At 57.2% G+C, this 461373-nt stretch carries 392 protein-coding genes, 4 pseudogenes and 4 riboswitches (2 of these 400 only partly in view); of the genes and pseudogenes, 193 read left to right on the forward strand and 203 right to left on the reverse strand.

Going from position 1 to position 461373, the window contains the following annotated elements; all coding sequences use genetic code 11:
• The 22 genes from KJS47_RS00845 to KJS47_RS00950 all read left to right on the forward strand — a co-directional run.
• A protein-coding gene (locus tag KJS47_RS00845; RefSeq protein ID WP_213521957.1) for a RecX family transcriptional regulator crosses the window boundary here: on the forward strand, nucleotides 1–470 show its 3' portion. 196 nt of this gene lie to the left of the window's left edge; only the last 470 of its 666 coding nucleotides appear in the window; the start codon falls outside the window, past its left edge; the stop codon is at nucleotides 468–470.
• Nucleotides 471–887: 417 nt separating this feature from the next.
• Nucleotides 888–2432 (forward strand): ribonuclease Y, encoded by a 1545-nt coding sequence (gene rny / locus KJS47_RS00850; RefSeq protein WP_213521959.1) that lies wholly within the window; start codon nucleotides 888–890, stop codon nucleotides 2430–2432.
• Nucleotides 2433–2505: 73 nt separating this feature from the next.
• The gene (locus KJS47_RS00855; protein WP_213524899.1) at nucleotides 2506–3297 is read left to right on the forward strand and encodes a TIGR00282 family metallophosphoesterase; all 792 of its coding nucleotides are present in this window, start codon (nucleotides 2506–2508) and stop codon (nucleotides 3295–3297) included.
• A 117-nt stretch (nucleotides 3298–3414) separates the two neighbouring features.
• Complete coding sequence (locus KJS47_RS00860; RefSeq protein ID WP_005550495.1) at nucleotides 3415–3675, forward strand: stage V sporulation protein S; 261 nt, start codon at nucleotides 3415–3417, stop codon at nucleotides 3673–3675.
• A gap of 72 nt (nucleotides 3676–3747) precedes the next feature.
• Nucleotides 3748–4692, forward strand: coding sequence for a dipeptidase (locus KJS47_RS00865; protein ID WP_213521961.1), 945 nt, complete (start codon nucleotides 3748–3750; stop codon nucleotides 4690–4692).
• Between the two features lie 223 nt (nucleotides 4693–4915).
• On the forward strand, nucleotides 4916–6661 hold the full coding sequence (locus tag KJS47_RS00870) for a 2-oxoacid:acceptor oxidoreductase subunit alpha (RefSeq protein ID WP_213521963.1): 1746 nt from the start codon (nucleotides 4916–4918) through the stop codon (nucleotides 6659–6661).
• Nucleotides 6649–7515, forward strand: a complete 867-nt coding sequence (locus tag KJS47_RS00875) for a 2-oxoacid:ferredoxin oxidoreductase subunit beta (RefSeq protein WP_213521965.1) — start codon at nucleotides 6649–6651, stop codon at nucleotides 7513–7515. The genes KJS47_RS00870 and KJS47_RS00875 overlap by 13 nt, the downstream gene beginning before the upstream one ends.
• Nucleotides 7516–7749: 234 nt before the next feature.
• Nucleotides 7750–9231, forward strand: coding sequence for a tRNA (N6-isopentenyl adenosine(37)-C2)-methylthiotransferase MiaB (miaB, locus tag KJS47_RS00880; protein ID WP_213524900.1), 1482 nt, complete (start codon nucleotides 7750–7752; stop codon nucleotides 9229–9231).
• A gap of 169 nt (nucleotides 9232–9400) precedes the next feature.
• On the forward strand, nucleotides 9401–9781 hold the full coding sequence (locus tag KJS47_RS00885) for a YlbF/YmcA family competence regulator (protein ID WP_213524901.1): 381 nt from the start codon (nucleotides 9401–9403) through the stop codon (nucleotides 9779–9781).
• Nucleotides 9782–9923: 142 nt separating this feature from the next.
• Complete coding sequence (locus KJS47_RS00890) at nucleotides 9924–10415, forward strand: MerR family transcriptional regulator (protein WP_213521967.1); 492 nt, start codon at nucleotides 9924–9926, stop codon at nucleotides 10413–10415.
• 221 nt (nucleotides 10416–10636) lie between these two features.
• Nucleotides 10637–12007 carry a purine/pyrimidine permease gene (locus KJS47_RS00895; RefSeq protein ID WP_213521969.1) on the forward strand — a complete coding sequence of 457 codons (1371 nt, stop codon included), beginning with the start codon at nucleotides 10637–10639 and terminating at the stop codon, nucleotides 12005–12007.
• Between the two features lies 1 nt (nucleotide 12008).
• The gene (locus KJS47_RS00900; RefSeq protein ID WP_213521971.1) at nucleotides 12009–12536 is read left to right on the forward strand and encodes a mismatch-specific DNA-glycosylase; all 528 of its coding nucleotides are present in this window, start codon (nucleotides 12009–12011) and stop codon (nucleotides 12534–12536) included.
• A complete protein-coding gene (locus KJS47_RS00905; RefSeq protein ID WP_213521973.1) occupies nucleotides 12533–13036 on the forward strand; it encodes a metallophosphoesterase family protein in 504 nt (167 codons plus the stop codon). The genes KJS47_RS00900 and KJS47_RS00905 overlap by 4 nt, the downstream gene beginning before the upstream one ends.
• A gap of 117 nt (nucleotides 13037–13153) precedes the next feature.
• Nucleotides 13154–14638: a sodium:solute symporter family protein gene (locus tag KJS47_RS00910; RefSeq protein ID WP_213521975.1), complete on the forward strand. Its 1485-nt coding sequence runs from the start codon at nucleotides 13154–13156 to the stop codon at nucleotides 14636–14638.
• 178 nt (nucleotides 14639–14816) lie between these two features.
• A complete protein-coding gene (locus KJS47_RS00915; RefSeq protein WP_213521977.1) occupies nucleotides 14817–15461 on the forward strand; it encodes an HD domain-containing protein in 645 nt (214 codons plus the stop codon).
• 61 nt (nucleotides 15462–15522) lie between these two features.
• A complete protein-coding gene (locus tag KJS47_RS00920; protein ID WP_213521979.1) occupies nucleotides 15523–16092 on the forward strand; it encodes an FAD-dependent oxidoreductase in 570 nt (189 codons plus the stop codon).
• A gap of 328 nt (nucleotides 16093–16420) precedes the next feature.
• Nucleotides 16421–18172 (forward strand): LytS/YhcK type 5TM receptor domain-containing protein, encoded by a 1752-nt coding sequence (locus KJS47_RS00925; protein ID WP_213521980.1) that lies wholly within the window; start codon nucleotides 16421–16423, stop codon nucleotides 18170–18172.
• Nucleotides 18169–18939 carry a LytR/AlgR family response regulator transcription factor gene (locus tag KJS47_RS00930; RefSeq protein ID WP_213521981.1) on the forward strand — a complete coding sequence of 257 codons (771 nt, stop codon included), beginning with the start codon at nucleotides 18169–18171 and terminating at the stop codon, nucleotides 18937–18939. The genes KJS47_RS00925 and KJS47_RS00930 overlap by 4 nt, the downstream gene beginning before the upstream one ends.
• 306 nt (nucleotides 18940–19245) lie before the next feature.
• Nucleotides 19246–19557, forward strand: a complete 312-nt coding sequence (locus tag KJS47_RS00935; RefSeq protein ID WP_283772044.1) for a DUF485 domain-containing protein — start codon at nucleotides 19246–19248, stop codon at nucleotides 19555–19557.
• Entirely contained in the window at nucleotides 19554–21074 is a 1521-nt protein-coding gene (locus KJS47_RS00940) for a solute symporter family protein (RefSeq protein WP_213521982.1), read from the forward strand. The genes KJS47_RS00935 and KJS47_RS00940 overlap by 4 nt, the downstream gene beginning before the upstream one ends.
• Before the next feature lie 500 nt (nucleotides 21075–21574).
• Entirely contained in the window at nucleotides 21575–22786 is a 1212-nt protein-coding gene (locus KJS47_RS00945; protein ID WP_213521983.1) for a cation:proton antiporter, read from the forward strand.
• Nucleotides 22787–22817: 31 nt separating this feature from the next.
• On the forward strand, nucleotides 22818–23306 hold the full coding sequence (locus tag KJS47_RS00950) for a cation:proton antiporter regulatory subunit (RefSeq protein WP_213521984.1): 489 nt from the start codon (nucleotides 22818–22820) through the stop codon (nucleotides 23304–23306).
• A gap of 47 nt (nucleotides 23307–23353) precedes the next feature.
• Here KJS47_RS00950 and KJS47_RS00955 read toward each other — a convergent pair whose 3' ends face one another.
• The 3 genes from KJS47_RS00955 to KJS47_RS00960 all read right to left on the reverse strand — a co-directional run bounded on the left by KJS47_RS00955 (nucleotide 23354) and on the right by KJS47_RS00960 (nucleotide 24527).
• Nucleotides 23354–24088, reverse strand: coding sequence for an aminoglycoside 3'-phosphotransferase (locus tag KJS47_RS00955; RefSeq protein WP_213521985.1), 735 nt, complete (start codon nucleotides 24086–24088; stop codon nucleotides 23354–23356).
• Between the two features lie 29 nt (nucleotides 24089–24117).
• Complete coding sequence (locus tag KJS47_RS24210; RefSeq protein WP_283772045.1) at nucleotides 24118–24249, reverse strand: hypothetical protein; 132 nt, start codon at nucleotides 24247–24249, stop codon at nucleotides 24118–24120.
• An 80-nt stretch (nucleotides 24250–24329) separates the two neighbouring features.
• Nucleotides 24330–24527 carry a hypothetical protein gene (locus KJS47_RS00960; RefSeq protein WP_213521987.1) on the reverse strand — a complete coding sequence of 66 codons (198 nt, stop codon included), beginning with the start codon at nucleotides 24525–24527 and terminating at the stop codon, nucleotides 24330–24332.
• Nucleotides 24528–24695: 168 nt separating this feature from the next.
• Between KJS47_RS00960 and KJS47_RS00965 the strand changes: the two genes are divergently transcribed.
• Complete coding sequence (locus KJS47_RS00965; protein WP_249716021.1) at nucleotides 24696–25094, forward strand: hypothetical protein; 399 nt, start codon at nucleotides 24696–24698, stop codon at nucleotides 25092–25094.
• A 122-nt stretch (nucleotides 25095–25216) separates the two neighbouring features.
• Here KJS47_RS00965 and KJS47_RS00970 read toward each other — a convergent pair whose 3' ends face one another.
• From KJS47_RS00970 to KJS47_RS00980, 3 genes are all read right to left on the reverse strand, one after another.
• Nucleotides 25217–26416 carry an SLC45 family MFS transporter gene (locus KJS47_RS00970; protein WP_213521989.1) on the reverse strand — a complete coding sequence of 400 codons (1200 nt, stop codon included), beginning with the start codon at nucleotides 26414–26416 and terminating at the stop codon, nucleotides 25217–25219.
• Nucleotides 26413–27159: a glycerophosphodiester phosphodiesterase gene (locus tag KJS47_RS00975; RefSeq protein ID WP_249716023.1), complete on the reverse strand. Its 747-nt coding sequence runs from the start codon at nucleotides 27157–27159 to the stop codon at nucleotides 26413–26415. Before KJS47_RS00975 ends, KJS47_RS00970 begins: the two co-directional genes overlap by 4 nt.
• A gap of 127 nt (nucleotides 27160–27286) precedes the next feature.
• On the reverse strand, nucleotides 27287–28105 hold the full coding sequence (locus KJS47_RS00980; RefSeq protein WP_213521993.1) for an aminoglycoside 3'-phosphotransferase: 819 nt from the start codon (nucleotides 28103–28105) through the stop codon (nucleotides 27287–27289).
• Nucleotides 28106–28506: 401 nt separating this feature from the next.
• Here KJS47_RS00980 and KJS47_RS00985 point away from each other — a divergent pair, with 401 nt between their 5' ends.
• The 9 genes from KJS47_RS00985 (at nucleotide 28507) to KJS47_RS01025 (ending at nucleotide 41774) form a co-directional block, all read left to right on the forward strand.
• Nucleotides 28507–29766 carry a LamG-like jellyroll fold domain-containing protein gene (locus KJS47_RS00985; protein ID WP_213521995.1) on the forward strand — a complete coding sequence of 420 codons (1260 nt, stop codon included), beginning with the start codon at nucleotides 28507–28509 and terminating at the stop codon, nucleotides 29764–29766.
• Nucleotides 29767–29886: 120 nt separating this feature from the next.
• Nucleotides 29887–30990, forward strand: coding sequence for a hypothetical protein (locus tag KJS47_RS00990; RefSeq protein ID WP_213521997.1), 1104 nt, complete (start codon nucleotides 29887–29889; stop codon nucleotides 30988–30990).
• 98 nt (nucleotides 30991–31088) lie between these two features.
• Nucleotides 31089–31916 carry an exodeoxyribonuclease III gene (locus tag KJS47_RS00995; RefSeq protein WP_213521999.1) on the forward strand — a complete coding sequence of 276 codons (828 nt, stop codon included), beginning with the start codon at nucleotides 31089–31091 and terminating at the stop codon, nucleotides 31914–31916.
• Between the two features lie 53 nt (nucleotides 31917–31969).
• Complete coding sequence (locus KJS47_RS01000; protein WP_213522001.1) at nucleotides 31970–32854, forward strand: putative RNA methyltransferase; 885 nt, start codon at nucleotides 31970–31972, stop codon at nucleotides 32852–32854.
• Between the two features lie 287 nt (nucleotides 32855–33141).
• Nucleotides 33142–34116 (forward strand): phosphotransferase enzyme family protein, encoded by a 975-nt coding sequence (locus KJS47_RS01005; RefSeq protein WP_213522003.1) that lies wholly within the window; start codon nucleotides 33142–33144, stop codon nucleotides 34114–34116.
• A 521-nt stretch (nucleotides 34117–34637) separates the two neighbouring features.
• Complete coding sequence (locus KJS47_RS01010; protein ID WP_213522005.1) at nucleotides 34638–34832, forward strand: hypothetical protein; 195 nt, start codon at nucleotides 34638–34640, stop codon at nucleotides 34830–34832.
• Nucleotides 34833–35224: 392 nt separating this feature from the next.
• Nucleotides 35225–35311: riboswitch (cyclic di-GMP riboswitch) on the forward strand.
• A gap of 316 nt (nucleotides 35312–35627) precedes the next feature.
• Entirely contained in the window at nucleotides 35628–37493 is a 1866-nt protein-coding gene (locus tag KJS47_RS01015; RefSeq protein ID WP_213522007.1) for a flagellar assembly protein A, read from the forward strand.
• Between the two features lie 165 nt (nucleotides 37494–37658).
• Nucleotides 37659–39758: a sensor domain-containing protein gene (locus tag KJS47_RS01020; RefSeq protein ID WP_213522009.1), complete on the forward strand. Its 2100-nt coding sequence runs from the start codon at nucleotides 37659–37661 to the stop codon at nucleotides 39756–39758.
• 201 nt (nucleotides 39759–39959) lie between these two features.
• On the forward strand, nucleotides 39960–41774 hold the full coding sequence (locus KJS47_RS01025) for an NHL repeat-containing protein (RefSeq protein ID WP_213522011.1): 1815 nt from the start codon (nucleotides 39960–39962) through the stop codon (nucleotides 41772–41774).
• Between the two features lie 171 nt (nucleotides 41775–41945).
• Here the strand turns inward: KJS47_RS01025 and KJS47_RS01030 are convergent, their stop codons facing one another.
• On the reverse strand, nucleotides 41946–42542 hold the full coding sequence (locus KJS47_RS01030) for a hypothetical protein (RefSeq protein WP_213522013.1): 597 nt from the start codon (nucleotides 42540–42542) through the stop codon (nucleotides 41946–41948).
• A 347-nt stretch (nucleotides 42543–42889) separates the two neighbouring features.
• Here KJS47_RS01030 and KJS47_RS01035 point away from each other — a divergent pair, with 347 nt between their 5' ends.
• From KJS47_RS01035 to KJS47_RS01045, 3 genes are all read left to right on the forward strand, one after another.
• Nucleotides 42890–43357, forward strand: a complete 468-nt coding sequence (locus KJS47_RS01035; RefSeq protein WP_213522015.1) for a helix-turn-helix domain-containing protein — start codon at nucleotides 42890–42892, stop codon at nucleotides 43355–43357.
• A gap of 3 nt (nucleotides 43358–43360) precedes the next feature.
• Complete coding sequence (locus KJS47_RS01040) at nucleotides 43361–44431, forward strand: undecaprenyldiphospho-muramoylpentapeptide beta-N-acetylglucosaminyltransferase (protein ID WP_213522017.1); 1071 nt, start codon at nucleotides 43361–43363, stop codon at nucleotides 44429–44431.
• A gap of 81 nt (nucleotides 44432–44512) precedes the next feature.
• Nucleotides 44513–45463 (forward strand): EcsC family protein, encoded by a 951-nt coding sequence (locus KJS47_RS01045; RefSeq protein WP_213522019.1) that lies wholly within the window; start codon nucleotides 44513–44515, stop codon nucleotides 45461–45463.
• A 337-nt stretch (nucleotides 45464–45800) separates the two neighbouring features.
• On the opposite strand, the gene KJS47_RS01050 is transcribed toward KJS47_RS01045, so the two are convergent.
• The 3 genes from KJS47_RS01050 to KJS47_RS01060 all read right to left on the reverse strand — a co-directional run bounded on the left by KJS47_RS01050 (nucleotide 45801) and on the right by KJS47_RS01060 (nucleotide 50296).
• Nucleotides 45801–46769, reverse strand: a complete 969-nt coding sequence (locus KJS47_RS01050; RefSeq protein ID WP_213522021.1) for a sigma-70 family RNA polymerase sigma factor — start codon at nucleotides 46767–46769, stop codon at nucleotides 45801–45803.
• Between the two features lie 705 nt (nucleotides 46770–47474).
• The gene (locus tag KJS47_RS01055; protein ID WP_213522023.1) at nucleotides 47475–48245 is read right to left on the reverse strand and encodes an endonuclease/exonuclease/phosphatase family protein; all 771 of its coding nucleotides are present in this window, start codon (nucleotides 48243–48245) and stop codon (nucleotides 47475–47477) included.
• Between the two features lie 230 nt (nucleotides 48246–48475).
• Nucleotides 48476–50296: a right-handed parallel beta-helix repeat-containing protein gene (locus KJS47_RS01060; RefSeq protein WP_213522025.1), complete on the reverse strand. Its 1821-nt coding sequence runs from the start codon at nucleotides 50294–50296 to the stop codon at nucleotides 48476–48478.
• 229 nt (nucleotides 50297–50525) lie between these two features.
• On the opposite strand from KJS47_RS01060, the gene KJS47_RS01065 reads away from it, so the two are divergent.
• The 3 genes from KJS47_RS01065 to KJS47_RS01075 all read left to right on the forward strand — a co-directional run bounded on the left by KJS47_RS01065 (nucleotide 50526) and on the right by KJS47_RS01075 (nucleotide 54011).
• The gene (locus KJS47_RS01065; protein WP_213522027.1) at nucleotides 50526–52061 is read left to right on the forward strand and encodes an extracellular solute-binding protein; all 1536 of its coding nucleotides are present in this window, start codon (nucleotides 50526–50528) and stop codon (nucleotides 52059–52061) included.
• A gap of 96 nt (nucleotides 52062–52157) precedes the next feature.
• Entirely contained in the window at nucleotides 52158–53135 is a 978-nt protein-coding gene (locus tag KJS47_RS01070) for an ABC transporter permease (RefSeq protein WP_213522029.1), read from the forward strand.
• A gap of 12 nt (nucleotides 53136–53147) precedes the next feature.
• A complete protein-coding gene (locus KJS47_RS01075; protein WP_213522030.1) occupies nucleotides 53148–54011 on the forward strand; it encodes a carbohydrate ABC transporter permease in 864 nt (287 codons plus the stop codon).
• Between the two features lie 39 nt (nucleotides 54012–54050).
• Here KJS47_RS01075 and KJS47_RS01080 read toward each other — a convergent pair whose 3' ends face one another.
• Complete coding sequence (locus KJS47_RS01080; protein WP_213522032.1) at nucleotides 54051–56309, reverse strand: helix-turn-helix domain-containing protein; 2259 nt, start codon at nucleotides 56307–56309, stop codon at nucleotides 54051–54053.
• Nucleotides 56310–56560: 251 nt separating this feature from the next.
• A complete protein-coding gene (locus tag KJS47_RS01085; protein WP_213522034.1) occupies nucleotides 56561–57628 on the reverse strand; it encodes an FUSC family protein in 1068 nt (355 codons plus the stop codon).
• A 351-nt stretch (nucleotides 57629–57979) separates the two neighbouring features.
• Here KJS47_RS01085 and KJS47_RS01090 point away from each other — a divergent pair, with 351 nt between their 5' ends.
• From KJS47_RS01090 to KJS47_RS01145, 12 genes are all read left to right on the forward strand, one after another.
• A complete protein-coding gene (locus KJS47_RS01090; protein WP_213522036.1) occupies nucleotides 57980–58849 on the forward strand; it encodes an ABC transporter ATP-binding protein in 870 nt (289 codons plus the stop codon).
• Nucleotides 58842–61016, forward strand: a complete 2175-nt coding sequence (locus KJS47_RS01095; RefSeq protein WP_213522038.1) for a hypothetical protein — start codon at nucleotides 58842–58844, stop codon at nucleotides 61014–61016. Before KJS47_RS01090 ends, KJS47_RS01095 begins: the two co-directional genes overlap by 8 nt.
• A gap of 1 nt (nucleotide 61017) precedes the next feature.
• On the forward strand, nucleotides 61018–61716 hold the full coding sequence (locus KJS47_RS01100) for a hypothetical protein (protein ID WP_213522040.1): 699 nt from the start codon (nucleotides 61018–61020) through the stop codon (nucleotides 61714–61716).
• A gap of 127 nt (nucleotides 61717–61843) precedes the next feature.
• Entirely contained in the window at nucleotides 61844–62422 is a 579-nt protein-coding gene (locus KJS47_RS01105) for an RNA polymerase sigma factor (RefSeq protein WP_213522042.1), read from the forward strand.
• Nucleotides 62415–63419, forward strand: coding sequence for a hypothetical protein (locus KJS47_RS01110; RefSeq protein ID WP_213522044.1), 1005 nt, complete (start codon nucleotides 62415–62417; stop codon nucleotides 63417–63419). The genes KJS47_RS01105 and KJS47_RS01110 overlap by 8 nt, the downstream gene beginning before the upstream one ends.
• Nucleotides 63416–64279, forward strand: a complete 864-nt coding sequence (locus KJS47_RS01115) for an ATP-binding cassette domain-containing protein (protein ID WP_213522045.1) — start codon at nucleotides 63416–63418, stop codon at nucleotides 64277–64279. Before KJS47_RS01110 ends, KJS47_RS01115 begins: the two co-directional genes overlap by 4 nt.
• Nucleotides 64280–64836: 557 nt before the next feature.
• Entirely contained in the window at nucleotides 64837–65625 is a 789-nt protein-coding gene (locus KJS47_RS01120) for a GntR family transcriptional regulator (protein WP_213522047.1), read from the forward strand.
• A gap of 109 nt (nucleotides 65626–65734) precedes the next feature.
• The gene (locus KJS47_RS01125) at nucleotides 65735–67375 is read left to right on the forward strand and encodes an arylsulfatase (protein ID WP_213522049.1); all 1641 of its coding nucleotides are present in this window, start codon (nucleotides 65735–65737) and stop codon (nucleotides 67373–67375) included.
• Nucleotides 67376–67391: 16 nt separating this feature from the next.
• On the forward strand, nucleotides 67392–68747 hold the full coding sequence (locus KJS47_RS01130; RefSeq protein ID WP_213522051.1) for an MFS transporter: 1356 nt from the start codon (nucleotides 67392–67394) through the stop codon (nucleotides 68745–68747).
• Between the two features lie 230 nt (nucleotides 68748–68977).
• The gene (locus KJS47_RS01135; protein WP_213522052.1) at nucleotides 68978–69598 is read left to right on the forward strand and encodes a TetR/AcrR family transcriptional regulator; all 621 of its coding nucleotides are present in this window, start codon (nucleotides 68978–68980) and stop codon (nucleotides 69596–69598) included.
• Nucleotides 69586–70332, forward strand: coding sequence for a type I methionyl aminopeptidase (map, locus tag KJS47_RS01140; RefSeq protein ID WP_213522054.1), 747 nt, complete (start codon nucleotides 69586–69588; stop codon nucleotides 70330–70332). Before KJS47_RS01135 ends, map begins: the two co-directional genes overlap by 13 nt.
• Nucleotides 70333–70374: 42 nt before the next feature.
• A complete protein-coding gene (locus KJS47_RS01145; RefSeq protein ID WP_213522056.1) occupies nucleotides 70375–70884 on the forward strand; it encodes a GNAT family N-acetyltransferase in 510 nt (169 codons plus the stop codon).
• 38 nt (nucleotides 70885–70922) lie between these two features.
• On the opposite strand, the gene KJS47_RS01150 is transcribed toward KJS47_RS01145, so the two are convergent.
• Nucleotides 70923–71360, reverse strand: a complete 438-nt coding sequence (locus KJS47_RS01150) for an SgcJ/EcaC family oxidoreductase (protein WP_213522058.1) — start codon at nucleotides 71358–71360, stop codon at nucleotides 70923–70925.
• A 156-nt stretch (nucleotides 71361–71516) separates the two neighbouring features.
• On the opposite strand from KJS47_RS01150, the gene KJS47_RS01155 reads away from it, so the two are divergent.
• From KJS47_RS01155 to KJS47_RS01185, 7 genes are all read left to right on the forward strand, one after another.
• Nucleotides 71517–72011 (forward strand): MarR family winged helix-turn-helix transcriptional regulator, encoded by a 495-nt coding sequence (locus KJS47_RS01155; RefSeq protein ID WP_213522060.1) that lies wholly within the window; start codon nucleotides 71517–71519, stop codon nucleotides 72009–72011.
• A gap of 395 nt (nucleotides 72012–72406) precedes the next feature.
• Nucleotides 72407–72865 carry a MarR family winged helix-turn-helix transcriptional regulator gene (locus KJS47_RS01160; RefSeq protein ID WP_213522062.1) on the forward strand — a complete coding sequence of 153 codons (459 nt, stop codon included), beginning with the start codon at nucleotides 72407–72409 and terminating at the stop codon, nucleotides 72863–72865.
• Entirely contained in the window at nucleotides 72865–73518 is a 654-nt protein-coding gene (locus tag KJS47_RS01165; RefSeq protein ID WP_213522064.1) for an HlyD family secretion protein, read from the forward strand. Before KJS47_RS01160 ends, KJS47_RS01165 begins: the two co-directional genes overlap by 1 nt.
• 14 nt (nucleotides 73519–73532) lie before the next feature.
• Nucleotides 73533–75173 carry a DHA2 family efflux MFS transporter permease subunit gene (locus tag KJS47_RS01170; RefSeq protein WP_213522066.1) on the forward strand — a complete coding sequence of 547 codons (1641 nt, stop codon included), beginning with the start codon at nucleotides 73533–73535 and terminating at the stop codon, nucleotides 75171–75173.
• A gap of 56 nt (nucleotides 75174–75229) precedes the next feature.
• Nucleotides 75230–75766: an NAD(P)H-dependent oxidoreductase gene (locus KJS47_RS01175; protein WP_213522068.1), complete on the forward strand. Its 537-nt coding sequence runs from the start codon at nucleotides 75230–75232 to the stop codon at nucleotides 75764–75766.
• 31 nt (nucleotides 75767–75797) lie between these two features.
• Nucleotides 75798–76370, forward strand: coding sequence for a hypothetical protein (locus tag KJS47_RS01180; RefSeq protein ID WP_213522070.1), 573 nt, complete (start codon nucleotides 75798–75800; stop codon nucleotides 76368–76370).
• A 250-nt stretch (nucleotides 76371–76620) separates the two neighbouring features.
• On the forward strand, nucleotides 76621–77388 hold the full coding sequence (locus KJS47_RS01185) for a YheC/YheD family protein (RefSeq protein ID WP_213522072.1): 768 nt from the start codon (nucleotides 76621–76623) through the stop codon (nucleotides 77386–77388).
• A 225-nt stretch (nucleotides 77389–77613) separates the two neighbouring features.
• On the opposite strand, the gene KJS47_RS01190 is transcribed toward KJS47_RS01185, so the two are convergent.
• Nucleotides 77614–77856, reverse strand: coding sequence for a hypothetical protein (locus KJS47_RS01190; RefSeq protein WP_213522075.1), 243 nt, complete (start codon nucleotides 77854–77856; stop codon nucleotides 77614–77616).
• A 148-nt stretch (nucleotides 77857–78004) separates the two neighbouring features.
• Here KJS47_RS01190 and KJS47_RS01195 point away from each other — a divergent pair, with 148 nt between their 5' ends.
• Complete coding sequence (locus KJS47_RS01195; protein ID WP_213522077.1) at nucleotides 78005–81217, forward strand: PAS domain S-box protein; 3213 nt, start codon at nucleotides 78005–78007, stop codon at nucleotides 81215–81217.
• Between the two features lie 93 nt (nucleotides 81218–81310).
• On the opposite strand, the gene KJS47_RS01200 is transcribed toward KJS47_RS01195, so the two are convergent.
• The gene (locus KJS47_RS01200) at nucleotides 81311–81814 is read right to left on the reverse strand and encodes a cysteine dioxygenase (protein ID WP_213522079.1); all 504 of its coding nucleotides are present in this window, start codon (nucleotides 81812–81814) and stop codon (nucleotides 81311–81313) included.
• A 231-nt stretch (nucleotides 81815–82045) separates the two neighbouring features.
• On the opposite strand from KJS47_RS01200, the gene KJS47_RS01205 reads away from it, so the two are divergent.
• The 17 genes from KJS47_RS01205 (at nucleotide 82046) to KJS47_RS01285 (ending at nucleotide 103997) form a co-directional block, all read left to right on the forward strand.
• The gene (locus KJS47_RS01205) at nucleotides 82046–83770 is read left to right on the forward strand and encodes a M3 family oligoendopeptidase (protein WP_213522081.1); all 1725 of its coding nucleotides are present in this window, start codon (nucleotides 82046–82048) and stop codon (nucleotides 83768–83770) included.
• Nucleotides 83771–83793: 23 nt separating this feature from the next.
• Nucleotides 83794–84564: an SDR family NAD(P)-dependent oxidoreductase gene (locus KJS47_RS01210; RefSeq protein ID WP_213522083.1), complete on the forward strand. Its 771-nt coding sequence runs from the start codon at nucleotides 83794–83796 to the stop codon at nucleotides 84562–84564.
• A gap of 188 nt (nucleotides 84565–84752) precedes the next feature.
• Nucleotides 84753–85598, forward strand: coding sequence for a polysaccharide deacetylase family protein (locus KJS47_RS01215; RefSeq protein ID WP_213522084.1), 846 nt, complete (start codon nucleotides 84753–84755; stop codon nucleotides 85596–85598).
• Between the two features lie 66 nt (nucleotides 85599–85664).
• A complete protein-coding gene (locus KJS47_RS01220) occupies nucleotides 85665–85940 on the forward strand; it encodes an alpha/beta-type small acid-soluble spore protein (protein WP_213522085.1) in 276 nt (91 codons plus the stop codon).
• Nucleotides 85941–86141: 201 nt separating this feature from the next.
• The gene (gene lplA / locus KJS47_RS01225) at nucleotides 86142–87128 is read left to right on the forward strand and encodes a lipoate--protein ligase (RefSeq protein WP_213522086.1); all 987 of its coding nucleotides are present in this window, start codon (nucleotides 86142–86144) and stop codon (nucleotides 87126–87128) included.
• Nucleotides 87129–87282: 154 nt separating this feature from the next.
• Nucleotides 87283–87792 (forward strand): GNAT family N-acetyltransferase, encoded by a 510-nt coding sequence (locus KJS47_RS01230; RefSeq protein WP_213522087.1) that lies wholly within the window; start codon nucleotides 87283–87285, stop codon nucleotides 87790–87792.
• Between the two features lie 26 nt (nucleotides 87793–87818).
• Nucleotides 87819–88139: a cupin domain-containing protein gene (locus tag KJS47_RS01235; protein WP_213522088.1), complete on the forward strand. Its 321-nt coding sequence runs from the start codon at nucleotides 87819–87821 to the stop codon at nucleotides 88137–88139.
• Nucleotides 88140–88618: 479 nt separating this feature from the next.
• Nucleotides 88619–89740: a formylglycine-generating enzyme family protein gene (locus KJS47_RS01240; RefSeq protein ID WP_213522089.1), complete on the forward strand. Its 1122-nt coding sequence runs from the start codon at nucleotides 88619–88621 to the stop codon at nucleotides 89738–89740.
• 3 nt (nucleotides 89741–89743) lie between these two features.
• The gene (locus tag KJS47_RS01245; RefSeq protein ID WP_213522090.1) at nucleotides 89744–90346 is read left to right on the forward strand and encodes a YdcF family protein; all 603 of its coding nucleotides are present in this window, start codon (nucleotides 89744–89746) and stop codon (nucleotides 90344–90346) included.
• 327 nt (nucleotides 90347–90673) lie between these two features.
• The gene (locus KJS47_RS01250; RefSeq protein ID WP_213522092.1) at nucleotides 90674–92269 is read left to right on the forward strand and encodes a diguanylate cyclase; all 1596 of its coding nucleotides are present in this window, start codon (nucleotides 90674–90676) and stop codon (nucleotides 92267–92269) included.
• Nucleotides 92269–93321 (forward strand): HEAT repeat domain-containing protein, encoded by a 1053-nt coding sequence (locus KJS47_RS01255; RefSeq protein ID WP_213522094.1) that lies wholly within the window; start codon nucleotides 92269–92271, stop codon nucleotides 93319–93321. Before KJS47_RS01250 ends, KJS47_RS01255 begins: the two co-directional genes overlap by 1 nt.
• A gap of 49 nt (nucleotides 93322–93370) precedes the next feature.
• Nucleotides 93371–94723 carry a glycosyltransferase family 2 protein gene (locus KJS47_RS01260; protein WP_213524905.1) on the forward strand — a complete coding sequence of 451 codons (1353 nt, stop codon included), beginning with the start codon at nucleotides 93371–93373 and terminating at the stop codon, nucleotides 94721–94723.
• Nucleotides 94723–98088: a hypothetical protein gene (locus KJS47_RS01265; RefSeq protein WP_213522096.1), complete on the forward strand. Its 3366-nt coding sequence runs from the start codon at nucleotides 94723–94725 to the stop codon at nucleotides 98086–98088. Before KJS47_RS01260 ends, KJS47_RS01265 begins: the two co-directional genes overlap by 1 nt.
• Nucleotides 98085–98447, forward strand: a complete 363-nt coding sequence (locus KJS47_RS01270) for a response regulator transcription factor (protein WP_213522098.1) — start codon at nucleotides 98085–98087, stop codon at nucleotides 98445–98447. Before KJS47_RS01265 ends, KJS47_RS01270 begins: the two co-directional genes overlap by 4 nt.
• Nucleotides 98440–101328 (forward strand): ATP-binding protein, encoded by a 2889-nt coding sequence (locus KJS47_RS01275; RefSeq protein ID WP_213522100.1) that lies wholly within the window; start codon nucleotides 98440–98442, stop codon nucleotides 101326–101328. The genes KJS47_RS01270 and KJS47_RS01275 overlap by 8 nt, the downstream gene beginning before the upstream one ends.
• A gap of 598 nt (nucleotides 101329–101926) precedes the next feature.
• A complete protein-coding gene (gene thyX / locus KJS47_RS01280) occupies nucleotides 101927–102646 on the forward strand; it encodes an FAD-dependent thymidylate synthase (protein WP_213522102.1) in 720 nt (239 codons plus the stop codon).
• 70 nt (nucleotides 102647–102716) lie between these two features.
• Nucleotides 102717–103997 carry a serpin family protein gene (locus KJS47_RS01285; RefSeq protein ID WP_213522104.1) on the forward strand — a complete coding sequence of 427 codons (1281 nt, stop codon included), beginning with the start codon at nucleotides 102717–102719 and terminating at the stop codon, nucleotides 103995–103997.
• A gap of 429 nt (nucleotides 103998–104426) precedes the next feature.
• Here the strand turns inward: KJS47_RS01285 and KJS47_RS01290 are convergent, their stop codons facing one another.
• Nucleotides 104427–104867 carry a DUF5946 family protein gene (locus KJS47_RS01290; RefSeq protein WP_213522106.1) on the reverse strand — a complete coding sequence of 147 codons (441 nt, stop codon included), beginning with the start codon at nucleotides 104865–104867 and terminating at the stop codon, nucleotides 104427–104429.
• Between the two features lie 617 nt (nucleotides 104868–105484).
• Here KJS47_RS01290 and hisD point away from each other — a divergent pair.
• From hisD to KJS47_RS01305, 4 genes are all read left to right on the forward strand, one after another.
• Nucleotides 105485–106795: a histidinol dehydrogenase gene (gene hisD / locus KJS47_RS01295; RefSeq protein WP_213522109.1), complete on the forward strand. Its 1311-nt coding sequence runs from the start codon at nucleotides 105485–105487 to the stop codon at nucleotides 106793–106795.
• A 144-nt stretch (nucleotides 106796–106939) separates the two neighbouring features.
• Entirely contained in the window at nucleotides 106940–107572 is a 633-nt protein-coding gene (locus KJS47_RS24345; RefSeq protein WP_374706948.1) for an aminoglycoside phosphotransferase/kinase family protein, read from the forward strand.
• A gap of 103 nt (nucleotides 107573–107675) precedes the next feature.
• Nucleotides 107676–107948, forward strand: a complete 273-nt coding sequence (locus KJS47_RS24350; RefSeq protein WP_374706949.1) for a hypothetical protein — start codon at nucleotides 107676–107678, stop codon at nucleotides 107946–107948.
• Nucleotides 107949–108027: 79 nt separating this feature from the next.
• Entirely contained in the window at nucleotides 108028–108786 is a 759-nt protein-coding gene (locus KJS47_RS01305) for an alpha/beta fold hydrolase (RefSeq protein ID WP_213522111.1), read from the forward strand.
• A 108-nt stretch (nucleotides 108787–108894) separates the two neighbouring features.
• On the opposite strand, the gene KJS47_RS01310 is transcribed toward KJS47_RS01305, so the two are convergent.
• Both KJS47_RS01310 and KJS47_RS01315 read right to left on the reverse strand, forming a co-directional pair.
• On the reverse strand, nucleotides 108895–109479 hold the full coding sequence (locus KJS47_RS01310; protein WP_213522113.1) for a GNAT family N-acetyltransferase: 585 nt from the start codon (nucleotides 109477–109479) through the stop codon (nucleotides 108895–108897).
• Nucleotides 109480–109580: 101 nt separating this feature from the next.
• Entirely contained in the window at nucleotides 109581–110330 is a 750-nt protein-coding gene (locus tag KJS47_RS01315; protein ID WP_213522115.1) for a hypothetical protein, read from the reverse strand.
• A 209-nt stretch (nucleotides 110331–110539) separates the two neighbouring features.
• Here KJS47_RS01315 and KJS47_RS01320 point away from each other — a divergent pair, with 209 nt between their 5' ends.
• The 4 genes from KJS47_RS01320 (at nucleotide 110540) to KJS47_RS01335 (ending at nucleotide 116148) form a co-directional block, all read left to right on the forward strand.
• Nucleotides 110540–111661 carry an ATP-binding protein gene (locus KJS47_RS01320; RefSeq protein ID WP_213522117.1) on the forward strand — a complete coding sequence of 374 codons (1122 nt, stop codon included), beginning with the start codon at nucleotides 110540–110542 and terminating at the stop codon, nucleotides 111659–111661.
• A gap of 815 nt (nucleotides 111662–112476) precedes the next feature.
• Nucleotides 112477–113988, forward strand: coding sequence for a UDP-N-acetylmuramoyl-L-alanyl-D-glutamate--2,6-diaminopimelate ligase (locus KJS47_RS01325; RefSeq protein ID WP_213522119.1), 1512 nt, complete (start codon nucleotides 112477–112479; stop codon nucleotides 113986–113988).
• Between the two features lie 259 nt (nucleotides 113989–114247).
• Nucleotides 114248–115480 (forward strand): LCP family protein, encoded by a 1233-nt coding sequence (locus KJS47_RS01330; protein ID WP_213522121.1) that lies wholly within the window; start codon nucleotides 114248–114250, stop codon nucleotides 115478–115480.
• A 230-nt stretch (nucleotides 115481–115710) separates the two neighbouring features.
• Nucleotides 115711–116148, forward strand: coding sequence for a DUF441 domain-containing protein (locus tag KJS47_RS01335; protein WP_213524906.1), 438 nt, complete (start codon nucleotides 115711–115713; stop codon nucleotides 116146–116148).
• Between the two features lie 166 nt (nucleotides 116149–116314).
• Here KJS47_RS01335 and KJS47_RS01340 read toward each other — a convergent pair whose 3' ends face one another.
• Nucleotides 116315–117454, reverse strand: a complete 1140-nt coding sequence (locus KJS47_RS01340) for a hypothetical protein (RefSeq protein ID WP_213522123.1) — start codon at nucleotides 117452–117454, stop codon at nucleotides 116315–116317.
• 475 nt (nucleotides 117455–117929) lie between these two features.
• Between KJS47_RS01340 and KJS47_RS01345 the strand changes: the two genes are divergently transcribed.
• From KJS47_RS01345 to KJS47_RS01355, 3 genes are read left to right on the forward strand one after another with little or no spacing between them, the layout of a single operon-like run.
• Nucleotides 117930–118664, forward strand: coding sequence for a sugar isomerase domain-containing protein (locus KJS47_RS01345; RefSeq protein WP_213522125.1), 735 nt, complete (start codon nucleotides 117930–117932; stop codon nucleotides 118662–118664).
• On the forward strand, nucleotides 118661–119614 hold the full coding sequence (locus KJS47_RS01350) for an N-acetylglucosamine kinase (protein ID WP_213522127.1): 954 nt from the start codon (nucleotides 118661–118663) through the stop codon (nucleotides 119612–119614). Before KJS47_RS01345 ends, KJS47_RS01350 begins: the two co-directional genes overlap by 4 nt.
• Complete coding sequence (locus KJS47_RS01355; protein ID WP_213522128.1) at nucleotides 119611–120900, forward strand: neutral/alkaline non-lysosomal ceramidase N-terminal domain-containing protein; 1290 nt, start codon at nucleotides 119611–119613, stop codon at nucleotides 120898–120900. Before KJS47_RS01350 ends, KJS47_RS01355 begins: the two co-directional genes overlap by 4 nt.
• Before the next feature lie 81 nt (nucleotides 120901–120981).
• On the opposite strand, the gene nagA (KJS47_RS01360) is transcribed toward KJS47_RS01355, so the two are convergent.
• The gene (gene nagA / locus KJS47_RS01360; protein ID WP_213522129.1) at nucleotides 120982–122154 is read right to left on the reverse strand and encodes an N-acetylglucosamine-6-phosphate deacetylase; all 1173 of its coding nucleotides are present in this window, start codon (nucleotides 122152–122154) and stop codon (nucleotides 120982–120984) included.
• 253 nt (nucleotides 122155–122407) lie between these two features.
• Here nagA (KJS47_RS01360) and pulA point away from each other — a divergent pair, with 253 nt between their 5' ends.
• The 4 genes from pulA to KJS47_RS01380 all read left to right on the forward strand — a co-directional run bounded on the left by pulA (nucleotide 122408) and on the right by KJS47_RS01380 (nucleotide 126426).
• Nucleotides 122408–124369: a type I pullulanase gene (gene pulA, locus KJS47_RS01365; RefSeq protein WP_213522130.1), complete on the forward strand. Its 1962-nt coding sequence runs from the start codon at nucleotides 122408–122410 to the stop codon at nucleotides 124367–124369.
• Between the two features lie 193 nt (nucleotides 124370–124562).
• A complete protein-coding gene (locus KJS47_RS01370) occupies nucleotides 124563–124955 on the forward strand; it encodes a GntR family transcriptional regulator (protein WP_213522131.1) in 393 nt (130 codons plus the stop codon).
• Nucleotides 124952–125650: an ABC transporter ATP-binding protein gene (locus KJS47_RS01375; RefSeq protein ID WP_213522132.1), complete on the forward strand. Its 699-nt coding sequence runs from the start codon at nucleotides 124952–124954 to the stop codon at nucleotides 125648–125650. Before KJS47_RS01370 ends, KJS47_RS01375 begins: the two co-directional genes overlap by 4 nt.
• 11 nt (nucleotides 125651–125661) lie before the next feature.
• Nucleotides 125662–126426, forward strand: a complete 765-nt coding sequence (locus tag KJS47_RS01380) for an ABC transporter permease subunit (RefSeq protein WP_213522134.1) — start codon at nucleotides 125662–125664, stop codon at nucleotides 126424–126426.
• A 195-nt stretch (nucleotides 126427–126621) separates the two neighbouring features.
• Here KJS47_RS01380 and KJS47_RS01385 read toward each other — a convergent pair whose 3' ends face one another.
• Nucleotides 126622–126915 (reverse strand): hypothetical protein, encoded by a 294-nt coding sequence (locus tag KJS47_RS01385; protein ID WP_213522136.1) that lies wholly within the window; start codon nucleotides 126913–126915, stop codon nucleotides 126622–126624.
• A gap of 239 nt (nucleotides 126916–127154) precedes the next feature.
• On the opposite strand from KJS47_RS01385, the gene KJS47_RS01390 reads away from it, so the two are divergent.
• Nucleotides 127155–127367: a hypothetical protein gene (locus KJS47_RS01390; protein ID WP_213522138.1), complete on the forward strand. Its 213-nt coding sequence runs from the start codon at nucleotides 127155–127157 to the stop codon at nucleotides 127365–127367.
• 147 nt (nucleotides 127368–127514) lie between these two features.
• Nucleotides 127515–129128, forward strand: coding sequence for a type 2 periplasmic-binding domain-containing protein (locus tag KJS47_RS01395; RefSeq protein ID WP_213522140.1), 1614 nt, complete (start codon nucleotides 127515–127517; stop codon nucleotides 129126–129128).
• Nucleotides 129129–129289: 161 nt separating this feature from the next.
• Here KJS47_RS01395 and KJS47_RS01400 read toward each other — a convergent pair.
• Nucleotides 129290–129890: pseudogene (locus tag KJS47_RS01400) on the reverse strand (nitroreductase family protein).
• A 242-nt stretch (nucleotides 129891–130132) separates the two neighbouring features.
• On the opposite strand from KJS47_RS01400, the gene KJS47_RS01405 reads away from it, so the two are divergent.
• The 3 genes from KJS47_RS01405 to KJS47_RS01415 all read left to right on the forward strand — a co-directional run bounded on the left by KJS47_RS01405 (nucleotide 130133) and on the right by KJS47_RS01415 (nucleotide 132521).
• The gene (locus KJS47_RS01405) at nucleotides 130133–130579 is read left to right on the forward strand and encodes a MarR family winged helix-turn-helix transcriptional regulator (protein ID WP_213522142.1); all 447 of its coding nucleotides are present in this window, start codon (nucleotides 130133–130135) and stop codon (nucleotides 130577–130579) included.
• A 16-nt stretch (nucleotides 130580–130595) separates the two neighbouring features.
• Nucleotides 130596–131804 (forward strand): MFS transporter, encoded by a 1209-nt coding sequence (locus KJS47_RS01410; protein ID WP_213522144.1) that lies wholly within the window; start codon nucleotides 130596–130598, stop codon nucleotides 131802–131804.
• Nucleotides 131805–132071: 267 nt separating this feature from the next.
• Nucleotides 132072–132521, forward strand: a complete 450-nt coding sequence (locus KJS47_RS01415) for a GNAT family N-acetyltransferase (protein ID WP_213522145.1) — start codon at nucleotides 132072–132074, stop codon at nucleotides 132519–132521.
• A gap of 95 nt (nucleotides 132522–132616) precedes the next feature.
• Here KJS47_RS01415 and KJS47_RS01420 read toward each other — a convergent pair whose 3' ends face one another.
• On the reverse strand, nucleotides 132617–133087 hold the full coding sequence (locus tag KJS47_RS01420) for a hypothetical protein (protein WP_213522146.1): 471 nt from the start codon (nucleotides 133085–133087) through the stop codon (nucleotides 132617–132619).
• A gap of 280 nt (nucleotides 133088–133367) precedes the next feature.
• On the opposite strand from KJS47_RS01420, the gene KJS47_RS01425 reads away from it, so the two are divergent.
• Complete coding sequence (locus tag KJS47_RS01425; RefSeq protein ID WP_213522147.1) at nucleotides 133368–133847, forward strand: hypothetical protein; 480 nt, start codon at nucleotides 133368–133370, stop codon at nucleotides 133845–133847.
• Here KJS47_RS01425 and KJS47_RS01430 read toward each other — a convergent pair.
• Nucleotides 133840–134049, reverse strand: coding sequence for a hypothetical protein (locus KJS47_RS01430; RefSeq protein WP_213522148.1), 210 nt, complete (start codon nucleotides 134047–134049; stop codon nucleotides 133840–133842). The genes KJS47_RS01425 and KJS47_RS01430 overlap by 8 nt on opposite strands.
• Before the next feature lie 438 nt (nucleotides 134050–134487).
• Here KJS47_RS01430 and KJS47_RS01435 point away from each other — a divergent pair, with 438 nt between their 5' ends.
• Nucleotides 134488–135078, forward strand: coding sequence for a TVP38/TMEM64 family protein (locus KJS47_RS01435; RefSeq protein ID WP_213522149.1), 591 nt, complete (start codon nucleotides 134488–134490; stop codon nucleotides 135076–135078).
• A gap of 219 nt (nucleotides 135079–135297) precedes the next feature.
• Nucleotides 135298–136248 carry a DUF2167 domain-containing protein gene (locus KJS47_RS01440; RefSeq protein ID WP_213522150.1) on the forward strand — a complete coding sequence of 317 codons (951 nt, stop codon included), beginning with the start codon at nucleotides 135298–135300 and terminating at the stop codon, nucleotides 136246–136248.
• A gap of 129 nt (nucleotides 136249–136377) precedes the next feature.
• Here KJS47_RS01440 and KJS47_RS01445 read toward each other — a convergent pair whose 3' ends face one another.
• Nucleotides 136378–137745, reverse strand: coding sequence for a PASTA domain-containing protein (locus tag KJS47_RS01445; RefSeq protein ID WP_213522151.1), 1368 nt, complete (start codon nucleotides 137743–137745; stop codon nucleotides 136378–136380).
• A gap of 242 nt (nucleotides 137746–137987) precedes the next feature.
• Here KJS47_RS01445 and KJS47_RS01450 point away from each other — a divergent pair, with 242 nt between their 5' ends.
• Both KJS47_RS01450 and KJS47_RS01455 read left to right on the forward strand, forming a co-directional pair.
• The gene (locus tag KJS47_RS01450) at nucleotides 137988–139430 is read left to right on the forward strand and encodes a PstS family phosphate ABC transporter substrate-binding protein (protein WP_213522153.1); all 1443 of its coding nucleotides are present in this window, start codon (nucleotides 137988–137990) and stop codon (nucleotides 139428–139430) included.
• Between the two features lie 115 nt (nucleotides 139431–139545).
• Nucleotides 139546–139773, forward strand: coding sequence for a hypothetical protein (locus tag KJS47_RS01455; protein WP_213522155.1), 228 nt, complete (start codon nucleotides 139546–139548; stop codon nucleotides 139771–139773).
• Between the two features lie 211 nt (nucleotides 139774–139984).
• Here the strand turns inward: KJS47_RS01455 and KJS47_RS01460 are convergent, their stop codons facing one another.
• Complete coding sequence (locus tag KJS47_RS01460; RefSeq protein WP_213522157.1) at nucleotides 139985–140143, reverse strand: hypothetical protein; 159 nt, start codon at nucleotides 140141–140143, stop codon at nucleotides 139985–139987.
• Nucleotides 140144–140324: 181 nt separating this feature from the next.
• Between KJS47_RS01460 and KJS47_RS01465 the strand changes: the two genes are divergently transcribed.
• The 7 genes from KJS47_RS01465 (at nucleotide 140325) to KJS47_RS01495 (ending at nucleotide 151558) form a co-directional block, all read left to right on the forward strand.
• Nucleotides 140325–141413, forward strand: a complete 1089-nt coding sequence (locus KJS47_RS01465; RefSeq protein WP_213522160.1) for a M24 family metallopeptidase — start codon at nucleotides 140325–140327, stop codon at nucleotides 141411–141413.
• 132 nt (nucleotides 141414–141545) lie between these two features.
• Nucleotides 141546–143906 carry a YcdB/YcdC domain-containing protein gene (locus tag KJS47_RS01470; protein WP_213522162.1) on the forward strand — a complete coding sequence of 787 codons (2361 nt, stop codon included), beginning with the start codon at nucleotides 141546–141548 and terminating at the stop codon, nucleotides 143904–143906.
• Between the two features lie 233 nt (nucleotides 143907–144139).
• Entirely contained in the window at nucleotides 144140–144352 is a 213-nt protein-coding gene (locus KJS47_RS01475) for a hypothetical protein (protein WP_213522164.1), read from the forward strand.
• Between the two features lie 384 nt (nucleotides 144353–144736).
• Complete coding sequence (locus tag KJS47_RS01480) at nucleotides 144737–145108, forward strand: hypothetical protein (RefSeq protein WP_249716025.1); 372 nt, start codon at nucleotides 144737–144739, stop codon at nucleotides 145106–145108.
• A 482-nt stretch (nucleotides 145109–145590) separates the two neighbouring features.
• Complete coding sequence (locus KJS47_RS01485) at nucleotides 145591–146175, forward strand: TetR/AcrR family transcriptional regulator (RefSeq protein WP_213522168.1); 585 nt, start codon at nucleotides 145591–145593, stop codon at nucleotides 146173–146175.
• Nucleotides 146176–146269: 94 nt separating this feature from the next.
• Nucleotides 146270–147331, forward strand: coding sequence for a flavin-containing monooxygenase (locus tag KJS47_RS01490; RefSeq protein WP_213522170.1), 1062 nt, complete (start codon nucleotides 146270–146272; stop codon nucleotides 147329–147331).
• 252 nt (nucleotides 147332–147583) lie between these two features.
• Nucleotides 147584–151558 carry an FIMAH domain-containing protein gene (locus KJS47_RS01495; RefSeq protein WP_213522172.1) on the forward strand — a complete coding sequence of 1325 codons (3975 nt, stop codon included), beginning with the start codon at nucleotides 147584–147586 and terminating at the stop codon, nucleotides 151556–151558.
• A gap of 277 nt (nucleotides 151559–151835) precedes the next feature.
• Here the strand turns inward: KJS47_RS01495 and modB are convergent, their stop codons facing one another.
• Together modB and modA are read right to left on the reverse strand one after the other, a co-directional pair.
• The gene (gene modB, locus KJS47_RS01500; RefSeq protein ID WP_213522174.1) at nucleotides 151836–152495 is read right to left on the reverse strand and encodes a molybdate ABC transporter permease subunit; all 660 of its coding nucleotides are present in this window, start codon (nucleotides 152493–152495) and stop codon (nucleotides 151836–151838) included.
• Nucleotides 152496–153347 carry a molybdate ABC transporter substrate-binding protein gene (gene modA / locus KJS47_RS01505; RefSeq protein ID WP_249716033.1) on the reverse strand — a complete coding sequence of 284 codons (852 nt, stop codon included), beginning with the start codon at nucleotides 153345–153347 and terminating at the stop codon, nucleotides 152496–152498.
• A gap of 183 nt (nucleotides 153348–153530) precedes the next feature.
• Here modA and KJS47_RS23980 point away from each other — a divergent pair, with 183 nt between their 5' ends.
• A complete protein-coding gene (locus KJS47_RS23980; protein WP_249716035.1) occupies nucleotides 153531–153884 on the forward strand; it encodes a hypothetical protein in 354 nt (117 codons plus the stop codon).
• Nucleotides 153885–154030: 146 nt separating this feature from the next.
• On the opposite strand, the gene KJS47_RS01510 is transcribed toward KJS47_RS23980, so the two are convergent.
• Nucleotides 154031–154534 (reverse strand): hypothetical protein, encoded by a 504-nt coding sequence (locus KJS47_RS01510; RefSeq protein WP_213522176.1) that lies wholly within the window; start codon nucleotides 154532–154534, stop codon nucleotides 154031–154033.
• Nucleotides 154535–155068: 534 nt separating this feature from the next.
• Here KJS47_RS01510 and KJS47_RS01515 point away from each other — a divergent pair.
• The 4 genes from KJS47_RS01515 to KJS47_RS01530 all read left to right on the forward strand — a co-directional run bounded on the left by KJS47_RS01515 (nucleotide 155069) and on the right by KJS47_RS01530 (nucleotide 160902).
• On the forward strand, nucleotides 155069–156028 hold the full coding sequence (locus KJS47_RS01515) for an ABC transporter permease (protein ID WP_213522178.1): 960 nt from the start codon (nucleotides 155069–155071) through the stop codon (nucleotides 156026–156028).
• A gap of 13 nt (nucleotides 156029–156041) precedes the next feature.
• On the forward strand, nucleotides 156042–156926 hold the full coding sequence (locus KJS47_RS01520; RefSeq protein ID WP_213522180.1) for a carbohydrate ABC transporter permease: 885 nt from the start codon (nucleotides 156042–156044) through the stop codon (nucleotides 156924–156926).
• Between the two features lie 94 nt (nucleotides 156927–157020).
• A complete protein-coding gene (locus KJS47_RS01525) occupies nucleotides 157021–158634 on the forward strand; it encodes an extracellular solute-binding protein (protein WP_213522182.1) in 1614 nt (537 codons plus the stop codon).
• 18 nt (nucleotides 158635–158652) lie between these two features.
• Nucleotides 158653–160902 carry a phosphodiester glycosidase family protein gene (locus tag KJS47_RS01530; protein WP_213522184.1) on the forward strand — a complete coding sequence of 750 codons (2250 nt, stop codon included), beginning with the start codon at nucleotides 158653–158655 and terminating at the stop codon, nucleotides 160900–160902.
• Nucleotides 160903–161079: 177 nt separating this feature from the next.
• Here KJS47_RS01530 and KJS47_RS01535 read toward each other — a convergent pair whose 3' ends face one another.
• Nucleotides 161080–162471: an extracellular solute-binding protein gene (locus tag KJS47_RS01535; RefSeq protein ID WP_213522186.1), complete on the reverse strand. Its 1392-nt coding sequence runs from the start codon at nucleotides 162469–162471 to the stop codon at nucleotides 161080–161082.
• A 271-nt stretch (nucleotides 162472–162742) separates the two neighbouring features.
• On the opposite strand from KJS47_RS01535, the gene KJS47_RS01540 reads away from it, so the two are divergent.
• The 7 genes from KJS47_RS01540 (at nucleotide 162743) to KJS47_RS01570 (ending at nucleotide 171398) form a co-directional block, all read left to right on the forward strand.
• Nucleotides 162743–166465, forward strand: coding sequence for an Ig-like domain-containing protein (locus tag KJS47_RS01540; protein WP_213522188.1), 3723 nt, complete (start codon nucleotides 162743–162745; stop codon nucleotides 166463–166465).
• Between the two features lie 136 nt (nucleotides 166466–166601).
• Nucleotides 166602–167036 carry an SRPBCC family protein gene (locus KJS47_RS01545; RefSeq protein ID WP_213522190.1) on the forward strand — a complete coding sequence of 145 codons (435 nt, stop codon included), beginning with the start codon at nucleotides 166602–166604 and terminating at the stop codon, nucleotides 167034–167036.
• A gap of 538 nt (nucleotides 167037–167574) precedes the next feature.
• Nucleotides 167575–168156 (forward strand): TetR/AcrR family transcriptional regulator, encoded by a 582-nt coding sequence (locus KJS47_RS01550; protein WP_213522193.1) that lies wholly within the window; start codon nucleotides 167575–167577, stop codon nucleotides 168154–168156.
• Nucleotides 168146–168631 carry a hypothetical protein gene (locus tag KJS47_RS01555; protein WP_213522195.1) on the forward strand — a complete coding sequence of 162 codons (486 nt, stop codon included), beginning with the start codon at nucleotides 168146–168148 and terminating at the stop codon, nucleotides 168629–168631. Before KJS47_RS01550 ends, KJS47_RS01555 begins: the two co-directional genes overlap by 11 nt.
• Nucleotides 168632–169781: 1150 nt before the next feature.
• A complete protein-coding gene (locus KJS47_RS01560; protein ID WP_213522197.1) occupies nucleotides 169782–170126 on the forward strand; it encodes a hypothetical protein in 345 nt (114 codons plus the stop codon).
• 21 nt (nucleotides 170127–170147) lie between these two features.
• Nucleotides 170148–170762, forward strand: a complete 615-nt coding sequence (cdaS, locus tag KJS47_RS01565; RefSeq protein WP_249716036.1) for a sporulation-specific diadenylate cyclase CdaS — start codon at nucleotides 170148–170150, stop codon at nucleotides 170760–170762.
• Nucleotides 170763–170783: 21 nt separating this feature from the next.
• Complete coding sequence (locus KJS47_RS01570) at nucleotides 170784–171398, forward strand: DNA integrity scanning protein DisA nucleotide-binding domain protein (protein ID WP_213522199.1); 615 nt, start codon at nucleotides 170784–170786, stop codon at nucleotides 171396–171398.
• Nucleotides 171399–171799: 401 nt separating this feature from the next.
• Here KJS47_RS01570 and wrbA read toward each other — a convergent pair whose 3' ends face one another.
• The 3 genes and pseudogenes from wrbA to KJS47_RS01585 all read right to left on the reverse strand — a co-directional run bounded on the left by wrbA (nucleotide 171800) and on the right by KJS47_RS01585 (nucleotide 175252).
• Nucleotides 171800–172465 (reverse strand): NAD(P)H:quinone oxidoreductase, encoded by a 666-nt coding sequence (wrbA, locus tag KJS47_RS01575; RefSeq protein ID WP_213522202.1) that lies wholly within the window; start codon nucleotides 172463–172465, stop codon nucleotides 171800–171802.
• A gap of 75 nt (nucleotides 172466–172540) precedes the next feature.
• Nucleotides 172541–173147, reverse strand: a pseudogene (locus KJS47_RS01580) (flavin reductase family protein).
• A gap of 173 nt (nucleotides 173148–173320) precedes the next feature.
• The gene (locus KJS47_RS01585; protein ID WP_213522204.1) at nucleotides 173321–175252 is read right to left on the reverse strand and encodes a fructose-1,6-bisphosphatase; all 1932 of its coding nucleotides are present in this window, start codon (nucleotides 175250–175252) and stop codon (nucleotides 173321–173323) included.
• Nucleotides 175253–175998: 746 nt separating this feature from the next.
• Between KJS47_RS01585 and KJS47_RS01590 the strand changes: the two genes are divergently transcribed.
• From KJS47_RS01590 to KJS47_RS01605, 4 genes are read left to right on the forward strand one after another with little or no spacing between them, the layout of a single operon-like run.
• Nucleotides 175999–176778, forward strand: a complete 780-nt coding sequence (locus tag KJS47_RS01590; RefSeq protein ID WP_213522205.1) for an ABC transporter permease subunit — start codon at nucleotides 175999–176001, stop codon at nucleotides 176776–176778.
• A 27-nt stretch (nucleotides 176779–176805) separates the two neighbouring features.
• Nucleotides 176806–177501, forward strand: a complete 696-nt coding sequence (locus KJS47_RS01595; RefSeq protein ID WP_213522206.1) for an ABC transporter ATP-binding protein — start codon at nucleotides 176806–176808, stop codon at nucleotides 177499–177501.
• A gap of 4 nt (nucleotides 177502–177505) precedes the next feature.
• Nucleotides 177506–178528: an aliphatic sulfonate ABC transporter substrate-binding protein gene (locus KJS47_RS01600; protein ID WP_213522207.1), complete on the forward strand. Its 1023-nt coding sequence runs from the start codon at nucleotides 177506–177508 to the stop codon at nucleotides 178526–178528.
• Nucleotides 178529–178552: 24 nt separating this feature from the next.
• Complete coding sequence (locus tag KJS47_RS01605; RefSeq protein ID WP_213522208.1) at nucleotides 178553–179068, forward strand: thioredoxin domain-containing protein; 516 nt, start codon at nucleotides 178553–178555, stop codon at nucleotides 179066–179068.
• A 273-nt stretch (nucleotides 179069–179341) separates the two neighbouring features.
• Here the strand turns inward: KJS47_RS01605 and KJS47_RS01610 are convergent, their stop codons facing one another.
• The 7 genes from KJS47_RS01610 to KJS47_RS01640 form a co-directional block, all read right to left on the reverse strand.
• Nucleotides 179342–179761: a hypothetical protein gene (locus KJS47_RS01610; RefSeq protein WP_213522209.1), complete on the reverse strand. Its 420-nt coding sequence runs from the start codon at nucleotides 179759–179761 to the stop codon at nucleotides 179342–179344.
• A 100-nt stretch (nucleotides 179762–179861) separates the two neighbouring features.
• Nucleotides 179862–180650 (reverse strand): hypothetical protein, encoded by a 789-nt coding sequence (locus KJS47_RS01615; RefSeq protein ID WP_306433000.1) that lies wholly within the window; start codon nucleotides 180648–180650, stop codon nucleotides 179862–179864.
• 427 nt (nucleotides 180651–181077) lie between these two features.
• Nucleotides 181078–181938: an RNA polymerase sigma factor SigJ gene (sigJ, locus tag KJS47_RS01620; RefSeq protein WP_213522211.1), complete on the reverse strand. Its 861-nt coding sequence runs from the start codon at nucleotides 181936–181938 to the stop codon at nucleotides 181078–181080.
• A 56-nt stretch (nucleotides 181939–181994) separates the two neighbouring features.
• Complete coding sequence (locus tag KJS47_RS01625; protein WP_213522213.1) at nucleotides 181995–183179, reverse strand: NAD(P)/FAD-dependent oxidoreductase; 1185 nt, start codon at nucleotides 183177–183179, stop codon at nucleotides 181995–181997.
• A gap of 312 nt (nucleotides 183180–183491) precedes the next feature.
• The gene (locus KJS47_RS01630; RefSeq protein WP_213524909.1) at nucleotides 183492–184667 is read right to left on the reverse strand and encodes a YhgE/Pip domain-containing protein; all 1176 of its coding nucleotides are present in this window, start codon (nucleotides 184665–184667) and stop codon (nucleotides 183492–183494) included.
• A gap of 136 nt (nucleotides 184668–184803) precedes the next feature.
• Complete coding sequence (locus KJS47_RS01635; protein ID WP_213522215.1) at nucleotides 184804–185994, reverse strand: NAD(P)/FAD-dependent oxidoreductase; 1191 nt, start codon at nucleotides 185992–185994, stop codon at nucleotides 184804–184806.
• A 213-nt stretch (nucleotides 185995–186207) separates the two neighbouring features.
• Nucleotides 186208–186678, reverse strand: coding sequence for a DinB family protein (locus KJS47_RS01640; RefSeq protein ID WP_213522217.1), 471 nt, complete (start codon nucleotides 186676–186678; stop codon nucleotides 186208–186210).
• 250 nt (nucleotides 186679–186928) lie between these two features.
• Here KJS47_RS01640 and KJS47_RS01645 point away from each other — a divergent pair, with 250 nt between their 5' ends.
• Entirely contained in the window at nucleotides 186929–187240 is a 312-nt protein-coding gene (locus KJS47_RS01645) for a TetR-like C-terminal domain-containing protein (RefSeq protein ID WP_283772065.1), read from the forward strand.
• Nucleotides 187241–187407: 167 nt separating this feature from the next.
• Entirely contained in the window at nucleotides 187408–188223 is an 816-nt protein-coding gene (locus KJS47_RS01650) for a DUF2935 domain-containing protein (RefSeq protein WP_213522220.1), read from the forward strand.
• Between the two features lie 28 nt (nucleotides 188224–188251).
• Here the strand turns inward: KJS47_RS01650 and KJS47_RS01655 are convergent, their stop codons facing one another.
• From KJS47_RS01655 to KJS47_RS01680, 6 genes are all read right to left on the reverse strand, one after another.
• On the reverse strand, nucleotides 188252–189226 hold the full coding sequence (locus tag KJS47_RS01655) for an aldo/keto reductase (protein WP_213522222.1): 975 nt from the start codon (nucleotides 189224–189226) through the stop codon (nucleotides 188252–188254).
• A gap of 470 nt (nucleotides 189227–189696) precedes the next feature.
• Entirely contained in the window at nucleotides 189697–190710 is a 1014-nt protein-coding gene (locus KJS47_RS01660) for an LLM class flavin-dependent oxidoreductase (RefSeq protein WP_213522224.1), read from the reverse strand.
• Nucleotides 190711–191238: 528 nt separating this feature from the next.
• A complete protein-coding gene (locus tag KJS47_RS01665; protein ID WP_213522226.1) occupies nucleotides 191239–192192 on the reverse strand; it encodes an EamA family transporter in 954 nt (317 codons plus the stop codon).
• A 118-nt stretch (nucleotides 192193–192310) separates the two neighbouring features.
• A riboswitch (purine riboswitch) is annotated at nucleotides 192311–192423 on the reverse strand.
• Between the two features lie 110 nt (nucleotides 192424–192533).
• Complete coding sequence (locus tag KJS47_RS01670) at nucleotides 192534–193352, reverse strand: class I SAM-dependent methyltransferase (protein ID WP_213522228.1); 819 nt, start codon at nucleotides 193350–193352, stop codon at nucleotides 192534–192536.
• Nucleotides 193353–193405: 53 nt separating this feature from the next.
• Complete coding sequence (locus KJS47_RS01675; protein WP_213522230.1) at nucleotides 193406–194257, reverse strand: polysaccharide deacetylase family protein; 852 nt, start codon at nucleotides 194255–194257, stop codon at nucleotides 193406–193408.
• Nucleotides 194258–195606: 1349 nt separating this feature from the next.
• A complete protein-coding gene (locus tag KJS47_RS01680) occupies nucleotides 195607–196176 on the reverse strand; it encodes a dihydrofolate reductase family protein (RefSeq protein WP_213522232.1) in 570 nt (189 codons plus the stop codon).
• An 89-nt stretch (nucleotides 196177–196265) separates the two neighbouring features.
• Between KJS47_RS01680 and KJS47_RS23985 the strand changes: the two genes are divergently transcribed.
• Together KJS47_RS23985 and KJS47_RS01690 are read left to right on the forward strand one after the other, a co-directional pair.
• Nucleotides 196266–196871, forward strand: a complete 606-nt coding sequence (locus KJS47_RS23985) for a GntR family transcriptional regulator (protein WP_249716040.1) — start codon at nucleotides 196266–196268, stop codon at nucleotides 196869–196871.
• Nucleotides 196872–196875: 4 nt separating this feature from the next.
• Nucleotides 196876–197985, forward strand: coding sequence for a DUF1648 domain-containing protein (locus KJS47_RS01690; protein WP_213522234.1), 1110 nt, complete (start codon nucleotides 196876–196878; stop codon nucleotides 197983–197985).
• A gap of 106 nt (nucleotides 197986–198091) precedes the next feature.
• On the opposite strand, the gene KJS47_RS01695 is transcribed toward KJS47_RS01690, so the two are convergent.
• From KJS47_RS01695 to KJS47_RS01705, 3 genes are all read right to left on the reverse strand, one after another.
• On the reverse strand, nucleotides 198092–205039 hold the full coding sequence (locus KJS47_RS01695; RefSeq protein ID WP_213522236.1) for an Ig-like domain-containing protein: 6948 nt from the start codon (nucleotides 205037–205039) through the stop codon (nucleotides 198092–198094).
• Nucleotides 205040–205485: 446 nt separating this feature from the next.
• Complete coding sequence (gene cysI / locus KJS47_RS01700) at nucleotides 205486–207213, reverse strand: assimilatory sulfite reductase (NADPH) hemoprotein subunit (RefSeq protein WP_213522237.1); 1728 nt, start codon at nucleotides 207211–207213, stop codon at nucleotides 205486–205488.
• Nucleotides 207214–207251: 38 nt separating this feature from the next.
• Nucleotides 207252–209075 carry an assimilatory sulfite reductase (NADPH) flavoprotein subunit gene (locus KJS47_RS01705; protein ID WP_213522238.1) on the reverse strand — a complete coding sequence of 608 codons (1824 nt, stop codon included), beginning with the start codon at nucleotides 209073–209075 and terminating at the stop codon, nucleotides 207252–207254.
• A gap of 324 nt (nucleotides 209076–209399) precedes the next feature.
• Between KJS47_RS01705 and KJS47_RS01710 the strand changes: the two genes are divergently transcribed.
• Genes KJS47_RS01710 through KJS47_RS01725 form a run of 4 tightly spaced genes read left to right on the forward strand, consistent with a single transcriptional unit; the run spans nucleotide 209400 to nucleotide 213179 of the window.
• Nucleotides 209400–210242 (forward strand): carbohydrate ABC transporter permease, encoded by an 843-nt coding sequence (locus tag KJS47_RS01710; RefSeq protein ID WP_213522239.1) that lies wholly within the window; start codon nucleotides 209400–209402, stop codon nucleotides 210240–210242.
• Nucleotides 210243–210262: 20 nt separating this feature from the next.
• On the forward strand, nucleotides 210263–211129 hold the full coding sequence (locus KJS47_RS01715; protein ID WP_213522240.1) for a carbohydrate ABC transporter permease: 867 nt from the start codon (nucleotides 210263–210265) through the stop codon (nucleotides 211127–211129).
• A 29-nt stretch (nucleotides 211130–211158) separates the two neighbouring features.
• Nucleotides 211159–212442: an ABC transporter substrate-binding protein gene (locus KJS47_RS01720; protein WP_213522241.1), complete on the forward strand. Its 1284-nt coding sequence runs from the start codon at nucleotides 211159–211161 to the stop codon at nucleotides 212440–212442.
• 14 nt (nucleotides 212443–212456) lie between these two features.
• Nucleotides 212457–213179, forward strand: coding sequence for a glycerophosphodiester phosphodiesterase (locus KJS47_RS01725; protein WP_213522243.1), 723 nt, complete (start codon nucleotides 212457–212459; stop codon nucleotides 213177–213179).
• Nucleotides 213180–213673: 494 nt separating this feature from the next.
• Here the strand turns inward: KJS47_RS01725 and KJS47_RS01730 are convergent, their stop codons facing one another.
• A complete protein-coding gene (locus tag KJS47_RS01730; protein WP_213522245.1) occupies nucleotides 213674–214624 on the reverse strand; it encodes a phosphodiester glycosidase family protein in 951 nt (316 codons plus the stop codon).
• Between the two features lie 804 nt (nucleotides 214625–215428).
• Here KJS47_RS01730 and KJS47_RS01735 point away from each other — a divergent pair.
• Nucleotides 215429–215830, forward strand: coding sequence for a VOC family protein (locus KJS47_RS01735; protein ID WP_249716042.1), 402 nt, complete (start codon nucleotides 215429–215431; stop codon nucleotides 215828–215830).
• Between the two features lie 102 nt (nucleotides 215831–215932).
• Here KJS47_RS01735 and KJS47_RS01740 read toward each other — a convergent pair whose 3' ends face one another.
• A complete protein-coding gene (locus tag KJS47_RS01740; protein WP_213522247.1) occupies nucleotides 215933–216157 on the reverse strand; it encodes a hypothetical protein in 225 nt (74 codons plus the stop codon).
• A gap of 62 nt (nucleotides 216158–216219) precedes the next feature.
• Nucleotides 216220–216504: a hypothetical protein gene (locus KJS47_RS01745; RefSeq protein ID WP_213522249.1), complete on the reverse strand. Its 285-nt coding sequence runs from the start codon at nucleotides 216502–216504 to the stop codon at nucleotides 216220–216222.
• A 223-nt stretch (nucleotides 216505–216727) separates the two neighbouring features.
• On the opposite strand from KJS47_RS01745, the gene KJS47_RS01750 reads away from it, so the two are divergent.
• A complete protein-coding gene (locus KJS47_RS01750) occupies nucleotides 216728–217570 on the forward strand; it encodes an aldo/keto reductase (protein WP_213522251.1) in 843 nt (280 codons plus the stop codon).
• A 79-nt stretch (nucleotides 217571–217649) separates the two neighbouring features.
• Here KJS47_RS01750 and KJS47_RS01755 read toward each other — a convergent pair whose 3' ends face one another.
• The 3 genes from KJS47_RS01755 to ppsA all read right to left on the reverse strand — a co-directional run bounded on the left by KJS47_RS01755 (nucleotide 217650) and on the right by ppsA (nucleotide 222386).
• Nucleotides 217650–218948, reverse strand: a complete 1299-nt coding sequence (locus tag KJS47_RS01755; RefSeq protein ID WP_213522253.1) for a VTT domain-containing protein — start codon at nucleotides 218946–218948, stop codon at nucleotides 217650–217652.
• Between the two features lie 161 nt (nucleotides 218949–219109).
• Nucleotides 219110–219547 carry a VOC family protein gene (locus KJS47_RS01760; protein WP_213522255.1) on the reverse strand — a complete coding sequence of 146 codons (438 nt, stop codon included), beginning with the start codon at nucleotides 219545–219547 and terminating at the stop codon, nucleotides 219110–219112.
• A 226-nt stretch (nucleotides 219548–219773) separates the two neighbouring features.
• Nucleotides 219774–222386: a phosphoenolpyruvate synthase gene (gene ppsA, locus KJS47_RS01765; RefSeq protein ID WP_213522257.1), complete on the reverse strand. Its 2613-nt coding sequence runs from the start codon at nucleotides 222384–222386 to the stop codon at nucleotides 219774–219776.
• A gap of 502 nt (nucleotides 222387–222888) precedes the next feature.
• Between ppsA and KJS47_RS01770 the strand changes: the two genes are divergently transcribed.
• The gene (locus KJS47_RS01770) at nucleotides 222889–223734 is read left to right on the forward strand and encodes an SDR family NAD(P)-dependent oxidoreductase (RefSeq protein WP_249716044.1); all 846 of its coding nucleotides are present in this window, start codon (nucleotides 222889–222891) and stop codon (nucleotides 223732–223734) included.
• A 314-nt stretch (nucleotides 223735–224048) separates the two neighbouring features.
• Nucleotides 224049–224474: an exosporium protein C gene (locus tag KJS47_RS01775; protein WP_213522259.1), complete on the forward strand. Its 426-nt coding sequence runs from the start codon at nucleotides 224049–224051 to the stop codon at nucleotides 224472–224474.
• Between the two features lie 231 nt (nucleotides 224475–224705).
• On the opposite strand, the gene KJS47_RS01780 is transcribed toward KJS47_RS01775, so the two are convergent.
• From KJS47_RS01780 to KJS47_RS01800, 5 genes are all read right to left on the reverse strand, one after another.
• The gene (locus KJS47_RS01780) at nucleotides 224706–226280 is read right to left on the reverse strand and encodes a SagB family peptide dehydrogenase (protein WP_213522260.1); all 1575 of its coding nucleotides are present in this window, start codon (nucleotides 226278–226280) and stop codon (nucleotides 224706–224708) included.
• Between the two features lie 22 nt (nucleotides 226281–226302).
• Nucleotides 226303–228243 (reverse strand): TOMM precursor leader peptide-binding protein, encoded by a 1941-nt coding sequence (locus tag KJS47_RS01785; protein ID WP_213522261.1) that lies wholly within the window; start codon nucleotides 228241–228243, stop codon nucleotides 226303–226305.
• Complete coding sequence (locus KJS47_RS01790) at nucleotides 228240–230147, reverse strand: putative thiazole-containing bacteriocin maturation protein (RefSeq protein ID WP_213522262.1); 1908 nt, start codon at nucleotides 230145–230147, stop codon at nucleotides 228240–228242. The genes KJS47_RS01785 and KJS47_RS01790 overlap by 4 nt, the downstream gene beginning before the upstream one ends.
• Nucleotides 230148–230842: 695 nt before the next feature.
• Nucleotides 230843–232279: an aspartate ammonia-lyase gene (gene aspA, locus KJS47_RS01795; protein ID WP_249716045.1), complete on the reverse strand. Its 1437-nt coding sequence runs from the start codon at nucleotides 232277–232279 to the stop codon at nucleotides 230843–230845.
• A gap of 395 nt (nucleotides 232280–232674) precedes the next feature.
• Nucleotides 232675–236979 carry a collagen-like triple helix repeat-containing protein gene (locus tag KJS47_RS01800; RefSeq protein WP_213522263.1) on the reverse strand — a complete coding sequence of 1435 codons (4305 nt, stop codon included), beginning with the start codon at nucleotides 236977–236979 and terminating at the stop codon, nucleotides 232675–232677.
• A 499-nt stretch (nucleotides 236980–237478) separates the two neighbouring features.
• Here KJS47_RS01800 and KJS47_RS01805 point away from each other — a divergent pair, with 499 nt between their 5' ends.
• Together KJS47_RS01805 and KJS47_RS01810 are read left to right on the forward strand one after the other, a co-directional pair.
• Nucleotides 237479–239170, forward strand: coding sequence for a thiamine pyrophosphate-binding protein (locus KJS47_RS01805; RefSeq protein ID WP_249716046.1), 1692 nt, complete (start codon nucleotides 237479–237481; stop codon nucleotides 239168–239170).
• Nucleotides 239171–239207: 37 nt separating this feature from the next.
• Complete coding sequence (locus KJS47_RS01810; protein WP_213524914.1) at nucleotides 239208–240065, forward strand: SDR family oxidoreductase; 858 nt, start codon at nucleotides 239208–239210, stop codon at nucleotides 240063–240065.
• A gap of 83 nt (nucleotides 240066–240148) precedes the next feature.
• Here KJS47_RS01810 and KJS47_RS24215 read toward each other — a convergent pair whose 3' ends face one another.
• The 4 genes from KJS47_RS24215 to KJS47_RS01825 form a co-directional block, all read right to left on the reverse strand.
• Complete coding sequence (locus tag KJS47_RS24215; RefSeq protein ID WP_283772046.1) at nucleotides 240149–240283, reverse strand: hypothetical protein; 135 nt, start codon at nucleotides 240281–240283, stop codon at nucleotides 240149–240151.
• 73 nt (nucleotides 240284–240356) lie between these two features.
• Nucleotides 240357–241001: a TVP38/TMEM64 family protein gene (locus KJS47_RS01815; protein ID WP_213522265.1), complete on the reverse strand. Its 645-nt coding sequence runs from the start codon at nucleotides 240999–241001 to the stop codon at nucleotides 240357–240359.
• Between the two features lie 49 nt (nucleotides 241002–241050).
• Nucleotides 241051–241518: an SRPBCC family protein gene (locus tag KJS47_RS01820; protein WP_213522267.1), complete on the reverse strand. Its 468-nt coding sequence runs from the start codon at nucleotides 241516–241518 to the stop codon at nucleotides 241051–241053.
• Between the two features lie 129 nt (nucleotides 241519–241647).
• Nucleotides 241648–242187 (reverse strand): GNAT family N-acetyltransferase, encoded by a 540-nt coding sequence (locus KJS47_RS01825; protein WP_213522270.1) that lies wholly within the window; start codon nucleotides 242185–242187, stop codon nucleotides 241648–241650.
• Nucleotides 242188–242314: 127 nt separating this feature from the next.
• Between KJS47_RS01825 and KJS47_RS01830 the strand changes: the two genes are divergently transcribed.
• On the forward strand, nucleotides 242315–242740 hold the full coding sequence (locus KJS47_RS01830; RefSeq protein WP_213522272.1) for a PH domain-containing protein: 426 nt from the start codon (nucleotides 242315–242317) through the stop codon (nucleotides 242738–242740).
• A 3-nt stretch (nucleotides 242741–242743) separates the two neighbouring features.
• Here the strand turns inward: KJS47_RS01830 and KJS47_RS01835 are convergent, their stop codons facing one another.
• The 7 genes from KJS47_RS01835 to KJS47_RS01865 all read right to left on the reverse strand — a co-directional run bounded on the left by KJS47_RS01835 (nucleotide 242744) and on the right by KJS47_RS01865 (nucleotide 248321).
• A complete protein-coding gene (locus KJS47_RS01835; protein ID WP_213522274.1) occupies nucleotides 242744–243304 on the reverse strand; it encodes a YdcF family protein in 561 nt (186 codons plus the stop codon).
• 342 nt (nucleotides 243305–243646) lie between these two features.
• Nucleotides 243647–244117 carry an SgcJ/EcaC family oxidoreductase gene (locus KJS47_RS01840; RefSeq protein WP_213522276.1) on the reverse strand — a complete coding sequence of 157 codons (471 nt, stop codon included), beginning with the start codon at nucleotides 244115–244117 and terminating at the stop codon, nucleotides 243647–243649.
• Between the two features lie 103 nt (nucleotides 244118–244220).
• Nucleotides 244221–244586 carry a hypothetical protein gene (locus KJS47_RS01845; RefSeq protein ID WP_213522278.1) on the reverse strand — a complete coding sequence of 122 codons (366 nt, stop codon included), beginning with the start codon at nucleotides 244584–244586 and terminating at the stop codon, nucleotides 244221–244223.
• Between the two features lie 264 nt (nucleotides 244587–244850).
• Entirely contained in the window at nucleotides 244851–245339 is a 489-nt protein-coding gene (locus tag KJS47_RS01850; RefSeq protein WP_213522280.1) for a nucleoside deaminase, read from the reverse strand.
• Nucleotides 245340–245511: 172 nt separating this feature from the next.
• Nucleotides 245512–246753 (reverse strand): MFS transporter, encoded by a 1242-nt coding sequence (locus KJS47_RS01855; RefSeq protein ID WP_306433001.1) that lies wholly within the window; start codon nucleotides 246751–246753, stop codon nucleotides 245512–245514.
• Between the two features lie 175 nt (nucleotides 246754–246928).
• On the reverse strand, nucleotides 246929–247969 hold the full coding sequence (locus tag KJS47_RS01860; protein WP_213522282.1) for a permease prefix domain 1-containing protein: 1041 nt from the start codon (nucleotides 247967–247969) through the stop codon (nucleotides 246929–246931).
• Nucleotides 247956–248321 carry a PadR family transcriptional regulator gene (locus tag KJS47_RS01865; RefSeq protein ID WP_213522284.1) on the reverse strand — a complete coding sequence of 122 codons (366 nt, stop codon included), beginning with the start codon at nucleotides 248319–248321 and terminating at the stop codon, nucleotides 247956–247958. The genes KJS47_RS01860 and KJS47_RS01865 overlap by 14 nt, the downstream gene beginning before the upstream one ends.
• Before the next feature lie 116 nt (nucleotides 248322–248437).
• On the opposite strand from KJS47_RS01865, the gene KJS47_RS01870 reads away from it, so the two are divergent.
• On the forward strand, nucleotides 248438–248926 hold the full coding sequence (locus tag KJS47_RS01870) for a GGDEF domain-containing protein (RefSeq protein ID WP_283772066.1): 489 nt from the start codon (nucleotides 248438–248440) through the stop codon (nucleotides 248924–248926).
• Nucleotides 248927–248948: 22 nt separating this feature from the next.
• Here the strand turns inward: KJS47_RS01870 and KJS47_RS01875 are convergent, their stop codons facing one another.
• Complete coding sequence (locus KJS47_RS01875; RefSeq protein WP_213522286.1) at nucleotides 248949–249224, reverse strand: DUF2277 domain-containing protein; 276 nt, start codon at nucleotides 249222–249224, stop codon at nucleotides 248949–248951.
• Between the two features lie 91 nt (nucleotides 249225–249315).
• Nucleotides 249316–249801: pseudogene (locus KJS47_RS01880) on the reverse strand (zinc-binding dehydrogenase); the annotation flags it as partial.
• A gap of 15 nt (nucleotides 249802–249816) precedes the next feature.
• Here KJS47_RS01880 and KJS47_RS01885 point away from each other — a divergent pair.
• Nucleotides 249817–250260, forward strand: a pseudogene (locus KJS47_RS01885) (TetR/AcrR family transcriptional regulator); the annotation flags it as partial.
• A gap of 144 nt (nucleotides 250261–250404) precedes the next feature.
• Here the strand turns inward: KJS47_RS01885 and KJS47_RS01890 are convergent.
• From KJS47_RS01890 to KJS47_RS01930, 9 genes are all read right to left on the reverse strand, one after another.
• Nucleotides 250405–251010 (reverse strand): DedA family protein, encoded by a 606-nt coding sequence (locus tag KJS47_RS01890; protein WP_213522287.1) that lies wholly within the window; start codon nucleotides 251008–251010, stop codon nucleotides 250405–250407.
• A gap of 12 nt (nucleotides 251011–251022) precedes the next feature.
• Entirely contained in the window at nucleotides 251023–251856 is an 834-nt protein-coding gene (locus KJS47_RS01895; RefSeq protein WP_213522288.1) for a hypothetical protein, read from the reverse strand.
• Nucleotides 251853–252362 carry an anti-sigma factor family protein gene (locus KJS47_RS01900; protein ID WP_213522289.1) on the reverse strand — a complete coding sequence of 170 codons (510 nt, stop codon included), beginning with the start codon at nucleotides 252360–252362 and terminating at the stop codon, nucleotides 251853–251855. The genes KJS47_RS01895 and KJS47_RS01900 overlap by 4 nt, the downstream gene beginning before the upstream one ends.
• A complete protein-coding gene (locus tag KJS47_RS01905) occupies nucleotides 252340–252894 on the reverse strand; it encodes an RNA polymerase sigma factor (protein WP_213522290.1) in 555 nt (184 codons plus the stop codon). Before KJS47_RS01905 ends, KJS47_RS01900 begins: the two co-directional genes overlap by 23 nt.
• A gap of 154 nt (nucleotides 252895–253048) precedes the next feature.
• Nucleotides 253049–253285 (reverse strand): hypothetical protein, encoded by a 237-nt coding sequence (locus KJS47_RS01910; protein ID WP_213522291.1) that lies wholly within the window; start codon nucleotides 253283–253285, stop codon nucleotides 253049–253051.
• Between the two features lie 10 nt (nucleotides 253286–253295).
• Nucleotides 253296–253889: an undecaprenyl-diphosphatase gene (locus KJS47_RS01915; RefSeq protein ID WP_249716048.1), complete on the reverse strand. Its 594-nt coding sequence runs from the start codon at nucleotides 253887–253889 to the stop codon at nucleotides 253296–253298.
• A 97-nt stretch (nucleotides 253890–253986) separates the two neighbouring features.
• Nucleotides 253987–254256, reverse strand: coding sequence for an SDR family oxidoreductase (locus KJS47_RS01920; protein WP_213524919.1), 270 nt, complete (start codon nucleotides 254254–254256; stop codon nucleotides 253987–253989).
• 27 nt (nucleotides 254257–254283) lie between these two features.
• Complete coding sequence (locus tag KJS47_RS01925) at nucleotides 254284–254658, reverse strand: Rid family detoxifying hydrolase (RefSeq protein ID WP_213522292.1); 375 nt, start codon at nucleotides 254656–254658, stop codon at nucleotides 254284–254286.
• Nucleotides 254659–254662: 4 nt separating this feature from the next.
• Nucleotides 254663–255973: a M20 family metallopeptidase gene (locus tag KJS47_RS01930; RefSeq protein WP_213522293.1), complete on the reverse strand. Its 1311-nt coding sequence runs from the start codon at nucleotides 255971–255973 to the stop codon at nucleotides 254663–254665.
• Nucleotides 255974–256478: 505 nt separating this feature from the next.
• Between KJS47_RS01930 and KJS47_RS01935 the strand changes: the two genes are divergently transcribed.
• Nucleotides 256479–257519, forward strand: coding sequence for a hypothetical protein (locus KJS47_RS01935; RefSeq protein ID WP_213522295.1), 1041 nt, complete (start codon nucleotides 256479–256481; stop codon nucleotides 257517–257519).
• A 138-nt stretch (nucleotides 257520–257657) separates the two neighbouring features.
• Here KJS47_RS01935 and KJS47_RS01940 read toward each other — a convergent pair whose 3' ends face one another.
• Nucleotides 257658–258089, reverse strand: a complete 432-nt coding sequence (locus KJS47_RS01940) for a DUF6157 family protein (RefSeq protein ID WP_213522297.1) — start codon at nucleotides 258087–258089, stop codon at nucleotides 257658–257660.
• 190 nt (nucleotides 258090–258279) lie between these two features.
• Between KJS47_RS01940 and KJS47_RS01945 the strand changes: the two genes are divergently transcribed.
• Together KJS47_RS01945 and KJS47_RS01950 are read left to right on the forward strand one after the other, a co-directional pair.
• A complete protein-coding gene (locus KJS47_RS01945) occupies nucleotides 258280–260025 on the forward strand; it encodes an ABC transporter ATP-binding protein (protein WP_213522299.1) in 1746 nt (581 codons plus the stop codon).
• Entirely contained in the window at nucleotides 260022–261830 is a 1809-nt protein-coding gene (locus KJS47_RS01950; RefSeq protein WP_213522300.1) for an ABC transporter ATP-binding protein, read from the forward strand. Before KJS47_RS01945 ends, KJS47_RS01950 begins: the two co-directional genes overlap by 4 nt.
• A gap of 200 nt (nucleotides 261831–262030) precedes the next feature.
• Here KJS47_RS01950 and KJS47_RS01955 read toward each other — a convergent pair whose 3' ends face one another.
• The 5 genes from KJS47_RS01955 to KJS47_RS01975 form a co-directional block, all read right to left on the reverse strand.
• Complete coding sequence (locus KJS47_RS01955) at nucleotides 262031–262789, reverse strand: 6-phosphogluconolactonase (RefSeq protein ID WP_213522301.1); 759 nt, start codon at nucleotides 262787–262789, stop codon at nucleotides 262031–262033.
• Nucleotides 262790–262829: 40 nt separating this feature from the next.
• Nucleotides 262830–264038 (reverse strand): Gfo/Idh/MocA family protein, encoded by a 1209-nt coding sequence (locus KJS47_RS01960; RefSeq protein ID WP_213522302.1) that lies wholly within the window; start codon nucleotides 264036–264038, stop codon nucleotides 262830–262832.
• A gap of 135 nt (nucleotides 264039–264173) precedes the next feature.
• Nucleotides 264174–265235 (reverse strand): LacI family DNA-binding transcriptional regulator, encoded by a 1062-nt coding sequence (locus tag KJS47_RS01965; RefSeq protein WP_213522303.1) that lies wholly within the window; start codon nucleotides 265233–265235, stop codon nucleotides 264174–264176.
• A 120-nt stretch (nucleotides 265236–265355) separates the two neighbouring features.
• A complete protein-coding gene (locus KJS47_RS01970; protein ID WP_213522304.1) occupies nucleotides 265356–266228 on the reverse strand; it encodes a class I SAM-dependent methyltransferase in 873 nt (290 codons plus the stop codon).
• 374 nt (nucleotides 266229–266602) lie between these two features.
• Entirely contained in the window at nucleotides 266603–267364 is a 762-nt protein-coding gene (locus KJS47_RS01975) for an SDR family oxidoreductase (protein WP_213522305.1), read from the reverse strand.
• A 175-nt stretch (nucleotides 267365–267539) separates the two neighbouring features.
• Between KJS47_RS01975 and KJS47_RS01980 the strand changes: the two genes are divergently transcribed.
• Nucleotides 267540–268136 (forward strand): TetR/AcrR family transcriptional regulator, encoded by a 597-nt coding sequence (locus KJS47_RS01980; protein ID WP_213522307.1) that lies wholly within the window; start codon nucleotides 267540–267542, stop codon nucleotides 268134–268136.
• Here KJS47_RS01980 and KJS47_RS01985 read toward each other — a convergent pair.
• From KJS47_RS01985 to KJS47_RS02025, 9 genes are all read right to left on the reverse strand, one after another.
• Nucleotides 268123–271728 carry a putative Ig domain-containing protein gene (locus KJS47_RS01985; protein WP_374706953.1) on the reverse strand — a complete coding sequence of 1202 codons (3606 nt, stop codon included), beginning with the start codon at nucleotides 271726–271728 and terminating at the stop codon, nucleotides 268123–268125. The genes KJS47_RS01980 and KJS47_RS01985 overlap by 14 nt on opposite strands.
• A gap of 99 nt (nucleotides 271729–271827) precedes the next feature.
• On the reverse strand, nucleotides 271828–273072 hold the full coding sequence (locus KJS47_RS01990) for a Gfo/Idh/MocA family protein (protein ID WP_213522311.1): 1245 nt from the start codon (nucleotides 273070–273072) through the stop codon (nucleotides 271828–271830).
• 228 nt (nucleotides 273073–273300) lie between these two features.
• Entirely contained in the window at nucleotides 273301–273600 is a 300-nt protein-coding gene (locus KJS47_RS01995; RefSeq protein ID WP_213522313.1) for a DUF6509 family protein, read from the reverse strand.
• Complete coding sequence (locus tag KJS47_RS02000; protein WP_213522315.1) at nucleotides 273594–275531, reverse strand: ATP-dependent DNA helicase; 1938 nt, start codon at nucleotides 275529–275531, stop codon at nucleotides 273594–273596. Before KJS47_RS02000 ends, KJS47_RS01995 begins: the two co-directional genes overlap by 7 nt.
• A gap of 166 nt (nucleotides 275532–275697) precedes the next feature.
• Nucleotides 275698–276558 (reverse strand): serine/threonine-protein kinase, encoded by an 861-nt coding sequence (locus KJS47_RS02005; RefSeq protein ID WP_213522317.1) that lies wholly within the window; start codon nucleotides 276556–276558, stop codon nucleotides 275698–275700.
• 257 nt (nucleotides 276559–276815) lie between these two features.
• On the reverse strand, nucleotides 276816–277736 hold the full coding sequence (locus KJS47_RS02010; RefSeq protein WP_213522319.1) for a GNAT family N-acetyltransferase: 921 nt from the start codon (nucleotides 277734–277736) through the stop codon (nucleotides 276816–276818).
• 58 nt (nucleotides 277737–277794) lie between these two features.
• Complete coding sequence (locus KJS47_RS02015) at nucleotides 277795–279081, reverse strand: neutral/alkaline non-lysosomal ceramidase N-terminal domain-containing protein (RefSeq protein WP_213522321.1); 1287 nt, start codon at nucleotides 279079–279081, stop codon at nucleotides 277795–277797.
• A 476-nt stretch (nucleotides 279082–279557) separates the two neighbouring features.
• Complete coding sequence (locus KJS47_RS02020; RefSeq protein WP_213522323.1) at nucleotides 279558–280265, reverse strand: hypothetical protein; 708 nt, start codon at nucleotides 280263–280265, stop codon at nucleotides 279558–279560.
• A gap of 159 nt (nucleotides 280266–280424) precedes the next feature.
• Nucleotides 280425–282674 carry a heavy metal translocating P-type ATPase gene (locus KJS47_RS02025; protein WP_213522325.1) on the reverse strand — a complete coding sequence of 750 codons (2250 nt, stop codon included), beginning with the start codon at nucleotides 282672–282674 and terminating at the stop codon, nucleotides 280425–280427.
• Nucleotides 282675–282885: 211 nt separating this feature from the next.
• Here KJS47_RS02025 and KJS47_RS02030 point away from each other — a divergent pair, with 211 nt between their 5' ends.
• Entirely contained in the window at nucleotides 282886–283260 is a 375-nt protein-coding gene (locus KJS47_RS02030) for an ArsR/SmtB family transcription factor (RefSeq protein ID WP_374706955.1), read from the forward strand.
• Nucleotides 283261–283407: 147 nt separating this feature from the next.
• On the opposite strand, the gene KJS47_RS02035 is transcribed toward KJS47_RS02030, so the two are convergent.
• The 4 genes from KJS47_RS02035 to KJS47_RS02050 form a co-directional block, all read right to left on the reverse strand.
• Complete coding sequence (locus tag KJS47_RS02035) at nucleotides 283408–284628, reverse strand: glycosyltransferase family 39 protein (RefSeq protein ID WP_213522327.1); 1221 nt, start codon at nucleotides 284626–284628, stop codon at nucleotides 283408–283410.
• Between the two features lie 497 nt (nucleotides 284629–285125).
• Entirely contained in the window at nucleotides 285126–286325 is a 1200-nt protein-coding gene (locus tag KJS47_RS02040) for an MFS transporter (RefSeq protein WP_213522329.1), read from the reverse strand.
• Between the two features lie 379 nt (nucleotides 286326–286704).
• On the reverse strand, nucleotides 286705–288237 hold the full coding sequence (locus tag KJS47_RS02045; protein WP_213522330.1) for a HEAT repeat domain-containing protein: 1533 nt from the start codon (nucleotides 288235–288237) through the stop codon (nucleotides 286705–286707).
• Nucleotides 288238–288397: 160 nt separating this feature from the next.
• Nucleotides 288398–289264: an AraC family transcriptional regulator gene (locus KJS47_RS02050; protein ID WP_213522331.1), complete on the reverse strand. Its 867-nt coding sequence runs from the start codon at nucleotides 289262–289264 to the stop codon at nucleotides 288398–288400.
• Nucleotides 289265–289424: 160 nt separating this feature from the next.
• Between KJS47_RS02050 and KJS47_RS02055 the strand changes: the two genes are divergently transcribed.
• Nucleotides 289425–289802 carry a GIY-YIG nuclease family protein gene (locus KJS47_RS02055; protein ID WP_213522332.1) on the forward strand — a complete coding sequence of 126 codons (378 nt, stop codon included), beginning with the start codon at nucleotides 289425–289427 and terminating at the stop codon, nucleotides 289800–289802.
• A 298-nt stretch (nucleotides 289803–290100) separates the two neighbouring features.
• On the opposite strand, the gene KJS47_RS02060 is transcribed toward KJS47_RS02055, so the two are convergent.
• Nucleotides 290101–291882: a Rieske (2Fe-2S) protein gene (locus tag KJS47_RS02060; protein WP_213522333.1), complete on the reverse strand. Its 1782-nt coding sequence runs from the start codon at nucleotides 291880–291882 to the stop codon at nucleotides 290101–290103.
• 195 nt (nucleotides 291883–292077) lie between these two features.
• Here KJS47_RS02060 and KJS47_RS02065 point away from each other — a divergent pair, with 195 nt between their 5' ends.
• Nucleotides 292078–292629, forward strand: a complete 552-nt coding sequence (locus tag KJS47_RS02065) for an NADPH-dependent FMN reductase (RefSeq protein WP_213522334.1) — start codon at nucleotides 292078–292080, stop codon at nucleotides 292627–292629.
• Between the two features lie 247 nt (nucleotides 292630–292876).
• On the opposite strand, the gene KJS47_RS02070 is transcribed toward KJS47_RS02065, so the two are convergent.
• A complete protein-coding gene (locus KJS47_RS02070) occupies nucleotides 292877–295192 on the reverse strand; it encodes a PAS domain-containing hybrid sensor histidine kinase/response regulator (protein WP_249716052.1) in 2316 nt (771 codons plus the stop codon).
• Nucleotides 295193–295438: 246 nt separating this feature from the next.
• Between KJS47_RS02070 and KJS47_RS02075 the strand changes: the two genes are divergently transcribed.
• A complete protein-coding gene (locus KJS47_RS02075) occupies nucleotides 295439–296365 on the forward strand; it encodes a S66 peptidase family protein (RefSeq protein WP_213522335.1) in 927 nt (308 codons plus the stop codon).
• 101 nt (nucleotides 296366–296466) lie between these two features.
• Here KJS47_RS02075 and KJS47_RS02080 read toward each other — a convergent pair whose 3' ends face one another.
• Both KJS47_RS02080 and KJS47_RS02085 read right to left on the reverse strand, forming a co-directional pair.
• Entirely contained in the window at nucleotides 296467–297822 is a 1356-nt protein-coding gene (locus KJS47_RS02080) for an ABC transporter substrate-binding protein (RefSeq protein WP_213522336.1), read from the reverse strand.
• A 154-nt stretch (nucleotides 297823–297976) separates the two neighbouring features.
• Nucleotides 297977–298882, reverse strand: coding sequence for an aminoglycoside phosphotransferase family protein (locus KJS47_RS02085; protein WP_213522338.1), 906 nt, complete (start codon nucleotides 298880–298882; stop codon nucleotides 297977–297979).
• Between the two features lie 310 nt (nucleotides 298883–299192).
• Between KJS47_RS02085 and KJS47_RS02090 the strand changes: the two genes are divergently transcribed.
• Both KJS47_RS02090 and KJS47_RS02095 read left to right on the forward strand, forming a co-directional pair.
• Complete coding sequence (locus tag KJS47_RS02090; protein WP_213522340.1) at nucleotides 299193–299666, forward strand: MarR family winged helix-turn-helix transcriptional regulator; 474 nt, start codon at nucleotides 299193–299195, stop codon at nucleotides 299664–299666.
• Nucleotides 299638–301146, forward strand: a complete 1509-nt coding sequence (locus tag KJS47_RS02095) for a DHA2 family efflux MFS transporter permease subunit (RefSeq protein WP_213522342.1) — start codon at nucleotides 299638–299640, stop codon at nucleotides 301144–301146. The genes KJS47_RS02090 and KJS47_RS02095 overlap by 29 nt, the downstream gene beginning before the upstream one ends.
• Before the next feature lie 100 nt (nucleotides 301147–301246).
• On the opposite strand, the gene KJS47_RS02100 is transcribed toward KJS47_RS02095, so the two are convergent.
• From KJS47_RS02100 to trxB, 3 genes are all read right to left on the reverse strand, one after another.
• Nucleotides 301247–302257, reverse strand: coding sequence for a YpdA family putative bacillithiol disulfide reductase (locus KJS47_RS02100; protein ID WP_306433002.1), 1011 nt, complete (start codon nucleotides 302255–302257; stop codon nucleotides 301247–301249).
• Complete coding sequence (locus tag KJS47_RS02105) at nucleotides 302257–303708, reverse strand: serine hydrolase domain-containing protein (protein WP_249716054.1); 1452 nt, start codon at nucleotides 303706–303708, stop codon at nucleotides 302257–302259. Before KJS47_RS02105 ends, KJS47_RS02100 begins: the two co-directional genes overlap by 1 nt.
• A gap of 153 nt (nucleotides 303709–303861) precedes the next feature.
• Nucleotides 303862–304803 carry a thioredoxin-disulfide reductase gene (gene trxB, locus KJS47_RS02110; protein WP_213522344.1) on the reverse strand — a complete coding sequence of 314 codons (942 nt, stop codon included), beginning with the start codon at nucleotides 304801–304803 and terminating at the stop codon, nucleotides 303862–303864.
• 154 nt (nucleotides 304804–304957) lie between these two features.
• Between trxB and KJS47_RS02115 the strand changes: the two genes are divergently transcribed.
• Nucleotides 304958–305242 (forward strand): HesB/YadR/YfhF family protein, encoded by a 285-nt coding sequence (locus KJS47_RS02115; protein ID WP_213522346.1) that lies wholly within the window; start codon nucleotides 304958–304960, stop codon nucleotides 305240–305242.
• A gap of 97 nt (nucleotides 305243–305339) precedes the next feature.
• On the opposite strand, the gene KJS47_RS02120 is transcribed toward KJS47_RS02115, so the two are convergent.
• Nucleotides 305340–306098 (reverse strand): DUF1836 domain-containing protein, encoded by a 759-nt coding sequence (locus tag KJS47_RS02120; protein ID WP_213522348.1) that lies wholly within the window; start codon nucleotides 306096–306098, stop codon nucleotides 305340–305342.
• Nucleotides 306099–306342: 244 nt separating this feature from the next.
• Between KJS47_RS02120 and KJS47_RS02125 the strand changes: the two genes are divergently transcribed.
• Complete coding sequence (locus KJS47_RS02125) at nucleotides 306343–307671, forward strand: hemolysin family protein (RefSeq protein ID WP_213522350.1); 1329 nt, start codon at nucleotides 306343–306345, stop codon at nucleotides 307669–307671.
• A gap of 250 nt (nucleotides 307672–307921) precedes the next feature.
• Here the strand turns inward: KJS47_RS02125 and KJS47_RS02130 are convergent, their stop codons facing one another.
• A complete protein-coding gene (locus KJS47_RS02130) occupies nucleotides 307922–308578 on the reverse strand; it encodes a pentapeptide repeat-containing protein (RefSeq protein ID WP_213522352.1) in 657 nt (218 codons plus the stop codon).
• Nucleotides 308579–308740: 162 nt separating this feature from the next.
• Between KJS47_RS02130 and KJS47_RS02135 the strand changes: the two genes are divergently transcribed.
• Entirely contained in the window at nucleotides 308741–309055 is a 315-nt protein-coding gene (locus tag KJS47_RS02135; protein WP_213522354.1) for a metal-sulfur cluster assembly factor, read from the forward strand.
• Nucleotides 309056–309236: 181 nt separating this feature from the next.
• On the opposite strand, the gene KJS47_RS02140 is transcribed toward KJS47_RS02135, so the two are convergent.
• The 3 genes from KJS47_RS02140 to KJS47_RS02150 all read right to left on the reverse strand — a co-directional run bounded on the left by KJS47_RS02140 (nucleotide 309237) and on the right by KJS47_RS02150 (nucleotide 312085).
• Entirely contained in the window at nucleotides 309237–309581 is a 345-nt protein-coding gene (locus tag KJS47_RS02140) for an antibiotic biosynthesis monooxygenase (protein ID WP_213524925.1), read from the reverse strand.
• 253 nt (nucleotides 309582–309834) lie between these two features.
• Entirely contained in the window at nucleotides 309835–311217 is a 1383-nt protein-coding gene (locus tag KJS47_RS02145) for an aldehyde dehydrogenase (protein ID WP_213522356.1), read from the reverse strand.
• 136 nt (nucleotides 311218–311353) lie between these two features.
• The gene (locus KJS47_RS02150; RefSeq protein WP_213522358.1) at nucleotides 311354–312085 is read right to left on the reverse strand and encodes a ZIP family metal transporter; all 732 of its coding nucleotides are present in this window, start codon (nucleotides 312083–312085) and stop codon (nucleotides 311354–311356) included.
• Between the two features lie 349 nt (nucleotides 312086–312434).
• Between KJS47_RS02150 and KJS47_RS24355 the strand changes: the two genes are divergently transcribed.
• Complete coding sequence (locus tag KJS47_RS24355; protein ID WP_374706956.1) at nucleotides 312435–313742, forward strand: HNH endonuclease; 1308 nt, start codon at nucleotides 312435–312437, stop codon at nucleotides 313740–313742.
• A gap of 149 nt (nucleotides 313743–313891) precedes the next feature.
• Here the strand turns inward: KJS47_RS24355 and KJS47_RS02160 are convergent, their stop codons facing one another.
• From KJS47_RS02160 to KJS47_RS02220, 13 genes are all read right to left on the reverse strand, one after another.
• Nucleotides 313892–314248 (reverse strand): hypothetical protein, encoded by a 357-nt coding sequence (locus tag KJS47_RS02160; RefSeq protein WP_213522360.1) that lies wholly within the window; start codon nucleotides 314246–314248, stop codon nucleotides 313892–313894.
• Between the two features lie 156 nt (nucleotides 314249–314404).
• Nucleotides 314405–315472 (reverse strand): sensor histidine kinase, encoded by a 1068-nt coding sequence (locus tag KJS47_RS02165; protein ID WP_213522362.1) that lies wholly within the window; start codon nucleotides 315470–315472, stop codon nucleotides 314405–314407.
• Nucleotides 315469–316179, reverse strand: coding sequence for a response regulator transcription factor (locus KJS47_RS02170; RefSeq protein ID WP_306433003.1), 711 nt, complete (start codon nucleotides 316177–316179; stop codon nucleotides 315469–315471). The genes KJS47_RS02165 and KJS47_RS02170 overlap by 4 nt, the downstream gene beginning before the upstream one ends.
• 198 nt (nucleotides 316180–316377) lie before the next feature.
• On the reverse strand, nucleotides 316378–317517 hold the full coding sequence (locus tag KJS47_RS02175; protein ID WP_213522364.1) for a DUF2087 domain-containing protein: 1140 nt from the start codon (nucleotides 317515–317517) through the stop codon (nucleotides 316378–316380).
• Between the two features lie 188 nt (nucleotides 317518–317705).
• On the reverse strand, nucleotides 317706–320201 hold the full coding sequence (locus KJS47_RS02180) for a phosphodiester glycosidase family protein (RefSeq protein WP_213522366.1): 2496 nt from the start codon (nucleotides 320199–320201) through the stop codon (nucleotides 317706–317708).
• Nucleotides 320202–320402: 201 nt separating this feature from the next.
• Nucleotides 320403–321410 carry a Gfo/Idh/MocA family protein gene (locus KJS47_RS02185; RefSeq protein WP_213522368.1) on the reverse strand — a complete coding sequence of 336 codons (1008 nt, stop codon included), beginning with the start codon at nucleotides 321408–321410 and terminating at the stop codon, nucleotides 320403–320405.
• A gap of 14 nt (nucleotides 321411–321424) precedes the next feature.
• Nucleotides 321425–322255: a sugar phosphate isomerase/epimerase family protein gene (locus KJS47_RS02190; protein ID WP_213522370.1), complete on the reverse strand. Its 831-nt coding sequence runs from the start codon at nucleotides 322253–322255 to the stop codon at nucleotides 321425–321427.
• A gap of 176 nt (nucleotides 322256–322431) precedes the next feature.
• Nucleotides 322432–323811 (reverse strand): ABC transporter substrate-binding protein, encoded by a 1380-nt coding sequence (locus KJS47_RS02195; protein WP_213522372.1) that lies wholly within the window; start codon nucleotides 323809–323811, stop codon nucleotides 322432–322434.
• A 148-nt stretch (nucleotides 323812–323959) separates the two neighbouring features.
• A complete protein-coding gene (locus tag KJS47_RS02200) occupies nucleotides 323960–324829 on the reverse strand; it encodes a carbohydrate ABC transporter permease (protein ID WP_213522374.1) in 870 nt (289 codons plus the stop codon).
• A gap of 72 nt (nucleotides 324830–324901) precedes the next feature.
• Complete coding sequence (locus KJS47_RS02205) at nucleotides 324902–325786, reverse strand: carbohydrate ABC transporter permease (RefSeq protein ID WP_249716256.1); 885 nt, start codon at nucleotides 325784–325786, stop codon at nucleotides 324902–324904.
• A gap of 220 nt (nucleotides 325787–326006) precedes the next feature.
• A complete protein-coding gene (locus KJS47_RS02210) occupies nucleotides 326007–327341 on the reverse strand; it encodes an ABC transporter substrate-binding protein (RefSeq protein ID WP_213522378.1) in 1335 nt (444 codons plus the stop codon).
• A gap of 180 nt (nucleotides 327342–327521) precedes the next feature.
• The gene (locus tag KJS47_RS02215; RefSeq protein ID WP_213522380.1) at nucleotides 327522–329171 is read right to left on the reverse strand and encodes a helix-turn-helix domain-containing protein; all 1650 of its coding nucleotides are present in this window, start codon (nucleotides 329169–329171) and stop codon (nucleotides 327522–327524) included.
• A 12-nt stretch (nucleotides 329172–329183) separates the two neighbouring features.
• On the reverse strand, nucleotides 329184–330938 hold the full coding sequence (locus tag KJS47_RS02220) for a cache domain-containing sensor histidine kinase (protein ID WP_213522382.1): 1755 nt from the start codon (nucleotides 330936–330938) through the stop codon (nucleotides 329184–329186).
• A gap of 290 nt (nucleotides 330939–331228) precedes the next feature.
• On the opposite strand from KJS47_RS02220, the gene KJS47_RS02225 reads away from it, so the two are divergent.
• Genes KJS47_RS02225 through KJS47_RS02235 form a run of 3 tightly spaced genes read left to right on the forward strand, consistent with a single transcriptional unit; the run spans nucleotide 331229 to nucleotide 332502 of the window.
• Entirely contained in the window at nucleotides 331229–331804 is a 576-nt protein-coding gene (locus KJS47_RS02225) for a TetR/AcrR family transcriptional regulator (RefSeq protein WP_213522384.1), read from the forward strand.
• The gene (locus tag KJS47_RS02230; RefSeq protein WP_213522386.1) at nucleotides 331801–332121 is read left to right on the forward strand and encodes a DMT family transporter; all 321 of its coding nucleotides are present in this window, start codon (nucleotides 331801–331803) and stop codon (nucleotides 332119–332121) included. The genes KJS47_RS02225 and KJS47_RS02230 overlap by 4 nt, the downstream gene beginning before the upstream one ends.
• Nucleotides 332122–332136: 15 nt before the next feature.
• Nucleotides 332137–332502, forward strand: coding sequence for a DMT family transporter (locus KJS47_RS02235; protein ID WP_213522388.1), 366 nt, complete (start codon nucleotides 332137–332139; stop codon nucleotides 332500–332502).
• A 116-nt stretch (nucleotides 332503–332618) separates the two neighbouring features.
• Here KJS47_RS02235 and KJS47_RS02240 read toward each other — a convergent pair whose 3' ends face one another.
• A complete protein-coding gene (locus tag KJS47_RS02240) occupies nucleotides 332619–333284 on the reverse strand; it encodes an MgtC/SapB family protein (protein ID WP_249716055.1) in 666 nt (221 codons plus the stop codon).
• Nucleotides 333285–333562: 278 nt separating this feature from the next.
• Here KJS47_RS02240 and KJS47_RS02245 point away from each other — a divergent pair, with 278 nt between their 5' ends.
• The gene (locus KJS47_RS02245) at nucleotides 333563–334441 is read left to right on the forward strand and encodes a DMT family transporter (protein ID WP_213522392.1); all 879 of its coding nucleotides are present in this window, start codon (nucleotides 333563–333565) and stop codon (nucleotides 334439–334441) included.
• Nucleotides 334442–334462: 21 nt separating this feature from the next.
• On the opposite strand, the gene KJS47_RS02250 is transcribed toward KJS47_RS02245, so the two are convergent.
• The 4 genes from KJS47_RS02250 to KJS47_RS02265 form a co-directional block, all read right to left on the reverse strand.
• On the reverse strand, nucleotides 334463–336415 hold the full coding sequence (locus tag KJS47_RS02250; protein WP_213522394.1) for an acetylxylan esterase: 1953 nt from the start codon (nucleotides 336413–336415) through the stop codon (nucleotides 334463–334465).
• 232 nt (nucleotides 336416–336647) lie between these two features.
• Nucleotides 336648–337013: a GntR family transcriptional regulator gene (locus KJS47_RS02255; protein ID WP_213522396.1), complete on the reverse strand. Its 366-nt coding sequence runs from the start codon at nucleotides 337011–337013 to the stop codon at nucleotides 336648–336650.
• A complete protein-coding gene (locus KJS47_RS02260; RefSeq protein WP_213522398.1) occupies nucleotides 337010–337672 on the reverse strand; it encodes an ABC-2 transporter permease in 663 nt (220 codons plus the stop codon). The genes KJS47_RS02255 and KJS47_RS02260 overlap by 4 nt, the downstream gene beginning before the upstream one ends.
• On the reverse strand, nucleotides 337665–338519 hold the full coding sequence (locus KJS47_RS02265) for an ABC transporter ATP-binding protein (protein WP_213522400.1): 855 nt from the start codon (nucleotides 338517–338519) through the stop codon (nucleotides 337665–337667). The genes KJS47_RS02260 and KJS47_RS02265 overlap by 8 nt, the downstream gene beginning before the upstream one ends.
• A gap of 317 nt (nucleotides 338520–338836) precedes the next feature.
• Between KJS47_RS02265 and KJS47_RS02270 the strand changes: the two genes are divergently transcribed.
• Both KJS47_RS02270 and KJS47_RS02275 read left to right on the forward strand, forming a co-directional pair.
• Nucleotides 338837–339520: a response regulator transcription factor gene (locus KJS47_RS02270; RefSeq protein WP_213522402.1), complete on the forward strand. Its 684-nt coding sequence runs from the start codon at nucleotides 338837–338839 to the stop codon at nucleotides 339518–339520.
• On the forward strand, nucleotides 339517–341016 hold the full coding sequence (locus tag KJS47_RS02275; protein ID WP_213522404.1) for a sensor histidine kinase: 1500 nt from the start codon (nucleotides 339517–339519) through the stop codon (nucleotides 341014–341016). Before KJS47_RS02270 ends, KJS47_RS02275 begins: the two co-directional genes overlap by 4 nt.
• Before the next feature lie 122 nt (nucleotides 341017–341138).
• On the opposite strand, the gene KJS47_RS02280 is transcribed toward KJS47_RS02275, so the two are convergent.
• The gene (locus tag KJS47_RS02280) at nucleotides 341139–341393 is read right to left on the reverse strand and encodes a hypothetical protein (protein ID WP_213522406.1); all 255 of its coding nucleotides are present in this window, start codon (nucleotides 341391–341393) and stop codon (nucleotides 341139–341141) included.
• A gap of 424 nt (nucleotides 341394–341817) precedes the next feature.
• Nucleotides 341818–342663 carry a DegV family protein gene (locus KJS47_RS02285; protein ID WP_213522408.1) on the reverse strand — a complete coding sequence of 282 codons (846 nt, stop codon included), beginning with the start codon at nucleotides 342661–342663 and terminating at the stop codon, nucleotides 341818–341820.
• A gap of 238 nt (nucleotides 342664–342901) precedes the next feature.
• On the opposite strand from KJS47_RS02285, the gene xerS reads away from it, so the two are divergent.
• The 3 genes from xerS (at nucleotide 342902) to KJS47_RS02300 (ending at nucleotide 345444) form a co-directional block, all read left to right on the forward strand.
• Nucleotides 342902–343981: a tyrosine recombinase XerS gene (gene xerS / locus KJS47_RS02290; protein ID WP_213522410.1), complete on the forward strand. Its 1080-nt coding sequence runs from the start codon at nucleotides 342902–342904 to the stop codon at nucleotides 343979–343981.
• 65 nt (nucleotides 343982–344046) lie between these two features.
• Entirely contained in the window at nucleotides 344047–344952 is a 906-nt protein-coding gene (locus KJS47_RS02295; protein WP_213522412.1) for a sigma-70 family RNA polymerase sigma factor, read from the forward strand.
• Nucleotides 344953–344985: 33 nt separating this feature from the next.
• Nucleotides 344986–345444: a carboxymuconolactone decarboxylase family protein gene (locus KJS47_RS02300; protein WP_213522414.1), complete on the forward strand. Its 459-nt coding sequence runs from the start codon at nucleotides 344986–344988 to the stop codon at nucleotides 345442–345444.
• 454 nt (nucleotides 345445–345898) lie between these two features.
• Here KJS47_RS02300 and KJS47_RS02305 read toward each other — a convergent pair whose 3' ends face one another.
• Nucleotides 345899–346681, reverse strand: coding sequence for a LysM peptidoglycan-binding domain-containing protein (locus tag KJS47_RS02305; RefSeq protein ID WP_213522416.1), 783 nt, complete (start codon nucleotides 346679–346681; stop codon nucleotides 345899–345901).
• A gap of 3 nt (nucleotides 346682–346684) precedes the next feature.
• Nucleotides 346685–346850: riboswitch (cyclic di-AMP (ydaO/yuaA leader) on the reverse strand.
• A 149-nt stretch (nucleotides 346851–346999) separates the two neighbouring features.
• Between KJS47_RS02305 and KJS47_RS02310 the strand changes: the two genes are divergently transcribed.
• From KJS47_RS02310 to KJS47_RS02335, 6 genes are all read left to right on the forward strand, one after another.
• Nucleotides 347000–349081, forward strand: a complete 2082-nt coding sequence (locus KJS47_RS02310; RefSeq protein WP_374707014.1) for a carbon starvation CstA family protein — start codon at nucleotides 347000–347002, stop codon at nucleotides 349079–349081.
• Entirely contained in the window at nucleotides 349078–349290 is a 213-nt protein-coding gene (locus KJS47_RS02315) for a YbdD/YjiX family protein (RefSeq protein ID WP_213522419.1), read from the forward strand. Before KJS47_RS02310 ends, KJS47_RS02315 begins: the two co-directional genes overlap by 4 nt.
• 32 nt (nucleotides 349291–349322) lie before the next feature.
• Nucleotides 349323–350165 (forward strand): sugar phosphate isomerase/epimerase family protein, encoded by an 843-nt coding sequence (locus tag KJS47_RS02320; protein WP_213522421.1) that lies wholly within the window; start codon nucleotides 349323–349325, stop codon nucleotides 350163–350165.
• A 233-nt stretch (nucleotides 350166–350398) separates the two neighbouring features.
• Nucleotides 350399–351499, forward strand: coding sequence for a 3-isopropylmalate dehydrogenase (gene leuB, locus KJS47_RS02325; RefSeq protein ID WP_213522422.1), 1101 nt, complete (start codon nucleotides 350399–350401; stop codon nucleotides 351497–351499).
• Nucleotides 351500–351775: 276 nt separating this feature from the next.
• On the forward strand, nucleotides 351776–352414 hold the full coding sequence (locus tag KJS47_RS02330) for a TetR/AcrR family transcriptional regulator (RefSeq protein ID WP_213522424.1): 639 nt from the start codon (nucleotides 351776–351778) through the stop codon (nucleotides 352412–352414).
• Nucleotides 352415–352419: 5 nt separating this feature from the next.
• Complete coding sequence (locus KJS47_RS02335) at nucleotides 352420–352932, forward strand: DUF4188 domain-containing protein (RefSeq protein WP_213522426.1); 513 nt, start codon at nucleotides 352420–352422, stop codon at nucleotides 352930–352932.
• 116 nt (nucleotides 352933–353048) lie between these two features.
• Here the strand turns inward: KJS47_RS02335 and KJS47_RS02340 are convergent, their stop codons facing one another.
• From KJS47_RS02340 to KJS47_RS02350, 3 genes are all read right to left on the reverse strand, one after another.
• Nucleotides 353049–354716, reverse strand: coding sequence for a glycoside hydrolase domain-containing protein (locus KJS47_RS02340; RefSeq protein ID WP_213522429.1), 1668 nt, complete (start codon nucleotides 354714–354716; stop codon nucleotides 353049–353051).
• 210 nt (nucleotides 354717–354926) lie between these two features.
• A complete protein-coding gene (locus tag KJS47_RS02345) occupies nucleotides 354927–356129 on the reverse strand; it encodes a GntR family transcriptional regulator (protein ID WP_213522431.1) in 1203 nt (400 codons plus the stop codon).
• Nucleotides 356130–356536: 407 nt separating this feature from the next.
• Nucleotides 356537–357220, reverse strand: a complete 684-nt coding sequence (locus tag KJS47_RS02350) for a metal-dependent hydrolase (RefSeq protein ID WP_213522433.1) — start codon at nucleotides 357218–357220, stop codon at nucleotides 356537–356539.
• 199 nt (nucleotides 357221–357419) lie between these two features.
• Between KJS47_RS02350 and KJS47_RS02355 the strand changes: the two genes are divergently transcribed.
• Nucleotides 357420–357992, forward strand: coding sequence for a hypothetical protein (locus KJS47_RS02355; RefSeq protein WP_249716056.1), 573 nt, complete (start codon nucleotides 357420–357422; stop codon nucleotides 357990–357992).
• Between the two features lie 149 nt (nucleotides 357993–358141).
• On the opposite strand, the gene KJS47_RS02360 is transcribed toward KJS47_RS02355, so the two are convergent.
• The 6 genes from KJS47_RS02360 to KJS47_RS02385 all read right to left on the reverse strand — a co-directional run bounded on the left by KJS47_RS02360 (nucleotide 358142) and on the right by KJS47_RS02385 (nucleotide 364711).
• Nucleotides 358142–358861, reverse strand: a complete 720-nt coding sequence (locus KJS47_RS02360) for a phosphonate ABC transporter ATP-binding protein (RefSeq protein WP_213522435.1) — start codon at nucleotides 358859–358861, stop codon at nucleotides 358142–358144.
• Nucleotides 358862–358958: 97 nt separating this feature from the next.
• Complete coding sequence (locus KJS47_RS02365; protein WP_213522437.1) at nucleotides 358959–360629, reverse strand: long-chain-fatty-acid--CoA ligase; 1671 nt, start codon at nucleotides 360627–360629, stop codon at nucleotides 358959–358961.
• Nucleotides 360630–360880: 251 nt separating this feature from the next.
• Complete coding sequence (locus KJS47_RS02370) at nucleotides 360881–362593, reverse strand: hypothetical protein (RefSeq protein WP_213522439.1); 1713 nt, start codon at nucleotides 362591–362593, stop codon at nucleotides 360881–360883.
• 150 nt (nucleotides 362594–362743) lie between these two features.
• Complete coding sequence (locus KJS47_RS02375) at nucleotides 362744–363391, reverse strand: cyclodeaminase/cyclohydrolase family protein (RefSeq protein ID WP_213522442.1); 648 nt, start codon at nucleotides 363389–363391, stop codon at nucleotides 362744–362746.
• Nucleotides 363381–364256 carry a bifunctional 5,10-methylenetetrahydrofolate dehydrogenase/5,10-methenyltetrahydrofolate cyclohydrolase gene (locus tag KJS47_RS02380; protein WP_213522444.1) on the reverse strand — a complete coding sequence of 292 codons (876 nt, stop codon included), beginning with the start codon at nucleotides 364254–364256 and terminating at the stop codon, nucleotides 363381–363383. The genes KJS47_RS02375 and KJS47_RS02380 overlap by 11 nt, the downstream gene beginning before the upstream one ends.
• Nucleotides 364257–364362: 106 nt before the next feature.
• Nucleotides 364363–364446: riboswitch (ZMP/ZTP riboswitch) on the reverse strand.
• A gap of 76 nt (nucleotides 364447–364522) precedes the next feature.
• A complete protein-coding gene (locus KJS47_RS02385; protein ID WP_213522446.1) occupies nucleotides 364523–364711 on the reverse strand; it encodes a hypothetical protein in 189 nt (62 codons plus the stop codon).
• Nucleotides 364712–365066: 355 nt separating this feature from the next.
• Between KJS47_RS02385 and KJS47_RS02390 the strand changes: the two genes are divergently transcribed.
• Nucleotides 365067–365705, forward strand: a complete 639-nt coding sequence (locus KJS47_RS02390) for a zinc dependent phospholipase C family protein (protein ID WP_213522448.1) — start codon at nucleotides 365067–365069, stop codon at nucleotides 365703–365705.
• On the opposite strand, the gene KJS47_RS02395 is transcribed toward KJS47_RS02390, so the two are convergent.
• The 3 genes from KJS47_RS02395 to KJS47_RS02405 all read right to left on the reverse strand — a co-directional run bounded on the left by KJS47_RS02395 (nucleotide 365702) and on the right by KJS47_RS02405 (nucleotide 370253).
• The gene (locus tag KJS47_RS02395; RefSeq protein WP_213522450.1) at nucleotides 365702–366445 is read right to left on the reverse strand and encodes a gamma-glutamyl-gamma-aminobutyrate hydrolase family protein; all 744 of its coding nucleotides are present in this window, start codon (nucleotides 366443–366445) and stop codon (nucleotides 365702–365704) included. The genes KJS47_RS02390 and KJS47_RS02395 overlap by 4 nt on opposite strands.
• 319 nt (nucleotides 366446–366764) lie before the next feature.
• The gene (locus KJS47_RS02400) at nucleotides 366765–368195 is read right to left on the reverse strand and encodes an amino acid permease (protein WP_213522452.1); all 1431 of its coding nucleotides are present in this window, start codon (nucleotides 368193–368195) and stop codon (nucleotides 366765–366767) included.
• A 174-nt stretch (nucleotides 368196–368369) separates the two neighbouring features.
• On the reverse strand, nucleotides 368370–370253 hold the full coding sequence (locus KJS47_RS02405) for a PAS domain-containing sensor histidine kinase (RefSeq protein ID WP_213522454.1): 1884 nt from the start codon (nucleotides 370251–370253) through the stop codon (nucleotides 368370–368372).
• 212 nt (nucleotides 370254–370465) lie between these two features.
• Between KJS47_RS02405 and KJS47_RS02410 the strand changes: the two genes are divergently transcribed.
• Entirely contained in the window at nucleotides 370466–370720 is a 255-nt protein-coding gene (locus tag KJS47_RS02410) for a GlsB/YeaQ/YmgE family stress response membrane protein (RefSeq protein ID WP_213522456.1), read from the forward strand.
• A gap of 355 nt (nucleotides 370721–371075) precedes the next feature.
• Here the strand turns inward: KJS47_RS02410 and KJS47_RS02415 are convergent, their stop codons facing one another.
• From KJS47_RS02415 to KJS47_RS02425, 3 genes are all read right to left on the reverse strand, one after another.
• Entirely contained in the window at nucleotides 371076–371798 is a 723-nt protein-coding gene (locus tag KJS47_RS02415) for an amino acid ABC transporter ATP-binding protein (RefSeq protein ID WP_213522458.1), read from the reverse strand.
• Nucleotides 371791–372441, reverse strand: coding sequence for an amino acid ABC transporter permease (locus KJS47_RS02420; protein WP_213522460.1), 651 nt, complete (start codon nucleotides 372439–372441; stop codon nucleotides 371791–371793). Before KJS47_RS02420 ends, KJS47_RS02415 begins: the two co-directional genes overlap by 8 nt.
• A 69-nt stretch (nucleotides 372442–372510) precedes the next feature.
• A complete protein-coding gene (locus KJS47_RS02425; protein WP_213522462.1) occupies nucleotides 372511–373293 on the reverse strand; it encodes an ABC transporter substrate-binding protein in 783 nt (260 codons plus the stop codon).
• 240 nt (nucleotides 373294–373533) lie between these two features.
• Between KJS47_RS02425 and KJS47_RS02430 the strand changes: the two genes are divergently transcribed.
• The gene (locus KJS47_RS02430) at nucleotides 373534–374712 is read left to right on the forward strand and encodes a M20 family metallopeptidase (protein WP_213522464.1); all 1179 of its coding nucleotides are present in this window, start codon (nucleotides 373534–373536) and stop codon (nucleotides 374710–374712) included.
• Nucleotides 374713–374865: 153 nt separating this feature from the next.
• Here the strand turns inward: KJS47_RS02430 and KJS47_RS02435 are convergent, their stop codons facing one another.
• Complete coding sequence (locus KJS47_RS02435; RefSeq protein ID WP_213522466.1) at nucleotides 374866–375633, reverse strand: sulfite exporter TauE/SafE family protein; 768 nt, start codon at nucleotides 375631–375633, stop codon at nucleotides 374866–374868.
• Between the two features lie 142 nt (nucleotides 375634–375775).
• The gene (locus KJS47_RS02440) at nucleotides 375776–376456 is read right to left on the reverse strand and encodes an SGNH/GDSL hydrolase family protein (RefSeq protein ID WP_213522468.1); all 681 of its coding nucleotides are present in this window, start codon (nucleotides 376454–376456) and stop codon (nucleotides 375776–375778) included.
• Between the two features lie 136 nt (nucleotides 376457–376592).
• On the opposite strand from KJS47_RS02440, the gene KJS47_RS02445 reads away from it, so the two are divergent.
• Genes KJS47_RS02445 through KJS47_RS02460 form a run of 4 tightly spaced genes read left to right on the forward strand, consistent with a single transcriptional unit; the run spans nucleotide 376593 to nucleotide 381377 of the window.
• Nucleotides 376593–377687 carry a GerAB/ArcD/ProY family transporter gene (locus KJS47_RS02445; RefSeq protein WP_213522470.1) on the forward strand — a complete coding sequence of 365 codons (1095 nt, stop codon included), beginning with the start codon at nucleotides 376593–376595 and terminating at the stop codon, nucleotides 377685–377687.
• Complete coding sequence (locus KJS47_RS02450) at nucleotides 377684–379183, forward strand: spore germination protein (RefSeq protein ID WP_213522472.1); 1500 nt, start codon at nucleotides 377684–377686, stop codon at nucleotides 379181–379183. Before KJS47_RS02445 ends, KJS47_RS02450 begins: the two co-directional genes overlap by 4 nt.
• A complete protein-coding gene (locus KJS47_RS02455; RefSeq protein ID WP_213522474.1) occupies nucleotides 379168–380334 on the forward strand; it encodes a Ger(x)C family spore germination protein in 1167 nt (388 codons plus the stop codon). The genes KJS47_RS02450 and KJS47_RS02455 overlap by 16 nt, the downstream gene beginning before the upstream one ends.
• 50 nt (nucleotides 380335–380384) lie before the next feature.
• Nucleotides 380385–381377, forward strand: coding sequence for an acrylyl-CoA reductase family protein (locus KJS47_RS02460; protein WP_213522476.1), 993 nt, complete (start codon nucleotides 380385–380387; stop codon nucleotides 381375–381377).
• A 219-nt stretch (nucleotides 381378–381596) separates the two neighbouring features.
• Here KJS47_RS02460 and KJS47_RS02465 read toward each other — a convergent pair whose 3' ends face one another.
• From KJS47_RS02465 to KJS47_RS02560, 20 genes are all read right to left on the reverse strand, one after another.
• Complete coding sequence (locus KJS47_RS02465) at nucleotides 381597–384209, reverse strand: PAS domain S-box protein (RefSeq protein ID WP_213522478.1); 2613 nt, start codon at nucleotides 384207–384209, stop codon at nucleotides 381597–381599.
• A gap of 94 nt (nucleotides 384210–384303) precedes the next feature.
• Complete coding sequence (locus tag KJS47_RS02470; protein ID WP_213522480.1) at nucleotides 384304–385266, reverse strand: aldo/keto reductase family protein; 963 nt, start codon at nucleotides 385264–385266, stop codon at nucleotides 384304–384306.
• Nucleotides 385267–385465: 199 nt separating this feature from the next.
• Nucleotides 385466–386293, reverse strand: a complete 828-nt coding sequence (locus tag KJS47_RS02475) for an IclR family transcriptional regulator (RefSeq protein ID WP_249716058.1) — start codon at nucleotides 386291–386293, stop codon at nucleotides 385466–385468.
• A 47-nt stretch (nucleotides 386294–386340) separates the two neighbouring features.
• Nucleotides 386341–387099, reverse strand: coding sequence for an SDR family NAD(P)-dependent oxidoreductase (locus tag KJS47_RS02480; RefSeq protein ID WP_213522482.1), 759 nt, complete (start codon nucleotides 387097–387099; stop codon nucleotides 386341–386343).
• The gene (locus KJS47_RS02485; RefSeq protein WP_213522484.1) at nucleotides 387096–388421 is read right to left on the reverse strand and encodes an aspartate aminotransferase family protein; all 1326 of its coding nucleotides are present in this window, start codon (nucleotides 388419–388421) and stop codon (nucleotides 387096–387098) included. The genes KJS47_RS02480 and KJS47_RS02485 overlap by 4 nt, the downstream gene beginning before the upstream one ends.
• Nucleotides 388418–389932, reverse strand: a complete 1515-nt coding sequence (locus KJS47_RS02490) for a M81 family metallopeptidase (RefSeq protein WP_213522486.1) — start codon at nucleotides 389930–389932, stop codon at nucleotides 388418–388420. The genes KJS47_RS02485 and KJS47_RS02490 overlap by 4 nt, the downstream gene beginning before the upstream one ends.
• Nucleotides 389910–391253, reverse strand: a complete 1344-nt coding sequence (locus KJS47_RS02495; protein ID WP_213522488.1) for a M20 family metallopeptidase — start codon at nucleotides 391251–391253, stop codon at nucleotides 389910–389912. Before KJS47_RS02495 ends, KJS47_RS02490 begins: the two co-directional genes overlap by 23 nt.
• 12 nt (nucleotides 391254–391265) lie before the next feature.
• Nucleotides 391266–391658, reverse strand: a complete 393-nt coding sequence (locus KJS47_RS02500; protein ID WP_213522490.1) for a RidA family protein — start codon at nucleotides 391656–391658, stop codon at nucleotides 391266–391268.
• Between the two features lie 84 nt (nucleotides 391659–391742).
• The gene (locus KJS47_RS02505) at nucleotides 391743–392849 is read right to left on the reverse strand and encodes an alanine racemase (RefSeq protein WP_213522492.1); all 1107 of its coding nucleotides are present in this window, start codon (nucleotides 392847–392849) and stop codon (nucleotides 391743–391745) included.
• A gap of 55 nt (nucleotides 392850–392904) precedes the next feature.
• A complete protein-coding gene (locus KJS47_RS02510) occupies nucleotides 392905–393753 on the reverse strand; it encodes an MBL fold metallo-hydrolase (protein WP_213522494.1) in 849 nt (282 codons plus the stop codon).
• A 379-nt stretch (nucleotides 393754–394132) separates the two neighbouring features.
• On the reverse strand, nucleotides 394133–395188 hold the full coding sequence (locus KJS47_RS02515) for a glycoside hydrolase family 88 protein (protein WP_249716260.1): 1056 nt from the start codon (nucleotides 395186–395188) through the stop codon (nucleotides 394133–394135).
• A gap of 144 nt (nucleotides 395189–395332) precedes the next feature.
• Nucleotides 395333–397729 (reverse strand): DUF4962 domain-containing protein, encoded by a 2397-nt coding sequence (locus tag KJS47_RS02520; RefSeq protein WP_213522498.1) that lies wholly within the window; start codon nucleotides 397727–397729, stop codon nucleotides 395333–395335.
• A gap of 70 nt (nucleotides 397730–397799) precedes the next feature.
• The gene (locus KJS47_RS02525) at nucleotides 397800–398567 is read right to left on the reverse strand and encodes an SDR family NAD(P)-dependent oxidoreductase (protein ID WP_213522500.1); all 768 of its coding nucleotides are present in this window, start codon (nucleotides 398565–398567) and stop codon (nucleotides 397800–397802) included.
• A gap of 2 nt (nucleotides 398568–398569) precedes the next feature.
• On the reverse strand, nucleotides 398570–400378 hold the full coding sequence (locus tag KJS47_RS02530; protein ID WP_213522502.1) for a cache domain-containing sensor histidine kinase: 1809 nt from the start codon (nucleotides 400376–400378) through the stop codon (nucleotides 398570–398572).
• Entirely contained in the window at nucleotides 400375–401412 is a 1038-nt protein-coding gene (locus tag KJS47_RS02535; RefSeq protein ID WP_213522504.1) for a response regulator, read from the reverse strand. The genes KJS47_RS02530 and KJS47_RS02535 overlap by 4 nt, the downstream gene beginning before the upstream one ends.
• Before the next feature lie 68 nt (nucleotides 401413–401480).
• Nucleotides 401481–403040 carry an extracellular solute-binding protein gene (locus tag KJS47_RS02540; RefSeq protein ID WP_213522505.1) on the reverse strand — a complete coding sequence of 520 codons (1560 nt, stop codon included), beginning with the start codon at nucleotides 403038–403040 and terminating at the stop codon, nucleotides 401481–401483.
• A 26-nt stretch (nucleotides 403041–403066) separates the two neighbouring features.
• Nucleotides 403067–403945, reverse strand: a complete 879-nt coding sequence (locus tag KJS47_RS02545; RefSeq protein ID WP_213522506.1) for a carbohydrate ABC transporter permease — start codon at nucleotides 403943–403945, stop codon at nucleotides 403067–403069.
• Between the two features lie 11 nt (nucleotides 403946–403956).
• Complete coding sequence (locus KJS47_RS02550; protein ID WP_249716262.1) at nucleotides 403957–404853, reverse strand: ABC transporter permease; 897 nt, start codon at nucleotides 404851–404853, stop codon at nucleotides 403957–403959.
• A gap of 257 nt (nucleotides 404854–405110) precedes the next feature.
• Nucleotides 405111–406112 (reverse strand): alpha/beta hydrolase, encoded by a 1002-nt coding sequence (locus KJS47_RS02555; RefSeq protein ID WP_213522507.1) that lies wholly within the window; start codon nucleotides 406110–406112, stop codon nucleotides 405111–405113.
• Complete coding sequence (locus KJS47_RS02560; protein WP_213522508.1) at nucleotides 406109–406666, reverse strand: helix-turn-helix domain-containing protein; 558 nt, start codon at nucleotides 406664–406666, stop codon at nucleotides 406109–406111. The genes KJS47_RS02555 and KJS47_RS02560 overlap by 4 nt, the downstream gene beginning before the upstream one ends.
• 125 nt (nucleotides 406667–406791) lie before the next feature.
• Between KJS47_RS02560 and KJS47_RS02565 the strand changes: the two genes are divergently transcribed.
• Nucleotides 406792–407550: an EcsC family protein gene (locus tag KJS47_RS02565; RefSeq protein ID WP_213522509.1), complete on the forward strand. Its 759-nt coding sequence runs from the start codon at nucleotides 406792–406794 to the stop codon at nucleotides 407548–407550.
• 307 nt (nucleotides 407551–407857) lie between these two features.
• Here the strand turns inward: KJS47_RS02565 and KJS47_RS02570 are convergent, their stop codons facing one another.
• The 6 genes from KJS47_RS02570 to KJS47_RS02595 all read right to left on the reverse strand — a co-directional run bounded on the left by KJS47_RS02570 (nucleotide 407858) and on the right by KJS47_RS02595 (nucleotide 414380).
• On the reverse strand, nucleotides 407858–408931 hold the full coding sequence (locus KJS47_RS02570) for an ABC transporter substrate-binding protein (protein WP_213522510.1): 1074 nt from the start codon (nucleotides 408929–408931) through the stop codon (nucleotides 407858–407860).
• Entirely contained in the window at nucleotides 408928–409731 is an 804-nt protein-coding gene (locus KJS47_RS02575; RefSeq protein ID WP_213522512.1) for an ABC transporter permease, read from the reverse strand. Before KJS47_RS02575 ends, KJS47_RS02570 begins: the two co-directional genes overlap by 4 nt.
• Complete coding sequence (locus KJS47_RS02580; RefSeq protein ID WP_213522513.1) at nucleotides 409715–410542, reverse strand: ABC transporter permease; 828 nt, start codon at nucleotides 410540–410542, stop codon at nucleotides 409715–409717. Before KJS47_RS02580 ends, KJS47_RS02575 begins: the two co-directional genes overlap by 17 nt.
• Entirely contained in the window at nucleotides 410532–411641 is a 1110-nt protein-coding gene (locus KJS47_RS02585; RefSeq protein ID WP_213522515.1) for an ABC transporter ATP-binding protein, read from the reverse strand. The genes KJS47_RS02580 and KJS47_RS02585 overlap by 11 nt, the downstream gene beginning before the upstream one ends.
• 365 nt (nucleotides 411642–412006) lie before the next feature.
• Entirely contained in the window at nucleotides 412007–413404 is a 1398-nt protein-coding gene (locus KJS47_RS02590) for an MFS transporter (RefSeq protein ID WP_213522517.1), read from the reverse strand.
• Nucleotides 413405–413504: 100 nt separating this feature from the next.
• Nucleotides 413505–414380, reverse strand: coding sequence for a sugar phosphate isomerase/epimerase family protein (locus KJS47_RS02595; RefSeq protein WP_213522519.1), 876 nt, complete (start codon nucleotides 414378–414380; stop codon nucleotides 413505–413507).
• Nucleotides 414381–414669: 289 nt separating this feature from the next.
• Between KJS47_RS02595 and nagB the strand changes: the two genes are divergently transcribed.
• Together nagB and nagA (KJS47_RS02605) are read left to right on the forward strand one after the other, a co-directional pair.
• A complete protein-coding gene (nagB, locus tag KJS47_RS02600) occupies nucleotides 414670–415401 on the forward strand; it encodes a glucosamine-6-phosphate deaminase (RefSeq protein WP_213522521.1) in 732 nt (243 codons plus the stop codon).
• On the forward strand, nucleotides 415398–416579 hold the full coding sequence (gene nagA / locus KJS47_RS02605; protein WP_213522523.1) for an N-acetylglucosamine-6-phosphate deacetylase: 1182 nt from the start codon (nucleotides 415398–415400) through the stop codon (nucleotides 416577–416579). Before nagB ends, nagA (KJS47_RS02605) begins: the two co-directional genes overlap by 4 nt.
• Nucleotides 416580–418324: 1745 nt before the next feature.
• Here nagA (KJS47_RS02605) and KJS47_RS02610 read toward each other — a convergent pair.
• The gene (locus KJS47_RS02610; RefSeq protein WP_213522524.1) at nucleotides 418325–420724 is read right to left on the reverse strand and encodes a ligand-binding sensor domain-containing protein; all 2400 of its coding nucleotides are present in this window, start codon (nucleotides 420722–420724) and stop codon (nucleotides 418325–418327) included.
• On the opposite strand from KJS47_RS02610, the gene KJS47_RS02615 reads away from it, so the two are divergent.
• Nucleotides 420648–421565: an extracellular solute-binding protein gene (locus tag KJS47_RS02615; RefSeq protein WP_213522525.1), complete on the forward strand. Its 918-nt coding sequence runs from the start codon at nucleotides 420648–420650 to the stop codon at nucleotides 421563–421565. The genes KJS47_RS02610 and KJS47_RS02615 overlap by 77 nt on opposite strands.
• Here the strand turns inward: KJS47_RS02615 and KJS47_RS02620 are convergent.
• Nucleotides 421495–422844 carry an FAD-dependent oxidoreductase gene (locus KJS47_RS02620; RefSeq protein WP_213522526.1) on the reverse strand — a complete coding sequence of 450 codons (1350 nt, stop codon included), beginning with the start codon at nucleotides 422842–422844 and terminating at the stop codon, nucleotides 421495–421497. The genes KJS47_RS02615 and KJS47_RS02620 overlap by 71 nt on opposite strands.
• Before the next feature lie 252 nt (nucleotides 422845–423096).
• Here KJS47_RS02620 and KJS47_RS02625 point away from each other — a divergent pair, with 252 nt between their 5' ends.
• Together KJS47_RS02625 and KJS47_RS02630 are read left to right on the forward strand one after the other, a co-directional pair.
• Nucleotides 423097–424317 (forward strand): GNAT family N-acetyltransferase, encoded by a 1221-nt coding sequence (locus KJS47_RS02625; protein ID WP_213522527.1) that lies wholly within the window; start codon nucleotides 423097–423099, stop codon nucleotides 424315–424317.
• A gap of 74 nt (nucleotides 424318–424391) precedes the next feature.
• Nucleotides 424392–425414: a LacI family DNA-binding transcriptional regulator gene (locus KJS47_RS02630; protein ID WP_213522529.1), complete on the forward strand. Its 1023-nt coding sequence runs from the start codon at nucleotides 424392–424394 to the stop codon at nucleotides 425412–425414.
• A gap of 158 nt (nucleotides 425415–425572) precedes the next feature.
• Here the strand turns inward: KJS47_RS02630 and KJS47_RS02635 are convergent, their stop codons facing one another.
• Nucleotides 425573–426946 (reverse strand): D-alanyl-D-alanine carboxypeptidase family protein, encoded by a 1374-nt coding sequence (locus KJS47_RS02635; protein ID WP_249716060.1) that lies wholly within the window; start codon nucleotides 426944–426946, stop codon nucleotides 425573–425575.
• A gap of 1047 nt (nucleotides 426947–427993) precedes the next feature.
• Here KJS47_RS02635 and KJS47_RS02640 point away from each other — a divergent pair.
• Both KJS47_RS02640 and KJS47_RS02645 read left to right on the forward strand, forming a co-directional pair.
• A complete protein-coding gene (locus tag KJS47_RS02640; protein WP_213522531.1) occupies nucleotides 427994–429280 on the forward strand; it encodes an Nramp family divalent metal transporter in 1287 nt (428 codons plus the stop codon).
• A 222-nt stretch (nucleotides 429281–429502) separates the two neighbouring features.
• A complete protein-coding gene (locus KJS47_RS02645) occupies nucleotides 429503–432484 on the forward strand; it encodes a fibronectin type III domain-containing protein (protein ID WP_213522533.1) in 2982 nt (993 codons plus the stop codon).
• Between the two features lie 191 nt (nucleotides 432485–432675).
• Here KJS47_RS02645 and KJS47_RS02650 read toward each other — a convergent pair whose 3' ends face one another.
• The 11 genes from KJS47_RS02650 to KJS47_RS02700 all read right to left on the reverse strand — a co-directional run bounded on the left by KJS47_RS02650 (nucleotide 432676) and on the right by KJS47_RS02700 (nucleotide 443941).
• Nucleotides 432676–433173 (reverse strand): hypothetical protein, encoded by a 498-nt coding sequence (locus tag KJS47_RS02650; protein WP_213525077.1) that lies wholly within the window; start codon nucleotides 433171–433173, stop codon nucleotides 432676–432678.
• Nucleotides 433174–433366: 193 nt separating this feature from the next.
• Nucleotides 433367–434332, reverse strand: a complete 966-nt coding sequence (locus KJS47_RS02655) for an ROK family protein (RefSeq protein ID WP_213522535.1) — start codon at nucleotides 434330–434332, stop codon at nucleotides 433367–433369.
• Nucleotides 434329–435141: a DeoR/GlpR family DNA-binding transcription regulator gene (locus KJS47_RS02660; RefSeq protein ID WP_213522537.1), complete on the reverse strand. Its 813-nt coding sequence runs from the start codon at nucleotides 435139–435141 to the stop codon at nucleotides 434329–434331. The genes KJS47_RS02655 and KJS47_RS02660 overlap by 4 nt, the downstream gene beginning before the upstream one ends.
• Nucleotides 435142–435229: 88 nt before the next feature.
• Nucleotides 435230–436279: an SIS domain-containing protein gene (locus KJS47_RS02665; protein WP_213522539.1), complete on the reverse strand. Its 1050-nt coding sequence runs from the start codon at nucleotides 436277–436279 to the stop codon at nucleotides 435230–435232.
• A gap of 135 nt (nucleotides 436280–436414) precedes the next feature.
• Nucleotides 436415–437773 (reverse strand): helix-turn-helix domain-containing protein, encoded by a 1359-nt coding sequence (locus KJS47_RS02670; protein ID WP_213522540.1) that lies wholly within the window; start codon nucleotides 437771–437773, stop codon nucleotides 436415–436417.
• 64 nt (nucleotides 437774–437837) lie between these two features.
• Complete coding sequence (locus KJS47_RS02675; RefSeq protein WP_249716063.1) at nucleotides 437838–439043, reverse strand: M20 metallopeptidase family protein; 1206 nt, start codon at nucleotides 439041–439043, stop codon at nucleotides 437838–437840.
• Nucleotides 439040–439927 (reverse strand): L-serine ammonia-lyase, iron-sulfur-dependent, subunit alpha, encoded by an 888-nt coding sequence (sdaAA, locus tag KJS47_RS02680; protein ID WP_213522541.1) that lies wholly within the window; start codon nucleotides 439925–439927, stop codon nucleotides 439040–439042. The genes KJS47_RS02675 and sdaAA overlap by 4 nt, the downstream gene beginning before the upstream one ends.
• Complete coding sequence (gene sdaAB / locus KJS47_RS02685; RefSeq protein ID WP_213522542.1) at nucleotides 439928–440605, reverse strand: L-serine ammonia-lyase, iron-sulfur-dependent subunit beta; 678 nt, start codon at nucleotides 440603–440605, stop codon at nucleotides 439928–439930.
• Between the two features lie 195 nt (nucleotides 440606–440800).
• A complete protein-coding gene (locus KJS47_RS02690) occupies nucleotides 440801–441868 on the reverse strand; it encodes a dihydrodipicolinate synthase family protein (protein WP_213522543.1) in 1068 nt (355 codons plus the stop codon).
• A gap of 3 nt (nucleotides 441869–441871) precedes the next feature.
• Nucleotides 441872–442888 carry an NAD-dependent epimerase/dehydratase family protein gene (locus KJS47_RS02695; protein ID WP_213522544.1) on the reverse strand — a complete coding sequence of 339 codons (1017 nt, stop codon included), beginning with the start codon at nucleotides 442886–442888 and terminating at the stop codon, nucleotides 441872–441874.
• Between the two features lie 153 nt (nucleotides 442889–443041).
• Nucleotides 443042–443941: a TIGR01777 family oxidoreductase gene (locus KJS47_RS02700; protein ID WP_213522545.1), complete on the reverse strand. Its 900-nt coding sequence runs from the start codon at nucleotides 443939–443941 to the stop codon at nucleotides 443042–443044.
• Nucleotides 443942–444158: 217 nt separating this feature from the next.
• On the opposite strand from KJS47_RS02700, the gene KJS47_RS02705 reads away from it, so the two are divergent.
• Nucleotides 444159–444683 (forward strand): ADP-heptose synthase, encoded by a 525-nt coding sequence (locus KJS47_RS02705; RefSeq protein WP_213522546.1) that lies wholly within the window; start codon nucleotides 444159–444161, stop codon nucleotides 444681–444683.
• A 238-nt stretch (nucleotides 444684–444921) separates the two neighbouring features.
• Entirely contained in the window at nucleotides 444922–446220 is a 1299-nt protein-coding gene (murC, locus tag KJS47_RS02710; RefSeq protein ID WP_213522548.1) for a UDP-N-acetylmuramate--L-alanine ligase, read from the forward strand.
• Nucleotides 446221–446314: 94 nt separating this feature from the next.
• Here the strand turns inward: murC and KJS47_RS02715 are convergent, their stop codons facing one another.
• Nucleotides 446315–446860: a histidine phosphatase family protein gene (locus KJS47_RS02715; protein ID WP_213522550.1), complete on the reverse strand. Its 546-nt coding sequence runs from the start codon at nucleotides 446858–446860 to the stop codon at nucleotides 446315–446317.
• A 214-nt stretch (nucleotides 446861–447074) separates the two neighbouring features.
• Here KJS47_RS02715 and KJS47_RS02720 point away from each other — a divergent pair, with 214 nt between their 5' ends.
• The gene (locus tag KJS47_RS02720; protein WP_213522552.1) at nucleotides 447075–447761 is read left to right on the forward strand and encodes a DUF2238 domain-containing protein; all 687 of its coding nucleotides are present in this window, start codon (nucleotides 447075–447077) and stop codon (nucleotides 447759–447761) included.
• Nucleotides 447762–447863: 102 nt separating this feature from the next.
• On the opposite strand, the gene KJS47_RS02725 is transcribed toward KJS47_RS02720, so the two are convergent.
• A complete protein-coding gene (locus KJS47_RS02725; RefSeq protein ID WP_213522554.1) occupies nucleotides 447864–448124 on the reverse strand; it encodes a YciI family protein in 261 nt (86 codons plus the stop codon).
• 113 nt (nucleotides 448125–448237) lie between these two features.
• Nucleotides 448238–448840: a trimeric intracellular cation channel family protein gene (locus tag KJS47_RS02730; protein ID WP_213524934.1), complete on the reverse strand. Its 603-nt coding sequence runs from the start codon at nucleotides 448838–448840 to the stop codon at nucleotides 448238–448240.
• A 132-nt stretch (nucleotides 448841–448972) separates the two neighbouring features.
• Here KJS47_RS02730 and KJS47_RS02735 point away from each other — a divergent pair, with 132 nt between their 5' ends.
• Nucleotides 448973–449233 (forward strand): DUF2533 family protein, encoded by a 261-nt coding sequence (locus KJS47_RS02735; RefSeq protein ID WP_374706960.1) that lies wholly within the window; start codon nucleotides 448973–448975, stop codon nucleotides 449231–449233.
• A gap of 99 nt (nucleotides 449234–449332) precedes the next feature.
• Here the strand turns inward: KJS47_RS02735 and KJS47_RS02740 are convergent, their stop codons facing one another.
• The 5 genes from KJS47_RS02740 to KJS47_RS02760 all read right to left on the reverse strand — a co-directional run bounded on the left by KJS47_RS02740 (nucleotide 449333) and on the right by KJS47_RS02760 (nucleotide 452177).
• Nucleotides 449333–450121 carry a TIGR00266 family protein gene (locus KJS47_RS02740; RefSeq protein ID WP_213522558.1) on the reverse strand — a complete coding sequence of 263 codons (789 nt, stop codon included), beginning with the start codon at nucleotides 450119–450121 and terminating at the stop codon, nucleotides 449333–449335.
• Nucleotides 450122–450154: 33 nt separating this feature from the next.
• Nucleotides 450155–450550 (reverse strand): kinase-associated lipoprotein B, encoded by a 396-nt coding sequence (gene kapB / locus KJS47_RS02745; RefSeq protein ID WP_213522559.1) that lies wholly within the window; start codon nucleotides 450548–450550, stop codon nucleotides 450155–450157.
• 61 nt (nucleotides 450551–450611) lie between these two features.
• The gene (locus KJS47_RS02750; RefSeq protein ID WP_213522561.1) at nucleotides 450612–450935 is read right to left on the reverse strand and encodes a thioredoxin family protein; all 324 of its coding nucleotides are present in this window, start codon (nucleotides 450933–450935) and stop codon (nucleotides 450612–450614) included.
• Nucleotides 450936–450968: 33 nt separating this feature from the next.
• Nucleotides 450969–451634: a DUF6483 family protein gene (locus KJS47_RS02755; protein ID WP_283772068.1), complete on the reverse strand. Its 666-nt coding sequence runs from the start codon at nucleotides 451632–451634 to the stop codon at nucleotides 450969–450971.
• Nucleotides 451635–451688: 54 nt separating this feature from the next.
• Nucleotides 451689–452177 carry a glutathione peroxidase gene (locus tag KJS47_RS02760; protein WP_213522565.1) on the reverse strand — a complete coding sequence of 163 codons (489 nt, stop codon included), beginning with the start codon at nucleotides 452175–452177 and terminating at the stop codon, nucleotides 451689–451691.
• Nucleotides 452178–452296: 119 nt separating this feature from the next.
• On the opposite strand from KJS47_RS02760, the gene KJS47_RS02765 reads away from it, so the two are divergent.
• Entirely contained in the window at nucleotides 452297–452488 is a 192-nt protein-coding gene (locus KJS47_RS02765) for a hypothetical protein (protein WP_213522567.1), read from the forward strand.
• 161 nt (nucleotides 452489–452649) lie between these two features.
• Here the strand turns inward: KJS47_RS02765 and KJS47_RS02770 are convergent, their stop codons facing one another.
• Nucleotides 452650–454272, reverse strand: a complete 1623-nt coding sequence (locus KJS47_RS02770; protein ID WP_213522569.1) for an ABC-F family ATP-binding cassette domain-containing protein — start codon at nucleotides 454270–454272, stop codon at nucleotides 452650–452652.
• 247 nt (nucleotides 454273–454519) lie between these two features.
• On the opposite strand from KJS47_RS02770, the gene KJS47_RS02775 reads away from it, so the two are divergent.
• The gene (locus KJS47_RS02775; protein WP_213522572.1) at nucleotides 454520–455845 is read left to right on the forward strand and encodes a cytochrome ubiquinol oxidase subunit I; all 1326 of its coding nucleotides are present in this window, start codon (nucleotides 454520–454522) and stop codon (nucleotides 455843–455845) included.
• 11 nt (nucleotides 455846–455856) lie between these two features.
• Nucleotides 455857–456876 carry a cytochrome d ubiquinol oxidase subunit II gene (locus KJS47_RS02780; RefSeq protein ID WP_213522574.1) on the forward strand — a complete coding sequence of 340 codons (1020 nt, stop codon included), beginning with the start codon at nucleotides 455857–455859 and terminating at the stop codon, nucleotides 456874–456876.
• 221 nt (nucleotides 456877–457097) lie between these two features.
• Here KJS47_RS02780 and KJS47_RS02785 read toward each other — a convergent pair whose 3' ends face one another.
• Together KJS47_RS02785 and KJS47_RS02790 are read right to left on the reverse strand one after the other, a co-directional pair.
• Nucleotides 457098–459068 carry an ABC-F family ATP-binding cassette domain-containing protein gene (locus KJS47_RS02785; protein WP_213522576.1) on the reverse strand — a complete coding sequence of 657 codons (1971 nt, stop codon included), beginning with the start codon at nucleotides 459066–459068 and terminating at the stop codon, nucleotides 457098–457100.
• 2 nt (nucleotides 459069–459070) lie between these two features.
• Nucleotides 459071–460120, reverse strand: coding sequence for a M42 family metallopeptidase (locus KJS47_RS02790; RefSeq protein WP_213522578.1), 1050 nt, complete (start codon nucleotides 460118–460120; stop codon nucleotides 459071–459073).
• Nucleotides 460121–460249: 129 nt separating this feature from the next.
• Between KJS47_RS02790 and KJS47_RS02795 the strand changes: the two genes are divergently transcribed.
• Entirely contained in the window at nucleotides 460250–460594 is a 345-nt protein-coding gene (locus KJS47_RS02795) for an ASCH domain-containing protein (protein WP_213522580.1), read from the forward strand.
• Nucleotides 460595–460981: 387 nt separating this feature from the next.
• Here the strand turns inward: KJS47_RS02795 and KJS47_RS02800 are convergent, their stop codons facing one another.
• A protein-coding gene (locus KJS47_RS02800) for an ABC-F family ATP-binding cassette domain-containing protein (RefSeq protein ID WP_213522582.1) crosses the window boundary here: on the reverse strand, nucleotides 460982–461373 show its final stretch. 1159 nt of this gene lie beyond the right edge of the window; 392 of the gene's 1551 nt are visible here — the last part of the coding sequence; its start codon lies off the right edge, out of view; the stop codon is at nucleotides 460982–460984.

Here is a 461373-nt window from a genome sequence, read left to right on the forward strand (position 1 = left end):
ATCGGGCCTATCTCGAAGCGATTCGGATGATCGGCCGGCGGCCCCATACAGGCAAAGAGCTTAGAGAAAAGCTCAAGCAGAAGGGGTATGAGGAAGGCGTCATCTCGGTCACGATCGACAAGCTCACCGAGCAGCGGTATGTGGATGACCGCCAATTCGCGTCCTTTTGGACGGAAAACCGAATCCATCTGCAGAAGAAGGGACGGCGCTGGGTCCAGCAGGAGCTTGCCCAGCGGGGCGTTTCCAAAGAGGAGATCCAGGAAGCGCTCTCCGATATCGATCCCGAGATGGAATATGGCCACGCTCTCGAGCTCGGACAGAAAAAGTGGAAGCAAACGAAAGGGGAAGCCAGGGAAAGACGGAACAAGACAGGGGCGTTTCTCCTTCGGAGAGGATATCCGATGGAGATCGTAAGCCGGGTTCTTCGGGAACTGGGATTGGCTCCGGACGAAGAGTGGGAGGAGAGTTAGCAGGCTTCATGGGGACAAGGGCAGCCCAGATGGCTAAAAGGGTCGGTGAATGCTTCGGAAGTCGCCTCCCAAGCGGGAATCCGAGCTTCCTTAGCTTGACAAGATAATTTATAGAAAGATAAAATGATCATGTATATTTTCTTACCATTCTTTATCTGTTTCCCCAACCGATAAAGAGCGAAGAAAGTAAAACCGCCAAATTTACTTTCTTTCTGCCTAAGAAAAGTTTGAATAGTGCAAGCATTCCGCAACGGCACAATTCAATTTCGCGAATCGCAAGAAAGCTTCCTACTGCCGGAGCTTTCTTCTTTACGAAACCGCGATTCGCGAGCGGTACTACCCATGAACTGAATAATGAAATGAGACGAATTGAGTCCCAAGCTAATCCCTTGGAGAATCAACGAGGAGGTGAACAAGATGGAATGGATCATCTCGGGAGTTATCGCACTCGTTGTTGGTCTTCTTCTAGGCGCAGGGATTGGCTATATGATCCGCAAATCGCTAGCTGAAGCCAAGATCAAGAGTGCGGAAGATGCTGCCGAACAGATAATCGAGAATGCAAAAAAGGAAGCGGAAGCGAAGAGGAAAGAAGCGGTCTTGGAAGCCAAGGACGATATTCATAAATTGCGCGCCGAAGCCGACAAAGACATTCGCGACCGACGCAACGAAACGCAGCGTCAGGAGCGCCGCCTGCAGCAGAAGGAAGAGACGCTGGACAAGAAGCTCGAGCAGCTCGAACGCAAGGAAGAGCAGATCGCGAGCAAGGAAAAGCGGATCGACGAGACGCAGGCGCAGATCGACCAGATGTACAAAGATCAGGTTGCTGAGCTGGAGAGGATCTCCAATCTGACGATGGACGAAGCGAGAACCATTATTCTCACCGGAGTCGAGCAGGAGGTCCGCCACGAAACTGCCCAGTTAATCAAGGAGATCGAGCATCAGGCGAAGGAAGAAGGGGACAAGAAGGCAAGAGAGATCATCACCCTCGCCATCCAACGCTGTGCTGCCGATCATGTAGCCGAAACGACCGTATCCGTCGTGTCACTCCCTAACGAAGAGATGAAGGGCCGGATTATCGGCCGTGAGGGCCGCAATATCCGCGCGCTGGAGACGCTGACGGGGATCGATCTGATTATCGACGATACGCCGGAAGCCGTCATCTTGTCCGGGTTTGACCCGATCCGAAGAGAGATTGCCCGCACCGCTCTTGAGAAGCTGGTAGCCGATGGACGCATCCATCCTGCCCGCATCGAGGAGATGGTAGAGAAATCCCGCAAGGAAGTGGATGAACGCATTCGCGAATACGGCGAGCAGGCGACCTTTGAGACCGGTGTGCATGGCCTGCACCCGGATCTGATCAAGATTCTGGGACGGTTGAAATTCCGGACGAGCTACGGACAGAACGTACTGAAGCACTCGATGGAAGTCGCCTATCTGGCTGGTCTTATGGCAGGGGAACTGGGAGAAGATGTAACTTTGGCGAAACGGGCCGGCCTGCTGCATGATATCGGCAAAGCGCTGGACCATGAAGTGGAAGGCTCCCACGTCGAAATCGGCGTAGAGCTTGCAAAAAAGTACAAGGAACATCCGGTCGTCATCAACAGTATCGCATCCCACCACGGTGACTGCGAGGCGACTTCGGTCATTGCCATGCTGGTAGGGGCGGCAGATGCCCTGTCGGCGGCAAGGCCGGGAGCACGTCGGGAGACGCTGGAAACGTATATCAAACGACTCGAGAAGCTCGAAGAGATCTCCGAATCGTTCGAAGGCGTGGAGAAGTCTTACGCGATCCAAGCCGGACGCGAGATTCGCGTCATGGTACAGCCCGAAAAGGTCGACGATACGGAAGCATTCCGTCTCGCGCGAGACATTACGAAAAAAATCGAAAACGAACTGGATTATCCGGGTCACATCAAAGTCACGGTCATCCGCGAAACGCGGGCGGTCGAGTACGCGAAGTAACCGGAATCCCGCAAAAAGTGGCTAAAACAGCCACTTTTTGCGTATAGTTTAGGGTAAGGCAGGAGGGATTACCATCAGATTGGTATTTATAGGAGACATCGTTGGCTCCGTTGGCCGCAAGGCGATGAAGCTCAACATGTCGCGCATCAAACAAACTTATCGGCCGGACATCATTATTGCGAACGCGGAGAATGCCGCCGCGGGTCGAGGCATCACGAAGCAAATCGCCCATGATTTGTTTGAGATGGGAGTCCACGGAATCACCATGGGGAATCACACATGGGACAACAAGGATATCTTCACTTTTATTGACGATGAGCCTAGAATGGTGCGTCCCGCCAATTTCCCGGAAGGCACGCCGGGCCGGGGCATGACGACGATCAAAGCGAACGGCAAGGAGCTGGTTATCATCAACTTGCAAGGCCGCACCTTCCTTCCGCCGCTCGATTGCCCGTTCGTCAAAGCCGACGAGCTGGTCCAGCAAAGCCGGAAGCACAAATTCGTGCTGGTCGACTTCCATGCCGAAGCGACGTCCGAAAAGATCGCCATGGGCTGGCATCTGGACGGGCGGGTCTCGGCGGTAGTCGGAACCCACACGCATGTGCAGAGCAACGATGAGCGGATTCTTCCGCAGGGAACAGGATACGTCACCGATGTCGGCATGGTAGGGCCGCGCGACGGCATCCTGGGCATGGAGCGCGAGGCGGTGCTTCGCAAATTCAAAACCCAGCTGCCGGTTCGGTTCGTTGTTGACGAAGGAAAATGGCATTTCCACGGTGTCTTCTTCGACCTGGACGAGGCGACAGGACGCTGCAAGCAGGTGAAGCTAATTCGGCGGGATGAAGATCAGGTTATTATGGAATAGTCGAAACATTCCGTATCTTACAAATTTTCGACCGGAACTGGCAGGAATTATTAGGAAACCTCTCGAATAAGATGGGTACTGGAATCCAATCCATCATTCCTGAGGAGGGTACTTTCTATGGAAGTATTAAAAGTTTCAGCAAAATCCAATCCAAATTCCGTTGCTGGTGCGTTGGCCGGTGTACTTCGTGAACGGGGAGCTGCCGAGCTTCAGGCGATTGGAGCGGGCGCGTTGAACCAGGCGATCAAAGCGGTGGCCATCGCTAGAGGGTTTGTTGCTCCTAGTGGAGTGGATTTGATTTGTGTCCCCGCCTTTACCGATATTGTGATCGATGGTGAGGATCGAACGGCGATCAAGCTGATAGTTGAGCCTCGATAAATAAAGCAAGCAGTTTAGCAAAGAGCCTGTTTACGCTGTAGACAGGTTTTTTGCTGCGAAATGGGGGCATGCATGAAGACTATAGACAGCCATTGCGACCTGCTGTACAAGTTCTTCCTGTATCCGGACGCTTCGTTCGACCAGCCGCACCCAGATATCGATACGAGCTGTGAACGGCTCCAGAAAGCTGGCATGACGCTGCAGTTTTTTGCGATCTGGCTGCCCAGTCAGCCAAGTCTTCTGAATATCGAAACGATTCTGCGGTATATCCGTCTATTTGAAGCGAAGGTTCTGTCCCATCCGGGTATACAGGCCGTTCGGACAAGACAGGAGCTGCTGGCCACCCGGCAGTCGGGCCGCATAGGGGCTCTGCTCACGCTGGAAGGCGTGGACGGGCTGGCGGGCGAGGTGGAGCTGATCGGACTGCTGCACACGCTCGGCGTCCGCAGCGTCGGCGTCACCTGGAACCCGGCCAACTGGGCCGCCGACGGAGCGATGGAGCCGCGGAACGGCGGCTTCACGGTGAAGGGCAAGCAGCTGATCGCCGAATGCGACAGACTGGGCCTGCTGCTGGACGTCTCGCATCTGTCGGAGCGGGGGTTCTGGGAGCTGCTCGAGCTGACGGACCGGCCGTTTCTCGCTTCTCACTCCAATGCGTATGCCATATGTCCGCATCCCCGCAATCTGCGAGATTCTCAGATCCAGGCAATCGTACAGCGGGGCGGGAGAATCGGCCTCACCTTCGTCGGACCGTTCGTCCGGCCGGAGGAGCCGCAGATCCGCGATTTGCTGCGTCACATCGATCACATCGGCAGTCTTGGCGGCTCAGGTGTCCTGGGACTCGGCTCGGATTTCGACGGGATGGGGGCGGACTGGAAGCTGCCGGGACTGGAGCATGCGGGCTGTTATCCGCAGCTGTACGAGGAGCTCCTAAAGCATTACAAGGAGTCGTTTGTGATAGGACTGTTCGGAGGCCATTGGGAGGACTACTTGCTCCGCGAGCTGCCCGAAGGTTGAAGCCGGAACAGGCGGATCGTGGGCATTGCAAGCTTCCCTTGGCATTCCTCTCTCTTCGGGACCAAAGCCAGCGAAAAACTCTATGTTTCAAAATTGGGATCAGGTCTTGCATTTTCATATATGGTGACATAATATTTTTATAAACGCCAATTTCTTTTGATTCGGCATGCATTTTTACGATTCGATGTTGTAGCACAGTGATGAGCTAAAAGGAGATGTCCAGATGATTGAACAGTTGTCTTGGAAGATTGGGGGCCAGCAGGGGGAAGGGGTAGAGAGTACCGACCGTATTTTCTCGACGGCCCTGAACCGGCTTGGGTATTATTTGTACGGCTACCGCCATTTTTCTTCGCGGATTAAGGGCGGGCATACGAATAACAAGATTCGGATCAGCACGAAACCGATGAGAGCCATCTCGGACGATCTCGATATCCTGGTCGCGTTCGACCAGGAAAGCATAGATGTGAACGCAGCCGAGCTGCGCGAGAACGGAGTCATCGTAGCGGACGCCAAATTCAATCCGGTCGTTCCGGAAGGAGTCAACGCCCGCCTGTTCCCCGTTCCGATTACCGCGATCGCGGAAGAGCTCGGCACCTCGCTGATGAAGAACATGGTCGCCTCGGGAGCGTCCTGGGCGCTGCTCGGCCTTCCGATGGACGTGTTCAACAAGGCGGTTGAGGAGGAATTCGGCCGCAAGGGAGCTGCGGTCGTGGAGAAGAACGTTGAGGCGGTCAGCCGCGGCGCCCAGTTTGTTCTGGACAGCGCCGGAGGGCCGCTCGTTGACTTCCAGCTGGCGCCTGCCGACGGCAAGCAGAAGCTGTTCATGATCGGCAACGACGCCATAGCGCTCGGCGCTCTGGCTGCCGGCTGCCGCTTCATGCCTGCTTACCCGATCACGCCAGCCTCCGAGATTATGGAGTACCTGATCAAGGCGCTGCCCAAGTTCGGCGGCACCGTCATCCAGACAGAGGACGAGATTGCGGCCATCACGATGGCGATCGGCGCCAACTACGGCGGAGCGCGGGCGATGACCGCATCGGCCGGGCCCGGCTTGTCACTCATGATGGAGGCGATCGGTCTCGCCGGCATGACCGAGACGCCGGTTGTCATCGTCGATACGCAGCGCGGCGGCCCGTCGACCGGACTGCCGACCAAGATTGAGCAGTCCGACGTGAATGCAATGATCTACGGCACGCACGGCGAGATTCCGAAGATCGTCATCGCGCCGAGCACGGTAGAGGAATGCTTCTATGACATGATCCAGGCGTTCAACCTGGCTGAGAAATACCAGTGTCCGGTTATCGTCATGACCGACCTGCAGCTGAGCCTGGGTAAGCAATCCGCCGAGCCGCTCGACTACAACAAGATTGTCATCGAGCGTGGAGCTCTGGTGTCCGAGGTCGAGCCGCGCGAGGACGGTTCCCTGTTTCAGCGGTACGAGCTGACCGATTCCGGCATCTCTCCGCGCGTCCTGCCGGGCGTGAAGAACGGCATTCACCACGTGACCGGCGTCGAGCACGGTACGGACGGACGGCCTTCGGAGAGCCCGGTCGTGCGCAAGAACATGATGGAGAAGCGTCTCGGCAAGCTGAAGGCGCTCGATTTCGATGCTCCGTTCCATGCGGATGCGCCGCACGAGGAGCCGGATCTTCTCATTATCGGAATGGGTTCCACCGGGGGGACGATCGACGAGGCCCGCGGCCGGCTCGCGAAGGACGGGATCAAGACGAACCACTTGACCATTCGTCTGCTCCATCCGTTCCCGGGCGAGCAGCTCAAGCCTTACATCGACAAGGCCAAGAAAATCGTCGTGGTGGAGAACAACGCCACCGCCCAGCTAGCCTCGCTCATCAAGCTTCATGCCGGAGGCAGCGACAAGCTCCACAGCGTACTCAAATACAACGGAAACCCGTTCTTACCTTCGGAAATCCATAAAGAATGCAAGGGGCTGATCGCATGGCAACATTAAAAGACTTCCGGAATAACGTTAAGCCTAACTGGTGCCCGGGATGCGGGGACTTCTCCATCCAGGCGGCCATCCAGCGGGCGGCAGCGAACGTAGGCCTAGAGCCCGAGCAGCTGGCCATCGTATCCGGGATCGGCTGCTCCGGACGGATTTCCGGCTATATTAACGCGTACGGCTTCCATGGCGTGCATGGCCGTTCGCTCCCGATCGCCCAAGGGCTCAAGATGGCCAACCGGGACCTGACCGTCATCGCGGCAGGCGGCGACGGTGACGGCTTCGCCATCGGGATGGGGCATACGGTCCATGCCATCCGCCGCAACATCAACGTGACGTATATCGTCATGGACAACCAGATCTACGGGCTGACCAAAGGCCAGCCGTCCCCGCGAAGCGCGGAGGGCTTCAAGACGAAAAACGCTCCTCACGGCTCGATCGAGACGGCTGTCGCTCCTCTGGAGCTTGCACTTGCCGCCGGCGCCACCTTCGTGGCCCAATCGTTCTCCAGCAACCTGAAGCAGTTGACGACGCTTATTGAAGAGGGCATCAAGCATGACGGCTTCTCGCTCATCAACGTCTTCAGCCCGTGCGTCACCTTCAACAAGGTGAATACGTACGACTGGTTCAAGGAGAATATCGTCAATCTGGAGGAAATGGAAGGCTACGATCCGTCCAACCGGGCATTGGCGATGTCCAAGCTGATGGAAACGAATGGGATGCTGACCGGTCTCATCTACCAGGACAAGACGAGAACGAGCTACGAAAATCTCGTGACCGGGTTCAAGGAAGAGCCGATTGCTCTTCAAGACATCAAGATTACAAGCGAGCAGTTCGACAAGCTGCTGACCGAGTTCAAGTAAACGCCCCTTGCGCGTAGGGAGCTTGCGGAAGTGATCCGCAAGCTCCTTTTTGTTTTGGCGGACCAGGGGCTTATCCCCCGCCCAAGATCTGGTTCGCTCGCTTGCGGGCTGCAGGCCGGCTAGTACGGCGTGGAAGCGGGAGAGCGGTGGGAAAACCTTTTGTGTTCTATCCGCTCCAAGTGCTATAATGTAGGCTATGAGATTTGAAGAGGTGAGGGTTTCTTAATGGCAAAGATGAACGGCAAAGCCGAGAAGGATTACTCGCAATACTTCCAGCCCCCTTCTCTGGCCGATGCGAAGAAACGCGGCAAGGAAGAGATACAAGTCCATTATGAATTCGAGATTCCCCCGGAGATGCGCGGATTGGGCGAGGGGAAATTCTATATGATCCGGACGTACGGCTGCCAGATGAACGAGCATGATACGGAAACGATGAAGGGCATGCTTGAGATGATGGGCTACCGGGCGACGGAAGACAAGCAGCAGGCGGACGTTATCCTGCTCAATACGTGTGCCATCCGGGAGAATGCCGAGGACAAGGTATTCGGAGAGCTCGGGCATCTGAAGGCGTTGAAGGCGGAGCGTCCTTCTCTCGTTCTCGGCGTATGCGGCTGCATGTCGCAGGAGGAATCGGTCGTCCAGCGCATCTCCCAGAAGCATCCCTTCGTGGATCTGATCTTCGGCACGCACAACATCCACCGCCTGCCTCAGCTCTTGCAGGAGGCGTTCTTCAGCAAGGAGATGGTCGTCGAGGTATGGTCCAAGGAAGGCGACATCATCGAGAATCTGCCGAAGAAGCGGGAAGGAATGCGGGCATGGGTCAACATTATGTACGGCTGCGACAAGTTCTGTACGTACTGCATCGTGCCCTATACGCGTGGCAAGGAGCGCAGCCGGAGGCCGCAGGACGTGCTCGCGGAGGTCCGCGATCTGGCCAGACGCGGCTTCCAGGAGATTACGCTGCTCGGACAGAACGTCAATGCGTACGGCAAGGACTTTGAGGATCTGGACTACACGTTCGGCGATCTGATGGACGATATCAGCAAGATCGATGTTCCGCGCATCCGGTTCACCACGTCGCATCCGCGTGATTTTGACGATCGGCTGATCGAGGTGCTGAGCCGGAAGGGCAATCTGATGGAGCATATCCACCTGCCCGTCCAGTCGGGCAGCACCGAAGTACTGAAGCGGATGAGCCGGAAATATACGCGGGAGCGGTACCTGGAGCTTGTCGGCAAAATCAAGCGGGCAATCCCGGACGCCATCCTGACGACGGACATTATCGTCGGATTCCCTGGAGAGACCGAGGAGCAGTTCGAGGAGACGCTCTCGCTAGTCCGTGAGGTGCAATTCGACTCCGCTTTCACGTTTATCTATTCTCCAAGAGAAGGCACGCCTGCCGCCTCGATGGAGGACAACGTACCGGCCGAGGTCAAGCGCGACCGGCTGAGAAGGCTGAACGATGTCATGGCGGAGCTGAGCCGGCAAAGCAACGAGCGGATGCAAGGCCAGGTCGTGGACGTGCTCGTCGAGGGAGAAAGCAAGAACAACCCCGACGTGCTGTCCGCCCGAACGCGAACCAACAAGCTCGTCCACTTCCGCGGTTCGCGCGAGCTGATCGGCCGGATCGTGGATGTGAAGATTACCGAAACACAGACATGGCTTGTAAAAGGCGAGCTGGTCGAGCAGCCGGAAGGCGCAAAGCAGGCGATATAGCCGAATCCGGCAAGCAGCAAGTAGATAGATTCCCGTGAGGGATGACAACGATAGAGAGGTTGAAGAGAAGATGAGCCAAGAGATCGATCGGAACCAGGGGCAAGGAACGCAGGAACACGCGCACGACCATCATGGGCATGACCATCCTCATGGGTCGCCGTGCTCGACAATGGAGCACTACAACACCAAGGACCTGCTGGTCAGGGAAGATATTCTCAAGAAAGCGGAGGAGCTTGCCCAATTGCTCACCACTTCGGAGGAAGTGCAATTCTACAAGCGGGCGGAGCTTCAAATCAAAAGCAGCGAGCATGTGCAGAACCTGATCAAGCAGATTAAGAAAAAGCAGAAGGAAGCAGTCGCCTTCGAATCGTTCGACAATCCCGAGATGGTGAAAAAGATCGAAGCGGAGATCGAAGCGCTGCAAAACGAACTGGACAGCGTTCCGATCGTCAGCGAATTCCAACAGTCGCAATCGGATATTAACTACCTGCTGCAGCTCGTAATGGGCATCGTGAGAGACACGGTATCCGAGAAAATCGAGCTGGAATAGATGTCAGACGGAAGCGGTTCTCTCGGGAATCCCGTCCTGCCCGGTTGTGCTGGGCGGCGGGATTCTTTTTTATGCGAGCCGGCCGCAAGTTGAAGTGACCGATGAGGTTTGCCATAATGGGAAAAGGAAAAGGGGGAGCGGCATGGCACGACTAAAAATAGAGGAAGTCGCGAAACGAACCGGCCTGACGAAGCGGACGATTCGGTTCTATGAAGAGATTAACTTGATCCAGCCGCCGCAGCGCAGCGAAGGAGGGATCCGTCTGTATACGGAGGAAGATGTCGAGAAGCTGCAGCGGATCCTAGATGCCCGCAACGTGCTCGGCTATTCTCTCCAAGAGCTGCAGCAATATCTTGCGACGCGGGAGAGCGTACTTCGCTTTGAGAACGAGACCGCGGGAGAGGCCTCGTCGGAACGGGAGGCCGAAGCGCAGGAGTGGTTCGCCATGAAGCATGAGCTGGAGGAGCAGTTGGCGCTGATTGGGACCAAGCTGGAGAAGATGGAACGGTTCAAGCAGGAAATGACGGCACTGCTGCGTCGGCTGGAGGCTGCAATGGAGGCCAGCGGCGTGAAAGAGGAGCCCACGAGGAACCAACCGGAGAGACCGCAGGAGCAAACGGAATCGGCCGAATAACGCAGACATGTCCTCCATCACGGAGGACCCCTTGCTGCGAACCGCAGAAGCGCGGAAATCCGCCTTTTAATCAACCACCATTACTATATATGGTGTTAATTATTAATGATCTAAATAAATGATAAAGAGAACCTCTGCCGCCCGAAGGAAGCTGTCCTGTTGGCCGGTCTGCGCCCGGATGGCAGAGCCGTTCCTTTAGCGGGAAGCGAGTGACAATTGTTATGAGCGCCATGCAATACAAATTGAACGAGCATCCGAGAGGCACGGTTCTCTGGTTCTCTTCCCTGCAATGGTTTATCTTCATGATGGCGAACGTCATCACCGTACCGATCGTGCTGGGGCACGCGCTTGGACTGGGAGAAGTGGATACGGCACTCTACATGAGCCGAACTCTTCTCCTATGCGGGGCAATCGGCCTCTTACAAGTGCTGTTCGGGCACCGGTTTCCGATCATCGAGGGACCGGCAGGCATGTGGTGGGGCGTCATCGTCGTCCTGCTCGATATGCATTTGCGGGCGGGCGGGGACGCCCTGCTGCTGCTTAGAGAGCTGGAGATGGGGCTTGGCGTCGGCGCCCTGGTGTTTTTGCTGCTGGGCGTGTTCCGACTGCTACCGCACATCAAGTTCCTGTTCACGCCGATCGTGACCGGAGCCTTCTTGATTCTGCTGGCGATCCAGATGTCCAAATCGATTCTGTCTGGCGTGCTGGGGATCGGCTTCGAAGGCAGCACCGTCGTTGTCCCCAAAATTGCGTTGCTGTCTCTTCTGCTTATCGGCCTTACGGTCGGCTTAATGGTCAAGGGCCGGGGACTTATCAAAAGCATGGCCGTCCTCATCGGCCTGGCGGCAGGCTGGGGCGTCTACGCTGTGCTGGGGATGCTGCATATGCCCGAGGCGGCCGCTCCCGCCTTTGAGCTGCCGCAGCTGCTGCCGTTCGGACCCCCCGTCTGGAATACGGGCGTCGTCGTCACCTGCGTCCTGACGTCGGTCATCCTGCTGTCCAATCTGATCGCGAGCGTCCAGGTATTCGCCGAAGCGGCGGAGGAGCCGGCGCCCGGCAAGCTCTATTCGAGAGGCTCCGTCATGACGGGAGCAGGTACGCTTGCCGCGGGACTGTTCGGTACGGCACCGGCCGTTCCGTTGACCGCAGCCGCCAGCCTGGTTTCCCTGACCGGCATCGCCTCGCGGCTGCCCTTTCTTCTGGCATCGGCAGAAATGATGGTGCTCGGCTTATTCCCGGCTGTCGGCCAGCTGCTGAGCACCATTCCGCAGCCAGTCGGCTATGCGGTTCTCTTCACTGTGTTCGGCCAGCTCCTCGGCTTTGGGCTGAAGGATATCAAGCGGCTGGCGTTGACCCAGCGCGAGTTGTTCATCATAGGCTTTACTCTCCTAACGGGAGGCGGCCTGATGTTCCTGCCGAGCGAGGTTTGGGCCGAGCTGCCTTCGCTCGCCACCTATATCCTCGGCAATGGGCTGATTGTCGGCGTTGTTCTCGCTATCCTGCTGGAGCATGTCGTGTTCCGGGAAGCCAAGCAGTCACCCAGCTCTTCGGCAAGCCAGTCGGCAGAGGCAAACGAAAAGGAGGGCAGCTGAGATGGGACCTATCGACGACCATCTGAAGCAAGGATTGGAGATCCTGTTTATCGGCTACAACCCGAGCCTCCGCTCGGGAGAGGTCGGCCACCATTACGCGAACCCGCACAACCGGTTTTACCGCGTCCTGTATGCCGCCGGTTTGACCCCCCGGCTGTATGCACCGGAGGAGGACGCCTCCCTGCTGGAGCTCGGGTACGGCTTCACGAACATCGTCGTCCGGCCTACCCGGACGGCGGAGGAGCTGACCAAGGAAGACTATCAGACTGGGCGAGTCCTCCTGAAAGAAAAGCTCGAGATTTATCGGCCCCGCATCGCCTGCTTCGTCGGCAAAGGCGTCTACCAGCAGTACAGCGGGCGGAGCAAGCTGCCATGGGGCCGGCAGCGCGAGCCGTTGACACCGGACGTGCTGGAGTTCGTCGCTCCGTCTACGAGCGGGCTTGTGCGCATGAGCTTCGAGGAGATGACAGCGATTTTTGCGCAGCTGAACGAATGGAGAGGAAGAGGAAGAGAGGTGGAGCAGTCATGAAAATCGGCGTTCTGTCGGACACCCACATGCCTCGGTACGGAAGGACACTCCCCCGACCCGTCTATGAGGCGTTTGAGGGAGTAGATCTCATCCTGCACGCCGGCGATTGGCAGACGCTGGACGTCTATGACGAGCTGGCGGCGATCGCCCCGGTCGAGGGGGTAACGGGCAATACGGACGGCTGGGAGCTGTACGATCGCTTCGGGGCCAAGAAGCTGCTCGAGCTGGGCGGGTTCCGCATCGGTCTCGTGCATGGCCACGAAGGACGGGCCAGGACGACGGAAGGTCGAGCACAGGAAGCATTCCGGGACGAACAGCCCGATGCCATCGTGTTCGGGCATTCACACATTCCGATGAACCGGACAGAAGAGGGCATCCTGTTGTTCAATCCTGGCTCTCCGACGGACAAGCGCCGTCAGCCCCGTTATTCTTGCGGCATTTTGGAGCTGGGCACCGAACTGAAGGCGCGCCATATTTACTTCGACAAAGAAGAGAACTAAACCGCCTGGGGAAAAACGGAAGGAAATAATGCTTGCTTCATTCCCTTGTCCTGTTGTTAATATGAGGTAGGGCGCTTGAAAGCGCTACCGAAAACTATAGGACGAGGGGGAATCAACATGCAAACAGCGGATTGGATTGTCATGGGATTGTACCTGCTCCTGATGGTAGGCATTGGGGTCTGGTCGTTTCGCCAAATCGATGGGACCAAGGATTTCTTCGCCGCAGGCGGCCGCATGCCGTGGTGGCTGTCGGGCATTTCCCACCACATGTCGGGCTACAGTGCGGCGGTGTTCGTCGCTTATGCCGGTGTCGCCTATACATACGGGTTCACGCTGTACGTTTGGTGGGCCGTCCCGGTCTCGATCGCCGTCTTTCTGGGAGCGCTCTGGATCGCTCCTCGCTGGGCGCGGCTGCGCCAGAGGCTGAATATCGAATCGCCGCTGGAATATCTCAAAACCCGCTACAACACGCCGACCCAGCAGCTGCTGGCGTGGAGCGGCGTGCTGCTCAAGCTGTTCGACGTCGGCGCCAAATGGGCGTCCATCGCGGTCATTCTCAATGTCTTTGCCGGCGTATCGCTGACGACGGGCATCTTGGTCTCCGGTCTGATCTCGCTGTTCTACATTACTGTCGGCGGTCTGTGGGCGGATGCGCTCACGGACTTCGCCCAGTTCGTTGTCCAGCTGGTGGCGGGGCTTGTCATGTTCTTCATCGTGCTCGCCAAATTAGGCGGCGCGGGCGCCATTACCGGCATCTGGGACCAGCTGCCGCCGAGCCACAGCGAGCCGCTCGTCGGACCCTACACGCTCGGCTTTGTGCTCGCCTATCTACTCATCGACTTCCTGAGCTACAACGGCGGAACATGGAACCTGGCGCAGCGCTATATTGCTTCGCCAAACGGCAAGGATGCCCGCAAGGCGGCGATCCTCTCCGGTGTGCTCTTCCTGGTTTGGCCGCTGATTCTCTTCTTCCCGATGTGGGCGGCTCCGCTGCTGTACCCGAATCTGCAGGACCCTACGCAGTCGTACTCCATCATGGCGAGCGAGCTGCTGCCGCCGGGTCTCATCGGACTCGTGCTGGCCTCCATGTTCGCCCACACGATGGCGATGACGACGTCTGACGCCAACGCGATCACCGCGGTAGTGACCCGAGACATTCTTCCGGTGCTATCGGCCAAATTCCGGGATTTCGCCGGGAAAGCTTCGCTGCGCGCCGCCCGTACGACGACGGTCGTGTTCACCGTTCTGACGCTGCTAGTGGCGATCTACCAAAAGAGCTTCGGCGGCATCTTGAACCTGCTCATCGTCTGGTTCGGGGGACTGGTCGGCCCGATCTCGATCCCGATGCTGCTTGGCCTCTTGCCAGCCTTCCGGAACAGCAACTCGACGGCGGCCATCGTGAGCTGGGTCGGCGGCCTGCTGACCTTCGGCTTCGTCAAATACATCCTGACCGACGCCAGCACCGTGACGCTTGTTTCCTCACCGGTGCTCGTCTCGGCGGTGCTGTTCATCGGCATCGGGCTGATCAACCGCGGGATGGGCCGCAAGGTTGCAACCGAAGTCGACGAGCTGCTCGTTTCCTTAAACAAGGACGCCGAATAGGGGCCGGAGGATCGAACCGCCGACCATGCGGCAACTCCTGTCCCAAGCGTATTAGAACGAACCCGCACCATGTGTGCGGGGTTTGTTTGGTTATAGCGGTTGTTTCCCTTGTCGGCATAAGGTCACGAGTCTATGATGGAGGGCGTTTGGAAGCCAACCACTAGGAGGCAGGGAGCCGATGAATCGAGACAAGCTGAAGGAAATGGCCTATCACGCCATGGGCAAACGCAAAGCACATATCGACCGGGAACGGGGCTTCATCTACTACCACTGCGGACGAACGGCCAAGCTCGCCCTAACGCTTCGGGAATCGTTGTTCCCGGATATGGCGGACAAGGACGACGTCATCTTCGCGGGAGCGCTGTTCCATGATGTGGCCAAAGGAATCGAGCCCCACAATGAGAGGGGCGCCCTCCTCGTCGGCGACATGCTGAAGCACGAGGTCTCAAGCTCAGAGCTGGCGGACATCGTGGCGATCGTCCGCGGGCATAACAAGCGAAAGCCGGGGGACAACGGCATCCCTTACTTCATCAAGCTGGTGCAGGATGCGGACGTTCTCGATCATTTTGGGAGCGCGGAAGTGTGGCTGAAGGTGCAGTACAGCGCGACGCATGGCGAAACGATGCAGGAAGCAGCGGCTTTCTGGAACAGTGAAAGCTATGAGGCGGAAGTCCGGAGGTGGAGAGGGCTTCTGAACTATGAGCTGTCCCTCCGTCATTTCGACGAGAAGACCGCCTTCGTCAGCCAGTTCATTCACCGGTTCACACGCGAGGCGGAGGGGGAGCTCGTCCCTGTTGCCGGAAGCTGGGCGGGTCAGGCATAATGAGAGGGAACGCATTCGCATTAGCGAAGCCGACCATTCCCAAGTGAAGGAGAGGAAAGCCATGTATGACATCGCGATTGTAGGTGCCGGTCCGGCGGGAGGCAGTGCAGCGGTCTTCGCCGCCAAAGCGGGCAAGAAGACGCTCGTGTTCGACAGCGACCAAGGAGTGACCAAGAGAGCCTGGCTCGAGAACCATTACGGAGTGCTGGAAATCAGCGGTCCGGATCTGGTGGAGACTGGGAAGAAGCAGGCGTCCAAATTCGGCGCAGAGTTCGTAAGCGGGAAGGTGACGAACATTGCCAAAACGGACGAAGGCTTTAAGCTGGAGACCGACAGCGGCACCTATGAAGCCAAGCATGTGATTCTCGCCACCGGCATGCTGACCGATTTGGCCGAGACCGTCGGCGTTCAGACCAAGCCGGGTACCGAGCCGCGCGTGAAGACCATCCTCGAGACCGATGCGAACGGCAAAACGTCCGTGGAAGGCATCTGGGCCGCCGGGACGTGCGCAGGTGTCAGCATGCACACAATCGTTACGGCGGGAGACGGGGCGAAGGTCGCCATCAATGTCATCAGCGAGATGAACGGCGAGCGGTATGTCGACCACGATGTGCTGAAGCCGAAGGAATAGCTATCCAGCAGGGAATTCCCGAACAGATGGCTGCCGGACGGCCTTAGGGCGGCACGGAACCCGCATAAGCATACATAGAGCGGGCCGCTTGCCGGACTATTCAATGCCGGCAGGGCGGCTGCCGGAGGGGCTTACTCCCCGCCGGACGGGCTTCGCCGGAACGTTCAGCTGGACTGCAGGGAGGAATCCAACAAGTAAGCCCGGAATCGCCATTCGGCGGTTCCGGGCTTTTTGGAGCAGGGGGGACGGGGAGGAGAACGCTCATTGCGGCTATGGACGGGCGTCGAGTAGAATAAGGGCATCGACCCGGAAGGATGTGCGCTCCGACTTGAAGGAACTAACGCTCGTTTTGCTCGAACGCAACGCCCTGCTGCTGCTCGTGTTCTTTCTCCTGACGCGCATTCCGCTGTTCCGCAAGCTGATCGACCGGGAGCCGGACGGCAAGCACTGGATCCCGTTCTCGCTGTTGTTCGGGCTGTTCAGCGTGATGGGCACCTACGCGGGAGTGCGGATCGAGCAGGATCTAAGCCTGATGACCTCGTTTTGGATTCCGCATCTGCGCCCGGACGAGGCGATCGCCGGCTCCTCGCTCGTCGGGGTCATCATGGGCGGTCTGCTCGGCGGGCAGCGAGTCGGGATGCTCGCGGGATTGCTGTCCGGTGCGCATCTGCTAGCGTTGGGCGGGGCGACCGGAATTGCGGATGCGCTAACCGTCGTTCTCGTCGGCTGGCTCAGCGGCTGGATCACCAAACAAGTTCAACAGCCCAAGGTGCTGTCTCCCACGATCGCGTTCTACATCGGATTTTTCGCCGTCATTCTGCATTACAGTATCGTGCTCATCGTCTGCGGGCCGACGCCTTGGATCATCGCCTTCGTGGATACGGTCGGCATCCCGATGGTGCTGACGACGAGCGCTTCCGTCAGCATCTTCATGATGATGCTGTTGACTGCGCTGCGGGAAAAGGAAGCCGCGGCCGCCACGGAAACCGAGCGGGCGCTTCATATCGCCGAGCTGGCACTGCCTCACCTGAAGCAAGGGCTGTCGTTCGCGACGGCGGAAGCGACCGCCCAGCTGCTGAAACGGGAGCTGAAGGCGGCCGCCGTTGCAATCACTGACACGGAGCGGGTGCTGGCTTATGTCGGGACAGGCAGCTCCGCGCATGAACCGGGAGAGCCGATCGCGTCGCAGCTCTCTCTGCTGGCGCTTGAGAGCGGCCGGATGCAGATCGCTAGGCAGCCGGCGAAGCTCGATCCCCGCTACGCGAAGCTAGGTGCGGTGATCGTCGTTCCGTTTCAACAGGGGGGCCGCGTCGCGGGACTGATTCATCTCTATTTTCGCAGTCCGGAGCGTCTTCGCCGCATCGAGATCGTGCTGGCGGAAGGGCTTGGCAAGCTGATCTCGTATCAGCTGGAGGCGTCGCTGAGCGAACAGCTTGCCCGGCATATGAAGGAGAGCGAGCTGCGGATGCTGCAGGCGCAGATCAACCCGCACTTTTTGTTCAATACGCTGAATTCCATTGTTACCCTCATACGGACCGATCCCGATCTGGCCCGCCATGCAACCGTACAGCTCGCTACCTTCATGCGCCTCAGCCTGCAGCTTACGAACGCCAAGCTGGTGACGCTGCGGCAGGAGCTGGATCATCTGAAGGCGTATCTCGACATCATGCAAATCCGGTTCGCAGACCGGTTCACCGTCTCCCTCATGGCGGAAGAGGGCTTGGCGGGAGCCAGGCTGCCCCCAGCGACGTTCCAGCCATTGGTGGAGAACTGCATCCAGCACGGCCTCAAGGACAAGCAGGACGGCGGGTTCATTGCCATCTACGTGACGGAAGCGGAGGGTATGCTGAAGGCCACCATTGAAGACAACGGAACGGGCATTCCGGAAGCGGTACGGGCCGGTTTGGGGGACAAGCCCGTACAGGAAGGGAAAGGAACCGGGATTGGCGTCTACAACGTAAACCAGCGACTCCTGGCGCTGTTCGGTCCCGGAGCGGGGCTCGACATCGGCGAGAGACCGGGAGGGGGGACACGCATCCGTTTCGCGGTCCCGCTGCATTCATCGGAGGTGAAGGCGTGAAGAAGATCAAGGTAGCCGTGGCGGAGGACGAGAGACTGGCCCGGGAAGAGCTGGTCTATCTGCTAGAGCGGGAGACGGATGTCGAGCTGGTAGGGACGGCCGTTAACGGGAGAGAGCTGTTGGAGCTGGTAGAGGAAACCGCACCGGATGCCGTCTTCCTCGATATCCAGATGCCGGAGCTGGAGGGCATCCAGGCTGCCCGCATGCTGCAAGGAAGGGATCAGAAGCCTTTCCTGCTGTTCACGACGGCGCATGAGGAATATGCGGTCGAAGCTTTCGGTCTCCGGGCGTTGGATTACCTGCTCAAGCCGTACAGCCCGCAGAGGCTCAAGGAATCGCTGCAGAGGCTCAGGGAGGCGGTCGGTACGCGCAGAGGGGACGGGGCTGACGGGACTGCTCGCACGTTGGGAGCCGCTGTCTCCGGGTCGGTCGCGGCCGGCAGACTGCTGGTCGAGGACGGAGAGCGGATGGTCGTGCTGGAGACGAAGAATCTTCTCTATGCCGAGAAGGAGGAAAAGGCCCTCCGCCTCGTAACGGTGGAAGGGGACTATACCGTCCGGCTCACGCTGCAGGAGCTCGAAGACAAGCTGCGGGAACAGCCTTTCTTCCGCGTGCACCGCAGCTATCTCGTCAATCTCGATTATGTCCGCGAGCTCGTCCCCTGGCTGAACGGCGCGTATACGCTGCTGCTCAGAGGCAACGAGACGCAGGTGCCGGTCTCCCGGGATGCGGGCAAGGAGCTCATCCGGCTGCTAAAAGGGGGCTAACCAACGCCCACTCTTTCGCGTGTTTCAAAGCGCCGCTCCCATCTGCATTCCGTGTAACTGTTAAGCTGTTATCTATTAGCCGTGGCGGCGCGTCGTTAACCTGACCGCCGCAGCTTTGCTTCCACGGCCAAGCCGTAGAAGGCCATGACATACCAACCAATCAAGCCGCCTCTCCTACGGTTCAAGCTGCGATTCCGACAGTTCGCGTCAGCCTGCTTCACATAGGGCGGCATCCGGTTATAATAATTTTGTGAAGCGCTTTCATTACAGGCGCGATCAGATTGTTTCCTGATGGAGGGATAGGCCTTGGAGACCAAACCGGATTACTCCCGCATAGCGCAATCGGACAGCTTCAAACGATTCATGCAGGCAAAGAAGCGATTCTTGCTTCCGATGTCCATCTTCTTCCTCGTCTTCTATTTTGCGCTGCCCTTGCTCACCTCTTACACGACCGTGCTGAACAAACCAGCATTCGGTCCCATCTCGTGGGCGTGGGTGTTCGCCTTCGCACAGTTCATCATGACGTGGGCGCTCTGCGTGATTTATTCGCGTAAGTCGGCCCGGTTCGATGAGGAGATTGAACGGATGAAAGCAGAAGCGGGGAGGAGTGTAAGATGAATACGACCGCCTTTATCCTCTTTATCGCCATTGTCGGACTGACGCTCATCATTACCTTTTACGCATCCAAAAAAACGAATAACGCGAGCGAATTCTACACGGCGGGAGGAGGCCTCACCGGCTGGCAGAACGGGATGGCGATCGCCGGCGACTATATGTCCGCCGCCTCCTTCCTCGGAATCGCCGGCACGATTGCCCTCGCCGGCTTCGACGGGTTCTTCTACAGCATTGGCTTCCTCGTCGCTTATCTGGTCGTCCTGTATCTGGTGGCGGAGCCGCTCCGCAACCTCGGGAAGTATACGATGGCCGATATGATCGCCGCCCGGTTCGACCAGAAAAAAATCCGGGGCGTCGCGGCGCTGAACACCATCACTATCTCGACCTTTTACATGATCGCCCAGCTGGTAGGAGCCGGTGCGCTCATCAAGCTGCTGCTTGGACTGGACGCGTACACCTCGGTCCTTATCGTCGGTGTCCTGATGACCGTCTATGTCGTCTTCGGCGGCATGACGGCCACGAGCTGGGTGCAGATCACCAAGGCGATTTTGCTCATGGCCGGCACGTTCATCATCTCGATGATCGTCTTCGCCAAGTTCCACTTCAGCGTCACCGAGATGTTCGAGTATATGAAGACGGCGACACCGCTGAAGGAAGCGTTCCTAAACCCCGGCAACAAATACAAGGTGCCGCTTGACACTCTGTCGCTCAATCTGGCGCTTGTGCTCGGCACCGCGGGCCTGCCCCATATTCTGATCCGCTTCTTCACGGTCAAGGACGCGCCGACGGCACGCAGCTCGGTCGTCTATGCCACCTGGATCATCGGTATTTTCTACGTCATGACGGTCTTCCTCGGCTTCGGCGCTGCCGCGTTCGTCGGCACCGACAGCATCGTAGCGGCCGACAAGGGCGGGAATATGGCAGCCCCGCTGCTCGCCAAAGCGCTTGGCGGCGACTTCCTGTTCGCCTTCGTCTCGGCAGTGGCGTTCGCGACGATTCTCGCCGTCGTCACCGGGCTCGTACTGTCGGCCGCCTCTGCCTTCGCCCATGACTTCTACAGCCACATTATCCGCAAAGGGCAGGCGACCGAAAAAGAGCAGATGACCGCCGCCCGCTGGGCGTCTGTCGGCGTCTCGGTTCTTTCGATTCTCCTGTCGATGTTCGCCATGAAGCTGAACGTCGCCTTCCTCGTCTCCTTGGCCTTTGCCGTGGCGGCGAGCGCGAATCTCCCGGTGCTGCTGTTCACGATCTTCTGGAGACGGTTCAACACGGGCGGCGCCATCTCCGGTATGCTCACCGGCTTGATCAGCGCGCTCCTGCTCGTCGCGATTAGCCCGAGCGTCTGGGATCCCGCCGGCAAAGCTATCTTCGTTGGGGAGCCGCTCATATCGCTGACGAACCCGGGCATCATCTCGATTCCGCTTGGCTTCCTGGGAGCGATTGTCGGAACACTCCTCTCCGGCAAGAGCAGCCAAGCCAAGTTTGACGAGGTGCTGGTCAAGGCAAACACGGGCATGTAACCGGGAATGTCAAGAAGACGCTGCGCCGTCTAGGTAGCTCAAAAAGCGAAGCACTACCGCCAGGAGCGCTAACACCGCAGCAGTATTAACACCTAAGCGCTAACGTCGCTAACAGGGTGGCGGAACGTTTCGGCTTCGCAGAGCGTAGCCTCGCAAGCGAGACGGTTCCTGAATAGAAGCAAAAAGGCAGTCACTTAAGCGACTGCCTTTTTGCGTTGCCGAGGGGAGAGGGGAGAGCGGTAAGTCGGCCGTCCTTCCCTCTATCCCCTTTCTGATATATGCTTTGTTTATAAGAAAAAGCGAATGTTCATACGAATAGGAGGTCCCTTCCTCACATAACCTTAAAGAGAAAATCGACGAAAACGGCGAAAAATGGGCCGAAAAGACCTCTTATGGATCCACGTTCACAAATTCGTCGAACGTCGCTCAGTTGGTTGCTTATGCATATTCCTGTATACTAAAGGGGATGCTTGTGAAAAAGAGGGAGGGATACAACTTGTATGGATCATTTGATCTTTGAAGTCGGAACCGCCTTGGCTCTCATTGCCATCGCTTCAGTGATCGCCGGCAAGCTTAAGATCTCCATCATCCCGTTTTTGATTATTCTTGGTATGTTGGTCGGTCCCCATGCCCCTGCAATCGGCATTTTTGATTTCCGGTTCATTGAGAGCCAGGAGATCATAGGGTTTCTCGGCAGAATCGGGGTTCTGTTCCTGCTCTTCTATCTAGGATTGGAATTTTCCGTTTCGAAGCTGATCAAATCCGGACGGAACATCGTCTTTGGAGGAACTGTCTACGTCCTCATGAATTTCGCCGTCGGGTTCGTCTACGGAATCCTCGCTTCCTTTCCGATTTACGAAACACTTATTATTGCCGGTATGCTGTCGGTTTCTTCGACGGCTATCGTCGCCAAGACTCTCGTTGAGCTGAGGAGAACGGGCAACGCGGAGACGGAGCTCATTCTCGGCATGATTCTGTTCGACGATATCTTCCTGGCCGTCTTCCTCTCCGTCATGTCCGGCCTGCTGCTCGGGGGAGCCAGCTCGGTCGGCGGAATCCTTCTGTCGGTCGGCATTTCGATCGGCTACATGCTGCTTTTTTTTGTTATCGCTCGCAAGGGGCCGCCTGTGCTGAACCGGCTCCTGAATATTACCTCGAACGAAATCTTCATTATCGTCGTTTTCTCCGCACTCTTCTTCATCGCGGGCTTCTCGGAGAAGCTCCATGTAGCCGAGGCGATCGGAGCGCTGCTGTTCGGCCTTGCGTTATCCGAGACGGAGCACAGTAAGAGAATCGAGCATTTGGTTGTCCCGTTTCGGGATTTCTTCGGAGCGGTTTTCTTCTTCAGCTTCGGACTCGGCATCGATCCGCTCACGCTAGGTCATGCCGTATGGGTAGCGGCGGGCGCAGTCGTGCTGACCGTCCTTGCAAACGTCGTCTCCGGCATGATAGCAGGACGAAAGGCCGGGCTCTCCCACAAAGCTTCGTTAAATATCGGCCTGACTGTCATGGCCAGGGGGGAATTCAGCATCATCGTGGCGAATTTGGGTATAGCGGCAGGGCTTCTCCCGCAGCTGAAGCCGTTTTCGGCGCTCTATGTCTTGATCCTGGCTATACTCGGTCCGCTGCTGGCCAAGGAATCGAAGCTGATCTACCGCGGACTGAACCGGGTGTTCAAGTGGAGCCGGGTTCCAGAAAAAGCAGAATACTAACGGTTGCAACCGAAACGGAGGGGATGGCCTTATGGCAACGATTCGAGAAACCGATCTTCCGGGGATCGGCAGAAAATATCAAATGGATACGAGGGCAGGAGACAAGCTCGTCGTGGTGATTCACGACGACGGGCGGAGGGAGATCTATCATTTTGACGAGAACGACCCGGATGAGCCGATCTCGCAGGTTACGCTGGAAGATGAGGAGGCAAGGCAGATCGCGGGCATTCTCGGAGGGATGACTTACAAGCCCAAAGCTCTCGAGACGATCGAGGTGTCGCTGGACGAGCTCGTGATCGAGTGGTGCAGGGTGGAGCCGCATTCCCATGCCGCGAACCGCACGATCGAGGAGCTTCAAATCCGGCAAAAAAGCGGAGCTACCATTCTCGCTCTCGTCGAGAAGAACCGGCAGACCATCAATCCCGGTCCGCACGACCGGCTCGTTCCGCATATGACGCTAGTCGTGGCGGGAGAACGCAAGCAGATCCGCCAGTTGAAGGAACTGCTCGCGAACGGCTGACAGGAGGGGCATTCAGTTGCCCCTCCTGTTCTTGTTCTACCGGGCAACTAGCCTCGTTCGCCCAGCTCGACTACTTGTTCGAACAGCGTGAGGCGCTCCAGATCGACGTCCAACCGGCCGTACGCGTCGAGGAATTCGTCGCGATAGCGGTCGGTCTTGAGGTTGTAGGAGAGCGTCCAGATGCCGAGATACAGATCGTAATGCCGGTCCCCGACGCCACCGCTTCCGAGGTCAATGAACGCTTGGAACGCCCCGTTCTGCATAATTATGTTAGGCAGGCAATAATCGCCGTGCAGCACCACTTCATGAGAGGAACAAGGCTCGCCATCTCGGAACGAGGCGAGTCCAGTCTTCGCGTATGCTGCGGCAAGCAGCTCCTCGGTCCGGTTAGGGAAGGGGCAGCCTGCGGGTGAGAGAGAGTGAAGCCGCCGGAGCGACTCTCCGAAGGTGCGGGCCAAGCGGACGGGCTCGGCCAAATGCTCCGCGAAGGTCCCGTCTTCCCCCTGGACCGCTTCGGTCAACAGATAATCGGATTGACCGTCCGAAGCGTAGCCGAGGACGCGGGGAGCGAGGCGATGGCCGTGAAGGAACTCGGTCATCCGACTTTCTCTTTCAAGCATCCCCGCTTGCTGAATCTTTAGGTAAGCGTCCGTGCTGCCCTTCACGAGGTACGTGCGGGCATCCTCCGAGCAGCTGCTGTCATAAAATACGGCTTCCCGCAGGAATGACTGCAGGGAGGAAGGGACGGCGGACGTGTCAAAAGAGACAAGTGTTCTCTGCATAGTAGATCCTCCTGTCATGAGTTGCTCGGTTAATAATAGCATGCCGGCAAGCCTGCGAGCGGGATTTGTTGGATGAAAGCAATTTTGCCGGAGCCATCCGAAGCCAGACGGGGGTAGGTGCGGGCCGCTTCCAACCCTTCCTCGACTTTCTCTAAGCGCACGCGAAGAAGCTCCTGCCTGTCCGGGCAGGAGCTACAGTGCGAGGCGCGATGTGCCGAATGAGGCGGACCTCACATTGAAGTTATGTATCCTGCGATTGAAGCTGCTTGAGATGGTTGCGTCTCATGACGGGAAGTGCGACAGCGACGACAAACGCGGACAGCGGGAACCGTTCCTCCATCGCGAGCCATTCAAAGACCGAGACGGGCACGTAGATCGCGTAGACGAAGATCATGAGAAACAGGTAGATCCGTTTCCACCGCTTTTCTTTTGCGGACATGGGTCACCTCCGGATGGATTTGCTCCTATCTACCCAAAACGAACTTGCTTGAAACAGGGGAAGAGAACCCCGCGTTCATACTTTGCTCACGGGTTGTTTATCTTCCGTTCACTTTTCTAGACTAGAATGGGGAAGTAGAGTTCGTTAGGAGAGGGGCCTGATTCCATTATGATGAAATCCTACAGCAAATGGCTAATGAGGATTGCCGCTATCTATTCGCTCATCGGAGCGCTGATCGGCTCCGACATGGCCGGACGCAAAGATTATTCGATGATCCCGGCACACGCCCATATTCTGGTAGTCGGCTGGCTGACGTTGTTCGCTTACGGGCTGTTCTATTATGTCTTCAAAGATCTCAGCATGGTCAAGACAGCCAAGCTGCAGGCATGGACAGCCTTGATCGGTGGAGGTTTGATGCCGTTCGGCATGCTGCTTTACTACAAAATGCAAAACATGGGCACGCTGCTGGCCTTCATTCTGCCGGCGTGTGTGCTGCTGGCGGCCATCGTGCTGTTCCTAGCCTTACTGTTCTTCGATAAACAGCTGTTCGCCTCGACAGACAAGTAAAAAGCTGTACCCATGCAAAAGGGCCCGCCGATTTCGGCAGGGCCCTTTTGCATGGGTGCGGCTTGTCACGGTAGCGGCGACGGTACGGTCCGCCCGCTTCCGTGCCTCGCTTGCCAACGGCTCTAGCTGCCGGCCTGAACCGATTCCGCCGGCGATGCGGTGGCCCGGCCGTCATGCCGGACGGCGAGCAGGAAGCCGAGGGCGATCAGCATACTGCCGGAAGCGCACAGGAACAGCGTGCCGTAGCCGAATGTATCGACCAGCAGGCCGAGCAGAGGCGGCGAGGTGATGGCTGCCAGCGAGGAGACGAGATAATACAGCCCCGTCCGGGTGCCGATGCTGCTCTCCCGGCCGGTCGAGACGACGAACGGGTACGAATTGATATTAATGCAGGCCCAGAAGATCCCTCCGATGGCTAGCAGCGCCCGAAGAGGGAGGACGGAGCTTACGAGCGGAACGGCGGCAAACACGGCAAACAGTCCGGCGACGCCGATCAGGATCATTTTCTTCTTGCCGTACCGGTTGCCGAGCCAGCCGCTCGGGATGGCGAACAGAACGAAGAACAGCGAGAAGAAGGTTAGGGAGAAGGCGGAGACGCTTTCCTCCAGACCCAGGTGATGCTTGCCGTACAGCGTGAACAGCGATTCGATGCCCTGGTAAGCGACAAACCAGAAGAAGATGGCCGCCAGCAGCAGAACCGTCGTTTTGTCCAGTTCGCCGCGCAGCTTGATGCGGGGAGCGTCAGCGGCAACCGGCACGACGGGATCCCGGCGTTCCTTGATCGTCCGGATCAGGAGCAGCAGCGTCAGCAGAGTGACGACCGCCGCCGCAAGAAAAGGCAGAGATGGACTGGCCTTGTACAGAGAGGAGCCGACCCCGAATGCGAGAATGGCGCCGACGCCTCCCATGAAATTAATGATGCCGTTCGCTTTGGTCCGCCGGCTCTCGGGTGTCAGATCCGGCATGAGCGCGATGGTCGGGGAGCGGTACAGGCTCATCGCCAGGTTCATGAGGACCATGAACAGCAGAAGCGTTACCAGGCTTGTGTGGAGTGGGATTAGCGTCACGAATACCGCGGCGAGCGGCATCCCGATGATGAGATAAGGCATCCGCCGGCCGTACCGGGTCAGCGTCCGGTCGCTTCGGTTGCCGATCCATGGCTGCAGGAACAAAGCGAAATAGTTGTCGATCGTCATGACGAAGCCGATTAGCGCGGCGCTCTTGAGGTACGGATCGAGAAAGAACGGAACAAAGGCATTGTAAAGCGCCCAAGTCAGGCTAATGCTAAAGAATCCGAAGCCGAGCAGCCACGTCCGCTTCATGCGCGATTCCCCACCTTCTCGGCGAGCACTTCCGCCAGACGGTCCGGGTAATCCGTTATGATACCGGAGACGCCGGCGTCAAGCAGAACGCGCATCCGGTCGGGTTCGTTGACCGTGTACGGATAGTAGACAAGCCCCCGCTCCGCCGCTGCCTGCACCCATTCGGGCAGGACCGCGATATGGAAGGCATGTAGCGCATTCGCCCCGACGCTCGCCGCATAATCCCAAGGCCGGTACAGTCCTTCCGTATAGAGAATGCCGGTCCGGATTTCAGGGGCGAGCTGCTTGCATAGCGCGAGCGAGTAATGATTGAAGCTCGAGATCAGGACGCGGTCGGCCATGCCGTATTGGCGAGCCGCCGCTACGACGGCTTCCTCGATGCCGGGATAGAGCACGACGCCGTTTTTGAGCTCCAGGTTAATCTGTACCTCCGTATCCGCTACGAGCTCGAACAGATCTTCGAGAGCAGGGACGCGCTCGCCCTGAAACGCGGAATCGAACCAGCCGCCTGCGTCAAGACGCTTCAGCTCGTCGAACGTCACGTCCTTGACGAGCTGGGGCGAGCCGGTCGTCCGTTTCAGCGATTCGTCGTGCAGCAGCACGAGCCGTCCGTCTTCCGTCATGTGGACGTCGGTTTCGATGGCGTTCGCGCCGAGCTCAAGTGCCTTGCGGAATGCGGCCATGGTATTCTCCGGGCAGTACTTGGATGCCCCTCGATGTGCGATGATGAGAAAGGGATTCAACTGAAATAGCCTCCGTTTCGATAAGGTAAGAATGAAGATCGGTTTCATTATACGACAGAACGGGGGCGGGCAGGGGAGCGGTGTTGGAAAAAAATGAGGGACGAGCCGTTCCACGGGAGCGAGTTCTCTACTCGTAAAGATCATGCCCCCGGTACCCGTTGAACGCGGAGAAGAGTCCGCATAGACGCAGACGATCCGGATCGACCAGCTCTCTGCCGTAAGCATCCAGAAACCGGTCCGTCCACCGCAGGCTGCCCAGATTGAAATGGAGCGACCAAATGCCCCAGAACAGATCGTAATGGCGGTCGCCCGTCCCGCTGAAGCCGACGTCCACGAATCCGGTCGTCTCGAAGTCCCGGAGCATAACATTGGGGAGGCAGTAGTCGCCGTGAATGACGACAGGATCCTCCTGGGTGGTCAGGAAGAGGGAAAGAAGCTCGCAATAGGCCGCTTCCGGATCCGTATGGCCGCTATACCGAAGCAGCCCCTTGTCGTAACGGCCAGCCCGGTAATTCTCCGCGGCCCGCTGCATCATGGAGGCGAGGGAACGCGAACGGGGGATACCGGCAGTGGGCGTCAGGTGAAACCGGGCGAGGCTGGCGGCGAACACGTCGGTCAGCCGTTCGGGCTCGGCCAAGTAGCGGTCCGAAGCGGCATCTTCGCCCGGAACGCGCTCCAGCAGGAGGTAGTCAAACGCTCCCTCGGTGAAGTAGGCGAGCACGGCCGGGCAGAGGCCGAAACCAGACAAGTGAGCGGATAGGACCGCTTCCTCCTCGAGCTGGCCCTTCGGCGTTTTCTTCAGCACTCCCTCTCTCTGCGACGAATGAAGCAGGTAGACGGCGGCACGGTCCTTTTCTTTGATCGGCGTGATCAAAGCTCCATCCCAATCGGGGAGCAGCGCGGCGGGCAGGACGCGCGAGGCGGGAGACAACCCGATATCGTTCATGGGAATCCCATCCCTTTCTACGAGAATAGACTTTCCGGCAAGCACCTGCTCTTCACGCGGCGGAAACAAGTGGAGAGGGAACAGCAATCCGCATGCTTTGGCAGGAGAACCGTTCATCTGCCCGTAGCATACCAGAGTTTTCCAAAAGGTGGAACGCCTTTCTTCCTAGATATAAGCGCCGATTGAGTCGAGCGATTGAACCGCCGAGGGTCGTCCCGATTGTCGGCTTTCCCTTGATGCGTTTGAACGAATAACGTCTCGAGGAAGGCTGACTGCTCGTCAAGACTGCTCAACCTATGGTTGAGCGAGGATTCGATTCCTTTCCCCGAATGCGCGATGCCCATTTGACGCCCTGTGCCTTACAATAACAGATAGATCGTATCCGAGGAGGATGGTAGGGCATGGAAGCAGGCGGATTGAAGGAGCAGATTCTACGCTCGCGCAAGCAAAAGGGACTGACGCAGGAACGGCTCGCCGAGCGGCTCGGCGTGACGTACCAGGCGGTCAGCAAGTGGGAGAACGGGCAGTCCATGCCGGATGTGACGCTGCTCCCGCTTCTCGCCGACACGCTCGGCATGACCATGGACGAGCTGTTCGGCATACGCCGAGAGGAGAGCATGCTTCGCGACGGCTTACTCGCCGAGTACTTGTTCGAGGGGGACGCAAGGGACACAAGCGGCAATGGCTATACGGCCCGCGTCGTCGGAGCCCGGCTTTGCCCGGACCGATTCGGACGAGCGGACAGTGCTTATGCGTTCAACGGCCGGGACGAATATCTAGTGATGGATCCGGCTCCGCTGCTCGGCGACGACGGCTTCTCGCTTTCCGTCTGGTGCCGATACGAATCGGGGACGCCCGAACAGGGCTGGCACTCGGCTATCGTCTCGCAGGACGGCCATCATAAGCGCCGTGTGTTTCAGCTGAGCACCTATGACCGAAGCGTCGTTTTCCACCGGTTTTTGACGGAGCCGGATTTGGTTGCAGCGGATCCAATAGAGCCGGGCGTATGGTGCCATTACGCGGTCAGCTATGAGAAAGGAAGCTTCCGCTTCTACCGGAACGGCCAGTTCGTGCACGAGGTGCCCGGAACGCTGCGTCCGAATGCGGAAGAGCCGCTTTATATAGGCCGTAAGGCGACGGACGAACCGTATTTTTTCTTCCGCGGCAGCATCGATGACCTGCGTTTGTACGGCAGGGCGCTGTCGGAGGCGGAGATCTCGTCGCTGTTCCGGGAAAACGGCTGGGTGCCGGCTCGGGAGCCGCGAAAGGAGCGCGCCGAAGAGACGGTCCTGCCGGTGCTGGATCGTCTAGAGCATATTAGGATTGGTGTGGGTAAGGAGGCGCTACCAGAGGCGGTTGCGTGGTATGTGAACACGCTCGGGTTCCATCTTCATGTCGAGGAGCCCGAACAGTTTTATCTGCTAACACTGTACAATGGCCCCAGCCTCATGCTTCTCGGCGTATCGGAGGAGGACGCCGACGTGCATCGTTCCGCGCCGTTCGTATACAAGACGAAGCGTCCCGTCTCCGAGCTGAGGCTACTACTGGAGACAGCGGGCGCCCGGCAGCTGTCGGTTCATGAGGAAGCCTTCGCCACCTTTGTCTGCTTCCGCGACCCGTTCGGATATGCCTGGATGCTGGAACGGGACCGTCGGGGATGAGCCTCCGGCCTGCTTCCGGCCGTTCCTCTTGACCAGCCGGAAGGCATGTGCATAGGCGAACACCCTGGTGGAAGTCCCGGCATATACTGCGGCATACGGAATCCAAAGGAGTGCTTGCGAGTGACAGGAACAGCAACCCGGTTTTTCGGCAAAGGGCATACAGCCCGCGGCGTCCATTTTCTGTACCCGTCCGCCCTTCAAGGCGCGGAGAAGCGGATCGAGCTTCAAGGCCCCCCGGGGACGGGCAAATCGACCGCCCTTCGGCGGCTGGCCGACCATCTGCTCACGCAGGGAACGGATATCCAATGCTTTCATTCCCCCCTCTATCCGGACGATCTGGATGCGCTGTACATCCCTAGCCGGCGGATAGCCGTGGCGGACGCTTCCGTTTGCGGCGGCCTGCCCGAATCCTCGGCGGTGCAGCGCACGGAGCTCCGGTTCGACGAGGCGGCCGAACCGGGCCGGCTGACAGAGGAGCAGCGGCAGGAGCTGCGCGAGCTTGAGGAGCGCCTCCAGCCCGCCTATGAAGAAGCGTACGCTCTGTTTGCGGAGGCGCTGCGCATTCACGACGAGTGGGAGCAGTATTACATCGGCAGCATGGACTTTGCCAAGGCAGATGAAGTGGCGAGCGAGACCGCACTCTCGCTCTTTGGGGAAACCCGCATCGAGAAAACGGCTCAGGTGCGCCACGTTTTTTTTGGAGCCGCGACGCCGAGGGGAGCGGTCGATCATATCCAGAACCTGACGGCGTCCTGCGGCCGGCGCATCTTCATCAAGGGACGCGCGGGCTCCGGCAAGTCGACGCTGCTCAAGCGGCTGGCTGCCGAGGCGGAAGCGAGAGGCATCGACGTGGAGGTTTTCCATTGCGGCTTCGATCCAAACAGCCTCGACATGCTGATTTTTCCGGAGCTTGGTACCGCGATCTTCGACAGCACGGCGCCGCATGAATATTTTCCGGACCGCGCGGAGGACGAGGTGCTCGATATGTACGAGCGCGTGCTGCCGGCCGGCATAGACGAGAGGTATGCCGGAGACCTGGCGGCGGTCAAGGCGCGGTACTCGAACGCGATGAAGAAGGCGACGGCGCAGCTTGGCGAGGTTCAGCGGATCGATGCCCGAATCAAGGAGCTGTACGGCACTGTCACGGATTATGCCACGGCCGACCGGCTGAGCGCCCGCCTGCTTGCTGAGGTTGAGGATCTGTCCGCTCCCGCGGCCAAGTAGCGGCGGAAGACCGAGGCCAGAACGTGAGCCGCAGTCCGGCGCATTCTATGCTAGAATGAGAGGAACCGATCTTATCGAAGCAAGGAGACTTCTAGCAGATGAAGCTGGCATCATGGAATGTAAACGGGCTGCGGGCCTGTGTAAGCAAGGGATTCCTTGATTATTTTAAAGAGCAGGACGTCGATTTCTTCTGCCTGCAGGAGACGAAGCTGCAGGAGGGCCAGCTCGAGCTGGAGCTGGGCGGAGACTATCGGACCTATTGGAACTATGCGGAGAAAAAGGGGTATTCCGGTACGGCGGTGTTCGCGAAGTGGGAGCCGCTGTCCGTCCGATACGGCCTCGAAGAGGACAGCGAGCCGGAAGGCCGTGTCATCACGCTGGAGTATCCCTCCTTCTACCTGGTCACCGTCTATACGCCGAACGCGAAGCGGGACTTGTCCCGCCTCCCGTACCGGCTGGAATGGGAGGACCGGTTCCGCGCGTATCTGCTCGGCCTCGATGCGCGGAAGCCGGTTATCGTCTGCGGGGACCTGAATGTCGCCCATCAGGAGATTGACTTGAAGAATGCGGCGGCCAACCGGAACAATTCCGGCTTCACCCAGGAAGAAAGGGACAAGATGTCTCAGCTGCTGGAGGCGGGATTCACCGATACGTTTCGGCATCTGTACCCGGAACGCAAGGATGTATACAGCTGGTGGTCCTATATGCCAAAGGTGAGGGAACGGAACATCGGCTGGCGGATTGATTACTTCCTTGTCTCCTCGCGGCTTGCCCCTTCCATCCGGGAAGCGCGGATCGATTGCGACCGTCTCGGAAGCGATCACTGTCCGGTCGTGCTGGAGCTGGCGGACTGGGAAACGGAGGATGAGGTCTCTCAAGGAGCCGACGATGGCTTACTGGAGGCAGCTGATAGTCCGGCAGAATGAGAACCGGTTGATACCGTTGAAAGTGCATTCGCTCACAAAAGGAGATGGCCGCGATGACCATTCAGGAACAAGCCGGGCTGCTCGCGGAAGAGGCGTCTCTCTTCGCTTGCCCCGTGTGCGGGGAAGCGATGGAGATGACCGGCAGTTCGCTTCGATGCGCCAAAGGACACAGCTATGACGTCGCCAAGCCGGGATACGTCAATCTGCTCAGGAATCCGCCGAGCACACGTTACGACAAGTCGCTATTCGTCTCGAGGCGGAAGCTTATGGAGGACGGGCTGTTCGACTCGCTGCTCGACCGACTGGCCGAACGGATTCAGGCGAATGAAGCTCCGCAGGAAAGCAGCGGCTCCGCTCCCCGTCTGCTGGACGCCGGATGCGGGGAAGGCTCGCCGCTCGTCCGGCTTCAGGAGCGGCTGGCCGGCCGCGCCGGGCTTGAGCTGCTGGGAGTGGGAGTCGATCTGGCCAAGGAAGGCATCCGGCTGGCGGCCCGGTCGTCCAGTCGTACTGTCTGGTGTGTCGGCGATCTGGCGAACAGCCCGTTTCGGGACGGCTCGTTCCGGTATATTCTGAGCCTGCTGTCCCCGTCTAATTATGCCGAGTTCCGCCGTCTGCTGGAGGCGGACGGGCTGGTTTTGAAAGTCGTTCCCCAGGCTGATTACCTCCAGGAGCTGAGAGCCCGGCTGTATGGCGATTCTCTCCGGCCGGAGGAAGAAGCCCGCCAGGCGGCTGATTGGTTCCGCCAGCACTTCCAGCTCGCGGATGAGGAAACGGTGCGTTATTCGTTTCCTGTCCGGGAAGAGACCTGGAGCGAGCTGCTCGCCATGACGCCGCTTGCTTGGAAGGCAACGGCCGAGCAGCTGGCGGAGGTCCGGCAATCTCCCCCGGCGGAAGTGACCGTCTCGATGAGAATCCTTGCCGGCCGCAGACCGGGCTGAGAAGGGTAAGCGATCCGATTTGGCATGACAGGAGCGCTACTCTTAAATGCGATGGTATTGATCTGATCGGCTTGCTCGGATCGTCGAACGTACAGAAAGCAAGGCGTCCCTCGGGGACGCCTTTTTTATTCGTAGAGCGGAATGTGCATGGCCAACTTTCGAAACTCTATTGAATCTTTCCTGCTAATGGAAGATTATGTATATAGGGTCAATTCCCATATTAGGAACGGGACCTCTTCCTTGCGTGTTATCGGGCAGGGGGGAATACCGTCATAAAGGAGGGGCTTATGCTCCAGCTTGCGATCAACCACTCCGTTATTTCTTCAGAGTCTTTACGTTCCTTTCTCATGAATAGGTATGACATCGGCCAGGTGTCCGAATGCCGGTTTCTCAGCAACGGACTGAATGATACCTATCGGGTCACGACCCCGGAAGAGAGCTACATCTATCGGATCTATAAAGTAAATTGGCGTACGCCCGGCGACGTCGCTTTCGAGATCGATCTCTTGGATCATTTGCACAATGAAGGGATACCGGTCTCTTATGCAGTCAGAAAGAGAGACGGACAAGCGGTTACGGAGATTGCTTCCCCGGAAGGCATCCGATTCTGTGTTCTATTCACATATGCGCCGGGCCAGCCTTCGAACGACGACGCCAGCTGCCGTTTGTATGGAATAGAAACGGCCCGGATGCATGAAGCGATGGACAAGTTCCCCGTCCGCCATGACCGGTTTGCCATTGATCTGGATCACTTGCTGAAAGAGCCGATCGGACCGATCCGACGCCTCTTGTCTCACCGGGAAGAGGACATGGCCTATCTAGAAGCATTGGCAGAGCGGCTGCGGCAGCACATCGGCGATCAGGCGGAGAAGCTGGATTGGGGAGTGTGCCACGGTGATTTGCATGGGGGCAACGTGCATTTTCACAATGAGGCGTTGATTCATATTGATTTCGATTGCGGGGGAAACGGCTACCGAGCTTACGACCTATCCGTCTTCCTGTGGGCGAAAGTTCGTGGACGGGAGAAGGATGCATTCCGCAATGAGAAATGGGAATTGTTCCTGGAAGGCTATCGGAGTGTAAGAGAGCTTGTGAAGGAGGATTGGGAAGCAATCACGGCCTTCGTAGCGATCCGCGAGATCTGGCTCATGGGACTGCACACAAGCTACTCCCATATTTGGGGGGAGTGGCAGGACGACGCCTACTTTGATCGGAGCCTGAGGTTTTTGCGGAGCTGGTGCGAGGCGCATGCGCTTGCCTAACCGGAGAACCAGTCGATAACGTGGATTCACCAAGAGAATTGGAGAGAGAGAGTAATTGCCTTGTGGCAGTTACTCTTTTTTATATTATCTTCCCAATCAATTCATATGGAAACACCCTGAAAGGTGTTAGGGGGAGAAAATTGCGGTCCAAGCAAAGAGGTATTCGCCAAATAATCGAGTAGGCAACTCAGCAATTCTTTTTCCGGACCAGCCATTGAACTCGCTAATGAAAGGCTGCATTCGTTGTCGCCTTGTGCGCTTATTTCCGAGGGGGCTCAACGCATCCTTATACGAGAGATACAAGGATTATGTAGAGGATGGAACCCGTGATAGAGTGGTACAAGGTATCAGTTGGACGGCAGTTCCAAAACTGGAGCATCTAGTCGATCCGACCGAAGGGGCAGTAATGAGCAAGCCGGAGCTACGGTAATACGGTTGGAAGCTGACAATGTTTCGTGAAAACGGCTGCCGGCGTGGTGGAGCAGAAGCGTCCAGGAGTTCGAGGTGGGTTTCTGGCATCGATGAAGGCGATGGAACGCCTGACGCCGGAAGCGTTCAACCAAGTGAAAGAAAAAGATCCCGAGAGTGCGCTGATACTGACTTATCGGGCAGGGCTTTCGTTAATTTCTCAGCCTGTCCACACTCAAGCCGACGACCATCAGGCAAGCAACACAAGGAACCGGGCAAGGATAACCCCTGCCCGGTTCTGTTTTTAAATGATATGGAACGAAGGGTTTTGCGTACCGTTTAGTATAGCATGAAGAAAGGGCCATGAGCCAGTATGGAGGATGTATTTAAAGGACGCAGGATGGATCGGGGAGAGATGCTGAATCATGTCCACCAGTGCCTTCAATGCCTTTTTAACGCCATCAGGACCAGGTTGCCTACAGATTGCGGCCCTATACGCTATGGGGCGGGGTTAGGCCGCTCTGCGTGAGGGGGGTTCCCCTAAGTTAAAGATGTCAGACGGTGAACAGGAATAAGCGTGCAATATTTTCAAATTTATGTAACAAATCGTTGAAAACTGTGCAATCTGGGTATATAATTTACTTAAAATAACCAGTATATCACTTGGTATACTTCTAAATTACTATTAAGAGCTGATCTCAAACGAAAGAGGCAAACCTTTTGAAAGAAGGGGACGCAAAGCTATGGGCCTAAGGAGTATTTGCTCTATGGTCGCCAAGCCGCCGAATTTGGTGTCATTTCCGACATCATCCGTTCGGGATGATGTTTTTTTATTGTTTAAAAAGGGGGCGGACATTGCATCTGGCAGCGGATGATCACATCGGCATTCGATCTCATTATAAGGCTCTCTGATCACAAAACGTCATGAAATTATCTCGGAAACAAATAGTGGATTATATAATAAGGGAAATCCAATAGCTTAATTACAATATGGACAGTTGAATGAAAGAACCGAAGATTGACGTACTTCCCCTAAACCGCATCGAATGCATTTAAAATGTAGTTCGCCCATTCTTACGCATTGGGTCAGAGGAGTGTTACCTATGACAAAGAAAATTACCGAGAATGAATTGACGCTTCTAATCAAGCAGCTCAATCTAGAAGAACTTGACGTTGATTCGGTAATAACAGAAATGACGAGAGAAGAAGAAGATAACTTACAGGAAAGTACATTGATGCAGGATGGGTGGATACAGGTAAAAGAACATAAAATTATTGTCCACGACCCAATAGATGGTGGAAAATTACCTGTAATTAGCGCCCTTCCTCCTATCAAACTAAAAATAAACGGTGTAAAAGTGGAATCTAAAGCTGCGGTTTCGTCATCAGATCACATTCATTGGGAAATCGATGAAAAGGCATTGTTTGATATAAAAATCACAGATGATAAGTTAAGCGCGTATTTTCGTCTCTATTCCAAGGAACGTTACGCATGGCGACTGGTCGATACAGAAGCTTTATCTCGAATCATCCTAACAGCTGAAGAGGATAGAAATACTGTGTTAGAGACTGTTCACCTAGGGGATATTGCAGCGACGCTTGAGCAAAAATCCATCAAGTCAAATTTAGATCTAGCTTCTATACATCAAGAGTTGGCACAACCGACATATCAACCTATTCTGGTAGCAAAAGGAAAAGCTGCGGTTTCCGGAAAGGATGCACAGTTAGAAGTCTATTTCTCGGAACAGGTGGAAAATCAATTTTTCGAAATTGCGGGCTCGGTCGATTTTCGGAATCATTTGCAGATTCCTTCAGTAAACAAAGGAGAAATGATTGCAAAAAAGATTCCAATGGTTGATGGAATTCCGGGATACGATGTTTTTGGAAATGTTATTATGCCAGTGCCATCAAAGGATATTTTCGTTGTCGTAAAATCGGGTGTAGAGCTAACCCCCGATGGAGAGATTATTGCTAGGAAAGTAGGAAGACCGAGAATCACAGGCGATGGTATTAAAACTTTCGATATTTCCACATCGTATATCGTTTCGGGAGATGTGAATATCGAAACAGGAAATGTTGTTTTTTCAGGGGATATTATCATTTGTGGGAACGTCACCGACAGCATGATTGTTGAATCACTTGGCAATGTTTATGTTTACGGTAGTGTTTTCAACGCTACCATTACAGCAACCGGTAGTATTCATGTTAGAGGGAACGTGTTAGGTAGCAAATTGTATTCGGGATATTTTGGTGTCATGTTCAATCGCTTGTACCATTCTTCCAAAACGTTAAGCGAGCATATCGAAAAGTTGCTGGCTGCCGCTAGAATGCTTGAACAAGCCCTGGAATCGAGACAACAAACAATTCGGTTCGGACAAATTGTGCTCATACTGATGGAGAGTAAATTAAAGGATATACCCACCGCTGTTAGGGAGTTGTTAACTGTTATCTCGAACATTCAACATATAAAAAAGGAAGAATATCAAAAGCTGGTGGAAATGTCCGGGATGATCTTTCAACCTGCAAAATTGCTTGAAACGGCTACGTACAGTTTTTTTCAGAGTTTCCTTGCATTGCTTCGTGATACGCACCAAGAGGTAGCCCGAATGCAGGAAGAGAAAGTGCAAATCATGATCAACCAATGTCATAATAGCGAATTGAAGTCCAATGGAGATATCATCATTCAGCAAGATGGAGTGCTTTTAAGTGATTTATATTCGGCTGGAAATATACTCTTTCTACATGATTCTGCAGTTTGCCGTGGGGCTAAGCTGGAGGCGGAAGGCGTCATTTCCGCGAAAGTTGTTGGCGGTCAAACCGGAGTGAATACGTTACTTAAGGCAAAGAAACAAATAAAAATAAAAAAAATGTACGCAGGTCGATTGTGTGTTGGAAGGTATTGCAAGGACATTTATGACGTAGTTGAAAATAAGACCTTCGATGCATATAACATGAAGCAAAGCTCCTAATATGGGATTTGTATTCCTAATGAAATTAGCAAACGCAAGTGTTTATATCCAACTATCTTTGCAGCGTAAGAAAGATGCATTACATGAGCCAGATTGAAATCTAAGTAAAATGCAATGCGTATAGATTATAAGGTAGGGAAAAGTCTGCCGAAATAAGGAGTTGCGATGATAGACTATAAATACTTAGTTGAGGATTTAAGTACTGGTATTTTTGTCTTTCAAGGTGATAAGCTAACGTTCGTTAACGATGCTTTAGTTTCCATATTCGGATTCGTCTCTGCAAAAGAATTCTATGAAAATAAGGTGTCGTTACATGAATTGTTCCCAAAAGAGTCTTATCTTTCAATATTTCAACAGCCTAAGAAACAAGACAATGGGAGTGATCAGAGCAGTAGCAGATCTGTAATCGAATGTTATCATCGGAACGGGCAAACCATTTACGTTGAGGTATTTTCTAAAACGCGCCGTCATGAGAGCGAAGTCGTGATTTATGGAACGATTATTGACGTGACAGAAACTATAAAAATACAGGAAAATTTGCATTTTAGCGAACAAAGATATCGCTCACTTTTCGAGTATAACACAAATCTAATATATTCTTTTGATTTAAATGGGCATTTTGATAGTATGAATCCGGCAGTTACGGAAACTTTGGGCTATAGTTTCGAAGAGTTAATCCATCTTAATTTCGAGCAACTCATTCATCCTGACGACCTTGAACATACCTTAATGAACTTTAATGAAGCTAGAAACTACGGGCGTCATCGCTCCTATGAGGCAAGAGTCATACACAAGTCTGGCGAAGTCAGGCATACTCACATTATTAACATCCCAATTTATGTTGATGATGAAATTATCGGTGTTTATGGAATAGCCCGTGACATTACCGAATTGAAAAACTATATTGAACAAATTGAAGAACTAGCATTTTATGATTATTTAACTGGATTGCCGAATAGACGTCATTTTGAAAATAAAAGTTCCGGTTTTTTTAACCAAAAACAGCCATCCACCTTAGCACTTATTGATTTGGATGGATTCAAAACCATTAATGATACGCTGGGACATGACATTGGGGATGAAGTACTGAAGGAATTCTCAAGGTTACTCAAACAGCTTTCTGATGGGACATCTATATTTGTTTCAAGGCTGGGAGGCGATGAGTTTGCGCTCATGGATCCTTCCGACACGATCGAAGAGACCATACGGATTTCCGAAAAACTTTTGGAACATTTAACTAAACCCTTGTTCGTTAATGAGTTTATACTTTTTATTTCGGCAAGTATCGGGATATGTAGTTCTTGTGACGGAGAACTCACACCGGTGCAACTTTTCAAACGTGCAGACATTGCTTTGTACAATGCCAAAGCGGCGGGGAAACGAAGGATTTCCGTTTACTCACAGACTCATGATATTGAAACGTCAAAAAGGTTTACACTTGTACGCGATATTCAAAAAGCAATAACAGAGGATCAGTTTTACCTAGAATATCAGCCTAGATATGATATAAAAAATAAAAGGGTCACATGTGTGGAGGCTTTATTGCGTTGGAAACATCCTTCTTGGGGGGGAGTCTCACCGAGCGAGTTTATTCCTATTGCAGAAGAATCAGGACTGATAGTAGAGCTGGGTAAATGGACATTACAAACGGCATGTAAAGAAATCAAGCCGATTGCGAATTACTTAGATATAAAGTTGTCTGTGAATGTATCTGTTATTCAGATTATGAACAAAGAATTTATTCCAACTATTAAACAAATATTAGAATTCGTAAAGTTTGACCCGAATAAATTAGAGTTAGAAATAACGGAATCGGTACTTCATAATTCGGAAGAAATGATGAAGAACTTTCTAGAAGAATTGAAACGCTTGAATATTCATGTTTCGTTAGATGATTTTGGAACAGGATACTCCTCCTTAAGTTTTATTCAAAAATATTCCATTGATACAGTAAAACTTGATAAATCTTTTGTTGAAACACTTACAGGAAGCGAGAGGAGTTCTAAGATTTTTTCAAGCATTGTGTCTTTATTAAAATCACTTGAAACTAACGTTGTTGCTGAAGGTATTGAGACAATCGAACAATTTGATTATATAACAAAGAATCATTGTGACGAAGCTCAAGGATATTTATTTTCCAAGCCGATACCTGTGAATGAATTAATTGAGGTCATTCAGGAAATGCCTAATTTTTACAAAGCACCTTCAACGCCGTGTAAGCATTGGACCTTTATAGCACGTAAAGAAAAACCTTCTGAAGGCTGACTTCGGAAGGTTTTTGTATTGTTGCGAAAATAGTTTTGCTAATGCTTACCTTAATCAGTCCAAACACACTCAATAGGATAGGCTGGATAGCCCGGATTTGCCCGATTGACTGGCAAGGAGCAAACGTTTACAGTAAAGAAAAAAACGTACAGCTCCCATACAGGTATAGGGAGTGTTCTAATCCGAGGAGGAATCCAACCGATGCAAGAACTGGCTGAGCCCCGCTACTCGCTTGTTGCCGAGCCTTGCCGCAACTTCAACATACTGGGCAAGACGGTGATCCTCGATCCATGGGACAACCGGGAGAAGCTCGTCCTCTCGAACTTTGCTCTTGGAGGCAAGGGAACGATCATCTTTATCGATACCGAAACCGGAGCGGGGGAACAATTTGTCCTCCCGCGCGGCTACGGCGCATGGGGAATCGTCAACTGGCACGATGAGAAGCTCGTCATCGGTACCTGTGTCGACCAAGCCTACCTCCATGTCTTCGACCTGCAATCCCGTACTTGGGCGGAACCGCTGGAGTCGGTGGGCGAATCGTACTTCTGGCAGATGACGCTGGGATCGGATGACAAGGTGTACGGAGGCACTTATCCGGGTTGCTCGCTCATGCAGTACGATCCCCGCACGCATACGCTCGTCAACCTGGGGCGCGTGTCGGACAATGAGAAAAATCTGTACAGCCGCCCGGTTTGGGGGGAAGCCCGCGGCCTCATCTTCGTGCAATACGGGTTTGATACCAACGGTTTGAAAGCTTACTCCCTGGAAGACGAAACGTGGAGGGAATTCGGTCCTCCCGGCGCCGTTATCCGGGAAGTTTGCGATTCGTTCGTCTGCGCGGCGCTGGAGGACGAGCTGCTATTTTTTGACCCGGCGACGCTCGAACCGTTGGACGGCGCTATATGGAAAGGCCGCTTGAAGCAGCAGGAGGTCCTCCTTGCGAACGGCCAAAAGGTGCCGGTGCTGGCCCTTCGCGACGGCAGGCTGGCGGGCTTCCGTGGGCAGGATTATTTCATAGCGGATGCCCGTATCCCAGGCAGCCTTGCCGCCGAGCCGATAGATGTCGAGCTTCGGCGCATCCCGGTGGAAGCTCCGCCTACGGAAGTGTTCTCGCTAACCCCGGACCGATACGGCCAGCTGTGGGGATCGAGCGGCTTTGGGCAGACGATCTTCCGGTACGACCCCGAAAGCGGGGACGTCTGGAATTCATCCTCGGTCTGCAATCACGGCGGTGAGGTCTATGGGATGGTCTTCGTAGGAGACCGGCTTTTTCTATCCTCGTATGTAGGCGGCGACCATATCGTCTATGATCCCGCCAAGCCGTGGGACCAGCTGAACAATCTCAATCCGCGAACCCTTCAATCCGTCGCGCCGGCCTTGATCCGGCCGGAGGGCCGAAGCGTCCTTGGACCGGACGGCGGCGTCTGGACGGGCTGGTCGGCGCAGTACGGCACGTATGGGGGCGGATTGTCGCGCGTCGATCCCGAGTCGCTGGAGGTGGAGAGCTGGTACGATCCGATTCCCGGCGAACAGGTGGCGGGACTTGCGGCCGACAGCCGGTATCTATACTTTACGACGAACGGGGGAGCCAGCGGTCTTGCTTTCCGCACCATCCGCTGCCACTTCGGCGTCTGGAAGCCGGGCGAGGGGCTAACGTTCTCAGAAACATTCGAGGAGGGGGAAGCCGTCGGCTATGCACTCGCGGCGATCGGCGGCGTGGTGGCCGTCGGCGTCGGGGCGTCTTTGCGGATCTTTGATCCGGAAACGATGAGCTTCCTGCGCCGCATTCCCTTGCCGGAGCCCGCCAACTGGCTGGTCAAGCTGGGAGAAGACAGGCTCGGGGCGTTTTGCGGGAAAGAACTGCTGGCGGTTGATCTCTCGTCGGGGGATACGACGCCGCTCGCGTCGCTGCCGGATCGAATTCGTGCCGCAACCATGACGGAAACCGGAGACCTGTACTTCTCCTCCCATACCCGCTTGTACGTGTTGGGCAGAACGGAATTGGCAGGCAACTAACAGACCAAAAGGGAGACCCGAAGAGGGTCTCCCTTTTGGTCGTCTCCCGGGAGAAAGCAGGGGGAAAAACGGAGAGAAGGGGTGCCAGGCAGCCGGTGAGGTCAGCTCTCCTATCCGGAACTAGGAGCACATGACTCTCATTCTGGCATTATTCGGCATGGCTGACCACCGTCATGTGACGCCGAACACCGCGCGGTGGGAGCTTCGCGCGGTATGGAAAGACGGGCAATGAACTCCTGGAGTGGAGCGTCGTCCCAGAGCTGCGCCTCGATATACCGTTCGGGAGCAAGCTGCCCTTCGGCCATTCCACTCTTGAGGGAGACCGTAAGCGGACAGCACGCCGGGCAGCTCGGCAAGCGTATAGACCTGGCCGCGGTAAGGCTTGCCGTCCTGCACGCGCATCGCCGGGAAGGAATCGCCGTAAGTGAAGCTGATCTGCATAGGCGGAATGGCCGCTAGCGGCACGACGAGCTTGGCGGCGTTCGGGTACCAGTCCAGCAGCCAGTCGCAGTCGCCCAGCACGAGATAGTAGGGGGCGCTTCGCGAGGGGAGGCCTCCTTTGCTTTGAAATTGTTCCCGCATTCGTGCCTCCAGCCCGAGGCGGATAGCCAGATAATTCGGGCTTCGCTTGGCGGCGAAGCCGGTACCCGAATCTCTTAGCCGCTGCAGCAGCAGCTCCGCCTCCTCTGTCGAATGCTCCGTCAAATGGCGAAACGGCCCAACTGTTCGTTTATAATAATGAGTAAGGAATTGAGGAAGAGCGGTCATTGGCCTGCCTCCCATGGTCTTGGTCTTGTCGTTATCATATCCATCCTGCGCGGCACCGTGCAACGGGCCGGGAAGGCTATACAGAAAAATAGCCGCCCGAAGGCGGCTGCATGAGAGGAGAAGACAGAAAGGTTATGAAAAAACGAGGAGCATCTGTCTCTCGCTTACATGATTCGGAGTTGCAGGATGATTTGGTGCCGTAGCAACCAAAAGAAATGAGAAAAAAAGCTATATAGCGGGACAATATCATCCTTATATGGAATCATTGGGAATAATTTGGAACAATAAGGATTGACACACTGCCCCTTGTGGAATATTGTGGAAGAAGGAAGCGGGGAGGGAAGAAGATGGGCGATTTGTTAACGGTAGACGAGATGGCTAGACTGCTTGATCTGCACCCGAAAACCATCCGCCGGTATATTCGGGAAGAGCGGCTCAAAGCGGTCAAAGTCGGAGGAGAATGGAGAATCCGTCAGGAGGACGCAGAGGTTTTTCTCGGCTCCAGCGTTGGAGAACTGCGTGCTGAAGCTGCAGATGACGTAACGGCTTTCTTGAAAGGAGATATTGTGGATATGAGCGGGCCCTATCAGGTCTGCTCCATCATGGACTGCTACGTCGATGCCGACGAGGCGGTGCGCGTCTCGCAGGCGCTCGTACAGATGATGAACGAGCCGGATCCGAATCGGGGCAAGGCGCGCTTTCAATATTTCTACCTGGAAGCGGAGCAAAAAAGCAGATATATTCTATGGGGAAGCCCGGCCTTCGTCGGGAAAATGCTGACGGCGGTCGGGGAGGCCGTCCGGCAGGGAGGCTGACGGATGAAGAAAATCGTGTTCACGGGAGGGGGCTCGGCCGGTCACGTATCGGTCAATCTCGCGCTCATCCCTCTCTTCCAGCAGTTAGGCTGGGAGACCGCCTACATCGGATCCCACCAGGGGATCGAACGGGGACTGATCCGGCCTCTATCCGATGTCCCGTATTATGGCATTGCGTCGGGCAAGCTGCGCCGTTATCTCGACTGGAACAACGTGAAGGATCCGTTCAAGGTTGTGCAGGGAACCTGGCAGGCATATCGACTGCTTGGCAGGCTCCGGCCCGACGTCGTCTTCTCCAAGGGCGGGTTCGTTTCGGTTCCTGTCGTTGCCGCCGCCCGCGCGAGAAGCATTCCGGTCGTCATCCATGAGTCCGACGTGACACCGGGACTCGCCAACCGGATCGCGTCCCGCTTCGCCAAACGAATCTGTGTAACGTTCCCCGAGACGGCTGAACATTGGCCGGACGGGAAGGCCGTCTATGCCGGCGCGGTCGTGAGAGAAGAGCTGCGGCAGGGAGTCGCGTCCAGAGGCTATGCATTCTGCGGGTTTCGGCCGGGCAAGCCGGTTCTGCTCATCATGGGGGGCAGCCTGGGAGCCGCTTCTATCAACCGGGTGATCCGCAACAGCCTTCAGGAGCTGCTGCCCCATTATCAGATCGTCCATCTGTGCGGGGAAGGCCAGGAGGTCCCCGAGCTTGCCGCCGAGGGATACCGCCAATATCCCTTTTTGCGGGAGGAGCTGCCGGATGTGCTGACGATGACGGAGCTCGTGGTTTCACGGGCGGGGGCGAACTCGATCTTTGAATTTCTCGCTTTGCGCAAGCCGATGCTGCTCATCCCCCTGTCTAGGAAACAGAGCCGCGGGGATCAGATTATTAACGCGCAGTCGTTCCTCAAGCGAGGGTTTTGCGAAGTGCTCGAGGAGGAGGAGCTCAGCAAGACGGCGTTTCTCGCCAAGCTGCGGACGCTAAACGATCATCGGCGCGAATACCTGGCGGCAATGGAGACGTCCGAGAGGACCGACGCCGCCCAGACGATCCTCCGCGTCATTCTGGAGGAATCGGACAAAGAGTAATAGAAACCCAGCCTCCGGTTCATCCGTATCTATGGAAAGACTCAGTGCAGCAACGAACCCGCTAGGGAAGGAGACCGGAGGATGAAGCAATACGAGCACGAATCGAGACAATGGCTGGAAGAGCAGCTGAAGGACATTCGCAAGTGGGAGAAGGAACAAAAGAGCCTGTGGTTCTGGGAGAAGCTGGGGCGTCTCCCGTTCGCGCTTCTCGATCGGATGCTGCCCAAAGGGCTTCAGGAGAAGATTGGCCAGGCACTGAACGAAATCGGGCAATTCGTACAGACGGGCGGAGACTATCTGGTCGCGGAAAAATCCGTGCTGGCAAAGCTGGCCGCAGAGGCCGGCGATGAAAGCGCAGGCGTTGGCTCTGATGCCTCAATGGAGGACGGGCCGGAAGAAGCTCCCGAGACGGACGGCACTCGTGAACCGGCGACCGGCCGCTCCTTTGGAGGGAAGACCGATAAGCAGCCGGCCTTGCCGGAAGTCAGGCGCCTTCCCCTCGCGATCATGGACAAGGTAGCCGAGGAGCTGGGCGCGAGCCGGGCCAAGCTGGCAGCGGCGCAGGGTGCGACGACGGGCTTCGGCGGCTTGTTCACCCTCGCGATCGACATTCCGGCCATGCTGGGACTGTCGCTCAAGGTACTGCAGGAAACGGCCCTCTGCTATGGATATGACCCCAAGGACAAGAGCGAAAGGGTGTTCGCGGTCAAATGTCTGCAGTTCGTCTCTTCCGACGTTGTTGGCAAGAAGGCAGTGCTGGAGGAACTGGCGGATTACGAGAACGAGGAGAGAGACCGTCAAGTAGTCTCCCAGCTGCAGGGCTGGCGAGAGGTTATGGAATCGTACCGCGACAGCTTCGGGTGGAAGAAGCTGTTCCAGCTCGTGCCGGTTGCCGGCATGCTGGTCGGCGCCTATCTCAACAAGGGCAGTGTGGAGGAAGTAGCGGAGGCCGGCCGCATGCTGTATCGGAAGCGGAGAATAATGGAGCGGCTGCGGGCGATGGAGCAGGGGTCGCTCCCGCCGGGTCTATAGAGAGGCGATTGGAGCAGACAGAGTGGGCATCCGCCCGGCTGTCTGTTTTTTTATGGGGATGCAGCAGGATGCCGGTGAGCGGAATGCCGAAGAATGCAAATTCGGTGGCTGACAGAACGAATTTTAGGGTGCAAAAACAGAGGAAGCTTGCTAGAATAGAAACAGGAACACACGTTCCTATCTATACTCATTGTTCAGGTTAACCAAAAGGACTGCTTCTACAGCTGCCTAGTTTTATATCGGACGAACTTCCTTTAGCTGTGAAGGGGCAGTCATTTTAGCGGAACAAAGGCTGCCGATCGGCAGCCTTCTTAACAACTCTGTTTGAATACTTTTCTTATTCAACAATGGTAATTACATTGCCGTCTGGGTCATGAACATGAAAGTATTTGCCACAAGGCAATTGATCATAGCGATTGGATACGTTTACCCCTTTTTCTAGCAATTGCGAGTAAAACTCTTCGGCGTCATCTGTACGCAACTCAAAAATCGGCGCTGGCTTTCCGTTACGCGTAAAATGCAAGGGAGTCAACTCTTTCTCTTCATGCATCAGCACACTCGGACCATTTTCGCCAAGTTGAATGATTGCATTTGCTCCTTGCTCAAATCTCATGGGTTCGCGCTTTAATAGGACACCAAGATTTTCAACGTACCATTTCGCAGAGACATTCACGTCTCGGACAGGGAGATTAATGCATGCAAGCCCAGTGATTCTTCTCATTACCTTGGTTACAAATGCTGAACCTAATTTCTGATCCGTCTTTGTTTGCTCCGCCAATTCGAACAACTCCTTCTTTAACATTGTTTTGGCTCTGCGAATTCGACTTTCAACCGAGCTAAGACTTAAGCCGTACAGCCTACTGATTTCCTTTGCGTTATAGCCGCCTAAGTAGTACTGTGCAACAACCATCCGATACTTTTCGTCAAGTTCGCCCAGTGCCTTCCATACCGCTTGTTGTCGTTCACGTCGCAAAAATGCTTCTTCCGTAAAGTTTGATTCACTGCTTGATAATACGGCATCTTCAAGCGCTACAACAGGCTTCATCTTGCGGGCAAAATCCGTTGCAGTATTGCGTGCAATACTCAAGAGCCAGCTACCAAATTTACTTGGATCTTGAATATTGTTGAGTCCATACCATGCTTTCACGAAGACTTCTTGAGCGACGTCTTCCGCATCATGAGCATTGCCCAACCTGGAATAGGCAGCTACATAAACGGCATTGGCATATCTCCCAACCAGATGACTAAAGGCCTCGGTGCTTCCCCTAATCGCTTGACGTACCAGTACACAGTCACTGTTGACCATGGTTCACCTCTGCAAAATGGTGTCTCACTTATATAGACGAATCTAAGGTGCAATAACAGTCAAAATCGTACTCATTTTTCTTTTACTCGTTTACCGATTCTAATGTCTATTATTAATTTCGATAAGAACCTACATTTCCTTCAATAAGCAATGTGCTAGCAAATTTTATTTTATTCATTCAGGAAACGAATCCGCTTAATTGCACTCGATCCATGCAGGTAAGCTGGGCGGTTCTTTTGGACTTTAAAAAGTACGATGACGGCGTTTGATTTTGTAGTCCCACGAACGTCTTTTCCTATGCAAGACGCGCCGAAGTAAGCATCGTCGATTTTAACGATACCTAAAAGGAGGTCGTTAAAGGCAGTTTAGATTACCTTTTGAGCTAGCACAGCAAGAACAGACGTTCCGGTTAAGCCCCAAGAAAGGGAATATCCGTTCGGATGAACAATCGATAAATAATAACTATCGAAAACATAAAATAAATCCATAATTATTATGTCCTATAACGAAAGTTATGTTAACTATTGAACAGACAAAAACCAAGTAACAAAACAGAAACCAAACCCTAAAATTGAACTCCCCGGTCCATGACAAGAACTTGGTCCCATAAAGCAAAAAAAGCCGCATTCATCGCGGCTTTGAATGGGACTAGTTCCTGTCATCCGACAATTTGAACTTATGTGTCGGACGACAAGAACTTGACCCTTAATCAGTCCAAACACACTCAATAGGATAATGGTCGGATAATTTCTCCACCTGTTCATCGTGAATTACCGTTGACTTGGGCGAGCGTTGCAGCAGTTTGTCGTTCACCAACATATAATCGATTCGTAATTTGGGGAAATGGGTCGGCGGATGCAGAAGCAAAGTCGGAATTGTGGGCAAGAACCCGCTATCTAACCCGATATCATGCAGACCGGCAGCAAGCAAAATATGCATCGGCCGGTAATTGAGAACGCCGTGATGGAGATGGTGGCTTCCGCGGCCGGACTTTGTCCTTAAATATTCGGCCAAACCGATATTTCGGTAATGTTGGTGATCAAAAGAAGAAAGAGTGTTCAAGTCACCCATGAGCATGACCGGAGCGTCAATCTCGGAAACCTGTCTCGCGATTAGGGTCGCTTCTTTTTCGCGCACCAGGGAATCATGCGGTGAAAAATGCGTGACCAGAAAATGAATATCCTGAATGATCACATGAAGCAGCCCGTGGTGGAAATCCTCCTCTTCGCAATGGACCAGTTGAATCGGCGTTTTGGACATGATGCCAATCAAATAGGGGCTTGATTTCATATCATACAAGCAAGCATAGGGATATCCCCACTTTTCACCTGCGGTTTTGAACCGCTCCTGATCCCAACCGTTCAATTCATTAAAGCCAACGACATCATAATTTTGCTGAGAAAACCAGGCATCAAACACGGCCAATCTTTCTTCCGATTCCAAACCGTCCAGCACGTTATACTGCAATACCTTCAACTTTTCACACTCTCCTGTCGTTTATAAATTTATCTGGTTCAACATGTCAACCTGCCCGTTAGCTTAAACCTTCCCCATATTTTACCACATTGTGCCTGGTTCCAAATGGTGTATATTCATGCAACAAAAGGAACCGAGCCTCTGGCCCGGTTCCTTTGATAGGATAACTACTGCAATATTCCCGACACCTTCCCAGTGGACAGGCGAGAGGCGCTATCCGCTGGATGTGCTCATGCCAAGTCCTCGGATGTCGTGACAGGGCTGGCCGATTGATCGTTCAAATTGCCGCTAATCGCCCCGCAGCGCAGATCGTTCTGCAGCCTCGTGAGTCTCGTTACCGCAGAGCTAACGAGCAGCCCATGACGCAGCTTCTTGGCTCCCTGCTCCGTCCGAACCGTATTGCCGATGACGCGATAATCGGTTCCCGAGCCGGTAAGAGAGAGGCCGTCATAGGCACCGTCACCTGCTTGCCCGGCATTCGTAATCGTATTGGAGGAGAGGACGACCTGCTTGGACGTCGTCACTTGAATTCCGTGCCAGGCCGCATTCTTAAGCAGATTGTCCGCAATGTGCACCCTTGTGCAGTCGGCGGCCACAATCCCGTTCTTTTTGGCGCCTTCGAATACATTGCCCGTCACGATTGTATCCAAGCATTTCAGACTGATGAAATGCCCGTCCATCTGCTTCATAATGTTGTTAGCAATGACGACCTTATCACCGCTTCCCTCGGGAAACCCTTCGACATAGATGCCGCTGTTCGTCGCTTGATCCAGAATATTGCCTTCAATGACGATCGTGCTGGCCGGCTGGACCGGGTGGGCGACTCCGTTGTCGTCCTTGGAGGAGGCCGACCCGGCTGCGGGCGTCGAGACGAAGATGCCTCCGCCGACCCGCTTCAAATGGTTGCCACTGATGACGGAGTTTCTCCATTTGAAAGGGCGGATGGCCCAATACGTACTGTTCTCCATGACATTGTCCCGGACGATGATATGATCGAAATAGGCGTCGGGGTATGCGCCATGCGCCCCGACGCCGCATGGCCACGGAACGGTGCCCGGCGTGCCGCTCGCGCCGAAGAAGCAGTTCTGCACGGTGACGTGGTGCGTGGGCGTATGGTCGGCCGCCTGGCCGATGAAGCCCGCCTTAAGCGCCGGCTCGAGCTGGATCGCCTCGCAGTAATATTGCGAGGTGTACATAAAGCCGACGAAGCGGCACTGCTCGATCAGGACGTGGCGAACGCCGGTCAGCTCGATGCCGTGCCCGCTTTGCGTATCCTTGATCGTCACCCCTCTAAGCGTGATATGCTCGGCATGTGCCAGCGCCATGCCGTTACAGACGCGGGGATAATTGACGGCGTTGCTGTCGAACGTGCCGCCTTCAATCGTGATATTCCCGTTGCCCTCGTAGCCATAGAATACATCGGACGCCCGGTAATTGCGAAGCAGGTTGCCGTCGTGCATCCGCAGCAGAACCGTTCCCTTGTCCATTTTCAGATGAGTATTCCGGAATATGTAGAGCTCCTTGGTCATCCGATAAGTGCCGGCCGGTACTTCGACAGTGGCCTGGCCGAGCCGGACTGCTTCGTCCAGCGCAGCCTGAAACGCAGGGGAGTCGTCCGCGGTTCCGTCACCCTTGGCGCCGAACCATTTGACATTCACCACGTGATTGTCCAAAATCCGTTTGAATCTAGCACCGGAAGCGCTTACAATAACGGTGCCCGTGTTGTCCGCCGAACCGGTGTCCGCCGCGTCGTAAACATAGAAGCCTTCCTGCTCTCGGTCCGTTATGTAATAAAGAAACGTGACAGCGGTCTGCCGGATCGCTCTCAGCTGGGCAATCGTGGTGGCGAGGAGCATTGGCACATTCGCCTGCACGGCAGGAGAGCTTCCGCCATATACGGCATCCGTCACGCTTGGCCCGGGGGCGGCGCTGACCCGGTATCCGGCCAGCATGGCGGCGGCGCTCGCTGTTCCTATCGCGGCGAGCAGCTTTCTGCGGCTTAACGGGCGGTCGGTCCCCAGATGCTCCGGGGAGCCTTGGTTTTGATCCATTCGGTTCTGCCTCCTTAATTTGGATGGAATAGGGGGAAGAGCGAGTTTAGCATAGCATAAGACGCGGTTTGGCTCGATTGCCTCCTTCTACGATCCTTGCCATTTTCTACGGTGGCGAGAAAAGGGAAGGGATTATAGGGATAGGGAATGGCGGCAAAAGGGGTGGCTGCGCTAAAGTCAAAGCTGCAAGTCAAATCCGCAAGCTGATCTCAATAGAGGAGAGGGTTGAATGAAAACAGGAAAATCTCTTGCCGTTTGGACTGTAACGGCGGCGCTGCTGGCCGCCGCAGTCGGCTGCGGCAAAGGAGAGGAACAGCAGCCGCCGGCCGCGGCCGCTACGACAGGCAAGCCGGAGACGCCGGTCACATTGAATATGATGATCGCGCAGCACTCCGCCTGGCCTTACAAGCAGGATTGGCCGATTTACAAGTACATCAAGGAAAAGACGAACATCGACTTCAAGGTACAGGTGCCGTCAAGCGACTATACGACCGCCCTGAACCTGGCGGTCTCCTCGGGAGACATGCCGGACCTCATGATCGTGCCAAGCCTGAACGTGGCCAACACGAACGGCAAGAGCGGCGCTTTCGTGAACTTCTTCGATCATTTGGACAAAATGCCGAATTACAAGAAGTTTTTGGAGGAGCATCCGGACATAAAGGAAATCGTGCTGTCGCCCGACGGCAAAAGCTATTACCTGCCTCACTACGGCCTCGAGCAGCAGTCCCGCCGTTCTTGGCTGCTGCGCGACGACATCTTCAAGAAGCACGGGTTGACGCCTCCCGCGACCTGGGATGAGATGTACACAACCGCCAAGAAGCTGAAGGAGCTGTATCCGTCCAGCTACCCGGTCGTTATCTACGACGGCCTGACACCTCTGACCAATATCGCGCCCGCCTTCAATACCTGGTTCGGCAATTACATCGACTTCGATAAGAACGAATGGCGGTACGGTCCAATCGAGGACAGCTTCAAGGAAATGCTGATCGTACTGAACAAGTTCTATAAGGATGGCCTCATTCCGCCGGACTTCATGGCGATGAAGCGCAACCAGTTCAACGATCTGCTCGCGCAGAATAAGGGCTTTATGGCGAGCGACTATATCGGAGCGATGGATGAAATCCCGGTTATTATCAAGAAAACACCGGAGGAGTTCAGCCTCGATTATATGGTGCCGCCCAAAGGCGGGCCGAACGGCAAACCCTATAACGCGTATGGAGGCTACCTCACGAACGGCTTCTCAGTTGCCTCCAACTCCAAAAACAAGGACGCGGCGCTTCGCTACCTCGACTTCCTGTACTCGCCCGAGGGGATCGATATGGCAACCTGGGGCAAGGAGGGTGAGACCTATACGGTAGAGAACGGCAAACGCAAATTCAAGCCCGAATTCGCCGGCATGGGCGATCTGCGGACCAAGACGGGCATCGCCACCTACGGGGCGCATACCGTTGTGGACATGAAGGCGTACGAGCCGATGAACACCGAGAAGCTGAACAAGGCGCTGGTCCAGATTCAGCAGGGGAACGAGGCCAAGCTGCAGCCTCGCCTCGCCTTCACCGATGCGGAGAACGAGGTAATGAACTTGACCAACACGGCTATCAAAAAGTACATGGATGAGCAGGTGTCCAAGTTCATTCTGGGGCAGAAGAAATTCGACGAGTGGGACGCTTATGTCGCGGAAATCAAAAAGATGGGCATCCAGAAGGTAATAGATACGCATAAGGCGGCCTATGACCGTGCCCAGCAGTTCGTGAAGAAAAAGTAACGGCAGCGAAAGGGAAGGGGAAGCCTCGACTGCGAGGCTTCTCTCCTCTCTATAGAAGAATTGCCAGAGCCTCAAGACGAAGGAAGGGAAACGACCATGTCGACTTATCGTGCGGTTCCGGGCAAGCCCCAGACCAGGGGAACGCCCGCGCGCAAAGCCAAAACGGCCCGCTATCCCTGGCTGCGCAATCTGAAACGCGACAAATATCTGCTTCTGCTTTTTTTGCCATGCCTGCTGTACTACCTGATCTTCAAATACGGACCGATCTTCGGCATTGTGATCGCCTTCAAAAACTACAGCCTGTTCCAGGGCATATGGGCCAGCGAATGGGTGGGCTTGAAATACTTCAAGCTGTTTATCGAAAGCCCGGATTTCTTCCCGGTGCTTCGCAATACGTTTTTGCTCGGCTTCTACAAGCTGGTTTTCGGCTTCCCGGCACCGATCCTGCTGGCACTGCTGATCAACGAGGTGCGCAACGCTTTCCTCAAACGATTCGTGCAGACGGTCAGCTATCTGCCTCACTTCATCTCTAACGTCATCGTGGCGGGGATCATCGTTATGTTCCTCTCGCCGACAGGGGGACTGGTTAACCATGTCCTCGAAGCGATCGGCCTGAACAAGATCACGTTCATGGTGGAGCCGGACTGGTTCCGCACCATCTACGTCTCAAGCGACATCTGGCAGCATATCGGGTGGGGGACGATTATCTACCTCGCGGCGCTCTCCGCGGTGGATCCGCAGCTGTATGAAGCGTCCCGAATCGATGGGGCGAACCGGTGGAAGCAGACGCTCCACATCACCCTGCCCGGCATCGCGCCCGCCATCGTCATCATCCTTATCCTCGACATCGGCAAGATACTGGAGATCGGCTTCGAAAAAGTCTTCCTGTTGGCCACGCCAGTGACGTATGGCAAGGCGGACATCATCAGCACGTATGTTTACCGGGTCGGCCTGACGAACGCGAACTACAGCTACGCGACGGCCATCGACCTGTTTACGGGCATTATCAGCTTCCTCTTCATCCTGTCGGCTAACTGGTTCAGCAGAAGAGTAAGCGACAACAGCTTGTGGTAAAGGGGGTCCAGCATGAAGCAGCGCTATAACTGGTTCGACGCGCTCAACGCCGTCCTGCTCACCGGCGTCGTGATCGCTTGTCTCTATCCGTTCGTCTATATGCTGGCCGTCTCGGTCAGCGGCGCCGGCCCGATCGCCGAAGGGAAGGTGTGGCTGTTCCCGAAGGAGTTCAATCTGGATATGTATCGGTACGTGTTCCAGGACGGCCGGATCGTCTCCGGCTACAAAAACACACTGATCTACGTGACGCTCGGGACAGCCACTTGTCTCCTGGTCACCTCACTCGGCGCCTATTCGCTGTCCAAGCGTAACATGATCCTCAACAAGACGTTCCTGCTTATGGTTGTCTTCACCATGTTCTTCAACGGAGGCATGATTCCGACCTATCTCGTCGTTCGCGAGCTCGGTCTTGTCAATACGATTGGCGCCATGATCCTGCCGGGAGCGGTCGCCACCTGGAACCTTTTGATCATGGTCACGTTCTTCCGCGGCATCCCGCAGGAGCTCGAGGAATCGGGCAAGCTGGACGGCCTGTCCGAGATGGGCATTTTGTTCCGCATTGTGCTTCCACTATCCAAGCCGGTGCTGGCCACGATCGGCCTCTATTACGCCGTAGGCATCTGGAACGGCTTCCTTGGTCCGCTCCTGTACCTGCGCGATCATGAGCTCTATCCGCTCCAGCTTCATCTGCGGAACATCGTGCTGGCCGGAGAGCTGACGAGCAGCGAAGGCCCGATAGGCGGCGAGATCACCATCGTGGAAAATGCGTTGAAGTATGCGGCGATCATGGTGTCCACGCTGCCGATACTGCTCGTGTATCCATTCATTCAGAAGTACTTCGTAAAAGGAGCCATGATAGGCTCGGTAAAAGGCTGACGGCCGCCCTTTCCCGCCGGGAAAGGGCAGCCGTCCAAGTTATCCGCTGCGCAGCACCGTCTTCCGGTAATCGCCGGGAGGCATCCCCGTTTCTTTCTTGAACATACGGTTGAAGGAGGTGGCGTTTCGGTACCCGATCCGCTCCCCTACTTCCTGTATGGTCATCTTCGTCTGCTCCAGCAGCTCCTTCGCCTTCGCTATCCGGATCTCGTTCAGCTGCTCGCTGAACGTTTTGCCGGTTCTCTCCTTGATCGTCATGGACAAGTAATTCGGCGTCAGCTGCAGCCGGTCGGCCAGCGAATCGAGCGAGATCTCGTCCGCGTAATGGGTCTCCAGATACGCTCTTACCATATGCATCAGGTCGCTGTTCTCTTCTCGCTTGCAGCGGATGGTGTCCGCGGACTCGGTCAGCAGGGCGCCGAGCGCCGCCTGGTACTCCTCCGCAGTGAAGCAGTCATCCAGCACGTCCGGCATGCCGGCGAACGCCTCGGGAAGCTCGGCACGGGTTTGTTCCACCGTCCTGCGGGCGAGGCCGGCGATCGCCTCGGCGGCCCGCCGGAGCTGGTGGGCAGTAGAATCCCCGCGTCCTAGCTCCTGCAGTATCCGGTCGAGCTGCTGGAGACAGCCGGCGGCGTGGCCCGCCTGCAGCTGGACCGCGAGCGCCTGTTCCTGATCGGCCGTCAGTCCGATCGGGCCGCTGCCGTTCGCCTCGCGAGGCTCCCACAATATCTGCGTTTCTCCGAGGGGACGCGCCTGCTTCAGGAGATGAATCGCTTCCTCGTAGGCTTGATGGAACCCGGCGGAGGAGGTGGTCAGGGGGCTGACAGCCAATGTCGCCACATAATAGCCCGTGTCCTGGTCCAGCACGCGCTTGAGCTCACCGAGGCAGGCGGCCAGCTGCTCGGAGCGCTCGTTCGTATAGAGGACGGTCAGCAACTGGTCGCTTTCCATCTGGATGGTGTAGCTAACCGGGTATGACTGCCGGATCGTTAGATCGATCAGATCTCCGACAGAGCCCGTCGTCTTGGAGAGGGAGTCTCCCAGATTGAGCGTCCGCAGCCGGGAGGGGCGGTAGCGGAGCTGGTGGACGACGACGAGGTAGGCGCCTTCGGCAATGAGCAGCTCTTTGGCCTCCCGGAGATGCAAATACAGATTTTTGAGGCGCGCCATGTAGCTGTAATGGGTCAACAGAGACTTGCTGCTCGTCAGCTTCTGCGAAATCTGGTCCTTCTCCCTAAGCAGCGAGCTGATCTGTTCATAGATGGCATTGAATTCGCGGATGGAGGTTCGCGCAGCGACCGGCTCCGCCGAGCCAATGCCGGCCATCATCTGCTTAAGCGGCCGGTTGATGCTGCGGCTGAACAGGAACGAGGCGAGCACGCCGAAGAGCAGCGTCGCCGTAAACAGTCCGAGCGCCAGCCAGTTCATCCGGGACAGGTTCGCGTTCATCCGCGAACGAGGGATCGCGGTCACATAGGTGAAGCCTGTTTCGTCACCCCGCTCATAGAAATAATAAGTATCCTCCAGAAGCTGCCACCGGGAAACACCGTCCCAGGCGGGGAGGGCGGCGGGTTCGGCATCCGGTGCCGTCTGGAAGAGCGACTGAGTGCCGTTCTTCAGAATAAACAGCTGGGAATCGGCGATGCCTCTGGTGCCGGCGTACCAACGGTCCATGTTGACCATCCCGACGATGCTCCAGGCGCTGCCCGGCAAATTCAGCTCGACCGGCATGAGCAGCCGGGTCCGGTTTCCGGCGTCCATCCGGAACAGGCGGGCTGGAGAGGGGGTCAGATCGGAGGTGAGGCCGTCCTTTCGTAGCCAATAGGCGAGCGGATAGGAGTCGCTTGCATAATAATGCTCGAACATCCGGTCCGCATCAATCAGACTCTCCTTGTCCAGGAAGAAGCCCAGCTGCTTGAAATGCACCATTACATTGTCGAACAGATAGCTCGGATTCGAGGACAGCGATCGCAGCTGCCCGATCACCTGGTTGACGAGTGTGTAGTCGAGCGACGCTTTGCCGTTCTCCCGGCCCTGCTGAGCGAGCTGCGGGAGCCGTTCGTCGAACTGAAGGCTGAGCAGCAGGCCCTGCCATACCGTGAATTGATGCTCCAGGCTGTCTACCGTATTGCGAATGATCGTCCGGTTGTAGGTGACGACCTCGCTGTCGACACTTCGGTTGTAATAAGTGAGCGACCATGCGTTATAGGACGTCAGCAGCAGAATGACGGCAAAAAAATGAAACAGCAGCTTGTAGAATAAGGAATTCGGTTTGTACTTCCGCAAATACGCTAGCATACGCCGGGACTCCTTCGGTCAGGGGGGTTATTGGATAAGTTTACAACAACAACCAACCCGGTGGAACCGCTTTACATAAAAGTAACGAGAGAAGGAATAGGAAAAGGAAAAGCCGGGTCGGACCGGTGGTCCGCCGGCAGGTGGAAGCGCCTCGGCGCGCTGCCCGGATGGAAGGGGAGGAGGAGGAAGAGGAAGGGAGACTGTTTCGGGCGGGTTTACGCGATTCGGCGGTTTGATCCGGGAGCAGCGGGCTAGTTTCGCTTGACGGATGCGGACGAGAAGGGGGATCCGGTCCAGCGCCCGGCTGGCCGGACCGGGAGGGGGCGGGCGAACGCCACGTCAAGTTGAACGAGGGACGGCTGGGCCGCATGAAGCTCGCGCGTGTAGTCCGCCAGCGCTTCGTAAGCCTGATAGTAAGGGAACAATGCCCGTAGGGATTCCGGGTCGCCAGCCGTCTCCTGCAAGACGGGACGCAGGACCGCGCAGATTCGGCCCGGCCGGATCGTGCGGCCCGAAGCGATCCGCTCCTGTGCTTGGAGTACGAGGCCGATCGCCCTGGCCAGGCGAACGGCTTCCGCATGCCGGATATCCACTCTCTGCAGAGCCTTGCTCAGATCGCGGATCCGCTCGATCATAGTCTCGTAGCTGCGGAAGATGGACCCGGTCTCAGGCTCCTCGCTCCGGGTGAACCGCCGGTCTTCGCGGATCAGACCGGATACCGCATGCCCTTGCTCGATATAAGCGCGAATGTCCTCGATTTGGCGCTTCATTATAGGTTTATAAGGGGTCACCCTGCCGGCCTCAAGGTCGAGCTGGATGAAGTGGAGAAGCGTCCGCAGCATGCTTTCGGACTTGGTAAGCAATCCCTCCTGGCGTTCCTGGTGAACTGGCCGGTGTACCGCGTTGACGGCAGTGCCGACGGTCATGCCGATCAGGACGAGCAGAATCTGATGGCTCGCCGCGTAGCCGTGCAGCTGGGTGGCGGTTCCCATCGTATTGATGCCTACGATAACGGCGAGCTGGAGCGAGATGGTACGTCCAAGCCCGATGTGCAGCGCCATGACGAGAAGGACAGAGAGGGCGATCGTGAGCGAGGAATTGCCGAACAGAAGCGCCATGCCGATCCCGAACAAGGCGGCGAACAGGGCGCTGGCCATATGGGACATGGCTTGCGCGAAGGAACGATAGAGGGACGGCTGAACGGCCAGCATGGAGACGATTCCGGCAAAATGGGGAGGATCGAGCCGCAACGCTCTTGCGGCAGCGATGCTCAGTCCGACTGCAATGACCGTTTTGATGACACGCATACCTACGAACATGTCGGGAACACCGCCTATTCTTGGAGATTTACCGTTAGCATAGCATGATCGGCTCGCAAAAAGCGATGGGTATGGAATGTATGTGTTATCTATATGGAAGATAAAAAGAAGAAAATGTTTAACTATGTTATATAATATAACATATTCGTAACGTGAGAAATTTGCTTTCGATGAGGTCCAACCTATCATCCTTTTCTCTTCTAATTAACAGCTGATGCTCCACATTTGACACCTGTTGCCTCGCCATTGGCAGTTGGAAGAAAAAACATACAGGGGGCGCAAACTTTTTGGCGGAGCTATCCGTTATGCTTGTACATACCGGTATGAAACGAACGCTAAGGAGAGCGACCATTGATTCAACTCGACCAACTATCCAAACGCTATACGAAGAACGACTGGGCGCTCCGCGACGTCAGCCTGACGATCGGTACGGGCATGTACGGCCTGCTGGGCCCGAACGGAGCGGGCAAAACGACGCTCATGCGCATCGTCGCCACTTTGATTCCACCGACCAGCGGCGAAGTCTCCGTGTACGGCCATACACTCAAACGCCCGGAAGACATCCGCAAGGTGATCGGCTATTTGCCGCAAAGCATCCAATTCTACCCGTCGATGACCGGCCGGGAGCTGCTGGACTATGTCGGCGTCATGAAAGGCATTCGCCATGCGGCTGACCGGCGAAAGCAGGTCCAGGACGTCCTTGAGCAGGTCCATCTGACCGAGAAGGCATCAGCCAAGGTACGCACGTACTCGGGCGGCATGAAGAGGCGGCTCGGCATTGCCTCGGCGCTGCTTGGCAATCCGCAGCTACTGATCGTCGATGAGCCGACTGCCGGGCTGGATCCCGAAGAGCGTGTCCGGTTCCGCAATCTATTAAGCCGCTTCAGTGTCGACCGGACCGTGCTGCTGTCGACCCACATCGTGGCAGACATCGAGACGAGCTGCGAATCCGCGGCGGTGCTGAGCCGGGGGCAGCTGGCGTTCCGCGGACCGCTGAGAGAGCTGCAGCGACATGCCGACGGCAAGGTGTGGGAGATGGAGGTGACGGAGCGCGAGCTCGCCCTCCTGCCGCCCCACCGAGTAGTGGCCAGCCGGAGGGAAGGAGCAGTCGTCCGCTGCACGATAGTGGCCGAGCAGTCACCTGGGCTAGGCGCCGTCCTGGTGCCGCCGAGCGTGGAGGCAGGGTATCTCGCGCTGCTGGGAGGTGAGCGGGATGGGTAAGCTGCTCGCTGCCTTCCGCCTGGAATGCCGCCATCTGTTCAGCAGCTGGCTGCTGCTGCCGCTGCCGGTTCTACTCGGCCTATGGATGGCATCCTCTCTGTCGTCCATGTCTCCGGCTCAGTCGCAGGATCTCTACTTATATACAATGGACTTTCAGCGTATTCAATTTACGCTCAGCTTGGCCGTTCCGTTTTTGGTCGGGGTGACGAGCGTGCGCCGGGATCTCGACCGGCCCTCCTACGAATGGCTGGGCGGACTCCCGGTGTCGTCCGGCACGCTTTTGACGGCCAAGCTGGCAGCGGGCATGGTCTACCTGTCCTTGTTCCCCGCTGCTATGGCTCTCGTCTATGGCTGGTTCGGTGTCCGCAGCGGCCTGCCGGCGGATGTTCTGCGCGGCGAGCTGCTCTGGTTCGCCGTCCAGCACGAGACGGCTTACCTGGTGACGCTTGTGCTCGCGCTGCTGCTGGCGGTGGCGATCCGCAACCGCGTCGTTTATCTCATCGCCTTTTGCGGGTGGGTGTTCGGCACGTTCTTCCTGTCCGAATTCGTCGTCACCCGGCTGAGCTGGTATGCGCTCAAGCCATTCCTGCTTCATCAGATGATCCAGGACGGAATGCCCGCCACGGAAGCATGGAGCATCAAGGCGGGAAGGGGAGAGTTGAAAAGGATCCTCGGCTTCCAGCTGGCGGCCGCCGCCCTCCTGCTCGCAGCCGCGGGAGCCGTCCTGCACAAGAGGCGCCCGAGCCTGGCGCTGCCCGCCTGGAGGCTGGCGACAGGAGCACTTGCTCTCATCGCTGTGCTTGCATATTGGCCATACGGCTCACAGCTGCACGAGCGGCAGCAGCGGCTCGCTGTCAAAGCGCAGGAAGCAGGGCTTGACCGGGGCGGCGAGGAGGCGCCGGACGGCCGGTTCCCGGTCGACAAGGCCAGCCTCGCCGTCCGCTGGGACAACGAGGCCGGCGCGGTCCGGCTGGAGGCGGCACTGACGGTCCGCCGGGATCGTCTGCCGGCGGGGAAGGTGCCGTTCACCCTCAACCCGGCGTTCCCCGTCGATGAGGTGCTTGTGAACGGTCGGCCAGCGCCCTTTCATCGCGGCGGTCAAACGGTCACAATAGCAGAAGAAGCTCTGCGGGCGGATGGGAAAGAAGCGACGATAACATTTCGCTACAAAGCGCCCGACTACGACTGGATGCCGTCTCCTCTTGAGGAGGGATACGCCGCCATCGCCACCAAGGAGGCGCTGTATCTTCCGGCGGCCTCCGGCTGGTACCCGCATCCCGGCAGACAGCCGATGTACGAGGGCGGTGACCGTTTGTTCCCGGTACGCCTCCGGTATAACGCCCTTACGTTCGGGGACGCTTCCTGGGAAGTACGGACGGACGGTTTCGGCACCGAGGTGTTCGCCACGCTGGAGGAAGCGGGCGGCGGACCGGACAAGGTGTTCCAGTCCGGCCGAGCAGACGGGGTTTCGCTTTACGCGGGCACGCTGATCCGTTCTGGCAAGTCGGGGGAACTGCCGATCGTAACGACGCCCGGCAACCGGCGCGAGGCAGAAGCGTTCGGTGACAAGCTGCAGCAGATCCGCGCGTACTACGACAGCTGGCTGCCCGTCAGGGAGGGGAACGGCATCCGCCAGATCGTCTATCTCCAGGCGCCGAGCGGCAGCGGCACGAGGGGATCGAATACCGTGGAAGGACGTTCTTTGTTCATCCCCCAGACGAAATCGCATAATCTGGACAACTTCCAGCTGCTCGCCGCCCAAAAAGCGTATCTCTTCGGCGATGCCGACCAGCATACGTTCTCCTACTCCGGTATGCCTGCGGAGGACTTCTCGGTAGTGTCTGAGATTCGTTATCTGCTGCTGTATCTCTATTACCGGGAAGGGAAGGGCATGTCGGAGCAGGAAGTTTTAAGAGACGTCCCTTACTTCGCGGGCGCTTTGGGCGACTCATCCCGGGGCGAAGACCGCGCATATGGCAAAGAGATGCGCCAGCTTGTCGAGAAGGCAATCCGCGGAGGGAAGCTGCCGGAGGTCAAGAAGCTGCTGGCTGGCTTTTACCGGGAAGGCTTGACGGTCCGCCAGCTGCCGGACGAAGGGCTGGAATACCCGCGCATTCCGTACGAACGCTGGCTGGAGGAATGGGACAAGCAGATGGGAGGCCGATAGAATGGAGCGATGGCGGTATGAGCTTCACGCGCTTCGCAGCGTCTCGGGACTTGCGGCGGCGTGTTACTTCCTGCTTGGGCTAGCCGGCGCCGCGAGCGGTGACCCGGAGCTTCCGCGCTCGCTCGTCACGGTGGGCGAGCTGTCATTCCTGCCTCTAGTGCCCTTGCTGGCCGCGATTCTATTTTCCCGGGAGCTGGGCGGCGGTACGGAGCTTCTCGCTTCCCTGCCGATCTCGCTAGAAGGTATGCTGTGGCGCAAGACGGCAGTAGCGCTCGTTCTCCTAATAGCCGGCCACAGTGTTTGGATGGCGGGGTATTATTGGCGCAACGGCGCGCTGTTCGGACGGCACTTTGGTCTCGCGTCCGACCGTCCAGTGGGGGGCGAGCTGGCCGTCTACGAGCCGCTGCTTCAGCTGCTGCCGGCGGCCGTCTTCTTGCTTGCCGTCTGCCTCTTGGCCGTGACTGCCTCCCAAAAGGCCTATGCGGCCCTCGCAGCCGGGCTGGCTCTTTGGATGGCGGACGCCCTGTCGCATGGCGCATTGCTGGGCCCTTTTACGCTGACAAACGGGACTCACGAGACGAACGAGGATTTCTGGCTCAATCGCTGCCTGCTGACGGGAGGAGCCGTTCTTCTGCTCGGAGCGGCTACCTATTGGATCGGGCGGAGAGCCCGCTGGGTTAGGGAGGACACAGGCGATTAGACGGTACGGGCTGCCTGTGGGCTGCGCCTACTGCAAGAAGAGGCCCTTGAGGAAGACAGACAGAGGAGCATAGAGCTCCCTTAGGAAAGTAGAGCAGCAGCTCTTTAATAGAAAGGAGGGGAGCGGGATGACGGACGAAGAGCTGGTCCGCCGGATGGCGGACGGCGATCAGGCAGCCTTCGAAGCATTCGTTCACCGGTATCACGGAGCGCTTCACCGGTATGTGGAGCGGCTGCTAGGAGACGGGAGGAAGGCGGAGGACATCGTGCAGGAGACGCTGCTTCGGCTGATCCGTCAGCTGCGTACCGGCCAGGTGCCCGCCGCTGTGCGACCCTGGCTGTACCGGGTCGCCTCCAACCTGTGCAAGGATTACTGGCGGAGCGGTGGCTACCGCAATGAACTCGCCTCGGAGCTCGCAGAGGCGGACCGGCCCGCTCATGGCCCCTCCATCGTGGAGATCTATGAACGGCAGGAAACGAGGCGAGAGGTGCTGAGCACGCTCGGCAGCCTGCCTCCCGCGCAAAGGGAGATTGTGGTGCTGAGATTCTACGAGGACAAGAAGCTGCAGGATATTGCGGAAATCGTAGAGCTTCCGCTCAATACGGTGAAGACGAATTTGTATTCCGCCTTGCGGAAGCTGAGAGGCCGGCTCCTCCCCGATAAGGGGAAGACGGACCAGAAGAAGGGAGGACAGACCTATGCGTGATCGAAACGTGCGAGACCCACAGCAGGGGACGGACCGTGCTTCTCGGAAGGAAGATATGGACGACGAGAAGCTTCTGAGTGAACAAGAGGCGTTGGAACGGGAGCTGCGAGGGCCGATGTCTGCGTACCTCGTGAAGACGCCGACGGCCGAGGAGACGCGGGACCTAATCGGGAAGCTGCAGGGAGAATTTGATCTGCTGAAGAACCCTGCTGCGAGCATGGAAGTGCCGGATCCGGCTACCGCCCCGCCAGCTTCACATATGGAGCGGGCACGGGCCGCCAGCCAGCCGCAGGGTGGCGGCATCGCAGCATACGGCGGAGACAGCGAACCGGCCGGCCGCAGTCTGCTGGCGGCGTCCGCCGTGCGCCGGCGCCAGGCGGCTCCTTCGCTGCTGCGGCTGTACCGGATGCAGCTGCGCACCTTCTCCCGTTCCTTCTGGCTGAGTCTTGCCGCCCTCGTGCTGATGCTGGTGCTCGCCGGCGAGCGCATCGGCGGGAGCGGATGGGAGAGCGGGCTGCTTCCGCTCATCCTTCCGGCCGCCCTGCTCGGCGGAATCGGCTATAGCAGCCTCTCGAACCGCTCCGGGATGAGAGCCGTGGAAGCGGTGGCCCCGTATCCGCCGGGGCTGCTTCATACGAGCCGGATCGTTTTGCTCTCCGCGGCTTTCATTGTCGCTGGTATGATGGCCTCCCTGTTTCTGGAGGACGGCTACTCCAGGCAAGAAACGGCGCTCCACCTGCTGCGATGGCTTAGCCCGCTCGTACTGATCGGCGGGCTGTCCTCCTACCTGCACTTTCGGCGGGGCATGCGCTTTGCGCTAACGAGCGCAGCGGCCGGCTGGCTGATCCAGCTGGTGCTGGGCGAGTGGGTGGCGAACCGGACGCTTGCCGTCCAGACGGGCCTGCTCCTCGAGGCCGGCTGGCTGGCCGCGGGCGCCGTCCTGATCATTCTGGCCTATCGGCGCCTGCTGCGGCTGCGAGAGGGAGCCTCGCTATGATCCGGCTGGAGAATGTCCGGTCCCGAGACGCCGGAGACTTCCAGCTGGAAATTCCCTCGCTCTCCATCGGGCCGGGACTGACGCTGGTAACCGGGCGCAACGGCGCCGGCAAGTCGACGCTGCTGCGGCTCTTGGCGACCGCCGAAGAGCCGGAGAGCGGCCGGATCGTCTATCGGGAGGGCACTCTGGCAGAAGCTCTTCCACGAATCCGCGCCACGCTCGGGTATTTGCCGGCCGAGCTGGAGCTGTACGACCATATGACGCCCAGCCAGTTTGTGCGGTATATGGCAGAGCTCAAAGGAATCGAAGATCCCGCGCACGAACGGCTGATGCTGGAGGAACTGGGCCTCGCGGACGTGGGCAGCCGAAGGATCGCCGGGTTGTCGCAGGGACAGCGCCAGCGGACGGGAATCGCCCAGGCGCTGCTCGGCTTTCCGGACTATCTCTTGCTCGACGAGCCGCTGGAAGGGCTAGACGCCATGCACAGAAACCGTCTGGCCCGGCTGCTGGATGGGTACGCCGCCAGTAGGTCGGTGATCGTGACCACCCATGAGCTAGCCGCCTGGCAGCACGCGGATACCATCCTCCTGCTGGAGGAGGGCCGCTTGCTGTTCGCGGGCAGCGCCTATGAGTGGCTGCGGACCGCACCGCTCGCCGTCTGGTCGGGCCTGCTGCCGGAGAACGAGGCGCATTCGCTTCCAGAGGACGCGGTGCTCGCGAGGAAACGGGAGGACGGCCAATGGCGGGTCCGGCTTGCGGCGGAGCATCCACCGGCGCCCGGGTGGCAAGAGGAGAGCGTCACGCTGGAGGATGCCTATCAGATTCGGATGCTGCAGAGGCGCCGAGCCGCCGCCGGGTAACTCGCGCAACCGTTTCGACAATTCTATCGTATAAGGGGGTACGAGAAGGGAGGGGAAAGGACATGGTCCTATTTCTGGTCATTGTGGGAGTGATCCTGGTCTTGATTTTGGTGGACGCGGTCTCACACAGCGGAAAATCCGACCGGAGACGCCGGGATGGAGGGGGAGACTCCTACGGCTACACGTCCCATGATAGTACGCGCGACTGTACGCACGGAAGTACGCACGGAAGTACGTACGGAATTACGCACGGAATTACGCACGGAATTACGCACGGAAGCTCACACGGTAGCTCACACGCAAGCTCGCATAGCTCGGATACCGGCTGCGACGGCGGGGGCAGCGAGAGCGGCGGAGGCGATGGTGGCGGAGGCGGGGATTGAGAGAAGGCCTGCAATGCGACGGAAAAGCACCTGGCAGGGTGCTTTTTTACGTTCCCGGAAAAGTGTACATACGGAATGCCCAAAAAATGTCTTGCGGGCTGCATTGAATTGTACTAACATTAATACAAATCATAATACAATATGGATTTGGCAATCGCCGGAAAGGACTCGTTCATGATGCTATTAAATGAAAAGATTGCTCTAGAGGAGGAGCTCGATTTTGAGAGCGGCGTTCCGCTCCATCTTCAGCTGAGAGAGATTCTTCGCAGAGCGATTACGCAGAGAGGAGCTGGCGGAGATAGTCTTCGGATGCCGACGGATTACGAGCTCGTCGAGCGGTACGGCGTCAGCCGGGTAACCGTCCGCAATGCGATCCAATCCCTCGTTGACGAGGGATTGCTCGTAAGGGAGAGGGGCCGAGGTACGTTCGTCAAGACGAATCAGGCTGAAAACTGGATTGGCCGGCTGATGGGCTTCACGGAGACTGTGAAAGAGGCCGGCTACGAGCCCGGCGCGAAGCTGCTGGACAAAGGGTTTACCTCCGAGCTGCCGGAGTCGTTCCGCTGGGCCGGTCTGCCGGTCGTCTGGGAGCTGAAGCGGCTCCGCTACGCGGACGACAAGCCGATCGCGATTGAATTTGCCTATTATCCTCCTCCGATCGGCAAAGAAATTGAAAAGCAAGATCTCCTCCATATCGCCATGTACCGCTATCTGGAGGAGGAGCTGGGCATCCCGCTTTCGGAAGCGAGGCAGACGATCAGCGCCGTCAACGCCGACTCGTATGAGGCGGAGCTGCTGAATGTCCCCGGACACACCGCTCTCCTGTCTATTGAGCGGACGACCTATCGGGACGACCGAACGCCGGTCGAATTTTTGAAAGCGGTTTACCGCCCCGATTATTTTCAGTACGCCGTTCATTTGACTCGGGGCACTGCGTCTGCAGGCTCCGGCCGCAGCCTGTAGGCACCGTCCAGCCGTTCCTATCTGCTCTTAGTGTTCGCGGCCATTGGGGTCGGACCTTTTCGCTCCCAAGCCATAAGAAAGAGACCAAGATTAAAGGAGGACCAATCGAATGGAAGAAAAAGCCAATCGACCGAACGTACTCTTGCTCTTGAATGACGACATGGGATTCTCGGATATCGGCTGTTATGGGGGAGAGGTGGATACCCCTCATCTAAACCGCCTTGCGGCTGGCGGTCTCCGCTTCAGTCAGTTTTACAACACCGCAAGGTGCAGCCCGTCGCGAGCCTCGCTCTTGACAGGCCTGCATCCGCACCAGACGGGGATCGGCGTGCTGACTTACGATATGGGGCCAGAGGGCTATCCGGGGGACTTGAACCGCGACTGCGTTACGATGGCCGAGGTACTGAAGGAAAGCGGTTATCGGACGTATATGAGCGGCAAATGGCATATCGCGAACAGTCTCGAGCAGCCGTCCGATTCCTGGCCGATGCAGAGAGGGTTCGACCAGTTCTACGGAACGATCATAGGAGCCGGAAGCTATTACGATCCGAATACGCTGACGCGAGGCAATGAGAACATCGAGCACGAACCGTCTGAGGATCCGGATTTTTATTACACGGATGCGATCAGCGATCAGGCGGCCGCTTATATCCGGGAGCATGCCGAGCGGCATCCCGGCACCCCGTTCTTTGAATATGTCGCCTACACGGCTCCTCACTGGCCGCTGCACGCCAAGGATGAGGACATCGCAAAATACCGCGGCCGGTTCGACGCCGGCTGGGACCGGCTGAGAGAAGAGCGGCTTCGGCGGCTCGTGGACGACGGTCTCCTCGATCCGTCCTGGCAGCTTACGGACCGCGATCCGACCCAGCCCGCCTGGGAGGACGCCGAGCATAAGGAGTGGCTGCTCCGCTGCATGGAGGTGTACGCCGCCCAGATTGACCGGATGGACCAGGGCATCGGCCGGATCCTTCAGGCTCTGGAGGAGACGGGACAGCTGGAGAATACAGTGATCCTTTTCCTTTCGGATAACGGAGCGTGCGCAGAGGATATCCCGACACATGTCTCGCCGCGGGAGCTGGAGGAGACGCTGAAGATCGCCAAAACGCATACCAGGGCCGGAGAGCCCGTCGTCTTCGGCAACGATCCGTCCCTCATGCCGGGACCCGAATCCACCTATCAGAGCTACGGCGCAGCCTGGGCGAATCTGTCCAACACTCCCTTCCGGCTGTATAAGCATTGGGTGCATGAAGGAGGGATCGCCACCCCGCTCCTCATCCATTGGCCAGCAGGCATTCGGTCCAAGGGGGACATCCGGCACGTTCCGGGACAGCTGCCGGATATTCTGGCGACGGTCGTTGAGCTGACAGGGGCGGCTTATCCGTCGGAGTACAACAATAGACCCGTCCTTCCGCTGGAAGGGGAAAGCCTGGCTCCGTTTTTTGAGAGAGACGGGGAGCGGACCAAGCCTCTCTTTTGGGAGCACGAGGGGAATGCCGCAGTCCGCGCCGGCCGGTGGAAGCTCGTCCGCCGCTACCCCGGAGACTGGGAGCTATTCGATATGGAGAAGGACCGGACGGAGCTTCACGATCTGGCTGTCCAACATCCGGAACAGGTGAAGGAGCTGAAAGCGCTGTATGAGGAGTGGGCGGCTAGGTGCCGCGTGCTGCCGAGAGAACAGGTTCTGGAGCTGATGAAGAAACAGCAGGCGACACCCGCATTCTGGGAGGAAGAAGACCAAGACCGGTAAAAAGGGGGACCCAAGCATGAGCCAAAGCAAGGTGTCCATGTCCAAAGTAGCCGGAGCCAGCTTTATCGGGGCTCTGATCGAATGGTACGATTTCTTTTTGTACGGCACTGCCTCCGCCATTGTCTTCAATAAGTTGTTCTTTCCCAATTTCGACCCTCTCGTCGGCACGATCGCTTCGTTTGCGACCTTCGGTGCGGGGTTCATAGCCCGTCCGGTTGGCGGCATCATTTTCGGCCATTATGGAGACCGAATCGGGAGGAAGGCGATCCTCATCCTTACCCTGCTCATGATGGGAGGCTCCACGTTCCTGATCGGGCTGCTGCCCACCTACAACAGCATCGGACTCTGGGCTCCTGTCCTTCTCGTTGCGCTTCGGCTCTTTCAAGGCATCGGGCTGGGTGGGGAATACGGCGGCGCCGCTCTGCTGACGATCGAGCATGCGCCGCGGAGGAAGAGGGGGTTCTGGGGAGGCCTCGTACAAGCGGCGACGTCGGGAGGTCTGCTGCTTGCGACCATCGTCTTCTCGCTCGTTTCGCTTCTTCCGGAGGCTGCTTTCCTGAGCTGGGGCTGGCGGCTGCCGTTTCTCATCAGCTTCGTCCTGCTCGGCGTCGGAACGTTCATTCGGCTCAAGGTGAACGAGACGCCGGCTTTCGAGAAGGTCAAGGAAACGGGGACGGAGGCCAAGTTCCCGGTACTGGAGCTGTTCCGATCTTATCCGCGCAGCGTTCTGCTAACAATCGGGGCAAGACTGGGCGAGTCGGTGACGGCCAATATAACGAACGCCTTTGCAATTTCTTACCTGACGACGCGTCTCGGTCTTCCCAAACAGGACGCTCTGAACGGCATCCTGCTCGCGGCGGCGGTCGCGATGGTGCTGAGCCCGTTCTTCGGCTCCCTGTCGGACCGCGTCGGACGCCGACCCGTCTACCTTGGCGGAGCCCTCTTTCTTGTCCTGTTTACGGTGCCGTATTTTCTGCTTCTGAACGCCGGCAGCATGGGGCTGATCTGGCTGGCGCTCGTTCTTGGGTATGTGGGGTCCACCGTCATGCTTAGCGTGCAGTCCGTGTATTTCACGGAGATGTTCGGCGTCCGGGTCCGCTACAGCGGGCTGTCGATTGTCTATCAGCTATCGTCGGTTATGGGAGGATTCACTCCGCTCATCGCGACCTATCTGCTGACGGCGGGCAGTGGATCGCCATGGCTCGTCGCAGGCTTCAGCATACTGACATGCGTGATCTCGTTCGTGTCGGTGCTGCTGACCAAGGAAACGTTCCGTGCCGATATTGCCGAGGATGAGGAGGCGGGCGGAGACATGCGCGGAGCCGGAGTTTCACCCGAACGCCTGAGAGCCGGTATCGAATCCAAGCTCTGATTGCGCCGAATGCTTTGCTTGTCCGTTATAGTTTATACCTGGGCCGTCCTTCCGAGGACGGCCTTCAGGCTGTTCAGAATTTTGATCTGCCGTTTTTCCTGTCCCCATTCCTTGGCTGGATCCACCTTGATTCGAAAAAACGGGCGAATCGAAGGACTTGATCCTTCCTTGTAAATGAAGTATATTCTTTTTACATTGACATTACTGCAGGTCTAAAAAGAGGAGGAGCCATGTCACCGCGTACCAAAGAACAGAATGATGCGATCCGGGAGATGCGAATGAACCAGATTATGCAAGCGGCTGCGGATGTCTATCTGGAGAAGGGCATTCAATTGGAAATACGCGATGTTGCGGTCAAGGCTGAGCTCGGCTACGGAACCGTGTATCATTACTACAAAAATAAGCACATGCTTTTGGAAGATTTCCTGTGGGACGCCCTGAATCGAACGGAGTCGGCAGTACTCCCCGCTTTGACAGGGGACGGCGGCAGCATGCTTAAAGCTGAGTCGTTCTCGAGGCTGCTCCTGCGGAAGTGCACCCAGGATCCTTCCGTCTTTATTTTGCTTAAAACGGTTGCAGATAATTTTCATCAATTCCCGGGAAACCGGTTCATCAAGCTGTTTGCCGATTTTCAGGAACGAATCTATTCGCCGTTTGTGAGCTTGATTCGTGAAGGTATCGATTCCGAATCGCCGGAGAAAACAGCTAATCTGATATTTGGCTCGCTTGTCGGCTGCGCAGCATTGAACATCCACCACAAGATGGGAAGCGAGATCGATGTGGAAGGGATCGTCAACATGATTTTTTCAGGCATACAAGCAAAGGAGAGAGGAATGGAATGGTCATCCTGAAATCGAGAGCAGAAATAGAAGAAATGAGAAAAGCCGGCCGAATTGTCGCTGCTTTTCATCAAGCAATCGCTGGGATGATCCGGCCGGGTGTCACGACGCTCGATATCGAGTCGTTTGCGGTGCGGTTCCTGAAGGAGAATGGTGCCAAGGCTTATACGATAGGCTACAACGGCTATCCGTTTGCGACATGTGCGTCTGTCAACGACGTCATTGCACATGGGTTTCCGAACCGGAAGCCGCTCAAGGAAGGCGACATCGTCACAATCGACATCGTCGCGGAGGCGGATGGCTGGATCGGCGATTCCGCTTGGTGTTATGCGGTCGGCGAGGTGTCGGAAGAAGCTCGTAAACTGATGCGGGTAACGAAGGAATGCCTATATCTTGGTATCGAAAAAGCTGTCGTCGGAAACCGGATCGGCGATGTGATGCATGCGGTTCAAAGCCATGCCGAGCAAAACGGATTCTCGGTAGTTCGCGATCTGCTCGGTCACGGCGTAGGAAGGGAGATGCACGAGGAACCTAATTATCCCCACGTCGGGAATCCGGGCAAAGGGTTCCGCTTGAAGGAAGGGATGGTTCTCACGATCGAGCCGATGCTAAATGCCGGCAAAGCGTTCATGACGGTTGATGCCGACGGATGGACCGCAAGAACCGCTGACGGCTCGCTTTCCGCGCAGTACGAGCATACGATCGCCATAACTGCGGACGGCCCGATTGTATTGACCGCACAATAGTTAAGTACAGGCTGAGCAGGAGAGAAAGGCGGGCGCAAGATTATGAAGCTAACGTTCTCGCAAGTGAACACGGCGGAAGACATCGCGGCGGTATCCCAATTGGCAGCGGAAATTTGGCGCGAGTATTATGGAACCCTGCTCTCTACGGAGCAGATTGACTACATGATAGCCCAATTTCAATCGGTTCCCGCAATCACGGACCAAATCGATCGCCAGAGCTACCTCTATTACCTTATCCAATACGACGGAGCCAATGTCGGTTATATGGCAGTTAAACAAGAGCAGGGGAAGCTCTTTTTGAGCAAGTTCTACATAGGCAAAGAGAAGAGGGGAAAAGGCTTTGCCAGCCACGCACTGGCCTTCCTTGAGCAGCTGGGTCGGGACCGAAACCTAAGCCATATTTGGCTCACGGTCAATCGTCACAACCATCCAAGTATCGCGATCTATGTGAAAAAAGGATTCCTAAAGGTCAGAGAACAAGTTGCGGATATTGGAAACGGATTCGTCATGGATGATTTTGTGATGGAAAAGGAGATTCCCGTTACTAAGTGAAGCAGCGGGAGCGGCCGATGAAGGAGAGGGCTCGTTCCTTATCCCCTTATACGGGCTTCTTTCGGCATCTCCTGTATACGGCAATTATGAAAAGCGGTCAGTTTCCATTCTCCATTCTGCCTGACGACCACATTCGTGTTGATCGATCCCCTGTCGTTAGGGTCATGGGCAGGAGCCGCGAGCCGTACTTCGCCGACCGCATGGACGACAGCAACATCAGGCGTGATAAAGCGGGGCTGAATGTTATCCGAGTTACTCGATACGAGGACGGACCCCTTCAGCGGACCTGCGAACAGCATTTGATGAACATCGGCAATTTGGTTTCTGCCTTTCAGATGCTGTCCCATAAACGTGACATAATCCGCATCTTCCGTAAAGCAATCGCCGTATAAGGCTCCGTTCCCTTCGTTCCATGCTTCGGACAAACTTGCAAATAAGGCGCGAATCGCGTTCCGGTCCTCTTGACGGTTGATCATTGGAGCATCTTCCTCTCTCTGAAATAAAATAGGGTGGCAAGCCACGAACCATGTGGTATCCTTGATTTGCGAAAACATCTTAACACCAACAACAACTTGATTCATCGAATATCTTAATAGATTAAGATAAATTCATCATAATCCGGAGGTTTCCTTATGTCAAGGGAAAACTTTCCTTCTGACGTGCCCGGTTTTACGCCGTCACAGGAGGCTATGCTTCACGAGCTGCGGCTGAACAGTGCGAGAGCCGTCATGCTGCATCAACTGATATCCGAAAAATTGGGCTTAAACGCCACGGATCATAAATGCCTCGATTTTCTAACCCGCTCTGGTCCGGTAACCGCGGGACAATTGGCGCAGCTGACTGGTCTGACTACAGGCGCGGTGACCAGCGTGATCGACCGCCTGGAGAAGGCCGGCTATGTCGTCAGGGATAAAGATCCGAAGGACCGAAGACGCGTTGTCGTCAAGCCTGCCCCCGAGGGTTCTTCTTCAATTGCGCCCATGTTCCAATCGGTTATGCTGTCGACGTACAACATCCTCGCCCAGTATAATGAGCAGGAACTGGAACTTCTGCTGGGTTTCCTCAGGCAATGCAACGACATGACGCTGGAGGAAATGAACAAATTACAAAACAATAAGGATTCCTGAACCATTGTCCGCGCCTTAACGGCAGACGGTACAAGCTAGACGGAATCGCTTATCAGAATCGTAGTTACGATGCCGTCCTCTCCGAGGACGGCCTTTTTGCTGTTCCTGGGAAGCCATACGGCTCAGGTCATCCCTGTCGTCCCGTTGTTCGGCGGCTGAAACCGGGGAAGGGGCAGACCTGAGACTGGAGAATGGGGCGTATGAGCGAGCGTGACGAAGAGGATGCTAGGAACCAAGGGAAACTACGCGGCTCCTGAACGGCAGGAACGATAAGGGAGCTTTGGTAGGTTATGGTGGGGGTTGCATGTTTGAAGAGAACCTTGCATAATATTCGTTATGAAAATATTTAGTACTAAATAATCAGCATAGCAATGAAGGGGGTAGAAGCTTGCGGCATGTCTACGCATAAGGAGAACGTTCATCCAGTGCTCTACTCGTTCCGGGAAATCAACCAGACGATGAAACATCTGTTTCGAACGGAGGCGGAGGCACTGCATTTGACTGCTCTGCAAATCCTGCTGCTGGATGCTCTCGAGCAGGGAGGAGAGAGAAGCGTATCGGATTTGGCCGATCAGCTCGTCCTCTCGAACGCCGCGGTCAGCGGAGGTGTCGACCAGCTGGTCCAGCAGGGATTCGTTACCCGCAGGCGGTGCGAGCACGACCGCCGGATGGTTTTCGTCAGTCTAACGAAGCGGGGAGAAGAGAAGCGGAGCGAGAGCCTCGGTCCCGAGTCGCGCCTTATGAAGCGCATTGACAGCATGTTGAATTTACCGCAGGAGGAGCTGGACACATTGCTTGCCCTGCACCAAAAAATGATCGCCAATTTAGGCAAAGAAGAGGAGGGAACCTTTTAATGGGTTCGATGCGTATTTTTGTCATGAATCTTGTCATAATTTTTGTCATTCTGATTGCCGGGTTCCTCGGCTATTACTATTACAACCAGTCCACCACGTATGTGAAGACGAACAACGCCCAGATTACCGGTCAGCAGATGACCATCACGGCTCCGGCAACAGGACGTCTAACCGATTGGAAGGGGAAGCCAGGTACCGTCTACAAATCCGGCGACGTGATTGGTACGGTGGAATCCGCGGCAGCCACCGGCGGCTCGGGCTCGGTCAACGTTACTATGCCGACCGACGGGACGCTTGTGCAGACCGGCGCTTATTCGAACGAGATCGTTTCTCCGGGAACGCCGCTCGGGTATGCCTATAACATGAGCAACCTCTGGGTGAACGCGAACATTAAGGAAACCGAACTGAAGAACGTGAAAGTCGGCCAGACCGTTGACGTGTACGTGGACGCTGTGCCGAACCAGACGTTCACCGGGACCGTCGAGCAGATCGGGCTCGCCACAGCCGGCACGTTCTCGCTCCTGCCGAGCGGGAATACGAGCGGCAACTATACCAAAGTTACACAGGTTGTACCGGTCAAGATTACATTGTCCGACAGCCAGGGAGCCGGCCTCGTTCCCGGCATGAGCGCAGAGGTGCGCATCCACAGGTAAGGAGGCGACGTTAGTTGTCTGAGAGCAAAGCATTAATCGTTGTGGAGCCGGAGCGCGAAGAAAAAGAGACACCGATCCACCGCGGATGGGTGCTTGGTATCTTTCTGCTCGGCGCCTTCGTCACCATCTTGAACCAAACGCTGCTGAACGTAGCGATTCCGCACCTGATGAACGACTTCAACACGTCGGCCAGCACGATCCAATGGCTGTCGACCGGGTTCATGCTGGTCAACGGCATCGTCATTCCGATCTCGGCATTTTTGATCGGGACGTTCACGACAAGGCAGCTGTTTTTATCGGCCATGACGTCCTTTACGGTCGGCAGCTTGATCTGCGCCTTCTCGCCTTCATTCGCAGTCATGATGATCGGGCGGGTCATCCAGGGCCTCGGCGCGGGGATCATGATGCCGCTCATGATGACGGTCATTCTGAACATCTATCCGCCGGAGGTACGCGGCAGAGCGATGGGCACCATCGGCATCGCGATGTTCTTCGCCCCGGCGATCGGTCCGACGCTGTCGGGCTGGATTATCGAGCACTTTAGCTGGCGGCTGCTGTTCTATGTGGCGCTGCCTATCGCCATCCTCGATATTATACTGGCTGTTTTCTTCTTGAAAAATGTAACAAAGCAGACGAAGCCGAGCTTCGATATGCCCGGCTTTCTCGCCTCGACGATCGGCTTCGGCTCCCTGCTGTACGGAATCAGCGAGGCCGGCAGCAAGGGGTGGACCGATCCCATCGTGCTGACCACCATCGTGCTCGGCGTCGTCTTTGTCCTCTTGTTCATCGCAAGAGAGCTGACAACAGACAAGCCGCTGCTCGATTTGCGGGTATTTAAGTACAGTATGTTCTCCCTCAGTGCAGCGATCAGCTGCATCGTCAACATGGCGATGTTCGGCGCGACGATTCTCGTGCCGATCTATGTGCAGAACATTCGGGGCTACTCGCCTCTCGAGGCGGGTCTGCTGATGCTGCCCGGCGCGCTCTTGATGGGGATCATGTCTCCGATTTCCGGGGCACTGTTCGACAAGTTCGGGATCAAGCCGCTCGCCATCATCGGCCTCGGCATTACCGCCATAACGACGTGGGAGTTCACCAAGCTGAATGCCGACACGACTTATTCGACGCTTATGTGGCTGTACACGTTCCGCATGTTCGGCATGTCGTTCATCTCGATGACCATCATGACGACAGGCTTGAACCAGATTCCGCGGGAGCTGGCAAGCCACGGGACGGCCGCCTCGAATACTGCGCGGCAGATCGCCTCGTCGATCGGGACCGCCGTTCTGGTTACGGTTATGACAAGACGGACAACGTATCATATGGGGGAATACCAGAACACCGTCACGTCGACCAACCCGAGCCTGTACGACTCGTTCCAGTCGCTCAGCGCGGCATTCGGCGCCAAGCTCGGCGGATCGGTCGAGCAGGGGCATGCCTATGCCATCTCGATCCTGAATGGCCTTGCGACCAAAATGTCCACCATTCAGGGCATCAACGACGCCTTCGTGGTGGCGACCGGGCTGACGATCCTCGCGCTCATCGGCTCGCTGTTCTTCCGGCGCGTGCCCCATGGACAGAACGCGACGCGCGTCGTCGAAGCGGCCGTGAAAAAGGCGGTTCCGGTGACCGAGGTTCGGACGGGCGGCAAATAGCCTCCCGCCGAGCAGCGGCATCCGTTTGATTCAAGATTAGAAAGGACGTTGCTTACATGAAAATTTATGTCGTCTATGACAGCGAGAACGGCCACACCGAAGTGCTGGCCAAGTCCGTTGCGGAAGGAGCCGGACAGGTCGACGGGGCGGAGGTGCTGCTCCGGCATGTCCGGGATGCGCAGGTGCGCGAACTCGATGACGTGGATGCGATCATCTGGGGCTGCCCCGGGCACTTCGGCACGATCAGCGCCGGCCTCAAAACGTGGATCGACAAGCTGGGTTACACGTGGGCGAAAGGAAAGCTGATCGGCAAAGTAGGGGCCGCCTTCTGTACGACAGCGACCGTTCATGGCGGCATCGAGATGACGCTGTGGAACCTGATTACGCCGATGCTGCACAACGGCATGATTATCGTAGGTTTGCCGGGGAATATCCCGGAAAACGTCATGTATGGCTCGTATTACGGCTGCGGCATTACTTGCCCGGTCGAAGAAAGCGCGGACGCACCGCCCAATCTGCCGACCGAATCGGATCTCGCGCTCGGTCGGGCGCTTGGCCGCCGCGTAGCGGAGATTGCCGGCAAGCTAGCCTGATCGGCGCCTGAAGCAGAGAGGAGGAAACGAGATGGAGATTGTCATCCTGCTCGTCGCTCTTTTGGTGGCGCTCGTCGTACTGATTCCGCTGAACCTGAGAATGGCCAAGGTGGGCCGTAAGGATCGCCCCGATGATCAGGGGAAGGCCGCGCAGCAAAGCGGAGCTTCCTCGGAAACGCGGACTTCCGCAACCGGCCAAGCGGCACCGGCAGCTCGTGCTGCCGCACAACCGGGTGCAGAACCGGAGGTGACGGTTCGCCAGGCGGAAACTCGGCAAGAGAATGGCGGGCGAGTCACCGACGCGCCCCCTGCGAGCCGAGCGGACGCTGAACCGGCGCCCGCTCCGACCGAAGCGCCCTTGCCTTCTCCCCCAGGCGAGACGACATCCCGTCCTGCCCGCGGATCGGTCGCTCCACCGGCCAATAGACCGGAAGCCGGAGCCGAAGAGGCGGACGACGAGGCCTACCGAAAAGCGCTGCGCGAAGCGCTCCGTCCCGCATCAAAAGCGGCGGATCCGCAGCAAGCGGAGGCGTACAGCGATCATGACTATCGGGACATGCTGCGCACCATGAGCCGTTCCCGCGAGAAAAAGAATCAGGATTAAAGAAAACCAGCCTCCGGCAAGGAGGAGACGGCGGCAGCCGGACGCGAGATTGTCGCGTTCGGCTTTCGTCATGTCTGGCCGCCTCAGGGCCGGAGCCCGAAATGAGTGTGCCATTTCCCGGGGAAGCGCAGAGCTCGAGCCGGATCGCGGGCGTTCGACGGGGCAGAGTGCCAATCCTCCCGGCGGGAAAAGGCGTAGCAAACCGGCCGACCGCTTCATACATAATAGTAAACCGGTACGGGAGGCTGCCATGGAAGCTCGAAACATCAGGCCAAATACCAAATTAGGCAAAGCCAAATATTTGCTTGACCATGCCGAATTGAGTCTGCACGTCCCCGACACGGCTTCCGCGACAAAGGAGGAGCTTCTCTGGTTTCTTGACAAATACCGCATGGTCTATGTCAAGCCGAATAACGGGACGGGAGGACACGGCGTCCTGAAGGTGCGCGTCTCCCGGGGAGGACGCTATTCGTATCAGGTCGGCAAGCAGAAACGGACGTTTTCCTCCTACGAGGAGCTGTATCGTTCGCTGGCGAAGCGCCTCGCCTCGCGGAGGCATCTGGTGCAGCGCGGGATCCGGCTGCTGCGTTACGACAAGAGGCCGTTCGATATCCGGGTGATGATTCAGAAGAATCTGAAAGGGGAATGGGAGAACACGGGGATTATCGCACGGATCGCCTATCCCGGCAAGGTCGTGACGAACTATCACAGCGGCGGGACTCCTATCGACGTGAGGATTCCGCTCAAGCCGCATATCGAGGAGGAGAGGCTGGAAGAGACGGTGGAAAAGCTGGAGAAGTTCGGTCACGCCATCGCCAGCTATATCGGCAAAGGCTACCCGAAGGTGACAGCAATCGGCGTGGACGTAGCACTGGATAGGGAGCTTCGGCCCTGGATTATTGAAGTCAATACGAAACCGGATCCATACATCTTCAAGAAGCTGAAGGACAAATCCGTCTTTCACCGGGTCATCCGTTACGTAAGAGCCCATCGCAAGGCGGCAAGACACGATACGTGATAGCGAGCGCTGCCCGAGCAACCCGCTAGACGGGAGTGGGACTTCGTCATTCCCGTGGCAACGACGAAGCAGCTGCCCAGAAGCCAACAAGCCGCCGGTCGTCCAAAGGACGATGCCGGCGGCTTGTTGGCTTGGGAGAGGGCTTCCGGCGGAGCCGGGCGCCTGCCCGCAAGGAGACGGGGGGACGGGGAGCTTTATGTAGGGGCCTCCTGCCAGGCGGCCGTTTTAGAACAGGGAGAGGGCTAGCGTGTCCGTCCACTTCTTGGAGTACAGAATGGCGTCGCTGCCGACGATTTCGATGCTGTCGAGCGTATCGAGGAATTTTTTGACGGTCCGTTTGCCGGTCTTGATTTTCCGGTCCAGAATATCGACTAGCGTATCGATCAGCTTATTGTTGGGCTTTTTCCCCTTATTATCGATAATATATACGGGTATTTGTTGATCACTGAATTGGATGATGGTTTTCATTCGAACTACCTCCTATTCGCGTTATATGAAAATAGTATAAATTACGTATATTAAAATAGGATTAAAGAACGGCAACAAAATGAAAACAAATTTCACCAATTGGTGTATAGTTAAAGCAAACGATCCCAAGCGCAGGAGGAGGATACGGATGCAGGACGGGTTTATCGGCCATTCCATCACGGAAAGCGGCGTCTACAAGTCACTGTTCGACCATCATCCGGACGCCATCTACCTGATCGACCGGGAAGGGCGCTATCTTGATATGAACCCTTCCATGAAAGGGCTTACAGGTTATACGCTTGAAGAGTTGAACGAACGAACGGCTCACCGGCTGCTGGTGCCGGAGGAGTCTGCCCATCGCGAGTCCCGTCTACGGGCGGCGCTTGAAGGAGCAAACCAGCAGTTCGAAACGGCCTTCTATCATAAGGACGGCTATCGGATTGAAGTTCAGCTTCTATACATACCGATCTGCCGGGAAGGGCGGGTCGCCGGCGTTTATGGAATCGCCCGAGATATTACGGATAAGAAGCGGATGGAGGATCGGCTGCGGGAGAAAGAGGAGAAGTACCGCCTTCTGACGGAGCATTCGCTTGATTTTCTCACCCGGCTGTCCCCGGATTCGGTGGGCACCATCCGATACGCTTCCCCGGTCTGCCGCAGGCTCCTCGGCTACGAGCCGGAGGAGATGGTTGGCGCCAGCACGCTTGCGTTCATCCATCCGGAAGACCGGAAGGCGCTCATCCGGTACCGCTTGGCGGATCGTCACGAGCACACGCTGACCTACCGGGTGCTTCGCAAGGACGGCAGTTTCCTCTGGTTCGAAACGACGGTTCATTCTGTCATCGACGAGCGGACCGGCGAGACGGTTGAGCTCGTGGCCGTGTCGCGGGATATTACCGAGCGCCGCCGCTATCTGGAGGAGATCGAGCAGCTCAACTACCAGAATGCGCTTATTCTAGGCTCGGTGGGCGAAGGCATATTCGGCATCGACCGGGACGGTTGGATCCGCTTCCTGAATCCGACTGGAGCCGATCTGCTTGGCTGGGAGCAGGAGGACCTGCTTGGGCGGGAAGCCGGCACGGTCGTGCCACCGGGAGGCGAAGCGGCGGCGGAGCTTGCCCGCACACTGGCGGACGGCCTGCCCCGGCAGCTCGCCGATACCGAATTTTGCGGACGGGACGGGGGACTCCTGCCAGTGTCCTGCCGCATCCATCCGATTCGGGAGCAGGGTGAGCTGACCGGGGCCGTCGTCACCTTCCTCGACCTGACCCAGGAGAACGAGATGAGGCGGGCCAAGGAGAGCGCCGAACGGGCGACCCAGGCGAAGAGCGATTTTCTTGCGATGATGAGCCACGAAATCCGCACCCCGATGAACGGCATTATCGGAATGACCGAAATGCTCATGGAGACGGAGCTGACCGAGGAGCAGCAGGAGTACGCAGAAGTGATTGAGCGGAGCAGCCATTCGCTCCTTGGGATCGTGAACGACATCCTCGATTTCACCAAGATCGAATCCGGCAAGCTGGCCGTCGCCTGGGAGCCGTTTGATTTTTATTCTTGCGTCCAGGAGGTCATCGATTCGTTCGCGCTCCGTGCGGCGGAAAAGGGCATTGAGCTGATCTATTCGATCGGTCCGGCCGTTCCCGTCTATCTGATGGGAGACGCGGACCGGCTGCGGCAGCTGCTTGTCAATTTGATCGGCAACGCCATCAAGTTCACGGAAAGCGGGGAGATTCTGCTCGAGGTCGACCGAAGCAAGGAGGCGGAAGATGGCTGCTTCCTCCTGCAGTTCAGCTTGAGAGATACCGGGATCGGAATTCCGGCCGATAAGATCGGTCTCTTGTTCCAGTCGTTCTCCCAGGTGCATCCCGAGGTGAACCGGCAATACGGAGGCACCGGCCTCGGCCTCGCGATCTGCCGGCAGCTAACCGAGCTAATGGGAGGAGGAATCGGAGTCGAGAGCGTAGAAGGCGTAGGCTCCACGTTCCGGTTCCATATCTGGACAGCGCAAGCGCCGGACCTTCAGGAGTCCGCCGAAGCACAGTCGCAGGCAGCCGCGCTGCGCGGGCGCCGTGTTCTTCTCCTTGACGGCAACCGGACCAAGCGGCATGCGATCCGGCTCCTGCTGCGCAAACTGCAGCTTGAGGTGTATACGGCTTCGACGGTCGAGGAGGCGGAGGCCTGTCTCCAGAGCGAGGAGGGGCTGGATTTGCTCCTGTTTGATTGGAACGGGGAGCAGGGGAGCGGGGCGATCAACCGGCTGACCGGCATCTCCCGGCACCCGGAGCTGCGCTTCGTCCAGCTGGTTTCGATCGGGATGGAGCCGGTGGAGCATGATCATGTCGGCCTGCCAGCCTCCGTCCTGGTAAAGCCGGTGCATGCGAATCAGCTGATCTCTTGTCTGTCGGATCTATTCCTGTCCGGACGCAGGCCGTTCGAGCCCGATAAGCGTACGGCTCAGCTGGACGGGGGGACGGCCAAGCGGCTGCCGATGCGGCTCCTGGTCGCCGAGGATCATCCGGCCAACCGCAAGCTGCTGATCCGCATACTGGAGAAGCTCGGTTACGAACCGGATGCGGCGGTGAACGGCCAAGAGGCTTATGAGGCGCTCGCCACAGGCCGTTACGACGCCGCCTTTCTCGACGTGCAAATGCCGGTGCTTAACGGGCTGGAAGCGGCGGCGAGAGTGAGGGAACGGCTGGGACCGGGACGGATGCCCGTCCTGATCGCCGTGACGGCGAATGTACGTCCGGAGGATAAGGAGGCCTGCTTCTCCGCCGGCATGAGTGAATTCCTGACCAAGCCGATCCGGCTGGCCGACGTGAGCGAGGTCATCGAACGAATAGGGTCCGTTTCCGAACGTCGTCTCCTCTGCGCAGGGAAGGATGACGCGAACCGCGGCGGCGGGCTGCAGGCTGCCCGGTACGATGCTGAAGTCAGCGCTGCGGGAGAGAACGCAGTAATCCCGCCAGCCCGAGAGGAGGACGGGGAGCTGATCGACCGGGGCCATCTGAACGAGATTGCCTTGTTCGGGCAGGGAGACGCCTCTTTCCTGCGGGAGCTGCAGACGCTGTTCGAGACACGTACTGAGCAGCTGCTTGAGGAGATGAAGACATCCGTCGAGGAGGGCCGAACCGATCTTCTGGTCCGGCTGGCACATGAGCTGAAGGGGGCCAGCTCAAATCTGGGCGCCCGCTCATTGGCTCTTGTCAGCGGTCAGGCCGAGGTGAGGGCCAATGAGGGCGATTTGGAGGCGCTGTACGGCCTTCTGCCGATTCTCCAGCATACGTTTGAGAAGACGAGAGTCGCTCTCGAAGAGCTGGAACAGGAGCTAGATTCGCTGCGCCGCCAGGAGGAATGACGAAGGACTTGCCGATTCAGCCCCTTAAGCGGGAGAGAGCATGAGGAAGGGCCGCTCCATAGGGGCGGCCCTTCCGGCGGCTCTTCCACTCGCTCAGATGACATAGTCGAGCGGTGGGACGGGCTTGTAGCGTCGCGTCTCGGCCAGCGGCGGCGAATAGACATGCAGCGAAACTGCGGGAGTGTCCTCCCGATTGGCGAGCGCGTGCACTTGCCCTTTGCCGGCAAACAGATACTCGCCGGCCGGACAATCGACCGTGCCCCGTTCATGGGCGAAGCCGTATCGCCCGACCCGGTACAGCTGATTGGCGATCGTTCCGCGAATGACCTGCGCGCAGCCGATGGAATCGGCATGATCGTGGATCGGCGTCTCGGCGCCCGGGGGCAGATGAATGACGACCACTTCCACCTCGTCGGATACATAAAGGGTGTTCCTGCCGTAAGGAAGCGCCTCGGGCTCCGTCACGTACGGCTCTATGCTTGCGGATGTGCAGGCCAGCGAGGCCAGCCTGTTCTTCAGCTCGTAGAGAGTGGGCGTGCGCATTCCCTCGAACGCCTGCTCGACCGCTTGTTTGAATGGGACAGCTTGCTTGAACATATTCTACTCCCTTTCTTTGCATGGCCTTATTTCTTGCTCATAACCGGAATGGCGGCCAGCTATCAGATTTTCTTATAGATGCGGCACAACTGCCGGATGCGATGCCTTATTCTATTCATCGGACATGCTTTGGGAACCATAGGGAAACCCTTCTGACGGAAAAATAGGCGAATTTTCGATCCCGCATCCCCATGCCTTCCCGGCAATCTCATCTTAGGAGGAATCCAACCAATGAAGTTTAGCGAATTTCCGTACATCCGTCCGCATATGGACGAATTTGAATCCGTGTTCCGGCAGCGGCTGGAGGTGTTCCGCCAAGCCGGCAGCGCCGAAGAGCAGGGGAGCGCGCTGCACGCGCTCAATGACCTTCGCAGCGAATACGAGTCGATGGGCTCTCTGGCCGTCATCCGTCACCGGGTCGACACCGAGGATGCTTTCTACAAGGAAGAACAGCAGTTCTTCGACGATTCTCATCCTCGCTATGAGGGACTCCTGAACGACTACTACCGAGCATTGCTCGCAACCCCCTACTGGGAAGCGATGGAGCGGCAATTCGGCAAGCGGCTGTTCGATACAGCGCGGCTCGAGATCGGTACGTTTTCTCCCGACATTATGGAGGAGCTGCGAGAGGAGAACCGGCTGACGAGTGCGTATACCAAGCGGATCGCCTCCGCCAGAATCGTGTTCGACGGGGAGGAGCGAACCCTCCCTCAGCTCGCCCGCTACCAGCTGTCGCCGAACCGCGACGTGCGCAAGCAGGCAGCCGATGCGAAGTATCGGTTCTTCGAGGAACATGAGGAAGAGCTGGACGACATCTACGACAAGCTGGTAAAAGTACGCGCGCGGATGGCGGCGAAGCTGGGGTATCCGAGTTATGTCGAGCTGGCATACGACCGGCTGAATCGCTCGGATTACGGACCGGACGAGGTAGCCTCCTTCCGGAAGCAGGTCGAAGAGACGATCGTGCCGGTCGCCTCAAGCATCAAACGGCGGCAGGCGGACCGGATCGGCGTCGAGTCGCTCACGTATTACGACGACAAATTCGAGTTTCCGAGCGGCAATCCGGCACCGCGCGGCGACGCCGATTGGATTCTTGCGCAGGCCGTTCAGATGTATGACGAGCTGTCTCCCGAGACATCGGCCTTTTTCCACGACATGGTCGACCGGGGCCTGATGGATTTGGTGAGCAAGAAGGGCAAGGCGACCGGCGGATTTTGCGATTACCTCGTCAAGTTCGGAGCTCCCTTCATTTATTCGAACTTTAACGGAACGGCAGCAGATGTGCGGGTGCTTACGCACGAAGCCGGCCATGCCTTCCAGGCCTCGTTCGGCGGCCGGTTCGGCTTGCCGGAGTACATATTCCCGACCATGGAGGCGGCGGAGATCCATTCCATGAGCATGGAATTTTTCACCTGGCCGTGGATGGAGCTGTTCTATGGCGATGAGGCGGACAAGAGCCGGTACGCTCATTTAACAGAGCAGCTCACCTTTATTCCTTATGGCGTCGCGGTAGATGAATACCAGCATTGGGTCTACGAGCACGCGGAAGCTTCACCCGCTGAGCGGAAGGCCGCGTGGCGCCAAATCGAGAAACGGTATCTGCCGCACCTTGATTACGCCGGCATGCCGTTCCTGGAGAGAGGCGGCTACTGGATGCAGCAGTCGCATATCTTCCGCAGCCCGTTCTATTACATCGATTACACGCTGGCGCAGGTCTGCGCTTTTCAATTCTGGCAAAAAGCCGAGCAGAACCGCGAGTCGGCCTGGTCGGACTACGTCCGGCTCTGCCAGGCGGCGGGCAGCAAGAGCTTCCTCGAGCTGGTCAGCCTGGCGAATCTGACGTCTCCGTTCGAGGACGGCTGTATCCGTGCGGTGATGGGTGATCTCGAAGCATGGCTCGGGCAGGTGGACGAGAGCATGTTGACCGGCGCTCCCAAGCAGCCGGAGCAAGACTAGTGAGGAAATTGGAGGAACGCGAAATGCTGCTGCCATCGTTTCAATTGGAGAAGAAAGTCGCTGTCGTGACGGGCGCCGGGCGGGGCATCGGGCGCGCGCTCGCGATCGGGCTCGCCGAGGCGGGTGCGGATGTGGCGATCCTGGCCAGAACCGATGACGATCTGGCCGAAGTGGCGGAACAGATCGTCAGTCTGGGACGGCAGGCTTACCCGGTCCGGACGGATGTCACCGTCAAGCGAGAGGTCGATCATGCGGTCGAGGCGGTGCTCCGCCAGGCCGGCCGGATCGACATTCTCGTGAACAACGCGGGCATGAACATTCGGACACCCGCTCTGGACGTGACGGAAGAGGAATGGGACACGATCGTGCAGACGAACCTGAAATCCGCTTTTTTGATGGCGCAGGCCGTCGGAGCGCGAATGAAGGAACAAGGAGGCGGCCGGATCATCAACATCGCGTCGGTCGCCGGGCACGTCGCGATGAGGACGGGCGTCGTCTACGGCTCCACCAAGGCGGCGCTCATCCAAATGACCAAGATTCTTGCCCTGGAATGGGGGCCCTCCGGCATTCTGGTCAACGGGATCGGCCCCTGGTACTTCCGGACGCCGCTGACCGAAAAGCTGCTGGCCGACCCGGCATTCGTGGAAGAAGTGCTCGGGCGCACGCCGCTCAAGCGGATAGGCGACCTGAGGGATTTGGTCGGCCCGGTGGTCTTCCTGTCGTCCGATGCGGCTAATTACATCACGGGGCAAACGCTGTTTGTGGACGGCGGCATGTCGATTTACGGGTTTTGACGTTTGCTCCCCTGCCGTTTAGTTATAGGTCAAGAAGACCGGCCTCTGCGCTTCTGCGCGGAGGCTTTTTGGCATGGGGACAAACAGACGCTCGCCTAGGGCCTGGCTGCATAATTGTCCGCCATTCTGGCACGCTAGAGGAAGAACTGCCGAAGCATACCAGACCTGAAGCTTGGGAGGAAGCCAGCATGAAAGCCTTCTATCGAATCCTCGGCTTGACGGGAGTGCTGGCCGCATGGCTGCTGGGAGCCGTGCCGGCCGGCATCCTGTCTAGTACGGCGGGTACGGCCCTCTCGGCCGCCCCGGACCCAGCCCCTCCGCCGACGACTCCGGATCTTGCGGGCGGGCAGGAGGCCAAGATCCGGGAGCCGAAGCAGCTGACCCTCGCGGAGCTGCACAAGAAATATCCGAGCACGTTTCTGCTTAGTGGATCCCCGGATAAACGGCAGGTGGCGCTGACCTTCGACGATGCGCCCGACGTGCGGTTCACTCCGCTCATTCTGGACGAGCTGAAGAAGGCTGGCGTGAAGGCGACCTTCTTCGTCGTCGGAAACCGTGCGCAGGCGCATCCCGAGCTAGTCCGGCGCATGAAGGAGGAGGGCCATGCGGTGGGCAATCACTCGCTCACTCATGCCAATCTCCCCAAGAAGAGCGATGAGAAGTTTCATGAAGAGATCTTGAAGACGGACGAGATCATCCGGGGATTGACCGGCTATACGCCGTTTCTCGTTCGGCCGCCCTACGGCAACATCAGCGAGGAGCAAATCAAATGGCTGGCCAGCCAGCGGAAGAAGATCATCAACTGGAACGTCGATTCGCTCGACTGGAAAAACTTGAACGCGGAACAGGTGGAGGCGAATATTCTCGGGCATGCCGGCCCCGGCTCCATTGTGCTTCAGCACGCGGGAGGGGGAGTAGGCGAGGATCTGACCGGCACGGTCGAAGCGCTGCCGGGCGTCATCGCCAAGCTTCGGGAGGAAGGACTGGAGCTCGTGACCGTTCCCGAGCTGCTCGGCATTCCGCTTGGGGAGTAACGCCTCTCGTTCGGCGGGGAGCATCCCTGCGGATTGGGCAGGTCGGTTAGAAAGGAGGGGAGCAGGATGGCAAGAAGAAGAAACCGGCGCATTCTCGTACCGGGAGCGGAGCAGCAGATGGACCGGTTCAAGGCCGAGGTGATGCGCCAGGAAGGATACCAGACACCGGAGGACCGGCCGAACGATGTCAAGTATGAAGTGGCGGAATCGCTGGGCATTCCGCTGCAGCCGGGTGACAACGGCCGGCTGACGACCGAGGACGCCGGCAAGATCGGCGGACGAATTGGCGGCTCGATGGTACGCGAGCTGATCCGCAGAGCCAAGGAGAAGCTTTCCCGGTAGCGTTGCATTCGGGCTTAGTTTCATGCAGCAGTCGTTCGTTACGCTAGGCAAAACCGCTCGCTTCCGACAGGGAGGAGCGGCTTTTTGCTTTATTCGTCGAAAAGGAAGCCGGCCACAGGCCTTTGCAAGGATCAGACAAAGATGCTATGTTGGAGGGAAGAAGGAACGAAATGCCGTTGCAAGCGGAAGGAGATTCGTTAAATGCTGTTTATCGACAATAAAGGAATTACCGATCCCCGCATCAATCTGGCGATCGAGGAATATGCGTTGCGCCAGCTGCCGATCGAGGATGACTACTTGCTCTTCTATATTAACGAGCCGTCCATCATTATCGGCAAAAACCAGAATACGATGGAGGAGATCAATTCGGAATACGTGGAAGCGAACGGCATTCATGTCGTCCGCCGGCTGTCCGGAGGCGGAGCGGTCTATCACGATCTCGGCAACCTGAATTTCAGCTTTATCACCAAGGATGACGGAAGCTCGTTTCATAATTATCGCAAATTTACCCAGCCGGTCGTCGAAGCGCTGCGGGACATGGGGGTAGACGCCGCCTTGTCGGGCCGTAACGACCTGCAGGTCGGCGAGCGCAAGATCTCGGGCAATGCCCAATTCTCCACCAAGGGACGGATGTTCAGCCACGGTACCCTCCTGTTCGACAGCGATATGGAGAGGGTCTCGCTGGCGCTCAAGCCGAATCCCGAGAAGTTCAAATCCAAGGGGATCAAATCGATCCGCAGCCGGGTTGCGAACATCGCGGAGTTTTTGGACGAGCCGATGACGATCGGCCAATTCCGCGAAGCGCTGCTCCGCTCGATCTTCGGCGGCGGGCAGGTGACGGAATACGTGCTGGAAGACCGCGACTGGGCGGCCATCGAAGCGATCTCTCAAGACCGGTACCGCAATTGGGACTGGAACTACGGCAAATCCCCCATGTTTAATGTGAGAGAGGTGCGCCGCCTCTCTTCCGGTACGTTCGACGTGCGGCTCGATGTGGAAGAAGGACACATCCGACAAGCGTCGATCTATGGCGACTTCTTCGGCCTCGGAGAAGTGTTCGACGTAGAGGAGAAGCTGAGAGGCGTCCGATACGAACGTGCTTCGGTCGAAGAAGCGCTGGCCGATGTCGACCTGACTCACTATTTCGGGCCGGTCGACCGGGAGGAATGGCTGTCGCTGCTGTTCTAAACGGCGGCTTCATAACCGCCTTGGCCGCTGCGGCATTGGGCGGGCAGCTTGGCGGAGTGACGGATAAAGAAAGCATCGGCGGGCGGCGGAGCGTCCCGGCATCTGCTGGGGATGCTCCCTTGATTCCGCTCAGTAGGATGAAGGAGGTCTATTCATGGATAGTGTAGCGATTCGGCGGCTTGAGGCAGCTGATCCGGAGATGATTGAGGAAGCGTTCCGAAAGCAGGGGTGGAGCAAGCCCGCTTCGCAGTATCTGCGTTACCTGGCGGAGCAGGAAGAGGGAGCCAGGGCTGTTTTGGTAGCGGAATATGAAGGCGCTTTCGCAGGGTATGCGACGATCAAATGGGCTTCGGCATACGAGGCGTTCCGCGAACGGGAGATTCCCGAGGTGAACGACTTTAACGTTCTGCTGCGCTATCGCCGGCTGGGCATCGGCACGATGCTCATGGAGGAAGCGGAGCGGCTGATAGCCGAGCGGTCTTCCCTCGCCGGGCTTGGCGTCGGTCTCTATGCCGATTACGGCGCCGCCCAGGTGCTGTACGCCCGAAGAGGCTACGTGCCGGACGGCCGGGGCATTCAATGGCAGAATCGGTCCGTCGAGCCGGGAGCCAGCATTCCGATTGACGATGATGCCGTCCTGTATTTGATCAAGCAGCTGAATTAACGCCTTATAGAGAGGAGCAGAGATAAATGGGAAACGTGGGACAATGGGAGCAGGCGGAGCCGGGCGTGACACGTAAAATTTTTCCGGTCGGCCAGTCACTGATGATGATGGAGGTCCGGTTCGAGGAAGGTGCGGAGGGCTATGAACACAGCCATCCCCATGAGCAAATTTCCTACGTGCTCCGAGGTGCGTTCGAATTCCGCATCGACGGAGAGCCGCGCCTCGTCCGGCAGGGGGAAACGATCGTCATTCCTTCCGGAGCGAGACACGGCACGAGGGCGTTGGAAGCGGGAGCGCTGCTCGACGCGTTCACGCCGATCCGTGAGGATCTCGTGAAACGCGAGTAGCCGGTAAGCCTATGCGGTAGGATCGAAGGCATAGATCGCAGCGAAGCGGTCGAGCAGAGGGATCAAGAGCAAGCCGTACGGCAGGAGGGCTCTGCTCCCCATCCAGCTGAGTGAAGCATCCGTCCTGGGGGGGAGAGCTAGCGGCGAGGCCGGGACATAGCCGCTGGCCGCCGCGGTCACAGGGAGGCCCAGCCATCCGGCTGGGCCTTCCTTAAGTGCGTCGCAGCCGCTCGTCTAGCTCCGAGAGAAGGCGACTGGCAAACGCGAGTATGCCTTCCTTCTATACGGAAGAAGAATAGAGGGAGCTAGAGAGATTCCCGAAAAATCAGCGTGCGGGTGCATGGAAGCCGCCGGCTTCTCTAGCGAAAACCGCATCAAGCTTCAAGCGGGAGCCGCAAGATGCTATAATCAACAAGGAAACCAGCATCACGCGTCCCGACCCATGCGGTTCGGACGGTAACAAAGAAGGAGTTGGAAGGATGGAAGAGAAGAAAAGCTGCTGCGGATCTGCCGAACGCGGGGCCCTCGATACAGAGCAGCCGGTAAAGAAAAAGCCGGCCGCCAAAAAGACGACCGCCAAGAAGACGCCAGCCAAGAAAACCGTCAGCAAAAAGGCGGAGGAGAAGGAAACGGTTTTGGCAGAGAAGGCGGCTGAACTGACAGCCGAAACGGACGCACCGCAGGCCGTCATTCAAGAAGCCGCACAGGAGATCGCGGCAGCCTCGGCCATCGCCGGGACGGAGAGGGAAGGGATGGTGCTCATCCCGGCCGGCGAGTTCCTGATGGGGAATAACTTCCGGCAATACGGGTTTCCCAAGGATGGCGAAGAGCCCGTACATAAAGTTAAGCTGGACGCGTTTTATCTGGATACTACCGCGGTGACGAACGCGCAGTTCCGGGAATTCGTCCAAGCGACCAAGTACAAGACGGAGGCGGAGCGGTTCGGCTGGTCGTTCGTCTTTCGGCAGTTCGTTCAGCCCTCCGATTATCACCGGGTCATCTCCCGCGTCCCCGGCACGTCGTGGTGGATCGGCATGTACGACGCCTATTGGTACTGCCCGGAGGGGCCGTCCAGCACGATCGAGGACCGGTTGGACCATCCGGTCGTCCACGTCACCTGGAACGACGCCAAAGCCTATGCCAAATGGGCGGGAAAACGGCTTCCGACGGAAGCGGAATGGGAATACGCGGCGCGCGGCGGACTTGAGCAGCAGCTGTTCCCCTGGGGGAATGAGCTGACGCCGGACGGCAAGCATATGTGCAACATCTGGCAGGGCGTCTTCCCGGAGAAGAACACGGCACGCGACGGCTTCCTCGGCACGGCGCCGGCCAAGTGGTATGACCCGAACGGCTACGGACTCTATCAAGTAAGCGGCAACGTATGGGAATGGACGGCGGACTGGTTCAGCCCGACCTACTATGAGGAAAGCCCTGAATACGCACCGCAAGGTCCTGCCAAGGGTGAGCGCCGCTCGATGAGAGGCGGCTCGTATCTGTGCCACAAGTCGTATTGCAACCGTTACCGGGTCGCCGCCCGCAATTCGAATACGCCGGATACGTCGGCGGGCAATATCGGCTTTCGCTGCGCGGCGGACGTGTAACGAATGGCGCGGCTCTCCGAGCTCGACCCGGTCCGGCTGACCGACGCCCAGATGGAGCGCATGCTGTTCGACGGGCTGGAAGACAACGGCTCGGCGGCCGACTGCATTCTTGTATTCGGCAGCAAGCACAGTCTCAAGTACCGGGTACCGCATGCCGTCCGGCTGTACCAGGCAGGGCGCGCGCCGCGCATCTTGATGTCTGGCGGCGTCGTCTGGCCGGACGACGACCGGCCGGAGGCGGTCCGAATGAAGGAAGAGGCCGTCCGGCTCGGCGTGCCCGAAGCGAGCGTCTTCACGGAGACACAGTCGCTGCACACCAAGGAAAACGTGCTGGCCTCGCTTCTGGCGCTGGACCGCTGCTGCCAGCTGCATGAGCTGAGGAGCATCCTTCTCGTCACGACGTCCTATCATATGAGACGCTGCCTGCTAACCTGCCAGACCTATATGCCGTCCTGGCTGACCATTCTGCCGAGTCCGGTGAACGACGAAACGACGCGCAGAGACAATTGGCATTCGAATCCGCGCGGACGGCTGCTCGTCGAGCAGGAGGCCAGCAAGCTGGTAGGCTACGTACGAAGCGGCGTGCTCCTGGACGCTGCCTATTAATCTGCTGTAAGAGACTGCCCTATGGGCAGTCTTTTTTGTTGTTCTTCCGTGGGAGGCCGGCTTCACAATTCCTGGACATGTAGACAGGGAATCCGGCCTGCAACATACCCGGAACCGAGTTCACAATTTCCAGAGAATTGTTAAAAAGGGCAACTAGGGACTCATGCCGAATCATGGGTGGTTATGTAGAATATAAGAAAGTTCTTTGGCGAAAGGTAGAACCTTATGGCGAGGAACCCGATAATATAGTAAGTTATACATTGGTACTTTTTGCTATGTAGAATGAGGAGAATACGAGACTCTATATATAATGAGGTTACTAGACGAATGAAAAAATATCGGGACGCTTTGATGGCAAATATCCAGAACCAGCTCGAAATCTGGTTCGACCAAGAACAGCCGATCCCCGGCGAAGAAATTTACCGGTTCCTGCACGCGGTCAAGGGAACGGCGGGGACGATCGGCCTGACGGCTCTCTACGAGGCGGTCACACAGCTGATGAATCAGCTTGAGGAGCAGGAGAGCCGGGACTGGAGTCCGCAGGAGCTCCGTTCCTTCCTGATGAGCATGGTCACCATTACCTATGAATATCATGCGAACCAGGATTTGATCCTGCCCGCAGGACTGAGTAGAGGGACGGAAGAGAGCAAACAGCCCCTGCTGCTCGTCGTCGACAACGACGTCCAGATGCTCATGACGCTCAAAGAAGAACTGGAGAAGAAGGGCTGCCTGGTCATCGGGACGGTCAATCCCGACAAAGCGGTCTCGCTTTACCATGACTGGAAGCCTGACTGCCTTATCCTCGACCTGCCGCAAAGAGAGGCGCGCCGGGTGATGAACGAGCTGAACGAGCAGATCCGCAAGCAGCTTGTCTGGGTGATCATGACCGGCTGTGACGAGGAGCGGGAACGGCGGCTCGATGCGTTCCGGTTAGGCGCGGACGACTATTACGTCAAGCCGCTTGATCTCGAGGAGCTGCTGATTAAGCTAGAGATCAAGCTAGAGCGCAAGAAGTGGTTCGACAATGCCCTCTTCCTCGACGAGCTGACGGGCGCCTACAACCGTAAATTCATGAAAACCCAATTCGAGAAGCTGTGCAGCGGGCCGGGGCTTGCCCTCGCCGTACTGGACCTCGACAATTTCAAGCAGGTAAATGACCGTTACGGTCACATGGTGGGAGACCAGACGCTGCATGCGTTCTCGGAATTCATCAAGTGCCGGCTGCGCCGCGAGGATTCCATCATACGCTTCGGAGGCGAGGAGTTCGTCCTGCTGCTTCCAGAGACTAGAGGAGAGGAGGCCGTCGGGATCGTGGACAGGCTGCGCGACGAATTCGCTTCCCATTCCTTCGAGACATCCGCCGGAGAGCTGACTGTCTCCTTCTCGGCCGGGGTGGTCGAGCACAGAGGCTCCAAGGAGCCGCTCAAGTATTGGCTCGGTCTTGCGGACCAAGCGCTCTACCGAGCGAAATCACTCGGGAAGAATCGGGTCGAGCTGGCCATCCCGGGCAGCGATAAGCCGGTTAACGCCGGCTGGAGAGTGGCGATCATCGACGACGACGCCATCATCCGGACGATGATGGCGGAATATGTATCGCATTTTTTCCCGGAATCGGTGCAGGCCGAGATTCGGACGTTCGGCAACGGAGAGATCTTCCTGGCGGACGACTGGCATCGCCAGGAGGGTACCTACCTGCTGCTTCTGGACGGCATCATGCCGAGAATGGACGGGCTGGAGGTGCTGCAGAGGGTGAGAGCGTATTCCGATTCGGACAAATACAACATCATCATGCTCACGGGCCGCAAAAGCGAGAAAGACATCGTCAAGGCGCTGCAGCTCGGCGCTGACGATTACGTTACAAAGCCGTTCGGCATCCAGGAGCTCGAAGCGAGGGTCAAACGGCTCATCCAGAGGAAGAAATAATGGATCGCGCGCTGATGGTCGTCCTGGTGTCTCTCGTTGTCATTCTCATCCTGCTGGGGACTCTCCTAGTTTACATAGTCGCCCGTAAAGCGGTTGAAAACAAGCAGGCTCGCCGGCTCGAACAGCTGCAGGAGCATTACCAGCTGCCCCTGCTGAGATATCTGAAGGACGGGGCGTTCACCAGGCTGCTCGTTCCCGAAGGACGGGAGAAGACCGAGGCGCTCGAAAATCTGCTGGCCCTGTACGCCGGCGTTCTGCGGGGCGAGGAGACGAACGGCCGCATTGCCGAATATACGGAGCTGTACTGGTCGGAGCGGTTCCGCCGCCGTCTCCGCTCCCGCAGCTGGAGTGTAAGGATGAACACTCTCTATCGCATCGATCTGTTTCGTATGCGGAGCCTGGAGCAGGAACTGCTCACCCGCCTGAATGCCGGGGGGCTGACGAATCCCGAGCAGGTGGAGACATTCCGTATCCTTTCCTCATTCGGGACGAAAGAGCTCGTCGGCCAGCTGCTGCAATCGGACGCCGACTTTTCGGACTTTCATTGCCGAAGCATCGTGAACCGGATGGATGAGCAGACGTTTGCCGAGGCGATGGAACGGTTTGCCGAACTGCCGAGACGCTGGCAGCTTTCGCTGCTGGACGTCATCGGCGTCCAGCGCCGGGTGGAGCGGCTTCCGTTTTTGGAGGAACTGCTGAAGGGCGGAGACATTGAGCTGCGGACACGCTCGCTCAAAGCAATGAGCCAGTTCAGCCTGCTGCTGCCCAAAGAAGAGTATCTGCGCCACGCGGATTCCGACGACTGGCAGGAAAGAGTCATGGCAGCCAGGCTGTTCGGCGCGGTCCGGTCGGCGGTCTATGTCCGGGTGCTGCAGCGGCTTATGCGCGACCCGTCCTGGTGGGTGCGCTCGCAGGCGGCGCAGTCGCTGCTCGAGTACCCGGAGGGCCGGCTCCTGTTGGAGCGGATTGTCGAGGGAGACGAAGACTCCTTTGCCCGCGATATGGCGTTAGAATGGCTGGAGAAGGAGGAGACACGTGGATTCATTTCTTGACGGACTGCTCGCCTTCATTGACGCATTCGGCTGGATCATCATCGTCTATATGATGGTGATTATCGGCTTCTATCTGTTCCTGCTGGTTGTGTCGCTCGTGCAGCTGCGCCGGTCATACAAGCTGGACGAGAACGAGCCGTACGAGGAACTGCTGGAGATCAGCTATACCAAGCCGGTTTCCATCCTGGTGCCGGCATACAACGAAGAAGCGGGCATCTACGGAAGCGTCCGCTCGCTGCTCAGCATCAACTATCCCGAGTTCGAGGTGATCGTCATCAACGACGGCTCGTCGGACGGCACCCTGCAGACTATGATAGACCGGTTCCAGATGGTGCCGGTCCGCAAGGTCATTCGCGAGCAGATCGCTACGGAGCCGGTGAGAGCCGTGTACCAGTCCCGTCTTCACGATAATCTTTTTTTGATCGACAAGCTGAACGGCGGCAAGGCCGACGCGCTCAACGCCGGCATCAATCTGTCGAGGTACCCGTATTTTTGCTCGCTGGACGGCGACTCGGTGCTGGAGCGGGGCGCCTTTCTTAAGGTGATCAAGCCGATCCTCGATTCGAATGAGGACATCATCGCCTCGGGCGGCAGCATCCGCATCGCCAACGGCTGCCGGATCGAGAGCGGAGAGATCGCCGAAGTCGGCCTGTCCGACAAGCCTCTTGTCATTATGCAGGAGATCGAATATCTCCGCGCGTTCCTGATGGGGCGCGTCGGTCTGAGCCGCCATAACTTGCTGTTGATCGTCTCGGGGGCGTTCGGCGTGTTCGCCAAGTATTGGGTCGTCGAAGCGGGAGGCTATAAGAAGAACACCGTCGGCGAGGATATGGAGCTCGTCGTCCGTCTGCACCGGATGATCAAGGAGCGCAAGCTGAACAAGCGGATCGTCTACGTCCCCGATCCTGTCTGCTGGACCGAGGCGCCAGAGTCGATGAAATATTTGAGAAGGCAGCGCAACCGATGGCACCGCGGCCTGTGGGAAAGCCTCTGGGCGCACCGCAAAATGATCGGAAATCCGAAATACGGCTCGATCGGTCTTGTTTCACTGCCTTATTTTCTGTTCCTGGAACTGCTGGGACCGGTCGTGGAAGCTGCCGCCTATCTTCTGATGCTTCTGTCGTTCATCCTGGGAGGAACCTATTTGGAGTTCGCGCTTATTCTGCTGGCGCTCTCCATCCTGTACGGCTCGGTGCTGTCGATCGGAGCGGTTGTGCTGGAAGAGTGGAGCCTGCAAAAATATCCCCGCGTGCGGGACGTGCTCAGCCTCTTCTTCTTCGCGCTTACCGAATCGCTGTGGTATCGTCCGCTCACCGTCTGGTGGCGGGTCGAGGGCCTATGGCAGCTCATTCGCGGGAAACGTGGCTGGGGCGATATGAAACGGAAGGGCGTGTCGGCTTAATGAAACGATGGTTATCCTCACGAACCAAGCCGCTGCTCATTCTCCTGCTCCTGGCCGGGATTGCCGCGGCTTCGTCTCCGTATTGGCTGTGGCGGCTGCTCCCGGAGCATCCGCTCGAGGTCGTTATTCTGGACAAAAGCGTGCCGGATCCCTCATACCGCGAGCATAAAGGGCTGACCTGGGTGCTGAACCAGACGAGAACGTTCAAACCGGACGGCACTCCCTATCGGGAAGCCTCCGATTACGCCGGCTACCAGCCGGGCGGCGGCAGAGCCGGGACGGTGAAGGAGCTGCCGGACAGCCTGAAGGAGGCGCGTCTGATCTACGTGGCGGATACATACGGCGTCTATCAAGGCGACTTCGACAAGCCTCCCGGGCAGGCGCGGACGGAAAAGGTCTACGGGGGCCTCGAGAAGCAGGAAGCGGAAAAGCTGGCCAAAGCCGTCTATGACGGCTCCCTGCTGATCGCGGAATTCAACTCGTTCGCAAGTCCAACCGAGGTGGAGGCGCGGCAGACGATGACGCAGCTTCTCGGCCTCACATGGACCGGCTGGGTCGGCCGGTATTTCTCCGATCTGGCAGGAGAGGAGGTGCCCGCCTGGATCCGGTCCCAATACGAGAAACAGGAGAATGCCAAGTGGGCGTTCAAAGGCCGCGGCATGATCTACTACGACGAGCAGGACCGGATTCTCGTCCTGAGCGGCGAAGAGTTGAAGAGTGGCGGTGGGGTTCTCATGGAGCTGACGGAGGCGGGCGGCAAGCAATTCCGCGGCGTCTCCCGGGCGTCCTATCAATATTGGTTCGACGTCGTCGAGGCGGAACCCGGTACGGAAGTACTAGGCGAGTATGAGGTGCCGGCGTCCGAGGCGGGAGCCGCCAAGCTGGCGAAGACCGGCCTCCCCGTCAAATTCCCGGCGGTGCTGCATAACGGTCACAACGGAGGCGGATCGTATTACTTCGCCGGCGATTACGCCGATTATTCGGAAGCGCCGTCCATCTATCAGACGGCAGGGCTAGACCGCTGGAAGGCGTGGACAGTCCGCGACCGCGCGGACAGCCCGGCGTCGTTCTATTGGAAGGTGTATGTCCCCATGATGAAGCATGTACTGGAGGAGGTCCGTTCCAAGCCGCGGCCGGAGTCTGCCAAGCCTCCTGAGACGGTGACGGAGAACGGGATCACCTATCACGCCCGGACGGACGAACAGTATTTGCAGGTGTACCGGAACGGCCAATGGGAGGATCTGCTGATCAAGGGCGTCAACATGGGGATCGCCAAGCCGGGCCATTTTCCGGGCGAAACGGCGATCAGCAAGGAGGAATACCGGCGCTGGTTCCGCCAGATCGGCGAGATGAACGCGAACGCAGTCCGCGTCTATACGCTTCATCCGCCGGCCTTCTATGAAGCGCTGCTGGAATACAACGAGACCGCTGCCCGGCCGCTGTATCTGTTCCACGGCGTCTGGATCAACGAACAAGAGCTGGTCACTTCCGGTGACGCATTCGAGGCGGGGAATTACGAGACGTTCAAAAAAGATATCCGGACGCTGGTCGATGTCGTGCACGGCAACGCAGACGTTCCCAAGATGCCCGGCCATGCCGGCGGCAGCTACAAAGCCGATATCTCGAAGTATATGATCGGCTGGATGCTCGGAATCGAATGGGACCCGGAAATGGTAGTCTCGACGAACGAGAAGAACAAGGGGAAACCCCAATTCGACGGCACGTATTTTCAGACGAAAGACGCCTCTCCTTTCGAAGTGTGGCTCGCCGATATGATGGAGACGACGGTGCGCTATGAGACGGATAACTATCATTGGCAGCTGCCAATGAGCTTCACGAATTGGGTAACGACCGATTTGCTGAAGCATCCTTCCGAGCCTTCCGAGAAGGAAGATCTGGTGGCCGTCGATCCGAACAAGATTGCGGCGAAGCCCGCTCAGAAAGCCGGTTATTTTGCTTCCTATCATGTGTACCCGTATTATCCGGATTTTCTGAATTATGAGCCGGCCTATACCGAGTACATCGACCATCGCGGGGAGAAGAACAACTACGCCGGCTATCTGAACGATTTGCGGAAGGTCCACTCGATGCCAGTGCTGATCGCGGAATTCGGCGTGCCGGGCTCGCGGGGCATGACCCACCGCAACGTCAGCGGCTGGAACCAGGGCTTTCATTCGGAGAAGGAGCAAGGAGAGATCGACGCCCGGCTTTTCGAGGATATTGTACAGGAACGAATGGCCGGCGGGCTTGTCTTCACCTGGCAGGACGAATGGTTCAAGCGGACGTGGAACACGATGGATTACGACAACCCCGAACGTCGTCCGTTCTGGTCCAACGCGCAGACGAACGAGCAGCAGTTCGGGCTCCTCAGCTTCGACCCCGGCTCCTCGGGCATGGTTGTCCGGCTAGACGGGCGGCCCGAAGACTGGAACAAGGCCAAGCTGGCGCCGATCTTGATCGGCTCCGGCAAGACGGCGACCCGCTTCGGGGACGGTTACGATGACAACCGAGCCATCCGGGAGGTTTATATGACCTCGGATGAGCGTTACGTCTACCTGCGTCTTGACCTCGGCGGCAAGGAGCCGCTCGATTGGAGTCGTATGAACGCCATGGTGCTGCTCGACACGATTGACGGTCAGGGCCAGCATACGGTGCCGAACGGCACCGGACTCCGGACGGAGGCCGGTATCGACTTTGTCGTCGACCTGAAGGGACCCGAGAATTCGCGTCTGTGGATCGACAGCTATTACGATTCCTTCTATTATCATTACGGCCATGTGCTGAAGATGATCCCGGAGAAGGCCTACGCCGGGACCAAGGATAACGGAATCTATCATCCGATCCGGCTCACGCTCAACAAGGAGATGACCATTCCGGGACCAAACGGAGGGCTGCTCCTGCCGTTCGAGGATTACGAAACCGGCAAGCTTCGCTTCGGTAACGGCAATCCGGCGAGTCCGGATTACGATTCGCTCGCCGACGTGGCGGTTGACGCTGCGGCGAACCGGATTGAGATCCGGCTTCCGTGGGCGCTGCTGAACATCAAGGATCCGAGCATGAAGGAAGCGATGGGCGACATGTGGGCCGGAGGGCTCGGCGTGAGCAAGCTGGCCGAACGGTTCCGGATCGGCGTTGTCACCTACAAGCCTGGCTCGGATGGGCTTGCCCTGCCTGGGGAAAACGGCGCCAAGTTCGCCGATGTGCTGCCGGCCGCAAACGGAGGCGTTCTTCCCGCAGCCGGGATGTATGCCTATACGTGGCAGGACTGGGAAACGCCAGCCTTTAAGGAGCGGCTCAAGGATTCTTATACGATCATGCAGCGGCTGTTTGGAACGATTACGAAAGAGGGGTACACGAAACGATGAATCGCATATTGCTCGCAGAGGACGAAGCTGTCCTTCGCATGTTGATTTCCGATACGCTGGAAGATGAGGGTTACGAGATCGAGGTAGCATGTGACGGGGAAGAGGCCTGGGGCATGATCCAGGCGGATGCCTATGACCTGTTGATCTTGGACTATATGATGCCCAAGCTGACGGGGCTTGAGCTGATCGGACGCGTCCGCGAGCTGGATAGTCCGCTGCCCAAAATGCTTATGCTCTCGGCCAAAAGCCAGCAGGCCGAGCAGGACCGCGTCCTGGCCGCCGGAGCGGACGCTTTCATGTCCAAGCCGTTCAGCCCGAACGAGCTGGTCAAGAAAGTGAAGGAGCTGATCCATGGATAAATGGAAGCTTTACGCTCGCAAGTCGATCGGCAGGAGGCTGTATGTCCTCATCCTCCGTTATTTCGCTTTCTTTGCGCTCGGCGCCGCCGTCCTCTTGGGGACGAACTATTATACGCTGCAAACCTACCAAAAGGAGATGGGCGAACAGCAGCATAAGCAGGATACGCTGGAAAGTATGGCGACACACGCCAATCAGATTATTTTTCGCGCACGTGGCTATTATTCGTTCCTCACCCAGTTCGAGTACGACGAGATCTTCAAGGAGAAGGATCGGCTCGATGCGGCGATCGAGGAATATGACAATTTGAACCTGAATGCAGAGGAGCACGAGCTGAGCGATTCGGTCGAGAAGTTCTTCGATAATTACTTCGCGACGATCATTCCGCGGACGACGGCATTTGCCCGCAACAACGACATGGAAGGTCTGCGGACGATCAGCTCCAGCGGAGTCGCCGACGAAGTGAACCGGCTGCTCAAGTACACGGAGGAATACAAGCTGAAGAGCCAACAGGCGCTCAAGCAGCAGAACAACGAGCTGATCAGGAAATCGATCCTGCTGAACGTTGGACTCCTCGTCTATACGGCCGGGCTGTTGGCCCTCGCCATTTGGAGCATCAGCCGAATCAGCAAGGAAATCGGCCGTCCGCTCAGCCGGCTCGCGCATAATGCCGATCGGCTCGCTCAAGGCGAGACCGTCCGGTGGGACCGAACGGACAGCGAGGATGAAATCGGCCGGCTGTCCCGGTCGTTCGAAGAGATGGTAGTTCAGCTCCAGAGCAAAGAAGATATGCTGGTCGTACAGAATGAAGAGCTGTCCGCCCAGCAGGACGAGCTGCAAATGCAGCAGGAGGAGCTCCAGGGAGCCCTGGAGCGAATGGAGGAGAACGAGCGTTACCTGAAAGTGCGAAACGAGCTCATCGGCACGATCGCCAACACGCTCGACCGGCGGCTGCTGCTGAAACGGATTGTGGAGAATACGGTTCGGCTGTCCCGGTCGGAGAAGGGGATGATCCTGCTGCTGAACAAGGAGAGAGATTACTCCGCCTTCGGCATTTCGGACGGAGTGATCGCCCGGTTCCGTTCCCATCTGGATGACTTCGTCCTTCCCCGTCTTCGCCAAACGAAGGAGCCTTTTCTTATCACCAGGAAGGCGCAGAAGGGGGAAAGCGGCCTGCACGAAGATCCCTGCAACGTAACCGAGCTCTTTATTCCGATTGTCCGTACGTCCGGCGAGGTGGCGGCTGTCATGGTTCTATCGCGTACCGGAACCAGCTTCAGCGGGACAGAGGAGCAGGAGCTCGCGGGGCTGGCCAAGCAGTTAGCCCTGTCGCTCGAAAAGCTCGAGATGCACGAGGAGACCGAGCGTCAGCGCCAATTGACCCAGAATATGCTCAATACGATCCACGAAGGCGTCCAGCTGCTGGATATGGAAGGCCGCATCCTGCAGGCCAACATGCAAATGCACGAGCTAATGGCGGGAGCGGAAGCTGCGGCGGAAGGCTCCACGCTGGACCGGTATCTTGTTCACTTGGAGGAGCATGTCGAAAACGCGGGGAATTTGAAGGCGTTTCTCCAGAATGCAGCGGACGGACGAGCGCTGCCCGCGAGCAGCATGGTTTACCGGCTGACCAAGCCGGAGAGCAGGGTGGTCCAGATCTATTGCGAGACGCTCCAGCTGCACGGGGAACGATTCGGTGTTCTTCTCGTCCACCGCGACATTACGCATGAGTACGAGGTCGATCAGATGAAGTCCGAGTTCGTGAGCACGGTCAGCCACGAGCTGCGAACTCCGCTTGCCAGTGTTCTCGGCTTCGCCGAGCTGCTCCTCACGCGAGAACTGAAGCCCGAGCGTCAGCGCAAATATTTGACGACGATTCACGAGGAGGCCAAACGGCTGACCTCGCTCATCAACGATTTTTTGGATCTGCAGCGGATGGAGTCCGGCAAGCAGACATACGACCGCAAGAAGATCGATTTGCTCGCTCTGCTCAGCAGCGTCGTCGAGCTGACCTCCGGACAAAGCTCCCGGCATCGTCTCTTGTTCGAGACGGAGGTCGGGCAAGCACCGGTATACGGAGACCCGGACAAGCTCAAGCAGATTTTCCTGAACTTGGTCAGCAACGCCGTCAAATACTCGCCCGAAGGCGGGGATATCAAGCTCTCGCTCAGCCGGGAAGGGACGGCCTGGAGAGTCGATGTAAGCGATCACGGTTTAGGTATACCGGCAGACGCACTTCCGAATCTCTTCTCCAAGTTCTACCGGGTGGACAATACGGACCGCCGGCAGATTGGCGGAACCGGTCTCGGCCTGTCGATCGTCAAAGAAATCGTGCATGTCCACGATGGCGATATCCATGTAAGCTCTGAATACGGCAAAGGAAGTACCTTTACCGTCACGCTGCCGATATATGAGGAGCAGCCGCCACAGCCGACGGACCGTCCAGTGCCGTCCAGGCGAGCGGGAACGGCCGGCAAGGTGCTCGTCGTCGAAGACGACCGGCATCTGCAGGAGATGCTCATGGAGGAGCTGCAGCAGCGAGGCTTCCAGGTGTTCGTCAGCACCGGGGTGGAAGAGGCGATCCAGCAAATCGCAGCCGAACCGCCGGACGCGGTCGTGCTCGACCTCATGCTGGAAGGAGGGCAGGACGGCTGGTCGGTGATTGAGCGGATGAAGCAGGATCCGGATCTACGTTCGATCCCCATCTTCATCTCCAGCGCCTTTGAGGAGAAGGACCGCGCCCATCGGCTCGGTGCCGCGGGGTATCTGGTCAAGCCGTACGCGCCGCATCATCTGTCCGACACGATCCGCCGGACGCTGAGAGAGGCGCTCGGCAAGGGACCTATTCTCGTTCCGGCTTCCGAGCCAAACGACGAGAAGTAGGAAAGGTTAGGATAGGAAAGGACAACGCGGCTTCATAAGAGACCAAGACCGGCATGGCATTCCCATGCCGGTATTTTTATGCAGAGAATCCGTCGTTGTGGGGGAGATCTGAGGCGATGTGAATAACCCACCGAAAGCTGTGGATAATTAATTAGCCACATTAACCGTTATCTATTATTATATTAAATATTAATGAGATAAATAATAAATGATATTTAATAAGATAGAGAAACGATAGCTGCTTTCTGGACGGGATCTCAGGGAACTTACAGCAATTGATTGGGACTGGTGAATTGTCAGAATACTATAACAATAACTTATAAATTAGAGAATGGAGTAGGCATTAGGGACCAGGAGGCGAAAGAGGTCGAAAAATGCGCCACCAACCATCCGATAGATTTCGACAACGACGCGTGGATTGCGGAGAAAAACATTCTTGGTCCTAGCACCTCATCATGATCCGGAAACCGGACCTGCTCTTAAGACAAGTTCCCGGTAGAGGCAGTCTGCAGGAAAGGAATGGTTGCCAGGCTGAGCGAGGACAGGTAGAATACGAGAAGATTTGCCTCGCTGGAAGAGGCAGGAAGGCGGAAATGGGATGAATCGGAAGCAGGTATTGGATCATGGCTATGTCAGGCTCGTCGATCATATGGGCTCGGATCTGACGGTAGTGAATGCGGCAAGAGTCTCCTACGCGAAGGAATCCAAGGAATTGAGTGAGGGCGACCGGAGGCTCATCCGCTTTCTCGCGAGAGAAGGGCATACGTCGCCTTTCCGTCACGCGGTTGCCCAGCTTGAAGTGTACGCTCCCCTCCTTGTCGCCAGACAATGGTGGAAGTATGTCGTCGGGTCTGCCCATATGGAAGGAACAGGGGATTCGCTCGATGCGTGGAACGAATCCAGCCGGCGGTATATTACGGAGGAGCCGGTTTTTTACACGCCGCAGGCCGGCGAATGGAGGAGTAAGCCGGAGAGCTCCAAACAGGGAAGCGGGACGGCCATTGCCTGGGAGCTGGGCGAGACTTACACCCGGTCGCTTATGGATTACGTCGAGCAGGGCATGGGCCTTTATGAGCGTGCATTGGCCGATGGGATATGCGCCGAGCAGGCCCGGCTGTTCCTGCCCGCTTACGGCTTGTACGTCCGCTGGTATTGGACGGCGTCGCTTCAATCAATCGCCCACTTCTTGAATCAACGGCTCGAGCATGATGCCCAAAAAGAGATTCAGCTGTATGCCAAAGCCGTTCTCGATCTGATCGAGCCGCTATTCCCGGTCTCGCTCGAAAGACTGCGGAGCGGTTCTGCGGAGCAAGGCTGAATATCGGGCCGAATCGAGGTCTCGCTTGCAACCTAGTCGGCTCCCTGCTCGTCAGGAGGGAAGAGACATTATGGAGGAAGCAGGGGAGAGAATGAAGAAGCAGATGAAGAAGCGGTTGTTGGCAGGCGGCGTGCTCCTCGCAGTGATCGGGATTGCGGGAGGTTGGCTTTTGGCGGGAAACAAGGGGGAAGCGAATGCTCCGGTCTATACGATAGAGGATCTGGACCGGCGCATCGTGTCCGGAGGGAACGAGTTCGGGCTCGCTCTGTTCCAAAAGGCGAGTCAGGCGGAGGGCAAGGCGAACGTCTTTTTGTCCCCAGTCAGCATATCGATGGCGCTGGCCATGGCCTGGAACGGAGCTGCCGAAGAAGATAGGGAGGCAATGGCGGCTGCTCTCCGGCTGCAGGGCTTGTCCGCCCTGGAGATCAACCGAGGGAATGCCGTCCTCCAGGATCTGTTGGAGCATCGGGACCAGGTCCGGCTGTCGATCGCCAATGCGGTTTGGACGGATAAAAGGTACAAGCTGAGCCGGCCGTTCCAAGACCTCGTCCGGGCGGACTACCAAGGGGAAGCACGAACGGCCGATCTGTCGAGCGAACGGACCGTGAAAGAGATTAACAAATGGGTGAGCAAGCATACGGACCAGGCGATTGACCGGATCCTAGAGGAGGCGCCGGGAAAAGAAGCGCTAGCGCTTCTCCTGAATGCGGTTTCCTTCGAAGCGGGCTGGGAAACGCCGTTCAAGGAAGCTCAAACGCGCGAGGCTCAATTTTTTCCGGAAACCGGAACTGCTTATCCGCTTCCGATGATGAACCGAACAGGGAGTATGGAATTCAAGCAAACCGACCGCTATACCGCGCTCCGGCTTCCTTATCGGGACGGGGATATGGCGATGCGTCTGGTGCTCCCTCCAATCGGACAGCCGCTTGCGGGGCTCCTCGCGGATCTGGATGAGCTCGAGAAGGAGTGGCGGCTGCCTTATGAGAGGGCGCAGATTGAGCTCACGCTGCCCAAGTTTAAGCTGACCTTCGCCAAGGAGCTGAAGCCGATGCTGGCCGAGCTAGGCTTGGCCCCTCAGTTCCAGGCGGATCGAGCTAGGTTCCGTGCCATGCTGCCTGATGTCCAGACCAGTGCTCTGAGCTCTGTCTTCCATAAGAGTTATCTGGAGGTGAGCGAAAAGGGGACCAAGGCGGCGGCCGTCACAAGTCTGCTGATGGCTGGGAGCGCGCCGTCCTCCCCGCCGACACCGGTCAAGCTGGACCGGCCGTTTCTGCTCATCATTGAGGATCGCAAGACGGAAGCATTGCTCTTCATAGGGGCTATTTACCAGCCTGAGCCGAGTGCCTCCTAGCTTGTGCTGGAGGCTGGAGGAATGGCAGTGGCAGGAGCTCGGGAGAACAGGAATAGAAAGAGGTAGAGGTAGAGATAAAGCAGAGCCAGAGGTAGAAGAGCGGGAGTAGAAGCCCAAGCGAAGTACCACGCGCTTTGAAAAAACGCCGCCCGAAAAGGGCGGCGTTTCGTTCTGATCTCGGGTAGCTGCAGTAGGGATGGGGAAAGAGCATAAAAACATTAATGCTATTAACATTATCCGCATTAATATTAACCATATGAATATTAATGAAACGAATATTAATGGCAAAAATTAAAGTCATTAATTAGTCGGCCATCTAACATATACGCTTTGCAAACTGCCGGAACGCCATCCCAACCATCCCTATTTCTAAGCAGTGTGCCAGTGGGAAGAACCAATGGTTCGCGATGTGTAACAATATTGTTTCGCTCAAAGCTCTGCCCGAATCGCGGTTCTCCACTTTTTGATGCTTTCGATTGCCTTCATCTCGCCAGCAGCATAGACGTCGTTAACCGTCATGCTCCATGTCCTCAACACTCTCATTCGCTCTGCTAATGGCGTCGGATTGGTGATTTTAAAGGGTTTGTTGGTCGTCAGTTCTCTGTTTCTTTTCAAAATATAAGGCGTTTCCCAATTGTTGTCATACGCCTCAACGAACAAGGACTTGGTCAACTGATAGCCTTCTCTAGTAAAGTTGGACGGATGCTGCAGCATGTAATTGGAAACCGTCCAAAAATGGAGGGCATACAGGTCGGGATCGTCATGCTCCCAAACAAGAAGATATTCAAATTGCTCCAAACAAGACAAACCATCTTGTTCTTTTGCTCCACATTCTGAACAATAGCCATCTATCATCCTGGAATCGATCAAGAAAATGCACCTCACTTATTCTATTGGGGATCCATTAGTGATATAGGCGGTTCTCGGCAATTGATGTTCTTTTCTACATCGTGTTATCGGATTCCTTGCCGGTGGAAAAGAAGCTAGTCCGGGATCGACTGCAGCTGCTTGAGAGCAAACCAATGCGACGACGTTTCTTAAAGCTCGCTGGGCTATTCACCGGTTTGTATGTTAGAAGCTGACTGGATCTTTCTTCCCGCGTGCAGCCCTTTCGGCGCATTCACGAGCTGGAGAAAAAGTATCCCAATCAGGAGCTGGCAAATATCAAGCCGACGGTTCGGAGGTTTTTGGTCCGGGCGGATTAAAAGTCGGGAATGGAAGGTCTTTACAAACCGACCGTACGCGGATACAATTAGCCAATATTATGAGTGAGGAGGACGATTGATCATGCAAACCATTAGAGCAGCCCTTCTTCTGTCCCAACCTCATCATCATACGTAAAGCGTTCGTGCTGCGAAGCCATTCGCAGGATGGAACGCTTCTTGGCGTTCCTCCTGCGCGGCGGATTCGACAAGCCAAGCGGGAAGACTCCCGCTTGGCTTTTTTGCCGTTCGCGGACCGCGACCAAACGGAAGGAAGGGAAGAACATGAACCTGTACCGGTACCCAAGGGAAAAAGCAAGGCTGGAGGAGCGATTCCGCTCCCATGGCGAGCTGTTCAGCCGAGATGTGCTTGCTGGTGTTGGAGAGATTTTCGAAGCCGTTGCGAGGGAAGGAGACGAGGCGGTCAAGGAAGCCACTCGCCGGTTCGACGGGATAGAGCTGGCGAGCCTCCAGTTGACGGACGAATATCTCGAGGCATGCCTGGCTGGTCTAGCTCCCTCTCTGCGAGAGGCGATCGAGCGTCTTATTGCGAACGTAGTGGAGGTCAACCGCTGTCTGCTGCCGGTCTCCTGGGAAAAGGAGATTCGTCTAGGGACGATCATCGGCGAGCGGTTCTCTCCGCTCGATACGGTCGGTATCTGGATTCCTGCGCGCAAAGGTCCGCTGCTGTCGACCGCGATCATGCTCGTCGCAGCGGCCAAGACAGCGGGCGTCCCACGGATCGTGGTGGGCGTGCCGCCTCAGGCCGGAGGCCAGGCCGATCCCGGGACGGTAGCCGCGGCGCGGCTCGCCGGCGCCGACGCATTCGTCATCGGCAACGGGGTGGCCATTATTGCGGCCTTTACCCATGGGACCGCCTCCATTCCGGCCGCCGCAGGAATCTTCGGCCCTGGGCCTGCCGGCATAGCCGCCGCGATGAGCCTAGCGGTGACGTACGGCAAGAAGAGCGCGCTCGGGATTGGGCCGACCGAAAGCATGATCGCCGCAGACGAGACTGCCGATCCCCGACTGCTCGTCCGCGATTTGATCAACGAGGCCGAGCATGGACCGGATTCGTCCTCTCTGCTTCTTACCACCTCGCAGGCATTGGCGGACGAGACGGCACGGGTGCTGGAGGAACAGATAGAAGAAGCGGATGAGGGAAGAAGGGACTATCTCCGCCACGTCTTTGGTCCGCTGGGTAAAGGGGCTATCGTCGTAGCGGACAGTTGGGGGGAAGCCGCCGAGCTCATCAACTGGTTCGCTCCCGAGCATCTGATGGTGACAGGCTCCTCTGCCATGGAACAGGAGGTGCTGGGTCGCCTGAAGCATGCGGGTGAAGTGCTGCTCGGTTCCGATACTCCCTTCTCGGCAGCCAATTATGCGATCGGCATCACGGCAGTGCTGCCGACCAATCATTATGCTCGGGCATTTTCGGGGGTTACGTCGAAGGATATGATGAAAGCATCGACCATCGGACGGCTGACGTCGGAAGCTCTCGAAGGTCTGTATCCCATGATCCGGGAGCTGGGTGCCTATGAACGGCTGCCCGGCCATATCCAAGCGGCAGCCGCACGAGTAGCAGGACGGGAGTAGGTGTGCATGCTGAGGGAGGGAGTGGGGCTCGGAGAAGGACGCCGTTTGCCTCACCCGACTCTGAAGTAGATTTAGAACGTTAAGGGGTTCCAAAATATGGTACATTGAAGTTGTGACAGCAGACGGATCAGGGAGGAGGCTTCAATGGACGAGGCTCATTTACTTGAATTGGCAGTCAAGCAATACGGATTCCATCCTAGTCGCCTAAGGATTGAAAGGAAGCTTCAAGCTAACCATTGGCATGGAGACTTACACTTCCACATTCATATCGATGACAAATCTTATTCAGCAAGGATTATCGGGAATAAACGATACGAAACGGATGCCTTTATTAAATTATCCAATGAAGTGCTGAACGAGCAAATAAGATTTAGTCAATACCTGCTTCATTCCGGAATTCCCTTTATGAAGCATGTGCCAACGAGGAGTGGGGAATCGTTCACATCCCTACGGGTCGAAGAGAAAGAATGGAGATTTGTTCTATTTGAGTGGATGAAAGGCGAACACCTTACGCATTGTACGGAAACCATCGCTCGAACATTTGGAGCTTTTGCACGAAAGATCCATAACCTCTCGTCAAAGTTTGAAACGAATGTCTTTCCTCAAGAATCACACAGCAAGGGCCATCAAGAATTTTACCAATTGCTATGTTCTCATGCCGCCTCACATAAGCTTTCGCCAACCGCTTCAAGCCTGCTAACAAGTTATCTGAGCGAAGCGGAGTATCACAAAGACCATGCTATGACGGATACCCACGACTTCATCGCACAAAACTGACCTAAACCCATTAAATATCCTCTGGAATCAAAGCCAAGAAATAATTGGTGTTGTCGACTTTGAATCCATTACCTATACGGATCGAGTGGAGGGGCTGGCATGGTTGGTGAAATGGTACGCTAGAACGCATGGAATTGCCTCTCATGAAATGTCGCCAATTGTTGCCAAGTCCGTCTTACAGGGATATGGTGCCGATGAAATCCTTACCCCAAAAGATTTGGATAGACTTCCCTCTTTGTTATGGTTAACAGGTTGTCTAAACTGGAATTTTACTTCCAAGACAATGGAATTCATCAAGAACAAGGAAGATGCTCTCTTGGAAAACCATTTAAATAAGTATTTGAAGCGAGGAGAAGTGCTACTCTCCCTTCTATGATGTCAGTATGAAAGAGCGACCAATCCAGCGGGAGCAGGAATCCAGTGTGATAGATTTTTTCTAGAGGAGACGAATAAGCATGCCTTATCTTTCCCTTCGTGACATGGACATGTATTACGAAAAAATGGGTGTTGGGGATCCGATTCTCTTCTTACATAGTGGGTTTTCGCGAGGGATATTAGCGTTTGCGAGTCAAATGCTCGATTTTCAAAAGAAGTATACTTGCTACTTCCCTGATTTCCGTGGACATGGGCGTACCAGGAGCAGCAGCCTGGAATGGAGCACCCCCCAGCATACCGAAGATATCGTTTCTTTTCTGGATCATGCGAACATTTCCAAAGCGCATTTGATTGGATACGGAATGGGGGGCGGGGTTGCTCTTCACTGTGCGGTCTATCATCCGGAAAGAGTCGCTTCGTTGACTTCCATCGGGCAATGCGGCTTTGTCGCCTCTCAAGGTTCTGAAGAATTCGAGCCGGAATGGCTTTTGCAGAATGGCCGCATGGAGTTTATTGACTCCATGAAGGAGAGGCATTGGGAAGCGCATCAAGGCAATTGGCAGGAGTTTTTGCGGACAAAATTAAAAGACTGGCGCGCTTACCCGCAGCTTAGCGACGATGAGCTCAGGAACATTCCTTGCCCAACCCTGTTTATCGCTGGGGAGCATGATGAGCTTACCCCTGAAGAGGATCTCAAGCGTGCGACAGAGCTAATTCCAAACTCCCGTTATGTGATTGTGCAGGGAGGCAGTCATCGACCGCATATGAATAGAGAGAATCCGGTGTTCGTTAACGACACCATCTTGGAATTCCTTGCATACGCAGCCGACCAAGGCTGAAGCCGGGACATCCTTCAAGTTGCGGTCAATCGAGTCCTATTGAAAAGGGGCGCGAAAAGCAAAGAAGAGGGGTGCTGAGCCCCTCTTCTTTGCTTTTCAAACCGATTCCTAATATTCCACACCGCGCACTTTAGAAAAGATCATGGTGTTCCTCAGGGAACCGTCTACATCCCGTTTATCGTTCCGAAGAATGCCTTCCAGTGTGAAACCCGCCCGTTCCGCAACCTTTGCACTTCGCGAATTCCGGGAATCGCATCGGATTTCAATCCGGTTCGCTTGCAGCTCTTGGATGGCGAAGGCCGTAATGGCATGGACGGCTTCCGTGACGTAGCCTTGTTTTTCGTAGGAAGTACGCACCCAATAGCCAATTTCAAATTTCCGTGCCTGCCAATCCATCCGATGAAGACCGCTGCTGCCCACCAGCTGGCCGGTCTCTTTATGGACTAGCAGCAATCTCAAGTCTGTGCGCTCTAAAAATTGTAAACGAGACCGCCGGATGCCTGCTTCGGATTGTTCGATCGTCGGAACGGCTAGCGCCCACGGCATCCACGGCCGTAAGGCATCGAGGCTTTCCTTGACCGCCTCGTTGAGAGCCGTTCCATCTCCCCATAACGGCGCACGGATCCACAAACGTTCACTTTCAAAACGGTCCGGGAAATCTAACAAAATCGGGTCGGTCTTCCTAGTGTCCATATATTCATCCCCCATGAATTTCCAATAAACATAGCACAGGGTTGAACCTCTCTTCAAGAAAAAGAGAGCGGAGCAGCCTGAATAAAGAATCGACCTTACGTTCAGGAAATGGAAGGGAAGCCCGCTCGGCTCCACAGCCATAAAGGAGTATGAACGTCAATGGGGGCAAGTCCGCTTCCGTGCAAGGCGTTCTCCCATGCTTCCGCAACCGCTTGCCGGTCATCGGAAGATCCGTTCAATACCTCATCGGTACAGAGTCCTAGTCGAACGGAAGCTTTTAAAATATGCGTATCGGGAGCTACGGTGATGAGTTCCCGAGACTTCCATTTCACCCCTGTATAAACTTCCATCGCGTACAGCCAGTAATTGAATAGTTTCGGTCCGGATAGATAAGGAAAGTCGGATTTTCTAGTTCCTTGTACAATGGATTTTAATGCCGCAATGTCAAATTCTACGGATTCTAGCAAGCCAAGAACATCTTGTCTAGCGGAGGAACGGGCAATCCCATGCGAAACTCGTTTCCAGATATCCGGATGGCGATTGGGCTGCAAAGCAACACGGCTGCGCACCAAGATCGGACGCAATTCCTCCAATCCCCGTTCGGATAACGTTACCGGATGAAAGACCCATCGTGCTTGAGGATCGAGATAAGCCTGAGCAACGGACTCCCACAGCGAGTAGGAGTTCCTTTGATAATTCAAGGACATGCCAAGCGTCAAGACATCCGGCAAATCATCCTCTGCAACTATGCCTAGTAGTGCATCCTCCGGCATAATCTCGCCTCCAAGCTTTCCCTCCGCATGCATCTGAATAAGCGTGTGAACCGTCGTGATAAAGGAATCCCCCGTCATTTCTCTCTCTCCATTTTGTCAGAATTTCTCATAGGAGCATTGTACATCAAGTTCGGGGTGGGAAAAACCGTCGACCTAGTTCTCTCACAAGCTCTAGTTTCTAGAATAGGGGAGAGAGCTGGACTACAAGAGAATGGAAATACTTTACAAGATTGTAATTACGTAATACAGTAATTACGTAACAACAAAATACGGAGGAGAGGATACACATGACGAGGAACCTTGCCGAGGAGCTGGATGCCTTGAAGGGCAAGCTGGAAGAGATTGAAGCGCATATGAAGCGGCTCAGCCAGGAATCGTCCGGGGGCAGTGAGAGGAGAGCCGTCGGTCCCACGGGGCGGCCGGCCGCCGAGGGAAGTCTGGGTGCGCTTTACTATTCCGGGGAATGGAAGCATGCCGAGCAGACGATCTATTGGGAACCGCAACAGAGAGAGGCTGCCGATCTGCTCGGGACACCGGCCGACAAGGCATCCAAAATCTTTGCGGCGATCGGCCATAAACAGCGGCTGGAAATTCTGCTCGCCGTACTGAAGGAGCCGCTGACGGGCACTGAGCTTGTCGAGCGGCTGCATATGGGCACGACTGGCCAGCTGTATCACCATCTGAAGGCGCTGCTAGGCGCCGATCTGCTCGTCCAGGAGGAGAGAGGAGGCCGTTATGCGGTGCCGGCACACCGCTCCCTGTCCCTGCTCCTGCTGCTGGCTTCGGTGACGGAGCTTCTCGACACGAGCAATTACCTCGACATGACGGAAGCCCGCAGCAATCCCGGCATCTATCTCGGTGCACCAGAAAAGGGCGGGTATGATCCCCATCAGCTGCTGTGGGCGGTGATGGAAAACAGCATATTGGAGCACAAAGCGGGCTATTGCACGGAAGTGAATCTGTATCTGCATGAGGACGGCAGCGTCACCGTGGCCGACGACGGCCGCGGGATTCCGGTCGCGGCGCTGGCGCCTTCGGGTCCGTCCATCGTGCAGCGCGTTCTGACGGAAATTAGCCGGACGGCGGGCCAGCCTGCGCCGGAAGGAAAGAAGGGCGTCGAAATCGCCGTCGTGAACGCTCTATCCAGCAGCCTGACCGTCGATATCCGCCGGGACGGCCGGATGTACCGGCAGAGCTACCGCAACGGCATTCCGCAGACCGGTCTGCAGCAGGTGGGGGAAACCCGGGAAACCGGCACCAGTGTTACGTTCCTGCCGAATGCGGAGCTATTTGCCGGGACGGTGGACCGGGAGGTGGTAGAAGCCCGTTTGACGGAATGGCGCCTCCACTACCCCGATTTACGGATTTCCGTAACGGGCGGCGCCTCTCTAGAGGAAGGAAGGGAATAGGGGACGCGCTGCGCTCCTAGTTATGGGAATCCGGCCTTCGTCGCGAGGAGAAACCGTCTGGTGTCGGTTAGTTCTCGTACCAACTAATACAGCCTCCTAGACGGAAACGCGAGCAAGAGATGCACGAAATACAGGCAGGCAGACCCGGGAACTTTCCCGAGTCTGCCTGCTGCGAATTCCGGCCGCGCCAGTCAGCCTGCGCCTGCCCGCCAGACTTTGGCCGGCACGAGAAGAAGGCGGACGAGGAGCAGCCGGGACAGCGCGTTCCGCAGCCGGAAAAACGAACCGAGCCGGTCTCGTTGTTCGGGCTGCGGAACCGCGGTCCGCCGTTTGGCCGGGAGGCTGGCGCGGAATAGTGCCGTCCCGGTCATGCTGATGAAGGCGGCGAGAAGCTCCGTGCCGCACAGCTTGAATAGGCCTGCGTACAGGAGCGGGCTGACGAGACATTCCTGAACGATGAAGCGGGCGATGTCCGACCGGTCGATGACGAAGATGACGATCTCAGGGGAAGCTATCGGTCTCAGACGGGTTCCTCCTCGAATAAAATGCGCCTTCCAAGTTTATGTCGGAATGAGGCGGATTAATCCAGATTTTGCCGAAGGCTCGACCCAAGCCCATGGTGTTGAAGGCTAGGTCTCCGGGATCTTGCTTCCCTATTCTGCCAGGCGCGGGTTATGATGGAGAGCATGAGGGAGAGCATGAGGGAGAGCAGACGGCGAAGCATTCGGCCTGACTGGCATAGACGGTGGTCTGCCTACAGCGACGACCATGCCGGGTCGCCCGAGCTCCGAGCGATGTGAGGGGAGAGCGTAGAAATGATACTGAAGGAAGCGGCAAAGTTAATCAAGACAGCTGTGCTGCGAGGGGACGGCGAAACTGCATTTTCGGGCATTCAGATGCATACGGCCAAGCTCGCGCCCGGCGACCTGTTCGTCTGCGTGCCGGCCATTCCCGGTCAGCTGACCGATCGCCATGCTTATGCCGGGAAAGCTTGGGAAGCCGGGGCGTCGGCACTGGTCGTGGAGCGGGAACTGGACGTTCCGCTGCCGCAGCTCGTCGTCAAGGATGCCCGGTATGCGATGGCCGTTATCGCCGCGGCTTTTTACCGGCATCCGAGCCGGGAGCTCAAGCTGATCGCCCTAACCGGCACGAACGGCAAAACGACGACCAGCTACATCATAGAGGCCATTTTGGGTCATGCCGGTTACCGGACGGGGCTCATGGGCAATATTGCGACCAAAATCGGGGACACGGAATGGGAAACGGACATCAATACCCAGGAGCCTCCCGCCCTGCAGGCCAATCTGCGGCGGATGGCCGATGCCGGCGTCCAGTATTGCGTCATGGAAGCGACCTCCCAAGGACTCGCGACGGGACGAGTGGTCGGCTGCTCCTTTCGGACGGCGGTCTTCACCAACCTGACGCAGGATCATCTCGATTTCCACGGCACGATGGAGGACTACCGGGCGGCCAAGGGGCTATTGTTCTCCAGGCTCGGCAATGCGGAGCTTGGAGGAGACGACGAAAGGCGTTACGCTGTGCTGAACGCCGACGACGAGGCGTCGGCTTACATGAAGAGACAAACCGCGGCGGAAGTACTGACGTACGGCATCCGCAACCCGGCGGATGTTCAGGCGTCCGACATGCAGCTTACCCCGCGGGGAACCCGGTTCCGCCTGACATCCTTCGCAGGAGAAGCGGAGCTGACGACGAAGCTGGTCGGCGCGTTCAACGTTGAGAATGTGCTGGCCGCAGTGACGGCCTGCCTGGCGGAGAACATACCACTGTCCGTTATCCGAGACGGTTTGGCCGCCATGCCTCCTGTTCGCGGACGGATGGAAGTAATAGACGAGGGACAGGACTTTCTCGTGCTCGTAGATTACGCGCATACGCCTGACGGACTCGAGAGCGCTCTCTCGTCGATCCGGGGCTTTGCCGAGGGACGCATCATTACGTTGTTCGGCTGCGGAGGCGACCGCGACCGCTCGAAGCGTCCGATGATGGGTCGTACAGCGGCCGCATACAGCGACTGCATCGTGCTGACCTCAGACAATCCCCGTCTTGAAGATCCCGAAGCTATCTTGGACGGGATCGAGGAGGGGATCCGGGACGCCGGCTGGGCGGAGGATCGGGTTGAACGGATAGCCGACCGCCGCGAGGCAATCGCCCGGGCGATCCGGCTGGCGCAGCCTGGCGATGTCGTCTATCTCGCCGGCAAAGGCCATGAGACGTACCAGCTCATCGAGGGCCGCAAGCTCGAGCTGGACGACCGTGAAGAAGCGCAAAAAGTTCTTCGCACGCTAGTGCAGGGAGGGAACAGCCGCTGATAGTCATTCCTCTACCCACTTAGCAGAGAACAGGAATAAGAACTAGAGAATCAAAGAGAATACGAGAATGGACACGTATCCTTCCATTTTTTAACTCGATATCCCAGGCATTTGGCAAATTTTGCGCTTTCACGCGCTTTCCGGTAGAATGTTGAAGGTGTCCGGCCAGCTTCTACAGACTACGGAAAGTGAGGACAGAGCGTTGAACCGACGACCAAGACGATTACGCAGAAAAAAACGCCCTCGCTGGCAACGGCTCTTGATTCGGCTGATAGGAGGATGTCTCCTCCTGTTTGTCGGCGCCGGAGGCCTGTACGCCAGCAGCCTGTACCAGAAAGCCGATGAGGTCATCACGCAAGTCGGCACGGCGGAGCAGGTGCCAAAGGAGGAGGCGGCCCAGACGAAGCCGCTGACAATTCTGCTTATGGGCACCGATTACCGCGAAGAAACGCAAAGCATGAACACCGATGTCATGATGGGCATCGCACTCAATCCGAAAACCAAATCCGCGACCGTCGTGTCTCTGCCGAGAGACCTGGAGATGGAGCCGGAAGGCTTTAGGGCGCACAAGGCGAACTTTTTTTACCCTCATTTCTATGCGGAGAACAAAGAGACCGCATTCGGCAAATCGAAGGATCTCTACGGAGAATTCTTCGGTTTGCCCTTCGATTACATGGTGACGATTGACTTCGAAGGCTTCGTCAAGGCGATCGACGAGCTCGGAGGCCTCACCCTGGACGTCGATATGGACATGCGGTATGTGGATGAAGCCGATGGCACGAACATCGACCTGAAGCAGGGCACCCAGCTGCTCAGCGGCAAGGAGACGCTGGACTTCATCCGGTACCGCAAGTCGAATCGCGGGACTGAGGAGTCGAGCGATTACGAGCGCAACCGCCGGCAGCAGCAGGTACTGGATGCGATCGTCGGCAAGCTGGGGACGGTGGACGGCGCCGCCAAGCTCGGCCAGCTGCTCGAAGCGGTCGGCAGCGAGATGAAGACGGATATTCCGGCGGATCAGATCAAGAACATGATCAAAACGTACTATTCGATCAAGCGGGAGAACATTAAGTACATGCCTCTGGAAGGCGAATGGGTCAGTCCGTTCGTGGAGGTGGAGGAGAACAAGCTCCAGGAGGCGAGAGACGCGCTGCGCAAGGAAGCAGGCCTCCCGGTTTCTTCCGTGGAAGAGAAAAACGAGGGACCCGGCAAAACCGGCGAAACCGGCGATTCCGATTCTTCCCGAACTGAAGGCCCGGCAGTCGAACGAACGGATGCCCCCGAGCGGACCGGGACGTGGATAGAAGAGGACACGGGGAGCGACAGCCGCGAACCGGACGGCCCCGACTCGAGCCGGGCCGGGGACGCCGAGGACTCCGTGTACAGGGAATCAACGGATACGGATCTATCCTCTCAGCCGGGTGAGGAGATTGGGAGTCCGGATGACTCGTCCGACCTCAGCCCTTCTCTGGAAAGCGGGATCTCCCGGTAGTCGTCCAAGGGAGCGGGGAGCGGCCTTTGAAGCTTCCTTCTAATGATGGATTCCGGCGCAAACCTCTTTACGTTCGCCGCTTCCGGCTTCGGAGCCAACCCGCTCCATCCGCAAGTTCGGAGCACGAGCATTCGCTTTGCTCTTCGACGAATAAGACCAACGAGCAATGGAGACATAGATTACATAGGCCAGTAGAAGAGAAGAGGTGACGCCCATTGGCGAATGTCGATATGACATCGCTCATCCTGCTGCTTCTCGCAGCGTTGGGCTTGTTCAGCAGCAATGTGACGGTAACCGTAGCGATGCTTGTCCTGCTTCTGCTGCGGGTGACGCGCATGGACCAGGTCTTTCCCTGGATCGAAAAATACGGCCTGACGATCGGTATTGTCGTCCTGACGATCGGCGTCATGTCGCCGATTGCGAGCGGCAAGCTCGGCATCGACGAGATCATGCGTTCGTTCCTGCATTGGAAGTCGCTGCTCGCGATTGCCATCGGCATGCTGGTCGCCTATCTGGGCGGACGCGGCGTCACTCTTATGGGCAGCCAGCCGACGATTGTCGCCGGGCTGCTCATCGGCACCGTGCTGGGCGTGGCCCTGTTCCGGGGCGTGCCCGTCGGCCCCCTGATCGCGGCGGGCCTGCTGTCGCTCCTGATCGGCCGATCCTGAAGGAGGCATAGGGGCGAGCCCCATCCTCCCGTGTGCCCGGCCAAACGAAAAAAACCGTTTCCCTGACCGGGAACGGATCCCTGCTGCGAGACGCTTCGGCTGTCTCGGGCAACAGGATCCGCTTCCGGACTAAAGGAAACGGTTTTTTTGTGTGAAGAGGCAGACTTCATCGATGCGGCGCCTTCGCGGCAGGCGGTTTCTCGCGGGTCCGCCATTTCCGGAACTGGAACACCGCGAGGATGATTCCTGCAAACAGCAGCACGCTCAGGTTGTCCACGATGATCGCGTCGTACAGAACCGGGGATGCGGAGCCGTTCTGCACCGCCAGGACCCCGCCCGTGAGATGGACGCCGAGCAGCATGCCGTAGTCCCGGAGCGGCCGGAGCCAGCCCGTTTCACGGCGCCAATATCTCCCTACAAAAACGAGCAGGGCGATATTCATGAGGATAATGCCGGCGGAAGGGGAAGCGTCTGCGAACATATCGTCATCAAGCAGCCAGTGCGGCATCCAGAAGTAGGCGACGAGCAGATTGAAGACGAGCAAGACGGCATAAGCGGGCAGAAACAGCTTGCGGTCGTTGACGGACTGCTTGGCCCGCCTGACCTCCTTCATGCGGGACGTCCGGAAGACAGGAAGGTCGGAATACTGCGAGTGGCCGACCAAAATCTTTTCGATCTGCTCGCCGTAGACGAGCTTTGGGATTTCGTCGTAGCACGACTCGTAATCCTCAAGCTTCAGCTCCTCGACATTCTCGGGCGTATAGAGAATCGGAAGGCCATGCGTTTCGAACTTCCTCATCCAAGTATCCAGCTCGGTTCCATCTCCAAGTCCGAACATCGAGTAACGGACGGTTCCGTCTTCGTTTTCCGATTTCATGATAATCTTGGCTCCGACTCGATAACAGCCGCGGCTGTTGGATCCAGAGGAGATATACGAAGTCGTTCGCCCGATCAACACCTCTCGCATCCGCTCGAACGGAATAAGCTCTTCTTCCGTATAGCCGGACTTCAAATCTTTGAAGTACGTGTAGTAGCCCTCGTCCCTCAGCTCGCACAGCACCTCGATATTGTTGTTGAACCGGGTGATGACATATACGATCCGAGTGATGAACAAGATGAAGCCTCCGATCGGGAAGCAGAACAGCGCGCCGACCCAATCCTGTATGACGACGAAATAGACGCCCAGGCCAAGCCCTCCGACTCCAATGCAAGCGAGTAAGCCGATAAGGACGATTTGAGCGACTTTTGCCCAGCCGGGTACCCGGTTCGAATATTTGAGATCTTTGCCGCCGCGCATTTCGATCATGCGGGCATACCCCCTTTCGCCAAATCTGTTGGAAGTCTTATACGCGGTAACCGGTCAAAAGGTTTCCCGCTGGCTCGCGATGCCGCACCAAGCGCGGTGATGTCACGCAGAAACGCCACTTTTCTTATCCGAATAAGGTCCGATCACCCGTCTGCGAACTACTACGTTGGCGTCTTCTTTTGGCCTCAAGCGCGCTATTCCTGCAGAGGAAGGCAAGCGCAGGAAAGAATTGACTCATTCAGTTCAGGAATTTACCGCTTTTGGCCGCCCGGTGTTCTTATAATGAGAGGGAACCGGAGAGGGGAGCGGGCGATTACGGGAGTCGGTTGAAATCATGGTGCCAAACCTGAACGCGGACAAGGTGAACGGTTATGACCCTGGTCCATGCAACCTCTGCGGCTCCTGATCAAGAATCCAACCCCGTATCCGGAACGTTTTCCAAAAAACGCGATTTCCTCTAAGGAGGGGAGAGTCCATGCAGTCCTATTTCGAGCAAGTGTCGAAGGTTTTGGAGACGATTCAAAAGACACAGCAAGCCGCCATGCAGCAAGCGGCAGCCGTCTGTGCGGAAGCCATCTCCTCACAGCGGATGATTTTTATTCTCGGAACGGGGCATTCCCATATGCTGGCGGAGGAGCCCTACTATCGAGCGGGCGGTCTGGTGCCGATCCTCCCGATTCTCGACACCGGGCTAATGCTGCACGAGGACGCCGTGAAGAGCACGCAGCTGGAGCGGCTGAAGGGCTATGCGGCGATTCTGCTCGACAGAGCGGGCGTCGGCAGAGGCGATGTGCTGTTCATCGCCTCCAACTCCGGCATCAACAGCGTGCCGGTCGAAGCGGCGTTGGAAGCTCGACAACGCGGCGCTTATGTCATCGCGCTCACGTCGCTTGCCCATTCTCGCCATGCCGAGCCGCGCCACCCGTCCGGCAGCAGGCTGTACGAGGCGGCGGATCTTGTGCTGGACAACTGCGGCGTCCACGGAGATGCAGCCGTCCATCTGGAGGGGCTGGAGACTCCGATCGGCCCGACTTCGACGATCGCCGGTGCGTTTATCATGAACAGTATCGTTGTGAAGATATGTGAAAATCTGCTGGCGTCCGGGGTGGAACCGCCTGTGTTCCGCAGCGCGAATGTAGCCGGGGGAGAGGCGCATAACAACGAACTCATCGAGCGCCTTCGGCAGGCGGGGTATCGGCTGCGGCTATGACGAACCGGACCTATCTCTTGGGCATCGACGGAGGCGGGAGCAAGACGGATGCAATGCTGGAATGCAGAGAAACGGGAGAGAGGCATCGGCTGACGGGCGGCCCGCTCAACGCGATCACGGACGGAAAGGCGGTGGCCCTCCGTCAATTGTTGGAGCTTTCGGATCGCATCGGGCAGCTCTTGCTGGAGTACAACGGCCGGTTGTCGAGCGCGGTGATTGCCACCGCCTGCCATATCGGATCCGCAGATAGCTCCCACTGGTCCATCCAAGCTCTGGTGGACCGGTTTCCGGGGGCCCGGGTGATCGGATGCGAAGATACGGAGGTAGCGCTGTATGGGGCATTGGCAGGCGAGCCAGGCATTCTCGTCATCGCCGGGACCGGTTCGGCAGCCGTAGCGCTCGGTACGGACGGCCATATCGTTTCCTGCGGCGGCTGGGGTCCCTGGTTCGGAGATGAAGGGAGCGGCTACTGGATCGGCTGCGAAGCGCTGCGCTCCGCGGCGCGGGCGGCGGATGGCAGGGGGCCGGAGACGATGCTTCGGCAGCTGCTGGCGGAGCGTCTCGGGATTCGCCGCTTTGCCATGCGAGAAGTGGCGGAAGAAATCTATGGCGCCGGTTGGAGCCGGAAGGAAATCGCCTCGCTGACGAGGCCGGTCGCGGAGGCGGCAGCACGATCGGACATGGTTGCCCTGTCCATCCTCCAGCGCGCGGCCGACTGGCTCGCCGAGCATGCGAGCACGCTGCATGACCGGTTGACCGGACGTACGCCGGCGGTTGCCTCTTATGCGGGAGGAGCCTTCGCCATAGGCGAGCTGCTGATCGGACCGCTGCGGGAGCGTCTGGCCGCCTCCCGGATTCGGCTTGTTCCCCCGCTTCTGTCTCCCGTCGAAGGAGCGCTTGAGCTGGCAAGGAAGGAAGCGAACGAGAAGGAGGAGCGATCCGCGACATGACAAGGAAGCTGCATTTGGGAGTGCGCAAGGTTGATATTACGCCCATGGAGCCGGTACCGCTTGCAGGCTTTGCGGTCCGAAGCGGGCAGGGGCCGTTCACAGGCGTGTCGGAGAGGTTGTTCGCCCGCCTGTTTGTGTTCGATAGTCAAGCTCTTGATGATGACGGGGCCGCGAAACGCGCTCTATTGGTGTCCGCCGATTTGATCTGGTGGGGGAGCGAACGGGTGCCCCGCTTGAAAGCGCGCATCTCGGAACGCTATGGGATCGAGCCGGACGCGATTCTGCTGCACGGGACACATACCCACTCTGGCCCACAAACGTCTGCTCTGTTCACCTCGTATCTGGGCGTTCCCGACGAAGCCTACCTGGACTCACTCGAGACAAACGTGGTGAACGGAATTGCCGAAGCGATCCATGATCTGGAACCGGTCCATACCGCCAAAGGAACGGGGAAGTCGGAGCTGGCGATCAACCGCAGAGGGCTGCGGCGGACACCTCCTGAGCTGCGCACGGCCGACCAGGAGGTGAGCGTGCTGCGTTACACCCGGGAGGATGGCTCCGTCAAGGCGATTCTCGCGCATTATGCTTGTCACCCTGTCATTACGGACGAGAATCGCGTCTCGCCGGATTATGTCGGGATCGCCATGTCCGAAGTGGAGGGGCACTTCGGCAAGGGTACCGTCTGTGGCTTCCTGCAAGGGACATGCGGCGACCTGAACCCGGGAGACGGGAAGGCGGTGCTTCAGGGCCGACACGACCTCGTTGTGCAGGCCGGCCGTTCGTTCGCGCAGGCTATCCTGCGAACTCTAGAGGAGCCGATGGCCGAGCTGCCCGCCGTCGGGCTGAGCTGGCGGACGGTAACCGTTCCGCTGCCGCTTGCTTCCTTGCCCGAGCCGGATGTCTTGGCGAGCGGGGAGGCACTGCCGGGCGTTCAGGGAGAATGGCACCGGATCCAAAGGAGCCGGTATGCGCAGCTGAAGCCGGAGCTTCCGATCACGCTGACGCTCCTCCGGCTGGCGGAAGGGTGTTCGCTTCTCGCGATGGATGCGGAGGTGGTGGTCGACTATGGGTTGGCTATCAAACGCCGGTCTCTGGGAGAGGTTCTGCCGGTCGGCTACACGAACGGCATGCTCGGGTACGTCCCTACCGCCGAGATGCTGGAGGAGGGTGGGTATGAGGCAGTCGAATCGACCGTCTACTTCGCCATGCCGTCGGTTTTCTCGCGCGAGGTGGAGCCGATCATGATGCAGGCTATCAACTCGCTGTTATGCGGGTATGGCCAATAGAGAAAGCAGGGAGAGCCGACAGCTAACAAGCTTCCCTCTTCAAGAAGCCGCCAGGCTTGGCCCTCGCTCACTTGTCGGCTGTTAGCGAATCAGGGGTACCTCCAGCAGCCTGCCGCCGACCATGGCCCACTCCGTCTCGTACCGGTCGTTCAGCAGAGCTAGATCGGCGCGGCAGCCCTCGGCGAGCCGGCCTCTATCATGGAGACCGAGCAGCTCGGCCGGCGTGGTCGCCGCCATGCGCACGGCGTCCGGCAGCGGGATGCCGAGCTCCACTGTCCGGCGGAGCGCCTCCTGCATCGTTACTGTGCTGGAGGCGAGCGTACCGTCCGCGAGCCGGGCGACGCCGTCCGCAACGGTCACGTCATGACCGCCGAACCGGTACGTCCCGTCTCCGAGCCCCATCGCCTGCAGCGCATCGGTGATGAGGACCATCCGGTCCGGTCCCTTGAGCCGGTGCATCAGCCGGACAATGGCCGGGTGCAGATGGACGCCGTCGACGATTGCCTGCAGGCTGACATGCTCTTCCTCGAACGCGGCAGTTACGAGGCCGGGGTCCCGGTGATGGATCGGGCGCATTCCGTTGAAACAGTGGGTGACATGGCTCGCGCCCTGCGCGAACGCCTGCTTGGCCTCCTCATAGGTCGCGTCGGAATGGGCGAGGGCGACGACAATACCCCGCTCGCGCAAATACGCGAGCAGCTCCATGCCGCCGGGCAGCTCGGGCGCGATCGTCACTATTTTGATCAGGTCTCCTCCTTCGCGAAGGATCACCGCCATCTCCTCGAGATCGGGGTGCCGCAGATGAGCTTCGTTCTGCATGCCTTTTCGGCGCACGTTCAAATACGGACCCTCCAGATGGAGACCGGCAATAGCCGCCCCCTGCTCACGGCCGACCGTCCGCTTGACGGAACGGATCATGGCGAGGAGGTCCTCCAGGGAGGAGGTGACGGAGGTGGCGAGGAACGCGGTGCATCCGGTGGCGGCGCACGTCCGGGAAACCTGCTGGATGCTCTCCTCTGTGCCGTCCATCATGTCGAAGCCGTTCGCTCCGTGGATGTGGACGTCGATCATGCCCGGGATGAGGAGGCGGCCCTGTCCGTCCAGTAGGGTGTAGTCTCCGTCCGGGCTGCCGGCTTCCGCGCTCAGGCTGTCTGACAGCCGTTCGATCCAGCCGTCCCGAATCCAGAGGGTCGTCTCCTCCATCACTTGGTCCCCGTAGACGGCGCGGACGTTCTCAATCCGATAGTTGGTCATCTCTCATCAGCCTCCTGTTAGCAGGCGACTCCCAGCCGTAGGGAGTTCGCTCTGCCGGTTGTTCGGTCCTCCCAACAATGTAACGAAGGGAAAGCGAGCCGCTGGCGCGGCATAGTTCGTGGATTTTTGCTGGCCCATTCCCCTAACAACAAACAGAGGGAGAAGCAGGCGTGTATCCGCTTCGCCGGTTTGGAACGCGGTTATAGATAGTATACAATAAGTGGCAGCATAACAAGGGAGGGATCGAGCAGAAATGGCTGTACAGAGAGAACCGGACGGCCCGATCGTCTATGGAGATCCCGAGGTGATCGGCGGGCTTGCGATCGGCTCCGCCGCTTTCGATGAGGCGTTCGCGTACGAGGGGAACGATTTGGGCTGTACCTATAGCGGGGAGCGCTCCGTCTTCAAGCTGTGGGCGCCAACCGCCTCGGAGGCGCTGCTGCTGCTGTACCGTTCCTGGACAGGAGAGCCCGACGAGGTGGTTTCGATGGAGAGGGGAGAGAGGGGCGTCTGGAGCGCCGCCGTGGAGCGGGACCTGAACGGCCGGTTCTATACTTATCGCGTCCGTCTCGGTGAGCAATGGAACGAAGCGCCCGATCCGTACGCGAGGGCGGTGGGCGTGAACGGCGACAGAAGCGCTATCCTCGATCTGCGGGATACCGATCCCGAGGGATGGTCCAAGGAGAAGCCCCCCTTCAGCGGCGAAGCGGTCGATGCGATCATCTACGAAGCGCACGTGCGCGATCTGACGATCCATCCGAACAGCGGCGTCCGGCAGCAGGGCAAGTTCGCCGGGCTGAGCGAGAGCGGCACCCGAGGGCCCCATGAAATACCGACTGGACTCGACCATATCGCAGCGCTGGGTGTGACGCATGTCCAGCTGCTGCCCGTCTTCGACTACAGCACGGAGAGTGTCGACGAAACGCGGCTGGACACGCCGCAATACAACTGGGGCTACGATCCCAAGACGTACAACGTACCGGAAGGCAGCTATGCCACCGATCCGTACGATCCCGCCACTCGCATCCGCGAGCTGAAGCAGCTCGTTCAGACGCTGCACAGCCGCGGGCTGCGGGTCGTGTTGGACGTCGTTTTCAATCACGTATACGACGGCTACCGGGCTTCGCTCGCCAAGCTCGTACCCGGCTATTACCTGCGCCGCAAACCGGACGGGTCACTGTCGGACGGCTCCGGCTGCGGCAACGATACCGCGTCGGAGCGGATCATGATGCGGCGGTTCCTCGTCGATTCGGTCGCCTATTGGGCGGAGGAATACGGCATCGACGGGTTCCGCTTCGACCTGATGGGCCTGCACGACGTGAAGACGATGCAAACCGTCCGTGAGCGCCTCGACCAGATCGACCCGACGATTCTAGTCATCGGGGAAGGATGGGATTTGGAGACGGAGCTCCCGCATGAGGAGAGAGCAGCCCAGCACAACGCGGCCCGGCTGCCGCGGATCGGCCAGTTCAACGACAGTCTGAGGGATGCGGCCAAGGGGAGCATTTTTGCTCCGGACGGACGAGGCTTCGTCAGCGGACAGCCCGGTCTGGAGGAGGCGGTCCGCACCGGTGTCGCCGGCGCCATCCATTACGACGACGAGCGGCAAGGGTTCGCCGAGGAGCCGGGCCAGACGGTGCAGTTCGTCGAATGCCACGACAATCATACGCTGTGGGATAAGCTGACGCTTTCGGCGCCGGACGCGTCGGAGGACGAGCTGAGGAGCATGCACCGGCTGGCGACGGCTATCGTGCTGACGAGCCAGGGCACGTCCTTCCTGCATGCGGGACAGGAATTCCTCCGGACGAAGAACGGCTGCGGCAACAGCTACAACCAGCCGGACGAGGTGAACCGGCTGGATTGGGAGCGGGCGTACAAGTACCGGGACGACGTGCTGTACGTCATCGAGCTGATCGCGCTGCGCCGAGAGCATCCGGCCTTTCGCCTGCGCTCGGCCGCCGAAATCCGCGATCATCTCCGCTTTGAGCAGGCGCCGGACGGCTGTGTAGCATACACGCTTCGTGGTCATGCGGGCGGAGACCGAGCGAAGCTTCTCTACGTCCTGTATCACGCACGCAGAGGCGGAGCAACCGAGCTTGAGCTTCCCGGGATCGGCAGCTGGTCGGTCCGGTTCGGAGGAGAGCATGTCCGCGGGCTGGAGGGAACCCGGCTGACAGCAGAAGGAATCGGACTCATCGTGCTGACGGCCGATTAGAGTAGCGTACACGTGTTCCTCGCGCCACCAAGGTGCTGCACGGATAGCTCTTCCAATATGGATGTGTTCGAAAAACCGGCTGGAAAAAGCCGGTTTTTTTGTCGTGTGCCCATTGCATTAGGTGTATTAAGTGATATAATACACTCATAGTTACTAGAAGCCGTCCTCCGGACGCGGCGAAGGAGGGAGAGGTTTGAAGGAAGAGCTGGGAGGCAAGCTGCAGTTTGAGCTGGATTTGAGCCAGCCGCTTTATGAGCAGGTATGGAACCATGTGAGGAGCAGTGTAGCGAAGGGAGTGATCGGCTTGGGAGAGAAGATGCCTTCCGTGAGAGAGCTGGCGCAAATGCTGCAGATCAATCCGAACACCGTTATGCGCGCCTACCAGGAGCTGGAGCGGGACGGTTTGACGGAGACGCGGAGGGGGCAGGGGACATTCATTACCTCGGACCCGATCAAGGTGGCAACGGTCCGGGAGTCTCTGGCGCAAGCCGCCGTCGAAGAGTTTTTGGCGAGAATGGACGGTCTCGGCTTTACTGTTCGCGATGTGATGCAGATGATTCGGAGCAAGGGAGGGAACGGAGAATGAAGGACGTGGCGGTACAGTGCGACTCACTCATCAAGACCTATGGAGGCAAGCGGGCATTGAACGGCTTCACGCTCTCTCTGCCGGCTAACCGGGTAACCGCGGTGCTGGGGCCGAACGGTGCCGGCAAGTCGACTTTTTTCCGCATGCTGACCGGCCTGACGGCTCCCGACAGCGGATCGGTCCGGGTATTGGGTCACGCGCCCGGCTGGAGGACGAACCGCCAGATTGCTTATCTGCCAGACCGAGCCCGCTGGTATGGCAATCAGACGGTTGCCGAAGCATTGGATTGGGGCGCTAAGCTGCTGCCGGGTTTCGACCGGCCGCGAGCGGAGCAACTGCTCCGTTATATGGACCTGGAGCTTCAGATGCCCGCCGAAGGAATGTCGCGCGGCCAGGAAGCCCGGCTCATGCTGACGCTGTGCATTGCGCGCGACGTACCGCTCCTCGTCCTCGACGAGCCGTTCGCGGGCATCGATCTCATCTCCCGTGAACGGATCGTTTCCGCGCTGATCGACAACATGAGCGACCGCGAGCAAACGGTGCTTATCAGCACGCATGAGATCGTAGAGACCGAGGGACTGTTTGATTACGCCGTCTTCCTGGAGAACGGACGCGTCGCGCTCGCCGGCGAGACGGAGGAGCTGCGCCGCGAGCGCGGTTCGCTGGAAATGCTGTATCGCAAATTATTCGGATAGGAGGTAGCCGCATGCAAGGATCCTTTGGGCACTTGATCAAGCAGGACAGCTTGCGCACGTGGTGGACCGGCAAGGGAGCGCTGCGTTCTCCCTGGTTCTGGTTCTACACAGTGTTCATCCTGCTAGTTGTTGTAGGCTCCGTCACGGTGCTAAGCCTGTCGGGTTATTATGAGCCGCTGGCGCCGCTGTTCATTGCGTTCGGTTTGCCTTACATGGCATTTATGATTGGCTATAATCTGTTTTTCCGGGAATGGAAGAACGGAACCGTCAGCTGGTGGCTCACGCTTCCCTATCCCCGGTACCGGCTGATGACGGCCAAATATTTGGCTGCGCTGCTGCAGAATTTGCTTATCTACATGGCCATTCTGCTGGCTACTCTGCTTCTGGCCGGCTACAGCATGCTGCTGGACGATAGGTACCGGCTGTCGGATTTCGGAGCCGCGCTGCTGAAGACCGTAAGCTGGTACGGTATCTCGCTGAGCATCGTTCCGTTCATGACCGTCTTCGGATTGCTGACGGCCGTCGTTATGAGCTCCCGGCTCAAGCCGCTCTCGCCGCTCTTTTGGATAGGCTTCAGCATCACCGGCAACATGGCCACGTGGATGACCGCGTTCTATACGGACAATACCTTCTGGAACCAGTTCGGTGTGACGGAGCCGGGAGGGATCGTTGTTCCGGTCTGGTTCCAGGCTGCCATCGTCCCCGTCTCACTCGTCCTCGCGGCATTGTTCCTGTGGCTGTCCGCACGAATCGTTGACCGGCAGCTGACGATGTAGGAAGGACTCTGCCTGCACCGAGCAGATGACTTTCGGAGAAAGGCTGAGGGTGAGGCGGCTGGACGGACAAAAAGAGCTGCGCCGATCAAGCAGAGGTTGCTTGCAGGCGCAGCTCTTTGGCGTTTGTTGTTCGTGAAGGGACCGGTCGGGCGGGTTGCGAAGGCAGGGGACCAAGCGGATCTGCCGCTCCCTCGGTTACAGGTCATAATAGGTCTCTTCCCGTTCCTCTTCCAGCTGCTTGCGTCTAAGCTCCTTATAGACGCCATAGAGACGGCTGCAGACAAGGCAGCAGACGGAGGTGCCGAAGGCGAGACCCCAAAATTCCCAGCTATCCGCCCATTCGTCGACGCGCGACATGGCGATAGCCATCTCGATCATACCCTGCAGGACGAGAAAGAAGAAGGTAACCGCCCAGAAGCCGACCAACTGCGGCTCTGTAGCATCCTTCATGGTGATCTGGTCAACCCATTGCAGCCATTTACGCTTCATCGTTCGTTCCGTCTCCTTTCAAGTGGGAATGCGTTAGATCGCTTCTTATACATTGGTTACCCGCCCGGCGGGGACTTGCAACCGATCCCGCACAAAAAAGAAGGCCAGCCGTTCAGAAAGGAAGCGGCGGCCGTACGGCTCTGTTTAGTCCGAGGTCATCGGTGTTAAATATCCGTAGGGCATAAAATAACAATTCCCAAGCATCCTATACAGCAAACCGACGGAAAGAGGGGAATACGATGGACAAGAAGAGTAAAAACGACTATCCGAACGAAACGACCAATACATTTGCCGGCATCACGACGCCATCCGATCAGCAAAACATCGCCGCCACCGATTCGATAAGCGAATTCGTCGAGGAGGCGATGGACAACCTCCAGGCGACGTTTGATCCCGAGGCGAAGAAAAAGAGAGAACAGGAACGCGTTCCTTTACAGAATAAGAAAGAGTAAGAGAAGAAGTCCGCCGAGCAGGCGGCTTTTTTTTGCGTTCGTGAGCAATCTCAAAATAGGGATTGTAGAAAAGCATCTTCCCGTTATATACTTTATCCAATCATTAGAATATCGTTAGCATATTACTAACTGGAGGTAGGATTACGAATGAATACAAAAACGCAGTTTCCCGCGCTGCTGCTCGGCGTAGTTGGCCTGAGCCTGCTTGTAAACGGTTGCAGCAGCGAAAAAACCCCCGAAGCTTCCGCCAAGGAAGTGCCGTCCAACCTGAATTTGACCGGCTTCCCGATTGTGAAGGAGCCGATCAAGCTCACGTTTTTGGCGGGAATGGGGTCGACGACCTCGACCAACTGGAACGAGACCATGATCTGGAAGGAATACGCCAAGACGACGAACATGACGATCGACTTCCAGCTGACGCCGTTCGAGAATCTGAAGGAAAAACAGAATCTTCTTCTGGCTAGCCAAGATTACCCTGACGCATTCCATACGGCCCGGTTCACGCCGACCGATCTGATGAAATACGGCAGCCAAGGGATCTTTCTCCCGCTGAACGACCTGATTGACCGATACGCCCCCAATTTCAAAAAGGTGATGGAAACTTATCCGTGGGTCAAGCAAGGCATCACGATGCCGGACGGCAATATCTACGGATTCCCGCTTATCTACGAACCGGGCTTCAATTCCATCCTGGTCAGCCAAAAGCTGTTTATCAAGGACGAATGGCTGAAAAAGCTGAATATGCAGCCGCCGGAAACGCTGGACGATCTGTACAATTATCTCAAGGCGGTCAAGACGACCGATCTGAACGGCAACGGCAAGCAGGACGAGCTTGGTCTTGGCGGTGTCAAGCTGACTCCGCTTCTCGACAACTTAAAAGGCTCATTCGGCCTCATGAACCGCGGAACGGCCAACAAATACATAGACCTCGATCCGAAGTCGAACAAGCTCCGCTTCTACCCGACCGATCCGGCTTACAAGCAGCTGCTGGAATACGTGAACAAGCTATGGAAGGAAGGGCTGATCGACAAGGATATTCTGACGATCAAGGACCAGGAATTTTTCGTAAAGGGCAAGCAGGGCAACTACGGAGCGGTCGTCACCACTTGGACGGCTTCCAACATGCAGCAGCCGGGCTATTCGATTCCGAAGGCGCTCAAGGGTCCGAACGGAGACCAAATCTTCACGGCGACGTCCTCGCCGCTCGTCCAGCTGGGTGCATTCACGATAACCGACAAGAACAAGTATCCGGAAGCGACAGTCCGCTGGATGGACCATTTTTACGGGGACGAGGGGATGAAGAATTTCTTCCTCGGCTTCAAGGATCTGACCTTTGTCGAGCTGCCGAACGGCGAATTTGATTACAGCGACCTGATCAAGAACAAGCCCGCCGAAAAGACGACCAACCAGGTGCTGGCCAGCTATGTCACCTGGCCGGGAGGGAGCTACCCGGGACTGGTTACCCGCAAGTATTTTCGAGGCTCGAACGAAGAGAACAACCGGCTCATGAGTCCGCTTGATCCGTATATCATCAAGGAAATCTGGCCTGCCTTTACGTTCACGTCGGACGAAACCGACGAGCTGGCGGCTCTCGCCACCGATCTGGGCACGTATGTAGAAGAGATGACGACCAAGTTTATTAGCGGAGACGTGCCGTTCAGCGAGTGGGACAAGTATGTGAGTACGGTGAACAAGATGAAGCTCGATTCGTTCATGGGTATCTACGAGAAGGCTTACAACCGGTACCAGAATGCCAAATAGAGAAATAGCAAGAACCCCGGACGATCCGCCATAGGCGGGTCGGATCCGGGGTTTTCCTTTACGGCCGGCTTGTCTGACTACGGTCTTTAGGACAAGCTGCAGTCTAAACTTCCACCAATTCAGCACTTCTCATGCTGGAGGGGATAGGCGGCCGCACTAGCTTATTTGAAGATTTGCAGGCGGGAGTGCAGCGGCTTGAATTCCTTCTCGCCGGGCTCGGCCGTCGGTTTGCCGAACGGCATCTGGGCGATCAGCTTCCAGCTCTCGGGCAGGTTCCACTCGGCGGCGACCTTCTCGTCGATTAACGGGTTGTAATGCTGCAGGGAAGCGCCCAAGCCTTCGAGCTCCAGCGACGTCCAAACGACGAATTGCAGCATGCCGTTCGATTGCTGGGACCAGACGGGGAAGTTATCCTTGTACGACGGGAACTGCTCCTGCAGGCCCTGTAACCACATCATTGTCCTCGAAGAAGAGGACCGTTCCGTAACCGTTCTTGAATCCCTGCATTTTTTGCGCGGTATCGGGGAAGCTATCAGCCGGTACGATGGCGCGCAATGTCTCGGTCGTCAAATCCCAAAGCCGGTCATGATGCTCACCGAGCAGGATAACGACACGGGCGCTTTGGGAATTGAAGGCGGAGGGGGTATACTTGACAGCTTCTCCAACGATTTCGTGGATGCGCTCATCGGATACAACCGGGTCCTTGCTGATGGCGTAGATGGAGCGTCTAGCTTTCAGGGCTGCGACAAAGTCTTTGGACATTTCGAGATAGTCACTCCTTATTTGTTAGTAACATACTTAATTATTGTGCCACAAAGGCGACAAAAAAGGAACCCGTTTCTCGTCAATTCCGACGAAGGAAGTCCATTCGCTAGCCTACCCCTGAATCGAAAGGGCCATCCCGCCTGTTTCTCCCAGTCCTTTAGTAGGAATTTCATTGACAAAACAAGTTGTTCTGTATATAGTATTCATATCAACTAATTGCGAGAGGCGGTTCAACCAGTATGCTAAGAAGTCAGCTTGACCAATCGGTTGGGTTTTTGATGGGGGTGGCCTACCGCAGGGTAACGAATCTGTTCCAGCTGAGGCTAAAGGAATACGACATTACGCCGGAGCAGTGGGCCGTGCTCAACCGGGTGGTCGAGGAGGACGGTCTCATTCAGAAGGAAATTGCGGAGCGTGCCGGCAAGGACAAGGCGTCCACGACCCGGATGCTGGACGTACTCGAAGCCAAATCGTTTCTGGTTAAGCAGCCGGGTGTGCAGGACCGCCGTTCCTTTACGGTGCACGCGACGGAAAAGGGCCGCGCCCTCATTCGGGAGACGCTCCCGATCGAGGAGAAAACGATGCGCGACGCGCTTGAGGGAATTCCAGAGGAAGAAGAACGGTTGGTGCTGAGCGTGCTCCGCCGCATTCAGACGAATTTGGACCGGTGGACCGATCAATCTTGAAGAGAGAAGGAACAGAATGAACTTGCAACAAGAACAACGACTATGGACCAAATCGTTTATCAGCTTGACCGTCAGTTATTTTTTGCTGTTTTTATGCTTGCAGATGCTTTTATCTCCGTTTCCTTCTTATGTTAAGGAAGCCTTTCAGCCGAGCGACTTCGCCGTCAGCCTCGTAACGAGCCTGTTCGCGCTGTCGGCGGTCATCACCCGTTTCGTCACGGCTGCGCTGCTTAAAAAGGTGCACCGCAACATCATTCTGATGGCGGGACTTGTTATCGGCAGCTTGTCTACGATCGCCTATCCGCATGCGGGTTCCATGGCCGCTGTGCTCCTCCTGCGCATAGGCTTCGGGATCGGCTTCGGGATGGCTAGCACCGTCATGCCGACGATGGTGTCGCAGATTATTCCGCCGCGGCGCATCGGGGAAGGCATCGGGTACTTCGGCCTGTCCAACAGCCTGGCCATGTCGATTGGCCCGCTTATCGGCCTGTGGATGATTGGGGAATACGGATTCGGCTCCTTGAGCGCGTGGGGGGCGGCTGCGGTAGCGATCATTATCCCGCTGCTCTTGGTGACGCGCTCCATACCACCTCAGCCTTCCAAAGTGCAGCCAGTGAAGGAAGAGAACCGGAAGCAGGGGGAGAAGCGGGGGCTGTCCGGCAAGCTCGTGCTGCCGGCTATCCTGAACCTGCTGCTGTCGATTACCTACGGAGGCCTTGTCAGCTTCCTCGCCTTGTTCGGCAAGGAGATCAACGTCAACCAGGTCGGCTTGTTCTTTTTGTTCAACGCGCTGACCGTCGTGCTCGTCCGGCCGTTTTCGGGCCGGCTGTTCGATAGCAAAGGGCACAAGTACGTCCTTATCCCCGGCTGTCTGGCAGGGATAGGAGGCTTGTACCTGCTGTCCATGACCCATTCGCTGCCTATGCTGATCGGCTCCGCGCTGCTCTATGGCGTCGCTTACGGCTCGATCCAGCCGACGATCCAGGCCTGGATGCTGCGCGAGTCGCATCCGGAAGCGTATGGGGCGGTCAACAGCCTGTTCTACAACTCGATCGACCTCGGCATCGCGATCGGCGCGATGCTGCTCGGCACGATTGCCGCCGCCACGAGCTACGGCATCATGTACCGGTATGCGAGCGGGTTCATGGTCCTCTTCTTCGTCCTCTATGCGATGGCTCTCTTGGTACGGGGGGACCGGACCGCTATGCAGAAAAAGCTGGGCTGACGATAGACCTGCATGTCCCCGCTTCAAGCAGAAGCTTGGCGGAGCTTTGGGCCTTCCCAAATGTCATCTTGGATGACGGGGACGGCCTTGTATTGTCTAATCGGCACGGCAGGGGATGAGGATTGCCTGGCATCAAAAACCGCTAGTTCGTCCGCTTGTGCTTGCCCGGCCTGGTGGTATATGATCGTAACGGACAAGTGGGAGGAATGGCCGTACGCCGCTGCGTGGGGTCAGGAATCTCTCGATCGGAAGGAGGCGTATGCCGGAATGCTGGTCAAGTTGAATGAGAGAGTGGAAGATCAGGAAGTCGCCGAGCTGCTCAGCTATTCGGTGTTCCCGACTGCAGAAGCGCTCGGCCGCGCCACGGGGCGCTACCGCGGCGAAACGGACAGCGAGCTTCTCGGACTCGAGGAGGAAGGCCGGCTGGTCGGCATCGCGGGTGTCCGGGCGGAGGAGGATGGCGTGATGACCATCCTCCATCTGGCGGTTCACCCGGAGCTGCGAGGGAACGGATACGGCAGAGGACTGCTGCTTGAGCTGATCGCAGAGCGGCGTCCTTCGGCTCTTATTGCCGAGACGGACGCCGAAGCGGTGGACTTTTACCGCAGCGTCGGCTTCGTCATTACGAGCCTGGGAGATGAGCGATACGGCGTCGAACGGTTTCTCTGCCGGTACGACGTGGAAGAAGACGAGCAGGACGAGCAGCCGGACGAGTAGAGGTTGCCGGCCGCAGATTGGCCGCCAGGTACCAAAGAAAGAGGCCTTCCCTAGTGGAAAGGCCTCTTTCTTTGGTTGCCCTGCAGGGCGGACGCCTACGCTTCGAACACATGCTTGGAGGAGCGCTTCTCTTCTTCCGAGAGCAGCTCGGGGAATTCATAGACGAACGTACCGTTTTCGGCTATCTTCCGGGCACAGAAGCCCCGGCTCGTGCACGATTCCAGCACGATACGGGCTGCCTCTGGCGTATAGGACGACAGCAAGGCCAGTTCGGCTGCGGTAATGCGGCCGCCCTTTTCCTGCGCGTATCGCAAAATCTCCTTCTCGCTCTCCTGACTGCGGCGCTGCTTGGCGATCCGGCGCGTCCGCACGAAGAGCCAAATGCCAAGGGCCATGGGCAGGAGGCCGACAAGAATCGTCAGAATAGCGTTCGACAGGAACGTTTCTCCCGGATTCCGCGGTCCCGCAATAGACCCGCAAGTGATGATGAAACCGAATAAAGCGATGAAGAGGGCTGCGGCAGCCATCAGCTTTTCTTTGATTGTCAGCACGATCTTCCTCGTCAACTCTATCCCTCCAGTAAACGATCTGTTCCCTGTTGCCGGTGGCGGCAGCATGAGAACTCGGTTACGGATTCGGTCTAGTGGTCTGGACCAAAGGCGAGGTCCATTTCCAGCCCATTCCGTGTTACACTAATCATTACCATGCTAATCCAATCGGTCTAGGACCGTCAAGAAAAAGAAAAGCATGCCAGGCTCCGCAGCCGGCATACAGTAGAACGACCCGTCCGGCCGGGGAGGCTGGCGGCGGGTCGACGAACAATGGGAAGCAAAGGAAGGATGCGTAATGAACGGTTGGCAAAGATGGACATCCACACTGCGTACCCGCGAGATTGATTATCAATGGCCAAGACGTTGGTTCCCGATCGTCTCCGTCCGGTTCCACGGCATCGGAACGCGCAAACGGACGCCGGCGTTCGGCCTCATCGCGATCGGGGAGATCGCGATCGGGCTGATCGCGGGAGGAGCCGTCAGCTTCGGCCTGCTGTCCTTCGGCGCGCTCGCAGTCGGCCTGCTCCTCGCCTGCGGCGGCGTCTCGCTTGCCGCCTGGTCGGCAGGAGCGGTCGCCTTAGCCGGCAAAGCGGCCATCGGTGTGGTCGCGCTAGGACCGGTCGCGATCGGCATTGTCTCCATCGCGCAGTGGGCGCTCGGCGTCGTCGGCATCGGAGAAACCGCCTATGGGATCGTGGTGATCGGTCAGCACGGCTTCGGCATGGTTCCGCTGCTTGGCGACGCGATCCGGTGGCTGAAGGGGCTCTTTACTTGAAGATGTACCAGATCAGCGCCCCGAACCCGATTACGATGGCAACGACATAGTAGAGAGACAGCTTGGTGAAGATGCCTTTGGTCTCTTTATCGTAATCGGGATTGCCCTCCTTGTTCTGTTTGGAGGCGCCAACCATAATCGTTCCGATCGTACCGATCAGCACGATGACGAACAAGAGAATATAATAAGACGAGAGAGACATAGAGTTCACCTGCCTGATATGATCTTTCCCGATTATAGCAGATGTTAGCCGGCAAGAGAGCAAGTCGGGCCGGTTCATTTGCTTCAATTTCGTGAACGCGCTTTTTGCTAATGGCAGGGAAACAGGCGCAGGCACGGGAAACAGGGATCGACGAATGCGAATCGCTCGTGAAACGGGGAGTCCGGACTCGCCCGTTTTTTCGGGTTGAGTCGGCGTGTAGTGCAGGGAGGTTGGCGGAGGACTTGGGACGCGGGACCCGATCGCTCGTAGGAGGACCTAAGTTGGAAAGGGTAGTCAACCGTTTGGGGATTTAAGGAAGAAGGACCCAGTTTCTGGGTCTTGCGCCACGGGAAGGAAGATCGATTATGCGAACTTTCGTTGCACAGCCTTCCTTATGTTAGTATATTGGAAAAACCGAACAGGAGCGTGGACAGCCGGATGAAGGGCATGGACAAGCTTGCCGCTCTCAATTGGCAAGAGATAGACAACTGGTTACGACAATATGAAGCTTGGGGGCCCCTCCCGGGAATCGCCGCTCTCGTGCTGGAGGCGTTTCTTCCGTTTTTGCCGATGGTGGCTATCGTTATAGCCAACGTGAATGCATACGGATTGGGGGAAGGCATCCTTGTCTCCTGGGCAGGCGTTGTGCTGGGAGCCGTCGTGGTATTCGCCCTCGTCCGCCGCTTCAGCGGGAGGCTCCGGTCAGCTATTGAACGCAAATTCCGCCGGTCGGACAAGCTTATTCACTGGGTAGAGACGCACGGCTTCACCCCGATCTTTCTGCTTGCCTGCTTTCCGTTCACGCCTTCGTTCCTGATCAATGTTCTCGCCGGCATCTCCCAGGTGCCGTTCCATACCTTCGTGGCGGCGACTGTGCTCGGTAAGGGCGTCATGATTTCGCTTGTCTCGCTGGCAGGCTACGATCTTGCCAGTTTGCTGACGCACCCCTGGAAGCTTGTTTTGCTCGGCTCCGTGCTGGGCCTCCTGTGGCTGCTCGGCCGCAAGCTGGAATCACGCTACATGAAGTAAGAAGGAGGGGCTCTTCGTACGAACGGGCAGCCCCTGCGGGATGGTTCTTTTTTTTTGTCAAGCGGCTGCTAAATTCTGTTTAATTCTAGGAAAAATTGTTTAATTACTTGTCTGCCGCTGTCTAATATCCACGCAAAAGGGTGGAGTAAGCCGGGGGCTCGGCCCCAGTCCGCAAGGCATGCAAGGCTACAAAACGATTTGAGAGGAGAACGAATTAGGTTGCGTACATACATAAGACAGAGTAAGACATGGGGGGCCAAATGCGCGCTGGCAATGGCGCTTGCTTGGTCGGCAATGCCCTTCTTCGCTCATGCGGAATCTAACCTGAACTGGGTGGAGGGGTCGGGACAGACCGTTCAGCTTGGCGACGACCTGGCAGAGCTTAAGCTGAAGAAGGACTACGTCTACCTGGACGGAAAGGATTCGATGACCTTCCAAAAGGAAAACGGCGGGGTGCCGAGCGGCTCGGAGATCGGCGCTGTCTTCCCGATGAAGGAGGATCAGGAATGGGTGCTGTTCTTCGAATATGAGGAATCGGGCCATATTGCCGACAAAGATAAAGACAAGATCGATGCAAACGCGCTGCTGAACAGCTACAAGGAAGGCACCGAAGGAGCGAACAAAGGCAAACCGGCGGCCGACCAGTTGTTCATTGACGGCTGGGAGCAGGAGCCGAAGTACGACGAGAAGCTGCACAGTCTGACGTGGACCATTCTCGGTCATACGGGCAACAACGAGAAGCTGGTGAACTATAACGTCCGCCTGCTTACCCGGAAGGGGTATGTCTCGGCAGTGCTCGTCACCGATCCTGCCGAACTGACGAAGTCGCGGGCGACGATGGAAAAGGACGTGCTGAGCGCCTTCACCATCAAGAACGGACAGAGGTATGAGGACTTCAATCCGGCGACCGACAAGAAGTCCGAATTCGGGCTGGCTGGGCTCGTACTGGGCGGCGCGGGAATTGCCGTTGCGAAGAAGGTTGGACTGCTCGCCGTCATGCTCGGCCTGTTCAAGAAATTCGGGATCGTAATCGTCGCGGCTCTGGCCGGCGTCTGGCGGTTCCTGAGAGGCAAGAAGAAGAAGACGGATGCCGAGACGGAGCAGTCGCAGGAGCCGCCGGCCGACCAGACTCCCGGTCCGGAGCGTCCTGCCACACCGCCATCTCTCTAAGGGAACTCTATCGGGGATGACCGCCTGAACATTAGACGTATCCAAGAAAAAAGACTGGCGAGCGGAAGCTCGCCAGTCTTTTTATGCCAAGGCAGGAAGCAGGGCTAGGTGCCCAATCCCGGCAAACCGTTATTGAGGCCCCTTGCTGACCCAGAATGTAATATTGCTCCCTTTCTCGGCGGAAGCGCCGGGTTCGGGCGTCTGCTTGAAGACGGTGCCTTCCGGCTGTTCGTTCGGCTCCATCAAAAAGTTGTACCGGTACCCCGCCGCGATTGCCGTGCTTTCGGCGTCGGCGCGCGGTAGACCGACCAAGGTCGGAACGGTGCCGTCCGCGACAGGCGGGGGCGTCTGCGTCGGGGGAGCGGAAGGACGCTCGGTCGGTTTGGCCGAAGCCGTCGGCTTGGGAGACGCCGAGGTTTGGACACTCGGTGCCGGGTTAGCTCCTTCGAAGAGCGGGCGCCGCGCCGGATCCGCAGACGGCCAGAACACCCAGACGAGGAAGCCGACCACGATGACGGCGGAGCCGATGACGATCGATTTCTTGTAAAACCACGGCTTGGCCGGCTCTTCGTCTACGGGCTCCTCCACGGGGGCCGGGACGGGCGCCTCGGTCCGGCGTCCGGAAGATGCTCTAGCATCGGGTTTGGCAGCAGGGGCCGCCGCCTCGGGGGCTGCGGCTGGTGTGCGAGGCTGCCTCGGCGCTGCGGCTTCCTCTTGCGCGGGGCGGGCATGCTCCTGCTCGGAGGCAGCGGCAGGCGCTGGAACGGCGGCGTTCCCGTAGACCGGCTGCGGCTTCGTGCTTTGCTCAAGCTGTTTTTGCAGACCTCTCAGCTCGAAGACGAGCGCGGGCAGCGACATCCGTCCGCTGCAGACGCGGCGGACAAGTTCCGCGAACGTTTCCTTCTGCTCGGGAGTCGCCTGGAAGAGGCCGACCTTGCCGAGCACCGGGTCGAGCGATTCGCACGGACGCGGCATCTGCTCCGCGCCGGAGAACAGCTGCAGCATCAGGCTGCACAGCCCCATAGCGCCCTGCGTATGGGCTGGGCCTTCCTCCCAATAGTTGAGGAACGACAGCCGTCCGTCCTCGCCGAGCCAGAGGTTGTCGGCGGACGCCGGGTAGCCGCCGACCTGGCCCTCGAGTGCGTCCAGCATCGCCAGGCCGACGCCGGTTGCCAGGTGAATAATCTTGGGATACGTCCATATTCGCGTGCGCAGCTCCTGAATAAGCGGCTTGCCGGGACGGTGCTGCAGAACGACGAGGACGGACGCTTCGTCGAAGGACGAATCCAGAATATGTTGAAACCCGTTATGGTTCAGCGTGGACGCGCGGCGAATCGCCCTCGCGTAATCGTCATCTGCGCTGCCTCCCGGGCGTTCGGTATGATAGAGCAGTACCTCTCGTGGCAAGGCTTTATCTTCTCCGTAATAGAGAGCGCCACCGGATAGCGGCTGAATCTGCGAATGGGCCGCATAACGGTTTCCCATCGTATGGCTCATGCTTTCCCATCCTCTCCTCATCCGGTTAGAGCCACCGGTTAATCATGACGTCTGTATCCAACCAAGTATAATACATTTGAAAAAGGAAACCAAACCGAAACCCCGCGCGAACGAGCTGGAAAAAAAGGGATTCGGGAATGCCCCCGCGAATTAGGGGAAATAGCATGGCGCGGCTTCCGATCTTCACCCGAGGAATGAACAGCCATAAGGCGCCATGCGGACGGATAGGGAGGGAACCCGATTTGGAACGTACGGACCGGTTACGTCCATTCTGGCTGCAAAGCCTTGGCAGAGCCGCCCAAGCGCTGGCCTGGGGCTTGCTATTTTGTTTGCTTTATCTCCTCGTATCAGGCATAGTCGGCACCCTGCTGAATCGGGCACTGGATCCGCTGCTCGAGGGCAATTGGAGCGATCCGGGCCTGCTGCTGCTCGTCGTCCTGTTCGTTGCTGTGCACGCGCTTGTCTATGCTTGCCTGGGCGCGTTGACGGGCCGCATACTGCCGCGTGCTGCCATGCGCTGGACTGCGGCACTGCTGCCAGCGCTGGCCGGCTGTCTCATCTGGCTGCTCACCATGCGGACACAGCAGGGGGCGCTTCCCGGGGTGACGGGCATCGCCTGGCTTCCCTACAATCTGTATGTTGCCTGGGCGTCCGAGCCGCTCTGGGAGCTGCTCGCCCATTATGTAACGGGGGACCGGGATCTTAAACTGTTCGTGCTGGCCTTCTCGTTTGTGCCCAGTCTGTCGTATTTGTACGGAGCCCGGCTCGGCCGGCTGCGCAGAATGGGGCGCATCCGGCCCCGTACTGCACTGCTCGCAGCAGCGGGTCCGCTTGCTTTGCTGCTGTTGTTGTTCGGAGTGGCGGAAGGGACGGCGGGACGCCAAGAGTTCACGCTCGAGACGCTCCCGCGGCTGGACGGCGCCACGGCCGCCATTCCGTTCGGCGGCGTGCTGGTCGGCGAGCTGACGGGCGTCAACCGGGTTCAGGCGGCACAGGCGGTCCACTTCACCACTACGCATCCCGCTTATTTGAACCTGATCAACGGCAAGGCGGATCTCATATTCGTCGCCGGCCCGTCGGAGGAGGAGCGGCGGCTCGCGGCGGCGCAGGGCGTTGAGCTGAAGCTGATCCCAGTCGGAATGGATGCCTTCTTGTTTCTCGTCCATCGAGAGAATCCGGTGGACGGACTGACGAGCGCGCAGGTGCGGGACATCTACACGGGGGACATCGGCAGCTGGCGGGAGGTAGGAGGCGAGGACAGCCCGATCGTCGCCTTCCAGCGCGACGAGAACTCCGGCAGCCAAACCTTTATGCAGCAAAAGGTAATGGCGGGCCTCGCGCTCGCCGAACCGCCGACCATTCGCCGCATCACCGGGATGGGCGGCCTCATCGAATCGGTGGCGGACTACCGGAATGCCAAAACGTCCATCGGCTATTCGTTTCTGTTCTATGCGAAGGAGATGAACCGCCATGAGGACGTGAAGTTTCTGGCGATCGACGGCGTCCCGCCCAGTCAGGAGGCAATCCGCCAAGGGACATATCCGTTCACGGCCCAGCTATACGCGGTCTCCCGCGCAGGGGAGCCGGAGGATGGTCCGGTCGGGCGGATTCTCGCCTGGCTGCAATCCCCGGCAGGCCGCAAGGCAGTGGAGCGAGGGGGCTTCGTTCCGCTGCAGCCGCAGTAATAAGTCCGCTCTTTTCCAATATCCTGTCAGCTTATATAATGTAGGCGGTGAGAAGGATGACGGACAACCGGTCCGCCCAGGGGAATCCCGGCGGACCGGTAGACAGGAGGAGCCAATGGAGCAGTATCAGACGTTGATCGGCGTCGTGCTTGAGAAGCTGGAGCAGACATACAAGGAGATGCGGTTCAATTACGACGGCTTGTCGTCGATTTTGCAGCAGCATACCGAGGAAGAAAAGCAGACGGTGCCGGAGCTGATCACCATCGCTGAACTGAGGAACGGTTACGCGGAGTTCCTGCGCGCGATGGAAGCCCGGTACCCCGGCCTCCGGTCCGAAAATTAGAGGCGAGCCGGCGGGCACCGGTCAGCATAGCCAAGACGCTGCTGGCCTTGGCAGATGTCGCTCCGGCGGGATACGTAGAGACTGCTAGTAGAACTACCCGCCCGCAAGCAGACAACGCTAGGAACCAAAGAGCATAGAACGGCCCCGGATGATCGGTCAGCCGGGGCCGTTCGCGTGAGGCCGCCTGTCAGGTGCTTCACCGCAAGTGGATTTAGATGTCGATGCCGTCCGGAATTCTCTCGTCCACTTCTTCGATATTGAGCTGTGTCTTGTCGTCCACCCGGAATCCGAGGCGTTCGTGCGCGTTCGTATCCTCGTAGATGGTGTCCGGATTCCCGTCCGTTTCCGGCTCGATGTGATCGTGGGGCATAGTGTCGCCTCCTTTCTCCCGTAGCTTGTCCCTGCCGCTACCGGCTTATGTAGATTTTGGGAGAGACCGGCGGGCGGGACTTCCGTCCGCCTCGGCTGCCGGGAGAAGGCGGTTTGACCCGGCGCGCCGGCAAGCCTACAATGGAAGGATGGAAAACAGAACGTCAGGAGGATGAAGGAGTATGAACGAACGAATCGCCGCCTTAACCCGTTATTTGGAGGAAGCTCAGCTGGACGCGATTCTGCTGACCGATCCCAAGCATGTGTATTATTTTACCGGCTATCTGTCCGACCCGCACGAGCGGCTGCTTGCTCTCGCGCTGCGCCGGGACGAGGAGCCGTTCCTGCTCGTGCCGTCTCTCGACGAAGAAGCGGCACGGGCCGTTTCCCGCGTGACGCAGATTCATAAGCACCAGGATACCGACAATGCGTATGAGCTGCTGGGGAGTCTGCTCGGCTCCGGGGTGCGCAGCCTCGGCATCGAGAAGCAGCACCTGACCGTAAGCCGTTATGAGCTGCTCGAGCAGTTCGTCGATGCGCAGCGGTACGCCGACGTGGAGCGTCCGGTCCGGGAGATGCGGGTGCGCAAATCGGCTGAGGAAATCGCCAAGATCAAGCATGCGGTCCGACTCGTCGAGGAAGCGCTGGCCCGGACGATCCGCCAGGTCCGCGCCGGCGTCACCGAAATTGAGCTTGCGGCCGAAGCGGATTACCAGATGAAGAAGCTGGGAGCTGACGGACCGTCGTTCCAGACGACGGTTCTCGCGGGCGAGCGCTCGGCGCTTCCACACGGCGATCCCGGACAGCGTGCACTTGCCGAGGGCGATCTGCTCCTGTTCGACATGGGCGTGCTGGCGGACGGGTACGTCTCGGATATTACCCGCACGTTTGCCTTCCGTTCGCTCGGAGACCGGCTGCGGACTGTCTATGATACGGTTCTTCAGGCAAACCGGCTCGGCATCGAGGCAATCCGTCCCGGCCAGCCGCTTCGGGAGGTCGACCAAGCCGCCCGCGCCTTTATTGAAGCCCAGAGCTTCGGTCCGTATTTTCAGCACCGGGTCGGGCATGGGCTCGGGATGGATGTGCACGAGTATCCGTCCGTGCACGGCGCCAACGAAGACCTGCTGACCGAGGGCATGGTGCTGACGGTCGAACCCGGTATCTACCTGCCGGGAGAAGGCGGCGTGCGCATCGAGGACGACGTGCTGGTCACGGCATCCGGGTGCGAGGTACTGACGTCGTTCCGGAAGGATTTGACGATTCTGGAGTAATGGGTATAAGCAGCCCTTAACGCCAGCCGGGCATCCGGCCGGCGTTTTTTTGTGCGCATTGATAAGTTTTATGAAACTTCCACCGGATTGCCGCGTATGGTAAAAAGATTGACAATATCTGGTGGAAATGGAGTGAATGACATTAGCAAACGGACAAGCAAACGAAAGTGGCCGAAAGTGGCCGCGGCGATTACAGCGCTCAGCATTGCCTCGTTGACGCCGACCGCCGTGTTCGCGGATGCCGCTACGGAAAAATGGATGCTTATGCAGGCCGCCGGCGAGATTCCAATGTCTCCCTCGACTGAGGTCAAGCCGGAAGCGAAGATTACGGGAGACGATGCGGTTGCTGCCGTTCGCAAGCTGTTCCCGCAATTCGAGAACTATACGGTTACCAGTGTGAATCTGGGCGACACGGGCTCGTATCCGCCCCGGTACCAGAACGTATGGACGATTCAATGGGAGCTGCGGGACGGCAACGGCAGCTACGGCTTCAGCAGCATGGTCGATTCGATGACCGGCGAGATCCTTCAGGCGAGCATGCCGTACGAGGACAAGTTTGGGGAGCCGACGTATTACCCGGCCAAGGTAAGCCAGGAGGAGGCGCTCGACCTCGCCAAGGCGTTCATCCGCAAGGCCGCTCCGTCACTGGACCCGGCCAGCGTGCACTACAATGAAGGCCTCCCATATCTGTATCCGCAGGCGCTGTTCGGTCCGGTCAACTATCAATTTTCCTTCAATCTGGATGTTAACGGAGTGAGAAGCCAGAGCGAGTCGATCTACATAACGATGAATGGAAGCGGTGACATAACGGCTTATCAACGGTCGAACCAGTCGGCGGCTTATCCGTCTTCGACACCGGCCATCCGTGCGGAGGACGCAGAGGCGGCGTTCCGCTCGGCTCTAGAGATGACCCTGCAATATGTGCCATCATACTCCTCGTATGGCATGGAAAAGAAATGGACGCTTGCCTGGACGCCGGCCCCAGCGTCGTCTTATGTGGTTGATGCCCAGACCGGGGACTTCCTCGACGGACAAGGAAACAAAGTCCCGGGCGTGCCGCTCGGCTTTGATGCGATCGAGAAGCAGGACAACGTCTTTGTTCCGGCCAATCCGGGGAAGGACGGACTGTCGGGCGAAGAGGCGGCGAAGCTCGTCGAGGATACGCTGCAGCTGCCTGCCGAGAAGAAGCGGTCGGGCCAATATTCGCGAACCGACGGAGGGTACGCCAACAAAGGCCAGAAGCTGTGGGACCTGAGCTGGATGGAAGAGGCGAACGCCCCTCAAGGGTACCCGAATTCCAGCCGGGCGACGGTAGACGCCGCCACCGGCCAGCTGCTTCAGTTCCACTTGAACAGCTACGGGCCGCCGTGGATGCAGCCGGAGCAAAAGGGCGAGAAGATCAGCCGGGAGGAAGCACGTGCGATTGCGCTTGATCTCGTCCAGCGGCTTTACCCGAATGCTTCCGAAGAGCTGAAGCTGCAGGCGTTTGATCCAAGCCGGGCAGACGAACCGAACTTTTCCTTCTATTTTCAAAGAATGCATGCCGGTATTCTCGTCAGCGGTGACAGCGTCAATGTAACGCTGGATGGGCAGGGCAAGCTGGTTGACTATTATGTCAACCGGACGATCGGCCTGGAAGAGCAGCTCAAGGGCTTGGCCGCCAAAACGACCAAGGAAGAGGCCAGTGCGCTCTATAGGAAAGAAATGAAGGCACAGCTGGAATATGTCATGTACGGCGGCTATTATACGCCAAGCGGAAAACCGGAGCCTGTCTCCGTGAAGCTCGTCTACCGGTTCGTGACTGCCGATCCGGATAAGCAGGCGATGGCGATTGACGCATCGACGGGACAGTGGAAGCGGATAGGCTGGCTCCTGCCTGAGCAGAGAGGCAAGCAGGGCCCTGCGCCGGCGGAGATTACCTCTCACCGCGCGGCCGAGGCGCTCGGCGTCCTCTGGCGCTACCAAGTTATCCAGCCGGATAGTACCGGCAAGGTGAAGACGGACGAAGCGTTGACGGTCGGCAGCTGGATGACCATGATGGCCCGCGCCGTGAACCCGGGCTACGAGCAGATGCTCCCGTATTTCTCGTCGGGGAACCCCGCCGCGCAGGAAGAAGCGTCCAAGAAGCCTTATGCCGCTGAGCTCGAGCTGTTCAAGCAGTTCAATTGGCTTACGGCGAAGGAAGCGGCAGCGATCGATCCGGAGGCGACGCTCACACGCGAACGGCTGGCCGACAGCCTCGTTCACATTTTGCATTACAGCAAGCTTGCGGGGACGATCAAGAGCTCCGCTCTAGAGGCGCTCAAGGACAAAGTCGACCTCGATCCTGCCTACGCCGGAGAGGTAGCGCTTGCCCTGCAGCTTGAGCTGCTCAAGCCGGCCACCGACCAGCGCTTCGAGCCGAAGAAGGCAGTTACGCTGGCGGAAGCCGCCGAAGCGATGCTCAGGCTGCTTGCCCTGCAGGGCAAGGTCGATCAGTTGATCAGCCGCTGATTGTTCCGCCGAGCATTGTGAAATACGGGAAACCTCTTTTGGCCCAGTAGCCAAAAGAGGTTTTTCTATCTGACTCCATCTGATAAGGTGAGACATTGTCCCTTGTTCAACTAACGGAGAACGATAGGTTTGTTCATGAATACTTTCACGCAGGGAGGATGGATGAGATGTTGCGTATAGTTAAGCAGAAATCCTGAGATCCGAGGTGTTTTTACCAGTATTAAGGAGGTAGGATGGAACCGAAAAGAAAAGATGAATCGCAATATAGCGGCCTTCCTTTAATGATGATTGTGGCTCTCTATTTTTTGTCACAGCATTGGCTCGTTAATCTCTTCCTAGATTGGGGATTAGATCCGGATAAATCAGACTATTTAGTAATCGCTATTCTTACTGTTTATGCAATTGGATATTATACGTGTTATTTTCAGAACAAACTTAAAAAGTAGACTTAGTACGTCTGCAGAACTTACGGCCTCGTCAGGAAAAAACGCAACAGCTTTTGCTATTTGGTTGATAGGAGTGAGAGGAAGAGAGGTACGGTAATGTTGCCGTACCTCTCTATTCATTTTGAGCTTGACAGCTTAAACGGGCTTACCATGAAATATATAAACGGAGAATGTGTTCCTTTCACCAAGTTTTGTGACCTTTAAATATAGCCACTTGGCAGGAAGATACAGAGATAATGCTAAATGCTTCATATTGACACTCGGAAGACAACGGAATAAGAAATCTGCTATAGCGTGATACTAACAATCTAAGGAATGTCAGATATAATGTGAAGATAAAAAATGGTCTTCTAAAAATAGATGACAAGAAAGGAGTTGGGAAAAATGGGGAAAACCATTGTAATTGCTTTATTGCTTTCTGTGATAGCGGGGATCGGTGTCTCAACTGCAGTCGATTCAAACACCCGAACTATAAGCGATAAGGAAGTCGTTAATTACCCTGTCAATGAGCAAGGGCAAACATATGGACAAGGCCCATATCCTCCAGGCCCTTCAAAGGAACCAGACTTGATAAAAGCAGTTGGTGAAAATGGTGTGGTCGGTTATGTAAAGTCTTCAGATTTAGATCCAAAAGTAAATTCTCCGGAAGAGGCCGTAGCATACCAAAAATCCAAAGAAGGACAAGGTGGTATAACAATACCCCTATATGAAGCAGATGGGAAGACGGTTATCGGAACTTTTAAAGTTGGAAATTAACCTAGATGACGCAAACAACAGCTTGATAGACGACGTTTTAATTGCCACACTTACAGGCGCTAGCAATAGAAAGGCCGGGAGTGTATACACAATATTTCAAAGCGGCTAACAAGACGAAGATAGTTTTTCACCTTATTGAAGAAGTGTTCAATAAGGTGCTTTTTTTGTATATTTACTTATCCCGCTTGCGCTATACCTTGAGATTTCTCTTGCATAGGAGAACCAGTATAATTTTTTGCTTGGCAAGTAGCCTTAGGAACCGGTTGGTACTGTACTCAATCGGCGAGATCGTTGTTTTGAATCAATTTGTCTCTACAAGCGGATTCGTATGGATGGATTGCCGCAATTGGATTCGCATGGAAGTCGGCATAATAAGCCCACCTGGAAGGGATTGACAAAACGAATTGGCGGTTGTATTCTATCCATGCAAGCAAGTACTTGCATGGATGCATGCAAGGGAAGAGAAAACGGAGGCGGATGAAATGGAACAGACACCGGAAGAGACACGGGAGCGCATCCTCCAGGCGACGGGCCTTCTCATGCGCCGGCATGGCTTCAAGGCGGTTACCACCAAAGCGATTGCCAAGGAAGCGGGAGTGAACGAGTCTACGCTGTTCCGCCATTTTGGCAGCAAGAAGGGGATTGTGGAAGCGCTCGTCCAGCGTTACTCCTACATGCCGCTGTTCCGAGGGCTGCTGGATCGGCTGGAGGGTGATCTGGAGAGGGACCTTGCTCAGATGGCTAATGCCTATCAATCGTTCATGAGGCAGAACGGGGATATGGTCATTCTCGCGCTGCGGGATGCCGGCGCCTTCGAAGAGCTGGACGAGAGGGCGGCCAGTGTGCCCAAGGAATTCAAGGATTGTTTAATCGACTATTTCGCAAGCATGAGAGAGAGGGGCTTGCTGGGCGACACGGATCTGGAGGCGCAAGCGATGGGCTTTATTTGGCTGAACCTGGGATTTTTCCTCTCCCGTTCCCTGTTCGGGGACCGGATCACGACCGTCGATCAAGAGAGATTCCTGCAGCACAGCGTCGCGGCATTCGCACGAGGGCTGCGCAGCTAGCGGCTCGCTGCGCCCACTATGCAAGCAAGTGCTTGCATGGACTGGATGTTTGCAAGCCCAGCTTGAAGGCTAGAGATAAGGGGAGGTCATCGGAATGGGGTATGAATACGAAGTGATCGTGATCGGCGGCGGACAGGCGGGGCTGGCGATCGGCTATTTTTTGAAGCAGCGGAAGGAAACGTTTCTTCTGCTCGATGTGAACTGGAGAACCGGCGACAGCTGGCGGAACCGGTACGATTCGCTACAGCTGTTCACGCCGCGCAAGTTCAGCGGCCTGCCGGGATGGGCGTTCCCGGGAGACCCGGACGGACTCCCGACTAAGGACGAGACGGCGGATTATTTGGAAGCCTATGCGAACCGGTTCGAGCTGCTGGTAGCCTACGGCACAGCTGTTACCCGTGTGGAACGGACCACGCTTGGCTTTCGGCTGCAGACGACGAGAGGGGAATACACAGCGAGACGAGTGATCGTGGCGACGGGGCCTTTTCAGACGCCGGCCGTTCCTTCCTTCGCCGATGGGCTGGACGAGAGCGTCTACCAGGTCCACTCCTTCGACTACCGCAACCCCGCCCAGCTGAATGAAGGCCGCGTCCTCGTTGTCGGGTGCGGCAATTCGGGCGCGCAGATCGCGGTCGAGCTGGCCAAGGAACGCGAGGTGACGCTAGCTGTGAGCACGCCGCCGGCATTCAAGCCGATGGCGGTCGCGGGCAAGAGCATCTTTTGGTACTTCGACAAGCTGGGCCTGCTGCAGGCGGATAAGGACTCCCTCCGAGGCAGCTGGCTGAAGCACCAGCCGGAACAAATTTATGGATTCGAGCTGAAGAAGCTGATGGCCGATGGCAGGGTGGCCGCTAAGCCCCGTGCTGCAGCAGCCGACGGACGGCGAGTTGTGTTCGGGGACGGATCAGCCGCCGAAGTGGACAATGTCATCTGGGCGACTGGGTTTCGTCCCGATTACTCGTGGCTCGCTATCCCGGAAGCGCTGGACGAGCGAGGAGCGCCGCTGCATAACCGGGGCGTCAGTCCGGTCCCAGGCCTCTATTACCTCGGACTGCCCTGGCAGACATGCCGGGGGTCGGCGCTGCTCGGCTGGGTCGGACAGGACGCTGAGGCTTTGGTGAAGGGGCTTGACGGACGGGCAGCTCAAGCTGGCTGAAACGGTATAACGAAAACATATTGGGATCGTAACCGCTCCTCAACAGGGGCGGTTTTTGGTGTAAGGCAATCGGCCGGCTCAAGGGAACAGGATTTGTCAGAAAAGGAGACCGTTCGACGGAATCTTCGCCGGAAGGCAAGACAGAATAGGCCGGGGGCATCAAGAAACCGCTTTCTGCCCATTGCTATAGTTACTTTGTACATACCTGTACAGGACTGGTATGGATCAATGGGAGAAAGAGGTGAAGCAAGAATGACAACCAAGTGGAGCAAACGAATGAGAACAATTGGTTTGGCGGTGCTGCTCAGCCTGCTCGTCTCGGCATTGCCGATGGCCGCGCTCGCTGCCGAAGCAGAGCCGCAAACAGCCGGAGGTCTAGCTAACGCAGGCTTCGAGCAGACGGCGGCTGGCAAACCGGTCGGATGGACGGGGCTCAGCCAGACATCGGTGTTCGAGTCCGTCTATCAGCCCGTGCATAGCGGGAGCTACAGCGTGAAGCTGACGGACACAAGCACATCGGCCGGGAACGGCCTGCGCTCGAGCCGGGTGACCGTCCAGCCGGGCAGCCTCTACAAGGCGGGCGTCCAGGTCTATCAGGAAACAGGCAACGCCCAGCTCTATCTGGAATTCTGGAACGCGGCCGACCAGCGGATCGGCGTGCAGATCGGCGCCGGCTCCTCGTCCGGCAAGTGGACACCCATTGAGGTGACGGGCGAGGCTCCGGAAGGTACTGCATATGCTACGCTGCTGCTGTATCAGCACCAGGCTAACGTGGGTGTCGCCTATTTTGACGATGCCTCGCTCATCGAGCTTCCGGCTGGACTCCCGTATAACGGGGGCTTCGAAGAGGTGACGCAGGGCAAGCCGGCCGGCTGGACGCCGCTCGGCGCGGGGATCGACTATGCGTCCTCCGTCACGACCGTGCTGGACGGCGTCTACAGCGTCAAGATGAAGGATCCGAGCGCATCGGCCGGTCCCGGACTGAGAAGCGGCAGCATGCCGGTTGTGCCCGACAACCTGTACCGGGCAGCCGTCCATTCGTACAATGAGTCCGGTACCTCCCAGCTTTATCTTGAGTTCTGGAACAGCGCAAACGTCCGGATAGACACCAAGATCGCGACCAATTCGGACATCGGCACCTGGAGCCCGATCACCATCGAGGCGTACGCGCCCGCAGGGGCTGTCTATGCGACGCTGCTGCTGTACCAGCATAAGACCAATGTCGGAACCGCCTACTTCGACAGGGCCGAATTCGGCCTGGTGCCGTCCGAGCCGGTGCGGGAATTCCCTCTCCAGACGCCGAGCCATCCACGCCTTTATTTTACGCCGGATGACCTTCCTTCTCTGAAGGCGAGAGCGGCTGACGAGACGAGCGCACCCTTCGGTACGACCGGCAAGCAGTTGTGGCAGGGTATCCGCGGCAACGCGGACGCTTACATGCGGGAAACGAGCTTCTCGCTCACCTATTACGGAGGCAAGGTGGTGACGTTCCCGCTGCCGCCCGTGCAGCCGGGCCCGATCCCGAACCCGCCCGGTTACGACACGGCGTATCCGTACTGGACGATGATGACGCGTGGCGTCCAGGACCGCCTAGAGGTGCTCAGCCTTGCTCACATCATCACTGGCGAATCCTCCTACGGACAGAAGGCCAAGGACTACCTGTTATCCGTCGCTGGCTGGAACAGTTGGACGGATCCGAACTATCCGTGCGGCGGGAACACCTGTCTCGACACGGCACACTTGACTTTTGGCGTCAGCATGGCGTTTGACCTGCTGTATGACAGCCTGACGGAGCAGGAGCGCAAACTCGTGCTCACCGCGCTCGAGGAGAAGGGCGTCAAGCCGCTGTACAAGGATGCCCGGAACAAGATGGACCACAACATCCAGACGCTGCGGGCCGCGGCGCTCGGCAGTGGAGCCGCCGTCCTCCTCGGGCACAGCCCTGGCGCGAACGCCTATCTGACGCGGGCGATGGAATTCTACGAATGGTACCTGGATACGCGGATGACGTCCGGCCAGCAAGAAGGCATGCTCTATACGAGCTATGCGATGGACAATATGATCAAGGCGTTTGATCATATCAACCGGGTGACCGGGGAGCGGAGCCTGGCGACGCATCCGTTTTTGAACGATTTTCTGGTCCGCTGGGTGACCTACAACCTCGCGCCGGGCGGAGGAGGCCTCGCTAAGTTCTCCGATTCTAGCGAAGCTAACTATTTCGGGCTCACGATGAACGTCATTAATGCCTGGCTGAACAATGGCATGGCGGGCTGGTATTTGAAGGAGACCAAGTCGGCGGTCAGCGGCATCGACGGTTTCCTCTATTTCCGTCCCGACGCGGCGACCGCTTCTCCCGACGAGTGGCCGGGTTCGGCGGTGTTCGACGAGATCGGTTGGGCCTCGCTCAGAAGCGGCTGGTCCGAAGACGATGTGTTGTTCGCGATGATCGCCAACAATTCGCGGCTCGGGCACAATCATTACGACCAGAACAGCTTCCAGATTGCCACGAACCGTACCTGGATCGCGAACGATCCCGGCTACCAGGATTATGTGGCGGGCCCCATGAACGACTTCACCGAGCGACTCGGCCACAGCACGATTCAGGTCGACGGGAAGTCTCAGAGTGTCAAAGGGGGAGGCTCCCTGCAAAAGGGGATGCTCTCGCCGACGTATGACACCGTCGTCGGCTCGGCTGCGGGCGCCTATGGGAATCCGAAGCTGACCCAGTTCGACCGGCATGCCGTCCGTCTCGGCAACGACACGTTCGTGCTCCTCGACGAGCTCAAGTCGGACGCGCCGCACGTCTACGACTGGATTCTGTACAGCGGGCAGCTCGATGCATTCGAAATCGACGGAGCCGCGGCACAGGCCGGCGTCACGGTACCCGGCAGCAAGCTGTATGTCCGCCGAGGCGGCGCTCAGCTCGCGGCTGCGTTCCTCGGCGAGGAGGAGCTGCCGATCACCGTCTCCACGTACCCAGGCGCCGAATCACTCGGATTCTACACCAGAGTGGGCAGCGGCGAATCCGCTAAGGAAGGCCGGTTCCTGACGGTCCTGAAGGCAGGCGCATACAAACCGGTAGGCCAGTACGACGAAGCCAGCCTTCTGCCGCTGACCGCCAGCTCCGGCAAGGAATTCAAGCTGATTCAAGCTGCCGGCAGCACCGTCATGTTCTACCGGGGCAGTGAGCCTGGTGATTACATGACCGTTACGGTCAACGTGCCCGAGTCCGGCACCTACAACCTGCAGAGCCGATTCCTGCATTCCCCGCTGTATGGGCAGGTCCAGGTCTACGTGGACGGCCAGTCGGTCGGCGACGTCTATGACGGCTACGCTCCGGAGGTGCTGGCGGCCGAAAGCTTCGAGCACGGCGATGTGCAGCTGACGGCCGGTGCACATACGATCCGGTACGAGGTGGTCGGCAAGCATGCGCAGTCCGGCAACTTCTTCATCGGCCTGGATGCGCTGCAGCTGCTGCCGGCGGGCGCAGCTGGCCCCGACCCCGTCAAGCTGAACGTCGACGCCGACTATGTACTAGGCACAGGCGGAGTTGCCGCTCGGATCCGGCACCAGAATGCCGCAAGCACGGCTGACCTGGTAGTCTTCCGTACGGGAGAGGGCACTGTGGCTGCAGGCGGTTCCGTCACCGATGCAGAGCAGGCAGTGGTCACCGCGGCGGCGGACGGGGCCGTGACGGGCATGAAAATGACCCGCGGCTCATCGCTGCAGTGGAACGGCCGCATTCTTCTGGCGGGAGAGCATGCCTACAGCGCCGCCCTCGATACCGATTCGACCCGGGGCGTGACCGAAGGCGTCCTCGAATCGGAGACAGCGCAGACGATCCGCGTGCACGCGCCAGAAGGAGCCTTCGTCCTCTTGGACGGCCAGCTGCTCCAAGAGGCCGGCCTGGTCCGCGACGAGGAGGCCGGCACTATAGCGCTTCGGCTCGAAGCGGGCCGGCATTCGCTTCGGCTCTTGTCGCTGCCCGAACAGATAGCCGCTTACGAGGCGTCCGGCAGCGTGCAGGGCCCGCTCGCCCAACCGCTGCGCAACGACGCTCGCCAGGCGCTGCACCACTGGAGCAAGGGGGCGGCGGAGCAGGCGAGGCATCATCTTCAAATGCTGCTCGACCGCTTGAGCAAGCCGGAGTTGAACAAGTTTGCGACCGATCAAGCGAGGAGCGGACTCGAGCGGACCGCGAGGGAGCTTATGAACAGGTTTAACTAAGCGAACAATTGTTCTTTATACGTTCGGTAACTTGCATCGCTGCCGGAAAGCGACAAACCCCCTCAGGAACGATGGCGTCCCTGAGGGGGTTTTTCTTGCCTAGGCAGATATGCCTTGGACCGGTAAGCCGATTGAACAATACGGTAAACCAAACAAACCAAGCCTGCGCTCAGCGCAGGCTTTGTTCATGTGGACGCGGTAATGGAAAGGCAAGCCTCTCCCCGGCTATGCCAGCGGGATCGCCGCTCGAAACTTCCGCGTGGCAGCAGCCGCTGCGCTACTTGCGGCCCGTCAGCAGCAGGAGGAGAAAGGAGAGGAGGATGGTGGCTCCCGTCCATGCCCAGGCCATCGCCGCATTTCCGCTATCGACTGCTACGTAGATGGCGGTCGGGATCGTCTGGGTGCGGCCGGGGATATTGCCCGCGATCATGAGCGTAGCCCCGAATTCGCCGAGCGCCCGGGCAAACCCTAGCAGATAAGCCGTCAACAGCGACCGATAGGCAAGCGGCAGTGTGATGTAGCGGAACACCTGCCACTCGTTTGCTCCGCTCGACCGGGCGGCCGCTTGGCATTCCCGGTCGACGGAGGAGAAGCCCGTCCGCATCGTCTGGTACACAAGCGGGAACGCCACAACGACCGCGGCGATGACGGCGGCCCACCAAGAGAAGATAATCGGGGACGCGAACATCCAGTCGACAGCGCGGCCCAGCCAGCTTTTGCGGCCGAGCGCCACCAGGAGGAGGAAGCCGACGACGGTGGGAGGGAGGACGAGAGGCAGCAGGAAGACGGTCTCGACCACGACCTTCCCCCGGAACGACCGGCGGGACATCCACCAAGCAGTGGCCGCCCCCAGTATAAGAACGAGTAGACTCGCGGTCAGCGAGACCTTTAGCGACAAGCGGACAGGGGACCAAAAGGCGTGCCAGCCTGCGTCCATTTAGCTGCCGGCGGGCGATGTGAATCCGTACTCGCGGAACACCGCAAGTGCCTCCTCGCTCCGAAGGAAGGCATAGAAGGTTTCCGCCTCAGCGGGATGCTTGGTTGCGCTCACTACAGCTGCAGGATATTCGATGGGCGAATATGTGTTCGGATCGACAGCGAGCGCGATCTTCACCTTGCGCGAAGCCGCCGCATCGGTCCGGTAGACGAAGCCTGCGTCCGCATTGCCGGTCTCTACCGTCTGAAGCACTTGTCTAACGTCTTTGGCCTGCACGGTTTTGGCCTGCAATCCGTCCCATAGGCGGGTCGCGACGAGCGCCTCCTTGGCATATTCGCCGGCCGGCACGCTCTCGGGGATGCCGATGGCCACGCGTTTCACTTCGGTCTTGGCCAGGTCTTCCATAGTGCGGATCGGCAGCCCGCCATCGGCTGGCGTCACGACGACCAGCTCGTTGCCGAGCAGGACGCTGGTGCTATCGGCACCGACGAAACGACCATCCGCTAGACGCTTCATGGCCTCCGTGGAAGCGGAGAGGAACACGTCGACCGGGGCTCCCTGTTCGATCTGGCGCTGAAGCGTGCCGGAGGCGCCGTAATTCAGCTGCAGGCGGACGCCGGGATGGGCAGCCTCGAAGCGCTTCTGCAGCTGATTGAGCGCATCAGTTAGGCTTGCCGCGGCGGAGATGGTCAAGATGACGGCTTCCTTGTCCTGGGTACTTCTTTTGTTGATCTGTGGCAAAGGCTCCGTTTCCGATCCTGAAGCCACGGGAGATTGAGCGTTTCCACAGCCTGTCAGCGCGGCGGCCAAGGCGGGAACAAGCAGCCATGAGGATTTTGCTTTTGCGTTCACTTCTCGTCCCCCTCTGTTTTTCTTGACCTGGTTTGTCCGGTTCCCTGCAAGTGTCTTATTATACCTACGGAGTTCTTCGTTTGTAAACGGGGAAGCAGGCTGTGGTAAGATAGAGGGGTTCCATATTCTTCCATTAACCAAGACGTGGAAATGGAACGATGCAGCAATAAGGGAGGGGATAAGATGAGCCAATCGTTCACTGCCAAAGCATTGACGGCTGTCGGTCTGATCCTGATCGCCGCCGGTTTCGTGCTTGGGATTGTCCTCGGAAATCAGGAGACGCCTTTCGACGCATTGAACCAATACCGAACCGGATTTCATTGGCAGATCATGCTGTTGTGGTGGCTCGGGGGAGCCACCGCTGGCATGGTCCTCCTTGGTTTGGCTGAGATTGTGCACTATCTCTCCGTTATCGCTTTCAACACGCAACCAGCCGTCGTGCTGGAGGAGGGCGGGACAGATCCGCGTGTCGCCGCCAATTCCAAGGCGAGCCTGGAAGCGGCCAAGGATTACAAGATGCGAAAGCTAGAAGAGTAGTGCAGCGGCCAACTACCTGCCGCCTCTTCAACCGGACAGACTTTGCCTCTGTCCGGTTTATTGGTGCTGCTCGGTTCCGTTCCCGCTAGGCAGCAGCCTCAATGAAGCTGGCCGGCAGGCTTCCTGCGGACACTGGAAGAGTTCCACTACTTCACTTGCTCCAATGAGATAATCAGGCGGTTGTAGCGGAACAGCTTGGCTCGATACGTATGGCCAACCTCCATGTAAACGTGTTCCTTGTGGATCTCGTAGTTGGAGCCATCGCTCGTTTTCACGTGATCGCCTCCTCGCTTCGGGTTCCAGCGGTCTACAATCGTTACATTCTCGGTAATCGGTCCGGCCGCGATATCGAGTAAGGTGATTCCGATGCGGAGCAACAGGAATACTAGCATCGCCAAATAGAAGAATACGAACATGTAATTCACCTTGGAGCGCAAATCCTGGTGCTTCGCGATTCGGGCGATGAACGGGATCAGGAAGCTGTAGAAAAAGAGAAGCGCACAGCTTCCGCTCAAATGCCCCCACAAAGCGCTCCTGTCTTCCCCTTGATAGATCGCAAGAACGACCACCGTTCCCGCCAGCCAGATCGCGAGAGCCAGCCCCCTGGCCATATTCGTCGGTCGGAGGTACCATTTGTTCCGGGCTTCCATAGACAGCCTTCCTTTCGCGCAGGAATTCCCAATTATTATATAAGAGAAGGGCGTCCACAGGGAATATAGAAGTCTCAGTACAAGAGAGGAGAGGAGAAGGACTCTGACTCCGCTTTCCACCTTTACGAAAACGCAACCAAATTTTTCTTGTCAGACGGTACCGCATGCAGTATGCTACACATAATCGAATAGATTTATTATGTTGCCTCGGTAAGAAACTAGAGCCATCCTCCTATCCATACAAAGAGCAAAAGGAAGTGAGGGGGACTCGAAGGCTGCATAAGGACACCAACAATCCTATTCGGTAGGCTCAACTAGCGGCTGTTTTGCTCGCATTGGAGTAGGTCCGAAAGGGGAACAACGGAGGTGGGGGAACAGTAGGACGTGCAGGAACAGGATAAGGGCGGAGGAGGTTAGTTCGAGAGGGAGATAGTTGGAAGCGCTAACAGACTAGGTGAAGACGCCCACCTCTCGGAAAATAGAAAAGCACCCTCTCTTACTCCATTAATTAGATTAACTATTAGAGGTGAAGCCATGAGAGAAGCAGCCGTTCCGGTGAACAGCCAGACCCCTTTGCGGAAAAAGGCAGCCGGCCTCATTTACAAACGCATCCGAAAAAATTGGGATTTGTATCTGCTTGCCTTACCGGTCCTTGTTTATTTTGCTATCTTCGAGTTTTATCCGATGTACGGCGTCCAGATCGCCTTCAAAGATTTTCTTGCCACCAAAGGGATTACGGGGAGCCCATGGGTTGGGCTTAAGCACTTCGAGCGCTTCTTCGACAGCTACTACTTCTGGCGCCTGATCCGCAACACGCTCGGCATCGGCTTGTACGAGCTGCTGGTCAGCTTCCCCGTACCTATTTTTCTCGCTCTTATGATCAATGAGGTACGCAACGGGTTTTTCAAGCGGTTTGCGCAGACAGTTACCTATGCCCCGCATTTTCTGTCTACGGTCGTTCTTGTCGGGATGCTGTTTTTGTTCCTCCATCCCCAAAACGGTGTCGTCAACCACATGATTGAGGCACTCGGCTTTCAGCCGATCTCCTTCATGACCGAGCCGGGGTGGTTCAAGACCCTGTTCGTCTTATCCGGCACCTGGCAGCATATGGGGTGGAGCTCCATCATTTACTTGGCTGCTCTGGCGGGAGTCGATCCATCCCTGCACGAAGCGGCCCGCATTGACGGAGCCAGCCAGCTGCAGCGCATTCGGCATATCAATCTGCCGAGCATTGCGCCGACGATCGTCATCCTGCTGATTCTGAACGTCGGCCGCATTCTGAGCGTCGGATTCGAGAAGGTGTTCCTTATGCAGAACCCGCTTAACATGTCCGCATCCGACGTCATTGCCACCCATGTCTACAGGACAGGGATTACCGGAGCGGAATACAGCTATTCGGCATCCGTCGGCTTATTCAATTCGGTGATCACGTTCGTTCTCTTGGTCGTGGTGAATTACATAGCCCGCAAAGTCAACGAAACTAGCTTATGGTAGGGGGAACAAGCTCTTGATCAAGCAAAGTACGGGAGACCGCTTCCTGCAGGCCGTCATCTATGTGCTCCTCAGCCTTATTCTCATCATCGTCCTCTACCCGCTGCTCTTTGTCCTCAGCGCTTCGGTGAGCAATCCGGAAGCGCTGCTGCGGGGAGAGGTTTGGCTGCTGCCGAACGGTTTCACGCTGGACGGCTACGTCAAGGTATTCCAGGACAAATCCATTCTGAACGGCTTTAAAAACACGATTCTTTACACCGTAGTAGGGACGGCCGTCAATCTGGTTCTTTCTATTATGATCGCCTATCCGCTGTCCCGCCGGGACTTTTATGGGCGCAACGTCATTTCCGCGCTGCTGGTGTTTACTATGTTTTTTAGCGGCGGCATGATCCCCATGTATCTGCTCATGAAGGATCTTCATCTGCTGAACTCCATGTGGGCAATGATTCTGCCAGGTGCTGTCTCCGTGTGGAACGTGGTCATTATCCGGACGTTCTTCCAGACCAGCATTCCTAATGAAATTCAAGAAGCGGCTTCCATCGACGGCTGCTCCAACCTTCAGACGCTGGTCCGGATCGTGCTCCCGCTTTCGGCGCCGATCATCGCCGTCATGGTTCTGTTCTATGCGGTCAGCCATTGGAATGCGTTCTTCAACGCCCTGATCTACTTGACTGACAGCAGCAAGTATCCGCTGCAGATCGTTCTTCGCAAGCTGCTCATTCAGGAGAACATGGATGAGCTGGTCTCCTCGATTGATGAAGATAAGATCAAGCGGATGATGCAAGTCGAGGGTCTCAAATATGCCGTAGTCGTTGTGGCTAACCTGCCGGTACTGATTCTGTATCCGATGCTGCAGAAGTATTTTGTCAAAGGCGTAATGGTAGGAGCCCTGAAGGGGTAGAACCGAACCTTTCACTGGTGACGGTAGTCCCTTCCGGCCCTTTGGCTGGAAGTCGAATACAAACTTTCATAGGAAATAGGGGGAACTGTCTAACATGAAGGCAAACAAATGGACATCGATGGTACTCGTAGCGGCGATGACCGTACCTGTGCTTGCCGCCTGCGGCAAAGATGATGCCGGTACGACGGCCAACGCGGATGAAGCCAAGGGCAATTTGAACGCAACCGGCTTTCCGATCGTAAAGGAACCTATTAAATTGAAGTTTCTGGCTCCTTCGTCGACGACGCCGGATTGGAATGATGTCCTGATCTTCAATGAGTACGAGAAGATGACGAACATGGACATCCAATGGGAGATGATCGACGAGAAAGCGCTTAAGGAAAAGACGAACCTGATGCTCGCATCAGGGGAGTATCCTGAAGCGCTCCACTCGGCGGGGCTGACCACCAAGGATCTCATCAAATACGGCAGTCAAGGGGTCTTCCTGCCGTTGAACGATCTCATCGACAAGTATGCTCCTAACTTCAAGGCGCTGCTGGACAAGTATCCGGCGATTAGAAAAGGGTTGACCATGCCGGACGGCAAGATCTATTCGTTCCCGCGCGTGTTCGATCCAAACTTCACTTCGGTGAACATGGGGACCAAGCTTTGGCTGAACAAGCAGTTCCTCGACAAAGTGGGAATGAAGGAGCCGACCACAACAGAAGAATTCTATCAATTCCTGAAAGCAACCAAAGAAAACGATCTGAACGGAAACGGCAAGAAGGACGAAATCCCGCTTGCCACCAGCGGCGATACCAGCTTGATCAACATGTTCAAGGGTGCTTATGGGCTGGGGAACCGCGGAACACTCCACCCCTATGTCGATATGGATCCTACCTCGAACAAGCTCCGCTTTATCCCGGCGGACAAAAACTTCAAACAGCTGTTGGAATACTTGAACAAGCTGTACAAGGAAGGGCTAATTAATCAGGACCTGTATACCGTCAAGTCGGAAGAAGTATACGCACGGGCCAATCAGGGATTGTTCGGCGCCGTCATGACCACGAATCCGCGGACAGCTTACGGCCTAGATTATTACATCGGCTCCCCAACGCTCAAAGGACCGAACGGAGACAAGCTGTATTCCAACTACAAGGCATCGCTTGTAAACATCGGCGCCTTCGTCCTTACGGACAAGAATACGAACCCGGAAGCGACCGTACGCTGGATCGATTATTTCTACGGAGAAGAAGGAAGCAAGCTGTTCTTTATGGGGATTGAAGGCAAGACGTACGAGAAGAAGCCGGACGGTTCGGTCGATTATACGGACCTCATTAACAAGAACCCCGATGGGTTGAACTACACGCAGGCCATCTCCAAATATTTGACCTGGCGGAGCAGCGGGTATCCGGCTATCGTCATGGAGGACTATTTCAAGGGATCTGAGGGCCAGCCCGACTCTGTAGAGGCAGCAGCAAAAGTTAAGGCAGACCTTCCGAAGGAGCTGTGGGAGCCGTTCAACTTTACGAATGAAGAGAACGAGCTCATGTCTACGCTCGGCGCAGACATCGGCAACTATGTCACCGAAATGCAGGCGAAGTTCATTACCGGCCAAGTTAGCTTGAACGAATGGGACAACTACGTCAACACGCTGAATAAGATGGGGTTAGATCGTTATATGAAGGCTTATGAAGCAGCTTATGGACGCTATTCTCAATCCAAATAACGGGGAGATGAAAAAAGCATGCGTAAGAAAGTTTTGATGGTTCCAGTATGGTCCGGTGCACTTGCTGTCACGGTTTTGTTTAGCGGAAGTATCCCTCAGACTACATATGCTCAGGCGGGAACGATCCAATCGTCCGTTAGCGCTCTATCCTCCTTCCAGGCGGCCCCGGGCGTCAAGCATACGAGTGCGCAGTTTGCGGACCAGAACCAGGCACCGCAGTCGGTGCATCGGATGGAGATCAATCCGAAGGAAGCGAAGATTGCGATCAAGGCGGTATCCTCCAAAAATGAGGTGTCCGGCGGCGAGACGGTTGGCTATATGATCAAGGAGCAGGAAGCGCTCGGCCACCAGGTGATCGGTGCGGTGAACGGAGACTTTTTCAGCTCGGTCGGCGTTCCCTCGGGCTTGCAGATTACGGACGGGGAGATCATCACCTCGACGCGAACCATCAAAACGATGCTTTACCAGCTGCCGGAAGGCAGCGTTCATCTCGAGGACAGCGTGACCATGACGGCGACCGTGTCGACCAAGCAGGGGGAAACGCTCGCCATCGATATGGTTAACCGGACGCGCATCCCGTCTCATGCGAACTACGCCTTCCTGTTCACGGAACGGTTCGGCTCGTCGACCCGTTCCCCGGACAATGGAATCGAGGTGCTGCTGCAGACGCAGAAGGAGAAGCTGCAGCCGGGCAAAAAGGTGAAGGGGACGGTCGTGGACATCCGGGAGGCAGGCAATACGCCGATCGGGCAAGGCCAGTTCGTTCTCTCGGCCACCGGGCCCAAGGCGGATTGGGTCAAACAGCAGGTAGCGGCTGGCGATACGCTGGATATCGAAGTCAGCTATGACAAAGGCGTGAACAAGGCGCGCCAGGTGCTATCCGGCAACTCCACAGGCGGCGTCGTGCTCCTCAAGAACGGTGAAATCCCGGCGGCTATCCTGGATCCGTCCGTAGCGGATAATGTCGCTGTCCATCCCAGGACGATGCTGGGAACCAAGGCGGACGGCACTCTGCTCGTAGTAGAAGTGGACGGCCGGCAGCCAGGCTTCGCGACTGGCATGACCTACGTGGAGCAGGCAGCGTATCTTCAGTCGCTGGGCGCCGTGAACGCGATCAATATCGATGGGGGAGGATCCTCCACGTATTACGTCAGAGAGCCCGGAGATGTGCATCCGACCCTGCAAAACCGGCCATCTGACGGCGCGGAACGGCCGGTCGGCAATTCGCTCATGATTCTCGCGAACTCCCAGCCGTCCGTCTTGGCTAAGCTTGTACTCGGTCCGGCCAAAGGCGTTCAGCTGACTCCGGGAAGCCACACGACGCTGACGGTGAAAGGGCAGGACCGGTTCCTGAATGGGGTGGAGGTTCCTGCTTCCAGTGTTACCTGGTCGGTTGAGGGAGCCGTCGGAACGGTGGATGCATCCGGAACCTTTACAGCAGGGGTCCAGCCGGGAACAGGCAAAATTATCGTGCGGCAAGGGCAGCTCGAGGCAAGCATTCCGGTCGTCGTAACCGAGCAAGTGGCGAGAATCGAGCTGGCTCCCGGGGATTTCGTAGCGGAAGCGGGCTCCTCGACACCGATGCGGTTAACCGCGTACGATGCGAACGGTCTCCCGATCCTTCTGTCCGCCGAGCAAGCGGAATGGGGAGTCAAAGGGGAAGTTGGCACGATAGGAATGGACGGCGTTCTGCGCGCGGGCAGCACAGACGCATACGGTCATGTTACCGTGGCGTACAAAGACTTTACGGCATCGGCCGCGGTCCATGTCGGCCCGTCTCCGATCATCGAGTCGTTCGAGTCGCTGGACCATATATCCGCATCGGAAGTAAGAGCGGTACCGGGTTCGGTCAAGCTTACATTGGCCAACGATCCCGTCCGCGTCGGCCAGACGGCCGGCAAGCTCGTCTATGATTTCACGGAAACGACCGGGACGTCTGCAGCTTATGTCAACCTGCTGGATGAGAATGGGAAAGTAGGGCGCCCGCTCGAAGGACGTCCGGAGCGCATTGGCATGTGGGTCTATGCCGACGGCGGGATGCACCAGCTGCGGCTGGGCATTACGAATGGCGACGGCGTCAACCAGCTTTGGAACTTCACGTCGGTCGGCGGAACGAACTGGAAGAACGGGTGGCGGTATGTCTCGCTGGAAGTTCCCCAGGATGCCGTATTCCCGATCAAGCTGCGCAACATTGCGATGGAAGAAAAGAACGTCAACAACAAGCAAGCTGGCGTTGTGTACTATGACAATCTGACAGCGGAATATTAGAAGGATAGACAGGCAGCTCCTGCGGAATCACGCGGAGGCTGCCTGTTTTTAATGAGGAGGAGAATGGTATTTAGCCAAGAATACAAAAACGCACGGTCGCGGACGGACGCAGACCGTGCGTTTTTTTGAATTCCGTACGATTCGATTAAACAGGAGGGAGGATTCGGGTGCTGAAGGTTAGTCAGCCGGGACGGAACCCACAGGCTGCCGCAAACGCTCCACAACGGAATCGGGTTGTTCCAAATTGGCCCAGAAGAGCTTCAGTTCGCTGCGGAGCCGGGAGAGTTCACGAATCGGTAGACCCAAATCCTTGTACGTGCCGAAGGTTGGGGCGATTTCCCGATACAGATGATAGCGGGAAGGACGGTAAATACTCTCGGAACCCGTCCATTCGCCCGATGCTTTGTGAGCCGGGATGCTTAGCGTATTCTGCCGAATATACAGCTGGGCCGCCTCGGAGTTCATGAATTCAAGGAAGAGCTTGGCCGCTTCTTTTTTATTCGAATCCGAAAAGCGGGAGAGAGCAAGTCCGGTGACGAGCAGCATGGTTTTCGCCTGATGTTCATAGGGAAGCGGAGCGAGGTCATATTCGAAATCAACCTGCCTCAGGTGCTTCAAACCAAAGTAGGTGGTCATAATTACGGCTGCCTTCTGCTGAGCGAACAGCTTCTCCGCATCCGCATCGTTCTCGGAAAGGAAGGCCGGAAACAACCCTTGTTCATAAATCAAATCCCGAAACTTCCCCAAACAGTCCCATAAAGCGGGATCCTCATAGCTATTCAGGCGCTCACCGGCAAAGCGGTAGTTTCTTTGCAGCAAGGGGATCGTAAACCGGTTTGTAGAAGCGATATGGGCATAGAAGCCAAGGATGTCCCGATGCTGCTTGATATGTCCCGCCGTATCGAGCAGCTGTTCCCACGACCAGCTGCTGTCAGGCTCCAAAATCCCCATTTCCCGAAACAACGTCTTGTTGTAGCACAGGATAACCGGCGAAAAGATTAGGGGCTGCACGTACAACTTGCCCTCGTGTTTAAACACCTGTTGCAGATAGGGATAAGTTTCGCCGGAGGCGGTTAAGGGCTCGAACAAATCGTGAGCATCGTTCTCCACGATCTCCTGGAAGTTCCAACCGTTGAGAGTGATCACATCCAGCCATCCGTTCTCCAGGTAATGCTTGATGGAATCGGGATAATCGGTATAAGGAACGGAGACGGTCTCCACTTTAATGTGGGGATATTGACGATGAAAGCGGCCGATCAATTCACTGAATTGCGCTTCCCCTTCGACAGAGGGATAACAGCCTACGGTGATCTCAACCGCCTCTTGTTTATCGGGAGTACGCACCCTGTTGCCCACCCTTGGAACTTTGGAGATGAGTCCTTCCTCTACCAATAGGTCGAGTCCCTTGCGAACAGACTTCTTGCTTAGCTTATAGTGGTCGGCGAGGGACAGCTCGGAGGGCAGGTAGCTACCAGGCGGACGCTCGCAGCGAATGATTTCCCTCCGCAATGTGTTGATCATTTCGTCGAAACGGACTTGAAACGTCATACGATCCGGTTTATTACTCATGCCGACAATCTCCTTCAAGGCCAATGGCTCTATTGCTAACAGTAAAACATAACTTCCTGACCGAGTAAAGTATACCACACGTAAACCAATAATGAATGACAAGAAGAATAAAACGCTTCCATAAAGGGATTGACAGGAGAAAAAGAGGAAAGTACGATGGCAATGGATACCTCATGGATACCACAAAAGGGAAGGAGGATTCGGTTCAAGCATTCTCCATATGACTTGCAGCAGGTTGAAGGGACCATACCAATCCTAGGAGGAATTGAATGTGAGGAAATTTGCGATCAAGAAAAGCCTCGCCTCTATGCTGTCACTCGCTTTGCTCACTTCGCCGCTTATCTCCCCATCCGGAGCAAGAGCCGCAGTAATCGATATCCCGCTAATTAATTCGGGCTTTGAAGAACCGCTATCTAACGGTACTGTTCCCGGATGGAGCAGCATATTCGCCGTGAAGGAAGGAAGCTATTCGTATACGGTGACGAACACCAAAAATGCCGGCGGCCTGAACAGCCTGAAGATTACGGATACCACGACCAGCAATTCCGTTGCCCTCCAGAGCGACAAGCTGGCCGTGACACCGGGGACGGCCTACACCGCCAGCGCGAAGCTGTTCATTGAGAGCGGCGGCATCGCCAGCTTGAACCTCCGATATTTTAATGCCTCGAATGCATCGATCGGGGAAGCCCCGGTACATAACGATCCGAACAAGGGCTTCACCCGAGGTCAATGGAACGAGACCTCGACCACAATGACAGCTCCTGCTGATGCGGCCTATGCTCGCATTATCGTGTACACGACAGCATACAGCACGTCGACGGCTTATTACGACGATATTCGTTTTACTGCAGATCAACCGGATGAGGTGCCTGCGGCTTGGAGTATATCGTTGCCGGAATCGGTGCAGGCTGGGCAGGAATTTAACGCTACCGTCAGACTGTCCGATGTGAAAGGGGTTTCAAGCGTCCAGGCGTCCGTATACTACGATGAATCCCGGCTGGAGCTTCAGTCCGTGTCGCCGGCTGGCGCATTTGCGGAAGAAGCCGTCGCTTTTTCTTCGAAAGACGACAACGGAACCCTTCGAATCGACGCGTCGTTGAAGGACGGCAAGCAGATCAAGATCGATTCAGAGTTTGCGACGCTCCGTTTTCGCGCGAAAGCGGACAACGGCTCGGCGTGGGTTCTGCTCGGCAGAGGTTCGGCATTGAACGGAACGTATGCTTTGAATCAAGATGTGGTTAAACTCGTTACGATCGGTACCGGCTCATCCGGCCCGGCTGTGCCTCTCGACCAGGTCCAATTCGGCACTCCCGAAAAACTTATTGCACCTATCGCCGATGCCGTCGGGGTGTTCGACGGCGAAGCCGGCGTAGAGGATGGACGCAACGTCATGTACACGACGGTGAAGGGCATTCCTCCTATGCTGCATGTCGTCGATCTGGACGATTACCGTCTGATCCGCAGCGTACCGCTGGAAGGCGGGGGCGAGGTGTGGAACCACGCGATCGCGCCTGACGGAACGGTCTATATCACATCCGCCGGTCAGCTGTGGGCTTACTCTCCGGTGACGAAGCAGGCCGAGAAGGTGTTCACTTTTGGAGGAGAGAGTACGTTCTGGTGCCTGGCTATTGACGAAAAGGGGAACGTATATGTAGGCACCGGACCCGGGGGCAAGGTTCTGAAATACGATCCCGTTACGAAGACGAGCAGGGACTACGGACGCCTCGTGACGGAGATCAACCAGGTTTACGTGAGAGCGATCGATTACAGCAACGGTTATATCTACGCGGGTACCTCCAACAGCAAAGTATACCGCCTGAACGTGGAGACCGGGGAAAAGGTGGAGTTGGCTTCTTCTTTGAACGAGAAGGGTTATGTGTATGACTTGAACATCGTTGATGACAAGTTCATCGTCGTCCGCTACGATACTCCGCAAAGAAGATACATTTACGACATCGAGAAGGGGGAGTGGCTCGACCTCGTCATCGAGAAAAGCTCCTCGGGCCTTCAGCTTCCCAAGAAGTCGTTGAACGGCAAGATCTATATGCCGGTAGACAAAAAAATCGTCACATTCGACGTAGAGACGCATGCGATAGAGGATTCGGGGATGGTTTACGAGACCGCCTTCCGGGGTGCAAATTGGATTCAGGTAGCGGATCCCGAACTACCGGGCACCAGTCTCGTGACCATGAATTTTGCGGGCATCATAGTCTTTATGAATCCGGAGACGGGGCTCGTCAAGCGCTATCCGAATCTGCTGCCTCCGAATGCGACCGTCACGAACAAGTTTACGAACGGGCCCGACGGTAAAATTTACGTGACCGGCATGCAGGCTTCCAAAGCGGCCGCCTATGACATCGCGACCAATACAGCGGTAACCTTCCCAATGGGGCAGGCGGGAGCCGTCACGTCCTTCGGCAATAAAATGTACTTCGGCGTCTATCCGGGCGGCGATTTGTTCGAATACGATCTCTCCTTACCGGTCGGCAACACGAATCCGAAACGTCTTTTTGTGATCGGGAATGAGCAGGATCGTCCCGGAGCAGCCGTGGTAGCCGGCGACAAAATCTACATCGGCTCGGTTGCGACGTATGGTGCCGTAGGCGGAGCGATCACCTCCTTCGATCCGAATATTCCCGATGCTTCGTCCTCCTATCGCGTACACCGCAACGTCGTACAGGACCAAAGCGTGATTTCCCTTGCTTACAGAGACGGCAAGCTCTATGGTTCGACAAGCATCAATGGCGGGGTTGCGGCCGATCCGAAGGCCAAGGAGGCGAAGCTGTTCGTCTGGGATACCGTCAAGGATGAGAAAATCACCGAGGTCTCCCTCGACATTCCGGGACTTACGGAGCCTCCGGCGATCGGCGGGCTTACATTCGGACCGGACGGCCTGCTGTGGGGAGCCGCCAACGGGTATATTTTCGCGATGGACCCCGCTTCTCTCAAAGTAATCAAGTACACGAACCTCAACCCCGCCGATAGCGGTACAGGATTTCGTTGGGGCAACTTCGGATTGAATTGGTCGAAGGACGGAATCTTGTTCGCCATGCTGGGCAAGAAGCTGTATGCCGTCGATCCGAACCGTCTCACGTCCAACTATTTGGCTGATGCGGAGACCTTTACGATCGGCTCGGACGGCAATCTATACTATGCACCGTCCGCGAATCGCACCTTGATGAATCGGATCACGATCACAACTCCGTCTGACATCGCAACAAGCGTGGAGCTTACGGGACTGGCGCCGATGACAGCGGGCGATACCGGGCAAGCGTTGGTCACCGTCCAATACCAGGACGGCTCGAAGAAAACACCGTCTTCCGGAATCTCGTACACCAGCAGCAACCCGCAGGTGGCTGCGATTGACGAGTCGGGGAAAGTGACGGCAGTCAGCCATGGGGAGACGGTCATCACCGCCACCTACGCCGGAATTTCCGCCACGTTCACCCTAACCGTAAGTCCGGCGATCACGTCGATTGCGATCACCGGATTGGGTTCGATGAAGGAAGGGGACACCAAGCAAGCGCTTGTATCGGCTCATTATTCCGACGGAAGCAACGTGAACGTCTCTAAGGGCATAACCTTCAGCAGCAGCAATCCGGCTGTGGCGGTCATCGATGAGTCCGGCCTGGTGACGGCAGGGGGCATCGGCGAAACCGTCATTACCGCCGCCTACGGAGGCAAGTCGGCGGAATACCGCCTTTCCGTGACTGCCTCTCTGAAGAGTATTGCCATCACCAAACTGAAGCCCATGAAGAATGGCGAAACGCTGCAGCTCACGATTACAGCTAACTATTCCGATGGGACCACAGCGGACATCACCAAGTATTCGACCTTCCGGAGCAGTGCACCGGAAGCGGCCACGGTCAGCGACACCGGCTTGGTTACCGCGGTTGCCAAAGGAAAGACCGACATCACTGCGGTGTACGCGGGTAAAGAAGTCAGCGACAAGCTGGTTGTGACCAAACAGAACGAGACGAACCGGCAAGACTGACAACGAAAACGGCTGGCGGTGAAACTCCGTCGGCCGTTTTTGGTGACCATTATAATATAGCAATCGAAAAGAAGCTCCACTGCCGAATCAATGGTATTATAAAGGTAAGAAATCCGATTTCCAAGGAGGGTAAACAATGGAAACAAGCAAACCTGCAACAATCACCGTCGAGACGATCGTTCATGCTCCGGTCGAGAAGGTATGGACCTATTGGACGGAGCCGAAGCATATCACTCAATGGAACAATGCTTCCGATGAATGGCACACGCCCTACGCAGAGAACGATCTGAAGGCAGGCGGTAAATTTGTCTCCAGAATGGAAGCCAAGGACGGCAGCTTCGGGTTTGATTTTGGTGGCGTTTACGACGAGGTTACTCTTAACGAAAGCATCTCGTATACGATGGCAGACGGAAGGAAAGTGAACATCTCCTTTATCCGACAAGACAACGACACGCGGATCGTCGAAAAGTTCGATGCGGAAGAGACCAACACCATCGAGATGCAGCAAGCCGGCTGGCAGGCGATTCTGGACAATTTCAAACGATACGCGGAAGCGGCACAAGCAGAATAGGTCATCGACCTGAACTCCATACGCAGCCTAACGAAACCTTCTGTTCCTCAATGGACAGGGGGTTTCTATTATGTCCCCACATTCCATAATCCTTCGAATGGCAGAAGCGAGGAAGAGTATGAATATAGAGGCATCGTCTCGAAAGGCGGCTAAGACTACCGGAAGCGCGGCCATAGCTTCTTCTGAGGTTGCCGGCGATGTGATCTACGCGAGTTCGAAAATACGGAGCTCCAGTTTACGCTGAGCATGCGTCATGCTAACGAGGATGGCAGCCTTGCGGGCTTCAGTTTCCGAATGGCCGATCCCAAAAATCGTTATGCTGTCGAAACGGATGGGTCAACACGCTTCCTTATTGGTTCTTACGACATTCGTATCGCTCCCCGTCATAAGTTTTCGTTAATAAAATAAAAAAGACATTGAAAAATAACACTTGTGTTAGTATATTAAAAATAACACAGGTGTTATTTTTATTGAGGAGGTAATTCCCATTAGCCCTAAAGTATCGGAGCAATACAAAGAGGAGAAGCACCAGGAAATTTTGCAGGCGGCGATTCGTGTATTTCAAGAGAAGGGATACCAGGTGACTACCATGAAAGATATAGCACTTGAGACAGGATTAAGCCGCGGCACTCTATATTTGTATTTTTCAAGCACAGATGAAATATTTGAGGCGATACTAGAGCATTTTGAAGCGGCTGGCACGTTGAACCTGGATATGCTTCTAAGTAAAAGCACGAGTGTATACGAAGCGATCCGCAGCTTGTTACAGATGCAAGAAGACGCAGTAACCGGCGCCGCCGAAAGTTTTACTCCCACTTTATTGGAGTACTTGCTGATCGCACGGAAGGAGAAGGAGCGCCATGTAAAGCTCAGTATGCGGTACGACTTAGGATACCGTCTGCTGAAGGAACTGCTGCAAGCTGGCGTCAATAGGGGTGAGTTCAATCCGTTAATTCCCGTCGACCAGATCGCGCACACCATGCTGTCCCTGTTCAACGGGATGACAATGAACGCCCTAAGTGCAGGAGACAAGAAGATCAATGTAAAGGGCCAGATGGAGGTTCTCGACTTAAGTCTTAGACATTTATTACAGGCAGGGAGTGATAGGAATGACGAATAGGAACAGGCGAAAGCTAGCTTTATGTCTGATTGGTGTTTTATTGCTATATTTCGTTTCTCTATTGTGGATTGACCTGTACCCGTTTAATGATTTGGAAGCGGCCGAAGATTATTACGGAGATCAATATTTGGCCACGCAGCTGGGAGGCACTCTGTTTAGTGTAATAGTTCTATTGCTGGGATCGTATTTGGTTTATATGACCAAAAAGCGAGCACTAATTTGGGTCGGCTTCCTCTTGTTTTTGGTTCTCTTATTGTTACAGCTAACTGCGAGTTGGTTGCCGTACATATCAGGAGCGTCGACGGAATCTCTTTCACTTCACCAGCGACTTTTTGGCGAAACTGTCACGATACTGCCGGGGATCAAAGATCATCCCGTCCCTGACCTGGCTCATACGATACTAGGCTTGCTTTACCTGCTGATTACGATTGGCGCTGGGCTTTATTTGATAAAAACAAAAAATAGGAGTGTGTAGATCATGAAGAAGGAAAGGGAATTCAACCTACTTTGCTGTTAGTCTTCTTTATTGTCGGCGGTACGCGGCAAGAACGAAGAGAGTGTTCCTTAAAAGATGACAGACCTATTGAGACGAATGAACATTATTCTGAACAGAAGGCACTCTTTACGGGTGCTTTTTTCGCTGATAAAGGGTTAAGGTGAACCGTACCATAAATAACAGCAAATTTTTGTTTGAGAATTAGAGAGCAGCAGGCACACCGAAGACCAAGCGCGATCAAGCCGAAGGCGGTGGGAATTGATTTGCTATCGATGAATATATAGTAACGGTTCCTGTTCAACACTCCTATACGTCCTATAATGCATATTATGTAAACAAGTTTTATATAAACCAAAAATCTTTGGTTTTAAAAAAGGATGTTGCAGCCCCCGTCGCGGCCATTCTTTCACGTTTTTGGGTTTGTTTTTGTTCGGTTGTTTTCATAGCTAGAATTCATAGAATCCATTCTATTCTCCTGCAAGTGTTATGTCCATAAGCATTTTGGGTTTCATTTGTTCACCAGAATGCTGCTGTGGAACAACTCGCCAATGACGTGCTACTGATCGTGCCATGTTATTAATACAGCGATCTTACCGTAGCAAATAAGCTAGAGATTTGATTCTATATAGCAGCTTTATTAGCAGCTTCCGGCTCGATGTGATTGCTATAAGAATCTATTGGTTCAACGCAGCTTCATCGATCTCTGTACACTAAATCGCGTGGCTATTCTCTTTGTGACCTACTTATGAACAAAATACGGTTTTTAAACATATCTTTTCATTCTTAGTGCTGCTCTCCTCTATTTGTTGTTAGCGGGGCCTCCAATGACCCGCTTGAGTGTCCCTGATCGCCCGGATGTCTTCGTCTAGCCTCTTTTCTCTACAATGAACTCGAGATGCTCACGGGTTAGTGATTCGATTCAGCCTCAGCTCTCCCCCTCCGCCTTACTTCTCGACTTCCGCCAGCTTGTCTAGAACTTCCCTGCTGATCAGCTCCCTGGCGCTCTCCTCCCTTCGAATCAATAGAAAAAAGGACCTCGCTTTGAGATCCTTTAGGGTCATCGCTTATTTAATATCGACCTTACTTTAGTTGTACATTCGTTATCCGTTAGCGTAGTGTGGTTTATGGTTTGAAGAAGATTTTTAAGGTCCCACTCTGCCATTCAGATAAAGTAGCCTTTGCTGAAAATATTATTTATAATCTCCTCTCTTATACTCTCGGGGACAGTGCCCAAAACTCTGGGCCCGACATAACCCGTCCCTCAAGCCCGTTCATTACAAACAGTTCGTCGAAAATAACGCCTTCCGATCTTCAAAAATTCACCGTTCGCCATGTAGTCGATGGCTGGAAAACGGTCATGAAACGGCACAACGGTGAACGAAGATCTGAGGCGCTGCTGGAGCTGGTAGCTCGCTCGGTCGGTGCCAAGCATGCTGATGTCGAAAATAAACCATCCGTTAAAGGGAAAGACTAAGCTCCCAAGGAGGTGTACACATTGGTTTCATCATGTTTTGAAATGGCACCAGAGATATCCCAAATTAAAGAACAATTGATGGATGTACATAAAAGGCTGGTAAAACTTATCCCCTCTTTGGACAAGGAAAATATCGACATCCTGAATGAACTTAAAGTGATTTCAAAAAAAACATCAGAGGCTGGCAAAATGGCTTCCGCTTATCACTTACTCCATTTACTTTTACCTTATACGAATAAATGCGATGAGATATTCAGCGCCGTACGCAGTCTCAGTTCCAAGCGGACAGGAGCACTCATTGTTGTCCAAAGGGAAGTGCGGATCGACGATTGGATTACCAAGGGGACTCCCCTTTACGGGGAAATAACAAGCTCATTATTGAATTCCATATTTCATGTTGCAAGCCCTCTACATGACGGTGCGGTATGGATACATAACGATATGATTTTATCTGCCGCTAACATTCTCCCATTGACAAAAAAAACGTATAAGAACACTAAATTGGGGACACGTCATCGCGCGGCAATTGGACTGTCCGAGCGTACAGATGCTTTAGTATTTGTTGTCTCTGAAGAAACGGGTCAAGAATCATTTGCAATTAACGGATCGCTGTATCCCTTTAAGGTCATGAGCTAAAAAAAACTGGGAGCTAGCCAAATGAAGAAAACACATTGTAAGAACGATAATAAAAAATTTGGATTGGACATGACTGAGAAACTTTCTGAAATCTCAAAAACACTTGAACTTGATATTTCTACGATTGAACAAAACAATATCTCAATCTTAAATGATATTGATGATATCTCTAAGGAACTTTCAGAATTAGAATCTACAGCGGCAATGTATTTTATTAATTGTCTTCTAACTGAGTATTCAAAAGAAAGTGCTGAAATATCTCAAGCAATCCATAAACTCAGTCGTTTAAGGCACGGGGCTCTGATTGTCATAGAAAAAAACGAGCCTGTATCACCTTGGATCACAGGAGGAATACCGATTAATGCCCGGGTTACTAGCCAGCTTCTAGAATCCATTTTCAACCCTAAAAGCCAGCTTTATGACGGTGCCGTTGTGGTCAAACAAAATTTAATCGTTTCTGCTGCCAATCAATTGCCATTTACCGAACAAATCTTTTGGGATCGGATGTTCGACCCCCGTGAAATGTCTGCGGTCGGTTTATCAGAACGCTGCAATGCACTAATTTTGCTCGTTTCCGAAAACGGATCGACTTCATTTTGCATCAATGGATCCCTGTACCCTTTTTCCGTTAAGTAAGCATGTATCAGATGACAATAATGTTTAGAGTTTTGAAATGATCGAATGCCGGGCAGATCATGTCATCGATCACTACGAACAATATGATCAGCCATCCGTATCGCCAACGCCACTGTTGAATTGGTAGGATTTGCAGCTGCCAAGGCGGGGACCACACTGTTGTCACTCATTTCCTGTGTTTTCAGGATTTGGGCTATTTAATATAGCGCCTCCAACCGCTTTAATTGCTTTCTCTTTTGGGATATTTCCAAGATATCTTGTATTTCTGGATCCTTCTTTGCGCTCAACCAACTCGAGTTGGAGACCATCCCGATCCACAAATGTAAGGAAGGTTTCATTGAACCGGTGCACAAATAAAGCCGCCAGGATTCCTCCTGACGGCAGTTTGTAAAGGGGTATGATTAGGATTGGCCTGCCTTGACCCATTCCGCAACGGTCACCGTACGCTTGGCCTGATGCTTTACCGCTGCCTGCACGTCTTCCACCATTTCGCCATTCAATACCGTGACGCTTGTACCATACGGATTTCCGCCTGCACCGAACAGCGACTGATCCGTATAACCAGGAGCTACAACTATAGCGCCCCAATGGTACATAGTTGTATAGAGGCCAAGGATCGTTTGCTCTTGACCGCCGTGTGCGTTCTGGGCGGATGTCATGGCACTTACGACTTTATTGGCGAGCTTACCGTGGAACCAAAGGCCGCCAGTGGTATCAAGGAACTGCTTCATCGGGCCGGGCATATTACCAAAACGGGTCGGTACGCTGAATATGATTGCATCCGCCCATTCCAAATCGTCCAAGGTTACCGTAGGAACATCCTTAACTTCATCCACATGTGCCTTCCATACGGGATTCGCGAGGATAGCCTCCTCGGTTGCGAGCTCCGGCACCTTCAAAATTTTGACTTCAGCGCCCTGCTCCTTCGCACCTTCAGCAGCCCATTTCGCCATCTTGTAGTTCGTGCCGGTCATACTGTAAAAAATAACAGCCAGTTTCACGTTAGCCACATTAACACGCTCCTGTTCCGGTCGTTGTTTACCAAAAACTTTATTCAAAAATCCCATTGCTGCTCTCACCAGAATTCCCTGTTTTTTACCCCCCTATACGGGCGGTCGAATCGGAAAATGAATAAATTCCGGTTATTCCGGCCGATCAATCGTAAACATTTTACCCAGTGTTGAATAGAAACTTCCGGCCATGCGGCTAACGGGAGCCAATATCGTTGGATCAATCCGTCCGTTATGAAGAACCTCTTCCGCCGCACGAAATCGGACCACACGTGCGATTAATAGGTCGCATCCCGGTGTATCTTCAGTGCCTCCAAGCTCAAGGGCTTGCTCGAGTACGCATTCCATCCGGAAACGCGATTCCGCAACACCAGGAACCTTCACGGTATCGCTGTCGACCGGTGTCAGCCCAGCGACCTCCACTTCACTTTTGTCCGGAGGCAGCCGCAGTCTGATTGACGGCTGTCATATTGTCTTCGTCGACGATATGACAGACAAGTTCACGTGTCGTGATAGCGTTTCGGGCCGTATCCTTCATTTCTCCGTTTTTGTGCTGCGCCGATACGGAAAGAAGCGGAGGATTGCTGGACACGATGGAAAAGTAACTGAAAGGCGCTGCATTTAAGACTCCATCATTCGACAACGTGGTGACAAATGCAATCGGCCGCAGGCTGACACTACCGATGAGGAGCTTATAATTATCCCTCTCACTTTGCGCGGACGGGTCGATGGAAATCATACCGTTCCTCCCTTCAGGCTCATCATTTATTTGAAATGCTGCTGAAACCACTGCGCGGCGATGTCTGCTTCCGTAGGAGTCAGACTGTGCCCCTTTCTTTGTTTTATTGAAAAATTCCGCCGCCCTCGGGCGGCTATTTTCACCTGTACCAATTGTCTTAATTAGCATTTGCTTCATTTCAAGTAGCGATATTCCAGAAGATTCTTCAAATTTGAGATCTTCTGCAGCAAATTCTCCCCGATATTAGTTTCCTTCACCAGCTTCCGCTCCAGTTCTTTGTCCACCAGTCTTTTTATAGACAATACGTCCGTTCCATTACATAATACATCTTCCTTTGAAATAAATTTCTGATGGGCAACGAGCTGCATGCCAAAGGAATTATACAACAAGGTATATCCGGCGATGCCCGTAGTGGATTGATAGGCTTTGGAAAAACCGCCGTCAATGACAATCATTTTCCCATTTGCTTTAACGGGGTTCTCTCCACGAATTTCTTTAACTGGCGTGTGACCGTTAATGATATGTCCATGATCCGGATTCATATCAAACTCCAGCAGGATTTTCCGACAGATTTCCTCATTTTCACGCAAATGGTAATAAGGGTTCTTTCTCTCCTTATGGGTTTCTTTGTCTTGGATAAAGTACCGTTCAAAGGTGGTCATTTCTCTCTTTCCAAAGAGCGAGGAACATTCCCCTGTCCAGAGGTACCATACCATATCCGTAGCCAAATCATCCGTCTCTTCCGGATGCGCAAAGGCGTAACGTAAATAATATTCAAAAACATCGAGTAGCTGACGGCCCGAATACGTCTTGTCTTCGATCTGCATTCCTTCCATGTTTCCTTCTTCATCCAAAGGAATACAACCGTGAATTAACAAATTCCCGTTGTATATTAAATAAAGGCTGCCCTTTTTCATAAGGAAATTCATATGTCTGGCCAGCTTTTCAGAATGCTGAACGGAGAACTGCAACTTTTCCATCACCTGCTTTTCCTCCTCAAGCAATTGTTCAGGCTTTTGCGGATTTACAGTTGCGAAACAGGAGTTTTCCAGCGGGTAAGTTTTTCCGCCGATCTTGATTTCATTTTTGTCGTAATCGATCTGCTCAAGCAAAAGCCTTTCAGACATATTAAAGTATGGGCGTCTTTTGATAATCGGAATTTCAAGCTTAAACTGGATCATGGCAATGGCTTGATGAATTTTGGTAATCTGCAGGATTTCCTGCTCTGAACCGCTATGGTCGGTCTGCAGCTTCGGTCTAAAGATCGGATTGTCATCATAATATTTCTCCGCCAAGTTCAGCAGTGGGCGAAGATTGATTCCGTATACGTCTTCGATGATGTCCAGATTGTCGTATCTGGCGCATATCCGGATAATATTCGCAAGGCAGACCAGGGAACCTGCATAGGCGCCTATCCACAGGACATCATGGTTCCCCCACTGAATGTCTACAGAATGGTAGTTGATCAAAGTGTCCATAATTTTATCGGGGTCCGGCCCGCGGTCATAGATATCTCCAACCACATGAAGATGGTCAACCACCAGGCGCTGGGTCGTGTAAGCAAGGCCGATCAAGAGCTTGTCTACTTGGCCCAAGGTAATAATTTGCCGGTATATTTCCTCATAATAAGGGTCTTTATTGTTGGTCGAATCCGTCTTGTATAGAAGCTCTTCTACAATATATACAAACTGCTCCGGCAGAGCTTTACGTAACTTCGAGCGCGTATATTTGGAAGAGGCATAAGAAATGAGCTTAAGCATTTGTTCAATCGTTTGTCTGTACCAGGTGTTCAAGGCTTGTTTATTGCACAGATCTCCTTTTACCAGCTGTATTTTTTCTTCCGGATAATAAACTAACGCCGTAAATTCATTAATTTCATGATCCGTCCAAACCTCATGAAACAAAGCTTTGATTTTCTCTTTTACAGTACCCGAACCGTTTCTTAGTACATGCTGAAAAGCGTGGTACTCCCCATGCAAATCACTCACAAAATGCTCAGTTCCTTTTGGAAGATGTGAGATCGCTTCTAGGTTGATGATTTCTGTTACAACTTTTTCTTCCGTATCATATTTCTCGGCCAATAAATCCAGAAACTGTGGATCCAAAACAGATGTCCCCCTTCAAGCAAATATGGTGATGTACCGGAGGTTCTTTAAATGGGACTAGGCGCGTCCCTTTTAGCTTAGTGTACACAGTAACAGGAAAAACATTTGGTTTTCGAGGATCCTTTATTGGACATAAGTACCAATTAGCTTTTGGAAGCTGCCGATTAACCATGGATCATGGCACTCGGAAAATGTGAGGCAGCAACGTTAACGATACATGTTCTTGTCACAGCTCTTTGACTAGAACATGTATCGTTGTTGTCGGCCATGCCATGTCTTTTCGCATTCGTGAACGCTTCCCTCCCTTTGCCCCTCCCATTCCCTCTCGGTTTCACCTAACCGAATTGGTGACCGGCTTGCTCATTTTAATCCCCTTTGTTCTAGGACCATGCCAGTCCGTTATGTTTTCCTTGAGTCTTCTCTTCTATCGGACCGACACATCCTTGCGAGAAGCCGGGGTGATCGCTCGAGTTAGAGGGTGACGTTACCCTTTAACGGGTGATTTACCCCCCAATTGTATGTAAATATGAATATTGTTTTGCTCCGGTACGCTGCTTTTTAAGCAACCGAGCCAGATCAACAGCACGATACCGGGTAGCAGAACCTTACCATGCCCCGCAAACAGGACGAACACCGTTCAAGCAAAACAGTTTTTAATGTTGACAAAACAGATCGGAATTCCCTATAATCAAAGGCAACTTATTTAATTGGATTTACTATCTTTTCAATAGTCGGGTGGTCAGAAGATGAAACTTTTAAAGCAATGGTATTCAAATCAACTCGTTCCCTGGCTTCTCCCTATTCTGGCGATCGTGCTATGGCAGCTGCTAGGGCAATCCGGGCTCATCAGTTCGTCCATCCTTCCGACGCCACTCAAGGTGGTAGACGCCGCGATCAAATTAACGAGCTCCGGCAAATTGCAAGAGCACGTCTGGATCAGTACACAGCGAGCTTTCATCGGATTTCTCATCGGCGGCATCATCGGATTCGTCCTCGGCCTCCTGAACGGGACGGTCAAGTTTTTTGAACGAACGACGGATACGACGATGCAAATGATCCGCACCATCCCCCACTTGGCGCTCATTCCGCTCGTCATTCTCTGGTTCGGAATCGGGGAATCGGCTAAGATCTTCCTGGTTGCGCTTGGCGTCATGTTCCCCGTGTATATAAACACGTTTAGCGGCATTCAAAATGTGGACCGCAAGCTTATCGAGATGGGAACCGTGTATGGGCTGTCCAAGTGGAGCTTGTTCGTGAACATTATCCTGCCTGGTGCCTTGTCTTCTATTCTGGTTGGCAGTCGGTATGCGCTTGGCGTCATGTGGATGTCCTTAATCGTAGCGGAGACGATCGGCGCGGATTCGGGGATCGGGTTCATGGCAACAAGCGCCCGGGAGTTCATGCAGATGGACATCGTCGTGCTCACGATCGTGCTGTACGCGATTCTAGGAAAGCTATCGGATGTCGTTGCGAAGCTGTTCGAACGCCGTTTTCTGAAATGGAATCCGGTTTTCCGCAAGAATTAAACAGAGAATGCTGGAGGGGGTGACGCTATGGTCAATATTGAGTTGAAGCAAGTCGGCAAGAGCTACGGCAACAAGGAAGTGCTGCAGAACATCGATTTATCAATCGAGCAAGGAAGCTTTACGGCCATCGTGGGAAGAAGCGGCTGCGGCAAGAGTACCTTGCTGCGCATCATCGCCAAGCTGGAGCCGATCACAAAAGGCGAATTGCAGTTCACCGGCAAAGAAGCGAACGATCCGAAAATCCGGATCATGTTCCAGGATGACCGTCTGTTACCCTGGAAAACGATCATCAAGAACATCGAACTGGGTGCCGTCCATCCGAGCGTCGCCAAAGAGTCTTTGGAGAAAGTAGGCCTGATCGAGAAGCAGCAGGATTGGCCCGATCAGCTGTCAGGCGGACAAAAGCAGCGCATTGCCCTAGCCCGGGCATTGGCAAGCAATCCGGACATTCTGCTGTTCGACGAGCCGCTCGGTGCACTTGACGCGCTCACCCGCATCGAAATGCAGAACCTGATCGAAGAGCTCTGGCAGCAGCAGCACTTCACTTCCCTGCTCGTTACCCATGACGTTACGGAAGCTGTGCGCTTGGCGGATCGCGTGATCGTCATCGACCGGGGGATCATCCAGCTGGATGAACGCATAGACTTGCCGAGACCACGGGAACGGAACGACCGGTTTACCTATTATGAAAGAAAAATACTAAATCAAATATTAGGGGTCTAAGCACATGAAAAAAACATTGTTGTTAACTCTCGTTGCCATTTTCGCTTTGGTTGTAGCAGCCTGCGGAAACAATTCTGCCGGTGGGTCTACCTCCGGTTCTCCCAGCGGGTCTCCCGGGACGCCTGCCGCGACTCAAAAAGGCGTCGTCACCATCGGGTATCAAAAAGGAAATACGCTCAACATCTTGAAAGAACACGGGAACTTGGACAAAGCATTAAGCGAAAAAGGCTACAAAGTAGAATGGAAGGTGTTCCCGACCGGCACGGTTCTGTTGGAAGCCTTGAATACGAACAACATCGACTTCGGCCATGCGTCGGACGGGAACGCGGTGTTCATGCAAGCCGGAGGCCATCCGTTGAACTACGTCGCCTCCGAATCTCCTTATCCGGAAGGCGTCGCCATAGTGGTCAAAGCGGATTCCAGAATTCAGAACGTGAACGACCTGAAGGGGAAAACGATCGGAGTTACCAAAGGCGGCAACCAGCATTACTTGCTCTTGGTCGCTTTGGAGAAAGCCGGCATTTCTTTGAACGATGTCACCATCAAGTTCTATAAGGATGCCGCGGAAGGCTTGGCTGCCTTTACGAAAGGGGAGTTCGACGTATACGGGACATGGGATCCGTACCTGGCGATCGTCGAAAACACGGTCAAGACACGTACCATTGTCAACGGCACAAGCAATTCCGAGAACCGGACGTTCTATTTTGCGACCAAAGACCTTCTAGAGAAGAAGCCGGAAGTCGTGACGACTATTCTGCAAGAATTACAAAATGCCGACAAGTGGGCGAATGAGAACAAACAAGAGGTTTCGAAGATCCTATCCACTGAATTGGGGCTGGACGTAGCGCCGATCCAAAAAGCGAACGATCGCCGTACGTTCGGCGTGCAGCAGATAAATGACGCTATCATCACCAGCCAGCAAAAACTGGCCGACAAATTCCTGGAAGCTGGCCTGCTGACGGCAAAAATCAACATCAAAGAAGCCGTCCCTGCTACCCAGTCCATCATTCCAAGCAACGTCAAGTAATCTTGTATAGTGGAGGATTTGAACATGACACAAGTGATCGAAAATGCATTTCTCAGCTACGGTAAGGAAGATGCTCCTGTTAAAGTAGAAGTGTTCTTGAACCTGGCGTGCCCGTACTGCGCCACCTTCTTCCAAACCGCCGACGAAACCTTGACCCCGTATCTCGAGAACGGGCAAGTGCAATACGTGGTGAAGCATTATGACAAACCGCGCGAAATGCTTCTGTACGGCACCCTCGCGAACGCCTTCTTAGACTACAGCGATCCCCAGCGCGTCTATCAACTGATGAAGGACCTATTCGCCAAGCAGAACGAGTGGAGCGAATCTGACAGCCATTCGATCAAGAGGCTCTTAAACGAAGAGTACGGGCTTCAAGAACAACCGGAGAATATTGACTTGAGCTTGAAGATCACCGCGGAAGCCATCCAACGTCAGGTGAAGATGGTGCCGACCGTCTTCGTTAACGGAAAAGAGTTTCAGTTCCCTGTTGAGCTTGATGCAAACAGCTTGAAGCGGGAAGTGGAAGAGGCTTTCGGGTGAAGTGATAAAAAAATAGAGCTTTACGGTATCGATTTCTCTAGCAGACACTAATAAGCCAATCTCAATTTCGGTTTTCCGATTGAGATTGGCTTTTAGCTCTTTCCCTATGACTTGGGCATGTTACCTGTGCCTATCTGCTTAATACCATCTCAAATCAGACGGGAACGGAGGATTCTGTACAGGTACCCGAGCTGGACCGAAACGAACGTCAAAAGGAGGAACGTCTCAGTACGAAACGCGATTTTGTATGTATAGGCATTCAACCACGACCTGTCATATAGAACGGAAGCTGCGGTGTCCGGACTTCCGCCGAGCGATTCCATTGAAGCGGTACCCTCCCGTCGTCCGCTGAATGAGCAGGACGTCCAGCAGCAGCAGCGCCAAGAATGCCCCACCCGCGGCCATCCGCAGGCTTTTCCTTGTCAACCTGGTCCTACCTACTGCCGTAATAAGCACGCAACCGTATGCCACTGAAGATAGAACCGCGAAAGGAAGCAGGACGACAATCGGGTTTCCGTTGCTCATCCTGGCATCGGGAGGAAGTGTTCCTATCTCCAGTAGTTTGTAGCTGCCCCAAGTGAGCAGAGCAAGCGCAAGGATGGCCCCCAGCTTGGTGAAGGTTTTTGTTCCTTTGATCCACAGCAGCGTCGGCAGCGCAATCATCACTAGGGATATGCATATGAAAAGGACCATCCCCACCCTCCTTCCGTTCATTCCCGGGCGCCGGTCTAGGACTGTCTGTAGGCCCTCGATGGAAACCGTTTTCTTCTAATGCAAAACGTTCTCCCAAACGTCATTTGAGTTGTGTCGATTGGGGAATGATAAACCGAAAGTATTCCGTATACGAATCTTTCTTAGGCTCCACTCGCCGCAAATGGTCATAGAAGCTATGGGGAAATTTAAAGACGTGGCCATACTCCCAATCTTGCTTGCTGTAATCCGTTTCCCAAAACTTGGGATCCGTCGGTAGGACGGACGCCCGTTCCGCCTGCTGCAAAGGCAGTTGATCGACAGGCGAAACCAGCTTGACTGAATCTCCTGGCTTCACATTTTGGCTGTAGCGTAGAACTGTAATCATCTTCAAGATTGGCGTTAGTCCTCGTTCGAAAAAAGAGACGTGGCCGAGGTCAAACAAGATGTTTAACGCATGTGAAAAGGTCAGCATATGTCCGATCAGATCGTGATGCGACTCTGCACGATAAATGATGGGGAATGCGGCCAATTGCTCCAGTACAAGCGAAGAAAGCTCTTTGGGATTCGATATGGCCGGAAAGCCGTCTTCGTCCGTAATCTCCATTCTTTTCACCTCGGAAGCTGAGAAACCAATCCATGAGCGTCCTGGAATCGTCCTCTCAAAGGAGCGAATGAGATCCGTTATCCCTGCAATATCCTCATTGCTTCCCCAGCCTTTCAGTTCATGGATGGCTAACAAACTTGCTGCGCTGTATATCACATTATGACCGACCCAATGCAGCTGATCGATCGTTGTATCCAGGGCATCAAGTATAGAAGCTACGGCTGTTTGCTCGTCGCAGCCATAACGGTGTTGTATGCCCTTCGCCGTAAGAATCTTTTTTACCATAGCTTCGGCCTGCGAAGATACCAGTTGAGCGTGTTCTTGACTCAAACTATTAGATGTGATGAAAAAATAACTACCAATAGCGGCAGCACCAATGTGAGCCTGCCAAATGTCGCCTGTTTTTTTTGCATGAAGAGATGATCGTTAACCCGTCCCTAAAAATGGATTGATTCAACATGAGTTCCATCCTCCAATTAGCAAATGCAGATTCGTTTAGCTACGTAACTATTCGTGAGTTCCTCGCGACTACCCTGCTCGTTAGTTTTGGCCCATTGTTCCGAGCAGATCCTTATCCCGCTCGTAAGACAGGTTGAACGTCTACAGCATCGTCGTATCATACGACTGTTGGAAGATGCAGCGACCGGATTTTTTGACGGCAAGTATTAGAGCCATCCTTTGAGGGATGGCCCTTATTGCCGCCGTCGACTGACTAAACCCGAGCAAGCTTATCCGGGTTTCGTACGGCATATAATCTGGCTATCTTTCCGCATCGGAGTTGTATTAATATTGCCGCCAGAGTTTCGTCCTCCGAACGAAGTACTATCCCAGTCTCACCATTCAGAGCGGCAGCCTCGAAGCGAAGTTTCCCCTGATAGGCCCCAATACTCTTGAACCCGCCGAGTAGAGCCCGGGCCACGTGATCGCGCAATTGCACAGGACGTTTGTACGCGGTTGCTTTCCCGCCTCCATCGGCGACAAGCATGACGTCTTCGGTCAACAGAGACATCACACGATCGACGTTACCTAGCTCGAGGGATGTGAGGAACCGGCTAACCCAATCCTGTTCGACCGCCTCAGCCGTGACGGGTTCCTCTTCGGTTATTCCCATTTTGCTTTTTGCCCGGCTCATTAATTTGCGGCAATTCGCCTCTTGCTTGCCCAGCAGTTCGGCTATTTCGGGATAATCGAAGCCCAGTGCCTCACGCAGGACGAAAACCGTCCGCTCTATCGGAGATAATCGCTCGAGCAGTACGAGCATGGCGTAAGACAGCAGATCGCGGCGGACGACCGTCGTCTCGAGCTGATCCGCTTCAGGCGTCAAAATTGGTTCAGGGAGCCAGGGACCGATGTACATCTCCCTCTTCTTCCTTGCCGACTTTTGCAGATTGAGGCAGCGATTGGTTACCATCTTGCACAAATACGCTTTCGGCTCCTCCAAACGTTCGGGATGTACGTCACACGCCTTAACAAATACATCCTGCACCACATCTTCCGCATCTGTTGCGGAGCCCGTCAACTGATATGCCAGCTTGAACAACAGCGCTCTATATTGATCGTACAGTTCCTCCATCCGCCTTCTCACCTTCTCCGGGCTATTTGGAATCGATCAACTTGGTTCCTTTTTCTCTATCGGAGCCAGCTAGCGAAATCCCATCCAACCTTTTTGACTTTCCACGCAAGCTTCCCCGTTATCATAATATCAAGTCCCCATTTGCGTATCCAAACCAACCCGCGATTTTGTCCAAGCCCGAATCCGAAAGTTTCCAAGAACGATTTGTGAACGGGTGCTGGCCGGCCCTCCAGATCAGCCATCACGATTTTCCCGAGTCTTAACGCCTGCGGTCCGGCTTCTTTGCACGTCATCTGATCGGCTTTGCCGGTACTCGGATCGACAATTCTCGCACAATCGCCAATGCTGTAAACGCCCGACATCCCTTGGACGCGATAACATTCATCCACAAGCACTTGACCTTCAGAAGTAAGCGGCAAGCCCATGCTGCGGAGGGCCGGATTCGGGATCAGTCCAATCGTCCATATACATAGGCCAACCGGCAGTGGATTATTGTTTCTCAACGTCAAAACGCCTGCTTGCTCCCGCATTACCTTATGATTGTGAAGCACGGTCACTCCATATTCTCCGAGCATCATCTCCAACTTTCGTCGAACTTTTTCCGGCCCCCCCAGGAATAGTCCTTCGTTCGCATTTAACAAATAAACGGAGATATCGGACAAATTCAGCCCCAATGCCTCCGCTTCCTTCCGCATGGCGAGCACCAGCTCGGCGGACGTCTCGATGCCGCTGATGCCCGCCCCCGCAACCGCAATGGTCATGAGTCGCTTTCGTTCCTCGGGGTTGGTCTCGACGGCAGCCTTCCGCAGATTGGCACGCCATCGATCCCGGATGTCCGCTGCCACTTGCGGGTCAGTCAATGCGATCCCTCCCCTATCAGGATCAGGTCGACGCACGATGCTTCCGACCGCAACGACCAGGAGGTCATAATGAATTCGGACATCATTTCCTTGCGCATCCGTATATTGAATCCCTTTTGCCTCATGATCGATGTAAGTAACCGTGCTCTGCAAGAATTCGGCTCCGTCCGAACAATAACGAGTCCAGGGAACCATTATCTCTTCTCCGCTTGCGGCAGGTCGGAACAACATCACTTTGCGCACATGGCCGGGCTGCTTGTCGATCAGAACAAACCGAATCCGTCGTCCATCCTCCAAGCCCTGGCTCTCTTCCTTTATGGCTTTGAGCGCCCCAAGTCCTGCATGGCCGCCTCCAATGATGATACAGGTCAAGTCGTTCATCTCAAGTCATCTCCTTTACATCTTTCATACATATAACAATGTAAGGATCTGATTCGTGACATCGGGAACGAACAAAATAATTACCTTGCAAGAGCCTTTAAGAACAGAGGGTAAAAGCTAATTCCTAGAGGGGCGGAAAGGGCCGCCGATTTAGTTTTCGAGAGCCCTTCTAATGTGTTCCATTCGTTTTTACACGTCTGATGACGATGTCTAGAAACATTGAAATACGAATCATTATGTGTTCCATTCGTTTTTACACGTCTGATGACGATGTCTAGTAACATTGAAATACGAATCATTATTACATACGCCTCAAACTGTTCTTTCAAATTTCTGTTCACGAACCTTAAACGCGGAGCCCAGAATGACAATGCTGCTTGCCATTGAGATCCATGTAAGAGCGGCTACGGGAGCGTTCCAACCAAATCCTTTGCCAAAGAAGAACAATTGCCGAAGACCATCGACCATAAAGCGCATGGGGAGCCAAGGATGAATCCAATCCCGATAGAATGTGGACATCATTTCCGGAGCCAAAGCCAGCAAAGGCGCCCCGAAGAAAAGCAATAAGGCAAATATAGCAACCCCTCTAATCCCCAACACATACAATACAGCTGTTATCATAAGGAAGAAACTGAAGAACGTAACGGTTAAGAACAACGCGGTATCCGCAAATTTAGGAATATCAAGATCCAGCATTCCATTCGCAAGCCAGGTTAGCCCGAATCCAACCGCAAGAGCAGCGACCGCGCCCATCAGGATATGCAGCAGCTTCAAGACCAGGCTCCCTCTTCGGGTCATAACCGGCAATTTACTGACGGTTATAAAAAGGATTGCCGAACAGGCGATACATGCAAGCCATAAGGGCTGAAATAAGGAAACAGGGGCATTGCCATTCGCGCTTTTCGCGCCCGTTTCATTTACATTCGTCACTTTTTTTGCAATCGGAGAGGCTAGACTCGCGGCTTGCTCTACGGTTAGCGTCACTCCCTGCATCTTAAAGCTTTCAAGCAATTGGGCGCGAATGCTGTTGTTCATATTTTCAACGACTCCGTTCAGAATTTGCCCTGCTGCTGCCGCTGCTGCGGCATTCATGCCTTGATTAATAAATAGTTGAACTTCAGGCAATGACGGTTTCGGGGCTCGCAATGAGGCTTGCTTAGCGCTGAAGTCGCTTGGAATGACCAATGCCGCGTAATACTCTTGATTGTTTAATCCGTTTCGCGCCTCTTCGACGCTGGATACATCCACCCACTTCACAGCGGGGGCGCCTTCGTTTGTTGCTGCTGTTTTCCGCATCATTTCAACGATCGTCTGCCCCATAGTCATTTTCGGCTGACCCTGAATTTCGAAACCTTGATCTTCATTTACAACGGCAATCGGCAAATTTCTTGGTTTGGACTGGACAGTTGGAAAAAGCGTAAGCGAAAAAACAAATACAACCAGGAAAGCAATAATGGGAGCTAACAATACCAATTTTTCTTTAAAAATAGTCATGTTTCACATCCTCAAGCCTATTATCTTCGTTCCCGGTTCCTTATTGTGGTCACACAGTGTCGACGTTACCTTGCTCGAGGGAGGTGAGGAACCGGCTCACCTCTAGCTATATGTCATTGGTATCCAGTTTCTATCGAAGCTTGCTGCCAGCATTCCATGCAGCTTTCCTGAATTTCCACGCTGGCTTTCCCGTTACAATCATATTAAGTCCCCATTTGCGTCCCCACACCAATCCGCGATTTTCCCCCAGGCCGATGCAGTAAAGATCTATTGGAGCCGATTTGTGAACCGGTGCAGAATGTCCCTCCAGATCTGCCACAACGATTTTCGCCAGCCGATCATCCTGCAGCGCAAGTTCTGCACACCTCATCAGAGCTGCCTTGCCGGTTTTGGGGTCGACGATTCTCGCACAATCACCAATGCTGTACGCGCCAGGCGCCCCTTGGACGCGATAGGATTCATCCACCAGCACTTGGCCATCAGGAGTAAGCGGCAAGCCCATCGTGCGAAGGGCCGGATTCGGAATCAGACCAATCGTCCAAATACATAGTCCAACAGACAGACGATCGCCATTGTTGAGCGTCACCACTCCTGCTTCCTCCCGCATCACCTTACGATTGTAAATCACTGTCACTCCACATTCGCTGAGGATCTGATCCAACTTTCGTCCAACTTTCTCGGGTCCTTCTAGGAACAATCGTTCCTGTCCACAAACCAAATAAACCGAAATATCGGACGGGTTTAGTCCTAGAGACGATGCTTCCTTCCGCATTTCAAGCGCCAGTTCAGAGGACGTCTCGATGCCGCTGATTCCCGCTCCGGCAACCGCAATTGTCATCAGTCGCTTTCGTTCTTTTGGATTTTTCTCACCAACAGCTCGCCGTAGGTTGGCACACCATCGCTCCCGGATGACTGCTGCGGTTTGAAGATCGGTTAAAGAAATACCACCCTGATCAGGATTCGGTTGCCGAACGACGCTGCCGACCGCCACGACTAAAAGGTCATATTGCATGCTGGTATCATTTCCTCGCGCACCCTCATATCGAATCTGTTTTTCTCTACCATCCACAAATGTAACCGTAGCTTGCACGAATTTAACTCCTTCTGAAAAATCATAATGCGTCCAGGGAACTATGATCTCTTCCCCGCCCGCGGCCGGCCGGAACAAAAGCATTTTGCGCACATGACCGGGCAGCTTGTCGAACAGAACAAACCGAATCCGACGTCCGTTGGCCATGCCTCCGGTCGTTTCCTTTATTGCCTTTAGCGCTGCAAGCCCTGCATGGCCGCCTCCGATGATGACACATGTCAAATCGTTCATCTTCCTCATCTCCTTTACGTTATGCACATATAACAACGTAAGGCTCTGATCTGTGACATCGGAAACGAACGAATGCGAAACTTTGCTTGAGACCGTTTAATCAGCGTTCTTTCGTTCCAGTTTTGTTGAGTAATTCTGCCTGTTAGTGCAAAAAGACTGCCGATTCATAGCGGCAGTCCGATCCTGTTAAATATTGTGCTAGGCTATTATAATTCAATCCCAAACCTTTGGCCGTTTTAATCCGGCTAATCTTAAATAATCTAATAGTTGACCTGAATGGACTGCTTCATGGTAGGCAATTCTCATAAGCATGTCGCCTAATGATCGAATGTACCCTACGTCTGTTCTATCAATCTGGATTCTTGTTAAATCCTCTTGTGTATAGGATTTTACCGTATTCATAAATTCATTCCGATAGGTTTCTGAAAAGTTGAGTTCCTCTTCGAGCGTTGTAAAAGTACGAGCCTCATAAGGGGATTCATAAGCGGCTAGACTTCCTTCATTCAATAACGCAAGATGGTAATAATGTTCACTATCTAGGACATGGCGGATCATCTCTTTTATGCTCATTGCTTCTGAATCCGGTCTCCAGTCCAAATACTCATGCGGAATACTTCCCCAAATAATCATGCTTCTGCGTCGAACCTCACTCAAATTCTGAACAATAGCTTCTATAGCGTTCATGGCTGCATCCTTTCGACTTTAATTTATTGTAACATCATAACAGAACCTATGTTCGTAATCCATCTAAAGATATTTGGAGTGAACGCATGTGTCGCATAGCAACATTCCAAGCTCAAAGAAGCATATGTCATTTAGGCACTGCTTTTATTGTCATCATCCCCTCCTCCATCGACTTGATCTGTTCGCTACCTGATACCACCTGCCCAAGCTCATATAAACTGCCATTCGGACTATAGCTTCCGTAAAACAAATAACATTCAAGGAAGGAAACTATGTCTGGTTCGAGTACTTTGCGGACAATCATCTGTTCTTTTCAACCATGCTGAACACAAAAAGCGCGACTTATTTTCGCAGTCGATTCCTTGATTTAGTCGTCCAAGAATATAAGGTTGAAGTAAATGTATCCGAAGGAAAAAATCAAGGCTTAAGCGAAGAGGTTTCTCTTCAATTTTTCGGGGCTGCGGTCGTGGGTGCTGTGGTATGGTGGTTCAAGAATGGCATGCCTTTACCACCCCGTGTCATGGCCGAACAAACAGGGATCCTGTTGGATCGGAATTTTTGATTCCTATCCTTCATAAATTTGAACAAAATCCTCATCGCGAAATGACGATGAGGATTTCTGCATCAAGGAACTCTCGTTCACAGGATAATGGTATAGGCATTTGACAAGGGGATGCGTACATATGGTGATAAAGGAAAGGAAAGTCATCGGAAGAGGGAGCTGTGAACATGGCGGACATGAACTTTGAGGCTGGCGCGCTCTTTGAGCTCCGATTTTGGCTGCAGATTTTGGGCGATCATGCGAGGTTTATCCGGGACGGGCTGGCTTCGGGAGAGACAGAGGAAGTATCCCGTGCACAGCAGTTTATCCAAGCCTTCGATCAGTTGTTGGATTCGGCGCGACAGAACTTGGATGGCGCGGGCATCGCTGCCCTGCTTCAAGTAGTCAACCCTTGGACCTCGCAATTGCGTACCTATAAACTCCATCTACTGCGTCGGTCGCTTACTGGGAAGATCGTCATCCACTTGTCACCGACGTTTTTGAATCATATGGTCAATGAGATCGAGGAAGCGATACGCGTTTTTGAAGCACTGACAAGCCGCCAACTTCCTCCTCCGGGACCGGAGGTTTATCAGCATTTGGTATGGCTGCAGGATGCGGTCGGCCACGCAGGCAGCTTGTCAGGCCAATTCGATCTGGTAGAGAAGAGCTGGATTAACAAGAGCACGGATTTCGAATCCGAATTTCAGAATCTTTATCTGAAAGCGATCGAGCTTGCGGGCTATATGCGCACCGCCCTGACCGATTTCCCTGCTTTGCGAAGGTTCAATCAGGAAGCCAATGCCGTCATGCTGCTGTTCATGAAATTTCTGTCCGAAGTGCAGGAACTCACGGCCGGAAAAGAATTGCTTGGCACGTTAACCGAGCTGATGCCCGATCATATGTACCGCGAAGAGTGTTATTATCTTAATAAACTCTCGCAAGCGGCCGCTAACGTGCCCCGCCCCGCCTGCGATCCTGCCAAACCAAGAGCCGGAGCGTGATTCCCTGTTCCGCCCACAGGTTCAGGGGTCATTTCTGGCGCGGCGCGCTGCCAAAAGGCGGGGAATATCGAAACTCTTCGCTCGCTTCGTCGAGCGCTCGCATAATGTCTTCCGTAAGATCAAGGTTCACAGCCCTTATATTCTCATCAATCTGGGATTCTCGCGTGGCACCCGCGATGACCGTGCTTACCGCAGGTCGGTGCATCAACCAAGCCAGCGAGAGTGCGGTGGCGGAAGTCCCGATATCCGCCGCGATCTTCGTTACCTGCTCACCCAAATTCAATCGCGCGGCGTCCATTCGGCTGGCAAAGTTCGGGTTCTTGTCCAACTGCGATCCGCTTGGTACGGAGCCCCCTGAATATTTGCCGGTAAGAATGCCACCCGCCAGCGGGAAATAGGGAATGATACCGATTCCCTGATCGAGGCAGAATGGAATGAGCTCCCTCTCTATGCCGCGATCGGCCAAGGAATAGCCCGGTTGAACGGATACGTACTTGACCAGTCTTTGACGTTCGCTGATGGACAAAGATTTCATCATCTGCCATGCGGAATAATTCGATGCCCCTACATATCTCACTTTCCCCGAGCTGACAAGATCATCCAAGGTACGCAGCGTTTCGTCGAGAGGCGTGTTCGGATCGAAGGTGTGGATCTGATACAAATCTATGTAGTCCGTTCTTAACCGCCTTAAGCTGCCTTCGAGTTCCTGCAGGAGATGCCGGCGCGAGGAACCTTTGCTGTTCGGGCCCTCTCCGCGCTTCATGCCCGCTTTCGTCGCGAGGATCACTTCCTGGCGGCGTCCTTCGAATGCTTCCCCGATAATCTCTTCCGACTTCGTGCCTGTGTAAATATTAGCGGTGTCGATGAACGTTATTCCGTTGGCCACGGCGTGATGCAGGACTCGGATGGACACATCCTTGTCCGCGCGTCCTCCAAATGCATTCGTTCCGAGTCCAAGCACCGAAACTTCCAATCCGCTTGTCCCCAAATTTCGATATCGCACAACTAACTCCCCCTATCCCCCAAATTTCCCCATCATTATAGCATAGAAAGCTAGATGTTCGCTGTTCTACCGTTAGTCGGAACGGGCCAAGCGGAGCTCCGACTTCTCCTTCATCCTCACGAACCAACAAATCTCCCGAGGGCTTATGAAGAAATCTCTTCTCAGAACGCGTTTCAACGGCAGGAACTTCGGGTAATGATCAACAAGTGGGAAGTGGTACAAAGAATCAAGCAGCAATACGGACGATTATGATCCCGTTGGATTATTGAAATCCGGAAAGGTTGTTGATTGACCATGAGCACTCGAAAGAGTACGAACCACCCGAGAGATGCAGATCTCTTATAGTGAGTGATGACCCTTTAACCGAGTAAATGAATATCCGCTTCCCGCTATGAAAACCCTTCGGTTTGTCCGAAGGGTCTTCTTTATTCATGCGTTTATCCATCCATCCTTGTCAGGCGGGCGCCGCCTTAGCGCGCGCTCATCCCAAACGCTTCCGCGATGAGTCTGTAGGAATGGATGCGCGCTTTCTCCTCGTGGATCGGACTGTTGATCAGAATCTCCCCGACCTGGTAATCCTTGCTCATTTGGATCAGCTGTTCTTTGACTTGGTCCGGCGTTCCGATCACCCGCCGCTGGCGCGTTTGCCGGATGTGCAGCCGATCCATCTCGGTATACGGATACTCGGTCGCCGTCTTGACAGAAGGAAGGAAAGGCACCTCTAGGCCTGTTCGGATCCCGAGGAACAACAAATCTCCGCTCGAGGCCAGACGATTCGCCTCTTCCTCCGTCTCCGCGCAGACCGCAAGGGTTGCAATCATCGAACGCGGATGCTCCTCCAGAACGTCGTTGCTCTCGAAATGCTCGTTATAGTAGCGGGTCGCCTCTTGTCCGCCAGGCGTGCCGAAGAATTCTGCGAATGCATAATGAGTGCCAAGCAGCGCCGCGATTCTCGCGCTCTCTCCGCTCGAGCCGAGCAGCCAGATTTCAGGCGCCGTGGAAATATCCGGGGAAGCAAGCAGCTTCTCGAACGGATGGCCTGCAGGCAGTGACCCATGCAAGTAGCCGATCAAATCCAGCACCTGCTGGGGATATTTATTCACATCCACAACCTTATCCTGCTGCAGAGCTCTTGTCGCAAGCGGCATTCCGCCCGGCGCCCGCCCTAGTCCCAGGTCGATGCGACCCGGATGGAGCGCCTCCAGCAGCCGGAAATTCTCCGCGACCTTGTACGCGCTGTAATGAGGAAGCATAATGCCGCCGGACCCGACCCGGATCCGGGAAGTGGCAGCCGCCAGATGGGCGATCAGCACCTCGGGACTCGAGAAGGCCAGCGCGCGCATGGAATGGTGTTCGGATACCCAATACCGGGAGAAGCCCAATTCTTCCGTCGCTTGAATGAGACGGGTCGATTGCTGCAAGCCCTCCGTGGCCGTTCGTCCTTCCGGGACGTTGACCTGGTCTAGTACGCCTAATGATAGCATGGTCTTCAAACTCCTTTTCCTGTGGCTTCGAACGAAAGTCTACAGCTTCCCAAAAGGCTGAGCATGAGGGCTTTGCCTCTCGCTGTAACCCAACGAAGAACAAATACGGCTGACGCCAGCGATCGGAAGAGATGTAGACGATCGCCACTCTGCCCTCTGGTACCTATTATATCTCTTTCTTCTACAAGTACGAATTCCGTTCGTCCATGCGCAGGGCAGCTTTGGTTCTCATGCCCTATAGCCTACCGGCTCGTTCACTTACCTATGAAACGCCAAAATCCTCCGTCACCCGATACGAAAAAAAAAAAACGGCATCAGTAGATCAAAGAACAAAGAAAACCCAATATAAAAGGTTCCGTTCATTTAAACGGAACCTTTGATGATGAATAATATTATCAACATCATACGGAACAAGTGCTCATTGTTCCAAGCACATCACCGTTGTATGCGCGACCAGCTCTTATTCTTTTATTAGCCGTCCAGCTTGCCATTCATAAGAATAGTTGGCTCAATTCCAACTAGCTATTCTCAAGACGAATAAGTTCCGGACCGCGAGAGCTGGTATTTAACCAACTCAGGCAGCGCCACGCCGATGAGCACAATGATCATGCCGATCCACTGAAGTCCGCTTACATGCTCACGAAGCACGAGAGCGGACAGTAACACCGCCACCGGAAGCTCCGCGGCGCCGAGAATGCCTGCCATTCCCCCTCCAACATGAGGAACGCCGATAGCAAATAGCACGGGCGGAATGAATGCCCCGAAGAAGCCGAGCAACAAGCCAAACACTAGAAGTTGGCCCAAGATCATTCCGTTGAAAAGGAAGGATGGCGGGAACAAGATGCACAGCAGGGTCAGACCGCCTGTTACCATCCAGGCGCTCCGGTATGCCGGATGTACGGCCGGCACTGCTTTGCCGCTAAACAGGACAAAAAGTGAGTAGCTTACCGCCGATAGCAGGCCCAGCACGATCCCCCAAACGTTATATTCGCCAACTCCCTGTTCCAAGAAACCCGCTGCAAGTAGCGTGCCGCCGAACAGGACCAGCAGCGTCATTAGTGTAACCTTATCGGGCCGCCGGCGCTTGACAGCCGCCTGAATAAGCACGCTGATCCAGGTGAATTGGAATAACAGGATGATGGCCAAGGATGCCGGAATGTACCGCAGCGATTGATAATAGACGAGCCCGGTGATGACGGTTGGCGTTCCCGCGGCCATCAGCAGCAGGCGGCGTTTCCATGTGAGCTGCTGGGAAGCTTGGTTCGGATCATTCCTATATTGGGGCCTGCCGGCTGAGCGCGCCTTGTTGCGCTGTGTGAATCCGGTGTAAAGAGCGAGCATCCACGATAGGATAAATCCCGTCAGAAGCTGGCTTCCAACTACCTCTCCCAGCTGATAGCCCTGCCCGTAAGCCAGCACCACGATCGTCGATAAGATACCATAGCTCATTGCTCCTACGAGAACGGCTGCATAATATTTCATTTTTCAATGACCCCTTCTGTAGAAAATGTATTAGCGTCATGCATATCCTTTCGTGCTTGAGGCCACATGACGGCCCGGACGCAAAAAATCCTAACCCCGTTGCCTGTGAACGAGCGAAAGCTTCGTTTCATGGCTACGTAGTTAGGAAGTTAAGGCTTCCTGTAGAAACCCTCGCCCTGTGTACGGGCACCGTCCCTGCGAGGTTATACGAATGAAATATGAATGCGTCTCCGCAGCGAAATGCTTGCTAGACAATGTTTCATATATTACATGGTAGGTAAGGTGCTGTCAATCCTGTTTCAAAAAAATAATTCTGTTTCTGAACGTATGTCTGCAACACCTTATTTTTTTGTTACAAACTTCTGTAAAACGTTTGGATCGTAATACCAGATATACTCCAACCATGGTGGTGCTACTTCGGTAAAATGCTCCCAACTGCCAGGCGACGCTTCAGGATGTTGACTTTTAATTTCAGAGAAGTAAGCCAGAAGAAATCCTTCGCTTATTAACCCATTCATTAGTTTACTTAATGTTTGCCTGTATTCTCTGGGCTCTTGTATTTTAATTGACTTAGACTGATCATAAACCCATTCTTGATCTGGATAAGATGTCACCGCACCATCTTCATAGGGAAATTTTAATACGTAACCATCCCCGTTCCATTCATTGTGAGTTAATCCAGAGAAGAATGGATTAGCACACATCAAATAATAGAGTCCACCGACTTTGAGTATACGGGATAATTCAAGAAATACTACTCGTGAATCGGGAACAAAAGTAAGGGAGTAGGGATGCCAGATGATATCAAACGAATCATTGTCGAAACAAGATAAATCGCGCATGTCTCCTTGATATAAACTGACCTCATACCCGTAATGTTCCGCAGCAGCCTTATCACGTTCCAATTGGGTTGGGGAAAGATCAAAGACCGATACAACGGCTCCCAGCAATGCGAATGCGGCCGACTGTTGTCCGCCACCACCTGCCAAACAAAGAACCTTTTTTCCTGTTAAATCCCCAGTTACGCCTAACCGATCCAATCCTAAATATTCACGAGCTGCTTCTTTATCAAGATCAAGCTTCGGACGTGTGAACAATGCGTTTGCTTTAGCTAATGCTTCCCAACGTGCGTGATTATATAAATAGACCTCATCTGCCATAAGTTTCACCCCCAACTTGAATATTCATTGATATTGATTATATCAGTATATTATCAAGGAAGCTTGGGTCGGATCGGGTCTATGACCGCTTTGGCATCGAACAGTCCGGCGAGGCGTTTGGCTTGACCGCGCAGCGCCACGCCGTCGATGTGCCGGCGGTCCATGAGCATATATTCGGGTGTGCGACGCAAATAGGGATCCGGCCCTACCGAGCAGAGCACGTGAAAGCCGGCATCCAGCAGCGCTTGAAACTTTCGGTCTCCAGGTAACACGCTGCTGCCGTAAGGGAACACATAAACCGAGGTTGCCCCTACCAGCGGCTCCACTTCCTTCTTCCATCGATTCGTGTCCTGGATTAGCCGCTCCAAGCTGATTTTTCGGGCATCCAGATGCCCCCATCCGTGCGAAGCAAAGCTCCAGCCTTCCGCTTTCAAAGCTTCCGCCACACGGATCGCCTGGCTCCTCGTTTCCTCATAGTCCTCGGCCTGCAGCAGATTGGTGCGGTATCCGAGAATTCCTTCGTACCCGGTTACGTTCAGCATCCCCTTTGCCCCGTTCAGCGAGAAGTCCGGATGCTCCCGAACGAATGTGTCGATGATAGGCACGAACTCGTTGTCATACCCGACCCGCTCGGTTCCGTCGCGATCCTTGGATACCGTGGCGATCCGCCCCTTAGCATCAACGATCAGCTTGCTCACCGTACCGTTCCCCAGCATGTAGTCATAATAATTAATGTCGTCGACGGAAAGGATGAGCGGCTTCTTGCCTTCCGGCATCTGCAGCTCCCGCTCTTCTTGAGCAACTGTTCTAATATCGACCAGCATGTAGTCGTTCTTATATAAACTCTCCAAAATGGCATTGAATTCCTTCACGGTGACGAACCAGTCGTCGAATCCTTGAGACATCCCGTCCCCATCGAAAGCTCGTTCGGGATAAGCCAGCAGCGGGTGGAAAAAGAGATGCTCTACCGGGCCTTTGTAAGGCTTTAACGGAGCTGTTTGGGGAGCCGCCGCGTCCGACTTCGAAGGTACTTTTTCTGGATCGGGTAAATCTGCGGGGCTTGCAATTCCTTGGTCCGGAACCGTTGCCGATGGCTTAGTCTGAAGATCAGGCTGGACATCCGTTCCGGCAGTGGACCTCGGCGGATCTAGCGTAGGCAAGGCTCTCCCCTGCGAACCGATGACCAGGAGCGCCATCCCCACGATGAATAAGCTTGCTGCAGCAACCACCCATAGGATTCGTTTCATCCGCTCCACCTCATTTCCGTTAAAATCAACTTAATGCCATTTAGACGAAATAACGGATCACAATGTTCCAGGGCCCTTGGCAAAATCCATGAATCTTGCCCTTTTCCCTTACTCAGCGCCTTACAGCCCCTACCCCATATTTGAATACCATATGAAAGCAAATTGACGGGCACAACAAAAAACTGCCGCAAATCCGCCGGCAGCTAATATGGGTTTCGAATAGCATTTTATACTTTTTCTTTTACTCCCCTTTTTCTATCAAAAGAGAGAATAATAAAGTTAATCCAAGTTATTACTGGGATGGACACTACTAATGTATAACGACTATGGAAATCAACTCCAAACAATCTTGATTCCTCGTCTACGTTGTAAAGAAACCAATATGCCATTCCCAATAGGAACGCGTTGATGACAAAAGCTGTTAACATACCCTGCCATTTGCTTTCTCTGTTCCTCATTATAAAGATAGATAATATCGTAGAAACGATTAAAGAAAAGGCTATGAAAATGAAGTTCAATCTTGCACCACCTTATGCTTTATCTTATACCCGCCGCTCTATCCTGGTTGCATATTTTGAAACAAGCGACAACCTCGAGGTTTCGTCAAGTATTTTTATTCGTACATGATGGCGCTTAACTCAACTGCTTGTAAGCCCATATGAATAGGCGTGCTTTCCATGCTTTAAACTTCCGCTTTAGGATCTATAAATTTCTTTACAGTCCCTTGTACCAAGTTTAGCACATTATTATTTATTAACGCCAAGTTACTCACCCTATCATCTAAATAGTTTCACGAAGTATACCGTAGTTCTATGCTTTAGTGCGAGAAGAGTTTTAGTCACTTGGTTCCACTAACCTGCCCGTTAATGCAACAAGACTGCCGATTCCTATCGGCAGTCTTGATCTGGTTAATTATTGAGCTATCGTCACCCGTTAGCGTAACAATCCATAGAGACTATCGGTGCTGCAGAAAGGTTTCTATGTAAGTTGCCATTTCCCCATTGCGACTACACCTTATATTCAATCTGATAAGTGGACACAACGACTCCACTATCGTAGTTCTTACTGTTCAATAACTTCAAATTTAACTTCTGTTTGACTGAAGCAAACAAAGGGATCCCGTCTCCAAGCATAATTGGGTTGATCTTCAGAATTAGTGTGTCAATCAACTGATGCTCAAGGAGTTCACTCGCAAGCTGCCCACCTCCGCATAGCCATATTTTTTGGAGATTACTAGTTGGATCATTTTTCAGCTTTCTGCAGAAAGAAGCGGCATTCTCCCTGACTAACTCCACCTTCTCATTTGATTCAAATTCGAGCTCATTGGAAAAGATGTAGTGCTTCATTTCGGGATGGGCAGCCTGAGCGATTCCCGAAGGCTCTCCTGGCTTTAGGCCGTACTGGAATCCATACTCGTATGTTTTCCTGCCCATCAATACGGCATCATACTGCTTCACGCTCTCGAAGAAATCCCCACCGTCATCTGCATATAGGAAAACAGATTCATCAGCAACCCCGTTTCGATCAGCGATGAAGAGATCCAAGGTTGTCGCTACATGATAGATCAATTGCGTCATTTTGAATTCCTCCATGTTCAATAATGTATGGAATGAAAACAGAAAAAGCCTTCGGTCGGCACGATTCCAGACAGAAGGCACAGATGCACATGATGGAAATATTTTACGATCCCATCCATACCGTGTCAATACAATACTTTGGCATCCAACCTCCTCATTCCCCCATGGAGATATCGCCAGGGAGTGTTGGACAAGCTGTGCTTCCCGTCCACATCCACCTAACCGAAGATGCAAAGAGTTTTTTTGTTATAGTAAATATAGAACAGTTCTGTTATACTAAATATAGAACAAAGCAGGATGGAGGTGATGATGGAATGGTTATCCTGGATCCTGAATCCAATATTCCGTTATATATGCAGCTTCGAACCCAAATCATTGAAGCTATTGTGCGCGGAGATTTAGCGTTGGGTGATACATTGCCGTCCGTTCGCGGGTTAGCCGGTGATTTAGGCATTAACATGCACACCGTCAACAAAAGCTATCACGAGCTTGAGGCCAAAGGAATCATTGAAATTGTTCCTAAAAAAGGCGCAGTCATTATTGCGAATACGGAAAAAGGACCTTCAAACAAACAGCGTGAGGACATTACAGAAGAGCTGAGACCCGCGGTAGCCGAGGCGCTCGTTCATGGCATGAAGGAAGCGGATCTCCATCAATTGATTTCAGAACTTATTTTAAAAATGAAGGGGACGTAATCAAATGGAATTTTCAATATTATTCGTAACCATATTTTTCACAAGTGTGTTTCAAATTTTTATTCCGTTTTTTGCAAAACGGACCGTTGTTTTTGGGGTTTCCATCCCATATGAGCAAGTAAAGAATCCCATAGTGAGGAAGTACAAGAAGATCTATGCCGTGATGACTTCAATTGTTGCCCTTCTTGTTTTGGGAGGATTTACCCTTTGGTATCTGGGGCAAAACGTGGATGAGACGCTGCTGGCTCAGGCAGGTACGATGCTAACGTTTATTGTGCTGATAGTTGGTTTAGCTTTTTATTTCTATTTCCACTTTAAAATGACAAAGTTAAAACGATCGCAAAATTGGTACGGGGAAGTAAAACAGGTTCATTATGCCGACCTGTTGATTCGTTCAAAAGATGAGATGCTTGCCTCCTTTGTTCATCTCATGCCGATCATCATTTCCATTGGTTTAATCATTTTGACTGTCCAAGCATATGACCGTTTGCCCAGCCAAATCCCAACACATTGGGGACCCAATGGTCAAGCGGATGCGTATAGTACGAAAAGCTGGATGACCGTGCTTGGCCTGCCCATCATGTTAATCATCATGCAATTCATGTTCTTCGCCACAAACCTACTTACTAAGAAGTCCGGCATCAAAATCAATCCCGGTCATGCAGCATCCAAATTGCGTCAACTTCGTCTTCGTAAATACACAAGCTGGTTCTTATTTGTAGTAAACATTTTGGTTTCTCTGCTGTTTGCCGCTATCCAACTAAATCTTATCTATGAGGACACGGTTAACGAAACCTTTATGATCATTTTCCCTTTAGCTTTTTTGATTATCACCTTAGCGGGGACCATCTGGTTAGCTGTGAAAGTGGGCAGCGCAGATTCAGACTTTGATCAAAACCCAATCATGGAGAGCACTACTAAAATTGAAGGGATAGATGAAGACAAATATTGGAAAGGCGGATTGTTCTATTTTAATCGCAACGATCCTTCTGTATTTGTAGAGAAACGGTTTGGCGTTGGCTATACATTAAATTTCGCTAATCCAATCGGAGCTATCATTATCCTACTTCCCATTGTTTTGATATGTGTCGTTTCCTTGTTTTTCACCAAGTAATATCCTTTCCCTATTATGCAGGAATGGCCCCCTTTGGAAGGGATCCAAATCCGAGTAAATTAAAGACCATCTCCTAATGGAGATGGTCTCTTATGCGTGCATGAAACTAGATTCCCAACGAGGCCAGCAAGTTGTAAATCATAGCGGCTGCTTCGCCTCTCGTCGTTGTTTGGCCCGCGCGGAAAGCGCCATCCTCGTAGCCATTCAGGATGCCCGCAGATAGGGCATGTTCGATCGATGGTTTCGCCCAGGACGGAATGTCCGAAGCGTCAGTCAGGCTCAGTGCTTTGCTCGCCGAACCGGCGGTACCGGTTCCGTAAATCTGCAGAGCCCTCGCCGTCATCACAGCTGCTTCCGCCCGGGTCACGGTGAGCTCGCCATTGAAGCGAGTCGTGCCAGCTTCCTCGTACCCTTGAATTAAGCCCGCTTGCACAGCGGCCGCGATGTGCGGCTTCGCCCAAGACGGGATATCCGCATCATCCGAAAAGCCCGTGCTGCCTGAGGCTGCTTCGATCCCCAAGGCCGAAGCCAGCATTTTAGCGAATTCGGACCTCGTTACGGTTGTATCCGGACGGATGCTCCCATCCGGATATCCGGCCATGACCTTCATTCCCGCGAGGCGGCGAACATAGCTGGATGACCAATGATTCCCCATATCTGTCATCTCGGTAGGCTCGTGGGAGAAGACAGCGAACTTCGCGGTGTGATCGACATTCACCCGGATCGTTCCGTCTTGGGCTACGGTGCCGCCGATGAAGATCCAGCGCTTCTGACTTTCGTGATAATAGTACACAGCCGGTTGGCTGCCCGGCTTTACTTGCTTGGCGTCGTAGCTGAAGGAAAGCTCGAGCGGCTTCAAAAACCGGCTGCCCGTCGTACTGGATAGTTCGAACATCTGGCTAACCGCACGGAGATCGCCATTCGCAGGAATCCGATTCGGTTCGACGACCGCAATCCGAATCGTCCCCTTCGACGGCAAGGCTCCTGCAGGAATAGCAAGCTTCATTCCGCCTTGCAACTCCAGCTGCTTGCTTTCTTCCGGGTTCACATCCGCTTTCTGTTCTTTGCTCCCAGGGGCCGGTGCGGCACTCCCTCCACCGTGAGTTCCTTCCGATTGGTCACCTTGATCGGATGGAGTTCCATCTGATTGGTCCTCATCCTCGTTCTCACCCTCGTTCTGGTCCGTGTTCGAAGTTTCCTTCTTCACCGTCACTTTGCGTACCGCCTCTACAGCGGCATTTCCCGCCTGGTCTGTAACATGATAGCGCAGCGTATAGATGCCGGCCGCTTTGGTGTTGACGTGGCCGGTCACCGTCACCTCACTTACAGGGCCTATATTATCGGTTGCCGACGCCCCTTGGTCACGGTAAGTCGCCCCGAATGGCACCGTTACGTCGGACGGTCCGTTCAACGTGATGACCGGCGCAGTTGTATCAATGCTGAGAGTCAGGATTGCCGTATCCGTTGTAATCCCGGCCCCATTGTCGGCGTAATACCGAAGCTCGCTGTGCCCCTCCTTGGAAATCATGATCGGATTGCTGTACTCGTTCCATGTATCCCCGGCATCCAAACTATAGAACACCTTGACACGATCCAAGCTCTCGCCAACTGGCCGCAATGTGACGGCTGCATCCGAAACATACCATCCATTGCTTCCGGCTTGGCCGGCCACCTCTGCATGCACGGCCAGAGAATCCTCGCCCGCAGGAAGACGTAGAAGTTGTCCCGACACATCGAAGCCGGTAAAGGCGTTGTAGGTCGCCTGGATGCCATCCGTGTATAGACCTGTCTGTGCGGGCGTGTTCTCGAAAGGATCCTCTGCGTCAAAGATCAGCTTGTTGTTCACCCATACATAGAGTTTGCCGTTCGATCGGACCACCTTATAGAAGTTTTGCGCGCTGATCTCTTCACGAAGGGCGAAGGAGAAGGGGCGATTCGAATCGGAAGGCACGCTGAGTCGAAGTTGACTGGTTTTTACTGGGTCTGTAAAGTCAGCGATATGGTAATCTCCTCTACCCTTGTCTTGGTACGCGAAGGGTACCGAGTTCCAGCCATTCATCCAGCTGTCGAACTTGAACTCTGCCGAATTCGATTGAGGCAGCTCAAAGTTCTTGTTCATGTACGGGAATGGACCATGGGACCAGAGAATCTTGGCCGATGATATTTCCGCTTCCGCACGCAGATCATACACATACTCGCGCTGGCCGTTCTCTGCGTAGTTGCTGTGCCCGTAGATCGTATCTCTCGCTGTGGGAGCGACTTCCATGATCTCCTCCCGGCCATCCACGACCTTGCGCAGCTCGAATTCGTTCGTAGCATAATTCGTACTTGCCGTCACGTAGTTGCGGTCGTCGATGTACTCGAGAATGACACCCGCTTTGCCATTGCCCGGCAAGGTTCCTGTATTCACATTCACCGAGAATTCATGTTCAAGCATCCGATCGCCCTTGACCGTGAGCGCTTCCCCGGCCGCAGGGGACTGCAAGCCCTTCTCGGAAACCGTCCATGCTTCATCCCAACCGCTGATATATGTACCGTATTCGCTCCAACCGGTCGTGACGGTTACGTTATCCATCCGAACCTTTGCCTTGTTGCTGATCAAGCCGATTCTCCCCGGAGCAGCTATCGCTTCATGCTCGAATACCGGCCGATCGTCGTTAAGGGTATAGTGATCCAATTCGGCAAACAATTTCGGACCGTTCTTATACACCCTGAGCGTATGATATTGCTCCTCGAAGTCCGCAGCACGTGGGTCATCGTGCAGGAACGCGAACGTAGACGGCAAATCTGTGACCGAGCTTCCAGCAACACCGTCGATGCGGGACTGGACGACCAGCTTCCGGTCATCACGGTCAATCAACACATTCGCATAGTTGTTCTCATCCTGATGCCATACGACAATACCGGCCTGCCCCTCATCCCCAAAATCTTTGTGATCGAATCGAAGATTGGCCTCGATAAACACGTTTTCCGCTTCGTACCCTTTCAGCAGCACCCGCTTCGAATCGCTAGATGCGTGAAAGGTCAGCGCCCCGTTGTCGATCGATACGCCAGTCTTCGGAATATCGTAATGCTGCAAGCTGGCTTCCGAATCGAACCGGTCCTGGAACGTCGGTGTCCAGGCATCCGGATGGAGGCCCTCGGAATCATAGGACGTTGGTCCATCGACGACCATCTCCTGATCCCAGAAGTAGACGCGATCCTTCCCTTGCCCTTCGTTGCTGTTCCAGAATGCCTTATAGGTGACCCAAGTCTCGAACCCGTTCGGCCCCTTAATCACATTCGGTTGCGACGGTCCAACAATGTCCGGTTCCACCGGATGACCGTCCGTATCGTACAGACCGAAATCCAGATGGTAGAAATTCAATGGAGCGCTGGTGTTTTTGCTGATCTCTACGGCGATCACGTTCTCCCCGGTCTGCAGCAGATCGGCGGGAACCTCGGCCATCTTGTAGGCTCGCTGCTGTCCGTCGAATGCGAACAACTCCTTGCCGTTCACATACAGCTTTCCGTTGCCTTGTAAACGATAGCGCAGCACCGTTGTCTCCGGCACGGTATCCAGATGGAACGAGCGCTTCGCCCACATGGAAGCCGGACCGTTCGGATGGGACCAAATCTCGGATCCCGCCTTTTTTCCGTCATTGTAGATGCTCGGAATTAGCGTTCGGTTCTCATCCGGCCAGCCGAAGCCGCCCTCTCCAGACACCCAGCCATTCGTACCGGAGCCAATCTTGTTCCAGCCCGGCTGAGGCGCCGTGAAGGTATATTGATACGGCTGGCTGCCATGCTCGGCTGTTGGAAGGATTACTTTGTACTTCAGCAGGAAGCCCTCAATAGTGCGCGCCAGCAGCTTGCCCGGGTATTTGGAATCGTTCGTAAATTCATCGTAGCTGTCGGCTTGCGCCACGCCGGTTTCATAAAGACCAGTTTCGGGGAACATCTGATTGCCGACATACAGCATGTAATACTGGCCGTTATGGTAGTACAGCTCCGCCCCTTCGAAATTGAAGAAGTTGATATTGGCCCAGTGGCCCTTCTGTGTAGTCAACGTCTCGATCGCCTTGCTGCGGCCCGGGTTGCCCTTCTCGTTGAAGAACGATTGCACGTTCCAGACCCACGCGCCGGCGCGCCCTGGTTTTGCCGCCCCGGTATTTGGATCCGGCTCATCCGGATTGACCTTGCGCTGGAAGACCAAATCTCCGTTGTGCGCGACGAACAGCTGCGGATCGATCCCATCGTCAAACTTCTTTTCCCATAAGCTGTTACGGAAATCAGGCTCCGTGTTCATCTTGCTCGGGTCTCCGTAAAGCAACGTGGTGCCATTGAAGGTGTAGAACATCACTCCGTTATGAAAGAGCAAATCGGAAGCCCCTAATTCGTTGTAATCCGCCGGGTTCACAACCGGGGGAGCCTTGCTCGGATCGTTCGATATTAACCTGTAGGGGCTTTCCCAATGAATCATATCCTTCGAGCGATACACATTGCCCAATGTACCGGTTCCCATCGCATAATAGTAACCGTTGTACTTCTCGATCGTTCCGTCGTAGAGAGTCGCCTTCTTGCCTAGATCCGGCCCCGAATCAACACGGAACAGATTATCTACTGGGTTGAGAGCGAATGGATGGACCGTAACTTCGCTAGTCGCCGCCAAGCCTCCATCCTCAGTAGTAGCTGTAATGATCGCGTTGCCCGGTGCCACGCCCTTCACTCTGCCGTTCGCATCAACGGTTGCCACGGAAGGATCGGAAGACGACCAGATTACGTTAAGATTCGATGCGTTCTTAGGCAGGATCGCAGTTGACAACAGATGCGTCCGATCCACCGCTAACGTTACTTTCGGATGATTCAGAGAAATCTCACGGACCGGTATCCCCTTGGCGATCACTACTGCAGAAGCCGTATAACCTCCGTCTGCTGTCGTTACGGTAATTGTTGCTGTTCCCGGTTGAAGCGCCTTGACGACACCCGTTTCGTCGACCGATGCAATAGAGGAATCGTCTGAGGACCAGCTTACCTTCTGATTCGATGCATTCGCCGGTGTAACCGTCGGCGTCAATACCTGCGTCGTTCCCACCAAGATTTCCACTTCCTCAGGTGCAAGGCTTACCCCAGCAACCGGAATATTCTCAACGGTCACGGTGCTCGTCGCCGAATGTCCTCCATCGACCGTAGTCACGGTGATCGTTGCCGTTCCTTCCGCTCTCCCTTGCACGGAAGCCTTCAGGCCGCCATTCGACGTAACCTTCGCAATGGATTCATCGCTGGAGGACCAGATCACATTCTGATTCGTCGCATGCTGCGGGAAAACCGTTGCAGCTAGCTCCTGCGAAAGGCCCGTCCCAAGTGTGACCGCCGCCCGATCCAGGGTGACGCTTTGAGGATGGACTGCACCCACGATAGGCTCAACGGCAGCATTGTACAAGCGAACGTCATCGATAACCCCGTTGAAATTGGCCCCTGTCCCCGATCCGTCGAAAGCGTCAACGGCGAATCTGGCACCGAGCGCCCCTTCGTTAGCCGCTGCGGAGACTTTGTCGAAAGACGTTCCTGACTCTTTCACCAATTGTCCATCAAGGAAGAGCTTGAAGGTTTTGTTCCCGAAAGAAGCAGCAACGTGATGCCATTCGCCCGCTCCGGTCAGCTCTGAAGAAAGGATGACTCGGTCGACTGTAGGTTTGTTATTCACAACGGCAGCTTCGAGGTTCCCTCCATTCAATTGGATGGCCAATCCTGCTCCATTGCCTCCGCGCTCGAACAATACCTGTCTGGTGTTCAAATCCTTCGGCTTGAACCACATCGAAGCTGTGAATGCGGAAAACTCATCCCTCAAGAAGGGCATCGTATTCGTATTGAGTTGAATCATGCTTGCCGATCCATCGAAGGAAAAAGCACCTCCATCAACTCCACCATCCGGCAGCCAAGCTCCGATAGCATTGACCGAATGATAACCATTCCCAGTGGAATCCTCTGCAACTTGCTTGCCGTTATTACGGAATGGCGCATCCAGCTTGTACCAGGCGTCCAATCCATCAAAGGGCATGGAGATCCGCTTCGGAAGGACGGTTACTTCGCTGGTAGCCGTATAGTGTCCATCCTCCGTTGTCACGGTGATAGTCGCGCTGCCCGCTTGTTTGCCTACGATAGCAGCTAGTGATGTACCGTAAACAGCAAGCGTCACGACTGATTCATCGCTGGAAGTCCAAGTAACATTGCGATTCGTGGCGAACGATGGCTCCAGAGCAGCCGTAAGATAGACCGATTCGCCGACCGTCGTGGTCAACTGCGCCTTGTTCAAGCTTACTCCGTTCACTTCGATCGAAGGCGTAACCGCTCTGTCGTACAAACGCACATTATCGATCATCCCATTGAACCAAGCGCCAGTCTTGTCATCTCCACCGAATGCATAGACTGCGTATTTTGCGCCGATGGCAGCTTCGTTCAGCGCGGTATTCACCTTTTTAAACGACGTAGTGGTCGTTGCGGCGACCTTTCCATCCAAGTAAAGCGTGAACGTTCCATTGTCGAAGGTAACCATCGTATGGTGCCAAGAAGCGGTGTCCGTGAAATCGACAGACAAGGTTTTCCGCTCACCGCTTACTACAGCGGCCTCCAGCTTGTTTGCATTCAATTGAATCGCCATCCCCGACGCATTGCCTCCGCGTTCAATCAACACTTGCAGCTTTTGCGTGTCGTTTGCTTTAAACCATAACGAAGCGGAATGCTCAGTGAAGGCGTCTTTCAGGTACGATCCTGCCGGAGTCGACCCCAAATTCAGCTGAATGAGATCAGAAACACCGTTAAACGACAGGGCCCCGCCGTATACGCCATCCTCGACCCAAGTGCCGGTCGCACTGATAGAATGATGGCCATTGCCGGAAGAGTCCTCTGCCACAGTCTTGCCGCTCCCTTCATAAGGCGCATCCAGCTTGTACCAAGCCATTAATCCTGGCTCCTCGCTTTTCTCCAAAGCATAAGCTTTGCCATTCGGAATTGTGCTGCATATGAGCGCCGTGATTAGGATGAATGCGAATACCTGCCGTAAGTTCTTGCTCAATTTGCTCCTCCCCCAATGATTAGTATTGCCTCATGAGAGAAAGCGCTTTCCATTTATTTGAAAGAAAGCGCTTTCTAAGAGGCTTTTTCATTATAATTTACGTTTTCCCCCCGGCGGGCTCCAACAATATGACATTCCACTCCAAACTTTTGACTTTTCTCCTTCACTTACTATCATTTGGGATACGGTTCACCGCAACGACCTGTTAACGGCAAGTTTTAGGGCCATCCTTTTGAGGATGGCCCTTTCTTTGATCGCTTTTATTCAGCTGTTTTTCCCCAGACATAGGATGCAGGTAACAGGAACTCAGGTTATCTTCGTTCCAGAACGAGCAAGGCGTTCCGGCTGATCAGGGAGGTGCCGGACGACCCGTTGAAGCGTAAACAACCGTCCCCTAAGGGCCGGTTGTTGATCGATTATTCAATGTTCATTGCAGGAATACAAGCTTATGAATGAAACTCCTGTCCGTTGCGAACTTCTTTGACATAGCCTGCGCGGATGACAAAATCGCCAAAATGTTCGCTATCTTGTCGTTCTTTTGCATAGTGGAAAAGAATTGGCTGGAGCGACTCCAGAATTTCTTCTTCTCCTATGTTTTCTTTGTAAAGCTTATTCAGCCGGTTGCCGGCAAACCCACCGCCCAAATACATGTTGTACTTGCCGGGCGCTTTGCCGATGAACGCGATTTCCGCCAGCATCGGCCGGGCGCATCCGTTCGGACAGCCGGTCATGCGAATAACGATCTCCTCGTCCTGTAAGCCTGCCTCCACCAGCATCGGATCGATTTTATCCAACAGCGTGGGCAGGTAACGCTCCGATTCGGCCATCGCCAAGCCGCAGGTAGGCAAAGCTACGCAGGCCATCGAATTTCTGCGCAAAGCGGTATGATGGATCCCGTCCGTGAGACCGTATTCATTGATCAATTCCTCTATCTCTTTCTTATTCTGGCTGTTCACGCTGCCGATGATCAGATTCTGGTTAGGAGTGAGCCGGAAATCCCCCGTATGCACCTTGGCGATTTCACGGAGACCCGTCATGAGGAGGTAGTGATCCTCGTCTCTGATCCGACCGTTTTGGATAAAAAGAGTAAAGTGCCATTTCCCATTGCTGCCCTTTACCCAACCATAGCGATCCCCGTTATGATCAAAATGGTAGGAACGCGCTTCCTCAAGCTTCCATCCCAAACGCTCGCTCAGCTCGTTGATAAACCAATCGATGCCGCGGTCGTCGATCGTGTACTTAAACCGAGCATGCTTCCGGACGGAACGGTCTCCGTAATCCCGCTGGATCGTGACAGTCTTCTCCGCTACGTCTATGATCTGCTCCGGCGTGCAAAATCCGATCACTTGGGCGACCTGGGGGTACGTTTTCGGATCGCCGTGCGTCATACCCATCCCGCCTCCCACCGTAACGTTAAAGCCCTTCAGGCGGCCTTCTTCGATAATTGCGATGAAACCCAGGTCCTGGGCAAATACGTCCACATCATTGGAAGGGGGGACGGCGATGCCGATTTTAAACTTACGCGGCAAATAGACAGGCCCATAGATCGGCTCCTGTTCTGCCGCATCACTCTCCAGACTGTCCAGCACTTTTTCGCCGTCCAGCCAGATTTCGTGATAAGCTCTCGTTCGGGGATCCAGGTGATTGCTCACTCTGGCAGCCCACTCGTACACCTCGGCATGAACTTCCGACTGGTCCGGATTCGGGTTACACATCACGTTGCGGTTGACGTCGCCGCATGCGGCCAGTGTGCTTAACAGCGCTTCGTTCACTTCCTGGATGGTCTGTTTCAAGTTCCACTTGATAACGCCATGCAGCTGGAACGATTGACGGGTCGTGAGACGGATCGTGCCGTTGGCATATTGCTGCGCGATACGGTCCATCATCAACCACTGCGGTGGCGTGACGACTCCGCCGGCCGCACGCACGCGAAGCATGAATTGATAAGCTGGTTCCAGCTTCTGCTTATTCCGCTCGTTGCGCAAATCCCGGTCGTCCTGCATATAGCTGCCATGGAATTTCATCAACCGATTATCATCTTCGGGTATAGAGCCCGTGATCGGGTCTTTAAGAGTCTCTGCAAGGCCCCCCCGCAAATAATTGCTCCTGCGCTTGATATCCTCTACATCGCTGTGCGGCGCACTGTTCGGTGAAAGTAAATTATTGTCCGACATATCGGTCCTACTCCTCTCGCAATCTTTGGGACTCCGACTTAGTAAACATCCCGCTGATAACGTTTCTGCTGCTGCATACGGATCAAATAGTCTGCAGCTTCCTCAGGGCTCATACGGCCTTCTAGTTCGAGGATCCCAGCCAGAGCTGCATGAACATCATGGGCCATCTTTTTCTCGTCGCCGCAGACATAGACACAAGCTCCTTCCAGCAGCCATTGGTAAAGCTCCCGGCTCTTTTCTAGCATCCGATGCTGGACGTAAACTTTCTTCGCGCTATCGCGTGAAAACGCGACATCCATGCGCGTCAGCACGCCGTCCTTGAGCCAGCGCTTCCATTCAATCTGATAAAGGAAATCTGTGGCAAAGTGCTGGTCGCCGAAGAACAGCCAAGTCTTCCCCTGGGCTCCTGTCTCTTCCCTCTCGCTCAGAAATGCCCGGAAAGGCGCGACGCCAGTACCCGGCCCAATCATGATGATCGGCGTATCCGGGGTCGCGGGAAGCTTGAAATTCGGATTATGCTGAATGTAGATCGGCAGCGTATCGCCGGGCTGTACGCGTTCCGCGAGCTGTAGGGAAGCGACGCCATATCTATCTCGACCGTGAGCTTCATAACGGACAGCGCGCACCGTAAGATGCGCCTCATCCGGAAAAGCTTTTGAGCTGCTAGCGATCGAGTACAGGCGGGACGGTATCTTTCGTAGGATCGACACGAATTCGCGCGCCGGAACACCATCGAAGGAATAATCCTGAACCAAATCCAATAGATCCCGCCCATGGAGATAATCCCGTAGGTCTTGTTCGCGTCCATGCTCCATAAGCTCCTGGAGCCCGCTGCCCGAATGAAGCTTAGCCGCTTGCTCCAATAACGGCTTCGTCAGCACGGTGATCTCAAAATGGCGCAACAGCGCCTCCCGCAGCGGCCGCTTTTCGCCATTTTTATTAACGGGAACGGGCTCTTCCGCTTTCCAGCCCATCGTTTCGATCAATTCGTCGACAAGGCGGGGATGGTTCTCCGGATAGATGCCCAGGCTGTCACCCGGTTCATACTGAAGATTCGATCCCTCAAGGCTTAGTTCGATGTGGCGGGTTTCTCGATCCGAGCCGCGGCCGTTGAGATTCAAATTTTCGAGAACCGTGGCCTGGAATGGATTCGTTCTGTCATATCCCGCTTCCGTCCCGCCGGCAACCACCGCGCCGGTTTGAGTGCCAATGGCCGGAGCGGCCGACGCCTGGCTGAGGGAGCTTAAGACATCATTCATCCACTCCGCGGCAGGCTCGTCAAAATCCACATCACAGTCGACACGCGAAGAAAGCCGCTCAGCACCCAGCTCTTCTAAACGCTTGTCGAAATCTTTGCCCGTCTTGCAGAAAAACTCATAGGACAAATCGCCCAACGCAAGCACGGAAAACCGCAGGCCATTCAGTTGAGGCGCCCTCTTGCTGTGAAGGAACTCATAGAAGGGAATGGCGTTATCGGGCGGATCGCCTTCCCCATGCGTACTCACCACAATAAGCAGGTTTTGGACCTTCTTTAACCCATTCGGCTTGAAGTCACCCATGGAGAATAGCGTGACCTGAAACCCTCGCTCTTCCAGCTTGTTGGATACCTTCTTGGCCAACCCGTGACTGTTGCCGGTCTGCGATCCGTAGAGCACGGTCACTTCCTTGGAAGCAGCCGCCGCATTCAAAGGCACCGTCACCGTCGGAGCGGCACCCTGCGCAGAAGGTTCAGGTGTACTTTGAATCGCCATCAGATACCCGCTCAACCAGATCCGTTGAGCTTCCGTCATCGTAGGAAGAAGCCGATTTAGCAGCTCTGCTTGTTCTTGATTAAAAGGACTGTTTGTGACTTGGAGTGACAACACGATCCACCTCGCCCAGCATAAATGAAATTAATTCCTAGTATTCACATCGATATTATATCACTCTCATGACCCTACCACAGCTGTTGGAGCAGGTCAATTAGAATAATCTTATAAGTTGGATTAGTTCTACTGATAACCTATCCCTGAATAGGACAACTATCACTGTTTACAGAAAATTCAGAGCTAGCTATTACTGCCTTTATAATCGCTCAGTACACTGTATGAAGAATAAGGCAAGATGTTGGACAAATTCATTCGAGATTAGGAGGTAGCAGCATTTATACGAAACAATCATGGAAAGCGACCTTGACCGGCTACAGCTTGCTCGCACCAGCACTGCTCGTTATCGGAATCTTCGTGCTCATTCCGGTATGTTACAGCGCCGTGCTCAGCCTCTTTGCCTGGGACATGCTGAGACCGCATCCGACCTTCGTTGGAGGAGACAATTACACCCGTCTTTTTGCAGACCCGGACTTCTATCATTCGTTGAAAATTACGTTCCTGTTCGCCTTAATGACCGTACCGACTTCGATGGGGATCGCACTCGTCTTCGCTCTCCTGCTCGACCGCGGCGCTAAAAAACTGCTCGTCGCCTATCGCTCGATGTTCTTCGCGCCCATGGTCACCTCCACCGTCGCGATCTCGGTTGTCTGGATGTTTATCTTTCATCCCGACCATGGGCTGGCCAACGCCATTCTCGAAGGCATGGGCATGAAAGGTTTGCGCTGGCTGAACGATGCCAATACCTCCCTGCTGTCGCTGGCCATCATGTCGGTCTGGAAGATGCTGGGTTACAACGTTATCATCCTGTTGGCGGGTTTGCAGAACATTGATTCTCACGTGTTGGAGGCGGCCAAGATCGATGGAGCCAACGAGTGGCAGACAACGCTCAAGGTGCGTTTTCCCCTTCTGTCGCCTTCTCTGTTCCTGCTGCTAATTTTGCTCACGATCGAGCAGTTCCAGACGTTCACCCAGGTCAATGTCATGACCAAGGGCGGCCCGGCCAAGAGTACGGAGCTCGTCGTGGTCCAACTCTACCACTACGCATTCGAATTGTTTCAGATGGGCTATGCCTCCGCGTTGGCCATGGTTATTTTCATCCTCGTTCTGTTGCTGGTGCTCATTCAGATGTTCGTCATAGGCCGCAAAGTTCATTACCAATAAGGAGGAGGCTGTAATCCCCTATGGACATCTCATTAGAACAGTCGGTACCGGTTGCGCGAAGATCGATCAAGCTGCCGTTCACGGTCTGGCTGCGTCATTGCGTCCTGCTCGCCGGATCATTAATCATGATCACGCCGTTCCTATGGATGGTCCTCGCCTCGGTAAAAGCAAGCGAGGAGATTTTCAACGGCCGCTTCCTCTCACTGCCCGCTGTTTGGCACTGGGAGCACTATATACAAGCTTGGCATATGGCCCCGTTCAACCGATTCTTTCTCAACAGCTTACTGATGTCGGTCGGCGTCGTCGCCGGACAGATCGTAACCTGCTCGATGGCGGCTTACGCGCTCTCGTGGGTGCCTTTTCGAGGGAAACGATTCACTTTTTTGCTCGTCATCGCTTCCACGATTGTTCCTTTCGAATCAACGATGATTCCATCCTACCTGGTCATAAAAGAGCTCGGATGGATAAACAGCTATGCCGGTCTAATCGTACCAAGCGTCACCAGCGTTTTCGGCATTTTCCTGCTTCGCCAATTTTTCTTAACGATCCCCCGCGATCTGATCGATGCCGCCCGGATAGACGGCTGTGGCTATTACCGAACGTTGTTGCAGGTGATCGTTCCAATCTCCGGCACCGTTATCGCAACACTCAGTCTGTTCGCCTTCCTGCATGCGTGGAACAGCTATTTGTGGCCGCTTCTCATTACGAACAGTCAGGACATGCGCACCGTACAGGTCGGGCTTCGTTATATGATCGATCAAGAAAAAGGCATCGAGTGGCCGCACTTGATGGCCGCCTCGACCTTCATCATTTTACCGGTGATGGCATTCTTCCTTTTTACCCAGAACTATTTCGTACGAGGCGTCATGCACGCATCGGTGAAATAAATACTCAACTAGCGAATGGAGGATATTCTGTGAAAAAAGCATTGTTATCCGTTGCGATGCTCAGTTTGATTGGCCTCACCGCCTGTTCCTCTGGCACAAAGGGAGACAATCCCGCTGCCGCTTCGACACCGGCAGCCGAGCAGCCTGTAACGCTAACCTTCTGGTCGACCAATAAAGATCTGCTGGCTGAAGATGTCAAAGCATTCGAGGAAAAATACCCGAACATCAAGATTAAAGCCGAATACATGGGCGGCTACGATGAAATGGCACAGAAGGTCATGGCAGCCGTCGTCTCGAACAGCTTGCCCAACGTCGTCCAGCTTGGGCAGCGCCACGGGATCCCGCAGATGGCCGATAGCGGCCGGCTGGTTCCGATCGAGCAGTTTATGACGGACAAAGAAAAGGACGATGTGTATCCATATTTCTGGGATCGGTTCCGCTATAAAAACAAGTTGTGGACGATTCCGTTCAACAGCAGCACGCCGGTGCTTTATTACAATCAAACGATGTTCGAGCAGGCCGGTCTGAAGGCGCCAAGCACTTGGGACGAGCTGGTTTCCGCCGCGAAGGCGCTCATGAAGGATACGAATGGCGATGGCAAAATCGATGTTTGGGGGTTCAATACGGCTGCCGATTCTCCCTGGTACTTTCAACCGATGACCTGGAATCGCGGCGGAACGATCATCGACAAAGACGGCAAAGTCACCGTGAACAGTAAAGAAGCAGTCGAGACGCTGAAATCTTTCCAGGACCTCGTCCATGTATCCAAAGCGATGGCGCCTAATCAGCACAAGACCGCAGAAGAAGATTTCGCTGCCGGCAAGGTGGCAATGATCTTCAAATCCGGTGCTTCTCTGGCCAGTACACAAAAGACAATCGGTGATAAGTTCAAGATAGGCATCACATTCTTACCGGAGGTCAAGGAACGGAATGTGCCAATCGGGGGCAACAGCCTCGGGATTTTCAAATCGGATGCGGCTATGGAGAAGGCGTCTTGGACGTTTGTTCAGTTCTTGACCGAAACCGATAATGCGGCCAAGACGAGCATGGGTTCCGGGTATGCACCCATCAAGAAATCGGCGTTCGAGACGGAGGCGTTCCAGAAGAAGATGCAGGATGATCCGCTGTTCAAGACAATTATGGAACAAAACGAATACCTTCGCGGGCAAGGTATTCATCCGGCTGACTCCCTGATTTGGAACGGGATCGTTAACGCGCTGGAAATCGTCGAGGGTGACGCCAATGCGGATCCGCAGAAAGTACTCGATAAGCTGCAGGCAGACGTCGAGACCTTCATGAAAACCTACAAGTAGGGAGACTAGTCCATATGTTTATGAATTTAGCCCATCGCGGTGCTTCGGAATATGCGCCGGAGAATACGCTCTCCGCATTTTACAAAGGCATTGAACAAGGCGCGAACGGCATCGAGACTGATTTAAAGACGAGTAAGGACGGCGTCATCATCCTTTTTCACGACAATGAGCTGAACCGCACAACGAACGGGCAGGGACTTCCCTCCGAGTATACTTGGAAAGAGCTTCAGGGGCTGGACGCCGGTTCTTGGTTCTCCCCGGCATATACTGGTGAGAGACTGATCACGTTCGAGCAGTTTCTCTACTTGTTCGGCAGAAAGCCGCTGCTATTCGCGCTGGAACTGAAAGACATGGGCATCGAAAATCCGGTTCTCGAACTGATCGAACGATTCGGTGTCCGAAAGCAGGTAACCATCACTTCCTTCTGGTACGCGAATTTGGAGGCGGTTCGGACATTGGACGCCTCCATTCGAATCGGTCATTTGATTCGAAAGATCGATAAGGAAGCAATTGGTAAGCTAAAGGACATCGGAGCGCAGCAAATTTGTCCCGCCACCGAACTACTGGAGCCTGATGATGTGCGCTTGGCCAAAGCTCATGGTCTGGAAGTCCGAGCCTGGGGAGCCTTCACGCCGGAGCTGATGCGACATGCACTAGATTGTGAGGTAGATGGGATGACCATTAATTTCCCCGACAAATTAACGAAGGCCCTTCAGACCTCATACATTAAGAAATAACGGAGGCCATGTTGCCCGTCTCGTCGTGAACACTTCATTCCCCAACCTGTACGGAATGTTTCCCGTCTTGCGCTGCACCAAGCTCTCTCGGTCCTTATATAAAACACAACAAACCCAGTCCCCTCCCGGAACTGGGTTTGTTGTGTCCTATGATCTGAACGAAATCGCCTCGCTCGGTCGTGACGACTCGTTTCAGAATCAGCTGTAATAAGCATTATAGATCATGCAACTAACCTGTCCGCTTGCCCAGCAAGTGCTGGATTTATCAGTAGAAGCCGAGTTGTGCTTTACTGAATTCATGCTGCTATGTGTGATAAGGATGCTAGAACGAGACTGCAAGATGACTTGCAGATCATCGTTATTTTTCGCCAGTTGAGAAACAGAGAAAGACGCTCGCGAGCAAGCGTCTTTCCTTAGTATTTTTCCTTTAATTAAGTATGCCGGTGTAGAGGCATCTCTCCTCGTAAAGGAAGATTGTGGGGCCGGACTCTTCTTTAACGGCCAAAATGCGGATGAGTAGATACGATCAACAAGGCATTGCCGATGGCCCGTTCCTTGCCATCGGAAGGCAAGTTAGCAAGCGAGAGCTCCTCGTCCCCCGGCTCTTTCAGCAGCAGAGTAGTCGATCCTCCCCCGTCCATGTTGATTGCTTCCTCCATGCCGAGGGATTGCAGATATTCCGCTCCTTCTCTCAGCGTGACGCCGTCGGCGTAACCAGGCTGGCGGCCATCAAATGTAACCACGTACAGTTGGCCGTTCTTCGTGGCCAGGAAGGTTCGGGGATTCGGAACGACCACATTGTTTACAGTGGAATCGTCCACCTGGCTGGAGACTTCCCCGTTGTGCAGCAGCACTTTGGCCAACCCCGACCAGCCGGCTACAGCATACTGGGCATCATTCAGCCCGTTATCGAGATCGACGCCGAACGTGACGGACGTTCCAACCTTCAGATGGCTAGTGATCCAGCTTGCCTTGCTTCCGCTGGCGGATAGGACGAACTTACCGGCGGGAATCGGGTTGTCAGTAGTTGAGTAGACGGCTTCCACCATGCCTCGTACCGGCTCTCCCGGTTTCAGGATAGCCGAAGGATCATCAGGCGTAATCAACACTTCCACTCCTTCACCGACAGCGCCGGTTGACTCGTCGAATCGTTCCGTATACAGGAAGGCGTGGTTCGTGTGACGCTGTTCACGCAGCTTGTTAACTGCGTATACTTGCAGGGACTCTCCGTTGTCCGTCCGTATGTAAGAGTTTATGGACACCTCTCCCCCTATTTGGACCGTCCCATCCTTCTTCACAGCGAAGAACGTCCGCCCTAGGTTCGGAGCCGTCCGAATCTCGCCGTTCGTGATTTGCAGGCCGGTGGGCACTCCCGTCGCAGCGAAGAAATCCAGATTCACGGCTCCAACGACTCTATGGCCGTCCGAGTTATGCTGCTGTGCCATGGCGGAGGCTGCTGCTTTGGCTTTCACCTTTCCATCGGGTGAATGGATCTCCAACTTGACGAATGGGTTGTTCGGCTGCAGCCGGACGATATGAATACTTTGGTTCGTAGTTCCATCAGTCTGATGAACAACCGAATGATTAACACCCGGGACAACCAGATGAGATGGCTGTGTCTCAGCGTGCAATGCTTCCGCGAATGCCGGATAAGGAAGAGAAGAGCCTAGTGCAAGGACAGATGCAAATAGAAGAAGCTTTTTTCCCAACAAAGGTAAACGCTTTCCAAAATGATCCACAATCGTTCACACTCCCCGACTTTTCTTTTCGTCGCGGCAAACGCATATTCAATCCCCTTAATCAGCGGCCAATAGGTTCGTTAAATATTACATAGGATATTCACTCCGTCGTTGGCCTCGAATTGTAGAGGAATTATGCAAGCGTTTTCCGACTATCCCAGTATATCATGAAGCACATGGAAGAAAAGGGAGTCGTTTCCTTTTTAACAAAACATTAATCCAATACTCATCTTCACATGGATCCCCGCAAGAAAACGTATTAGAGGGGTTCACTTCAGATGACCACCTTTTTCCTTTCATAATGGCTTGATTTACTTATCGCTTACCATTTTCCATATATTGTATATAATAGAGTCGAACATTAGCTCGCTTGGGCCATACAAGAAGTATCGGGTAATGACCGGTCACTTGGAGTACCCCTCGAAAGGAGCTTTGACCAAGCGGGAACAAGCTGTACTGAAATTGACGATGATGTTGGTGATCGATTCGTTAAAAAGGAGGCCGTTGTCTATGAACCAAATCCGGTTAGTTTCCGATTTGCAGAAATCAAAGGACTATTACAAGCAAGCGCTTGGCTGTAAAGTTGACGGCTGGGGACACGCGGAGCGGGAACACCCCCGGCTTGGGTTTATTTTATACCAGGCGGAGAACCACGAGGACGTAGTGCCGAACAAAAAGCCGAGACAAATTCCGTACCCTAAAAACTGGGAAGGGCCTGTGGCCGGCTGTGATACATACGCCTATACGGATTGGGAACAGATTGACGGATTACTTGAGCAATTTCGAGCGGATGGCGCGTTCATTCATTACGAAATCAAACAGGAGGATCAAGGTGACATGCTCTGGAAGGAGTTTGGGATCCGCGATCCTGACGGATACGTGATCTTATTCGGAGCCGGCAAGTTTAAGTAGCTGTCTTAGTTCGGCGGCAGTTTAAGACTTTAGTAGGTCTTCAACTGCCGCTGTTTTTAATATTTCTAAACAAACGCGACTTCTAACTCGATCTTCCTTTCCTTAAGCCTCTTCTTTGACTTGTGGATTCTTTCCCTTACGAAAATCATCCCATAAGGGGCCAATGTATTTTTCTAAAGCCTTTATGACGACATCTCTGCGGTTTTCTTCAACATTCTCTGTGTCATTCAAAATTTCATTTCTTATACGCACAAGCACAAATAAAGGTGGCAATTTTGCCTCACGAAGAGCCTTAATCATCTTTTCTTCTTGTTGGGTAATAACCACAGCCCACTCTCCCTCTTTTTTGTTTCAAGCCTTCCTCCCCCATCGGGTCATCGTGCTTCATTTTAAAGGATGACATTGGTGTCATGCTGGATCCAATAATTTGGCTCGTTTTTGTTTAATTCAATAAGGGTTGATTGTTGACTTATAGCTTTAGCCACAACATCAATCGCAGTACGATCGTCCGAAGTCAAAGTTACTAAGACGGTCCTGCCATGGGGATCCAGGATGGTAACTTTTTCAACAGATTGTCCATGAATTTTTGGCGTACGTTCTACATACCTCCAGCTGAATAAGCAAACAATCAAAACAAGACATAAAAATAACCAAAGTGTTTGTTTTCTTCTCATTATGATATTTCCTCGCTTTCTACCGTCGTTACTAATTTGCGCTAGTGCTGGGAATAATACGTTTTGCGTTCACTCGTCCACTTCGCCCGTGTACATCGCTACAGGCACTTTTTAGTACCTATCTTACTTTGAAGTGCGTACTAGCCAAAAACGTTTGTTCCTCTCATAATAAACATCGACCGATGATTCCTATCACGATACACACCTACTGGAGGTTTTTTTTATGACAACACATCTGCAAGCAACTACGACTCTCAATAACGGCAAGGCTATGCCGTGGTTCGGCATCGGCGTATTCAAAGTCGAGGAAGGTCAAGAGCTCGTAGATGCCGTCAAAGCGGCTGTCGCCCATGGGTACCGCAGCATCGACACGGCGGCCATCTATGAGAACGAGCGCAGCGTCGGCCAAGCTATCCGCGAGGCCCTTCAAGAAACGGGACTCTCCCGCGAAGACCTATTCGTCACTTCCAAAGTATGGAACGCCGATCTCGGCTATGAAGAGACGCTCGCCGCCTTTGACACCAGCTTGGAAAAGCTGGGGCTCGATTATCTCGATCTGTATCTCATTCACTGGCCGGTGGCCGGTAAGTATAAGGACGCTTGGCGTGCGCTCGAAGCGCTGTACAAGGCCGGACGCGTCAAAGCGATCGGCGTCAGCAACTTCCAGATTCATCACCTGGAGGACCTGATGAAGGATGCCGAAATAAAGCCGATGGTGAACCAGGTCGAGCTCCATCCGCGGCTCAGCCAGCAAGCGTTGCGCGATTTCTGCGCCCAGCATGACATTCAGATCGAGGCATGGTCGCCTCTGATGCAGGGCCAGCTGCTGGACAACCCGGAGCTGAAGGAAATCGGCGCCCGTCACGGCAAGTCGGTCACCCAAGTCATTTTGCGTTGGGATTTGCAAAACGGCATCGTAACGATTCCCAAATCGACGAAGGCACACCGGATTATCGAGAACGCCTCGGTGTTCGACTTCGAGCTGACGAGCGAAGAGATGACCCGGATTGATTCGCTGAACCAGGACCTCCGGGTTGGACCGGACCCTGACAATTTTGACTTCTAAGTCCAGTTTGCCTAAACAAAGACCGCTAGTCCCTCTTGCAGGAACTGGTGGTCAGCCTGTTGAGGAACTCTCAACAGGCTTATTTGTCTTCAGGGAATAGGTTCGACTTGTTGTTCTTAAAAAGCCGGAATAGTTCTAATAAGACAATATTCAAGCTTAGCCAGACTCCACCGAATACGTATCCGGCTGCCACATCACTAGGATACTGAATGTCAAAATAAATACGGCTGATGCCTACAAGGAACGAAACAGCCAGGACAAGAAGCAACGCGCCGGTTCGAATCCAGGCGATCCTTACATGCCGAACAAAGAGATACATCGCGAAACCTAAAAAAATGATCGTAATTAACGTCTGCTCGCTCGGAAAAGTATTCATAAGGCTCGTTGGCCCGGTTCGATGAAACAACTTCCGCAGCCCTTCATCCCAAAGCTCTCCACCAATCAACACAAACAATAAGAATGATACTTCCAGCAGCCGGTCTCTCCCCTTTATCAAAACCCATACAACCGTCAGACCGACAATAGTGAAAAGCACCGGAAGCGATGCTAAATCCATAAACCGATTCATCCATCCCGTCCATGTCTCATCAAAAACAGCCTTCACGATAAAGGTCGTGACCGCATCAAAATCGGCAAACTCACCCGCTAAAAAGTCTTGAATCAAGCCTGCCATCACGCTGAACAGGATAAGAAATACGCCAAACGCAATGACAACGAGAAGCTTAACCTTTCCAAGAGAATGAAACGTTTGAACCCCTTTATTCAGTCCTGCTAACGTTATCGTAACCATTTGAGCTTTGTATCGTCTGAACATGTAGACTGCGACAAAAAGAAGTACCGCTATCATCCCGGCAATGATTAAATACTTGGTGATGGTATGATGAAACTGCTCCCACTTGGGACCGAGGACTTTTCCAAGCGAAATAAATGTGCCCGTCCATAAAAACGCACCTGTATATGCAAAAAGCATATAGGTTCGAAACGGCATACGGGTAACTCCCGAAAAATAACCGGTGAAATGACGGATTCCGGGAATGTAATAGGCAATGAGCAAAAGCTTGTTCCCATAGCGCTCAAACCATTCTGACGTCTTCCTGAGCTTATCCGGTCCGAGATGGATTTTCGCGCCGTACTTTTCAAAAAAAGGCGTCCCCAGCTTGAAACCGATCCAGTAGGATAACGTCATTCCTAGGGAGGCGCCAAAACCGGCCGTTAGAATACTTAAGCCCCAATTTAAATGCCCCTGAAAAATCATAAGTCCTGTATATGTCATCAGAACTTCTCCGGGCAGGGGCAGAGCAAGAAGTTCAAGCATTAGGGCAATCCCTAAAACGTAGTACCCATATTGATCCATTAATTGTTGGATGAGTTGCGTCATTTGTACCTCCATACAAGCTCTTATGCCAAAGGGACTTAGTATCTTTCAAAAAAGTTCCATTCATGCCTTGTTAGTTTTTACCGTCGTAAAAAGAAATACCCCAAAAGCTTTGAGCTTTTGGGGGATATGTAGAAATTAGCGGCTAACCTTCTATGTGCTTGTCATCCAACATTTTCTTCGACCGCCCGGATATAGTGCCCGTCCGGATCATAAAAGGTGAAATAACCGAATTTATTTGTAAATACAGGCTCTTGATCGATCCGGGCTCCTGCTTGTTTCAGCCGTTCATGCAAGGCCAGCAAATCATTCGTTAAGAGTTCAACCATCGTCACATGCCCCGTACTGCTTGTGACAAAGAAGGAACGAGGAAAGACAAACTTCAATTGGGTGACATCATCCGGTTTGGTTTCCATCAAAAAGATACTCGGACCGTTCCTGTTCTTCAACGCAATATGAGCCTCGCCAAACGAATAATCCGCTGAAATCAATTCGTAGCCCAACCCATCGCAATAAAAATCCACCGATATTTTCAAATTTGTGACTGGAAATCTCAAGCAGCAGTAACCGATCACCTCTGCACCGTTGCTATCTTTGTTCATCCTGTTCTGCATCCTCCTTATCATTAGATCGTTTTCCATTCCCTAGATTTATTCAGCAAAAATTCCCATTATCCTCTCGCTCACTCTCACCCGCTGGGACGTTCCAAAGATAAGATGGCAAGACAAAAAGGGCGGCTAAGGTACCGCCCTTTTCTCCATGACAGCCTGTAGACAATGCTGTTCGTTAGAACAAACCCAAAGGCTCATCCGTTGAGGGATTCCGCCACTACAAGATTTCGATATATCCTTCTGTTCCATGCACGCGAATTCGCTGCCCATCTTTTATCAGCATTGTGGCATTTTCAACCCCAACAACGGCCGGCAAGCCATATTCACGCGCGATAACGGCTCCATGGGTCATTAATCCGCCAACCTCGGTGACCAAGCCTTTTATCGATACAAACAATGGTGTCCAGCTAGGGTCGGTAAAGGAGGTGACTAATATATCTCCATCCTCCAGATCCGCATCCTCCATATTTAAGATGACGCGCGCTCGTCCTTCTATGACTCCGGCGGAAACGGGCAGCCCCACAATCGCATCGGGCGGGACATGTTCCCGATTGTACTTGCCCGCTATGATTTCACCTTCAGAAGTAATGACTCGCGGCGGAGTCAGTTTTTCATATAATTTGTACTCGTCTTTTCGTTTGATGATGATCTGGTAATCCAGCTTCTTGGTGCGTACGACTTCGTGAAGCTCTTCAAAACTGAGGTAATAAATATCCTCTTTCTCATGAATAACGCCCGCTTGTACGAGTTGCTCGGCTTCTTGCAGCAAAGCCAGTCTATAAACGATGTAGCGATTCATATAGCCATATTTGGGATATTCGCGATACCCGATGAAATTCCGGACTAGATCGATCATTCGTTTTGTCTCTGCAGCTTTTTGTTCCCCATCCGGTAATGCCTTCAATCGCTCTAGTAACTCTTGTTCTTTTTCCAGTGCCTCCTGTCGTCCTTGCTCAAATTTCCGTTTGCTTTCGTTTGGCTCAAAATTTTTGATGTTACCCAGAATGATTGGGATGAGTGTAATTGGTTTCTCGCTCCAACGCGTTCTGGTTATATCAATTTCTCCGGCACAACGCATTCCGTATTTGTCGAGAAAAGCCTGAATCGCGGCTTGGGCTTCCAGTCCGCCATCAAACGTAACCAGATCTTCCAAAAAGGTATCTTCTTTTGCAACCTGTAAATACTCCATTACTTGTGGATACGGACGAATCGCATCTGCGACGTCCAATAGCGCCAGCCCCATTTCAGAAGTGATGTTGCCCGGCACAGATTGAGAAATCGTGTCTGCTGCATTTTTTTCATCCAACCACTCCATCATGTTTTCATTGATCCATGAGGAAGCATTCATCGCTGTCATGAACACAGCCGTGCTTTGTGGGTCGAATAAGATCTTCTTTAATTGCTGGATATCTTCCAGGATAAAATCAAACAACTCCGCTCCCGATCTCGTTCGGATGCTCTGTTTGAGCTCTTCTATCGATGTTTGAGTACGTTTAATCAAATCAGAAACGATTGTCGGATCATTTTCGATTTGTGGTTGAACCCCTGTAGGCGGCCTGCCTACCCTGCTATTACTGGTGCCCAGTTCTTTATTTTCATTTGGCAGCGATTTGATAAAATTCCGTTCTATTATAGTCAGTAATGCGTCTTTTATGAGCGGATCGGATTGACCCAGAGTATTTAAAAAAGTTTCTCTGCTGACAGGGGAAGCCAGCATACGTGTAACATCAACAAACAACCTTCCACCTGCTTTACGCATGGGTGCAGGAGTGATCATCAGGTAAAAAGACAATCCCAATGGTTTTATCGGGTCCGTCATCATTTGCTGGTGGCCGACCGATAGGTAAACGTGGTTGTCTTGATCATTCGCTTCCGGGATCGGGAATAAAGTCGTGATGGGCCGGCTCTGGACGATAGAAAATGCACCATCCGCCAAGCACCATTCGATATCTTGCGGCTGGCCGAAATAAGCCTCGATCTGTCTCCCGATGCGTGCAAGTTGTAAAATTTGTTGGTCGGTCAGGGTTTGAGTCTGCTGCTGATCGGGGTCGATCGGGCGGGTCTCCGTTCCGCCTTCTTTACTTGCGTAGATAGCCAGCTTTTTGGTCTCTATCCGTTTCTTGACGATCTCCCCATCCCGTACTTGGTAACTATCGGCCGACACCAAGCCGGAGACGAGCGCTTCTCCAAGTCCAAAACCGGCATCAATGGACAGCAGCGTTCGATTGGAAGTCATCGGATCAGCGGTGAATACGATCCCGGATGCCTGTGGGAACACCATCCTTTGCACGACAACGGCTAAAGAAACTTGCTTGTGGTCAAATCCATTTTGGATCCGATAGATGACCGCGCGATCCGTGTATAGAGAAGCCCAGCATTTGCGGATATGCTGCAGGATGGCTTCTCTGCCGACAATGTTCAAATAGGTGTCTTGTTGTCCGGCAAAAGAAGCATGCGGCAGATCTTCGGCAGTCGCACTGGAACGCACGGCATAAGCATGTTCTTCGCCATACCGGGAGAGATAGTGAACAACAGCTTGCCTAACGTCGTTAGGCATTTCTGAATCCGTAATGACTTGCCGAATCTTCCTGCTTATTTCCCCAATTTGCTCTCGATCTTCTGCTTTTAGCATCGTTAGTCGATCCAGCAAAGCGTGATAAGATTCGTTATGATCGATGGCTTTCTGATAACTTAAGGTTGTGACGCAGAATCCTTCTGGTACTTGTATCCCTTCCATCCTTGCTAATTCCCCTAAATGATGACCTTTGCCGCCAACAAGCGTAAGCTGCGTTTTGTCCATTTCCTGAAAGCCGAGAACCAATGAACTCACTCCACATCTCTCCTAACCATTCATTTAAGAAGCATTTGACAAGGGGGAATCGGCATGGTATACTAAGTATGTAGGATAAGATATTTGCGCCCATGATTGCTGAAGTCAGTCGTGGACTCATTATAGCATCGTATGTTTTTATAGGCAATCCAAAAAAACCTGGCGAACCGGCCAGGTTCTTTTTTATTTTCGCTCCTATCCTCGTTTGAGCCTACAATTTAATCTACACTTCCGTACCGTCCTGAGTCTGGACATCGACTTGCATCGTTGAAGCTCCTTAATAAGCTGCCGGATCGCTTGCTTCGTGCTTCGGTTCTCGAGAATCGCCAGCAACAGTTCCGCCCCGTTCCGGCTGCTTCACCCTTCAACAGTTTGACCGCCTCATCCGCGATGATTTCGCCATTCTCCAGCATGGAAATGACCTTCTTCTCATGACCCCATTATGACACTAGATGACATATTTACTAGTGTATGATGAAAGAAATAACTACGAAGGAGTAGGATGAGCTTGAAGAGACTTGCTGGGAAAATCGCTCTCGTAACCGGAGGAAGTCGGGGGGCAGGACGAGGAATAGCCGTTGAACTTGGGAAAGCCGGAGCAGTAGTTTATGTGACCGGAAGAAGTTTACGAGGTACTACTACACATGGTTTTCCAGGTAGTATTGATGAAACTGTCGAGGAGATTCTAAACAATGGAGGAAAGGCTTACGCATGTCGTTGCGATCATACCAATGATGAGGATACACAAGCTTTGATCGAGAGAATCCGAAAGGAACAAGGACGTCTCCACATACTTGTGAATAACGTTTGGGGACTGCATGACTTGGAAGTGAATTTACAATCCAAACCTTTCTGGGAGTATCCGCTGTACTTGTGGGATGCTATGTTTCAGAGCGGAGTACGTGCACAAATCGCGACAAACCATTATGCGCTCCCACTTCTGTTGGAAGCTGATTCTGGATTAATCGTACATACCACATTTCGGGATCAGGATAAGTATTTGGGAACTTTCTATTACGACCTTGCCAAGAATACGATTAACCGCTCCGTATTTGGATTAGCTCATGATCTTAAAAACACTAAGATAACGGTGGTAGCGGTCTCCCCTGGTTGGATGAGAACAGAACTGGTATTAAGGAATTTCGATACAGATGAGGATCATTGGAGAGAGGTTGAAGCTCTTCAACACACTGAGTCGCCGTATTATATTGGGCGAGCTGTGTCTGCCTTGGCAGGGGATGGCGAAGTGCAGCTTAAAAACGGACTGGTGCTACAAGTTGGTGATCTTGCCCGGGAATACGGATTCACCGATATTGATGGGCGAATCATCCCCCCCTTTCTACTATAATCAGTTAGAAGGGCCGCCAACCGGCTATTTACCGAGCGGAACGCTCCTAAACCTGCGCGAATACTATCCAATAAGACGAAAGAGCAATTCCCTTCTTGCAAGGAGAATTGCTCTTTTTTTACTTTTGGCGTCATACCACATTTCCGAAGAATGATTCGTCCATCAGCGAAAAAACCAATTAGATGCATGATCCCTCTGCACCATTGCTCGCCTGATCATTTATAGGATAGGAATGCCAATTCCACCCTTGTCCAATCAATCTCTCCTTCTCCAACATAGTTTGGAGGTATCAAAAGAAAGAGGAGTTGATAGTTTTGGCACGTATCCTTGATAAAGCTTCCGTCCAGCCGCGCCGCAGATTCAACCTGGCAAACCCAGTCACGATCAAGCGTTCGCCGGCAAGAACCCGCCTTGCCACAATTACTTTACGAATTCCAATGAATTCGAAACCGAATCGGGTAGACCTTGTAGCAACCGTTGGTGTTCGCGGTGTCACAGGCATTGCCCAAATTCTTTTTAGAGTGTTCCGCGACGGAGTAGAAATCTACAACACACAGCAAGGGATCGAATCGACCGGATCCGAGCAAAATTATTCGGTTACGTTTCAGGCGGAAGATAGAAATGTAAGAGCGGGTTCCCGCGTTTATACGGTCACAGCAGAAAACCGTACGGCAAACACAAGAGCGGTTGTTGTTGGCCCTATCTCGTTCAGCGGGTTAGCCGTTCAAACGAGAACCTAAATCGACTAGTTGATTAGGACCAGCGCAGCTGAAATTCGATCAAGCAGACGGGATTAGAGGGCGGCTTAGCCGCTCAGTAACATCGTGATCTACCTTAAGGGCATCGGTGATCGCAGCTCTGATAGATCTCCATCATTTCGGCTTCCTATCCGGAATATGGTCTATGAGCGCGTCATCGATGCCCCAATTTTTTGGAGCCAGTTGGATTCTCGAGCTTCGGACATCCGTCTGTCAGCTGTGCAATGCCCCTTCCAGACGGGGACGCTGCCGATAGGGTGCGAGCGGTATTTGGATCAAAGCGGTCTTGCCCTGATCCGGCAATTTGTAAATATCATCAATCACACTCGGAAGAAACCCTAGCAGCGGCCTCCCTCCCATGCCCATGGCGGTTCCCGCCAGCAATAGCCGCTGAACAAGCATCCCCGCTTCCATTTGTTGAATCCGGTACCCTCGGTAGCTTAATTCCGATACGAGGTGATCCTTATCACCAACTACATGCAAGCATAGCGGTACCTGAAACAGATTGACGTTATCCAGCGACATTCCCTGCTGAAGCCTGAACCGATGATCGCCCGGAAGAACTCGGCGTAACAGATGAGCGGCGTGGTCATAGTGATAAGCACCGTCTGCCATGCCGTCCACGTTATACATACATCCATACAATGAAATCCGCGATAGAGGTTCGTCATGGGAACCCGTCAAGTCGTTGGAATAGGTGAAGGAAGCCACCGCCTCCTGCAGCAGAGCACCTACTTCCGTTTGGGACAGCTTGCTCAATACGAAATCCGATTCCGGCGAATACCGCTTCCGAGAAACCGAGGCAAGATCATAGGACAACCGTTCCACGCGCGGTAAGTAGACAGCCTGTAAGCCGCTGTAAGCCCTCTTTTCCTCCCCTACTTGCCGGAACGATCTTGTGGAATGCAGCATGGACGCTTCGTTCATCATGTTCAGCATCGGGGACTGCTTGACTCTCTGGGATCTCATGTAATGTTCATGCCGAACGGCCGGCAGCTCCCGGCACAACTCTAACGCTGTGACCTCTCCTTCCCCACTTCTTCTATGGAACCAGGAGGCCGCGGGCTTAACGGAAAGCGGCATGACCGCATACACGCTCTCCTCGTGATCGGATAACCCAATAAGATGGTTGACCGCCCGATCGAGAAACTGGAAGTACACACCCGTTTCATACCCGAATCGTTTCGCTGCTTCTAGAAATTGCCCGATCAAAACGCCTGTGTCCAGACCTTGCAGCCGATAGGCGAAATTGCTGTATTTGAAGGCATTCTTCCAAAACTGAACGGACACGAACACAGCGCCAAAGCAGCCGGATAGATCGCATCGATTCCCGAGCGCCCGGGCCACATAAGAATCGAAATTCCCTTCCCGAAGCAGAACCAACCGGTGGTGTGCCGCGTCATAATGATAAATGCCGGCAGGAGCCTCCGCCATCCTCAGATAGACATACAATTCGTTCGGGTAGAGACCTCCGCCCGATGGGACAAACCGCCTGATCATCTGGATCGGTCCAGCTGATGGGGAGATGGAGTTCGCTGCGGAAAGCTGGCTCAATTGGGTGAGGCCATAGACATGCCAGAGGAAATGACCGATGGAATCCGGATCCGGCTCGGCGGGTGGTCTTTGTCCGCTAAGCGTTATAGGGACTTCCGAGGACAGAGGCACGACCGGCAGGCTGCGATAAAGCTTGTAGGGAAGCGGCGCATCCTCCCAATCGATCTCCCCATCCGGCGACTTGGTTTCATGGGCATCTGCATGAAGATCACGCAGGAATGCTTCCAGATTCATCCTCTTCCCTCCTCATGCGGGTTTACGGGAACGGATGCGGATGCGGGTTGAGCTGGTCCGGAAGCAGCGGCAGCTTCGTATAGCCAAGCTTTGCTGGTACGTTCAAAACTCTCGGTAACCCGGTCACTCGGATCAAATGATGACCGAATGTCATGGGAAGCATCCCGGGAATCAGCACTTTCACACAGGCCATCTCGTTCCGTTTCAATTCGGGCGTTGTCTGATCGACCACGATCACATCGAGGTCCAGCTGACGGAACGCGAGAAGGACGTCTTTCAGATCTTCGGTCAGGTCCGAATGCAACGGTTTCGGACGGAACTCATCCTGAAAGGTTCGCATCGGGCGGTTTTCCTCCAGCAGAAATTGCAGCCGCTCCCCTGCCGGCGGTAAGCTGTACAGCATCGCATGATCATCCATTTCGCGCACCAGCAGCGGGTCATGGAACATTTGTTCGTTGCGTTCCCGGTTCTTCTCGACCTTGTCGTCAAGAGTAAGCATCATGCCCGCTATTTCATGAACGGCGCTTTTGGCCGCCCGAATGGGATCCGGATGGGCTCCTGCCGCACAGATCAGATGGATTCCCGTTGCTTTCGTGTTTGTCGCCAATGCCCATATGCTGGGGATTCCGTTCTCCATCGTCGCATTGAACAAATGCACGTCGAATCCGGCGACGGCCTGCACGCGTCTTACCATCAATTCGAGTTCTAGATCGTCCGCAGAGAGAGGATCGAGCCGCGGGAGCGGAAGCTGCGCGTACCAAGTCATCAGGAAGGAATCCCGCTCCACCACTTCCAGAATGCCGTACAAAATAGCCTCCTCCAAGCTTCCTCCGAGCGCGCAGCCATTGGATGTTTCATAGACGAACCCTTGTCCGCAGCTCGTGCTATAGTAGGCTAGCTGCTGCGGAACCAGAATCGGACATTCCCGCATAAACGAATAGCCCCACACCCAATCGATTGGGTCGTCCGGAGAAAAGGGCTTGAACGGAAAACCAGGCATTTCATACTGGTCCTTCGTGTATAAGCCGACCGAGGCTGGATCCAGAGCCTGCTCCGCCAGATGGCGGTAGCTGCCTCTGATCATCCCCCTCTTGCCGCGGGGAGCCGTTCCGCAGTACCGCTCCAATCCTTCCAGAATAGCGGTCAGCTCGCTGTCGGCGTAGCAATGCGTCCGGCCAGCCGTCGCCTCCTCATGGTTAAACATCGGAAGGTGGACGATCGTATCGGCAAAGGGAGAGACGAGATCGATCAGCTTGCCGTTCAACAGTCCGGTTTTATAATCGAGATACTCTTGTGTCAAGAAGCTCGATAGCTCCTCGAGCGTTCGGCAGCGGAAGCTGTTCTCGCTCATCTTGGGTCTAGGCTGCAGGGAAAGTCGAGCCGTCTCCGGCGTGTCTTCGGGCAAACGGCCGCATACTGGGCACAATGGGTCCGGAAGGAAGAAATGGCTGGTGCAGGTCAACGTTCTCATATCTATGTAGATCATCCGCTCTTCCGTACGGGGCGGGATGCCCCGGAGCACTCTCTCTGTTTCCATCGCGAGCAGGCAGGCCATCTGGAACAATCCAGCATGCGATGCCCACGCATCGCTCGCCGCCCCTCCGGTCTCCGCCAGACGCTGCTTCAGCATCCACATCTCCTTGCGATCGCGTCCCGCCATGAGGTGGCGGGTGTCGGCGCATTCGGTACACCCGGGGATTCCGGGGCGAACAAGCGGCCCGATCACTCCCTCGCCGAAGGCGACGAAGCCTCGCAGCCATGGAATGGCGGCTGTCCGCATGCGTTCTTCCAGCTTCTGATGGACCGAAGGCCGCCAGCCGTCATGCAGCACCAAGACGAAATCGGTCGCTGCCGGAAGCTCGGCGTCTCCATCTTGCAAACGAACCAATCGGCAAAGAGAGGAGAGCTCTCTGCAGACCAGGTCCGCCAGCTCTCCATCTCCAACAATAGCCACTGTGTTCATACGAACTCCTCCTCTCGCAGCAGCACGCCGTACACGCCCGCAAGTTCTTCCTTCAGGAACGGTTCCACCGCCAGGTCCATAACGGAGAGGCTCTTGCCGTTCTTCTTCAGAATCTGTAGAGCTTCCCGCAAAATGTCCGAATGTGCGGCTCCTTCGCCGGAAGGGATCGGCAAATCCCACGCGGCTTCCCTGCCCAGCAGCACCACAGAAGCTTCCGCCGCCGCTTGAGCTTCGTGGCGGGAGGAAGGATTCTGCACCTCTTGCACCGCTGCCTTCAGCGCCTTTTGCAAAGCTATGGTGATCGTTATCCCGGAACTGCCGAACCAGGCATCCCCGGAACCCACCCATACTGTAGGGAATCCGGACACTCCTTCTCCTAATCCGATAACCGGCATTCCTCTCATAGCGGTCAATGCCTGCAAATAGTACCGGCAGCGTTTGTCCTCCACTGCCGTTAACCGCACCGGAGTGACCGCTTGCCTGCGAACCTGTTGCCGCTTGGCCAGCTGCCCGGCCAAGTTGGCCTGCAATCCGCGCACCACGCCTTCTGCAGCCGTTTGCCCGACCCCGATCCCGACAATTTCCGTTGTTTCGACAAGCGCGCCCGCCAATCGGGTCACATACGCTTCGATTCCGGATAGTCCCGCTTCCCGCCTCGCTTCCTCATGTGTCAGACCCGCAATGACTTGATCCGGCAGCAGCTCCGCCGGTCCTTCGGATAACGGGTCGACCGCTCTTACGCGGCATTGAGAGAGCGGGAGCTGCTTCAAGTCTCCCTCCTCCCACGTATGGAGTATCCCTGTTCGTTCCGAGGTCAGTCGGCTAAAATAGGACAGCAAACGGGTCGGTTCGCTTCTGTCCGTCTCTTCAAGCGCCAGTGGAACCTGCTCGGCTGCCTTGCATCCGCGTATCAAGGGATGCGGCAGGAACGGATGCCAGCTGCCTTCCAATGTTTCCAGATCAAGCTGAAAGAACGCAGTTCCCCGCTCTGCGACTCCGGTAACGGTTTTAAACAGCTCGAACACGATGACATTCGCCAGCAAGGCCCCCGCAGTGGACGAGAAGACATGGCGATCCGGTTCCTTATAGACCGCTGTCTGGTGGAGCCGGCGCCAAGCCGATTCCCAGCAGCCCTCGGACTCCGGATGGACGACCGGGCCAGCGATTCCCGTCTGGTGCAGGAACATGGCCGGCAGCAGCACCTTCTTTTCCGCCCGGCAAAGCGCTTGCAAACGCCGGAGCTCCTCGATCTTTCCCTCCTGAGACACATAAAGAATCCATTGGAAAGGCTCTATCGCTTCCCGCCAATCCTCCTCTCCTTCCGGCAGCGAAATCTCTTCCAACAGTACCTCCGGATCCGTCTGGCGTGCTTGCTCCGCCAAAACGGCCAGCCGCTGCCGATTCGTCGAGGCGGGATCCGTTATGGCCATGTGGACCTGGGGCAATCCCGACTCTAACAATGCAGACACCAGCGATACGAAGAACGGTCCCGATCCGACCGCTAAAACGCGGGCTTGTCGATAACAGGCAAACCGATAGGCTCCGGAATCGCCGATGCTGTCTAAAAAAGCGATTTGGGCGGCATGCTTGTCGACAATCGCTTTCGTTAAAGGATGAGGCCGGTCCTGACTCACATCCCGGACAAAGCCCTTTTGGAGCAGCGCATCCGCGATTTGATAGACATGATTCCGCTGCGGGTGCGACAATCCGCTAGTAATAGCCTCTAAGGTAGCTTCTCCATTGAACATGGGGATCAGGCTCTCTATCCATCGATCAATCATCTCCCCTTCCATTTGAAAGGTGCCGACGTTATTCCGGAAATAGACGCCATTGCCGTTCGGAGAGGGGAGATAAAAGGTATCCGCCTTTACTTGCAAGCGTGCTGCCGGGGTCACATTTGTCATTTCACTCCTCCTTACTGTTGCAGAATTATCCTATGTATTCCCTCTTTGTCCTCATGCCCCGCCGACAAGCATAGAGAAACACCCCTGACAACCGAAGGCTGTACAGGGGTGAGCCGTTCACCGCGAATCGAAGCGGCTTCTCAATAGACTGATCTGGGTTACCGACAGCGAGGGCCGAATCCGCATCGGCCGGCACAGAAGCCACCGCATCGCCCGGCACAAAAGCCACCGCATCGCCCGGCACAAAAACCGCCGCAAACTCCAGCGCAAAAACCGCCGCAAACTCCAGCGCAAAAACCGCCACAGAACCCAGCGCAAAAACCGCCGCAAACCCCAGCGCAGAAGCCGATACCGACACAGAGCCGGGAAGGATCAGACGGGTTGAAGCCTTGATCGGCTGTGTACGGGTTCTGCTGGTTCCAAGGCGTCATCTCCCCGACCTGAAACTGGGAGACGCTCAAGTGTTGAAGATCATTTTGTGGTTGCATCATAAGGAAAACCCTCCATAAATCATGGTTTCGAGCACTTGCATGCTTTCAATATATGGAGGAAATCCGCACTTGTTACTGACGCAAGCGCCCATTTAGTAGGCCAAGGCCCAGATCAACCGATTCAAGGCCTGCGAACGCTTCTCCGTCGACAAACAAAAAAGCACCTCCGCTGCTGCGGCAGGTGCCAATGTGTATAAGCTTCTATTATTGACGATCGAGCAGCGCTTTGCCCGCAATGCCCGGATGGGTCATCTCATACGGATTCAGAATCAGGTCGAGCTCCTCCTCGGTGAGGACGTTGTACTCGAGGCAAAGCTCGCGGACCGATTTGCCGGACAGGATCGCTTCTCTTGCGATGCGCGCAGCCGTCTCGTAGCCCAGATGCGGATTCAACGCCGTGATGATGCCGACGCTGTTGTCCACGTACGATTTGCAGCGCTCCACGTTCGCTTGAATGCCTTCTACGCAGTACTCGCGGAAGACCCGGAACGCTTGGTTCATCATGCTGAGCGATTGCAGCAGGTTGAAGAAGAGCACCGGCTCCATGACGTTCAGCTCGAATTGACCCGCCTCGGAGGCCAGACAAATCGTATGGTCGTTGCCAATCACCTGGAAAGCCACCTGGTTGATGAGCTCGGCCATGACCGGGTTCACTTTGCCCGGCATGATCGACGAACCCGGCTGCCGCGCCGGCAGATTAATCTCCCCGAAGCCCGCACGCGGACCGGAAGCCATCATCCGCAGATCGTTTGCGATCTTGGACAGGTTCATCATGCAGACCTTGAGCGTAGCGGAAACCTCCGTATAGACGTCGGTGTTCTGCGTGGCGTCGACCAGATTCTCGGCACTGACGAGCGGGAATCCGCTCTCGTCCGCGAGCAGCTCGGTTACCCGTTTGATATAGGCCGGATCGGCGTTTAGGCCGGTGCCCACTGCGGTCGCTCCCATATTCACTTCGTACAGATGCTCGCGCGTCCGCGAGATCCGCAGCTTGTCGCGGGTCAGGACCCGGGCATACGCTTCGAATTCCTGGCCTAACCGGATCGGCACGGCGTCCTGCAGATGCGTGCGGCCCATTTTGATGACGGCGTCGAATTCCTTGGCCTTCGACTCGAAGGTGCCAATCAGCTCGTCCATCGTCGCAAGCAGCTGGTTCAGCAAGGACAGTGTCGCGATATGCATTGCGGTCGGGAACGCGTCGTTGGTCGATTGCCCTTTATTGACGTGCGAGTTCGGACTGAGGGAGAAGTAATCGCCCTTTTCGCCGCCGAGAATCTCAATCGCCCGGTTCGCAATCACTTCGTTCGCATTCATATTGATCGAGGTACCCGCACCGCCCTGGATTGGGTCCACAATAAACTGGTCGTGGAAGCCCCCGGCCAGAATCTCGTCCGCCGCTTGTACGATTGCTTCGCCAATGTTAGGCGGAATCTGGCGGACATGCATGTTGGCAAGCGCCGCACATTTTTTGACGATTGCCAGCGCCCGAATCAGCTCGGGGTGGATCCGATATCCCGTGATCGGGAAGTTCTCAGCCGCGCGCAGCGTTTGAATCCCGTAATAGGCCTCTTTCGGAATTTCCTTGCTTCCCAGAAAATCCTTTTCCAACCGATACTCCATGGATTTGTTAGCGTTTTCCATAATCTGTCGGCAACTCCTTCGTTTTAGCGAAATGTTCGACGGTCCGGCAAGCGCTTTCGTTACTACTCCGAACGGCCGGGAAGAGCTGCTTCCCTAGCATCCCAAGCAGCACTTGATAGTGCCTGACTCAGACTTTATTGGTCAACAAAAAAATGTCCCGCCCCTGAATGCGCACAGCGTGCGCGGGCGAGATCGAACAAGAAAATCATACATCAAAGTGGACTTGCGGTCAACCACAGGTCAATTGGGGTTCGTTCGGTCGGCACATCCGCGCGCAGGCTCTTTCGGTTCGGCAATTAAAGAGAACCCCGGCGTCTGATGACGCCGGGGTTCCGATCCCTTAGTGCCGTTCCGTTCTGAGCTGCCGTTCGAGAAGCTCCCACGCCAGAGATGTCTTAGGGAGTCCCGGACTTACCTGGAGGATTTCTAGGCTCCCCCGGATGATCCGGTCTACCCGGCTGCCCGGGTATTCCCGGATTCCCTGGCGCGCCCGGATTGCCCGGCTGCTCAGGCTTGCCTGCACCTGTGACAATCAGCTCCAGCGTGTTCGACTGTACACTTTGCCCGTCCAGCGTGATCGTCGCTGTTATCCGGACTTTTCCAGGCTTGTTGACACGTATCGACTCCCGAGTGACCGTTACGGCATCCGGATCGCTGACGGCAAAGCGGATATCTGCCCCCGCCAGCTCTCTCGTCCTTCGACCCTTCTCCAGAAGTCCCTCGATTGACAGTGGCAGCCGTGTCCCTGCGGCGAGCTTCGTCACAGGAACGGATAGCTCCGCACCTGTCAGCTTAAGAATGAGCGCGGGGTCCGTGTATTTGTAGAGCTTCGTCCCGTCCGCCGTGTACAGATAGAAGTGGCCGTAATCGTCTTGGGCCACCTTCTGCGTCTTGGTGGCGAGCACCTCCACCTGCTTCGACTCCACGTCGACCTTGAAGAAATTCCCACCGACCGTCGCATAGAGATTCCCGTCGGTTCCTGTCTCGAACGAGCCGTCGATCCAGCGGCCCGACGCGCTCGGGAACGCATCCTTGCTGAAGATCACCCGCTTCGTCTGCGGATCGAATTGAAAGAGCGCTCCGTTCGCAAGTCCCCAGATCATCCCGTCCGGCCCGACATGCAGAGCCGTGATGGACTGCTTGCCCGGAACCGGAACGGTTTGGTACACCATCTCTTTCTTGTCGACGTCCCACATGAACAGGACGGCCTCCGCCGCCTTGGGTGTGCCGCCCTGGCCGCCGTGAATGGAGGTGCCGCCATACAGCATGCCGTCCTTGTAAACGAGCGACAGAATGCTCTGGTCCGGAACCAGATTCCAGTAAATCTCGGGTTCCGTCCGGGTGTTCACGTCATAGACGGCCAGCGCGCCGCCAAGCAGCGCGTTCTTCGGCACCGTCCCAACGAACAGCTTGCCTCGATCGTCCGCTCCCGCCATGGCGAACGGCCGGTCCTGCAGCGTATAGCCGGGAATCTGTTCATTCTTGGACATGGTAAAGATTTGCACCGGGTTCAGCTTGTCGGAATTGTCCCGGTTCCACGGCTTCGCCAGATCGTATTCATAGATCTTAGCATCCGGATAGATGCCGAAGTACATCTTGTTCCCCACGACCGTCATGCCTTCCGACTGGCTGATTCCGTTCAGATACATGCTGGTTCCGGACGTCGGCGTATGAACGCCAACGTTGCCGGCCAAGTAACCGGTTGTGTAGATTTTGCCGTCCGGCCCTTTCCCGATATCGTGAATTTTGATCGGCTCGGCGGGGAGCGCAACATCCGTCAGCTTGACGTTGCCGGTCGCCAGGTTATACTTAAACATCTTGCCTCCGTTACCGGACAAGCCGACCAGGCTGTAACCGGGGAAGCCTTCCTCCTGGAGCTCCAAGTATCCGTAGGCGATTGCCGCGCCGTCTATGCTCACGCCGAGCGAACGGTACGTATCCTTGTCCAGATCATACTCGAACATCTTGCCATTGACGCCTGCATAATACAGCTTGTTTGCGATCGGAGACTTCGGGGACACGCCTCGCGAATAGTTGATGAGCGAATAGCCTTGTTCCCCCGTATCTCCGTTCGTCAGCAGCACTTCGGCGCCCGTGCGCGCATCGAGCACGAACGTCTCGAAGCTGTTGTTGGCCTCCTTGCGGGCAAACAGCTTGCCGCCCACCAAATTGAGGTCATAGACCGCAATGATGTTGCGGTATTTTTCCGGCAGAAGATCCTTCTTCGTTCCGGTGGCCATGTCGTATTCGACCAGTCTGGGCTGGTTGCCGACACCGGCATAGATCTTGTTTGTTTCGGGATCGACCACCGTGACGCGCACCCAGCGTTCTCCCGAGTTCTGGACGGCCATCGTGCCAAAATCGGTGAACTTGTCGGTAGCCGGATCATATTCGTAAATACTGCCGGTCGAATACGTGCCCCCGTACATTTTGCCGTCTTTGCCGGTATCCATCGGATACAGCACCGCGTCTTTCGAGGCGAGCGGATGTCCGAGATTCTTCATCTCGCCGGTGGACGGAATGTACCGGTACAGGAGACCGAGATTGTAGGCGCCGAGATAGACGGAGCCGTCGGAGGACACCTTGACCGACCAGGCGCCTTCCGTATTCGGCAGCGGCTGGCTCGCGATCACCTGCTCCGTACTGACGTCTATGACGGTGAAGATGGACGGCGAGCCCTGCACGACCGTATAGAGAACGTCGCGCCCGTCGCCGTATTTGCCCAGATCGCCTCTCATGATCGTCGCTTTTCGAACCTGCACGCCGAGATCCTGCGCGACATTTTCGATCGCGTTGACCGGAACCGGTTCTTCAGCCACAATGTGGTCCCCTCTGACCAGCTTGACGTCGTCCACGTAATAGGTAAACGTTTTCGTTGGGCTTCCTGCGAACAGGATAGCGGCATAGCGGGCCTCCGAGGGAACCTCGGCCTTGACCGCGTTCGTAAACCAGGAGCCGGTCGGTTCCGCCTTGATGCTGTACTGCTGCTTGTTCAAATACCGGCCGTCCGCGTCAAAGTAACGGACATACATATCGGCAGAACCGTATTCGACAAATGTCCGTGCCATCGCCGTATACGTCATTCCCGGCTCGACCGGAATCAGGTCGCTGATGACGTTCAAATATTTGCCGGGCGTATTCTGCAGCTTCAAGCTGTGCGTGCCTACCGCGAACTTTTCATCCGTCACAGAGAAGGAGGGAGCATCCGCCGCGGCGTTGACAGGCTGCCAGCCCGGAATCTTGCCGCCCACGGTCTCCTGCTCGAACCCGCCGTTCGGAATCGCCTTCATCAGGCTAATGTTATCCAGGTAAAGCTGGTAAGTCTTCTTCATGCCGGAGATCATCGCCACTTTAGCTTTTTTGCCACCGGGCTGCACCTGGAATGTCCCTTCGGCCAGCTCCCACTTGCCGTCCGCCGAGCCGGCCAGCTTGTTTACATAGAGATGGAAGGCGGAGCCGGTAGGCCCGGGGATCTGTCTGCCCGCCTCGTCGTACACATAGACATAGAAGCCCTCCAAGCTGCCCGCCTGCAGCAGCACGCTGGAGGTAAGCGAATAGACGGCACCCTCCTCGACGTCGATGAGATCGCTCTCCACGTTCACGGCGGGGCCGACATTCGCCTCGTTCTCGATGTATAAGCTGCTCTGCCCTTCATAAGCGGTCGTCCGGCTTACGCTAACTTTTCCGGACTTGACCGTCCAGCCGGGAATGGCACCATCCGCTGCCGGCTCTTCGAACCCGGCATTTCGGAGGAACCGCTGCGGCTCGGAGACTTGAGGCGGCTCCTCCTGCTTGGTTCCCAGGACGAATACCTCTTCCGCAAGCCGTACGTTATCCCAATAGCTGATCCCGGTCGCCGCCTTGCCGGATACGGCCACTACCGAGACGGCAGCCGCATCTGCGGGTGCGGAAGCGGTAACCGATAGGGACTGCCAGCGGCCGGCCGGTCCGCTCGTAAAGTTCGGATCATGAACGGCGATGCCGCCTTCCGATGTCGGGATCAAGGTTCCGTTAGCCCGATAGAACCTTGCCTGCAGTTGGACGGAGCCGCTGTCCAGATAGACGTCCGCCGTTACCGTATAGGATGCTAGAGGCGTGACGGCACTTTTCGAGCTTTCCGCCGCGAAATTGACGGTATCGCGGTCCGTCAGCTGCAGACTTGCGGTTCCAGCCACATAGGTTGCCCGGGAGACGGACAGCCCCCCGTTATTCCCCGTGCCCAGGATCAGGTTCCATCCGGGCACGCCCGCATCGGCTGCCGGCTCTTCGAACCCTCCGTTCGCCACGGGCAGCTGGCGCACGAACGTCACGTCGTCCCAGTAGGCGATTCCTTTCTTGCTCTTCCCGGTCACGAGGACGATAGAAGCGGTGGCCGCTCCAGCGGGTGCCGCCGCTTCGACGAAGAGAGGCTGCCATTGGTTAAGCGGACCTTCCTGGTAGAGCGGACTCGCTTCCACAATTCCTCCCGACGCCAGAAGCTTGTCGGCGCTGTCGTAAAACCGGAGCTGCATATTCACCGCGCCGCCCTCCAAGTAGAAATAAGCGCCAGCGCGGTAGTTCTCCCCTGTCTTAACGGGCATTCGGACGCTTTCGGCGCCGAAGCTTGTAGTCGTATCGCGGTCGTCCAGCATCAGGCTGCCGCTTCCGCCGCGGCTGACTGTCTTGGATAAGCCGACGGTTCCTGTTTTTCCAGTCCCCAAATTTTGCGTCCAGCCGGGGATAAGGCCTGACGACAAGGGCTGCTCGAACCCCGGGTTTAGCAAGGCCGGAACAGGCACCATCCCTCCTTCCGCCGCCTGGACGAATGGCATACCTGCAAACATGGAAAGAGTTAGACACCAGCACAAGAAGACTAGCAATGCTCTAGGCAGAACCAACTTTCGCACGGAGACGCCTCCTTATCTCGATTCAATTTTCCTGGACCAGTTCACCCGCCGCATCGATTGTTTCCCCGTCCCCCTTCATCGATAGGAGGTTCCCACCTCTCTTCTGAATAGTTTCGAAGTTCGAATGAAAGCGCTTTTTTGCAAGCTTACTATATCACAGATGAACGGATATAGACAGGACTTATACCTGTCTTTATCTCACTTTCGTCCTTAAGTCTCAAGTCGAGAACGAATTTCCCTTGCATGCTCCCTTCCACTGGATAAGGAGCAATAATGTTGCACAACCTTTTCCATAATTGGAGGTGAACATGACATGATGAGCTCGAAACCGAAAAACAGTGCGGCACCCGTACCGGTCCCCAAGCTGCCTGCTTCCGCTACGGTGGCAGACGTTATTCTGGAGCAGCTTCGTCTGTGGGGGGTCCAGCGGATTTACGGAGTCGTCGGGGACGCCATCTTTGGACTTCTGGACGCACTTGCCAAGCAAGAAGCCATTTCGTTCATCGCGGTCAAGCACGAGTCCGTCGCGGCTATGATGGCTTCGGCGGAGGCTAAGTTAACCGGCCGCTTGGCAGTATGCGCCTCCCAAATGGGACCGGGTCTCGCCAATCTGATCAACGGGCTGGGGGACGCCTATCTGGACAATGCCCCAGTTCTCGCCATCACCGGTCAAGCGCCGCTTGCCAAGATCGGCACGTCCTATAAGCAGTTCATCCATCAGCAGCAGCTGGTCGGACCTGTCTCGTCCTCGAGCGAATTGGTCGTTCATCCGGAGGCGGTTGTCGATTCCTTGACGCAGGCCATGAGTACGTCTCTTCTGCAGCAGACCGTTACGCATTTGTCTATCCCGCAAGACGTGTTCCTCCAGACAGCAGCGGGTCCGCCCCGGGCCCAACCGATGATGCCCGTTCCTTGCGCCGCGCCCGATGCCGTCCTGCAAGCGGTGCAGATCATGCAATCCGCCAAGCGGCCTGTCATGCTGGTCGGCAGCCGAGTCCGAGTAGACTCGGACGTGCTGCAAGCAATGGCGGACGCATGGGGCTGTGCCATCGTGATGAGCTATGGCGCGATCGGCCTCGTCCCCGATTCGCATCCTTCTTTGTTACATGGACTTGGAGAGGGCGGGAATCCCCATCTCGATGCGCTGTTCCCGCAAGCCGACGTCGTCCTGGCCATCGAGACGTCTTGGTGGCCGAAAAGCTTGGCTCCGGCTAACGCCAGGATTATTCAGCTTGCCAAGCGGCCGGGAAGCATCGGAGGTTCGGTTCCCGCGGATCTTGCCATCGTTGGGGAGGCGGCGGCTCTTCTTCCAGACTGGTTGGAGGAGATGAAGCAGTCGTATAAGCCCAATCCCGCTTGGCTGGAGCAGATCCGCAAGTGTAAACAAGCATGGTCCGTACAGCGGGAAAGCGAGTGTCGGCCATCGGCCTCGCCTCTTGCTCCTGCGAGGATTATTAAGAGCCTAGAGCAATCTATTGCGAGTGACGCCGTCATTGCCTTGGATGAAGGAAATTCCACCCTCTGGTTCCTCCGCTCTTTCCGGGCCTCCTCTCAGCGCATCGTCCTCTCCGAACACTGGCGGACGATGGGATTCGGGCTGCCTGCGGCCATGGCGGCCAAGCTGTGCTTTCCGAACAAGCAAGTGGTCTGCATAACGGGCGACGGCGGATTAGGTATGGTGCTGGCCGACCTGCTGACAGCCGCGAGGTACCGATTGCCGATCCTTGTTGTTGTTTTCAACAATGGAGCGCTTCAGATGGAACGAGACAAAATGATCAAAAAAGGGCTGCAGCCGGAAGGAACCGAGCTGACCAACCCCGATTTCGCCAAAGTAGCAGAAGGCTGCGGCTGGACGTCCTTCCGGGTGGAAACGCTCGACCAATTGGAACAGGCCCTTGCACGATGGAGTTCCGGCGGTGAACCGATTTTGCTGGACGTGGCGACCGCATCCATTCCCCATCCGGATTTCACGAATGAACGAGAGGAGCAACTTCACAATGGCTAATACGACAACCGAATCGCATACCCCGGCCTCTCCGGGCATGTCCCCCTTTCCTCCCTACCCTCCCCAGCACCAGTCCGATCAGCCGGGCATGGAATCGCTGATGGAGCCAAGACCCGTCTACGACAATCCGGCTTACAAAGGAAGCGGCAAATTAACCGGCAAAGTCGCGGTCATCACCGGCGGTGACAGCGGACAGGGACGGGCCATTGCGGTGGCTTTCGCCAAGGAAGGCGCCGATGTCGTCATCGTCTACTTGAACGAGCATGCCGACGCGGAAGAAACGAAGCAGGCGGTGGAGCAAACCGGCAGACGGTGTCTCGCGATCGCTGGCGATATCGGGAGCGAGCCGTTTTGCCAGCAGATCGTCGAGCAGACGATCGCGCAGTTCGGCAAGCTCAACATTTTGGTGAACAACGCTGCGGAACAGCATGTTCAGAACGGCCTCCAGAACATTCCGTCCGAACAAATGGAAAAGACGTTCCGCACCAACTTCTTCTCGATGTTTTACTTGACCAAAGCGGCCCTCGCGCATATGCAGCGGGGAGATACGATCGTGAATGCGTCATCGCTCACTGCCTACGAAGGCAATGAGCAGCTGATCGACTACTCCGCTACGAAAGGCGCGATCGTCGCGTTCACCCGTTCCTTGTCAAAATCGCTGCAGAGCCGCGGCATTCGGGTCAACGGTGTCGTCCCGGGAACCATCTGGACGCCGCTCATCCCGGCTTCCTTTCCGGCGGAGCAAGTAGCGCAGTGGGGAGCGAAGACGCCGATGAAACGGGCAGGCCAGCCGTATGAAATAGCTCCGGCTTATGTTTACTTGGCCTCCGACGATTCCTCCTACGTCTCCGGGCAGTTTATTCACGTGACGGGCGGCGTCATTATGAACGGATGACCGAGGACTCCCGTTACTCCAGACGATACGAGAACAGACCAAACAGGCAGGCCGTCGGCTGCCTTCGTTGACTAGGCGCGACACTACCCTTTGACCGCTCCCGTGACGAGCCCTTTTACAAAATAGCGCTGGAAGCTGAAAAACAGCACGAGAACCGGGAATAGCGCGAGGCTGATGCCGCCGAACAAAAGACTCAGATCCGCCCTGTTGTATAACATACAAACGGCCCGGCTGCACAGTTTCCGGCAGCACAAAAAAGCCGCTCTGCCACGATTTGTGGACAGAACGGCCTTACTCCGCTTCCTCGGCGGGAGAAGGAGCTCTCCTACGGTACCAGCGATAAGCGAAAAACCCTGCAGCGACGAGCAGCGTGTATAGCAGAACGGTTCGACCGGCACCGAACAAGTCGGCTGTCGCCTGCTCGCCAACCAGCGCAAAAGTGAACATGACGGGGAGCTTTCCGAGGCAGGTGGCCAAAGCAAAGACCCCGATCTTCATGCGGCTCAAGGCCGCAGCGGCGTTGACGGCCTGCGCCGGAACGAATGGAAGCAGCCGGGCGGTGAGCACCGCCCAAAAAGCGTTGGTTTCCATAACGCACAGGAAGCGGTCCGCTCGTCTGGAGCGGCTAATCCAGCGCCGCCCCTGTTCCCGGAACGCCAGCCGGACGATCAGGAACAGAATGATGGCCGCCAGCGTCGAGCAGGCAACATTAAGAAGTCCGCCCGCCACTGCTCCGTACCGTGCTCCTATTAGTCCGGCGATAATGCCATAGGGAATCGCCGGCACGAGTGCGAAGAGGACGGCCGCTCCGGCTAGCCAGATGAACGTGCTGCCTGTGACGTCCGCCTGCAGCCAGTCCAGAATCGGCATCTTGTACATCCAGATGACGCCGATGCTGATCACGTACAGCAAGAGACCTATCCATTTGGTGACCATTCCGACTTCCTTTCTTCTGCATGGAGTTCTCTCGCGTGAAGCCGGGACGCTAACGGTTTACGTGTGCGTCGGGAGCCTTGTCCGCCACCAAGTTGAGGAGGACGTTGTGCTCAAGCAGAGCCTTCAGTCCGCACAGCACCATGGTGTAGCCTCCCATTGCATCCAGTGCTTGCTGCCCGGCCTCTTCCTGCGAGCCCGGGAACCCTGTGTTCGTAATCGTGACGAACGTCTCCTGCTCGCTGCGCGGAACAAATCGCCATTCGACCGTTGTTCCATCCGAGCAGTGAACCAGGATGCGTTCGTTAGGCTCTAATGTATGGACAAAGACTGTGTCCTGGACGCCGTACATCTCCCATTCCCATAGAATCGATGTTCCTTCCTCCAGCCGTCCGCTGCTCCGGGTAAACCAAAATTTGGTCGTGACGGTCGGATCCACGAACGCTTCATAGACTTCATGTACCGGTCTGCGGATGAGCATTTCCGTCTTCACAACAGGTCCTTGCTCTTCTGCTTTCATAGGATCACTCTCCTTCTCTACATGTAGGCTATCCATAGATTAACACAGGGAATGAGCGGCTTGCTTCTCTCCTTTTGCTCGATCGGATACAGACGGCATGGAAGGATCGGTATTTGCATGGCGGCGGCCTTACAACTGCTTGATCAGGCTGACCCGTATGACGTCATCCCATATGGGGCCGCGCCTGACCTCCACATAGCCCAGCTTCCTGTTCAGCTCCAGGACATGCTCATTTCGCTCCTCCGTATGCGTGTAGACAACATTCACCTGACGCCGAAGCGCTTCCTGTTCGAGCTCAAGCTTGAGACGGGTAGCGATTCCAGTCCGGCGGCAGCATGGGTCGACCCACAGGTTGAAGACTTCCAGGAACCGGCCGTCCTTCTGGAACAGGCCGCGGTCCAATTCGTGGAAGATCGTTTTCCAATCGGGAGGATAGATCGTATCCCGGTTCGATTCGGAGAACAGGATTGCTCCCCTCCGCTCCCCGTTCGTCTCATAGATGAATGCCCCCCGATTGTCCTCGGTAACAAATCTGGCAATCTTCCTCCGATGCTGGTCAAGGTCCTCGTTCATCAGCATCGTTTCTTGCGTTAACGTGAGGCCTTCGTTTTTCCGGTCGATCTGAATTAAAAATTCGAGGTCCCGGGTTGTGGCTTTTCGAATCAGCATGCTCACCTCCGTGCCGACATACTTTAATTAAGTGGGAATACTTTGGAAAGGATCCGATTCCTATTCCTGTAGATGGGTAAGGGACAGTAGAGCGCATAGGAAAAATGGAAAAAGGAGAGGGTACGTCATGCCTTTATTAAGCGGCCTGTTCGGAAATTATTCGGAGGTCCCCGTTCAAGAACTGCAGCAGCAATACGGCACTTTTTTGATGCCCGAAGAAACCATTCAAATGGGCTTCAAGCTGGTTCGGGACTCCTTTATCTTTACCGATGAACGGCTAATCCTCATCGATCACCAAGGAGTAACCGGCAAGAAAACAAGAATCGCTTCGATTGATCTGAGCTCCATCTACGAGGTGACCATGGAAACAGCCGGGACCGGTCTGGACGATAGCGAAATAACCATTCACTACATCACATCTCCCTATTTCAAAGCGAACAACCTTCAGACCGCAACCTATAAGTTTGAGTTTGGCAAAAAATTCAATGTAAAGCCGGTTTACATCGCGTTCCTTACTCTCGCAACGGAGAATCGAAAGCGGCTGAATGGTTAAAATTCACCTCTCGTTCACCCAATTAGGGATATGCGCGCCGAAATAGCTGCCGATCTTCTGTACTTCTTTCATGACGTTCTTGATCTTGTCCTCGTCCAGGAACCAATTGTCCCTGCCAATCTGGCGGTTGTCCATGACCGGGGAAACCATGAACTTGATCTCCCGGGGAAAGACCGTCTGATAAGTCATGAGCGCCCGTCTTGCATGCTGCGTTTTGCAGACGAGGATGACGCGCATCACCTTGAGATCCAGAGCTTCGATCACTTTCCATGAATTTCGCGCATTGTCAAACGTATTCTGCGCCTCGTCTTCCTTCAGAATGGCCTCCTCCGGCACGCCCAGATCCAGACCGATTCTTCTCAAATACTGCCATTCCAGCTCCCCCAGCTTTGGATTGCTGCCTCCCGAAGGGAGAATCCAAGGTGCCATCCCTTGATGATACAGGGCAGCGGCTCGTTCCATCTGCTGGGGGTGACTGCCGCCCGGCACCAGAATCACATCGGCCGGTTCCAAGTCCGTCTCCACAAAGATCATATCCGTTATACAGCGAAAGGGAGAATCCATCCTTATCCTCTTTCCTACTATTTGTTTGCTGTTCAGCGAGCAAAGTGCTGGCCCGTTAAGAGGAGCCTAGACCGGCCAGGACTGGCGTCCTACTGTTTCGGGTCCTTTGATTTCCATGAGAATCTCCGATCTTCTCGCCTCCCGCCAGACGATCGGCTGCCCCGGTGTCTAAGCTGCCCGTTCTTCCTCGTCACGAATCGGAATTCGTTTTTCTTTCCCGTCCTGCTTCTGCACGAGGAGTCCATCCTCGTCGATCCGCAAAACCTTTCCCACCAGCTCCACTTCGTCCTTCTTCACTAGGTCCAGCAGCAGAACAACCCTCCTACATTGGCAGCGCGAAGATCAGGGAGTTTCTCTTTCTTGCTCCTGATGCCACGCTTCTCTCAATTCGTTCGTCATTTCGTCCACTAATTCGGGGCGGCCATGGAATTGGGCAGGAGTGTTCTGATAGAGCTCGATCCGCCAGACACCCTCCTTCTTAATCGCCACTATTGTATGGTGGGTGTTCACGTTCGGATTCAGATCGGATTGTCCAGGAGGGATCATGCCGGCAATGGACCTCAGAATGGCGACGCGGCCATCATGCACCCGGACGCTCCTGATTTTGCTTACATAGGGGGCCGTAGGATGATGCTCGAATATCGGCTGAAGATGAGCGAAAATGTCTTGACGTCCGACCGATGAGCTCCCGTCAAAGCCAATACTCTCCCCATCTTCCGTAAAAAGCTCCGCCATCGCCCCCGCATCCCGGTCATTCCATGCTTGCAGCAATTGCCGGTACAAGGAAATGATTTCGCGTTCGTCCGTGTTCATCGTTTGACCTCCCAAGTCTCTTAGTCACCTTAAGAATGGGGTGTGTTTCCCTGTTCCCCATCCGTCTTCCTTCTAGTTCAGCTTCCATATATCATACCCGATGTTAGCGGTACAGCCTGACGATCTCTTTCGCTTCAAGCGTTCGATTGGTTTCGTTAATCTCCATCGGCGCCATCAATTCGATTCGAATGGAATCGCCAACCTTCAACTCGTCTCTAGAGATAGGTTTGTTCTCACCGGTCGTGATCGAGGTATCGTCGGTAATCTTGACGGCACATAGGTAACCTATGGCATTAATAGGGCCTCTCTTGTGCCGGTTAACTTCCTCGGAGCAATTGACGTTCAGCCGTTCCGTATCGATCGACGCGATGCTTGTGATTACGGTTTGGACAGCCGTATTCTTGGAGCATCCTGTCAGCGTGACACAGAAGATTGCAGCGGCAAGCAGGGCTCTCTTGCTTCCATTCATTTGCGGGTTCTCCTCATTTCAATAAAAACTTGAAAGCATAATAAGCTCATTATCCTTCCACTTTTCGAGCAAATGTCTTTTTGATGGGCTCGGAAAGATAAAAGAAGGGCAGAACAAGCGCTATATAACTCGCCGTTCGGGTAAGATTTTTTTATCTAATTGTTCGTTTTACCTAATATAGCATCGTTTCAAATATATGGTAACAAAAAAACTACCCGGACCACATTGGTCCAGGCAGCCACATAGCCATGCTTGGTCGGATGCTCATGTATGTTCTCCATCCGCTCGGGCTTGGCGTTCTTTCCATACTCGAAACGGCTCCAGCTTGCGATCCGAGTCCATCTTCCGCATGGGGATCGACCGCTTCTCAAGCGGACCCGCCATATCTGCATAAAAGGAATGGAGAGGATCCCCGAAGCCGGCGCCATCGGCTGCGTCCGCTTTGCCGCACGCATAGTAGACCGCTCCGAGCTTCGCCCAATAGATGGCGCCCATGCACATCGGACACGGCTCCCCACTCGCATACAGCTCGCAATCCGACAAGTCCGGTGTCTCCAGCGTCCGGCACGCCTCCCGGATCGCCAGCAGCTCGGCGTGTGCGCTCGGGTCGTGGCTTTGATGGGTGCAGTTGATGCCGCTTCCTACCACCCGGTCTCCACGGACGACGAGTGCCGCGAACGGATCCTCTCCTCTCTCCACATTGTCTACAGCCATTTGAATGACACGTTCGATCCAACGCTTGTCTGCATTCATGCCGCCGCCTCCTCTTGTCTCTCTCCCCTTCATCTGCTCAAGTCAATCATAGCCGGAATCGCAGCCGATTCCCAGAGGTTGACGGCAATCCGGTTTCCAGGCTTTAGACCGCGTCCACGGAAGCCCCGTCGTAGATGTAAGGAAGAGAATACTAATTTACCGCCTGCGATGACTACCCGGTTTCCTGCTGCTTCGTGACTCCCTCTTTCAGCTTGAATAGAGGGATCAGCAGAAGCATGCTGACGACGAACAAAAGGCCCGCGCTTTCGTAGATCGGCACGAGACCGAACCCGTTCTTCAGCCAGCCGGCCAGGCTCATCGTCACCACCATCGTCCCCGTGAAGACCGGATTCAACACCCCATTGACCCGTCCGATGTACGCCTCCTCGGTTCCTTTGAGGATAAGTGTGTTCAAGCCGATATGGATGCAGGGGAACAACAGGCCGTTGAAAAACTGCATGACCAGCGAGAAGGCCAGGCTGGTCGACAGCCCGATGCAGACGGCGGACACGCCGGTTGCCAGCAGTCCGATGGCCAGCAGCTTTTGCGGCGACAGGCTCTTTGCCCATCCCATGACCAGGACTCCGCCGATCAGCATGGCCGCACCGTTCGTAACCAGAAACCATTGGAGGTTGTCCTTCGGCAGGCCGAGCCGTTCGACGACGATGAAGACGCCGAGCGGCTGCAGGAGGCCCATGCCGAGCCCCGCCGCGGCATAGACGCCGCCCATCGTCCGCAGCACCGAACGGGACCAGACGTAACGAAGCCCTTCCTGAAGCTCCTGCCAGACGCTTGTGCCCGCCTTCTGCTTCTCCGTCTGCTCGCTCTCCGGCAAAAAGGTAAGCGTGCCCGCGGACAACAAGAACGCGGCCGTCATGACGCCGATCGCGGTCTGGATGCCGAACGACTCGTACACGAACGTACCGAGCATTGGGCCGATAATCATGAACAGCGCCATGGTCGTCTGAAACATCGCCATGCCAGATTGCAGCTGCTCCGGCGGCACGTGCTGCTTGAACAGCTTGAGGGCGGACGGCTGAGAAAATTGCGACAGGATGGCGGAGATGAGGGTTGCAAAGAAAATCGCTTTCCAGCTGGCGAACAGGAACGCGAGCAGGACGGCGCCGACGGACGTGGCGCTCAGCAGGTCGCACCAGATCATCGTGCGCTTGGGGCGCCATCGGTCCGCGAACGTCCCGCCTATAAGAGAAAACACAAAAATCGGTGCATATTCCGCCACGGAGATCAGAGAGACGGCCTTCGCATCCTGGCCGGTCTTCTCCAAGACGTACATTAGGATCGCAAAATTGCGCACCCATATCCCCGTATGCAAAAAGACAGAGGACAAAACGATAAGTTGAACAAACCGGTTGCTTAAAATCCCTGCCGGTTTGGCTGGCTGCCCGTTCAGCAAGGGCGTCACTTCCCTTCTACATCTAGAATGCTGCTGGTTCCGTTCCTCACTGTACTATCCAATCCCGGTGGCGGAACAGGGAAAGTTTGAGTAAAACAAAGCTGGACAGATCTCACCAAAAAACCTGCGTTCCTAGTGGAACGCAGGCTTGAAGCCGCTGGCGTTTCGAAAGGCATCACGCTTGACGCTGTTTGACGGGCGGCGCGGGACGCCATGCTTTGTACAGAACGGTAATGGTATCCACAAGCACGATGATGACGAGAAACAAGAAGAACCGACTCGTTACCAACTGCCACGTGCTCTCTGCGCTCGCATACCCATCGCTGCCCGGCGTCACCATGCCGTACTGGACCAGGCCCTCGAGAAAATGAGCGTTCCAGACGGCGCCGTCCTGGAGCATAAGAGCGAATAGGCCTAGAGCGGCTGCGTTGACGAGCAGATGGACCACCGCCAGCTGCCACGTCCAGGTTCGTTTGATCAGCTTCAAGCTGTCTCTGCCGATCGCCAGAAGAGCGAGCAGCCAGATAAGCGGCAGGAAGCTTTGGATAACGGATTGCTCGAAGAACGGCACAATACCCCGCTGCTCCCCCGAAAGAAAATAGATGCCGAGCGCGTCCGTCTGCACCGTACAGACGACGAGGAAGAGGACGGTAAAGATTATACCCGCAACCGCGTCACACCGCTTGATGTCCTTCCTCTCAGCGGGAACGGGCGGCAGATCGGCCGGACTCCACGGTTTCTTCCCCCCCTTCCCCTGCCGAAGCGGTTTGCCCTCCTTGGCGACAGCGTATTCCAAGAAAGCGAACGTGAGCGTAACCCAGGTGAAGATCTGGAACGCGCCGCCGAGAAGCGACATGCCAAAATCGGCAAACAGTTCGTCGATGAGAGCCGGGCTGGTTAGGAACCGGATGAAGAACGAAACCGACAGCGCAATCGCAGTTGCCGCTGCGGAAATGCGAAGGATCGAGAGATAGATGGGAAAGAGCTCCGGGCCGATCAAATAGCGGGTACCCCCTCCGTACCGCGCCGCCAGCGCCCGCGGCTCTCCAAGCTCCCGTAGGACGGCATCCGCCGCCTCCTCCTTTGTCTCTCCCTGCTCCAACCGTACTTCCAGCATGTCTTCGATCAGTCCACGCAGCTCTTGCTCGATATCCGCCCTCTGCTTCTCGGGCAGCCGCCGGGTGACCGCATAGATATAACGGCTAATGAGCTCCATCGTTCGAACCCCCCTCATCTTCGTTCATCAGACTTTCCATGCTTCGGTTCATGCTTCGCCACTCGTCCCGCAGGGCGTCGTATACCTGCTGCCCGAACGGGCTCCGCACATAATACTTGCGCGGACGGGCTTCGTTCGTATCCCATTCGCTATTGAGCAGCCCCTGCTTCTCCAACCGGCGCAGCAGCGGATACAGAGTGCCCGCGTCGACCGCGATCCCCTTCTCCTCGAGTAAAGGGACGAGGGAATACCCGTAGCGGGGCTCTGCCATCTGGCTAAGCACGCCTAGAATAATCGTGCCACGGCGCAGCTCCTGAAGCAGCCCATGTGTCGTTTCGTTCACGTCCGCCATTTGATCAACCTCCTGCGTTTATAATACTGTATGTCACACACTATTGTAAAGTTCTTAATATAGTTTTCTGTCTCATATGATGTGTGGAAGCCCTTCGGTATGTACAATGAATCGACATCGACCGGTTCAAGAGCATCAACGACACGTACGGGCACGAAACGGGCGATCTGGCCATTGTGCATGCGGTAACGGTATGCCGGGGGCGTGATCGGGAGGACACTCTCTTCGCCCGCTACGGTGGAGAGGAATTCGTCCTCGGCCTCCCCTCTCGTACGCTGGCCGAGGCAGCCGCACTGGCGGAGCGCATCCGGACGGCGCTCGTGGAGAGCCCAATGATGACCGGCATAGGGCCGATTGCCGTGACCTGCAGCTTCGGTGTCGTACAAGCGGAGGACCTGAAGCAAGATACACTCGAATCGCTGATGAGACGAGCAGACGAGGCACTCTATGTCTCCAAACGGTGCGGCCGCAACCGGGTCAGCAACACCCGCTGCTTCTGGCTCCGATGCCCGCTCTCGCCGGCTGCGATTCCTGAATGTACGGACACCAAAAAGCCCGGCTGCTATGCAGCCGGGCTTTTTGGTGTATTGGGAATGTTACGGTGAGGGACGGGGCCGGCAAGGACGCTTACGGCTGAGTGCCGAACCGCTTCGCGGAGCGTTCGCGGGCTTTCAGAAGCTCAGTCTCCCGGCTGCGGGGCTCCGCGTTCGTGACGAGGGAGGCGAGCAGACGACCGGCCGCTTCCGCTACCTCGTCGATCGCCCTGTGGAATGCCTCCTCATTCGCCTTAGACGGCTTCTGGAATCCCGAGAGCTTGCGGACGAACTGGAGAGAGGCGGCCTGGATCTCCTCCTCCGTAGCGGGCGGATCGAAGTTATACAGCGTTTTGATATTGCGGCACATAGCGCTTCTCCTTTGGATCATCATAGGATTTGCTTCATTGTACCGCTCTCCGGCAGCGGATTCCAGTCACGCCATGTCGAATTACCAAAGGTTATTCATTCCCCATCGTGCTGATATCGATCACAAACCGATGCCGGACGTCCGAAGCCAGTACCCGTTCCCACGCTTCATCGATCTGATTGGCGGAAATAACCTCGATCTCGGGCGTAATCCCGTGTTCTGCGCAGAAATCCAGCATCTCCTGCGTTTCGCGGATGCCGCCGATCATCGATCCGGCAAACGACCGGCGATGGCCGATCAGGGAGAATACGTTTACGGACAGCGGCTCTGCCGGCGCGCCGACATTGACGAGCGTGCCGTCCAGCGCCAGCAGCGAAAGGTACGCATTCATATCGACTTTCGCGCTTACGGTATTCACGATCAGGTCGAACGAACCAGGCAGTTTCGTGAACGTTTCCGGATCGCTCGTGGCATAATATTCGTCCGCGCCAAGCTTTAGCCCGTCTTCTTTCTTCTTCAGGGATTGAGACAGAACCGTAACTTCCGCCCCCATGGCATGCGCCAGCTTCACCGCCATGACATAACCATCTAGGATATCGCAGACCGGGCAAACGTAAACCGTGGAACCATTTATCTTCATTATCAGGATAAATTCGATTTATTGGATAAACTGATCGAGGCACATATCAAAGAAATACAGGAAATGGGGGAATGGGCATGCAAGCTGGATTGGAGCAATGCCCTTGAACCTTTCTTTGAATACTTCGAGAAAAATTATTTGTTTTTTTCGACCATGTTGGCGAGCAAGGGGGCGCCTTCCTTCCGCACACGACTGCTGGAGTTTATTATGGAAGGGTTTAAAGGCGAAATTGACAAAGAGAGCGGAAAAAATGCCGAGTTATATGAGGATGTCATGCTGCAATACGCCGGGAATGCTTATGTAGGGGTAATCGAATGGTGGATCCGGAACGGGATGCCCTATCCCCCTCGGACAATGGCAAAACAAGCTGGGGCTCTGTTGGGAAGAAGTCTATAGTCTTGTAAAGCGAGAGTGTCCCGCCTAATGGCCGGGACACTTTTGTCGTTGCATAGACTTGTTGCATCCTGTGTAGAATTTGCTGCCTTGTCCCAAGCTCTGGAAGCGGGTTCCGGTATACGGCTGACATCTGCCGCACTTCCGTTATCTCTCCGCCCTCACGCGGCGTCTTTTTCTGTACACAAGATAGACTCCCCCCAGCGCGAGCAAAGCAAGGATGAGCAGCAGCGAGTAACGATGGACGGTCATTAGGACTCTGTGCCAATGCTCGCCCAAATACATGCCGAGCGTAATGAACGAGGCGGCCCACAGCACAGCTCCCGACGCCACGTACAGACTGAAGCTCCCATACGACCATCTGCTGATTCCCGCACTGTAGGATGTCAAATGCCGTAATCCGGGGACAAAGTATCCTAACGTCAGCGCAAATTTTCCATACTTGTCCAGCCAATGCTGGGTTCGATCGAATTTATCCGGAGTCAAATGAACATACTTGCCGTACTTCTCCAGAAGCGGCCGTCCGAATTGGCGTCCGATGAAGTAGCTGAAGGACATGCCGACGAAGCTGCCGGCCGCCGCCGTCAGGACGGTCGGCAAATAATGCAGCCGGCCGGTAGCAATGAGGTAGCCGCAGAACGCCATCAGCACCTCGTCGGGGACCGGCAGACCGATCAAGCCGAGCATCAGCGCGCAGAAGATGCCGAGATACCCGTAATGGGCGACTAACGATAACAAATGATGCGAGTCCATAGGGTCCTCCTTTCAGTCCGCTTTTCTCCTCGTCAGCTTGTCTCTTGCCCATAGCGTTGTATGCCCTACCGAAAACAAGACGAATCCCAGCAGCAGCAAACCGCCGACAAAGGGGATATTGAGTAAGGAGACCAACAACACGGCACCTGCCAGTGCCGCCATCCAGCGGGGCCGCCCCAGCATTCCGTTCCACCCTTCCCCGATCATCATGCTCAACGCGGCGAAGCTCACGAGAAAGGCGGCGGCAAGCAGCATGCTCATAATCAGCGCCACAGGGATTCCGATGACTGTGACGAAGAGCAGGATGGTCACCGCTAGGAGGATCAGTCCGCTGAGACAGCCGACTAGCAGGACGTAGCCGGGAGACCGGCGGCTCCTGTCGACAATGGATTGGAGCTTCTCTTTGCTAAAATAGACGATTCCGGTAGTGAGAAGGACAAGAAGCACGCTCCCGGCCAACTGTACGAGCCAAGTGCCCAGCACCAGACCGCTGCCGAGCAGCAGGCTGTTCCTAGTCGCCGAATCGAACGATACGTTCAGGATGGCATTCGAGACCGCTGCCCCCTCCTCCTGCTCAACCGTTCCTCCCACCACCAGCATCACCCCGTGTATCCGAGCGGTCGCGGTCAGCTTCAAATTCCCGTTCAGCACGACGACCGAGTCATTCACCGTCCCGTGTATGGTCGCATCGCCTCCAAGAACGACAAGATCATCCAGCGTTTGATCGGCGGGGACATTCGTGCTTTGATGGGCAAACACGCCCGCTGTATACGCCGTGAAAGGAACGGCGAGCAGCGAGCCGAGCAGAACGATCGAGGCAAGCAGCCGGATTCGGAATAGCCTCATGATGGTCCCTCCTTCAAAGGGCTATGGTTCAACAGGGCTTTCAAGGTAAGTCCCGAACCTGTTAACAGCAGGATAGCGCCTGCCAGGAGGCCGATGAAGGCGGAAGGAAGAGAGCTTACATAGTGGCCGGCCGCCTGAAGGAGGTTGTCCGTGACCCGATAGCCTACGGTAATCAAGGTCGTTGTATAGGGAGCCATAATGGCAAATAGAACCGCAAGGAGCATGAGCAAGCTCAGCAGACACGCGGCAAGCCCGTAAAAGAACCTCTTGGACGGCTTGGCTGCGGGGATCGGGCGGATCGCCTCCATGACCGCTTCCTCCAAGCGTTCGGGCGCTTTCACGGAATGAAATGCGGTACGGACAAGCTCACGAACTGCCACGTACTCGCGGAATGCTTCCGAACATGCCGCACAGCTGTCCATGTGCTCTTCCACGTCAATGCGCTCATCTGTTGTCAACGCGTCATCGAGATAAGCGGACAGCTTATCCTCTATATGCTTCCCCATGGTTCTCCTCCGTTTCCAGTTTTATTGCTTGGCGCAGCAGGAGTCGAGCGTTTCGAATCCGTGATTTGACCGTCCCGAGCGGAATCTCTAGCATCGCGGCGATTTCCTCGTACGAGTAGCCCTCCACATCCCGGAGGAGAATGGCTTCCCTGTGCTGCGGACTTAGCGCTCTCATAGCCTGGCGGATGTCCAGATAAAGGTCCGGGTCTCCTTTTTCACTTCCGCCTATTCTCTCCAGTCTATCGTCATCTGTTGGCTGTTCCCGCTTTCGCTTCTGAAGGCGGTCATAGCATAAGCGGGAGGCAATCTGGGTAAGCCAAGAGGAAAAAGCGTAGACCTGTTGCAGCTTGGCCAGAGAGGTATAGGCTTTGAGGAACGCCTCCTGTGCGACATCCTCCGCTTCCATCCGATCGGACAGCATGCCGTAGGCATAGCGGAATACCTTGTCCTTATATTGACCCACGAGCAGGGCGAACGCTTCCTGGTCTCCTTGCCTGGCCCGTCTGATTAGACGTTCGAGCGCTTGCTCCACGCATGCTCTCCCCCTTTCTGATCGGAATGAAGCAGGGACTGCCGCAGCCAAGGGGGTGAATATCCTCTTCGCCAGCTAATTATGCAGGGTGGCGAAGGTTAGTTTGTTCCACCTGCGGATTCTAATTCTATTGTCCAAAGATCGGATGACCGACTTAATCTTCAGGCTTGTTCGTGGAACGTAGGGCGAAGACGCAGCTGATGATCAGCAATGCCGACCCTAGCTCGCAGAACAGAATTTTTTCATATACGGGTTGGTTACCCAAAATCATGAGCGTATACAAGCCGAATCCTAGACCGGCGAGCAGTACGTATAACCAAGTAATCTGCATGCTTCCTCCTTTTCGCCGAAGAGCGTTGTCCTCTCGTCGAAGTGACGTCGCTTCGTTCATGATCGGCTCCTCATCCCTTCCTGCTGCTCGGCCGCTTGTACCAGAGCCTGCGCTCCCATTTTCCCCAGACCGACAATACGGCTTCCAGGAGCCGAGCAGCGATTGGAGATCGAGCGAACACGAGATGGACGCCTGCCGCGGACACGATGCCGAGTGCGGCACCTGCTGCTATATCCGATGGATAGTGGACGCCCGCCCAAACCCGCGATAGCGCAAGGAGAGCAGCTAACGTCAGCCAGAGCATGCCGTCTTTCTTCCTAAAGAGAAAGATCGCAGTCGCCACCACAAACGCTCCCGTCGCATGATCGCTTGGAAACGAAGCGTTAGCCGCATGAGGGATCAACTGAAAGACGGTATGGGTAACGAAAGGCCGATCCCGATAAAACAAAGTCCCGAGCAGTCCCGAGAAACCGAGAGCAACGCAGGCGGACAGCAGAGCGGAAACAACCATCCGCCGCTTTGCCTCTGACCGGGACAGCCCGTAGACGAGAAGACCCAGAAGGAACAAATACTGAGCATCCTCGGCAAGAAACCGAATGATAGGATGGAAAACGGGGTGAGCGGCCGCCCAGCCGTTCATCCATTGGAACAAGAATGTATCCACAGGTGCTTCTCCTTTTCAATAGCGAAATGATGATTCTACGAAAGGACTGGGCAAGAGGCAAAAAAGTTCATGTGAAGGAAAAAAACCTTTCTGGAACTTAATGGAAAGCTAGGCTTGCCCGGACAACGCAAATAACCCTCGCTCCCATGAGGGAACGAGGGTGAAAGTAAGCAAAGAGCCCTGCCACTATCAGAACGCCAGCTCCGTCGTCTACCACAATGCTCTCGCCTGTAAGGAAGGCGGCGTCGCGCGAAGCGAGGAACGCGAACACGCCCGCCACATCCTCCGGCGTCCCGGCACGCCCGAGCGGCACGTACCGCTCGATATACGAGCTGACCGTCTCCGGGCTGTCGATGCTTTCGGACAGCGGGGCTCCCTCCTTTCTTTCGCCGTCTTAGTCCGTCCGGCAGACAATCGCGTCGATCTCCACCTTGATGCCGTCTAGGACGGCCTGCACGCACGTTCGCGCGGGCAGCGGGGCTTGAAAATACGTCACATAGACGGCATTGAACCGCTCAAAGTCGGCCAGGTTTTCCAGAAAGACCCCAACCTTGACGACGTCGTCCATCGAGTATCCTGCCGCTTCAACGATGGCTTTGACGTTGTCCATCGTCAGACGCGTCTGTTCCTCGATGCCTCCTTCGACGATCCGGCCGTCCGCATCGAGGGGGCCCTGCCCGGAGACGAACAGCAGATTGCCTGTCGCGATGCCTTGCGAATACGGGCCGTTGCCCGCAGAAGCACGGGCCGTATGGACGGCTTTTCTCATGTCGTTAGTCCTCCTCCTGCACTCCGCACCAGCGAATGAGGGCGGAGGCGTATATTTCGATCAGCAGCTCGAGGCTGTCCAGCTCGACATATTCGTCCGGCGCATGCGCGTTGGCGCCGGACGGTCCGAGAATGAGAGCCGGGCCAGCTCCATATTCGTTGAAGACGAAGGCGTCGCACGCGAATGGCGAGCCGGTTACGGACGCCGGCCTCCCTGTAGCCGCTTCGATCTCGCGAGAGAGCACCGGAATAAGCGGACAGGAAGGATCGACCGATGTGCCCGGCAGGAAGCGGATCATTTTGCGGAATTCCGGCTGGGCGAGCCCTTCCTCCAGCGTTTGCCCGCAAAACCGCTCGTAGCCCAGCAGCAGCGACTCCTTCAGCATCTCTTCGGTTACGCCCGGATAGCACTCCACCCAGAGATCGACGTGGCATTCGACCGGGCCGACGTCGCACAGCGGCGCGGTCAGATCGCCCGCCTCAAGCCGCGTGACCAGAATCGGCAGCGTCTCCCGGCTGTCGCCGTACCACGGCTCGGGACCGGACGATTGGGCCCTTTCCCGCTCGAACGCTTCGAGGAAGACGATGAACCTGGCGGCATCCTGAGCCGGATTGTGCAGCGTCTCCCCGCTGAAGGCCAGCCCCGTCGTTCCGCGGAAGGTGACGCGCCAGAGGGCGCCTCCGCGGGTTGCCGCGTACAGTGCCAGATTCGTAGGCTCGGGGATGACGACGGCGTCCGCCCGCGTTCCTTTCGCCCGGCCTGCGACGGTCCCGTTCGCTCCGCCGAACTCCTCGTCGACGACCGATTCGAGAAGGACATCGCCCCGGAGCCGGATACCGAGCTCCATCAGACAGCGAACAGCCAGTATGCTGGCGGCGAGACCGCCCTTCATGTCGAAGGATCCGATTCCATACAGCCGATTGTCCTCCACTCGGGTCGTGAAAGGGTCGGCCGGCCAGCCAGGCGCTGCCGCCGCCGTGTCGATGTGGCTCGAGAACAGAAGCGAGCGTCCGCCGCCGGTCCCGCGCCACTCCGCGCAAACGTTGGGCCGGCCCCGGTAATCCTTGCCGGGATAATAGGCCGGATGGCTGCGAAACCCCGGAAGGTCCTCAAGCTCATAAAGCTCCGCCTCGAAGCCGTATCGCAGGAGTCTCGCAAGCAGAGCCTCCTGGCACGCCTTCTCGTTCCCGGTCACGACGCGGTTGACGGTGTCGTGCGTCACCAGCTCGCTTACGAGATCAATAAGCTCGCCGCGGTTCCGCCGGGTCCATTCCCGGATGCGGTCGCGAGCCGCTGTGTGTTCGCTCGACGTCATCTGCACTCTCCTCCTGACGTTTGGGATGGACTAGCCGTGCCTTGCTCCCCGTGCTCCGTCTCCCAGCCCTCGGCAGTCCGGCGAGGCGCAGTTTAACCTGTAAGGGCTTACAAAAAAGGCGACTGAGCACCATGAGAAGCGGCTTTCTCGGACTCCAGATCGTTTAATATACAAAACAGTAGTTGGATATCCAAAAATTCACCCCTATGCTATCACCAGCCTACCGGAGTGTCAATGGCGGTGAAGGGATCCAACGGGTGGAACAAATTGTCTTTTATTGAGGGCGCTCTTCATGCGACAGATCGGGAATACGAGGGACCCGCCGCATATAGAACTCTTGCCTCTTTAGACAGGTAGCCTCGACTGGTCTCCTCATCAGGACATTAGATGTCCTTTCTCCATGCGGCCAAATAAGAAACCGCTTCCCCGTCCATTTCCGTTTATGCTAGAATGCTTGGCATAGACTGGGAAATGATGGATTACAAGCGTAAAAGGAGCGAAAGCGATGAAAATCAAGGAAGCGCGTAACGCGGCGATGGAGTGGGTGCAAGAGAACGCCCTCCGGCTGCCCGGATTCCTCGGCGCTTACATCAGCGGCTCGACGGTAGGGATGCCGGAAGAAGCCGAGCTTCCCGCCACGTCGGATGTCGACATCGTCCTCGTCACGGAGGACGAGGAACCGCAGGTCAAGCCGGGCAAGTTTTTGTACATGGGCGTCCTGCTGGAGGTGTCCTACCTGCCCGCCAGCCAGCTCGCCTCCGCCGAGCAGGTGCTCTCCGCTTATCAGCTGGCGGGCAGCTTCCGGGTCGATACGGTTCTGGCCGATCCGACCGGCTGGCTGGGCCGTCTTCAGCGTCAGGTCTCCGAACAATTCGCTGCCCGCTCCTGGGTGCTCCGCCGCTGCGAGCACGCCTGGCGGAAGAGCCGGGACGGTCTCCGCGGGGTCGACCAGCAAGCGCCGCTTCCCGACCGGTCGATGGGCTGGCTGTTCTCCACCGGCGTGATGACGCATGTCGTCCTGGCCGCGTCGCTCCGCAATCCGACCGTTCGCCTGCGCTACCTGGCCGCGCGGGAGGTGCTGGAGCAGGCGGGCCGTCTTGCCTTCTACGAAGAGCTGCTGGAGCGGCTTGGCTGCGCACATCTCTCCCCCGAACGGGTGGAGCGGCATCTGACTGCGCTTGAACGGACGTTCGATACAGCGGCCGCCGTCTCCCGCACGCCTTTCTTCTTCCGCTCCGACATCCGTCCGGACGCGCGGCCCATCGCGATCGACGGCAGCCGGGCTTTGATCCGCAGCGGCTTTCATCGCGAAGCGGTCTTCTGGATCGCGGCGACGTATTGCCGCTGCCACAAGATCTTGGATGCGGATGCGCCAGAGACAGGCATAGAACTCCTTCCCGCGTTCGAGGCTTTGCTTGACGACCTGGGCGTTCTTACGATAGATAGCCTGGCCGGACGCAGGGAGGACAATTTGCGGTTTCTGCCGAAGCTTTGGGAGCTGGCTGAAGCGCTTGTGGAGGCCAACCCGGCGGTTCGGAACGAATAGCGTCCGGCCACTCCTTGCCAAGTAGGCAGGCCCGGCGACGTCGTTCCGCTATAGATAGGAAAAAAAGGAAGCCTAAGGTTGCCCTTATGCTTCCTTGCCGTTTGCGGATCGATCGGCCAGCAGCGGTCGATAGCCGGCCTACTCCCGCTTGCTGCGCATGCCTCGGACCACCTCAAGCTCTATCTCCCCCGCCTTCCCCTGAGCGAATTGGGCATATTCCTCCGATTCGACCGGATAGAGCGCCAGCTTTCCTTCTTCATTATAGTGCACGCCCCACCCGTATTTCTTGGCCAGCATGGAGGCGCGCATACACGGATGGCTCTTGCTCAGCAGCTCGTCGCGGACGCCGCCGCCCCGCCTCTCCAGCTCCTCGGAGGGAATCTCCTTGTGCCGGATATGAACCTCGTAGATCAGGTCGTCGAGCGTATAACGATAGGGAGATTCGGTCAGCAGCTCGTACTGCAGCCGCGGTATAGATGGCCGTGCATCCGGCTTTGCTTTTGGAATTTCGCTGGTTTCCACCGGACAATCCGGGGCGACCAGCACGAACGTATTCGTAATGTGGCGCATGGCGCAGCCTCCTCAGGAAGGACTCGCTCGGGCGGCCATCGGCTTCCCGGTCCTCCTAGTTTGTTATATCCATTCTATCCCTTGCAACTGGATTTGTATCGTGTAAGATGAAACTTATTTCCAAAAAACGGCTCTCCCTTCACGGTGAGTCAGGATCAGTGCCAGCATTTATCTATAGGAGGTCATCTGCATGAACAACAACAATCAAATCTCGATGACCTGGCTGCTTCGCTACCTTCGCCCGGTCAAAGGACGGATGCTCATCCTCCTGCTGCTTCTCCTCCTCACCACTCTGCTGCAGCTCGTCAATCCGCAAATCATACAGCGGTTTATCGACACCGCCGCCACGGAGGGCGTCGCGGCCAAGCTGCTCGGGCTGGCAGGCGTGTACCTCGTTGTCGCGGTCAGCAACCAGTTTCTAACCATAGGCGTCAGCTACCTCGGCAATGACGTCTCATGGCGGGCGACGAACCGGCTGCGCGGCGACCTGCTGAAGCATCTGCTGCGGCTCGACATGCGGTTCCACAACAAGAAGACCCCCGGCGAGATGATCGAGCGAGTGGACGGAGACGTCACCAACATGTCCAACTTCTTCGCCATGTTCATTGTCCAAATCGTGGGCAGCTTCGTCCTGTTGGCAGGCATCCTCGGCTTCATGTTCACGGTCAACGTGCCGATCGCGCTAGTCATGACCGTCTTTACCTGCCTGGCCATCGCCGCGATGGTCGTCATCCGCAACCTGGGCGTACGCGCGACCAAGGAAGAGCGGGAGGCGAGCGCCCGGCTGCTCGGGTTCGTCGAAGAACGGATCGCCGGCATCGAGGACGTCCAGACGAGCGGCAGCGTGCCGTACATCATGAACCGGTTTCACCGGGCGATGCGCCGGGTGTTCCAGACCGGACTGAAGGCCTGGCTGCTGCGGGTTATTCCGTGGAACACGACGGTCGTCCTGTTCGCCGTCGCGGTTACCGCCGTCCTGCTGATGGGTGTCCGCGAATATCTGGACGGCACTGTGTCGCTCGGCATGCTCTATCTCATCTATCAATATACCCAGATGCTGAACGATCCGATCGAGCAGCTCGGCAACCAGATGCAGGAATTCCAACGTGCCAAATCGGGTCTGCAGCGGTCCGGCGAGCTGCTGGCCACGCGCACCGAGATTCTGGAGGGCACTGGCGACACCTTGCCGGACGGTCCGCTCTCTCTGGACTTCGATGAGGTGCGCTTCAGCTACAACCCCGGCAAACCGGTGCTGCACGACATTACGTTCTCGCTAAGGCCCGGCGAGCGGCTCGGGATCGTCGGACGGACCGGGAGCGGCAAGTCCAGCATCAGCCGGCTGCTGCTCAGGCTCTACAATCTGGACAGCGGCACCATCCGGGTCGGCGGCGTCGACATCCGAACGCTCCGCCTCGAGGCGCTGTACCGGCGCGTCGGCATGGTAACCCAGGACGTGCAGCTGTTCGACGGCTCCCTGCGCGACAATCTTACGCTGTTCAACCCGGACGTCTCAGATGAGCGCATTTTGGAGACGACCGAGAGGCTCGGTCTCCGGCAGTGGATCGACGCGATGCCGAACGGCCTTGACAGCCATCTGTCGGCCGGCGGTTCGTCGCTGTCCGCCGGAGAGGCGCAGCTGTTCGCCTTGACGCGCGTCTTCCTGACACAGCCGAGTCTGGTCATCCTGGATGAGCCGTCCTCGCGGCTCGACGCGGCGACCGAAGCCGCCCTCCAGGTCGCGGTGGATCAGCTGCTCGCCCAATGCACGGGTATCGTCATCGCCCACCGGCTGTCGACGCTCGAAAAGGTGGACCGCATTCTGGTGCTGGGCGGCGGCCGGATTCTCGAATGCGGACCGAGAGAGAAACTCGCGAACGACCCCGATTCTCATTACGGCAAGCTGCTGAGAACCGGACGAGAGGAGGAATTGGCGTGACCGTAATCCGTTTTGTATGGCGCCTGCTGCAGTTCCGGCCTTCGCTGTTTCTCGTCAACGGCCTGCTGTGGGGCGTCTTTCACTCCATTCCACTCTTAATGGGTCTTGGGATGCAGTGGTTCTTTGACCGGACGACGTCGGGCTCTCACAATTTTGTGTGGCTCGCCGTCCCCCTCATCGCGGTCGCCCTCGTCCGGGTGACGCGGGTGGGCGTCTTCTTCGTCGCCTTCCATCGTTGGATCACGTACTATTACCATCTGCTGGCCGTACTGCGCACGAATATTCTGGCCGGCATTATGCGCTGGCCCGGCCGCAATCTACCCGCCTCGCCGGGCGAGGCGATGAGCAGATTCCGGGACGATGTGAACGAATCGGTCGAATACATTGAGTCGTGGGTGGATTTTTGGGGCCGGTTTGCCTTCACGATCGTCTCCCTCGTCATTATGGCGCGGATTAACTGGCAAATCACCCTCGTGGCGATCCTGCCGCTCGTTGTGGTCACCGTCATGAACAGCTTGTCCGGCAATCGGGCGAGGCGCTACAGCCAGTTAAACCGGGAAGCGACCGGCCGGATCACCGGCTTTATCGCCGAGACGTTCGGAGCCGTCCAGGCAGTGAAGCTCGGCCAGGCGGAGAAGCACGTCCTGAACCGGTTCGTTCGGCTGAACGACGCTCGCCGGCTGGCAGCACTCAAGGACAATCTGTTCCGCCAATGGATGAAATCGCTCAACCACCATGTCCTGAACATCAGCACGGGCATCATCCTCCTTATGTGCGCATCCGAGATGCAGGCGGGACGCTTCACTGTCGGGGATTTCGCCCTGTTCACCTCGTACCTGTCCACCTTTGCCTTCAGCATCTCCTCCTTCGGGTACATGGTGTTCCAGCATAAACGGCTGAAGGTGTCGCTCGACCGGATGAGCGTGCTGTTCCGTCCCGGCGAAGCCCACCGCGTGATTGAGCATATACCGCTCTATCTGTACAGCGATCCGCCCGCCGTAACGGAAGAATCCGAGAATCCCGCGGACCGTCTTGTGTCGCTTGAAGCGAAGAACCTAACCTATTGCTATCCTGGAACGGAGAATGGCATCCGCAGCATTGACTTCCGGCTGGAGAGAGGCAAGTTCCTCGTCATTACCGGCCGGATCGGCTCCGGCAAATCGACTCTCGTCCGGACGCTGCTCGGCCTGCTGTCCGCGCAGCAAGGAACGGTGCAATGGAACGGACGCGCGATTGCACCCGCTTCCTTCCTTATCCCGCCGCGGGCAGCCTACACGCCCCAGGTTCCCCGGCTGTTCAGCGATCCGCTGCGGGAGAACATTCTGCTCGGCCGGGAAGATTCCGGCGATTCGATGGATAGGGCTATCCGCCTCTCCGTCATGGAGCAGGATCTTCGAGAGCTCGAACATGGACTCGATACGTATGTCGGGCCTAGAGGCGTCATGCTGTCCGGTGGCCAGATCCAGCGGGCGGCCACGGCCCGTATGATGATGACACAGGCGGATCTGCTGCTGTTCGACGATCTGTCGAGCGCGCTCGACGTTGAGACCGAGAAGGTGCTCTGGGAGCGTCTGTTCAAGGAACGGGACGTGACGTGCATCGCCGTGTCGCACAGGCGCGCCGCTCTTGCCCGTGCCGACCATATCCTCGTGCTGAAGGACGGGCGCCTCGAAGCGGAGGGCACGCTGAGCGAGCTGCTCGCGACCAGCCCCGAGATGCGGCTGCTCTGGCAGGGAGAAGAATCTGCCGCAGAAGAACGGCAAGAAGATGCCCAAGCCGAAACCGAATACGTCAGGAGCCGGTAGTGCCGGAGCCTGAGGAGACCGGCCGTATAACCGGCCAGCACAAACACCCCCAGCCGTTGAAGGGCCCGAATAAGTCTCTGCAAGCAGAGGCAGCCGGGCTTCTGGCTGGGGGTGTTTGTTAGGATAGCGAATTGGCGAGACGGTCGAACATCGCTTACGTACGGAATCGTGGCATTGCCGGCCGTCGGCTTGCTTCTACTCTATGTCCGCTCCTGCTGCTCCTTCCCCGCATCGGGCAGCGCCGAGGCCGATTCCCGGTCGAGGTACAGCCACCAGTCGCCGTGCCGCTTCAGGATAGACGCCGGGACGAGAGGCGTTACCTCCTCTTCGAGCGTCCGGCGGATCGCCTCGGCCTTGACCCGGTACGGGACGCATGAGAGAATCGTCCGGCAAGCCATAATCTGCGGCACGGTCATGGTGATCGCCTGTCTCGGCACCTCGCCGGCCGAGGGGAACCAGCCCTCTCGGACCTGCTGCGCCTTGCATGCGTCGTCCAGCTCGACAACCTTGTACGGCTCTTCTGCGTCGAAATCGGCCGGCGGGTCGTTGAAGGCGATATGGGCGTTTTCGCCGATCCCGATCAAGGCGAGATCAATTGGCGCTTCCCGGATCGCTGCGGATAGGCTGGCCAGGACAGAGTCGAGCTCCCCTTCCCCGTCAACGAGGTGAGCCTTCGCGACGGGCGCGAACGACAGGAACCGTTCTTTCAAATACTTCCGAAAGCTGGCGGGATGAGACTCGGGCAGGCCGACATATTCGTCGAGGTGAAACATCTCGACCCGGCTCCAATCCACCCTCTCCTGCGCAAGCGCTCGCAGGAACGAAAACTGAGAAGCTCCGGTTGACAGCACGAGGCGGGCTTTTCCCTGCTCGCGGATGCGGGCGTCCAGCACCTCTGCCGCCTTGGCGGCGGCCGCCTCTCCCAGCTTTTCGGCGTTGTCGTGAATGGTCAAATGCATAGGATCCCTCCTTTGGAGATTGGTCTAGAAAGTCAGGACGTTACAGCAAGTCGGATATCGAAACGGGTCCGCCGCCAGCGATCGACAGATTGGCAGCGGCTCCGATCAGCAGCGAGTAGGCTCCCGCCTCGCTCCCTGCCTGCTGGCCGAGCGGATCGGGCAAATCCCCTAAGAAGATCATGCGGCGCAGCCGTTCGTCTCCGCCTCCGTGTCCATGGCGAACGGAAGGAACGCGGTGGACGATTTGCTCGCCCGACGTCAGCGTAATGAGGATGTTCTGGACGTCCGATTGCGCGAGTGGTCCGCTGTAGACCTCCCCGATCTCCATCCGGCCATGCGTGCCGGTCAGGGTCGCTTTCCACCCTTCGTCCGGACTGTAGGCGACCAGTGAGTAGTCGAGCAGCGTTCCATTGTCGTAACGGACATGGACGGTCATCGTATCATAAATATCGATATGCTCTCCGAACACGCAGCGGTCTCGGATGTAGCCGTCCTCCCGCTCGGCCTCCAGGTAGAGCCTCCGGTTATCGGCGTCCCCGTGCAGGTCGTAGTACAGCTCGCATGACGTCCGGTGGGAGCAGGTCAGACAGCGCTCCTCTCTCACTTCCCGGTTCGGCCCGTAAAACGCCAGCCTGCCGAACGCCTGCACGGTCTCGGGACGGCTGTCCAGCCACCAGTTGATCAGATCGAAGTGATGCGTCGCCTTGTGGACGAGCAGCCCTCCGCTCCGTTCCATTCGGGCATGCCAGCGGCGAAAGTAATCTGCGCCGTGCCGGCGGTCGAGGCGCCAGTCGAGCGAGACGTGCTGTACCTGGCCGATCACGTTCTCCATGAGCAATTGCCGTACTCTCGCCAGATACGGAACGAACCGGAGATTGAAGGTCACCGTCACCCGGCGTCCGGTTCGCGCCTCCGCCTCCCGGATCGCCTTGCACTTGTCGCTGTCAATTGTCATCGGCTTCTCCGAGACGACGTCACAGCCCGCCTCCAACGCCTGCACGATGAAGTCGTGATGCGTATCGTCCGAGGAGGCGACGATCACCGCATCGGGAGCGGCCTGCTGCAGCATTTGCCCGAACCCCTCATAGACAGGGAACGGACCGTAATCGTCGTTCAGCAGACGGGAACGGATCCGATTGGCGTCATAGACGCCCACGAGCTGAACCCGGCCGGTCAGTTCCTCGGCGAACGGCCTCGCGAACATGCCGCGGGCTCTCGCGCCGGCTCCGACCAGCACATACCTTTTCATGCGATTCCACCTCCGGGAGGATGCATACAGAAGAAAAGCTGGATAATAGTAATCGATTACTATACGGGTAGTTTATCACAACGGGCGCCGGAGGAACACCCTCTTTTTTCCATTCGGGGCTGTTCCGCGCCGCCGCTAGTCCAGTCTCTTGACGGAGGCGCGCTCGATCAGCCTCGGCTTCAGCAGCTTCTGCCCCGCCTCTTCCTGCTTCTCCTCTAGGCCGCTCTCGTCTAGCCGGGCGAGCAGCACCTCGCAAGCGAGCCTACCCATCTCGTAATCCGGCTGCTTGATCGTAGTGAGCCCCGGACTGACCATAGAGCTGAAAAGGATGTCGTCGAAGCCCATCACCGAAACATCGTCCGGCACGGACACTCCTTCGGCCGCGCATTGCTGGAGGACGCCAAAGGCGGTCATATCGTTGCAGGCGAAGATCGCCGTCGGTCTCGCCGGCAGCGCCAGCAGCTTGCGTGCCAGCGCCCGACCGTTCTCGCATTCGAAGCTTCCTTCGGCCGACTCGCGCAGCACCGACTCCTCCGTGATCTGCAAATACCCTTCCGGCAGCGATAAGCCTGCCTCATGAAGCGCCTCCGTGAAGCCTTCGTAGATTTGCCTGCGGCTCGGCCTGTCGAGCGAAGCGGTTACATAGCTGATCGCGCGATGCCCCTGCCCGATCAAGTGCAGCGCCGCCATACGCCCTCCCTGCCGATAATCGAAGCCGATCTGGACCGCCTCTGTCACGTCCAGCGGCTGATCGATGGCGACAAGCTGCAGGCCTAGGCGAATCAGCCGCTCGATCGGATCCCGGCTGCCGGAGATAGACGAGAGGATGACGCCCTTCACCTGTTTTTCGAAGAGAGTCTGCAGGTAGGCTTCCTCCAGACGGCCATCCTGCCGGGAGTTGCACAGAAACACCTGATACCCGTTCTTCCGGGCCGTCTCCTCGATACCGAGCGTAGCCGCCGCATAGAACGGATTGCTGATCGAGGGAATGATGACGCCGATCGTCCGGTTGATATCCGTCTTCAGCTGCTTGCCGATCTGGTTCGGAATGTAGTGCAGCTCGTCCGCCAGCTCTTGAATTCGGCAACGCACCTTGTCGCTCACCGGATAGCCGCTGTTGCTCAGGACGCGCGAGACGGTGGCGGACGAGACGCCCGCCAGCTTCGCAATATCGTGAATCGTAACCCGTTTCTTCATCCGTTCTCCCACCATCGTTCGTTTTCCCTAAGTTTACCACATCGCCCGTCGTCTGCCAGAGAGGCGAATGGCCCTCTCTCTTGCTCCGCCCTCCGGCGAACCCGATCGCCTGCGGCTTCGTCAGCCGTCCCGCTCAACCGTTCCGAACGTGATCTTCATGCTGGGCGCATTGACGAGGAAGGTCAGTCCGTCGAACGCTTGAGCATACCGGACTTCGCTGTCGTACTGCCGCTCCGCTTCTTCTGCCGTCGCGCCCCGCGCGAGGAGGCCCTGGACGAAGGCTCCCCGATCGCCTGGAACGCCCGGCCGCAGACCGGCCAGCAGCCGTTCTCTCTCTCCCGCCTCTCCGTTTGGGTCCAGCAGATTCACCTTGTCGCTCATCCGGCACTGCACGTCCTTCAGCCCCAGCTGGCGGAAATAGACCGGCAGCTTGATCCCAATGTTGCCGTCTTTGCCGTCCCTTCTTGTGTCCCCTTCGAAAAGACGCTGCAGAAAACCGAGCGGAATCAACTCCGACTGCTCGATGCCGTCCGCATAGAAATTGGCGCTGTTCGCGATCCAGTTCGCTTCGAAGCAGGCGACCAGCCCCCCGCTGCTTACGCTGTCGATCATCCTCAGCAGCACTTCCTTTGGCTGCTTCATATGCATGAGAAAAGTATGGCTGACCGCCAGGTCGTAGCGCCGCTCCATCGCCAGCGTCTCGAGATCTCCCTCGATCCATTGCACGTCATAGGACGTTCCTGCGAACAGCTCGCGGGCAGCGGACAGGAGCTTCGGGCCCTTATCCACTCCCGTATAGGTGGAGCCCTCGGGCAGCAGCGGCAGCAGCTTCCAGCCGAGATAGCCGTAGCCGCAGCCGTAATCGATCATGCGTACCGGGCGTTCGATCCTCCACACCTTCTCCACAAGAAAGGCCAAATAATCGTCGTTGTACATCGTATCCCGCGTTCTTCTCAAATACTCGATCCTGCCGTCCCATTCATACTCCGCCATTTCTTCACTCTCCTTTTGTGCACGTCTCCCCGGCCGGGTCTTCCTACAATAGGGGAAACTTTCCAAAAAAGATAGACTTATCCTTCGGCGTCAAGTAAACTATTATTATAAGGGCTGTGGAACTAGCCCCCTGCTTAACTTATGTCTCCGAACGTTCTGCGGCGTCCTTCCGGCGCCGCTTTTTGCTTGCCCATCTCCCCATTCCGGCGCAGGCGAGCGCTGAACGGGGTCCTGCTCCTGGAAGGAGCACTTCTATAGCCAGTGGCCAGCATAGGCTATTCGACCGTCAGGCAAACGAAAGCAGCCTCCGGACGAATCCGGAGGCTGCCTCTTGTAAAAGATTGCAGACCAGACGAACGAGAAGCGGCGAAACGCTAGTAAGCAGTCAATCCGCCGTCCGCCGTCACGATCGAACCGTTCATAAAGCTAGAGTCGTCCGAAGCCAGGAACAGCGCGACCGTTGCGATCTGTTCCGGCTTGGCGCTCTCCGTCCGATTCAGCTCCATTCCCGCCATCGTCGCCTGCATGCCGAACGGGTCGGGATTATTGATGGTGGTTCCGATATTGGTCTCGACGCCGCCAGGAGCGATCGCGTTGCAGCGGATGCCTTCCTTGGCATACTGGAAGGCGACATTCTTGGTCAGTCCGATAAGACCATGCTTGGATGCGGTATACGCGGCACCCGCACGCGAACCGAACAATCCTCCGATGGAGGCTGTGTTCACAATAACGCCCTTCCCCTGCTTCTGCATAATCGGCAGCGCCCGGCGGATCGCGCGCATCGGACCGGTGAGATTAATGTCCAGCACACGCTGCCACAGCTCGTCGGACACATTGCCCGCCGCGGTGAAGTTGTCCATGATGCCGGCGTTGTTCACCAGAATGTCGAGGGTGCCGAATTGCTCGATCGCTTTGTCCAGCATGCCCGCGACGTCTTCCTCCTTGGTCACATTGGCGACAACGCCGACTGCCCGGCCGCCTCCCTCCTGGATCGCTTTTGCGACGGCATCCACCGCCTCCTGCTTGAGATCCGCCACGACTACGCTGGCGCCTTCCTTTGCGAACAGCAATGCCATCTCTTTGCCCATTCCCGATGCCGCTCCCGTAATGACGGCTGTTCGTCCTTGAAGCTTCATAAGCAACATCCTCTCCTATGATTATCCTGCCGATATTGCTTGTACACGGGCAGGCAGTTAGATAAAATCATAGCAAACGGAAGAGACGGATGAAAATCAGCAGTCCGCTTAAACGACATCTTTCGCGATTCTGTCAATTTATTTTTTGTAAGCGCTTATAGAATGGAGGAACCGCATGCCCTATCCCGATATCCGGGTCGTTAGGACCCGGTCGCTTCTCAAGCAGGCTCTCCTTTCCCTCATGCTGGAGACCTGCTTCGATCGGATCACGATCAAGGACCTCGCCGGCCGTGCCGGTATCAACCGCGTGACGTTTTATACCCATTACAACGACAAGGAAGCACTGCTCCTCGAGCTGGTTGAGGAAAAGCTGAAGGAATACGAAGCGTTTTTCCAGCTGGAGCCGGCCGCCTCGGAGACGCCCCAAGCCGTCCAGATTAGGCAGATCGCGATGACCGTCCGGCATGTAAGGGAGAATGCACTATTCTACCAGGTTGTGCTGCTGACCGACGATGCCGCGGACCTTGCCGCCCGCATGCAGGAGCGATTGAGCGGGGCGCTGCACCGCGCCCTTCTCGATTCTTCGCTTGAGCCGAGCGAGCTTGATCTCAGGCTCTACTCGCATTGGACGATGGGCGGCATCCTGAGCGTGTTTCGGGATTGGCTCCGAAACGGGCTGCAAGAGGACGACCCGGCGATTGTGCGGCAGATCGCTCTTCTCACTTGGCCGGGCAGTCCGTCCGGCATCCTACGTGCTGTTAATCAGGCTTGATCCCCGGAGGCGGTCCCTCGGCTTTCTCGGCATGCCCCGGCGGTGGTCCGCACCCTTCCTTAGGCCCTTTGCAGGCATTGACCGTAATGTGATAGACCGTTGTCCGGGAGCCTCGCGGCGCCGTAACCTCAATCGTCAAGGAGCCGGTGCCGTTCTTCACGTCCATCAGAATCGGCTGCCCGGAAGTATAAGTCACCCCGCTAACCGTCAGCTTGGCATCCGGATCCTCCGTGACCGGAAGGAGCCGGATTTCCTTGACCGAGGGCCAGATGTTGATCGTGTAGGGATGGATGGATGGCTGGAACGAAGGCGCCCATTCCCCGGTATTGGAGGTTAGCGAGGCCAGGGCCGAGCTGCCGGCCCGTTCGACCGTCAACTGGAACTCCTGCGGAGTCTGCTGCCCGTCCTTGGACTTGACCGCCAAGATGAAGCTGTAAATACCTGGCGTTTCAGGCGTGCCCGAGAGGATGCCGGTGGATGCATCGACAGTAAGCCCTTTGGGCAAGGTGCCTCCGACCCAATCATAGGTGTAGGGGCCTTGGCCGCCTGCAGTGGATAACGCCGCGCGGTACGGCTCCCCTTCCAGCGCGGATGGCAGACCGGCTGGTGTAGACCAAGCCAGTCTCTCGAACACGTCCGCGGATAGAGGCTGTACACTTGTGTTCCCTGCATAATCAATGGCTGTGACGGCATACGCGCCCGGAAGAGCCGCAGCCTCACTTAGCGTGAAGGACGCACGGCCATTCGCCGCCGGACGAGTCCATTGTCCGCTGGACGTCACATCCACGCCGTCCCGCATTATCCGGAAGCTTTTCATATCGGCGTTAACCGGCCATTCCAGCCGGAGGCTGCCGTCCTCATTCCAGACAGATTGTAAAACCGCTCCATCGCCAAACTCCGGCGGAATCACATCCACCATGTACAGCTCCGTGCTATTCTTTGTTGTAAAAATGCGCCCGTAAGGATCCTGCGCAAAATAATTCCCACTCGTCAGCGTCGTATGCTCCCACGTAACCGGGTTCAAGCGGAAAATATATCCTGCCGCCTCCCCATAGAGCATGCCTTCATGGAAGTTCAGGTACCCGCCGGCCAGTACAATATCCTTCCAGGCGTAAGGATACAAGACTTTGGTCCGCACCACCTGGCGCGTCTCCGGATTGAACTGGAACAGCGTTCCGTTCGTCAGCCCCCACAGCATGCCGGACGAGTCAAAAGCAAGCGCCGTGATCGCCCGCTCGCCCGGAATGGGATTCATCTCGAATACTTTGCGTTTCGTCACTGTATCCCATATGAACAAGGTGCCGTCCTGCTCTACTGGATCCGCGGCAATCCCACCCCATACCGTCGTTCCCCCATAGAGCAAGCCGTCCTTGTACGCCAAGGCCATGGGACTTTCATTCTCTACGATCGGATAGAACACCTCGGAGGTTTTCGCAGCCGGATCGTACATCGCCAGAGCGCCACCGAGCTTCCCGGCGACCGGGACGGTGCCGATGGCGAGTTTACTGCCGGCATCAGCGAAAGCAAACGGCCGATCCTGCTGGTAGGCGGCCAGATTCAGTTCCAGTTCGACCGGATTCGTGAGCTTCAGGCTGTCCCAAGGCTGGCCGGGATCGTATTCGTAGACAAGGGCTCCCGGATACACCCCCATATACAGCTTGTTCGCGAAGACCCCCATTCCCTCGACCTGCGACATTCCTTGCAGGGACTCCATCTGGAAAGTATCGAGATTGAAGCGCGTCATGGACGAAGGAGACAAGTACCCGCCCACGTAAATGTTACCATCCGGCCCCGTCGCAACCGAGCGAAGCGTGTTGGTCGAGCCAAGCGGATCGCCGCTGTAGGCTTTTCCTTTTCCGGTTGCCGGATTGTAAGCGAGAATGCCCCCGCGGGAGGTGATCGTCACCAGCGACAGCCCCGGCATATCCGCCGTGTTCAAGGGGAGCCAACCAAAGCCCCGGCTCGCAGAACCGCCCGTGGGCAAGGAAGTCGGCACGACCGTTCGGGTAACTGTGTTATACGCGGTCAAATACCCGTTCTGCACGAAATAAATGCTGCCGTCCGGCCCCACTGGCGACACGTCCAGCCCGATTGTGTTCGGCAGCTCGCCGATCCAGGCTTGAGAGACCGTATCATAGATCAGCGTGACGTTGTTCCGCTCGCTGGTCGCATCGGTCGCCGTCATGCGGGCGAACAGGAGCTCCGATGTAAAAGTGAGGTCGTACACCTCTTTGGCATGCGCATACGCTTCCGGCAGCGGGATCGGCTTCTTGGTTCCAGTGGCCGGTTCTATCTCGAACAGCTGCGCCCGCTCCACCCCGGTTCCTGCATACACCTTACCGCTGCCGTATGCTATGCTGCGGACGTATTTCTCCTCGGGCGCCAGCTGGCCATAATCGGTAAAAGTGCCGGCAGCCGGATTATACTTGAACACCTTGCCGTTCGGGTATGTCCCCCCGTAGATATTGCCCTGTTCGTCGGCCGTCACCCGCCACAGATGCGTCTCTCCGGCAATGGGGCGGCCAACGTTCTCCATGCGGTTCGCGGCGGGCCGGTAGCGGTACAAGTACCCGTTGCGCTGCGTGCCGATGTAGACGTCGCCATTCGGGGCAACGACCGTCCCCCAGGAATAGCCGGCTTGATCCAGCGGGAAGGAGGCCACTCTTTCCCCGGTATCCGCCCGAACTACGGAGAAGACCGCTGGCGCCCCGTTCGCGGTCGTATAAATATACGGTTCGCCCTGCGGACCCAAGCCGTACCCGGCATGAGGAATCGTGACCGAGTTGATTGCAGTACCGATGCGCACGACCTGGGGATCGTTCGTTCCCGGAACCTCGGCTTGGTCCGCCCACAGCAGAACATCGTCGAAATAAGCGTCCGTAATGGTGGTAGATGCCGAGTACAGCAGCACGGACACATATTCCGTTCCTGAAGGCGCTTTCAATGATGTGGATAACGTCTTCCAATCATTCAGCCCTGACTCCGACACCGATTTGTACCCGATACGGGTCTTATTGGCATCATGAAATTGCAAGTACAAGCTGGCCGCGCCCTTCAGCACATAGACCGACACCGACGCTTCGTACTGCGTATTCGGCACGGCCGGAAGGAAATCGCTTTGTACGCCGTAGTTCCCGCTGTCGTTGTCATGAATAACAAGAGATTGTTCCCCCGTGCTGCTTCGTTCGTTGGTCACCATGATTTTGCCCTTCCCGTAGGTCTGGGTCCACCCAGAAATCGGTTTTCCCGGGGCCGATGATTCGAAGCCTGGATTCTCGACCGGCAATGCGGTCGGGACCGCCTTTGCCTGGGAGGGATGTACCAGTGCCCCTACGATACCCAAGAGCATTGCTCCCAAGGCCAACCACGTCCATCTTTTGCTCACGACTCCACCTCTTTCCGTTTTGTACAACGGATGCGGATTCTCGCTGCAAGGTCTTTCTTCACTTCTCATGCAACTGACGCTTGTCACCTCCTGCCTCCATCTTACGCACAAACAAGCCCTTCTCTCAAGAAGGACCTGTGTCGGCAGATTGTCTTTAAATGGAAGCAGTGGATCATGCCGTCTCGTCTCGGCGTTAGACTTCACCATCTGCGAGAACTGGTCATAGTCGCGTATTTCACGACATCTCTCCCGGAAACCACTTCCTTCCTCATATGCAGGAAGGAAGCGGTTTCGTGAACCTCCGTATCAGAACAGGGAAGGATCGACCGTTTCCAGTGAGTATTTGCCTGCCGGCGCCTGCTCGCGATGCGTCCACTTCCCGTTCGTGAAGTCGGGGAACGCCACCGGCTGGCTGCCCTGGGCGATCGACTGCTCGGACAGCGCGGTCACCGCCATCCAGACGGCAGTGTCATAGACGTCGATCGGCGGAGTCGTCTGCGCCGCCACGCTCTCTACGAAGGCGCGGAGCACGAGATAATCCATGCCGCCGTGTCCGCCGCGCACGCCGAGCCGGATATATTCCTCCCAGAGCGGATGCTCGTGCTTGGTGAGGTAGCCGTCGAACGATTCCCATTGATGCTCCGGGCTTTGGCCCATCAGGTGGATGGACTTGTTGTCCTCCAGCCAGATGCCTTTGGTCCCCTGTACGCGCCCGTTTCTCGAATAAGGCCTCGGGAGAGTCGTATCATGGACGAGGAGGACGGTTTCGCCTTTGGACGTCTTGAGCATCGTCGTCACGATATCGCCCTGGGCAAACTCCTTGTCCGCCAGCGGGTGGCTCGCATCCAGGTTGGCGGCAATCCATTCCTTCAGTCCCCGCGCTTTGGAGGACATCGAGGTGAGTGCGACGAACCGGTTGCCCCGGTTGATGTTCAAATATTTGGCGATCGGCCCGATGCCGTGAGTCGGATAGATCTCACCGTCCCGATGCAGATAATGGTGTACCCGGTAGTGGCGTTTGTCGAGCCCCATCGCCACCTCCTCGCGCAGATCGTGCTCGTAGCCGCCCTGGCAGTGGATGAGCTCTCCGAACAGACCTTGCCGGATCATATGTAAAAGGGCCATTTCCTCGCGGCCGTAACAGCAGTTCTCAAGCATCATGCACGGCATGCCGGTCTCCTCCGACGTCCGCACCAGCTCCCAGCATTCTTCGACAGAGGCAGCACCGCCCGCTTCGACGGCGGTATAGATGCCGGCCTTCATAGACGCCAGCGCGATCTCCGAGTGGCTGCTCCACGAGGAGGCGATCACGACGCCGTCCAGCTGCTCGCGCGCCAGCAGCTCCTTATAATCCGCATAAACCGCAGGCTTGCGCCCCACTGACGCCTCCACTTGATCGGAGCCCAGCTGACGCCGATCTTCATACAGATCGCAGACCGCCGCGATCTGAACGTCCTCCATCTCGAGCAAATTGCCCAGCAGGCTGCGGCCTCTTCCGCCAAGACCAATGACCGCGAGCCGAACTTGTTGTTGCTGTTCCGCTTTGTTCATCCGGTTCCCTCCTAGAGATTGGTTCGTACTCCCCCATCCTAAAACAACCAGGAGCAAACGTAAAGCCTGGCCATTCCGCGTCCCGGTCTCACATGAGAGGGTAGCAAGCCCAAAAAAACAGCCTTTCGTCATGGACGAAAGGCTGCTGCCGGGAACAGTCGGGGCGAACCCTTTTGCGGATGATCATGTAGGCGGCCGGTCTCGGCAGCTGCGACCTTGCCGGACGGATCAGGATTGTTCAGCATCCGCCAGATGCTCCCGGCAGAACGTTTCGATCTCGGCCAGCTCTTCGTCCTCGAGGTCGAAGGCAAGGTAGCGCTCCGTGCTTTGTTCCAGCAGCTCGTACTTGACGATCCGGGAGCGGTCTTCCTCCACTGCGTAAACAACGCGGGCGAGCAGCCCGTTCTCCGTATAGAGCTCGTCGTCCTCCGGCACGTCGAGCTCTATACGGAATTCGTAGCGGCTTCCGGTCAGAATGCCGAACGGATCGCGGATCCGTTCGACTGTAAAAGCGGTAATGGTCAGCATACAGGTTCCTCCTCGATCGGGACGGGCAGCAGGGCGAGTACGCGCTCGCGGACCCGGCTGTCCGCCAATTGTTCTCCTAAGATAACGGCCGTTCCCCGGTCCTCGCGCGACCGGATGAGCCGGCCGATGCCCTGCCGCAGCCTCAGCAGCATATACGGCAGGTCGACGTCCCGGAACGGATCCTGCGCGTCGCGGCGCATGGCAGCGAACACCGGATCGTTCGGCGGGAACGGCAGCGACCAGACGATGACGTTCGATAGCGACGGCCCCGGGATATCCAATCCTTCCCACAGCGTGACGGCGCAGAGGCAGCTCGTCTCGTCGTTCTGGAAGGCGGCGATCAGATGGCTGATCTCGGCGTCTCCCTCAAACAGGAACCGGTATGCCGCAGCTTCCGGGCGTGCGGATACCATTCCCCGGAACGACTCGAGCTCCCCGGGAGACGGAAAGAGCAGCAGCGCTCTCCCTCCCGACTGGCGCAGGGAAGCAAGCGCCTGCTCGAGCTTGGCGTCCGGTTCTTTTTCGGGGAACAGGCGGATCGTCATCTGCTCCTCGTAAGCATAAGGCGACGGTACGGAGAAGGACAGATACCGGTCCACTCCCAAAGCCTGCGCGAGATAAGCGAACGAAAGGTCCACCGAAAGCGTGGCGGAGGAGAAGACGATCGGCATCGGTTTAGCAAACACCTGCTCCCGCAGCACTTCCTTGACGAGTCTCGGCATGATGACGAGCGTCAGGCCGTCCGGCTCCTCCGTCACCCACGCGATCACTCGTCCCGGCTGCTCGAACAGACGAAGCGCGCGGCCGATCATCTCCAGATGCTCTTCCACAATGCGAAGCTGATAGCCTTCCAGCGAGAATAACCCGCTCTCGTAGACCAGCTCTTCCTCCAGCTTGTCCAGAATGGCACGGAACCGAGCAAGCTCCCCGAGCAGTTCCTCCGTCAATGCGAATTCCCGCCGCTCCGATCCCTCCACGCTGCGGCTGATCCGCTTCAGCAGGTGGAAGACTGTTTCGCTTTGGCTGATCGCCCCTTCAATCGTATAAGCCAGCGATTCTCGGATTTCGCCCTGCAGAAGACGGGTGACGATCGACTCGAAGAGCGTGTGCTTCCACTTGTACGTCAACGCATTCTGCGCCGCCGTCTCCAGCAGATGGCCTTCGTCGAAGACGACCGAGCTATGCTCGGGCAGATAAGGAAGCTGGCCCTCCCGTTTCCTCGCCTCATAGGTCCATACATGTTCCATATAAAAGTCGTGGGAGCAGATAATGAGATCCGCCGCCCGGCGGTAATGCTCCCGGGACAGCGTCTGTCCGCACCGGTGACGCTGCGGGCAGACGAGGCAGTCCTGGAACGGATCCCAGCCGATTCGCTCCCACTGTCGGTCCGTCAGCTCGGGATAGTCTTTGCGATTGCCGTACGGATAGAACGACTGAAGCGTCTCAGGCTGCCGCACGAATGGGGGGAGTCCCTCCTCGACGAGCCGGTATAACCCGCCTCCCTCCTCGCCCCCGGCCGCCTGCTCCAGCTTGTTCAGGCACAAATATTGATCCGGCGATTTGCCGAGCCGGGCGTCGATCGTCAGATCCAGGTGGCGGGCGAGTTTGGCTATATCGCCTTCCGGCTTGACCAGCTGCTCAATGAGCGACTCGTCCGCACAGGCGATAATTGCCGGCTTGCGGGTATACCGGGCGTACGCGACGGCGTACAGCAGATAGACGAGCGTTTTGCCGGTGCCGACGCCGGCTTCCGCGAAGATGGTCGTCTTCTCGGCGTAGGCCCGTTCGAGCTGAAAGGCCATGTAGATTTGCTCATCCCGGATTTCAAAGCCCGCCTCAGGCAGAATGTCATAGAAGACGTCGGCAATCCAGTCGCTGGCCTGCTGAAGAAAAGGCCGGGAAGGGTCGAACGCAAACGGGTAAGTAGACAAACGAGTAAAGCCTCCATCCTATGAAATGCGAACTAAAATTTGCTTGTTAATCAGGATTCCCCAAAAAACGGAAGCGAGCCATTCGGCTCGCGCACATGGGTAAATGGAAAATGATTAGTGCTGCGTCTTCTCGGCGTCAAAGGCGTTCCCCTGGCGTGGAAACCCTTCAGCTCGAGGCATCGTCCCAGGCTTCACGGAAGGAGCGGACCGACGGATATCGGTCTTCCCGAGCGGGCTGCACTCCTCGGCTGGAGACGGCGTACAATGCCTCCCCCGCCTCCCAACGCTCGGGCGAACGGTCTCTCCCGCCTCCGAGCAGCCAGAACGCCATCGCCGCCAGATTGTAGACGTTGGTCACCCCGTCGATCGGGGCACCCAGCTCGAATTCTTCAGGGGACATGAAGCGCGAGGACCCCCACATCCGGCCCATTGGATTACGAAAGGGCGATCGCCGGTAAAGATCGATATCGCAGACCGTCAGCTTGTGCGCGCCGAAGTCGTACAGCAGGCTGCCGTCATAAAAATCGACCGCAGTATATCCTCTATCCTCCACCGACTCGTGAAAGGCGAGAATCTGCTCCATCGCTTTGCGCCTCCGTCCGATCGGAAGCTGCCGGAATCGAAGATAGGGGGAGGCTGGCTCCGTCCCCAACGGATAGGTGGCCTGATGATGTAGAGTCTCCCCGTCCTCCCACTCGAAGAGGAGGGCGTATCCCTCGCCAGCCTCACCGTGGGCTAGAAGCCGGACAAGAGCGGGATGGGCGAGCCGTTCGTAGACGGCGGCAGCCTCCCGGAGTCTGGCAACCGCTTCTTCCGGAGTGCCTTCGTACCGAATGGGCCGCGCGCCTGCATATTTGACGAATTGCTTGCGCCCGCCGCTCTCTATCCCGAAGGATAGATTGCCGGAATCCTGCTGGTCAAAGACGCGGAAAACGGTCCCCTTCTCCCGAAGCCAGTCGAGAGGATGGGATTCGCGCAAAGCAAAGGAAACGTGGTCCAACGTCTGGGTAACAGGTTGGTAGCTCATTCTGCCTCCTGCCTTAGGGAACTAGGATTTACATGTTCCAAACTTAGGTATGCAGAATTATAACGTATCGGTCTAGAAATGTCTCTATCTTCAATAGCATAACGCCTAGAACGACCCTTATTCCGGGTATGTATGGACAGCTCCGAGCTTTTTTATCATATCCCGCCTTTCTATAAAAAAGAAGATCGGTTTGAACAACATTGCTAGAATGTCAGGAAACTCCTCCTTCGCAAACAATCTACCGGCAATCTAAGGAATCAAGAAACGCGTTCCCTGATCATTAAAAACTGGGTATATACCGTTTCAAAGCCAGCGGCCTCCAGCCATTCGAACGCCGTCGGGTCGGCAGTGGACAAATTTTCGGTCTGCCTAATCCAATCACAATCCGGCGGGCCGAACACCGTCTCCAATACAGCGGCTATCAAGTGCTTCCGGTCTTCACGCCTCGGGTCCGCTTCGCATTGAAACAACGTGATCGAAGCAGGTTTTCCGCTGTCGTCGTATTTTTTTCGAGCTAATGCGTAGGCGGCGATGCAATCTTCCCGGTCGTATAGGACATATCCATCATCGCCGGCCATATTGTGCCATTGGCACGTCCATGCAGCCTCCTGGCGGTAAAAGGGCAGCTTTGCGATCCGCCATGGCTCCGCCGGTACGATTCGATAGCCGCGAGCCTCTCTTTCGCCTGGTCCGGAATAGGTTTGCGGCGATAACGCCCCCTCCCGTTTCATCCCAATAATCCGGTCCGCAATCCGAAACCCGGCGCTTTCGTATACGGCGACAGCGTTTCTGTTTTTTTGAACGACCTCGAGCAGGGAGGTACATGCCCCCTCCTCCTCCATCACCCTGACCGCTTCACGCATCAAACGTTTGGCGATCCCCCGGCTCCGAAACACGGGACTTACCCCGGTGCCGCCGTTCCAAGCTATCTTTACGCCGTCAATCGACTTGAATGCGATAAGAACGAACCCTGCAGGTACTCCGTCCTCTACCGCTACGACGGACAGATCGGGCCGTATCGAATCTCTTGCCAGTTTGCCGATATAACGTTCGATCGTCATCGTCATGTCCGAGTAGTATCCCGAGAAGCCCGCATTCCATAGGTCCACCGCCTGCCGGAATGTGAAATGCTCCAATCGGACAATCTTTATGGAATCTTGCGCTGTGAACGATTCCATCCTCCATTCCCCTCCCACAGTCTGTTCTTTCCTCCGGTTGTATACGGCAACTTCTTCCTTACCGACCGTTTAACATCTGGAGCGCTTGGCGGACCATAAGCTCGCCTGCATCTTCCGCAAGCTTACTGTTGTTGGTAATGGTAGGCTCGTAGCCTCCCTGTACGAAAGCTTCGCGTGTACAAACATAACCGTTCCCCCCATTGCACAGGGAGTTGAAGAAAACGGTTCTGTAAGGGGCCTTCGCCTTGAGCTCCAAGCCGAATCCAACAAACATCTCCGCAGGGAAGCCGACCACCGCCGCGTTTCCAAGCTTGATAGCCTGCACTTCCACTTCTCTATGCGTTTCCCCGCTTTCCTGGATCTTGATCAATTGTTTGGCAAAGGCTTTTTCCATAACGCCGATGGATTCATCCAGCAAATCCTTTTGAGCTTTCTCCACTTGTTTCTCGGCGGGTTTCCGGCATTCGATCCGCAGCAGAGCCGAGTCTACCTCAATCGCCAAATCATCCGAGGGAACTGCTTTTTCTCTGGCCCGCAGCGCTTCGAAAGCCAAAATTCTCCCCATCCTTTTATAATGACCGGACTCCTCATGCGTCCGGTCTCGGACATCGATGTGATTGATATTCCCGCAAGCGCCGAGCATAAACAGACTGATGACATGGCTGCCCAGCACCTTCTTGACCGTTTTGCTGAGCTCGCCGGGGTAATCTGCGCTGTATTCCGTTCCGCTCACGCAATCGGTATGACAAGCGAAATTCGTCACGATGCCGATCGGTTCACCGTCAAGTCCGTCGATTCTCATGACCGAAACTTCCGGATCGATCGGTCCGGCCGGCTTCTCAATCGCAGGGTTCCCGGTGCCCGGATTCGTCTTGACGCTCCCGTCCTTCATGAAAAATCTCCGATTAAAGGATATGCCCTCCTCGGTTCCCGTTCCGAATCCGATTCTCGCTTTTTTGCGGTTCTTATAAGCCAACACGGCAGCATCGGCCGCCTTCTCCACGAGAGAAGACATATACTCTTGGTTGATGCTGCTGTTGAAGCCGGGTCTGACCGGCGGGCCGGTATGGGTGTGAGTGGCGGAGACCATGATGGAGGTTTGCGGGATGCCGGTGAAAGCATGGACTCTTTCGCGTATTTTCACCACCTCGCTATTGGCAAGGCCGAGACAATCAATCACAATAAAGACAACGATGTCGTTGCTTTCGATCACGAGGGCTTTCGCGAACAAATCGTCCTTAACCCCTGAAGACTTTCGATCTTCAAAATAACCCGGGATCGAGTTGCCAAGAGGAGGCGTAATCGTTACTTCGCTCATTCCACATTTCAGCATCGTTTCATTCACCGATCCTTTCGGAGGCGATGGCCATGCTCACCGCCAACAGTTTTTTTCGAGGCAGAAAAGATTCCACCATGTATTCCTCTACGCTATGATACTTGCCTCCGGCCGGCACCATTCCGCAAATCGTGGGAATCCCCCTAGCTGACGGAAATCTGGATTTTTACCTGTCAGCGCTTCCATATACAGCCTCCCTAAAGGATGAGAGGGAGTAGAAGCGCTATCCACTCCTACATGATCAAAAATAATGTCACATTCGCCTCTCTTATCCCTCCATTCCTCAAGTCCATGTGCGGGACCACAGGAACGCCTGAACAATCCACCATCCATTTGCTCGCATAATACCCGCTTCGGTCTCTCGCTGCCAAGTAGCTTTCCGCCATCACCTGCTGATAAGCGGCATTACATTCTTTGCCATTTAGTTCCCCTATCCTGCCTTGCAAAAAAAAAGAAAGCCAAAGGCTCCCTTTTTAATGACTTTTCTATTCTCCATATTCGGCTTTCTCTACCTTGCCCGCGTTGTTGATCTTGAAGCGAACCTCCTTGTCGAACTTGCGTTCGACGAGCTTGCCCTCCAGTTGAATCCGGTCTCCCTCGGCCAGCTCCGCCTTCTTCAGCGTGGCGCTGTAGCTGGACCAAGCGGTCAGCTGGAGGTCGGGCTCCGCCTCCCAGCTAAGGTCTCGGAAGATGATGACCTCCTGTTCGCCTTCGGTGAATGGGTCGTACTTCTTGTCGAACCGGTCGACCACCGCGTTCAGCTTGATCTTGCCTTCGGGAAGCGCGACCGGCTTCGGCGCCGCCTTGGCCGGAGCCGTCTTCTTGACCGGAGCCTGGGATTCCGCCGTTTCCGGCTGCGCCGCCGGTACTGGAGCCGGGGCCGAATCGGGCTCGTCCGTACGGCCTTCCTCCTCGGACGTGCCGCTTGTCGTCGGATAGACGAATTTGGACGCCTGCATCTCCTTCAGAAACGCCGGATGGATGGCATGGTAACGGCCGCTCGCCAGCTCGATAACGACGAAAACCGAATCGAGGTAGCCGATCAGTCGAGCCGTTTCTTCCCCTTCCGGCCCCTTATACGCGAATTCCTTCTTCAGCGTCTTGGCCTTGTCCGAGAGGAGTCCCCAGCCCACCGTCCGGTTCCGGTAATCTTCCTCGTCCACAAATGGAATATAGCTTGCCGGTGCTACCATCCGTTACGCCCCTTTTGGTTATCCGTTTTTTCTTATTGTAGCACAGAGCCGGGCCGAACAGGAAAAACAGACTCCCGAAGGAGCCTGCCTGGTTAATACGCCGCATCCGTAAAACGGCAGGCACCTCAGGCCCGGCCGTTCCGGATACCGATTGTCCGGTTACTTAAGCTTCAATACTCGCATGGCGTTCAGTACGGCGATCAGGGTGACGCCGACGTCGGAGAAGACGGCTTCCCACATCGTCGCGATTCCGAAGGCACCGAGGAGCAGGAAGATCGCTTTGACGCCGAGGGCGAAGCCGATGTTCTGCCAGACGATGGACCGCGTCCGCCGCGCGATCCGAATGGCGGACGCGAGCTTGGACGGCTCGTCGGTCATGATGACGATGTCCGCCGCCTCGATGGCGGCGTCCGATCCAAGGCCGCCCATCGCTGCCCCGATATCGGCACGGGCCAGAACCGGCGTATCGTTGATGCCGTCACCGACGAATAGAATCTTGGCATTCGCCGGCATCGTGCCGACAAGACGCTCGATCTGCTCCACCTTGTGCTGGGGCAGCAGCTCTGCATGGACCTCGTCGACGCCAAGCTGACTTCCGACCGCTTCCCCGACGGTCCGCGCGTCGCCGGTCAGCATTACCGTCCGGCGGATACCCAGCTCCTTGAGGCGGCGGATCGCTTCGGCGGCGTCCGGCTTCACTTCGTCCGAGATGACGAGATAGCCCGAATATCGCCCGTCGACTGCCAGGTGCACGACCGTGCCGACTTCCTCCGGCTTCCGGTATGTCACGCCTTCTTTCTCCATTAGCCGGGCGTTGCCGGCGAGAACCAAGCGGCCGTCTACCCGAACCCGGATGCCGTGGCCTGCGATCTCATCGTAGTCGTTCGCCCGTGCGGGATCCAGCTCGCGGCCATAGGCTGCGCGAATCGAATCGGCGATCGGGTGTGTGGAGTGCATCTCCGCATAAGCGGCTATGGCGAGCAGGTCGTCCCTGCTCCAATCGTCAGCCGGACGGATGCCGGTTACCTCGAAGCTTCCTTTGGTTAGCGTACCCGTTTTGTCGAACACAACCGTCTGAACCTGGTTGAGCGCTTCAAGGTAATTGCTTCCCTTCACGAGGATGCCGTTACGGGACGCGGCCCCGATGCCGCCGAAAAAGCCGAGCGGAATCGAAACAACCAAGGCGCACGGACAAGAGATGACAAGAAAGATAAGAGCGCGGTATATCCAGTCGGAGAACGACGCCCCGCTCAGCAGGAGCGACGGGAGAACCGCCAGCGCCGCGGCGACCAGGACGACGACCGGCGTATAATAGCGGGCGAACTTGGTAATGAACGCTTCCGTGGGCGCTTTCTTGCTGCTAGCATTCTGCACAAGATCGAGAATCTTGGATACGGTCGACTCGCCGAACGGCTTGGTCACTTTTACGGTCAGCACGCCGTTCTTGTTCACGAAGCCGCTCAGCACCTCGCTGCCGGCCGCTGCTTCGCGCGGGACGGACTCGCCGGTCAGAGCCGACGTATCGAGCATCGATTCCCCCTCAAGCACCTTTCCGTCGAGCGGCACCTTTTCGCCGGGTTTAATGAGGATAAGATCGCCGACCCGAACCTCCTCCGGATTGACGCGCCTTGTACCGGAATCCGTATTCAGATTCGCATAATCCGGACGGATGTTCATGAGCGAGGCGATCGACTTGCGGGACCGGTTGACGGCGATGCCCTGGAACAACTCGCCGACCTGGTAGAACATCATGACCGCCACACCCTCGGGATACTGCCCGACGGCAAAGGCGCCGATCGTCGCCACCGTCATGAGGAAGTATTCGTCGAACACCCGGCCGCGGACGATGTTCCTAAGCGCCTGCCAGACGATATCTCCTCCGGCGATCAGGTAGGCGACCAGGAAAACCGCCAGCTCAGGCCAGCCCTCGAGAGGGGCAAGCAGACCGGTGGCCGTCAAAGCCGCTCCGGCGACGAGCCTCACAATCATTCGCTTCGTCTGCCCTGCGCCGTGATCGTGGGAGTGGCCCTCATGGCCGTCCTCCTCTTCTACCGCTCCGTCGTGGGAGTGGGTATGGCCGTGGTCATGGTCATGTTCGTGGACGTCCCTGTGTGCATGTCCCGCGGAAGAGCCTCCTGCATGCCGGGCATGGCTGCCGCTGGCAGCCGTCCGCTCCCGCACCTTTATCTGAGGCTCCAGCGACTTAACCTTCCGGAAAGCCTGCTGGACAACCTCCTCTTCCGCTTCGCTGTCGGTGACCAGCGTCAGAGTCTTGGTGACAAAATTAACCGAGCAGGAAGCTACCCCATCAAGCTTCCCGACACCGTTCTCGATCTTTTGCGCGCAGTTCGCACAATCCAGACCGTCCAGAATCAGCTCCCGTTTCACTTGCTCCTTCGCTCGTTCCATCTCCTCGCCTCCATCCGAACCATCCATTTCACTAACATATGAGCAATCATTCATATGTTCATGCTTTTATTATATTCTTGAGCGGTCGGCGCTGTCAATGAAACCGGGCTTGCTTTTAGTTTTGTTCACATAGATAGTAATCATTCCACTTTATCGCAACAATTGGGTATAATGAAGGTAATGTTGGACGGATCGAGGGGAGAGGGACGTTATGGCACAGAGGCAGCCCATGATGACGGAAGATTGCGAGACGACGTGCTTCGGCACCGAGCAGGATTTGGCCTGCGTGAAGGAGGAAATGATTGACGACCAGGCGGCGGCCAGCATGGCCGACTGGTTCAAGGCGTTCAGCGATCCAACGCGGATTCGCATCGTCAGCGCCCTCCTGCAGCGGGAGCTGTGTGTCCATGACCTGACCGTCCTGCTCGACATGGGACAATCCGCGGTCTCCCACCAGCTGAGATCGCTGCGCAACATGAGGATCGTCAAGCGCCGCAAGCAGGGCAAGACGGTTTTCTATTCGCTGGACGACGCGCATATCGAACAGATTTTTCTGCAGACGCTTCAGCATATTGGCCACGAATAGGCCGCCAGCCAAGGATATGTATCCGGATATGCGAGACGCCAATAGAAAGACCCGGCCATTGGCCGGGTCTTTCTATATGAAAAAGGAACACGCTCGCTCCTCCGCGGCCCGATCCAGGAAGGCGAAAGCGAATTTGCCCACTCAGCGTTAGGCTCGTCCAGCCGTTCTTCGTTTGAAGGACCCCCCTGCGTACCGAATGGCCTTAATAAGAATATAGGCGGTTATCAGCATAAGCATCGGGAAGGTACCAAGCGTATAGCGGGTTTCCGGCACGAACAGAAGATGCAGGCCGAGAAACAGCACTAGCTGGACGGCGAGGAAGCGGACCCCCGTATTCCACAGCGAAGCGACCGCGGCGAAGAACATGCCTGTGTAGACCAAAAAGTAGTGAAGCTTGCCGAGCAGAGCTTTGTACCAGACCGGTACCGATTCGGTATAGGGCCACATATAGATGTTGTCCAGATACATCGTGCTCATTTTGCCGATCGTGTACCAGCGGATCCACAGCCACGGATCCTCCCGCAGCCCTTCCTTAATCCGCTCGACGCCGGCACCGAACTGATCCCCGTTCTGTACCTTAGTCCAGTCGATGCTGCCCTGGTTGTAAGGAATCGTGCCGAAAAGGAACGGATTGCCGGCACCTCCCCTGGAAACGAGGATAAGCTCGTGGAACGTCAGCCAGTTGCGCACCCACCACGGCAGCATAGCGAGAGCGAAGCAGCCAACTCCGATGGCGATCTCGCGGAAGAACGGCTTCCGGTGCCGGAACCAGAGGAACACATAGGGAGTGGCCGCCAGAATGATGGCGTTCGGCCGCGTCAAAACAAGCAGCCCAAGCAGCAAGCCGGCGATGATATGGTCCCGCGTCCGGTTCTCTTGCATGATCCTGACCTGGTAATAAAGAAGCGCCGAGAGAAGCGCCAGGAATAGGATTTCGGTCAGAATGAGCGAGGCGGCCATGACGAACGGTCCGTAGACGGCCGCGAACAAAGCGGCCAGCAGACCGGCGGGCCGGTTGAACAGCCGTTCGCCGGTCCGGTACAGGTACCAAAGGATGACCAGGCTCAGGAACGCTTGCAGGATACGCACATTCATATGCGCCTGCGCGATGTCCCCGTAGCCGAACAGCTTGAAGACAAGGGCCAGAAAAAGCGGAAAACCGGGCGTTACAAGCGTGTTCGGTTCTTCTTCCAAATACCCGTAAACACCGTGATCCAACAGCCGAACGGCCATCTCGGTGTAATTTTTCTGATCGTGCTCGGGCAGCTCGAACGGCTCTGTCAGGACATAACCAAGTCGCAGGGCGAGGCCCAGCAGCAGAATGAGCAGAATCCAATAGCGGGATGTGCGCGATAGAAATGAAGTCATCGTTGCCAGATCTCCTTTGCCTGATAAGTATCGATTGCTGCCGGAAAATAGGTCTAAGGAAAGCGGAGGGCTGCCTGCTCCGTATGCATGCGGAGGGCCGCGGTCCCATGGGACGAAAGAGCCAATGCAGTTCTTGCCGGCGGAAACAGTGGGACCTATCCTTCAAAGCGCTCGAATCCGAGGCGCGCGTTTCGGCGCTGACCAGCACTAGGTCGAACCCGGCGAGTGCGGATTAGCCAGCCGCTTGCTCGGCTGGTCGGCTGCTTGCTTTCCTCTTGCTTTAGACGGCGTCCCTCAGAAAAAGTTACGCCATTAATCGCAAGAGCACCCATTTATTTACTTTCAATATACCAGGAAACAGGCCTGATACAAATTACCCAGCTCTTCCCGTTTTGCTACGATTCGATTAGAATCGCTTCGAAATGCCGCAGCATCCCAATAGAAAAGCCTCCTCCTCCCTTGCAGGGAAGAAGAGGCTTTTTTGTGAGGCAGCCGGACTATGAGGAGAGCACGGCCGGTTTCTCCCGCTGCAGCAGCGGGAGCAGCAGCAGAACGCCCAGGACGAGCAAAGCGGCGCTGCCTGCATAGATGGCGGCCAAGGGCAGCAGGTCCTTCACGAACCCCGCCGCTCCGATCCCCAGCACCATTGTTCCCATGAACACCGGCGTGATCGCTCCGCCTACCCGGCCGATGTAAGCAGGCTCCGTATTCCGCATGATGAGCGTCTGGATGCCGATCTGGATGGCAGGATAGAACAAGCCGCCTAGAAATTGAAGGACCATCGTAAGCAGCACGGACGTGGAGAAGCCGACGAGGAACGTACTGAACGCACTGACCATGAGGCCTGCAGCCAGCAGCGTCTGAGGCTTCAGCTTCTTCGCCTGCCCCATGATCAGTATGCCGCCGAGCAGCATGGCCGCACCGTTGACCAGCATAAACCATTGCAGGAACGGCTTGCCCTGACCCAACTTGTCGATGACGATATAGAGCCCGAGCGGCTGAATGAGACCGGCGGCAAGACCGGTAACGGCGAACGTCGCGCTAACCGTTCGCAGCGAACGGCTGGTCCATAGGTAGCGAAGCCCTTCCTTCAGCTCTTCCCGGAACGTTGTGCTCCTCTCCTCTTCCCTCTTCCGCTCGTCGCGGGGAAGCCGGGACAGCATCAGGGACGAGGCGAGGAATAGAACCGCCGTCATGCACAGCGAGACGCGAATCCCTGCCTGCAGGAACACGAAGGAGCCGATGACCGGGCCGAGCACGGTAAAGATGGCGACCAGAGATTGCGAGAGCGCCATCAGCCCTTGAAGCTGTTCGGGCGCAACATGATTCTTATACAGCTTCAAAGCGGAAGGCTGAGAGAACTGCGACAGACTGGCGGAGACGAACGTACCCGCCAGCAGCGCATACCAGGCACCTGCCCCGACCGCGAGCAGAACAAGCACAACGGAGACGGCGGACAGCGCGTCGCACAGGACCATCGTCCGCTTCGGACGCCACCGGTCCGCGAACGTGCCGCCGATCCAGGCAAACACAAACAACGGGGCGTATTCGACGATCGAGATGAGCGAAACGTATAGCGGGTCGTTGCCGGTCAGATCCGTGACATAGAAAAGGATCGCTAAATTCCGGACCCAGATGCCGAGCTGGAGCAAAGCGCGGGAACACAAGATGATACGTACATACGGGTTTTGAAGCATGACCAATTCCTTTCTTCCCATCGGGACGCGGCTTGATCCCGCAGGCAAAAGGGCTCCCGGAAACAAACGTCCACCTTTCTTATGCCGAGCTGGGATCTTGCCGCTGCTAGATATGTCCACCAAACAAACAAACTGCAAATTTGTTTGGCTTCCCGTAGACATTATAAGAAATCGACCATGAAATTACAATACATTATCTAGATGTTTACTTGTTTTGTTTGCTTATAGACAAACGGAACCACATTTGTTTGCTTCACCTCTCTTCCAAACCAAAAACCCGGCTGCTCCGTGTGGAGCAGCCGGGTTTTGTCTAGCTGTTCGATTGAAAGCGGCGGATGACGGCCAAAGTGGCTGCCGCCGCGTCGGCCGTCATTCGCTGTTACGGATAGAAGGTGCTGGCCGGCGTCGTGGTCGGACACCAGCGCGAGGCGCGGAGGAAGCCGAGCAGCGCGTCTTTGGCCCGCTCGGTCCCGACGTAGAACAGCGCGTCCGCCGCGTGAGCGCGCACGTACCGGTTCTCGTCTTCGAGCGCGCCGATGAGCTGCGGCACTGCCGCGTCCGCGGCGGCACCCAGCCGGGCGAGCGCCAGCCCGGCGGTGAAGCGGACCTGCGCGTCCTCGTCCGCCAGGCTCGCACCAAGCGCCTCGGCGATGCCGGCTTCGGGGGCGCCGATCATGCCGAGCGCTTCGGCGGCCGCCTGCCGGACAGCGGACGCGGGGTGCGCGAGCAGCCCAACGAGCGCCCCCTCTTCGCCGGAGGCCAGCTGCCGCAGCTCGCCGAGCGCGAACGCCGCGTGAACGACCGTGCCCTCGCGGTCGTCCGCCAGCGCCTCCGCGAGCACGGGCACCGCGCGGGCTCCAGCGGCGGAGAGGCCGTACGCGGCGAGACGCGAGACGCGTGCCCGCTCCCCGCGGAGCGCCCGGCCAATCTCGGCCACGCCGGCAATGCCCATCCTCGCGAGGCCGTACGCGGCGTTCAGCGCTGCCGGCTCGCTCTCCTCGGCGAGCGTCCGGCCGAGCGCCTGGACCGCTTCCGGCATGGGCCCCGGTAGGTGGGCCAGCCGGTCGGCGGCTTGCGCCTGCTCCGCCGCATCGGGAGACGCCAGCGCCGCGATCGCCTCGGCCGCGGTCTGCGCAGCCGCCGCTCGGCCAGCCGAGTCTAGGCGGCCCTTCTGCTCCTCCGGCCCGAGCCGTCCGCATAACCAGCCCCATACCTCCTCCCAAACCGCTTCCTGGGCGTACATGGAGGCCGGCAGGCCGTCCGGCGTCCGCCACTCTATCGACCGGCAGTTCCAGCTGGGACCGGAGGGTGCGTGGACCCGCATGAATTCGAATTTCAGCATGTAGCGCTCCTTGCCCGCCAGGTTGGCAGTAGAGCGGTGCCAGATGTCGTAATGGATGAGCGCGAACGTGCCCGCAGGGCCGCTTGCCTTGGCTTCGTCCGCCTGCTCGTCCTCCCGGAACGTGCGGGTATCGCTGTACTGCGTGCCCGGCATAATCCCGGTCGGCCCGAGCTCGACGGGCGTATCCTGCGGGAAGTACATAATCATGGCCCACCACGGATGATGGTGGCGCATCCGTTTATAGCCCCAATAGCTGTCCTTGTGCCAGGCCCCCGGCTGGGGAGAGTTGTTGAAGTGGCCATGCCGGTGCGCATGCAGCAGATAGCCCGGCCCGAGCACGCTAGTTAGCGCGCCGCGGATGACGGGATGCTCCATCGCCTGCTGGAGCTCCCGGATGCGGGGCAGCAGGTTGTTGCCCGGATTCCCCTCCTCCCGGTAGACGCGGGTCAGCTCCCCCAGCAGTCTTTCATGGAACGAAGGTGCAAAATCGGTCTGCAGCAGCAGATAGCCCTGCGCGACGAACTGCCTCATCTGCTCGTCTGTGAGCAGATGTTCTACATTTACGGACATCGGTCGTTCCTCCCTTGGTTGCTCCGGACGGCGGGAAGACGTGCAGACCGCCTGACGAGAGCGAGTTGTGCTTTGCCTGCTCCCATTGTAGAAAAACCGGCTTCGCCAGGGAATGCCATATGCTGACCGCCGCTTGTCGGATTCTAACCGGTTTAACGTCCTATCCGTTCGCTTCTGCCTCGCCGGTGCGCAAAAGCATCTCCCGATACCGGGATGGAGGAAGACCCGTATGCTTCTTGAAGAGGCGCGAAAAGTAGCAGGTCTCCATGCCGACAGCCTCCGCCACCGAGGCGACCGGCGAGGTGCTGTCGGCGAGGCAGCGCTTCGCCTTTTCCATCTTTCTCGCCTGGACATACCGGATCGGGGACATGCCTACGATTTCATGAAACACCCGGATGAACGCATTCGGGTGGTAGTGGACGAGCTCCGCCAGCTCCGGAACCGTCAGCGGCCGCTCTAGGTGGCGGTCAATATGAGCAAGTACCGTTTGAATCTTCGCCAGCCGCGGTTCCGCCGGGGCGGGCGGGCCTGCGTCCGCAGCAGGAAGCGAGCGCTCAATATAGTAGCTGACGAGCTCGAGGAGCGCGGCCTTTTGGAGAAGGACGGACGTGTAGACCGGGCTGCCCGCATGCTCGATCAGCCGGCGGAACAGGTCCGTTACCCGGTCGGTCTCGTCCACGTCGATCGAATACGGGAGACCGAGCAGACGAAACAAGTCGAGATCGCCGATCCGGGTCGTCACGTGACACCAGTACTTGCCAAACGTCTCCTCGCTGATGGCGGTATACGATTGACGGACGCCTGCCGGCATGACGAACAATTGCCCGGGCTTTGGGTAGTAGACCGTGCCGTCGATCTCTAGCGCCCCTTCCCCTTCCCGAATGTAATACATGCGTGTAAAGTCCGGCAGCATGTGCATCTGCCGCCATTTGGGGCTGACCTTGGTGTAGGCGGCAAGATGAACGTCCAGCTGAACATTCGAGAGAAGATGGCGCAGCCGGGATAGTCTCTTGCTTGAGGAAGTCACCCGCTCACCTCTTTGCAGCAAAGTCAGGGAAAGACATTCTTGTAATACGGCAAACATTTGTCTATTATGTTTGTATATTAACAAACAAGGCGATTTTCCGTTTCAATACATCTTAATTAGATGGATCATTTGGGACGGATGCGAATGGAGAGGATCAAACATGGACAAAGAGCAACGGAAGCAAGCCGGCAAGGAGTATGCCCAATCTCATCGGCCGATGGGCGTGTTCCAGCTCCGCAATGTGAAGTCGGGCAAAGTGCTCGTCGGCGGGACGATGGATCTGAAGGGTATGCAGAATCGGCTGCTGTTTCAGCTGCGCATGGGAAGCCACATCAACAAGGAGCTGCAGCGCGACTGGCAGGAATTCGGCGAGGACAGCTTCCGCTATGAGATTCTCGAGCAGATCAAGCCCCGCGAGGAGCTCGTGCTCAGCCCCGAGGATCTGAAGCCCTATCAGGAAGAAGTCAAGGTACTGGAGGAGCTGTGGGTCGAGAAGCTGCAGCCTTACGGTGAACGCGGCTACCACCGTCTCCGTTAGCACGCGCGTTTCAAACCCTGAGCGGATTCAGCCCTACTTGTCTACCCAACGGGCGTCGAGCGTGAACGGCCCAGTTGCCTGCAGTACTTGGTAGAAACGGTGGCCGCTAGCATGACGTTCTATGACGCCGGTGAGGACGCATCCTCCCGGCGTCTTTGCTATGCTTGCCGCAATTCCACGTACCTTTTCGCCTCTAAGCGTCTTTGCTGTGCATGCCGCTTATGCCGAAGGCCATCTCGCCTCCCGGCGTTATTGCTGTGCTTGCCGCCATGCCGAAGGCCGTCTCGCCTCAGTCGGTCTACTGCTCCTCGAAAAGCTTCTCGCCCCGGTGCAGTCGCCCGGCGATTCGTGCCGTATGCGGCAGCTCGCGAGCCGTAGGGGCGTGCGCAGCCAAATAACGCGTGCATGCAAGCAGCAGCGTCCGTCTCGCCTCCGCCGCGAAGGCGTCCGTCCTAGCCTCCCACCGGCGATACTCGCCCGCCGCCGCTTCGTACAGCTGGAAGCTGTGGAACTCGGCATCCTCCCGCAGCAGCGCATGGCCGAGCGCATTCCACAGCTCCGCCGGGTCACCGCCTGCCTCGAGATAGCCGGCCGTCCAGCCGGCTGCCTCTTCCACCTGCTGCCTCCGGTCCAGCAGCTCGAGCAGCTCGTTCGGAGACGGCCGCTTCTCCCCAGCGCCTCGAGTCGCGTCGGGCTTCGGAGCCCGGGGCACATTCAGGAACCGGTCGTGATAGACGGCCATTGCCCCGTGCAGGAGCGCCCGGCTCAGCAGCGGGTCCGGGGTCGCCTCGAGCCGCTCGCGGACCGCATGGGCATAGGTGAACGTATGGAGGACGGCAATCCAATCGCCGAAGTCGTTCTGCGTATGGAAGCGCACAATCCTCTCTGCCGCGGCGAGCGCGATCAGACCGGCGATTCGCGCCGGCTCCGCACCGGAGGTGAGCAGTTCCGTCAGCCGGCGCAGCGTTTCGTGCGGCTGGTCGCCTAGCAGGAGTGCGAGGAGGCCCTCCTCCTCGGATCCAATCTTGAGGTCTCCAGTTCCTGTTGGCGAAGCGTTCTCGCTCTCAGGCTGCTCGGCCGCCCGCTCCAACGCTTCGCAAGCTTCCCGGAGCGGTCCTGCCAGATCGACAGGAGCCTGCCAATGGTGCAGCTCTTCGCTTCGAGTCGGATTGGCCAGCAGCGGCACTAGCGAAGCGAGCAGCAGCGGCTTGTCGCCTTCCTCCATCAAGGCCAGCGCTTCGAACGCCTTGTTATGGAAGTCGAACGTATGCCCGCCATCTAGATAGACATGATCGGTGACGGCGGCGAGCATCATCCCGGCCAGCCGCTCTGCCGGCCAGCCCGCCTGCAGCGCAGTCAGCAGCACCTTCTCCGCACCCTGCGTATCACGTACCTCCACACAGCTGCGGTACCACTCGGTAAGCCGTTCGTTTCGACCGCCCGCAGAAGCCGGCAGCGGACCGAGCAGGTGGCGGGGAGGCCGTCCGCTGCTGGCGCGCGCCGTATGGACGAGCCCCTGGAAGAGCGCGAGCACCCGGCCCGTCTTGTCCAGCAGCGGCAGCACGTTGTACATCGCCGTCAGAATCGTCAAGCCGGCTCCCCAGCCGGCCCCCTGCGACGTGCCGAAGCGGATTCCGATCCGCACGATGTCCTCGGCGGGCACGCCGGCTTCCACCAGGCCGACGACCGCTTTGGCGATCACGAGCCCGATATTCTGCTCCAAGCCTTCCCTCAGCCGCTGCTTCAGCTGCTCCACCGTTCCGCTTCCACGGGGAACGGAGCGGACGAGCACGTCGCCTCCCTCCACCTTCACGTCGTAAGCGGGAACATCGTCTGCCCAAGGGTCGAGCGTCCCACCGCTTGCCACGTCGAAGCGGGCGTGGTGCCAATGGCAAGTCAGTATTCCTTCGCAAACGCTTCCAAGATGAAGCGGAAAACCAAGATGCGGACAGCGGTTGTCCACCGCGGCGAAGCCGCCGTCTTCGGTGGCAAAAACCGCTATGCCTCCGCGAATGACCTTTGCCTTCTCCTGTTTCAGCTCGTCGGCGGTACCCGCCCGGATCCATTGCTCCTGGGTCATGCGATCTCCTCCTCGTTTCCTGAAGATTCGTTCTTCTCCAGTATATACCTTTCCAGAAGATTCTGTCAGTTCTGTGTCCTCGTCAGCTATTGACTCCGTTCATTGGCTGCCCGATAATCAATGCTATTAATAGTTGTTTGGGCAACTATTGATTTTGATGATGCCAGCAGGCACAGAAAAAGGAGGAACTAGTTTATGAGAGTGGCCGCTATTATCGGAAGCAACCGGGAGCATTCGTTCAACCGGATGCTGGTCGATTACATCGCGAAGACGTACCGAGAACAGCTGGATGTGGAGATAGCCGATATCCGGGAGCTCCCGTTCTACAACCAGGATCACGAAGCCAGTCCCCCGGCTTCGGTACTCCAGTTCCGCGAGCAGATTGCGGAGGCCGATGCCGTTCTGTGGGCTACGCCCGAGTACAACTATTCGATTCCCGGCGTGCTCAAGAACGCGATCGACTGGCTGTCGCGCGGCGACAAGGTGCTCGTCGGCAAGCCGTCCTGGATCGTCGGCGCTTCGATGGGCACGCTCGGATCCGTCCGTGCTCAGGGGCATCTCCGTGACATTCTCTTCTCGCCGGGTGTCTCGTCCCCTCTTCTGCCCGGTAATGAAGTGTATGTCGGCCAGGTGCATGAAAAATTCGATGCGGAGGGCCGGCTGCTGCACGAGCCGACGGCGGCGTTTCTGGATATCGTTGTCTCGAACTTCCTCACCTGGCACGCGAAGCAGACGGGCCGTGCTTAACACACGAACGATTGGATAGAGGTCTGCTCAGCGAACGGATCTATACACGGAAGCTCGAACGGAAAAATAAGTCCACAAAAACAAGCAGCGGCCCTATTCGGCCGCTGCTTGCTTCTGTTCTTATCCCGTTTTCAGATCCGTCGGAACGCCGTCCCGTCTTCTTCGCTGGCACGTCCCCTGCATGGCATCTGTTCCCAGACGTTTATCATGCCTAAGAGAGCTACGCGTCGGTTCGTCCTCTCCTCTACTAGTCGACAGCCGTTTTTTCCGCATCCTCTAAGCATGGCTCGGTCTTAATGGTGAAGTGGAACGTCGAGCCTTCACCTTCCACGCTCTCTGCCCAGATAGTCCCGCCCTGAAGCTCCACCAGCTTTTTGCAGATGGCTAGCCCGAGCCCCGTGCCCCCGTATTTGCGGTTGATCGCCGGATGCAGCTGGGAGAACGACTGAAACAGCTCATGCTGTCTCTCCTTCGGAATGCCGATTCCCGTATCTCGTACCGTGCATTCGAGCACCAAGTGGTCTGTCCGGCGGGCAGGGATCCTGTTCAGCGAGATCACGATCTCGCCGGTTTCCGTGAATTTGATGGCGTTGCTGACCAAATTCAAAAGAACCTGCTTGAATCGTGTCGGGTCCCCCAGCATGCAGGATGGCAGCTTGGGATCCAGCGTATAGCCGAGCGAGATCCCCTTCTCGTCCGCCCTGGCGGCGAACAATGCGACTACGCTTTGCAGCAGCTCCTCGAGATAGATCGGCTCGTGGGTAAGGGTCAGCTTGCCCGCCTCGATCTTGCTGAAATCCAGAATGTCGTTCAGGATGTAGAGCAGCTCCTCGCTGCTTTTGCGAATGACATCGGCGTATTCTTGCTGCTCCTCGTCCAGCTCCGTGCTCTGCAGGAGCTCCGTCATGCCGAGGATGCCGTTCATCGGCGTTCTCAGCTCGTGGCTGACAATCGCGAGGAACTCCGACTTGGCCTCCGCCGCCCGTTCGGCAGACTCCTTCGCTTTGCGGATTTCATGCTCGCTCGTTTTGTCGCTGAAGATGACGACCGCCCCGACAATTCGCTCGTTCTCCAGCATCGGATAAGCGGTGTACTCGACGAGAAAGCTCGAGCCGTCCTTGCGCCAGAACACTTCCTCCGTTACATGCCGCGAGATGCCGTCCGTCGCCGTCATCCGGATCGGGCACTGGCTCCTCGGATAGCTTGTCCCGTCCGGACGGGAATGGTGAATCGTGCTGTGGCTCGGCATGCCGAGGAACTCGTCAGGCGCGTAACCGAGCAGCGCTTCACCGGCCGGATTGATGAAGATCGCCTTGCCCGAGCTGTCTACCCCGTAGATTCCTTCCTTGACCGAGTTTAGAATGAGCGTATATTGGTAGCTCAGCAGCTCGATTTGCTCGAGGTACTTCTTTTGCCCGGTAATGTCGTACGCGACCCCGTAGACGCCGACGAGCTGCCCGTCTACCAGGATGGGCACGTTCATGACATTAAGATTGAGAATCCGTCCGTCCTTGTGCAGAATTCGCGTTTCATAGAATTGGGGACGGCCTTGCATGGCGCGGTTAAAATGCTCCTGAGTATGGGCCAGGTCTTCCGGGTGGATGAGCGGGACGAACGAGCGGCCGACCAGCTCTTCCCTGGTATACCCGGTCAGCGCTTCGAGACTGCCGTTCATGGACACGTAGCAGCCGTTCAGATCAAACGAGAAGACGGCCGCTGGATTGTACTCGAACAGGGATTTGTAGCGCTGCTCACTCTCCTGGAGCTTGGCTTCGGCCATCTTGCGCTCATTGATGTCGCGGGATATGGCGATGATCTCCTCCACCCGTCCTTGCTCGTCGTACTTGTACCGCCCCATGCTCTCAAACCAGCTGTAGCTGCCGTCCTTGCATCGGATCCGGTAGGCTACGGTGAAAACTCCCTTTTGCTGCAGCTTCACCTGAAGGTAATCCTTCACCAAATGGGCGTCATCGGGATGAAAATAAGAAAAGGCGCTGGTGCCCACCAGCTCGTCCGGCTCGTAGCCGAGCAAAGGTAAGCAAGAGGGCGAGGCATAGAGGTAGGTCGCCCGCTCGTCTACGGCGTGCCGGGAAATAAAGTCCTGCGAGTGCTCGGCCAACAGCTCGACCGGATCGCGATTCGGATGAAAGCCGGGAGCGGCTTTCTCTTGCTCCGTTATGGCCGTCACTTCCGTCAGGATCGCGACCGGTTCTCCGTTTCGGCCCGCCACGCTCTGGGGCCGGCTGAGCGTCCTCAGAACCCGGCCGTCCCGATGACAGTAGCTGCTTACCTCCGTGCGCTCGCCCGGCGGGGATTCTCCCTGCTCCTCCGCCTCAAAGGATTCCGCCCGCGGTGCCTCGCAGGCCTCTCCACGGTTACGTCTCTCCGCCAGCAGTTCCTCCTCCGTGAAGCCAAGCATCCGGCAGAAGGCCGGATTCAGACGCAGCCATTCTCCCTCCGGGGTCGACAGAATCAGGCCGGTCTCCGAGCGAAGGAAGAGATGCTCAAAAAGCGTTCCTCCATATTCGGTCAGGAATGCTTGTCCTTGCTTATCGTTTGTCATAAGGATCCCCTTCTGTTCGAGTGGTCGTCCTTCGCGGATCCCTTGCGGGCTCTGCCTTCGGCATAGCGACGTCGATCCTTGGGAGACCATCCGTTCGCCTGCTCATCGATTCTATTATTATAGCACAGGAAAGCGGGGGTTCCATCGGAATCAGTCGGGAAGGCGGCATGAGGAAGCGCATTCGCCCGTAAGGTATAGAGAAGGATCCTGCATCCTATCAGCAACGAAGCGGAGGAATGGAAGCACATGGCGAACCTTCCGGTACTTCTCAACCGGGGAGATACGATAGGCATCGTCACATTGGGCAGCCCGCTAAGCGCCGATGTGATCGACAGCCGGCTGCGCCTGCTCCAGGGGATGGGGTTTTCCGTCAAGCTGGGACGGTATGTCTATGCGCAGAACGGCTTTTTGGCGGGAACGGATCAAGAGAGGGCTTCGGACCTGATGGCGATGTTTCTGGATCCGCAGGTCAAGCTCATTCTGCCGACGCGAGGCGGTGTGGGCGTCGCCGGCATCCTGCCCTACCTCGATTACGCGAGCATCGCCGCTCACCCCAAGCTGCTCTCCGGCTACAGCGACATCACCGTTCTACTCAACGTCCTGGCCCAGACCGCCGGACTGATTACGCTCCAAAGCCTGCTGCTTCTCGACTTCCGTTCGGACACCCCTTCCTACAACTACGATCAGTTCTTTGCAGCGACCTCCGTTCTGTCTGCTACGCGTCAGATTCGGAATCCCGCGGACATGCCGCTTGTGGGCAGGGTGCCCGGGCGCGTGACCGCTCCGCTTGTCGGCGGCAACCTGACATCGTTCGTCGATACGCTGGGAACACCCTATGAAATCGACACCAAAGGCAAGATTCTGCTGCTGGAGGATACCCACGAGCCGGTGAACACGATCTTCCGGTATTTGAACCATCTCAAGCTGGCGGGCAAGCTGGCGGACTGCGCCGGCATCGTCATGGGCCAATGCACCGCCTGTGAGGATGCATACGGAGTCTCGTACAGTCGGCTCATTGACGAGTTCCTCGTCCCGCTCGGCAAGCCGCTGCTGGTGAATCTTGCCTCGGCCCATGGCCTGTACAAGGCCGCCATCCCTATTGGCGCGCTTGTAGAACTTGACGCTACGAATGCAGCCTTGACGGTCATGCAGCCGACGATCCGTCTGTCTTAGCTTTCGCCATAAGAGAGCTGGCTTGTGAGCACGGCAAAACAGGACGGAATCCCCGTCCTGTTCGTTGTTCCTACACCTGGACCGCAGTCCCGCGTGATCTATCATTCCCCTCCGAACAACTGCCTGCCCTTCGTTTTGAATTCCTCCGCCGCCTGCTCAGGCGTTTTCTCCCCGTTCAGCACCGCTTGGAAGACCGGCTTCTGCACCTGATCCTTGAACTGCTTAAGCTTGGCGGCCTGCTCCGGCGCAAGCAGCTGCTCCACCTTCTCGGCGAGCTGTTTGCGCATCGTCTCCGCCGCTTCGAGATTCTCGGGCTTGCCGAGGCTCTTGCCTTCAAAGGCGGCTGCTTGCGAGCGGCGAGCAAAGGAAGCCGCCAGCTCGTTGGCCGATTTGCCGGCACGCGGTCCCGTCAAATATTCCAGCACCTCGAAGGTCCGCTTGGCATGAGCTTCGCCCTTGTCGTTCTTCTGCTTGAAGGCGACATAGCCGTCCGCGGCCGTAGTCGTCTTGGCCGGAGAGCGGTCTTCGTGAGGAACAGGCAGCAGGACGAAATCGATCTTCTCCCCTTTCAGCTTGCCGGCGTCAATATCGGCGTTGCGCTTTTTCAGCGTGACGTCGTAATAGACGAATGCTTTGCTCAGCATAGCGGCCTGGCTGTTGTAAAAGAGCTCCGTTCGCTTCTGCGGATTGAGCGAGACCGTTTCCTTGGGCATGACGCCCTCGTCGAGCAAGCTCCGCACGAAGCGAAGCGTCTTCAGAATGCGTTCGTCGTTCCATACGAATTTGCCGGTGGCATCGACGGCGTCCGGAAGTCCGGCATTGCGTGTGAGCAGCTCGAGAAAATCGTTCGACGTGCCGTCCGTCACGAAGCCGTACTGGATACGTCCATCTGGAAGGGGCTTCGTCAGCTTTTTGGCGGCCGCGAGAAATTCCGTCCACGTCCAGCCGCTGCGCTGGATGCTCCGCCAGTCGATTCCCGCCTCCTCCAGAATCCGGCGGTTCCCGCCAAAGGAGTGAACCTCCACGTACAGCGGAAGCCCGTACTGCTTTCCTTTGATCTGGCCCAGCTCGAGGATGCCGGGGTAGAAATCGTCACGGATCTCCTGCGTCATGTAAGAATCGAGAGGCAGGGCGAGTCCGCTGGCGACATACTGCCCGCTAACCGGACTGAAATAAATGTCCGGCGGATTGCCGGAGTTCAGGGCGACATCAAGCTTCTTGCCCCCTTCCTCCCAGGACAGCAGCTCATATTGAATGGTGACCTTGGGATGCTCCTTCTTGTACTCCTCGATCGACTGCTTCAGCTCCGCTTCGTACCCGTCATAGACCGGATACGTCCAAACCGTAATGGTGTCCTGGCCATCTCCCGCTCCTCCGCTTTTGCCCGTGCAGGCAGTCAGCGTAGTCAAGAGAACAAGGACGAGTGCGGCCAATCCTGCCTTTCGTTTGCGCGACATCCTACCTCCTCCTTTTGGGTGGTAATACTGCAGACAGACGCTCTTGCGCCGCCAGCTCAACGCCTCCTTTCCAGAGAGTGGGAACGCTTGCAAACCAAGTGTACGACGCGACCCGAGACGGCACAATGCGGCGTAGGCACTGGGTCGTTAGCCGCTAGTCCCTATACCATTCGGGTGGTCCGTTATAGGTCCAGTCGTGCGTTTCGACAATTTGACGGGTCCGTTCCCGGACTTCTTCCAGACGCCCGGCCGCATGGCCGCCCAGCTGGCTCGCGTGCTGGTTCAGTGCGACGAACAGATTGTACCGGTGCCAGAACAGGGCAGGAACCCGCTCGTCAAAATATCCGTCTACCTGGCCGCGGGCAAACGCCCGGCTAACGGCGACCGTATATTTCGGAAGCTTGAAAAATTCCTCGAGCGGATCTCCCCAATCGAAGGAATCAAAGTCGATCACGCCCACCTCCCCGTTCTTCGACAGGATGAGATTCTGGGGGTGATAATCATCGTGCTGAAACCGGACGGGACTCGTCCGGAGCAATCCCGCATGTTGGGTGATATATCGCTCCAGCTCCTCCTGTCTATGGAACGTGAGCCCAAGCCGCGCGCAGGCGGCTCTCTTCTTGCCGTATTTGTCCAGCCTTTTGGCGTGCCAATCGAACGCTAGCGGCGGCTTCAAATGATGGATGCGCCTCAGCTGGCGGCCCGCCTCCAGCCCGAACCGGTATTGGTCCGGCTCGTTAAGGGAGGGCAGCTCCCGCTCCCCGCTTGCACCGTCCAGATAGGTCAGCACGAGATAACAGGAACCGTCTTTTCCGGCTCTGCCGAACCGGACAGGCATCTGCGCCTTGACCCCGTTCAAGGCGTGCTGGCGAAGCAGCCAGGCTTGCAGCAGCCGCCGCGATGTTTGCTCGGGCGGATATAGCTTTAATAGATAGCTGGTTTCCTTGTCGGTCGTGGAGAGGATATACTTGTCTGCTTTCGAGAATCCTCTATCTATACGTTCCATGCTAGTAACGGCGAGTCCGGACAGCTCCCGCTCCCAATCTATGTGTTCCCTCATCGCGGAAGCATCCCTCCTTATGGCCGACCGATCGGTCGAGACCGCTCTGCCAAGCGCGAGCATACTCTTTCCCGTTCGTTGTCCAGTGTTTCTATGGTCCTACAGACTTAGCCGAGATTCCTCGTTTGACAGTAAGGGAAACTCTTCTCTCTAGAAAGGGAAAACATAGTTTAAAATCAACTTTCCCCTTGTTCTTCCCGCACGAAATTGGGTGCTCGGTCAATTGTTGACAGCGTAATGGTTAGATCGTATAATAATTTGCATGCGAAATATTTGATGGCAAAAAATTAAAGGGGGAAGGTAAACCAAATTGAACGATCAGCAGCGTGTTCACCTGCTGTACGCCTCTTTCCGCGAAGCGAGCCAAGCGTTCAGCCAAGTGCTGATGAAGCCGGCTCAGAAGTACGGCGTCACGCCTATCCAGCTGCTTGTTCTCCGGTGTCTGGCCGAGGAACCGGGGCTCGGCTTGAACGAGCTGAGTGACCGGATCCAGCTGGCGAGCAGCACGGCAAGCGGGATCGTCAACCGGATGGTCAATGCCGGTTTGGTGGCAAGCGAAAGGTCGGCGGAAGATCGACGTGTCGTCTCTCTGAAGCCAACCGAGCGAGGCCTCTCCTTATGGAGGGAGATTTGGGAGACGCGCATCGACCACCTCACGCCCCTGCTCGAAGTAAGCGAAGCGGATCAGGAGAACTTGCTCCGTATCCACGCCCAGATTGTTAACATTCTACAGAACATGAGAGAGGAATCCGTACATGAGTCATGCAGCAACACCCACCTTTAAGCGAGGACCCATCGTCGCTTCTCTGCTGATCGGCGCGTTCGTCGCCCTGCTCAGCCAGACCTTCCTGAACGTCGCGCTTCCGGGCATGATGAAGGATATGAATGTCAACGAGAACACCATCCAATGGCTCGTCAACGGCTACATGCTGGTCAGCGGCGTCCTGGTTCCGATCAGCGCCTACCTGATCGAGCGGTTCACGACGCGCATGCTGTTCATGGCCGCCGTCGGCATGTTCTCCGCCGGCACGATTCTCTGCGGCTTCGCCCCCGGCTTCGAGCTCCTGCTGACCGGGCGCCTCATCCAGGCGGCCGGCGCCGGTATCCTGATGCCTCTGATGTCCATTGTCTTCCTGACCATCTTCCCGATCGAAGAGCGCGGTAAGGCGATGGGCATGATGGGCCTCGCGATGATCTTCGCTCCGGCCGTCGGCCCGACCTTGTCCGGCTGGATCATGGAACACTACCAATGGCGCACTCTTTTCTATATCATCATTCCGCTGTCCATCTTTGCCTTTATCTTCGGCTCCATCTCGCTGAAGAACGTCACCCGTACTTCCCGGCCCAAGCTCGACATGCTCGGCGTCATCCTGTCCACGCTCGGCTTCGGCGGTCTGCTCTACGGCTTCAGCGACGCGGGCAAGGCTGGCTGGGGAAGCGGCGTCGTTATCACGTGTCTCGCCGTCGGGACGCTCGCTCTCATTCTGTTCATCTGGCGGGAGCTGGTCACCGACAAGCCGATTCTCGAGTTCCGTGTCTTCAAGTTCGGCATGTACTCGCTGACAACCGTCATTAACGTCATCGTCACGATGGCGATGTTCTCCGGCATGATTCTGCTGCCTCTGTATCTGCAGACGCTGCGCGGCTTTACACCGATGGAATCGGGACTACTCCTGCTTCCCGGCGCGATTCTGATGGGCATCATGTCCCCGATTACCGGTATTATCTTCGACAAAATTGGCGCACGCTGGCTGGCCGTGATCGGCCTGACGATAATGACGATCACCACGTACGAATTTACCCAGCTATCGCTCGACATGTCGTATACGACACTGATCGTCATCTACACGCTGCGGAGCTTCGGAATGTCGCTCTTGATGATGCCGATCCAGACCGCCGGCATGAACCAGCTGCCGCAGCGGCTGAATGCCCACGGCTCCGCTATGTCCCAAACGCTGCGGAACGTGGCGGGCGCGATCGGCACGGCGATGCTCGTCTCGATCATGACGAATGCCTCGACCTCCCACGGCAAGGAGCTGCTGGCGTCCGGCCAGTTCAATCCGGCGGACAAAGCCCAAATGCTGGCCCTGTCGCAGCAATCCGCCATCTATGGCATCAATCACTCCTTCGTCGTCGCGACCTGGATGACGGTCGGGGCTCTCATCCTCGCCTTCTTCATCCGCAAGGTGAAGCCGTACGGCGAAGTGCAGCTCGAACGAGAAAAAGTGGAACGAACTCCTCAGCCGTCCGTTGCCAAGCAGTAAGTTCGCTGATGACTGCTGCAAGAAGAAGCGCCCAGCGCGTCCTGCCTAATCGGCAGCGCGCTGGGCGCTTCTTCTTGCTTGGCTTCCGCGAGACGGGGGATTAAAGCAATCTCCCGCGCAGCTCCTGCGCGATGGCTTCTCCATGGAGCCGGCCGTCGTCAATGAACACCTTGTTCGTGATGCCGCCGGCGAGCACTCCGGCCACGAAGACATTGGGCACATTCGTCTCGTAGGTGACCGGGTCGAAGACAGGGACTTGCGTCTCGGGATCCAGATCGACGCCTATGCCGGCCAGGAAAGCGGCGTCCGGCCGATAGCCGATCAGCGAGAAGACGAAATCGTTGCCGAGCCGGACCGTCCCCTCCGGCGTCTCGACCTGGACTTCCTCCTCCTCGATGGTGACGACGCTCGCTCCTCCATAGAACCGGATGCGCTGCTTCTCGATCATGTTGCGGATGTCGAGCAGCAGCGTCGGCTTGATTCCCTTCAGCACCGTATCGCCCCGATGAACCAGCGTCACTTCGGCGCCGCATCGGTAGAGGTCAATGGCGGCCTCGACGGCGGAATTTTTGCCGCCGACCACAAGCACCCGCCTTCCGGCGTACGAATGCCCTTCCGAGTAATAATGGCTGACCTTGGGGAGCTCCTCGCCGGGAATGTGCAGCCGTCTCGGCTGGTCATACGTCCCGGTCGCTAGGATGACCGACTTGCCCGAGAAAAGGCGGGGCCGGCCGTTATGGTTGACGGCATGGATGGCGAAGCCGTCTTCCCTCCTCTCCACTCTTTGGACGGTGTGGAAGGTCTGCACGTTGAGGTTCATCCGCATCGCCGCGCTCCGGTAATACCGAAGCGCCTCCTGACGGGTCGGCCGTTCTTCCTCCGACAGAAAAGGGATGTTCCCGATTTCCAAACGGTCACTGGTGCTGTATAGCCTCATTGCGGAGGGAAAGCGGGAGATCGTGTTCACAAGGCCTCCCTTCTCCACCACCAAACAGTCCAGCCCCGCCTCACGGGCGTAAGCAGCAGCGGCCAAGCCGCAGGGCCCTCCCCCTATAACAACAACATCGTGCATGGCTGCCTCAAGCTCTTCGGATTGTGGATAACGGCTCATCAAACGGTCGTCGTCTCCAGCACACCCTCCAGCTCGAGCACGGGCTGCGAGGACGGAGGGACCGCGAGACGGACCGCCACCCGGTCTCCTTCGAAACGAAGCGTAATCACTTCCCGGTAAGGCGTGTGAACATACCGCGTTACCAGGGAATAGACGCCGGGCTGGACCCAGCAGCCGCTCGCCAGCAATGGCGTCCGTTCCCCTGGCAACAGCTCCCCGGTATTCTCGACCCAGCGGCCGCTCGCGCTGCGAATGATCCTCTCTTCGCCGTTACGCCATAGACGGACGATCGTATCGTCGCCGTCTTCGGATAATGCGACCGCCTCCAGACCTGTATCTCCTTCCTCAAGCTTGTAGCGTCTGCCATCCGCCGTCTCGTGGACCGTGGACGCCGGCTCGCCGGAAGCAAGCGGCGGATAGACGAGCGAAGCAGCTGCGTCCGCCAGCTCCTGCCGGCCCATCTCGTCAGCCTCCAGCGGAGCGGTGCGGAAAGCAGGCAGCAGATGCTCCCAAACCGCGTTCAGCATGCCCTGAGCACTTGTGGTACCCGCCGTCATCGCGACGACGGCGTCGTGCTCGGGGATAACGAGGCAGAACTGGCCCAGCATGCCTTCGGCCCGATAGACGCCGTGACGGCATACCCAGAATTGGTAGCCGTATCCTTGAATCCAGTCCGGCCGATTGCCGGAAGGATCGTGGTTGAAATTGTCCACCTTGTAAGTGGTCGCCTCGCGCACCCAGCTTTCCGGGATGAGCTGCTTGCCCTCCCACTTGCCTCCGTCCAGATAGAGCCTGCCGAACTTGAGCAGGTCCTCGGTCGGAATGCTGAGACCCCAGCCGCCGAGCGAGATGCCGGCCGGGCATGTGCCCCACTCGGCGTCCGCAAAGCCCAGCGGCTCGTACAGACGGGGCCGGAGATACGCATGGACCGTTTCCCCCGTTACCCGCTGAACGATGGCGGACAGCAGATAGCTCGCGGCGTTGTTGTAGGCATAGTATGTACCCGGCTCATGGTCGATCGGCCAGTGGAGGATGGTCTGCACCCAGTCCTGTTCCTTCGGATCGATCATGCGGATCGTCTCTTTCTTGTGACCCGTCGTCATCGTTAGCAGGTGCTTGATCCGCATCTGCTTCAGCCGGTCGTCGTCCGGGATCCGCTTGTCCGGAAAGAACGAGACGACCGTGTCCTCGACCGTCAGCAGTCCGGCTTCGATGCAGAGTCCGACGGCTGTCGCCGTAAAGCTCTTGCTGATGGAGAACATCATATGGGGCATGTCGGGCTCGTAAGGCGCCCACCAGGCCTCCGCCGCCACCTTCCCGTGGCGCAGCAGCATGAAGCTGTGAAGACCCAGCTCGCGCTCCTGGACGGCATTCAGGAAGGAAGTGACGGCGCTCGATGAAATCCCCGCTTCCTCGGGGGTGCATCTGGGCAATCGGGCAAGTTGCGACATTCTGGTTCCTCTCCTTTATGTAAATCAGAAATAGTAGCTAAACGTCTCCACATTTTAACACTGTTCGTGGGCCCGTTGAAGTCCGTCCCAGGCAAAAAAGGAGCGGCACCATCAGGTGCCGCTCTTTTTCAGCCGACCGGCTGGGTCTAGGGATCAGCCTACGAGCTCCGCTTGCTCCACCGCCTCGAGAAATTTCTCGCAGTCGATAGCGGCCATGCAGCCGGTGCCGGCGGCGCTAATCGCCTGGCGGTACCGGTTATCCTGCACATCACCGCAGGCGAAGACGCCGGGAATGTTCGTCTCGGTCGTGCCTGGCTTGACCAGCAGGTAGCCGGTCTCGTCGGTCTCCAGCTGGCCGCCCAGAAACTTCGTATTCGGGGTATGGCCGATGGCGATGAAGACGCCTTCCGCCTCGATTACTTCTTCCAGTCCGCTCTCGTTATTGCGGACCTTGAGACCCGTCACGCCCCGGTCGCCCGCCAAAACCTCAAGCGGCGTCCGATTGAGACTCCAGCTGATTTTGCCGTTCGCGCGGGCGCGGTCCTGCATGATCTTGGAGGCGCGAAGCTCTGTCCGCCGGTTGACCAGCACAACCTCCGAAGCGAAGCGCGTCAGGAAGTTTGCTTCCTCCATGGCGGAGTCTCCGCCGCCGACCACGATGATCTTCTTATTGCGGAAGAAGAAGCCGTCGCAGGTCGCGCAGGTGCTGACGCCGCGCCCGACGTTCTCCTTCTCTCCGGGGATGCTGAGATATTTCGCCGACGCGCCAGTCGACAGAATGACGGTCTCCGCCTTGATCTCCCCTTTGCCCTCTACCTGCAGCGTGAACGGGCGCTTGGACAGATCCACGGCGTTCACCCAGCCGGTGACGAAGGTGGCGCCGAACCGTTCGGCCTGCTTCCTCATGTTCGCCATCAGCTCGGGGCCGAGAATTCCTTCCGGAAAGCCCGGGAAGTTCTCTACCTCGGTCGTTGTAGTAAGCTGTCCGCCCGGCTCCGGTCCCTCGATGACGAGCGGATTCAAATTGGCTCTTGCCAAATATATGGCGGCGGTCAAACCGCTCGGTCCTGTTCCAATAATAACGGCTTTATGCATGCTGGCTTCCTCCTGTCTCGCTTCCCGTCTATTTAGCGGGAACCTTGTCGTACTCTAAGGTTACTACTTGCGGGCCCGCTCTTCATGAAGGTATGATGAATATACAATGAAGCCTTCATGAAGAAGCTCGCATCGAGGCGGAAAGGGGAAGACCATGAAACTGACTGTTACGCCAGCCGCTGTCCACTGCTTCGTCCAGGAATGGGATTTCCGCAAGGGGGACCGGATCCGGATCTTCGTCCGTTACGTATCGGGAGGCGAAGAGCCGTTCGCGTTCGGCATTACTCCGGATGAGCCAGTCCAGGCCGCTCTGTCCACCGTCGCCGATGACTTGACCTTCTTTATGGAAGAGAAGGACATCTGGTTTCTCGAGAACCGGGATTTGACCCTCGACGCCCGGGAAGACATGATCCTATTCCAGATGTCGTCGGAGCACTGATCGCAGCTATGAACAAGGACCGCCCCTCGCAGGAGGAGCGGTCCTTGTTTGCGTCTGTCCCAGTCCCTAAAGACTGCCGTGCAGCCGGGACAGCAGCCTAGCCCAGAAACACGGTCGCATGGAAATATCGGCGGCTAAGCGCCTGAAAATAGGTCGTCTGAATGGACACGGCCGCGATCAAGAGCACGTTGCGGACCGCCTCCCTCTGCTTGGCCGACAGACCGGTCAGCCGGCCGGCCAGCGTCTCGGCCTTGGTCCTTAGCATCGCTTCCGCCAGCGCATCCTGGTTCCGGCTTCCCGTTTCGTGGCCGGCGGTATCGAGGAGCTGGTCGTTATTCGCGTCCAGTTCCTCGAACATGCCCGAGTACAGCGCGTAGAGCTCGAGCGGCTCGATCAGGTCGTCCTCGTCGTGCTCCGGCTGCATGAAGACGATCTCGAACAGCCGCCGGATCGAGACAAAATCGAGATTCGACTTGAGGTCGTCGATAATGAACAGCAGTGCGGCCTGGTTCAGCGAGTATTTCTTGCCGAGCTTGGGGGACGCAAAGAACTCCTTGAAGTCCCGCTTCACCCAATTCTGCATGGAGGTGATCGGCATATGCGAGTATTCAATCAGCTGACCGAGCGCCGCGATTTCCTGAAGAGAGAAACCCTTGAACCCGCTTCCCTTGAGCCATTTTTCAAGCACGGGCGGAAGCGACGTAGCGAGGAAAGCCGGGAGCGCCTTCCCTGCCTCCATCTCCGTCTGATGCTGTCTGCCCCATGCCTGCTGGAGCACTTCTATCGGATGGCCTTGTCCGCCCAGAGCGGACAAAAAGGCCGCCATGTCTTTCCTTGTGAGAGTAAAGGATTCCATTGCCTATCCTCCGTTACCGTATGTTCGACGCTCATGGTCATATGACCAAATCATACGACCGCAATACCGGCTTGTAAAGAGAAGAAAACAAAAGAAAGAAAGCCATTTAGCGGTCGTTTTTCCGCTTGGCTGCCCTATCCGCCGTCTCATCGCCGATTCGGCCGTTTGAGAAACATCGGCGAGTTCGCTATATTGGTTCATATGAACCAATACTGTGAATGGGAAAGGGATGTGATTCTCCTCAATGGGGATAGGTCTTAATTTGTTATTGGTAGCGCTATTGATTGTCTTGAGTGCGTTTTTTGTTGCTACGGAGTTTGCTATCATCCGTCTTCGTTCCAGCCGCGTCGATCAGCTGGTGCTGGAAGGGCGCAAGAATGCGATCGCGGTCCAGCGCGTCACACGCAATCTGGACGGATACCTGTCGGCGTGCCAGCTCGGCATTACGATCACGGCGCTCGGCATCGGCGCCTTGGGCGAGCCGACGGTCGAGAAGATGCTCTCGCCCCTGTTCGAACGCTTCGCACTTAGCCCGGAGATCAGCCATGTGATCTCGTTCGGAATCGCCTTCGTTACCATGACCTATCTCCACGTGGTCATCGGCGAGCTCGCCCCCAAATCGTGGGCGATCCAGAAAGCCGAATTCATCAGCTTCCTGACGGCCAAGCCGATCATCTTCTTCTATAAAATCATGTACCCGTTCATCTGGGTGCTGAACGGCTCCGCCAACGCGCTGGTTCGTCTCTTCGGCCTCCAGCCCGCCAATGAGCATGAGGAGGCCCATTCCGAGGAGGAGCTTCAGATCATCCTGTCGGAAAGCTTCCAAAGCGGCAAGATCAACAATACGGAATACGGATACGTGAGCCGTATCTTCGCTTTCGACGAGATGCTTGCCAAGGAAATTATGGTGCCCCGCACCGATATGATCTGCCTGTTCACGAATCTGTCGCTTGAAGAGAACATGGCCACCATCCGCAAGGAACAGTATACCCGCTTTCCGGTCGCGACCGACAGCAAGGACAACATCGTCGGCATGATCAATACGAAGCAGTTGTTCCTGCAGCTGGAGGAGAACCGCAATCTGGACGTCTCCTCTCTTATCCACCCGGTCCTGTCGGTTCCGGAGGGGACTCCGGTCAAGTCGCTGCTTACTCGCATGCAGAAAGAACGGGTCCATATCGCAGTGCTCGTCGATGAATACGGCGGCACCGCGGGAATCGTCACGATCGAGGACATACTCGAGGAGATCGTCGGCGAGATCCGCGACGAATTCGACGCCGACGAACGCAGGGAGATTGAGAAGCTCGACGAGCACACCTACCTGCTGGACGGCAAAGCTTCCCTGAACGAGCTGAGCGACCTAACGGGGCTCGATCTGGAGCACGAGGAATTCGATACGGTCGGCGGCTGGCTGTACGGCCAGCTGGCCGACCCCAAGCCCGGCATGAGCTACGAGCATGGCTCGATGACATTCCTTATCCGGGAGATGACCAAGAACCGCGTCAAAAAAGTCGAACTCCGCCTGCCGTCTGCCGCCGAGCGGCAGAGCGGCGAGCCGGCCGCAGTCGAGTAAGTGATCCACGGCGGGTAACGCCAGCACGTCAGCCATGCCGGCGCCCGGCATCCAAACGGCAACTCCCCTTCTTTGGAAGGGGAGTTTTTGGCGTGTACGGATCAGTCGGGGTGGCTGCCATGTCTGGATGGAGCGCCGCCAAGTGGTCCAGCAGCAAATCCCCCTTCTCCAGTATGATTGCTGCGTCACCAAACACCCGGACTGGCTGCCGGGCTATGGGCGCTGCTGCAGCGAGCGCTTAGCCGGCAGGCTAGCGCTTGATGACCACGCCGAGCAGCCGGGCGAACGAAGCCGCCTGCTCGGGAGCGATAATACAGCCGCTAACCTCATGCGGCGTAACACCGATCGACGTGAACTCACAGTCTCTGAGGTCGATCCCCTCAAGCTTCGTCCGCGACAGCTGGGCACCTTCGAGCCTCGTCCGCTTCAGCTCTAGCTTCGCCCACTCGCAGCTCGTGAAATCCGCCTGCTCCAGTGAGCAGCCGTCGAACCTCACCTGCTTAAGATCCGAGAACCGGAAGTTCGCGTACGGCGCCAGGCAGTCCGTGAACGTGACGTTGCGGAGCGTCGCCTCGGCGAAGACCGTCCCGGTCAGCTTGCAGTTTACGAAAGCCGTCCGGTGCAGGATGCTCTCCGAGAAATCGGCATTCGATAGATCGCACCGCTCGAACAAGAGGTCCGTTCCTTCCAGCTGCGGCAGCGCCGCTCCCTCGAAGCGGACATTCCGCAGCACGAGCCTGTCCAATCGCACCTTGGCCGCTCCCTCCGCGGTCACGACGGTATCTTCGAGAACCCCGTCCTCCAGCTGCTCTTCCTCTTCCAATCGGAGCGGATGAGGCCGGTCCAACCGCTCCGGCACCCGCGGAAGCCGCGGTGCCAGGATGGCGGTTTTTTTCGTTTCTCTCATAGGGTCCTGCCTCCTTCCGTTTCCTAATCTGCCTATTACGATACCATGCCGGAGATAGGCCGTCGACTTCTCACCTCCCGCAGGCTCGGGATGAGGCCGGCACTCGGAGGGCATACTGCCGGAAGAGGGTACCAATTGCGAAGCGGAAGGAGACTAGCAGGAATGGATTTGAAGGAACGGATCTGGCTCGCGCTTGAGGAGGTCATCGACCCGGAAATTCACGTCAACATCGTGGATTTGGGATTAGTATACGGGCTGGAGGTAGACGAGAACAAGAACGTCTCCATCCGAATGACGCTGACCATCCCGGAATGCCCGATGGCGGACGAGATTGTCCAGGACGTGAAAAGCAAGGTTGAGGCACTGCCAGAGGTCAACGAAGCGAAGGTGGAGCTGGTGTGGGAGCCGGCTTGGACGCCTGCCCTTATGACCGATCAGGGGATCGAGGAATTTCGCAGACAAAGGTCGGGCTTGTAGTCGTTCGGGGTACTGGCGGGGAGGAAGCGGGGCGGAATAGAATTGCAGGGAACGCCGAAGAACAGGTCCCGCATGCCGTCCCGGCCTCCGCCGTATCCGACGGTAAAACGAAAACCCAAAAAGCCGCGCCATAAGCGCGACCAGAGGTCCTTGCGGTTTGAAACGGATCAGCTCTAGCGGCTCACTCTGCTTTCGAGGAAACCGCGATCGGGCCTTTCACCTTTTTCACTTCGTACATAGCGTGCTCCGTACGGATCACATGCTCCGGCTTCGGCTTGCCGCGGTTCTCCCGGTGCCCCTGAATGTGGATATCGCTCGTTTCCCAGCGCTTCCATGCTTCCTGGGATTCCCACCGGGTCATGACGACAACTTCTTCCTCCTCGTCGCTTCGTTTCCCCTTCTTCACCATCACGCTCATATCAAGGAAGCCCTCAATCTCCTGGATGGGGCCGGGTTTTCCGAACCGCTCGACCACCAGGTCGGACGTTCCGGCCTTCACCACAATCGTTCTCATCTGAATCAACATAACGACACGCTCCTTCACCGGATTTCTCTGCAGCCAGGGAGGCTGGAAGATTTCGTCTTCTTTCATCATATTGATAATGATTCTCATTGTCAATGAGAAAAGCTAGTGACGTGTGAGCCGGCACGAGACTGGACGCCTATACGATCCGGAAATAGCGCCGGGGATAGTCGCCGGCGAACGCAAAGAGGCGGAACTGCTCAGGTTCCGCCTCTTGGTCTGTCTGGCTGCATTGTCGGAGCTCAGCTCTATTCCCTTATTTCAAAAACCGGCGCATCCACTTCAGCCCGTTCTTGGCCCCGGGGTAACGGAACGGAAGATCGAAGCGGACGGGCTGCTTCAAGATGCTCTTGTGGTGGGAAAACGTCTCGAAGCTGCCCTGACCATGGTAGCTCCCCATTCCGCTCTCCCCCACCCCTCCGAACGGCAAATAGGGAGTCGCGATGTGCATCAGCGTGTCGTTCACCGTTCCTCCGCCGAAGGACAGCCTGCCCAGCACCTCGCGCTCCACCCGCTTGTCCCGTGTAAACAAATAGAGGGCAAGCGGCTTGGGGCGTGACCTGACAAAGCGCACGGCCTGATCGACCGTCTCGTACTCGAGCACTGGCAGAATCGGGCCGAAGATCTCCTCCTGCATAACCGGCATCTCCTCGGTCACACCCGTCAGCACGGTTGGCGCGATCCGTCTGGCTGCGGGATCCCGTTCGCCGCCCGTGGCGAGCGTCCCGTCCTCGAGAAAAGCGGCCAGCCTGGCATAATGGCGGTCCGAGACGATGGAACCGTATGCGGGATGCTCGAGGGGACGGTCTCCATAGAAGGAACGAATGGAGCGGGCGAGCTCTTCCACCAGCTTGTCCTTGAGCGCCCGATGCGCCAGCACATAATCCGGCGCGATGCACGTCTGGCCGGCATTCGTGAATTTGCCGAAGGCGATCCGTTTGGCCGCGAGTGCCGGATCGGCGTCCTCATGCACAATGCACGGGCTCTTGCCGCCAAGCTCCAGCGTGACCGGCGTCAAATGCTTGGCGGCCGCCTCCATGACGAGTTTGCCGACCGGCACGCTACCCGTGAAGAAGATATAGTCGAACGGCAGCTCGAGGAGCTCCGTACTCGTCTGAACGCCCCCTTGTACCACTGCAACATAGTCCGGCGGAAAAGCGGCCGCCAGCACCTCCGCAACGACGGCCGACACGGAAGGCGTCAGCTCCGACGGCTTGACGATCGCCGTGTTGCCGGCGGCGATTGCGCCGATGAGCGGAGCGATCGCGAGCTGGAACGGGTAATTCCAGGGCGCGAGAATGAGCACCGTGCCGTATGGCTCGGGCACGATCCATCCCCGGGAGCCGACATGCGTCAGCGCCGTTTTGACGCGACGTGGCTTGGCCCATTGGGGAAGCCGCTTGGCGGCGTACCGGATTTCCTCGTACAGAATGCCGATCTCGGTCGCATACGCTTCCTGCTCCGATTTGCTGAGATCGCGGTGGAGCGCGCCCAGAATCTGCTGTTCCTTGCTCCGAATCGCTTCCTTGAGTGCCGCGAGACGGCGCAGCCGCTCCTCGACACTCCGGGTGGCGCCTCCGGAGAAGAACGCTTTTTGCTTATCGAATAGGCTCGGAATGAAGCCGGGATTGCTGGTCATGGCGATCGTCCTTCCTTCCATGCAAGTCCAAATGCTGTCTCTTCATCATAAGCAATGGCCGACCCCAAAACAAGAAACGGCCTTTCGGCGCAAGGCTTGCTGCCGAAAGGCCGGCCGGACACGGCAGGCCGCTCCTTTAGCCGAACCAGAAGCTGATGTACACCATGACCAAGAGACCGGCAATGAACGAGTACGTCGACGGTCTCTCGTAGCCGTGGCCGTGGCTTTCGGGGATGAGCTCCTTGTACACGATAAACATCATAGCTCCTGACGCGAAAGCAAGCCCATAGCCGACGAGCGTTTCGATCGAGCTGGCCGCAAAATAGCCGATGAACGCCGAGATGACCTCCATGAACGCCGTAGCCGCCACGACGAGGAACGCTTTGGCCTTGCTGACATTGGAATTAATGAGGAAGACGGCAAGAATCAATCCCTCCGGCATGTTCTGGGCGCCGATCGAGATAGCGACGAGCGGCCCAAGGCTCTCGTTCGAGCTCGCGTAGCTGAATCCGGTGCTCAGCCCCTCGGGAATGTTATGAATGAACAGAGCAATGATAACAAGCAGCGATTTGGCGCTGAACTGGCCGATGCCCGAATCGTTCTCCACATCGATATGCGGGATGTTGTGCTCGATCTGATCAAGCAGCGCGATCCCGATCAGGAACCCGATCGTCAAGGCGAGGACCCCTGATTCTTCAATCGCCTGAGGCATGAGGCCGAAGGTGGATGCCGAGACCATAATGCCGGCGGCAAACGCGATGAGGATGTCTTTCCATTTTTCGGACAGCGTGCGGACAAACAGCAGAGGAACGGCGCCGAGTACGGTCGACATTGCGGCAAGAAAGCTTCCGAGCAGAGCGGTTTCCATGAATCCTCCCCTGTTCCTGTTTGGGTAGTCTCGAATAATAGGCTACTGCTAATATATACAACTGGGGGGAACGAATTGCCTCTCCCGCGACCGTTCGCCGCAGAGGTGCCGGTTCGATTATGCACGAGGTCCCCCCCGAACAAGAACAGAGCGCGAGAAGACAAAGGCGGGTGCCGGGAACGGTTAGCGTCCTTTCCTCCTTCCCATACTAGTCGGGAAGGCGGCCTGGAAGGGAATCTACGTAGATTTGCGTGAATTCGCTTTCCGTGCCGGTACCGGAAGCTCTCCCTATGGTGTACAATGGAAGGAAAAGCTATCGTGCTGCAACACTAGATAGAGGTGGTTCAAATTGAGCGAAACAGCAAACAGTCGAGAACCGATGGAAGAAGTAACGGCGGGGACTGCTCCGCCTTCCCATAAACGATGCTCCTACTGCAACGAAGCTCGTCCGCTGGAGGATTTTTTGCGGCGGACGGGCAAGCGCTCCGGCAAGGCGTCCCGCAGAGGAGCGTGCCGCGCCTGCCGGCAGCAGAGGAAACGGCAGCTGGCGGGAGAAGCGCCCGCCGGCGATACGAGCACGTCGCTCGTGCCCGAGTCCGAGAGCGGGATAAGCAAGGTAGAGGCGCCAACACCAGCCGTTCAGGAGAGCACTATGCAGGGACTCTGGTCGGCTGACGCGGTGGGTCTTGCGCATGCTGCCGAAGCTGCAGACGTGGACGGACCGGTACACGTGTCAGCGCTAGACAGTGAGAAGCCAGCGCAGGAAACCGGATCTATCGAGGAGACGTCTCCGAAGAAGAAGCCTCGCAAGAGACGGCGCAAAACCCGCCGCAATCCGTCTGCCATCGACGAGGTCTCGGCTGCGCCGCAGCCAGAAGAGGGCCTCCCGCACCCGAACCGGACGGCGGTAGAGACAGACGGCACCTCTCTTCTGGCATTGAAAGATCGTGCCGCTCGGGCAACAAGAGAGCCCGGCCAGCCCGGTACCGAACCGGCCGTTCTATCGGATCCCGAAGCGGCTTCGGGGCCGGCTGCCGGCGCCGATGCGTTCCCGGACGCTGCTGACGCTGTGGAAGACACAGAAGGCAAGCCGAAGAAGCGCAAGAGACGGGCCCGGAGACGGCGGTCCAAGGCCAAGAAGGCTGCGCCCGCTCCTCAGACGACACTTACGCCTGAGGAGGAGGCGGCGCTTGCGGCCGCAGAAGCCGCCGCCCGCAAGCGCGCCAGCACGTACAGCCGCCCGCTGCCCGTCGCTCCTCCCCGTCCGGACGGTCCCGAAGCATCGTTCCTGCGGCCGACCCGTACCGGTGTTATCCGCATGCGAGGCCGGACGGACAAAGGCCGCCGGTGGTACCAGGAGACGGACCTGGAGACCGCCGTCACGCTCGTGCGGGAGCATGCAGCGGTCGTCGTGAACCGCTCCACGATCCGGCGGCTGTACAGCAACAAGAAATTCCGGTCCTATATCCTGAATCGGGACCGCTATACCTGTTTCTTTTGCGGGGAATATGGAGACACGATCGATCATCTGCTCCCACGTGCCAAGGGTGGCCATACGACTCCCGTCAACTGTGTCTGCGCCTGCTCCATTTGCAACCAGAGCAAGGCGGACCGTCATTTGGACGATTTCCTAGATTCCCGAGGGGAAGCGGAATGAGGAGCGAAGTCCCCTCCTTCTCATAAACAACCAGCCATAAGAGGTACACGCGTACCGGGCTTATGGCTGGTTGTTTTTTTTTGTGCGGGCGGATGTTGTGGTCCTATCAACAAAACTTGTAAAACATACGCTCCCATAACTAGCGAGGATTAGCGCTTCTCCAAATGAACGGGAACCCCAAATCCCTCACTACGGGAAAGCAGCTTGTTAATGGCATCACGCTCGGGTTTTGAATCATATCTCACCAAAACGAGCCCACGTTCCTGATCATTTTTACAGGGCTTACCCACTTCCACTTCGATCCCCTCACCCAGCTTTTCTATTTCCTTGGCGAACTGTTCGTGATTCTCCAAAGCAGCAGTGGCCTCCGCAACGGTCGGCAGCTGGTCGCATGGCGGGTGGGTGTCTTTTGGCGGTGTCGGTATCCAGCCATTTATAAACGCAAATACTCCTGCTAACAAGAATAAGCCAACACTGAAACTGATAATAATCTTAGATGCTTTCATAAGGATCCTCCTTGTGTTCTTTAGTTACCTCATCAACAACCAAGTGCTGAAATGTCCGCCCGCATAGCGAACATCGCTTTGAGAGTTTGATTCTAAACGTAGTATAGGGCAAAAAAATAAACACCATGGAAATGGTGTCTTAACGGAACCTTAATTTTATTGAGGAAATAAAATGGTTATCTTCGTTCCTCTATTCGGCTCACTTTCGACTTTAATCTGCCCCCCTTGTTTTTCAATAAATTGTTTAGCAATGGACATTCCGAGCCCTGACCCGAGATGGGGCCTGTCCGTCGTCGTCCCGCGGTAATATTGATGAAATAATTGTTGAATTGTTCTAGCATCCATTCCGATGCCGTCATCTTTAATTTCTATTAAGGTTGAACCTTCTATTGTTTCTATGGAGACAGTAATCGTTGTTTCGCGGGGATTATGATAAATAGCATTCATAATGAAATTTTCTAAAGCTCTTTTTAATAATGTCTGATCAAAAGATAAGAAATGATCGCCTTCATCCTTGACGTTTAAATGGATAGGATAGTCATTAGCCATCGGATACTGACGGAGATCCTCCAAAACATGTTCTAAAAAAGCGACCAGATTGATAGTGCGTGAATTCAGCGGAATTTGCATTTTATCAAACTCATAAACAACACTTAAATCATCAATTAACTGCTCCATATACAATGATTTTTCTTCAATAATTTTAGCAAATTCCTTCCTTTCTTCTTCACTCCATTGATGTTCGGAGCGAAGCATGGCTGCGTAACCTTTAATGTAGGATAACGGCGTTTTTAAGTCATGTGTCACTCCGGACGTCCAGTTCTTCCTTGTTTCTTCAAGATCGTTTCGTTCTTTCTCCGCTGCGTTGAGTTGATAGGTTAACCCATCAAGCTTTGATTTAAGCTCCAAAAACAGACGGAACCTCATCTTATTTAAGGGGACCGTCTTTATTGTGTCGGGCATTTGAAAAACCCCAAGTGATAATTGATCGATCCAGCGTATAAAAAAGAATAGAGGCTTTCTAATTTGGCGGTCGATAACAAGTCCAATCAAAATAAGTATGCCAATTAATAGGAGCGGGAATAAACCATATGTCACCCATCCATTACTTCCTAAAGGGATGTTCAATAAGGTTAGGGCTGAGAATCCCGTAACAAAAAAAATAGCACCTATAGTTATAAAAATAAGGAATAATATCCATGAAAGTTTGGTTTCTAATTTCATTGGGGACACCTTTGGTTTTCATTATTTAACATGTAACCCAGTCCCCTCACATTTCTTAAATACTTTGGATGTTTGGGATCCTTCTCAATTTTTTGACGCAGGCGACTAATATGGACCATAACCGTATTTTCTTTCCCAACAATACTATAATCTCCCCAAACCTTTTCATAGAGATGGTCTACGCTAAAGACCTGATTGGGATGCTGGCACATGAATTTTAGTAATTGGAACTCCTTAGCTGGGCAATTGACTTCTTTGCCTTCCACAATCAACCTTGCTTGGTCATAATGCAATACGAAACGCTCTGTTCGGAATACCTGAGCAATCTCCGGCATTGCTTTCCTTTGACGATGTAGAATGGCTTTGATTCGGGCAGCGACTTCGAGGGGATTAAAAGGTTTCGTTATGTAATCATCGCCACCCATAGAAAAGCCGGTCAATTTGTCCATATCGGTAGTACTCGCTGTCAAAAAGATAATGGGTACGTCTGATAGTTCTCTAATTCTTTGACACAAATCGAAACCGTTTGTATCTGGCAGCATGACATCGAGCAAGATCAGATCCATCCTCTGTTCCTGTACCTTTTTCCATGCTTCGGCACCTGACTCGGCCTGGTAGATCTCTTGAAACCCTTCCTTATCCAACAATCGCTTCAGCATTTTACTTAATCCTACTTCATCTTCAATAATGAGTATCCTTTCGTTCACTTTTTCCCTCCTCGTCTCTAGATATCTTATACCAAACATATAGCAGCCAGTAAACTCGGCATGGAACATCTCTCATTTACCGGCCCTCAGCCCCTCCTCACCGGAGGGGCTTTGCTTGTCTCCGAGTCCCCGGCATCCGCCGTGAAAAAAAAGCAGACGCCCGCGACCCGCGAATGTCTGCTTCCTGTGCTTATTGTCTTAGTTGGCCGGCGCTTTGTGATACCCCCGCTCGCCGTAAGGCTGCAGGTCCTCCAGCCACTTGGTCTCCAGCTCGGCCAGCGCCCGCTTCTCCTCCTGCGGATCCTCCGGCTTCGGCTCCAGCTTCTCCAGCACTTCGAAGGCAAATGCGTCCTCGCCGTACTCGTTCCATTCCCTCTGCAGCTCCCGGTTCGCATAAGCACCGAGCCTCAGCTCGAACCGCTTGCCGTTCATCGACTTCAGTCCGCGCGTCCGGACGACCAGCACCTTCCCGTTCCGCGTATTGCGGATTTGGTAGATGCCCGGCTCGGCCGGCTGAGGCTTCGGACGCGCCTTCCGAGGCTGGTCAGGAGCCGCCGGCGCTTGTCCGGCCACAGGCTGTTCTTTGCGCCAGTAAGCGCTCCCGTCTTCCTCGCGGTCCAGGAAGCCGTAGTCGATCAGGTAGCGGCGGACGGTCACGTAGTCCGGGTACGCCTGCTCCAGAATGGCGTTGACCTCCTGCTCCGGATAGGTGCGTCCCGTTTCGAACCGCTGTGCCAGCTGCCGGAGGACGACAAGCTTATGCTTCTGCTTATGCGGGAATTTGGCGAGCGTACCATCCACGCCCTCCGGAAAAAACTTGCGGAGCAGTTCCTCGTTCTCATCCTCCGTCAGGTTATAGCGGTCGTCCACGATCGTTGCCGTCCGGTGTACGCCGACGAAGGCGGGCGCCTGCGTGTCCTTCTCCTTGAGCAGCTCCATCAGCGCAAGAAAAATCCGGGACTGCCGCTCCTTCTCCTTCAGAACGAACCGGTGGTTGCGGATCGTCGAGGCGCTGCCGATCCCGGTTTCCCGCTGAATCTCCGCGTCGCTCTTTCCCTCGTAAAACAATTGGAGCAAATGGTTCTGGTGGTCGGTCAGTCCCGTCCACTTCTTGTTAAGCCCGATCAGGTAGGCGAAGACAGAGCCGTGCGCCTGCTCGATATGGAGGCGCATAAAGCGCTCAGCCTCATAGAGCACCTCGTCCTTCGGATAGACAATCCCCTTCTCCGTTTGTTCGCCGCACAGAAGGCAGGTATAGCCGAGCCCATCCTCTTCGTAGCCGCGCTTCAAATCGCCGAGCGAAGCCTGCCAAAAGGCATCGGTTTCTTTTTGCGCCAATAAAATCACCTTCAATCCGTATTTTTATAAACATTATCGCTAAATGTTTGGTTATCGTCAAACGAATTCATAAGCGATATAAAAACCCGGCCGGCTTCTACAGGCCGAACCGGGCAAGGGACGATGGTCATCAGCCATGGAAAAGGCGCATAATGGCGGCGAACTTATGTCTCTCCCTCTACACTCCTCTATAAAACGATAAACTGCCAGGATGCCGCCGGCGCGGCCGGATTGCCGCTCTGGTCGGCTGCCTCCGCCAGGATCGAATACGGTCCGGCGGGCAGAGGGTCGGGCAGCGCCACGCTGATCCGGCCGGAAGCGCGGTCGAACGTGTGAGTCTGAAGTGCGCCGTTCAGCCAGACCTTGATCGAGGCAGCATCGATCCCGCTCTCCTCGTCGGTCACTCGTACCGACAGCTCCGTTACCGGGCCGTTCACTGCGGTGTCCGGCGACGGGGAATGGCTGTCGAAGACCGGGCCTTCCAGGTCTTCATCCAAACGGACGTACTCGGCGCGCAGATTGTCCAGATACAGCACGCCGGAGCCTTTTAACGTATCATCGGTCTCCAGCAGCTCAAGTTGGGTGACGCGGAGCGGATATCTCGTGTTGGACGGAATCTCCGCATACACGTAGCGCCATCCCGTCCAGTCGACGCGGCCTGAGCCGAACACCAGGTTGCGCGGGTTCTCGTTCGCATCGATCGTGCAGATGCGGAGCCGGTGGTTGCTTCCGTCGCCGTAAACCCACAGGCCGAACCGGTCGGGCGCCCCCTCCACCTCCCGGACCGGCTCTCCTCCTCCGCTGAGCAGGCGGACGATGGCTCGGCTCGCCCCGGGCATTCCGGTGAAGTCGTAGGTCAGCCTGCCGGAGAACCGGCCAAAGCGTACCGGGTGCGGCCGCTCGGTTCTCGTCAAGCGGACGGAGCCCGGCACGGCATGCGTTTCGGCTGCCTGCAGACCGTCCAGCCGCTCGAAGTCCGCCAGGATCAGTGGCGGCTTGCCGATCTGATAGGCCGCTTCCGCCTGGACGCTCCCGCAGGCGATGCGGACGGTCCCGCCGCCCGCTTCTGCTCCGGCGTGCAACACGCCGTCCGGGCCGATGACATGTCCCCCATCCGCCGACCAGACCAGCCGGTCAGCCGACAAAAGGAGCTCTTCGCCGTCCGGACCATAAGCCCTCGGCCGAAATTGGATCGACCCGTTCGGCTCAAGCAGAGCGCTCTCCGGCTCGAGCACGAGACGGCTGATCCGGGACGTTACGCGGAGCTCTACCGTCCGGCTCACCTCTCCCGTTCGGACGGTTACGCTGCCGGCCGCCTCTCCGTCTGCTGCGGTGAAGAGTCCGTCCGTGTCGATCTCGCCGACCTCCGGCTCCGCCGACCAGCTCAGGCCGTCAGGTGCCACGGCGTTGCCGCAGCCGTCCTGGCCCTTCGCAAGGAAGGCGATACGGCTGCCCGCATAGACGACGGCCGGCCCAGCGGGCAGCACGACCAGCCGCTCGAGAGGTCCCTGCGGAGCGGTCGAGATGATGGCCAGCGCATTGCCGACCTCCCGCTCAAAGCCGTCCGACGGGCGATTGAGCAGGGAGGGGCCAATATCGCCCGGCAGCCGGACGAGGCAGGTCGTTGACCCGCCTCCGTCGACATTGATCGCCTGCTCCATGCCCATCTGCTGCAGGTAGGCGGCCGTCTCCGCCAGCGTCATGCCGTCGGAATGCCCCGCCTGACGGCCGTCAATCACCACGGCGTAGAGCTTGCCCTGCCGCGTCGCGAGCACGGTGCGCGGGTGCCGGTCGGTGTTCAGCTTGATGCTCTGATCCAGCAGTCCCTCAGGAATCGAGCCGTCCTCTAGAAGGACGAACGCCAGCGTCGAGCTGCCGGAGAGTACCTGGCGGGCGCGGCCGATCCCTTGGTCCAGGCCGACAGCCAGACTTACCTGAGTCCCCGGCTTCAAATGCTGCCGCAGCCAATCCGCCTTGTCCCCGGTTCCCGAAAGTACGTAGGCGGCCTCCCCGATCGCAGTGCCGCCGCCCTCCCGAACTTCCTGCACGACGGCCGGGACGGCTTCGCCCGCTCTAAGCGGAGCTGCAGGCGTCAGGGGAGCCAGCACGGCCTCCACCCCGTCGTCGGTCGTTCGGGTCGTCTCCCCGAATCGGTGCGTATAAAGGAACAAATGCCGGTCAAACTGCCGTGCGCGCGTCCGGTTGACGGCGTCCACTTCGGCGGATGCTCCCGTGCCGTCGACCGTAACAGTCGCCTCCAGCTTGACCCCGTGCGCGAGCCGCACCGTGCCGTCCGGCTCGACGGCCATCAGCACCTTGGTAACCGCGGGAGAGGTAACCAGCTCCCCATCAGTGATTTGCAGCCCGGAGGGGACGCCAAGCGAGCTGAAGAAATCCGCATTGATCATCGCCACCACCCGCTTGCCCTGCTGCTGCAGCTGCTCCATCATCTCCCGGACGGTGGACAGCCTCGTAACACCGCCGCCATAGGAGACGGAACGCAGCTCCAGATATGGGTCCGCGGGATTCAGCTCTAGCACCGAAACCGCTTCCAGCAGATCGCCCGCCGTCACCGTTCGAGCCGAGCATCGGACGCCGGGCGATACATCGAAGGCCAGCTCTTCTTCCTCTCTCCACTTGGGTAGTTCTTTCCCCGATTGTTCTCTCTCTTCGACTACGTCCACTCCGTCCATTCCCCCTTGAAGGATTCTATCTATCTTTGTCAATTGAATCGATTATGTTATGTAGAGAGTAGCATGTTCCGAATCCCGCTTACAACCCCTCAGCAGCAGATTCTTCCACTAAAATTTACAAAACAAACAGGCCCGCCTCTCGGGCGGGCCCTTTCTCACTCATGCCTCACGCTCTGATTCCCGCGCTCCGGGTCAGCCGGCGTCCGGGATCGGTGCGGCGGCGACCCCGGCGTCCTCGCGCTCCAACAGCACCGGAATGCCCGATGCTGCGGACGCGTTCGCCGCGAGCGTCACCTCGAGCGTCCGAAGCGCCTCCTCGTACGGCGCGAGGATGAGGCCGGCATCCCCAGTCTGCACGGCCTGGAGGAAGGCATCATCCTGCGCTCGGTAGAAGTCGCCCGGACCGCGCCACGTCGTCGTCGTTCCGGGCTCGGCGATCGTCAAGGACGTTCCCTCGATCGTCAGGCGGAAATTCCGGCCGAGCACCTCGAGGGAGGAACGGCCGTCCGGCTGCGGAATGACCGCCGTGTCGAGATGGCCGATCGCCCCGGAGTCGAACACGACATTGACGGACGTGACATCCGGAATCGTCATGCCGGCCACGTCCTTGTGCAGCAGCAGCGCCATATCCGCCGATATCCGTCGCACGCCGCCCGCGAGATACAGCATCAGGTCGAGATTGTGCGTCGTCTGCTCTACGAGCTGGCCGCCCGATTTGGCCATATCCGCGAACCAAGGCGTCGGCGGCAGGCCGCCGAACCGGAACGCCCGGACCATGGCAATCTCCTTGTCCGCCAGGTACCGCTTAGCCCGCTGCACCGACTCGAGGTACCGCAGGCAGTAGCCGGAGCCGGCCAGAATGCCCGCTTCCCGGATGACCGCCGCCTTGCGCCTGACTTCCTCCAGGTCCAAGCCGAGCGGCTTTTCGACGAGCAGATGCACGCCCCGCCGGGCGGCCTGCTCCTCGATGTCGCCATGGGCAAACGGCGGCACGCAGACGAACAGCGCATCGAGCCGCTCCCGGTCCAGCATGGCGGTCACATCCGTATAAGCGGCCGCCCCATAACGCGCGGAAGCCGCTTCCGCATTTTGCAGCACGATATCGCATACCGCCACGAATTCCGCCTGCTCGTTCGCTGCAATATGCTTGAAATGCTCCGCAGCAATTCCCCCGGCGCCTACTACACCCACTCTTACCATAGCTGTACTCCTCCTTAATTCGGGGCTTGCCCGATAATGACGGCGATATGCCGCGCCGTGTCGTACACCAATTGATCCGGGAAGCTGGCGTACGCGTCCAGCTCGGCGGTCAGCGGACCGTCATAGCCGATCGCCTCCAGCGCTTCCCGTACGGCGATCCAGTTGACATCGCCGGCCAGGAGAGGCACGAATCCGTGCCCATTGCCCACCGCCGTCTTGAAGTCCTTGACGTGCACCTGGCGGATCCGCCGGCCTAGCGTCCGAATCCAATGCTGCGGCTGGCCAAATGCGAGCGTGTTGCCGACATCGAAATACGCCCCTACATGGGGAGAGGCGAATTCGTCTATGTAGCGCGCCATCTCGGTCGGACTCCACAGGAATTTGTTCCATACGTTCTCGATCCCCATGTAGACGCCCGCCGTTTCCAGCTCGGGCACGAGCGGCTCCAGCTCGGTGCGAGACCGGCTCCATACCTCCTCGTACGTGGTCTCCGGCGTCACCCGGCCGGGAACGACGAGAATATCGGCAACCTCGAGCGCCGCTGCCAGCTCGATCTGCTTGCGCAGCGAGCGGACGCCCTGCTCCCTCGTCTCGGCATCGGGGGAGCTGAGCGGATGCCGGCCGAGCATCTCCGTCGACAGGCTGCTGACGGACAGCCCGTAGCTTGCCACCAGCGCACCGATTTCCTTAGCCTCCTGCGGCGTCGTCTCCATCGTTAGGCCAACGCCACCCGGAGCATACAGATTCAGCTCGACCGTGTCGAATCCGGCCCGGGCGCTCGTTTCGAGCAGCTGCTTGAGCGGCGTTCCCTTCGGAAAACACCACTGGTTGATCCCTTTTTTCATCGGGTTTCCTCCTAAACTTGCGTCCGCCGCTTCATCCCTTCAAGCGGACGGTAACGGTATCCGTTCCACTTCGCGGGGTTACCCGCCGCCCGCGTCAAAGGGGCGGACCGCCGCCCGTACCGGACGGTAGCCCCTCCCCTTACCGCTTGCACTTTCTTGTTTCTTTCGTTCGCCGGCTACTTCAGGCTGGCCGACCACTTCTCGGCGCGCGCCTGCAGATCGTTCAGGAACGTCTGAATGTCCGGAGCGTTGCCGGAGGCGGCTTTGCTGATGAAGCCGTTGACGGCCGGCACAATGTCGCTCATATAGAACGGATTCGCTTCGTCCATCAGCTCAGAGTGGCCGACTTCCGCTACCTTCAGTGCCATCTTGATGAATTTGTCGTTCTCGTCGAGGAAGTCCGGGCTCTTCAGCGTAGGCGTGTAGGAGTAGTTTTTGTACATGAACTTCTGGGTCTCGTAGCCGGACAGGAACTTCAGCACTTCCCACGCCGCCTTCGGATCCTTGGCGTCCTTCGCCATGATGAACGGGTCAACCGCTACCCAGCCTTCGCCCTTGGGTCCCATGTTCATTCTCGGCTCAAACCGGTCCAGCAGCGCTTTGTCTTTTTTGGAACGCCATTCGCTCATCGTGGCACCGCCCGTTTGGTCGAGGCCGATCGCGATATTGTTCTTCGCAAGACCGAAGTTCTCGGCGCCCTGTGCGTTGACGAAGCCCGCCGGCGCCAGCTTTGCCGCTTCCTTCAGATATTCCATAACCTTTACCATCTCGGGCGTGTTCAGCTTCCATTTCACGTTCTTCATGTCGTTCAGCTTGCCTTCTGCGCCTTTGGCGCCGAATGCAAGCGTCAGAGCGACGAAGGTGGAGCCGTTCAGCGAGTTGCCGCTCCAGTAAAGACCGTAGTTCTGCTCGCCTGTCTTCGGGTTCTTGCCGGTCATCTTCTTGGCTTTCTCCATAATTTCCTGCGGGGTCGGCTTCTCGGTGAGCGGCTCGACGCCCCAATCCTGGAACAGCTTGGTGTCAAAGACTGTCAGCCGGCGGCCGAGGACGGCCGGAATACCGAACTGCTTGGTGCCGTCAGGAGACTTGGTGCTGTAGGAGCTGTCGAACAGGCCGGACAGGTAGATGTCTTTCTTGAAGGACGAATCCCCTTTGATGAGATCGTCGAGCTCACGGAGCAGGCCTTCCTGGTACCACTGGGAAGCGAACGCGCCGCCTGTGTACAGGACGTCCACGTCCTTGGAGAGCAGCATGGCGGATTGCTTCGCCTTGACGTTCTCCCACGGAATCTCATACAGCTCCAGCTTGATGTTCGGGTACATCTTCTCGAAGGTCTGGCTCAGGAACTCCTTGAGGCCAATGGTCGGGTTGCCCGTCAGGGCATCGATCCCGTTCTCCAGCTTCCAGCCGGCCAGAGCGACGCGGACGGTCCCTTTTATGTCCGATACCTTGCCGACTGCCTTGCCGTCCGTCACATCGGTGGAATCTCCTCCCCCGCAGGCGGCCAGCGTAATGGCCAGCAGACAGGAAAGCAGAATCAGCATTGCTTTTTTCATAGCATCGATCTCCTCTCGATTCCCCGTCCGGGGTGGAAAAATGCGGCGCCCTCGCGCCTCGCGTCTGCCGGAAACGACCCGGCACGGCGTCCGGCGGCGCCCGGTGTGCGCCTTCCCCGCTTAGGGAAGGGATAGGTGTGGCTGTCCGCTACTGTTTGATTCCTGAAAGCGCTATGCTCTCGATAATGTATCGTTGCAGGAACAGATACACGACGACGACCGGAATAAGGCTGAAGGCGGTTGCCGCCATGATGATCGACGGCTGCTTGTTGATTCCGTTGTCGTACGTAAACATGGCCAGACCGATCTGGATCGTATACTTAACCGACGATTTGAGCACGAGGAGCGGCCAGAGCATGTCGTTCCAGACGCCGAGGAACAGGAGGATAATCATGGTGGCGATAATCGGCGTACAAAGCGGCAGATAAACCCGGCTGAACACCTTGATCTCGCTGGCACCATCAATAACGGCGGCTTCCCTGAGCGGCGTCGGCAGCTGGTCAAAGAACGCCTTTGCCAGGAAGGTGCCGAACGCGTAATTCAGTGCCGGCAGGTAGAACGCCCAGTACGAGTTGATCAGCCCGAGCTTCGCGAACAGCAAATATTGCGGAATCATGGTCATCTCGAACGGAATCATCATCGTGCTGAGGGCAAGGAGCAGGACGATGTTCGCTCCCTTGAACCGAATCTTGGACAACGCGTAGCCGGACAGCAAAGCGGACAGTGCGCTGACGATAATGACGCCCGCGCTCACGACGGCCGAGTTGCTGATGTAGCGCATCATCTTGATGTTTGTGAAGGCGATCTGGTACGTCTTGAGCGTCGGTTCCTCCGGCCACAGCTTCGGCGGGAAGGTAATGGTCAGGCGGGCAGCCCAGTCGAAGCTGGTCACAAGCATCCACAGGAACGGAACAATCATGACGAAGGAGCCGAGGATGAGGACCAGGAACAGGACGATCTGACTGGTGGACCATCTCTTGCGCCGGACGGGAACACTCGGACTTACGGCTTGTGCCATAGTCTCCCTCCTTACGTAGGATGTGAAGTGCGGACGAATTCACGGGACTTGTGCGGCCAAGCGGCTTGCCCGTCAATCCAGGCTGTCTTTGCGTCGATTCAGGAGCATGAGCGCCATCGTCAGCAGCATGATGATGATGAACAGCAGATAGGAAGTCGCTGTGGCGAGACCCATCTGTCCGGCCAGGAACGCGTTGCGGTAAATATACAGCACCACGGTCATCAGACTGCCGCCGGGATTGCCCGCCGTTCCTCCGATCAGCCAAACGTCGGTGAACCGCTTCATGCCGCCGATCGTGCCCATGATGAGCATGAAGACGAAGATCGGGCGCAGGTACGGGATTGTGATGTGCAGCCACCGCCGGAACGCATTCGCTCCGTCGACCTCCGCCGCTTCGTGCAGATCGCGAGGGACCGACTGCAGGCCTGCCAGGAAAATGATCGTGTTGTAGCCGAGCGCGCCCCACAGGCTCATGATGACGATACTGAACCGGGAAACTGCCGGATTCGTGAACCATCCGACCGGCTGCAAGCCAAACAGGTCGAACAGGAAGTTAATGAGGCCTTCTTTAGACGGGAAGAACAGGAATGAGAACAGCAGGCTGGTCGCTACGCCCGATACGACGTTCGGCAGGAAGTAAACCGCCTTGAAAAAGTTTTTGCCAAGGTTCCACTTCAGGCTGTTGATCAGGCTTGCCAGAATAAAGGAGAAGCCTATGCCGAGAATGACCGAGAAGACGCCCATGTAGATTGTGTTCTTGATCGCCTGCCAGAAGATCGGATCGCTCAGCGCGTAGCTGTAATTGTTGGTCCCCACCCACTTGCCCGTAAGCGAGGTGCCGTTGGTCTGGTGAAAGCTCATGTACAGAGCGGCGAACATCGGGTAAATGGCGAACGCCAGCACGCCAATGATCAGCGGTGCGCTGAACGCGTATCCCATCCAGTCGTTGCGGGTCATCCATTTCTTTTTGCGCTGGCGGGTGCTAGGCAGCGGCTGCGCCGCCTCCTGATTGATTGCCAAGTGCATCCTCCTCCTTTCCAAACCGATTCGCTAGCGTGTTCTTAAGCCCCCCTATCCTGCTATCGCTTCGTCCTACATGGCACCATCCGGCTCCGAGACTGGACGGGATGAGCGGACGTCCGGCGGATTCCTGTGTGTGCTGCCTGCGCAACGGCTCTTACTTGCGGTTCGTCTTCTCCCTGATCGCTTGCTCCATACGGGCCGCTGCTTCCTCGGGCGTCTGTTTGTCGTACAGCGTCTTGTAAATCTCGAGGTTGGCGATGTCCCGCATCGTACGGAAGTCGTTCGAGAAGTAGACGGGCGGCGCTTGCCGCACTAGATTGACGAACAAGCGGCGGGTATGCTGGCCGGCAAAAAACGGCTGCGGCTCGTCATACATCGGATCCTCATAAGCCTCCAGCAGCGAAGGGAAGATGTCGCTTGTCCGGTAAATGCGGTTTTGCGTCTCCGCATTTCCTACGAAGAACTCGATGAACGCGCGTGCGGCCTGCTTGTTTTTGGACTGCCGCGGGATCCCGAGATAGGAGCCGCCCGCTTCTGCGGACCGCGCGCCTCCCGGAGTGACCGCCGGCATAAGGGCGACACCCCATTTGCCGGCCGAATCCGGCGCAACCTCCCGAATGCGTCCACCCATCCACGGAGCGCCAAACACGGTGGCCACGCGCCCTTCGTTCATGATGGACGCCCACTCGCGTGTCGCCTCCTCTGCGTCTAGCATCAGCCCTGCCTTATGGAGGTCGACGATACGGCGAATCGTATCGACCGTCTCCTGCCGCCGTACCGCGAGATTTCCCTCGGCGTCCAGATAGAGCAGGCCTTGCTGGGCGAGGATGAATTCGAACAGCCGGTTGGCCCCAACACCGGTCGACAGGGGAAGCGTGTGCATCGGCACGCCGGTTCGCTCCTTGATGAGCCGGCCTACCTTCTCATAGTCGTCCCAGGTCGCGACCAGTTTTGAAACCGCTTCCGAATCTGTCGGCAATCCGGCCTTCTCGAAGACGTCGCGCCGGTAGTACATCCCGACAGGCCCGGTATCCCACGGCATTGCATAGTAGCGGCCGTTCTTGATGACATCCGGCCATTTGGACTCGACGATCTTGTCACGATAAGGGCCGACCCAGTCCGTCAAATCGTCAAGCGCGCCCGCTTCTATATATTGATCCACATAATAGCCGGACAGCGCGGCGACGTCGGGGGCCCCTTCGTTGGCGGCGTTCGCGAGCAGCAGCTTCTTGTAAGTGTCGTCATGCGTCAGGATGACGGGCTTAACGGTCACATGGGGATACGCCTTCTTGAAGCTCTCCAGCTGCGGAAGAATCGCATACATCGACTGCTCCCAGCACCAGAAGACCAGCTCTCCGCTGACCGTTTCCCTGCCGCTCGGCGCGGCGGATTGGACGGGCGGGTGTCCTTCCCTCCACAAGTAACAGCCGGACAGCAGAAGCAGGACCAGGAATCCAATGCCGAAGCCTACGGCTTTTTTTTGCTGCATAGCCCACCCTCTTTTGTCTCGGATCAGGTGCTTACCGGTAGTGTAACGCTTACAATGCGCCAGACCCATGACCTTAATTCGCTTTGATTTGCACAATTTTCAGACAATTGTAATCGCTTGCATAATAATGGGAGTATCTTTCGTCCACATGTTCATTTTTTTCGTTTGCATGTGGCTTTTTTACGGTTGAAGGCTTCCGGGCGTGCCCATCATCCGAGCTTTGTATTCCGTCGGACTGACTCCCGTATACCGGCGGAAGACCCGGCTGAAGTAACGAAAATCGCTGAAGCCCGTCTTGTCGGAAATGTCCGACACGGTATCGTTCGTATGTACGATAAGCTCTTTCGCTTTTTGGATGCGGAGTTGGTTCACGTAGCGCGTAAAGGTTTGACCCGTTTCGCTTTTGAACAGCTCGGAGAGGTAATTTTTGCTCAGGTGAAAATGACGCGCCGTCTCTTCCAGCGTGACCCGGCCGCTGAATTGTGCGTTTAGGTAACGCTTCACGTCGCGAATGACGGCCCGGCAGCCCTGCTCCTGGCGAACGCCGCTGCGGAGCGCGGCCAGATGGCCGAAGTAAGCCTTGAGCCGCTCGGCCGTCGCGGCAGCGCTCCAATAGGGGTCGAAGGCGCGTCCGTCAAACGTCTCGGGGGAGCCGCAGTCGAGCCCCGGGTTCAGTTCCGTCAGGTGGAGCGCCGCTACGCGGACGATGGCCAGCGTCCGGTCGATGCAGGCCCGCACTGCGCGGTGGCTCGGCCGGCTCTCGCGAAGGCTGGCGAAGGCCTCGTCGACCGCCTGCGCCGCCGCAGCCTCGTTGCCGGCTGCCAGCGCGTTCGCCAGCCGTACGCGCAGCTCGTTGCCGAAGCGGGCGAGGATGCGCTCGTCTTCGTCCGGACGCTCCGTCTCCCCCGCTTCGCTGCGGAGCACGACGGCGCCGTCGGTCCGCAGGCAATGGCGCCGTGCGGCTCTCCTCGCTTCCCGGTACATCTCGGGCAGCAGGCCGGCGTCCTCCTGCAGCCGGCTGACGCCGACCCGCGTCTCGGCCGCGAGCCGCTCACGCAGCAGCCCGGCCAGCTCCTCGAGCTTCCGGTCGAGCCGGTCGGCGAACGCCTCCTCGGCCTCCCCGGGTAGCGCTTCGGCGACAAGAATCGCTTCCCGGTCTTCGAGCCGGACGCAGTCGTACTCCCGCATCCGGCTGGCGAGCGAGTCGATCGCAGCGGCGAGCGACGCGGGCGCCGGTACTCCCCTCTCGTCCGCGCCGTCCGCTTCGGCCCACGGCAGACCCGTCTGCATGACGGCCACGCAGAACCGGTTCAGCGGCGACTGCAGGCCTTGCAGCCGCGCCAGCTCCCGGATGCGGCCGCCCGCATGCTGATAGGAGAGGGCATCACGGAAGAACGCTTCGAGCTTGAACCGGTCGGCCTCACTCCGTCCGATCGTCCGGTCCGTCTCCTCGTCTGCCTCCATCTCCTTGGCGATCCTGCCGATGCAGGCCATTAGCTCCTCCGGCCGAACGGTCATCTTAAGCAGATAATCCGAGGCGCCGAGCATCAGTGCTTCCTTAACATACTCGAATTCATCGGCACAGCTCAGCACGACGCAGCGGCAGGACGATTTGCGCGCCTTCGCCTCGCGGATGAGGCCGATGCCATCGAGCACCGGCATCTTGATGTCGGTGACGATCAGGTCGGGCTCCCATTCTTCCCACCTGTTCATCACCTCCCTACCGTTCGCCGCCTCCTCGACGCGCCCGGCGCCCAGCCTTCCCCAATCCACCGAATACTTGATCCCCTGACGTACGATCGCTTCATCGTCCACAATGATGACATTCATGCGAGATCCCTCCTAGCGTTTCGTATGGGCTGGCCGTGTCCAGGCAGACAGCTCGGTGGGAGGCAGCCGGAAGGTGACGGTCGTACCGGCTCCGCCCGAGCTCTCCCAGCTCAGGCCGTATGCTTCGCCAAAGTAAAGCTTGATTCGCTTGTCGACGTTATGCAGACCTACATGCTCTCTTTTGCCAGAACCTGTCTCCTCGGGAGGAAGAGTGCCGGTGGAGCCGACTCCGTCGTCCTTGACCTGCAAGTAAAGATAGGCCTCATCCCGCCATCCCCGGATAACGATCGTCCCGCTTCCTTCCTTGGGCAGGAGTCCGTGCGTAATCGCATTCTCGACGATCGGCTGCAGGCTCATGCGGACGATAGGACCGGAGTAGACGCTTGCCTCAAGCTCGAAGCGGACCTCGATCTTGTCCGGATGCATCATCTTCTGGATAGCCAGGTATTCTTCCAGGTGGCGCAGCTCCTCACCGACGGAGATGATCGGCTCGTGGAACCGGAAGGAGCTGACGAGAATGACGTTGAGCGAGGTCAGCACGTCGAAGATCGTCTCGGTCCGTCCCGCCTTGGCCAGCCAGCGCACGTTGTTCAGCGTGTTATAGATGAAATGCGGGTTGATTTGCGCCTGGAGTGCCAGCATCTCCGCCTTTCGCTGCTTCTCCCGCTCGCTCTCGAGCCTACGGAACGATTGCTTAAGCCGCCGGATCATCCGGTTATAGCTGGCAATGAGCAGCCCGATCTCGTCCCTCATGCCGGTCGACCGGTAGGTCACCAGATTGTGCGTGCCGACGCTGCGCATGAATGAGGACAGCTTCACGACCGGCTGAAGGAACCGGTAGGCGAGCGTAGCGGCGAGACCCATGCCGACCAGCAGAAGGAGCAGATTGACCGTCAGCAGCACATTGCGGATGACCTTGGTGTCCCGCAGCAGCGCCTTCTCCGGAATAAGGCCGATGACCGTGAGCGGTTCCTCCTCGTCGCTGTTCCCGGAGACGAACAGATAGCCGCTTTCCGTGAAGCTCGCGGGGCCCGCCCCTGGTGCGGCCAGCTTCTTCTCCAGTCCTTGCGGCAGCGAGCCTCCGTCAGCCCGATAGAGGAGCTTGCCCTTTCGATCGGTCAGGAGCAGCTGCTCCTCGTACTGCTTATCCGGCTTCCGCAGCGCACCCGTAAGGCGGTCGGCGTTCAGGGTGACTATGACGACGCCCTCCGTCATGTTCGATTGCGGCGATTTGATCTTCCTCCCGGCGAACAGGACGTTCTGCTCCGCCGTGTACTGATTCTGGACGAATGAGGCTTTGCCGACCGGGGCGAACACGAGCTCGCCGTCGCTATCCAGAATGTCGAGGTAAAAGTCCGAGGTCAGCAGCTCGTTGACGAGCACGGACGTGGTGCCCGCCACCTGGCCGTACCGGCTCACCAGGAAGATGTCGGTCAAATAATCCCGGCTGTTCTTGAAGCCGTCGAAATAGCTGCGCAGCTCCAGCTTGGCTATGTTGTCCTTGAACCCGTCAAAGAGCCGGTCGTTCAAGTAAAAAAGAGACAGCGTCATAAGGTCGATGTCCCGTATGTAGTAGTTCAATTCATTGTTAAGCGAATGGACGTAATGCTCGGCATAATAGGCCGTGTTCTTCTTGATCGTGCTGCTGCTGAACTGAAAGCTCAGGAGGACGCTGATGAACAAAATGGACGCGTTGAGGACGAACAGATAGAGTGCCAGCCTGACCGACATGTTCCGCCGGGGCTGGAACGACTTGATAGATGCCATGGCATTCGCTCCGATCCCGAAGGATGTGACCGCTTACATTTCTATTTTAGAGGAAACTTCATCGGCTCGCCATGCACCATTTTTGGACAATCTGGCCAATAAAGGCGGGTGCACCACGGAATCTCCCTTGCCCCATTGGCTTTGCTTTCCCTTATCTTTCTATTCTCCGACCCGCTCCTCCATCCCTTCTTTTTCGCTTTCTTGACAACCTGCTGCTGCGCCGGTACAATGACAAACTATATTATATACCGTCCAGACGGTACAGTTTACAGGGATGGAGGAATCCACGAATGTCCAAACGCCAAGCTCTGCTCGAGGCTGCCTCCCGAATTGTCGTTCTGCGGGGACTCAGCCAGCTGACCCTTGAGGCCGTAGCGGAGGAGGCGGGCGTCAGCAAAGGCGGCCTGCTCTATCACTTTCCGAGCAAGGATATGCTCGTCGAAGCGATGAACGAAGCAGTGATCGCCCGCTTCCGGGAGGAGATTGAACGGGAATGTCTCCACGATTCCTCCTTTAGCCGGGCTTATGCGCGAGCTACTCTCCATCAGCTGGCGGACAAGGAATTCCTGCAGCTGAACGCGAGCCTGCTGGCCGCCATCGGCAGCAGCCCGGGGGTCCTCTCGGCCTGGGCACGCGAATACGACTGGATTGCCGGCCGGCTGGAGGCGGAACAGCCGCACGAGGAGGACGCGCTTATCCTGCGCCTTGTTTGCGACGGACTGTGGTTTTCCCGCATGTTTGGGCTGAGCCCGGTCACCGAGGTGCAGCAGGAGAAGCTTCTGAGTCGGCTGCTCGGCTCGCTCGGCCTGGAGCCCAGGAGCGAGCCCGCCTCCGTGACCGAAGAAGAGGGGGACAAGCTGCCATGATCGCCGCCTACCTGTTCCTCGCCGGCTCGATTGTGCTGGAGGTGTTCGGCTCCACCATGCTCAAGCTGTCGAACGGCTTTACTCGCCTCTTTCCCTCGGCCGGCGTCGTCGCCGGCTATGGGCTGGCCTTTTATCTCGTTGCACGCGCCCTGCAGACGCTGCCGCTCGGCATGCTGTACGCGACCTGGAGCGGCACGGGGACCGTCCTGACCGCGGTCGTCGGCGTCCTCTTCTTCCGGGAACGGCTGAACAAGCAGGCGCTGCTCGGCATCGCCATGCTCGTCGCCGGCATTGTCGGCCTCAACATCGTTCCCTAAGAAGGAGGTTCCGCCATGAAAAGCAGTCTCTATCTCGCGCTAGCCATCGCCTGCGAGGCGTTCGGCTCGGTCATGCTCAAGCTGTCCGACGGATTCGCTAAGCTTCTCCCGACAATCGGCGTCGCCGCTGGCTTCCTGACCGCGTTCTTCCTATTCAGCCTGTCGCTGAAGGGGCTCGCGCTGTCGACCGCCTACGCTGTCTGGTCGGGCGTCGGCACCGCGCTGACGGTCGTGCTTGGCGTGCTGCTTTTCCAAGAGGCGCTCTCGCCGGCACGGCTAAGCTTCCTGCTGCTCCTCGTCGCCGGCATCGTCGTCCTGACGAGGGCTGGGACGGAGGCGAAGTCCGACGGTCCGGACGCCTCTGCTGGCAAGACGCCGTAACACATACCATAAGAGGCCAACCGCGTGCCTGTGGTTGGCCTCTTGTTTGGCTGCGTCCTGTCCGGTTCGCAGCCGGTAAGTCGACTCGGGGTACCGGGAACAGGATACCCGTCCGTTTACTGCAGCTCGACCGACCGGATGGCCGGTTCCTCCTCGATCAGCGTGAGCAGCCTTTCGTGCTTGTAGCCTCCAGGAAGCCGCAGCGTCAGATCCAGCAGCAGCTCGTCTTCCCGCTGGCCCTCCTTCTCGACCTGGAAGCTGACGACCTCAATATGGCGCTGCTCCATCAGCTCCTGCACCCGATCGAGTACCCCGGGCGACTTGTCTACACGGAGCGCGAGCTGCTCAGTCTTGGGCGAGCGCAGCCACTCGAACCGGCCGTGCAGCAACACCTGCGCGATGACGATCAGGACGGTGACGCCGGCGCCAAGCAGATACATCCCCGCTCCGATCGCCATGCCCATGCCGGCGGTGGTCCAGATTCCGGCCGCCGTTGTCAGTCCCTTGATCGTCTGCCGCTGCATGAAGATGACGCCCGCTCCGAGAAATCCGACTCCGCTCACGACCTGAGCCGCAATCCTCGACGGATCGAGCGAGATTTTGTCCACCGCCAACTGATCGTAAAAGCTGTACTTGGATAGGATCATCATCAGAGCGCCTCCGGCCGCCACGACGAAGTGCGTGCGAATTCCGGCTTCCTTCAGCCGGTTTCTCCTCTCGTAGCCGATAATGCCTCCGCAAATGCCGGCGGCCAGCACCCGGATGAGCAGATCGAATTCCACTTGCGCGTCCCCCTTTTGCGGCCGCTCTCGCGGCTCTTGCTGCATAGGTTGCCAACATTGCCCAATTTCATGCGGGCTGGCACAGGAGTGCGTCCGAGGGAATCTTGGCTTCCGGCGTGCTGTGGCGCCAGGCTTCCCCAGGCCGCATCCCCTTCCTATTTAACCAGTACGAGTACCGCTGCAACAAAGCCGTCATTCCGCCGAAATAAGCTGCCTGCCTTTCCGGCCGTTGTGCTATAATCGGGCTTGTTTGACTGCTGCAGCTAGAGGAGACCGAAATGAAAAAAACGTATCTTGCCGATCCCGTCCTGTTATTCGTTACCTTCATCTGGGGGATCATGTTCGTCTTCATGAAGGAAGCCGTCGACATCATGCCGCCTTTCAGCCATCTCGCCATACGCTTCCTACTAGGCGCTGCGTTCATGCTGGCTGTCGCCCTGATCGCCTATCGGAGCGAGGTCCGCTTCTCGGCGGCCGAATGGAGAATCGGCTTCGTCCTCGGCTGCCTGCTGTTCGTCGGCTTCGGCTTCCAGACGATGGGCCTTCGGCTGACGACGGTCGCCAAGACCGGCTTCATCACCGGCCTCTCGGTCGTGATTGTTCCGCTGCTCGAGCGGTACTGGCTTCGCTCCCGGCTGTCCCGGATGACGGCGGCAGGCGTCGCCGTAGCCGCCGCCGGGCTGTTTCTCCTGTCCGCCGACTCCTTGACCGGCGTACAGACAGGGGACACGCTCGTCTTCGTCGGCGCGCTAGGGTTCGCCTGTCATATCGTCGTCACCGGCAGCTACGCCAAGGGAGCGGACAGCAACGCTCTCGTCGTCGTACAGCTGCTGACCGTCTCCGTCCTGAGCGCGTTCGTCTCGTTCGTACGCGAGGATTGGCTGCATGCTTACTCGCCGTCCGTCCTGCTGCAATGGCCGGTGCTCAAGGCGGTGCTCATCGGCTCGGTACTCGCCACCGCCTTCGCCTATTGGGCGCAGACGTATTTTCAGCGCTTCACGACGCCGACCCGGACCGCCGTCATCTTCGCCGCGGAGCCGATCTTTGCGGCCGGCGCCGCCTTTCTCCTGAGCGGAGAACGGCTCGGTGGCCAGGCGCTGACCGGCTGCACCCTGATGATGATCGGTATTCTGCTCACCCAGTACAAACGATCCTGACCGGCGGGTTCTCTCCCTGCTTTACGGCTTGCCCGCCTGCGGGACGAAGTCCCCGAGATCGCCGAACCGAAGCAGCCCGGGCAAGACGTACCCGAGCCGGTCGTACGCCTCGTAATGCTGCGCCGTCACCCACTCCTCGACCGTCTCCTCTTCCTCCACCGTCTCGACTGTCGCCAGGCGGGGATCGAGAGCAGCCGCCAGTCTGGCGTACATGGCCGGACGGCCGGAGGCGAACAGACGCAGACCCTCCTGCTGCAGGAGGGGAAATCTCGTTATCGCCTCCGCCGCTCTCAGCGTATCGTAGACACGCATCGCCGCCAGACTGTCCCCCAGCCAGATCAAATCGTCCGTCAGCTTGTGAAGAATCTCGTACCGCGCTTTGGGATCGCCGCCGTTCAGCGCGTGAGGCGTCAAAGCCCCGGTGCCCGACACATCGAGCACCGCCACCGCCCGTCCGGCTGCGCATGTCCGGCGCAGCCAGGCCATGTGAGGCTGCAGCCTGCGGGTGCCGTCTTCCCAGAGCGCAATCGTCACCGGTAGCGTCTCGCCGCGGAAGCGGATGTCCCGGAAAAGAAACGCGTGATTGAACACATCCTCCTGCGATCGCCAAATCGCATTGTAAATCTCGAAGCCGTCCGACTGCTCCTTCAGAAGGTACAGGCGCGGATTGAGCTCGCACGGGCGCCGATCCGCCATCACCTGCTCCCGCAGCCAGAGCGCCGCACGCCTCCGGCGGTCCGGCTCCGGCAGCAAATTCCGCTCTTCCCGGAATTCGGCCGCCCGGTCGGCGTTGACGTCCCGGACCGTACGGGCGTCCGGGTAGGCTGCCCGCACCTGTCCGCCGGCTGTGCACCAGAGAGCGGACGGCTCCAGCACACGCACCTGGCTCGCGTCCGGCCGCGCCTCCTCGTTCAGCAGATGCCGCGTGAAGAACTGGGCGGCCGCTTCGGCCATGCCCGGGGTATACTGATGCACCGCCTCCTCCTCGACGAGGATCAGGTCATCCGGAAAACCGAGCAGCTCCCAGAGACGAGCGGCCCGCCGCACGGAACGGCGGGTCCCTTCGATCGGAAAAAAGTCGTACTTCGCCGCCAGCACAAGAACGGGCTTCGGTGCCATTGCTAGCAGAATGTCCTCATGGTCGAAGCCGAGCGCGGACATGCCGGGCCAGATCTGCTCAGCGTCCTGCGCCCCTCCGGCCAGAAGATACGATTCCCGGCTCATGAGGAAGGTTGCGGGGGCGGCGGCGGCCAGACGCGGATCACAGATCATCAGCATGGACGCCTGCGTGCCGCCCCCCGAATTGCCCGTCACCCCGATCCGTTCCGGATCGACCTCCGGCCGGGATTGCAAATAGTCGACCGCCCGCATCGCGTCGTGCACAAAGTAGCGGGCAAGGCTGTCACCGAGCGGCAGACACTGGGTTCCCACGTAATCATGCTCACCCGTGCACGGCCGTACGGTCGGCGCGCCGAGCGCGGGCTCATAATAACTGAGACGCTCCCCCTGGCCGATCGGGTCGATGGCGAGCACTACGAGACCCGCCCGAACGAGCACCTGGCACACCGTCTGGTATTCCGGGTGATGCTTCGCGAGCTCATGATGGCCGCACAAGAAAAGCACCGCGCCGCGGCGGCCCTCGTTTCCTTCAGGCACATACAGATTGCCCGTCACATATTCGCGCGGCCGCGACTGAAAGACGAGCTTCTCGATCCGAAACCCGTCCATCGGAACGATGCCCGTCACCTCCGCTTGAAGCGGTGAGGAGCTGTCCGGCAGGCTGCCGACATTCTGGGTCCATTTGGTGCGCATATACGCCTGCCTCTCCTCCAGCTCCCTACGATCCCGGATGGCGTCGCGCGCCCGGTCGCCCTCCGCAAACGCCTCCAGAGAACGCCGATAAACATGCCGCTTGAGCTGCTCGCGGACGTCGTACAAAGTCAGTTTATAGGTTTCCAGACTGCGAATCCCCATCCCTCACCCTCCCTGCTCGTCCTCTCGTGCCATTGCCGCATTCGTAAGACCTTCCGGCCGCAACGTCCGGTCCTCGAATGCGCTTACAGCCTGCATCGTACCGCATTTCTCTCGCTTCTACCAAACGGATTTTGTGAATTTAGGAAGGAAAATTAACATTTCTTGCGGGAACGGCTAGCCCCGAAGGCGGCCGGCATCGCCTGCCACCGTCGAATGCCTTAAGGGGAGCATGTTAATAGATCTTCTTCAGCAGCTCCATTACTTCTTCTAGGGTAAGACCGAACGATTTGTAGTAGGAAATGTCTCTTTCCATTTGCTTCAACACCATCTCATTGCGCAAATGCAGCATCTCCCCCGGTGAAAACTCGGCGACAAAGCATCCCTTGCCGGTCACGGTATTGATCAGGCCGCATCGTTCGAGTTCTTCCCAAGCTTTCTTGACGGTAATGATACTGACACGAAGCTCTTGGGCCGCCTGCCGAATGGGCGGCAACACATAACCGCTCCCCAGCTCGCCCTTGAGAATTTGGGCGCTGATCTGTTCGAATAGCTGCTGGTAGATCGGTTTTTCCGATGTGCTCGAGATCGATACGTTCATAGAAGTTCCACTTTGAGGAATCGTTTCAACGCTACCCGGTACGCAATCAGGGTGAATGCCGCAAAGATTGCGATTCCTGCGATCAGGATGCCGGCGTGGAAAGCCCTATGGTCAGCGGCGGTAACATTGAAGATGTCGAACATGGACGTAATCTGGATTCCCATCCATTGGACGACTCCGGCAAAAAGCATAGCGGCTATTGTCGCAAAAGCCACCGCTCTACCGAATTTGTACGCCGTTTTGTAGTACATGGGGAAAAAGATGATGTTGAAGATCGCCAGCATGGCCATACAGAGTCCCCAGAAACCCATGGTTGGGGCGAAGAAATAGTAGGTTATGTTCAGGTTCGAGTAGAGAAGTTGATTGAGCAGACCGAAGAGGATGGCAAAGCCGATGTGCAGGAGCTCCAGAATGACAATAACGGATATTCTTGCTTTCACCATATCTTTCTTGATTACGGGCAGCATCGTAGTAAACATCATGTCGTTTTGCGATCGAAAATTGCCAAACAGGTTCGGGACTGTGATCCAGAAAAAATACATAGGGACAAGAAAATAGATCCAGCTTGGAATGAGCATCAACATGCCAAACAAAACAGGAGATATGAAAAACATCGGATGAATGCCTAACTTTATATCCTTCATGACCAAGTTATACATACGCGGGCTCCTTCTTCGCAAAATAGATCATGATTTCCTCAAGACTTGGCGTGGCTGCTTTGATGCTGGATGAGGGATCGAAGTCTCTAGCTCGGATCAATCCCGTAAAGCCGAACGAATTGACTTTGTAAGAAATCATCCGATCTTTCACCTCGCTCAGTTGGCTCTCGTCACCGTTCAGCAAGCGATAGGATTCCTTGAACTCTTCTTTCTCGGCGCTCTTAACGATTTGGCCGTCCGCGATAAACGTAATAAAATCCGCGCACTTTTCCAAGTCGGAGGTAATATGGGTCGAGAAAAGGATGCTGATCTCGCCGCCCGCGACAAGCTCTTGAAAAAGATCCAGAAGATCGTCTCTCGCCACCGGATCGAGCCCGCTTGTCGGTTCGTCGAGAATGAGGAGCTTTGCGCCATGGGATAAAGCAAGAGCCAGACTGTACTTGACCTTCATGCCCGTCGACAATTCGGCGATTTTTTTGGTTTCGTCCAATTTGAATCTGCTCAGGTAGCTGCGATAGACCGCATCGTCCCAATGGGTGTAGAACTTCTTGATCGCATCGGTCAACGTTCTGATTCGGCTTCGCGTATAGAACTCGATGCCGCCAAATGCGCACCCAATCTCTTGTTTCAACTCGATTTCGTGCTCGGCCATGTTCTTGCCCAGAATATGGACTTCGCCGCCTTCCGTATGAATCATATTCATGATTGATTTGATGGTGGTGGTTTTCCCCGCGCCATTGGCGCCGATAAAGCCCATAATATATCCCTGTTCCAGCTGGAACGATACGTTCCTTAACTGAAAATTGGGATACTGCTTACTTAAGTTTCGAACGTCTAAGGCCAGCATATCGTGCCTCCTCGCCAATATTGTGTATATCGTGTATGTACAATATAACATCACTAATCTTAGGAAGTCAATTATTTCCTTTTCCACCATACCGCCCATTTTTCTGTCACCAATATAGCCCGTACCCTCTCTTCAAACTTTTAGCTCCGTCCCTCTCGCTTCGGCCAGCAGCTTTCAGCCCGCATTCAGCTTACGTTCATCTTGTTTTCAGCTGCTCCGGCGATAATGAATGTCAACGAATGTTCCCGAAGCGGCCTTCCCGGCGGCAGGAGGCTGGACCGCATTTTGATATATTATCGTGTCATGGAGGCGTCGCTATGAATCAGATGAAGGGTATCAAAATCCTGCTCGTCGACGACGAGCCTAACATTCTTCAATTTCTGGAGCTCGGGCTTCAAAACGAGGGGTTCGAGGTTTTCACGGCGGCCGACGGCCTGAGTGCCGTGACGCTGGCTCAGCAGGTCCATCCCCATCTCGTGGTGCTGGACGTCATGATGCCCGGCATGGACGGGTTCGAGGTATGCCGGATGCTCAAGAAAACGGAGAACGCGGCTATCATCATGCTGACGGCCAAAGAAGAGGTCGACGACCGCGTCAAGGGACTGACGCTGGGCGCCGACGATTACATGGTGAAGCCGTTCAGCTTTGCCGAGCTGCTTGCCCGCATTCAGGCCCGAATCCGCAACCAGTTTCCTCTTCTATTAGGAGAGCTCGCGGCGGGCCCATTCCGCGTCGAGGACCGGAGACGGGAGATCCGGTACGACGGCGAGCCGCTCACCCTGTCGCCTACCGAGTATGAGCTGCTCAAGTTCCTTATTGTGAACCGGGGGCTTGTGCTAAGCAAAAGCACAATTCTGGAAAAGGTGTGGGGCTACGATTTTGGAGGCGAGGAAAACATCGTCGAGGTCTACATCCGCTCGCTGCGGGACAAGCTCGGCGACCGCGAGCACCGGCTGATCCGCACGATCCGGGGAGCCGGCTACCGGCTGGATCTGTCATGATCCGGCGTGCGTTCGGCCGTCTGCGGCGGGCCCTCGTCCCCCGCTCGCTCCGGTATCAGCTGGTGGCGAGCTCGTTTCTCATCCTTGCCGGTCTGCTGCTCTTGATCGGCGTGTTTCAGTTCGTGCTTATGCAGCAGTTTCTGTACAAGAACAAGGCATCCACCATCCAGAGCCAGATACGGTCGGTACCCGCCGAGCTCTGGCTCGGCGCCGGCGGGTTCCCGATGCGCTCCAAGGAGGATCCGATGCAGACGTTCTCCGACGCGGCCGTTTCCTACCGGACTCCCGACGGAACGCTTCTGCACATTGCCCAAGGACCACATGCCGGCACGGCACCTGAGCTGCCGGAGGCTCTCTACAGGGAAGCGCTTCGCCAGCAGGCAAGCAAGGAGCCGTTTTACCGTCTCGTGAAAAACGAGGAAGGCGAGAAGCTGCTGGTCGTCCTGCAGGCGGTCGGCCAGAGAGGACGCGGAACAGGCATTGTGCAGATCAGCGCAAGCACCGCGCAAATGCGGGACGTGCTGGTGCGGCAGCTCGTCATCTTCCTGTCTCTTTCGACCGCCGCTCTGCTGATCGGGCTCCTCTCGCTCATCCCGCTGCTGCGGCGGACGCTTGACCCGCTGTCGCGGATCGTGGACTCGGTCGAGCAGATCAACTCGCGCAGCCTGAACGAGCGTTTGCCGACACGGCAGGGCCAGCTCGAGATCGACCGGCTGGCGGTCTCGTTCAACGGCATGATGGGCCGGCTGGAGTCGTCGTTCGAGGCTGAGCGGGAAGCCAAGGAGCAGATGCGCCGCTTCGTTGCGGACGCTTCGCACGAGCTCCGCACACCGCTCACGTCCATCCACGGCTTTCTTGAGGTGCTGCTTCGCGGTGCGGCCCAGGCACCGGAACAGCTGGACCGGGCTTTGAAGAGCATGTATGCGGAATCCGGCCGCATCAACAAGCTCGTCCACGATCTGCTCATGCTGGCCCGTCTGGACCAGACCCCCTCGATGAAGGTGGAAGCCGGGTCGCTCGCCGGCGTTCTGGAGGAGATGGAGCCTCAGCTGAAGCTCCTCGCCGGCAGCCGCGAGGTCGTGCTGGAGCCGGACAGCGGCAGGGTGACGCAGTTCGACGCGGACAAGATCAAACAGGTTATTCTCAACCTGTTCCACAATGCGGTCCAATACACCGACCCGGCGCACGGCAGCATCCGAGTGGCGCTCGCCGACGGTCTGGAAGGAGGAGTTGTTCTCACCGTCGGCGACAATGGGCCGGGGATCCCGCCCGAGCATCTCCCCCGCATTCTCGACCGCTTCTACCGGATTGACGCCTCGCGTGCGCGCAGGCATGGAGGGGCCGGACTCGGCTTGTCGATTACGAAGGCCATCGTCGAGCTGCACGGCGGCTCGCTGGAGGTGGAGAGCGTTCCGGGCGAAGGCACGACCTTTCGGGTTCTTCTCCCTGCCGTCCCGCCCCGGCGGGAGGAGCAGCCTCCTGCTCCGCTCGCTTGAACGGCAAGCTCGTAACGAGACGGGCAGATACAGCAAAAAGGCGTCCTCCAGGGGACGCCTTTTTTGCTGCCGGCTGCTTCGCGCCGGACGCTGATATTATGCATATGGGCCGTTTCGTTCGCTTAAGGCTTGGTTACCGGCTCTTGATTCGGACGGGCTGCAGACCCGGTGCCCGCTGCCGTGGACGGCTTCTTGTCCGCGCTTTCCGCCTCGGCTGTCTTGGCCGCTCCTGGTCCCTGCAGCTGCTTCGTTTGGACGGTGTCAGGCTTGTCCCCTGTTTCGCCCCAACCAAAATCGGAGGCCAGATTCCAGCTTAGCCCGAGCACGCCGATCAGAGGCAGGAGGAGGAACGGATTTCTTCGTCTGGATGTATGCAAACGGTTAGCCCTCCTTCTCACGGTCCGCCAGCAAGACGGACGTGAACTTATTACCTTTCCTTACCCGTTTTCAACCCTTTTCAATCTCTCCTAGGGCGATGGAATTCCGCTCCGGTAAAGCTTGGGTGCGGGGAACATCCGCCGGATCCGGCCTAAAGGGCTGTCGTCCGGCTATGTCTGTTCCGCGGACGACTGCCTCTCTCTCTGGGACGGTCCCCCTTCTTTCGCTCCTCACCAGTTTACCTGACAAAGCTTAAAGGAACATGAACGCAAACTGAACGTTAGCTGAAAGACCGCCTTAGAACGGTCAACCCAACCCTAGGTTCAGCCCGGAAAGCAAAGAAAAATCCGGCTTCCAGGGAAGCCGGATTCGCGGGATTACTGCCGCATCAGGATAACGCCGTCGGTACGGGGACGCACCGGATTACCGCCGCATCAGGATAACGCCGACGGTGCGGGGACCGCAGTGACTGGAAATGACGCAGCCCGCCTCTGCGAGCAGGACATGGCGGAACCCTTTCTGCAGCAGAAGCTCCCTTATCTCCACCGCCGTCTCCGGATCGGCCGCATGGGCGACGAAGGCCGTCTCAGGATCAATCGCGTCCCGATCCGCCAGCATCTCGCTCAGCATTTGATCGATTGCCTTCTCCCGCTTGCCGCGGACTTTGGCGTGGAGGCCCAGCTTGCCGTCAGTCACCTTGACGATGGGCCGGATTTTGAGCAGGCTGCCGATGAAGCTGGCCAGGCCGGACATGCGGCCGCCTTTGTGCAGATAATCGAGCGTATCGATGACGAACTGCGTCTCCACCTTGCCGCGCAGCGCGTTCACCTCTTCGGTAATGGCTGCAAGAGACGCTCCCTGCTCGGCGAGCCGCGCGGCCCGCAGCAGGAGCAGGCCGATGCCCGTCGTCAAATTGCGGGAATCGATGACCGAGATTCGCCCTTCGGGGAACTGGCCGGCCGCGATTCTCGCATTCTGGTTCGTCGAGGACAGCTCCGAAGAGAGACTGATATAGAGAATATCGCGGCCCTGCTCGATGTAAGGGGCGAACTTCTCCATGAAATCGGCGGGCGACGGCGCCGCCGTTTTGGGCAGCGTCCCCTTCGCCTCCACCAGCCGGAACAGCTCGCTTGGCACGATGTCGACTCCATCTTTATAAGTGCGGTCTTCAAATACCACATATAACGGCACGATGCTGATCTCGTAGCGCTCGATAAGCTCCGCCCCGAGATCGCAGGTACTGTCCGCAAACAGTTTCACTTGTCCCAATTCTTCATCCTCCTGAATGACCGGTCTATAGTCGTGTTCGTTCTGTTATGTATTCGGGAAGCTCCAATCCCATTATACCGGGTTTGCCAGAAAAATACTGCCCCTCTTTGGACAACTCGGCATGGCCGGTCTGCGAGCAAAGCGCTTGTCGAATGCTTGGGATAGCAAATCCAAAAACGCGAACATGCGTTCACTTTTCGGGCAATTTGTGAGATAATGGGAGAACGAGGTGACCTCTGTGAATATATTCAAGGAAAAGGCCCGGCAGGAGCTGGACAGGAAACTGCCCCTCTTGCCCTGGTATGTCGAGAAGTATATGGATTACAAGCGGGCCGATCTGTCTCCCACCACCCTGCTGGAATATGCCCGCGATTACGAGACGTTCTTCGGCTGGATGCTCGCCGAGGGGCTCACCGAGGCTTCTCGCCCGTCCGAGATCACACTCTCCGATCTGGAGGCGCTCCGGCTGGAGAACATTGACCTCTACAAGGCGTTCCTGGCCGGGAAGAGGGACCGGACCAACGCCAAGGCGACCATCGTCCGGAAGCTCTCCTCGCTCCGCTCCTTGTTCCACTACTTGAGCCAGATCGCCGAGGACGAGAACTATTATCCGCTCCTCCGGCGCAACGTGATGGCGAAGATCGAGCTGAAGCGGACGAGCAAGGTCAGGGATATGGCGAACAAGCTTGAGGGCAAGCTGCTGCAGGAAGACGAGATCGCGTCGTTCATTGCATACATAAGAGAAGGCTACGGCCACGATGTGGAGGGCAACAAGCAGGCGCTGCACGCCTACCGGCTCAACAGGGAACGCGATGCGTCCATCATCAGCCTCATTCTGCATTCGGGACTGCGCGTGTCCGAGGTTGTCAACCTGACGGTGGACGACGTGGACCTCGACCGCAAGCTGGTTTACGTTCACCGCAAGGGAACCCGGGAGGAAGCGTTCAAGACAGGCGTCTACTTCCGCCAGGAAGCCAAGGAAGATCTTCTGCGCTACTTGGCCATCCGGGACGACGGCTACCGGCCCCCACGCCGGGAGAAAGCACTCTTCCTCGCCGTTCCGAACGGACAGCGGGAAGGCAAGCGCATGACCCGCCGGGCGATTCAAGAGATGGTCACCAAGTACGCCAAGCGCTTCGGCAAGCCGCATCTTCGCGTTCACCGGCTTCGCCACTCGTTCGCGACCGATTATTACTTGCAGAACGACCTGTACAAAACGCAGGAGCAGCTCGGGCACGCTTCACCGGAAACGACCCAGCTGTATGCCCATTTGACCGACAAGACGATGTCGAGGGCGATCGACAACCGGAGAGAGTGACGGCCGCGGGTCTATCTCTCCTGCCCGCTCGCCCGCGGTCCATTCCCCTCAAGGAGGCTGCCGTTATGGAGTTGGACTCCCTATATCGAACCTATCGCCCGCTTCTCTCATCCGTTGCTTATCGGATGCTCGGCTCCATTGCCGAGGCCGAGGATGCCGTGCAGGACGTCTTCGCTGCCTTAAGCCGCGAGAAGCCCCCGGAGGTGCACCATCCTAAGGCCTACCTCGTGAAGCTGGTCACCAATCGTTCGCTCAATCTTCTCCGGTCGGCCCGCCGGCGCAGGGAGCGCTACACCGGTCCCTGGCTCCCCGAACCCGAGCTTGCTTTCTCTCCGGGGGACCTGTCCGAGGAATTCGCCCTGCGGGAGAGCTTCGGCTATGCGCTGCTCGTTCTGCTGGAGACACTGTCGCCTGCGGAGCGGGCAGTCTATGTTCTCCGCGAGTCCCTCGATTACGAATACGGAGAGATCGCCGGCATGCTGGGGAAGAATGAGGCGGCCTGCCGAAAGCTGCTTAGCCGTGCCCGTGCGAAGCTCGGCAAGCGGGACGCCGAGTCGGATTCCGTCCCATCGGGTGATGCGGAGCCCTATGTTCGGGCGTTCGCGGATGCTCTCCGCACGGGGGAGTTCGAGCCGTTCCTCGGTCTGCTCGCCGACGACGCCGTACTGATCAGCGACGGCGGAGGCAAGGTACGTTCCGCCCTCTTCCCGATCCTGGGCAAAGCGCGGATCCACGCATTCTTCGCCGGTCTTCGGGCCAAAGGCTCCCTGCAGGGCGAGCTCCGGGCAGTTTGGCTGAGCGGCCAGAGAGGCTGGCTGCTCGTCCGGCCGCCGCTTCATCCGATCGCAATATGCTTCGGCCCCGGAGCCGGAGACCGAGCGGATCGCGTCTATCTCGTGACGAATCCGGACAAATTGACGAGAATGAGCGCCGACCGGTCACAGATTCGGCCTCTTCCGTGTCTTAGATAGCGTAAGCCATTCGAAGACAGGGAGGAACCAACCATGCAAATGAGAATGAACCACCGCAATGTAAACCCGGAGCTGCTCCGGACGATGATGGGGCTCGAGAGCTTCGTCAAGGGGACCGGACTGGATCCGGTCCTGTATGAGCTGATCAAGATTCGCGCTTCCCAGATTAACGGCTGCGCCTACTGCCTCGACATGCATACTCGGGATCTGCGTAAGATGGGAGAGACCGAGCAGCGCGTCTTCCTGATCCCCGTCTGGCGGGAAGCGCCTTGCTATAGCCCCAAGGAGAAGGCCGTGCTGGAGCTGACAGAAGCCGTCACCCTTATTGCGGACGGCGGCGTGCCGGACGATCTCTACAGCCGGGTCCGCGAGCAGCTGTCCGAGCAGGAGTACTTGGCCGTCGTCATGGCGATCAATACGATCAATTGCTGGAACCGGATCGGCATCGCGAACGGTCTTTTCCCTGGCTGCTACGAGAAGCAGCCGGAGTAGCGGCCGTCTTGGCTGCATCGGCAGCCGCATAATCGAAACGCCCGCGAGCTAGCCTCGCGGGCGTTTTTTGGGTTGGGAAGCGGAACGCGTGTGGCTTTTTCTCACCTTCGGGCGAAACGCCTTTGGCTTTTCCTTCCCTTACGGGCGGAACGCCTTTCGCTTTTCCTTTCCTTACGGGCGGAACGCTTTTGGCTTTTCCTTCCCTTCGGCGGAACGCCTTTTGCTTTTTCTCACGTTCGTGCGGAACGTCTTTGGCTTTTCCTTCCCTTACGGGCGGAACGCCTTTGGCTTTTCCTTACGTTCGTGCGAAACGCCTTTGGCTTATTCTCACGTTCGTGCGAAACGCCTTTGGCTTTTCCTTCCCTTCGGGCGGAACGCCTTTTGCTTTTTCTCACGTTCGTGCGAAACGCCTTTGGCTTTTCCTCACGTTCGGGCGGAACGCGTCAGTTCCTGCTTACTTGTCCAGAATATAGACCTTGACGTTTTGAATACCGAAATCGCTGACGGTTTGCGGGCTGCCCGGCATGAAGATATCAATGCGGTTTCCTTTAATGGCGCCCCCTTGGTCCGTTGCCTTGGCGATCATGCCGCCCTTGGGCAGGTTCGGGTTCGAGTAGCCAGTAATGTAGACGGTCGCATTCATCGGAATGACCGAAGGATCGACCGCGATCGTCCCGAGCTTGAGCGGATTGCCGAAGTAATCCACCGGACCCCAGCCGCCGTTCTCTTCCGGCGCGGACGAATAAGCGGTCGCGGTTATGTTAAGCGCTTTGGAGAAGGAGTGGCTCTCTCCGCTTGCGGTTTTGACTATGTTGCCTGCCGCTGCTGCCGGCTTGGCCGGTGCCGTGGAGACTGCCTTGACGCCAGTAGGCAAATTGATGGTCAGCCCAGCATAGAGATTTAGAGGGTCCCGTCCAGGATTCGCGGCGACCAGCTGATCGAGCGGCAGGTTCTTGCTCCGCGAGATGGTCCAGAACGTCTCTCCGTCCTTCACCGTATAGGTCTCGGGCAGGCGGATGGCTTGTCCGGGCTGCAGATTCATCGGGTCTGTGCCATGGTTAAGGCTAAGGAGCAGGTCGAGCGGAATTTGCTTGGCCTGTGCCACCTTCCAGAACGTATCGTCCTGTTTGATCTCGTAAGTGGCGGCGGCCGCCGAAGCGGACGGGACGGCTATTCCCGCTCCCAATACGGCGGATAAAGATAGAAGAACGGATGCTTTTTTGAGGCTAAGTGTCATGACAGTCTCCTTTTATGGCGCCTACGAGGTTAGTTGTCGGGTTCGGAATGAGGAGCCATCCCTACCGGCGCGAGCCGGATTCACCCCTTAGCCCGGTTTTTGGTCCGGACAGGTCGTTCCCCCGCACCCCAATCGGTAGAAAATTTTGGGGCTTCGGCGGTATCAGTGTACCATAGGTCTGATAAGCGGTTTCAACGAACAAAATCTGGAAACGGTCTTCTACAGGACATACATAAAAACGTTTTCATTTGTCTGAGCTTGCTATATAATACAGAGCAAGTTTCACCTACCTAACAACAAGCGGGAGGAATGACGGTGATCAAAAAACGTTTGCTTTCTTACCTGGTTTGGGGCTTCATTGCCGCTTTGGGAGCCTGTGCCTTCGGGGTGCTGGCGCTGAAGCGCGGCGAGACGATCAATGCCATTTGGCTGGTCGTGGCCGCCGTCTCGATTTATGCAATCGCTTACAGGTTCTACAGCAAATTTCTGGCCTACAAAGTCTTCCAGCTTGACGACAGCCGCAAAACGCCGGCGGAGCTCAACAATGACGGCAAGGATTACGTGCCGACCAATCGCTGGGTGCTGTTCGGCCACCATTTTGCGGCGATAGCCGGAGCGGGGCCGCTGGTCGGACCTGTGCTGGCCGCCCAGATGGGGTACCTGCCCGGAACGCTCTGGATCGTCGTCGGCGTCGTCCTGGCCGGAGCGGTCCAGGATTTTATCATCCTGTTCGCCTCGGTGCGCAGGAACGGCAAGACGCTCGGCGAAATAGTGAAGGACGAAATCGGCCCGTTCGCGGGAGGCGTAGCCAAAATCGGCATTCTCGGCATCATGATTATCCTGCTCGCCGTCCTGGCGCTTGTCGTCGTGAAAGCGCTTGTCGGCAGCCCGTGGGGCATGTTCACCATCGCCGCGACAATTCCGATCGCCGTCCTGATGGGTGTCTACATGCGGTACATACGGCCGGGACGGGTCGGCGAGGCGTCGATTATCGGCTTCGTGCTCCTGATCGCCGCCCTCGTCGGCGGGCAGGCGGTTTCGGAGAGCCCTACGCTCGCTCCTCTGTTCAACCTGAAGGGCGAAACGATCGCGCTGCTCATGATCGGCTACGGCATCGTCGCTTCGGTGCTGCCGGTCTGGCTGCTGCTCGCTCCCCGGGATTACCTCAGCACGTTCATGAAGGTCGGCACAATGGGCGGCCTCGCCATCGGCATCTTCATCGTCGCACCGGAGCTGCATATGCCTGCACTAACCAAATTCATTGACGGAACGGGACCGGTCTTTGCGGGCAACCTCTTCCCCTTCCTCTTCATCACGATTGCCTGCGGCTCCGTCTCGGGCTTCCATGCCTTGATCAGCTCGGGGACGACCCCCAAAATGCTGGAACGGGAGACGCATGCCCGCTCGATCGGATACGGCGCCATGCTGACCGAATCGTTCGTAGCCATCATGGCGATGATCGCAGCCTGCGTCCTTACGCCGGGCACCTACTTCGCGATCAATAGCAGCGCAGCCGTCATCGGTACGGACGCCGCCAGCGCGGCGGCCACGATCTCCTCGTGGGGCTTTAAGATTACACCGCAGGAGCTGACGGAGACGGCAGCTGCAATCGGAGAATCGACGATTCTATCCCGGACTGGCGGCGCCCCGACGCTCGCCATCGGCATGGCGCACATCCTTTCGAATGTGATCGGCGGCAAGGCGCTGATGGCGATGTGGTACCACTTTGCCATCCTGTTCGAAGCGTTGTTCATCCTGACGACCATCGACGCGGGAACCCGGGTCGGGCGGTTCATCATTCAGGAGATTCTCGGCAGCGTTTACAAGCCGCTCGGCAAGACGGATGCGTTCTTCCCGAATCTGCTGGCCACCGTGCTGTGCGCCTTCGGCTGGGGGTACTTCCTGTATCAGGGGGTTGTTGACCCGCTCGGCGGCATCAACTCGCTCTGGGCACTCTTCGGTATCTCGAACCAGATGCTCGCCGGCATCGCGCTGCTGCTCGGGACAACGATTCTGTTCAAGATGGGCAAGAAGGCGTATGCCTGGGTGGGACTTGTACCGAGTGCCTTCCTGCTGGCCGTCACGATGACGGCGGGCATGCAGAAGATCTTCCACCCCGATTCGTCCATCGGCTTCCTCTCTCAGGCAGCCAAGTACAAGGCCAAGCTGAATGCTGGAGAGCTGCTTGCCCCGGCCAAGACGGCGGGCCAGATGCAGCAGATTATTACGAACAACTATGTCAATGCGGTGCTGTGCGGCTTTTTCATGGTGTGCGTGCTGCTGGTGCTCATCGCCTCGCTGCGTATCTGGATCAAGGCGATCAACAACCAGCCGCTCAAGCTGCACGAGTCCCCGCTCGTGCCGAGAACGAATTCAATCGGAGGAGGAAAAGCTCTATGAGCCGCGTATGGAGATTGCTGAAGCAAGCGCTGGCCTGCCGCCGCCAGTTTTTGGACCTGCTGGTTGGCCTCCCGCATTACGAAACCTACGTCCGGCACAGGCAGCTCCACCATCCGGGCGAGCCGATTCCGACGCGCGGCGAGTTTCTTCGCCAATGCCAGGAAGCCCGCTATGACGGCAAGGGCGGCAAAATCTCGCGCTGCTGCTAACCTATTCCAATGTTGATAAGGGAGGACTTCCGATGCTCAAAGCATTAAGCCGGGCGGGACTCGGCAATGTCGGGCCGATGGAGACGTACGTGCGCAAGGCAGGCGAGTATGGCTTCCAGGGCGTGGAGGCCGGCGATCTGGCCGGCTGGCTGGCGCAAGCCGGCGAGACCCAGGCAGCTACACTGCTTGCGGAAACCGGCGTCGCCATCTGCTCATTCGGCCTGCCGGTCGAATGGCGCCACGACGAGGCTCAGTTCCGCGCGGGACTGCCCCGTCTGGCGGCCGAAGCCGAGGCGGCAGCCAGGCTCGGCTGCACCCGCTGCTGTACCTATGTGCTGCCGTCGACCGACTATCCCCCAGCCGCCTTCACGGTTACGGCCACTCGGCGGCTGCGCGCCTGCGCCGCCTACTTGCGGCCATACGGCATCCGGCTTGCGCTGGAGTTCGTCGGGCCGCATCATCTCCGCACGCGCTGGAAGCATCCCTTCCTGTTGGAGATGAGCGAGATGCTGGAATGGGCGGACGCCATCGGCGAGCCCAATGTTGGGCTGCTGCTCGACGCCTATCACTGGTATACGACCGGGGGGACGGTTCAAGATCTTCTTGCCCTCGACGCCTCCCGCATCGTGCACGTTCACCTGAACGACGCTCCGCCGGTTCCCGTCGGGGAAGCGCTGGATAACGGCCGTCTCTACCCCGGCGAAGGTGTGATCGACCTGAAGGGCTTCCTCGGTGCGCTGCAAACGATCGGCTACGACGGCTACGTCGCTCAGGAGATCTTGACAGTGGAGCCGCCGTCCGAATCGAGCGAGGCGCTTCTCGCCCGTTCGGCGGAAGCGTTCCGCCGGGTTTATGAGGAAGCAGGGATTCGCTGATCACTTGCACAACAAAGCCGTTTCCATCCTCCTGACCGAGGAAGAAAACGGCTTTTTCATTTGCCTGCCCGCCTCCTCTCTCTCCCAGTAACCAAACGACGATCTAACGCCGATTCAATATCTTGAACCCCATATAGTTAATTCCTATCACTTCTATACACTTTATATATTTCAACTATTACAAGATTGGTGGTAACATTTGGGAACCAAGCACAGCGAGGAGGAGTTAGACGATGAAACAAGCAAGGATCGGGATTCTGCCCGGTGATGGAATCGGCCCGGAAATCATGGCAGAAGCCTGCAAGGTGATGCAGGCATTGGAACGGCAAGGAGCTTACCGCTTCACCCTAGTTCCCCTGGCAGCAGGCGGCGATGCCTACGAACGGTACGGCTGCCATCTGCCCGAGGAAACACTGCACCAGGCCCGCGGCTGCGACGCGCTGTTAAAGGGGCCTTTCGGAGGCCCTCCGCAGCAAGCGAAGCTCCCCAAATGGGCCGGGCTGGAGGAGAAGGCCATCCTCCCGCTGCGCAAGCAGTTCGAGCTGTTCGCGAACTTGAGGCCCGTGACCGTCTACCCCGACCTTCATGCGCTCTCCCCCGTCAAGCCACATCTGCTGAATGATGTCGATCTGCTCATCGTTCGGGAGCTGACCTCGGGTCTCTACTTCGGGGAGAAAACCGAGACATTCCAGCGCGGAGACCGCGTGCATGTCGACACGGAAGCGTATGCCGAATCCGAGATTCGCCGGATTGCGGTCAGGGCGTACGAGCTGGCCCGCGGACGCCGCCGCAAGGTGACACTCGTCGCCAAAGCCAACGTGATGACAAGCGGCAGGCTATGGCAGGAGGTTACGGCAGCCATCGCCTCCGCCTACCCGGACGTGGAAAGCGACTATCTCCATGCCGACCATGCGGCGATGCGGCTTATCCAACAGCCCAGCCAGTTCGACGTGCTGCTCACGAGCAACCTGTTCGGCGACATTCTATCCGACGAGGCAGCCGTCCTTCCAGGCTCGATCGGTCTCCTGCCGTCCGCCTGTCTCGGCACCGGCACGTTCGGCCTGTACGAACCGATCCATGGCTCGGCGCCCGATCTCGCGGGCCAGGAGATGGCCAACCCGATCGGGATGATCCGGTGCGTCGCTCTGATGCTGCGGCATACGTTCGAAGATGAAGCGACCGCCGATCTGGTGGAGCACGCTGTAAGGGAGACGCTTCGTGAAGGCTGGCGGACGCCCGATCTGTTCATGGAAGGGAGTGACGACCCCACACGGCGCTTACCAACCGCGGCCATGGGGGATCGAATCGCTGCTTTGGTCGCTACCGGCGAATAACGGATGGACCTTGCCGTCTCGGCCTCCTCCCTTCCCGATCCGTTGTTCCACTCTTGTAGGACGCTATCCCCTGTCTCCCTGACATGTAAACCTTACTCTCCTCCCTCATTCAAGCAAAGCCCCGTTCCTCCGAACGGGGCTTTGCTGTGCAACCGGAGACCTGTTCATCTCTAGACGAGTCGCAATATTACTTTCCTGCAAACTTTTTCTTTACTACGGTTAAGTTTTGTACTATAGTTAATTACAACAAATGGAAACTAAGGAAAGGAGAGTCCAATGGGCGATCTGCCATTAAGAGAACGAAAAAAAGCAAAAGCAAAGCTCGCCGTCTATCAAGCCGGCATCGCCCTTATCGGCCAAAACGGCTTTCGCTCCGTATCGGTCGAGGAAATTTGCCGCCAGGCGGAAGTGTCCAAGGTGACGTTTTTCAACTTTTTCCCGCGCAAGGAGGATCTTCTCGTCTACTTCATGCGCGTTTGGCTCACCGAGCGGGTGCTTGAGCTTGAGGAAGAGCCGCTTCGCGGCGTCGCTGCCTTTCGCCACCTGCTGGTCAAGGTGCACGAATGCTCCCAGACCGAGCCCGGCCTCATGCCGAGCCTGATCTCTCTATTGGCGGAGCTTCGGATGCATCCCTGTGTTCCGGACTTGAGCGAAGCGGAGATTGCCCTTCTCTTTCCCGGCCGCGAACGCATCGCACAGGCGAATCCCGATATGTTCCAGCTGTTCGACGAGTGGGCCCGGGAGGCTGCGGAGGACGGCGAGCTCAGGGAAGGATTGGAGCCGGAGCTGGTCGTCCCAAGCTGGTTCAGCGTCTTCTACGGAGCCTTCCTGACGGCCTATCTTTATCGGGCGGACAGCGTGCTGGACGTTTATGATGCGCATTTGCGCTTATTTGTTCGAGAAAAGGAGCAGTGAGACCTATGGCAACCGTCATTCCTGGCCGGTACACGGCCGAGCTGGAGGGCCCGTTCGTCGTTTTCATGATCGGCATGCGCATCAACCGTTTGTGGGCCGTACACAAGTGGCTCCCGGTCTTCCGGGCAATGACCCCGATGATGAAGGAGCTGTATACAAACAAGGAGGAGCTGGGCTTCCTCGATGCGAGTTTCTACTTGTCAGCCAGGGGCCCGATGATCGTGCAGTATTGGCGATCGTTCGAGCACTTGGAGCAGTATGCCCGCCAGGGCGCTCACCACCTTCAGGCATGGCGCGACTTCAACCGCAAGGTAGGGACCAGCGGCACCGTGGGTATTTGGCACGAAACCTATCTGGTCGAGGACGGCCGGTATGAGTGTCTGTACAACAACATGCCTCGCTTCGGTCTGGCTCGCGCCGGCGGCCATTTGCCCGCCCTCGGCCGCCGGGAGACGGCCGCCCGGCGTTTGGGACAGAACAACGAGCCCGCCGTCCCGTCTCCTCCTAATCCTGCCTAGCTTACGAAATACCCGGTTGGCCTGGCAAACAAACACACCCCGCGGAGCCAAGCTCCGTGGGGTGCTGTGTTTCTGTATGCGCCTAGATGGAGGCGTGACGGTGGAGCCGATGAGCCTTAAGCCAAAGCGCCCGTCGGTTCCCCGATGAGCCGGTTGATCTGCTCCCGCTTGCGCAGAAGCCACTCCATGCTTCGGGGATATTCGCGGAAGGTAATCGGCTGGTCCAGCTCCTCCTCGAGCAGCTGAAGCACCCGCTCCCGGCCGATACGCGACTCGAGCAGCTCCAGCGCGCGCAAATCCTGCAGGGCGTCGTAGAAGACGGCGAGACGCAGCGATTCCACCGGCCGGCCGTCCTCGCCGGGATAGACGACAAAGGCGTCACCGGACGGGAAGCCGTAGCCCGCATCCGTCACCCGGTAAGGATCGATGGCACGCGTCGAATATTGAGCGTTCCAGAAGTTGTATCCCCAATGAAGGAAGCCGGCGATTTGGAATTTGTACAGCTGCATGCCGAGAATCCGGTTGCGGGAGGACGGCATGCAGAAGAACCGGTTCGCCACTTCCTTGTACTGCGAGCAGCAATAATAGGTCCAGAGCTCGGGCACGTTGTTCTCGAGGAAGGGCTCGATATGGTTGCTCGCGGGAATCGGGCGGCGAACGCTTCCCGTCTCGTAGAACTTATAACTGGACAGCGCATCGATAACCGGGAAGTCGTTCAGGTGCTTGCTCAGGATGTCGCTTGCGCTCCGGTACGTTTCGAGATGATCGGCGTGCGGCTCGTCTGATACATGGAACCAACAGCGGGAAGCGATGCCCGCTTCCTTCAGATAGTCGACGAGCTCTGGGAGAAACTGGTCCAGGAACGTCCGGTATTCCTCGCCGTGCGCATCCGTTTCCCAGCCGAACAGCTTCTTCTCCTCGCCATCGACCGTAGCGATGATCTTGGGGGCATGCTTAGCTCCCCACTGTGTGAACAGATGGGAGCATTCGAAGTTCCGGATGCCCGCTTCCTCGCACATGTCGATCCATCGTTGCAGCCGGTCGAATCCGAACGTATAACGGTCTCCGTCCCGCTTCACGTCTACGAGCTGGACGGTCCGGCGCTCACCGCCGACGGCCGTATCGAGCGGCGGCGTGAAGAGCGGCGTCAGCACCATGTTCATCCCGTTGTCGGCAGCCGTCTGCAGGTAGGCGCGCATCTGCTCCCAATGGGCTTCGCTGAACACCTCTTCCCCGTAATAATTCGCAAGACAGTCCGCATGGAACCAGTTGGTGTACAGCAGCTTCTGCTCCGGCAGCTCCGCCTGCAGCACCTCCAGCTCGAAGCTCTCCTCCGCCAGCCGGGTGCCGTCTTCCTGTACGAAACGGACGCGGATCGGATAGACCTCCGGCGCCTGTTCGCCGCTTAGCTCTACGGTGATCCAGACGGAGCGCCACTGGTGCGGCACGGCTGTCAGCCCTTCTCGTTCGGTAATGGAAAAGAGAGGATCGGGATAGAGGCCGGGCGTAGACCGGAGCACGTCGGCATCATGGTCGGCGTAGACCGGCATCTCAGACGGCGCCAACCCCACGTTGCGAACGCGGATCACATCCGCGAGAGCCGATTCGATCTCTACTTTGACTTTTTTGAGCAAACGGTCGGACCGGTAGGCGACCTGGAAGTGAAACCGCTCGTTGCGGAGCACAGAGGCGCGCGGGTAGGTCGAATCCTTCAAGTCTTCATCGGCGAACACCTTCGACAGGGAACTGAGCGTGCGGGTTTGCAGCGAAACCGGATTGGTCAAAACAGACTCCTCCTCTTCTTGGACAGAAATTCGGATTCCCAAATGATAACGCCTTCATTGTATCATCGTTTGGTTTCGTTTGAATAGCCTTCATGGCAATCTCCGAACAAAAACGATCGAAAATGGAACCAAACGGGCAAAAACCGTTGCTTCTGTTGTCTCACAAAGCCGCTTGCGTTGCCTGCAGCGCACACGCCAAAGAGGCGGGCGCTAGCCCGCCCCGCCTACGCATTGCCGCTCCAGACGCAGGCCGCATGCCGTCATATCCTTGACCGACTCCCGCTCGACGATCGGCGTCCGCAGCTTGACCGTCAACGCCCCTTCCTTCGAGCGGCCGATCCTGCTCATGAGCAGCCGGACCGCCGACTGACCTAGCTGGACCGCCGACTGCCGGGCCGTCGTTAGAGGCACCGGGACGTAGGCCGCAACCGGATGATCGCAGAAGCCGACGATCGACAACCGGTCCGGCACACTGATATGAAGACTTTTGCACGTATAGTAGGCTTGAGCCGCCAAATAATCGTTCACACAAACGAGAGCGGTCAGCTGGGGATTCGACGCAAGGAATGCCTGCAGTGTCCGGTTCGCTTCGCGCGGATCCGCTGCCAACTGGGCTTCCAGGCAGATTTGCCCCGTCCGGATCGGAAGCCCGTGATCGAGGTGCGCCTGCACGTAAGCCTGGTAGCGTTCCTCCCGGCTGCTGACACCCTCGAACGAAGTAGACAGATAGCCGATCTGCCGGTGTCCTTTTTGCAGCAGCAGCCGCATCAGTTGATAGACGCCGTAAAAATGATCGTGACAGACGCTGTCCAGCTCCATCCCCCGGACCAGCCGGTCGAGCAGCACGAGCGGATACCGGTTTTCGCGCAGCTCCTCAAGGATGGCGCTGCCGGCCAAGCCGCCGCGCGAGAACAACAGGATGCCTGCCGCCTTCGTCTGGCGGACGAGACGCTCGAGGCACGCGGCCTCGTCCTCCCGGCTCGCGGTGATCACCACGACCAGCTCGGCCTGATGCTGGCGGAGCTCGCTTTCTACCGCCGCAACGATTCCGCCTATGTATTCATCCAGATTCGGAACGACGATCGCGATTAAGGTAGGCGCCCGATCTTCCTGGCTGGGCGCCTGCCCGCTCCCCCCTGCATCGGCAACCGCTTGCAAATCGGCGGGGAGCGGTGCATCCGCGAGGAACGTTCCCCGTCTGGGAAGCCGATAGACGATTCCTTGTTTCGCCAGCGTCTCCAGCGCGAGTTTAGCCGTCATCCGGCTCACCTTGAACCGCTTCGAGAGCTCTCCCTCCGACGGTACGGGCTCATGCGGTTTGAGCTGGCGCGCCCGAATGATGTCCATCACCTGCTCCGCCAAATGATGATACATCAACCGGGAGGTCGAATCGGTATTGCTTGTCTTGTCCACTGTGCCGTCACCTCTGCCGTTAGAATCGGATTCGGAATGGTGCCTCAGCTGCAAGTTCTCATTGCCGGGGTACCTCTACACTTGCCATCGTATAGCAATGCTTCACTCCTGTAAATCCCTAGCGCCCAAAAATCGCCCCCCGCTCCGAAATCGTTTCGTTAAGGTCCAGGTTCGATGCAAAAATTGACAGGAAACGGCTCCGATTCGAGGAGTCCGTCTTCCGGGCCGGTCTTCCACAAAGCGCATTCAGGGCGAACGTGCTTTGTTTGAGCGGCGGGCTAGAGACCATAAAAAAAACAGGCGGGATCCCGCCTGTCCAAGTAATAGGTTCCGATGCCCCTGCTCATTGCTTAACTAGCGGGATCGGACGTCTGTTTGTTCGCGCTTGGTCCCGGGTCTGCCGTCCGTTAGAGCTCCAGGCTCTCTCCGATCGCAAGCACCTGCCCGCGCAGCCCCGATTCCTCGAGGGTAGAGACGAATCGGTGGGGGTCCTGCTGGATGGCTGGGAACGTGTTGTAGTGGATCGGAATGACAACATTGGCGCCGATCCAGCGTGCCGCCAGAGCCGCATCTTCGGGACCCATCGTATAGTTGTCACCGATCGGCAGCGCCGCGGCGTCGATCCGGTTTCGCTCCCCGATCAGCTTCATGTCGCCGAACAAAGCGGTGTCCCCCGCGTGATACAGGGTTTTGCCCCCCATAGTCAAGAGAAGGCCCATCGGCTGGCCTGCGTAAACCAGCTGCCCGTCGACTTCGACAGAGGAGCTGTGGAAGGCTAGCGTGAATTTGACGGCGAAGCCGTCAAAGGTGTAAGACCCGCCGGTGTTCATGCCGTGCGCCTTGGCCCCCTGGCGCGCGCAGATGCCCGCCAGCTCGGCATTGGAGATGACCGGGCAGTCGTTCGCTTTGGCAATCTCCAGCGTATCCCCGAAATGGTCTCCGTGACCGTGCGTGAGCAGAACGGCATCCACACGGATCTCTTCCGGCCTGATTCCGGCCTTGGGATTGCCAGACAGGAACGGGTCGATGATGACGCTCTTCCCCTCATGCTCCACATACAAACAAGAATGGCCGTAGTAAGTAAGTTTCAAGCGATTCTCCTCCTTAGCGGATAGGATGGTTTGTACCGGTTCTCACCCTCTCTATTCTAAAGAACGGGAAGCACAAACTCAAATCGCCTGCGCCTGGGCGGCCGCCCAATCGGATGCAGCATATGGGCATATAGTGGACCCATAAGGACGCTAGCCTACTGGTCCTGTCAGTCGGCTGGCCATGAAAGGATGATTGCTCATGTTCGGACCTATTTCTACCCCTAGCGGCTGGGAAGACCAGTTGGATGGCACGGAGGCGGCCGTGCAAGCCCGCGGTATCGGCGCTCCTGGCGCCCCCGGGGCTCCCGGCGTTCCCGGAGCTCCCGGCGCTGCCGGCGGCTTCCCCGGCGGACCCGGCGGCTTCCCCGGTGGACCCGGAGGCTTCCCCGGCGGTCCCGGCGGATTCCCCAGTGGACCCGGAGGCTTCCCCGTCGGTCCCGGCGGATTCCCCGGCGGATCTGGCGGATTCCCCGGTGGTCCCGGCGGCTTCCCCGGCGGTCCCGAGGCCCAGATGCCGACCACTCCTCCCCCTTCGTTCATCCCGGCACAAGCAGCCGGATTCCAAGCAGCGTCCAACCCGTTCGGCATTTCCCGCTGTCTGTTCCGCTTCGTCTATATCTGGCAGACGAACGGTTTGGCGTACTGGTCTTATCTGACGGGCGTCACCCGGAACTCCGTGTTCGGATACCGGTGGATCGGCACTGGCCCATTCGGCTACTGGCTCTTCTTCGCGGTGAATTTGCGTCAGATCAACTTCTATTTTTGCACCTGACGATAGCAACCTGCACGAGACGATTTCTAAGCACAGCAAACGGAGAAGAGCGTCAGCCCTTCTCCGTTTGCTGTTTGCCGAGGCGTCCGCCTAGCCAGGCAGAGTATCGACCACGCGGATGTCTCCTGCCCCCGATTTCCTGACAGCCCTTAGCCGAAAATCTGCTTCTTCTCGCTGACAGTCAGCTTCCGGGCCGGAATGTCCACGGCGAGCTTGCCTCCGGCGATGCCCCAGATGCGGCCCGCGAACCGTTCTGCGAGCTCCAGCTTATGAAGCGTAATGATGACCGTTGCTTTTTTGTTGCGGCACAGGTTGCGCAAATCCTCAAGCATCCGATCGGCCGACTTGGGGTCTAGACCGGTCACCGGCTCGTCCGCATAGAGCACCTTGGCTCCCTGGACAAGCGCCCTGGCTATGCCGACTCTCTGCTGCTCGCCGCCGCTCAGCTGGCTCGTCTTCATCCGGGCTTTGTCCAGCAGCCCGACCTGCTCCAGCATGTCCATCGCTTCCATATGGTTGTCCTTGGAGATCGTCTTCCACGGCAGCGTCTGGAACAGCCGTGCCGTCATGACGTTTTTGAGCGGCGACAGCGTCGGATTCAGGTTCGGCTTTTCTTCGACCTTCGCCCACTCCTTTTTGACCCGCCATTTGTCGAGCGGGTTCAGCGAAGTGATGTCCCGGCCGTTGTAGATGTACTGGCCGTCGTCCCACTTTTCATCGAGGGACAGACAGCGGAGCAGCGTGCTTTTGCCGCTCCCGCTCCCCCCTACGATGACGATGAAATCGCCTTCGTCGACCTGAAAGCTCATTTTGTTCAGCACCTGCGATCCCGAAGGATAGCGTTTGCATAGATTCCTGACGATGATCATGACGACGTCCCCTTTTTCCGGCATGTTATTGGAATTGTACCATTCCTGGCCGGTTTGCGGTAGGGCGGCCCGCGAAGGACGCCCCCAAACCGCCTGCTCAGGGGAGCCGCTTCCTCCGTTCCTCCTCGGCCAGCACACGCCTCAGCACCTTGCCCACCAACGTTTTGGGCAGCTCCGAACGGAACTCATACTGCCGCGGCACCTTGTAAGGAGCGAGCCTCTCCCGGCAGTACGCATCCAGCGCGTCCTCGCATAGCTCCGCGCCTTCCTTCGGCACGAGGAACGCCTTGACCGTCTCGCCGCGGTAGTCGTCCGGCACTCCGATAACGGCCGCTTCCTTCACGTCCGGATGGCGGTACAGCACCTCCTCGATCTCACGCGGATACACTTTCAGTCCCGAAGCGTTGATCATCTCCTTTTTCCGGTCCACGATATAATAATAGCCCGCTTCGTCCCGGTATCCGAGGTCCCCGGTCCGCAGCCAACCGTCCTGCAAGACGGCGGCGGTATCCTCCGGCTTGTTCCAGTAGCCCTTCATTACCTGCGGTCCCTTCACCGCAAGCTCTCCTATCTCGCCCGGAGGCAGCTCCTGTCCTTCTTCGTCTAGAATCATCGCGTCCGTGTCTGGCCATGGCAGTCCGATGCTGCCCATCGCGCGCTTGCCCCAGATCGGATTCGCATGCGTGACCGGAGACGCCTCGGACAATCCGTACCCTTCCACAAGCCGTCCAGCCGTCACCTTTTCGAATTCTTGCTGCACGTAATGCGGCAGCGGTGCCGAGCCGCTGATGCAGGCGCGGATCGATGAGAGGTCGTAAAGCGACCGTGCGGGATGATGCAGGAGCGCAATATACATGGCGGGAGCTCCGGGGAACAGCGTCGGCTTCTCCTTCTGAATGAGCTTCAGCAGAGAACCGGCATCGAATCGAGGCACGAGCAGTAGGCAGCCTCTCATGGCAATCGAGACGTTCATGCAGACCGTCATGCCGTACACATGGAACAGCGGAACGGCCGTCAGCGTTCGCTCCCCTCCCTCCTCCGCCCGGTACAGCCAGCTCCGGCATTGCACGACATTGGCCACCAGGTTGCGGTGGGTCAGCACCACCCCTTTGGCCGTGCCCGTCGTGCCGCCGGTATATTGCAGCACGGCCGGGTCCTCGTCCAGATTGACCAGCGTCTCGATCGGCGTCCCGGGTGATTCCCGGAGCAGCCGGCGCAGCGGGCGGACCTCCGGCTCTGTGTAGTCGACGGCGGGGCGCGGCGTTTTGGCGACGAGGGGGGCCAGCAGCCTTAGCGGCAGCGGCAGATCGTCCGCCGCCCCCGCGACAAGGATGGATTTGAGCGGGACGGTTCTCGCTGCCTGCCGGACGGTGGTATAGAAAAGATCGAGGCACACGATCGTCTCGGCGCCCGAGTCGGCCAGCTGCCGGCTCAGCTCCTCGGCCTTGTACAGCGGATTCGTCTGGACGACGACCGCTCCGGCGAACAGGCAGCCGTAATAGCAGCTGACGTAGGACGGCACGTTCGGCAGCATCAGCGCAACCCGATCCCCTTTGCGTACGCCCAGCCGGATTAACGCATGGGCGAAACGGTAGCTAGTATCCAGCAGTCTCGCGTAGCTGATCGAGACTCCTTGGAAGCGCAGCGCCGGCCGCTTCGGACTCTTGGCGGCGGCCTCCTTCAACCAATGCGTCAGCGGCTTATCGGGATAGACGAGAGCAGGCTTCACCTGCGCCTCATAGGAAGCGTGCCACGGGCGGCTATCCATAACCGGATCACCTTCTTCCTCACGTTCTCCCACGAGCGCGGCAGCGGATCGCGGGCCTATACCATCATCCTATGGCGACCCGCTTGCCCGACATGCCTCCCGAATGAAAGGGCTTTCAAAATGGTCTTTCTTTTCCCACCAATGAAAAAGGATATGAGCTGGCCCGCACCAAAAAAAGCTCCGCGGCATCGCGGAGCTTAACGGAAAGGCGGATACACGGAGTGTATAAGTCGGACATGCCGGTGATTCGCTTAGTCCGGAGTTGTGAGATAGATCCACCGGCCGTCGGCGCTCGGCTGCAGCAGGTCGGTGAATTCGGGCAGCTGCTCGCGGATGACGTTCCATTCCTGCCGTTCCGCCTCATAGCGTTCCAGGGAGACGCGCGGCTCCGGCGGCTGCTTCGTATAGTCTACACGAATGCCGACGAGCGAGTGTGTGCCCGGCAGCCACTGCATCGGATACGGCAGCTTTTCGGTTCCCGGCAGCTTGCGGCTGCCTTCGTACAGGCCGGCGTTGGCGTAGAGCCGGAAGCGGTCATCGCCGCTTGCCTGGAACCCAGACCAGGACTCCGGCGATACGGGAGGTGACCAGGCGCTCAGTTTGTTGTCCGTCCAGCTGAAAGCGTAGCGGTTTTCTTGATGCGTCCCATCGTTCCAAAGTGCGAAAAAAGTGGAGGACCCGACCGTCTGAAAACGGACAGGCTCCGGCTTATCGCTCACGAGGTTCGGGAGGGCGACGCCTTGCACTCCTTCGGCAACCGTCGTCCGAGCTCCGTTTTTCAGCTCCAAGCGCACGAGATCGACCGTGCCCGGCTGCCCCGCACCGGTGACGACCAGGACGCTGCGCATATCGGGGCTGAGCGTCACGCCTAATACGGTCCCATCCATCCGTACAGGGTAGGCAGTTTCGCTGCCGGGAATAGCGTAGGCGTTGCCTCTAGCATCGTAGCGGTCGAAGAAGAACCCGCGTGTATCCGCCACGAATGAGCCGGTGCCCCGGTAAGCGGTAGAGAGCGGAGCCGGATAAGCGATCAGCTTCCCCGCCTCCAGGTCATAAACCCAAGACAGCTTGGGGAAGGTGGCATCGCATTCGCAGTAGCCGACACTGCGGGAAGCCAGCACGTAACGCGGGGAGACGAGCGGCTCGAAGAAATAGGGGTCCGCGAAGGCGCTCACCTTCTCGAACGTTCTTCCGTCCGTGGACAAGCGCGCAATCTGGTAGGCGGAAGCGACCGCCCCCACGAAGACCGGGGCGCCGGCAATCTCAAAGCCGCCCGCCGTCCGGGCTCCGTTCACGTCCAGCCGGTAGCGGCCGAGCGGATAAAACGTCTTCGCCGCCTCCTTCTGTCCGATCTTGATGGTGACCGTCGCCGCCTCCTCGCTCACCCATTCGAAGGCAGCGGTCGCCTCCAGGCTCGGCAGACCGCCTTCCGTTACCGCCAGCTTGGAGGCAATCGTCTTCTCCACCGATTCGCGGTTCACCGCATACGGAAAGATCAGGTCATAGCGCTGATCACTTGCCCCTACAAGCGCGGTTATCGCTCCGCCCAGCCGGGGCTCGGCCTGCAGCCGGATGACAATACCCGCCCCATCCGCTCGTGCGGAATTCGTCGGAGAAGCGTCCGGTGAGACGGTCGGTCGGATGGAGGGCGCCGGTTTAGAAGGCATTCCGGCCGGCGGTGCGGACGGACTGCGGTCGGGGGCCGCAGATGGAGGCGCCAGGTCCTTAGGACCGCCGCTTCCTGCGCCGGGCTCGACAGACGGCGCGGCCGACGCGGACGGGACCGGCGTGTCCGGCGGTAAGGTGGTGCCGCCCGCATCCGGCGACGCAGAGCCGACCGGCCCCGTGACGGCCGGAGTCGGAGCCGCCGAAGGAGGCGCTGCTAAGTCGCCGTCTCGGCACGCGGACAGCACGAGAAGGGACGAGCAGACCAAGCAGATAAGCAGTCGGTTTTTGCGTTTCACGGCCATTCTCCTTTTTTGCAAGAGCTTCGCTCGCATTAGACAAGTCCTCTTGTTTTCTATCATTGTAGACGACTTCCGCTTTGCAAAAGTTTCCAAACGGTTAAAAAATGGGCGATCGCTCCATGCGACTCGCCCATTTTGGTCAACCCGTCATTTGTGCTCCGTTTCCATCCTGCGCTCCACCGCCGTGAGAACCGCCTCCTGCAGCCGGTCCGCCTCCGCCAACAGCGTATGCGCTTCGTCCCTTGCTCTTTCCCGCTTGCCGGGATCGCGCACATCGCCCAGATTCATCCGGACCGTCAGCTCGGCGGCGCGGGCTGCCGACGCCAGGAATACGGCGCTGATGCCGAGATCGGACAGCACGCGCAGCTTGGTCGCGTCCGCAAGCTCTCCGGCTGCATGAAGCCCGCTCACGCAGAGCCGGAGCAGACGCAGCGGCACTTCGATCGCCCCGTCCGTCGCTTCCACCATACTCCTAGTTCTCGCTGCCTTCTCTTCCTCGGTCCCCTTGGGCAGCCGGTAGGCGGCCATCCAGCTGCCGAACGCCGCCATATCCGCTTCCGCCAACTCCTCGGCGGCAAGCCTTGCCGCGTGTAGACGCGCCGCCGCCTCGGCCACCGTCGATGATGGCCCGCCATCGCCCGTTCCGGCACTTGTGACGGCAGCTGCCATCTCCCCCATGCTGGCGCCAAGCGCCGCGGCGAGCGCTGCGGCCGCTCCTCCCCCCGGTGTGGCGGCTTTCGACGCCGCCCTTTCCAGGAAGGAGCCTATCGGCTCGTCAAACAGCCTATTCGTCATTCCGATCTCCTCCTTCCGAACGGCCCAGCTGCAGGTCCATCGCCTTCATCAGGTTGGAGAAAAGCAGAACGGTCGTCAGAGTGCCGACGCCTCCAGGCGTCGGAGTCATCGCGGCGACCGCTTCCCCTACTTCCGGCTCGGCGTCTCCCACGATAGAGCCGCCGGGTCCTTCGTTGATCCCCGCGTCGATCACGACAAGGCGGGGATGGGCCATCTCCTTGTTCACGATCCCCGGCCTGCCGGCTGCAACGAATACATAATCGGCCTGGCACAGCGGACCGGCCAGATCCTTCGTATGGGAATGGCAGACGGTGACGGTCGCATTTTCGCGCAGCAGGAGGTGGAGCAGCGGCATGCCCACGGTCGCTCCTCGGCCGATCAGCACGGCGTGCTTGCCCGCAAGCGGGTATCCGTAATGCTTAAGCAGGCGGATGCAGGCCTGAGGCGTCGCCGGGAGCAGGCCGGGTGCCCCGGTTAGCAGCGCCAGCTTGCTCGCACCGGTCATCCCGTCCACGTCCTTACGCGGGTCCAGTCTGGCCAGGACGGCTTCCGCCTGCAGCCCCTTGGGAAGCGGAAGCTCCAGCAGAATCCCGTGCACATCGGCGCGGCCGCTCAGCGCCTCCATTCTCGCCTCGAGCTCCTCCTGCCCGGTTCCAGCAGGCAGCCTCTCGACCGTATAGGCGATGCCCAACCGGTCAGCTACTCTGCGCTTGGCCTCGGCGTATGCCGCCGAAGCGGGGTCTCCTTCGACCATAAGGACGGCTAGCAGGGGCGTGATCCCCTTCTCCTTCCACTTCTTCGTTTCACTCACGATTTGCTCTTGAACATCCAATGCCACAGGCTTGCCAAGTAATGTTCTTCCCATCCGGCTACTCCTCCCTTTCACCAGACCCGAGGAAGCAAAAAAAGAACTCCAAGCCGGCCGGCACGCTCTGTGAGCGCGCCTTCTCCCCGAGGGGCCGGCTTGCAATCCTTTTTGCCCAGGCGAACGGCTATGGCTGCCCGCGCGCTCCCCTGTGGTTTTCTCCACTGCTTCGCCAGTCGCACGCGTCAGGCTCCCGGTTGCAGGGAGCGTCGGTTGGTCCTATTGTATGCGATCCCCGATTGGACCGCAATCCCTTGCGACCCAGTTTATGGAAGCCGATCCGATACCCGCTCCGCTTCCGCACAATACGGCTGCAGAGTAAACGAGACATTGCAGGAGAAGCGGAGCTCCAGCCTCTCTCGTATCGGAACTAGCCGGTACCAGGCGACGTAGGGCGTCTCGACATAGACAACCGTGAGGCGTAAGACTCCGCCTTCCTCCCATGCTGCCTCCACCACCGCCTCCTGGTCGGCCTCCTGAAGGCGCGTACCCCTCCGCAGCCGTCCGGCCGTTCTGAAGCAGCACCAGACGGTTAAGGAAGAGCCCATCGTCTGCGCATCGGGTCAAAAATGTGCGGATCCGATCCCGCTCGAGTAGCGGCGGCTCCCCGGCTGTAGAGGATAGTTCGAGTAACATGGGGGCCTCCTTTCTGGATTCTGTTCTACTTCAACCGATTGGTAACGTCCGATAGTTTTTGTTATGTAAACTAAATTTGCACGATCAAAAGGATTTCCTCCCTGCTGAACGAATATGGTTTAGGAAACCACAATCACGAAGCAGGGAACCGAATCCTGCAAGGAGGCTGATCCGATGGGATCCCGCATGATGCATCTCTTGATCGCCGACCAAGTCGGCCGCCGGCTTGCCGTCCGGAACAGACCGCTTTTCCTGCTCGGCGGCATCGCGCCCGATGCGGTGCCCAAGGAGCGCTCCCACTATTTCGAAGGTGACGCAGACGCGGGAACGCGAACGATCGTTTACTCACGGTTTGCCGACCGATGCAGGCAGTCGCCCGGAGACGAGTACCTACTCGGCTACCTTTCCCATCTGGTGGCAGACGAGGTCTGGCTGCGCACCTTTTATCTCCCGTGGCTGAGGGGCGCCATGAAAGAGGACTCCTCTCTTTATCCCCGGTACCATGCCGATTTCCGGGCACTCAATTCGCTCCTTTTGGATCGCTACCAAGCCTATTCCTTACAGGAGGAGCTCACGGCGGCGGACGGAGGCACCGAGCTCGACGAGACGCCTCTCCTCGACGTTTATGTCTGCCGGACCGAGGCGCTCGGCGATTTTGCTCCCTCTGCTTCTCCGAGGCCTAATCGTCTGCAGGTGTTCACGATCGAACAGATCGAACGCTATCTCGAGGAATCGGTCGAGCTGGCCGTCCGCGTATGTGCAGAACTCCTTCCGTCCGGCTCTTCCGGGGAAAGCGGGATGCCGCAGCGTTAGTAGGGTGCCCCGGCGGCCGCCTGCCCAAGCCCACGATCCGGGGAAGCTGTCCGGCAAGCGGCTACGAAGCTCGCGAACAGCTCGCCGGCGAACGGGTCCGTCAAGGACATTTCCTCGGGATGCCACTGAACGCCGATCACGTAAGCGTGCGAGGTGCTCTCAATCGCTTCGATCACGCCGTCGCTCGCCGTCGCCGATACGACGAAGCCGGGAGCGACTCTTGCGACGGCCTGGTGGTGGAAGCTGTTCACGCGGCGCATGGAGGCACCGGCTAGACGCGTTAGGAGCGTCCCTTCCGCCAAGCGGATACTGTGACTCGGATGAGAGGCCGGCGCCTGCTGCGTGTGCTGGATCGTTTGCAGCTGGGTGAGAAGGTCCTGGTAGAGGCTCCCTCCCATCGCCACGTTCAGCACCTGCACGCCTCTGCAGATCGCCAGCACCGGCTTGCCCCGCTCGATGACGAGTGGGGTCAGCGCCATCTCCAGCCGGTCGCGGGCGGGGGTTACCCGTCCCAGTCCCCGCAGCGGCTCCTCGCCGAAATAGATTGGATCCAAATCCGGCCCCCCGGTCAGCAGCAAACCGTCGATTTGGTCGACGATTCGCTCCAGATCGGCCCTCTCGTCCAGATAAGGCAGCGTGAACGGAATGCCTCCCGCCCGGCTGACCGACTGCGCATAAGTATGCTTGAGCTGAGCCGTTTCGGGCTCGCAAGAAGCTGTCACCCCAATGATCGGTTTCATGCGCAAACCACCGCTCTTCCCCTTCTTAATACCGGCCGTCTCTGCAAGGAGGCCTTCCGGTTCAGCTTATTCATTCGGCGCGCAAGTGTCCTCTCCTCCCGGCCGCTTCCCGAGCAAACAAAAAAAGGGAGCCGCGGCTCCCCTGTTTCCTTCTTCCCCTTCCAGCAATCCGCTGGATCGCGGCGCACCAAGCGGTCATCTTCTTTCGATACAGGGATCGATCTAAAACCGAGAAATGGCGGCGTGACTTCCCGCGGAAGCTGCCGGCCGCAGCCGGCAGCCCTCGAAGCTCCGCCGGCGGTTCGTCTCAGCCTTCCGTTCAGCCCTCCCGGCTTGCTCGTCCGATCTCTTCCGGGCGGCCATCCGTCCGTTTCACGAACGGGTAGAACAACAGGCCGCTTCCCAAGAGAGCCAATCCAAAGATGAACGTCTTCCAATCCGCCGTACCTGCCTTGATGACCCAGAGAGAATACGCTGCTGCCAGAACCGCGATGAGGCCGTCGGCCAGACGCTTGCCCCGGCTGCCGGCGTAGGTGTCTCCCTTCACGACCAGCTTCACATGGTAGAGAGAAGCAAAGACGTACGGCACCAGGAACGAAAGCGTCGCGAGTGCCGTCACAAAATCGTACGCCTGTCCGATCGACCGAGACACGGTCGACAGCAGGAGCAGCTGCATCATCAGTCCGGTGAAGAAGAGAGCCGTCCGGGGCGCTCCCTTCCTGTTCTCCTGCCGGAACAGCGGCGGGAACAAGCCTTGCTTGGCCGCCTGATACGGCACCTCGGCGCTTAGCAGCACCCAGCCAATCGAGGAGCCGAGCAGCGACAGGAGACCGAGACCGGCCAGCAAATAGCGGCCCGGGGCTCCCAGCACACCGGTCATCGCCTCGATCAGCGGATTGTCCGCCGCCATGAGGGCGCTCTGGGAGAGCGTCCCCATCACGAGTATAGTGATGCCCAGATAGAGCGCCAGCGCCAGCAGCAGGCCAAGCAGCGTCGCTCTCTTGATGTCCGTCTGCCGGCGGGCACGAGACGAGAAGACGACGGCGGTTTCGACGCCGATAAAGGCCCACAGCGTCGCGATCGATGCGTGGTTGACCTGCCCGAACAGCCCGATCTCCCGTCCTGCTTCATCTAGTCGCGGCTGCATCATCGGCAGCAGATTGCTCTTTTCGAATGCAAGCAGGCCAATGACGATAAAGAGGACGAAGCCCGCTACTTTGGCCGCCGTCGCCGCAAAATTCAGCCGGCCCGCTCCTTCGATCCCTCGCAGGATAAGCGCATTCACGCCCCACAGGAGAACGGTACAGACGGCAAAAGTAAGCAGGCCGCCTGCCGTCAGCGCCACGCTCCCGTACTGCCAGACGATCTGCGAGCTGCGCAGGACGGGAAAAAACGTCGCCAGGTAGCTGGCGAACGTCGTAATGATCGCCACGTTGCCCGCCCAGTTGGCGACCCAATAGCCCCAGGCGACGGCATAGCCGGCCAGTGTGGCGGCGCCCGGCCGTTCCTCGAACAAAGCCTTGGCGTACAGATGAGGGCCGCCGCTCAGCTCCGGCTTGCGGACCGCGAGGCTGCCGAAGACGTAGGCGACGAGCAGCACACCCGCTCCCGTCAGCAGCCAAGCCAGCAGCACGCCGGCGGGCCCCGCCGCCTCCGCAAGCGTGCGGGGCAGCATGAAGATGCCCGACCCTACCATATTGCCGACGACGAGAGCCGTCAGGATGCCGAGCCCGAGTGTTGGTTGTTTCATGATGTCCTCTTCCTTCCCGGGGTTGACCGGCTGACCGATTGACCCGTCATTCCTCCTTCTGCTTCCGTTGTCTCACGCACCCGGTTAGCAGAACACAAGAATTCATTATACTTTATTTCGCTAACAGGGAAAAGGGCAGCTGTTTCCAGCTGCCCTCCTCCGCCCGTCCTCTCTCTACTTGCAGGGCGGCAAATAAACGAGTACCGTCGTGCCGCTATTAATCCGGCTGTTTATCTCGAGCGTGCCTCCGTGCGCCTCCACCACTTTGAAGACCAGTGTCAGGCCGAGACCCGTCCCCTTTTCCTTCGTCGTGTAGAATGGCTCGCCGAGCCGGCTGCGCCTTTCCTCCGGGATGCCGCGCCCATTGTCGGTGAAGCGGACGCAGTGGCGTTCGTCCTTACCCTGCTCGACAGCCATCTCCAGCCGGCCTCCCGGACTCGTCGCTTCCAGACCGTTGCGGCCGATGTGCACGAACGCCTGCTTGAGCAGATTCGCCTCGCAGAGCACGAGCGCCTCTCCCTCTCCCGGCGAGACGGAGAGCCCGATCCGCTTGCCGGCCGCTTCGTCCTCGAGCTCCCGGTACACGTCGAGGAGCAGATCGCCCAGAGAATGAACGCGGTAGCCGTCCGTCTGCGGATTGGCCAGGATGAGAAATTCGTTCACGATTGCATTGATGCGCTTGAGTTCCTCCTGCATGATCGTGAAGTAATGGCGCGGCCCCTGGATCCTCGTCTGCAGCAGATAGAGAAAGCCGTTCAGCGAGGTGAGCGGGTTGCGAATCTCATGCGCCATGCCGGCCGCCAGCTGCCCAACGACCGATAGCTTCTCCTGCTTGCGCAGCAGCTCCTCCGCCCGGTTCTGCTCGGTCCGGTCCAGAATCGTCCCGATCACAGCGAGCTTTCCCCGGAAGGTCGTGAGCCGGCTGTGCACCTCCAGCTCGACTGGCGAGCCGTCCTTACGGATCGCTCGACAGGAGGCCGGCTGGGGCGGCGCGCTTCGTCTCCACCCGGCACGCATGGCGGCAAGCAGGGCGCTCCGTTCTTCCTTCGGTACGAACGAGAGCAGAGGCTGCCCCTCGATCTCCTCCGGCGAATAACCTAATATTTCGGCGAAGCGGGCATTGAGATACCGGGCCTTTCCTCTGCTATAGAGGAAGACCCCCGCCATCGTTTCCTCCACCAGACTCCGGTAAAGCGTTTCCTTTTTTTCCAACTCGTCCAGCTTTCTCTCCCAAGTCGACTCGTCCCGGCAAATGGTGATGATTCCTTTGCGTGAACCGTCGCTGTGGAACAGAGGGACTTTGAGAATCTCCATTGTGCGAGGTCCTTCCGGACCGATCATCCGCTCGAGGAACGGCATCGGTCGGCCGGAAGCCCAGGCCATCTCATCCGTTCTTATGCATTCGGCAAAAACAGACGCGGCTTGTTGACTATAGGAGGCAAGCTCTTCGTCGGTCTTACCTCTATACTCGACCTCTGCCAAGCCCAGCGCCCGGAGGCAGAGCTCGTTCGACTCGAGCCAGCGGCCTTGCCCATCCTTGACCGTAATCATTTCCGGAAACTGCCGGATAGCGGAAGCCAGGAGCCCGCCCAGCTCCTCCTGCTTCTGGGCCAGCTTCTTGAGATGAAGCAGATAATACAGCAGCTTGCCGTCGCCGCCGGGAATCCCCTCCATCCGGGCTTGTGCCGGGAACCGGGCTCCTCCCATCGCCAGCACATCGACCTCCGCCTGCCAGGAAGACGTCTCACCGGAAGCAATCGTATGCATAGCATGGAACAGAGCCGGCCGGTGTTCCGGAGACAGCAGCGCGCAGACGCCTTCCTCCGAAGCATGCAGCCGGTCTTGGCCGACCCAGCGGCCGAGCGGCTCATTCAGCTTCAGCAGACGGCCTGCTTTGCAAGCGAGAGCAATCCCCTGCTCCGTACAGCGAAAGAGGAAATCGAGCACCGGCTCCCGCACCGTATGCAGGCCATCCTCTTGCATCCACTCCGCTTTCCCGAATCCGTCCTTTTTGCTCCCCACTGCTCCGCGCAAGCTGGATTGGCTGCATTCCGTCATATCCTACCCTCCGCTTCATTTGTAGGAATCCCGTATTCCGTTCTGCGTCAGCAGAGTCGTTTAAGGCTTCGACGCCCCAGCCCCTCTTTCCTGTCCCATTTCCAAAAAAAAACGGCTTCTGGAAAAACCGCTTTTGTTTAATTTGAAATCAAAAAGGTTATATATATGACAAGCCAAGCGAAATGCATAACAAACAAGGGAGGCGTATCAAAATGGCATTTTTATGGTCTTTGATCGTGGGAGGAATTATCGGATGGATCGCCGGGATGATCATGGGTAAGGATATCCCAGGCGGTGTGATTGGGAATATTATCGCAGGCTTCATCGGCGCATGGCTCGGAGATCTTCTTCTGGGCAACTGGGGGCCGGAAATGGGAGGATTCTACATTATCCCGGCGCTAATCGGTGCAGTAGTACTTGTCTTCATCGCCAGCCTGCTGCTCCGCGGCGTCAGAAGCCGTTCGTAACGCGAGCTATTCTTAAGCACGAAAGGACCGGACTTCCGGTCCTTTTTGCTGCGCGTAACCGAATTGCACTTTCGTGCTGTCCAGGCTTCCCCTTCTTATTTTCCAACTCTTTTATGCTTGACTCCCGGCTTCCCGCCGGTCCGACCAAGTATGATTTACTACCCAAATATTGAACTTCCTCTTTATTCAAAGGAAAGTCTCACGGTCTCGGTTGACCAAGCAGTTCTAGCGATGGCAAGTGTGGGAATATGCGGAGCGGAACCCCATTCCGGGCAATGAGAAAGGCTGCTCTTCCGGCAGGATATACCTGTTGGAGGAGCAGCCTTCTTACTTGGTATGCAGGTCTAGCGACCCTCTAAAGCACCTTGCTGAGGAAGTCCTTGGTCCGCGGATGCCGCGGATTGCCGAACAGCTCGGCCGGCTTGCCTTCTTCGACGATTTTTCCGCCGTCCATGAAGAGGATGCGGTCGCCGACTTCGCGGGCGAAGCCCATCTCGTGGGTGACGACAACCATCGTCATCCCCTGCTTGGCGAGACGCTTCATCACCTCGAGCACCTCGCCGACCATCTCGGGGTCAAGTGCCGACGTCGGCTCGTCGAAGAGCATGACGTCGGGAGACATGGCCAGCGCCCGAGCAATGGCGATCCGCTGCTTCTGTCCGCCCGACAGCCGGGTCGGATAGACATCCGCCTTGTCCGCCAGACCGACTGCCCGAAGCAGATCCTCGGCGGTCCGGTTGGCTTCTTCCTTGCTCATGTTCTTGACGAGCGTAGGAGCGAGCGTAATGTTCTCCCGTACGGTCAAGTGCGGGAACAGATGGAACTGCTGGAACACCATCCCCATCTTCTGGCGCAGCTTATTGATGTCCGTCGACTTGTCCATCAGCGAGGTTCCTTCAAAGACGATGTCCCCGGAGGTCGGTACCTCGAGCAGATTCAAACAGCGCAGAAAGGTGCTCTTGCCCGAGCCGCTTGGCCCGATGACCACGACGACCTCGCCCTGCTTGATTTCCGCATCAATCCCCCTCAGAACCTCCAGCTGCTGGAACGACTTGTGCAGGTCCGTTACTTTAATCACGGGCTTGCAGCCTCCTCTCAAGCACGCCAAGCAGCTTCGACAAGGCGAACGTCAGGATGAAGTAGATGAGCGCAGCGACAATCAGCGGCTCGAACGGCTGGAATGTGTTGCTGCGCACGGTATCCGCGTTGTACATCAGCTCCCGCGTTCCGATAACCGACACGATAGACGACTCCTTGATCACGACGATAAACTCGTTGCCAAGCGCCGGCAGGATGTTCCGGAACGCTTGGGGTAGAATGATCTTGCGCATCGTCTGCCGATGGCTGAGCCCGAGCGAGCGCGCGGCTTCGGTCTGGCCTTTGTCCACACCCTGAATCCCCGCACGGAAGATCTCGGCGATATAGGCGGCGCTGTTGATGGACAGCGTCACGACGCCGGCCGTGAATTCATTGAACGAGAGTCCGAGCTGCGGAAGACCGAAGTAGACGATAAACAGCTGCACCAGCAGCGGCGTGCCCCGGAAGAACTCAATATAAGCGGTCGCAATGGCTTTGAGCACCCAGATCCGGGAAAGCTTCATCAGCGAGAGGAGCATCCCTCCTATGCCGCCCAGGATGACCGTAAAAATCGAAAGCAGGACGGTCAGCTCCGCGCCCTTGACGAAAAATCCCCAGTATTCGCTCATAAACGAAAAATCCACCCTGACACCTCCACTGCTGTCTTGTTCTCGCGCCCGCGCCGGCTAGCGCCGGCATACGGCGAGGCTGGTTTATTCGACCAGCTCGATTGCCTCGGTCACCAGCTTGTCGATGGTTTTATCCTTCTCCAAACGGTCGATCGTGGCATTCATTTTGTCAATCAGCTCCGCGTTACCCTTGTTGGCGGCGATTGCGGAGCCGCCTACGTCGTCCTTCGGCTTGGCCGGAGACAACGCCAGATCCTTGTTTTTGGCTACATACGAGTTGGCTACCGGCAGCTCAACGACGAGAGCATCCACTTTTTTGTTCTTCAGCTCAAGCATCAGATCGGAGATCTTGCCGAGCGGCTTGACCTGGGCGTTCGGAATTTGCTCGGTTGCAATTTTTTCCTGAACGGCGCCCTTTTGCGCTCCGATCTTGAGGCCCTTGAGGTCCTCCATCGTCTTGAACTTGTCTGCATCCTCGGCGCGAACGACAATCCCCTGCTCGGCCGTGTAATAGATCTTGGTGAAATCGACGCTCTTCTTGCGCTCCTCGTCCGGCGTCATACCCGCCATGACGATATCGACGTTGCCCGATTTGAGCGAAGCCAGCAGGCCGTCGAATTTCATATCCTTGATTTCCAGCTTGACGCCGAGATCCTTGGCCACTTCCTTGGCGATCTCGATATCGAAGCCGACAATTTCATCCTTGCCGTTAATCGATTTATGGAACTCGTACGGCGGATAATCCGCGCTTGTCCCCAGGACGAGTGTGCCTTTCTTTTGCACGTCCGCCAGCGTATCCTTCTGACCGCATCCGGCCAGCACACCCACCAGGGCGACGACGGCGAGAATCGAACTCCATTTGCGCATGCTGCTTCCCCCTCATTCTAAGCTGTATCTCTTCCATTCAACCTTTTCAGTATAAAGAAGTAGTCCAGGTTTCTCAATAGTTTTTTCGACTTCTTTCGCTAGTTTCCGACATTATTTTCCATATCTTTGCTTTTCATCCGTTCGGCAGCCGCCTGGACCCGCTCTCGCCCCCTCGCGTTTGCAGGGAACGCAATTTGCCTTATACTCAGTAGTAACCACACGGCAAGGAGACAAACCTATATGAAACCAATGATTTCCGAAACGATAGACCAGTATGCGGATTCGCTGAAAGCTCTCGCTTCCTGGATCGGCAGCCACCCCGAGCTCGGCCATGAAGAGGTAATGGCAGCAGCGAAGCTGACCGCGATGCTCGAGGAGCACGGCTTCTCCGTCGAAAGAGGCGTGCTCGGCATCCCGACCGCCTTCCTCGCCGTCTACGATTCCGGCAGACCGGGGCCTACCGTTGCTTTTCTGTGCGAATACGACGCCCTGCCCGAGCTCGGCCATGCGTGCGGCCATCACCTGATCGGAACGATGGGCGCCGGGGCGGCGATCGGTCTGAAGAGTGCGATCGACGGCTGTGGCGGCACGATTCGCGTCTACGGGACACCCGCCGAGGAAACCAAAGGGGCCAAAGTACCGATGGCTGCCGAAGGCCTGTTCGACGATGTCGATGTCGCATTAATGGCTCATCCTTATTACACGTTCGAGGCATCCGGAGAATCGCTTGCCATGGACGCGCTGCAATTCGCCTACAAGGGCAAGCCGGCGCATGCAGCAGCCAGCCCGCACGAAGGCATCAACGCGCTGGACGCCGTCCTCTTGCTGTTCTCCTCCATCAATGCGCTTCGCCAGCAGGTAACGAGCGACGTGCGGATTCACGGGATCATAACAGAGGGGGGCAAGGCCGCCAATATTATCCCGGAAGACGCCGTCGCCCAGTTCTATGTCCGTGCCGCGACTCGGCCCGCAACGGATGCGGTTGTCCGCCGGGTGCTCGCCTGCGCCGAAGGCGCCGCTTTGCAAACCGGCTGTACCCTAACCGTGACGAATTACGAATATTCCTATGACGAGCTGAATACGAACCGAGCGCTTTCGAACCTCTTCCTCGCCAATCTGGAGCAGATGGGGGTCGGTCCGGAGCGGATTCGGCAGGGACAGGACCATGGTTCGCTCGATCTCGGCAACGTCTCGCGGCGGTGTCCGGCCATCCATCCGTATATTCAGGTCATCGACGAGAAGCATCTCCTCCATACGAAGGAATTCCGGGATCTCGCCATGACGGAACGCGCGCTGGACGCGATGCTGTTCGGCGCGAAGGCGCTCGCCCATACCGCCTACGATGTGATGACGAAGCCTTCCCTGCTGAAAGAGATCCGGGAAGAGTTCGAGCGGACGACCGCTTCTTCCACCCTTTGAGGCCGGCGTACGAGCTGAGCGATTAAGCCAACAAACAAAGATCGATCCCGGCATGGGATCGATCTTTGTTTGTTTAGATGTGATTTAGTTGGTTGGTTAGCTTGCAAGCTTACCGGCATCCTATTCGTTGACAGACTGTCCTGCACGTCTCGCTTAATGATGCATCAGGTCCCAGACCTGCTTGCCGACGAGGAGTATCGACACGGCGATGAACAGCGGCTTCACATAGGAGGCTCCCTTTCGAATCGCGACCTGCGAACCGACTAACGAACCGGCGATCATGGACGCTCCCATGATGAGCCCGTACTTGTACTGCACATGGCCGAGCGCTGCAAACGTAATGAGGCTAGCAATGTTGCTGCCAAAATTCAACGCCTTGGCGTTGCCGGCCGCCGTCACGAAGTCGAAGCCGATCAGGAGGAACGCGAACATGAGAAACGAGCCCGTCCCCGGACCGAAGAAGCCGTCGTACCCTCCGATAACCAGCGCGACCGCCGCGGCAAACACGGTCGTTCGGATGGTTGCAGCTTGATACGTATTTTGATTGCCCCAGTTCTTCTTCAATAGGGTATATACCGTCACGAGCAGGAGCATCACGACTACCATGGGCCTCAGAAATTCCGACGGCAGCTTCGTCACCAGGTAAGTACCGGCCGCCGAGCCGAGAAGCGACAGCGGGAACAGGTAGCGTACCAGCTTCAGGTTAATCTTGCCCGACCGCAAAAAAGAAAGGGTGCTTGTAAGCGAGCCCATGGTGCTCGCCAGCTTGTTCGTCCCCAGCGCGAGGGTCGGCGGTATCCCTGTCATCAGGAGTGCCGGGAGAGCGATGAGCCCTCCCCCGCCTACGACCGAATCGACGAAGGCGGCGACGAAGCCGACGCCGATCAGGAACAAAATCATAGAGACGGTAGGATCACTCATTGGCGCCGCCCCCTTCCGGCAGCAGACTCCGATGCGGACCCCGCAGCCGGGACCGTCCTCTTGCTTCTTGATGGTTGTTTCTCCAGCTGAACGCTGCTTTCGCTATCCATGTTCCCCATCTCCTTCTGTCTGCTCTCCCGGTCTACGCGGATACGAGCTCCGCCATCACGCGGCCGATCTCGTCCGCATAGACCTGATGTCCCTTGGGGGTCAAATGAACGCCGTCATCCCGGCCGCTGTTCTCTAGAGTCAGCAGCAGCTCTTCCGGACGTTCTCCCTTCTCCAGCCGTATCGCCCATGCGGCCGCCACGTCAGCCAATGCCGCGCCTTCGTCCCGCGCTGCCCTGCGGACGGCCTCGTTATAGCGCGAGATCCAGGCCGTCACGCCCACAGGTTCGCCATACCATTCCTTCGGGTGACGATTATAGTAGTAAGCCTCCCGATTCCCCTCCAGCACCGAATGAATCGTGCATAGCACGGGGACCGTTCCGGCAGCCCTCAGTCTCCTCACAATCTCACGCAGATTCGACTCGAACTCGCCAACAGGTACTTTGGCTAGATTCTCGGCGACGGCCGTATGGTCATTCATCCCGAACAGGACCGTGCAAACCGCCGGCCGGTACTCCAGCACCTCCGGTTCCAGGCGAGGCATCGCTTCACTGGTCGTTTGTCCCGGCACGCCGGCGTTTCGCGTTTCCATCCCGAACCGGTCGCCGAGCAGTGCCAGGAACGTCAGCTCCGGTTCCACGAAGACACCGGCGGTGAGACTATCGCCAAATCCGCACAGAAGCTGTCTTTCCCTTCGTTTCTTCTGCGGCTCCATCCTCTTCAACCTCCCAGGTGTATCTTATTCTCTCATTTGACGGAACCCTCCGTCTAGTGGAAACCTACGGCTCTCGAATAAGTTGCGGTGTCCCATTCCATACTACAATCACCATGTTGCCTGGGGCTGAGAACTCATGAACCAAACCGCCAACCAAATCACCTTTTTCCAGCTGTCTCTTATCCTTTTCCTATGCGTGGGTTTGACCAACCACGTGCTCATTCTGCCTCTGCTGATGTCTGTAGCGGGCCGTGACGCCTGGCTGGCTGTCTTGGCCACCTCGTTGCTAGTCATTCCGTGGGCGATTTGTCTGAGCGCATTTCTCAAGAGGTCCAACCAGGAAAAGGTGTCGGACTGGCTGGCGGCCCGCTTCGGACGAGTATCCGCCTGGCTGTATATTACCGTAGCGGAGATCAGTCTTTTCTTCCTCGGCGCCATGACGCTGCGCGATACAACCAACTGGACGACCGCTACCTTTCTTCCGCAGACGCCGGCGTTTGTCGTCGCTTTGGCGCTTGTTCTCGTCGGGCTGTTCGCCGCCCGGTACGACATTAGAACGATTGCCATCACTTCCGGCGTCCTGCTTCCTTTCGTCATCGTGTTCGGGTACTTTGTCATGGGCGCCAATTACCCGCACAAGGATTTTTCCCTCTTGTTCCCCGTGCTCGAGAAAGGGCCTGGTCCTCTCTTTCATGGCGTATTGTACGTCTTCGCCGGGGTGTCGGAGCTCATCCTCCTTGTGTATAGCCAGCAATATCTATCCACGAAACCCAAAACCTGGCAGGTCGCCCTGCTAGCCGTTCTGCTCATGGGCCTGACCTTCGGCCCGGCCGTCGGTGCCATTGCTGAATTTGGTCCCGCTGAGGCTGCGAAGCAAAGGTACCCCGCTTACGAGCAGTGGCGGCTCGTCAAGATAGGCCGCTACATCGAGCACGTCGATTTTCTGTCCATTTACCAATGGCTTGCCGGAGCAACGACAAGAATGTCGGTCGTCCTGTTTCTGATGACTGACCTGCTTCCGGTGAAGACCAAGCGCCGGAGGATGGGAACCCTGCTCTTGATCTCGTTTTTCCTGCTCCTTGTTTCGCTGCTACCGATTTTCGACATGCGGTTCCTTATGGCGCTTCGGCAGTATTACTTCCCTGTCTTTCTCATCGTCGCTCTCTTGCTGACCGCCATCCTGCTGTCCTTGTCCTTCGTATCCCGCAAACCGAGGAGGGCTTCTTCATGAACGACACCATCCAAACGCCCCTGGGGGGCCGGCCTGCAAGCGCGCGGCTGAAGGCTCTCTTCGGCTCAAGCAGCGACGTGAAATTCGAAATGTACCAGATCGGTCCAGCCGATCCCGGCGTGCAGGTACTGTTCGTCTATTGCCAGGAGCTAACGGACGGACGGACGGCGATCTATCATATGGTGCTTCCGGGCCTAGAGCAGCTGTACGCCAAAACCGGGTTTGCGGACGAGAAGAGAATCTTGACCGATAGCCCCCTGGAGCTGCACAAGCTCCCGCAAGCCTTCTCCGATCAGGAGGCCGGCGACGTCCTCTTTCAAGGGTCACTGCTCCTCGTTTTTCCCGGAATCGAGACGGTCTTCTGGGTCGATATCGCCTCAATTCCCGGACGACAGCCTGAGGAATCCAATATCGAAGTGTCGGTGCGCGGCCCGAAGGACGGCTTCGTCGAGAGTATCTACACGAACGTGGCGCTGGTCCGGAAGCGTCTGCGAACACCCGCGCTCTCCCTCGAGGAATTCGTCCTGGGACGGCGAACGAGAACCAAGGTCGCCCTTATGTATATGGATGGACTGACCAAGCCTCATTTTGTCGAGGAAGCGCGCAGGCGGCTGCAGCGGATTGACATGGACGGCATTTTTTCATCCACGCAGCTCGAGGAATTGATCCAGGACCAACCGAAGACATTTTTTCCGCTTTGCGATTTGACCGGGCGGCCGGATTTTGCCGTCCAGGCGATCCTTGCCGGGCGATTGCTTGTCTTTGTTGACGGGAATCCCTCTGTCATTATAGCGCCGGCCTCCCTGACGCAGCTACTAAAATCGCCGGAGGACAGCCATTTCACCTATCTGTCGGTCAGCTTCGGCAGCGTTCTCCGGTTTCTGAGCATGTTCATCTCGCTGCTTCTACCCGGCTTTTACATCGCAATCACCACCTATCACCCCGATCAGCTGCCTTTTACGCTGCTAGCGACCCTCACGGTAACGAGATTGGGAACTCCCTTTTCGGCACCTCTCGAAATGCTTCTCACCTTGATGCTGCTTGAAATATTCCGGGAGGCCGGTGTTCGTCTTCCTTCGGCCATCGGCCAAACGCTGACGGTTGTCGGGGGTCTCATCATCGGCGACGCGGCGATTAGAGCAGGACTGATCTCGCCGTCCATGGTCGTCGTCGCAGCCCTGACAGCCGTCGCCGGTTCCACGCTTGTCAGCCAGGCGTTGGCAGCTACGCTCACCGTCGTTCGATTCGGCATCCTTCTGGTCTCCTCGTTTCTGGGCATGTACGGCTTTCTCCTGGCGGCCATTCTGCTAGCTGTCTATATGGCCTCCCTGACCTCCTTAGGCATGCCATTCCTGAGCCCCCTCTCGCCGCCATCGCGGGAAACCGTAATCTCCCTGCTTCGCCTCCCCTGGGTGATGAACAAATACCGGCCTGCCAGCCTCGATCCGCAAGACATGACGAAGCAGGGGGGAGACTCTCAGTGGCAAAAGGAGTAAAATGGGGAAGACCGTTCGTTTTTCTGCTCCTCCCGTTTCTGCTGGGCGGCTGCTGGAGCTCGGTCGAGCCGCAGGATATCACCTACGTGACGGCTATCGGCATCGACCACAAGGACCAGAAATTCACGCTTCACGTGCAGGTGCTCGGCTTTTCCAACATCGCGAAGCAGGAGAGCGGCGCTCTGCCCCAGTCCTCTCTCATCTACGTGGCCAAGGCGGTCGGCAGCACGCTCTCCGACTGCTTCAACCGGATATACGAGACGGCGCAACAGCGGATTGTCTGGGGCCATACGTCCGCCGTCGTGCTGACGGAAGGTATTATGCGGGAGGACAAGCTGGAAGAAGTGATGGACTACATTAACCGGTATCCGGAGTTCCGTTACAACATGTGGCTCTACGGAACGAGGGGCTCGCTTGAGCAGCTTTTTATGACTTCCCCTTTGTTTCACTTGTCGCCGCTTCATTCGCTCCTGCACGAACCGACCAACGCGTTCCAGCAGCGTTCCCTCCTGCCGAGTCTCTACTTGTTCCGGTTCATTGAGCAGTACCGCGACCCGGGAACAACGACTCTGCTCCCTATTTTGGGAACCTCCAGCAAGACCTGGACCGCAAAAGAGGCGAACAAAGAAGGTCTGCATGAAATGCAGCGCGTGGATGGAGCTTTCATTTTCCGCGCCGGCAAACTGGTAGGTTCGCTGTCCACAGAGAAGCTGGAAGGGATTCAGTGGGTGAAACGCAAAACGAACCGATACGTGATAGGCTCTCACGTCGACGGCGGCACGATGGAGGTCGCCCTTCGCAATCCGAGAAAGAGCATCACGGCAGTCGTGGAGGGGGACCAGGTCTACTTCGATCTCCATCTCCAGCTGAGAGGAGAGCTCAATGAGATGAGCCAGGATATCCCCTACGAATCGCTGCGGGCGCGCGTCATTACTCGGATCGAGCAGGATCTGAGGCAGCTGTACAGCCGCGGACTCGCCATGCAGGCCGATCTGCTAGGTTTTGAGGAGGCGTTGTACCGGCAGCATGTCCGGGATTGGAAGCGGCTGGGAGGTGGCGATCGCTTCCTGCTGAGGCAGGATTCCTTGCGGAACATCCGCATCGACCTGCAGTTCATCTCCACAGGCAAGTACCAGTATCGAAGCCGCTAGCCCAGAGTCCCACCGGCCTGGGCGGTGGCAAGCTCTGAGGAGGTAGAAGCATGACACTTGAACCGTTTCGCGCCCTGGTCGCGGATCAGTACGGAGACGACGTCTCCGTATCGGTCCGCTTCGTCAAGGAAGAGGAACTGCCCCAGGGCGACCTGCTGGTCAAAGTAGCTTATTCCAGCCTTAATTACAAAGATGCGCTGGCATGCCGCGCAGACGGCAAGATCGTCAGCCAGTATCCCCACATTCCCGGTATCGATCTCGCCGGCACCGTCGTCCAATCCCGGTCCCTTCGGTTCCGGGAAGGCGATCCGGTCGTCGTGACCGGTTATGGCCTGGGGGTGTCGCAGCACGGAGGCTTCAGCGAATACGCGCGCATCCCGGCCGAGTGGGCGGTTCCGCTGCCGGAGCCGCTGACTCTGCGGGAGTCGATGGCATTCGGGACGGCGGGATTTACGGCCGCTCTCTCGCTGGAGCGGCTCGAACAGAACGGCCTGAAGCCGGAAGACGGCCCCGTACTCGTTACGGGCGCAACCGGCGGCGTAGGCAGCCTGTCGGTCCTTATGCTCGCCCGCGCCGGCTACGAGGTCGTCGCCAGCACGGGCAAAGCCGCCGAACGGGACTATTTGCGGACGCTCGGCGCTTCGGCCGTCCTGGACCGAAGCGAGCTGGAGCAGCCGACCGGTCCCTTGGGCCGCCAGCAATGGGCAGCCGCTGTCGATCCCGTCGGCGGCACGTCGATTCCGGCCATTCTGGCCGGCATTCGCTATGGCGGAGGAGTCGCGCTTAGCGGCATGACGGGAGGCGGCGGCTTCTCCGCGACCGTCTATCCGTTCATCCTGCGCGGGATCAGCCTGCTCGGCATCGATTCCGTCTTCTGCCCCTACGAGCTTCGTCTCCGGCTATGGCAGCAGCTGGCCGAGCGGTTCGCCGGAGAGTCCGTCCTGGAGACGGTGGCGGAGGATATCTCCCTGGACGAGCTGCCGGACAAGCTTGCCGCCATCACCGCCGGCCGCATGCGCGGCCGTGCGCGAATCCGTCTGTAGTTCAGCAGCGCTAAGCGCCGATGCTGGCCGTCAAGACGGTTCGCGACACCTATGCCCGCAGTTTCCTGCCATATCGGCATAATGGCGCCGGACAAGCCAAAGAGCTCCTCTCTCGACCCGAGGAGCTCTTTGGCTATGCAATTCGCGGGAACGCGTGTAGGAGAGTATGCTCTCAGGAAGGGTGCGATCTCTTGATGGTTACCGCATTCCGCATCCCTACTAGAGAGGCGTTGACTCCGCTTCTCCCACTGCAGGCAGAAGGATGTCGACGGTCGTGCCGACATTCAGCTTGCTCCGGATTTGGATCGTCCCCCCGTGCATCTCGATGATCTTGTAGCAGACCATGAGACCGAGACCGGTACCCTTTTCCTTGGTCGTGAAGAAAGGCTCGCCGATCTGAGGCATGCGGTCCTCGGGGATGCCGCCTCCCTGATCCTGGAAGCGGACGAGGATCTTGTCCCCCTCCGTTCGCCTGGCGAGAATGTAGACCGTTCCCCCCTTCGGCATCGCCTCGATGGCATTTTTCAGCACGTTGATGAAAACCTGCTTCAGCTGGTTCTCGTCGCCGTAGAGAGACAGCCTCTCCTCGTCCATCCTGGTCTTGATCTGAACGTTATTCATGATCGCCTGCGTATCCAGAATCGGAATGACATCCTTCAGAATTTTGGCCGCGTTCCGCTGCTGGAAGTGAACGACCTGGGGCTTGGCAATGACCATGAACTCGCTGACGATATAATTGATCCGTTCCAGCTCGGACAGCATGATGTCGAGATACTGGCGGTCGCTCGAATGCCGGGCTTTGAGGAGCTGTACGAAGCCTTTGAGCGAGGTGAGCGGGTTGCGGATCTCGTGCGCCACCCCGGCCGCCATCTGTCCGACGACAGAGAGCTTGTCCGATTTGCGAAGCAGCTCCTCCGTCCGCCGGCGCTCGGTCACATCCATGACCGTTCCGATCGTCGCGGTTTGTTCCTGGAATTCCGTCTTCGTTCCGTGAACCTCAATATCGACGACTCTTCCGTCCTTGTGGAGCGCACGTAGTGTGAGGTGAACGCTCCCCTGCTTCATCTTGTCCCGATATTCCTGCAGCATCTGCCGGTCATCCGGGTGGATGACTGTGAAGCACTCTCGGCCCTCCAGCTCCTCCGGCGTGTACCCGATCATCTGCGCTAGCAGCGGATTGACGTAGGTGAGCCGCCAATTCTGAATCAGATAGACGCCGACCAACGCCCCTTCCACCAAGCTCCGGTATTTGGCCTCCGCCTCGCGGAGCGCCTGTTCCGTCCGGGTGCGCAGCGTAATATCGCGAGCGGCCAGCACATAGCTGCCGATTTCCTCGTCTTCCTGCAGAATCGGCGTCCAGTTGGCTTCCATCACAAGCCGCCCTTTGGGGCAATCCACCTTGACCTCCGCCCGTTCCGGCCCTCGGGTCGCCGCCATTCTCGCGAACAGCTTCTCCAGGCGTTTGCGTTCGTCAGAGGGCACGAGCTCACGGAGCGGCCTGCCGAGCAGTTCTCCCTCCGGGATGCCGAGCATGGTCATATGGGAGGGGGAGACGTACCGGAACCGGCCGCTCCGGTCCAGAATCGCCACCAGGTCGGTCATATTGTCAGCTATGAGACGGTACTTCGCTTCGCTTTCGCGCAGTGCGGCTTCCATTCTCCTCTGCTCGGTAATATCCCGGGCTACGCCCGCCAGTCCGATGATCTCGTCGCGAGCGTTCTTGATCGGCGAGATGGTCATGCTGATATCGAGGAGCATCCCGTTCTTGTGCGCGCTCTGAAAGTCGTAGGTTTCGGCCCGGCCGGATGCAAACAGACGCTTCAAAAGCTGCTGGAACGAGCCGAACCGCTCTTCCGTCAGGCCGGGAAAAAACTGTCCGACAACCTCTTCCTCGCCCCGCCCGAACATAGTGATGTAGGCGGCGTTGCACTGCTGGACGATGCCTCCCCGGTCGAGAACGACGAAGGCGTCCGACGTGTGGCTGACGAACGATTCAAGGAGTTCCCGCGTATAGCGAAGCTCCCTCTCCGCAAGCTTCCGGCTCGTGATGTCCTTGCCTACAAAGTAAAACCCCGCCGCCTCCCCGTCGATGAAGATAGGGACGAACTTGCCTCCCATCTCGATCCGGCCCCCGGCATGGTTCCGGCAGGAGAATTCGCAATTTTGGGGCTGGCCCCCCAGCGTCCGCCCCATGGCGGACTGGACGAAGTCGCGGCTGTCGTCTACCACCCAATCGAGAAACCGGTGGTGCGTCCGCTCTTCCTCGGTCATCCCGAAGATAAGACCCGCCGCCGGATTAGCGCTTAGGATACCGCCGCTGAGATCCATCGTCACGATGACCGCAGGGTTGTGCAGAATGAGCGACTCGTACACCTGTTCCTTGTTGTCCGCGGACAACTTACTCTCATCCATCGGATTTACGGCTCTGCAGAGGACAAGCACGACCTCCGCCGCCGCATGAGGAGCCGGCATGGTCCGCGAACGGACTGGAACCGCTTCTCCTCTTACATTCGTCAACCATCCCTCCTCCCATCCCTGCTCGTCAGCAGGCAATTCGGACGAAAGAGAGAAGCCGGCCGCTTCTCCGCCTTCTCTCTCCTCGTCGCTCCTGTCGTTCCCTCGCTGTCCCGACAGTCCCGTCAGAAAGCCGGTTATGTTCCGCTCCATCCATTCGCCGGGCTCGGCAAATCCGAGCAGCCGCATGCCCGATGGATTTATGTATAAAAAGACACGACCGTTATGTAGGAAGACCGCTTCGGTCACATACTCCGCAAGCAATCCGCCGCTGTGGCCGCATTGCGGTCCAACGGTTTCGTTCGCCAGAACTCCCATGGAACGCCCTCTCCCTGTCTGGAGTAAATTTATGGAACTAATTCGACGGACGAACAGGAACTCCTTTTTTTCTTACCTAGCGGGCAAAACCTGTTCAAGCCGTGCCCCCAAGGATGCGGCCGATCGTCTCGAGAACATCCTTTGTCAGCGCGAGACCGGAAGCCGACGCATTCTCCTCCAGCTGCTCGGGGCGGCTGGCTCCGATGATAGCGCTTGCCACGTTCGGCTGACGAAGCGTCCAGGCGAGTGCTAGCTGCGTCATGGTCATTCCGTGCTCCTCTGCCAGCCGGGACATAGCCGAGATCTTCTCTAAATTCTCATCCGTCAAGTACCGTTTGATCGTCTGTCCGCCGCGCTCGGTCGCCGCGCGGGATCCGGCAGGCGCTTCCGAGACGGATTGGTATTTGCCCGTAAGCACGCCCTGGGCAAGCGGCGAGTAAACGACTTGGCCGATACCGTAGCGCTCGCATACGGGGATCAACTCGTCCTCGATGTCCCGACGCAGCAGGTTGTAAGGCGGCTGGCTCGCCACCATCCGGTCCAGCAGCTTGCGGTCGGCCAGATGCACTGCCTCGGTGATTTGGGCGGCCGTCCAGTTGCTTACCCCAACATACAGCACCTTGCCCTGCCGGACGAGATCGTCCATCGCGCGCAGCGTCTCCTCAACCGGGGTGTTCGGATCGTAGCTGTGGCAGTAATACAGGTCGATATAGTCCATCTTCAAACGGCTGAGGCTGGCCTCGCATTGCTCGAAAATATGCTTGCGGGACAAGCCCCGGTCGTTCGGTCCGTCTCCCATTTGGCCCCACACTTTGGTTGCGAGCACGTAGGACGACCGCGGACGGCTCGCGAGAGCCTCCCCGACGAGCTTCTCCGCCTCTCCCCGCGTGTAGATGTTAGCGGTATCAAAAAAGTTAATGCCGGCATCGAACGCCCGGTCAATAATGGTGTAAGCTTCCTTTCGGTCTACATAGCCGCCCTGCCCGAACGTCAGCCAGCTGCCGAGACTGATCTCGCTGACCTGCAGTCCGCTGTTTCCCAAACGTCGATACTTCATCGTCCGTTCCTCCTCGCTTGCCAAAGCAAAATGGTTTGCCTGATTCAACCAGATTATACCCTATCTATTTTCCGTATGGGGAAAATGTTGAGATATTTTCCGGGCACCGCGAGTTGCCTCTCTCAGCCAGCCTCTTCTCTGCTCCCAAGGAATGCAAAAGCCTTCCCCCACCGGGGTGGAGAGGAAGGCTGCCGGTTGCTCAATGGGATTGGTACGTCAGCTTCAGGCTGATCTCGCGGGACGCTTGCTCAACCCAATCCACCGCACGCCGCCAGAGCGATTCGTCCAGCCGGGGTTCGGGGATGGAGATGCTCATCGCCGCGACCACCTCGCCGCCCGCCTTCCGGATCGGCGCGGCCACGCACCGGATTCCCTGCACGGCCTCGCCTTCGCTGTAGGCGAGCCCTTCCGCCCGTACGCGCTGCAGCTGCTCCAGCAGAAGGCTGAGCGTCGGAATGGTTCTACTCGTCAGCATGCCCAGCTCTTCGGAGGGGTAGAGCCGGCGGATCTCCTCGTCGGACAAGCCCGCCAGCAGTGCCTTGCCCATCGCCGTCGAGTGCAGCGGCAGCTGCATGCCGAGATGGGAGACGAACCGGACAGGCTGTGTACACTGCTTCTCAGCGATATACAGCAGCTTGTTACCGTTTCGGATCGACAGGAACACCGTTTCGTTCAGATCCTCGACGATTCGTTCCGCCACCCGGTTGAATTCCTCGGACAAGCTCGTTTTGCGAGCGTATTTGGAGCCGATCTCGAACAGCTTGTAGCCGAGCCGGAACGAACGCCCCTGCCGGTCGGATTCGAGATACCCGCGGGCATGGAGATTTTGCAGCAGCTTATAGGTGCTGCTGGAGGGAAGCCCCAGTTTGCGGGCAATGTCCATCAGGCTGAGTGCGTCCTCCTCCTCCGCGAACAGCTCGAAAATATCGAGCACCCGGTCGGCCGACTTGACGGTCGGCACGGGCTTCTCCTGCTGCTCCTTCGCCGGATTGATTCCTTCTTGGCTGTCATCTTTCATACGCTTCATTCCTGTTCTTCATGGTCTCTCCTCCACGTTCGCGTGCTCGAACCGGCTCATGACAGCTTGATAAGCTGGCCGCCGTCCACGACGAGACAGTGTCCGGTCATGTAACGGGAGTCCGCGGAAGCGAGGAAGACGGCCGCATCCGCCATTTCGTCCGGCCGGCCGACCCGGCCCATCGGGATAGTCTTCAAATAGTCGGCGATGGCGGCCGGGTTGTCGATCAGCGGCCTCGTCAGCCGGGTCTCGATGAAGCCGGGGCAGAGCGAATTGACCCGGATGCCGAGAGGGGCGAGTTCCAGCGCCATCGACATCATCAGGCTGTTCAGGCCGCCCTTGCTCGTATTGTAATGCGCCTGCCTGGCTTCCGCCGCCAGTCCGTTCACGCTCGAGACCTGGATGATGGAGCCTCCCTTGCCCGCCGCGGCCATCAGGCGGGCCGCCCGCTGACTTACGAGGAAAGCCCCTTTCAGGTTCACCGCCAGATGGCGGTCCCATTGCTCCTCCGTCAGCTCCAGGAAGGGCGCCACCTCGCAAATGCCGGCACTGTTCACCACGATGTCCGGCTCGCCGTACTCATCGACGAGTCGCTGCATCATCGCGTCGACCTGGCTGCTGTCCCGGACATCCGCCGCCAGCGCCGCCGCCTCTCCTCCCTCGGCGCGGATGCCGGCAGCCGTCTCTTCGAGAGCAGCTGGCTCGTTGCCGCATACCGCTACGCGCGCGCCTTCCCGAGCGAACGCGAAGGCGATCGCCTGCCCGATGCCGTGGGAGCCGCCTGTTACGAGCGCCGTCTTGTTCTGCAGCCTCATGCCGGTGTCCCTGTCCACATCCGCGCGAGCGCACGATCCACCGCCTGCAGTGTCTCGTTCACTTCCTGGTCCCCGTGCTCGGTCGAAAGGTACCACAGGCCGTTCGGCCGGACGAGGACGCCTTCGTCCAGCATCAGAGCCGCGAACCGCGAGTAAGCGGACCCGTCCCGTTCGCTGAATTCCGCGAAGGTAGCGACGGCATCCCGGTCGATAAACATCATATGGAAGACCGGGCCGATCTGGTTGACCACTCCGCGTAGTCCGTGGCTCTGCAGCAGCGAGCGGATGCCTTCGGCCAGCCGGACCGCATTCGCTTCCATACGGCCGTACACCGAGGCATTGTCCCTCGACAGAATGTCGATGGTCGCCAAGGCGGCCGTCGTCGCGATGCAGTTGCCGTTCAGCGTGCCGAGATGGCTGACCCGCTCGTCGGCGATCAGATCCATGATCTCGGCCCGGCCGGCTACCGCGCTGACGCCGATCCCGCAGCCCATCGCCTTGCCGATCGTGACCAGATCGGGCTGGATGCCGAACCGGCCGTGGGCGCCGCCGAGGCTGAGCCGAAACCCGGTGATCACTTCGTCGAAGATAAGCACGATCCCCAGCTCGCTAGTGAGCTCCCGCAGCTTTTCCAGATAACCGGGCAGCGGCTGCAGACAGCCGGAATTGCACATGACCGGCTCGGTAATTACGGCTGCGATCTCGGATGCCCGTTCGCGGAGCGTCCGCTCGGCGGCCTCGGGATCGTTCCACGGAAGGAGCAGGATGTCCTCCAGGCTATTCTCGCTCTGGCCCCCCGTTCCCGGAGGCACCTTTCCGGCGTCAGCCGCGACTTCCTTCTGCCGCATATCGGAGCTGGGGAACGAGGTGTAGATGGAATCGGACCAGCCGTGGTAGTGGCCGTGGAAGCGAACGATCTTTGTCCTGCCCGTATAGGCGCGGGCCAGACGAAGCGCCAGCATGACGGCCTCAGTGCCCGAACCGCTCAGGGCGACCTTCTCGGCGGCCGGAAGCACCTCGGTCAGCCGCTCTGCGAGTGCAATCTCGCCGTCATGCTGAAGCCCGTACGTGTAGCCGCGGCGCATGGCCTCCTGGAGCCGGTCCGTCAGCTCGGGATGGGCGTGCCCGAGAATGAGCGGGCCGTAGGCGAGCAAATAATCGATATACGTATGACCATCCACATCCCGCAAGCGGGCGCCGGATGCTTCCGCCGCAAACAGCGGGGTCGGCTGCATGGACGCTCTCAGGGAGCTGGCGACGCCTCCTGCGAGTACCTTCTTGGACTCCTCCAGCCGGGTCTTGGATTGCTCGTATGCATTCATTCGTTCATCCTCCTGTCAGCCTCCGCGTCAAGCGGGTAGATGGGGCGTTGCAGCTGCTTGTAGGTGAAGCCCGTCAAGTTGGCCGCGCAGCAGCCCGGCGTGTCGACGTCGATCGCCAGCTGCGCCTCGTCGCCGAATGCCGTGCGCCAGGCAAGCGCCGACTTGACCAGTATGAGGTCGAATTGAGACGGATCCAATCCGACGGAGCGGACATGACCCGGGTCCCAAGGAGGCACCCGCTCAGACGTCAGGACGACCGTCAACCGGCCGGCTTCGATCACGGCGGTCAGGCCCATATCGGCCAGTTTGCCGGTCATATAGGCGCCGATATGCCTATAACGGCCGTCGAAGAGCAGACGGACCTTGCCGGCCACGTGCACCGGCTGCCCATGCCAGCCCGTCGGGTCGCTCTTGCCTCCGATCTCGCCGTGGAAGTCGCCTCCGACGCCGGCCTCGGCCGCTTTCTTCGCGGCCGTCGGATCGCAGATGACGGCCAATGCACGCTTCGGCAGCTCCGTCATCCTGGCCAGCATGTAGGTCGCATCCGCGGGCGCGCCGCCTCCGACATTGTCGGAGCCCTCGACGAGGATGACCGGACCGCTGCGGTGCTGCAGCGCGAGCTGGATCGCTTCCTCCGGCGTCTCGAGCGGAACGCGGAAATCCTCCCTATGCTCCCAGGCGTATGCCGAGAGCTCCTCCGCGCATGCTCTCGCCAGCTCCATGTCGCCGTCCGCAGTGACGACGAAGGACACTCCCGCGTCCGGCACGTCGCTGTACGGGAAGCCGCCGGCCACTGTTACATTGAGAATGCCGGGCCGGGTCTCCATTTCGAAGGCGAGGTCCATGAGAAGCTTCATCGGACCGCTCTCGGTCAGCATACTTTGGGGGGCGACGAGCATTCCTGGCGCGGCATACGCCAGAACCGGACGGATGGTGCCCGCGAGCAGCCGGTCGAGCAGCCGGACGGCCTCCACCGCCCTCTCGTAAATATCGACGTGTGGATACGTATCGTAGCCGACAATCAGATCGGACAGCGCTACCATGCCTTGGCTGATATTCGCGTGGAGATCGAGCGTGACGGCGATGGGAAGACGCTCGCCGAGCTTGCTTCTCACTCGGGCCAGCAGCGCCTCCTCCATGTCGGGAATTCCTTCCGCCACCATTGCTCCGTGAAGAATGAGTACGAGGCCGTCTATTTCCTCGGGGATCGACGCGGCGACCTCCTCCAGCATCCGCTCCGCCGCTTCTCCCGTCACCATCCCGCTCGGCGTCGCCTGCAAGTAGAGAGCCGGTACCAGCTCGAGGCCGAGCTCGGCGGCCGCATCGATGACGCCTCCCATCGACGTTTTGGAGCCTTCATACCGCGACACGAACGCCTCCTTGCCTGCGACGCGTTCCCCCGCAAAATCCGCAAGCTCCGTTCTCCCCGGCGCGAACGAATTCGTCTCGTGCAAAATGCCCGCGACCGCGACACGCCGGGACCGCCCGTTAGTCGCCGCTCGAATCGTCATGGGACGCCTCCTCTCCCGCAAGCCCGCACCAATCCAGCATCAGCTCCGCGTACCAGCCGATCAGCCGCATGTAGCTCGGCAGATCGAGGTACTCGTCGGCCGCATGCGCGTTGGCTCCGCTCGGCCCGAGAATGAGCGCCGGCGTCCCGCTGTGCAGATTGAACAGGAACCCGTCGCATGCAAACGGCGTGCCTCTCATCGGCTCGGTCTGCTCCTGTCCCGCCCGCTCTCCCGCCCTCTTCACGGATGCCAAAAACTGCTCGGTTGCCTCTCCGGGCGGCATCTCGCTCGCGGACAAGTAGCGGATAAGCGGCACGATGACGGGCCGGCACGCCGCGAGCGGCGGGTAGCGATGAGCCTCCGCATCGAAGAACCGCCACAGCTCCTCGAGAATTCCTTCTCCCGTCATGCCCGGATAGCCTTCGATCCAGAACTTGAGCTCGCCCGTCGCCGGCACCTTCTCCTGCAGCTCGCGCGTCGTGTCGCCGGAGACGATGCTGAGGAGACTGACACCGAGCGATCGCCCGTGCGCCCACCAGCGGGGGGGAGAGACGAGCGCATTCAGATGCCGCTCGAACGCTTTGAGCAGATGGGCGAACTGGATCGTCGCCTCCAGGGCACTGACGAGCTCCTCGCCGGCGAAGGCGATCCCGCTCCGGCCCTCGAAGCTCGCCTTCCAGATGCCGCCGCCGAGATGCGCCGGACAGACCGCCAGATTCGTCGGCTCCGGCACGACGGCCATATCGGCCGGCGCCAGGCCGGATAAGCGGGCGGCCAACGTCCCGTTCGCTCCTCCGTGCTCCTCGTCGACGACGCTCTCGATGTAGACGTCGCCGGCAAGCCGGACGTCCAGCTCGCGCAGGCAGCGAACCGCCATACAAGCTGCGGCGAGGCCCCCTTTCATATCGTAGGCTCCTCTGCCGAACAGCTTGCCGTCCCGAACCGTCCCCTCGAAAGGACCGTCCGTCCATGGCTCCGTTCCTTCGTAGACCGTATCCATATGGCCGGAGAACAGCAAAGAGCGTCCCTTGCCCTCTCCGCGAAACGCTGCGGAGATGTTGGGCCGGCCTTCATAGTTCCGTCCCGCCATATAGGCGGGATGATCGGTCAGGCCAGGCACCTCGGCCAGATCGTACATGCGGACCTCCGCGCCTTCCCCCTTCAGCCATTCGGCAAAAAACAGCTGGCAGGCCGCCTCGTTCCCGTTCGGAGGATGGTTGACGCTCGGAATCCGCACCAGCTCGCGGACGAGGTCTATCGCCTCGTGCTCCCTAAGCTGGAGCCAATCCCGGATTCGCGAAGACAGCTCGACTCTGTTCATCGCGTCCCCCGCTTACGCCTTCTCCCGCTTGGCGGGAGCATAGGCGATAACGTCGATCTCGATCAAATACTCGCCGAGGCCGCTCTGAACGGTCGTTCGGGTCGGATAAGGCGCCTGGAACACCTCCTGGTACGCCTCGTTAAACCCAGCCGAATTCGCAAGATCGGTTAAGTGGGCGTTGACCTTGACGACATGGTCCAGCGTGAGGTCCGCCTCTTCCAGAATCAGCTCGATGTTTCGCAGGCTGCGGATAGTTTGCTCTTGGATTGTCTCTCCGGCAAGCTCCCGGGTGGCGGGATCAACCCCCACTTGGCCGGATACGTAAACGAAGTCTCCCGCACGCAGCGCGTGCGAGAACGGGAGTGGAAACTGCGGAGCTTTCGGTGCATGGATCTCTTTGGACATGGGGTTCTCATCCTTTCAGTCAATCAGATTGGGGTCTCTTGGGTCTGACTGGGATGTCGTCCTGGATGTTGGAGAAATGGAGAATTAGCGGACCCGGCCGCGGGCGTCCACCGACAAGATACGCTCGACCTTGCCATTTCGGATGCCGACGAGCGTGTCGTGCAGGTTGGTTGTGGCACAGCAGTGATTCGGCAGGAAGCGCAGCCGCTCGCCCACTTCTGGGAACGAGCCGGGCGGCGTCTTCAGAATGCCATGCTCCTCACTCAGCCTCTCGATGTAAACCTCGGGGCTGCTTACGCAGAAGCCATGTCCCGGCCGGTGCGCGTTCAGGTCACTGCTGAACGTCTTGGAGCCGCCGTCGATAATGGCTGTTCCTTCGCGCGGATGGCTGACGACGGTCGCCAGCACGGACATGGCGCATTCGGATTCATCAATGATACCGGTCGATAGCTGGGTGCCGTCACCGAAGACGTATGCGCCGGGGCGCATCTCCGTTACGCCGGTCAGCTCTTCTATGTACTTCGAGGTCGGGGTCGAGCCGACGCTCACCTCCGGCACGTCGATGCCCTCGGCGGCGAGCAGACGCTTCGTCTCGTGCAGGCTCTCCGCCTCATGAATCGCCACCTGCCGGATATCCTCATCCTTCGTCTTGCCGTACGAATGCCCGGCGTGCGTCATGACGCCTGTCACCTCGACGCCCGGCAGCGCCGTGATGCGTTTGACGAGCTCTACCGTCTCGGTGCCAGGCTCCCTGCCGCAGCGGTTCAAGCCGGAATTCACATCCACATAGACGCGGACTCGGTAGCCCTGCGCTTCCCCGAGATCAGACAGGCCCTGCGCCACGGCAAGATCGTCGGTTGCCACGGTCATCGTCACGCCTTTGCGGATGAGCGCATCCAGACGCTCCAGCTTTTGCTTGCCGACAATCGGGAAGGCGACGAGAATATCGCGGATGCCCCCCTCGGCCATGACCTCGGCTTCTCCCAGCTTCGCGACTGTAATGCCCGCTGCCCCGTGGCGGATCTGCTCGCCTGCGATCCAGACGCTCTTGTGTGTCTTGGTGTGCGGGCGCAGCTTGACACCCGCTCTCGCCGCTCGTTCCGCCGTCCGGCGCAGATTGCTCTCCAGAATATCCAGATCCACGAGGATGACGGGGGTATCCAATTGCTCGATCGTAAGCGCTTTCTCCATCGTCTTCACTCCCTAGTTTGCTTTCGGATGTAGTTCGTCCAGAGCCGCAATCCGGCTAACGGCTTTTGCGGTAAACGAACAGCTCTCCCGGCAGCAGGATGTGGTGTTTGAGCCGCGTTTCCTGCCGATACAGGTAATCGAGCAGAAACGCCGGGTTTTCTTCATTATGCGGAAACATGCCGATGTGCATCGGGACGAGCAGGTCCGCCTCGATGGCGATCGCCAGATCGACGGCTTCGCGGTAGTTCATATTGCCGGCGATGCCCTGCCGGTTGCGCGCGTAGTCCCGTCCGTTGATCGGCAGGAATGCGACGTCCACCGTTTCGGGCTTCAGCCACTCCTCCTGCTCGGGGAATCCGATTGTATCCCCTCCATGAAACCAGACGATGCCGTCCGCACGGAGCAGATAGCTTAGATAGAGGTGGTTACCTTCTGTATCCGTTTCCAATTGTTCGTGCATAGCGGCATAAGGCACGATCTCAACACAATCGAGACGAATCGGCTCTTGGTGTGTCGCCGGAATCAGCCGGTCGCCCGGAATGCCCCACGATTCCATTAATCCCACATGTGCTTTAGGGGTAATGAACTTGGCTCCGGTGTGCTCGGCCATCGCCGTCAGCGTTAGACGGTCCATATGGTCCTCATGATGGTGGGTGAGCAGCACGTAATCGGTTCCCTGAAGCTTGGCGGGATCGACAACGGGCGGATAGCTTCTCGTCCAGGGATCGCCGATCAGCTCGTAGACCCAATTGCTTAGATAGGGATCCACCATGATGAGCGGACTGTTCGGCGTCCGGTAGGCATAGCCTTCCTGCCCGAGGCTCCAGAAGAACAAGGAATCCTCGCTCACCTTCGTTCCGGTAATTTCGGACCAAAGTGCGTCTCCTTCTTTATAGCTCTTCACGCCACGACCTTCCTTTCCAAGTTTAGGTCCATTTCGAAGCCATCGTAGCATAGCCCATTTTCCATATCAAGAAAAACCTTTTCCGTATAAAAAACGACAGATTAAAGACAAAAAGCTGTTTCCTTGCGCTTGGTTTGCTGCTTACAGCTCCTTTGTCCGCTTCTCCGACAGCATCACAAACAGCCCGCAAAAAGCGCGGGCTGGTGGCGGTTGTCGACTTATTCTTCCCATTAATGATTTATGTCCCTAAATTTCGACTTGGTTCTTCCGCATTCATCCATTCTAGCACGAGCCCGCACTGTTGCTTCCTGTCAAAACGGCATGGTTGCTGGAAAAATCCAGTGTTTCTTAAAGTTATCGTCACTAATCATTAACTTCATTAAAAGACATCAGGGTACCATCCCTTTGCTTTGGCAAGTGCCTCTACATAAAAATAGTCGCCATAAATCAAAGAGACATTGACGTTGACTCCCTCAGGACAATGGCCGGTCCCTTCCCTCAGAATTCCCTGCTCGTCTTCCCTGCCGGAAGCGAGATTCGCGAAGCCGTCGGTCAGCGACAGCAAAATCCGGCTGGCGGCTTCGCGATAGAGGCGGTTCTGCGGATAGGGTACGAGCTTCGCCAGCTCCAGCAATCCCGAAGCTGCGCAGGCGGCAGCCGACGTGTCCTTCGGCTCGCCCGCCGGTTCCGGCAGCCGAAAATCCCACAGAGGTACGGAATCGTCGGGCAGACAGGCCAGGAAATGATGGGCGATCCGCTGGGAAGCCGCAAGGAACCGCTCGTCTCCGGTGTACCGATACGTATTGGCGAATCCGTACAGCGCCCACGCCTGTCCCCGGCTCCACGCCGACCCAGGACCGAACCCCTGCCCGCCGATCTCCTCCAGGCATTCCCCGCTTGCCGGATCGAACCGCACGATGTGGCAGACGGAGCCATCCGGCCGCACGAAGTGCTGCAGAACCGTCTCGGCATGAGCCGTGGCGATCTGGGCGAAGCGCGGATCGGCGAGCTCGGCGGACGCCCAGTAGAGGAGGGAGAGATTCATGCAAGAATCGATAATGGCCCAGCCGGCCTTTTCTTGATTCCACGCTCGCAGGAAGCGGCCCGCCAGATTGAAACGGCCGGCCAAAAAGTTGGCCGCCGCAAGCCCTCTCCTCCGCCCCTCGCTGTCGCCCAGCAGCTTGTAGTGGAGTACCGCAGTGGGAAGGAATTGGAACCCAACGTCGTGATGAAGATTGGAAGGCTGCACAAAGCATTGCTCCAGCCGTCCGTCCCAAGGAGCGGCGGCCTCCCGGTAGCTTTCTTTGCCGGTCAACCCATACATGAGCCACAGCATGCCGGGCCAAAAGCCGGAGGTCCACCAATCGTGTCTGCAATCGTCATACAGCCCGTTCTCCGTCCGGTGCGGAGAGCGGCTTCCTATTTGCTGAAGCATGCCCGACACTTTGCCGTCCAGCGCCTCCAGAAGCGCGGGCAGCCGGTGGACCAATTCTTCGCCTGCGTCCCTTCCGTGCCCGCTCCCGGTATCGGTCCCTGCTGAAACCTGTTGTCCCGCCGTCATTCCCTTCACTCCTTCCCTTTAATAGGCCTTCGGGATTTCGAACCGATGCGTCTCCCCGTCCGCCGTCAAGTAAAGATGGATGCCGTGGTCCTGGTCGTCCAGGAAGTGGGAGACGTACCGGTCCTCTTCTTTCTTCATCGGAACCAAGAGAGCCGCGATCCGGTGGCTTCGTGCACTGCGTGTCTCAGCCGTCAGATGCCAGTGAGCAGGCAGTCCCTCCACTTCGGAGGGGTCTACGTCCGGGAACCCCTCCTCCTGTCTAAGCGTCAGCTCCCCGGAGGAGCAGTAGACGAAACGAACGTCCATATCGGCTTGTTGTCCGACGACTCGGACCCGCTGCTCCCCAAGACGCATCCGATACAGCGTATGGAGAAGCCACTGGACACTCCCTGCCTGTGTCAGATCCACTTGGTCGACGATGAGGATGCTGCTGTCGGCCACCATATAGATCTCCCGAACATAGCGGTCCAGATACGGAACTTCTTCCCGGTAGGCCGCCGTCGCGTCCATTTTAGCGAAACGGACCGCTCCGTGTATTCCTGCCTCGACGACCTTGCCCGAAGCCGCGATATTCCGAACCTTGTCGGTTTCCGCGTACTGCCCCTTGCCGTCGATCAGGATGGCGTTCTTGGACCGCGTCTGCCTCCTCCACCGGCGATGCATGGTGCTGCCAAATGCGATATAATACCCGCTCTCGATCGCGAGCGGCTCGCCGTACGCATGAAGCAAGAAGGCGTTCTGGTCCCCATGGCTGTGGCTGAGCGACCCGTAAGGACTGCTTTTGGCCAGTAGGAAAATGTGCTCGGCGGGATCGTCCATCCGGTGATGCATGGCCACCCATCCGACATCCCGGAACCACTTGACGGGCTCGATCTCTTCCGGTGACACCGCCTGTACGGATGGATAATCGTGCCGGTACATCATATCGTCGAACCGGAAATCCCACCATCCGTAATTGTAGAATTTGCTGTCGGCGTCCCGATCGGATTCGGCCGTCCGCTCGTAGTACCACTGATACAGGCCGCTGCCCGTCACGCCTGCGAATTGCCGGATATTAAAGCCGGTCTTGAGCGAGACGCCCTCTCCCAGGTTGGATTGGTCGCCGAAGCTCGCCCGGAGCGTGTCGGGTGGATAGCAGTAGAGCGGGAAGTCTCCGGTTCTGCGGAAGAACGGCCGCTTATACAAATCCAGTCCGCTCCAGCTCTTGAGAAGATTCATCGCCTCCGTGACGAACGCCATGCCCGTCGTCCAATACATCGGCCCTTCCGCCCAGCCGCCATCCCCGCCTCCCCACGGCGAGTAAAGCGTCCAGAACGAATCGACCGTGTAATCGAGCCACCGGCGGGCCTCCGGTACCTCCTCGAGCAGCGCGATGCAGCAGGGGGTAAGCACGGAGGAGAGGGACCGCACCGCGTGGCTGTCGTATGGAACCTGGTGGATTCTGGAGCGTTCGATGACATGATGCGCCACCTGCCGGGTTCTCCGCAGCAGCGAAGCCCTGACCCGGTCCCGTTCCTCCTGGGACAACTCGGCGTGGAGCCAGTCATAGCCCCAGGCGAGCGCGGCCGCTATGCGGAATGCCGCTTCATCGTTATAATCCCGGGATGTCGTTCCGTCCGGATCCCAGTCCGCCGCGTGGAGGAGCCAGCGCTTGGCCTGCCCCAGCAGTTCTTCGTCCTGGAGGACGACGGCGGCTATGCTCAAGTGCCGAATGGCATAGAGCGTCTCTTGGCAATCCATGTACATCTGTCTCCAAAGCTTGGCGACCCGGCGGTGCTCCGGATAGGGCGATGGCTCCGGGATGAGCGCGCGGCGTGTCCACGGAAGGACGGATCCTTCGTAGAACGCTCTCCATCCGCTTCCCTCCGGGTCGGTCCGGACGCGCTCGCGGAATGCGTCCAGTTTCTCCCCCTGCAGCCATAGGCGGGGGTGGGAAAGCGATGCGCCCGCATACCGGCTCTCCGGTCCGGGCAGCGGCGTCTCGGGTAGGCCGCCCGGAACGACGAAGGTCCGGACGGTGCTCCACTCGGTCCGTCCGCCCGTCTCTCTCCCCTCCTCATCGGTCTCAAGAAGCGCGTAACGCCAATAATAACGGCCGGGGCTGAGCGGGCGCTCCGGCGTATACATCGGGTACGCAAGCGGACCCGCCTCCAAGGTGTGCCCGGAGTCGAAGGTGCTGGTCTCCGACAGCTGCAGCATGTAACGGTCGAACTCCAGCTTCGCCGCCATCCAGGTGAACCGCGGCGGATTCTCCAGCAGGACGGTTTGCTCGTCCGGCTGATAGCGGACGGTTAGGGGGCCGCTGCGCGGCTCGAATAGCTTCCGCTGCGGCTCCCACTCCTTGCGGGGGCCGGCCACCTCTTTCAATAGCAAGTCCTCGTGTTCCCCCGCGAGCGGAATGCTCGGTTTCTTCATGGCGCTTTCCTCCCTTTCGTCTGAAGGCGTGCTTGGTTAGGCTCAACTAGGCCCATCAAGCCTTCCTCTCCTACCGCATGAACATGCCGCCGTTCACTTCAATCGTCTCTCCGGTCAAATAGCCGGCCTGCGGGGACAAGAGATAGAGCACCGCCCCCGCGACATCCTCGGGCGTTCCCTCGCGTCCGAGCGGAATTCCTTTGACGGTAGCCTGGCGTGCTTCATCCGTCGTGAAGGTGGCATGAAACGCCGTCTGGCCAATGAAGCCGGGGGAGACGGCATTCACGGTCACGCCGTCTGCAGCGAGCTCCTTGGCGAGCCCTTTGGTGAATCCGATCACCGCCGCTTTGCTGGCGGCATACAAGGCTGCTCCCGGTCCTCCACCGTTGTGTGCGGCGACGGAGGTCATGTTAACGATGCGTCCTCTGCCCGCCTCGCGCATGCCGGGGATGACTGCCTGCGAGACGAAGACGGCACTCTTCAGGTTCACGTCCAGAATGCGGGTATAGAGGTCCTCCGACAGCTCCGCGACCGGGCTCCGCCGGATCAGATGGCCGGCATTGTTCACAAGCAGGTCGACAGGCGCCCCGAACCGCCGGCGAATCGCCGTCAGCATCGCTTCGATTTGCTCCATGTCCGTCACATCCGCCTGGAACAGCTCGGCTTCGCCGCCCGCCTCGCGGATGGAGCGAACCACCTCCTGTCCCTGCTCCACGCTCGACAGGCAGTTCACGGCTACGCGCGCCCCGCTTTCGGCCAGCATCAGGGCAATCCCTCGCCCAATGCCGCCGCTCGAGCCTGTCACCAGAGCAAGACTTCCCGTCAGATCGATCTTCATCGCTAATCCTCCTTTTTTGGATCAGCCGGCTCGGCCGGCATGATCATGCAAATCGTCGTCCCCTTGCCGGGAGTGCTATCAATGGACAAGCCGTAGTCCTCTCCGAACACCATCTGGATGCGGCGGTGAACGTTCAGCAGCCCGATGCCGCCGCGTTCTCTGCCGGTGTCGGCCGGAGTCTTGGCCAGGCGGTTCCTCCCAAGCCGCTCTCGCAGCTCTGCTAGTCTGTCGGGGGATATCCCTATCCCATTGTCCTCTACGAGAAGCAGGAGAAGCCCCCGCTCCTTGCGTGCATCAATGCGGATGCGATGCCCCTCCTCCAGCCCGTCCGGGAAGGCGTGCTGGAACACATTCTCTACAAGCGGCTGAAGCGTCAGCCGCACCATCTTCTCGAGAAGCAGCTCGGGAGGCACCGCGACCTCCAGCTCGAAGCCCCGCTGGATCCGGTGCTCCAGCACGAGCAGGTAATTGCGCACATGGTTAAGCTCGTTCGCAACCGTAATTTCCTCCAGATTCGTCTGCAGCGAATAGCGGAGCATAAAGGCGAGCGCCTCGACCATGGCGGTAATCTCTTCCGAATCTTTCACGATCGCGTAGCAGTTGATCGTCTCCAGCGTGTTGTACAGAAAATGCGGATTGATCTGCAGCTGCAGCGCCTGGAACTCGGCTCTCTGCCGTTCGAGCTGCGTATTCTTCAGATCAAGAGCGGCCTTCTGGGAGGCCAGCTCCGCTTCGTAGACGCGCTCGATCATGCCGGACAGCCGGCTGACCATCAGGTTGTAGCTGTGCATGAGTCCGCCGAGCTCATCCTCCCGCTTCACGGGAGGCAAGTAGGTCCAGTTTCCTTTCTCCGTCTCGCGCATGCCCTCCATCAGCTGCCGGATCGGCCGGACGATTGAGCGTCCGAACCGGAGCGCGAGCCAGCTGGAGGCGGCCAGTGTCAGCAGGCCGACGAGCAGGGTGGTCCAGCCGATTGAGCGGATCGGGCTGCGGATGCGATCCGTCGGCAGCGAGGCGGCTACCGTCCAGCCGGAGAGCGATGAGGTGCTGCCCACATACATCCGTCTCTCCTTTTCCTCCGTACTGTTGAACTGCACGCTGGAAGCCGTAAGCAGCCGTTCCGCTACGGACGGGGGCAGCGCGGATGCGCGGTTCTCCGGCCGGTAGACATAGCGGCCATCCGGATCGAGAATGAAAAAGGCGGATCGCTCGCCCAGATCCACATGCTGCCACAGCTTGGCAAGCTCAGACAGCTTCAGCTCGATCGCCAGCAGCCCGTTCGGCTCGTAAGAGGAAAAGCCGCGGATGCGGCGGGCAACCGTGATGACGTTCTTCTGTTCCTTCCTCACCGCCGTATTAAGGAAGACGACACCTCCGTTCTCCGGCGTCCGCCCCCACAGCTGCTCAAGCCTTCCCTCCAGCTCGATATCCTGATCCGCCACGGCCCGGCCGTGTTTGGCCAGTACATAGATCGTATTCAGCTGAGGGTACTGAATGGACAGCGGCCGGAACAGCGTTTTTTTGATCTGGTCGGAGTAATAGAAGTAGTCGTAGCTGTCGGCCGGATCCATGTCGAGGAAGTGCTTGACGTCCGAGCTGGACAAGATGGAAGCGCTGACATCTTCGTAAGGCTTCAAATAAAAGTCCGTCTGCGTCGACGCGTTCGCCACCGTCTGCGAGATGGAATCACCGATGAGCCGCTCGATCGAGAAGGACGACTGGATGTAGGAGACAGCTCCTACGCTGGACAGAGACAGGACGATCACGATAAGAAAATAGACGAAGAGCTGCCGCGCCAGACTCTTTTTCATCCTTCGATGCCCAGAGAGTGCCGATACTCGGACGGAGAAAGCCCCGTCAGCTTTTTGAAGATCTTGGTGAAATACGGATGATCCGCATACCCGACCTCATAAGAGATGTCTATGATCCGGATATGGGGCTGCTCGAGCAGCCGCTTGGCCTTCTCAATTCTCCGCCGGGTACGGAACTGGACAAAGGTCTCTCCGGTTCTCTGCTTGAACAGCTGGCTGAAATACGACGCATTCATGCCGAGGAACTCGGCGACTTCCTCCAGCGAGCTGTCGCTGGCCAAATGCGCTTCGACATGAAGCTTTGCTTCCTCGACCGGATCCTTGCCCTTCCTCCCCCGCTTGCTTCTCAGCTCGGCGAAAAGCCCGCGGATTGCACCGGCAAAGTCCTCGGTCAGCTCGGATGGCGTGGTGCCGGTCCGCATGCAGGTCCACTGTGGCTCAAATCGGTACACATCCCGGCTGTTCAGCTTGTCGGCTACCAGCATGGCGGCTTCCCGCAACAGGCCGTGCAGGCGGGCGTGATCTCCCTCTTGGGCCGTCACTTCCGACAGCCAATCGGCCAGAAGCGTCTCAAGCGCATCTGAGCGCAGACTCCAGATCGCATCCGCCGCCTGCTTCGCCCACTGGTCCAAGCTGAAAACCGGCACATAAGCTTCCGCCCGCTTGGGCGCCGCAGACAGGCGCCCGAGCGTATCGTGAACCGCCTTGCGGGTAACCGGCTTGAGCAGATAGTCCTTTACCCCATAGGTCAGACATTCGCGCGCATACTCAAAGTCGCTGTAGCCCGACACAATTACGAGAGGAATGGCGCTTCCGCGCTCAGCAAGCGTCCTGCAGAGCCCCAGGCCATCGAGGCGGGGCATGCGGATGTCCGTGAAGAGGACATCGGGCGGACGCCGGTCTATGCGTTCCAGCGCATCCGCTCCATTCTCCGCCGTCTCGACCTCTGCGGCTAGTCCCGGTGTCTCAGCAATCAGTTTGGCTAACCCCATTCGGATCATCGGTTCGTCGTCGACGACCAGCACTCGGAACATCGGTCAGGTCTCCCTTCGCGGCGGCCAATCGGCTAACCGGGAGCGGATCGCCCACTCCCGGTACATACTTATTTTCTTCTCGACATGGTGACGCCGTCTTTGTTCTTGAATTTGTCGGTCGCTTCCTTGATGACGTCGGCGCCGCCCTTCGCCTTCCATTCCTCGATCGCCTTCGGCCAATCGCTGATCGGCTCCTTGCCGTAAACCATCTTGACCATATGCGTCAAGAGGATAGGCGGCGCCTGGTCGGAGATCGGGCTGATGTCCGGATTCTTTGTAAGCGTTTCCAATCTTGGCTCGAACGTTATCCCGTCGCGTCCTTCGTTTGCCAATATTGTATCATAGACGCTCATTAGCTTCTTGCCTTCTTCGGTCAACTCTAGAGTGCCTTTGTTGTAAGTCGTATCCTGCACCATCCACAGGAACGCCTGGCGGTAACGCTCCTCATCCACTTCCTGTGGTGTTTTGGGCTGCTTGTAAGCGAGTTTGCCGCCCTCCATCGTATAGGTTTCGCCCTCGACGCCGAATGTAAAGAACTGCTCGGCCTCGTCGCTCACCATCCAGTCGAAGAACTTGATGATCCCTTCCGGATTCTTGACGGATTTGTTGATAAAGTAGCCCCGCGTAACCGAGCCGTATAAATAATGTCCGCCTTTGCCGTCGGGTCCCGTCGGAGACGCAATGATCTCGATCCGTCCGTCCGGCACGCTCGCTCTCAGCTGCTCCTGCCACTGCAGCATCTCGTTCGCGTTCATCGACCACATTCCCGCCTTGCCCGACAGAATCGTGTCCTTGAACTTCGTTGCGTTGATCGTGGCGAATTCCTTATGGATGAGGCCTTCGTCGTACATCGTCTTGTAGGTTTGCAAAGCTTTTTGCATATTCTCGCTGTCCATGAATTTGGGCTGAACGAGATCGCCGGCCTGCTCGAACATCGACAGATACGGGAAGACATCATAGGCGCCGAAGAACGTATCGGCGTACTTGAAGTTCTCCCGTCCCATGTACGGGTTTTCCACGCCCAGCTTCTTGAACGCCCGCAGCACGTTCAGGTATTCGTCGACTGTCTTGGGCACCGGAAGTCCTGTCTTCTCCAGCAGATCCGCCCGGATATAGGTGGCGCGGCGCGACGGATTGGACAGCCACTCCGGAATTGCGTAGATTTTGCCCTTGTAGCTGACGTTGTCCCATGCGTCCTTCGGAATTTTCTTGAGCAGATTCTGGCCGTACTTCTGGAGAAGCTCATCGAGCGGCTGGAAGACGCCGGCCTGCACGGAGCCCGCCATCTCCTTGCCGTTGACGCCGCCGCTCGACTGGACGACGTCCGGAATATCGCCCGTCGCGAACATCTGGATCATTTTCTGCTCGTATTCCTTGTGCGGGACGAGCACGATGTCGAGATCGACATTCGTCTTCTCCTCCAGACGCTTCACCCATTTATCCTCGTTGATGTTCGGCGACTTCTCCACATGGTTGAACGCCAGCGTCCGCATCGAGATTGAGAATTTGGTTGTTTCCTGCTTCTTGCCGCCATCCGCCTGCACCTGGGGCTCCTCGCCCTTGCCGCACCCGGCGAGCGCTCCGGCCGCGAGCAATCCGGACAGACCGGCCAATGCCCATTTTTTCATCGTACCCCTCTTTTCTTTGCTCCCTGTCAGGATTTGATCGAACCAATCATCATGCCTTTGACAAAATGACGCTGAAGCAGCGGATACACCAAAATGATCGGCAGCGTAGCGACCATAATGACCGCCATCTTGATGCCTTCGGGCGAAGAATGCGCCAGCTCGCTGAACTGGGTGGCCGACGGATCGACCGCGATATCGTCGCTGACGATCATCTGCCTCAGCTTGACCTGAAGCGGGTACAGATTCGGCTTGTTGATGTAATACAGCGCGGACATGAAAGTGTTCCAGTGACTGACTGCATAAAAGATGCCGAGAGACGCCATAACGGGCTTCGAGAGAGGAAGCACAATGCTCGCGGCTATTCGCCACTCGCCGCATCCGTCGATGCGTCCGGCGTCGATCAGCTCGGCCGGCAGCTCCCGAAAGAAGGAGAGCATGACGAAGAAGTTGAAGGCGCTGATGGCGCCGGGCAGCATGAGCGCCCAGAGCGAATTCATGAGACCGAGCGATTTGATCAGAATGAAATTCGGGATCAGCGGCGCGCTGAAGATCATGGTCACCAGGACGAGCAGCACGACCAGATTCCGTCCCTTGTACTCCTGGCGCGAAACCGGGTAGGCAAGCATAGCTGTCGCGGCCAGATTCAAGAGAGTACCGAGAAGCGTAATATAGACGGTGATGCCGAACGATCGCCAGATGGACGCGTCGCTGAACACATACCTGTAATGAATGGTGGTCGCTTCCACCGGCCAGAAGACGACGCGGCCGGTCGTGATGGCGTTCGTCGAGCTGAACGATTGAGCGATAACGTTCACGAACGGCAGGAACATGATCAGCGCAAGCGCCGTCAGGAAGATCAGGTTGACTACGGTGAAGAGGCTGTAGCCCCATCCGGAATTCCGCATGCTCTCTCCTCCTAATACAGGCCGCTGCCGGTCGTTTTTTTACTGAGGAAGTTTCCGATCAGGACGAGCACGAGACCGATGACCGACTTGAAGAGGCCCATCGCCGTCGTGTAGCTGTACTGCTGCTGGAGCAGCCCCTGCTGGTAAATGTACGTGTCCAGAATCTCTCCCTTCGCCACGTTCAGCGGATTCAGGAAAACAAGCACCCGCTCGAAGCCGAAATCCAGGAAGCGCCCGATATGCAGCAGGAAGAGGATCGTAATGGTAGGCAGCAGCGCCGGCAGCGTGATGGCGAGCGTCTGCCGCCACCGGTTCGCTCCATCCACCTCGGCCGCCTCGTACAGCTCCGGATTGATCCCGGCGATAGCCGCGAGGTAGATGATCGTTCCGTAGCCGCTGTCCCTCCAGATGCCGGAGCCGATCAGAATCGAGCGGATGTACGATTCTTCCCCCAGGAAGTAGATCGGCTCGATGCCGAACCAGCCCAGCAAATGATTGACCGCTCCGGTGCTTGGGGAGAAGATGCCGATGGCAATGCCGCTGACGATGACCCAGGATAGAAAGTGCGGCATGTACACGACGGTTTGCAGCAGTCGCTTGTATACGACTTTGCGAACTTCGTTCAGCAAAAGCGCCAGAACGATCGGAGCCGGAAAGGCGAACACGACGTCGTACAGGCCGATCAGCAGCGTGTTGTTCAAGATTCTTAAGAAATCGTAATGGGCGAACATGGTCCGGAAGTGCTCCAGCCCAACCCACTCGCTGCCGGCTATACCGCTGAAAATGTTGTAATTCTGAAAGGCGATGACAGAGCCGGCTAGCGGGATGTACTTGAAGACCAGAAAGAAAACGATGCCGGGCAGCGACATGAGATACAAGGCCCGGTATTTCCAGATCCACCGTCCGATCCCGGCGCTGCCGGATCGCCGCGCTCGTACTGGGGCCGCTTCCGCTTTAACTGCCACATGCGCTTCCTCCTCTCAACGAATGTAAGCCAATTGTAAACGTTTGCAAAGCGCACCGACAATGGACGTATTTTTTCTCGCATTGTGTTTTTTTTAGGTAAACGGCCTCCCGGCAAAAATAAACAACCCGCTTCCCTAGAGAAGCGGGCCGCCGAAAAAATAGACACCGGGGCACCGGCGTCGCTTCGGCCCAACCAGCGTCATTCGGCCAATCGTTCGGCTGGTGCGGCCGGTTCGGTCACCGGCGAGCCGGCCGGCAAATGCCGGGCCAGCCAATCGGCGAGCGTGTCCAGCAGCTCCGGCATGATGGGCTCGTTAAGCAGCGTCTTGTACTCCTTCAAGACGCCCAGCATCGAGTGCGTGCCGTCGTAGGCGCGCAGGATATGGTTCATCCGGGGAATGACCTTCCATTCCGCCTCCCCTGCCACAAGCTCTGCGATCGTCTTGACATCCTGCGGCGGAACCTGGATATCCTTCTCCCCTGTCACGGCCAGCACCGGACAAGTAACCGATGGCAGGCTGTCTTTGACATCGAACGCCAGGTGTTCGCGGAACCACTTGGCATTCAGCGTAACGCCGCGATATTTGAGCGTCGGCCCGGTGGACGAACGGATTGTAGCGAACAGCTTCGCATTCTGCTTGCGGGCCTTGTTCGGGATGCCGAGCAGGCGGATCAGGAAGCCCTTGAAGCCTTTCGACTCCTCCAACTCGCGGATCGCAACCTTCCCCTGGGAGGTCAGCATGCTCTCCCCGTCCTCCGCCGTACCGGCGAGTAGAATCATGCCGGCGACCGGCTCCTCCGCGAAGGAGGCGGGCGCGATCATCGCACCCTCGCTGTGGCCAAGCACGGCGACCGCGCTTGCATCAATCTCCGGGCGGCTCTTCAGCAGCCGAACACAGGCGCGTGCGTCCGCCACATAGTCCCAAAAGCCGGCTTCGTCATACGAGCCTTCGCTTTGGTGGGTTCCTCTCTTGTCGTATCGCAGCGTCGCATAGCCGAGCCTCGTTAGATGATCGGCCAGTTCCTGGTATATATTCATGTCGATACCGCCGCCGTTGCCGTTGCGGTCGCTCTTCCCCGTCCCCGCGACGAGTAGGATGGCCGGTACAGTTCCCTCCGCCCCGCTCGGCAGCGCCAGCGTGCCCTTCAGCGGATAATCGGCCGGAATCGTTACCTCGACTTCCCTAATGCCCTTCTTCATTCGTCCGTTCCCCTCTCCTGTTCGACCGGATCCGGGATGAGGATCGACGTCAGCGAACGTCTCTTCCGCCCCGGGGCCGGCTCGTGTTCAATCACCTTGGCCATAGCCGCTCCCAACGTGCCGAGCAGCTCCTTCAGCTCCTCGTCGTCGGCATAGAACGCCGCTGTCCGGTACATGACCATATCGGCAAACATGTCGAAGCGCGGCTGTGCCACATAATTCGAGAAGTCTTGGAAGACCATGCCCAGGAAGGTCAGAAACAACCTTTCGTGATCCTCCCGTTCGAACTTCTCCAGCTCCTCCCTCGACGGCGACAAGCCGCCTTCCGCCAGGACGTAAACCTTCTCGATCGTGCCCCGGACCGGATGCTGCTCCGCCACCGCCAGCAGCCCCGCCTCTGCCAGCTTGTTCAGCTGCCGGTAAAGCGTAGCCTGCGGCACGTTCGCGAGGCGGGTGCCGATCTCCTGAGCCGTCAGCTTCTTCCCTCCGGCCAGAGCCAACAGAATCCTCAGGCGGACGGGATGAAGAATGAGATCCGATGTGGACTCCTTCAAAACGGACGCCTCCTTCATTCGCAATAATGATACTATTCTCTATTTTGATAATAATAGCAATTGAGTGTAGATGCAAGCTTCGCATATAATAGAGAATCAACGAATCGAACGAAGGAGATTTGCCGATGAGCTACGAAGAACGGATGAGAATGGAGCTGTTTCTGTGGGAAAAGCAGCTCGGCAAGCGGCCTGGCGTCTGGAAGGCTGCCGGTGAGACGATGACCCGCCGGGTCAACGGGCTGATTCCGGACAAGTTGAACTCCATCATTGCCTCGGCGTTCCAGACCATGATCCAGAGCGTGCTGGCCGGGGTAAGCTATACCCCGAAGGGAGCGGTCCGCTATCGGCTGACGCTCGAGGAGCGGGATCGGCACGCCTCCGAGCTGGCGGCACGGTACAAGAAGATCGCGGCCGCGGAAGGAGCCGGTACGGGAGCCGGAGGCTTGGTGCTTGGCGCTGTCGACTTTCCGGCGCTGCTCGCCATCAAGATGAAGGCGTTGTTTGAGCTTGCCCATCTCTACGGCTTCAACACGGTCGCTTACCGCGAGCGCCTGTTTTTGCTGCACGTGTTCCAGCTTGCCTTTTCCGGAACGGCGCACAAACGCGCGATCTGGCAGACAATCAAGGACTGGAACCGGACCGACCGCGAGCTGGATGCGAACCAGGTGGCCGCCGCCCGCCCCATCGATTGGCAGAAGCTCCAGCAGGAATACCGCGATACGATCGACCTCCGGAAGCTGCTTCAGCTCATGCCCGGCATCGGCGCGGTGGTCGGCGCATGGGCGAATTACGGACTGCTTGAGGAGCTCTTCACGGTCGCCAAGCACGCCTACCATGTCCGTCTGCTCGAGGACGGTGACAAAACGAAGCCGGCAGACTCCTAGCTTCTCGGTGTTGGCAGATTTGGTTCCATGCCCGGAGATTCTTTTCTGCCGGGGCATCCGCCGCAGCAACCCGCCTGCCCGCATAAGGGACAAGCACCCCCAAATGCCCGTACGTACCGCAGTTGCCATGTCGTCTGGCTTCCCTGTGCCTTGGCTCCCCGCCGGCTTTCGCCTTCCCAGACGTCACTACCTGCTTCGGCAAACAAAAAGGCTGCTCCTGCCATCCATCCGGATAGCAGAAGCAGCCTATTTTTCGTTCCCGTGGTCTCTCTACTTCACTGGGTCACGGACCACCAGCCTGGCCGTGTCACTTTTTGAACATCTTGAATTGCAGGAACAGCTCGTTGTAATGCGACAGCATCCGCTTGCCGAGGTTGTCGTAAACCTCCAGCTTCTCCGTCAGCTCCTCGGACGGATAGAACCTCTCGTCCCCCGATATCTCTTCGGGCAGCAGCTTGAGAGCTTCCGCATTCGGAGTCGAATAGCCGACATATTCGGCATTCTGAGCGGCGTGCTTCGGATCGAGCATGAAGTTGATGAACCGGTGAGCCCCTTTGACGTTGTCCGCCGTCTTCGGGATGACCATATTATCGAACCAGAGATTTGAGCCTTCCTCGGGCACAACGTAATCCAGCTTGTCGTTGTCGTCCATAATCTCGGAGGCGTCCCCGGACCAAACGACCCCGACGGCCGCTTCCTCATTGGCGAGCAGCATCTTGATCTCGTCGCCGACGATCGCCTTGACGTTCGGAGTGAGCTGGTTCAGCTTGGCGAGCGTCTCCTGCAGATGCCCTTCGTCGGTATCGTTCAGCGAGTAGCCAAGGCTGTTCAGCCCCATGCCGATTACCTCGCGGGCTCCGTCGACGAGCAGGATCTGGTTGCGCAGACTCGGATCCCACAGATCGTTCCAGCTGTCGAACTTGAGGTCCCCGACCAGCTCCGGGTTGTAGATAATGCCGACGGTTCCCCAGAAGTAAGGGATCGAGTACCGGTTGTCCGGATCGAACGACAGGTTCAGGAACCGCGGGTCGATGTACTTCCGATTGGGCAGCTTCTCGGGATCGAGCGGCAGCAGCAGGTTATCATCCTTCATCTTGCTGATAGCGTACTCCGAAGGAATGGCCACGTCGAACGTGGTGCCGCCCTGGGAGATTTTGGTCATCATCGCTTCGTTGGAATCGAACGTCTGGTAGATGACCTTCATCCCCGTTTCCTTCTCGAACTCCTCGATCAAGGCCGGATCGATATAGTCGCCCCAATTGTAAATGGTCAGCGTGTCGCCGCCCGTGTACCCCTGGCTCGCGTTCAGGTAGGACGTCAGATACATCAGCGCGAAGGCCGCGAGCAGGACGGCTGCGAACGTTTGGACAAGCTGCTTCATGGCCGCATCCCCCTTTCTGCCGAACGGCTATTGCGCTGGGAGATGAAGTAATACCCGACGACCAGCGCGACGGTGAGCAGGAACAGCAACGCCGACAGCGCATTGATCGACAGCGAAACGCCCTGGCGGGCCCGCGAGTAAATCTCTACGGACAGTGTCGAGAACCCGCTGCCGGTCACGAAGAACGTCACCGCAAAATCGTCAAGCGAGTAGGTCAGCGCCATGAAAAAGCCGGCAAAGATACCGGGCTTGATGAACGGCAGGACGACCTTGGTCAGCACCTGCCAGGTGCCGGCTCCGAGGTCGGCCGCCGCATCGATCAGTGTCGAGCTCATCTCGCGCAGCTTGGGCAGCACCATCAGCACGACGATCGGCACGCTGAATGCGATATGCGACAGCAATACCGAGGTAAAGCCCAGCTTGATCCCGATCATCGTGAACAGGATCAGGAACGAAGCTCCGATGATGACGTCCGGACTGACGATGAGGACGTTGTTCAGCGACAGCAGCGTATTTTGCGTGCGTCTTCTCCTCACTTTGTCGATTGCGATAGCGCCCGCAACCCCGATGATCGTGGAGATGACGGAGGACAGCAGCGCGATAACGAACGTATTCAGCACGATGATGAGCAGCCGCGTGTCGGCGAATACTTCCTGGTACCATTCAAGTGTGAAGCCTTCGAACTCGCGCATCGTGCCCCCACTGTTGAACGAGTAGTAGATCAGGTACACGATCGGCGCATACAGCACGGCAAAAACGAGGAACAGGTAGACGCTGCCGAGCTTACCGTTTGTTTGCATCGCGCACCGCCTTTCTCTTCGTTCCCGTCAGGACCATAATGGCCGCCATCGCGATAATGAGGAAGACGGCGATCGTCGCGCCCATTCCCCAGTCCTGCGTAACGAGAAAATGCTGCTCGATGGCGGTTCCGAGCGTGATGACGCGGTTGCCCGCGATCAGCCGGGTAATCATGAACAGCGAGAGCGCCGGGATGAAGACCGCCTGGCAGCCCGCCTTGACCCCGTCCAGCGTCAGAGGAAAGATCACCCGGCGGAACGTCAGCCAGGGCGAGGCTCCCAGATCCCGAGCCGCATAGACAAGAGACGGATTGAGCTCCTCGATCGCATTGAAGATCGGCAGGATCATGAACGGGATAAAAATGTAAACCGACACGAAGACGAAGCTGAAATCGGTAAACAGAATCTGCGTCCGTCCGATGCCGGTCAGCTCCAGTAGCGCGTTGGCAAAGCCGTATGTCCCGAACAGGCCGATAAACGCGTACGTCTTGAGCAGCAGATTGATCCAGCTTGGCAGGATGATGAGCAGGAGCCACAGCTGCTTATGCCTGGTTCTCGTCAGGAGATACGCCGCCGGATAGGCGACCAGAAGCGAGAACACGGTGATGAGCAGCGCATACCAGAACGAGCTGAACGTCATCTTCATATAAACGGGCGTAAAGAATTTAACGTAATTGGCGAACGTGAAGCCGCCTTCCACATCAAGGAAGGAATAATAAACGATCAGCACGATCGGCGCGACGACGAACAGGACGATCCAGAGCAGGTACGGAACGAGATACAGATTGCGTGTTCCCGATGCGTCAGCTCTCATGGCTGGCCTCGCTGTCGCTGTACGCCTCGAGCCGCTTGTCGAATTCCTCTTCCGTCTCCCCGAGACGCATGACGTGAATCGCCTCCGGATCGAACGCCAGTCCGATCCGCTGTCCGACAACCGCTTTGCGGGTCGAATGGACAAGCCATTCGTTCCCGGCCTCGTCGTAGCTCGAGATTTCATAGTGAACGCCGCGGAACAGCTGGGAATCGACCGTCACCTGCAGGTTGCCCTGCCCTTCGGCCGTAATCTCCAAATCCTCCGGCCGTATGACGATCTCAACCGGCTCATCGGGGTTCAGGCCCTGGTCGACGCATTCGAACGTGCGGCCCGCGAACTCGACCAGGAAGTCTTCCTTCATCCGGCCCGGCACGATATTCGATTCCCCGATGAAGTCGGCGACGAATCGGTTGATCGGCTCGTCATAGATATCCGTCGGCGTGCCGCTCTGCTGGATGACGCCCTTGTGCAGCACGAAGATCTCGTCGGACATGGCAAGCGCCTCTTCCTGGTCGTGCGTGACGAAGATGAACGTGATGCCGAGCCGTCTCTGCAGCTCGCGCAGCTCGTACTGCATCTCGGTCCGCAGCTTCAGATCGAGAGCGGACAGAGGCTCGTCGAGCAGAATAATCTCCGGCTCGTTGACGATCGCGCGTGCGATGGCGACGCGCTGGCGCTGCCCGCCGGACATTTCGTTGATCTCCCTGTTTTCGTAGCCGGACAGGTTAACGAAGCGAAGCGCCTCCTTCACCTTTTCTTTTACTTCCGCATTCTTCATCTTTTTGATGCGCAGCCCAAAGGCCACGTTCTCGAATACGTTCAGGTGAGGAAACAACGCGTAATCCTGAAACACGGTGTTCACTTGTCTCCGGTTGGCCGGGACCCGGTTGATCACCTTGCCGTCAAAATAAATATTGCCGCTCGACGGCTCCATAAACCCGGCAATAAGACGCAGAATCGTCGTCTTGCCGCAGCCGGAAGGACCGAGCAGCGTGTAAAACTTGCCACGTTCAATTTCAAAGCTGACTTCTTGCAGTACGGTCGTGTCGTCGAACCGCTTGGTTACGCGCTCGAACCGGATGATGGGTTGATCCGGCATTCGGCAAGCCCCCTTATGTCGGTTAATCTCGCAGCAGGTCGGAATATGTAAGGTTCTGTCTGCTTATCAGCTTATGATTATATAGGAAACCCGGCAACAAGGAAAGGCTCGTCTGTTCACCGCTTCTCAAGCGGCCGCCGGGGGAAGTTCCGAACGAACGATTTCGAGACGTTCGTCAGCGTTCGGAATAAGAGGCCGAGACGAAGCGTCTGCCAGTCAGCAGAGCCCGCTGGATGCAAAAAGACGCCGAAACGTCTGTTTCGGCGTCTTTCCCTCCCCGGATTGCACGGGAGCGTTCTTCTTGAGGTCGCTCTTCGTTCGCTTGTCGAGAGTTCCTCCCATAATCCTTCTGTTCGGAACTCCCACTATTTGGCCGCCGTTTGGCCGGAAGCGGCTGCCGATCGGCTTCTCCGGGGACGCAGCAGACCGAGAACGGCCATACCCGAGCAAAAGAGCGCTCCTAGCCAAAACAAAATCTTGACGCTGCTGGTCAGCTCCGGGGAAGCGGCTGCGCCTTCCCCGAGTCCTCCGGCGATCCAGACGGCGAGGCCGATCCCGAGGATCATGCCAAAATAGCGGATGAGGGCGAGCATACTGCCGACAAGCGAGATCTTGTTCCCGGGAGCCGCCGCCATAATCTCGGCGTTGTTGATCGCCTGGAACAGTCCCATGCCGATCCCCGACAGCGCCAGGTGTAGGACGATCTGGGCCGCGGTAATTCCCTCGCCGAGCGCAACGAACAGCATCGAGACAACGCAGCACACGCTGCCGGCCAGGATGGGCAGGAACGCCCCTTTGCGGTCCCGGTACCAGCCGGCCAGCGGCGAAGCGAGCCCGAGGAAGACCGGCTGCAGGGCGAGCAGGAAGCCGACGGTCCGCGTCGGGTAGCCGAGCGCCGTCTGCATGTAAAAGGTGAGCGGAATAAGCGTTGCCTGCTGAGCGGCCTGCAAGAGCAGCGTAGAGGCGTTGCCGACGAACACCGCCCGGTCCCGGTAGAGCACCTGATCCAAAATCCGGTGCGGAATGCGCCGCTCGTAAGCGAACAAGACGAGCAGCAGCGCAGCGCCCGCCAGATACAGCCAGACCGCGCGTGTCGTGCCGCCGGCCCCCTGCCCTTCCACCGCTCCCAGCAGGAGGAGCACCGTCGCCAGCGCCAGCAGGCAGGATCCGACGACGTCGAGCGGCTCCTTGGCCCGCTTCTCGTCCTTCGGGAACAAGCGGAGTCCTAAGACGAGTGCCGCCGCGCCGATCGGCACGTTGATGAGGAACAGCCACGCCCAGTCGGCCAGCTCGAGCAGGAGTCCGCCGACGGCCGGTCCCGCAAGCGTGCCGAGCGAGATGACGACCGCGTTCATGGCGAGCGCGCGGCCGCTCTCCTCGTTGGGGAACAGCTTGCGGACCATCGCCTGGCTGTTCGACAGAATCATGGAGGCGCCTGCCCCCTGAACGACGCGAGAGACGATCAACGCCGCCAGAGAGCCGGACAGCGCGCAAAAGAGCGAGCCGGCAGCGAAGACGAGGAATCCGTAGCTGTACACCTTGCTGCGGTCGGTCCGGTCCGACCACTTCCCGAGGATCGGCAGGAGCGCCACCATGGTGAGCAGGTAACTGGTGACGACCCACTGCACCTGAGCGAGAGATACGCTGAACTGCGCGGCCATGGTCGGCAGCGTCACATTGACGATGCCGACGTCGAGCGTCGACATGAAGGTGCCCATGTTGACGATCTGCAGCACCTGCCAGCGGTTTTTCAAATAGGCCATGCTTCTCCTCCTTCTGTCCGGCGGGAAAGCGATCGCGAACGCGCCGAAACCGAAAAGCTCCTGAACCGCCGTCAGGCGATCCAAGAGCTTATGCGAATAATTAGCGATACCGCTTGATGAATTCGACCGCCTTGCGAATGTCGACTTCCGGCTGGTCGCCGACTTCACGCTCGATCGTCAGATAGCCGCGGTAACCGATGTCGTTCAGCGCTGCGAAGTAAGCGTCGAAATCGACCTTGCCTTCGCCGAGCGGCACTTCCTTGAAGATCTCGCCGGAGGTAACCATCTGTGCGATCTTGCCGTGGTCCATCGGCTCGTAGCCGAGGGAGCCGTATACTTCACGCGGATCGACTTCCTTGTACCGGATGCCGTCCTTCACGTGCGTGTGGACAATGTAATCCTTCAGAGTATAAACACCCTGCACAGGATCGTCGCCGGTAACCATGACCATGTTGGCCGGGTCGAAGTTGACGGACAGCCCCTTGGAGCTGAGCGTATCGAGGAACGATTTGAGATGCGCAGCCGGCTCGGGTCCCGTCTCGATGGCAAAATATGCATTCATGCTGCTGGCGTAATTCGCGAGCTCCTCGCATGCCTCCTGCATGGTGAGATAGACGTCCGACTTGCTGTCGTCCGGCACGAGGCCGATATGCGTCGTCACGACCGAGGTTCCGAGATCCATGGCCAGGTCGAGAATCCGCTTGGACTTCTCTACCTTCTCCGCGTTCGCAGCCTTATCCTGGAAGCCGTGTCCGCCGAGATCGCCGCAAAGCGCCGAAATTTCGAGACCAAGCGATGCTATGTACTCCTTGAGCTCCTTGCGCGCGGCTGCGTTCAGATTCGCCGGGTCCATTTCGCCCTTGACCGCGTAGATCTGCACGCCTTCCGCTCCGACCTCCTTCGCCTTCTTCAAGCCCTCGCGGACGCCGATTCCGAAGCTGTCGACAATAACACCGATCTTATTGGTAAGTTGCATTCGCCGCACCCCTTTTGGATTGAGTTGGTAAAAGCCATCTTAGCCTTAGTGTAGTAGGCCCCTCTGACCGAGTCAATCTTTTCTTGGACTAGGTTCGTGGATAAAAATTGTCGCTAAACAAGTAGAATTGATCGTATCGCTCAAAAAAATGATCGTAATGTGTAAAAGGTTTATTGACGCAGAAGACCCCCCGGTTTACATTTAAGTAGAAGACTAAGTCGGAGCGCAGCCCCGGCCGGCGGTCCGCCGGCCCGACCGGGCAACCGCGGCTCCCCGGAGGGAAATGGACATGAATTTATTTATCTACGAATCGAATGAACAACTCAACGCGGCGGCCGCCAACCTGATGGCAGCCGAGCTGCAGCGCAACCCGAAGGCCGTGCTTGGCCTCGCCACCGGCTCGACCCCGATCGGCATGTACGAGAAGCTCGTAGAGATGCATCGTGCCGGCCTGGTCAGCTTCCGGGAAGCTACAACTTACAATCTTGACGAATACGTCGGATTGCCGCGCGATCATGAAGAGAGTTATTATACATTTATGAACCGTCACCTGTTCCGCCACGTCGATCTGCCGGAGGGCTCGACGCATTTGCCGCTCGGCAATGCGGAGAACCCGGCGGACGAGTGCTTGCGCTACGACGCAAGCATCGAGCAGGCGAACGGAATCGATTTGCAAATTCTTGGCATCGGCCATAACGGGCACGTCGGCTTCAACGAGCCGGGCGATGAGCTGCACAGCGGCACCCATATCGTCCAGCTGGCGGAGGAAACCCGGAAGGCGAACGCCCGGTTCTTCGCCTCGCTGGACGAAGTGCCGTCCGAAGCGATTACGGTCGGCATGGGCGTCATCCTGAAGGCCCGGACCATTCTCCTGCTCGCGCGCGGCGCGGACAAAGCGGAGATTCTGAAGCGGGCGCTGCGCGGACCGATCACCACTCAGGTCCCGGCATCCCTCCTCCAGCTTCATCCGAACCTGATCGTCATGGCCGATTCCGAGGCAGGGAGGTTACTGCAAGCATGAGCAAGGAAGAAGGCAGCGTCCTGATCCGCAACGGACGCATCGTAACGGAAGACGGCATTATCGAGAACGGAAGCCTGCTGCTCGAGGACGGACGCATTGCCTGGATGGGCGATGCGGACGCCGAAGGCGCCCCCACCTCCTTTGAGGGGGAAACCGTCGACGCGCAGGGAAGCTACTTGCTGCCCGGCTTCATCGACATTCACGTGCACGGCGGCGGAGGTTCGGATTTCATGGACGCAACGCCGGAAGCGCTGGACGCCATTACCGGCTTCCATGCCAAGCAGGGAACGACGGCCATGCTGTCCACTCCCCTGACCAACTCCTATGAGAATTTGACGGCAGCGGTCCGCAATACGGCCGAGTACATGGCGAGCGAGATGCCGTATGCTCAAATTCTCGGCGTTCACCTCGAAGGTCCGTTCTTCAACGTCAAGTGGAAAGGCGCCCAAAATCCAAAGTACATCGTGCCGCCCAGCACGGAATGGCTCGAGGAATGGAACAATGCCTACCCGGGCGTGCTCAAAATCGTTACGCTGGCTCCCGAGATTGAAGGGGCGACGCAAGTCATCGAATGGCTGACCGCCCAGGGCATCGTCGCCTCCGCCGGTCATACCGACGCGTCGTACGACGTCGTCAGCGAAGCGACCCGCCACGGCCTGTGCCACGCGGTGCATACGTATAACGCGATGACCCCTCTTCATCACCGCAATCCCGGTACGGTGGGCGCCGTAATGACGCACGATGCCATTACCGCCGAGATTATCGCGGACGGCATTCACGTCCACCCCGCGGCGGTGAAGGTGCTCGTTAAGACCAAGGGCACCGACCGCGTCATCCTCATTACCGACGCTATGTCGGCAGCCGGTCTAGGGGACGGCTCGTACAGCCTCGGCGGCCTGTCCGTCACCGTACGGAACGGACAAGCCCGCTTGACGGAAGGCGACAGCCTCGCAGGCAGCATCCTGACCATGATCGAGGGCTTCCGCTTCCTCGTGAATCAGGTAGGCGTGAGCGTCCAGGAAGCGAGCCGGATGGCTAGCGGCAACCCGGCTCGGCGAGTCGGCGCTGCTGACCGAATCGGCAGCCTCGCCGTCGGCAAGCAGGCCGACGTTCTGCTCGTTTCGCCGGAGCTGGAGCTGCAGCGCAGCTGGATCAAAGGCCGCCCGTTCGCTCTGTAACGGCACGCAGACTGTCCCCTGCCCTATGGAAGCGAGAGTGGGACAACGCCGCGCACGCAGATTGCTTCGGCACTCGTCAGATCGAGATTGCAGATACAGACGCAGGCACGTTCGCGTGCCTGCGTCTTTTTTGCGTCCTTCCCTGCTGTCGACGAGGCGGGAGAGCTGCGGGCAGCTGGTATTGGCAGTGCGCTTCATTCCCCTTTCCCCCTCTTTTCCCGCTTTGGCTGGTTTGGCTGGTTTGTCCGGGCAATTACCGGGAATTGGATTTGGCTGTTTCCCTTATTGACTTGTTTTTTGTCTCTGTCAGCTGGGTGTATCGCTATAGAATAGTTTACATAATTTTCGTTATAGGACTTATTGTTCTTTAGTTAGTTACTTTTCATTCGCGAAGGAAAATATGGATGTTGGCTGGCGGTTGCTTTTCCCGCTCATTCGGTTAATCTATTGATTGGATTATGGAAAGCGAAATTAGAAATGACGCTCAATCGAATAGTTATCAATGGAAACGTGCCGCCTCCTTTCCGCTGCCCCATAAGGTGGCACTGCCCTGCTCGGCAGAGTGATGGGCCTACGAGATAGACTAAATTGCTATTGCCTACTCCATCGCTGAAACGGAAAGACGAGTAAATGCCGAACACCCCATGGCGGAACCGCCGTGGGGTGTTCGTATCCTATTACCAAAAAGTCAGCTTTGCTAGAGTAGCTTTCTACCTTCGGCTTGCTCGTCAGACCGTTCTTCCGCTTTTCCTACTTGCCTCCCCCTGCCGCGGGCAGGTTGTATACCGGAGAGAGCGGCTTCATCGAGGTTTGGGCCAAATCCTTGCCCTCCCAGACGAAAGCCTTGACGACGCCTCCCCGGCCCGAATCCGGCAGGCGGAAGCCAGCGGCCAGCTGCTCCGTCTGCCCCGGAGCGATCGTCTTGGCAAGATAGGAGACGCTTGTCATGGCGCCTGCTTCATCGTACTGCGCGACGATCAGCAGTGCCTCCTGTCCGCGTGCCTGCCGGTTTTCCGCCTGCATACGAGCGGTCAGCAGCTCGCCTGGCTTCCAGGCGGTCAGCTGCTCGCCCCGGTCGTTGGTAAACTCGACATGGAGCGTCAGCGGTTCCTGCTCTATCGTTTCCCAGCGTATGCTGTACGCCAGTGTCGAGCGTCCGTCGGGAGCCGTCACCTGGACAAGGGTCCGGTTAGTTTCTTCCGTGATCATCACACGGGATCCGGACTGGCTTGCCACAGCTGTCACGGCCGGCCGTGCCGCCGTTTGAACCGTATAGGCCATTGTTCCCGGAGAGAAGTCGGACAGCGGAGCGCCGCCGATCGATATGCTTTTCAGTGTGGCGTCCGTCTGCGGCACGGCGATCCGGTACAGCTGGTTTTCCAGCGCGTAATAGATGCTGCCATCCAGGCCGACCGTCATGTTGTTCACAAGACCGTCCGCCAGCTGCTTCGTCTGGAGCGTCTGCGGATCAATGGCGAACAGCTTGCGCGACAGCGTCGTATACAGCATGCCGTCCGGGGCCCACCGCAGATAATAGGAGCGCCATTTGGTGGAGTTGTACAGACTCGGCCGGATCTTCTTGCTCTTGACGACTTCCCGGGTATCGGGATTGAGCGCAAAGATTGTCCCGTCGACGACGCCCCACAGCAGGCCGTCCGGCCCGAAGGAAAGATCCCCGATCATTCTAGGCGTCTCGTCAATCCGGGGAATGACCGGCGTGTAGGCGTCCAGCAGTCGCCCGGACGTTACGTCCCAGACGAACAGCTTGGCTTCCTTCTCAGTCGGCTCGACGCCGAGCCCTCCCCACACCGAGGTGCCTCCGTACAGCTTGCCGTCCCGGTAAGCGAGGCTGATGATGCTTTGGTTCGGCACAACGTTGCGGAACTGGACCACTTATCACTCGCCTGATCGTAGATCGCCAGCGCCCCTCCCAGAATGCCGTAATCCGGAATTGTGCCCACGAACAGCTTGCCGTCGCCCGATGTTATGGCGAAAGGACGGTCCTGTTGGTCGCCTATGTCGTATTCCAGCTTCGGATTCGTGCCGATCTCAAGCGGCTGCTTGTGATCGTAGCTGTACATTACCGCACCGACATAAGTCCCGAAATACACCTTGCCATCCAGGAAGCCGATTCCCTCCGGCTGCGCAAATGTCGGCTGGCTTGCCTCAATCTTCCCTGTAAACGGGTTATAGACGGACATGCCACGCTGGTAGCCGCCCATATACAGATTGCCGTCCGGCCCAGCTTCCAGCGACTGGATCGCCACCGACTGGGCGGAGATGTCCAGCTTGACGAAGGAAAGCCAACGATCCGCTGGATCGAATAGCATGTATTCACCGTACTGGGTCACCATGGCGAGCACTTTGCGGCCCGCTTTTTCCCCGCTCTTCAGCTGAATCCATTTGGCATCCTTGACGCGGACCGTGTCGGGGCGCGGGGGGATTCCTTCGATTTCGGCGGTTTGGTTGGTCCGGAAGTTATATTGGTACAGCTTGGTTTCGAATTTGTAATAGATGAGATCGGGATTGTAAGGAGAAGGCTCTGATACCATATTGCTGTACTTGAAGGAGTTCTCGATCCTGTTCGTCACGGGATCCATCACCAGCATCGTTACGCTGCCGGCCGAGATCAGCAGCTTGCCGTTCATGACGAAGACGTTCTCGATCATCGAGCCGTCCTCCTTGCCCGTGTGCCCTTCGACCGGGATTTCTTCCTTCGCTCCGGTTACCCGGTCGATCTTGATCAAATGCTTCGTCGTCCCGGTGCCGACATAGATGTCCGTGTCGGTCACGGCTAAGCCTCTCGCGTACTGCTGTCCGGCTACGACCGGTCCATAATCCCGGAACTTCCGAGTGGCCGGATCGTACTCGAACACGCTCGCGTGCGGATAGGTAGACCCGTACAGCTTGCCGTCCGGCGCCGCTTCGAGATCCCACACCCAATTGTCCGACGGGTTGCTGCCCAGATCCTCCAGCTTGCGCTGCTCGGGCAGATAGCGATACAGCTTGCCGTCGGCCGTTCCCGCGAAGTATACGTTCTTGTCGGGACTCGTCGTCATCGCCCAGACCGCTTCTGTGTTGGGGACCACTTGGGAAAATTTAAGTTCTCCCGTCTCGGCGTCCAGGACGGAGAACGTCCCCGGCTTGCCGTTCGAATGGTAGTAGACCTCCGACTCGCCAAGCGCATTCTCCTGGATGGCGGCCGCCTGTCCAAGCCCTACGTAGACCATCTCTCCGAGCTTTTCCGCCGGGGCGTACTCCCGATTAAGCGGGATATCCTCCGCTTCCGGCTCGAAGGAGACCTCATCGAAGTAGGCTTCCGTCAAGCTGGGCTCTCCGGAATAGAAGGCGACGCGCGCGGCTGCGGCACCTGCAGGCGCCTCGGTAAAGACCCTCAACTCGCTCCACTTCTCGCGGGGCAGATTCGAGAAAAGCTCGATCTTGGCCGGGCCGATCTGCGCGCCATCGGCGCCGTAGTAATAGATCTCATAGACAATCCGGTGGGTTTGCTCGATTACGTACGTCATTGCCTTGGCCACATAGGCTTTGCCCGGCAGTACAGCAAATTTGCCGCTCAACACCCGCAATCCGGCTTGGTCCGAGGTGTCGTGCAGATGCAGACTGTAGGCACCGGTGTAGGCCTGCGCCGCACTGACTGCGATTCCTGCGGCTCCATTCTCTGGCGTCCAGCCTGGAATGACGCCGTTCTCCACCGGGAGCTCGAAGCCCGGATTGAGCAGCTTCTGAGCAATTTCTTCACCTGGCTGCTCGTCGTTCTTTTTCAACAGCTTCACCTCATCCAGGTAAAACTCCGTCAGGCTGATAGCTCCGGAGCTGAACACGAGCTCCACGAAGCCCGACTTGGCCGGTGCCGTCACTTCAAGCTCGATCGGAGACCAGCCTTTCCCTTCAAGACCCTTGAGCAGGCTGTTCTTGTAGAGCGTCTGGGTTTTGCCGGCTGCGTCGTAGTACCGCATGCCGATCTCGACCGAATGACTCTGCTTTAGTACGTTAAGCTGAGCCGACAGCTTGTAAGTCGCTCCCTCCTGGATAGGCAGGAGAGCCGACTTGACTAACACCTGCGTTTTGTCGGAAGCATCGAGCAGATGGAGCCGAGCCGCTCCCTCGAACGGAACGACCGTCACCGAAGAGGACACACTAGTCCAGCCGGGAATGCCGGGAGCGCTCTCAAATCCCGCTTCGCACCATCGCTGGCCGCTGTTCCTGCTGCAAAGCGGCCTAACGTTCGAGCGGGACCCGGCCGGCCGTCTCGCCATTCTGGGAAGCCGGCTCGAGAGAAGCGCACGGGCGTGCCGCACGCTCATCCACAGCCAGCCGCAGTTCCCGGTCCTACTGACGGAGGCGGAGGCGTTCGCGGAGGAGCTGTTCCGGCAGGAAAAGGTCTCCTCCCTGATCACCACGTATTTCAACCTGAACCGTCTGACGGACGTCACGTTCCCGTACGATATCGCCCCGCTGCCTCATGTAAGCGTCCCGGCGACGCTGCTTGTTACGGTTGGCCTCGCCGTCCGTGCAGATTCGCCTCATCTGGATGAGACGGTGAGACTCGTCGATTATCTGACGTCTGAGGACGCCCAGCGGCTGATCCGGGAGCAGACGCTCAGCATCCCAGCCTGCCGCAAAGCAGCGGAGCTGCCCGAGACGGGAGCACGCTCCACCGTCCGGCCTGGAGAGCCGACGGCAGAGCAGGAAGCAGGCGAAGCCGCAGTCAATCGGCCTCCGCACTCCGGTTTGTACCGCGAGCTGATCCCTTCTTTCCGCTACAGTTCCGATCTCCACCTGACGCCGGACGAGCACGACCATTTGCTTTTGCAGCTGAAGCAGTTTTGGATGGGCCTGCAGGATTGGCAGGAAACCGAGAAGGCGCTGGAGACTCGGTTCGCGCACGAAGACTCTAATCGAGATCCAGAAGCGCATCCCCTCGCAGAAGCTCCCGGTGCAGTTCGGCCATCGGGACGTCGTTGACCGCGAGCCGCTGTCCGGCGGCAATCGCCGCAGCTGCGCCGGCCGCCTGGCCGATCGCCATGCAGCTCGGCGTCAGCCGGGTCGTCGCCTGCGCCTCATGACTCGTCGAGATGCAGCGTCCTGCCAGAAGCAGGTTTTCGATCCCTCTCGGCACAATGGACCGGTACGGGATATCGTAGGCGCCGCCCTCCCGGATGAAGTTGGCCGTGACGCCTACCCCCTCCGGATTGTGAATATCGATTGGATACCCGCTGCGGGCGATCACGTCGTCGAACCGCCGCCCGGCCAGCACATCCCTGCCCTGCAGCACATACTCGCCCACAATTCTGCGCGTCTCCCGGACGCCGACCTGCGCTCCCGTGCCGATCACCCGTGCGTCCGCGAACCCGGGGATCTGACTGCGGAAGAACGCCTCGAGCAGGAACACCTGACGCCTGCCCTCCATTTCCGCTTCAGTCAGTTCCTCGACCTTCGTCGGATCCAGCCCGGAGATCCTGGAGACGTTTACGAGCACCTCATCCTCGCCGGGCCCCGTAAAGAAGAGGAGACCCTCCCTTGGAATGGGGAGCTCCGCTTCCTTCCATTTGGAATAAAACCCCATCACGCCGGTCAGCGGCAGCCTGTCCAGCTCGGAAATGAGCGACTTCTCGTAAAACTCCTCGGGATGCCGGATCATGTAGGTCTTCACCTCGTCCAGCCGGACGCCTTTCATGCGGAATTTCATCGTCATCGGCTGCACCTTGTTCGCTTCATTCCCCTGCTCCCATGGCGCGCCGGAGAGATACGCGACATCCCCGTCCCCGGATGCGTCGACGAACACCTTGGCCCGGATCAGCCCGGGACCGCTCTTCGTATGAATACCGACGCCTGCGATCCGCCCATCCTTAACGTCCGTATGGGTAACCAGCGAATGCAGCAGCAGCCGGACCCCCGCCTCCTTCAGCAGCTCGAACACCAAAGCTTTGTATACTTCAGGGTTGTAGGGCGTCAGCGTATGCACAAAGCCGATCGTGTCCCGCAGATGTCCGGGTGACGCATCCCGCTCCACCAGCCGGTCGACGATCTCCTGCGCAATGCCACGGATAACCTGCCGGCCCGCCGCCGTATGGAACGTCATCCAAGGGTACACAAGCGCTGCCGTTGACATGCCGCCCAAAAACCCGTACCGTTCGACCAAAATCGTCTTTGCTCCCGCACGTGCGGCAGCTAGCGCAGCCGCTATGCCGGCCGGACCCCCTCCGAGCACCGCCACATCGTAAGTCTCCGTCTGCCCTATCATTTGACCTCATTCCCTTCCTTCTTCTGCCGGCACACCGTTCTATGCCAATCCTCTCGTTTGCCAGGTGTTCCTGTTCCCAGACGCTCACTCGAATCGGGACGTTTCGACAAAATGTTGTACCGCGCTTAATTGTGGGAGCGCTCCCAAAATGGTACACTATGATTATTATGCGGCTGGGACGGAATGTCAATGGCGATTCGCCGCCTCTCCGCTCTTCCTTACCAAATTCCTACTTAATGGATGTGACAAACAATGGAGTCCATACAAATTCGGTCGATCCACAGCCGCGAAGAGCTGCTCGAGGTTTATCGGCTGCTGGACGGCTGCTTCCCGGTCGGACAGGCATATTTTCAATCCCGGCTGGACCACGACACCGCCTACAGCATGGAGACGACTTGGGTGGCCGTCGTGGACGGCGTAATCGCCTCCACTGTCCAGCTCTTCCCTTACCCGTTCCGCGTCGGTAGCGCAGAGCTGCTCGCCGGCGGGATCGGCAGCGTAGGCACGCTGGAGGCCTACCGGGGGCGCGGACTGAGCTCCCGGATTCTGGAAGCCCTCACCCGCTGGATGGAACGCTCCGGCTACGATCTGTCGGTGCTGTTCGCCGTCATCCACCCGTTCTACGAAAAAGCCGGCTGGACCATCGTGCCGGAGCCCAAATGGAAGCTGGACGTCCAACGCCTGCCGGTTGACGCTCCCGCGCCGGAAGACTGCACGGTGCAGGCGATCCGGCCCGAGGACCATCTTCCCGAGCTCGGCGCCGTCTATGACGCGTTTAACCGGGAGCGGACGCTGACCCGGATCCGTCCGCCGGCCTACTGGAGAGATATGCTTCATTGGCAGGCCTCCCAGGGCGGCGCCTGGTCCGCCGCATTCCGGAGCGGCCGGATGATCGCTTACGGGCGGCTGGACAAGGAGAGGAATGGAATCTCCCAGCTCGCCGAGCTGTGCTATCTCCCGGGCGAAGCGGGCGCCGCTCTGCCGGTGCTGTACCACCTGGCCGGTCAGCTGCCGGCCGTCCGGCTCATCGAAGCCAAGCTGCCCGGCGACCATGTCCTGCTGCCCTACTTGCGCGAATGGGGCGCGCAGGAAGAGGAATTCCGCTACGCCATGTGGAAGCTCATCTCCCTCCCGTCGATTGGCCGCAAGCTCCAGCCCCTCCTGGAGAAGCGGCTAGAGGGGCATTCCGTTCCCAGCTTCGATCTCACCATCCGATGCGACGGACAAGCACTCGGCCTCAGCTATCGGAAATGCCGCCTCTACCTCTCGGATAACCCGCCGGGTGCGGATGCTTGTTCCGTCAACTTGGGACAGGCCGAGCTGGTGGCCATGCTGCTGCAGGGTTACCGGCCGGAGATGCAGATGGAGGGAGAGTTTCGGATGGGCGGCTGCGAGGAATCGACGGTCCGACGTCTCTTGGCTGCCCTGTTCCCGGAGCAGCCGTTCGTCTATTCTCCATTTGACAAGTTTTGATCATCGGCTGACGGGCTGCCCGCCTGCAGGTGTCCGCCTCCATGGCATTATAACCAGAAAAGGAGTGCTTCCCGATGGGACATACATTAGAAACGATCGCCCAGCTGGCAGGCGTCTCCCGCGGGACCGTGTCGCGGGTCGTGAACGAGCAGCCCGGCGTCAAACCGGAGGTGAGAGCCCGAGTCAAGGCCGTCATTGAAGAGACCGGCTATCTTCCGAACGCCCAGGCCAGGAGCCTTGCCGGCGGCAGAACCGGGACGGTCGGCGTCGCCGTATTCGGCTGGGATCCGCATTTCCTGACGCACCACTTATTCGCGGAGGTGCTGCAGGGTGTTCAGCGCGCGCTGACGATACATTCCAGCGACCTGCTCCTTTTTTCCGACTGCAGCGAGACCGACAGCGCCTACTGGAAACGAATCGGCGACAAACGAAAAATCGACGGGCTGATCGTGATGGGCGAGCAAATCCGCGATGAGTATCTGCGTTATTACCGCAGCCTCGGCCTCCCCTTCGTGCTCGTCGGCAAGCGGGTCAGCGAGAGCCTCGCTCTCCAGTGCGTGACGTCCAATTACCGGCAGGGGGCCTATGAGGCGACGAAGCACTTGCTTGGCCAGGGCCGGATCCGCCCGGTTTATATCAGCGGCATTCCGGATACGTACCACGAATCCGAACGCTTCGCCGGATTCCGGCAGGCGCTTGACGAAGCGGGGCTCGAGCCGGACCCCTGCCTGCAGCTCGCCGGTCACGCGCGGCAGCAGGACGCCTACGAGGCGATGAAGCGCCACCTTCGTGATCGTGCTTCCTTCGACAGCGTTTTTGCGGCGAACGACTGGATGGCGTTCGGCGCGATCGAGGCATTGACCCAAGCCGGCCGGAGAGTGCCGGAGGACGTCAGCGTCGTCGGCTATGACGACATTCAGGCCGCTGCCTATTTTTCCCCTCCTCTGACCACGGTCCGCCAAGACAAGATCGCGCTCGGAATGGAGGCCGCCTCTCTGCTGATGAAGCTCCTCAAGGACGAGCTGAACGTGTCGGAACCGCGGGACGTCATTATTCCGAGCGAGCTTGTCGTACGCCTGAGCTCCTTGTCCGGCTGACAGACGCATTCCTGCTCAGGTCGTTGCGAGCGAGATTTCTTTAATCCGGTGGTTGGTGCTTCTATGTATCCAGTTTAGCAAGGCGTTCGAATATCGATGGGTCACACACTCTCTTGCTGTCAGTCGTGCAAACGGCAATTCTAATTATTTGTCCAAACTCAAAAAACACTAATAATTACTTCCTTTAAAGAACGTAATATCAGACGGAACCATCCTGCCTTTTCCATCTTTTCCGCTGTAACCAAGTTAACAGTTCTCTCTTGGACGTTATCCATCCCCTCCATTTGGTAAGTATAAGTAATTGTACCCGTCTTTGTTCCTGCTTGAAAAGGAGCCGTGAGTGCTTCTACTGCGGATTTGGTCTTAAATGAAAGCTGAGAAGCATCGGTTCCTTTTGGAACAATAAAATAGACGTCTCGTTCAGCCACCACAGGAACCTCTGTATTTTTACCCTTTTTGACAGCGGCTCTTTCCACTCCTTTTGCTGTACTACTACCAGCTACAAATTGCATTACTTCAAAGTGATTGAATCCATAATCCAACACTTTTTTCGTCTCCGTGAATCGTTTGTCCATCGATTCTGTTCCCATTACGACACTGATCAAACGCATTCCTTCACGTTCTGCAGTACTTGCAAAGCAATACCCAGCTCTGTCAGTAAATCCCGTCTTCATTCCATCAAGCCCCTCATAAGCGTATTGCTTAAATCTTGGATTGTTTTTGTTTGATTCCAGCATCCAATTCGAGTTTATTAGAGGTTCTCTGTCAGACGCACGGAACTGATAGGATTGGATAGTAGAAACCTCCAAGAAACCCGGGTGATCCTGTATCATATATTTAACCAATGTTGCAATGTCCATTGCGGACATCATGTTCTCCCTTTTTTCCTCTGGACGAAATGTTATCGGCATATCCGCGCGGTCGAGTCCAGTTGCATTTATAAAGTAAGTATTTGTCATTCCCATACGTTTGGCTTCCTGGTTCATTAGTTTAACGAAGTTTTGCTCAGAGTCAGACACGTATTCCGCAAGAGCGACGGCAGCGTCATTGGCGGAATGTACGACCATGGCAATATATAGTTCTCTTACAGTATGCGTTTCCCCTTTAGTAAGGAAAACACGTGTACCAATGGTCTTAGAAGCATTTTCTTTGACTGTTACAATATTGTTCCATGATATTTCTCCCTTTTTGACTTTATCCTCGATAATGTATCCAGTCATCATTTTAGTCATACTAGCAGGAGCATAAGCTTTATCTGCATCTATTGACAACAAGACTTGACCTGTTAATGGTACTACAAGTACGGCTGATTTGAGTTTAAGATTGAGTGAACCGATAGATGGTATTTTATTTTCTTCAGATGTCTTTGTTGCAATATTTTCTTTTAATGGTGCTGCAAGAATGGTAATTTCAGCAAAGGTAGAAGCGGAAACAGCAAAAAAGCAAAGCAAAATCATTAAACTTAATGCATGATTCCTACGTTGGGGTCTTTTGCACTTAAAAGGATTGGCCAAATCTTTGGTTTTTTTCAAAACAATCTCTCCTCCTAATCACACTTGCTAGTATATAGTTGTGTAATGGGGTATCGCCCCTCTCGGGAGCGAGGTGACTAAAAAAGACACGCATTTTCGGTGAGGCATCGATTATGAAGTTACAGAGACAATGAAAAGACCGTTTAAAGCCACTCACAGGCTTAAAACGATCTTTTTTGCATCTTAGAAAAAGCTTAAAGAAGTTTTTAAGTGGCCTCTCGAGAGTAGGGGTTTTTCTTTTTCAATTTTTAAAAAATGAAATAGCTTTCCTTATTTCTGTACTTGGAAAACGCGCTACAACCCTGAGGTCAGTTTTCTTTTCCTCGGTTCTTACATTTCAGCCATGAAATCATTGTTTTGTTTTTTTAATAGAGGGCATTCTTCACCTCGAAATCCAATTCATCATTGGTCTATTTTATGTTTTCTTTTCAATTGTTTCAACTGTTCGCTAATTTATTACCTCCTCCAAATAATTCATTGTTCATTTTAATTCAAAGTTTGCTGAATGCTTGATGGAGTCGTGTTTTTACAATTTTTCATTCGTCACTTCAGCAGTTTCAGAATTTTTAAATCTTCAAAAAATCTAAGCACAACGAAACAATTCCCATACCGTAAGCCTAGGCACCTTCCCATTGAAGATGATACCAAATGGCAGCAAAGGGGGCTACGGCACTCCGTGTTAAGGACATTAAAGTATCTCGTCGTTCCTTAACAGAAACGGACATTCTCCCCCTTGCAGCCGCATCCCCATGTGCGAAGGCCAACCCGAGTCCCTCTGCTCAGACAGCCTCTCGGTTTATGGCTTGCCTGCCGATTTACTCAATTTGGAAGAGACGAATAAGAGTGTTTTGTATATGCCGAAACTGTTGATATAGTAGGAATAGATGTCCGTATGCTCACGTGCATCCGGAAGACGCTTTGCCCTTCCTGACAGCCAGAGGCAAACCGAGACTACTAAACCAATCGGACGAGCATGTCCCTCCTCAAAGCCGCCTGCGGCTCGGAGCGTCAAGCAAATTTTTCAATCCATAAGGGGACCTGTCATCTATGAACCGATTCCGCTCTCACAAGAACGGCGAAGCTGCCTCCATCCCCGAAGAGACCGGACAACCTGCCTCTTCTTCGGCCAAAGGCATCCGCGCGTTGCTCCCCTTTCTGGGACCTGCCTTTATCGCGGCCGTCGCCTATCTGGACCCGGGCAACTTCGCTACAAATATAACCGCCGGCTCCAAATACGGCTATCTGCTGCTCTGGGTCATTGTCGTTTCTAATTTGATGGCCGTTCTCATCCAGTCCTTATCCGCCAAGCTGGGCATCGCCACAGGGCACAACCTGCCGGAAGTCGCCCGGCAAACCTTTCCTCGCGGCGTGTCGATCTTTCTCTGGATCCAAAGCGAGCTTGTCATCATCGCGACGGATTTGGCCGAGTTCATAGGCGCCGCGCTCGGCCTATATTTACTGTTCGATTTGCCTATGCTCGCTGCCGCCCTCATTACGGCCGCCGGCTCGTTCGCCATTCTGGAGCTGCAGCGGCGCGGGTACCGCTGGCTGGAAGCGGGCATTTTGGCCATGATCATGATTGTCGCGCTGGCGTTCGCCTTCCAGGTGTTCCTGGCGGATCCGAATTGGAGCGCCGTCGGAACGGGTATGGTCACGGTCAAGTTCCAGGGAACGGACAACGTGCTCCTCGCCGCCGGCATTCTTGGCGCGACGGTCATGCCGCATGCCATCTACCTGCATTCCTCCCTCACGCAAAGGCGGATCGTCGGCAAAACGGACGCCGAAAAGAAACGGATCTTCCGGTTCGAGCTGATCGATATCGTCATTGCAATGGTTATAGCCGGAGCGGTCAACCTGGCCATGATCATCACATCCGCCGCCCTCTTCCATAGCAACGGACTGGACGTCGAGGATCTTGAGATCGCCTACCACCAATTCGGCGAGCTGGCGGGCAGCGGCTTTGCGATTGCGTTCGGCTTGGGCCTGCTCATCGCGGGGCTGTCCAGCGCCTCGGTCGGTACGCTGGCGGGAGACGTTGTCATGCAGGGGTTCATTCAGAAGAGAATCCCTCTCTACGTGAGAAGAGCAATCACGACGATCCCCCCGCTTGTCATCATTCTGGCCGGGGTGGACGCCACCAAGGCGCTCGTCATGAGCCAGGTCGTGCTTTCGTTCGGGATCGCCTTCGCCCTTGTCCCGCTTCTGCTGTTCACCAGCAGCAAGCGTATCATGGGCGGGCTCGCCAACCGGGGGCTGACGAATGCCGCCGGTTGGATCATCGCGGTGCTTGTCATTTCGCTGAATCTGTTTCTGATCGTCGACCTGTTCCGGTAACCCACTGGCGGAGAATCAGCGAAGGGCCCTCTTCCCCTTCCCGAATTCACCCCTCTTCCCCAATTCATACCTCCGCTCTTCCTAGTCGAACGCCGGATGGCCATAGCCGTCCGGCGTTGATTTTCGTTCTACCTTTCCATAATAAAACATTTTTTGCTTGATAAAAGCGTTTACATGAAATAAAATTTCAACCATCAAGGATGCAAAGGAGTGAAGAATTTCGTGAATTTCTCATTTCGCAGCAGTCTATCTCTTGCCATGTCCGTCATGATGGCCGCGTCTCTCGTGGGGGCCGGCGGCCTGTCCGCCTCCGCAAGTGCGCAGGACGGCGCAGGCGGGACATCTTCTCCGGGAACCATGGGGACCAAGCCGCCTATCGTTCTTGCCGATTTCGAGAACGGCATTCAGGGCTGGTCCAAGGACGGCGCACGCTACACCAGTGTCAGCATCTCGGCCGAGACAGATCCGGACATCGTCCGCTTCGGCAGCAAGTCGCTCAAGCTCGAATACGACTTCACCGGCCAGCTGGGTACGTCCGGCGCCTACGCGCTGCCGGACGAGGATATCGTCATTGACGGCTATCCGGAGAAGATCGGGATGTGGTTTTACGGCGCGAACGACGACCACTGGATCCGTGCCCAGCTGAAGGACGGGGAGGACAAGGCGTTCCCGATCGACTTCACGAGCGAAGACCCCGGCGTCGACTGGACCGGGTGGAAATACATAGAGGCGGCCGTGCCCAAGGGCAAGCCGCTTCCGCTGAAGCTGGACCTTGCCGTCCGGGTGATGGAGCCCAAGGACAGCAAGAAGAACAAGGCCGTCGTCTACGTGGACAATATCCGGGCCGTCTATGGACCGACCGACGACGATCTCGTCAACCCGACCATCGACGGGGTCTTCCCGGCAGACGGTTCGACGACAAAAGCATATCTGACGCCGATCCGGGCCGCCGTCAAGGACGACGAGAACGGCTCGGGAATCGATCCGGCCAGCGTCCGAATGAAGCTGGACGGAGAGCTCGTTACTCCGTCCCTCGATGGCGGAACGGTAACGTATACACCGGGCAAGCCGCTCGCCGGCGGTTATCACGAGGTCCAACTGCGGGTCAAGGACAAATTCGGCAATCCGGCCGACAAGACTTGGACGTTTTTCGTCGAGGGACAACCGGGGTTCGTCATCGGCGGGGCTGTCAAGGCTAATGCCGGCAGCACCTTCCAGGTCGACCTTAGCGTTAGCCAGTCGTCCGCGCTGCAGGGTGCCCAGCTCCGGCTCCTGTACGATCCCAATAAGCTGAAGGTCGTCGATGCCGAGCCCAAAGTCGACGGCATCCAGGCGGCTGCGGTGCACGCGCGTCTCGGCAAAGCGGAGCTCGTCGCCAATCAGGCCGACAACAACGCAGGCAGTCTGACCTTCGGCATCCAGGATCTGCCCAAGGCCGCCTCCCTGCCCAAGGACGGCAAGCTGGCCACCGTCACGTTCGAGGTGAACAGCAGCGCAACCGGCACGACGGACATCCGGCTCGTGGACGGCCTGCTCCAGACAAGAGACGGCTCCTCAATGCCGGCCTTCCATCTTCCGCAACGGATCGAGCTGGGGCATGAGCTGGCGCTGGCGATCGACGGGGTTTACCAAGAGGCGGAGACGACCTTTAAGGTCACCGATGCCAAAGGCAAGCCGGTCAAGGACACCGAGATCTCGCTGCTCGCTTCGCCCGAGGTGTCTCACAGTGCCACCGTATCGGATGGAGGAGCCCCGATCCGCAAAGCGGCAGACGCCTCCTCCGAGGTGCTGGAGGAAGCGGCGGCAGGAAGCGTCTACCTCGCCACACGCGAAAGCAACGGCTTCACCGAGGTGTACACGCGAACGGGCGTCAAAGGCTGGATCGCCAGCGGGCAGCTGACGCTAAAGCCGTGGCAGCGGACGCTCGGCTACACCGACAAAAACGGCGAACTCCGCTCCGGCTTGCTGACCCTTGCGCCGCTCCGCTATACGATCCAGGCGAAGAGCAAGTCGGCATATAGTGCGCCGATGCCCGTCCAGATCGTCAGCGTCAAGGGAAGCCACACGCCGGAACAGGTTGTGCTGACCTGGTCGGATAATCCCAAAACGACACAGAGCATTACCTGGCGGACGATGCCGCAGGTGAAGGATACGGTCGTCCAGTATGCCAAGGCAGACGGGTTTGCCGGCTTTAACTCCGCACCGGCCGTGACCGTAAAGGGCGCCAGCTCCACCATGCTCCATACGGAAGGCGCCATGCAGATTCATACCGCCCTGCTCACCGGTCTTGCGCCGGGTACCGAGTACGTCTACCGGGTCGGCGACGGGAGTGGAGAGGCCTGGAGCAAGGAGCATACGTTCCGCACGGAGGCGGACACAGCCCAGCCGTTCTCCTTCCTCTTCGTCTCCGATTCCCAATCCGACAAGAAGGAAGGGTTCGACATTCACCGGGACGTCGTCTCCAAAGGACTCGAACGGTTCCCCGACGCTCGCTTCCTCCTGCATACCGGCGATTTTGTAGAGGATGGGGCCAAGCTGATACAATGGGAGCAGTATATGGCCTCCATGCAGAACATCGGCTCCAAGCTGCCCATCGTTGGTACGCTCGGCAACCATGATGTGTATGGAGACGGCGAGGACGTCTTCCGCCAGCTGTTCCAGTTCCCGGAGAACGGTCCCGAAGGCGAGAAGGAATGGGTATATTCCTTTGACTATGGGGACGCCCACTTCGCTGTCCTGAATTCCGAAGCCGGCACAGACAGCATGGCGAAGCAGGCGGCATGGCTGAAGGAGGACATGGCGAAGACTGGTGAGAAATGGAAGATTGTTCTCTTTCACCGGGCTCCCTATTTCAGCAACAATATGAGGGGTCCCGATTCCACCCTCACCCTGTTCGCGCCGGTCGTCGAAGAGCTAGGCGTCGATCTCGTCCTGGTCGGGCACGATCACGCATATGCACGGACGTATCCGATGAAGGACGGCAAGCCGGTCACGAGTGGCGAGTCCGGAACGCTCTATTTGATCGGCGGCTCGTCCGGGCCCAAATTCTACCCGGAGACCAAATACCCGTATCTTGATGTCCTGTATGGCGAGGACATCCAAGTCTATACCGGCATACAGGTAGACGAGAGCGGGATCCGGATCGAGGCGTGGAACCGCAACGGCCAGCTGGTCGACCGTCACACGATGACCAAAGCGAAGTAAGGCGGCGGTACGAAGCAGGAGTAACTTGATGCATGTAGTGGCAAGATTCAGCTAGTGGCACGCTGCAGCTCGCGGCGCATAGCAAAGAAGCTCCCTTGTCGTCAGCCAGTCGGCTGTCCGAATAGGGAGCTTCTTTCCTTTTGCCTGTACCCGTTCCTGTCGGTACAGCGTCTGTACGCAAGCTGCTTCGATTACCGGCTCCGCCGGAACATGGCGCGGAGAAGCCGGTAGGCGCCATAAAGGATGATCACCCAGAGCAGGATGCCCAGCAGCGAACCGCCGAGCCCGCCGGCTCCATACCCGTAGCCGAACGGATGGAGAAGGCTGCCAAGCAGGCTGCCGGCGAACAGGCCGCCGAAGAATCCACCTCCCAGTCCAGGCCGCACGCCGCCAGCCGGGGCACCGGTGGTCGTCCCCGGCGACGTCCGCGTATCCCCGGTCCGGCCGGTTCGATTGGCCGGGGTTCCGTCGGTGACGCGGTTTGTCCCCCCGCCTCGGTATCCGCCGACCGGTGACCGGTAGCTCCCTCTTCCGGCGCGGTAGGCTTCGGTCTCAGCCTCCTGCTCGGTAATTTCCGTCTGCGGGATAGTCTGCGGGACCGTCTGAAGCGGCTCTGCCGCCAGTACACTGCCCCCGCCTCCCGTCAGCAGATAGAGTCCGAGCACAGCCGCCGCCCATCGCTTGTTCATCTTTCACCTGCTCCTTCCGGCGCCACGAGGTCGCCTTCCTTTTCCTCTAGTGTCTGCAGAGGCATAGGTCGTTATTCGGCTCCTTCCGCTCCCTTGCCCTGCACGGCGCCTGCTTGTCAAAGGCAGCAAAAAAAGAACGGACCTCGGTTCTAACGAACCGGATCCGTTCTCAAGTATGTTGGAGAAGATAAGCTTAAGAGTCCAGGCCAGCCCTGCGGGAGGCGTTGACGGCGCTGCCGATGACACCGGCGTCGTCCAGCAGCTCTGCGGTTTTGATCGTAACGTTGTCCCAATACATCGGCAGCAAGAGACGCTGCAGCTCCTCGCGCATCGGAGCGAACAGCCGCTCGCCGGCGTTGGCTGCTCCCCCTCCGATCACGATCACATTCGGATTCAGCAGGGTAACCGCGTACGACAACGCTTTGCCCAGCTGCTTGCCGGCGTGGTGCATGATCGCGATGGCCGCCGCGTCGCCTTGGTCGTAGGCTTGCGACAGATGCGCCGCCGTCAGCTGCGACGGGTCGTCCGTCAGCTCCCTAAGGAGCGTCGGCTCGCCGCTCTCCGCCTTGCGCCGGGCCGCCTTGGCAAGGCCGGTCGCCGATGCGACCGTCTCGAGGCATCCCGTCATACCGCAGCCGCACTGGCCGGTTTCGCCGTCAAGGATGATATGGCCGAATTCCCCAGCCATATGCGTGCCGCCGTAATACAATTGCCCTTTCTCGATTAGAGCGGCGGCGACTCCCGTGCCGAGCGTCAGGCCGAACACGACCGGATAGTCTTGGCCGGCTCCCCTCGCAGCTTCGCCGAGGATATACATCCGGACATCATTGTCGATGAATACTGGTACCCCCAGCATGGCGCTCAGCTGCTCGCTGACCGGCAGTTGGTGCCAGTTCAAATTGCCTGCGAATTGACATACGCCCTTGATCGGGTCGATCAGCCCGGGGATTCCCGCCCCTACCGCCTTTACGGCGCCCTTAGGCAGTCCCTCGAGTTCTTCCAGCTCGCGAACCATGCCCGCTATCGTAGCCAGCACGTGGTCGCTTCCCTTGGCAGCCTCCGTCGGCTTCTTGAGCGTGCGCAGCAGCCGGTATTGATCGTCCAGCAGACCGCATACGATGTTCGTTCCTCCCAGATCGACACCTGCCAAATACGTCATGAACGTTCCCTCTCTTTTTCTTCGGATTGGGTCAAGTAAATCTGGACATGCAGCCGGTCCAATTCTTCACGAATCGCGTCGTCCGTCAGTTCGTCCGTGATGCAGGCATGCAGGGAGGACAGCGGTGCTATGGAGAATAAGGAACCTTTGCCTAGCTTGGAATGGTCGAAAACCGCGTAGGTATGCTCGGACCGCTTGATCAGCACCTTGGCGATCTGGGCTTCCGATTCGGAGAACGTGGACAGCCCCAGACTCGCCGTAATGCCGTCAATGCCGATGAACATCTTGCCGATGTTGAGATGCTCGACCATCCGTTCCGCCAGCGGTCCGCACAGCTCGAAGCTTTTGTTGCGCATCATGCCGCCCGTCACCAGCACCTGGATGTCGTCGTTGTCGGCCAGCTCCATCGCGATGTTGACCGCATTGGTCACGACGGTGATGCCGCGGCGCGCCTTCAGCTGCTTGGCGATCAGGTACGTCGTCGTCCCGCCCGACAGGCCGATGATGTCGCCCTCCGTAATGAGAGAGGCGGCTTTGGCGGCGATCGCTTCCTTCTCGATCCAGGAGACGTTCTTCCGCTCGGAGAACGAGGTTTCCCGCGCCGAGCTGTAGCCGTCGAACAGGGCGCCGCCGATCGTCCGGACGATCGGCTCCGTCTGCTCGAGCAGATCCAGATCGCGCCGTGCGGTCGCCTCCGAGCATTGGAAGCGGGCGACGATCTCCTGCACGGAGATCCGCCCGTTCTGCTTGAGCACGTTCAGAATGCCGGCGCGGCGCTGTTTTCCTTTTGTCGGGTTAGGCTCTGTCATGATCTATGCACTCTCCGCTTTCGGTATGTTCTGGCTGGGACGGACGGCCCGTCCGAGCGCCGGGGAATCCCGGCAGGCTCCGCTTAGGCTACAGGATGACGACCTGGGTCAAGTTGCGCGGATGGTCGGGATCGACGTTGCGTCCAAGCGCGGTATAGTAGCCGAGGTACTGTAAGAACGGCAGATAGAGCGCGCTTCTCGCTTCGTCGGACAGCGAGGCGCCTCCGATTTCGAACACAGTGTCTGCGAACGCCGTATCGTCTCCTTGACGGGCGGTAATCAGCACGACATGCGCGCCGTACGCCTTCATCTCCTCAGCTACCTTGAGCTCGTAGCTGCGGGCCTGCTCCGATACCAGCACGCAAACGAGCGTACCCGGGTCGACCACCGACTTCGGGCCGTGGCGGAATTCGAGCGTTCCGAAGCTTTCCGTCCATACATAAGACATTTCCTTGATCTTGAGGCATGCTTCCTGGGCCAGCCCATAGTAAGCACCCATTCCCAAATAAATATATTTGTTAAATGCCGTTTGTGCAAGCTTTGACGCGGCCGAATCGGCATTCTTCACTACCTCGGCGTCCAGCTGGGCCACCTCACGGAGCGCCTCCAGTTCTTGCTGCTTGCCTGCGGCAAGAGCGATAGCCGCCTGCATCATATAGGTCATGCTGCTGAACGATTTGGTCATGACCGTGCTCTTCTCCTTGCCGAGCTCCGACACGAGACAGTCAGTCATCTGTCCCATCTTGCTGTCCGCATAGCATGTAATGCCGCAGGTCGTCCAGTTCGGCAGCTCCTTCACCGAGTCGAGCGCGAGAATCACCTCGGTCGATTCGCCCGACCGCGAGACGCCGACGAGCAGATAGCTGCGTCCGGCAGCCGCTGCTTGATCACGGAACAGGAAGATCTCCGAGGACGGCCAGGCGGATGCGTCCCGTCCGACCCATTTGCGGTACGTGGACGCCATCGTTTGCGCTTGATAATAGGAAGAGCCCGAACCGATGAAGACGACTTCATCGAACGAGGAGTTGCCGATATAACGGTCGATCCAGTCCTTGCTTTGCTCTGCGCCGGCCAGCGCCGCTTGTAAAGCTTCCGCCTGGGACGAAATTTCCGGGTAGGTGAGCTTGCCGAATTCCATAGACCATCGCTCCTTATCGATAAAAAAAATGAGTGCCGAAATCAAAAGAATGATTCGACACTGTCATTATACGTCTTTATCGTGAATGCTTCAATCAAAACTTGTTTCGTATCTGATCGTTTTGATCGTTTCTGTTCATTGTTCGTTCTCTTCCTGGTCGTCAATGAAGAGCAGACGGTACACCTGCTTGGGTCTTCCTTTGGATTGGCTGCGCTGCTCGCCGACGATGCTAACGAGCCCCGTGTCCATCCACTGCAGCAAAAACCGGTGTACGCTTCGGATGGTCACGCCGAGAATGGCCGCCAGCTCCTGGGCGGTGTAATCCGTCCTGCCCTTGCGGGCGACTTGGGCGGCCAGCTTGCTCAAATACGCGAGCGACATGCCCGTATTCTCGGCCTTCTTGATCAATTGGGAATCGATCAGCGACAGGTTGACCTCCAGCGGCTGGGACATCTCCAGCGGCCCGATGACGCTGCGGTCCTCGCGCACGATGAAGCTGATGTTGCCGCCCGCCTCCTTGGCTTGCCTGAGAGCCATCCGGGCGTGTGTTCCCGCCTCCCCGGCCGACCGGCCGAAGCCGATTCCCATGCTAAGGGTGAGGCCGAACGACTTTTCGGCGTCTCGCGCCAGCGGTATGTATTTGTAGCCGCCGGTTTCCCGCTCGAAGATCCCGCGGGTCGTCATGAACATATATTCATCCCCGCCGAGGTGGGTCAGATGCCCGTCCAGCGTCTCGACATAACCGAGCAGCATCCGGTGGATGTCCAGCTTGAGCTTCTGCACTTCGTGTTCAGTCTCGGTCCGCTCGAACAAGCGCCCGGAGTCGTCCAGCGTCATGAAGCCGAGAACGATCTGGGCTTCCTTGCTGCGCCGCGTCTCGGTGGATAGAAGCGCCCGCTCCAGCGTAATGATGATGTCCTGCTCGGTCGGTACCACCCACTCATTCGGAATGTTCTGCCTCGTCAGCTCCTCGGCCACCGATTTGACGCAGGTTAGGGCGCAGTGATCGTCGCCGTACCGCCCGTAAGCATCCCGGTGATATCGGATGAGAGCTTCCTTCCCGTACGGGTCGGGCCCATTGTAGCACTCGATCATAAGACCGCTCTCCCCGAGTTCACCGAGCGTGCTCTCCAGACTCTGCTCCGAGAGCGTGTCGACGGTTAGCCGGGTGACCGGCTTCTCCTGCCGCAGCCGGAAGAGAGCCCGGTACAGCCCGGTCCCCGTCATTGGCAGATGGAGGACTGGAATGGTGAACTTGATTCGCTCCTTGGCCTGCCGGTAAGGAAGGGGGCCGCCGAACAGCATGACCTCCACCTCGTTCATCAGCTCTTTGGCCAGGACGGGAACCTCCGATTCCTGCCGGTATACCGAGAAGACCGGGTCGAACGAGGGAAAGCCCTTGAGCACCTTCCCTACTTTCTTCACCAGCACATCCGAGCCGATCACCCCGATCCGGATGCCGTCATGGGTTCCCTTTTTGCCTAATCCCGTCATTTGCTACGCCTCCAAGTTGAGTTGAACGGATGTCTCGTCCCTTCACCGGGTCACCACCGCCCGTTCAGTTCCGTCCGCCCAGCGCCTCCAGCCGGCTCGCCGCGATGGCTGCCAGGAGAGAAGCCCCGGTCGGCAGGCAGGTTTCGTTCACATCGAATTTCGGATGGTGCAGCCCGTACGCCTGCTCGGCATTCTCCTCGGGGCCCGAGCCCAGCCAGAAGAACGCGCCGGGAATCTGCGTCAGATAGACGGCAAAATCCTCCCCGGCCATCGTCGGAGCCGCCTCCACCCGGTTCTCCGCACCGAGCAGCCGGTCCGCCGTTTCCTCGACATGCTGGACGCATAGATCATGGCTGACAAGCACCGGATTCTGCTCGATGTAGCGAAAGTCGGCGTGGCACCGGTAGGCGGCTGCCGTCTCCGTCACGATCCTCTCGAGGCGCTCCTTCATGCCGGCCTGCACGCGCGGAGAAAAGGTGCGGACGGTGCCCGTCAGCTCCGCCCGGTGCGGAATGACGTTGTTCGCTTCCCCGGCCCGCAGGCTGCCGATCGTCACGACGACCGGGTCGAACGGGGAGATCTCCCGGCTCGCTGCGGTCTGCAGCGCCATCACGATAGCCGAGGCAGAGACGACCGGATCGATGCTCTGGTCCGGAATCGCTCCGTGTCCTCCCTTGCCCTCCAGCGTCAGCTCGATCCTGTCGACCGAGCCCATCAGCGAGCCGTAGCGGGTCGCTACCTTGCCGGCGGCAAGCGTCGGCAGGTTATGCAGACCGTAGATCTCGCTTACCCCCTCCAGTGCGCCGTCGGCGATCATTCCCTTCGCACCGGCGTTCACTTCCTCCGCCGCCTGGAAGAGAAACCGGACCGTGCCGGCCAGCTCGTCCCGGCGAGCAGTCAGCAGCTCTGCCGCTCCGAGCAGCATTGCCGTATGGGCGTCATGGCCGCAGGCGTGCATAACGCCCGGATGCTCCGAGGCGAACGGCAGACCGGTCTCCTCCTCGATCGGCAGCGCGTCCATGTCGGCGCGCAGCGCCACGGTCGGGCCCGGGCGTCCGCCGGCCAGCTCGGCGACCACGCCGTAGCCGCCGACATTCGTCTGCACGGGCAGACCTAGCTCGGTGAGCCGCTCCGCGACCAGCGCGGCGGTCCGAGCTTCCTTAAGGCTCAGTTCCGGATGCCGGTGCAGCTCCCGCCGCACGGCGACAAGAGAGGCTTCGAGAGCCTTGCCTGCGGTTAGCAGTTCCTGTTCCCTCTCGGTTTGTATCACGGCTTCTTCCTCCTTAAGTTCAGCTCGCTCATAATCTTCTTGCCGGTCGGCGTCTGCGCGAGACCGCCCTTGGCCGTCTCCCGGTGCTTCTCCGGCATGGCGCTGCCGACCTCGTACATTACGGTCACGACCTCGTCCGACGGGATCGCGCTGCGGACTCCCGCCAGCGCCATATCCGCGGCTGCGAGCGCATTCACAGCGCCGAAGCCGTTGCGGACGATGCAGGGCACCTCGACGAGACCCCCTACTGGGTCGCAGATGAGACCGAGCGTATTCTTGAGCGCAAGGCCGACCGCATGGACCGCCTGCGACGGCGTCCCGCCCCGCAGCTCGGTCATGGCGCCGGCCGCCATCGCAATCGCCGAGCCGACCTCAGCCTGGCATCCTCCCTCCGCGCCGGAGACGAAGGAATTGTTGGCGACGACATAGCCGATCGCCCCCGCGCAGAACAGACCCTTGACCAGATGGTCGTCGTCCCACCCGAACCGTTCTTGGGCGCTGACGAAGACCCCTGGGATAATGCCGCATGAACCGGCCGTCGGTGTGGCGATGATGCGCCCCATCGAGGCATTCACTTCCGATACCGCCAAAGCATAAGCCATCGCGCGGCACGCTTCCTCACCGACGGACGCTTCATGCGACCCGAGGTAGGTATTCACCCGCTGGGCATCCAGGCCGGTCAGCCCGCTCCTGGATGTCGTATCCTCGGTCAGGCCTTTGCGAACCGCTTCTTTCATTATGCCGTAATAGGAGGCCATCGTCGACCATTCCTTCTCCGGTGAACGCCCGGACTCCTTCGCCTGCTCTTCGAGCATCAGGTCCGCGATCGTCTTGCCCTCCGCCTCGCATAGAGCCGCGAGCTGCTGCAGCGTACGAAATCTCATTTACGATTCTCCTTCTCTCAAATCCACCACGCCGACCTCCTGCATGCCGCCGATGCTCCGGATTTGCTCCGCCAGCTTGCCGCTGATCGGGGAATCCACCTCGATGACGGTCATCGCTTCGCCGTTTCTCGATTTCCTGTCGAGATCCATGTAGCCGATGTTCATATTCCAGATCCGCAGAATCGCGGTAATGTCCGCGATCATACCGGGACGGTCTTCGTGGGAGAGAACCAGTGTCGGATACATGCCGGTGAATTTGACGTCGAACGAATTGATGCTGGAAATCTCGATGTTGCCTCCGCCGATGGAGGCTCCCGTGACGGTAAGCTCTCTGCCTCCGCCTTTCAGGTTCATCCTTGCCGTATTCGGATGCGGGGCAGGAGTGCGGGACGTCCGGAACGTGACGTCCATTCCTTCTTCCTCGGCCCCGTCCAGGGAGGTCGGAATCCGGGGATCATCGGTATCGTAATCCAGCAAGCCGCCGACGATCGCTAGATCCGTCCCATGGCCCTGGTACGTATCGGCAAAGGACCCGTAGAAGGTAATGTCCGCATGTTCCGGCCGGCTGCCGAATAGGCAGCGAGCCACCCGCCCGAGACGGATGGCGCCTGCCGTGTGCGAGCTGGACGGCCCAATCATGGCCGGTCCGATAATGGAGAATACATCCTTGAATCGCACAAACGCCCCTCCTAAATAACCCCTTGTAGTCAGTCGCTTCCAGCTATCTGCTGTCAGCTTATTCGACAAGCCTCCCGGAGACACTGGACAGCCGTGCCGCCAGAGAGTCCTGGTAGGTAAACCTGGAAAAATTCCGCTCCCCGCGCGGACAGCCGGGCTTCCGGCCGAAGCCGGAACGCCCGGCGTGCCGGCGCATTATGCGAGCCACTTCTCCAGATTGGCCCGCACGAACTCGTCGTCGTTCAGATGCGGATAGTCGCGGTAAACGCGGTCGATCTCTTCCATCTGGCCGGGCGACAGCTCTTCGTTCGGATTCAGGCACCAGCGGCCCTGCAGCAGCCCTTGGCGCCGCAGCACCTCATGGATGCCCGGAATGCATCCGTGGAATTGATGCGCCGGATCGAAGAAAGCGGCGTTCGTATCCGTTACTTCCACGTTGCGCGTCTGCCATTCGGCGGAAAGCTCGCGGTTTTCGCGGATGCTCTTGATCTCCTCGAGCAGCTCGACCGCCTTCTTGGTCCAGACGGCCCAGTGGCCGAGCAGGCCGCCGACGATCCGCTTCTCGACCGGCTGGCCGTTCACGTTGAACCGGTAGACGGTGAGCAGATCGCTCACTATATTGTCGTCGTTGCCCGTATAGAGAGCAATCTGGTCGCGGCGGTCCGAATAACAGACGGCCCGCACGACGTCGATCGTCTGGTACCGGTTGAACGGAGCCATCTTGATCGCAACGACGCCGTCGATATTCGCAAACTGCTCCCAGAAGGAGAAGCTGAAGATCCGGCCGCCGACCGAAGGCTGCAGATAAAACCCGAAGACCGGGATAATCGCGGCCACCGCGCGGGTCCTATCGAGGATCTGTTCCTCGGTCCAGCCCTGCAGGCCGCCCATGCTGAGCAGACCGATGTCGTAGCCGAGCGAAGCGGCGAGCTCCGCCTCGGCGACCGCCTGTTCGGTCGGTCCGCATATGCCGGCGATTTTGAGGAAGACGCGGTCCAGGTTCGCCTTGTCGACTTCTTCGGCCGCGAGGCGCAGCACCGGCTCGAACAGATTGACGTCCTTGTCGCGAATCTCGAACTGGGTGGAATGGACGCCGACTGCGACGCCGCCGGCTCCGGATGCCATATAGTAACGGGTCAAGGCGCGCTGATGCTTCTCGTCGAACTTGCGGTTCTCGTCCAGCGCGAGCGGATGGGCGGGAATCGCCAATCCTTCATGGAGCGCCTTCAGCTGCTCTGCGGTCAACTCTTTGCGGTTAGCCATAGCTTAGTATTTGCCCTCTCTTTCCTGGAAATGGGTCGGTTTGTTCCACGTCTCACCGCCATGTTCCACCCACTCGGCGATCCAGTCGATCATCTGCAGCAGCGAGACGCGCGGATAGCCGAACAGCTGCATAACCTTGGTGGAGTTGCTCAGCAGCGCAGTTTCGGACTCTTGTCCGACGATGTTCGCCGTGACGCCAAACCGTTTGGCGAACTCCTTGGCCGCCCAGCGCAGCGAGATGGTCTCGGGACCGGTCACGTTCAGAATGTTGGGCGGGCTGCTCGCAACGGTGAGCGAGCGGATCGCCATTTCGTTGGCGTCTCCCTGCCAGATGACGTTCGCATGCCCCATCGAGACGTCGACCGGCAGCCCTTCCTTCACCGTCTTGGCGATCTCGAGGAGAACGCCGTAGCGCATGTCGATCGCATAGTTCAGACGGAAGATCGACATCGGGGTACCGTATTTGTGGGAGAAGTGGGTGAAGACGCGCTCGCGGCCGAGGCTGGATTGTCCGTACTCGCCGTTTGCGTTCGGCGGCGTGCTCTCCGTCGCACCTCCATCCTGGACCGGAGTCAGCGGATAGACGTTGCCGGTCGAGAAGACGACGATCCGGGAGTTCTTGTACTTCTCCGCGACGCGGCCCGGCAGGTAAGCGTTCATCGCCCACGTAAAATGCTCGTTGCCCGTCGTACCGAATTTGTTGCCCGCCATGTAGATGACGTTTTTGACGTCCGGAAGCTTCTGCAGCTCCTCGTCGTTCAGCAGATCGACCGCAATCGTCTCGACGCCGTCTTTTTCCAATTCTTCCCGCAGGCCGCCGGACGAAAACCTCGACGCACCGATAACCTTCTTGTTGACGCCGGCCTGCTTGATAGCGTTCATGGCGAGACGAGCGAGGCTCGGCCCCATCTTGCCGCCGATGCCGAGCAGCAGAATGTCGCCGTCCAGCTCGGCGATTTCCTTAACCAATGCGGCAGACGGTTCCGCCAATTTCGCTTCCAATTCTTCAATTGTACGCATAAATTCTCCCTTCGTGGTAACGGATTCATACCTTCATTCTATGCACCCGCCTAAATAAAGACAAGTCTTTAAGATGTCTTTATATAGGACCGATTCCTCGGTGATCATCTTGCGTGCAACCCCTTACAAAAGGGAGGAAACGGATGTTTGCCGCTACGTGTCCGGACGCAGCAGGCTCCGGAGCGCGGGCTTCAGCTCGGGGAATCGGAACCGGTAGCCGGCCGCAAGCGCCCGGCTGGGGAGCACCCGCTGCCCCTTGAGGAGCAGGTCCGCCATATCGCCCAACAGGAGCCGGAAAGCCGCCGAGGGCAACGGGAGATAGTGCGGCCGGCGCAGCACTCTGGCCGCCGTCCGGCCGAACTCGTCGTTGGTCACCGGATGGGGAGCGGTACCGTTGAGCGGCCCCGACGAGACCGCGCCGTCCAGCGCGAGCAGGATCAGCCCGATCAGATCGTCGATGTGGATCCAGCTGACCCACTGGTTCCCGCTCCCCAGCCGTCCTCCCGCCATCAGCTTATAGGGCAGCAGCATCTTGGGCAGGGCGCCGCCGTCTGCGCCCAGCACGAGGCCGACCCGCAGCTTGACGAGACGCTGGACCCGGATGCCGTCCGCCGCCGCCTCCCATTCCCGCACAACATCGGAGAGAAAATCCACGGCTTTCGCCGGACTGCTCTCGTCATACGTCTCGGTCTCCGACGTTCCGTAAGCAGCCATGCTCGAGCCGTTCACGACGACGGCCGGCTTCCTCTCCAGCTTCTCGATGGCGGCGGCCAGCCGACCCGCGGCTTCGATCCGGGAGTCTAGAATGCTCCGTTTGGCGGGTTCGGTCCAGCGCTGATTGATCGTCTCTCCCGCCAGATTGACTACTCCGTCTATTCCTTCCAGCAGATGAGGGTCGGCTTCGAGCTGATTCCACGTCAGCCAGCCGGAGGCGTCCCCGCCTTTCGCCCCGGCGCTTCGGGACAGAATGATCACCTCATCCCCTCTCGCGCTCAGCGCCTTCGTCAAATGCCGGCCGATAAAGCCGGTTCCGCCTGCCACCGCTACTCTCATGCCGCATCACGCTCCATTCTCCGCTTTCCGCCCAGACAACACTTGGACGATTGGCTTTCTTCCCCAAGCTTATCACGTTTCCCCGCCCGCCGGACTGCCCCCCGCAAACAATTTGACCCGCATCTATGGTTCGGTGGAGGAGGACATGTTATGATAGACACGACCTTCTGGTCCGGCGTTTCAGGATTGAAGACAAACAAGGGAGGGGAACCATCCGATGAGCCGGCGCTTTGTCATCGAAGCCGTCCTCGTTGCCATCTACGGGCAGCTGCTGGTGCCGAGCCGTCCAGTCGAGTATCTGCTTCCGTATTCCACCATACAGGAACTGTACGAAATGAGAGACAGCGACGAGCCGGTCATGCCCGATCCGCAAGAGGACGCGCATGTCAAATCGAAGATTGGCGAGCTGATCGCCTTTTTCGAGGAACCGTTCAATAGAAAGAAGCTGGAGCGCGCGCTCCAGGTGCCGTGGCGCAAAAGCCCGCCGTTTCCGATCAGCGACAACGTAACGTTCATCGTCGTCAACACACTCGAGAACGCCCAGTACGGGGAGCGGTTCGACCCGATCGAGACCGAGCTGGTCCTGCTCTGCATGCGCGAGCAGGCTCCCATGCTTACGGACCAGTTCGAGCTCGAGGACAAGATCATCGAAGCCGGCGTACCCGTCCAGCTGTACGATGTCGAGGATTTCGATTTCGCGCTGGAGGGCGGCATTTCGGAGGAAGACCTGCAGACGCCTTAGTGGAACAACCGTCTGTGGTGGCCTGGGAAGGCGGAGTTCTCCTCCGCCATTTCCCACGCTCGATCCTACAAAAAGCAGGCCGATCGCCTCTCGATCGGCCTGCTTTTCTTGCTGCTGCCGAAACATGCCGGCCTTTTTTTGCTTGTTCGCCAAGAAATGATATGATAGACCAAAGCAACCTAGGCAGTTTCGCATATGTTAGAAACAATACGAATACCGTTCGAGCAGGAGGATACCTATGGGACGTTACCATTTCATCGGGATTAAGGGGAGCGGCATGAGCGCAGCCGCCCAAATTCTGCACGACCTGGGCCACTCGGTGCAGGGAGAAGACATCGAAGAAACGCTGTTCACCGAGACGCCGCTCCGGTCGCGCGGCATTCCGATTTACCGCTTCACCGAAGCACCGCTGGCCGAAGGAGACGACATTACCGTCATCGCCTCCAATGCGTACCGGGACGACCACCCGGCCGTTGCGCGTGTTAGCGAAGCGGGGATTCCGGTCATCCGCTACCACCATTTCCTCGGCGAATGGATGTCCCCCTATACGAGTATCGCGGTCACCGGCTCGCACGGGAAGACGACGACGACCGGCATGCTGTCGCACGCCCTGAGCGGAGTAGAGCCGGTCTGTAGCCTGATCGGCGACGGTACGGGCACCGGTACCCCAGGCAGCCGGTTGTTCGTCTTCGAAAGCTGCGAATACCGCAACCATTTTCTTGCCTATTCTCCCGAGCTTGCAGTCATCACCAATATCGACTTTGACCACCCCGATTTCTTCTCGGATATCGAGCACGTTCGCCAGTCGTTCGAGAAGATGGCGGAACGGGTCAAGCGGAAGCTGATCGTCTGCGGAGACGATCCCCAGGTCAGCCTGCTCCGGACGGCCAAGCCTCTGCTCCGCTACGGGTTCGGCGAAACCAACGAGCTGCGCGCCCTGGACCTCGCGTACGAAAGCGGAATGGCCGTATTCGACGTGGAGCATAAGGGACGCCCGCTGGGCCGGTTCCGGATTCCGTCCTTCGGCCGTCACAACGTGTTGAACGCGCTTGCGGTCATCGGCGTCGCGCTGGAGCTCGATCTGCCGCTCGAGAACATTCGCCGCCAGCTGGCGACCTTCCTCGGCGTCAAACGGCGGTTCTCCGAAACCGAATGGAAGCGCAACGTGCTGATCGACGATTACGCCCACCATCCGTCGGAGATCAAAGCTACGCTCGAGGCCGCCCGCAGCAAATATCCGAACCGCCGGATCATCGGCGTCTTCCAGCCGCATACGTACAGCCGGGTGGAGAAGCTTCTCGAGGAGTTCGCGCTGTCGCTCAGGGAAGCGGACGACGTCTTCCTCTGCGACATCTTCGGCTCGGCCCGCGAGCAGGCCGGATCCGTCACGATCGAGGATTTGCGCGACCGGATCCCGAACTCCCGTCTGCTGGACGAGGACACCGTCTCGCTCCTCTCCGGCTACGAAGAGTCGGTGCTCATCTTCATGGGAGCCGGAGATATCCAGAAATACCAGCGTGTGCTGCAAACGCTGTAAACTTCGGCAGCTGGCCGTTTCCATCGAATAGGCGTCGATTCCCGCTCCCCAGCGTGGTATCGACGCCTTGCTTGTGTCCGGTCCAGCTGGCCTCTTACGGCCGCCAGTCGAGCCGCTGCACCCGGACGCCGTCCCCGGCCCGGTCCAGACGGTACACATCCGGATTCGTAAGCTGGCGCCAGTCTTCGTAACCGAACGCCCCGGTGTAATGCCGCAGCAGGAGCGCCATCAAATTGCCGTGCGTGAAGACGGCGGCAGCCTGTCCTGGCCTCGCGAACAGCTCCTCCACTACCGCCGCTCCCCGGGCAGCCGCCTCCGCCGAGGACTCCCCGCCCTCCAGCCTGGCATGAACATCGTCAAACGATGCGGCCAGCCGTTCCTTCCAATCGGCGACCGGTTCTCCGCTGAGCACCCTTTCCTTCAGCCTGGGGTCCGTCTCCATAGGAACGGTATGTTTCGCGCAAAAGGGCACGGCCGAAGCGACGGCACGGAGATACGGACTGGTCACCACGCAGCCGATGTCCAGCCCGCCCAGCCGATCCGCGAGTAGCCGGGCGTCCCGCTCCCCTTGCTCGGTCAGACCGGCCTCCGGCTCTTGTCCGGTTGTCTGGCAGTGCCGGATTAGATAGATCGTTTCCATTTGCAAGCTCCTTTCGGTCCCGGCACCGCCGGGACCTCTTTGTCTTTTAATTCCCGTTTCAAGTTCCGGCTTGCCCATACCCGCTTCCCTATGGCTGCCGGGTGACTGCCTCTTTCGAACCGGCGGATGGCATTTTTGACCAGTCTTAGGGACATGCTAGGAGGAAGGGGGCTGTTTCAGCCGCCTTTCCTACTCTCCATAAGGAGGCCTTGCCATGACCCATTCCGCCGGCAGTCGCCCGCGCGGCTCATCTCCAGACACTCGGGGCTTCACGCTGGAACGAGTTCCCTCCTTCCGGGATAACAGGCTGCTGCAGCTGGTGCTGCTCGTTTTTGCCGTCTTGTGGACAATTCTAGCGTTTCATCCGGTCGACCGCCGGGATTGGCTCCTCGAGAATGCCCTTATCGTGGCAGCCGTGGCTGCGATGGCTTTTACGTATCGCCTCTATCCGTTCACCAACCGCTCCTATCTGCTGCTCGCGGTCTTTCTCCTCCTGCATGCCGTCGGGGCCCATTATGCTTATGAACATACCCCGATCGACAGCTGGTACCGGGAGACGTTCCATGTCCGTCGAGGCGTCTATGATCGTATCGTGCACCTGACGTTCGGGCTCCTCGTCTTCTTCCCAGTCCGCGAAGTCCTCCTGCACAGGTCGCAGCTCAGCCGGTTCTGGTCGTATGCCGTCCCCTATGCGATCATCCTCGCGATGTCGGCTCTGTTCGAGATTCTGGAAGTTCGGGTGGCGCTCCTCGCCGGCGAGAAGCTGGCGCAGCAGTATCTCGGCACCCAAGGGGACCCGTTCGATTCGCAAAAGGACATGGAGATGTCGCTTCTCGGCGGCGCCCTCGCCATCGTGCTGTCGGTTTGGCTGGCCCGGCGTGCCAACCGGTCCGCTCCTTAGCCGCGCTTGCTCGAGGGCGCTAACCCGAGTTGGGCTGCTAGCCCCGTCAAACAGAAAAGAAGCTTGGCCTCTTCGGTCAAGCTTCTTGCATGGGTACGACGCTTAGCGTACCAGAGCCCACTCGCGAATCTCGTAATCCCGCGCCTTGTGCACCACGTAGGGATCCTGCTCGACCAGCGCTTTCACGTCCTCGTAGGACTCGCCCTGGTAGACGACAAGTCCGCCGGAGCCGTCTACGAACCGGCCGTAGACGAACAGCTTGTCCTCCTCCTTGAGCTTCTGCAGATACTCCAGGTGGGCCGGCCGGTATTCCTGGCTAAGCGCCTCATCCTTCATCGGCAAAAAAACAGCGAAGTACTTCATCCTTCTCCTCCTATGTACGCTAGTAGTCGGGATGGAGGGCCATGAGCCCTCCGGGTCTCGCCGCCCGCCTGGCGGGCAGACGGCGAAGCACGGCTCGCTTCCGGAGCGGGCCGTCAGCCCGTTCCTCCCATCCGCTGGAACGACCGCTTGGGCAGCCGCCACTTGAAATGCACGGATAGCATTCTCATAGTGATGACGACAAGGAACAGGACGACGATCTCCATCGTAGACCTGGCGAAGCCGAGTCCGATGCAGATTCCAGCGAGAATCGACCATCCCGCGTATATCTCGTCTCTAAGCACCAGCGGCTTGCGCCTGGCAAGCACGTCGCGGATGATGCCGCCTCCCGCACCGGTCAGCATAGCCGCCACGATACAGGCACTGAGCGGATGCTGCATGGTGACTGCATATAGCGCTCCCTGGATCGAGAATGCGGCGAGGCCGATCGCGTCAAAAAACGATTCCCAAGTCCGCCAGCGCTGAATCCAGATGGACGGCAGCAGAAAGATCAGCGTCATGGCAAGCAGCGCTATCTTCAGCAGCATTCCCTGCTCCCACAGCATGGTGACCGGGACGCCGATCAGCAGATTACGGACTACTCCGCCGCCAAAGGCCGTCACCAGGCCCAGCACATAGACGCCCAGAATATCATAGTCCTCTTCCATCGCCACGATCGCGCCGCTTGCCGCAAAGGCGATCGTGCCGATTACGCTCATATACAATACCCAATCCACACTTGTGCCTGCCTTTGATCTTGTTTGTCAGCCGTCAAGCTGTATAGTATCATATTAAAGCATGATAGGGACCCGAGCCAGACCTATTTTTCCCTGCCGGAGGAGAGATTCTTGATGAACGTACACGAAGCGATCAGCACCCATTCCCGCAAGCAGCAGGAGCACCTCGAGCGCTTCCGTCTGCTGGACGAGCGGCGGGAGGCAGCCATTGAAGCAGCCATCCGCCAATGCCTGGCGGGCGAGGCGTTTGATACGGCCGCCATCAACGAGGCGACCGCGGCCATCAACACCCACGCCAAAAACGGCATCTCGCCGACCCGCGTCTACGTTACGGAGGATATGGTTCGCGAGGCCGCAGCCAAGCAGCGCGCCTAATCGAGGTGCAGACACGACAACCCCCTTTGCCGACCGGTCGAACCGGTTTGGCCAAGGGGGTTGTGTCCTAGTTGTAGCGGTACGCCTGGGACGAAAGCGTCAGCGATTGTCCCCGTCGAACAAGTTGCCGAGTCCGCCGAGCACGCTTCCTTCTTCCTTCCGTCCCGATACGCCCGACGCCGAAATGACCCGGTCCGCCAGTCGGCTGAACGGAAGCGATTGGATCCAGACGGTGCCGGGTCCGCGCAGCGTAGCGAAGAACAAGCCTTCGCCGCCGAACAGCGCTGTTTTGATTCCTTTTACGAATTCGATGTCGTAATCGATGTCCTGCGTCATCGCGACTAGGCAGCCGGTATCGATCCGGATGACTTCACCCGGCGCGAGCGTCCTTTCCACGACTGTCCCGCCGGCATGCACGAAGGCGAGACCGTCTCCTTCGAGCTTCTGCATAATAAAGCCTTCGCCGCCGAAGAAGCCAGCCCCCAGCTTGCGCTGGAATTCGATGCCAATGCTGACGCCCTTGGCCGCACAGAGGAACGAGTCCTTTTGGCAGATCAGCTTGCCGCGCAGCATGCTGAGATCCATCGGCAGAATTTTCCCCGGATAGGGAGCAGCGAACGAGACACACTTTTTGCCGTAGCCTCCGTTCGTATACACCGTCATGAAGAGACTCTCACCCGTCAACAGCCGTTTCCCGGCGCCGAGCAGTTTGCCCATCAGTCCCTGTCTCGAATTGCCGTCTCCGAAGATCGTCTCCATCCGAATCTCCGCATCCATCATCATGAAGCTGCCGGCTTCCGCGACGACGCTTTCCTGCGGGTCCAGTTCGATCTCCACCAGCTGCATTTCGTTTCCGATTATCCGGTAATCAATTTCATGCGCGTTCATCCGTGCGCCGTCCTCTCTTTGTCGCGGCTCCCGTCAGGAGCCAAAATAGTCTCGTTCCAGGTCTTCCAGCTCGTGCAGAGCCTTGGCCGCATAGGCGGCCCGTTCCTCCGCCAGTTCCTTCAGCTCCGCCTTTTGGCGGTCCACCGCTAGTCTCAGGGAGTCCCGATAATCCGGAGCCTCGCCTTCATACGGAAGAAGCGTATCAAGCGGCATCCAGGCAATCTCCCGTTGGGCGAGAGCTTTGCGCTGGTGGAAAAACGCCACGTCCGCCCGGCCGGGCTGGTGCAGGTTGCCCTGGTCCGGGTGCTTGACGACCGCCTTCACCTCGACCGCCGCCTTTTGCTTCGCTTCGTTCCATTCAACGACCTGCCCTATGTATATTCCCGTCTTGTATGAGGCGGTTACCCAATCTCCCGGCTTCCCGGTCATGTTCCATCCTCCTTTGCTGCTGGTAGTCGAGTCCTCATGCCGCTGCATCCGCGACGGTTCGTCATTCCGACTGGCCGGCATCCTCGGCGAGAAAGGCGTACAGCTCGTCGGCACCGCCCATCGCATACCGGACACGGAGCAGCTTGCCATCCTGGATCACGGCAAGCCCCGGCACGGAGCGGACCTGCCAAGATTCGACCAGGCGGGGAGCGTAATTGACGTCGCAGGCGAAGAGCGGAAGGTCCGGCAGCATGCGCTCGACGACGCCGAGCATCCGTTCGGCGACCTTGCACGTTCCGCACAGCGGCGTGTACAGGAAGACGCCGGCACGGTCGCCGTGCCGCTCCGCCCAGCCGAACAGCTCTTCCTCCGTCACTTGCTTCATCGTCCGCTTCCCTCCTCTACCAGACGGTCCTCTTCAAGCCCGGGTCTCACGCTTCGCCTGAACCCAGCTGAGACCGTCTTCCACTTCGTCTCTCGGCAGCTGTCCGGCTTCCAGCCTATCGTCCTCCATGGCCAGCAAGCGGCGGTAAAAGCCTTCCGCCTGCTCGGCGGCATGTTCGCCCCCGTGACCCTCCAGCCAGTCGCCGTAGTAATTCTCCGCGTCGGCGAAGCGCCCCTCGGCCTCCAGATACCGGCAAATCTCGGAGAGCGTCTCCGGCTCCAGCACATACGGCTTGAGCGAATCCAGCAGTTCGCCGATCTGCTCGTGATAAGGCTGCAGCTCGTCGTTGGCTCCGTTATGGTGCGCCTCAAGGTACAACCGGAGCGCCTTGTGGTAATACGGGTAGGCGGACTCCGGTCCTGTATCTTCCGCTGCCCAGTCGCCGTTTTCCTTGAGCACTCTCGCCGCCAGGATGAGCCGATCGGTCTCAAGACCGTTCGCATTGCTGAGCAGCTGGATGAGGTCCTTCTCCGACAGCGACTTCAGCAGGCTGAGGCTGAGGCCGAGAGACCGGCCGAGCCATTCGTCCAGCTTGGCTTCGGCCAGTTCCTGCTTGTGCTGCTTGCGCAGACCGAGCACCTCGCCAAGCACGTTCGTAAACTGCTGAATCATTCTCATCAGGTAGTCACGCTGATACAGCCTCTTCGCCTCCTCTTCTAGTACGGCCGATCGGCCTGCAGGTTTCGGGCCAACTCAGCCGAGTTCCCGCTCGATCGCCTGAATGAGCTCTTCGTCGTTCGGTGTCACACGAGGCGAGAAGCGGGCCGCGATCTCACCGTCCCGAGAGATGAGGAATTTCTCGAAGTTCCACGACACTTCGTCTCCCGGCTCCGCGTGCTCTGTCAGCCAGACGTAGAGCGGATGCTTGTCCGGTCCGAGCGTATGCAGTTTGTGATAGATCGGGAAGGTGACGTCGTAATTCAGGGAGCAAAACTGCTGGATCTCCTCCATCGTCCCCGGCTCCTGCCCGCCAAAGTCGTTGGACGGGAATGCCATCACGAAGAATCCCCGGTCATGATAGCGGCGGTAGAGCTCCTCCAGCCCTTTGTACTGCGGCGTCAACCCGCACTGCGAGGCCACGTTCACCAAGAGCAGCACATTGCCCTTATAGTCGCGCAGCGTCTCCGGGGAGCCGTCCGCGTTCTTAAGCTCGATTTCAAACAGCGATCCGTTCATTTTCATTCCTCCTCGATCTAGGATAGTTTCATTATAACCCATTGAATCCCGCTTCGCATGGTTGCCGTGCCGGGACAAAACGTTTACAATGAAGGCGAATCGAACGTAAGGGCAGGGGAAAATCCATGAGCGAACCGAATAACCAAGAGCCGAAGAAGGTCAGCCTTGCGGATGCCGTCCGCAACAAGCTGGCCCAGAAGAAGCAAGCGCAGGCGGCCATTAAGGCCAATCCGCAGGCTGCTCAAGCCAATATGAAGATGAAGAGCCAGATGACCAAGAAAGTCAACAACCAGCGCCGCCGGACAGGCGGCAGCTAGGCGGCCTCACGGCCGCGGGAACAGCAAAAAACCGCCTACCGGCGGTTTTTTGCTGTTCTCTGGCATGGTTTCCCTCACGCCCACTGACGGCGTTCGATACGCAAACAAAGGCGGCGCTGCCTGGCAGCACCGCCTTTTGCTTGGTCGGTTCCGTACCGATCTTACAGAGCGCCGGCAAGCAGCTGTTCGCGCTGCTTTTGGACGTCCTTGTTCTCGAGGAATTCATCGTAGCTCATCTGCTTGTCGATGATGCCGTTCGGCGTAATCTCGATGATCCGGTTCGCGATCGTCTGGAGGAACTGGTGATCGTGGGACGTGAACAGCAGCGTGCCGTCAAAATCGACAAGCCCGTTGTTCAGCGCCGTAATCGACTCCAGATCCAGGTGGTTCGTCGGTTCGTCCATGATGAGCACGTTCGAAGCGGACAGCATCATCTTGGACAGCATGCAGCGTACCTTCTCTCCTCCGGACAGGACGCTGGACTTCTTGAGCGCTTCCTCGCCCGAGAAGAGCATCCGGCCCAGGAAACCGCGGATGAACGATTCGTCCTGCTCTTTGGAGTATTGACGCAGCCAATCAACAAGCGGTAGATCGTTATCGAAGAAGCGGGCGTTGTCCTTCGGGAAATACGCCTGCGACGTCGTGACGCCCCAGCTGTAGGTTCCCTCGTCGGCTTCGACTTCCCCCATGATGATATCGAACAGAGCGCTCGTCGCGTTCCCGTGCGGGCCGACGAATGCAATTTTGTCGCCCTTGTTGACAACGAAGCTGATCTTGTTCAGCAGTGGCTCGCCGTCAACCTGCTTGGTGATCGAGTCGACCGTCAGCAGCTGTTTGCCGGCTTCGCGCTCCGGCTTGAAGTTGATGAACGGATACTTCCGGGAGGACGGCCGGATGTCCTCAAGAGTCAGCTTCTCGAGCAGCTTTTTCCGGGAGGTCGCCTGCTTCGACTTGGACGCGTTGGCGCTGAAGCGGCGGATGAAGGCTTCAAGCTCGAGACGCTTCTCTTCGACCTTCTTGTTCGCTTCCCGCGTCAGCTTGAGCGCAAGCTGGCTCGACTCGTACCAGAAATCGTAGTTGCCCACATACAGCTGGATCTTGCCGAAGTCGATGTCCGCGATATGCGTGCAGACCTCGTTCAGGAAGTGACGATCGTGGGAAACCACGATGACGGTGCCTTCGTAGTCACCCAGGAAGTTCTCCAGCCATTTGATCGACGCGAGGTCCAAGTGGTTGGTAGGCTCGTCAAGCAGAAGAATGTTCGGGTTGCCGAACAGCGCCTGCGCAAGCAGCACGCGCACCTTCTCGTTGCCGCTCAGCTCTTTCATCTGCTGGTCGTGCAGATCCCGCGGAATGCCCAGTCCGATGAGCAGCTCGGCTGCGTCCGCTTCGGCCTCCCAGCCGTTCAGCTCTTGGAATTCTCCCTCGAGCTCCGCAGCCCGCATGCCGTCTTCATCGGAAAAGTCGGGCTTCGCATACAGCGCGTCCTTCTCCTGCATGATCTGATACAGGCGCGTATGGCCCATGATCACGGTCTGGAGAACGGGATACTCGTCGTATTCAAAATGGTTCTGTTTGAGCACCGCCAGGCGCTCGCCCGGCGTGATGGATACTTCACCGCTATTCGGCTCGATCTCTCCCGAGAGAATCTTCAGAAACGTCGATTTGCCGGCGCCGTTGGCGCCAATTAACCCATAGCAGTTGCCTGGGGTGAATTTAATATTTACGTCTTCGAACAACGCGCGGCTACCGTACCGCAGCGTGACATTGCTTGTACTGATCATTCTGAGCATGACCGCCTTTACAGGATAATAAGGGAGACGCACTCCCATACGCCAACTTCTATCATAACATAGACAGCCGCTGGATGGAATGGCGGCCTCCCTGTCCCCTTGTCGCGGAAGAAACACGAGCTTATTACCCAACGAAACATGCGTCCTTTTCTTATCCCCGGCACTGCATGGAAGGCTTCTGCATAAAAAAGGAACGCCAAGTCAAACTATGGAAAACCGTTAACGGGAGGATCTGCCCATGGATCAAGTTACGTTGGCGCGCGCCTTGTTCGGCAGCTCCATGGCCTTTCATATCATCTTCGCCACGCTCGGGGTCGGCGTTCCGCTCATGATAGCCGCTGCCGAGACACTGTTTCAGATCAAGAAGGACAAGGATTACGAAACGATGGCCAAACGATGGACCAAAGGCTTCGCGGTTCTGCTTGGAGTGGCCATTCCGTCCGGCACGATCGTCGGCACCATGCTGACTCTGCTCTGGCCGGGCTTCATGGAGATCGTCGGCCAGGTGATCGCCCTGCCCTTTCAGATCGAAATTTTCGCCTTCTTCCTCGAAGCGCTGTTCATGTCGATCTACGTCTACGCCGCGGATCGGCTGAGCCCCGGCATGCGCATCCTCAGCGTCACCCTGGTCGCGCTCGGCGCAAGCGCATCCGCCGTGCTCATTACCGACGCGCAGGCGTGGATGAATACGCCGCAGGGCTTTCGGTACGACAATGGCGTCGTTACCGACGTCCATCCGTGGCAGGCGTTTTTTAACCCGAGCTTCTTTGTCACAGCCGGTCATGTGCTCGTGTCCGCCTATATGACGGGCGCGTTCGCCATCGCCTCGATCGGCGCCTACCAGCTGCTCCGCGGCCGGCACTCGGAGCGCGTCTTTGCCTACCACCGCAAAGGGCTGTTCCTCGGCCTCGCCATCGGCGGCATCATGTCGCTCCTGACCGCGCTGAACGGCCACGAGACCGCCCAGATGCTCCATAAGCACCAGCCGGAGAAGCTCGCTGCCTCCGAGGGACTGTTCCACACTACCGCATATGCGCCGCTCGTCGTCTTCGGAACGCCCGATCCGGAGGTTGGGGAGGTCGTCGGCGGCATCAAGCTGCCCTGGATGCTCAGCTTTCTCGCGACAAACCGGTTCGACGGCGTCGTGAAGGGACTGTACGACTACCCGCGAGAGGACTGGCCGCCGCTTTATGTGCATACGCTCTTCAACCTCATGGTGGGCATTGGTACCCTTCTGATCGGCTACGCTCTGCTTGCGGTGCTCTACCGATACATCCGCAAGCGCCCGTTCCCCCGCTGGCTGCTTCTCCTCTTCCTGACAGGAGGGCCGCTCGCGATGATCGGCATCGAGACAGGCTGGATCTTCAGCTGCAGCGCCCGCCAGCCGTGGACGATCTACCATATCCAGCGCACGTCCGAGGCCGCGATCAAATCGGGCAATCTGGGAATGCTTTTCGTTCTCTTCTTGTCCATTTATGCGGTGCTGCTCGTGCTAACCGTACTCGTGCTGACGTTCTACTTCCGCCGGCATCCCGTCTCCGCCGTTCTCGATAAAACCACATAAGGAGGCCGCACATGGACAATTCCACGATCGCGATCGTCATCATCTGGGGCATGGTGTTCATCTATTCGATTCTCGGCTCAATCGATTTTGGTGCCGGGTTCTGGGCGATGGTCTACAAAACAGATGCGAACGCCGGGAAAATCGCTAACCGGTACCTGTCTCCTTCCTGGGAAGTGACCAACGTCTTCCTCGTCCTGCTCGTTGTCTCGCTCGCCGCCTTTTTCCCGCATTCCGCGGGGATTCTCGGCACCATTCTGATCGTCCCGGTTTGCCTTGTGCTGCTGCTTCTCCTGATTCGCAGCGCCTTTCTTGTCTATTCGTTCTCAGTCAAAGCGTACGGCCGCGTGCTCAACATCGTCTCGGGACTGACCGGACTTCTCATCCCCGGCCTGCTCGTAAGCGTGCTCCCCGTCACGCTCGGCGGGTTCATCGATACGGCAGGCGAGCATCCCTCGCTGCCGCTCGGCCGGCTGTTCTCCTCCCCGAGCCTGTACGCGCATGTCGGCTTCGGGCTGTCGGTCGAGCTGTTTCTGTCGGCACTGTTTCTCGCGGACTATTCGCACGAGGCCGAGAACCGGGAGGCCTACCGGCTGTTCCGCCGCGCCGCGATCGGCCTTGGCCCCACTGCTCTCGGCATGGCGCTGCTGACCGCCTTCACCATGGTGCCGGAGGCGCACTGGATCGTCGAGAATATGCAGCGTCAGGCCCCCTGGTTCCTCCTCTCGGTGGCGGCATTCGCGGTTGGCTACACAGCGCTTTGGTGGAAGCGCCGGGATGGAGGCCACGGCTTCCCCCGCGTAGCGGTAATCTCCGTCGTCGCCCAACTCGGGCTCGCCAGCTACGCTTACGGCGCCGCTCACATGCCGTATATCGTCTATCCGTTCAGCACCGTGGAGCGCGGCTTTACGAACGATGCGATGTTCTATTCTCTGCTCGGCGGGTACGTGGTAGGCGCCCTTGTCTTCCTGCCGGTTTTTTATCTCTTCTGGCGGCTGTTTCTGAAGGACAAGCGCTACCTGAAGACCGAATAGCCGCTTCAATGCGATTGCCATTGTCTTGGAAGTGACTTCGTCCTCTTTCCGGTGTTTGATTGACGAAAAAGGCCGCAGTCCCGATTCCGACGGGACTGCGGCCGTTCTTTCGTTGCCAGCAGGGGACATTCCACGTTCCTTCTTGTGTTCCCTCGCTGTATTGCCTGAAACGTTACAGCTCGGCACAGGCAATTGGGAGTCAGCTTCTGGCCGAAGGGGAGTCAGCCCTGCTCTTTGCTCCGTTCGATCTCCTCCACCAGCTCGGCGAGCTCGGCCCAGCGATCGGTGGTCCGCTCCAGCTCCTCGGCGGCCAGCCGCTCTTCCTCAAAAAGCGTCTGAACGGCGCCAAAGTCGCTGCCCGCTTCGGCAATCCGGGCGCGCAGCTCCTCGACCTTGTGCTCGAGCTCCGCTATGCGTTCCTCAATTATCTCCCATTCCTTCTGCTCCTTGTAACTAAGACGGCGCGCCCGCTCCCGGCTGCCGTGTGGCTTCGCCCCTCCGCTTTCGGGCGTCTCGCCAGCCCGGTCACCGGAAGCGATAACTCCGCCCGCTCCCTTGCCCGCGCGAACATCCGGCTGCACCGCCTGCTCGTCCTCGGCCCGCTTCCTCTCAAGGTAATCGGAGTAACCGCCCTCAAAGAGCCGGATGCGCCCTTCTCCCTCGAACGCGAACAGCCGGTCTGCCGTCTTGTCCAGGAAGTAGCGGTCGTGCGAGACAGTAATAACTGCGCCGGGAAACTGCTCCAGGTACTCTTCCAGAATCGTCAGCGTCTCGATATCCAGATCGTTGGTCGGTTCGTCGAGCAGCAGCACGTTGGGCTCGCCCATCAAGGTCCGCAGCAAGTAGAGCCGCCGGCGTTCGCCTCCGGACAGCCGTCCGATCTGCGTCCACTGGGCGCTGGACGAAAATAGGAAGCGCTCGAGCATCTGGGACGCCGTGACCACGCTGCCGTCCTTCAGCCGGATCGTCTCTGCCGCTTCCTTGATGTATTCGATGACCCGCATCGATTCGTCCATATGGAGCGTCTCCTGCTTATAAAACGCCAGTTTGACCGTCTGCCCGACCACGAGACGGCCCTCATCTGGCTGGAGCTCGCCGGCCAGGAGGCGCAGCAGCGTCGATTTGCCGCTTCCGTTGCGGCCGATGACGCCGATCCGGTCACGAGGCATGACAATGTAATCGAAGCCGTCGATGAGCTTGCTGCCGCCGAGCGTCTTCGACACGCCCTCGAGCTCAATCACCTGCTTGCCGAGCCGGCTCGCAGTCACGGCAAGCTCGAGCTCTCCGTCCGTTTTGCCAGGTCCCTGCTCCATCAAGTCCTCGGCGCGCTGGATGCGCGCCTTTTGCTTCGTTGTTCTCGCCTTGGCGCCGCGGTGCAGCCAGGCCAGCTCGCGACGAAGCAGATTCTGCCGCTTGCTCTCGGAGGCGGCCTCCTGCTCTTCGCGCTCGGCCTTCTTCTCCAGGAAGACGCCGTAATTGCCGTCATAGCTGTACAGCTTGCCGCGGTCCAGCTCGAGAATCCGGTTGGCCACCCGGTCGAGGAAATAGCGATCGTGCGTTACGAGCAGGAGCGCACCCCGATACCGAGACAGATACTCCTCGAGCCATTCCACTGTTTCATTGTCGATATGGTTCGTCGGCTCGTCCAAAATGAGAAGGTCCGCCGGATGCAGCAGTGCGGCCGCGAGTGCGACACGCTTGCGCTGGCCCCCCGACAGCAGGGAAGCATCCTGTGCAAAGGCATCGATGCCGAGCTTTGAGAGGATCGTCTTGGCCTGTGTCGACGCTTCCCAGGCGCCGAGCGTATCCATACGGGACTGAGCCTCGAACAGCTTGGCCTGCTTCCTGCCGTTATCCGGATCCCGCTCCAGCTCATGAAGAGCCAGTTCGTAGTCCCGTACTGCCCGCATGACGGGCGTATCCGCCTGGAACAAATAATCAAGAACGGTCGTTCCCGGCTCGAATTCGGGCGACTGCGGCAAGTAGTCGGCCCGAAAGCGGTTCGCGTGGATGACGGATCCGGCATCCGGCGGCTCCAGGCCTGCGAGAACGCGCAGCAGCGAGGTTTTGCCCGTGCCGTTGACGCCGATCAGGCCTATGCGCTGGCCTTCCGAGATGGAGAAGGAGATGCCGTCGAACAGAACCTTGGTGCCATAGCTTTTGACCAATCCTTCTGCGGAAAGCAAATGCATGATCAGTCCCTCGCTTCCTCGGTAGCGTAAGCGTCCAGAAGGCGGATCGTATTCCAGAGCGCATCCCGGTGGGTGCGCTCCATCCCATGAGACGCCTGGACTCCCGGCCCCAGCAAAGCCGCTCTCAGATTGCTGCCCGCGCGTACGGCCGCGGTAGCATCGGAACTGTAATAGGGATAGATGTCGACGGCGAAGCCGAGGCCATCCCGCTCCGCGAGCCGGATCAGCTTGCTCGTCATCTCGTAATCGTAGGGACCCGAGGAGTCTTTGGCGCAGATCGAGACGTCCCGCTCGGTGCAGGATAGATCGTCTCCGATCGCACCCATGTCGATCGCAAGCAGCTCGCGCAGCTCGGGAGGCATGTAGGAGGACCCGTGGCCCACCTCCTCGTAGACCGACAGAAAGACATAGAGCGTGCGCGGCGGAACGACCTCGCGCCGGACGTACGATTCGAGCAGACCGAACAGGCAGGCGACGCCGGCCTTATCGTCCAAATGCCGCGACTTGATCCACCCGTTGGGTAGAAATACGGTACGCGGATCGAACGAGACATAGTCTCCCGTGCGAATGCCAAGCGCCGCCACGTCCGCGCGGTTCGCTGCTGATTCGTCCAGCCGGATCTCCATGTTCGCCTCCTCGCGCTTCAGGTCGCGGGCGTCGGGGAAGACGTGTACCGACGGGCGGGTGCTCTGGATCGTGCCGCTGTAGGTCCGGCCATCCCGGGTATGGATGGTGCAGTACTCCCCTTCCACAGAATGCATCGAGTACCCGCCGACGGGTGTAAACCGCAGGCGCCCGTTTTCCTTAACCGAACGGACCATCGCTCCCAGCGTATCCACGTGCGCGCTCATACCGAGCGCCTCGTCGGAACGGCCGGGCAGCTTGATCAATGCGCTTCCCTTGGGAAGCCGCTCGCACGCTAGCCCGAGCTTGGCCGCTTCCTCCTCCACAAGCTTCATAATGGGACCGAAAAAGCCGCTCGGACTCGGCACGGCCAGCAGCTTCTCCAATATGCCGAGCACATATTCCTGATTCAATTCCTCTGCTTTCATATTCGGAACTTCCCTTCTCGAGTAATAAAATTCATCCCGTTCGGCCGAATTGGACCCGACGTCCGGGGTAATGTACAATGGTAGAACCCTATTGCAAGATGACAACTCTATTACCGGAGGTGCGACAAAATGAACCAACCTTTACCCCCCAAGACATGCAGCATTGAGCGTCTGGTCACCGTCCAGGAGGATGCGAGAAAGGTACTGAACGGCCAAAAAACCGCAACACGGCGCAACGGGAGGTACGCCGATCCCGGCGAAGTCATGGAGCTGCAGGGTCGGGCGTTTGAAGTCCACCGCGTGTATCAGCAAACGCTCGGCGAGATGACCGAAGCGGACGCCTTAGCCGAAGGCTTCCCCAGCCTGGAAGCGTACAAGACTTATATTGTGTCGATGCACAAAGGGATGAAGTGGTCGCCGGCCATGAAGGTCTGGGTCCACGAACTCCGCTCCGCCGGACAGACCGTCCAATAAGCGGCCTTCTCGTCAACCACATTCCCACATTGCGTAGCCTCCCGATTACGGGCGGCACTCCTTGCATACTACACCGTTTCGGATCCGGTTTCAATCGCCGGCCGGTACGCCCGCCTAAGCTTGGTCAGCTTAACGGGTACAGAAAAACGCATGTCCCACTTAGGGTCATGCGTTTTTGTTAGCTCCATTGCTTCTTGAGGGCCTACGGCGCTCGACTCCAAATGTCAGAGGTCGGCTTCAACGCCTCACGGACCGCCGGCGCGCATTCACTCCCATACTATCACTGGACAAGACGCCTTCGGTGCGAGGTGCGCCAGGCTATCGCATGGAAAAGGCGCCTCCGGCGAGTGGTGTGACGCTGCGGGACGGTAGCCGCTCATGCGGGTATTAAGCCCGGAGGGACCAGGCCTCGACGTCCCAAAGCTTGGTGACCCAGCCTTCGTAGAAGTCCGGCTCGTGGCAGACGAGCAGCACCGTACCCTTGTATTCCTTTAGGGCGCGCTGCAGCTCTTCCTTCGCCACCACATCAAGATGATTTGTCGGCTCATCGAAGAGGAGCCAGTTGCTCTCGCGCATGAACAGCTTGCACAGCCGGACTTTGGCCTGCTCGCCGCCGCTCAGCATGCTCATGGGCCGAGTAATATGCTCGTTCTTGAGGCCGCACCGGGCCAGTGCCCCGCGCACCTCATGCTGGTTCATATGCGGAAATTCGTTCCATACTTCGTCGATCGGCGTCTTGGAACCCGCCTTGACCTCCTGTTCGAAGTAGGACGGGTACA

Origin of the sequence: Paenibacillus sp. J31TS4 (genome assembly GCF_018403265.1) — a bacterium.
Classification (GTDB): Bacteria; Bacillota; Bacilli; order Paenibacillales; family NBRC-103111; genus J31TS4.

Bases quoted from the DNA above. Each gene is read 5' to 3' on its own strand.
- KJS47_RS01435 (WP_213522149.1), top strand. From the start codon at position 134,488: ATGAAGGGCATGGACAAGCTTGCCGCTCTCAATTGGCAAGAGATAGAC.
- KJS47_RS02305 (WP_213522416.1), bottom strand. From the start codon at position 346,681: ATGACACTTAGCCTCAAAAAAGCATCCGTTCTTCTATCTTTATCCGCC.
- KJS47_RS01985 (WP_374706953.1), bottom strand. From the start codon at position 271,728: ATGGTGAAGTCTAACGCCGAGACGAGACGGCATGATCCACTGCTTCCA.
- KJS47_RS01760 (WP_213522255.1), bottom strand. From the start codon at position 219,547: ATGAACAAAGATAGCAACGGTGCAGAGGTGATCGGTTACTGCTGCTTG.
- KJS47_RS02475 (WP_249716058.1), bottom strand. From the start codon at position 386,293: ATGAAGCGTATGAAAGATGACAGCCAAGAAGGAATCAATCCGGCGAAG.
- KJS47_RS02205 (WP_249716256.1), bottom strand. From the start codon at position 325,786: ATGACCCGCAACGACTGGATGGGATACGCGTTCAGCGCACCGCTGATC.
- KJS47_RS01350 (WP_213522127.1), top strand. From the start codon at position 118,661: ATGACGAACCGGACCTATCTCTTGGGCATCGACGGAGGCGGGAGCAAG.
- KJS47_RS02425 (WP_213522462.1), bottom strand. From the start codon at position 373,293: ATGCGCAAATGGAGTTCGATTCTCGCCGTCGTCGCCCTGGTGGGTGTG.
- KJS47_RS02780 (WP_213522574.1), top strand. From the start codon at position 455,857: ATGGACAATTCCACGATCGCGATCGTCATCATCTGGGGCATGGTGTTC.
- KJS47_RS02775 (WP_213522572.1), top strand. From the start codon at position 454,520: ATGGATCAAGTTACGTTGGCGCGCGCCTTGTTCGGCAGCTCCATGGCC.
- KJS47_RS01980 (WP_213522307.1), top strand. From the start codon at position 267,540: ATGCCCTATCCCGATATCCGGGTCGTTAGGACCCGGTCGCTTCTCAAG.
- KJS47_RS01570 (WP_213522199.1), top strand. From the start codon at position 170,784: ATGAAGAAAACACATTGTAAGAACGATAATAAAAAATTTGGATTGGAC.
- KJS47_RS01790 (WP_213522262.1), bottom strand. From the start codon at position 230,147: ATGACAAATGTGACCCCGGCAGCACGCTTGCAAGTAAAGGCGGATACC.
- KJS47_RS02300 (WP_213522414.1), top strand. From the start codon at position 344,986: ATGCAAATGAGAATGAACCACCGCAATGTAAACCCGGAGCTGCTCCGG.
- KJS47_RS01385 (WP_213522136.1), bottom strand. From the start codon at position 126,915: ATGAAGCGTAAATGGCTGCAATGGGTTGACCAGATCACCATGAAGGAT.
- KJS47_RS00985 (WP_213521995.1), top strand. From the start codon at position 28,507: ATGGAAGCAGGCGGATTGAAGGAGCAGATTCTACGCTCGCGCAAGCAA.
- KJS47_RS01310 (WP_213522113.1), bottom strand. From the start codon at position 109,479: ATGGACACTAGGAAGACCGACCCGATTTTGTTAGATTTCCCGGACCGT.
- KJS47_RS02565 (WP_213522509.1), top strand. From the start codon at position 406,792: ATGAGCTACGAAGAACGGATGAGAATGGAGCTGTTTCTGTGGGAAAAG.
- KJS47_RS02580 (WP_213522513.1), bottom strand. From the start codon at position 410,542: ATGAGAGCTGACGCATCGGGAACACGCAATCTGTATCTCGTTCCGTAC.
- KJS47_RS02375 (WP_213522442.1), bottom strand. From the start codon at position 363,391: ATGACGAATAGGCTGTTTGACGAGCCGATAGGCTCCTTCCTGGAAAGG.
- KJS47_RS01805 (WP_249716046.1), top strand. From the start codon at position 237,479: ATGATGAGCTCGAAACCGAAAAACAGTGCGGCACCCGTACCGGTCCCC.
- KJS47_RS01965 (WP_213522303.1), bottom strand. From the start codon at position 265,235: ATGAAGAAACGGGTTACGATTCACGATATTGCGAAGCTGGCGGGCGTC.
- KJS47_RS01145 (WP_213522056.1), top strand. From the start codon at position 70,375: ATGAAGCTAACGTTCTCGCAAGTGAACACGGCGGAAGACATCGCGGCG.
- KJS47_RS01105 (WP_213522042.1), top strand. From the start codon at position 61,844: ATGACGGACGAAGAGCTGGTCCGCCGGATGGCGGACGGCGATCAGGCA.
- KJS47_RS01690 (WP_213522234.1), top strand. From the start codon at position 196,876: ATGGAATTTTCAATATTATTCGTAACCATATTTTTCACAAGTGTGTTT.
- KJS47_RS00890 (WP_213521967.1), top strand. From the start codon at position 9,924: ATGGCACGACTAAAAATAGAGGAAGTCGCGAAACGAACCGGCCTGACG.
- KJS47_RS02625 (WP_213522527.1), top strand. From the start codon at position 423,097: ATGGAGTCCATACAAATTCGGTCGATCCACAGCCGCGAAGAGCTGCTC.
- KJS47_RS02160 (WP_213522360.1), bottom strand. From the start codon at position 314,248: ATGAAAGCATCTAAGATTATTATCAGTTTCAGTGTTGGCTTATTCTTG.
- KJS47_RS02025 (WP_213522325.1), bottom strand. From the start codon at position 282,674: ATGGAACGAGCGAAGGAGCAAGTGAAACGGGAGCTGATTCTGGACGGT.
- KJS47_RS02225 (WP_213522384.1), top strand. From the start codon at position 331,229: ATGTCCAAACGCCAAGCTCTGCTCGAGGCTGCCTCCCGAATTGTCGTT.
- KJS47_RS00940 (WP_213521982.1), top strand. From the start codon at position 19,554: ATGAATACGACCGCCTTTATCCTCTTTATCGCCATTGTCGGACTGACG.
- KJS47_RS02760 (WP_213522565.1), bottom strand. From the start codon at position 452,177: ATGAAAATGAACGGATCGCTGTTTGAAATCGAGCTTAAGAACGCGGAC.
- KJS47_RS02200 (WP_213522374.1), bottom strand. From the start codon at position 324,829: ATGGCACAAGCCGTAAGTCCGAGTGTTCCCGTCCGGCGCAAGAGATGG.
- KJS47_RS01180 (WP_213522070.1), top strand. From the start codon at position 75,798: ATGGAGATTGTCATCCTGCTCGTCGCTCTTTTGGTGGCGCTCGTCGTA.
- KJS47_RS02040 (WP_213522329.1), bottom strand. From the start codon at position 286,325: ATGCTTCAAAACCCGTATGTACGTATCATCTTGTGTTCCCGCGCTTTG.
- KJS47_RS02435 (WP_213522466.1), bottom strand. From the start codon at position 375,633: ATGAGTGATCCTACCGTCTCTATGATTTTGTTCCTGATCGGCGTCGGC.
- KJS47_RS01160 (WP_213522062.1), top strand. From the start codon at position 72,407: ATGTCTACGCATAAGGAGAACGTTCATCCAGTGCTCTACTCGTTCCGG.
- KJS47_RS01845 (WP_213522278.1), bottom strand. From the start codon at position 244,586: ATGAATGGAAGCAAGAGAGCCCTGCTTGCCGCTGCAATCTTCTGTGTC.
- KJS47_RS01935 (WP_213522295.1), top strand. From the start codon at position 256,479: ATGAAAATCAAGGAAGCGCGTAACGCGGCGATGGAGTGGGTGCAAGAG.
- KJS47_RS02770 (WP_213522569.1), bottom strand. From the start codon at position 454,272: ATGATCAGTACAAGCAATGTCACGCTGCGGTACGGTAGCCGCGCGTTG.
- KJS47_RS02505 (WP_213522492.1), bottom strand. From the start codon at position 392,849: ATGGAGAAAGCGCTTACGATCGAGCAATTGGATACCCCCGTCATCCTC.
- KJS47_RS01835 (WP_213522274.1), bottom strand. From the start codon at position 243,304: ATGGATTCTCCCTTTCGCTGTATAACGGATATGATCTTTGTGGAGACG.
- KJS47_RS01555 (WP_213522195.1), top strand. From the start codon at position 168,146: ATGACGAATAGGAACAGGCGAAAGCTAGCTTTATGTCTGATTGGTGTT.
- KJS47_RS01460 (WP_213522157.1), bottom strand. From the start codon at position 140,143: ATGCCCCACGATCACATCGAGCCGGAAACGGACGGGAATCCGGACACC.
- KJS47_RS01320 (WP_213522117.1), top strand. From the start codon at position 110,540: ATGACGAGGAACCTTGCCGAGGAGCTGGATGCCTTGAAGGGCAAGCTG.
- KJS47_RS02065 (WP_213522334.1), top strand. From the start codon at position 292,078: ATGAGAGTGGCCGCTATTATCGGAAGCAACCGGGAGCATTCGTTCAAC.
- map (WP_213522054.1), top strand. From the start codon at position 69,586: ATGGTCATCCTGAAATCGAGAGCAGAAATAGAAGAAATGAGAAAAGCC.
- KJS47_RS01355 (WP_213522128.1), top strand. From the start codon at position 119,611: ATGACAAGGAAGCTGCATTTGGGAGTGCGCAAGGTTGATATTACGCCC.
- KJS47_RS01415 (WP_213522145.1), top strand. From the start codon at position 132,072: ATGCTGGTCAAGTTGAATGAGAGAGTGGAAGATCAGGAAGTCGCCGAG.
- KJS47_RS01545 (WP_213522190.1), top strand. From the start codon at position 166,602: ATGGAAACAAGCAAACCTGCAACAATCACCGTCGAGACGATCGTTCAT.
- KJS47_RS01060 (WP_213522025.1), bottom strand. From the start codon at position 50,296: ATGGATCAAAACCAAGGCTCCCCGGAGCATCTGGGGACCGACCGCCCG.
- KJS47_RS01095 (WP_213522038.1), top strand. From the start codon at position 58,842: ATGGGTAAGCTGCTCGCTGCCTTCCGCCTGGAATGCCGCCATCTGTTC.
- KJS47_RS01770 (WP_249716044.1), top strand. From the start codon at position 222,889: ATGAGCTTGAAGAGACTTGCTGGGAAAATCGCTCTCGTAACCGGAGGA.
- kapB (WP_213522559.1), bottom strand. From the start codon at position 450,550: ATGACCGGGAAGCCGGGAGATTGGGTAACCGCCTCATACAAGACGGGA.
- KJS47_RS01115 (WP_213522045.1), top strand. From the start codon at position 63,416: ATGATCCGGCTGGAGAATGTCCGGTCCCGAGACGCCGGAGACTTCCAG.
- KJS47_RS01960 (WP_213522302.1), bottom strand. From the start codon at position 264,038: ATGAAAAGGTATGTGCTGGTCGGAGCCGGCGCGAGAGCCCGCGGCATG.
- lplA (WP_213522086.1), top strand. From the start codon at position 86,142: ATGCTGTTTATCGACAATAAAGGAATTACCGATCCCCGCATCAATCTG.
- KJS47_RS02255 (WP_213522396.1), bottom strand. From the start codon at position 337,013: ATGAACGTATCGATCTCGAGCACATCGGAAAAACCGATCTACCAGCAG.
- murC (WP_213522548.1), top strand. From the start codon at position 444,922: ATGGGACGTTACCATTTCATCGGGATTAAGGGGAGCGGCATGAGCGCA.
- aspA (WP_249716045.1), bottom strand. From the start codon at position 232,279: ATGGAAAACGCTAACAAATCCATGGAGTATCGGTTGGAAAAGGATTTT.
- modB (WP_213522174.1), bottom strand. From the start codon at position 152,495: ATGGACGCAGGCTGGCACGCCTTTTGGTCCCCTGTCCGCTTGTCGCTA.
- KJS47_RS01485 (WP_213522168.1), top strand. From the start codon at position 145,591: ATGGAACAGACACCGGAAGAGACACGGGAGCGCATCCTCCAGGCGACG.
- KJS47_RS01860 (WP_213522282.1), bottom strand. From the start codon at position 247,969: ATGGAGCTCATTAGCCGTTATATCTATGCGGTCACCCGGCGGCTGCCC.
- KJS47_RS02660 (WP_213522537.1), bottom strand. From the start codon at position 435,141: ATGACAGAGCCTAACCCGACAAAAGGAAAACAGCGCCGCGCCGGCATT.
- KJS47_RS01010 (WP_213522005.1), top strand. From the start codon at position 34,638: ATGAAGGCGATGGAACGCCTGACGCCGGAAGCGTTCAACCAAGTGAAA.
- KJS47_RS02545 (WP_213522506.1), bottom strand. From the start codon at position 403,945: ATGCGGAATTCCGGATGGGGCTACAGCCTCTTCACCGTAGTCAACCTG.
- KJS47_RS02335 (WP_213522426.1), top strand. From the start codon at position 352,420: ATGGCAACCGTCATTCCTGGCCGGTACACGGCCGAGCTGGAGGGCCCG.
- KJS47_RS02030 (WP_374706955.1), top strand. From the start codon at position 282,886: ATGGCACAGAGGCAGCCCATGATGACGGAAGATTGCGAGACGACGTGC.
- wrbA (WP_213522202.1), bottom strand. From the start codon at position 172,465: ATGGGATTTTTGAATAAAGTTTTTGGTAAACAACGACCGGAACAGGAG.
- KJS47_RS02515 (WP_249716260.1), bottom strand. From the start codon at position 395,188: ATGCTTCAGCAAATAGGAAGCCGCTCTCCGCACCGGACGGAGAACGGG.
- KJS47_RS01025 (WP_213522011.1), top strand. From the start codon at position 39,960: ATGCAAGAACTGGCTGAGCCCCGCTACTCGCTTGTTGCCGAGCCTTGC.
- KJS47_RS01325 (WP_213522119.1), top strand. From the start codon at position 112,477: ATGATACTGAAGGAAGCGGCAAAGTTAATCAAGACAGCTGTGCTGCGA.
- KJS47_RS00910 (WP_213521975.1), top strand. From the start codon at position 13,154: ATGCAAACAGCGGATTGGATTGTCATGGGATTGTACCTGCTCCTGATG.
- KJS47_RS01125 (WP_213522049.1), top strand. From the start codon at position 65,735: ATGGAAGAAAAAGCCAATCGACCGAACGTACTCTTGCTCTTGAATGAC.
- KJS47_RS02135 (WP_213522354.1), top strand. From the start codon at position 308,741: ATGGATTTGAAGGAACGGATCTGGCTCGCGCTTGAGGAGGTCATCGAC.
- KJS47_RS01065 (WP_213522027.1), top strand. From the start codon at position 50,526: ATGAAAACAGGAAAATCTCTTGCCGTTTGGACTGTAACGGCGGCGCTG.
- KJS47_RS01455 (WP_213522155.1), top strand. From the start codon at position 139,546: ATGGAGCAGTATCAGACGTTGATCGGCGTCGTGCTTGAGAAGCTGGAG.
- KJS47_RS01340 (WP_213522123.1), bottom strand. From the start codon at position 117,454: ATGATCGAAATGCGCGGCGGCAAAGATCTCAAATATTCGAACCGGGTA.
- KJS47_RS02245 (WP_213522392.1), top strand. From the start codon at position 333,563: ATGAAAAAAACGTATCTTGCCGATCCCGTCCTGTTATTCGTTACCTTC.
- KJS47_RS02005 (WP_213522317.1), bottom strand. From the start codon at position 276,558: ATGAGCTACCAACCTGTTACCCAGACGTTGGACCACGTTTCCTTTGCT.
- KJS47_RS02725 (WP_213522554.1), bottom strand. From the start codon at position 448,124: ATGAAGTACTTCGCTGTTTTTTTGCCGATGAAGGATGAGGCGCTTAGC.
- KJS47_RS02070 (WP_249716052.1), bottom strand. From the start codon at position 295,192: ATGACAAACGATAAGCAAGGACAAGCATTCCTGACCGAATATGGAGGA.
- KJS47_RS01495 (WP_213522172.1), top strand. From the start codon at position 147,584: ATGACAACCAAGTGGAGCAAACGAATGAGAACAATTGGTTTGGCGGTG.
- rny (WP_213521959.1), top strand. From the start codon at position 888: ATGGAATGGATCATCTCGGGAGTTATCGCACTCGTTGTTGGTCTTCTT.
- KJS47_RS02495 (WP_213522488.1), bottom strand. From the start codon at position 391,253: ATGAACAGAGTCGAGCTGTCTTCGCGAATCCGGGATTGGCTCCAGCTT.
- KJS47_RS01975 (WP_213522305.1), bottom strand. From the start codon at position 267,364: ATGAAGCTTCAAGGACGAACAGCCGTCATTACGGGAGCGGCATCGGGA.
- KJS47_RS02400 (WP_213522452.1), bottom strand. From the start codon at position 368,195: ATGAAACAACCAACACTCGGGCTCGGCATCCTGACGGCTCTCGTCGTC.
- KJS47_RS01970 (WP_213522304.1), bottom strand. From the start codon at position 266,228: ATGGCGGAGTATGAATGGGACGGCAGGATCGAGTATTTGAGAAGAACG.
- KJS47_RS02670 (WP_213522540.1), bottom strand. From the start codon at position 437,773: ATGACGGGATTAGGCAAAAAGGGAACCCATGACGGCATCCGGATCGGG.
- KJS47_RS01020 (WP_213522009.1), top strand. From the start codon at position 37,659: ATGATAGACTATAAATACTTAGTTGAGGATTTAAGTACTGGTATTTTT.
- KJS47_RS01200 (WP_213522079.1), bottom strand. From the start codon at position 81,814: ATGTTCAAGCAAGCTGTCCCATTCAAACAAGCGGTCGAGCAGGCGTTC.
- KJS47_RS02080 (WP_213522336.1), bottom strand. From the start codon at position 297,822: ATGTCGCGCAAACGAAAGGCAGGATTGGCCGCACTCGTCCTTGTTCTC.
- miaB (WP_213524900.1), top strand. From the start codon at position 7,750: ATGAACGGCAAAGCCGAGAAGGATTACTCGCAATACTTCCAGCCCCCT.
- KJS47_RS01895 (WP_213522288.1), bottom strand. From the start codon at position 251,856: ATGAGGCTATTCCGAATCCGGCTGCTTGCCTCGATCGTTCTGCTCGGC.
- KJS47_RS01730 (WP_213522245.1), bottom strand. From the start codon at position 214,624: ATGGCACAGCAGCATAACTCGGACGGCCATAGAGTCGTTGGAGCCGTG.
- KJS47_RS01725 (WP_213522243.1), top strand. From the start codon at position 212,457: ATGTTTATGAATTTAGCCCATCGCGGTGCTTCGGAATATGCGCCGGAG.
- KJS47_RS01390 (WP_213522138.1), top strand. From the start codon at position 127,155: ATGGACAAGAAGAGTAAAAACGACTATCCGAACGAAACGACCAATACA.
- KJS47_RS02220 (WP_213522382.1), bottom strand. From the start codon at position 330,938: ATGGCATCTATCAAGTCGTTCCAGCCCCGGCGGAACATGTCGGTCAGG.
- KJS47_RS01235 (WP_213522088.1), top strand. From the start codon at position 87,819: ATGGGAAACGTGGGACAATGGGAGCAGGCGGAGCCGGGCGTGACACGT.
- KJS47_RS02765 (WP_213522567.1), top strand. From the start codon at position 452,297: ATGAGCGAACCGAATAACCAAGAGCCGAAGAAGGTCAGCCTTGCGGAT.
- KJS47_RS23985 (WP_249716040.1), top strand. From the start codon at position 196,266: ATGATGGAAATATTTTACGATCCCATCCATACCGTGTCAATACAATAC.
- KJS47_RS01815 (WP_213522265.1), bottom strand. From the start codon at position 241,001: ATGGTCACCAAATGGATAGGTCTCTTGCTGTACGTGATCAGCATCGGC.
- KJS47_RS02650 (WP_213525077.1), bottom strand. From the start codon at position 433,173: ATGAACAAGCGATGGGCGGCGGCTGTGCTCGGACTCTATCTGCTGACG.
- KJS47_RS01635 (WP_213522215.1), bottom strand. From the start codon at position 185,994: ATGAACGATTTGACATGTGTCATCATCGGAGGCGGCCATGCAGGGCTT.
- KJS47_RS01075 (WP_213522030.1), top strand. From the start codon at position 53,148: ATGAAGCAGCGCTATAACTGGTTCGACGCGCTCAACGCCGTCCTGCTC.
- KJS47_RS00950 (WP_213521984.1), top strand. From the start codon at position 22,818: ATGGCAACGATTCGAGAAACCGATCTTCCGGGGATCGGCAGAAAATAT.
- cysI (WP_213522237.1), bottom strand. From the start codon at position 207,213: ATGTCGGACAATAATTTACTTTCACCGAACAGTGCGCCGCACAGCGAT.
- KJS47_RS02190 (WP_213522370.1), bottom strand. From the start codon at position 322,255: ATGAAAAAAGGGATCAACCAGTGGTGTTTTCCGAAGGGAACGCCGCTC.
- KJS47_RS02380 (WP_213522444.1), bottom strand. From the start codon at position 364,256: ATGGGAAGAACATTACTTGGCAAGCCTGTGGCATTGGATGTTCAAGAG.
- KJS47_RS02735 (WP_374706960.1), top strand. From the start codon at position 448,973: ATGAACGTACACGAAGCGATCAGCACCCATTCCCGCAAGCAGCAGGAG.
- KJS47_RS02260 (WP_213522398.1), bottom strand. From the start codon at position 337,672: ATGTATAACTTGGTCATGAAGGATATAAAGTTAGGCATTCATCCGATG.
- KJS47_RS01050 (WP_213522021.1), bottom strand. From the start codon at position 46,769: ATGGTCAACAGTGACTGTGTACTGGTACGTCAAGCGATTAGGGGAAGC.
- KJS47_RS02295 (WP_213522412.1), top strand. From the start codon at position 344,047: ATGGAGTTGGACTCCCTATATCGAACCTATCGCCCGCTTCTCTCATCC.
- KJS47_RS01405 (WP_213522142.1), top strand. From the start codon at position 130,133: ATGCTAAGAAGTCAGCTTGACCAATCGGTTGGGTTTTTGATGGGGGTG.
- KJS47_RS01465 (WP_213522160.1), top strand. From the start codon at position 140,325: ATGAACGAACGAATCGCCGCCTTAACCCGTTATTTGGAGGAAGCTCAG.
- KJS47_RS01345 (WP_213522125.1), top strand. From the start codon at position 117,930: ATGCAGTCCTATTTCGAGCAAGTGTCGAAGGTTTTGGAGACGATTCAA.
- KJS47_RS01665 (WP_213522226.1), bottom strand. From the start codon at position 192,192: ATGAAATATTATGCAGCCGTTCTCGTAGGAGCAATGAGCTATGGTATC.
- KJS47_RS02085 (WP_213522338.1), bottom strand. From the start codon at position 298,882: ATGAGGGAACACATAGATTGGGAGCGGGAGCTGTCCGGACTCGCCGTT.
- KJS47_RS02640 (WP_213522531.1), top strand. From the start codon at position 427,994: ATGAACCGATTCCGCTCTCACAAGAACGGCGAAGCTGCCTCCATCCCC.
- KJS47_RS01480 (WP_249716025.1), top strand. From the start codon at position 144,737: ATGGGGAAAACCATTGTAATTGCTTTATTGCTTTCTGTGATAGCGGGG.
- KJS47_RS02210 (WP_213522378.1), bottom strand. From the start codon at position 327,341: ATGCAGCAAAAAAAAGCCGTAGGCTTCGGCATTGGATTCCTGGTCCTG.
- KJS47_RS01625 (WP_213522213.1), bottom strand. From the start codon at position 183,179: ATGAACGACTTGACCTGTATCATCATTGGAGGCGGCCATGCAGGACTT.
- KJS47_RS02590 (WP_213522517.1), bottom strand. From the start codon at position 413,404: ATGGCCTATTTGAAAAACCGCTGGCAGGTGCTGCAGATCGTCAACATG.
- KJS47_RS01925 (WP_213522292.1), bottom strand. From the start codon at position 254,658: ATGAGAAAAGCCGTCCATACGGCCCGTGCTTCTGCGGGCAACGGCCCG.
- KJS47_RS02230 (WP_213522386.1), top strand. From the start codon at position 331,801: ATGATCGCCGCCTACCTGTTCCTCGCCGGCTCGATTGTGCTGGAGGTG.
- thyX (WP_213522102.1), top strand. From the start codon at position 101,927: ATGAATCGGAAGCAGGTATTGGATCATGGCTATGTCAGGCTCGTCGAT.
- KJS47_RS02655 (WP_213522535.1), bottom strand. From the start codon at position 434,332: ATGACGTATTTGGCAGGTGTCGATCTGGGAGGAACGAACATCGTATGC.
- KJS47_RS01285 (WP_213522104.1), top strand. From the start codon at position 102,717: ATGGAGGAAGCAGGGGAGAGAATGAAGAAGCAGATGAAGAAGCGGTTG.
- KJS47_RS02405 (WP_213522454.1), bottom strand. From the start codon at position 370,253: ATGACGGAATGCAGCCAATCCAGCTTGCGCGGAGCAGTGGGGAGCAAA.
- KJS47_RS01030 (WP_213522013.1), bottom strand. From the start codon at position 42,542: ATGACCGCTCTTCCTCAATTCCTTACTCATTATTATAAACGAACAGTT.
- KJS47_RS01890 (WP_213522287.1), bottom strand. From the start codon at position 251,010: ATGGACTCGCATCATTTGTTATCGTTAGTCGCCCATTACGGGTATCTC.
- KJS47_RS02530 (WP_213522502.1), bottom strand. From the start codon at position 400,378: ATGAAAAAGAGTCTGGCGCGGCAGCTCTTCGTCTATTTTCTTATCGTG.
- KJS47_RS02715 (WP_213522550.1), bottom strand. From the start codon at position 446,860: ATGGAAACGATCTATCTAATCCGGCACTGCCAGACAACCGGACAAGAG.
- KJS47_RS02275 (WP_213522404.1), top strand. From the start codon at position 339,517: ATGATCCGGCGTGCGTTCGGCCGTCTGCGGCGGGCCCTCGTCCCCCGC.
- KJS47_RS02730 (WP_213524934.1), bottom strand. From the start codon at position 448,840: ATGAGCGTAATCGGCACGATCGCCTTTGCGGCAAGCGGCGCGATCGTG.
- KJS47_RS01745 (WP_213522249.1), bottom strand. From the start codon at position 216,504: ATGAGAAGAAAACAAACACTTTGGTTATTTTTATGTCTTGTTTTGATT.
- KJS47_RS02540 (WP_213522505.1), bottom strand. From the start codon at position 403,040: ATGAAAAAATGGGCATTGGCCGGTCTGTCCGGATTGCTCGCGGCCGGA.
- KJS47_RS02215 (WP_213522380.1), bottom strand. From the start codon at position 329,171: ATGAATGTCATCATTGTGGACGATGAAGCGATCGTACGTCAGGGGATC.
- KJS47_RS00970 (WP_213521989.1), bottom strand. From the start codon at position 26,416: ATGAAGCGGACGTGGCTGCTCGGCTTCGGATTCTTTAGCATTAGCCTG.
- hisD (WP_213522109.1), top strand. From the start codon at position 105,485: ATGAACCTGTACCGGTACCCAAGGGAAAAAGCAAGGCTGGAGGAGCGA.
- KJS47_RS02720 (WP_213522552.1), top strand. From the start codon at position 447,075: ATGACCCATTCCGCCGGCAGTCGCCCGCGCGGCTCATCTCCAGACACT.
- KJS47_RS02390 (WP_213522448.1), top strand. From the start codon at position 365,067: ATGGGATCCCGCATGATGCATCTCTTGATCGCCGACCAAGTCGGCCGC.
- KJS47_RS00875 (WP_213521965.1), top strand. From the start codon at position 6,649: ATGGCAACATTAAAAGACTTCCGGAATAACGTTAAGCCTAACTGGTGC.
- KJS47_RS02145 (WP_213522356.1), bottom strand. From the start codon at position 311,217: ATGACCAGCAATCCCGGCTTCATTCCGAGCCTATTCGATAAGCAAAAA.
- KJS47_RS01670 (WP_213522228.1), bottom strand. From the start codon at position 193,352: ATGGCAGATGAGGTCTATTTATATAATCACGCACGTTGGGAAGCATTA.
- KJS47_RS01270 (WP_213522098.1), top strand. From the start codon at position 98,085: ATGAATCGCATATTGCTCGCAGAGGACGAAGCTGTCCTTCGCATGTTG.
- KJS47_RS01530 (WP_213522184.1), top strand. From the start codon at position 158,653: ATGCGTAAGAAAGTTTTGATGGTTCCAGTATGGTCCGGTGCACTTGCT.
- KJS47_RS00905 (WP_213521973.1), top strand. From the start codon at position 12,533: ATGAAAATCGGCGTTCTGTCGGACACCCACATGCCTCGGTACGGAAGG.
- KJS47_RS01260 (WP_213524905.1), top strand. From the start codon at position 93,371: ATGATGGTGATTATCGGCTTCTATCTGTTCCTGCTGGTTGTGTCGCTC.
- KJS47_RS01315 (WP_213522115.1), bottom strand. From the start codon at position 110,330: ATGACGGGGGATTCCTTTATCACGACGGTTCACACGCTTATTCAGATG.
- KJS47_RS02700 (WP_213522545.1), bottom strand. From the start codon at position 443,941: ATGAGAGTAGCGGTGGCAGGCGGAACCGGCTTTATCGGCCGGCATTTG.
- KJS47_RS01850 (WP_213522280.1), bottom strand. From the start codon at position 245,339: ATGAATGCAGACAAGCGTTGGATCGAACGTGTCATTCAAATGGCTGTA.
- KJS47_RS02740 (WP_213522558.1), bottom strand. From the start codon at position 450,121: ATGAACGCGCATGAAATTGATTACCGGATAATCGGAAACGAAATGCAG.
- KJS47_RS02410 (WP_213522456.1), top strand. From the start codon at position 370,466: ATGGCATTTTTATGGTCTTTGATCGTGGGAGGAATTATCGGATGGATC.
- KJS47_RS02430 (WP_213522464.1), top strand. From the start codon at position 373,534: ATGAAACCAATGATTTCCGAAACGATAGACCAGTATGCGGATTCGCTG.
- KJS47_RS00870 (WP_213521963.1), top strand. From the start codon at position 4,916: ATGATTGAACAGTTGTCTTGGAAGATTGGGGGCCAGCAGGGGGAAGGG.
- KJS47_RS23980 (WP_249716035.1), top strand. From the start codon at position 153,531: ATGAGCCAATCGTTCACTGCCAAAGCATTGACGGCTGTCGGTCTGATC.
- KJS47_RS24345 (WP_374706948.1), top strand. From the start codon at position 106,940: ATGGACGAGGCTCATTTACTTGAATTGGCAGTCAAGCAATACGGATTC.
- KJS47_RS02795 (WP_213522580.1), top strand. From the start codon at position 460,250: ATGAACCAACCTTTACCCCCCAAGACATGCAGCATTGAGCGTCTGGTC.
- KJS47_RS02045 (WP_213522330.1), bottom strand. From the start codon at position 288,237: ATGTCCGTAAATGTAGAACATCTGCTCACAGACGAGCAGATGAGGCAG.
- KJS47_RS01425 (WP_213522147.1), top strand. From the start codon at position 133,368: ATGAACGGTTGGCAAAGATGGACATCCACACTGCGTACCCGCGAGATT.
- KJS47_RS02460 (WP_213522476.1), top strand. From the start codon at position 380,385: ATGACACTTGAACCGTTTCGCGCCCTGGTCGCGGATCAGTACGGAGAC.
- KJS47_RS02270 (WP_213522402.1), top strand. From the start codon at position 338,837: ATGAATCAGATGAAGGGTATCAAAATCCTGCTCGTCGACGACGAGCCT.
- KJS47_RS02575 (WP_213522512.1), bottom strand. From the start codon at position 409,731: ATGCAAACAAACGGTAAGCTCGGCAGCGTCTACCTGTTCCTCGTTTTT.
- KJS47_RS01150 (WP_213522058.1), bottom strand. From the start codon at position 71,360: ATGATCAACCGTCAAGAGGACCGGAACGCGATTCGCGCCTTATTTGCA.
- KJS47_RS01680 (WP_213522232.1), bottom strand. From the start codon at position 196,176: ATGACGCAATTGATCTATCATGTAGCGACAACCTTGGATCTCTTCATC.
- KJS47_RS01220 (WP_213522085.1), top strand. From the start codon at position 85,665: ATGGCAAGAAGAAGAAACCGGCGCATTCTCGTACCGGGAGCGGAGCAG.
- KJS47_RS02790 (WP_213522578.1), bottom strand. From the start codon at position 460,120: ATGAAAGCAGAGGAATTGAATCAGGAATATGTGCTCGGCATATTGGAG.
- KJS47_RS01990 (WP_213522311.1), bottom strand. From the start codon at position 273,072: ATGAACAAAGCGGAACAGCAACAACAAGTTCGGCTCGCGGTCATTGGT.
- KJS47_RS01780 (WP_213522260.1), bottom strand. From the start codon at position 226,280: ATGAATCTGGAAGCATTCCTGCGTGATCTTCATGCAGATGCCCATGAA.
- KJS47_RS02665 (WP_213522539.1), bottom strand. From the start codon at position 436,279: ATGGAATTCGGCAAGCTCACCTACCCGGAAATTTCGTCCCAGGCGGAA.
- KJS47_RS01190 (WP_213522075.1), bottom strand. From the start codon at position 77,856: ATGAAAACCATCATCCAATTCAGTGATCAACAAATACCCGTATATATT.
- KJS47_RS01305 (WP_213522111.1), top strand. From the start codon at position 108,028: ATGCCTTATCTTTCCCTTCGTGACATGGACATGTATTACGAAAAAATG.
- KJS47_RS01240 (WP_213522089.1), top strand. From the start codon at position 88,619: ATGGAAGAGAAGAAAAGCTGCTGCGGATCTGCCGAACGCGGGGCCCTC.
- KJS47_RS01410 (WP_213522144.1), top strand. From the start codon at position 130,596: ATGAACTTGCAACAAGAACAACGACTATGGACCAAATCGTTTATCAGC.
- KJS47_RS01275 (WP_213522100.1), top strand. From the start codon at position 98,440: ATGGATAAATGGAAGCTTTACGCTCGCAAGTCGATCGGCAGGAGGCTG.
- KJS47_RS00995 (WP_213521999.1), top strand. From the start codon at position 31,089: ATGAAGCTGGCATCATGGAATGTAAACGGGCTGCGGGCCTGTGTAAGC.
- KJS47_RS00860 (WP_005550495.1), top strand. From the start codon at position 3,415: ATGGAAGTATTAAAAGTTTCAGCAAAATCCAATCCAAATTCCGTTGCT.
- KJS47_RS01110 (WP_213522044.1), top strand. From the start codon at position 62,415: ATGCGTGATCGAAACGTGCGAGACCCACAGCAGGGGACGGACCGTGCT.
- KJS47_RS01830 (WP_213522272.1), top strand. From the start codon at position 242,315: ATGCCTTTATTAAGCGGCCTGTTCGGAAATTATTCGGAGGTCCCCGTT.
- KJS47_RS01375 (WP_213522132.1), top strand. From the start codon at position 124,952: ATGAAGGACGTGGCGGTACAGTGCGACTCACTCATCAAGACCTATGGA.
- KJS47_RS02095 (WP_213522342.1), top strand. From the start codon at position 299,638: ATGAGTCATGCAGCAACACCCACCTTTAAGCGAGGACCCATCGTCGCT.
- KJS47_RS01910 (WP_213522291.1), bottom strand. From the start codon at position 253,285: ATGAACGAAGCGACGTCACTTCGACGAGAGGACAACGCTCTTCGGCGA.
- KJS47_RS02055 (WP_213522332.1), top strand. From the start codon at position 289,425: ATGGACAAAGAGCAACGGAAGCAAGCCGGCAAGGAGTATGCCCAATCT.
- KJS47_RS01165 (WP_213522064.1), top strand. From the start codon at position 72,865: ATGGGTTCGATGCGTATTTTTGTCATGAATCTTGTCATAATTTTTGTC.
- KJS47_RS02520 (WP_213522498.1), bottom strand. From the start codon at position 397,729: ATGAAGAAACCGAGCATTCCGCTCGCGGGGGAACACGAGGACTTGCTA.
- KJS47_RS01120 (WP_213522047.1), top strand. From the start codon at position 64,837: ATGATGCTATTAAATGAAAAGATTGCTCTAGAGGAGGAGCTCGATTTT.
- KJS47_RS02525 (WP_213522500.1), bottom strand. From the start codon at position 398,567: ATGAAGATCGATCTGACGGGAAGTCTTGCTCTGGTGACAGGCTCGAGC.
- KJS47_RS01515 (WP_213522178.1), top strand. From the start codon at position 155,069: ATGAGAGAAGCAGCCGTTCCGGTGAACAGCCAGACCCCTTTGCGGAAA.
- KJS47_RS01100 (WP_213522040.1), top strand. From the start codon at position 61,018: ATGGAGCGATGGCGGTATGAGCTTCACGCGCTTCGCAGCGTCTCGGGA.
- KJS47_RS00980 (WP_213521993.1), bottom strand. From the start codon at position 28,105: ATGAACGATATCGGGTTGTCTCCCGCCTCGCGCGTCCTGCCCGCCGCG.
- KJS47_RS00960 (WP_213521987.1), bottom strand. From the start codon at position 24,527: ATGTCCGCAAAAGAAAAGCGGTGGAAACGGATCTACCTGTTTCTCATG.
- KJS47_RS01525 (WP_213522182.1), top strand. From the start codon at position 157,021: ATGAAGGCAAACAAATGGACATCGATGGTACTCGTAGCGGCGATGACC.
- KJS47_RS02365 (WP_213522437.1), bottom strand. From the start codon at position 360,629: ATGGATAGCCGCCCGTGGCACGCTTCCTATGAGGCGCAGGTGAAGCCT.
- KJS47_RS01380 (WP_213522134.1), top strand. From the start codon at position 125,662: ATGCAAGGATCCTTTGGGCACTTGATCAAGCAGGACAGCTTGCGCACG.
- KJS47_RS01660 (WP_213522224.1), bottom strand. From the start codon at position 190,710: ATGCTATCATTAGGCGTACTAGACCAGGTCAACGTCCCGGAAGGACGA.
- KJS47_RS01195 (WP_213522077.1), top strand. From the start codon at position 78,005: ATGCAGGACGGGTTTATCGGCCATTCCATCACGGAAAGCGGCGTCTAC.
- KJS47_RS00900 (WP_213521971.1), top strand. From the start codon at position 12,009: ATGGGACCTATCGACGACCATCTGAAGCAAGGATTGGAGATCCTGTTT.
- KJS47_RS01130 (WP_213522051.1), top strand. From the start codon at position 67,392: ATGAGCCAAAGCAAGGTGTCCATGTCCAAAGTAGCCGGAGCCAGCTTT.
- KJS47_RS01395 (WP_213522140.1), top strand. From the start codon at position 127,515: ATGAATACAAAAACGCAGTTTCCCGCGCTGCTGCTCGGCGTAGTTGGC.
- KJS47_RS02360 (WP_213522435.1), bottom strand. From the start codon at position 358,861: ATGATCATCGTCAGGAATCTATGCAAACGCTATCCTTCGGGATCGCAG.
- KJS47_RS01185 (WP_213522072.1), top strand. From the start codon at position 76,621: ATGGAAGCTCGAAACATCAGGCCAAATACCAAATTAGGCAAAGCCAAA.
- KJS47_RS01205 (WP_213522081.1), top strand. From the start codon at position 82,046: ATGAAGTTTAGCGAATTTCCGTACATCCGTCCGCATATGGACGAATTT.
- KJS47_RS02320 (WP_213522421.1), top strand. From the start codon at position 349,323: ATGCTCAAAGCATTAAGCCGGGCGGGACTCGGCAATGTCGGGCCGATG.
- KJS47_RS00955 (WP_213521985.1), bottom strand. From the start codon at position 24,088: ATGCAGAGAACACTTGTCTCTTTTGACACGTCCGCCGTCCCTTCCTCC.
- KJS47_RS01215 (WP_213522084.1), top strand. From the start codon at position 84,753: ATGAAAGCCTTCTATCGAATCCTCGGCTTGACGGGAGTGCTGGCCGCA.
- KJS47_RS02195 (WP_213522372.1), bottom strand. From the start codon at position 323,811: ATGAAAAAAGCAATGCTGATTCTGCTTTCCTGTCTGCTGGCCATTACG.
- KJS47_RS01940 (WP_213522297.1), bottom strand. From the start codon at position 258,089: ATGCGCCACATTACGAATACGTTCGTGCTGGTCGCCCCGGATTGTCCG.
- KJS47_RS01810 (WP_213524914.1), top strand. From the start codon at position 239,208: ATGTCCCCCTTTCCTCCCTACCCTCCCCAGCACCAGTCCGATCAGCCG.
- trxB (WP_213522344.1), bottom strand. From the start codon at position 304,803: ATGCATAAAGCCGTTATTATTGGAACAGGACCGAGCGGTTTGACCGCC.
- KJS47_RS02630 (WP_213522529.1), top strand. From the start codon at position 424,392: ATGGGACATACATTAGAAACGATCGCCCAGCTGGCAGGCGTCTCCCGC.
- sdaAA (WP_213522541.1), bottom strand. From the start codon at position 439,927: ATGAGATTTCGTACGCTGCAGCAGCTCGCGGCTCTATGCGAGGCGGAG.
- KJS47_RS02100 (WP_306433002.1), bottom strand. From the start codon at position 302,257: ATGAGCCGTTATCCACAATCCGAAGAGCTTGAGGCAGCCATGCACGAT.
- KJS47_RS01995 (WP_213522313.1), bottom strand. From the start codon at position 273,600: ATGCTGACCATTACCGCTTTTACAGTCGAACGGATCCGCGATCCGTTC.
- KJS47_RS02330 (WP_213522424.1), top strand. From the start codon at position 351,776: ATGGGCGATCTGCCATTAAGAGAACGAAAAAAAGCAAAAGCAAAGCTC.
- KJS47_RS02690 (WP_213522543.1), bottom strand. From the start codon at position 441,868: ATGGCTAACCGCAAAGAGTTGACCGCAGAGCAGCTGAAGGCGCTCCAT.
- KJS47_RS01015 (WP_213522007.1), top strand. From the start codon at position 35,628: ATGACAAAGAAAATTACCGAGAATGAATTGACGCTTCTAATCAAGCAG.
- nagA (WP_213522129.1), bottom strand. From the start codon at position 122,154: ATGACCAACTATCGGATTGAGAACGTCCGCGCCGTCTACGGGGACCAA.
- KJS47_RS01155 (WP_213522060.1), top strand. From the start codon at position 71,517: ATGTCAAGGGAAAACTTTCCTTCTGACGTGCCCGGTTTTACGCCGTCA.
- KJS47_RS02445 (WP_213522470.1), top strand. From the start codon at position 376,593: ATGAACCAAACCGCCAACCAAATCACCTTTTTCCAGCTGTCTCTTATC.
- KJS47_RS01875 (WP_213522286.1), bottom strand. From the start codon at position 249,224: ATGTGCCGCAATATCAAAACGCTGTATAACTTCGATCCGCCCGCTACG.
- KJS47_RS01175 (WP_213522068.1), top strand. From the start codon at position 75,230: ATGAAAATTTATGTCGTCTATGACAGCGAGAACGGCCACACCGAAGTG.
- KJS47_RS02705 (WP_213522546.1), top strand. From the start codon at position 444,159: ATGAGCCGGCGCTTTGTCATCGAAGCCGTCCTCGTTGCCATCTACGGG.
- KJS47_RS02570 (WP_213522510.1), bottom strand. From the start codon at position 408,931: ATGAAGCAGCTTGTCCAAACGTTCGCAGCCGTCCTGCTCGCGGCCTTC.
- KJS47_RS02105 (WP_249716054.1), bottom strand. From the start codon at position 303,708: ATGTCGCAACTTGCCCGATTGCCCAGATGCACCCCCGAGGAAGCGGGG.
- KJS47_RS02595 (WP_213522519.1), bottom strand. From the start codon at position 414,380: ATGCAACTTACCAATAAGATCGGTGTTATTGTCGACAGCTTCGGAATC.
- KJS47_RS02695 (WP_213522544.1), bottom strand. From the start codon at position 442,888: ATGCGTACAATTGAAGAATTGGAAGCGAAATTGGCGGAACCGTCTGCC.
- pulA (WP_213522130.1), top strand. From the start codon at position 122,408: ATGGCTGTACAGAGAGAACCGGACGGCCCGATCGTCTATGGAGATCCC.
- KJS47_RS02120 (WP_213522348.1), bottom strand. From the start codon at position 306,098: ATGGAATCCTTTACTCTCACAAGGAAAGACATGGCGGCCTTTTTGTCC.
- KJS47_RS01595 (WP_213522206.1), top strand. From the start codon at position 176,806: ATGGTCAATATTGAGTTGAAGCAAGTCGGCAAGAGCTACGGCAACAAG.
- KJS47_RS02470 (WP_213522480.1), bottom strand. From the start codon at position 385,266: ATGAAGTATCGACGTTTGGGAAACAGCGGACTGCAGGTCAGCGAGATC.
- KJS47_RS01930 (WP_213522293.1), bottom strand. From the start codon at position 255,973: ATGACGTCGAGCGAACACACAGCGGCTCGCGACCGCATCCGGGAATGG.
- KJS47_RS24215 (WP_283772046.1), bottom strand. From the start codon at position 240,283: ATGTTATACAACAGGGCGGATCTGAGTCTTTTGTTCGGCGGCATCAGC.
- KJS47_RS01755 (WP_213522253.1), bottom strand. From the start codon at position 218,948: ATGACGCAACTCATCCAACAATTAATGGATCAATATGGGTACTACGTT.
- sigJ (WP_213522211.1), bottom strand. From the start codon at position 181,938: ATGGAGGAACTGTACGATCAATATAGAGCGCTGTTGTTCAAGCTGGCA.
- KJS47_RS01000 (WP_213522001.1), top strand. From the start codon at position 31,970: ATGACCATTCAGGAACAAGCCGGGCTGCTCGCGGAAGAGGCGTCTCTC.
- KJS47_RS02060 (WP_213522333.1), bottom strand. From the start codon at position 291,882: ATGACCCAGGAGCAATGGATCCGGGCGGGTACCGCCGACGAGCTGAAA.
- KJS47_RS01510 (WP_213522176.1), bottom strand. From the start codon at position 154,534: ATGGAAGCCCGGAACAAATGGTACCTCCGACCGACGAATATGGCCAGG.
- KJS47_RS02130 (WP_213522352.1), bottom strand. From the start codon at position 308,578: ATGAGAGAAACGAAAAAAACCGCCATCCTGGCACCGCGGCTTCCGCGG.
- KJS47_RS02485 (WP_213522484.1), bottom strand. From the start codon at position 388,421: ATGAATGCATACGAGCAATCCAAGACCCGGCTGGAGGAGTCCAAGAAG.
- KJS47_RS01590 (WP_213522205.1), top strand. From the start codon at position 175,999: ATGAAACTTTTAAAGCAATGGTATTCAAATCAACTCGTTCCCTGGCTT.
- KJS47_RS01675 (WP_213522230.1), bottom strand. From the start codon at position 194,257: ATGTCTCAAGGATTCGACGACTGGTTCGTCACCGTGAAGGAATTCAAT.
- KJS47_RS01640 (WP_213522217.1), bottom strand. From the start codon at position 186,678: ATGAACGCTATAGAAGCTATTGTTCAGAATTTGAGTGAGGTTCGACGC.
- KJS47_RS01840 (WP_213522276.1), bottom strand. From the start codon at position 244,117: ATGAACACGGACGAACGCGAAATCATTTCCTTGTACCGGCAATTGCTG.
- KJS47_RS00965 (WP_249716021.1), top strand. From the start codon at position 24,696: ATGATGAAATCCTACAGCAAATGGCTAATGAGGATTGCCGCTATCTAT.
- KJS47_RS01085 (WP_213522034.1), bottom strand. From the start codon at position 57,628: ATGTTCGTAGGTATGCGTGTCATCAAAACGGTCATTGCAGTCGGACTG.
- KJS47_RS02165 (WP_213522362.1), bottom strand. From the start codon at position 315,472: ATGAAATTAGAAACCAAACTTTCATGGATATTATTCCTTATTTTTATA.
- KJS47_RS00895 (WP_213521969.1), top strand. From the start codon at position 10,637: ATGAGCGCCATGCAATACAAATTGAACGAGCATCCGAGAGGCACGGTT.
- KJS47_RS01600 (WP_213522207.1), top strand. From the start codon at position 177,506: ATGAAAAAAACATTGTTGTTAACTCTCGTTGCCATTTTCGCTTTGGTT.
- KJS47_RS00865 (WP_213521961.1), top strand. From the start codon at position 3,748: ATGAAGACTATAGACAGCCATTGCGACCTGCTGTACAAGTTCTTCCTG.
- KJS47_RS02035 (WP_213522327.1), bottom strand. From the start codon at position 284,628: ATGACTTCATTTCTATCGCGCACATCCCGCTATTGGATTCTGCTCATT.
- KJS47_RS01865 (WP_213522284.1), bottom strand. From the start codon at position 248,321: ATGGCGGACGTGAACGAAACGACACATGGGCTGCTTCAGGAGCTGCGC.
- KJS47_RS01045 (WP_213522019.1), top strand. From the start codon at position 44,513: ATGAAGCAATACGAGCACGAATCGAGACAATGGCTGGAAGAGCAGCTG.
- KJS47_RS01750 (WP_213522251.1), top strand. From the start codon at position 216,728: ATGACAACACATCTGCAAGCAACTACGACTCTCAATAACGGCAAGGCT.
- KJS47_RS01070 (WP_213522029.1), top strand. From the start codon at position 52,158: ATGTCGACTTATCGTGCGGTTCCGGGCAAGCCCCAGACCAGGGGAACG.
- KJS47_RS01265 (WP_213522096.1), top strand. From the start codon at position 94,723: ATGAAACGATGGTTATCCTCACGAACCAAGCCGCTGCTCATTCTCCTG.
- KJS47_RS02555 (WP_213522507.1), bottom strand. From the start codon at position 406,112: ATGAAGAAGGGCATTAGGGAAGTCGAGGTAACGATTCCGGCCGATTAT.
- KJS47_RS02535 (WP_213522504.1), bottom strand. From the start codon at position 401,412: ATGTTCCGAGTGCTGGTCGTCGACGACGAACCGATGATCCGAATGGGG.
- KJS47_RS02750 (WP_213522561.1), bottom strand. From the start codon at position 450,935: ATGAAGCAAGTGACGGAGGAAGAGCTGTTCGGCTGGGCGGAGCGGCAC.
- KJS47_RS02075 (WP_213522335.1), top strand. From the start codon at position 295,439: ATGGCGAACCTTCCGGTACTTCTCAACCGGGGAGATACGATAGGCATC.
- KJS47_RS02395 (WP_213522450.1), bottom strand. From the start codon at position 366,445: ATGAAACCGATCATTGGGGTGACAGCTTCTTGCGAGCCCGAAACGGCT.
- KJS47_RS02010 (WP_213522319.1), bottom strand. From the start codon at position 277,736: ATGGAATCGTTCACAGCGCAAGATTCCATAAAGATTGTCCGATTGGAG.
- KJS47_RS01210 (WP_213522083.1), top strand. From the start codon at position 83,794: ATGCTGCTGCCATCGTTTCAATTGGAGAAGAAAGTCGCTGTCGTGACG.
- KJS47_RS02500 (WP_213522490.1), bottom strand. From the start codon at position 391,658: ATGTCCAAAGAGATCCATGCACCGAAAGCTCCGCAGTTTCCACTCCCG.
- nagB (WP_213522521.1), top strand. From the start codon at position 414,670: ATGAATTTATTTATCTACGAATCGAATGAACAACTCAACGCGGCGGCC.
- KJS47_RS01430 (WP_213522148.1), bottom strand. From the start codon at position 134,049: ATGTCTCTCTCGTCTTATTATATTCTCTTGTTCGTCATCGTGCTGATC.
- KJS47_RS02150 (WP_213522358.1), bottom strand. From the start codon at position 312,085: ATGGAAACCGCTCTGCTCGGAAGCTTTCTTGCCGCAATGTCGACCGTA.
- KJS47_RS01135 (WP_213522052.1), top strand. From the start codon at position 68,978: ATGTCACCGCGTACCAAAGAACAGAATGATGCGATCCGGGAGATGCGA.
- KJS47_RS01245 (WP_213522090.1), top strand. From the start codon at position 89,744: ATGGCGCGGCTCTCCGAGCTCGACCCGGTCCGGCTGACCGACGCCCAG.
- KJS47_RS02250 (WP_213522394.1), bottom strand. From the start codon at position 336,415: ATGGGGATTCGCAGTCTGGAAACCTATAAACTGACTTTGTACGACGTC.
- KJS47_RS02785 (WP_213522576.1), bottom strand. From the start codon at position 459,068: ATGCATTTGCTTTCCGCAGAAGGATTGGTCAAAAGCTATGGCACCAAG.
- KJS47_RS01900 (WP_213522289.1), bottom strand. From the start codon at position 252,362: ATGGGGAAGCATATAGAGGATAAGCTGTCCGCTTATCTCGATGACGCG.
- KJS47_RS01825 (WP_213522270.1), bottom strand. From the start codon at position 242,187: ATGCTGATTCGAAAAGCCACAACCCGGGACCTCGAATTTTTAATTCAG.
- KJS47_RS01785 (WP_213522261.1), bottom strand. From the start codon at position 228,243: ATGAACACAGTGGCTATTGTTGGAGATGGAGAGCTGGCGGACCTGGTC.
- KJS47_RS02185 (WP_213522368.1), bottom strand. From the start codon at position 321,410: ATGGTAAGAGTGGGTGTAGTAGGCGCCGGGGGAATTGCTGCGGAGCAT.
- KJS47_RS01445 (WP_213522151.1), bottom strand. From the start codon at position 137,745: ATGAGCCATACGATGGGAAACCGTTATGCGGCCCATTCGCAGATTCAG.
- KJS47_RS01475 (WP_213522164.1), top strand. From the start codon at position 144,140: ATGGAACCGAAAAGAAAAGATGAATCGCAATATAGCGGCCTTCCTTTA.
- KJS47_RS02235 (WP_213522388.1), top strand. From the start codon at position 332,137: ATGAAAAGCAGTCTCTATCTCGCGCTAGCCATCGCCTGCGAGGCGTTC.
- KJS47_RS02125 (WP_213522350.1), top strand. From the start codon at position 306,343: ATGGGGATAGGTCTTAATTTGTTATTGGTAGCGCTATTGATTGTCTTG.
- KJS47_RS02490 (WP_213522486.1), bottom strand. From the start codon at position 389,932: ATGACGATTCGAGCGGCGACTAACGGGCGGTCCCGGCGTGTCGCGGTC.
- KJS47_RS02020 (WP_213522323.1), bottom strand. From the start codon at position 280,265: ATGGTAGCACCGGCAAGCTATATTCCATTTGTGGACGAGGAAGATTAC.
- KJS47_RS02480 (WP_213522482.1), bottom strand. From the start codon at position 387,099: ATGAGGCTGCAGAACAAGACGGCGCTCGTAACAGGCGGCTCCCACGGC.
- KJS47_RS02140 (WP_213524925.1), bottom strand. From the start codon at position 309,581: ATGTTGATTCAGATGAGAACGATTGTGGTGAAGGCCGGAACGTCCGAC.
- KJS47_RS02465 (WP_213522478.1), bottom strand. From the start codon at position 384,209: ATGGGAGTTCTGGCGAACGAAACCGTTGGACCGCAATGCGGCCACAGC.
- KJS47_RS01715 (WP_213522240.1), top strand. From the start codon at position 210,263: ATGGACATCTCATTAGAACAGTCGGTACCGGTTGCGCGAAGATCGATC.
- KJS47_RS01610 (WP_213522209.1), bottom strand. From the start codon at position 179,761: ATGGTCCTTTTCATATGCATATCCCTAGTGATGATTGCGCTGCCGACG.
- KJS47_RS01250 (WP_213522092.1), top strand. From the start codon at position 90,674: ATGAAAAAATATCGGGACGCTTTGATGGCAAATATCCAGAACCAGCTC.
- KJS47_RS01820 (WP_213522267.1), bottom strand. From the start codon at position 241,518: ATGAAAGCAGAAGAGCAAGGACCTGTTGTGAAGACGGAAATGCTCATC.
- KJS47_RS01080 (WP_213522032.1), bottom strand. From the start codon at position 56,309: ATGCTAGCGTATTTGCGGAAGTACAAACCGAATTCCTTATTCTACAAG.
- KJS47_RS01955 (WP_213522301.1), bottom strand. From the start codon at position 262,789: ATGCATTTGACCATTCACGACAACGCCGAAAAGCTGGGAGAGGCGGCC.
- KJS47_RS02585 (WP_213522515.1), bottom strand. From the start codon at position 411,641: ATGCCGGATCAACCCATCATCCGGTTCGAGCGCGTAACCAAGCGGTTC.
- KJS47_RS01490 (WP_213522170.1), top strand. From the start codon at position 146,270: ATGGGGTATGAATACGAAGTGATCGTGATCGGCGGCGGACAGGCGGGG.
- KJS47_RS01650 (WP_213522220.1), top strand. From the start codon at position 187,408: ATGGCGGACATGAACTTTGAGGCTGGCGCGCTCTTTGAGCTCCGATTT.
- KJS47_RS02315 (WP_213522419.1), top strand. From the start codon at position 349,078: ATGAGCCGCGTATGGAGATTGCTGAAGCAAGCGCTGGCCTGCCGCCGC.
- KJS47_RS01255 (WP_213522094.1), top strand. From the start codon at position 92,269: ATGGATCGCGCGCTGATGGTCGTCCTGGTGTCTCTCGTTGTCATTCTC.
- KJS47_RS01040 (WP_213522017.1), top strand. From the start codon at position 43,361: ATGAAGAAAATCGTGTTCACGGGAGGGGGCTCGGCCGGTCACGTATCG.
- KJS47_RS01535 (WP_213522186.1), bottom strand. From the start codon at position 162,471: ATGAGTAATAAACCGGATCGTATGACGTTTCAAGTCCGTTTCGACGAA.
- KJS47_RS00920 (WP_213521979.1), top strand. From the start codon at position 15,523: ATGTATGACATCGCGATTGTAGGTGCCGGTCCGGCGGGAGGCAGTGCA.
- KJS47_RS02115 (WP_213522346.1), top strand. From the start codon at position 304,958: ATGAAACTGACTGTTACGCCAGCCGCTGTCCACTGCTTCGTCCAGGAA.
- KJS47_RS01035 (WP_213522015.1), top strand. From the start codon at position 42,890: ATGGGCGATTTGTTAACGGTAGACGAGATGGCTAGACTGCTTGATCTG.
- KJS47_RS01945 (WP_213522299.1), top strand. From the start codon at position 258,280: ATGAACAACAACAATCAAATCTCGATGACCTGGCTGCTTCGCTACCTT.
- KJS47_RS02355 (WP_249716056.1), top strand. From the start codon at position 357,420: ATGTTCGGACCTATTTCTACCCCTAGCGGCTGGGAAGACCAGTTGGAT.
- leuB (WP_213522422.1), top strand. From the start codon at position 350,399: ATGAAACAAGCAAGGATCGGGATTCTGCCCGGTGATGGAATCGGCCCG.
- KJS47_RS02265 (WP_213522400.1), bottom strand. From the start codon at position 338,519: ATGCTGGCCTTAGACGTTCGAAACTTAAGTAAGCAGTATCCCAATTTT.
- KJS47_RS01005 (WP_213522003.1), top strand. From the start codon at position 33,142: ATGCTCCAGCTTGCGATCAACCACTCCGTTATTTCTTCAGAGTCTTTA.
- KJS47_RS01605 (WP_213522208.1), top strand. From the start codon at position 178,553: ATGACACAAGTGATCGAAAATGCATTTCTCAGCTACGGTAAGGAAGAT.
- KJS47_RS01335 (WP_213524906.1), top strand. From the start codon at position 115,711: ATGACATCGCTCATCCTGCTGCTTCTCGCAGCGTTGGGCTTGTTCAGC.
- KJS47_RS00885 (WP_213524901.1), top strand. From the start codon at position 9,401: ATGGAGCACTACAACACCAAGGACCTGCTGGTCAGGGAAGATATTCTC.
- KJS47_RS02620 (WP_213522526.1), bottom strand. From the start codon at position 422,844: ATGATAGGGCAGACGGAGACTTACGATGTGGCGGTGCTCGGAGGGGGT.
- KJS47_RS01615 (WP_306433000.1), bottom strand. From the start codon at position 180,650: ATGGTAAAAAAGATTCTTACGGCGAAGGGCATACAACACCGTTATGGC.
- KJS47_RS02450 (WP_213522472.1), top strand. From the start codon at position 377,684: ATGAACGACACCATCCAAACGCCCCTGGGGGGCCGGCCTGCAAGCGCG.
- KJS47_RS01230 (WP_213522087.1), top strand. From the start codon at position 87,283: ATGGATAGTGTAGCGATTCGGCGGCTTGAGGCAGCTGATCCGGAGATG.
- KJS47_RS00945 (WP_213521983.1), top strand. From the start codon at position 21,575: ATGGATCATTTGATCTTTGAAGTCGGAACCGCCTTGGCTCTCATTGCC.
- nagA (WP_213522523.1), top strand. From the start codon at position 415,398: ATGAGCAAGGAAGAAGGCAGCGTCCTGATCCGCAACGGACGCATCGTA.
- KJS47_RS02440 (WP_213522468.1), bottom strand. From the start codon at position 376,456: ATGGAGCCGCAGAAGAAACGAAGGGAAAGACAGCTTCTGTGCGGATTT.
- KJS47_RS00915 (WP_213521977.1), top strand. From the start codon at position 14,817: ATGAATCGAGACAAGCTGAAGGAAATGGCCTATCACGCCATGGGCAAA.
- KJS47_RS01735 (WP_249716042.1), top strand. From the start codon at position 215,429: ATGAACCAAATCCGGTTAGTTTCCGATTTGCAGAAATCAAAGGACTAT.